Origin of the sequence: Saccharophagus degradans 2-40, from assembly GCF_000013665.1 — a bacterium.
GTDB lineage: Bacteria > Pseudomonadota > Gammaproteobacteria > Pseudomonadales > Cellvibrionaceae > Saccharophagus > Saccharophagus degradans.
The window spans coordinates 2,277,573-2,738,945 of the sequence record NC_007912.1; the positions used below are offsets into that span (position 1 = coordinate 2,277,573).

371 protein-coding genes, 7 tRNA genes and 1 pseudogene (2 of these 379 running past the window's edge) are annotated in these 461,373 nt (G+C 44.7%); 183 read left to right on the top strand and 196 right to left on the bottom strand.

Features of this window, described 5'->3' with window-relative positions:
* The 3 genes from topA to SDE_RS09335 form a co-directional block, all read left to right on the top strand.
* Nucleotides 1-8, top strand: partial view of a type I DNA topoisomerase gene (topA, locus tag SDE_RS09325; protein WP_011468263.1) — the 3' portion only. The gene continues 2,704 nt to the left of window position 1, outside the view; 8 of the gene's 2,712 nt are visible here — the last part of the coding sequence; its start codon lies beyond the left edge, outside the window; the stop codon is at nt 6-8.
* Nucleotides 9-102: 94 nt separating this feature from the next.
* The gene (locus tag SDE_RS09330) at nt 103-609 is read left to right on the top strand and encodes a DUF6586 family protein (RefSeq protein WP_011468264.1); all 507 of its coding nucleotides are present in this window, start codon (nt 103-105) and stop codon (nt 607-609) included.
* A gap of 136 nt (nt 610-745) precedes the next feature.
* Nucleotides 746-1,015: a hypothetical protein gene (locus SDE_RS09335; protein WP_011468265.1), complete on the top strand. Its 270-nt coding sequence runs from the start codon at nt 746-748 to the stop codon at nt 1,013-1,015.
* Nucleotides 1,016-1,272: 257 nt separating this feature from the next.
* Here SDE_RS09335 and SDE_RS09340 read toward each other — a convergent pair whose 3' ends face one another.
* The 3 genes from SDE_RS09340 to SDE_RS09350 all read right to left on the bottom strand — a co-directional run bounded on the left by SDE_RS09340 (nt 1,273) and on the right by SDE_RS09350 (nt 2,721).
* Nucleotides 1,273-1,692, bottom strand: coding sequence for a cell division inhibitor SulA (locus SDE_RS09340; RefSeq protein WP_011468266.1), 420 nt, complete (start codon nt 1,690-1,692; stop codon nt 1,273-1,275).
* A gap of 2 nt (nt 1,693-1,694) precedes the next feature.
* Nucleotides 1,695-2,300 (bottom strand): transcriptional repressor LexA, encoded by a 606-nt coding sequence (gene lexA, locus SDE_RS09345; RefSeq protein ID WP_011468267.1) that lies wholly within the window; start codon nt 2,298-2,300, stop codon nt 1,695-1,697.
* 103 nt (nt 2,301-2,403) lie between these two features.
* A complete protein-coding gene (locus tag SDE_RS09350) occupies nt 2,404-2,721 on the bottom strand; it encodes a DUF6763 family protein (protein ID WP_011468268.1) in 318 nt (105 codons plus the stop codon).
* Between the two features lie 464 nt (nt 2,722-3,185).
* Between SDE_RS09350 and SDE_RS09355 the strand changes: the two genes are divergently transcribed.
* The 6 genes from SDE_RS09355 (at nt 3,186) to SDE_RS09380 (ending at nt 7,697) form a co-directional block, all read left to right on the top strand.
* The gene (locus SDE_RS09355) at nt 3,186-3,818 is read left to right on the top strand and encodes a TetR/AcrR family transcriptional regulator (RefSeq protein WP_011468269.1); all 633 of its coding nucleotides are present in this window, start codon (nt 3,186-3,188) and stop codon (nt 3,816-3,818) included.
* Entirely contained in the window at nt 3,805-4,839 is a 1,035-nt protein-coding gene (nagZ, locus tag SDE_RS09360) for a beta-N-acetylhexosaminidase (RefSeq protein WP_011468270.1), read from the top strand. Before SDE_RS09355 ends, nagZ begins: the two co-directional genes overlap by 14 nt.
* Before the next feature lie 56 nt (nt 4,840-4,895).
* Nucleotides 4,896-6,005, top strand: coding sequence for a mechanosensitive ion channel family protein (locus tag SDE_RS09365; RefSeq protein ID WP_011468271.1), 1,110 nt, complete (start codon nt 4,896-4,898; stop codon nt 6,003-6,005).
* A gap of 6 nt (nt 6,006-6,011) precedes the next feature.
* A complete protein-coding gene (locus SDE_RS09370; RefSeq protein WP_011468272.1) occupies nt 6,012-6,587 on the top strand; it encodes a hypoxanthine-guanine phosphoribosyltransferase in 576 nt (191 codons plus the stop codon).
* Nucleotides 6,588-6,608: 21 nt separating this feature from the next.
* Entirely contained in the window at nt 6,609-7,367 is a 759-nt protein-coding gene (locus tag SDE_RS09375) for an S-methyl-5'-thioinosine phosphorylase (RefSeq protein ID WP_011468273.1), read from the top strand.
* A 102-nt stretch (nt 7,368-7,469) separates the two neighbouring features.
* Nucleotides 7,470-7,697 (top strand): cold-shock protein, encoded by a 228-nt coding sequence (locus tag SDE_RS09380; protein WP_011468274.1) that lies wholly within the window; start codon nt 7,470-7,472, stop codon nt 7,695-7,697.
* An 89-nt stretch (nt 7,698-7,786) separates the two neighbouring features.
* Here SDE_RS09380 and SDE_RS09385 read toward each other — a convergent pair whose 3' ends face one another.
* Together SDE_RS09385 and mfd are read right to left on the bottom strand one after the other, a co-directional pair.
* Nucleotides 7,787-8,821: a peptidoglycan binding protein CsiV gene (locus tag SDE_RS09385; RefSeq protein WP_011468275.1), complete on the bottom strand. Its 1,035-nt coding sequence runs from the start codon at nt 8,819-8,821 to the stop codon at nt 7,787-7,789.
* 6 nt (nt 8,822-8,827) lie between these two features.
* Complete coding sequence (gene mfd / locus SDE_RS09390; RefSeq protein WP_011468276.1) at nt 8,828-12,289, bottom strand: transcription-repair coupling factor; 3,462 nt, start codon at nt 12,287-12,289, stop codon at nt 8,828-8,830.
* A gap of 628 nt (nt 12,290-12,917) precedes the next feature.
* Here mfd and SDE_RS09395 point away from each other — a divergent pair.
* The 10 genes from SDE_RS09395 (at nt 12,918) to SDE_RS09440 (ending at nt 22,707) form a co-directional block, all read left to right on the top strand.
* The gene (locus SDE_RS09395; protein WP_011468277.1) at nt 12,918-14,261 is read left to right on the top strand and encodes a Na(+)-translocating NADH-quinone reductase subunit A; all 1,344 of its coding nucleotides are present in this window, start codon (nt 12,918-12,920) and stop codon (nt 14,259-14,261) included.
* A gap of 2 nt (nt 14,262-14,263) precedes the next feature.
* Nucleotides 14,264-15,469, top strand: coding sequence for an NADH:ubiquinone reductase (Na(+)-transporting) subunit B (locus SDE_RS09400; RefSeq protein ID WP_011468278.1), 1,206 nt, complete (start codon nt 14,264-14,266; stop codon nt 15,467-15,469).
* On the top strand, nt 15,462-16,238 hold the full coding sequence (locus SDE_RS09405) for a Na(+)-translocating NADH-quinone reductase subunit C (protein ID WP_011468279.1): 777 nt from the start codon (nt 15,462-15,464) through the stop codon (nt 16,236-16,238). The genes SDE_RS09400 and SDE_RS09405 overlap by 8 nt, the downstream gene beginning before the upstream one ends.
* Nucleotides 16,239-16,241: 3 nt before the next feature.
* Nucleotides 16,242-16,904: an NADH:ubiquinone reductase (Na(+)-transporting) subunit D gene (locus tag SDE_RS09410; protein WP_011468280.1), complete on the top strand. Its 663-nt coding sequence runs from the start codon at nt 16,242-16,244 to the stop codon at nt 16,902-16,904.
* Complete coding sequence (nqrE, locus tag SDE_RS09415) at nt 16,904-17,512, top strand: NADH:ubiquinone reductase (Na(+)-transporting) subunit E (protein ID WP_011468281.1); 609 nt, start codon at nt 16,904-16,906, stop codon at nt 17,510-17,512. The genes SDE_RS09410 and nqrE overlap by 1 nt, the downstream gene beginning before the upstream one ends.
* 20 nt (nt 17,513-17,532) lie before the next feature.
* On the top strand, nt 17,533-18,756 hold the full coding sequence (gene nqrF, locus SDE_RS09420) for an NADH:ubiquinone reductase (Na(+)-transporting) subunit F (RefSeq protein WP_011468282.1): 1,224 nt from the start codon (nt 17,533-17,535) through the stop codon (nt 18,754-18,756).
* Between the two features lie 134 nt (nt 18,757-18,890).
* Nucleotides 18,891-19,814, top strand: a complete 924-nt coding sequence (locus tag SDE_RS09425) for an FAD:protein FMN transferase (protein ID WP_226986484.1) — start codon at nt 18,891-18,893, stop codon at nt 19,812-19,814.
* A complete protein-coding gene (gene nqrM, locus SDE_RS09430) occupies nt 19,811-20,080 on the top strand; it encodes a (Na+)-NQR maturation NqrM (RefSeq protein WP_011468284.1) in 270 nt (89 codons plus the stop codon). The genes SDE_RS09425 and nqrM overlap by 4 nt, the downstream gene beginning before the upstream one ends.
* Nucleotides 20,081-20,096: 16 nt before the next feature.
* The gene (gene sthA, locus SDE_RS09435; RefSeq protein ID WP_011468285.1) at nt 20,097-21,497 is read left to right on the top strand and encodes a Si-specific NAD(P)(+) transhydrogenase; all 1,401 of its coding nucleotides are present in this window, start codon (nt 20,097-20,099) and stop codon (nt 21,495-21,497) included.
* A gap of 109 nt (nt 21,498-21,606) precedes the next feature.
* Nucleotides 21,607-22,707 (top strand): DUF4380 domain-containing protein, encoded by a 1,101-nt coding sequence (locus SDE_RS09440; RefSeq protein ID WP_011468286.1) that lies wholly within the window; start codon nt 21,607-21,609, stop codon nt 22,705-22,707.
* Between the two features lie 56 nt (nt 22,708-22,763).
* On the opposite strand, the gene SDE_RS09445 is transcribed toward SDE_RS09440, so the two are convergent.
* The gene (locus SDE_RS09445) at nt 22,764-23,060 is read right to left on the bottom strand and encodes a hypothetical protein (protein WP_011468287.1); all 297 of its coding nucleotides are present in this window, start codon (nt 23,058-23,060) and stop codon (nt 22,764-22,766) included.
* A gap of 38 nt (nt 23,061-23,098) precedes the next feature.
* Entirely contained in the window at nt 23,099-23,677 is a 579-nt protein-coding gene (locus SDE_RS09450) for a PilZ domain-containing protein (protein WP_011468288.1), read from the bottom strand.
* Between the two features lie 114 nt (nt 23,678-23,791).
* On the opposite strand from SDE_RS09450, the gene SDE_RS09455 reads away from it, so the two are divergent.
* The 30 genes from SDE_RS09455 (at nt 23,792) to SDE_RS09625 (ending at nt 49,235) form a co-directional block, all read left to right on the top strand.
* Entirely contained in the window at nt 23,792-25,036 is a 1,245-nt protein-coding gene (locus SDE_RS09455; protein WP_011468289.1) for a lipoprotein-releasing ABC transporter permease subunit, read from the top strand.
* A 54-nt stretch (nt 25,037-25,090) separates the two neighbouring features.
* Entirely contained in the window at nt 25,091-25,777 is a 687-nt protein-coding gene (lolD, locus tag SDE_RS09460; protein ID WP_011468290.1) for a lipoprotein-releasing ABC transporter ATP-binding protein LolD, read from the top strand.
* Nucleotides 25,778-25,784: 7 nt separating this feature from the next.
* Nucleotides 25,785-27,023: a lipoprotein-releasing ABC transporter permease subunit gene (locus tag SDE_RS09465; RefSeq protein ID WP_011468291.1), complete on the top strand. Its 1,239-nt coding sequence runs from the start codon at nt 25,785-25,787 to the stop codon at nt 27,021-27,023.
* 147 nt (nt 27,024-27,170) lie between these two features.
* Entirely contained in the window at nt 27,171-27,581 is a 411-nt protein-coding gene (locus SDE_RS09470; protein ID WP_041324516.1) for a hypothetical protein, read from the top strand.
* A 1,049-nt stretch (nt 27,582-28,630) separates the two neighbouring features.
* Nucleotides 28,631-28,954, top strand: a complete 324-nt coding sequence (locus tag SDE_RS09485; RefSeq protein ID WP_226986464.1) for a hypothetical protein — start codon at nt 28,631-28,633, stop codon at nt 28,952-28,954.
* Nucleotides 28,955-29,097: 143 nt separating this feature from the next.
* On the top strand, nt 29,098-29,436 hold the full coding sequence (locus SDE_RS09490) for a hypothetical protein (protein ID WP_011466943.1): 339 nt from the start codon (nt 29,098-29,100) through the stop codon (nt 29,434-29,436).
* Between the two features lie 166 nt (nt 29,437-29,602).
* Nucleotides 29,603-29,896, top strand: coding sequence for a hypothetical protein (locus SDE_RS09495; protein WP_041324090.1), 294 nt, complete (start codon nt 29,603-29,605; stop codon nt 29,894-29,896).
* A gap of 658 nt (nt 29,897-30,554) precedes the next feature.
* Nucleotides 30,555-30,995, top strand: a complete 441-nt coding sequence (locus SDE_RS09500; protein WP_011468294.1) for a hypothetical protein — start codon at nt 30,555-30,557, stop codon at nt 30,993-30,995.
* 120 nt (nt 30,996-31,115) lie between these two features.
* A complete protein-coding gene (locus SDE_RS09505) occupies nt 31,116-31,535 on the top strand; it encodes a hypothetical protein (RefSeq protein WP_143710871.1) in 420 nt (139 codons plus the stop codon).
* 153 nt (nt 31,536-31,688) lie between these two features.
* Nucleotides 31,689-31,931, top strand: coding sequence for a hypothetical protein (locus SDE_RS09510; protein WP_041324520.1), 243 nt, complete (start codon nt 31,689-31,691; stop codon nt 31,929-31,931).
* 160 nt (nt 31,932-32,091) lie between these two features.
* On the top strand, nt 32,092-32,382 hold the full coding sequence (locus tag SDE_RS09515; RefSeq protein WP_011468295.1) for a hypothetical protein: 291 nt from the start codon (nt 32,092-32,094) through the stop codon (nt 32,380-32,382).
* Nucleotides 32,383-32,540: 158 nt separating this feature from the next.
* The gene (locus SDE_RS09520; RefSeq protein WP_011468296.1) at nt 32,541-33,338 is read left to right on the top strand and encodes a DUF6602 domain-containing protein; all 798 of its coding nucleotides are present in this window, start codon (nt 32,541-32,543) and stop codon (nt 33,336-33,338) included.
* A gap of 143 nt (nt 33,339-33,481) precedes the next feature.
* Nucleotides 33,482-33,775 (top strand): hypothetical protein, encoded by a 294-nt coding sequence (locus tag SDE_RS09525; protein WP_041324522.1) that lies wholly within the window; start codon nt 33,482-33,484, stop codon nt 33,773-33,775.
* A gap of 259 nt (nt 33,776-34,034) precedes the next feature.
* A complete protein-coding gene (locus SDE_RS09530) occupies nt 34,035-34,355 on the top strand; it encodes a glutaredoxin (RefSeq protein ID WP_226986422.1) in 321 nt (106 codons plus the stop codon).
* A gap of 635 nt (nt 34,356-34,990) precedes the next feature.
* On the top strand, nt 34,991-36,025 hold the full coding sequence (locus tag SDE_RS21295; RefSeq protein WP_049762614.1) for a hypothetical protein: 1,035 nt from the start codon (nt 34,991-34,993) through the stop codon (nt 36,023-36,025).
* A gap of 81 nt (nt 36,026-36,106) precedes the next feature.
* Nucleotides 36,107-37,021, top strand: coding sequence for a hypothetical protein (locus SDE_RS09545; RefSeq protein WP_011468300.1), 915 nt, complete (start codon nt 36,107-36,109; stop codon nt 37,019-37,021).
* A gap of 136 nt (nt 37,022-37,157) precedes the next feature.
* A complete protein-coding gene (locus tag SDE_RS09550) occupies nt 37,158-37,805 on the top strand; it encodes a hypothetical protein (protein WP_143710872.1) in 648 nt (215 codons plus the stop codon).
* A gap of 654 nt (nt 37,806-38,459) precedes the next feature.
* Nucleotides 38,460-38,837, top strand: a complete 378-nt coding sequence (locus SDE_RS21905; RefSeq protein ID WP_011468302.1) for an FKBP-type peptidyl-prolyl cis-trans isomerase — start codon at nt 38,460-38,462, stop codon at nt 38,835-38,837.
* Nucleotides 38,838-39,490: 653 nt separating this feature from the next.
* Complete coding sequence (locus SDE_RS09565; RefSeq protein ID WP_041324527.1) at nt 39,491-39,856, top strand: hypothetical protein; 366 nt, start codon at nt 39,491-39,493, stop codon at nt 39,854-39,856.
* 126 nt (nt 39,857-39,982) lie between these two features.
* Nucleotides 39,983-40,468 (top strand): DUF2846 domain-containing protein, encoded by a 486-nt coding sequence (locus SDE_RS09570; protein ID WP_041324530.1) that lies wholly within the window; start codon nt 39,983-39,985, stop codon nt 40,466-40,468.
* 675 nt (nt 40,469-41,143) lie between these two features.
* The gene (locus tag SDE_RS09575; protein WP_011468304.1) at nt 41,144-41,410 is read left to right on the top strand and encodes a hypothetical protein; all 267 of its coding nucleotides are present in this window, start codon (nt 41,144-41,146) and stop codon (nt 41,408-41,410) included.
* A gap of 170 nt (nt 41,411-41,580) precedes the next feature.
* Nucleotides 41,581-42,051 (top strand): hypothetical protein, encoded by a 471-nt coding sequence (locus SDE_RS09580; RefSeq protein ID WP_011468305.1) that lies wholly within the window; start codon nt 41,581-41,583, stop codon nt 42,049-42,051.
* Between the two features lie 584 nt (nt 42,052-42,635).
* A complete protein-coding gene (locus SDE_RS09585) occupies nt 42,636-43,034 on the top strand; it encodes a hypothetical protein (protein ID WP_011468306.1) in 399 nt (132 codons plus the stop codon).
* Nucleotides 43,035-43,147: 113 nt separating this feature from the next.
* Nucleotides 43,148-43,438: a hypothetical protein gene (locus SDE_RS09590; RefSeq protein ID WP_143710873.1), complete on the top strand. Its 291-nt coding sequence runs from the start codon at nt 43,148-43,150 to the stop codon at nt 43,436-43,438.
* A 150-nt stretch (nt 43,439-43,588) separates the two neighbouring features.
* Entirely contained in the window at nt 43,589-43,966 is a 378-nt protein-coding gene (locus SDE_RS21910; RefSeq protein ID WP_011468302.1) for an FKBP-type peptidyl-prolyl cis-trans isomerase, read from the top strand.
* 673 nt (nt 43,967-44,639) lie between these two features.
* The gene (locus SDE_RS09600; RefSeq protein ID WP_041324536.1) at nt 44,640-44,972 is read left to right on the top strand and encodes a hypothetical protein; all 333 of its coding nucleotides are present in this window, start codon (nt 44,640-44,642) and stop codon (nt 44,970-44,972) included.
* A gap of 675 nt (nt 44,973-45,647) precedes the next feature.
* Nucleotides 45,648-46,568 carry a GIY-YIG nuclease family protein gene (locus SDE_RS09605; protein ID WP_011468307.1) on the top strand — a complete coding sequence of 307 codons (921 nt, stop codon included), beginning with the start codon at nt 45,648-45,650 and terminating at the stop codon, nt 46,566-46,568.
* Between the two features lie 558 nt (nt 46,569-47,126).
* Entirely contained in the window at nt 47,127-47,420 is a 294-nt protein-coding gene (locus tag SDE_RS09615) for a hypothetical protein (protein ID WP_041324541.1), read from the top strand.
* A gap of 646 nt (nt 47,421-48,066) precedes the next feature.
* Nucleotides 48,067-48,639, top strand: coding sequence for a hypothetical protein (locus tag SDE_RS09620; RefSeq protein WP_041325624.1), 573 nt, complete (start codon nt 48,067-48,069; stop codon nt 48,637-48,639).
* Nucleotides 48,640-48,755: 116 nt separating this feature from the next.
* Entirely contained in the window at nt 48,756-49,235 is a 480-nt protein-coding gene (locus SDE_RS09625; protein WP_011468310.1) for a hypothetical protein, read from the top strand.
* A gap of 502 nt (nt 49,236-49,737) precedes the next feature.
* Here the strand turns inward: SDE_RS09625 and SDE_RS09630 are convergent.
* Nucleotides 49,738-50,784, bottom strand: coding sequence for an IS110 family transposase (locus SDE_RS09630; protein WP_041325625.1), 1,047 nt, complete (start codon nt 50,782-50,784; stop codon nt 49,738-49,740).
* Nucleotides 50,785-51,427: 643 nt separating this feature from the next.
* Here SDE_RS09630 and SDE_RS09635 point away from each other — a divergent pair.
* A complete protein-coding gene (locus SDE_RS09635; RefSeq protein ID WP_011468312.1) occupies nt 51,428-51,940 on the top strand; it encodes a hypothetical protein in 513 nt (170 codons plus the stop codon).
* 504 nt (nt 51,941-52,444) lie between these two features.
* On the opposite strand, the gene SDE_RS09640 is transcribed toward SDE_RS09635, so the two are convergent.
* Complete coding sequence (locus SDE_RS09640; RefSeq protein WP_041325626.1) at nt 52,445-53,491, bottom strand: IS110 family transposase; 1,047 nt, start codon at nt 53,489-53,491, stop codon at nt 52,445-52,447.
* Between the two features lie 185 nt (nt 53,492-53,676).
* On the opposite strand from SDE_RS09640, the gene SDE_RS09645 reads away from it, so the two are divergent.
* Together SDE_RS09645 and SDE_RS09650 are read left to right on the top strand one after the other, a co-directional pair.
* Nucleotides 53,677-54,078 carry a DUF4259 domain-containing protein gene (locus SDE_RS09645; RefSeq protein WP_011468314.1) on the top strand — a complete coding sequence of 134 codons (402 nt, stop codon included), beginning with the start codon at nt 53,677-53,679 and terminating at the stop codon, nt 54,076-54,078.
* A 115-nt stretch (nt 54,079-54,193) separates the two neighbouring features.
* Complete coding sequence (locus SDE_RS09650) at nt 54,194-54,886, top strand: hypothetical protein (protein WP_011468315.1); 693 nt, start codon at nt 54,194-54,196, stop codon at nt 54,884-54,886.
* A 140-nt stretch (nt 54,887-55,026) separates the two neighbouring features.
* Here the strand turns inward: SDE_RS09650 and SDE_RS09655 are convergent, their stop codons facing one another.
* The gene (locus SDE_RS09655; protein WP_338056766.1) at nt 55,027-55,353 is read right to left on the bottom strand and encodes an ArsR/SmtB family transcription factor; all 327 of its coding nucleotides are present in this window, start codon (nt 55,351-55,353) and stop codon (nt 55,027-55,029) included.
* A complete protein-coding gene (locus tag SDE_RS09660; protein ID WP_011468317.1) occupies nt 55,346-55,783 on the bottom strand; it encodes an SRPBCC family protein in 438 nt (145 codons plus the stop codon). Before SDE_RS09660 ends, SDE_RS09655 begins: the two co-directional genes overlap by 8 nt.
* 264 nt (nt 55,784-56,047) lie before the next feature.
* On the opposite strand from SDE_RS09660, the gene aac(3)-Ig reads away from it, so the two are divergent.
* The 4 genes from aac(3)-Ig to SDE_RS09680 all read left to right on the top strand — a co-directional run bounded on the left by aac(3)-Ig (nt 56,048) and on the right by SDE_RS09680 (nt 58,020).
* Nucleotides 56,048-56,524, top strand: coding sequence for an aminoglycoside N-acetyltransferase AAC(3)-Ig (aac(3)-Ig, locus tag SDE_RS09665; RefSeq protein ID WP_011468318.1), 477 nt, complete (start codon nt 56,048-56,050; stop codon nt 56,522-56,524).
* A 146-nt stretch (nt 56,525-56,670) separates the two neighbouring features.
* Nucleotides 56,671-57,285, top strand: a complete 615-nt coding sequence (locus SDE_RS09670; RefSeq protein ID WP_011468319.1) for a pyridoxamine 5'-phosphate oxidase family protein — start codon at nt 56,671-56,673, stop codon at nt 57,283-57,285.
* Nucleotides 57,286-57,417: 132 nt separating this feature from the next.
* The gene (locus tag SDE_RS09675; protein WP_011468320.1) at nt 57,418-57,783 is read left to right on the top strand and encodes a DoxX family protein; all 366 of its coding nucleotides are present in this window, start codon (nt 57,418-57,420) and stop codon (nt 57,781-57,783) included.
* A gap of 21 nt (nt 57,784-57,804) precedes the next feature.
* Nucleotides 57,805-58,020, top strand: coding sequence for a DUF4287 domain-containing protein (locus SDE_RS09680; protein WP_011468321.1), 216 nt, complete (start codon nt 57,805-57,807; stop codon nt 58,018-58,020).
* Nucleotides 58,021-58,144: 124 nt separating this feature from the next.
* Here SDE_RS09680 and SDE_RS09685 read toward each other — a convergent pair whose 3' ends face one another.
* Both SDE_RS09685 and SDE_RS09690 read right to left on the bottom strand, forming a co-directional pair.
* The gene (locus SDE_RS09685) at nt 58,145-58,405 is read right to left on the bottom strand and encodes a Txe/YoeB family addiction module toxin (protein ID WP_011468322.1); all 261 of its coding nucleotides are present in this window, start codon (nt 58,403-58,405) and stop codon (nt 58,145-58,147) included.
* The gene (locus SDE_RS09690; RefSeq protein ID WP_011468323.1) at nt 58,402-58,653 is read right to left on the bottom strand and encodes a type II toxin-antitoxin system Phd/YefM family antitoxin; all 252 of its coding nucleotides are present in this window, start codon (nt 58,651-58,653) and stop codon (nt 58,402-58,404) included. Before SDE_RS09690 ends, SDE_RS09685 begins: the two co-directional genes overlap by 4 nt.
* 365 nt (nt 58,654-59,018) lie before the next feature.
* Between SDE_RS09690 and SDE_RS09695 the strand changes: the two genes are divergently transcribed.
* Nucleotides 59,019-59,807 (top strand): hypothetical protein, encoded by a 789-nt coding sequence (locus SDE_RS09695; RefSeq protein ID WP_011468324.1) that lies wholly within the window; start codon nt 59,019-59,021, stop codon nt 59,805-59,807.
* Between the two features lie 73 nt (nt 59,808-59,880).
* Nucleotides 59,881-60,378: an AAA family ATPase gene (locus tag SDE_RS09700; protein ID WP_011468325.1), complete on the top strand. Its 498-nt coding sequence runs from the start codon at nt 59,881-59,883 to the stop codon at nt 60,376-60,378.
* 217 nt (nt 60,379-60,595) lie between these two features.
* Here the strand turns inward: SDE_RS09700 and SDE_RS09705 are convergent, their stop codons facing one another.
* The gene (locus SDE_RS09705; protein ID WP_011468326.1) at nt 60,596-61,183 is read right to left on the bottom strand and encodes an OmpA family protein; all 588 of its coding nucleotides are present in this window, start codon (nt 61,181-61,183) and stop codon (nt 60,596-60,598) included.
* Between the two features lie 227 nt (nt 61,184-61,410).
* Nucleotides 61,411-62,673 carry an acyltransferase family protein gene (locus tag SDE_RS09710; RefSeq protein ID WP_158303871.1) on the bottom strand — a complete coding sequence of 421 codons (1,263 nt, stop codon included), beginning with the start codon at nt 62,671-62,673 and terminating at the stop codon, nt 61,411-61,413.
* Nucleotides 62,674-62,877: 204 nt separating this feature from the next.
* Here SDE_RS09710 and SDE_RS09715 point away from each other — a divergent pair, with 204 nt between their 5' ends.
* Both SDE_RS09715 and gorA read left to right on the top strand, forming a co-directional pair.
* Nucleotides 62,878-63,735, top strand: coding sequence for a DMT family transporter (locus SDE_RS09715; protein ID WP_041325628.1), 858 nt, complete (start codon nt 62,878-62,880; stop codon nt 63,733-63,735).
* A gap of 193 nt (nt 63,736-63,928) precedes the next feature.
* Entirely contained in the window at nt 63,929-65,278 is a 1,350-nt protein-coding gene (gene gorA, locus SDE_RS09720) for a glutathione-disulfide reductase (RefSeq protein ID WP_011468329.1), read from the top strand.
* 76 nt (nt 65,279-65,354) lie between these two features.
* Here the strand turns inward: gorA and cmoB are convergent, their stop codons facing one another.
* On the bottom strand, nt 65,355-66,332 hold the full coding sequence (cmoB, locus tag SDE_RS09725) for a tRNA 5-methoxyuridine(34)/uridine 5-oxyacetic acid(34) synthase CmoB (protein ID WP_011468330.1): 978 nt from the start codon (nt 66,330-66,332) through the stop codon (nt 65,355-65,357).
* Nucleotides 66,329-67,066, bottom strand: coding sequence for a carboxy-S-adenosyl-L-methionine synthase CmoA (gene cmoA / locus SDE_RS09730; RefSeq protein ID WP_011468331.1), 738 nt, complete (start codon nt 67,064-67,066; stop codon nt 66,329-66,331). The genes cmoB and cmoA overlap by 4 nt, the downstream gene beginning before the upstream one ends.
* 257 nt (nt 67,067-67,323) lie before the next feature.
* On the opposite strand from cmoA, the gene SDE_RS09735 reads away from it, so the two are divergent.
* Both SDE_RS09735 and SDE_RS09740 read left to right on the top strand, forming a co-directional pair.
* Nucleotides 67,324-68,913, top strand: coding sequence for a tetratricopeptide repeat-containing response regulator (locus SDE_RS09735; protein WP_264359968.1), 1,590 nt, complete (start codon nt 67,324-67,326; stop codon nt 68,911-68,913).
* Nucleotides 68,910-69,605, top strand: coding sequence for a sensor histidine kinase (locus tag SDE_RS09740; protein ID WP_011468333.1), 696 nt, complete (start codon nt 68,910-68,912; stop codon nt 69,603-69,605). Before SDE_RS09735 ends, SDE_RS09740 begins: the two co-directional genes overlap by 4 nt.
* Before the next feature lie 59 nt (nt 69,606-69,664).
* Here SDE_RS09740 and SDE_RS09745 read toward each other — a convergent pair whose 3' ends face one another.
* Together SDE_RS09745 and SDE_RS09750 are read right to left on the bottom strand one after the other, a co-directional pair.
* Nucleotides 69,665-70,054, bottom strand: coding sequence for an acyl-CoA thioesterase (locus SDE_RS09745; protein WP_011468334.1), 390 nt, complete (start codon nt 70,052-70,054; stop codon nt 69,665-69,667).
* A gap of 67 nt (nt 70,055-70,121) precedes the next feature.
* A complete protein-coding gene (locus SDE_RS09750) occupies nt 70,122-73,073 on the bottom strand; it encodes an insulinase family protein (protein WP_011468335.1) in 2,952 nt (983 codons plus the stop codon).
* Nucleotides 73,074-73,224: 151 nt separating this feature from the next.
* On the opposite strand from SDE_RS09750, the gene SDE_RS22630 reads away from it, so the two are divergent.
* On the top strand, nt 73,225-73,533 hold the full coding sequence (locus SDE_RS22630; protein WP_011468336.1) for a nucleotide pyrophosphohydrolase: 309 nt from the start codon (nt 73,225-73,227) through the stop codon (nt 73,531-73,533).
* Nucleotides 73,534-73,589: 56 nt separating this feature from the next.
* Nucleotides 73,590-74,378 carry a methyltransferase domain-containing protein gene (locus SDE_RS09760; protein WP_011468337.1) on the top strand — a complete coding sequence of 263 codons (789 nt, stop codon included), beginning with the start codon at nt 73,590-73,592 and terminating at the stop codon, nt 74,376-74,378.
* Between the two features lie 71 nt (nt 74,379-74,449).
* On the opposite strand, the gene SDE_RS09765 is transcribed toward SDE_RS09760, so the two are convergent.
* On the bottom strand, nt 74,450-75,157 hold the full coding sequence (locus SDE_RS09765; RefSeq protein WP_011468338.1) for an aconitate hydratase 2: 708 nt from the start codon (nt 75,155-75,157) through the stop codon (nt 74,450-74,452).
* A gap of 68 nt (nt 75,158-75,225) precedes the next feature.
* Entirely contained in the window at nt 75,226-76,728 is a 1,503-nt protein-coding gene (locus SDE_RS09770) for a Ppx/GppA phosphatase family protein (RefSeq protein WP_041324548.1), read from the bottom strand.
* 329 nt (nt 76,729-77,057) lie between these two features.
* Here SDE_RS09770 and msrA point away from each other — a divergent pair, with 329 nt between their 5' ends.
* Both msrA and SDE_RS09780 read left to right on the top strand, forming a co-directional pair.
* On the top strand, nt 77,058-77,705 hold the full coding sequence (msrA, locus tag SDE_RS09775) for a peptide-methionine (S)-S-oxide reductase MsrA (RefSeq protein WP_011468340.1): 648 nt from the start codon (nt 77,058-77,060) through the stop codon (nt 77,703-77,705).
* A gap of 32 nt (nt 77,706-77,737) precedes the next feature.
* The gene (locus SDE_RS09780; RefSeq protein WP_011468341.1) at nt 77,738-78,169 is read left to right on the top strand and encodes a hypothetical protein; all 432 of its coding nucleotides are present in this window, start codon (nt 77,738-77,740) and stop codon (nt 78,167-78,169) included.
* On the opposite strand, the gene SDE_RS09785 is transcribed toward SDE_RS09780, so the two are convergent.
* Together SDE_RS09785 and SDE_RS09790 are read right to left on the bottom strand one after the other, a co-directional pair.
* Nucleotides 78,156-78,452, bottom strand: a complete 297-nt coding sequence (locus SDE_RS09785; protein ID WP_011468342.1) for an EscU/YscU/HrcU family type III secretion system export apparatus switch protein — start codon at nt 78,450-78,452, stop codon at nt 78,156-78,158. The two genes, SDE_RS09780 and SDE_RS09785, sit on opposite strands and share 14 nt — an antisense overlap.
* Nucleotides 78,449-80,077: a flagellar hook-length control protein FliK gene (locus tag SDE_RS09790; protein WP_011468343.1), complete on the bottom strand. Its 1,629-nt coding sequence runs from the start codon at nt 80,075-80,077 to the stop codon at nt 78,449-78,451. The genes SDE_RS09785 and SDE_RS09790 overlap by 4 nt, the downstream gene beginning before the upstream one ends.
* 123 nt (nt 80,078-80,200) lie before the next feature.
* Here SDE_RS09790 and ccmA point away from each other — a divergent pair, with 123 nt between their 5' ends.
* From ccmA to SDE_RS09845, 11 genes are all read left to right on the top strand, one after another.
* A complete protein-coding gene (gene ccmA, locus SDE_RS09795) occupies nt 80,201-80,908 on the top strand; it encodes a cytochrome c biogenesis heme-transporting ATPase CcmA (RefSeq protein WP_193339780.1) in 708 nt (235 codons plus the stop codon).
* Nucleotides 80,898-81,617: a heme exporter protein CcmB gene (gene ccmB / locus SDE_RS09800; RefSeq protein ID WP_011468345.1), complete on the top strand. Its 720-nt coding sequence runs from the start codon at nt 80,898-80,900 to the stop codon at nt 81,615-81,617. Before ccmA ends, ccmB begins: the two co-directional genes overlap by 11 nt.
* Nucleotides 81,618-81,664: 47 nt before the next feature.
* Nucleotides 81,665-82,405, top strand: a complete 741-nt coding sequence (gene ccmC / locus SDE_RS09805; RefSeq protein ID WP_011468346.1) for a heme ABC transporter permease CcmC — start codon at nt 81,665-81,667, stop codon at nt 82,403-82,405.
* A 45-nt stretch (nt 82,406-82,450) separates the two neighbouring features.
* Complete coding sequence (gene ccmD / locus SDE_RS23235) at nt 82,451-82,612, top strand: heme exporter protein CcmD (RefSeq protein WP_226986501.1); 162 nt, start codon at nt 82,451-82,453, stop codon at nt 82,610-82,612.
* Nucleotides 82,613-82,733: 121 nt separating this feature from the next.
* Complete coding sequence (ccmE, locus tag SDE_RS09815; RefSeq protein WP_011468348.1) at nt 82,734-83,207, top strand: cytochrome c maturation protein CcmE; 474 nt, start codon at nt 82,734-82,736, stop codon at nt 83,205-83,207.
* Nucleotides 83,197-85,224, top strand: coding sequence for a heme lyase CcmF/NrfE family subunit (locus tag SDE_RS09820; RefSeq protein WP_011468349.1), 2,028 nt, complete (start codon nt 83,197-83,199; stop codon nt 85,222-85,224). Before ccmE ends, SDE_RS09820 begins: the two co-directional genes overlap by 11 nt.
* Nucleotides 85,225-85,238: 14 nt before the next feature.
* On the top strand, nt 85,239-85,781 hold the full coding sequence (locus tag SDE_RS09825) for a DsbE family thiol:disulfide interchange protein (protein ID WP_011468350.1): 543 nt from the start codon (nt 85,239-85,241) through the stop codon (nt 85,779-85,781).
* Nucleotides 85,782-85,970: 189 nt separating this feature from the next.
* Entirely contained in the window at nt 85,971-86,990 is a 1,020-nt protein-coding gene (locus tag SDE_RS09830; protein WP_011468351.1) for an agmatine deiminase family protein, read from the top strand.
* Nucleotides 86,991-87,025: 35 nt separating this feature from the next.
* Nucleotides 87,026-87,931 carry a carbon-nitrogen hydrolase gene (locus SDE_RS09835; RefSeq protein WP_011468352.1) on the top strand — a complete coding sequence of 302 codons (906 nt, stop codon included), beginning with the start codon at nt 87,026-87,028 and terminating at the stop codon, nt 87,929-87,931.
* Nucleotides 87,932-88,044: 113 nt separating this feature from the next.
* Nucleotides 88,045-89,337: a polyhydroxyalkanoate depolymerase gene (locus tag SDE_RS09840; RefSeq protein ID WP_011468353.1), complete on the top strand. Its 1,293-nt coding sequence runs from the start codon at nt 88,045-88,047 to the stop codon at nt 89,335-89,337.
* Nucleotides 89,338-89,411: 74 nt separating this feature from the next.
* Nucleotides 89,412-89,918 (top strand): hypothetical protein, encoded by a 507-nt coding sequence (locus SDE_RS09845; RefSeq protein ID WP_011468354.1) that lies wholly within the window; start codon nt 89,412-89,414, stop codon nt 89,916-89,918.
* Between the two features lie 129 nt (nt 89,919-90,047).
* Here SDE_RS09845 and SDE_RS09850 read toward each other — a convergent pair.
* Nucleotides 90,048-90,124: transfer RNA gene (locus tag SDE_RS09850), tRNA-Asp, on the bottom strand.
* A 47-nt stretch (nt 90,125-90,171) separates the two neighbouring features.
* Nucleotides 90,172-90,247, bottom strand: a tRNA-Val gene (locus SDE_RS09855).
* 242 nt (nt 90,248-90,489) lie between these two features.
* Here SDE_RS09855 and SDE_RS09860 point away from each other — a divergent pair.
* From SDE_RS09860 to SDE_RS09910, 10 genes are all read left to right on the top strand, one after another.
* Nucleotides 90,490-90,933, top strand: coding sequence for a cytochrome c-type biogenesis protein (locus SDE_RS09860; RefSeq protein ID WP_011468355.1), 444 nt, complete (start codon nt 90,490-90,492; stop codon nt 90,931-90,933).
* A 59-nt stretch (nt 90,934-90,992) separates the two neighbouring features.
* Nucleotides 90,993-92,249 carry a c-type cytochrome biogenesis protein CcmI gene (gene ccmI / locus SDE_RS09865; RefSeq protein WP_011468356.1) on the top strand — a complete coding sequence of 419 codons (1,257 nt, stop codon included), beginning with the start codon at nt 90,993-90,995 and terminating at the stop codon, nt 92,247-92,249.
* Between the two features lie 140 nt (nt 92,250-92,389).
* A complete protein-coding gene (gene smc / locus SDE_RS09870; protein WP_011468357.1) occupies nt 92,390-95,896 on the top strand; it encodes a chromosome segregation protein SMC in 3,507 nt (1,168 codons plus the stop codon).
* 24 nt (nt 95,897-95,920) lie between these two features.
* The gene (gene zipA / locus SDE_RS09875) at nt 95,921-97,057 is read left to right on the top strand and encodes a cell division protein ZipA (RefSeq protein WP_011468358.1); all 1,137 of its coding nucleotides are present in this window, start codon (nt 95,921-95,923) and stop codon (nt 97,055-97,057) included.
* A gap of 77 nt (nt 97,058-97,134) precedes the next feature.
* On the top strand, nt 97,135-99,159 hold the full coding sequence (gene ligA, locus SDE_RS09880; protein WP_011468359.1) for an NAD-dependent DNA ligase LigA: 2,025 nt from the start codon (nt 97,135-97,137) through the stop codon (nt 99,157-99,159).
* On the top strand, nt 99,159-99,773 hold the full coding sequence (locus SDE_RS09885) for a transglycosylase SLT domain-containing protein (protein ID WP_011468360.1): 615 nt from the start codon (nt 99,159-99,161) through the stop codon (nt 99,771-99,773). The genes ligA and SDE_RS09885 overlap by 1 nt, the downstream gene beginning before the upstream one ends.
* Nucleotides 99,774-99,786: 13 nt before the next feature.
* Nucleotides 99,787-100,209, top strand: a complete 423-nt coding sequence (locus tag SDE_RS09890) for a hypothetical protein (protein ID WP_011468361.1) — start codon at nt 99,787-99,789, stop codon at nt 100,207-100,209.
* 272 nt (nt 100,210-100,481) lie between these two features.
* Nucleotides 100,482-101,516, top strand: coding sequence for an AraC family transcriptional regulator (locus tag SDE_RS09900; RefSeq protein ID WP_011468362.1), 1,035 nt, complete (start codon nt 100,482-100,484; stop codon nt 101,514-101,516).
* Between the two features lie 135 nt (nt 101,517-101,651).
* Nucleotides 101,652-103,439: an acyl-CoA dehydrogenase C-terminal domain-containing protein gene (locus SDE_RS09905; protein ID WP_011468363.1), complete on the top strand. Its 1,788-nt coding sequence runs from the start codon at nt 101,652-101,654 to the stop codon at nt 103,437-103,439.
* Between the two features lie 150 nt (nt 103,440-103,589).
* Nucleotides 103,590-105,191 carry an AMP-binding protein gene (locus SDE_RS09910; RefSeq protein WP_011468364.1) on the top strand — a complete coding sequence of 534 codons (1,602 nt, stop codon included), beginning with the start codon at nt 103,590-103,592 and terminating at the stop codon, nt 105,189-105,191.
* 6 nt (nt 105,192-105,197) lie between these two features.
* Here SDE_RS09910 and SDE_RS22635 read toward each other — a convergent pair whose 3' ends face one another.
* Nucleotides 105,198-105,557 carry a DUF6471 domain-containing protein gene (locus SDE_RS22635; RefSeq protein WP_143710876.1) on the bottom strand — a complete coding sequence of 120 codons (360 nt, stop codon included), beginning with the start codon at nt 105,555-105,557 and terminating at the stop codon, nt 105,198-105,200.
* 489 nt (nt 105,558-106,046) lie between these two features.
* On the opposite strand from SDE_RS22635, the gene SDE_RS09920 reads away from it, so the two are divergent.
* The 3 genes from SDE_RS09920 (at nt 106,047) to SDE_RS09930 (ending at nt 108,536) form a co-directional block, all read left to right on the top strand.
* A complete protein-coding gene (locus SDE_RS09920) occupies nt 106,047-107,189 on the top strand; it encodes a patatin-like phospholipase family protein (protein ID WP_011468366.1) in 1,143 nt (380 codons plus the stop codon).
* Between the two features lie 32 nt (nt 107,190-107,221).
* Nucleotides 107,222-108,088 carry a DMT family transporter gene (locus SDE_RS09925; RefSeq protein WP_011468367.1) on the top strand — a complete coding sequence of 289 codons (867 nt, stop codon included), beginning with the start codon at nt 107,222-107,224 and terminating at the stop codon, nt 108,086-108,088.
* A gap of 172 nt (nt 108,089-108,260) precedes the next feature.
* Nucleotides 108,261-108,536: a hypothetical protein gene (locus tag SDE_RS09930; protein WP_011468368.1), complete on the top strand. Its 276-nt coding sequence runs from the start codon at nt 108,261-108,263 to the stop codon at nt 108,534-108,536.
* Nucleotides 108,537-108,764: 228 nt separating this feature from the next.
* Here the strand turns inward: SDE_RS09930 and uxuA are convergent, their stop codons facing one another.
* The 3 genes from uxuA to acnB all read right to left on the bottom strand — a co-directional run bounded on the left by uxuA (nt 108,765) and on the right by acnB (nt 114,132).
* Complete coding sequence (uxuA, locus tag SDE_RS09935) at nt 108,765-109,952, bottom strand: mannonate dehydratase (RefSeq protein ID WP_011468369.1); 1,188 nt, start codon at nt 109,950-109,952, stop codon at nt 108,765-108,767.
* A gap of 57 nt (nt 109,953-110,009) precedes the next feature.
* The gene (locus SDE_RS09940) at nt 110,010-111,323 is read right to left on the bottom strand and encodes a GntP family permease (RefSeq protein WP_011468370.1); all 1,314 of its coding nucleotides are present in this window, start codon (nt 111,321-111,323) and stop codon (nt 110,010-110,012) included.
* A 184-nt stretch (nt 111,324-111,507) separates the two neighbouring features.
* Nucleotides 111,508-114,132: a bifunctional aconitate hydratase 2/2-methylisocitrate dehydratase gene (acnB, locus tag SDE_RS09945; RefSeq protein ID WP_011468371.1), complete on the bottom strand. Its 2,625-nt coding sequence runs from the start codon at nt 114,130-114,132 to the stop codon at nt 111,508-111,510.
* Between the two features lie 508 nt (nt 114,133-114,640).
* On the opposite strand from acnB, the gene SDE_RS09950 reads away from it, so the two are divergent.
* Both SDE_RS09950 and SDE_RS09955 read left to right on the top strand, forming a co-directional pair.
* Nucleotides 114,641-115,117 carry a DUF1289 domain-containing protein gene (locus SDE_RS09950; protein ID WP_011468372.1) on the top strand — a complete coding sequence of 159 codons (477 nt, stop codon included), beginning with the start codon at nt 114,641-114,643 and terminating at the stop codon, nt 115,115-115,117.
* A gap of 3 nt (nt 115,118-115,120) precedes the next feature.
* Nucleotides 115,121-115,753: a tRNA-(ms[2]io[6]A)-hydroxylase gene (locus tag SDE_RS09955; RefSeq protein ID WP_011468373.1), complete on the top strand. Its 633-nt coding sequence runs from the start codon at nt 115,121-115,123 to the stop codon at nt 115,751-115,753.
* Between the two features lie 25 nt (nt 115,754-115,778).
* Here the strand turns inward: SDE_RS09955 and SDE_RS09960 are convergent, their stop codons facing one another.
* From SDE_RS09960 to SDE_RS09985, 6 genes are all read right to left on the bottom strand, one after another.
* Complete coding sequence (locus SDE_RS09960) at nt 115,779-117,842, bottom strand: TonB-dependent receptor (RefSeq protein WP_011468374.1); 2,064 nt, start codon at nt 117,840-117,842, stop codon at nt 115,779-115,781.
* Nucleotides 117,843-118,022: 180 nt separating this feature from the next.
* Nucleotides 118,023-119,480, bottom strand: coding sequence for a PQQ-dependent sugar dehydrogenase (locus SDE_RS09965; RefSeq protein WP_011468375.1), 1,458 nt, complete (start codon nt 119,478-119,480; stop codon nt 118,023-118,025).
* 63 nt (nt 119,481-119,543) lie between these two features.
* A complete protein-coding gene (locus tag SDE_RS09970) occupies nt 119,544-122,285 on the bottom strand; it encodes a sensor domain-containing protein (protein WP_011468376.1) in 2,742 nt (913 codons plus the stop codon).
* Between the two features lie 9 nt (nt 122,286-122,294).
* Nucleotides 122,295-123,422: an FIST signal transduction protein gene (locus tag SDE_RS09975; RefSeq protein WP_041324564.1), complete on the bottom strand. Its 1,128-nt coding sequence runs from the start codon at nt 123,420-123,422 to the stop codon at nt 122,295-122,297.
* Nucleotides 123,423-123,561: 139 nt separating this feature from the next.
* Nucleotides 123,562-124,287 carry a UDP-2,3-diacylglucosamine diphosphatase gene (locus SDE_RS09980; protein ID WP_011468378.1) on the bottom strand — a complete coding sequence of 242 codons (726 nt, stop codon included), beginning with the start codon at nt 124,285-124,287 and terminating at the stop codon, nt 123,562-123,564.
* A 2-nt stretch (nt 124,288-124,289) separates the two neighbouring features.
* The gene (locus SDE_RS09985; protein WP_011468379.1) at nt 124,290-124,781 is read right to left on the bottom strand and encodes a peptidylprolyl isomerase; all 492 of its coding nucleotides are present in this window, start codon (nt 124,779-124,781) and stop codon (nt 124,290-124,292) included.
* Between the two features lie 159 nt (nt 124,782-124,940).
* Here SDE_RS09985 and SDE_RS09990 point away from each other — a divergent pair, with 159 nt between their 5' ends.
* Genes SDE_RS09990 through SDE_RS10010 form a run of 5 tightly spaced genes read left to right on the top strand, consistent with a single transcriptional unit; the run spans nt 124,941 to nt 129,690 of the window.
* Nucleotides 124,941-126,635: a glutamine--tRNA ligase/YqeY domain fusion protein gene (locus tag SDE_RS09990; protein ID WP_049762618.1), complete on the top strand. Its 1,695-nt coding sequence runs from the start codon at nt 124,941-124,943 to the stop codon at nt 126,633-126,635.
* Between the two features lie 58 nt (nt 126,636-126,693).
* Nucleotides 126,694-128,073, top strand: coding sequence for a cysteine--tRNA ligase (gene cysS / locus SDE_RS09995; RefSeq protein WP_011468381.1), 1,380 nt, complete (start codon nt 126,694-126,696; stop codon nt 128,071-128,073).
* Nucleotides 128,073-128,261, top strand: a complete 189-nt coding sequence (locus SDE_RS10000) for a DUF3012 domain-containing protein (protein ID WP_041324566.1) — start codon at nt 128,073-128,075, stop codon at nt 128,259-128,261. The genes cysS and SDE_RS10000 overlap by 1 nt, the downstream gene beginning before the upstream one ends.
* A gap of 10 nt (nt 128,262-128,271) precedes the next feature.
* A complete protein-coding gene (locus SDE_RS10005) occupies nt 128,272-129,096 on the top strand; it encodes an ion transporter (protein ID WP_011468382.1) in 825 nt (274 codons plus the stop codon).
* A gap of 36 nt (nt 129,097-129,132) precedes the next feature.
* A complete protein-coding gene (locus SDE_RS10010) occupies nt 129,133-129,690 on the top strand; it encodes a DNA-J related domain-containing protein (protein WP_011468383.1) in 558 nt (185 codons plus the stop codon).
* On the opposite strand, the gene SDE_RS10015 is transcribed toward SDE_RS10010, so the two are convergent.
* Nucleotides 129,674-131,485 carry a sensor domain-containing diguanylate cyclase gene (locus tag SDE_RS10015; RefSeq protein WP_011468384.1) on the bottom strand — a complete coding sequence of 604 codons (1,812 nt, stop codon included), beginning with the start codon at nt 131,483-131,485 and terminating at the stop codon, nt 129,674-129,676. The genes SDE_RS10010 and SDE_RS10015 overlap by 17 nt on opposite strands.
* Before the next feature lie 308 nt (nt 131,486-131,793).
* Here SDE_RS10015 and djlA point away from each other — a divergent pair, with 308 nt between their 5' ends.
* Both djlA and SDE_RS10025 read left to right on the top strand, forming a co-directional pair.
* Complete coding sequence (gene djlA / locus SDE_RS10020) at nt 131,794-132,600, top strand: co-chaperone DjlA (RefSeq protein ID WP_041324567.1); 807 nt, start codon at nt 131,794-131,796, stop codon at nt 132,598-132,600.
* A 47-nt stretch (nt 132,601-132,647) separates the two neighbouring features.
* Complete coding sequence (locus SDE_RS10025) at nt 132,648-133,568, top strand: S1/P1 nuclease (RefSeq protein WP_158303872.1); 921 nt, start codon at nt 132,648-132,650, stop codon at nt 133,566-133,568.
* Between the two features lie 145 nt (nt 133,569-133,713).
* Here the strand turns inward: SDE_RS10025 and SDE_RS10030 are convergent, their stop codons facing one another.
* The 3 genes from SDE_RS10030 to SDE_RS10040 all read right to left on the bottom strand — a co-directional run bounded on the left by SDE_RS10030 (nt 133,714) and on the right by SDE_RS10040 (nt 136,345).
* Nucleotides 133,714-133,923, bottom strand: a complete 210-nt coding sequence (locus tag SDE_RS10030; RefSeq protein ID WP_011468387.1) for a cold-shock protein — start codon at nt 133,921-133,923, stop codon at nt 133,714-133,716.
* A gap of 335 nt (nt 133,924-134,258) precedes the next feature.
* Nucleotides 134,259-134,810, bottom strand: a complete 552-nt coding sequence (locus SDE_RS10035; RefSeq protein WP_011468388.1) for a DUF3806 domain-containing protein — start codon at nt 134,808-134,810, stop codon at nt 134,259-134,261.
* A complete protein-coding gene (locus SDE_RS10040; protein WP_011468389.1) occupies nt 134,810-136,345 on the bottom strand; it encodes an FMN-binding glutamate synthase family protein in 1,536 nt (511 codons plus the stop codon). Before SDE_RS10040 ends, SDE_RS10035 begins: the two co-directional genes overlap by 1 nt.
* A gap of 138 nt (nt 136,346-136,483) precedes the next feature.
* Between SDE_RS10040 and SDE_RS10045 the strand changes: the two genes are divergently transcribed.
* From SDE_RS10045 to SDE_RS10070, 6 genes are read left to right on the top strand one after another with little or no spacing between them, the layout of a single operon-like run.
* The gene (locus SDE_RS10045) at nt 136,484-136,807 is read left to right on the top strand and encodes a hypothetical protein (RefSeq protein ID WP_011468390.1); all 324 of its coding nucleotides are present in this window, start codon (nt 136,484-136,486) and stop codon (nt 136,805-136,807) included.
* A gap of 22 nt (nt 136,808-136,829) precedes the next feature.
* Nucleotides 136,830-137,621 carry a hypothetical protein gene (locus SDE_RS10050; protein WP_011468391.1) on the top strand — a complete coding sequence of 264 codons (792 nt, stop codon included), beginning with the start codon at nt 136,830-136,832 and terminating at the stop codon, nt 137,619-137,621.
* A 17-nt stretch (nt 137,622-137,638) separates the two neighbouring features.
* Nucleotides 137,639-138,361, top strand: coding sequence for a TIGR01621 family pseudouridine synthase (locus SDE_RS10055; RefSeq protein WP_226986485.1), 723 nt, complete (start codon nt 137,639-137,641; stop codon nt 138,359-138,361).
* Nucleotides 138,362-140,080, top strand: a complete 1,719-nt coding sequence (locus tag SDE_RS10060; protein ID WP_011468393.1) for an alpha/beta hydrolase — start codon at nt 138,362-138,364, stop codon at nt 140,078-140,080.
* 3 nt (nt 140,081-140,083) lie between these two features.
* Nucleotides 140,084-140,959 carry a spermidine synthase gene (locus SDE_RS21300; RefSeq protein WP_011468394.1) on the top strand — a complete coding sequence of 292 codons (876 nt, stop codon included), beginning with the start codon at nt 140,084-140,086 and terminating at the stop codon, nt 140,957-140,959.
* Between the two features lie 43 nt (nt 140,960-141,002).
* Nucleotides 141,003-141,251 carry a rhodanese-like domain-containing protein gene (locus tag SDE_RS10070; protein WP_011468395.1) on the top strand — a complete coding sequence of 83 codons (249 nt, stop codon included), beginning with the start codon at nt 141,003-141,005 and terminating at the stop codon, nt 141,249-141,251.
* Between the two features lie 43 nt (nt 141,252-141,294).
* Here the strand turns inward: SDE_RS10070 and SDE_RS10075 are convergent, their stop codons facing one another.
* The 3 genes from SDE_RS10075 to folD form a co-directional block, all read right to left on the bottom strand.
* Nucleotides 141,295-142,380: a class I SAM-dependent methyltransferase gene (locus SDE_RS10075; RefSeq protein ID WP_011468396.1), complete on the bottom strand. Its 1,086-nt coding sequence runs from the start codon at nt 142,378-142,380 to the stop codon at nt 141,295-141,297.
* Nucleotides 142,380-143,108 carry a pseudouridine synthase gene (locus SDE_RS10080; protein ID WP_011468397.1) on the bottom strand — a complete coding sequence of 243 codons (729 nt, stop codon included), beginning with the start codon at nt 143,106-143,108 and terminating at the stop codon, nt 142,380-142,382. The genes SDE_RS10075 and SDE_RS10080 overlap by 1 nt, the downstream gene beginning before the upstream one ends.
* A 117-nt stretch (nt 143,109-143,225) precedes the next feature.
* Entirely contained in the window at nt 143,226-144,068 is an 843-nt protein-coding gene (gene folD, locus SDE_RS10085; protein WP_011468398.1) for a bifunctional methylenetetrahydrofolate dehydrogenase/methenyltetrahydrofolate cyclohydrolase FolD, read from the bottom strand.
* A gap of 197 nt (nt 144,069-144,265) precedes the next feature.
* On the opposite strand from folD, the gene SDE_RS10090 reads away from it, so the two are divergent.
* From SDE_RS10090 to SDE_RS10115, 6 genes are all read left to right on the top strand, one after another.
* Nucleotides 144,266-144,342: transfer RNA gene (locus SDE_RS10090), tRNA-Pro, on the top strand.
* An 84-nt stretch (nt 144,343-144,426) separates the two neighbouring features.
* Nucleotides 144,427-144,503, top strand: a tRNA-Arg gene (locus tag SDE_RS10095).
* 26 nt (nt 144,504-144,529) lie between these two features.
* Nucleotides 144,530-144,605: transfer RNA gene (locus SDE_RS10100), tRNA-His, on the top strand.
* 103 nt (nt 144,606-144,708) lie between these two features.
* On the top strand, nt 144,709-145,536 hold the full coding sequence (locus SDE_RS10105) for a mechanosensitive ion channel family protein (protein WP_011468399.1): 828 nt from the start codon (nt 144,709-144,711) through the stop codon (nt 145,534-145,536).
* 103 nt (nt 145,537-145,639) lie between these two features.
* On the top strand, nt 145,640-146,491 hold the full coding sequence (locus tag SDE_RS10110; protein ID WP_041324575.1) for a sugar ABC transporter substrate-binding protein: 852 nt from the start codon (nt 145,640-145,642) through the stop codon (nt 146,489-146,491).
* Between the two features lie 19 nt (nt 146,492-146,510).
* Nucleotides 146,511-148,259, top strand: a complete 1,749-nt coding sequence (locus tag SDE_RS10115; RefSeq protein ID WP_226986502.1) for an ATP-binding protein — start codon at nt 146,511-146,513, stop codon at nt 148,257-148,259.
* A gap of 30 nt (nt 148,260-148,289) precedes the next feature.
* Here the strand turns inward: SDE_RS10115 and SDE_RS10120 are convergent, their stop codons facing one another.
* The 3 genes from SDE_RS10120 to SDE_RS10130 form a co-directional block, all read right to left on the bottom strand.
* A complete protein-coding gene (locus SDE_RS10120; RefSeq protein ID WP_011468402.1) occupies nt 148,290-148,922 on the bottom strand; it encodes a TetR/AcrR family transcriptional regulator in 633 nt (210 codons plus the stop codon).
* 445 nt (nt 148,923-149,367) lie between these two features.
* Complete coding sequence (locus tag SDE_RS10125) at nt 149,368-150,801, bottom strand: DEAD/DEAH box helicase (RefSeq protein WP_011468403.1); 1,434 nt, start codon at nt 150,799-150,801, stop codon at nt 149,368-149,370.
* 5 nt (nt 150,802-150,806) lie between these two features.
* Complete coding sequence (locus SDE_RS10130) at nt 150,807-151,346, bottom strand: hypothetical protein (RefSeq protein WP_226986486.1); 540 nt, start codon at nt 151,344-151,346, stop codon at nt 150,807-150,809.
* A 130-nt stretch (nt 151,347-151,476) separates the two neighbouring features.
* Between SDE_RS10130 and SDE_RS10135 the strand changes: the two genes are divergently transcribed.
* The 16 genes from SDE_RS10135 to SDE_RS10210 all read left to right on the top strand — a co-directional run bounded on the left by SDE_RS10135 (nt 151,477) and on the right by SDE_RS10210 (nt 167,087).
* Entirely contained in the window at nt 151,477-151,677 is a 201-nt protein-coding gene (locus SDE_RS10135; RefSeq protein WP_226986503.1) for a helix-turn-helix domain-containing protein, read from the top strand.
* A 146-nt stretch (nt 151,678-151,823) separates the two neighbouring features.
* Nucleotides 151,824-152,243 carry a hypothetical protein gene (locus SDE_RS10140; RefSeq protein WP_041324578.1) on the top strand — a complete coding sequence of 140 codons (420 nt, stop codon included), beginning with the start codon at nt 151,824-151,826 and terminating at the stop codon, nt 152,241-152,243.
* Nucleotides 152,244-152,355: 112 nt separating this feature from the next.
* Nucleotides 152,356-152,841 (top strand): DUF411 domain-containing protein, encoded by a 486-nt coding sequence (locus SDE_RS10145; RefSeq protein ID WP_011468406.1) that lies wholly within the window; start codon nt 152,356-152,358, stop codon nt 152,839-152,841.
* A complete protein-coding gene (locus SDE_RS10150) occupies nt 152,841-154,184 on the top strand; it encodes a TolC family protein (RefSeq protein WP_011468407.1) in 1,344 nt (447 codons plus the stop codon). The genes SDE_RS10145 and SDE_RS10150 overlap by 1 nt, the downstream gene beginning before the upstream one ends.
* A gap of 23 nt (nt 154,185-154,207) precedes the next feature.
* Entirely contained in the window at nt 154,208-156,097 is a 1,890-nt protein-coding gene (locus tag SDE_RS10155) for an efflux RND transporter periplasmic adaptor subunit (protein ID WP_011468408.1), read from the top strand.
* A gap of 3 nt (nt 156,098-156,100) precedes the next feature.
* Nucleotides 156,101-159,220, top strand: a complete 3,120-nt coding sequence (locus SDE_RS10160; protein WP_011468409.1) for an efflux RND transporter permease subunit — start codon at nt 156,101-156,103, stop codon at nt 159,218-159,220.
* A gap of 77 nt (nt 159,221-159,297) precedes the next feature.
* Complete coding sequence (locus SDE_RS10165; RefSeq protein ID WP_011468410.1) at nt 159,298-160,611, top strand: APC family permease; 1,314 nt, start codon at nt 159,298-159,300, stop codon at nt 160,609-160,611.
* Nucleotides 160,611-161,045: an ion channel gene (locus tag SDE_RS10170; protein ID WP_041324580.1), complete on the top strand. Its 435-nt coding sequence runs from the start codon at nt 160,611-160,613 to the stop codon at nt 161,043-161,045. Before SDE_RS10165 ends, SDE_RS10170 begins: the two co-directional genes overlap by 1 nt.
* A 308-nt stretch (nt 161,046-161,353) precedes the next feature.
* On the top strand, nt 161,354-161,782 hold the full coding sequence (locus SDE_RS10175; RefSeq protein ID WP_011468412.1) for a MerR family transcriptional regulator: 429 nt from the start codon (nt 161,354-161,356) through the stop codon (nt 161,780-161,782).
* Nucleotides 161,775-164,243, top strand: coding sequence for a copper-transporting P-type ATPase (locus tag SDE_RS10180; protein ID WP_011468413.1), 2,469 nt, complete (start codon nt 161,775-161,777; stop codon nt 164,241-164,243). The genes SDE_RS10175 and SDE_RS10180 overlap by 8 nt, the downstream gene beginning before the upstream one ends.
* A 47-nt stretch (nt 164,244-164,290) precedes the next feature.
* Entirely contained in the window at nt 164,291-164,578 is a 288-nt protein-coding gene (locus tag SDE_RS23170; protein WP_011468414.1) for a DUF2933 domain-containing protein, read from the top strand.
* A 12-nt stretch (nt 164,579-164,590) separates the two neighbouring features.
* Nucleotides 164,591-165,238 carry a methyltransferase family protein gene (locus tag SDE_RS10190; protein ID WP_011468415.1) on the top strand — a complete coding sequence of 216 codons (648 nt, stop codon included), beginning with the start codon at nt 164,591-164,593 and terminating at the stop codon, nt 165,236-165,238.
* Nucleotides 165,239-165,248: 10 nt separating this feature from the next.
* Nucleotides 165,249-165,689, top strand: coding sequence for a hypothetical protein (locus SDE_RS10195; protein ID WP_011468416.1), 441 nt, complete (start codon nt 165,249-165,251; stop codon nt 165,687-165,689).
* 51 nt (nt 165,690-165,740) lie between these two features.
* A complete protein-coding gene (locus tag SDE_RS10200; RefSeq protein ID WP_011468417.1) occupies nt 165,741-166,199 on the top strand; it encodes a hypothetical protein in 459 nt (152 codons plus the stop codon).
* Between the two features lie 7 nt (nt 166,200-166,206).
* Entirely contained in the window at nt 166,207-166,575 is a 369-nt protein-coding gene (locus tag SDE_RS10205) for a hypothetical protein (protein WP_011468418.1), read from the top strand.
* Nucleotides 166,576-166,631: 56 nt separating this feature from the next.
* Complete coding sequence (locus tag SDE_RS10210) at nt 166,632-167,087, top strand: hypothetical protein (protein ID WP_011468419.1); 456 nt, start codon at nt 166,632-166,634, stop codon at nt 167,085-167,087.
* A 31-nt stretch (nt 167,088-167,118) separates the two neighbouring features.
* Here the strand turns inward: SDE_RS10210 and SDE_RS10215 are convergent, their stop codons facing one another.
* The 6 genes from SDE_RS10215 to SDE_RS10240 form a co-directional block, all read right to left on the bottom strand.
* Nucleotides 167,119-167,631, bottom strand: a complete 513-nt coding sequence (locus SDE_RS10215) for a DUF305 domain-containing protein (protein WP_011468420.1) — start codon at nt 167,629-167,631, stop codon at nt 167,119-167,121.
* Nucleotides 167,632-167,678: 47 nt separating this feature from the next.
* The gene (locus SDE_RS22640; protein WP_011468421.1) at nt 167,679-168,383 is read right to left on the bottom strand and encodes a MauE/DoxX family redox-associated membrane protein; all 705 of its coding nucleotides are present in this window, start codon (nt 168,381-168,383) and stop codon (nt 167,679-167,681) included.
* A 223-nt stretch (nt 168,384-168,606) separates the two neighbouring features.
* The gene (locus SDE_RS10225) at nt 168,607-169,182 is read right to left on the bottom strand and encodes a c-type cytochrome (RefSeq protein WP_011468422.1); all 576 of its coding nucleotides are present in this window, start codon (nt 169,180-169,182) and stop codon (nt 168,607-168,609) included.
* 13 nt (nt 169,183-169,195) lie between these two features.
* Nucleotides 169,196-169,486, bottom strand: coding sequence for a hypothetical protein (locus SDE_RS10230; RefSeq protein ID WP_011468423.1), 291 nt, complete (start codon nt 169,484-169,486; stop codon nt 169,196-169,198).
* 51 nt (nt 169,487-169,537) lie between these two features.
* Complete coding sequence (locus tag SDE_RS10235) at nt 169,538-170,401, bottom strand: copper resistance protein B (protein WP_011468424.1); 864 nt, start codon at nt 170,399-170,401, stop codon at nt 169,538-169,540.
* Nucleotides 170,398-172,281, bottom strand: coding sequence for a copper resistance system multicopper oxidase (locus SDE_RS10240; protein WP_011468425.1), 1,884 nt, complete (start codon nt 172,279-172,281; stop codon nt 170,398-170,400). The genes SDE_RS10235 and SDE_RS10240 overlap by 4 nt, the downstream gene beginning before the upstream one ends.
* Nucleotides 172,282-172,471: 190 nt before the next feature.
* Here SDE_RS10240 and SDE_RS10245 point away from each other — a divergent pair, with 190 nt between their 5' ends.
* From SDE_RS10245 to cueR, 3 genes are all read left to right on the top strand, one after another.
* Nucleotides 172,472-173,152, top strand: a complete 681-nt coding sequence (locus SDE_RS10245) for a heavy metal response regulator transcription factor (protein WP_011468426.1) — start codon at nt 172,472-172,474, stop codon at nt 173,150-173,152.
* A 1-nt stretch (nt 173,153) separates the two neighbouring features.
* Entirely contained in the window at nt 173,154-174,566 is a 1,413-nt protein-coding gene (locus SDE_RS10250) for a Cu(+)/Ag(+) sensor histidine kinase (RefSeq protein WP_011468427.1), read from the top strand.
* 103 nt (nt 174,567-174,669) lie between these two features.
* Nucleotides 174,670-175,119 (top strand): Cu(I)-responsive transcriptional regulator, encoded by a 450-nt coding sequence (gene cueR / locus SDE_RS10255; RefSeq protein WP_011468428.1) that lies wholly within the window; start codon nt 174,670-174,672, stop codon nt 175,117-175,119.
* Between the two features lie 45 nt (nt 175,120-175,164).
* Here the strand turns inward: cueR and SDE_RS10260 are convergent, their stop codons facing one another.
* Nucleotides 175,165-175,410, bottom strand: a complete 246-nt coding sequence (locus tag SDE_RS10260) for a heavy-metal-associated domain-containing protein (protein ID WP_011468429.1) — start codon at nt 175,408-175,410, stop codon at nt 175,165-175,167.
* Between the two features lie 205 nt (nt 175,411-175,615).
* Between SDE_RS10260 and SDE_RS10265 the strand changes: the two genes are divergently transcribed.
* Complete coding sequence (locus tag SDE_RS10265; RefSeq protein WP_011468430.1) at nt 175,616-177,790, top strand: heavy metal translocating P-type ATPase; 2,175 nt, start codon at nt 175,616-175,618, stop codon at nt 177,788-177,790.
* A 237-nt stretch (nt 177,791-178,027) separates the two neighbouring features.
* Here the strand turns inward: SDE_RS10265 and SDE_RS10270 are convergent, their stop codons facing one another.
* The 8 genes from SDE_RS10270 to SDE_RS10305 form a co-directional block, all read right to left on the bottom strand.
* Nucleotides 178,028-179,941: an FTR1 family protein gene (locus SDE_RS10270; RefSeq protein WP_011468431.1), complete on the bottom strand. Its 1,914-nt coding sequence runs from the start codon at nt 179,939-179,941 to the stop codon at nt 178,028-178,030.
* A gap of 116 nt (nt 179,942-180,057) precedes the next feature.
* On the bottom strand, nt 180,058-180,939 hold the full coding sequence (locus SDE_RS10275; RefSeq protein WP_011468432.1) for a cation diffusion facilitator family transporter: 882 nt from the start codon (nt 180,937-180,939) through the stop codon (nt 180,058-180,060).
* Nucleotides 180,940-181,013: 74 nt separating this feature from the next.
* Nucleotides 181,014-184,145, bottom strand: coding sequence for an efflux RND transporter permease subunit (locus SDE_RS10280; protein ID WP_011468433.1), 3,132 nt, complete (start codon nt 184,143-184,145; stop codon nt 181,014-181,016).
* 12 nt (nt 184,146-184,157) lie between these two features.
* Nucleotides 184,158-185,234, bottom strand: a complete 1,077-nt coding sequence (locus tag SDE_RS10285; protein ID WP_011468434.1) for an efflux RND transporter periplasmic adaptor subunit — start codon at nt 185,232-185,234, stop codon at nt 184,158-184,160.
* On the bottom strand, nt 185,234-185,488 hold the full coding sequence (locus SDE_RS10290; protein ID WP_041324581.1) for a hypothetical protein: 255 nt from the start codon (nt 185,486-185,488) through the stop codon (nt 185,234-185,236). The genes SDE_RS10285 and SDE_RS10290 overlap by 1 nt, the downstream gene beginning before the upstream one ends.
* A gap of 56 nt (nt 185,489-185,544) precedes the next feature.
* Entirely contained in the window at nt 185,545-186,813 is a 1,269-nt protein-coding gene (locus SDE_RS10295; RefSeq protein WP_011468436.1) for a TolC family protein, read from the bottom strand.
* Nucleotides 186,814-186,886: 73 nt separating this feature from the next.
* Entirely contained in the window at nt 186,887-187,252 is a 366-nt protein-coding gene (locus SDE_RS21915; protein ID WP_011468437.1) for a hypothetical protein, read from the bottom strand.
* Nucleotides 187,253-187,295: 43 nt separating this feature from the next.
* Nucleotides 187,296-188,207: a cation transporter gene (locus SDE_RS10305; RefSeq protein WP_011468438.1), complete on the bottom strand. Its 912-nt coding sequence runs from the start codon at nt 188,205-188,207 to the stop codon at nt 187,296-187,298.
* A 72-nt stretch (nt 188,208-188,279) separates the two neighbouring features.
* Here SDE_RS10305 and cadR point away from each other — a divergent pair, with 72 nt between their 5' ends.
* The gene (gene cadR / locus SDE_RS10310; RefSeq protein WP_011468439.1) at nt 188,280-188,684 is read left to right on the top strand and encodes a Cd(II)/Pb(II)-responsive transcriptional regulator; all 405 of its coding nucleotides are present in this window, start codon (nt 188,280-188,282) and stop codon (nt 188,682-188,684) included.
* A gap of 8 nt (nt 188,685-188,692) precedes the next feature.
* Here cadR and SDE_RS10315 read toward each other — a convergent pair whose 3' ends face one another.
* Entirely contained in the window at nt 188,693-189,673 is a 981-nt protein-coding gene (locus tag SDE_RS10315; protein WP_011468440.1) for a site-specific integrase, read from the bottom strand.
* Between the two features lie 225 nt (nt 189,674-189,898).
* On the opposite strand from SDE_RS10315, the gene SDE_RS10320 reads away from it, so the two are divergent.
* From SDE_RS10320 to SDE_RS21305, 8 genes are all read left to right on the top strand, one after another.
* Nucleotides 189,899-190,945, top strand: coding sequence for a DNA-binding protein (locus tag SDE_RS10320; RefSeq protein ID WP_011468441.1), 1,047 nt, complete (start codon nt 189,899-189,901; stop codon nt 190,943-190,945).
* Nucleotides 190,946-191,024: 79 nt separating this feature from the next.
* Nucleotides 191,025-191,768 carry a phage Gp37/Gp68 family protein gene (locus tag SDE_RS10325; RefSeq protein WP_011468442.1) on the top strand — a complete coding sequence of 248 codons (744 nt, stop codon included), beginning with the start codon at nt 191,025-191,027 and terminating at the stop codon, nt 191,766-191,768.
* A gap of 27 nt (nt 191,769-191,795) precedes the next feature.
* Nucleotides 191,796-193,067: a three-Cys-motif partner protein TcmP gene (locus SDE_RS10330; RefSeq protein ID WP_011468443.1), complete on the top strand. Its 1,272-nt coding sequence runs from the start codon at nt 191,796-191,798 to the stop codon at nt 193,065-193,067.
* A 12-nt stretch (nt 193,068-193,079) separates the two neighbouring features.
* Nucleotides 193,080-194,186, top strand: coding sequence for a three-Cys-motif partner protein TcmP (locus tag SDE_RS10335; RefSeq protein WP_011468444.1), 1,107 nt, complete (start codon nt 193,080-193,082; stop codon nt 194,184-194,186).
* Nucleotides 194,187-194,240: 54 nt separating this feature from the next.
* Nucleotides 194,241-196,784 carry a DEAD/DEAH box helicase gene (locus SDE_RS10340; RefSeq protein ID WP_011468445.1) on the top strand — a complete coding sequence of 848 codons (2,544 nt, stop codon included), beginning with the start codon at nt 194,241-194,243 and terminating at the stop codon, nt 196,782-196,784.
* A 198-nt stretch (nt 196,785-196,982) separates the two neighbouring features.
* Nucleotides 196,983-198,230 carry a tyrosine-type recombinase/integrase gene (locus tag SDE_RS10345; RefSeq protein WP_011468446.1) on the top strand — a complete coding sequence of 416 codons (1,248 nt, stop codon included), beginning with the start codon at nt 196,983-196,985 and terminating at the stop codon, nt 198,228-198,230.
* 481 nt (nt 198,231-198,711) lie between these two features.
* Nucleotides 198,712-199,560, top strand: coding sequence for a SprT-like domain-containing protein (locus SDE_RS10350; protein WP_011468447.1), 849 nt, complete (start codon nt 198,712-198,714; stop codon nt 199,558-199,560).
* Nucleotides 199,561-199,629: 69 nt separating this feature from the next.
* Entirely contained in the window at nt 199,630-202,692 is a 3,063-nt protein-coding gene (locus SDE_RS21305) for a Tn3 family transposase (RefSeq protein ID WP_011468448.1), read from the top strand.
* Nucleotides 202,693-203,007: 315 nt separating this feature from the next.
* Here the strand turns inward: SDE_RS21305 and SDE_RS10360 are convergent, their stop codons facing one another.
* Together SDE_RS10360 and SDE_RS10365 are read right to left on the bottom strand one after the other, a co-directional pair.
* On the bottom strand, nt 203,008-204,252 hold the full coding sequence (locus SDE_RS10360) for an ABC transporter permease (protein ID WP_011468449.1): 1,245 nt from the start codon (nt 204,250-204,252) through the stop codon (nt 203,008-203,010).
* Nucleotides 204,242-204,985, bottom strand: a complete 744-nt coding sequence (locus SDE_RS10365; protein ID WP_011468450.1) for an ABC transporter ATP-binding protein — start codon at nt 204,983-204,985, stop codon at nt 204,242-204,244. The genes SDE_RS10360 and SDE_RS10365 overlap by 11 nt, the downstream gene beginning before the upstream one ends.
* A gap of 415 nt (nt 204,986-205,400) precedes the next feature.
* Here SDE_RS10365 and SDE_RS10370 point away from each other — a divergent pair, with 415 nt between their 5' ends.
* Entirely contained in the window at nt 205,401-206,099 is a 699-nt protein-coding gene (locus tag SDE_RS10370; RefSeq protein ID WP_011468451.1) for a DUF3299 domain-containing protein, read from the top strand.
* A 69-nt stretch (nt 206,100-206,168) separates the two neighbouring features.
* Here the strand turns inward: SDE_RS10370 and SDE_RS10375 are convergent, their stop codons facing one another.
* From SDE_RS10375 to SDE_RS10425, 11 genes are all read right to left on the bottom strand, one after another.
* On the bottom strand, nt 206,169-206,636 hold the full coding sequence (locus SDE_RS10375; RefSeq protein WP_011468452.1) for a Fur family transcriptional regulator: 468 nt from the start codon (nt 206,634-206,636) through the stop codon (nt 206,169-206,171).
* A 110-nt stretch (nt 206,637-206,746) separates the two neighbouring features.
* Nucleotides 206,747-207,757 carry a CobW family GTP-binding protein gene (locus SDE_RS10380; protein WP_011468453.1) on the bottom strand — a complete coding sequence of 337 codons (1,011 nt, stop codon included), beginning with the start codon at nt 207,755-207,757 and terminating at the stop codon, nt 206,747-206,749.
* Nucleotides 207,758-207,808: 51 nt separating this feature from the next.
* On the bottom strand, nt 207,809-208,381 hold the full coding sequence (locus tag SDE_RS10385) for a DUF2796 domain-containing protein (protein WP_011468454.1): 573 nt from the start codon (nt 208,379-208,381) through the stop codon (nt 207,809-207,811).
* 94 nt (nt 208,382-208,475) lie between these two features.
* On the bottom strand, nt 208,476-209,831 hold the full coding sequence (locus tag SDE_RS10390) for a hypothetical protein (protein WP_011468455.1): 1,356 nt from the start codon (nt 209,829-209,831) through the stop codon (nt 208,476-208,478).
* Nucleotides 209,832-209,869: 38 nt separating this feature from the next.
* On the bottom strand, nt 209,870-212,275 hold the full coding sequence (locus tag SDE_RS10395; protein ID WP_011468456.1) for a TonB-dependent receptor: 2,406 nt from the start codon (nt 212,273-212,275) through the stop codon (nt 209,870-209,872).
* Nucleotides 212,276-212,340: 65 nt separating this feature from the next.
* On the bottom strand, nt 212,341-212,961 hold the full coding sequence (locus SDE_RS10400) for a DUF1826 domain-containing protein (RefSeq protein WP_011468457.1): 621 nt from the start codon (nt 212,959-212,961) through the stop codon (nt 212,341-212,343).
* A 67-nt stretch (nt 212,962-213,028) separates the two neighbouring features.
* A complete protein-coding gene (gene zigA / locus SDE_RS10405; protein ID WP_011468458.1) occupies nt 213,029-214,237 on the bottom strand; it encodes a zinc metallochaperone GTPase ZigA in 1,209 nt (402 codons plus the stop codon).
* A 296-nt stretch (nt 214,238-214,533) separates the two neighbouring features.
* Nucleotides 214,534-215,109, bottom strand: coding sequence for an exopolysaccharide biosynthesis protein (locus tag SDE_RS10410; protein WP_011468459.1), 576 nt, complete (start codon nt 215,107-215,109; stop codon nt 214,534-214,536).
* 75 nt (nt 215,110-215,184) lie between these two features.
* On the bottom strand, nt 215,185-215,370 hold the full coding sequence (locus SDE_RS10415; RefSeq protein ID WP_011468460.1) for a PLD nuclease N-terminal domain-containing protein: 186 nt from the start codon (nt 215,368-215,370) through the stop codon (nt 215,185-215,187).
* Nucleotides 215,371-215,608: 238 nt separating this feature from the next.
* Nucleotides 215,609-216,403, bottom strand: coding sequence for a transglutaminase-like domain-containing protein (locus SDE_RS10420; protein ID WP_011468461.1), 795 nt, complete (start codon nt 216,401-216,403; stop codon nt 215,609-215,611).
* On the bottom strand, nt 216,403-217,278 hold the full coding sequence (locus SDE_RS10425) for a transglutaminase family protein (RefSeq protein ID WP_011468462.1): 876 nt from the start codon (nt 217,276-217,278) through the stop codon (nt 216,403-216,405). Before SDE_RS10425 ends, SDE_RS10420 begins: the two co-directional genes overlap by 1 nt.
* Nucleotides 217,279-217,809: 531 nt before the next feature.
* Here SDE_RS10425 and SDE_RS10430 point away from each other — a divergent pair.
* The 3 genes from SDE_RS10430 (at nt 217,810) to SDE_RS21920 (ending at nt 220,076) form a co-directional block, all read left to right on the top strand.
* Entirely contained in the window at nt 217,810-218,316 is a 507-nt protein-coding gene (locus SDE_RS10430; RefSeq protein WP_011468463.1) for a Dps family protein, read from the top strand.
* Nucleotides 218,317-218,536: 220 nt separating this feature from the next.
* Nucleotides 218,537-219,283: a PRC-barrel domain-containing protein gene (locus tag SDE_RS10435; RefSeq protein WP_011468464.1), complete on the top strand. Its 747-nt coding sequence runs from the start codon at nt 218,537-218,539 to the stop codon at nt 219,281-219,283.
* Between the two features lie 82 nt (nt 219,284-219,365).
* Complete coding sequence (locus SDE_RS21920; RefSeq protein ID WP_011468465.1) at nt 219,366-220,076, top strand: Crp/Fnr family transcriptional regulator; 711 nt, start codon at nt 219,366-219,368, stop codon at nt 220,074-220,076.
* Nucleotides 220,077-220,243: 167 nt separating this feature from the next.
* Here the strand turns inward: SDE_RS21920 and SDE_RS10445 are convergent, their stop codons facing one another.
* From SDE_RS10445 to SDE_RS10455, 3 genes are all read right to left on the bottom strand, one after another.
* Nucleotides 220,244-222,856 (bottom strand): vitamin K epoxide reductase family protein, encoded by a 2,613-nt coding sequence (locus SDE_RS10445; RefSeq protein WP_011468466.1) that lies wholly within the window; start codon nt 222,854-222,856, stop codon nt 220,244-220,246.
* 51 nt (nt 222,857-222,907) lie between these two features.
* Entirely contained in the window at nt 222,908-224,296 is a 1,389-nt protein-coding gene (locus SDE_RS10450) for an NAD-dependent succinate-semialdehyde dehydrogenase (protein WP_011468467.1), read from the bottom strand.
* 292 nt (nt 224,297-224,588) lie between these two features.
* Nucleotides 224,589-224,801 carry a hypothetical protein gene (locus tag SDE_RS10455; RefSeq protein WP_011468468.1) on the bottom strand — a complete coding sequence of 71 codons (213 nt, stop codon included), beginning with the start codon at nt 224,799-224,801 and terminating at the stop codon, nt 224,589-224,591.
* A 355-nt stretch (nt 224,802-225,156) separates the two neighbouring features.
* On the opposite strand from SDE_RS10455, the gene acnA reads away from it, so the two are divergent.
* From acnA to xthA, 5 genes are all read left to right on the top strand, one after another.
* The gene (gene acnA, locus SDE_RS10460; protein WP_011468469.1) at nt 225,157-227,970 is read left to right on the top strand and encodes an aconitate hydratase AcnA; all 2,814 of its coding nucleotides are present in this window, start codon (nt 225,157-225,159) and stop codon (nt 227,968-227,970) included.
* 166 nt (nt 227,971-228,136) lie between these two features.
* Nucleotides 228,137-229,519 (top strand): class II fumarate hydratase, encoded by a 1,383-nt coding sequence (locus SDE_RS10465; RefSeq protein ID WP_011468470.1) that lies wholly within the window; start codon nt 228,137-228,139, stop codon nt 229,517-229,519.
* 124 nt (nt 229,520-229,643) lie between these two features.
* Complete coding sequence (locus SDE_RS10470) at nt 229,644-230,747, top strand: sulfite exporter TauE/SafE family protein (protein WP_011468471.1); 1,104 nt, start codon at nt 229,644-229,646, stop codon at nt 230,745-230,747.
* A 183-nt stretch (nt 230,748-230,930) separates the two neighbouring features.
* On the top strand, nt 230,931-233,042 hold the full coding sequence (locus tag SDE_RS10475; protein WP_011468472.1) for a carboxy terminal-processing peptidase: 2,112 nt from the start codon (nt 230,931-230,933) through the stop codon (nt 233,040-233,042).
* The gene (gene xthA, locus SDE_RS10480; RefSeq protein WP_011468473.1) at nt 233,039-233,857 is read left to right on the top strand and encodes an exodeoxyribonuclease III; all 819 of its coding nucleotides are present in this window, start codon (nt 233,039-233,041) and stop codon (nt 233,855-233,857) included. Before SDE_RS10475 ends, xthA begins: the two co-directional genes overlap by 4 nt.
* A 69-nt stretch (nt 233,858-233,926) precedes the next feature.
* On the opposite strand, the gene SDE_RS10485 is transcribed toward xthA, so the two are convergent.
* The 3 genes from SDE_RS10485 to SDE_RS10495 all read right to left on the bottom strand — a co-directional run bounded on the left by SDE_RS10485 (nt 233,927) and on the right by SDE_RS10495 (nt 238,025).
* Complete coding sequence (locus SDE_RS10485; RefSeq protein ID WP_011468474.1) at nt 233,927-236,077, bottom strand: ATP-binding protein; 2,151 nt, start codon at nt 236,075-236,077, stop codon at nt 233,927-233,929.
* Nucleotides 236,078-236,335: 258 nt separating this feature from the next.
* Nucleotides 236,336-237,274, bottom strand: a complete 939-nt coding sequence (locus SDE_RS10490; protein ID WP_011468475.1) for an electron transfer flavoprotein subunit alpha/FixB family protein — start codon at nt 237,272-237,274, stop codon at nt 236,336-236,338.
* A 1-nt stretch (nt 237,275) separates the two neighbouring features.
* The gene (locus SDE_RS10495; RefSeq protein WP_011468476.1) at nt 237,276-238,025 is read right to left on the bottom strand and encodes an electron transfer flavoprotein subunit beta/FixA family protein; all 750 of its coding nucleotides are present in this window, start codon (nt 238,023-238,025) and stop codon (nt 237,276-237,278) included.
* A gap of 297 nt (nt 238,026-238,322) precedes the next feature.
* Between SDE_RS10495 and SDE_RS10505 the strand changes: the two genes are divergently transcribed.
* Entirely contained in the window at nt 238,323-239,960 is a 1,638-nt protein-coding gene (locus tag SDE_RS10505; RefSeq protein WP_011468477.1) for an electron transfer flavoprotein-ubiquinone oxidoreductase, read from the top strand.
* 7 nt (nt 239,961-239,967) lie between these two features.
* On the opposite strand, the gene SDE_RS10510 is transcribed toward SDE_RS10505, so the two are convergent.
* Entirely contained in the window at nt 239,968-240,660 is a 693-nt protein-coding gene (locus SDE_RS10510; RefSeq protein WP_011468478.1) for a DUF4823 domain-containing protein, read from the bottom strand.
* 171 nt (nt 240,661-240,831) lie between these two features.
* Between SDE_RS10510 and SDE_RS10515 the strand changes: the two genes are divergently transcribed.
* Both SDE_RS10515 and SDE_RS10520 read left to right on the top strand, forming a co-directional pair.
* Complete coding sequence (locus tag SDE_RS10515) at nt 240,832-241,683, top strand: acyl-CoA thioesterase (protein ID WP_011468479.1); 852 nt, start codon at nt 240,832-240,834, stop codon at nt 241,681-241,683.
* Nucleotides 241,684-241,755: 72 nt separating this feature from the next.
* Nucleotides 241,756-242,100, top strand: coding sequence for a hypothetical protein (locus tag SDE_RS10520; protein WP_011468480.1), 345 nt, complete (start codon nt 241,756-241,758; stop codon nt 242,098-242,100).
* Between the two features lie 333 nt (nt 242,101-242,433).
* Here the strand turns inward: SDE_RS10520 and trmH are convergent, their stop codons facing one another.
* On the bottom strand, nt 242,434-243,108 hold the full coding sequence (gene trmH / locus SDE_RS10525; RefSeq protein WP_011468481.1) for a tRNA (guanosine(18)-2'-O)-methyltransferase TrmH: 675 nt from the start codon (nt 243,106-243,108) through the stop codon (nt 242,434-242,436).
* 506 nt (nt 243,109-243,614) lie between these two features.
* Here trmH and SDE_RS10530 point away from each other — a divergent pair.
* The 4 genes from SDE_RS10530 to SDE_RS10545 all read left to right on the top strand — a co-directional run bounded on the left by SDE_RS10530 (nt 243,615) and on the right by SDE_RS10545 (nt 252,061).
* The gene (locus SDE_RS10530) at nt 243,615-246,422 is read left to right on the top strand and encodes a PD-(D/E)XK nuclease family protein (protein WP_011468482.1); all 2,808 of its coding nucleotides are present in this window, start codon (nt 243,615-243,617) and stop codon (nt 246,420-246,422) included.
* Entirely contained in the window at nt 246,419-249,886 is a 3,468-nt protein-coding gene (locus tag SDE_RS10535; protein ID WP_011468483.1) for a UvrD-helicase domain-containing protein, read from the top strand. Before SDE_RS10530 ends, SDE_RS10535 begins: the two co-directional genes overlap by 4 nt.
* 314 nt (nt 249,887-250,200) lie before the next feature.
* Nucleotides 250,201-251,262 carry a 3-deoxy-7-phosphoheptulonate synthase gene (locus SDE_RS10540; RefSeq protein WP_011468485.1) on the top strand — a complete coding sequence of 354 codons (1,062 nt, stop codon included), beginning with the start codon at nt 250,201-250,203 and terminating at the stop codon, nt 251,260-251,262.
* A 358-nt stretch (nt 251,263-251,620) separates the two neighbouring features.
* Nucleotides 251,621-252,061, top strand: coding sequence for a hypothetical protein (locus SDE_RS10545; RefSeq protein ID WP_011468486.1), 441 nt, complete (start codon nt 251,621-251,623; stop codon nt 252,059-252,061).
* A gap of 55 nt (nt 252,062-252,116) precedes the next feature.
* Here SDE_RS10545 and nfuA read toward each other — a convergent pair whose 3' ends face one another.
* Nucleotides 252,117-252,716 carry a Fe-S biogenesis protein NfuA gene (gene nfuA, locus SDE_RS10550; protein WP_041325654.1) on the bottom strand — a complete coding sequence of 200 codons (600 nt, stop codon included), beginning with the start codon at nt 252,714-252,716 and terminating at the stop codon, nt 252,117-252,119.
* 259 nt (nt 252,717-252,975) lie between these two features.
* On the opposite strand from nfuA, the gene metH reads away from it, so the two are divergent.
* The 6 genes from metH to SDE_RS10580 all read left to right on the top strand — a co-directional run bounded on the left by metH (nt 252,976) and on the right by SDE_RS10580 (nt 261,610).
* Nucleotides 252,976-256,677, top strand: a complete 3,702-nt coding sequence (gene metH, locus SDE_RS10555) for a methionine synthase (RefSeq protein WP_011468488.1) — start codon at nt 252,976-252,978, stop codon at nt 256,675-256,677.
* A gap of 222 nt (nt 256,678-256,899) precedes the next feature.
* Nucleotides 256,900-257,193, top strand: coding sequence for a hypothetical protein (locus tag SDE_RS10560; protein WP_011468489.1), 294 nt, complete (start codon nt 256,900-256,902; stop codon nt 257,191-257,193).
* A 66-nt stretch (nt 257,194-257,259) separates the two neighbouring features.
* The gene (locus tag SDE_RS10565; RefSeq protein ID WP_049762621.1) at nt 257,260-257,475 is read left to right on the top strand and encodes a DUF2970 domain-containing protein; all 216 of its coding nucleotides are present in this window, start codon (nt 257,260-257,262) and stop codon (nt 257,473-257,475) included.
* Between the two features lie 666 nt (nt 257,476-258,141).
* Nucleotides 258,142-259,806, top strand: coding sequence for a nitrite/sulfite reductase (locus SDE_RS10570; protein WP_011468491.1), 1,665 nt, complete (start codon nt 258,142-258,144; stop codon nt 259,804-259,806).
* Nucleotides 259,790-260,287 carry a DUF934 domain-containing protein gene (locus tag SDE_RS10575; RefSeq protein WP_011468492.1) on the top strand — a complete coding sequence of 166 codons (498 nt, stop codon included), beginning with the start codon at nt 259,790-259,792 and terminating at the stop codon, nt 260,285-260,287. The genes SDE_RS10570 and SDE_RS10575 overlap by 17 nt, the downstream gene beginning before the upstream one ends.
* A 156-nt stretch (nt 260,288-260,443) precedes the next feature.
* On the top strand, nt 260,444-261,610 hold the full coding sequence (locus SDE_RS10580; RefSeq protein ID WP_011468493.1) for a cation:proton antiporter: 1,167 nt from the start codon (nt 260,444-260,446) through the stop codon (nt 261,608-261,610).
* 109 nt (nt 261,611-261,719) lie between these two features.
* On the opposite strand, the gene sohB is transcribed toward SDE_RS10580, so the two are convergent.
* The 4 genes from sohB to SDE_RS10600 are packed head-to-tail and all read right to left on the bottom strand — an operon-like array spanning nt 261,720 to nt 266,024.
* A complete protein-coding gene (sohB, locus tag SDE_RS10585; protein WP_011468494.1) occupies nt 261,720-262,817 on the bottom strand; it encodes a protease SohB in 1,098 nt (365 codons plus the stop codon).
* A 15-nt stretch (nt 262,818-262,832) separates the two neighbouring features.
* Nucleotides 262,833-263,489, bottom strand: a complete 657-nt coding sequence (locus tag SDE_RS10590) for a hypothetical protein (RefSeq protein WP_011468495.1) — start codon at nt 263,487-263,489, stop codon at nt 262,833-262,835.
* Nucleotide 263,490: 1 nt separating this feature from the next.
* Nucleotides 263,491-264,306, bottom strand: a complete 816-nt coding sequence (nudC, locus tag SDE_RS10595; protein ID WP_011468496.1) for an NAD(+) diphosphatase — start codon at nt 264,304-264,306, stop codon at nt 263,491-263,493.
* On the bottom strand, nt 264,303-266,024 hold the full coding sequence (locus SDE_RS10600; RefSeq protein ID WP_011468497.1) for a hypothetical protein: 1,722 nt from the start codon (nt 266,022-266,024) through the stop codon (nt 264,303-264,305). The genes nudC and SDE_RS10600 overlap by 4 nt, the downstream gene beginning before the upstream one ends.
* 453 nt (nt 266,025-266,477) lie before the next feature.
* On the opposite strand from SDE_RS10600, the gene nhaB reads away from it, so the two are divergent.
* Nucleotides 266,478-267,977, top strand: a complete 1,500-nt coding sequence (gene nhaB / locus SDE_RS10605; RefSeq protein ID WP_011468498.1) for a sodium/proton antiporter NhaB — start codon at nt 266,478-266,480, stop codon at nt 267,975-267,977.
* Nucleotides 267,978-268,052: 75 nt separating this feature from the next.
* On the opposite strand, the gene dnaQ is transcribed toward nhaB, so the two are convergent.
* Both dnaQ and SDE_RS10615 read right to left on the bottom strand, forming a co-directional pair.
* Nucleotides 268,053-268,769: a DNA polymerase III subunit epsilon gene (gene dnaQ, locus SDE_RS10610; protein ID WP_011468499.1), complete on the bottom strand. Its 717-nt coding sequence runs from the start codon at nt 268,767-268,769 to the stop codon at nt 268,053-268,055.
* 90 nt (nt 268,770-268,859) lie between these two features.
* Nucleotides 268,860-269,744, bottom strand: a complete 885-nt coding sequence (locus SDE_RS10615) for a class I SAM-dependent methyltransferase (protein ID WP_011468500.1) — start codon at nt 269,742-269,744, stop codon at nt 268,860-268,862.
* 149 nt (nt 269,745-269,893) lie between these two features.
* Between SDE_RS10615 and gloB the strand changes: the two genes are divergently transcribed.
* Entirely contained in the window at nt 269,894-270,706 is an 813-nt protein-coding gene (gloB, locus tag SDE_RS10620; RefSeq protein ID WP_041324595.1) for a hydroxyacylglutathione hydrolase, read from the top strand.
* Between the two features lie 186 nt (nt 270,707-270,892).
* The gene (locus SDE_RS10625; protein ID WP_011468502.1) at nt 270,893-272,524 is read left to right on the top strand and encodes a lytic transglycosylase; all 1,632 of its coding nucleotides are present in this window, start codon (nt 270,893-270,895) and stop codon (nt 272,522-272,524) included.
* A gap of 9 nt (nt 272,525-272,533) precedes the next feature.
* On the opposite strand, the gene SDE_RS10630 is transcribed toward SDE_RS10625, so the two are convergent.
* On the bottom strand, nt 272,534-273,964 hold the full coding sequence (locus SDE_RS10630) for an HDOD domain-containing protein (protein WP_011468503.1): 1,431 nt from the start codon (nt 273,962-273,964) through the stop codon (nt 272,534-272,536).
* A 315-nt stretch (nt 273,965-274,279) separates the two neighbouring features.
* Here SDE_RS10630 and SDE_RS10635 point away from each other — a divergent pair, with 315 nt between their 5' ends.
* The 9 genes from SDE_RS10635 to SDE_RS10675 all read left to right on the top strand — a co-directional run bounded on the left by SDE_RS10635 (nt 274,280) and on the right by SDE_RS10675 (nt 285,667).
* On the top strand, nt 274,280-276,373 hold the full coding sequence (locus tag SDE_RS10635) for a M3 family metallopeptidase (RefSeq protein WP_011468504.1): 2,094 nt from the start codon (nt 274,280-274,282) through the stop codon (nt 276,371-276,373).
* 12 nt (nt 276,374-276,385) lie between these two features.
* Entirely contained in the window at nt 276,386-278,053 is a 1,668-nt protein-coding gene (locus SDE_RS10640; RefSeq protein ID WP_011468505.1) for a peptide ABC transporter substrate-binding protein, read from the top strand.
* A gap of 8 nt (nt 278,054-278,061) precedes the next feature.
* Nucleotides 278,062-279,696, top strand: a complete 1,635-nt coding sequence (locus SDE_RS10645) for a peptide ABC transporter substrate-binding protein (RefSeq protein ID WP_011468506.1) — start codon at nt 278,062-278,064, stop codon at nt 279,694-279,696.
* 5 nt (nt 279,697-279,701) lie between these two features.
* Complete coding sequence (locus SDE_RS10650; protein ID WP_011468507.1) at nt 279,702-280,637, top strand: ABC transporter permease; 936 nt, start codon at nt 279,702-279,704, stop codon at nt 280,635-280,637.
* The gene (locus SDE_RS10655) at nt 280,637-281,518 is read left to right on the top strand and encodes an ABC transporter permease (RefSeq protein ID WP_011468508.1); all 882 of its coding nucleotides are present in this window, start codon (nt 280,637-280,639) and stop codon (nt 281,516-281,518) included. The genes SDE_RS10650 and SDE_RS10655 overlap by 1 nt, the downstream gene beginning before the upstream one ends.
* Nucleotides 281,519-281,522: 4 nt before the next feature.
* On the top strand, nt 281,523-283,142 hold the full coding sequence (locus tag SDE_RS10660; protein WP_011468509.1) for an ABC transporter ATP-binding protein: 1,620 nt from the start codon (nt 281,523-281,525) through the stop codon (nt 283,140-283,142).
* A gap of 120 nt (nt 283,143-283,262) precedes the next feature.
* A complete protein-coding gene (gene rimK, locus SDE_RS10665; RefSeq protein WP_011468510.1) occupies nt 283,263-284,168 on the top strand; it encodes a 30S ribosomal protein S6--L-glutamate ligase in 906 nt (301 codons plus the stop codon).
* Nucleotides 284,169-284,170: 2 nt separating this feature from the next.
* On the top strand, nt 284,171-285,208 hold the full coding sequence (locus tag SDE_RS10670) for a succinylglutamate desuccinylase/aspartoacylase family protein (RefSeq protein WP_011468511.1): 1,038 nt from the start codon (nt 284,171-284,173) through the stop codon (nt 285,206-285,208).
* A 33-nt stretch (nt 285,209-285,241) separates the two neighbouring features.
* The gene (locus SDE_RS10675) at nt 285,242-285,667 is read left to right on the top strand and encodes an ATP-dependent zinc protease family protein (RefSeq protein ID WP_226986418.1); all 426 of its coding nucleotides are present in this window, start codon (nt 285,242-285,244) and stop codon (nt 285,665-285,667) included.
* Between the two features lie 69 nt (nt 285,668-285,736).
* Here SDE_RS10675 and SDE_RS10680 read toward each other — a convergent pair whose 3' ends face one another.
* The 3 genes from SDE_RS10680 to SDE_RS10690 form a co-directional block, all read right to left on the bottom strand.
* Nucleotides 285,737-286,162 (bottom strand): methyltransferase family protein, encoded by a 426-nt coding sequence (locus SDE_RS10680; RefSeq protein WP_011468513.1) that lies wholly within the window; start codon nt 286,160-286,162, stop codon nt 285,737-285,739.
* A 103-nt stretch (nt 286,163-286,265) separates the two neighbouring features.
* Nucleotides 286,266-286,841, bottom strand: coding sequence for a porin family protein (locus SDE_RS10685; protein WP_011468514.1), 576 nt, complete (start codon nt 286,839-286,841; stop codon nt 286,266-286,268).
* A 63-nt stretch (nt 286,842-286,904) separates the two neighbouring features.
* Nucleotides 286,905-287,504 (bottom strand): HAD family hydrolase, encoded by a 600-nt coding sequence (locus SDE_RS10690; protein WP_226986419.1) that lies wholly within the window; start codon nt 287,502-287,504, stop codon nt 286,905-286,907.
* A gap of 143 nt (nt 287,505-287,647) precedes the next feature.
* On the opposite strand from SDE_RS10690, the gene SDE_RS10695 reads away from it, so the two are divergent.
* A complete protein-coding gene (locus SDE_RS10695) occupies nt 287,648-288,841 on the top strand; it encodes a methyltransferase (RefSeq protein ID WP_011468516.1) in 1,194 nt (397 codons plus the stop codon).
* Between the two features lie 72 nt (nt 288,842-288,913).
* On the opposite strand, the gene SDE_RS10700 is transcribed toward SDE_RS10695, so the two are convergent.
* From SDE_RS10700 to SDE_RS10715, 4 genes are all read right to left on the bottom strand, one after another.
* The gene (locus tag SDE_RS10700; protein WP_011468517.1) at nt 288,914-290,128 is read right to left on the bottom strand and encodes a type II toxin-antitoxin system HipA family toxin; all 1,215 of its coding nucleotides are present in this window, start codon (nt 290,126-290,128) and stop codon (nt 288,914-288,916) included.
* A 5-nt stretch (nt 290,129-290,133) separates the two neighbouring features.
* Complete coding sequence (locus SDE_RS10705; protein ID WP_011468518.1) at nt 290,134-290,436, bottom strand: helix-turn-helix domain-containing protein; 303 nt, start codon at nt 290,434-290,436, stop codon at nt 290,134-290,136.
* A 387-nt stretch (nt 290,437-290,823) separates the two neighbouring features.
* Entirely contained in the window at nt 290,824-291,465 is a 642-nt protein-coding gene (locus SDE_RS10710) for a PEP-CTERM sorting domain-containing protein (protein WP_011468519.1), read from the bottom strand.
* 261 nt (nt 291,466-291,726) lie between these two features.
* Entirely contained in the window at nt 291,727-292,377 is a 651-nt protein-coding gene (locus SDE_RS10715; RefSeq protein WP_011468520.1) for a PEP-CTERM sorting domain-containing protein, read from the bottom strand.
* A 237-nt stretch (nt 292,378-292,614) separates the two neighbouring features.
* Here SDE_RS10715 and lepB point away from each other — a divergent pair, with 237 nt between their 5' ends.
* Nucleotides 292,615-293,340, top strand: coding sequence for a signal peptidase I (gene lepB, locus SDE_RS10720; RefSeq protein ID WP_011468521.1), 726 nt, complete (start codon nt 292,615-292,617; stop codon nt 293,338-293,340).
* 37 nt (nt 293,341-293,377) lie between these two features.
* Here lepB and SDE_RS10725 read toward each other — a convergent pair whose 3' ends face one another.
* The 7 genes from SDE_RS10725 to SDE_RS10755 all read right to left on the bottom strand — a co-directional run bounded on the left by SDE_RS10725 (nt 293,378) and on the right by SDE_RS10755 (nt 352,820).
* Nucleotides 293,378-294,271 carry a hypothetical protein gene (locus SDE_RS10725; RefSeq protein WP_041324597.1) on the bottom strand — a complete coding sequence of 298 codons (894 nt, stop codon included), beginning with the start codon at nt 294,269-294,271 and terminating at the stop codon, nt 293,378-293,380.
* Nucleotides 294,261-301,436 carry a tryptophan synthase alpha chain gene (locus SDE_RS10730; protein ID WP_011468523.1) on the bottom strand — a complete coding sequence of 2,392 codons (7,176 nt, stop codon included), beginning with the start codon at nt 301,434-301,436 and terminating at the stop codon, nt 294,261-294,263. The genes SDE_RS10725 and SDE_RS10730 overlap by 11 nt, the downstream gene beginning before the upstream one ends.
* A gap of 2 nt (nt 301,437-301,438) precedes the next feature.
* Complete coding sequence (locus SDE_RS10735; RefSeq protein ID WP_011468524.1) at nt 301,439-305,548, bottom strand: carboxypeptidase regulatory-like domain-containing protein; 4,110 nt, start codon at nt 305,546-305,548, stop codon at nt 301,439-301,441.
* A 102-nt stretch (nt 305,549-305,650) separates the two neighbouring features.
* A complete protein-coding gene (locus SDE_RS10740) occupies nt 305,651-306,520 on the bottom strand; it encodes a peptidylprolyl isomerase (RefSeq protein WP_011468525.1) in 870 nt (289 codons plus the stop codon).
* Nucleotides 306,521-306,527: 7 nt separating this feature from the next.
* A complete protein-coding gene (locus SDE_RS10745; protein WP_011468526.1) occupies nt 306,528-307,322 on the bottom strand; it encodes a peptidylprolyl isomerase in 795 nt (264 codons plus the stop codon).
* A gap of 50 nt (nt 307,323-307,372) precedes the next feature.
* Nucleotides 307,373-351,202 (bottom strand): Ig-like domain-containing protein, encoded by a 43,830-nt coding sequence (locus SDE_RS10750; protein ID WP_011468527.1) that lies wholly within the window; start codon nt 351,200-351,202, stop codon nt 307,373-307,375.
* 922 nt (nt 351,203-352,124) lie between these two features.
* On the bottom strand, nt 352,125-352,820 hold the full coding sequence (locus SDE_RS10755) for a class I SAM-dependent methyltransferase (protein WP_011468528.1): 696 nt from the start codon (nt 352,818-352,820) through the stop codon (nt 352,125-352,127).
* Between the two features lie 141 nt (nt 352,821-352,961).
* On the opposite strand from SDE_RS10755, the gene SDE_RS10760 reads away from it, so the two are divergent.
* Nucleotides 352,962-353,360 carry an RrF2 family transcriptional regulator gene (locus tag SDE_RS10760; protein ID WP_264358844.1) on the top strand — a complete coding sequence of 133 codons (399 nt, stop codon included), beginning with the start codon at nt 352,962-352,964 and terminating at the stop codon, nt 353,358-353,360.
* 459 nt (nt 353,361-353,819) lie between these two features.
* Here the strand turns inward: SDE_RS10760 and SDE_RS10765 are convergent.
* From SDE_RS10765 to SDE_RS10885, 24 genes and pseudogenes are all read right to left on the bottom strand, one after another.
* A tRNA-Leu gene (locus SDE_RS10765) sits at nt 353,820-353,906 on the bottom strand.
* Nucleotides 353,907-353,971: 65 nt separating this feature from the next.
* Nucleotides 353,972-354,045, bottom strand: a tRNA-Cys gene (locus SDE_RS10770).
* A gap of 214 nt (nt 354,046-354,259) precedes the next feature.
* Nucleotides 354,260-354,817, bottom strand: coding sequence for a CDP-diacylglycerol--glycerol-3-phosphate 3-phosphatidyltransferase (gene pgsA / locus SDE_RS10775; protein WP_011468530.1), 558 nt, complete (start codon nt 354,815-354,817; stop codon nt 354,260-354,262).
* A gap of 101 nt (nt 354,818-354,918) precedes the next feature.
* Complete coding sequence (uvrC, locus tag SDE_RS10780) at nt 354,919-356,757, bottom strand: excinuclease ABC subunit UvrC (RefSeq protein ID WP_011468531.1); 1,839 nt, start codon at nt 356,755-356,757, stop codon at nt 354,919-354,921.
* 3 nt (nt 356,758-356,760) lie between these two features.
* Nucleotides 356,761-357,413 (bottom strand): annotated as a pseudogene (uvrY, locus tag SDE_RS10785) (UvrY/SirA/GacA family response regulator transcription factor).
* Nucleotides 357,414-357,553: 140 nt separating this feature from the next.
* A complete protein-coding gene (locus SDE_RS10790; protein WP_158303873.1) occupies nt 357,554-358,096 on the bottom strand; it encodes an alpha-ketoglutarate-dependent dioxygenase AlkB family protein in 543 nt (180 codons plus the stop codon).
* A gap of 252 nt (nt 358,097-358,348) precedes the next feature.
* Complete coding sequence (gene murB / locus SDE_RS10795) at nt 358,349-359,392, bottom strand: UDP-N-acetylmuramate dehydrogenase (RefSeq protein ID WP_011468534.1); 1,044 nt, start codon at nt 359,390-359,392, stop codon at nt 358,349-358,351.
* Nucleotides 359,393-359,884 (bottom strand): low molecular weight protein-tyrosine-phosphatase, encoded by a 492-nt coding sequence (locus SDE_RS10800; RefSeq protein ID WP_011468535.1) that lies wholly within the window; start codon nt 359,882-359,884, stop codon nt 359,393-359,395.
* Between the two features lie 81 nt (nt 359,885-359,965).
* The gene (gene kdsB, locus SDE_RS10805) at nt 359,966-360,733 is read right to left on the bottom strand and encodes a 3-deoxy-manno-octulosonate cytidylyltransferase (protein WP_011468536.1); all 768 of its coding nucleotides are present in this window, start codon (nt 360,731-360,733) and stop codon (nt 359,966-359,968) included.
* Nucleotides 360,734-360,754: 21 nt separating this feature from the next.
* The gene (gene lpxK / locus SDE_RS10810; protein ID WP_011468537.1) at nt 360,755-361,840 is read right to left on the bottom strand and encodes a tetraacyldisaccharide 4'-kinase; all 1,086 of its coding nucleotides are present in this window, start codon (nt 361,838-361,840) and stop codon (nt 360,755-360,757) included.
* A 5-nt stretch (nt 361,841-361,845) separates the two neighbouring features.
* Nucleotides 361,846-362,271 (bottom strand): ExbD/TolR family protein, encoded by a 426-nt coding sequence (locus SDE_RS10815; protein WP_041325664.1) that lies wholly within the window; start codon nt 362,269-362,271, stop codon nt 361,846-361,848.
* 19 nt (nt 362,272-362,290) lie between these two features.
* Nucleotides 362,291-362,920, bottom strand: coding sequence for a MotA/TolQ/ExbB proton channel family protein (locus tag SDE_RS10820; protein WP_011468539.1), 630 nt, complete (start codon nt 362,918-362,920; stop codon nt 362,291-362,293).
* A 338-nt stretch (nt 362,921-363,258) separates the two neighbouring features.
* Nucleotides 363,259-363,948, bottom strand: a complete 690-nt coding sequence (locus tag SDE_RS10825; protein ID WP_011468540.1) for a 2,3-bisphosphoglycerate-dependent phosphoglycerate mutase — start codon at nt 363,946-363,948, stop codon at nt 363,259-363,261.
* 9 nt (nt 363,949-363,957) lie between these two features.
* The gene (locus SDE_RS10830; RefSeq protein WP_011468541.1) at nt 363,958-364,146 is read right to left on the bottom strand and encodes a DUF2061 domain-containing protein; all 189 of its coding nucleotides are present in this window, start codon (nt 364,144-364,146) and stop codon (nt 363,958-363,960) included.
* A 238-nt stretch (nt 364,147-364,384) separates the two neighbouring features.
* The gene (locus SDE_RS21310) at nt 364,385-365,479 is read right to left on the bottom strand and encodes an NINE protein (protein WP_011468542.1); all 1,095 of its coding nucleotides are present in this window, start codon (nt 365,477-365,479) and stop codon (nt 364,385-364,387) included.
* Nucleotides 365,480-365,663: 184 nt separating this feature from the next.
* Complete coding sequence (locus SDE_RS10840; protein WP_011468543.1) at nt 365,664-366,959, bottom strand: ammonium transporter; 1,296 nt, start codon at nt 366,957-366,959, stop codon at nt 365,664-365,666.
* A 222-nt stretch (nt 366,960-367,181) separates the two neighbouring features.
* Nucleotides 367,182-367,667, bottom strand: coding sequence for a DUF4124 domain-containing protein (locus SDE_RS10845; RefSeq protein WP_011468544.1), 486 nt, complete (start codon nt 367,665-367,667; stop codon nt 367,182-367,184).
* 29 nt (nt 367,668-367,696) lie between these two features.
* Nucleotides 367,697-369,748, bottom strand: coding sequence for a transglutaminase TgpA family protein (locus SDE_RS10850; protein WP_011468545.1), 2,052 nt, complete (start codon nt 369,746-369,748; stop codon nt 367,697-367,699).
* Between the two features lie 5 nt (nt 369,749-369,753).
* A complete protein-coding gene (locus tag SDE_RS10855) occupies nt 369,754-370,803 on the bottom strand; it encodes a DUF58 domain-containing protein (RefSeq protein WP_011468546.1) in 1,050 nt (349 codons plus the stop codon).
* Between the two features lie 17 nt (nt 370,804-370,820).
* On the bottom strand, nt 370,821-371,741 hold the full coding sequence (locus SDE_RS10860; protein ID WP_011468547.1) for an AAA family ATPase: 921 nt from the start codon (nt 371,739-371,741) through the stop codon (nt 370,821-370,823).
* Nucleotides 371,742-371,790: 49 nt separating this feature from the next.
* Complete coding sequence (locus SDE_RS21315) at nt 371,791-372,738, bottom strand: VanZ family protein (protein WP_011468548.1); 948 nt, start codon at nt 372,736-372,738, stop codon at nt 371,791-371,793.
* 39 nt (nt 372,739-372,777) lie between these two features.
* Complete coding sequence (locus tag SDE_RS10875) at nt 372,778-373,971, bottom strand: O-succinylhomoserine sulfhydrylase (RefSeq protein WP_011468549.1); 1,194 nt, start codon at nt 373,969-373,971, stop codon at nt 372,778-372,780.
* Between the two features lie 105 nt (nt 373,972-374,076).
* Nucleotides 374,077-375,591: an amidophosphoribosyltransferase gene (purF, locus tag SDE_RS10880; RefSeq protein ID WP_011468550.1), complete on the bottom strand. Its 1,515-nt coding sequence runs from the start codon at nt 375,589-375,591 to the stop codon at nt 374,077-374,079.
* Nucleotides 375,592-375,603: 12 nt separating this feature from the next.
* Nucleotides 375,604-376,110 (bottom strand): CvpA family protein, encoded by a 507-nt coding sequence (locus SDE_RS10885; protein ID WP_011468551.1) that lies wholly within the window; start codon nt 376,108-376,110, stop codon nt 375,604-375,606.
* A gap of 202 nt (nt 376,111-376,312) precedes the next feature.
* On the opposite strand from SDE_RS10885, the gene SDE_RS10890 reads away from it, so the two are divergent.
* Complete coding sequence (locus tag SDE_RS10890) at nt 376,313-377,968, top strand: response regulator (protein WP_011468552.1); 1,656 nt, start codon at nt 376,313-376,315, stop codon at nt 377,966-377,968.
* A gap of 14 nt (nt 377,969-377,982) precedes the next feature.
* On the opposite strand, the gene SDE_RS10895 is transcribed toward SDE_RS10890, so the two are convergent.
* From SDE_RS10895 to leuC, 12 genes are all read right to left on the bottom strand, one after another.
* A complete protein-coding gene (locus tag SDE_RS10895) occupies nt 377,983-378,507 on the bottom strand; it encodes an SPOR domain-containing protein (RefSeq protein WP_011468553.1) in 525 nt (174 codons plus the stop codon).
* A gap of 2 nt (nt 378,508-378,509) precedes the next feature.
* Nucleotides 378,510-379,841, bottom strand: coding sequence for a bifunctional tetrahydrofolate synthase/dihydrofolate synthase (gene folC, locus SDE_RS10900; RefSeq protein ID WP_041324600.1), 1,332 nt, complete (start codon nt 379,839-379,841; stop codon nt 378,510-378,512).
* A 2-nt stretch (nt 379,842-379,843) separates the two neighbouring features.
* Nucleotides 379,844-380,707 carry an acetyl-CoA carboxylase, carboxyltransferase subunit beta gene (gene accD, locus SDE_RS10905; protein ID WP_011468555.1) on the bottom strand — a complete coding sequence of 288 codons (864 nt, stop codon included), beginning with the start codon at nt 380,705-380,707 and terminating at the stop codon, nt 379,844-379,846.
* Nucleotides 380,708-380,741: 34 nt separating this feature from the next.
* On the bottom strand, nt 380,742-381,554 hold the full coding sequence (gene trpA / locus SDE_RS10910; RefSeq protein ID WP_011468556.1) for a tryptophan synthase subunit alpha: 813 nt from the start codon (nt 381,552-381,554) through the stop codon (nt 380,742-380,744).
* Nucleotides 381,555-381,640: 86 nt separating this feature from the next.
* Entirely contained in the window at nt 381,641-382,852 is a 1,212-nt protein-coding gene (gene trpB, locus SDE_RS10915) for a tryptophan synthase subunit beta (RefSeq protein WP_011468557.1), read from the bottom strand.
* 96 nt (nt 382,853-382,948) lie between these two features.
* Nucleotides 382,949-383,569, bottom strand: a complete 621-nt coding sequence (locus SDE_RS10920; protein WP_011468558.1) for a phosphoribosylanthranilate isomerase — start codon at nt 383,567-383,569, stop codon at nt 382,949-382,951.
* A gap of 179 nt (nt 383,570-383,748) precedes the next feature.
* A complete protein-coding gene (truA, locus tag SDE_RS10925) occupies nt 383,749-384,618 on the bottom strand; it encodes a tRNA pseudouridine(38-40) synthase TruA (protein ID WP_011468559.1) in 870 nt (289 codons plus the stop codon).
* 93 nt (nt 384,619-384,711) lie between these two features.
* A complete protein-coding gene (locus tag SDE_RS10930) occupies nt 384,712-388,449 on the bottom strand; it encodes a FimV/HubP family polar landmark protein (RefSeq protein WP_011468560.1) in 3,738 nt (1,245 codons plus the stop codon).
* Between the two features lie 545 nt (nt 388,450-388,994).
* Nucleotides 388,995-390,101 (bottom strand): aspartate-semialdehyde dehydrogenase, encoded by a 1,107-nt coding sequence (gene asd, locus SDE_RS10935; protein ID WP_011468561.1) that lies wholly within the window; start codon nt 390,099-390,101, stop codon nt 388,995-388,997.
* Nucleotides 390,102-390,176: 75 nt separating this feature from the next.
* A complete protein-coding gene (gene leuB / locus SDE_RS10940; RefSeq protein ID WP_011468562.1) occupies nt 390,177-391,250 on the bottom strand; it encodes a 3-isopropylmalate dehydrogenase in 1,074 nt (357 codons plus the stop codon).
* A 53-nt stretch (nt 391,251-391,303) separates the two neighbouring features.
* On the bottom strand, nt 391,304-391,951 hold the full coding sequence (leuD, locus tag SDE_RS10945) for a 3-isopropylmalate dehydratase small subunit (RefSeq protein ID WP_011468563.1): 648 nt from the start codon (nt 391,949-391,951) through the stop codon (nt 391,304-391,306).
* Between the two features lie 15 nt (nt 391,952-391,966).
* The gene (gene leuC, locus SDE_RS10950) at nt 391,967-393,385 is read right to left on the bottom strand and encodes a 3-isopropylmalate dehydratase large subunit (protein WP_011468564.1); all 1,419 of its coding nucleotides are present in this window, start codon (nt 393,383-393,385) and stop codon (nt 391,967-391,969) included.
* 158 nt (nt 393,386-393,543) lie between these two features.
* On the opposite strand from leuC, the gene SDE_RS10955 reads away from it, so the two are divergent.
* Both SDE_RS10955 and SDE_RS10960 read left to right on the top strand, forming a co-directional pair.
* Nucleotides 393,544-394,431, top strand: a complete 888-nt coding sequence (locus SDE_RS10955) for a LysR family transcriptional regulator (protein WP_041324603.1) — start codon at nt 393,544-393,546, stop codon at nt 394,429-394,431.
* A 69-nt stretch (nt 394,432-394,500) separates the two neighbouring features.
* Nucleotides 394,501-395,271, top strand: a complete 771-nt coding sequence (locus tag SDE_RS10960; RefSeq protein ID WP_011468566.1) for a TIGR04219 family outer membrane beta-barrel protein — start codon at nt 394,501-394,503, stop codon at nt 395,269-395,271.
* A 58-nt stretch (nt 395,272-395,329) separates the two neighbouring features.
* Here the strand turns inward: SDE_RS10960 and SDE_RS10965 are convergent, their stop codons facing one another.
* The 4 genes from SDE_RS10965 to prmB all read right to left on the bottom strand — a co-directional run bounded on the left by SDE_RS10965 (nt 395,330) and on the right by prmB (nt 399,812).
* Nucleotides 395,330-396,340 carry a hypothetical protein gene (locus SDE_RS10965; protein WP_011468567.1) on the bottom strand — a complete coding sequence of 337 codons (1,011 nt, stop codon included), beginning with the start codon at nt 396,338-396,340 and terminating at the stop codon, nt 395,330-395,332.
* A 203-nt stretch (nt 396,341-396,543) separates the two neighbouring features.
* Nucleotides 396,544-397,686, bottom strand: coding sequence for an MFS transporter (locus SDE_RS10970; protein ID WP_011468568.1), 1,143 nt, complete (start codon nt 397,684-397,686; stop codon nt 396,544-396,546).
* Between the two features lie 54 nt (nt 397,687-397,740).
* Nucleotides 397,741-398,856, bottom strand: coding sequence for a chorismate synthase (gene aroC / locus SDE_RS10975; protein WP_011468569.1), 1,116 nt, complete (start codon nt 398,854-398,856; stop codon nt 397,741-397,743).
* Nucleotides 398,857-398,909: 53 nt separating this feature from the next.
* The gene (gene prmB / locus SDE_RS10980; protein ID WP_011468570.1) at nt 398,910-399,812 is read right to left on the bottom strand and encodes a 50S ribosomal protein L3 N(5)-glutamine methyltransferase; all 903 of its coding nucleotides are present in this window, start codon (nt 399,810-399,812) and stop codon (nt 398,910-398,912) included.
* A gap of 188 nt (nt 399,813-400,000) precedes the next feature.
* On the opposite strand from prmB, the gene folE reads away from it, so the two are divergent.
* Nucleotides 400,001-400,540, top strand: coding sequence for a GTP cyclohydrolase I FolE (folE, locus tag SDE_RS10985; RefSeq protein WP_011468571.1), 540 nt, complete (start codon nt 400,001-400,003; stop codon nt 400,538-400,540).
* Nucleotides 400,541-400,674: 134 nt separating this feature from the next.
* On the opposite strand, the gene SDE_RS10990 is transcribed toward folE, so the two are convergent.
* The 17 genes from SDE_RS10990 to sdhC form a co-directional block, all read right to left on the bottom strand.
* Nucleotides 400,675-401,550, bottom strand: a complete 876-nt coding sequence (locus SDE_RS10990; RefSeq protein ID WP_011468572.1) for a DUF4892 domain-containing protein — start codon at nt 401,548-401,550, stop codon at nt 400,675-400,677.
* Complete coding sequence (locus tag SDE_RS10995) at nt 401,543-402,442, bottom strand: alpha/beta fold hydrolase (protein WP_011468573.1); 900 nt, start codon at nt 402,440-402,442, stop codon at nt 401,543-401,545. Before SDE_RS10995 ends, SDE_RS10990 begins: the two co-directional genes overlap by 8 nt.
* A 23-nt stretch (nt 402,443-402,465) precedes the next feature.
* Complete coding sequence (gene sixA, locus SDE_RS11000; protein ID WP_011468574.1) at nt 402,466-402,942, bottom strand: phosphohistidine phosphatase SixA; 477 nt, start codon at nt 402,940-402,942, stop codon at nt 402,466-402,468.
* Nucleotides 402,943-402,949: 7 nt separating this feature from the next.
* Nucleotides 402,950-403,312: a DUF4389 domain-containing protein gene (locus SDE_RS11005; protein ID WP_011468575.1), complete on the bottom strand. Its 363-nt coding sequence runs from the start codon at nt 403,310-403,312 to the stop codon at nt 402,950-402,952.
* Nucleotides 403,312-404,331 carry an NAD(P)H-dependent glycerol-3-phosphate dehydrogenase gene (locus SDE_RS11010; protein WP_041325672.1) on the bottom strand — a complete coding sequence of 340 codons (1,020 nt, stop codon included), beginning with the start codon at nt 404,329-404,331 and terminating at the stop codon, nt 403,312-403,314. The genes SDE_RS11005 and SDE_RS11010 overlap by 1 nt, the downstream gene beginning before the upstream one ends.
* Before the next feature lie 218 nt (nt 404,332-404,549).
* Nucleotides 404,550-406,457: a molecular chaperone HtpG gene (gene htpG, locus SDE_RS11015; protein ID WP_011468577.1), complete on the bottom strand. Its 1,908-nt coding sequence runs from the start codon at nt 406,455-406,457 to the stop codon at nt 404,550-404,552.
* 392 nt (nt 406,458-406,849) lie between these two features.
* Nucleotides 406,850-407,167, bottom strand: coding sequence for a DUF4156 domain-containing protein (locus tag SDE_RS11020; protein ID WP_011468578.1), 318 nt, complete (start codon nt 407,165-407,167; stop codon nt 406,850-406,852).
* Nucleotides 407,168-407,331: 164 nt separating this feature from the next.
* On the bottom strand, nt 407,332-407,886 hold the full coding sequence (locus SDE_RS11025; RefSeq protein WP_011468579.1) for a PEP-CTERM sorting domain-containing protein: 555 nt from the start codon (nt 407,884-407,886) through the stop codon (nt 407,332-407,334).
* Between the two features lie 208 nt (nt 407,887-408,094).
* Complete coding sequence (sucD, locus tag SDE_RS11030; RefSeq protein WP_011468580.1) at nt 408,095-408,967, bottom strand: succinate--CoA ligase subunit alpha; 873 nt, start codon at nt 408,965-408,967, stop codon at nt 408,095-408,097.
* On the bottom strand, nt 408,967-410,133 hold the full coding sequence (gene sucC / locus SDE_RS11035) for an ADP-forming succinate--CoA ligase subunit beta (protein ID WP_011468581.1): 1,167 nt from the start codon (nt 410,131-410,133) through the stop codon (nt 408,967-408,969). Before sucC ends, sucD begins: the two co-directional genes overlap by 1 nt.
* 193 nt (nt 410,134-410,326) lie before the next feature.
* Entirely contained in the window at nt 410,327-411,781 is a 1,455-nt protein-coding gene (gene lpdA, locus SDE_RS11040; protein ID WP_011468582.1) for a dihydrolipoyl dehydrogenase, read from the bottom strand.
* 103 nt (nt 411,782-411,884) lie between these two features.
* Nucleotides 411,885-413,096, bottom strand: a complete 1,212-nt coding sequence (gene odhB / locus SDE_RS11045) for a 2-oxoglutarate dehydrogenase complex dihydrolipoyllysine-residue succinyltransferase (RefSeq protein WP_011468583.1) — start codon at nt 413,094-413,096, stop codon at nt 411,885-411,887.
* Between the two features lie 56 nt (nt 413,097-413,152).
* A complete protein-coding gene (locus tag SDE_RS11050; protein ID WP_041324605.1) occupies nt 413,153-415,990 on the bottom strand; it encodes a 2-oxoglutarate dehydrogenase E1 component in 2,838 nt (945 codons plus the stop codon).
* A gap of 243 nt (nt 415,991-416,233) precedes the next feature.
* Complete coding sequence (locus SDE_RS11055) at nt 416,234-416,938, bottom strand: succinate dehydrogenase iron-sulfur subunit (RefSeq protein ID WP_011468585.1); 705 nt, start codon at nt 416,936-416,938, stop codon at nt 416,234-416,236.
* Nucleotides 416,939-416,976: 38 nt separating this feature from the next.
* A complete protein-coding gene (sdhA, locus tag SDE_RS11060) occupies nt 416,977-418,749 on the bottom strand; it encodes a succinate dehydrogenase flavoprotein subunit (RefSeq protein ID WP_011468586.1) in 1,773 nt (590 codons plus the stop codon).
* Nucleotides 418,750-418,752: 3 nt separating this feature from the next.
* Nucleotides 418,753-419,121: a succinate dehydrogenase, hydrophobic membrane anchor protein gene (sdhD, locus tag SDE_RS11065; protein WP_011468587.1), complete on the bottom strand. Its 369-nt coding sequence runs from the start codon at nt 419,119-419,121 to the stop codon at nt 418,753-418,755.
* On the bottom strand, nt 419,115-419,489 hold the full coding sequence (gene sdhC, locus SDE_RS11070) for a succinate dehydrogenase, cytochrome b556 subunit (protein ID WP_011468588.1): 375 nt from the start codon (nt 419,487-419,489) through the stop codon (nt 419,115-419,117). The genes sdhD and sdhC overlap by 7 nt, the downstream gene beginning before the upstream one ends.
* Before the next feature lie 570 nt (nt 419,490-420,059).
* Here sdhC and gltA point away from each other — a divergent pair.
* A complete protein-coding gene (gene gltA / locus SDE_RS11075; RefSeq protein ID WP_041325673.1) occupies nt 420,060-421,373 on the top strand; it encodes a citrate synthase in 1,314 nt (437 codons plus the stop codon).
* A gap of 93 nt (nt 421,374-421,466) precedes the next feature.
* Here gltA and SDE_RS11080 read toward each other — a convergent pair whose 3' ends face one another.
* The 24 genes from SDE_RS11080 to ihfB all read right to left on the bottom strand — a co-directional run bounded on the left by SDE_RS11080 (nt 421,467) and on the right by ihfB (nt 448,580).
* Nucleotides 421,467-422,192, bottom strand: a complete 726-nt coding sequence (locus SDE_RS11080; protein WP_011468590.1) for a transglutaminase-like cysteine peptidase — start codon at nt 422,190-422,192, stop codon at nt 421,467-421,469.
* Between the two features lie 424 nt (nt 422,193-422,616).
* The gene (gene rfbB / locus SDE_RS11085; RefSeq protein WP_011468591.1) at nt 422,617-423,702 is read right to left on the bottom strand and encodes a dTDP-glucose 4,6-dehydratase; all 1,086 of its coding nucleotides are present in this window, start codon (nt 423,700-423,702) and stop codon (nt 422,617-422,619) included.
* A 178-nt stretch (nt 423,703-423,880) separates the two neighbouring features.
* Nucleotides 423,881-425,341 carry an MBL fold metallo-hydrolase RNA specificity domain-containing protein gene (locus SDE_RS11090; protein ID WP_011468592.1) on the bottom strand — a complete coding sequence of 487 codons (1,461 nt, stop codon included), beginning with the start codon at nt 425,339-425,341 and terminating at the stop codon, nt 423,881-423,883.
* Nucleotides 425,342-425,437: 96 nt separating this feature from the next.
* On the bottom strand, nt 425,438-426,604 hold the full coding sequence (locus tag SDE_RS11095) for a nucleotide sugar dehydrogenase (RefSeq protein ID WP_011468593.1): 1,167 nt from the start codon (nt 426,602-426,604) through the stop codon (nt 425,438-425,440).
* Between the two features lie 934 nt (nt 426,605-427,538).
* On the bottom strand, nt 427,539-428,498 hold the full coding sequence (fcl, locus tag SDE_RS11100) for a GDP-L-fucose synthase (protein ID WP_011468594.1): 960 nt from the start codon (nt 428,496-428,498) through the stop codon (nt 427,539-427,541).
* A gap of 76 nt (nt 428,499-428,574) precedes the next feature.
* Nucleotides 428,575-429,699 carry a GDP-mannose 4,6-dehydratase gene (gmd, locus tag SDE_RS11105; protein WP_011468595.1) on the bottom strand — a complete coding sequence of 375 codons (1,125 nt, stop codon included), beginning with the start codon at nt 429,697-429,699 and terminating at the stop codon, nt 428,575-428,577.
* Nucleotides 429,699-430,466: a glycosyltransferase gene (locus tag SDE_RS11110; protein WP_011468596.1), complete on the bottom strand. Its 768-nt coding sequence runs from the start codon at nt 430,464-430,466 to the stop codon at nt 429,699-429,701. The genes gmd and SDE_RS11110 overlap by 1 nt, the downstream gene beginning before the upstream one ends.
* A complete protein-coding gene (locus SDE_RS11115) occupies nt 430,463-431,224 on the bottom strand; it encodes a glycosyltransferase family 2 protein (RefSeq protein ID WP_011468597.1) in 762 nt (253 codons plus the stop codon). The genes SDE_RS11110 and SDE_RS11115 overlap by 4 nt, the downstream gene beginning before the upstream one ends.
* Nucleotides 431,221-432,165 (bottom strand): hypothetical protein, encoded by a 945-nt coding sequence (locus tag SDE_RS11120; RefSeq protein WP_143710881.1) that lies wholly within the window; start codon nt 432,163-432,165, stop codon nt 431,221-431,223. Before SDE_RS11120 ends, SDE_RS11115 begins: the two co-directional genes overlap by 4 nt.
* A gap of 224 nt (nt 432,166-432,389) precedes the next feature.
* Complete coding sequence (locus SDE_RS11125; RefSeq protein ID WP_011468599.1) at nt 432,390-433,565, bottom strand: glycosyltransferase; 1,176 nt, start codon at nt 433,563-433,565, stop codon at nt 432,390-432,392.
* Between the two features lie 18 nt (nt 433,566-433,583).
* Nucleotides 433,584-434,156, bottom strand: a complete 573-nt coding sequence (locus SDE_RS11130) for an acyltransferase (protein ID WP_143710882.1) — start codon at nt 434,154-434,156, stop codon at nt 433,584-433,586.
* The gene (locus SDE_RS11135; protein ID WP_011468601.1) at nt 434,146-435,030 is read right to left on the bottom strand and encodes a glycosyltransferase family 2 protein; all 885 of its coding nucleotides are present in this window, start codon (nt 435,028-435,030) and stop codon (nt 434,146-434,148) included. Before SDE_RS11135 ends, SDE_RS11130 begins: the two co-directional genes overlap by 11 nt.
* Nucleotides 435,031-435,060: 30 nt before the next feature.
* Nucleotides 435,061-436,446: a lipopolysaccharide biosynthesis protein gene (locus SDE_RS11140; protein WP_011468602.1), complete on the bottom strand. Its 1,386-nt coding sequence runs from the start codon at nt 436,444-436,446 to the stop codon at nt 435,061-435,063.
* Between the two features lie 32 nt (nt 436,447-436,478).
* Complete coding sequence (locus tag SDE_RS21320) at nt 436,479-437,546, bottom strand: TDP-N-acetylfucosamine:lipid II N-acetylfucosaminyltransferase (protein ID WP_011468603.1); 1,068 nt, start codon at nt 437,544-437,546, stop codon at nt 436,479-436,481.
* A 441-nt stretch (nt 437,547-437,987) separates the two neighbouring features.
* Entirely contained in the window at nt 437,988-438,974 is a 987-nt protein-coding gene (locus SDE_RS11150; protein ID WP_143710883.1) for a Gfo/Idh/MocA family protein, read from the bottom strand.
* The gene (locus SDE_RS11155) at nt 438,971-439,738 is read right to left on the bottom strand and encodes an NDP-hexose 2,3-dehydratase family protein (protein ID WP_011468605.1); all 768 of its coding nucleotides are present in this window, start codon (nt 439,736-439,738) and stop codon (nt 438,971-438,973) included. Before SDE_RS11155 ends, SDE_RS11150 begins: the two co-directional genes overlap by 4 nt.
* Nucleotides 439,739-440,872 (bottom strand): dTDP-4-amino-4,6-dideoxygalactose transaminase, encoded by a 1,134-nt coding sequence (gene rffA / locus SDE_RS11160; RefSeq protein ID WP_143710982.1) that lies wholly within the window; start codon nt 440,870-440,872, stop codon nt 439,739-439,741.
* 2 nt (nt 440,873-440,874) lie between these two features.
* Nucleotides 440,875-441,798 carry a methionyl-tRNA formyltransferase gene (locus SDE_RS11165; protein WP_011468607.1) on the bottom strand — a complete coding sequence of 308 codons (924 nt, stop codon included), beginning with the start codon at nt 441,796-441,798 and terminating at the stop codon, nt 440,875-440,877.
* Nucleotides 441,795-442,661: a glucose-1-phosphate thymidylyltransferase RfbA gene (gene rfbA, locus SDE_RS11170; protein ID WP_011468608.1), complete on the bottom strand. Its 867-nt coding sequence runs from the start codon at nt 442,659-442,661 to the stop codon at nt 441,795-441,797. Before rfbA ends, SDE_RS11165 begins: the two co-directional genes overlap by 4 nt.
* 11 nt (nt 442,662-442,672) lie before the next feature.
* Entirely contained in the window at nt 442,673-443,749 is a 1,077-nt protein-coding gene (rfbB, locus tag SDE_RS11175; RefSeq protein WP_011468609.1) for a dTDP-glucose 4,6-dehydratase, read from the bottom strand.
* 2 nt (nt 443,750-443,751) lie between these two features.
* Nucleotides 443,752-444,774: a Wzz/FepE/Etk N-terminal domain-containing protein gene (locus SDE_RS11180; protein WP_011468610.1), complete on the bottom strand. Its 1,023-nt coding sequence runs from the start codon at nt 444,772-444,774 to the stop codon at nt 443,752-443,754.
* Between the two features lie 723 nt (nt 444,775-445,497).
* On the bottom strand, nt 445,498-446,553 hold the full coding sequence (locus tag SDE_RS11185) for an MraY family glycosyltransferase (protein ID WP_011468611.1): 1,056 nt from the start codon (nt 446,551-446,553) through the stop codon (nt 445,498-445,500).
* A 147-nt stretch (nt 446,554-446,700) separates the two neighbouring features.
* Complete coding sequence (locus SDE_RS11190; protein WP_011468612.1) at nt 446,701-448,095, bottom strand: mannose-1-phosphate guanylyltransferase/mannose-6-phosphate isomerase; 1,395 nt, start codon at nt 448,093-448,095, stop codon at nt 446,701-446,703.
* 188 nt (nt 448,096-448,283) lie between these two features.
* Complete coding sequence (ihfB, locus tag SDE_RS11195) at nt 448,284-448,580, bottom strand: integration host factor subunit beta (RefSeq protein WP_011468613.1); 297 nt, start codon at nt 448,578-448,580, stop codon at nt 448,284-448,286.
* A 464-nt stretch (nt 448,581-449,044) separates the two neighbouring features.
* Between ihfB and cysC the strand changes: the two genes are divergently transcribed.
* Nucleotides 449,045-449,644, top strand: coding sequence for an adenylyl-sulfate kinase (gene cysC / locus SDE_RS11200; protein WP_011468614.1), 600 nt, complete (start codon nt 449,045-449,047; stop codon nt 449,642-449,644).
* A gap of 106 nt (nt 449,645-449,750) precedes the next feature.
* Here the strand turns inward: cysC and rpsA are convergent, their stop codons facing one another.
* The 11 genes from rpsA to pheA all read right to left on the bottom strand — a co-directional run.
* Nucleotides 449,751-451,433 carry a 30S ribosomal protein S1 gene (rpsA, locus tag SDE_RS11205; RefSeq protein ID WP_011468615.1) on the bottom strand — a complete coding sequence of 561 codons (1,683 nt, stop codon included), beginning with the start codon at nt 451,431-451,433 and terminating at the stop codon, nt 449,751-449,753.
* Nucleotides 451,434-451,746: 313 nt separating this feature from the next.
* Complete coding sequence (gene lapB / locus SDE_RS11210; RefSeq protein ID WP_011468616.1) at nt 451,747-452,952, bottom strand: lipopolysaccharide assembly protein LapB; 1,206 nt, start codon at nt 452,950-452,952, stop codon at nt 451,747-451,749.
* An 11-nt stretch (nt 452,953-452,963) separates the two neighbouring features.
* On the bottom strand, nt 452,964-453,269 hold the full coding sequence (locus SDE_RS11215) for a LapA family protein (protein WP_011468617.1): 306 nt from the start codon (nt 453,267-453,269) through the stop codon (nt 452,964-452,966).
* A gap of 33 nt (nt 453,270-453,302) precedes the next feature.
* Nucleotides 453,303-453,977, bottom strand: a complete 675-nt coding sequence (gene cmk, locus SDE_RS11220; protein WP_011468618.1) for a (d)CMP kinase — start codon at nt 453,975-453,977, stop codon at nt 453,303-453,305.
* 101 nt (nt 453,978-454,078) lie between these two features.
* Nucleotides 454,079-454,795: an orotidine-5'-phosphate decarboxylase gene (gene pyrF, locus SDE_RS11225; protein ID WP_011468619.1), complete on the bottom strand. Its 717-nt coding sequence runs from the start codon at nt 454,793-454,795 to the stop codon at nt 454,079-454,081.
* Between the two features lie 249 nt (nt 454,796-455,044).
* Complete coding sequence (locus SDE_RS11230; RefSeq protein WP_011468620.1) at nt 455,045-455,404, bottom strand: ComEA family DNA-binding protein; 360 nt, start codon at nt 455,402-455,404, stop codon at nt 455,045-455,047.
* Nucleotides 455,405-455,804: 400 nt separating this feature from the next.
* Nucleotides 455,805-457,220 (bottom strand): sulfate adenylyltransferase subunit CysN, encoded by a 1,416-nt coding sequence (gene cysN / locus SDE_RS11235; RefSeq protein ID WP_011468621.1) that lies wholly within the window; start codon nt 457,218-457,220, stop codon nt 455,805-455,807.
* Between the two features lie 42 nt (nt 457,221-457,262).
* Nucleotides 457,263-457,628 (bottom strand): four helix bundle protein, encoded by a 366-nt coding sequence (locus SDE_RS11240; protein ID WP_011468622.1) that lies wholly within the window; start codon nt 457,626-457,628, stop codon nt 457,263-457,265.
* 45 nt (nt 457,629-457,673) lie between these two features.
* Complete coding sequence (cysD, locus tag SDE_RS11245) at nt 457,674-458,585, bottom strand: sulfate adenylyltransferase subunit CysD (protein WP_011468623.1); 912 nt, start codon at nt 458,583-458,585, stop codon at nt 457,674-457,676.
* A 70-nt stretch (nt 458,586-458,655) separates the two neighbouring features.
* The gene (locus SDE_RS11250) at nt 458,656-460,893 is read right to left on the bottom strand and encodes a bifunctional prephenate dehydrogenase/3-phosphoshikimate 1-carboxyvinyltransferase (RefSeq protein ID WP_011468624.1); all 2,238 of its coding nucleotides are present in this window, start codon (nt 460,891-460,893) and stop codon (nt 458,656-458,658) included.
* On the bottom strand, nt 460,890-461,373 hold the end of the coding sequence (gene pheA, locus SDE_RS11255; protein WP_011468625.1) for a prephenate dehydratase. Its footprint extends 638 nt past the window's final position; the window shows 484 of its 1,122 coding nt (coding positions 639-1,122); the start codon falls outside the window, past its right edge; it ends in the stop codon at nt 460,890-460,892. Before pheA ends, SDE_RS11250 begins: the two co-directional genes overlap by 4 nt.

A 461,373-nucleotide genomic window follows, 5' to 3' on the forward strand; every position in this document is an offset into this window, starting at 1 on the left:
ACGAATAGCCGGTAATATTGTAATTGTGTGTTAAAACTATCCCTCAAAGAGCAATCTTTGGGGGATAGTTGCATTGGGGCAAAACAAAGTTTGGAGCAGTGAATGAGTAAAGCATTAAAACTGGCGAGCATGGTAAATCAGCAGCTCGCATTTGCTAAATCTCTGTGGCAGCAAGCAGAGAGTTTGGGCGCGGGTTTTAACGCGCACGCGTGTAAGCAGGCCGGTATCATGCAGTTGTGTACAGGGCTGTGCTTGTATGCAAAAGAGATTGGTTTAGTTGAGGATGAAACGCTGCCTGTGAGTGTAAACGCTATATTGGCTAAGCTATTGGCAATGGGAGATGGCGTAGGGGCAGACTTTAGGTATGAGCAGTTGCGCGATTTGGCGCGCGATGATTCTTCTTGGTTAGCCCATATTGCTGCAATAGAGCCTAGCTTATTTGAACCCAAGCCTGTTCCGGCTCCTGCGGATGAAAATATCATTGCGGTATCTTTGGGCGCGCAGCGCGAAACGCATTGGTTGAATGTTGAATTAGCTATATTGCAGGGTATACGTGACCAATGTGCAGGGTTAATTCGTGATCAGCGTGAAGTTTCATCGGAATACTAGTATTTTGTTACTTGCTTTGCTTTGTTTAGGCGTTTGCGATGGTAATTTGAGATTTAGCCGTGAATGGGCAGATAAATAAAGCCTACTTTGGTAGAATAGCCATCCAAACACATGAATTGAGTTGTGCCGACATTCTATGTCTACGTTATATGAAATTGTTGAAATGCCAAACGGCGAAATTGCGTTAAAGCGAGCTGATGAGGTGGATGAAGAGTCTGGCTTAGAGCCGCTTGTGTCTATCCGGTTCTCGGAAGAGTCTCTTTATTTTTTAAACGAAGCAAAATTAGAAGTAGCAAAAGCCATGATTGAAGCTGGCTTGCAGGCGGCGGGTGATTTAACCGACCCTCAGCTCGTAGAGGAAGAAGCCGCTACTGCCATTCTGGAAGGTGAGCCTACTCTTCATTGATGTCATTAATATCATAGATATCATTAGCGTTATTGATGTCGTTAATGCCACCTAAGTTGTGGTGCCATAAATGACATGGTGTAATTAGCCGCTAATCACTAGTTTCTCTTCAAGGTTACGAGCTAAATTTTCAAATATATGCGCTGCTAGTTCTTATATGTTTTCTTTGGGCTTGCTCTTTTAAGGTAAAGTTTAAGCTAAGCCTTACGCCTTAAAAGTGTTGTGTGGCGCTGCAGTGTTTCATTAATTAGTGTGAATTACTGTGCTTGCCTGTTGCGTAATAAAAGCCCGCGAGTATTGCCTTGAATAGCTGCGCTTTCTAATTGCCTGCAGTCTTGATCTGTTAAATCGTGGGCGGTGCACACTACTGTATGGCTGCAACCATTAGCCAGGGCATCCCAAAGTAGGGCGCCAGTTTTACCTATTGTTTTGCTTGGGTGAATAAGGCGTAACCTAGAAAGATTAAAGCCGTATTCTTGCAAAAGCGTTTTACTAATACCGGTGGGCGCAATCCAAGTTAGCCAGCGGTCGTTACACTTGTTGGTTAAGTGCGCAAGCATTGGCAAAAGTATTGCCGATTGATCGTCGCCAAATTCAGACAAAATAATCTCGGTAATACCAGCGTTACTTGGTTTGGTTTCGGGTAGAGCTGCGAGTAAAGAAAGTTGTGCGGCCATAATTATAACTCTCGACGAATAATGCCTACGCTTAGGCCTTCAATAGAAAAGTTTGCATCCCGTAAATCCACTTCAATAATATTGAAGTCTGGGTTTTCAGGAAGTAATTGGATGGTTGCGTTGTTGCGTTCGCGCTTAAAGCGTTTAACCGTAACTTCATCTTCTATACGGGCTACCACAATATCGCCATTCTTTACTTGTGTTGTGCTGTGCACAGCAAGTAAGTCGCCATCTAAAATACCCGCATCGCGCATACTCATACCCTGTACTTTTAAAAGGTAGTTTGCTTGAGGGTAGAAAAAGTCGGGGGGGACGTCGCAGTAATCTTCAATATTCTGCTCTGCCAAAATTGGGTTACCTGCCGCCACTCGGCCAATTAATGGAATGCCTTGAATGGTTTCTGGTAAGCGAATACCGCGCGATGCACCTGGTACCATTTCAATAGCGCCTTTGCGGGCTAAGGCTTTAAGGTGTTCTTCGGCCGCATTAGCAGAGCGAAAGCCGAGTTGATTGGCTATTTCTGCCCGAGTAGGTGGGTAACCGGTGTCTTCTATGTGACTTTTTATTAGGTCTAGTACTTCCTGTTGACGCGTTGTCAATTTGTACATGGTTCCCCCTAGGGTAAATGCGATTGGATGAATATACAGTACTTGTGATTATATACAGTAAATTCGGTTTGGCAACCCTCAATCGCAATTCCTATTTTGGGGGCTACATATCGTCGAACCCCACAAAGCCATCCGGCTCTATTAGTTCAATGGGGTTCATGTAGTCGTTGTTTTCAAAATCGGAGGTGTCTGACCAGAAGTCTTCAGAGTCTAACCCGTAGGCGCCGGCTTCATCGGTGGGAGCTTGCGCTTGGATAATTCTCATTTGGCCCCACGACTCAATATCAAATTCATCAATATCGCCATCTTGGTATTGTACTTCTATGGTGCCGCTCTTTTCGTCTATAGCGACGACTTCGAACAATTGGGCGTTGGTGAGGTCTTCGTACCAGCTGTTTATAGGTGGGTAGTATGAGGCCATTGTCGATCTCCGACTTGATTGCGTTTAGTGTGCGTGCTCCTTGATAGAGTTACTTTGGTAAGATTGTGCTGTCATCCTGCTTTAAAGTTATCACCGGTCGGGCGACTTTGCGAACAGTGAATGGCGGTGTATAAAGCGCGCTAACAAAATAGGGTGGTGCCAAATCTCATATGGGTTATTAGCTTTTACTACTAAGCGATTGTTATGTTTAAAAAAGTACGGCTGCTGGTGTGCGGCAGGGGTAGCGGCCATGTAACGGTCTGGGAATATCACCGTAGGGGCTGATAAAAAAATGATCTAAAGCTAGAGGTTCTGGGAGGCATTTAGTTAAAAATACCGGTTTATGTTCGTTAGGCGCCTAAACGATTATAAACCCTGTAATTTGAAGGGCTTTTCTTGACATGATCCGAGGTTAAACCGTATGGTTTGCGCCGATTAAAACGATAACATTCAGGGCGGTTTTTATGGCGCAAAACGAGACGGTTGATCGTATTTTGAACGCCGCTACGATTTTATTTGCCGAACGAGGCTTCGCGGAGACTTCCCTGCGTACGATTACTGGCATGGCAGACGTAAATTTGGCGTCGGTAAATTACCATTTCGGGTCTAAAAAGGAGCTTATTCAAGCGGTTTTTACTCGGTTTATGACTCCGTTTTGTAAAGAACTAGACCGCAGGCTGGATGACTATGAGCATGCTGGGCAGCAGTCGCCCAACCCAGATGTGTTGCTACGGCATCTGTTTGCCGCCTTCAAGGCGGTAACCGAAGAGATTAACGAGCCACCGCAGCGCTTTATGAAACTGCTTGGTTTGGCTTATTCCCAATCGCAAGAGCATTTAAGGCTAAGTATTATTGAGCAATTTGGCGGTACCTATACGCGTTTTACCCACGCGTTAAAAGGCTCCTTGCCCGAAATGTCGAATGTTACTTTTTATTGGCGTTTGTATTTTATGCTTGGTGCTGCGGTTTTTACGCTTTCTAGTTACGATTCTATTCGCGGCATTTTAAATGCTGACTACCACGAAGATACCGCTCTCGATGCGGCCATAGAGCTAATGATTCCATCATTAGTGGGGATGCTAAATGTTGGAGACTAACAATCAATTGCTTGGTCCAGTTATTGCGGATATTGCCGGTCAAACTCTTTCCGATGAAGATATAGCGCTAATAAAGAACCCGCTAATTGGCGGGTTAATACTGTTTACCCGTAACTATTCAACCCCTTCACAGCTTGACGCGCTAGTTAAGCAAATTCGCAGTGTACGGGCAGATATAATTCTTGCTGTTGACCACGAGGGTGGCAGGGTGCAGCGCTTTCGGGAAGGCTTTACCCGCATTCCAGCTATGCAAGTATTTGCCAGCGCTTATAAAGCTCGTGCCGAGTTAACCCTTGCGCTTGCCTGTAATACCGGCTGGTTAATGGCTAGTGAACTTCGCGCTTACGACATAGATATTAGCTTTGCACCAGTATTGGATGTGGATGATAGTTTTAGCAGCATTATTGGCGATAGAGCTTTTTCTTCAGACCCCAAAGCTGTTACTGCGCTAGCGGGTGCATTTATAGACGGTATGCAACAAGCAGGTATGGCTTGTACCGGTAAGCATTTTCCTGGGCATGGCAGTGTGCGTGCCGATAGCCATTTAGAGCTGCCAGTGGATTATCGCTCGCTCGAAGCTATAGAGCAGCTCGATTTAATGCCTTTTGCTAAGTTGCAAAGTAAGCTTGATGCTGTAATGCCTGCCCATATATTGTTCCCAGAGGTTGACGATCAGCCCGTTGGCTTTTCTTCTGTTTGGCTGCAAAAAATATTGCGCGATAAAATGGCCTACGACGGTGTAATTTTTAGTGATGATTTGACGATGGAAGGTGCCGCCGTGGCGGGTAGCTTCGGGGAGCGAGCCATAAAAGCAATGAGCGCTGGCTGCGACACATTATTGGTTTGCAACAATCGCGAGGCCACCCTTGAGGTTATTCAGACATTGGCAGATAACGGCAACTATTCTACCTCTATTCGATTGACCAGAATGCGGGGGAAAGCAGGGGCGCAACCTATTTATGATTTACACAATAATAAACGCTGGCAAGAAACCAAAGAAGCATTACTAGCACTTGCTTAATCAGAGGTTCCTTAATTTAAAGTTGAGGCAAATGAATTTAATTGATGGAGTAAATAGTGGACGCTTTTAAATCTACGCTGCAAGAGTGGTTAGGGGAGCTAGCAGGCAAAGAAAACCTTTGGATTGCAGAGGTTTTTATTGTTGTGTTTTGCACCCTTATTGTTGCGCTAGTAGTAAGTACCTTTTTAAACAAGCTCAAGAAAAAGTCGCTGTTAACCAAAACCCTTTGGGATGATGCGTTTTTTCATTCTTTGGCAGCGCCAGCAAAATGGTTTGTATGGGTACTTGGCTTAACAACTGCAGCAACAATTGCCTCAAAGCACTCCGAGTCGGCCATTTTAGAGGCCATTGCCACGGTTCGCCACGTAGGCTATATCGTAATTGTTACTTGGTTTGTAACGGGGTTTATCTCCAAAGCAGAAAAAAACTTAATTGACCCTGAATACAGTCGTCAGCCTATGGATAGAACCACGGCTATGGCGCTGGGTAAATTATTGCGTATATCGGTAATTATTACCGCGATGTTGGTGGCGTTGCAGTCGCTGGGCTACAGTATTTCGGGCGTGTTAGCCTTTGGTGGCATTGGCGGTATAGCGGTAGGTTTTGCGGCGAAAGACCTACTTGCCAACTTTTTTGGCGGGTTAATGGTGTACTTAGATCGACCATTTGCTGTTGGCGATTGGATTCGTTCGCCAGATAAAAATATAGAAGGCGTAGTAGAAGATATAGGTTGGCGTCAAACGCGTATTCGTACTTTCGATAAGCGCCCACTGTACGTACCCAATGCAACCTTTACTCAAATTTCAGTAGAAAATCCATCGCGTATGCAGCACAGGCGCATCTACGAAACCGTGGGTATTCGCTACGACGACGCCACTAAAATGGCGGGTATTGTGGCTGATGTAAAAGCGATGCTGGTAGAGCATGAGGCGATTGATCACAATAATACGCTTATTGTTAATTTCAACGGTTTTGCTTCTTCATCGCTGGATTTTTTCATCTATTGTTTTACGCACACAACAGATTGGATTGAATTTCACGAAATTAAACAAGACGTGCTGTTGAAAGTGCTAAAAATTATTGAAAAGCATGAGGCTGAATGTGCATTCCCAACCTCAACGCTACATGTTCCCGATGGAATACAATTAATGCAGGCGGAAAACTAAACGCGAATGGATGTATCTAATTTCGAAAATGCCATTAAAACGGCAACATGTTTATACACACTAGAGCAAGTTGAAGCTTCCATAGCAAAAATAGGCGATTCTCTAAACAATGAATTTGCCGATTATATAAGTGAGAGTGGCGTACCAGCTAAAGATATGGCGCTACTTACTATTATGAATGGTGCTATGGTTTTTGCGGGCAAGTTGTTACCGAAACTTAAGTTCTCTATAGAAGTCGATTACATTCACGCTACACGCTACGGCAATGGTACCCAAGGCGGTGCCTTAGCTTTACTTGCTGAGCCTAAAATAGAGTTGCAAGGCAAAACAGTTTTGCTAGTAGATGATATTTTTGATGATGGCATTACCATCGATAGAGTAAAGCAGTATTGTTTAGACCGTGGCGCAGAATCTGTACGAACCGTGGTGCTCGCCTACAAAGATAAAACGCGAGAAGGTTTGGCTCAATTGGTATCACCCCCCGATTTTGTTGGTTTTAATGTGCCAGATAAATATGTATTTGGTATGGGGATGGATGCCGAAGGCCTGCTGCGTAATGCGCCCGGTATTTATTATTTTTAGTGGTTAAACACAGGGGGCTAAATGCCAAATAAAATAGCAGTTATTGGCGGGTCTGGGTTTTACACTATGGCGTCTGCCAACAACGCCAAAGCTTTAAACCCAGTTAATACCCCTTATGGGTCTGTGGGTGGCTTAATTGAATACTCAATGGGCGGGCATAATATTGTATTTTTAGCTCGTCACGGCGGTGAGCATAAATTACCGCCGCACAAAATAAATTATCGGGCCAATATTTACGCGCTTAAAGAGTTAGGTGTCTCTCATATTATTGCAGCTAATGCTGTAGGCGGCATTGGTGAAAGGTGTGGGCCGGGTGTACTTGTTATTCCCGATCAGCTAATTGATTACACCTTTGGGCGCGAAGGTACATTCTTTGATAGTTTCGAAGATGGTATGAGCCATATCGATTTTACTTACCCATTTGAAGGGCGTGTGCGCAACGCGTTAATTCAAGCGAGTGCCGCATTTGAAAAAGAATTTGGCAGCGATAAAGTTGTGCGCAACGGCGTTTATGCGTGTATGCAAGGGCCGCGTTTAGAGACGGCAGCTGAAATAAAAAAATTAAAAAACGATGGCGCCTCACTAGTTGGAATGACCGCAATGCCAGAGGCGGCGCTTGCTAGAGAGCTCGGCATCGATTACGCTTCGATCTGTTTGGTGGTTAATTGGGCGGCCGGTTTGTCGGCTGGTTTAATAACCCTAGAGGCAATAAATGCAGAGTTAGAAGGCTGTGTAGGAAAAGCCGAATACCTAATCGGTCAAAGTGTGAACTATTTCTAGCAACGTATTTCGGAATTATCATATTGTCCATAACACTTGGTAATAGTTTTATTACCTTAAAATAAAAATAATGCGTACAACGTCGTACAAAGAGGTATGTTAATGTCAGATAGAACGAAAGGAACAGTTAAGTGGTTTAATAATGCGCGCGGTTATGGGTTTATTACTGCTGGCGCCACGGAAGAAAAAGAAGGTGATGATATTTTTGTACATTACCGCAGTATTCGAGGTGAAGGATACAAATCACTCAATGAAGGTCAGGCTGTAGAGTTTTCGTTACAGCAGGGCGATAAAGGGTTTCACGCTGACGATGTTGCCCTTATAGGTTAATAACTTATACTCTTTAAGCATTTAGAAAACCCAGTGCAGTTTAGGTGTTTGCCTAATCTGCACTGGGTTTTTTATTGGCTGTGTCTAAATTATTGTGTTTCTTCTGCGCCACTCGATGCGCTGGGGTCGTATGGTGTTACTTTCACTAGTAGGCCTAATTTGGGGTGGTCTATATAGTGAAGTTCTCCACTTCGCATTCTTCGCTGCTGCTGCAAAGTTACGATTTGTGTAACCACGAAATTCTTAATTTTCTCGGGCTCAGGTGCTTCATTTACGGGTTTCATGCCTGTATTAAAATTAAAGCCTCCAAGATTATCGGTAGTAGGCTCAGCAAATAGTAGGCTATCTAGCTGTTGCGAGCTGATTTCCGAAGGTGCAGGTTCTGCAGATTGATTAACGTTTTCGCCAAGTAGGTTTTCGTTATCGTCACCGTATTCGTTGCTAATAGGCTGTTCGATAACAATATTTGCAACATTAAATGGCGCTTCAGGCAGTTCTGGCCATTGTCCTTGTGGTTGGCCGTAATTCGCTTCGAAGGCTGTTAGCCATAAATTTGAATCTATATGTAAGTAGCGGCTTACGCTAACTTTTAATGAGCCTTCTAGCTCGTAATGGTCGTCAAACTGTTTGCCAGCTTGCACCACTATAGCTGGTGCTTGGTCGGCGCCTGTAAGAGGTTGGCGCCAAGCTTGGTGGAATAAAAGGTGTAAGTGATTGGTGCGCGCTATCCTTTTAGCAATACTGTTTAGCTGTTGGTCTGCTGTGGCTAGCGGGATGAAAGGTTTCTCGGCTAGGTCTGCTTCTACTGTGCTGGGTGCTATTGTGCCTTCTTGTGCTGTAAGCTGATTTTGCATTTGCTCGTCAGTTGTTTCTTCTTCCGCAATAAATTCTAAATACCGACTTTTAGCAGGGTAGGCCAGTACTATATCTTTTGGCCAGACTTCGGTTTGTGCGGCGGCAGTTAATCGTTCGACAATAATGACTTCAATTTGGTACCAAGGGGCATCTGAATTTGTTTGAGCAAAAGTATTGGAGGTAAATGCGCAGGCAACAACCAGTGAGCCAGCAAAGAGTTTGGCGGCCTTGGGGAGTGCATGCTTATATAAATTGAACATTGGTTTCATGGCTTGTTAGCTCGACTTCATTAATGTTTCGAATATATTGTGAATGGTTAGTAGGCGTTCGTCCGCCGATTCCATATCAAAAAAGAATTTTAGATGGCTAGCACCTTCCATTCTGTAATGCTGTGGTGTTGTTTGAACCATTTTTACAATTGTAAGTGGGTCGATATTCGGCTTAGTGGTGAACTCTATTCTACCGCCTGTGTTGTTAGCTTCGACCTTGCAAACGCCCAGCTGTTCCGCAGTTAAGCGCAAGCGAGTTTGGCGTACGAGGTTTTTAATTGGGTCTGGTAGCAGCCCAAATCTATCTATCATCTCTACCTGTAGGTCATTTAGCTCATTCTCGTTTTTAACCGAAGCCATGCGTTTGTACAAAATTACACGGGTGTGTACGTCTGGCAGGTAATCATCGGGAATAAGTGCAGGTATGCGCAGATTAAATTCAACGTTGTTATTAAAGTTTGATTCAAAATCCAGTTCTTTACCGCTTTTCAGTGCTTCTACGGCTTTGTCTAGCATTTCCATGTAAAGCGAAAAGCCAATGGCTTGCATTTGACCGCTTTGTTCATCGCCCAATAATTCACCTGCGCCGCGAATTTCAAGGTCGTGAGAAGCAAGGGTAAAACCAGCGCCTAGGTCTTGTGCTTCGGCAATTGCTTCTAGGCGTTTTACCGCATCGGCGGTCATTGCTTTTTTGTGTGGAGTCAGTAAGTAGGCATATGCTTGGTGGTGTGATCGACCAACGCGCCCACGCAACTGATGCAGTTGAGCTAGGCCAAATTTATCGGCGCGGTCAATAATAATAGTGTTCGCACTGGGAATGTCGATGCCCGTTTCTATAATAGTGGTACATACTAAAATATTATGGCGCTTGTGGTAGAAGTCAGACATTGCTGCTTCTAGCTCGCGCTCACGCATTTGCCCATGTGCCACTCGGATGCGTGCCTCGGGGACAAGTTCTTGTAAGTCTGCTGCGGTTTTTTCTATGGTGCTTACTTCATTATGTAGGTAGTACAGCTGACCACCGCGCATAATCTCGCGCAAAATAGCTTCTTTTATAACGGCGTTATCGGATTGACGAACAAACGTTTTTACCGACAGGCGTTTGGCCGGTGGTGTGGCGATAATAGATAGATCACGGATGCCCGACATGGCCATGTTTAGCGTTCGTGGAATGGGCGTTGCTGTAAGCGTTAGTATATCTACTTCTGTGCGCAGTGCTTTTAATGCTTCTTTTTGTCTAACGCCAAAGCGGTGCTCTTCATCAATAATTAACAGACCAAGATTTGGGAAAATTAATTCGCCCTGGATTAGCTTATGTGTACCAATTAATATATCGACTTTGCCCGCTTCTAATTTTTTCTGTATTTCGCTTATGTCTTTGCTGCTTTTAAAGCGAGAAATAACCTCTACGTTGACCGGCCAATCCGCAAAGCGATCTTTAAAGTTTTCGTAATGCTGCTGGGCGAGCAGGGTGGTGGGTACCAACACGGCAACTTGCTTACTGTTTTGTACTGCAATAAATGCCGCGCGCATGGCCACTTCTGTTTTACCAAAGCCCACGTCGCCACACACAAGCCTATCCATAGGCTGGGCCGAAATCATATCTTGCCTTACGGCATCAATAGCTTGCTGCTGATCAACCGTCTCTTCAAAGGGGAAGCTTTCAGCAAATATTTCGTAAGCGTCTTTTGGGTAAGTGTATTGAAAGCCTTCTCTGGCTTGGCGCTTAGCGTAAATTTCTAAAAGTTCAGCGGCAACATCGCGCAGTTTTTCGGCGGCTTTACGTTTCGCTTTTTGCCATTGATCACTACCCAGTCGGTTGAGTGGTGCGCTGCTATCTTCAGCGCCGCTATAGCGGCTAATAAAATGCAGGTTGGCAACGGGTACATAGAGCTTGGCTTCGTTGGCGTACTCGAGTACTAAAAATTCATCTTTTTGACCGTCGAACTCTATGGTTTGTAGGCCTAAGTAGCGACCAACCCCGTGTTCAATATGTACGACTGGGGCACCGATTTTTAGCTCGGTAAGGTTTTTAACAATGTTTTCGTTGAAATCGGTATTCGATTCTTTGCGGCGTCGATACTGCTGTACGCGCTGACCAAAAAGTTGTGATTCAGCAATAATGCAAATATTGGGGGTTTTAAGATGCAAACCTTCTTGGAAGTCGGCAACGCAAATAGCTATAGACGATTTGCCTTGTAAAAATGCATCTGTCGAAGCCACATCTTCGGGTTGCAGGTCTATTTTTTTGAAGTGTTCTTTTAATGTTTCGCGTCGCCCGTTACTTTCGGCGCAAAATAAGATGCGGCCGTCGTAACTATAGATAAACTCTTCAAGCTTATATAACGGGTTTTGGGCTTTAGCATCAATATTTAAATTGGGCGTACTAAGGGTCTTTATGTTTGCGCTGCCGCTACGTTCTTCTACCTGTGTAGGTTCTAACACCACGCGTTGAAAGCGTTTAAGCTGGCTGTATATTTCACTAACTGAATGAAAAACTTTAGCGGGCGGCAGAAGAGGGCGACGCATGTCGATATTGTGGCTTTCAAAACGGCTAGAGGCATCGCGCCAAAAATCTTCTACGGCGGTTTCGAAGCCTTTGGTTACCATAACGAGTGTATTCTCGTGCAGGTAGTCGAACAGGCTTGCTGTTTGCTCAAAAAATAAAGGCAGGTAATACTCAATACCCGCTGGCGATATGCCAGAGCTTACATCTTGAAAAACTGGGCATTCGCGGTGATCTACATTAAAGTTTTCATACCAATTTAATTTAAAGCGGCTTATGCCTTCTGCATCGAGTTGGCACTCTTTGCCGGGTAGTAATTCAATTTTGCTTACTTGATCTACGGTGCGTTGCGTTTCTGGGTCGAATGTGCGTATTGAGTCGACCTCGTCATCAAATAGTTCTATTCTGTAAGCGGCCGAGCTGCCCATGGGGAATATATCGAGAAGCGCGCCGCGAATGGCAAATTCACCATGATTGAATACGGTGTCTACGCGCTGGTACCCAGCATTTATCAAACTGGTTAACAAATTGTCTCGGTTAATGGTTTCGTTTTTTTCAACCACTAAGCTGTTGGCAATTATGTAATTGGCCGGTGCCAGTCTTTGCATTAGTGTTGAGGCGGCCACAACTACAATGGCTTGCGCTTGGTTCGATAATTGATACAGGCAGCGCATCCTGTCGGAAATAATATCTTGGTGCGGTGAAAAATTATCGTAGGGCAGTGTTTCCCAGTCTGCGAATTGCAAAACTTCGGGGGTGTTTTTTTTGCCTTTGGTTAAAAGCATCAAGTCGCGTGCAAACCGGTCGGCCTCTGTCATGCTTTGCACAATAATGACAGTTGTTCCGTTGTGTTGTGCCGCAGCTTCTGCGCAAGCAAAAACACGTGCAAGACCGGAAACGCCTCCCCAAGTTTTTTTATCGCCAAGCTTGGAGGGTAGGGGTAAGGGCATATTACTTGTCATGTAGTGGTGGTTCGCTTCTAGTATGCAGTATGAATGTATAAAGGGCGGTCATTTTAGCGGGGATTCAATGCTAGCGACAGTAAACCCGCTTTTAGTTTAGTGATAGAGCGCAGCTTGTAGCTAAATTAGACTGCTAATGTTGCCAAATGGTTGTATCCAATGTTTAGGCTAATATTTATTTGTTCGCTATTTAAGCATCTAGATGAGAATGGTTTTCATGTGGGTGCGGTGATACGGCCTAGTTAATATGTTTAAAGGCTTTACTGGGTAAAACTTGCTGTTTTTTAAGGGAATTTTTGCTATCCCTCTGGCCATTCAGGCGGTGCATCCTTATAATTGGCGCGATTTTTTAGGCCGCTGTAAGGCGTAATCGCAAGTGGTCGACTAAAATATCGTCTGTTGACGAAAAATTTCGAAATTCTGTGGCGAATTTGCGCGATTAGTACCTGATTTGGTTTGGCTGTATCGGGCCAACCTTCAAGAAGAAAATACACGTTTCGTATAAATATTGGTGCTTTAGATAAGGTTGTAGCGGTATCGCTCCCTTATTCGGCTTTTTTGTGTCGTCACGGCAGTACAGCTTTCAAGTAAATAAACTCATCTAAACCTTAACTTTGGGCAAAGACGTATGATCAAGATCCGTCGCGGATTGGATTTACCTATTACCGGCTCACCCCGGCAATCCATAGAGGATGGTCCAGCAATACGCTCTGTCGCATTAATCGGCTTTGACTATCATGGTATGAAACCTACCATGAATGTCCAAGTTGGCGACAAAGTAAAGCTGGGTCAGGTTTTGTTCACCGATAAAAAAACAGTAGGGGTAAAATATACCTCTCCTGCGGCTGGTACCGTATCAGCCATCAACCGTGGCGAACGCCGCGTGTTGCAATCGGTGGTAATTGACATTGAAGGGGATGAAGCAGAAAGCTTTAAAACCTTTAGCGAAGCCGAAATCGCTTCTGCAGACCGTCAAGCGTTGGTCGACAATCTAGTCGATTCGGGGCTTTGGACTGCGTTGCGAACCCGTCCTTACAGTAAAGTACCCCAGTTAGACTCGGTACCTAATTCTATTTTTGTGACCGCAATGGATACCAATCCATTAGCTGCAGACCCGCAATTAGTGATTGGCGAAAAGTCAGCTGCTTTTGCATTGGGTTTGGCGGTATTGGCCAAGCTAACCGAAGGCAAGGTGTTTGTTTGTCATGCTGATGGTGCTTCTGTACCAACCTCAGCGGCTGCGAACGTTGAAGCGAAAGCTTTTTCTGGTGTGCACCCAGCCGGTAATGCTGGCACTCATATCCACTTCCTTGACCCTGTTAGTGCTAACAAAACCGTTTGGACTATTGGGTATCAAGATGTTATTGCCTACGGTGAACTTTTCACTAGCGGCAAGTTGCCAGTAGATCGTGTTGTATCTCTAGCTGGCCCACAAGTAACAGACCCGCGTGTTGTGCGCACTCGTTTAGGTGCAAGCTTGCAAGAGCTTACCGCTGGTCAATTAAAAGACGGTGAAAACCGTATTATTTCTGGCTCTGTATTTTCAGGCCGTAAAACCAGTTCTCCAACCGCTTACCTTGGCCGTTTCCACAACCAAGTAAGTGTATTGTTGGAAGGGCGCGATCGTCCGTTCCTGCATTACTTGGTTGCTGGCGCAAACCGTTTCTCGGTTATGCCTATTTACCTTTCTAAGCTTTTCGGCGGTAAAAAGTTCGATTTCACTACATCCACTCTGGGTAGTGAGCGCGCTATGGTGCCGGTAGGTGCTTACGAGAAAGTGATGCCTCTCGATATTTTGCCAACCCAGTTGTTGCGTTCAATTATTGTGGGCGATACCGAAGCTGCACAGCAGTTAGGTTGTTTAGAGTTAGATGAAGAAGATTTGGCGTTGTGCTCCTTTGTGTGTCCAGGTAAGTACGAATATGGGCCCATTCTTCGTGACAATTTGACACGTATTGAGAAGGAGGGCTAATTATGTTGCGCAAGTTTTTAGATAGTCTAGAGCCCCATTTCCATCCTGGTGGCAAATATGAAAAGTGGTATGCCCTTTACGAAGCGGCAGATACTATCTTTTATCAACCCAACTCAGTAACGCGCTCAACCGCGCATGTACGCGACGGCATCGACCTTAAGCGTATTATGATTACTGTTTGGTTATGTACTTTCCCCGTAATGTTTTACGGTATGTACAACGTTGGTTTTCAAGCTAACACTGCATTGCAGGCCGCTGGCGCAGACCTAAGTATGCTAACTGGCTGGCGCGAAGCGATAATCAGCTTGTTTGCTGGTCACGATCCTTCCAGTATTTGGGATAACCTTATATATGGTGCTGCTTACTTCGTACCCATTTATGTTGTGGTATTCGCAGTAGGTGGTTTCTGGGAAGTGTTGTTCGCAATGAAGCGCGGCCACGAAGTAAACGAAGGTTTCTTCGTTACGTCTGTCTTATTCGCACTTACTTGTCCGCCTAGCTTACCTTTATGGCAAGCGGCTATCGGTATTTCTTTCGGTGTTGTAATCGGTAAAGAAGTATTTGGTGGTACAGGTAAAAATTTCCTTAACCCAGCGCTTACTGGTCGTGCATTCCTATTCTTCGCATTCCCAGCTTACATGTCTGGTGACACAGTTTGGACTGCGGTTGACGGGTTTACCGGCGCTACGGCTCTTTCTGTTGCTGCAAACGAAGGCATGGTTGCTTTAACTCACCAGCTTACGTGGATGGACGCATTCTTCGGTAAGATGCAGGGTTCTATTGGTGAGACCTCAACATTAGCCATTGCTATGGGCGGTATTGTATTGCTGGCCATGGGTATTGCATCGTTCCGCATTGTTGCGGGCGTATTGTTGGGCACCATCGCAACTACCTTGGTATACAGCCACTTCGGCGATGCTAACTCTAACCCCATGTTCGGAATGCCATTCTGGTGGCACTTTGTTGTAGGTGGTTATGCATTTGGTTTGTTCTTTATGGCAACCGACCCAGTTTCTGCTTCTATGACGAACGCAGGTAAGTGGTGGTTTGGTGGTTTAATTGGGTTTATGGTGGTAACTATTCGCGTGGTTAACCCTGCATTCCCAGAGGGCATGATGCTGGCAATTCTATTTGCTAACTTGTTCGCGCCTCTCATTGACCACTTCGTAGTTAAATCAAATATCAAGCGGAGGTTGGCACGTGGCTAATAACGATTCTATTAAGAAAACGTTTATTGTGGCGACGGTACTTTGTATCGTATGTTCGGTAATCGTATCTTCAGCATCGGTTATGTTGAAGCCTATGCAGAGCGCCAACAAAGCGTTGGACTTTAAGCGTAATATTTTGATGGCGGCAAGCTTGTACGATGAAAGCAAATCCGTTGAAGAGCTATTTGAACAAATCTCAATTAAGGTTGTAGATTTAGAAACTGGTAAATTCACAGATGCCGTTGATGCTGCTAAGTACGATCAACGAAAAGCCGCTAAAGACCCAGCTTTATCTGAATCGCTAGATAAAACAGTCGATGTTGCTGGCTTAGGACGTTTAGAAAATTACTCTTACGTTTATATCGTAGAAAACGCTAATGGCGGTATTGAAAAGCTAATTTTGCCCATCCGTGGCTATGGGCTTTGGTCAACTTTACGTGGTTTTATCGCGTTGGAGTCTGACCTTAATACTGTGGTTGGCTTGGGCTACTACGAGCACGGTGAAACACCGGGCTTGGGCGGTGAAGTAGATAACCCAATGTGGAAGGCTAAGTGGCATGGTAAAAAAGTATACGGCTCTCGCGACGAAGTACTTTTATCCGTAATTAAAGGCAGTGTTTCATCTGATACTCCTGATGCTGAGCACAAGGTAGATGGCTTGTCCGGCGCTACTTTGACCAGTAACGGTGTAGATAACATGCTTAAATTCTGGTTGGGCGAGAATGGTTTTGCGCCTTTCTTAAACAACTTGAAGAAAGGGGAGGCTTAATCCATGAAGATTAAAGAGCTTTTATTTAAACCCCTGTTCGACAACAACCCGATTGCATTACAAATTTTGGGTATTTGTTCGGCATTGGCGGTAACAACAAGTTTGCGTGTAACTCTTGTTATGTGTTTGGCTTTAACTTTGGTTACAGCATTCTCTAACTTTTTCGTTGCGGTTATTCGTAACCATATACCAAACAGCATTCGTATCATTGTGCAAATGACGGTAATTGCATCTTTGGTAATTGTTGTAGATCAGGTGATTCAAGCGTTTGCTTACGATATATCTAAGCAGCTTTCTGTGTTTGTTGGTTTGATAATTACCAACTGTATCGTTATGGGACGCGCGGAAGCGTTTGCGATGAAAAACCCTCCAATCCCGAGCTTTTTTGATGGTGTTGGTAATGGTTTAGGCTACAGCGTTTTGTTAATTACCGTAGCCATTATTCGTGAACTTTTTGGTGCTGGTTCTATTTTGGGCATTCAGTTGCTTGAACTAACCACCAATGGTGGCTGGTATGTGGCTAACGGCTTAATGCTACTTTCGCCAAGCGCATTCTTTATTATCGGTTTGTTGATCTGGGCATTACGCGGCTGGAAGAAAGGCCAAGTGGAGCCTGCAGAATACAAAATCGCCCCTAACACTGTTGCAACGGCGGAGACTGCATAATGGAAGCGTTATTAAGCATTTTTGTAGAATCTGTATTCGTTAAAAACATGGCATTGGCCTATTTCTTGGGCATGTGTACGTTTCTTGCTATTTCCAAGAAAATCGATGCAGCTATAGGTTTGGGTATTGCCGTTGTTGTTGTACTCACTATTACCGTTCCTGTTAACAACTTGATGTTTAACTACCTGTTGGCCGATGGCGCATTAGCCTGGGCTGGCTTGGAAGGTGTTGACTTAAGTTTCTTAGGTTTGATTTGTTACATTGGTGTAATTGCTGCCATCGTACAAATTATGGAAATGGTTTTAGATAAATACTTCCCAGCACTTTACGGTGCATTGGGTGTGTTCTTACCATTAATTACCGTTAACTGCGCAATTCTTGGTGCTGCATTGTTAATGGTTCAGCGCGAATATACCTTTAGTGAAAGCGTAGTGTTTGGTGTTGGCTCCGGCGTTGGCTGGGCATTCGCCATTGTTGCGTTGGCAGGTATTCGTGAAAAACTTAAGTACAGTGATGTGCCAGAAGGTCTGCGTGGCTTAGGCATTACTTTTATCACTGTAGGTTTAATGTCGTTAGGCTTTATGTCATTCGGCGGCATTGCGCTGTAACCAACGGGGAATACTAGAACATGAACTTAGAGATTATATTAGGCGTTGGCATGTTCACCGTTATCGTTCTTGCACTGGTGGTTATTATCCTCAGTGCTCGCGCGAAGTTGGTGAGCACAGGCGACGTAAAAATTGAAGTTAATGGCGAAAAAACAATTGTTGTACCTGCCGGCGGTAAGCTCTTGCAAACTCTGGCTTCCAACAATTTGTTTCTTGCTTCTGCCTGTGGTGGTGGCGGTACTTGCGCTCAGTGTAAATGTGTTGTGGAAGAGGGCGGCGGTTCTATATTGCCGACCGAAGAATCCCACTTCACTAAGCGTGAAGCTGGCGAAGGCTGGCGTTTGAGCTGTCAGGTGCCTGTTAAGCAAGACATGAAAATTGAAGTGCCCGAAGAAGTGTTCGGTGTTAAACAGTGGGAATGCACTGTTGAATCCAACCCTAACGTGGCTACTTTCATTAAAGAGCTAACCTTAAAGCTGCCAGAAGGCGAAAACGTAGACTTCCGCGCAGGCGGTTACGTTCAGCTAGAAGCACCTGCTCATCACGTTAAGTTTAAAGACTTCGAAATTGAAGAAGAGTACCGCGGTGACTGGGAGCGTTTTGGGTTCTTTAACTTAGAGTCTAAAATTTCCGAGCCGTGTATTCGTGCATACTCTATGGCTAACTACCCAGAAGAGCGTGGTTTGGTGAAGTTTAATATTCGTATTGCAACTCCGCCTCCTGGTTCTAAAGGTATTCCGCCAGGGCAAATGTCTTCTTATGTGTTCAGCTTGAAGCCAGGCGACACAATTACTGTATACGGTCCATTTGGTGAGTTCTTCGCGAAAGAAACCGAAGCAGAGATGGTGTTTATTGGTGGTGGTGCTGGTATGGCGCCAATGCGTTCACACATTTTTGATCAGTTGAAGCGCTTAGATTCCACTCGTAAAATTTCTTTCTGGTATGGCGCGCGTTCTTTGCGTGAGCTGTTCTATCAAGAGGATTACGATGGCCTAGCCGCAGAGAAAGAGAACTTTGATTGGCATATCGCTCTTTCAGATCCGCAGCCAGAAGATAATTGGGAAGGCCTAACTGGCTTTATTCACAATGTGCTTTATGATCAATATTTGAAAGATCACCCAGCGCCAGAAGATTGTGAGTTCTACATGTGTGGTCCCCCCGTAATGAACGCGGCGGTAATCAAGATGCTTAAAGATCTTGGTGTAGAAGACGAAAACATCATGTTGGATGACTTTGGCGGTTAATAATTATTGTGATTAGTAATCCTATCCCAAAAGCGAGGCCGGTTTTCCGTGCCTCGCTTTTCTTTTTTCTGATTTTCCTATTTGTTGGTTGTGGCCAGTCTTCCTCGCCTGTGTATCGCTTGGAAGGTAAAACCATGGGTACTCAGTACCACATTAAAATGGTGGTGCCGGCAAAAACTCCACCTAGTCAAAGTGAATTGCAATACGCGGTAGATGAGGAGTTACGTCGTATTAACGATGTTTTATCTACTTATATTGCTAGTTCAGAGCTTTCGCGGCTAAACCAATCTCAATCGCTCGATTGGCAGCCAGTTTCAGAAAACTTGTATTTTATGCTTGAGCTAAGCAAAGAAATTAACGCTCAAAGCATGGGGGCATTTGATGTTACCGTGGGGCCGCTGGTCAATCTTTGGGGGTTTGGGCCAGACAAGCCTTTAGGGAGCAACCCAAGCGATGAAGCTATTGCCAATGCGTTAACGAAAATAGGTTCCGATAAGTATTCCCTAGATAGTACTAAGCGAGCTATAAAAAAAGCCAATGCGCTATATATTGATTTGTCTGCCATTGCTAAAGGCTATGGCTCGGACCTAATAGCCGATTTGTTGCGTAAAAAAGGCATCGAAAATTTCATGGTCGAGATAGGCGGTGAAATACGCGTAGCTGGTGTTAATGAGCACGGCGAGCATTGGAAAATAGGCGTTGAAAAGCCTAGCATGCTGCAATCTGGTGCCATTCAAGCTATTGCCATTACTGATGTAGGTTTGGCAACGTCTGGCGATTACCGAAATTATTACGAAGTAGATGGTAAGCGTTTTTCGCATACTATTAACCCATCAACGGGCAAGCCCATCACGCACACTTTGGCATCTGTTACGGTTGTGGCGGCGAGTTGTGCGCAGGCTGATGCCTTGGCTACGGCGTTAAACGTGCTCGGCCCAGTTGAAGGTTATGCCTTAGCAGAAAAGCTTAGCTTGGCTGCTTATTTTATTATTAGAGATGGTGAGCAATTTACCATAAAATACACCCCTCAATTTCAACCTTACTTGGTGGATCTATGACAGTCTTTCTCCTTACTTTAGTAGTTTTAGCAGTGGTTATTATTGCTATGTCTGTGGGCGTTTTACTGGCAGGTAAGCCAATAAAGGGGTCATGCGGTGGTATGAGTGCGATAGGCATTGATACTGCATGTGATATTTGCGGTGGTAACACGGCAAAATGCGAAGAAGAACAGAAAAAGAACCAAAAGAGTCAGAATACTGACCAAAAAACTTTACCCGGTGCAAGTAAAGATCTCGCCTACGACGCGAGTAAAAAAACCAACTAAGAGGATTAAGGCTCGAATGGCTGAATTTCAGTACGATTTTTTAGTAATAGGGGCTGGCCCCGCCGGTGAAGCTGCGGCTATGGCGGCCGCCAAAAGTGACTTGCGAGTAGGTGTAATTGAAAGCCAAGGGATGTTGGGCGGCAATTGTACACACCGAGGCACTATACCTTCTAAATCTTTACGGCACACGGTAAAGCAAGTTATTCAATTTGGTTCGCAGCCTATTTTTCGCAATATTGGTGGTGCTCGACCACTTACGTATCCAGCTGTTTTAGATGCCGCGTCTCAGGTTATCCCTAAGCAAGTTGAACTTCACACCGAGTTTTTTGCACGCAATCGGGTGCGCGTGCACTCTGGTAATGCACGCTTTTTATCTAACACTCAGGTAGAGGTTATGGATTCGCACGGTGTGCGCGACGTTATTAGTGCTGAGCGCGTACTAATTGCAACAGGCTCGCGTCCATATCGCCCAGATGATGTCGATTTTACTCATCCGCGCGTGTACGACAGCGATACTATTCTAGATATGCAGCACACGCCCCGCACAATTATTATTTTTGGTGCCGGTGTTATTGGTTGTGAGTATGCATCTATATTTGCGGGCTTAGGCTTAAAGGTAGACTTAATTAACACTCGCGAGCGCTTGTTAGAATTTTTGGATGATGAAATCTCGGATGCCCTAAGCTATCACTTGCGTGACAACGGTGTAATGGTTCGTCACAGCGAAGAGTGTGCATCGGTAGATGCAACGTCTAAAGGGGTTACCTTAAACCTTAAATCAGGCAAGCGCATTCGTGCAGATGCATTGTTATGGTGTAATGGTCGTACCGGTAACACCGATATGCTCGATTTAGAAAACGCCGGTTTGGAAGCGAATCACCGGGGGCAAGTCAAAGTAGATAATAACTACTGCACTGAAGTAGATAATATTTACGCAGCGGGCGACGTTATTGGCTGGCCAAGTTTGGCAAGCGCTTCTTACGATCAAGGCCGTGCGGTAGTGGCGGCCATGTTGCAAAAAGAAATGCGTTTTGTTGAAGATGCGCCAACCGGTATTTATACGTTGCCAGAAATTAGCTCTGTGGGTAAAACCGAAGCGGAACTTACCAGTGCGCGTATTCCATACGAAGTAGGGCGAGCATTCTTTAAAGATACCGCGCGCGGCCAAATAAGTGGCGAAGATGTGGGCATGCTTAAAATTTTATTCCACATCGATACCCTAGAAATTTTGGGTATTCACTGCTTTGGTGCTGAAGCGGCAGAAATTATTCATATTGGCCAAGCTATTATGAATCAGCCAAATGGGGCCAATACGGTTAAATATTTTGTAAACACCACGTTTAACTACCCGACTATGGCAGAGGCTTATCGCGTAGCTGCGTTGAATGGGTTGAATCGCGTAAACAGACATAGCTAATTTCAAAGCTATTTACTCTGTATAGACTCAAGCTGTTTTATACTCTCAACTGAATGCCGCCTAGCGGCATTTTTTATGCCCGTAGAAAATAAATATATGGTGCAGCATCATGGCAATGGTAAAAAACGCGCTTGCAAAGCCAGTTTGTATTCAGCGCTCGTGCGTCTTAAAACGGTTTATCCAATTTGTTAGTTGGTTGCTGTTAGGTATTGGCGTTATTGCGTGTGACAGTGACAAGCCTAGCGACAATAATGCCATGCTCGGTGCGCAAGCTCATATCCAGCAACTACAGTTAAGCAATCAGATATCAACGTTTACCATTACACCGCAAATAGGTGGGCGCGGCCTGCATTTTGGTTTGGTGGGAGCTGACAATGTACTTAAGGTAAACGAGCGGTTGCTGAGTTTACCTGCACCAAAAGTATCATCTAGCTCAGATAATATTGGCTATTTAGGGCACATAAATTGGATTGGGCCGCAGGCTGAGTGGTGGTTGCATCAAACAGAAAATCTAGAGCGCCGCCAACAAAAGGCAGTATGGCCGCCAGATGCCCATACTGTGCTGGCTAGCGCAACGCTAAATGCTATATCAGGCAACGCGGTGACTATGACTTTGCCCGCAAGCCCAGTTACGGGCTTGAGGTTGGATAAATCCTATGGGTTGCACGACGATGGCAGCCTGCAATTAGATGTAACAGCGACTAATACACGGCAAGCCAGTGTGGCGTGGGATATTTGGTTTAACACCCGTCTAAATGCTAATAGCGTGTTATACGTACCTGTTGCTGGGGCCCAAAATGTGCGTATTGATACGTTTGGGGAAACTCCATTTAAGCAATCGGTTGTTGTTGACGAGGGGATGTTAACCATCGATTTAACAGTTGCCGATAGGCTTAAAGGTAAAGCGTTTGTGCAGCCAAGTAAGGGTTGGATGGCCGCATTCACGGCTGATCAATTATTTGTTATTGAGTTTACGCTTCAGCCACAAGCGGTAATTCACCCAGCCCAAGGGCAGTTGGAATTTTACCTGGATTACAGTGCAAAGAGCGTGGATGCTGGCTTGCTAGAGATGGAGCTGCATAGCCCTTACACGCACCTTGAACCGGGGGAGTCGTTCTCAGCACAAGAAGTTTGGCGTGTTTATAGCTACGAAGGGCCAAACGCTGCGCTTTATCACCGCAAGCAGCTAGCGTTGCTGGGGTATAAGTAGCAAAGGCACACAGGCATGGCTGTTGAAGGTAGGGGTGGAGAGGTCTCTCCACCGTATTACTTGTGTTTAGAAACCGCGTGAATGACGAAATTTGCCTCAAAATAAACGGTAAAGTCGGCGTATTCCCAGTAATAGATAGCTGGTTTACCTGTTGGGCCATGACGGCTATCTGGCTCGCCAAACATGGCTTCTACTTGCTGCTTACTCATGCCGCGCTCGGGCATGCTCACTTTTCGTACGTCACTGTTGCTTGCAGATGGCATGGCGACGGTTTCTGCGGTTACTGTTGCTATAGGAGCGGCAACACCGGCGAGTAGTGAAAATAGTAATACAGGCTTGGTGATTGTTTTCATGACTGAGACCTAATCGTAAAACGATGCGAACATGGCATCTAATTTTTTCTTAACTGTACCTGCGCCTTTAAAATATGGCGAGCGATTTCTTGGCGATCTTTATCTTGTATACGGTGGAAGCGAGCCGCCACATGATGTTCGTTCTCTTTAGATGAGCAGCGCACAACTTTGGCAAAGGTTACCACGTGCACATAGCTGGGTAAAAAAATCAGTCGCAAAACTAAAAAATTGCCTTTGTACACAGCGCGATTACTGGTGTAGGCAATACCGCCTTCACTAAGGTTAATGCGCGTAGTGGCTTGATCTGCGCTATCTGCTTGTTGGCTAAACAAGCAAAACCGTGTCACTAGGTCAATTTTATTGTTTAGCGATTGCAGATAGTCCGTTAATAGGCGGTTCTTATCTTTAATTAAGCCAAGAATCTGTTGGTTGTCTTTATCTATTTTGCGCAACTGATTCAAAAGAGTGAGGGCGGGGCTATCGTCGAAATGCGACTCGGGCGCGCTGTTGTCTGCGGCGTATGAATCAACCAGGTGTACTTCAAACAATACATCCTGATTGATGCGAAAAAAGTCCCGTTTTTCAGGTGCTCGGCTTTTGAGTTCTGTTTCGCTCATGATTTAATCAATTTATAAGAAGCATGTACCTAAATAATAGATCATATCTTGGCTTGGGGGAATTTCTTGCCGGTCCTACTTGTCCATATAGGCTAACTCCTGTTTAATCTGCCCATGTCAAAAACTCTTCCTTTTCATATTGGTCTTCGCTACGTTCGTGCTAAACGCCGTAACGGGTTTATCGCATTTGTAAGCTGGTTTGCCCTTTTGGGGATGGCGCTTGGTGTATTCGCCATTATTGTCGTGCTTTCGGTAATGAATGGTTTCGATCGCGAGCTTAAAGAGCGTATTTTGCGCGTGGTGCCCCACGGTTTTTTAACAACCGAAAAACCCCTCACGCAGTGGCGGGCACTTTCTGAACAAATTCAACATCAACCCCATCTATTAGCCTCAGCCCCCTATATAGATGGCACTGGCTTAGTTAGCTATGGCGGCGGTGTGCGGCCGGTAGAAATACAAGGTATAGACCCAGATTACGAGCGCAACATCTCACTTGTGGATGATTTTATGCTTGTGGGCGCGCTGTCAGATCTACAGGCTGGCGAGTATCAAATCGTACTGGGTAACTTAATTGCCCGAAACCTGGGCTTAGCCATTGGCGATACAGTCGCGGTTACCTTGCCGCAGGTAAGTATAACCCCCGCAGGTGTGTTTCCACGCAGTAAGCGCTTTACGCTTATTGGGGTATTTGAAGTAGGTGCGCAGGTTGACCAAAGCCTAGCGCTTATTCATATAGACGATGCCAAAAAGCTTTTTCGCATGGGTGATAGCGTTGCTGGCTTACATTTGAAATACGACGATATCTATAGTGCTCCTGCAGAAATCTCTAAATTAAAAGCCTCTTTAGGCGAAGGTTACACCACCAAGGATTGGAGCCAAACGCAGGGCAGCCTTTTTCAAGCAGTAAAAATGGAAAAGACCGTAGTCGCAATTATGTTAAGCATAATTATCGCAGTAGCTGCTTTTAATATTGTGACCAGTCTAATAATGATGGTGGTAGAAAAACGCAGTGACATTGCAGTGCTACGCACCCTTGGTTTAACCCGTTTTGGCATTATTCAAATTTTTATGGTGCAAGGTATAACCATGGGCGTAGTGGGAATTGCCTTTGGTGCATTATTTGGTATGGGTGTGGCAATTTATTTACCGCAAATGATAGCCGGGTTAGAAGGCGCCACCGGTTGGCAATTGTTTGACCCTGCTGTTTATTTCGTGAGTTTTTTACCTTCGCAATGGCGTGCGGAAGACACCATATTTGTTTGCTCTATGGCGATATTGATGTCGATTGTGGCAACCATATACCCCGCGTGGCGTGCATCTAAAATAGAGCCTGCAGAGGCCCTTCGTTATGATGTGTAGCGTTTTCAGCTTGAATGCGATTGCGGCAAATCAGAATATAAAAGAGTTATTAAAATGAGCACCCCTGTAATTAAATGCCTTAATGTTGTTAAGGGTTATAGCGAAGGCCCGCAAAAAGTAGAAGTGCTTCGCGGTGTAAATTTGCAAATCGAGCAGGGGCAGCATATTGCCATTGTTGGCGCCTCGGGTAGCGGTAAAAGTACCTTACTAAACGTGCTGGGCGGTTTAGATAAGCCAGACGCTGGCGAAGTGTGGGTAAATGAAAAAGCCTTTTCTTCACTAAACGATAATAAGCGTGGCCTGGTGCGTAACCAAGAGCTGGGTTTTGTTTACCAATTTCATCACTTGCTACCAGAATTTACGGCGTTAGAAAACGTGATGATGCCTTGCCTTATTGCAGGGGTGAAAAAGGCACAGGCTAAACAAAAAGCAGAGGCCTTATTAGATAAAGTAGGCTTATCACATAGATTAGATCATAAGCCCGCTGAGTTATCGGGGGGGGAGCGACAACGGGTAGCTATCGCGCGAGCGTTGGTAAATGAACCCGCGTGTGTACTAATGGATGAACCAACCGGTAACTTAGATACAGAAAACGCCGAATCTATTCAAAGCTTAATGAAAGAGCTGAGTGCGCAACTGCAAACAAGCTTTATAGTGGTAACACACGATTTAGTGCTAGCCAATACTATGAACCAAGTATATCGGTTAGAAGCCGGTGTACTAAACAAGCAAGGCCAATAGCGCTGTTATGCTAAATCTGCTTCCTATTGTAATAGGCTTGCGCTACACAGGCGCGAAACGCAAAAAAAGCCAACTTATCTCTTTTTTATCGGGTATTTCTATTGCCGGCTTAGTGGTGGGGGTTGGTTTGCTTATTACCGTGCTATCGGTAATGAATGGGTTTGATCGAGAGCTGCGTGAAAATATTCTTGGTTTGGTGCCTCAAGCAGTAATAAATCATCAAGAGGGCATAGCCGAATGGCAACCATTAGTTGATGAGTTAACGGCAGACAAAGACATACTCGCCGCCGCCCCCTATGTGCAAACCTACGGTTTGGTCGCGCTGGGTAAACAAGCCGAGCCCGTTGTGCTTTACGGCGTAGAGCCAGAATACGAAGTACGTGTTTCGCGCATAACCGATTTTATTGCCGCCGATGTGCTAGCAAGCATAGAGCAGGGCGAGCCAAGTATTTTACTAGGCAAAGACCTCGCCGCTACATTAAATGTTAGCGTTGGCAATAAAGTTATGATGGTAGTGCCGGGTGCCGACGGCGGGCGCGCAGCCCCCAAAACCGGCTATTTTAAAGTGGTGGGCTTAGTAGATTCCAAAACGGAGTTGGATGCCACACTTGCAATTACCTCTCTAACTCACAGTCTTCCCTTAACTTCACACCCCAATGCCGTTACCGGTGTGCGCCTAAAGCTAAATAATTTGTTCGATGCACCTTATGTGGTTTATCGCCATCTACTTGAGCTTGGTCCAGGGTATTCCGGCAATAATTGGACGCGTACCCACGGTAATCTTTACCACGCTATTAAAATGTCGAAGAGTTTAGTTGGGCTGCTCATGTCGCTAGTTGTGGCAATTGCTGCATTTAATGTTGTATCTACATTGGTGTTAGTAGTAGTAGATAAACAAGGCGATATAGCTATATTGCGTACCCTAGGTATTTCTACCAAGCAAATAATGGCCATTTTTATTACACAGGGTACAGCCATTGGCCTAATTGGTACCTCGTTAGGCTTGGCGGTAGGGTGTGTGCTTTCGCTATTAGTACAAAACCTTGTACGCATAATTGAGGCTGTATTCGGCGTACAATTTTTAAAATCTGATGTTTACCCGCTCACTTATTTACCTAGCGAAATATTGCTACAAGATATTCTCGCTGTTGGCATTACCGCATTTGTAATGTGTTTTTTAGCAACCTTATACCCCGCATGGAAAGCCAGTCGCGTTCAGCCTGCAGATGCGCTTAGGTATGAGTAGGCGACTTTTTAATTGTTGGTAGGTGTATTTAGTAATCGGGGTAAATATACTGGTTAATTATTTGTTAACTTGTTGGTTGTTGGGTTAGTTTTTACTGATGGATTAGAACTGTTAGGCGATAATTTTCATTTTATAGGGAATCTTAGAATGCATAAGGATATGCGAGTAATTAAAACGTTCAAACCGAAAGATAATGGTGCAAAACGCTTTGCAAATGAGTGGGGCGATCAACTGGTTGCAGTGCGCTACCGCGAGCACAAAGGAAGAATTCTTACCACAATTGAGTTGGTGGTAGACGAGCGAAGAACTGAGGGTAGAGCAACCACCCAAGGAAGTTGGCTATCGCTAAGGAATCAAACCGTCGTGGCGCTAAAAGTTGCACCCACAGAGCGGGAGCTTCGCAAAAAAATAATCAAGCATAACGGAGCCTGGAGCAACCAGCTTAAATTGTGGCTCTGTCGATACGATCGCGTAACACTACTTGGTTTACGGAATAGGGTAGTTGAAGGCGCCGCCGAGAGATGCCGAGACGTAGATCTGAGTTTTGTGGCGCTTTAATCATCTTTGTTGGGGCGTCTCAATGGATTTACCAATTAATTTTACCCATAATGTCTGTATTTAGGCATATGGGTATATATGCCAATGACATATATTAAAATGTTATGTAAAGGATTGAAGTGAAGAGAAGCACAACGAAAAAGGAAGTTTTTGCAGGGATAATCCTCGCGTTAGTTTTTACCGGATTAGCCGTGGCGGGTATTTATGGTATGACTCTCCCGCACTTCTCGATTGAACTAAAGAGAGGGGTGTATTGCTTCAGTGGCCTTACTAAAAATATTTTTCTTACATCACTGATCTTGTGGGCCCCGACGATAAATACAGTTATCTATTTGGGGCTTAGAATTCGGGCAGGTCATTCGGGCAGCATTATTCAAAACAAGCTTATGTCTGCCTTGCTGTTGGTTCTTTTCTTCAGCTCGGCAACTGGTATATTTGCTAGTCTATTTGTCGCGGGTAGGCAGTGTGGCTAATTTACATAACAAAAAGTTCAACCTGACCTCCGCTGCGTCGTTTGTTTTTGTGGCTTTACGCTTACGCTACCACAAAACCAAACAACTCCGCTCCGGCAGGTTAACTTGGCGTTATGAGCTACCAGCTAGGTATCGCCAAGGTCAGTTTTAAGGTTTAAATTTAGGTTAATTTGTATGCGCTATGGAATGGCTTTTTCCTCTGTTTTTCACTTCCATTCTAATTGTAAAAGTACTAGGCTAAACGCAATTCTAGCGAGTATTTTCTAAGCTGTTTTGTGAACTCTACTTAAAGAAAAGAAGGTTGGCGCTACTGTTTTGGCGTTAAGGCAACGCGGCTATAAGTAATATTAAAAGCATGTATGGGTTACTAATCAATTTAGTTGGTAATAAAATATTTAAGGTGTTGCAGGTATGGTTCGTGGTCTTTCATAACAAAACGCTAAAACACCGTTCCGGCCTGTGGCCTCCACTGGACGCCCAAAGCTCCGCTTCTTTTGTGCATTTGCTTCGCAAATTTTCGCACAAAAGCAGCTCCACTTTGTGCGCCGTTTAGCTCTGCGTTAGGTGTACATGAAGATGAAAAAAATACGGATATTTCTAGTTGTCTGGGGCGTTGTTTGCCTTGTTACGCCTGTACTAAGTGCATTGGAATATCCGTTGATGAAACTTACTACTGAAGGTGCTATGCACTCAATTGAAAATAGATTTATCAATATTGATTTGATGGCCGCTGAAGATAAGAAAAGCTATGAATTTTCAAAATCATGGATTCTTGGTAACGACAAAATGTTAAAAAAGTCAGCCAAAGTACGTCAACAAGCTGTAATGTTTTTAGGTATATCAACATCCTTGTTGTGCTTTTTGGGTGCTATCTACCTTCCGCACCTAACAAAACGCTAAAACACCGTTCCGGCCTGTGGCCTCCACTGGACGCCCAAAGCTCCGCTTCTTTTGTGCATTTGCTTCGCAAATATTCGCACAAAAGCAGCTCCACTTTGTGCGCCGTTTAGCTTTGCGTTAAGCTCAATTAATTAGGATAGAGAATGAAGTACTTGTTTTTTTTATTAATGATAACAATCCCCAGTATAGCTAACGCAGAATGGATGGATTGTGGTCTTGTAACAGTAGATAAGGTTTACGTGCAGGCTTCGCGTGAAGATGGTGGCACGCATCAAAACTCGCTGTTAATTATACCGGGTAATGAAAAGAGTGCAGCTTGTGAAAATGTTACTTTTGCTCAGTTAAAAAATACGGAGCCAGCATACGATGGTGTTCTTTCAATGGCGCTCGTTGCATATACTTCTGGTACCAAGCTTAGACTAGTGGTTAACGCAACTGGTTCTGGTAACACTTATCAAATAGAGTGGGTAAATTTTAACTAGAAGCTTAACAATACGCTAAAACACCGTTCCGGCCTGTGGCCTCCACTGGACGCCCAAAGCTCCGCTTCTTTTGTGCATTTGCTTCGCAAATTTTCGCACAAAAGCAGCTCCACTTTGTGCGCCGTTTAGCTCTGCGTTATGCATATTTGGGGCAGGTTCAATACCCATGTTTTTCTTGTTACCGGTTTTAATTATTCTAGGTTTGTCACCAGCATTGCTTGTTTGGGTGCTGGCTGCTTATTTTTCTCCAGAAGCGTATGATATAAAGCCTTTAAAAATGTTGGTTGTTTCATTTGTATTGTCTGTAGTCATTGGAATGAGCGTTAATATAGAGTTGGAGGCGGGAATGTTGTCGGGTATAGTCTTTATTTCTGTGGCCAGTTTCGCTTTGTCCTGTGTTCTAATTCCTTTAACTATCATATATAAATATGTTCGGTTACGGCTGGCCAAAAATGCATAACAAAGTTATAAACCTGACATTTTGGGCTACGCTTCGTTCTGTGCATTCGCTGCGCTCATTGTTGCACAGCACTACACTCCACCCAAAATGCAGGTTATAACGGCGTTATGAGCTACCAGCTAGTTATCGCCAAGTTCAGTTTTAAGGCCTAAATTGGAATTGTTTTTTAAGTGCTATGGAATGGCTATCTCCCTTTGATTTCCACTTTCATTTCATTTAGAAAAGTAATAGGCTAAAGCCAATTACAACGTGCTTTCGTAGCCCTTAGTTGGCAGTTTTAATCCGGTTTAACTAAATTGTAAAAACACACAAATTAGTTAAACCTCGTTGGTGCTAGTCATCAGGTTTTTACCAGTTTGGTAAATAGTCTTCAGGTTCGAATTATTTTGTTGGCTTTTGGGCAACGCTGCTTTAAGTAAGGTCAAAAGCATCTATGGGTTACTAATCAATTTGGTTGGTATTAAAAAAATAAGGTGTTGCAGGTGCAGTTAGTGGTCTCTCATAACAAAACGCTAAAACACCGTTCCGGCCTTTGGCCTCCACTGGACGCCCAAAGCTCCGCTTCTTTTGTGCATTTGCTTCGCAAATTATTTCACAAAAGCAGCTCCACTTTGTGCGCCGTTTAGCTCTGCGTTATGCATCACAAAGAGAATTGTCTATGAGTTTAAGAATAATTGTATTGGCCCTTTTAGGTTTGTTTATTGGTGGTTGCGTTACGGGTAATACGAGATCGAATATATCCGAAAAAGGAGTAGGTGAAGTTTTTGTAGCTCCAGAAGTTAATGCCGCCGTAGAAGTCGTTATAGCATCAGATGGGATTGTTAGTGTGAGTCAAGCATCTACCGGAGAGAATGGAATAGAATTTTCATTATCTAAAATGGGGAGTGGAGGTATGATGTTATCCGCACAAAGCAGTTTAGATGTTGTGATTAAGTACGATATAGAAATGATAGATAACAACGGAAAACGCTATTATACGAGTAGTTGCCCATTAATGCCCAAGGCGGGAGCGTTTGAGAGTTGGGGGCACAATATTCCCAAGCTAAGAATATCAAACTTTCGTATCCTAAAAGAATCTGAGGCCCTTGTTTGTCAGTAATGCATAACAAAGTTATTAACCTGACATTTTGGTCTACGCTTCGTTCTGTGCATTCGCTACGCTCATTTTTGCACAGCACTACGCTCCACCCAAAATGCAGGTTATAACGGCGTTATGCCTATGAATAGAATCGTTCTAATTTTTACTTTAGCTTTATTTATTGGTTGCACTGATAATGAATCTGTAGCAAATAAAACAAGTGATGAGATCTACTCTAAACTCAAGGCTGAAAATTTCGCGAGTTTAGATCTATCCAATTTTGGCGGTAATGATTGGACGAAAGTTTGCTTTCTAGGTCCATATAATGAGATGTCAGAGAAGGCTCTTGGTTTTAATTGGCAAGTATCGGAATTTACAGATGTTCTTAAATCGGATGGCCATAATGTTATAGTCTTCGCTACAGAATCAGAAGTAATTGAATATGTAGTGCACTTTCGTGGCAGGGGTGATTTTTGGAAGCTATCTGGTAAGTGCTTTAATCGCAACAATTCAAAGTTCATAAAAGGCTCAGGTGGTGATTTCGTACCCCCAAAGGCATAACAATGCCCATCAGGCTCGCCCGCAAGCGGGCTGGACCTCCGTTCCGGCGCTTGTTTTGCAGTTGTCGCTAACGCTACTGCAAAACATTCGCCTCCACTGCGGCCCCTGTGGGCGGCGTTATGCGTCATCCGGACCTGCAAGAGCTATTTGACAATGAGTGCGAGTGAATTTGATGAAAACGACCCTTGGCATGCCAACGTTCATTTGGTTTTTGAATTCCAATGCTATGAATGTGACAAGCTTCTGGGTTATCAAGAGGTTCCGGTTGGCGACTTAGGTGAAAATTTTCTTGAGTATTGTGTAGCTGTATCAAATGAAGCTAAATCCCATGGTTGGGATTTCGTAGAAGACTTTAAATTTTCATGTCCTAGTTGCGCAAACAAGAGACTTGTATAGCGGAATATTTAGGGAGCCAAAATACTCCATATAAAAAGCGCATAACAAAGTTATAAACCTGACATTTTGGGCTACGCTTCGTTCTGTGCATTCGCTGTGCTCATTATTGCACAGTACTACACTCCACCCAAAATGCAGGTTATAACGGCGTTAAGTGTCAATGAAGACTGATATATACCAAAAAATTGAGCGAGACTTCGGTAACGATATTAAGCTGGCTCTTGAGCAAATCGAAATTCTTGATGCTCGTAGCAAGGGTTTAATCGGAGATCGTATGCTCAGAGCTATGATCTTTCTAGCCAAAGGAAATCTTGAGCGCTTTAAGCAGGTCATCGAACTGGGGCGCACTGATTATCGCAATATATTGTGGCAAGCCGAATATGATTGTGGTGAAGAGCAAATTTATGATTTTAACAAAACGTTCCATGAACTTAAGCTCATGGGCAAGTAAACACTTAACAATTCGCTCAAACACCGTTCCGGCCTGCGGCCTCCACTGGACGCCCAAAGCTCCGCTCGTTTGTGCATTTGCTTCGCAAATTTTCGCACAAACCAGCTCCACTTTGTGCGCCGTTTAGCTCTGCGTTATGCCTTTTATGAGAGAGTAGAATGTTAAAGTCACATATGGATGCAGTTGAAAAATACTTGGTTTATAAGTCGAAAGTTTTAGCAAATGCTGGCCATACGTTGCATAAGGGTACTCCGCGTGAAAGCTTTGTAAAAGAGTTCTTGGTAGATCATCTTGGCTCAGACGTTTCTGTTGGGACAGGCGAAATAATCGATTGTGATTCTCAACCAAGTTCGAGCCGCAATCAGTACGATATTGTAATTTACAGAAATGATTTTCCAAAACTTGAGTTTTATGGTGGAATAAATGGATTTTTAATTGAGTCTGTAGTCGCGACGGTCGAAGTTAAATCATTGCTAAATGAGGCAGGAATTCTTCAGTCGGTGAAAGCTGCAAAAAATGCAAAGGCGCTTTCTCCTAGCGTTAAGCAGGGAAGTCGTTTTGGTTGGGTTCCCCCTAAAGTAGCAAATTATGTTGTAGCTTACGATGGTCCTGCAAAAATGAGCACAGTTTATGACTGGATTGTAAAAGCGCACACAGAATTAGCAATTCCAATGCCAACATTTGCACATTTAAATAGAATCGGAGTTTCCGGCACTGCTTTGGACGGAGTTTTTTTATTAAATAAGGGGTTTGTTAAGCTGGATAATTCACCGCTCTCTTTAAATGATGACAATAATCCGAAGCCGGGAACACATGTGATATCTGATTCAGATAGTGGAAATCTACTTATGTTTTTCCTTGCGTTACATGAAATATGTAATAATTTACAAGCCAAGTTGTTAGATCCGGTTCCTTATGTGCAGTCCGCGGATTATAAAAATATAACAGTAGTATAGCTATTGCATAACAAAAATCTGCACCTGACATTTTTTACTACGCTCAATTGTGTATGTCGCTGCGCTCCATTTTACACAATTGCTCTCCGCAAAAACTGCAGGTGAGCTCTGCGTTATGCATATTTGGGGCAGGTTCAATACCCATGTTTTTCTTGTTGCCGGTTTTAATTATTCTAGGTCTGTCACCAGCATTGCTTGTTTGGGCGCTGGCTGCTTATTTTTCTCCAGAAGCGTATGATATAAAGCCTTTAAAAATGTTGGTTGTTTCATTTGTATTGTCTGTAGTCATTGGAATGAGCGTTAATATAGAGTTGGAGGCGGGAATGTTGTCGGGTATAGTCTTTATTTCTGTGGCCAGTTTCGCTTTGTCCTGTGTTCTAATTCCTTTAACTATCATATATAAATATGTTCGGTTACGGCTGGCCAAAAATGCATAACAATACGCTAAAACACCGTTTCGGCCTGCGGCCTCCACTGGACGCCCAAAGCTCCGCTTCTTTTGTGCATTTGCTTCGCAAATTTTCGCACAAAAGCAGCTCCACTTTGTGCGCCGTTTAGCTCTGCGTTAGAGTTGCGAGCATCATAGTCATGAGCGATTTCAATTTAAAGGTAAAGAGTTCAGTTTTAAACGCTTTACTAGCAGCTGTTGGTGTTCTATCTCTTTCTTTTACGATTCTTGAAAACTTAGAGAATGCAATGGTTGTTCTTACCGGTATCGCGTTTATAACGGCATCTATATTTGGCTGGTTTTTCTCGGGATGGTATAAGCTTATTCCTGGCGAGCGCTTTCAATACGAGCCCTATGTTGCAACGGTAATTATAAGTTTTCCGTCAGCGCTCACATCAGGGTTACTATATATGGGCGCAATGGCAATTAGTTCAGGCTCTATACCAATTTTAGAAGCGATTATGGCCGGTACAATCGGTGGTTTAATGGGTGCTGTATTTGTATTGCCTATATCACTAATTCTTGGTGCTGCTTTGGGGCGGTATTTAATTAATGGCCAAAAACTCTAACAAGGCCCACCAGGCTCAGCCGCATCGCGGCTTGGACCTTCGTTCCGGCGCTTGTTTTGTGCTTTTCGCTACGCTTGCACAAAACAATCACCTCCACTGCGGCCCCTGTGGGCGGCGTTATGCATTCGTATAAACCATTATCAGTGAAATAGAATGAAGCTAAAAATTATTAAGTTAATCTTTCTCTGTGTGTGTTGGCTTATATTTATCTTAATGGCTGGCAAATTAATGTATATTTTTTACATCCTAGCTGTTTTAGGCTTAGTTGCTGGCTTCGTTTCGGCGATTTGGATGGCGAATGGTAGTTTGAAGCAGGCTATGTTAGCACTGCTTGTACCGATACCTGCAATTGTATTAATTCCTATATTCTCAGTTACGGATAATACTGGATTGGAGGGTGTGTATGTATTCGGAACAATGTGTGCATTTAGTTTAGGTGTACTGTCTTATCCCTTTTATAGGATGGTGAGATCAACATTTAATAGTGCATAACAAAGTTATAAACCTGACATTTTGGGCTACGCTTCGTTCTGTGCATTCGCTGCGCTCATTGTTGCACAGCACTACGCTCCACCCAAAATGCAGGTTATAACGGCGTTACACCTACACCCATCATTTGATTGCGGAATTAAATTTTGTCGAAAAATGAATTAGTCGTAGATCCGGGATTCGTAAATCACCGAAAAGTTGAAGCAATACTACAAGATGCTGGAACTTCGCTCATAAACAAGAAGATTGCAGAAATTCCATCTGTTACTCCAGAGTGGCGAAAAAAAGTCGTAATAGACCACATTTACACAAGAGTGATGCTGGAATTTTGTAAAGGAATTGGAGTAAAGACATTAGATCAAGTTTTACTTGAGGAAGGCGGCCACTTATTTTGTTCTGTGATAAGAACTAAACCTTGCCCAGAGCTTTATGAGCAGCCTAGGGTTTCTCTAAGTTGTGAACCCTATGAGGGCAGTACCTTTCAGGTCAGACTTGAGTTGACCACGAGTAGAATATCGAGTGATACCTTACACGCAAAAATAGCTCAGGGAGGCGAATTCGCTGTAATAGCTCAATTTATAGAGCTTGACGGAGATTGTTTAATTTTTGCTCCTTTAATTATCGGGTTTCCCTACATGGGAGACACGGATACTGGTGAACTCGCGTGGATAAGATATAGCGACCACTACAATCTTCATGTAGAAGACTTTGATGAGTTCTCTAAAGTGAAAGATTTCGAATTGCCGCCATCCTTTGATGATATGAAGCAAATCAAGGAAAGTGTTTTTAAACAGGCTTTGGGTAAGATACTAAGCGAATCTACAACAAAAGATTGGGGTGGAGAAACTTCGGATTTTCTGACATCACATTTACATGTCAAAGGTGAGCGTGTTGCTGGCGCATTTTTACTCAAAGGGCCTGCAAAGTTTAGCCCGATGACAGTAAAACATCTTGGGAAAAATGGCGATCAAATAGTGAGGCTGTCTCAAGAGCCCGCCGATATTCTTATAGTGCAACACTGCCATGATATTACGTCGGCGGTTATACAAACACTTAAAGTATTTGCTACTCAGCCTTATAACCCAAGATATTATTGTCTCATAGACGGTAGAGAATCTTTGAGAATATTGGAAGCGTATAACTTAAAGGAATGGGCAATAAATGAATCAAAAAAGGTGTAACAAAGCAAGCAAGCGGGACAATTGTTACGCTGCGCTTCACAATTGCCCCTTCTTGCGGCGTTATGTTTTTCGGAGTAATAAATGAAGCTGATAAATGAGATTATTGACACTCTCAGCTCGGATACTGGGAAGTTAAGTGACGCTCTGATTAAGACGAAAGTTTTGCTTCATAAAATTGGCCATAAAGAGCTAGTACCATGGGTAAATAACGAGCTTAACGGATACCCTGATAGGGATTCTGTACCGGATTACAGAATATTGCCCGCACAAGTTTTGGTGAACGCTTCAAATGGAGCGTACAGAGCAACATCTCAACACATCCCTATGGGGCACCTTGAGGAAAAGCATAGAGAAGCAATAGAGACCGCGAGAATGGATCAATCGTTGGCGGTTCTGGAAAAATTTATAGAAAAAGATGCTGGGCATTTGCAAGCACATATACCGATGGAGTCATATGGTCTATTGGGCAAGGGTCTTGACAATGGCTATCAAATAGAAAGTGCGTGGTCGGAGATAAGTCTCACGAGCGTTTTGCAAATGCTAACTCAGGTTCGCTCGCGTCTGTTGGATTTTGTCTTAGAGTTGAACGATCAATTTCCGAGTGAGTTGAATGAAGATCAAGTGAAAGAGCGTATCAGTAGCGTAGATACAGAGAACCTTTTTAATAATGCAATCTTTGGCGATAACACAACGATACTTGTTGGTAGCAGAAATTCCCAGAATGTCTCGAATGTAAGTATAAAAGGTGATTTTAGTGCACTAGCTGAAACTCTAGAAAAGAATGGAATATCAGAATCGGATATTTCTTTGTTAAAGGATGCTATCGATGAGGATTCATCAATAGTAAATAACGAATCAAAGGAGTTTGGACCGGCAGTTAAATCTTGGTTGCAAATGATGCTGTCTAAAGCCGTTGAGGCATCTTGGAATATTGAGCTAGGAGTTGCAAGCAGTCTTTTGGCGACAGCGTTAAATAGTTTCTATGGCTGGTTCTAAAAAACATAACAAGTTTGTCAACAGGACATTTTTTGCTACGCTCCGTTTTGCGGTGGCTTCGCCACTTTACCGCAAAACTCCACTACACAAAAAATGCCTGTTACAAAGGCGTTATACCCAGTCAAGTATCGAGCATATGAAAGAAGAATTGATTAATAAGGCAGAAAATCATGATCTAAATGTTGAAGATATCATCAAGGTATCTAGTTCTAGAGATCCTGATATTTCAATTATTCTTCAAGAAATAAAAGAGAGGATGAGTTGGCCTACCAATCTCGTCGAGAATGTGGACGGTAGTATCATTCCACCGATGGGAATGTGGATAGATGTTGCTTCGGAATACATTGTTAATGGGTATGATGGATTATTTGAGCTAGCGAAAGACGAGAATAAAGTTCGTTTTGTCATTGGTTTCTTACAAGAGTTTAAAACGTCGGAGTCTGTAAATGTCTTGTTAAGAATTTCTGATATATATTCTGTTAGCTCTAATTGTCAAAAAAATACACTTATAAAAATCATTTCTGGTCTAAATCGTATTCTTTCATTTCCTGGGGCGCCGGTAATCGAAGATTCTACTCGATCAAAAGCAAGGGAGCTTATCCAAGAATCATTGAAATTGTGCAACAGTCAGAGCGAATACGGGAATTTACTATGCGCATTGCGTGGGGTTGGAGATGAAGAGAGTATTAAGTTGATTTCTATAGTCCCAAAGCTTGTTGGTGAATGGTCGGGAACTGAGAGTATTGTAAAAAAGGCTATAAAAAATAGATTGAAAAAGGTATAACAAGGCCCATCAGGCTCAGCCGCTTTGCGGCTTGGACCTCCGTTCCGGCGCTCGTTTTGTGCTTTTCGCTACGCTTGCACAAAACGTTCACCTCCACTGCGGCCCCTGTGGGCGGCGTTATGAGCTACCAGCTAGGTATAGCCAAGGTCGGTTTTAAAGTTTAAATATAGGTTAATTTGAATGTGCTATGGAATGGCTATCTCCCTTTGATTTCCACTTTCATTTCATTTAGAAAAGTAATAGGCTAAAGCCAATTGCAACGTGCTTTCGTAGCCTTTGGTTGGCAGTTTTAATCCGGTTTAACTAAATTGTAAAAACACACAAATTAGTTAAACCTCGTTGGTGCTAGTCATCAAGTGTGTTCCTGTTGGGTAAATAGTCTTCAGGCTCGTATTATTTTGTTGGCTTTTGAGTAACGCTGCCTTAAGTAAGGTCAAAAGCATCTATGGGTTACTAATCAATTTGGTTGGTATTAAAAAATAAGGTGTTGCAGGTGCGGTTAGTGGTCTCTCATAACAAAACGCTAAAACACCGTTCCGGCCTTCGGCCTCCACTGGACGCCCAAAGCTCCGCTTGTTTGTGCATTTGCTTCGCAAATTGTTGCACAAACCAGCTCCACTTTGTGCGCCGTTTAGCTATGCGTTATGCGAAAAGATGAAATCAGGAATTAAGCTAATTTCGGAAGAAGAAGGTTTTGGCGAAGAGGTTGAACGCCAAATTACTTATTTAATGAAATTACGGTTTTGGCTAAATAAAGGCGATCCTATTAAATGGAATGCACCTTGGGGGCTAATTGATAGAGCCTCGTTATCGGATGATGGCGAAACTCTAACGACGGATTTACGCGTAGATAGAGAGTCAATGTTCAATGGATTATTCTATGGGGTTGAAGGAATGAGAATAGGTGGCGTTAGAAAACTGATAATATCGCCACACTTAGCTTACGGAGAGGCTGGAATAGAAACCATAATTCCCCCAAATGCTCTAATCATCGTTGAGGTATCAGTTCTTGAAAAACGAATATTTGCATAACAAAACGCTAAAACACCGTTCCGGCCTTTGGCCTCCACTGGACGCCCAAAGCTCCGCTTCTTTTGTGCATTTGCTTCGCAAATTTTCGCACAAAAGCAGCTCCACTTTGTGCGCCGTTTAGCTCTGCGTTATGTTTAATCAGGTATATCAAGTATGTCATTAGCCCGGCATGGAAATCGTGTTATAAAGCTAAGCGGGGTAGTGTCACTCGTCACTTTATTGGGGTTTGTTTTATCTTGCTTGGTATCAATGCCGACAGCAAGCCTGTTAGTGGTTGGGGTAGTGTTGGCGGTATTTAATTTTTTATGTTTGGTTTTAAATTGGAGGTTTAACGGAGTATTTTACTTCATATATCTAATTCCGTTTATCGGACTAAGTATCTCGTTCCCCAACGGAATATTGGAAATATTGCAGTTATTTACTCTGGCTTATGGAGTTGCAATGGCGGCCGTATTTATATTAAAACCATTTATAGTAAAATATTTAGCGGCCAAAACATAACAAAACGCTAAAACACCGTTACGGCCTTTGGCCTCCACTGGACGCCCAAAGCTCCGCTTCTTTTGTGCATTTGCTTCGCAAATTCTTGCACAAAAGCAGCTCCACTTTGTGCGCCGTTTAGCTCTGCGTTATGTGTCACCCGGAATTTAAGCATGGATATTCAACCGGAACAAATTGAACGACATATTCATTTCTTATGTAAAAGGCCGGGAATGTATGTTGAAGAAATTTCGTTTAAGAGCGTGGCAACACACTTAGAAGGCTATTTTGTGGGGTTGATGTCTTTAACTGATACAAAAATGTTCAGTTCCTGGCGTTATTGGGTGGCAATGAAATATGGCATCTGGGATTGTGCTTGGAGTTGGTCGAGAACAATCCGAAGTTCTGTGGATACTGATGATGAAGCTATTGCAATGCTACCAATCCTGTTCAAAGAATTTATTGAAAAATACAGAACCTCAAGTGATCTAAAAATCGAAGAGGAACACATGAGTTTTAATTATAGAAAAAACACATAACCAGACGCTGCACGCGGACCCATTTTGCTACGCTCGTTTGTGTAGTCGCTGCGCTCCATTTTACACAAACGCTCTCCGCAAAATGGGCCGGTGAGCTCGGCGTTATGGCATTTATTTGGAGTAAGTATGTTTTATCGGTTTGTTATTGTTTTTATTGTTTTAATCTTGTTGGCTGGTTGTTCAGCTAGCGGACCAGTATATAAGCAGCATGAGTTACAAAACTCAAAAAATGCCACATTGTATATTTATCGTCCAAGTAAGGCTGTTAATTGTTGTGTGGCTCCTTTGATTTACGTTGACTCTGAGAAACTGGGGCCCTTAAAAAATGGGGGCTATACCGTTCAGGAGTTGGAACCGGGTGCTCACGTTATTACTGTTGGGGATGGAAGCCATGGATTTGACGCGTCAACTGTAGAATTAAACTTTGAGTCAGGGGAAGAGTATTACCTTAAATGGGTGATAGGATCTTTAGATAATCTAGGCGTAGTAATTTTAACTGGAATGGTTGGTGCTGGAGCCGCTGCGCCAGGAGAGCGAGACTATAATCTAGTTGTCATAAATTCAGAAGACGCAAAAGTAGAAATATCTAAATTAAAAATGTCGTTGCCATAACAAAAAGCTGCACCTGACAAATATTGCTACGCTCGTTTTTGTGTATGTCGCGTAGCTCCATTTTACACAAAAACGCTCTCCGCAATATTCGCAGGTGAGCTTGGCGTTATGAGCTACCAGCTAGGTATAGCCAAGGTCGGTTTTAAGGTTTAAATATAGGTTAATTTGAATGTGCTATGGAATGGCTATCTTCCTTTGATTTTCACTTCCATTCCATTTGTAAAAGTAATAGGCTAAAGCCAATTACAACGTGCTTTCGTAGCCCTTGGTTGGCGGTTTTAATCCGGTTTAACTAAATTGTAAAAACACACAAATTAGTTAAACCTCGTTGGTGCTAGTCATCAAGTGTGTTCCTGTTGGGTAAATAGTCTTCAGGTTTGTATTATTTTGTTGGCTTTTGGGCAACGCTGCTTTAAGTAAGGTCAAAAGCATCTATCGGTTACTAATCAATTTGGTTGGTATAAAAAAATAGGGTGTTGCAGGTGCAGTTAGTGGTCTCTCATAACAAAACGCTAAAACACCGTTCCGGCCTTCGGCCTCCACTGGACGCCCAAAGCTCCGCTTCTTTTGTGCATTTGCTTCGCAAATTGTTGCACAAAAGCAGCTCCACTTTGTGCGCCGTTTAGCTCTGCGTTATGTGGCCCCTTGGGTCATGAATATTACTTGAATGTATAAATGGCGAAAATGAAATTATTGGTATTAGTTTTAAAAATTATTGGGGTTATTTCAATTTTTATAGCCTTGATGGCTTTTGGTAGTGATTTTCTACCAGTAGGCGGAGTTCATTTTGGCGGTAACGAATCAATAGGTGGTAAGCACCAGTTTTATAAAATAGTACCAGCAGACGGTGTAAATCCTATTTATGTTGGTGTTACATTCTTAGTTGTTGGTGCCTGTTTAATTGGGGTATCAGCGCAAATTAAAAAATATTTGGTAAAGTAGCGTGGCACATAACAAAACGCTAAAACACCGCTCCGGCCTGTGGCCTCCACTGGACGCCCAAAGCTCCGCTTCTTTTGTGCATTTGCTTCGCAAATTTTCGCACAAAAGCAGCTCCACTTTGTGCGCCGTTTAGCTCTGCGTTAGCTTAAATACGGAAGTTTGATCCAAACATGAAGAAAAGCTTGTACGTCTTAATTGCTTTAACCTTGCTATTCGGCGCTTTTGCTGGGGGCATGAAGTATGGGTTTAATGTTGGCGTTGAAAATTACCATCATTTGGAAAATGTTCTTTCTTCGAATGTTGATGTGCTTCGCGCCATGGATTTGAAGGGAGGCAGTGAGAAAGAGTTAAAGCACATTTATTGGGAGTATGAAAACTCCATTAATAGAGCAATTGATTCATATAATTGGTACCAGAACTCTGGCAACCACGTTTTTTCTAAAGTGTTTTTATCCGGGCACCTAGAAAATCTCGACAAATCCATTATAAATCTCAGCCGCTATCGCAGAGAGCACCCGGTTGAAATGGAAACGGATGTAATGGTTTGCGAGTTGTCCGAGGCTGAAACCCAAAGGGCGTTGTGTCTGGAGAGGTTAGAAAAACGAAGGGATACAGTTAATAAGTACGGGGCAAAAAGCTAACAAGGCTAGCCAACATCGCCCTTGCGGGCTGGACCTCCGTTCCGGTGTTTGTTTATGTGCTTTAACGCTTACGCTAGCACAACACAAACACCTCCACTACGGCCGTTGCTAGCGGCGTTATGAGCTACCAGCTAGGTATCGCCAAGGTCGGTTTTAAGGTTTAAATTTAGGTTAATTTGTATGCGCTATGGAATGGCTTTTTCCTCTGTTTTTCACTTCCATTCTAATTGTAAAAGTACTAGGCTAGACGCAATTCTAGCGAGTATTTTCTAAGCTGTTTTGTGAGCTCTACTTAAAGCAACGAAGGTTGGCGCTACTGTTTTGGCGTTAAGGCAACGCGGCTATAAGTAAAATCAAAAGCATGTATGGGTTACTAATCAATTTGGTTAGTATTAAAAAATAAGGTGTTGCAGGTGCAGTTAGTGGTCTCTCATAACAAAACGCTAAAACACCGTTCCGGCCTTTGGCCTCCACTGGACGCCCAAAGCTCCGCTTCTTTTGTGCATTTGCTTCGCAAATTTTCGCACAAAAGCAGCTCCACTTTGTGCGCCGTTTAGCTATGCGTTATGCATAAGAAGGTATCGATGAAGAAAATAATTATTTTATTATTTACTACGGCACTGTTTGGCTGTGGGGCTAGTTCTCCAGTTAAAGAGGGTCTTGGGTATGAGGGTCAAAATTCGGAAGGCTTGGCAGTATCAGAGTTGTTGGTAAAATTGAAATCCGATCCAAATGTTCAAGTAAGAGTTGATCGCGGTTGGCAAATAGCAGAAGTTAAATCAGAAAGGGCGCTGTACTCCTTCACTCCAGAAACACATCCGGCACACCCTTCGTATGTAAAACGGGAAGTGATAGAAAAAGGTGGTTCTATTTTCATTGAAACTAGTGCCCGTTGTGGAGCCGAAAAAACTGTTTGCGATCAGCTTGTAAGAGACTTTATTGAACTAAACAATAAGGTCAAAGAAAGCATTGGTAGCAAGTAATGCATAACAAGGCCAGTCAATCTGACCTCCGTAAACTGTCTTCTTTTTTGCAAAAAAACGCAAAAAAGCAGCCAATTCACTCCGGCAGTTGCTGGCGGCGTTAGGTGGCAGAAATGGGTTCCAAGCAATTAGAGAAAGCTATCAAAGATATCGGTTGGAAAAGAACCGTTGATATTAATAGTGAAAAAATTAAATTAGCATGCTTGATTCGAGAGGAAGATAGAAGGCCATTCCAGGCAGATTGGTGGAAGGGGAAACAGTCATACATTGTTGCAGTGGACGATAATGGAAATTTTATATTGCGTCATTGCGGTGGTTATATTTTTCGAATTCATCCCAAATCTGAAAGTGAGGAAGTTCTGGCTAAGAGTGAAGGAGAATTTCTGAGTATGATCTATGAGTAGTAAATCACCTAACAATACGCTAAAACACCGTTTCGGCCTTCGGCCTACACTGGACGCCCAAAGCTCCGCTTGTTTGTGCATTTGCTTCGCAAATTGTCGCACAAACCAGCTCCACTTTGTGCGCCGTTTAGCTATGCGTTATGCGAAAAGATGAAATCAGGAATTAAGCTAATTTCGGAAGAAGAAGGTTTTGGCGAAGAGGTTGAACGCCAAATTACTTATTTAATGAAATTACGGTTTTGGCTAAATAAAGGCGATCCTATTAAATGGAATGCACCTTGGGGGCTAATTGATAGAGCCTCGTTATCGGATGATGGCGAAACTCTAACGACGGATTTACGCGTAGATAGAGAGTCAATGTTCAATGGATTATTCTATGGGGTTGAAGGAATGAGAATAGGTGGCGTTAGAAAACTGATAATATCGCCACACTTAGCTTACGGAGAGGCTGGAATAGAAACCATAATTCCCCCAAATGCTCTAATCATCGTTGAGGTATCAGTTCTTGAAAAACGAATATTTGCATAACAAAACGCTAAAACACCGTTCCGGCCTTTGGCCTCCACTGGACGCCCAAAGCTCCGCTTCTTTTGTGCATTTGCTTCGCAAATTTTCGCACAAAAGCAGCTCCACTTTGTGCGCCGTTTAGCTCTGCGTTATGAGCTACCAGCTAGGTATCGCCAAGGTTAGTTTCAAGGCCTAAATTGGAATATTTTTTTATGTGCTATGGAATGGCTATTTCCCTTTGATTTTTACTTTCATTCCATTTAGAAAAGTAATAGGCTAAAGCCAATTACAACGTGCTTTCGTAGCCCTTGTTTGGCAGTTTTAATCCGGTTTAACTAAATTGTAAAAACACACAAATTAGTTAAACCTCGTTGGTGCTAGTCATCAAGTGTGTTCCTGTTGGGTAAATAGTCTTCAGGCTCGTATTATTTTGTTGGCTTTTGAGCAACGCTGCTTTAAGTAAGGTCAAAAGCATCTATGGGTTACTAATCAATTTGGTTGGTATAAAAAAATAAGGTGTTGCAGGTGCAGTTAGTGGTCTCTCATAACAAAACGCTAAAACACCGTTTCGGCCTGCGGCCTCCACTGGACGCCCAAAGCTCCGCTTGTTTGTGCATTTGCTTCGCAAATTGTTGCACAAACCAGCTCCACTTTGTGCGCCGTTTAGCTATGCGTTATGCATCAGGAAGAGTGAATGGATAAAGTTGAATTAATGAAGGTGGAAGATACTTTTGCAATTGAAAGTATTGGGCTAGTACTCGCTCCTTCATTTGATCTTCCGCAGCAAGGAAAATGGGTGAATATCAACGAAACAGTTACCATCGAAACACCTGAAGGAAAAAGTTTATCTGCTGATGCATTGTTCAGCGTCGCTCACTTAAACATTAAGGATCCATCCGTTAGTGTAACCAAGCGTTGGCCTATTCTTGTATCTTTAAAGGGTGTTTCCAAGGAGAGTGTTCCGATAGGCAGTACTGTTTATGTTTCTCAATTAACAAAACAATCGATCATAGGGCAAAATGCATAACAAGGCGTTCAAACTCGTTCCGGGCCTTCGGCCCTACACTGGACAGCCAAAGCTGCGCTGCTTTTGTGCATTTGCTACGCAAATTATCGCACAAAAGCATCACAACTTTGTCTGCCGTTTAACGCGGCGTTATGAGCTACCAGCTAGTTATCGCCAAGTTCAGTTTTAAGGCCTAAATTGGATTTTTTTTAAGTGCTATGGAATGGCTATCTCCCTTTGATTTCTACTTTCATTTCATTTAGAAAAGTAATAGGCTAAAGCCAATTACAACGTGCTTTCGTAGCCCTTAGTTGGCAGTTTTAATCCGGTTTAACTAAATTGTAAAAATACACAAATTAGTTAAACCTCGTTGGTGTTAGTCATAAAGTGTGTGCCTGTTGGGTAAATAGTCTTCAGGTTCGTATTATTTTATTGGCTTTTTGGCAACGCTGTATCAGTAAGGTCAAAAGCATATTTGGGTTACTAATCTATTTGGTTGGTATTAAAAAATAAGGTGTTGCAGGTGGGGTTAGTGGTCTCTCATAACAAAACGCTAAAACACCGTTCCGGCCTATGGCCTCCACTGGACGCCCAAAGCTCCACTTCTTTTGTGCATTTGCTTCGCAAATTTTCGCACAAAAGCAGCTCCACTTTGTGCGCCGTTTAGCTCTGCGTTAGCTTTCTCGGAGAAAATGGATGTATTCCACGAAATATGGAAAAACAATTAAATTATTTCTGATGGATGCTGATCCTGATGGAAGAATGGTTTGCGAACTATCAAACTGGAATGGCAAGGCATATCGAATTCCGCGAGGAAAGGTTAAGGATTGTTCGGATAGACACGATTTAAAAGGAACATCTGTATACCTGTTATTTGGCCGAGCAGAATCTTCAACCTCAAAGCCCAAAGCATATATAGGTGAAGCTGAAAACGCTTACTCTCGTCTTGTCCAGCATGTGTCTGAAAAGGAATTTTGGAATGAGTCTGTAGTATTTATAAGCAAAGATGAAAACCTTAATAAAGCCCACATTAAATATCTTGAGTCCAGGTTATATGAAATCGCCTCAACAGCAGGGCGATACGATATTCAAAATGGGAATACTCCAACAAGAAGTTCCATTTCTGAATCAGATCAAGCAGAAATGGAAGAGTTTATTGAATATATAAAAATACTAATCAACACAATGGGCTTCAAAGTTTTTGAGCCTCTTATTAAAGTCGAGTCCAGCTCACAAGAGCCCGATGAGTGCTTTTATGTTAAAGGTGCTCGGGGCGCCGATGGGCGAGGAAAAAGAACATCGGATGGTTTCGTTGTGTTTGCGGGCTCTCAGGTGGCTGCGGATACAGTTCCATCATTCCCGAAAGGGTTCAATGCACTTAGAGACGAACTGATTGATAATGAGATTATTATCAAAAAAAACGAGACTTTGGTTCTCGCATCTGACTATCTATTTAGTAGTCCATCTGCGGCAGCTGCCGTAATTATGGGACGAAGCGCGAACGGTCTAATTGAATGGAAAAATATACAAGGCAAGGAATTGAAATCCGTCGAAGAATCAGAAATATCAAAAGCTAACAAGTCAATGCAGCCGACCGCTAACGCGTCGGCTGATTGAGGCGTTATGAGCTACCAGCTAGGTATCGTCAAGGTCGGTTTTAAAGTTTAAATATAGGTTAATTTGAATGTGCTATGGAATGGCTATCTTCCTTTGATTTTCACTTCCATTCCATTTGTAAAAGTAATAGGCTAAAGCCAATTACAACGTGCTTTCGTAGCCCTTGTTTGGCAGTTTTAATCCGGTTTAACTAAATTGTAAAAACACACAAATTAGTTAATCCTAGTTGGTGTTAGTCATCAAGAGTATGCCTGTCGGGTAAATAGTCTTCAGGTTCGTATTATTTTATTGGCTTTTGGGCAACGCTGTATAAGTAAGGTCAAAAGCATATTTGGGTTACTAATCTATTTGGTTGGTATTAAAAAATAAGGTGTTGCAGGTGCGGTTAGTGGTCTCTCATAACAAAACGCTAAAACACCGTTCCGGCCTTCGGCCTCCACTGGACGCCCAAAGCTCCGCTTGTTTGTGCATTTGCTTCGCAAATTGTTGCACAAACCAGCTCCACTTTGTGCGCCGTTTAGCTCTGCGTTATGCATATTTGGGGCAGGTTCAATACCCATGTTTTTCTTGTTACCGGTTTTAATTATTCTAGGTCTGTCACCAGCATTGCTTGCTTGGGCGCTGGCTGCTTATTTTTCTCCAGAAGCGTATGATATAAAGCCTTTAAAAATGTTGGTTGTTTCATTTGTATTGTCTTTAGTCATTGGAATGAGCGTTAATATAGAGTTGGAGTCGGGAATGTTGTCGGGTATAGTCTTTATTTCTGTGGCCAGTTTCGCTTTGTCCTGTGTTCTAATTCCTTTAACTATCATATATAAATATGTTCGGTTACGGCTGGCCAAAAATGCATAACAAAGTTATAAACCTGACATTTTGGGCTACGCTTCGTTCTGTGCATTCGCTGCGCTCATTGTTGCACAGCACTACACTCCACCCAAAATGCAGGTTATAACGGCGTTATGAGCTACCAGCTAGGTATAGCCAAGGTCGGTTTTAAAGTTTAAATATAGGTTAATTTGAATGTGCTATGGAATGGCTATCTCCCTTTGATTTCCACTTTCATTTCATTTAGAAAAGTAATAGGCTAAAGCCAATTGCAACGTGCTTTCGTAGCCTTTGGTTGGCAGTTTTAATCCGGTTTAACTAAATTGTAAAAACACACAAATTAGTTAAACCTCGTTGGTGCTAGTCATCAAGTGTGTTCCTGTTGGGTAAATAGTCTTCAGGCTCGTATTATTTTGTTGGCTTTTGAGTAACGCTGCCTTAAGTAAGGTCAAAAGCATCTATGGGTTACTAATCAATTTGGTTGGTATTAAAAAATAAGGTGTTGCAGGTGCGGTTAGTGGTCTCTCATAACAAAACGCTAAAACACCGTTCCGGCCTTCGGCCTCCACTGGACGCCCAAAGCTCCGCTTGTTTGTGCATTTGCTTCGCAAATTGTTGCACAAACCAGCTCCACTTTGTGCGCCGTTTAGCTATGCGTTAAATGGTACAAACGATGAGCTGGCTTCCTGTATATATATCAAAAGAAGACTTAAAAAATGTTTCAAGTTGGCTTTGCGATGAACCAAATATTGCCTTAATAAAATCTGTGGGGTCGGGGAAATGGCAAGCATTTAATGACTTTTCAATAGAGTCTTCCGGGAGGTATTGCTTGTACCACACAGAATGTGGGCCTCTTCCTCTTATAAGCGACTCAATGCTAGAAGAGGACGGTACGATAGAAGATCCTTTTTCAGGTTGGCAGGAGCTTAAATCAGGAGCTGAAAAAGATATACCCTGGTTTGGCCCAGGACATACCGCTATTTTTTGGTTCAATGTTCGCCAAATAGAAGGTGACATGATCGGTATGTCTTCTTTTGAATGGATCGGAAACCATTATTCATCGATAGATGGGCCTGCGCCGGATGCAGCAAAAAAATGGTGGGCACGCCTGGGTCGTTGGATAAAAAAACAATCTAAGAGAATTCAAAGAAGAGGCGAGGTGTTTGGTGATAATAACGAGATCTATGCTATGGAGTCTGCGCTTCAGTCTATCAATGGTGGTTGTAAACGTGCGTTTAATCCGTAACCCCCATTTAACAAAACAATCAACCGGACTCCGCTAAGCGTGGTTCGCTTTGCTCACAATACCACGCTTAGCTAAGCTCGGTTATTGTGGCGTTATACCTAAAGGGAGACTGAAGATTGCCTGAAAAATTACTATCCGCTTTGGTCGCAGGTATTGTCGCAATTGGAATATCACTTATTTCAGCTTACTTTCAGCGTCGAGCTTTCCGACAAGCGGTTGAATCAAAATACAGTGAAAAATTAATCGATTTACGCTTTGATAATTATCAATCAGCATTTGAAATTGTCGGCAAGATTAGTCTAACCAAGGGGCGTAGAAGTCAAAAAGACACGCTCAAATCTATAACTGAAGAGCTTCGTAGCTGGCACTGTGGTCCTGCATCAATGGTCATGTCCTCAAAATCGCAAAACGCCTATAACAGATTGAGACGGCGGCTAATATCAACCTATGAAAGTGGTTTAGAATTGAATGATGACCAATCAAATGCGGAGAAGCTTTTTTCTGCAATTAGTGACTTTAGGCACGCGCTTAAATTTGATCTTCGGCTTTTATTTAATGAGCTAGAAAGTGAAAAATTTGATGCCCATAGTGAGTAAAGGTATAACACCTATATGACCGGACCTGTCAAAGAACAATAACTCACCAAAACCCTTGGTTTAATGCCTAGAGTTAATAAAAAAGCAATTTTGAATGTTTCTACTGACGATAATTTCATGGAAGGCTTAGTGGTAACTGTACCAAACACCTATTGAGAGTCAGTCCAAATTAACGTTCGACGCTTTCATTCGCTGAAGTAATCTGGATGCCTTAGCTTTACTAAGGCGCTACTAGAAATTTATCGGTTACCCTTGGATCTGGCGCTTCAAAGAATCGGGCTTACGGTGTTTTGTATCCAGTTATAGATCACTCAGTCAAGGGGCAGTCACACGTCAAAAAAGCGTAGGGCGGGTAGCGTGTTCTGTCTAATCAAAGCGAGAGAGTTGGCATTTTTTCATCAGGCTAAGAGTAAGCTCGAGCTTAAACGGATAACTTAGCTTAGGATCTTTATGCTCGGCACCCTAGTTATACCTGCTAGCTCAAACACGCTACCCTAAACATTTAACTATTTCGAAAAAAGTAATTCATATCAAAGACATCGTTCCTTTTCATCATAAAATAAATAGCGCGTCCTAATTTGTGAGATAGTATGGACAGCGCTTTACCTTTGCCAAACTTCTTGCTTAATTTAGTAACATATTTCTGAGCTTTATCATTTCCACGTATGAATAAAATAGCCGCTTCAGAAAAGGCCCATTTTAGATGAGCGTTACCTATTTTTGAGCCTGATGTCCCCATTTTTTTGCCAGCCGACTCATTCGCACATTTAACTAAACGGGAGTATGAACAAAAATTTTGAACCGTTGGAAAGCGATCGATCGATAGAATTTCATACATGATTGTTAAATCCAAAATATCGCCAATCCCAGGAACTGTTTTTAATCGGTACAACATTCGGCCATCGTAGTCTTTCGCATGCCTGATAATGTAGTTTTCGAGGTTCCGTATCTGATCGTGAAGGCTGTCCATAACGGCAATATCGGTTTCAACATTAAGTCGTACAGAAGCGTTATCGAAGTGATCTGCTATACCTTCGCGATTACCTTTGTGAACGATGTTTTTGTCGAACGGCTCAAGATTATATTGGTAGTTGGTGATACTAATATGGCTTTGAATCTCACTCTTAATGCGAACCAAATGGCTTCGTCTACGCATGAGGTCGCGAACAGGCCGAAGCTCGGCAGGATAGGCATAGGCGAGAGGGAAATCGCCGCCTCTCATAATGCGTGCGATTTTTTCCGAGTCAACTTTATCGTTTTTGGCCTTTCCGCCGTGAATACACCTCATGTAAAGTGCATGGCCTAAGATAAATTCGATGCCTTCTTTGGCGCACAAATCAGCCAGCCAATACCAAGAAAACATGCACTCAACGCCTACGACAATGTCTTCACGATAGGGGGCTATGAGCTTTAAAAACGCCTTACCATTAGTAGGTATATTCTTATGAATCAGTATGTTAGCATCAGAATCAAGTATGCAGACGTACATCATTTTGGTATGCAAATCTATTCCGCAGTAATGTTTGTGGGAAATGGTATAAAATCTCATATGATGATCTCCTTCTTTAATTAACTTTTGTTGTGGTGATTTAAGTTTAGAAGGTTTCCATTGGTCTCCGGAGGAGGAGGTCATCATAAGTATCAAATTGCTCAAGCGGGACTCCAATTAGCGTGGTTCGCTTGCGCTCACATTACCACGCTAATTTCCGCCCCTTAGCAAGGCGTTATGAGCTACCAGCTAGGTATCGCCAAGGTCAACTTTAAGGCCTAAATTTTGTATGTTTGTATTTGCTATGGAATGGCTATTTTCCTCTTTTATTTGCTTCCATTCCATTTATAAAAGTAATAGGCTAAACGCAATTTTTGCGAGTATTGGCTTAGCTGTTTTGTAATTTATACTTAAAGCGAAGAAGGTTGGTGCTACAGCTTTGGCTTTAATGCAACGCGGCTATAAGTAAAATCAAAAGCATGTATGGGGTACTAATCAATTTAGTTGGTAATAAAATATTTAAGGTGTTTCAGGTATGGTTCGTGGTCTCTCATAACAAAACGCTAAAACACCGTTCCGGCCTGTGGCCTCCACTGGACGCCCAAAGCTCCGCTTCTTTTGTGCATTTGCTTCGCAAATTTTCGCACAAAAGCAGCTCCACTTTGTGCGCCGTTTAGCTCTGCGTTAGGATAAGGAAAATATAATGCACAGATTAATAGCAGTAGGATTGTTTCTGTTTGCTTCTCTTGGTAATGCTCAAGAGGTTATAACTGGCACTTATAGTTTAGATAGAATGCTGAGCACAAAAAACTTAACCTTTCCCAGAATTCTTGTGTACGATCAAAATAGAATTTTGATAGAAAAGGATGACTGGCCGAAAGAACTTTCGGCTCTAGCTGAAGTATCAGGGCAGTCATACTGTTGTGTAAGTGATTCACCATCTGATGGGGATGAGCCACCTGAAGACTGCAAAAAAATCGTATATGGATACGATGTGAAAGAACATTTTGTGGGTTTAATGCAACCTTCCTCGGGAAAACCACTCGAGTTGAATGACATTCCCGATTCGGAATATTTAATTGTGGAATACTTTGCTGAATGGTGTCCACCGTGTCATCCAGCAAGGAAGAAGCTAGAATCTTTCATAGAATCTATCGACTCTGCTGGCTATATTGCGCTCATCGTTGATTTTACCGCTATGCAAAATGAAATATAAATATCCTAACACCTATATGACCGGACCTGTCAAAGAACAATAACTCACCAAAACCCTTGGTTTAATGCCTAGAGTTAATAAAAAAGCAATTTTGAATGTTTCTACTGACGATAATTTCATGGAAGGCTTAGCGGTAACTGTACCAAACACCTATTGAGAGTCAGTCCAAATTAACGTTCGACGCTTTCATTCGCTGAAGTAATCTGGATGCCTTAGCTTTACTAAGGCGCTACTAGAAATTTATCGGTTACCCTTGGATCTGGCGCTTCAAAGAATCAGGCTTACGGTGTTTTGTATCCAGTTATAGATCACTCAGTCAAGGGGCAGTCACACATCAAAAAAGCGTAGGGCGGGTAGCGTGTTCTGTCTAATCAAAGCGAGAGAGTTGGCATTTTTTCATCAGGCTAAGAGTAAGCTCGAAGCTTAAATGGATAACTTAGCTTAGGATCTTTATGCTCGGCACCCTAGTTATACCTGCTAGCTCAAACACGCTACCCTAAACATTTAACTATTTCGAAAAAAGTAATTCATATCAAAGACATCGTTCCTTTTCATCATAAAATAAATAGCGCGTCCCAATTTGTGGGATAGTATGGACAGCGCTTTACCTTTGCCAAACTTCTTGCTTAATTTAGTAACATATTTCTGAGCTTTATCATTTCCACGTATGAATAAAATAGCCGCTTCAGAAAAGGCCCATTTTCGATGAGCGTTACCTATTTTTGAGCCTGATGTCCCCATTTTTTTGCCAGCCGACTCATTCGCACATTTAACTAAACGGGAGTATGAACAAAACTTTTGAACCGTTGGAAAACGATCGATCGATAGAATTTCATACATGATTGTTAAAGCCAAAATATCGCCAATCCCAGGAACTGTTTTTAATCGGTACAACATTCGGCCATCGTAGTCTTTCGCATGCCTGATAATGTAGTTTTCGAGGTTCCGTATCTGATCGTGAAGGCTGTCCATAACGGCAATATCGGTTTCAACATTAAGCCGTACAGAAGCGTTATCGAAGTGATCTGCTATACCTTCGCGATTACCTTTGTGAACGATGTTTTTGTCGAACGGCTCAAGATTATATTGGTAGTTGGTGATACTAATATGGCTTTGAATCTCACTCTTAATGCGAACCAAATGGCTTCGTCTACGCATGAGGTCGCGAACAGGCCGAAGCTCGGCAGGATAGGCATAGGCGAGAGGGAAATCGCCGCCTCTCATAATGCGTGCGATTTTTTCCGAGTCAACTTTATCGTTTTTGGCCTTTCCGCCGTGAATACACCTCATGTAAAGTGCATGGCCTAAGATAAATTCGATGCCTTCTTTGGCGCACAAATCAGCCAGCCAATACCAAGAAAACATGCACTCAACGCCTACGACAATGTCTTCACGATAGGGGGCTATGAGCTTTAAAAACGCCTTACCATTAGTAGGTATATTCTTATGAATCAGTATGTTAGCATCAGAATCAAGTATGCAGACGTACATCATTTTGGTATGCAAATCTATTCCGCAGTAATGTTTGTGGGAAATGGTATAAAATCTCATATGATGATCTCCTTCTTTAATTAACTTTTGTTGTGGTGATTTAAGTTTAGAAGGTTTCCATTGGTCTCCGGAGGAGGAGGTCATCATAAGTATCAAAGCGCTGCTACGGAAAAATTTTCCGCTGCGCTCCAAATTTTCCGCAGAGCGCGGCGTTAGCTGTAAATCGAAACACAGAGGAGAAAATTATGGGTGCATGGGGGATGGGTGTATTCGATGATGATACATCTTGTGATTTACTCTACGATGCAATGGATACTGATGCAGGTACATTCATAGCGAAAGCAGTTGGGCACAAAGATTCGGATTACCTTGAATATGATGATTGTCACGAGGTCATCGTTTCCGGGGCAATCTTGGATTCCCTTCTCGTCGGAACAAAGTACTCGCATGAAACGGAAGGGTACGATGATTGGCTTTCGAAGCAAGATAAATCGGCACTATCCAAGTACAAAGAAGATATTGTTTCTGGGTTAAATTTGGTGCTATCGGATAAATCCGAATTGAATGAACTGTGGCAAGAAAACGAAGAAGACTACCCCACTTGGAAGTCTAATATTGAAGGCATTATTGCCAATCTTCGCAGCTAACAAGTTTGTCAACAGGACATTTTTTGCTGCGCTCCGTTTTGCGGTGGCTTCGCCACTTTACCGCAAAACTCCACTACACAAAAAATGCCTGTTACAAAGGCGTTAGGCATCAATAATGAAATCCTGGATTGATAACACAAAGCCAATAAGTAAGATTGATGCAGAAATATGCTATCTGCTGAAAGATGACTTTTATTATGGTCCTGACTCCCACCCTCAGATTGTGGAGAGGAAGGAAGTAGACCCTCTTCCAATGCTCGACTTCCCTAGGGTGGTTGAGCAAATGGCAAGAACCTCAGAAGTGTCAGGTCATGAACATCAGCTAGCGAATTATTATTCTGGTGTTTTATCTGCAGCCAAAAGGCACGAGAAGTCTTTTAACGAAATACGTCAATATTTTTGGCTTCGATTTTGGCTATGGAATTCGGAAGAGGATATACATGTGGGGTTTCCTTGGTACGACACGCTGGGAGAAATAGAAAACTTTATTAAATCTGTCATTGAAACTGAGAGTGGTGAGGTTTTTTATGATGTCGACCAAGGGTGGGAGTTAGATGTCTATGCAAAAGATGGGTTCCTATATATCCAAGAACGGGATCCAGATTATGATGAGGTTTATTACTCAGTTAGCGTGCCTAGAGATCCTTTAATAAAAATCCTCATTGAGCTAATTGAGAGGGCTGACACTCAGATTGAGAGCTTGTCAAACTTAGTAGGACATAACTATTGGCGGTCACGTGAGCCCGTAGAGATGCCAGCTAAAGAAGCGTCAGGAGTTTCTAAAAAGCTTTGGTGGAAATTGTGGTAAAGCCTAACAAATTGCTGCACCTGACAAATATCGCTACGCTCGTTTTTGTGTATGTCGCGTGGCTCCATTTTACACAAAAACGCTCTCCGCAATATTTGCAGGTGAGCAAAGCGTTAGGCATCGGAAGGGAAGCGGTAAACTCACTTCGATCCTTCAACATAATGTTTCAACGTTTCTAAGCGATTGTCCCACTGGCGTTCGAGTTGAGCTATGAAGTCACGTGCAATTTTCAAGGAATGCTTGTTTAGGGACACGTCTGTTTGCCTTCCAATTTGCTCGAGAATCAGGACGTTGGCGCTAACCAAAACTTGGAGATGTTTCCGAGCCCCTTGTCTGGATACATCAAGGTTTGTCGAAAGTTCACCAATTGTGCAAGTTGATTCCGTGGAGAGCCTTTTAACTATTTCCAATCTGATGGGATCGCCTAACGCTTTGTATATGGCCGCTTCATTCATATGATTAGGCATCAAAGAGTGATTCCAACCGACTGAGCATGAAGTCCCAACCCCCGGAGTTTTGGTTGAATGCCGCTTCCATGAGTTCTGTCGGCAGGCTTGAAAAACCCGATTCAGTAAGAGTTACTTTGCATGTGTCGTCTGCCAGCTCGGTGATTTTGAATTCGACCAATGTATTTGGTACTGCAAGTACATCGCCAAGGTAGTGATTTGCACCTGGCACCCACCTATAGGCGAAGTACTCATGAGGGCGTGCAGCAACAACGTAAATTTGATTTTTGCCGTGTTCGCCAAAGCCAAAGATAGGTTGCGAGCCCACTGAGTAGTCTCCCTCGATCGTTGTCGGGAACCACTTGGTTACGTGTTCAGGATTTGAGATTGCGTCATAGATATGTTCTTTTGACGCATTAATGGTGATGTCTCTGTTGATGGTGTCTTGCATGGTGTGATCCTAGTGAGAGTATGTAGTTGGTTGAGGGGGTAGTAAAGCACAACACCTGTCAATATGCAACCGTATGGTTGCATTTAGCCATGCCAACGAGTCCAAAGTCTAGCGAATTTGAGATTCTGTGGGTAATCTAGTTATAGTCGGTCGATGGAAGAGAGTATGCCTAACAGGTGGTTCAAATACGTTCCGGCCTTCGGCCTCCACCGGACGCGCCTGACCGCGCGCCGCTTAACCAAGCGTTATGTGACTTAGATAGCTATGCCATTAGAGATTAAACAAATCACTGAGAACGAGTTGTCGCAAATGGAAGCGCTGTCAGCTGTTTTTGGTGAAGTATTTTCAGATAAAGAAACTTACACCGAGAACAAGCCAAGTGCCGACTACGTGCGGTCACTTCTCAGCAGTGATTATTTCATTGCACTTGCGGCATTGGATGAAAGCAAGGTCATAGGAGGATTAGCGGCATACGAACTCAAAAAATTCGAGCAAGAACGCAGTGAAATTTACATTTATGACCTCGCAGTTATTGCTGCACACCGTCGAAAAGGTGTTGCAATAGCGCTAATTGAAAGGCTGAAAATAATTGCCGCGGAGCGAGGTGCCTACGTGATATATGTCCAAGCTGACACCGGGCCAGAGGATAAGCCGGCTATCGAACTGTATTCAAAACTTGGAGTGCAGGAAGAGGTTCTGCATTTTGATATTGAGGTAAAAGGAAATCACGGCGTCACATAACAATCGCATGCAGTCGGACAAATTGCTGCGCTGCGCTTCGCAATTTGCCGCTGATGCGGGGCGTTATGCAGCAAACAATGGATTAAGAATCCTTTACTTGAGAAATACTATTAACAAGTAAGATAATTAAGTTACAGGAAAAGTACATGGAATATATTAAAACGCGCAATGAACTTAGAACCGCTTTCGAAGCAACACACGATGTTGCCGAAAGGAAAGTTCTTCGGTTTATAGATGGGCACTCCCGCCGCTTCATTGAGAAATCTCCTTTTCTATTAATTGGGTCTCAGGACGCATCCGGTAATGGTGACGTATCTCCAAAAGGTGATTTTCCCGGCTTTGTAAAAATCATAGACAAGAATACTCTTGCTATCCCTGATCGACCGGGAAATAACCGACTAGATACGTGGGAGAATATAATCGAAAACCCCGGCGTAGGCCTTATCTTTATGATTCCGGGTATGAATGAAACACTTAGAATTAATGGCCAGGCTCGTTTAACCCTTGACAAGGATCTTTGTTCGCAGATGCAGGTTAATAATCGTCCCGCAAAAGCCGTTCTAATCGTTAAAATTCTTGAAGTATACATGCATTGCGCTAAGGCTTTTATTAGATCTAAATTGTGGTCTCCAAATACCTGGTCTCCTCGGACTGATATGCCGACACTCGGGAAAATGCTGAAAGACCATGCGTCTCTATCTGAGACGGCCAGCGAGTTAGATGATATTCTTGATAAGGCCTATCGAAACTCGCTTTGGTAAATACAATGCATAACAAAGTGTTCCTGTTGAAACTTTTTCCGTTGCTTCTTTTTGTGTATAGTAACACAAAAACATCCACACCAAAGTTCAACAGAACACGGCGTTAGGCACCCACAATTTTTAGGAGATAAAATGAAGAAGTATGGGTGGGGAATTTCAATCTTTTTCTCGTTGTTTATTTTGGCTGGGTCAGTCGCCCCAAAGTTCTTGGGCGCTCAAGTAGCAATCGATCCTCTTATTGAAATTGGGTGGCCGCCTAAACATATCTACTTATTAGGATTTTTGGAGTTACTGTTTACAGTATTGTACTTGGTTCCGAGAACCTCGCTAATCGGAGCCGTATTAATGACTGGTTATCTCGGTGGTGCACTGGCAAGTAATTTGCGTGTAGAGAGCCCTTTGTTTTCTCACACTCTATTTAGTGTATATCTCGGTGTATTTATGTGGCTTTCTCTTTGGCTTAGAGATAATAATCTTAGAAAATATTTTCAATCTTAATGAATTCAAATAGGTGAACAAATGGCTAACCAAGAAAAAGTTAAAGGACCCGCGTCATACTTTCCCTCAATTGAAAAAAAATATGGGCACCCAATCGAGCATTGGTTAAATCTACTTACAAAGAACAAAAGCCTTAAACATATGGAGATGGTCTCCTGGTTAAAAGATGAGCACGGTCTTGGCCATGGGCATGCCAACGCGCTTGTTGCTTATTTTCGCAAAGAGAATGGTATATAGAATGCCTAACAAACCGCTGCACACCGACACATACTGCTACGCTCGTTTTTGTGTGTCGCTGCGCGCCACTTTACACAAAAACGCTCTCCGCAGTATGTGCGGGTGGCCGGGGCGTTATGAGCCGTCAGTACTCGTAGTGATATCGCAATTGCGCAATGAGAAGTTGATCGTCTGAGACTTTATAAACGAATCTATGTTCATCATTAATCCGTCGAGACCAGTAGCCAGAAAGGCTATGTTTGAGCGGTTCTAGCTTACCAATCCCATCAAAGGGATCTCGGGTTGTATTCTTAATTAGAGTGTTGATACGCTTCAGCATCGCCTTATCGGTCTTTTGCCAATTTAGATACTCTTCCCAAGCCCTAGAAGAGAAGGTCTGCTTCATTCACTCAAGCTCCTTTCAGTTCCTTTGCCTGCCTCTAGTTCGGCTATAGACTCAAGTAAGTGCCTGGCATTGGCGGGAGAGCGCATAAGGTACGCGGTTTCTTCCATCGCTTGGTAGTCCGCAAGTGAGACCATAACAACGGGAGCCTCGCTTTTACGGGTAATAATGACCGGAGCATGGTCATTGCAGACTTTCTCCATAGTTTTTGCTAGGTTAGCTCTAGCGGCTGTGTAGCTTAAAGCGTCCATATTGTCCCCACCTGTACGTAAAACTGTACAGAATTATAAGGGCCCATAACAAGGGTGTCAACCTGACGCCCAAAGGTACGCTGGTTTTGTCGTATGGCCTATGGCCATTTTTGCACAAATCCAGCTCCACTTCCGGTGCTGGTTACACCAGCGTTAGGACTCATTCTAATGAAATTAGAGCGTGTGATTTTAAGTGTCGAAGCGATTGTGATTCTACTGCCCGGTTGTATCGTAACGGTATTTTTGCCGTGGCTAATAACCCAGTAAAGACTCCCCCCGGCCGCTTTATTGGACTTAGGCTTGTATACACCTAAAAACCTTTTAGGCTACCATATGGTCGTAAATAATACGGCAGGAAAATACTTATGAATTACATCCTTAAAGCAGTATCACTTACTTTTGTGTGTGTGTTCCTGTTGGCTTGTGATAACAGCGAAGTGTCCGATGCGGATGATCTTCCTGAGGAAGATTTTATCGATGACCAAGCTGAAGTGGTATATCACGATCCGTATATGGAATTCTGTCTTCAGGGGACTAGGCTTGATGTAGATCCTAATACGCTCACAGATGATGACTGTATTTTTCGCACTGAAGGTCGCAATAGGGCGGACCTTACTGATCCAAAAGCTAATGCTTTTTTTGCAAATATTTCTGACTTTGATGCACTTGAGCAAGCGGGTATTGATAGTTTTGGGATTAATATAAAGCTTGGTCCGCAAGCGCCAAAGATAGAAACCGGCGTGTATTCAGTCGTTCCTTACTCGGTGTTGAGTACTGAAGAGAAACCACTTCCTAATGTTATGGCTCATTTGCATGTTGTAGATGGTGATTCCCTGTTTAATGCTGTTATGAAGCCTGACGTTGAAAAGTTAAAGCAGAGTGGTTTTGTAACGCCTGCTGATTACCCCGCCTACGAAATAGTCTCTGCAACGCTAACAGTAACCAATGTTGAAGATATTCCGTTAGATGAAGATGAGAAAGAAAGTCAGGAATTACAGGCTAAAATGGGTATGCTCACCGGGCAGCAATACGTGAAGGGAACGTTTACTTTTTCTATTAAAAAGTTTGGGCCTAATGGTTCGGACTTTGGCCCAGAAACATTTACCTTTGGTAGCCGTAATGATTGGGCTTATTTCCCTGAACTTCATAAATAAAAAAACCTAGTAGATTGGCCTCTGCGATTCTGCTGCGGCTCGCGTGGCTGGTATGTGTGCAAAAGGGATAAACATGAAAAATCAAGGAAAGCTGTATTTCTTTTGTGGCAAGATGGGGGCAGGGAAGTCTACTAGATCGCAGGTTGTGGCGGCTGAAAATGGTGCTGTCTTAATCTCTGAGGACGACTGGTTGTCGGCGCACTATCCAGCACAAATTCAAACATTTGACGATTACATTAAGCTTTCAAACCTTATTAAACCATTCGTTAAAAAACACGTTCAAAAGCTACTGAATTTAGGTGTGAATGTTGTAATGGATTTTCCTGCAAATACTGTAAAGCAAAGAGCTTGGTTTAAGGCGTTGTGCTCTGAAGTGGGCAGTGAACACGAGCTTTGGTATTTAGACTTGAGTGATGAACAGTGTTTATCACAAATCGCTCGGCGTCGTGTTATGCATCCGGAAAGGGCTCACTTCGATACTGAAGCGGTTTTTCGTTATGTGACTCAGTATTTTGAAGTGCCTGAGATTAATGAAGATCTAAATGTGATAGATGTGACAAGAAGCCCTTAATTGTAGTGGTTCAAGATTCGTTTATTTGTATTGTTTTCGACTGTTTTCCGCTAGAGTTTTATCTTTCGGCTTAAGTGTAGATGAAACTACTTTGCGGTATAGCCATAAATCAATCGGTTGGTTGACGCTAAAGCAGCTTTGTGTGTTTTAAGATAACGAGCCCTAAAGCTGCTTTAACGCGTTTTTAGTTTAAGTTGTAGTTCGTATCGTTGCTTAGTTAGAAGCTAGCAACAGATTCGGTAGGCTCTATTACAAGCACAACTCGACGGTTTTGGGCGCGGCCCTGTTTGGTGTCGTTGTCGGCTACGGGGTTGCTTTCGCCTAGTGCCACTACATTATATTCCCTTGCTTCTACACCGTTGCTTTCTAAAAAGGCTTTTACGTTTTGGGCGCGCTCTTTAGATAGCTCTTGGTTGTATTCTTCTGGTCCGGTTGCGTCGGCAAATCCTTTAAGCACCACAACAATATTTTCGTTTTCTGATTTTTTAGCTTCGTTCGCTAATTTTTCAAGTTTCTGTTCCGCTTCGGCAGTTAATTCCTTTGAGTCGAATTCAAAGTACACCACATCTTCTATGTGGGTTATTTCCTGCTTGGGTTGTTCTTGCTCTGCCGGCGTTTCAACGCTAACTACTGCTGATTTTCCGCCCGTGGCATTGTAAACGTCCTGATCTATTTTCATGGATACCAGTTCATAGTCGTTTTGGTTTTCGGTGCCGGCGGTATCTGTATTTGCTGTGCTGCAGCCAACTGTGAATGAAGTGGCTGATGCTATAACAATTAAACTCGCTAATGATTGAATACGCATGGTTTTATCCTCGGTGGTGATTAATTTAACTTCCACGTGAGGTATTGCGAGGAGTGTGCCAACTTATAAAAGGTGAGGTGGGTCACATAAAATGTGCAGGTTTGCCGAGTGCTGTATGGAAAAGCGTCGAGTTGCCTGTTTTTTAGCGTTGCTTTTGACAAAGCTTACAAGAAGTTTGTAAAAATTATAATTGTTAATATGGCTTAACGGTGGCAGGCCGTCGACATCTAGGCGTCGACGGTTGATTTTTTGGAATCTATAAAGTGTGCTATACGGCTAAATGTAAACCACTTTTCTATTAGGTAGTAGGTAAAAATACTGAAAACAAATGAAAACAATATGCCTAAGCCCGCTAATGCAAACAGTTGGGTTAAGCTAACTTGATTAATTTTTTGTTCGCCAAATAACAATGCAAATGCTGCGAATAAGAAAATAGGGTGGAATAGATACATGGAGTAACTACCCCTAGCGATAGGGAACAGCCATTTCGAGCTGAGTAGACGACTGGGAAACGATACTTGCTGTTTGGGTATAAGCACTACAAGTAATAAGCCCGCTGCCAATAAGGCGAATAACGTACGGCCAAACAGCATATTGAGTGTGTATAGGGTGTTTTGCACGGTGCTCATGGTTGTCTTGGGCTGGTAAATATTTACCGAGCTAATAACGGCCATTATGGCTATCGCTGCAATGCTGCCTATTAAAAACAATTTTTTGTGACGTTGGTAGTAAGAAGTACAAGCCTCTCGCTTGTTGTTCCAAAGCCAAGCCGCGGCGGCACCAAAAATAAATGCGGGTGCTCGAACGGCAGGTGATACATACAAGTATTGCATGTAGTAAATTTGGGTAGCCTTGTCTTTATTTGCAATTACATCTATTACAGATTGGGTTTGTAGTACTGGGTTTGTAAAGTAGAAGTAGCTTGTCCAAGTAAGCGAGAAGAGTATTACTATTGCGGCAAAAAATACGGCTTGTGATGTACGTGTTAAAGCCAAAATTAGTAGGGGGAACACTGCGTAAAATTGAATCTCTACAGAGAGCGACCAGCTCCAAGGGATAATTATATTCTCTAGGTTCACTAAATTATTAAATGCAAAAATATTGCCTAATAAGGCTGGGTCCCAACCTTTGGATGCGACATGTATGCCCAGCGCAAATAAGTAGATGGGATAAATACGTAGAAAACGTTTTAGGTAAAAACGCTTTAAGCATATGTGATCTGTTTGATAGTTTTCGCAAAACAATTGGCTGCCAATCAAAAAAGCGCTTAGCACAAAGAATAAATCCACACCTAAGTCGCCGCGTCGTACCCAGCTTAAAACGGCGGGTAGGCTATTGCTAAACTCAATAAAGTTGCTCATCTCAGCCATACCGTACTGTAAAAAAAAGTAGGCATGAAAGGTGATTACCAGCATGACTGCTATAGCTCTTACGCCGTCTAGTGGGGCAAGGTATTGGCAGCTAGCTTGAGGGCGGAGAAAGAAGCGCATGTTTATTGGTCTTATAGTGTTAAAAATCGTTGGGGTGGCGAGGTCGTTACTAGTGGCTACTAAAACTTTGGCCAAATTTTGAGCTGGCATAAAAAACTGCATTGTACCACCAAATTGGGGTTTGGCAGCTTTTTAAGGCCGGGAATGGGTACAATGCCCATCTTTATAATTAGCCTGCGGTTCATTGAAGAAGGTTTACCGTTTATGAGTAATTCTCTGTCTGTTTTTGCGCTTACCCTTTTTGCGCTTATAGCGTTTGCCGCAAATTCTATTTTGTGCCGGTTGGCCTTGGGTGCAGAGCAGGTTGACCCAGCATCGTTTACCGCACTGCGCTTATTGGCGGGGGCAATCGCACTTTATGCGTGTGTAACGTTACAGGCGCGACAAAGGCCCAAGCTCGTATTTAGGCCAGCAATGGCTGGGTTGCTATTTGGCTATGCGGCTTGCTTTTCGTTTGCTTATGTTTCTATGTCTACCGGTGCTGGGGCGTTGCTGCTATTTGGCGTAGTACAACTGACCATGCTGCTGGCATCTTGGTTAAAAGGTGAAGGCTTAACCGGTAGGGTGTTGATGGGGACGGGGTTCGCCTTTTGTGGGCTTGTGTATTTGCTTTTACCCAGTGCAGAGGCGCCTTCGCTTACTAGCAGCATATTGATGGTAGTGTCTGGCGTGGGTTGGGGGCTGTATTCGTTACTTGGTGTTGCTGCATCTCGGCCTTTGCTCATTACGTTAAGTAATTTTTGTTTTAGTTTGCCCTTGGCGGGGCTGTTGCTAATCGGTTTTTATGTTATTTCCGGCCATTGGCATTTAAGTGTATGGGGGGCGCTCTATGCGACTGCTTCTGGGGCGATTGCATCGGGTTTGGGCTATGCCGTTTGGTATAAGGCGTTACCCTATTTAAAGGGTAAGAAAGCGGCTTCGGTGCAGTTATCTGTGCCCATTATTGCCGGTGTAGGTGGCTGGTTATTTATGACAGAGCCCCTAAGTGCGCGATTTTTAATAGCCAGCGTTGCAGTGCTGGGGGGCGTTTATATTGCTATATCGGCCAAAAATGTGAATTAAATAAATCTAGCCTACTGGTATCCTTTTAGAGGTAATAAGTATGAATGGGGCTAGGAAGTGTGGGTTCTTACTCGGCTGAAGGGTAAATAAGTACGCAGGGCAATAGATTCATGGGTTTGCGCAGTGCCATTGTTTTTGGTGGCCCTTTACACTGTGAGTATTAATACATATTGAGCATTAGATCGGGATAACTATGACTTTTGACTATGATTTTTTTGTAATTGGTGCAGGCTCGGGTGGCGTGCGTGCCAGTCGTATTGCGGCAGGCCTTGGTGCGAAAGTGGCGGTTGCCGAGGACACGTTTATGGGGGGCACATGCGTTAATGTTGGCTGTGTTCCTAAAAAGTTGTTTGTATACGCCTCGGAGTTTGCCGAGCATTTTGAAGCTGCGAAAGGGTTTGGCTGGCAACAAGTGGATGGCAGTTTCGATTGGCCGACATTACGTGATAACAAAACCAAAGAAATTGAGCGGTTAAATGGTATATACGAGCGCATGCTGGGTGGGGCCAATGTAGAGGTTATTCATGGTCGCGCCACGCTGCTGGGCAATAATAAGGTTGGTATTGGCGATAAAGTTGTAACTGCAAAGCATATTCTTATTGCAACGGGTGGTACACCTAAGTGGCCAACGTTCGAAGGCGCAGAGCACTGCATTACTAGCGATCAAATTTTCTATTTAGAAACCTTGCCCAAGCGCGTATTGGTGCAGGGTGGTGGTTATATTGCTGTGGAGTTTGCCGGTATTTTAAATGGGCTGGGTTGTGCTACAGAGCTCGCCTATAGAGGCCCTTTATTTTTGCGTGGCTTCGATAGTGAAGTGCGGGAGTTTGTGGCTACCCAAATGGCCGAGAAGGGCGTGCAGCTTTCGTTTAATACCGATATAGAAAGTATTGCTAAGAATGACGATGGTTCGCTGACCGTTAGATTGAATAATGGCGAAGTGCGCGAAGTGGATGCGGTACTTAGCGCAATTGGTCGCGAGCCGCGTATTAATGGTTTGGGGCTTGAAAATACCCAAGTAAAAACTGCAAAAAATGGTTTTATAGAGGTCGATAACAACTTTTTAACCGCGGACCCAAGCATTTATGCCGTAGGTGATGTGGTTGGCCGCATGCCTCTTACCCCTGTCGCGTTGGCTGAAGGTATGGCGTTAGCGCGTTACTTGTTTGACAACAAACCCATTGAGCTTAACTATTCGAATATTCCCACGGCAGTATTTTGTCAGCCTAATATTGCGACTGTAGGGCTTACGCAGCAGCAAGCCGAAGAGCAATTTGGCGAAGTGTTGGTGTTTAAAAGCGATTTTAAAGCGCTTAAACACACGCTTTCTGGTTTAGCGGAGCGCACCTTAATGAAGCTAATAGTAGATAAAACTACCGATAAGGTTGTGGGGTGTCATATGGTGGGGCCAGATGCCGCTGAGATTATGCAGGGCATAGCTGTTGCTATTGTGGCCGGCGCAACCAAGCAGGATTTTGACAATACTATTGGTATCCACCCAAGCGCAGCTGAGGAATTTGTTACTATGCGCAGCCCAGTTTAGTTTGGGCTGGCAGAGTGTGTGGCTCAGCAAGCGTTTTAATAAGGTTTGAGTGTGAAATAACGAAGCGCCTATTCACCTATTCAGGCGCTTCTGCAAGTATCACTGCCCGCAATGGGGCGGGGTGGCCTTCTGCGGTTAAGGTTGGGTCGTTAGGGTCTAGGAAGTCGCTTAACGATTGAAAGGTCATCCATTCGGTCGAGCGTTGCTCGTCTGTGCTGGTTTGGTTTACATCTACGCAGCGGGCATTTTTAAAGCCACATTTGGTTAGCCAAGAAATAAGTGTTGGCACGCTAGGTAAAAACCATACGTTATTCATCATTGCGTAGCGGCCTTCTGGCACTAACACTTCGCCGAGCTTGCCTTCTATTACTAAGGTTTCTAAAACCAATTGACCGCCTGGGCGCAATGTGGCTTTTAGTTCGCGTAGGTGATCCATAGGGGAGCGGCGATGATACAAAACACCCATTGAAAAGGTGGTGTCAAAAGCTTGTAAATTGGCGGGTACGGCTTCCATGGGGACCGGTAATAGGTCCACAGGGGCGTTGCTGCCAATAAAGTGCTTTAGCATATAAAACTGCACAACAAAGCGCGGCGATGGGTCTATGCCTATTACTTGGCTCGCGCCTTCACCATACATGCGCCAGCAGTGGTATCCATTGCCGCAGCCTACATCTAGAATTTTACGGTGTTTGAGTGGTGCTAAATGGGGTAGGACTCGGTCCCACTTCCAGTCCGAATGCCATTCGGTGTCTATTTCAATATCAAATATATTGTAGGGGCCTTTGCGCCAAGGGATGAGTGCGCGAAACTGCTGCTCAATAAGTGTATGGGTTTCTTGGGCTAAGGGGGCTGTAGATTTTAACGTCACAGCGCTTTGGTAGCTAACCTGTACGTTGTCTACTTGGGGTAAATTCTGCATGGCAGTTAGCCATTGCTCTAGGTCGCCGTAGCGCTTGGTAGATAAGCCTTCGCTAATTTGGTCTGGCAGTATTTCTACCCAACGAGCTAGCGGGCCTTCTTTTTCTTGTTCTAAAAAGCTAGTGTAATCAATCATTTAAAAGCAACTATTGAAGCAAAGTTGAAGCATTGAAACCACAGGTCTACGCTGCGAAAACCCACTTCGGTAAGCCTGTTTTTATGGGTGGTGAGGGTTTCTGGTACCAATACGTTTTCTATCGCGGTGCGCTTTTGGGCAATTTCTAACTCGCTGTAACCATTGGTTTTTTTAAAGTAATGGTGCAAATCGGTTACTAGCTCGTCGTGGTGTGCATCTTCAAAGGTAAGCTTTTCAGACAGTATAAGAATGCCGCCTTGGTTCATGCCCGCATAAATATTGGCCAGCAGACTTTGGCGCTGCTGTTTAGGAATAAATTGCAAGGTGAAATTCAACACCACAACCGAGGCGTTGCTAATAGGGGTTTGGTTTATATCTTCGCAGCGAAGGGTTACGGGTACATCGTAGCTATCGGCGTCGATTACCTGTTTTGCACGCTCGATCATATCGCTAGAGTTATCTACCCCAACAATAGACACGCCCGCAGCGCTTATACGGTGGCGCATAGCCAGTGTGGCGGCGCCTAGCGAGCAGCCAAGGTCGTAACAAGTGGAATCTGCCTTGGCGTAGCGCTCTGCCATTTGGCCAATCATGTGGATGATGGTGCTGTAACCCGGTACCGAGCGCTTGATCATATCGGGAAATACATCTACCACCTTCTTATCGAAGATGAATTCACCCACGTTATCGTGTGGCGCGGCGTAGATGTTATCTCGTTGGGACGTGTCGTCCATAAATTGCACTCAATATAGCGTTAAGGGGCTACCACAACGGAATTCACCCGAAAGCCGGCTATTCTAGCGACTGAGCCTTTTACAAACAATCAACTACACTTATTGAAACAACCATTTTTGCTACCTAGATAGCCTGATGCAAATACTTAGGCGTAGGGGTAAAAAGCACTATTAATAGGCTAGATGACAGGTACTGCATGGCTGTATCCTCGAAAAAACCGAAGCACTATATTAACTACGGAGCCTTGAGCATCCTCGTGGCGGACGATTTTAGTAGTTTCCGCAATACGGTATTTGGCATGTTGCAACGGTTGGGCGTGCAAACGGTGGATACGGCGGGAAATGCGGAAAGCGTAATAGATATATGCAGTCGTAAAGCCTTCGACATTATTTTGTGCGATTACAACCTAGGCAACGGTAAAACCGGTCAGCACGTACTAGAAGAACTACGATTTAAAAACCTGCTACCAAAGCGCACCGTATTTATTATGGTTTCGGCTGAAGCGGCTCGTACTATTGTGATGTCTGCTTATGATTGTGAGCCCAACGATTACCTTATGAAGCCTATTACAGCGGGTATGCTGCAGCAGCGTATAGACCGTATTTTACTGCAACGGCTTGCTTTTTCGCCTGTGTATAAGGCATTAGATGCAGGGGATATGGCAACCGCTATTGATAAGCTAATTGATCTTTCGCTTGCCGAAGACCGGTATTCTACCGCCGCCCAAAAGTGGCTGGGGGAGCTGTTTATACACGACAATCAATTCGATAAAGCCGAGCGGCTATATAGAACTGCACTTGAATTTCGTCAGTTGGATTGGGCAAAACTCGGTTTGGCGCGTTGTAAACAGGCACGTGGCGAGTTTGAGCAAGCAGAGGAGTGGCTGCACCAAATAGTTAATGAAAACCCCTTATACCTACCCGCTTACGATGTATTAGCCGATACCTATGCGGGGAAAGGCGATGTTAACGCGGAGCAGACAGCCTTACAGCGAGCGGTAGAAATATCGCCAATGTCTATTCTTCGGCAAAAAAAGCTTGGGGAAGTGGCGCAAAAAAATCAGGATTTCAGTGTTGCCTTAGGTGCATTTAAAAAAGCCGTTAAGTTGGGCGATTTATCGTGCTATGGCGAAGCGAAAGATAATCTAAATTACGCTAGGGTTGCCGCTAAATGTATTGAGGCAGAGCTAGACGTGCCCCCAGATACCGCCAACGAGGCCATTGCCTTGCTGGAGCAGGCCAAAGAGCGCTATAGCTTAGATGACAATTTAGAAGCACAGGCCAAAATGCTTCGGGCTGCAATTCACTGTGCTAAAAACGAAAAAGACGTGGCTGAGCAGAACCTTACAGAAGTTGAGCGTGTTTTTGCGCCCGACTCGGCTGATATTGCCCTACATATGGATTACGTAAATTTACTTATTGCGATGGGGCAGCAAGATAAAGCCAACGCTTATTTGGCCAAGCTACAAGAGCAGTTTGCTTACGACCAAAAAGCGCTGGAGCAGCTTGACGTATTTCTGGATGAGCCAGCCAGTGACGCCAATAGGGCGATGGTGGCAGCTGTAAATAGGGAGGGCATAGATTTATATAATCAAGCCGAATACGACCAAGCCCTGGAGTGTTTTGAAAAAGCGAAGAAACTGTTCCCTAAGCATATAGGTTTACAGCTAAATATTATTCAAACCCTTGTGGGCAAAATGCGAGACTACCCTGATGACCCAGAATTGTCCGGGGCTTGCCACGCGTCGCTTAAATTAATTGCTTCGCTAATTGATGAGCAGCACCCGCAATTTAATCGCTACGAAAAGCTACGAAAAATGGCGTTTACAGAACAGGAGAGAGTATGAGTGATTCACCTAAAAAAGGTATAGATTTCGCCATGGTGTTGGCATCGAGCGTACACGATATGAAAAATTCGGTGGGTATGCTGTTGGCTTCGCTGGACCAATTAATGGAATCGGCCCCGCCTAAGGATGAATCGCAAAGCAGGCAGTACTCAACGCTAAGTTACGAGGCTTCGCGTATAAATAACGAGCTGGTGCAACTGCTAACTGTGTACCGTATGCAAAACGAATTTTTGCCGTTACGCATTGATGAGCACTACATTGTGGATATTTTTGAAGAGCAAATAGCTCGCAACCACACTTTAATAGAAACCCGCGATATTAGTTTAGATATGGATTGCGACCACGATTTAAATTGGTATTTCGATAGAGATTTAGTAAGCAGCGTTATACATAACGTGCTTATTAATGGCATACGCTATACCAGTAATAAAATCGTGTTATCTGCAAAAGTAGAAAACGATATGCTGGTGCTTTCGGTTGCGGATAACGGCTCTGGCTACCCACCAAGCATGTTAGATAGGCCTTCGTGCGGGGTTGAAGACGCCGAGGTAAGCAAAGATGGAACCCATTTAGGGTTATATTTTGCCGAGCGTATTGCCGAAATGCACAAAGAAAAAAACCGCCACGGGTTTATCAAATTATCGAATGATAGTGATATAGGCGGCGGTTTATTTAGTTTGTATATACCCTAATGCTTAGTTGCTAGTTGCTAGTTGCTAGTTGCTAGTTGCTAAAAGCGGTAGTGATTATGTTAGCCGAGGTTGGATTCTAAAATAGCTCTAATATCGTCTGGGATTGCGGTGGTTTTTTGTGTTTTAAAATCAAAAAATACTAACACTGCATTACCTGAGGCAACTTTTTTATCTGATTGAAACGCTTCGTGATACACCGTAAACGAGGCGTTACCTACCTTTTGTATTTGCGTTGTAATTGTTACATCTGCCCCCAAAAAAATCTGCTGCAGAAAATCGACTTCGAAGTGGGCCAAAATAATGGGCCAATTGGCGATAGTCCAAGATGGGATAATGTCTTCAAACAGCGGTGCCCGCGCAGATTCAAACCAGCTAGGTAACACGGTGTTGCTTATATGCCCTAGGGCATCGGTTTCGTTAAAGCGCGGACGAATGGTGCAGCTATACATCTAAAATACTCCTAGTATTGCAATCCTTTGTACGGCGCCCTTGGGTGGGCGCGCGTGAATAATATTTTTACAGCGTTTGGATTGTAAGGCCCGCTGCTTCCATTTTGTCTTTTTTACTGAAATCCGTCACAACTGCAATGTGTGCATTGTCGGGTTTTAGATACAGTTCCGCTACGCGGCGCAAATCACTGGCTTCAACGGCTAAAATTCGCTCGCGGAAGCGTTGACGTACTTCGGGTGGGCGCCCGTGTAATTCTTGATAAAAACAGCGTTTTGCTTTACCCGCAGGGGACTCGGAGCGATCTAATGAGCCAATAGTACCTAAAATGGCTTCCTCTACTTTTTGTCTATCGTGATTCTCGGTTATTGCCCACTCTACACTGCGGTCAAAGTCTGCAAGGGTTTCTTCTAAGCGCGGGTCGCGATAGGAGTAAAAGCGGAAAGCGCCAATAGTGCTATCTTGGCTTGCACCACCACCGTATGCGCCGCCTTGCTCGCGAATGGCTTTGTGTAAAAAACTATTGCGCATTACGCCGGCGAGCACAACAAGTGCGGCCGCGTCTGGGTGGTCCATAGGAACTGTGGCGTAGGCTTTAGAACAAAAGTTTACTTGTGAATCGGTTAACCACGCATCGTTAACTTGGCGAACTTGTTTGCCAAGGTCAAAGCCTGTAGCTGGGGTTTGGGTATTGCTTGTAAAACGGGCTGCTAATTGGGCTTGCATCTCGTCTAAATGGGCATGCTCACCAATAAGCAAAGCTTGAAATTGCGACGCAGTAATTAATTCGTGAATACTGGTAAATAAATTTGATAACGCTTCTAGGCCGCCTTCGGACCGCAAACCGTCGTCCAGCTGTTTAAGCGCTTTAATGCCGGCTAAGCCAGACCAGTTATGTTGCAAGTTAGCCGCAGCGCAAATGCCAGAAGATGCTGCAGCCATGGCTAAGCTGTGGCCACTGCCGGTAACGCTTTGCTCGCGGTGGGCGCGTATTTGCGATACCAATTCGGCAATGCGGCCAGTTTCGTCAAAGCGTGGCGTTTCTATTAATGCTTTTAATACATCACTAAGCGCTGCTTGGTTGCGATTAAGTGCTTTACCTGAGTACGCGTAATAACTGGTTAATTTATGAGGGTCGTTAACATCGCCGCGAATTGAGCTAAAAGCAGAAAGGCCGCCTGTAACACTAGCTTGCCAGCGCTGGCTGTTTAAGTAATCTTTTTCACCGAGCCCAAGCTCAGTAATGCAGGTGTTGTACAGCGGCAATACGTTAAGCTGTTCGGGCGAAAACTGCGGCAACGGGTATATCAATTGTTGGTACACAAGGCCATTGGTACCTGCGCTATAGCGCGTAACGGGTGTGGGGTTGTTGGGCGCAAGTGTGGTCGTTTCACCTGTGGTTGCATCTTCTGCTGCGGGTACATCGCTAAGAGTCACTTTGGGCAGAATGCTTTCGTCATCAATTTGGTCTTGGCGTTTCTTAAGCGCTTGGGCCAACTCAACAATGTTTTGTTTATCTTCTTCGGTTAGGTTCGCTTGTATTTGCGCAAGTTTCTCTAGCTCTGCTTGCTCTTTACGCGCCTGCAGCTCGGCATTGGGGCTAAGCGTTAACCGTACTTTATGCGGGTTGTTTAGCAGCCACTTTTCGATAAGTGTTTTAATAAAGTTTGGCTGTTTTATATCTTCACGCAGCTGATCCAGTGCTGCATCAACATCTAATAATTTTACTGGGTCGCCACGGTGTGTAGCCGCGGTAAGGGCGGTCATTATTAGCTGAAGGCCAAATGGATAGCTGTCGCCGCCCACTTCGCGCTGGTGTAATTCTAATTGATGCAGTGCAGATTCAACGTCTTCTTGTGGAATGCCTTCTTCGGCTACTTTGCGCAAGGTGCTTTCAATTAATTGCTCTACATCATCTGCGCTGCCTTCTTGGCAGCCCTCTAAGCCACAAATAAATGTAAGTTCTTTTTGCGAATCATCTAGGCCGCAAATGGGCGAGGGGGAAGAGCCAAGCTCGGTAGATTCGAGTGCGTGCATAAGTGGAGTTGCACTGTTATCCATTAACACGCTTGATAGCAACTGTGCTTGCAGCGCTTCTTGCAAATTGGTGGATTTACCTAATAACCAACCCAGTACAACGTGATGTTTGTCGGCAGCGTCTGCTTGGGTGTAGGGGTAGCTTTCTTGCACTTTTACCGGCGCGTAGTAGCGTTTTTCGTCGGGCACCGAAATTTCTTTATCTAACCGTTCAAACTTACATAGCGCTTGGGTTTCAAATTTTTCTTGTAGTTCAGCCGCTGGTTTGTCGCCATAGGTCATGAAAATAGCGTTGCTTGGGTGGTAGTGGGTTTTGTAGAACGTAATCAGCTGCTCGTAGGTTAAATCGGGAATGGCTTCTGGGTCACCACCGCTGTTGTGGTGATAGGTGTTATTTGGAAACAAGTACTTAGTGAGAGTTTGCCAAAGCTGCGACGGGACCGAGCTCATAGCGCCTTTCATTTCGTTAAACACAACGCCTTTGTACACCAGCTTAGAGCTTGGGTCGTCTGCGGTTTCGAATTCGAGGCGGTGGCCTTCTTGGGCAAAGTCGAGAGGGTCTAGGCGCGAGAAAAACACCGCATCTAAATACACATCTAATAGGTTGTTGTAATCTTTGCTGTTCATGCTCGCAAACGGGTAAGCAGTCCAGTCAGAGCTGGTGAAGGCATTCATAAACGTGTTTAACGAGCGGCGCGTCATCATAAAAAATGGGTCGCGCACAGGGTATTTATCGCTGCCGCAAAGTGCGGTGTGCTCTAGAATATGGGCTACGCCACGGCTATCTTGTGGCACGGTGCGCAACGCCACTAAAAATACGTTTTCTTGGTTGTCTGCGGCCAAGTGGTAGTGTTTGGCTCCCGTTACTTTGTGCTCAAATTCCTGCACGGTTAAGTTAAGCGATGCAACATACTGTGAGCGGATGTAGTTAAAGCTTTTGTGGTGAGCGGGAGTGTTTGTTACCGAGTCTGCGCTGGCAGTCATATAGGCCTCTAGGTGTACTTGCGATTATAAGTGCAACGGTGTCGCGTTATGCGCGAAATAAGAATCAATGATTGGAATGTAAACCTGTGTCAGTGATAATTCAACCGCCGCAGCGGCTATAGGCCTAACCAATACGGGAGTAGCACAAAAGGTGAACATATCGCACATTCTAGAAGCGTTTTATGCTATTGCCGATAAAGAGGGCTGGCATGGTCATCACACCCCCAAAAACCTTGCTGCAGCAATTTCTGTAGAGTCTGCAGAGCTGCTTGAGCAGTTTATGTGGCTGGAAGATGGCAATGAATTAACCGAAACGCAAAAACAGGCTGTTGGCCAAGAAATTGCCGATGTTGCCATGTACCTTGTGGTGCTGTGTGACAAGCTAGGTTTAAGCATAGATGAAGTAATAGCGAACAAGCTTGCCTTAAACGCGCAAAGACATACTAAAACCACTAAATAAGTGTAATTAAAGTTGTTGTTAACCTACTAAGGTTAAGGCAATAAATAGGGTAGTAAATGGCAGATAGAAATTTCGACGACCTAGCGCCGCGCTTTGCTCGCAACATTTACGGCAGCCACAAAGGGCGGGTGCGGCTAGAGGTACTAAAGCGAGATTTGTGCGATTACGTTCCATTATTCCAAAACTTAGCCGGTGTTGAAGTGTTGGATATGGGAGCAGGACAAGGGCATTTTTCGTTGGGTTTGGCTGAGCAGGGCGCGCATGTGCACTTGTGCGACGTGTCTGAAAAGATGTTAGCCATGGCCAAAGTGCGCTGGCAGGAGATATGCGAGGCGCAAGCCCAAGCTGGTATGCCAATCGTTGGCAGTGCAACCTTTACCCAGTGCGCGTTACAGCAACTGCCTGTGAAGGAGTATCCACTGGTTCTTGGGCATGCGGTATTGGAATGGTTAGAAGATCCTCGTCAAGGCTTTGGTTATTTAGTTGATTCTGTCGCTACTGGTGGCTATTTGTCGGTAATTGTTTATAACGCCCACGGGTTAGCGTTTAAAAACCTTTTGCGAGGTAATTTCAAAAAGTTCGATCGCAATAACTTTAAAGCGTTTAAAGGTAGCCTTACCCCCATATCACCGCTTACTCCCGAGCAACTTATGCAATGGGGTAAGAAGCTGAAATTGGAGTTAGTTGGTTTTAGCGGGATTCGCGTTTTTCAGGATTACATTTTAGACAAAAGCATTCGCGAAGCCGACCCAGATGGCTTGCTAGTAAAAGAATTGGAGTACTCGCGCTTAGAGCCGTTTAGAAATATGGCGCGCTACCTACATTTTGTGTTTAAGCGGCCTTAGGTATGAATGCCCGCTGCTTATTGAGCGGGCAATAGGGTGATGCGTTTATTAGATGTAGGGCTTAGCTTGGTTTAGTCCAAGTGTTTTAAGAGGGTATCTTTGGCTAAGTTAACCTGCGATGCGAGGTAATCGTTACCACCACGGTCTGGGTGCAGTTTTTGAATAAGTCTTCTGTGTGCGGCAATTACATCGTCCTTCGAGTAGTTATCTTCCAGCCCTAGAATTTGCTCCGCTTCTGTGATCGCTAGGTTGCCTGCATCGACAAACGTTTTTTGCCCAGCTTGCCCACTCGATTGGCTGTGTGCTTGGGTGTTTCTGCGCTGCATTACAACGTATACAAGGTAGTAGGCGCGCTTGTCTTTATCTTTGTAGTAGCTGTGTAGTTCTGCTAGCTCTTCATTGGTTAAATCGGCGATGTTTTTACCTTTCAGCGGCCCATCAAGCACTTCGCCCGTAACATCGCCGGTTTGTAGGTCTACCTGAGCTTTTAGGTGCGGAGTATTGAAGGTTGGGTTGCCAAACACATTGTTTTTGCCCAAAAATTTAATAAGCGGCAAGTATCTAATGCCCATTTTACCTAGCGCAAATACCCCCGCTATTACACCGCCAAGCCAGTGCATGCGACCGGTAAATACTGCAAAAAGCGTAATGGCGATAAGTGCGGCTACCGCTACATTCCAATAGGCCTTCTTTTGTTCTTTTGCGGGTAGCTTGCGTAATTTGCGTAAATACCACCAAATTACACCTATTAATACTGCTGCAAATATAAGCCGAATCATTGCTTGTTCACTAATTTCATTATGTTTTAGTAGCCGTGGGTTTTGTGTGTATGTTTAATGCAGCGCACTTAATTTGCAACTGCAACAAACTCGAATTGTATGTCTACTGCACCAAAATAGGCGCGCTCGTGCTCTAAGCTTGAAACTGTGAGCGGGTGCTCGGCGGCCCATTCCTGTGGCAAGCTAAGTGTATAGCGGCCGTTATTTTCACGTAATCTTGGGGTTACCGTTAAATCTTCTCTGCGGCGGTGTAGCAAGGTGGCGAGCCTTAAGCACAATAATACGGGCAAAAAGGCAGCTAGGGTGGCGTCGTCCATGCCGTCGAACCTATTGGTAGATAGCTTTCTTCTGTGGCCACGCACCAAGTTTGCCAATATGTATTGCTCGTATCGGCCAAAACCGGCCAAATCGCTATGGCGCAGTATATAGTAGCCATGGTGATGAAAACTGGTGTGGGAGATACTTAGCCCCACTTCATGCAGCATGGCCGCCCAGCGCAAAATTTTAGTGCGCGATACGCCACGCATTGGCAAGCCTTCTATTTGCAACCATAAGCCAATAGCCGTATTGGCTACGCGGTCTGCTTGGGCTTCGTCTATTTGGTATTGCGCTTGTAATTTTTTAACGGTGTAACTGCGCGAGTCGTGGTTGCTAAAGCGGCCAATGGTGTCGTAAATAAGGCCTTCTTTAAGGGTGGCATTGGCTACTCTTAGCTGCTCAAGCTGTAACTGATGGAACACGGCTAACAATATGGCCGTGCCAGCGGGTAATACATCTTGTCTTAGCTTGGGGATATCGTTGTGTGGCAGCTCGCCGGTTTGGGCAATACTTTCGTATAGTTTTTCTAGTGAATCGCGAGTAATAATAGCGCCGCCGTCTGCCCCGGCAACTAAGTCGGCAATAGCTTTAATGGTACCGGATGTACCGTGTGCTGTGTCCCAGCCGCTTTTTAAATATATTTTGCGAATGCTTTCTAGGCGGCTGCATGCTGCTAAGTATGCCTTGCGCATTGTTTTTGGGTTTACGCCGCCATCAAAAAAGAAGTTTTCGGAAAAGGTTACACAGCCCATGCCCAGGCTTTCCATTAGGGCTGGTTCGTAATCTACCCCTACAATAAATTCGGTGCTGCCGCCGCCTATATCTATTACAAGCCTGCGCGAGTGGTCGTTAGATACCGAATGGGAAAAGCCCGAGTAAACCAAACGCGCTTCTTCGTAGCCGGAAATAATTTGAATTGGCACCCCAAGTGCGGCTTCGGCTTGCTTTAAGAATTCTTTTGTATCGCGTGCTGCCCTTAACGCTTTGGTGCCCACTGCGCGAATTTGCGCAGAAGGTATATCCCTTAGGCGCTCGGCAAAGCGTGTTAAGCTTGCTATGGCGCGCTCTTTAGCCTCTGCGCTAAGTGAGCCGTCTTTTTGTAAACCCCGAGCAATTTGAACCATGTCTTTTTCGCGATCAATTATGTCTATTTGATCTTCGTTTAAGCGCACAATAAGCATGTGAAAGCTGTTGGAGCCTAAATCGATGGCGGCAAAGTAGGGGGATTCAAACTGGGTTTTCAATTCGGTCATAGGTTCGGTCGGCATCGCTCAATGAGGTAAATTTAGCGTAATAATAGTGGGTAAATAAATTGGGGCTATATTGCAGTGATAGCATTATGCAGTGGTATAGTTGCTTGCAATAAGTACATCCCAGTGATAGCTAATATTTGTCTATCAAACTCTGTTAGTTTAGCGCTATATAACGCAGAATAGTTACACGAATTGCACGCTATTCAAAGTACAAAAAGTATGAATTTGTCTGCTATTCAGCGTTTGGCGCAAGTATTGTGATATTTTGATTAAATGATGTGCAGTGTGAAGTTAACTGCGAACCAATAGCGTTTAAAAAGGTGCACGGTATGAGCTTGTTTTATGCAAAGCCCGAAAAGGCCAAAATGCCCACAGAAAAAACTGCCCTTAAAGGTCGCAATGTACCTATTGAAACCGCAGCAGAGCATTTTGTAAGCGGCATGCCGCTAGCGCCACCTTACCCTAGCAACATGCAGCAATGTGTGTTTGGACTTGGTTGCTTTTGGGGAGCAGAGCGTAAATTTTGGCAATTGCCTGGCGTATATGTAACCGCAGTTGGCTATAGCGCTGGGTTTACACCTAACCCAACGTATGAAGAAGTGTGCTCTGGCAGTACCGGTCACAATGAGGTTGTGTTGGTTGTTTACAACCCATCACAAGTTAGCTTTAAAAAGTTGCTGGCGGTTTTTTGGGAGTCTCACAACCCTACTCAAGGTATGCGGCAGGGCAATGATTTAGGTACCCAGTATCGGTCGGGCGTGTATGTATATTCCGATGAGCAGGCAGAGCAAGCTGAGCATAGTAAGCAAGTTGTTCAAGCAATGCTCACCGAGAAGGGCTACGGTGAAATAACAACTGAAATAATTAAAGCCAAAGAGTTTTACTTCGCAGAGGCTTATCATCAGCAGTATTTAGCGAAAAATCCTAACGGTTATTGCGGGTTAGGTGGCACCGGTATAGTTGTGCCGTGTGATTAATCTTTAAAAATAATTAATACAAGACTCGAATTATGACGGATTTTTCTAACAATAAGGCACCAACTCGTTCGAAGTGGTGGTTAGCTTACGCGGTTTTTATTGTATTTATCGAACTGTTAGGTTATTCGGTTTTGCTTCGTCACCCAGATGCTGGGGTGTTAGAGTTTTTAAGTGTGTGTTTTTCGGTAGGCTTGTACGCAGGGTTGTTTGGTTTCGCTCTAAGCAAGTCAATTATGACCCCCGTTTTTTGGCATGCGTTTTTATTGGTAAATATTGTTTATGCACACATTTACGCCTATTTTGGTGCAATCGATTTGTACCCAGGTGTGCCAGAAGCCCAAAAAATGGTTGGCTCTATTTTCTCCGCTGTATGTTATTTGCCCGCAATTGTTGCTTTATGTTTATACGGTAGAAAGTCCGACCAAGCTTGGCTGCCAAACAATAGCAACGTTAGCGATCAATAGGTAAGGGGTGGTAATCAAGTTCTAGCTGGTAAGCAAATGAAAGAATATGAGCAATAGCTGTATAGAGCGAGCCAGGAATACTGTCGCCTAATTCTAGTTGTGCTAATAACTCTACCAGTAAAGCGTTATCGCATAATGGCACGCCACTTTCTTCCGCAATACGAATTATTTCTTGCGCTTCTTCGCCCAAGCCTTTGGCAGTCACAATAGGTGTGTTTTCGCCATCGTAATAAAGTGCTACGGCTTTGGTCATTTTCTGGTGTGTTTCTGTTAGCTCTGTCATGTCGTTATATCTATTAAAGATTGTGTGATGGTGGTGCGCTTGTTGATAGGCGGCGCATTTTCACTGCATTCCATGCTATTTACAGTAATGCCGGTGTTTTCTAAGTCTGCTTTAAGGGTGTGTATTTTTTTGCGAATTTTTTGTCTGGTGGGTTCGCTTTCCGCCCATAAAAGTGTGCTCATTACTTGATCGCCAGAGGCATCTTTTTGCACTTTTACTTCTGCAGCCATTTTGCCTAGGTTGTCTAATTCAAACTCCATAAACATGGTCCAATAGCTTTTGCGCTTTTGTTTTTTGTCTTTATTTTTTTCTTTCTCCTCTTCATCTTCTGTGCGCCATTTTTCTTGAAAGCTAAGGTGTAACGGGAAAATATAATCCCAGAGTTTAATGGGCAGCTCTAACGCAAGCGGTGGGGTGCGTACTGCATCTATAGCGGCGCTATCCATTTGCAGTAATTGTTGTAACTGATTTGATCGAATACGCGCTAAACCCGATTGCGCGGCAGCGGCTATGGCGGTAAGTAGGCGCTGGGTGTTTTCGGCTTTTGTTTTGTTAGCCTCTGGCATGTGGCCTTTTGCCGTCATAAATTGCTTTAGTAAAGCGTCAAGTGCGGTTTGGGGTTTCTCTGTAATAGGGGGGGCTGTATTTAACTGTGAACTACTAGCTTGGGTGGTTTGAAATAAAAGGCTTTTGGTGTCGCTATTCGCTATGTTTTCTGCTGTAGCTTGTTTAGCTGTTGGGCTGGCATCTTTATTGGTAAGTAAGCTGTTGGCTAGTTTGGATTCTAAAAATTGGCCGCTATTTTGAATGGCTTTCAATACCTGTTGGCCTGTTATGGGGTTGCTGGAATCTAGGGCTTTATTTATTACATTGTTAACCAGTTTTATAAGCTGGTTTTTATCTGCAGTACTTAGGGCTAATTGCTGTGAGTGCTCGCGCAGTATGTTAAGCGAGCTGTTAAGTGTTTGCAGGCTTTGGTTAAGCGGTTGCTGCTGGGGTAGTGCTCGATTCAATTCGGCGGTTACAGCCTGCATTTGTGCTGGCTGCAATTTAAGCATGTTTGTTGGTGTATTGGACAGCGAGCGAGAGGTTGCCGCATTCAAATCGCTGGGGTGTTGCTGTGCCGACGTTACCGAGCTGGGGTTTGTTTGCGTTAGTCTGGCGGCAATTAGGTTGTTGAGTTTGGGGTCTAAATTTAGCGTGCCATCTGCACGGCTGGTAAGTAAAACTGCGTCGCCGCTTTTAAGTGGGATGTTGGTAACAATAGGGAGTGTTTGTCGCCCAATTTTTATATCTGCTAGTACTGCAGTATTTTGGCTAGCGGTATTCAGATTGGATTGCACTGAGCGTAACAATGCTTCTATTTTAGGTGGCAGGCTTGCTGTAGTTTTCTGCGCATTGGTGTAGGGGCTGTTGGCTGGCTTGGCTTGCGCTTCGCTTGCGGTGCCTGCAAGCAGTTGATTTGCCGTTTGCGCAGTGATGGGTTTAATTTGCTCAACTACGCCCTTTAATACCGTGCCTGGCTTTAAATCTGTGGTTGGGTTTATTTCTGCGCTGGTAGCCCCTTTGGATAATGAGCTAAGTATCTTTGCGCCTATGTCGGTTTTGTTTGTGGGCGCATCCATTGTTGTCTCTCTTGTCTTAAATCAAGGCTTTGTATCCTTATACTTTAGTCGAGCTTTACATAACCGGCAAAATGCTGGCGTTATCTGGTATTATTCGGGAGCTTTTTCATCGGGGGATGCCAGTTGTCACAATCTAGCGTTAATCAAAGGGTTTTATCGTTGCGGTCTTTAGCCTGCGAACGCGATGAGCGCCTGCTATTTTCAGATTTATCTGCAAATTTCGAGGCAGGAGATATCGTTCAGATTTTGGGCAGTAATGGCGCAGGTAAAACCACGTTAATGCGAATTGTTGCGGGTTTATCCGATAGTTATACCGGTGAGGTGCTATGGAATAATGCGCCTCATAGAGGTTACGATTTTTTTGCCTCAGTGCTGTATTTTGGTCACGCCACAGGTGTTAAGCAAACCTTAACAGCGCTTGAGAATTTGCGCTGGTATTTTGGCTTAAACGGCAATAAAAACACCTCTGCGCAAGCGATTGATGTTTCCGAAGCACAATTAGAGGCTGCACTTCACAAAGTGGGGCTAGCGGGGTACGAAGATGTGCCTTGTCATCAAATGTCCGCGGGTCAAAAGCGGCGGGTGGCTTTAGCAAGGCTTTACTGCTCCAAGGCACCCATTTGGCTGTTAGATGAACCGTTTACTGCAATAGATGTAGGCGGGGTACAGCAGTTAGAAAGTTTAATCCGCGCGCACGCAGAATCCGGCGGTATTGTGTTGCTTACCAGCCATCAACCCGTGAGTGTACCCAATTTAAAAACGGTAGATATAAACCAGTATCGGCCATTGCGTGGGCAAAAATCAGATATGGCGGTTGGCAATGACTACTAAACAGCATTCCGCGGTGTTGACTGCGCCATTACCTTCACTGGGTACACTGTTTGCCAGCGCTTTTGCTCGAGAATGGGTAATCGCTTTTCGCAATAGGGCGGATCTCGCCAACCCGTTGTTGTTCTTTTTTAGCATTCTTATGTTTATACCACTGGGGGTAAGCCCAGACCCAAAGGTGTTAGGGGCTATTGCGCCGGGCATTATTTGGACTGTGGCGTTGCTAGCTACGCTGTTGTCCCTTGACCGTTTATTTGTGGGTGACTACGAAGATGGTGGTTTAGAGCAAATGCTAGCTTCTGGGCAGCCCATGTTTTGGTTGGTGCTGGCTAAGATAATTGTGCATTGGTTAGTAACTGGCCTACCGCTTACACTGCTATCGCCATTGCTAGGCGTGATGATGTCTTTGCCGGGTGAAGGCTATATGGCGCTTGTAGTATCACTTGCTATAGGCACTTTTGTATTGAGTTTGATTGGAGCAATAGGCGCAGCCCTTACTGTAACGCTAAGAAAGGGTGGTTTGTTGCTTTCTTTGATTATTATGCCGCTTTATGTACCTGTTTTGGTGTTTGGAGCGACAGCTGTGACCGCTTCGATTGACGGTGTGCCCATTGCAGGGCATATTGCGGTGATAGGCGCCATGTTGGCTATATCTCTTGTGCTAGCTCCAGCAGCTACCGCAGGAGCACTAAAAATAAATTTACGTCACTAACTCTTTGATAGGCAGCTCTTATAGTTGCCCCGTTATAGGATAAGCCTGTGTCTTGGGAATGGTTTCATCGCTTGGGTTCACCCCGCTGGTTTTACGAAAAAACAACTGCTTGGCTGCCTTGGCTGGGTGCCACCTGTGTGATTATGTTGGTAGGTGGTGCTATTTGGGGGCTGGGGTTTACGCCAGAAGATGCAAAGCAGGGCAATAGCTTTCGCATAATATACGTGCACGTGCCTAGCAGTATTTTGGCAATGGCTGGCTACTACGTTATGGCCATAGCCGGTGCCATTGGTCTTATCTGGAAGATGAAGCTCTCCTTCGTAGTAATGCGATCGGCTGCCACGATTGGCGCCGGGCTTACCTTTCTGTCTTTGTTTACCGGTGCCGTTTGGGGTATGCCTACATGGGGAACATGGTGGGAGTGGGACGCGCGCATTATGTTTACCTTCATTCTGCTGTTACTGTACTTGGGTATTATCGTTTTACATGAGGCCAACCCCAGCAAAGATGCCGCCGATAAGGTGTGTGCAATATTGGCCTTAGTGGGCACGGTAAACGTACCTATCATCTACAAGTCTGTTGATTGGTGGTATTCGCTCCATCAGCCAGCCACAATAAAAGTGACTGACGAGTCGACCATTGCAGCCTCTATGGCTTACCCCTTAATTGTTATGATTGTGGCGTATTATTTAACATATTCATGGGCTTTGATCCTGCATGTGCGAGCAGAAATCTTGCTTCGCGAGCGCAAAACACGCTGGGTACAAGATTTGGTCGCGGAGAAATAGACGTTTATGGATTTTTACTTCGATAGTTTTAGTGAATTTGTCACAATGAATGGCCACGGGCCTTACGTGTGGATTTGTTACTTTGTAACGTTTGTTGTTTTGGCGTCTCTTTTATTAATGCCGATTCTGAAAAGTAGAAAATTTATTCAGCAGCAGCGCCGATTAGCACGTCGAGAAGCCGCCATAGAAAATAGCGCGGGTGGTTAAAGTTTTTTGGCTTAGCAGCATATTTTGTTGCACTTTTTACTGCACTTTTTACTGCACTTAGTTGTATTTAAAGGGCTAGGCCAATTTAAAGGTTTTAAATTTTAGTAATTGGAAGAATGTGATGCACCCAGTTAGAAAACAACGTCTTATGACGGTTCTTTTTATTGTTATCGCAAGCTCTGTTGCCGTGGGGCTAATGGTTTTTGCGTTGAGTAAAAACCTAAACCTGTTTTACCCGCCTTCTCAAATAGTTTCGGGAGAGGCGCCAAGAGGCCCAACTATTCGCGGCGGTGGCTGTGTTGTGCCTGGCAGTGTAGAGCGCGCTTCCGACAGCCTAAAAGTAGCCTTTAGCATTACCGACGGCAAAGAGTCAGTATTGGTGCGCTACGAGGGTTTATTGCCAGATTTATTCGATGAGGGCGAGGCGGCCGTAGTAACCGGTAAGGTTACGCAAGAGGGCGTGTTTGAAGCGGTAGAGGTGCTTGCCAAGCATGATGAAACTTACACTCCACCAGAAGTTGAAAACGCGATGAAAGAGTCAGTTGACGGTGTAGAGCACCAAAAGACCTGTGAAGGACTAGATTATGCTTCCTGAGTACGGTCATCTTGCGCTAATTATGGCGCTATTACTTAGTTTATGTTTATCCATAATCCCCATGGCGGGTAGCTACAACGGTAAGCTGGTGTGGATGGCCTCTGCGCGATCTTTATCCACCGGCATGTTTGTGTTTGTTGCAATCTCAATAGTGTTGCTTGGCGTTTCGTTCTATCAGGACGATTTCACTGTAGCCTATGTCGCCAATCACTCGAATTCATTGCTGCCTGTGGTGTACAAAATATGTGCCGTTTGGGGCGGGCACGAGGGTTCAATGCTGCTGTGGGTGTTAATGCTTGCAGGTTGGACTTTAGCGGTAACTATTTTTAGCCGCGAATTACCGCTAGATTTTCAAGCTAGGGTGCTTTCAGTACTCGGCATGGTGTCGTTTGGCTTTATTTTGTTTATTTTGCTCACCTCAAACCCATTTGACCGAATATTGCCCTTACCGCCTGTGGATGGCGCTGACTTAAACCCATTCTTACAAGACCCCGGCTTTATCTTCCATCCGCCAATGCTGTATATGGGCTATGTTGGCTTTGCTGTTATTTTTGCATTCAGTATTGCGGCATTGCTAAGTGGCCGGTTAGATAGCGCCTGGGCAAGATGGTGTAGGCCTTGGGGTAATTTGGCGTGGTGCTTTTTAACGCTGGGTTTAACACTTGGAAGTTGGTGGGCGTACTACGAGCTAGGTTGGGGTGGCTGGTGGTTCTGGGACCCAGTTGAAAACGCAGCCTTTATGCCTTGGTTGGTGGGTACCGCATTTATCCATAATTTGGCGGTGTCGGAAAAGCGTGGGTTATTTAAAAACTGGACCCTATTTTTAGCTATTTTTGGCTTCTCGCTGAGCTTGTTGGGCACGTTACTAGTGCGCTCGGGCTTGCTTACATCCGTTCATGCTTTTGCCAGTGATCCGTCGCGCGGGGTATTTATTGGGGCATTCTTATTTATTGTGATTCTTGCCTCGCTCATACTATTTGCTATGCGGGCGCCTCTGGTTAAATCAAAAACAGGTTTTGCGCTGCTATCGCGCGATGCGTTTTTATTGCTAAACAGTGTGGTGTTTATTGTTTCTGCTTCCATTGTATTGCTAGGCACACTTTACCCTGTAGTGTTGTTGCTACTTGGGTTGGGCGCTGTGTCGGTGGGCGAGCCATACTTTAATATCTTTTTCTCTATATTAATGAGCATTGCCGCCATAGCTACCGGTATTGGCATGGTGCTTAATTGGAAAAAGACCGAAGCTAAAAGAATGCGTGACTGGGTTAAGTCGCCCGCGTTGTATGCGCTTTGGTTGGGTACCGCATTGCCGGGCATGATAGCCGATGAATATTCTTGGGCTGCGGCGGTTTCTATTGCGCTTGGCAGCTGGGTTATTTTGTCTTGTTTGTTCGATCTAGTACGTAAAACCCGCAATGCTGCGAGTGTGTGGATTGGAATGGGCAAGCTAACGGCTACGTACTACGGCATGATTGTGGCGCATATTGGCTTTGGTATATGCCTATTGGGTGTGTGTTTAGATACCATTTACGATGATCAGCGTGATCTACGGTTAGAGCTAGGTAAGCCCGCGTTTGCTGGCCACTTAGAGTATGAGCTTGTTGATGTAAGCCGCGTAAGAGGGCCAAACTATAATGGCGAGCGAGCCGAAGTTATAGTGCGCAAAGACGGCGAGACAATAAGCATTCTGCACCCAGAAAAGCGCGCTTATTTTTCTGGTGGCAATATAATGAGTGAAGTGGCTATCGACCCTGGCTTTTTTTACGATATTTATATTGCGCTGGGGGAAAAGCTAGACAATACCTCGTGGAGTATGCGTATTCACTACAAACCGGTAGTGCGTTGGATATGGTTTGGCGCAGTGTTTATGGCGCTGGGTGGCCTTATAGCTATTACAGATAAACGCTACAAGCGCAAAAAAACTGTTGCTGTAAAAAATGCAGTGGGTGAAGACGCAAAAGCTGGCGATGCCGATGCGAAGCCCATACTTGCCACTGCCAAACAACAACCCGAGTAAGGTGCCAAATTAGAATGGAGCGTTTAAAGCTTTTTATCCCTGTTTTTGTGTTTGCTTTTTTGGCCGTGGTGCTTATGTATGCGCTTATTCGTGGCGATACCGGTCATGTGGAGTCGGCGCTGCTGGATAAACCTGTACCTGAATTTACTATGCCCTCACTGTTTGACGAAAAGCCAGCTGTGTCGGGCGAGGAAATTAAAGGTAAGCCCTACTTGCTAAACCTTTGGGGAACATGGTGTGCGCCGTGTAAGAAAGAGCATCCAGAGTTGGTGGCACTATCTAAAAAAGGCGTTCGTATTATTGGTGTTAACCATAAGGACGATAAAGAGCTCGCGTTAAAGTGGCTTGAAGAGCACCAAGACCCGTACGAAGCAGTTATCTTCGATGATACCGGTCGTTTTGGCTTAGATTTAGGTATTACGGGGCTACCAGAAACATTTTTTGTGGATGCTGACGGCGTTATTCGCTATAAGCATACCGGACCAATATCTGAATACATTTGGAACACTAAACTTGCCAGTCAATGGCAGGCGCTACAGGCGCCGGCGGCTAACTAGTTTTAGCCGCCCACAAACTTTAGGAAACTCTGAATAACCTCAATTACTTTTTGCGAGGGCAAAAACGTTCAGCCGCAAGGCGTTCTTCGCTGCTAATGGGCTTAGCTCTTAGCAAGAACGGTAACGAAGCGGTTGGGGTTACTCATAGGTTCCTTTATATCAGCATAATTTCATTTTAAGAGAGTAACTGTGAATTCAGCGCTAAAACCTGAATGGTCTGCTGTGCGTGCAATTGTCATTGCGTGGCCCTATGAAGATAGTGATTGGCAAGATAATTATGCGCAGGCAGAGCAATGTTATTGGGCCATGTTGATTGCATTTTCTACCTATAGTGACGTATGGGTGTTGCTGCATTCATCAATAAGCAAGGCGCAGTGGCTGGAAGATTTAGACAAAGAGTTCGGGCGTTCTGCAGCTAACGCGCGTCGCTGTGCGGTATCTGTTATTGATAGCATAGATTACGACGATACGTGGATTAGAGATTACGGCCCGTTAACAACCCATTCCGATTATGTTTCTTTTTGCTTTAACGGCTGGGGGGGAAAGTACCCCGCGGCGCTAGATACCTTGGTGGGTAAAAAGTTACAGCCTTGGCTTGGTGACGTAGTGCGCGAAAGCGAATACTTTTTTGAGGGCGGCGCCTTAGAAATTAACGATAGCGGTGTATTACTCGCCAATAAAGACTGCGTAATAGACACCCATAGAAACCCGGGCCTTAATCAGGCGGCGGTTGAAGCGATACTCGCAAAAGAGTTGGGCGTAAAGGCTTTCGCTTGGCTTGAGGGTATTCAGCTGACGGGTGACGATACCGATGGCCATATCGACACCATTGCTAGATACGTTGCAAACGACTCTGTGGTGTATTCTGGTCCTAATCCAAGCCACCCAGATGCGGCTGCTTTACTGGCGTTAAAGTCGCAAATTAGTGCGTTGGCTGCAGTGCACAACTGGCAATTGGCAGAGCTACCTACGCCAATTGTGTATAGTCAGGTGGAGGAAGGGCAGCTGTTGCCGGCCACTTACGCCAACTTTTTAATATGTAACGATGTGGCTTTTGTGCCCGTTTACGGGGTGAGCGAAGATCAAATTGCGGTCGACGTGCTAACGACAGCAATGCCAAACAAAACAATTGTAACGGTGCGCTGTGAAGCATTGTTAGAGCAGCATGGCAGCTTACATTGCGCCACTATGCAAATAGGTGCAATTTAATGTTATTTCAGGTAAAAAAGGCGGGTTTTTAGGTTATGTCGCGATCTTTTCTAGCTGCAGTGGTGCAGCAAGCCATAGGTGGTAATGACAAAGCAGAAAATATGGCGGCCACAGCCGAGCATGTGCGCGAAGCTGCCAATTCTGGTGCTCAGTTAGTGGTGCTGCAAGAACTGCATGCCACGCAATATTTTTGTCAGGTAGAAGACACTGAGTGTTTTGATCTGGCCGAAGACTTAGATGGTGAAACCTATGAATATTTCGCCGAATTGGCCGCCGAGTTAGATATTGTGCTTGTTATCTCGGGGTTTGAGTGCAGGGCGCCAGGCCTTTACCACAATACAGCGCAGGTTATAGATGGGGATCTAGGTCGTGTGGGGTTCTTCCGCAAGATGCATATCCCAGATGATCCCGGCTTTTATGAGAAATTCTATTTTACTCCCGGTGATGCCGATGCGCCCGGTTGTGGTTTTGAGCCTGTAGAAACGCGCTTGGGTAAGCTCGGGGTAATGGTGTGTTGGGATCAATGGTACCCAGAGGGTGCACGCTTAATGGCAATGGCCGGCGCCGACGTACTTATTTACCCCACTGCCATAGGGTGGGACCCAGACGACGATGAAGACGAGCAAGAAAGGCAGCGCGATGCGTGGGTGACCATTCAGCGTTCGCACGCCATTGCCAACGGTTTACCTGTATTAGTGGCGAATAGAACCGGCTTTGAAGCCTCGCCGGTAGATGACGGCACAGGGATCGAATTTTGGGGTACCAGTTTTATCGCTGGCCCGCAGGGAGAGTTTTTAGCCTTGGCCAATTGTGAAGAGCAGGGGCCGTTGTGCGCGCAAATTGATCTAAAGCGCAGTGAAGATGTTCGTCGAATTTGGCCGTATTTCCGCGATAGGCGCATAGATGCATACAAAGGCTTAACGAAGCGCTGGCTAGATTAGGTCTAGATTTGGCGCGCTCAGTGCAACGCTTTGCGCGCCATATAATTATGATGCATTGCAGCAAAATTGTGTTATGATCAATAGGTAGTCACACATTTCTGCGGGGTTACATCATGTTATATCACGCGTACGAGCTAAATCATGCAGCCTTAGCGCCTTGGCGTGAACTTGCTGGCTTTCAAAAGCGTTTGTTCCAATCCAGTTACAATCCTCTTGCTGATACTTTTTACGGGCGCAACATGGTTGCCTCCTGTGAGTTGTTCGAATCCCTTACTCGCCGATACGGTAAACCCGAATGGGGCATTACAGAGACTGTCGTAAATGGCGCGCCGGTGACGGTTTCTGAATCTATCGTGTGGAAAAAACCATTTTGTAGGTTAGTGCACTTTAAGCGAGATGCAGAAGATTTAAAAAATGCGCGCTCAGAGACGCGTGTAGACCCTAGGGTATTACTTGTTGCGCCGCTTTCTGGCCACTATGCAACATTGTTACGCAGCACCGTTGAAGCGTTTTTACCCGATCACGAAGTGTATGTGACCGACTGGGAAGATGCTCGCAATGTGCCTATCGCTCGTGGCGAATTTAACCTTCACACTTATATCGATTATGTGGCAGAAATTCTCGAGCAAATTGGCGAGGGTATTCATGTAGTTGCTATTTGTCAGCCCGGGCCACCTGTTTTAGCTGCTATTTCGATGATGGCTAAGGCCAAAAGCAAAAAAATGCCTGCAACTATGACCTTTATGGGTTCGCCAATTGACCCAAGAGAGTCGCCAACGCTGCCCAATAACTTGGCCCTAGAGCGACCATTTGAGTGGTTCCGAGATAACATGATTTACACCGTGCCTTGGCCTCACAAAGGGGTAATGCGCAAAGTGTACCCTGGCTTTTTACAGCTAAGTGGGTTTATCTCCATGAACCAAGATAAACACATATCTGCGCACAAAGAGTATTTTGATCACCTTGTAGAAGGTGATTGCGATAGCGCACAAAAGCATCGCGAATTCTACGACGAATATTTATCGGTGCTTGATCTCTCGGCCGAGTTTTATCTGGATACTATTCGAGAAGTATTCCAAAACCATAGCTTGCCCAAAGGGGAGTTTATTCATAACGGAGAGCTCGTCGACCCAGGCTGCATCACAGGCGTAGCACTTATGACGGTCGAGGGGGAAAACGATGATATCTCTGGCATCGGGCAAACTCAGGCGGCACATACCCTTTGTAAAAACATCCCCGAAGAAATGCGTATAGATTATATTCAGCCGGGAGTGGGGCACTACGGGGTGTTTAGTGGTCGTCGCTTTAGGACAGAAATTCAGCCTCGTATTCGTGAGTTTATGCGATCCTATTTCGATGTTAAGAAGGAAAAGCAATGGCAAAAAGCGCACTCAGACTGGGTTTAACCTTGGCAAAGCTGCGAGGGCATGGCATCTTAGCGCTCTTTGTTAAATTTTTATTCAGCTAGGAATACGACTACGTGCAAGCTCCTTTACGATTGATCGCGCTTTTTTATGTGAATTTTGTTGGTTTTGTTGGTTTTGTTATCTTAATGAGCGCGGCGGCAAATGCTGCTACCGAGCGATGGGAAAGGCATCACGTGATGGCTAGCCCAGAAAAAACCTCTGAGGTGGTTGCTTCAAGTTGGGAGGGGGGTGCTTGGTCCTACTCTGACATGTCTGGTCATTTCAAACTCCTGTATACGCAAAACGAAGCCTCTGCATCTGGTGAGTTGCTTGCTCAGCGGGTTTATTTGCAATGGGTACGTACCGATCAGGCTGGAAGTGAGCTTGTTTATTCAATAGCGCTAAAAGAGGTGAGTTCTGTACCCACCTTTACTTTTGAGCTGCCGCAATGTGTAGAGTTTGACGGTAAAGCCTGCGGGGCATTCGAGCTGGGTGCGACTCATGTGTTCGAGGAGTCTTCGGCTATCTTTCAGGTAGAGCCTGGTGGGTTGGGGCAATACGGTTTGCGCTCTGTTCGATAGCGCTATTTAGGTTTGAGCGTTGGCCCCAGCGGTTTTGGTTGCTGGGGCTGCACAGGCTACCGTTGTAGTTTCTGCAAGACGAAAAAAAAGCCCATACCAACGGTATGGGCTTTTTTGTTTTCTAAATAGTGGCGACCCGGAAGGGACTTGAACCCTCGACCTCCGGCGTGACAGGCCGGCATTCTAACCAACTGAACTACCGGGCCGCGATTTTTCCTTTATCTCAACACACCTTGTCACGCAAAGGATTGAGTGGTGGGTGGTACAGGGGTCGAACCTGTGACCTACGCCTTGTAAGGGCGCCGCTCTACCAACTGAGCTAACCACCCCCCGAAAGGAGCGGCCATTGTAATGATATTGAGTTTTCGGTCAACAGTTTTTTTGCGAAATTATTTCAACTTTTCAAAGTGGTTTAAAAGGTGATCGCATTGGGTGTTTGTTGAACCTTTGGCGAGCTAAAGGTCTCAGTTTTGTCTACTGCTAATCTATTATCTTTCTCAGGCTGCTGCGCTTATAGAGCTGTGAGGTGCTGGCTGATATAATCTCGCGGCGAAATTCCGAGGAGAAACGCGTGAAAGGAACAATTAAAGCTCTGTTTGTGTCTATAACCTTGTTAATCTGTACTGCCAGCTGGGCTGCTGTTGATGTAATCGAGTTCGATAACGACGCAGATCGTAAGCGTTATCAAGAACTTGCTGCCGAGTTGCGCTGCCCTAAGTGCCCAAATCAAAACTTAGTGGGTACCGATTCGGGTATCGCCTACGATTTACGTCGCGAAGTGGCTCGCCTTATCAAAGAGGGCCAAACAAACAAGCAAATTAAAGCCTATATGGTGAATCGCTATGGCGATTTTGTGCTTTATAAACCCCCAGTGAATAACAAAACCCTTATTTTGTGGTGGGGGCCGGGTTTGATGTTGTTAATGGGCGTTATTGTGTTTGGCGTAATCGTGCTACAGCGCCGCCGCAACATAGCTACCGATAAAGAGCAACCAGAAGACCACGATCAAGACTAAGCGGATTACAAAAATAATTATTACATTCAAATAGATAGCTTTAACTGGACTATAACCTAATGGCATTTTGGCAAGTTTTCCTCCTTTTTAGTGCATTGGCTGCTGTGTTTATCCTGTGGCCGGCAATACGTAATCAAGTATCTCGCAAGTCACAACTGGCCACCGGTCAACAAGACGCAATTAACGAGTCTGTATTTGAAGATCACCTTGCCGATGTGGATGCAAGCGAGCAGCGCGGCGAGCTAGAGGCCAAAGAGGCGGAGAGTCTTAAAAGGGATTTAGAAAACACGCTAATAATGGAAAACAAGGTGGACCCCTTGCAGGAGCAGCCTTTGGTGACCAATTGGCGCAGTAGATTGCCAGTTATCTCGTTGGTGGTGGCGGTACCCGTGCTTGCCATTGCTATTTATGCCAAGCAAGGGGCTATGGCAGATTGGGAAATCTACGAGCAAATGGGGGCGGCGCAAAATCAGTCCTCCAAAGAAGAAGCAGACAAGCTTTACCAATCTTTATTACAGCGCACAGCTGAAGCACCGGAAAATACTCAATCTTGGTACTTATTGGCTACTTTGGCGGTAAGAAAGGGCGAATATGAAGAGGCCGTTAGAGCGTTTAAGAAAGTTTTACAGCAGCAGCCAGAGGCGGCGCATGTTATGGCCGAGTTGGCCAATGCTCTATTTTTGCAAGCGGGCAACTCCATTACGCCGGCGGTGCGCGATTACACCGAGCAGGCGTTAGCGCTAGAGCCGCGCAACTCGGATGCACTTGGTTTAGCGGGTATCGCAGCTTATCAAGAGGGGGAGTTCCAAAAGGCGATAGATTATTGGCAATTGGCGCTTGGCACCTTTCACCCAGATTCACCCAGCACCGAAGCAATAAGCCAAGCTATAGCTCAGGCGCAGCTGGCATTGGAGCTCTCGCCAAAGGCAGAGAAATCAAGCAAAGCTAGCGATGCCAAGCCCGCTAAAAGCTTAACTAAAGTGGCCATGCAAGTAAGCTTGGGTAAAAGCGTTGAGGTCGACCCAAGTTGGACAGTGTTTATCTATGCGCGTGCATGGCAGGGGCCGAGAATGCCACTCGCTATCCAAAAGGTGACTGTAGATCAGTTGCCTATCAAGGTTGAGCTTACCGAAGAGATGTCTATGGCTCAGGGCATGACCTTATCGAGTTTTTCGCAGGTCGAGCTGGTCGCACGCGTATCGCAAGCGGGCAGTGCTGTTCCCCAGTCTGGTGATTGGGAAGCCACCTTTGGCCCCATTACCCCAGCCGAGCAGAAGGAGCCTGCTGTACTCGTCATATCCGAGCAAATCCCCTAGTCATTAGAAGTGCCTAAATCGGGTGCTTCATCAAAATGAAATGTGTAGAATCGTCGGTTTTAGCGAAAACGGGCGGTTTGCCTAGCGGGTGTGCTCAAAAATACTGCGACAGCCTGTATCGACAACAATAGTGATCAAATATGCGCCTTAAAAGTATCAAATTAGCGGGTTTTAAATCTTTCGTAGACCCTACAACCGTTAATTTTCCTAGCAACCTTTGCTCTGTAGTTGGGCCGAATGGTTGTGGTAAATCGAATATTATCGACGCTGTGCGATGGGTTATGGGCGAGTCTTCCGCTAAAAACCTGCGTGGCGAATCCATGACGGACGTTATTTTTAACGGTTCCGGTGGCCGCAAGCCTGTTGGTCAAGCATCTATCGAGCTTATTTTCGATAACAGTGATGCAACAATTACCGGTGAATACGCTGGTTTCAACGAAATATCTATTAAGCGTAAAGTAACGCGCGAAGCGCAAAACTTTTATTACCTAAACGGCAGTAAATGCCGTCGTCGTGACATTACCGACATTTTCCTTGGTACCGGTTTGGGCCCCAGAAGTTATGCCATTATTGAGCAGGGCATGATTTCTAAATTGATTGAGGCTAAACCAGAAGAGCTGCGCGTATTTATTGAAGAGGCCGCCGGCATCTCTAAATATAAAGAGCGCCGTCGCGATACCGAAAACCGTATGCGCCGTACGCACGAAAACCTTGAGCGCTTAACAGATATCCGCGAAGAGCTAGAGCGTCAATTACTGCGTTTAGAGCGCCAAGCGCAGGCTGCTGAAAAATACACCGAATTTAAAAAAGAAGAGCGCCAGCTGAAGGCCGATTTGCAAGCGCTGCGCTATCAAAAACTGAAGGTACAAGCAGATCAAAAACAAAACACTATACGCGACTTAGAGCTAAGCGTAGAAGCGGGTGTGACCGAGCAAGTTAAATTTGATGCTCAAATAGAAAAATTCCGTTCAGAGCACACAGATTTCGGCGACGCATTTAACGAAGTGCAGGGCCGCTTTTACTCAATTGGTGCCGATATAGCACGTATTGAGCAAACCATTCAGCATGCGCAAGAGCGCGAGCGTCAATTAAAAGTCGATCTCGAGCAAACAGAGCGCGATTGTCGCGAAGCTGAAGAGCATTTAGCGAATGACACCCACAAGGCAGAGGGCTGGGAAGCAGAGCTGTTAGAAATTGAGCCAGACTTGGGCACAATTAAAGAAACAGAAGAGCTTTCTGCCGCTATGTTGCTTGAATCTGAAGAAGCCATGCAGCATTGGCAACAAGAATGGGATCAGTTTAACCAAACTGCTGCAGAGCCGCGCCAGCAGGCCGAAGTACAGCAGTCACGTATTAAATATTTAGATCAAGTGCAACAGCGCTTACTCGACCGTATTCGCAAGCTAGAGAGTGAGCGAGAAAACTTGGTTGTAGGCGATGTAGAAGAAGATATCGAAATCCTCGAAGAAGAGCTTGGTACTCTCGACCTGCAAATTGAAGAAAAGGCGGAAGCTGCCCAACAGGTAGCCGAGGAAATAACTGAGCTTCGCGAGCGCCAGCAAAAGCTTACCGACGAGCGAGATCAATACCGTTCTGAGTTACAAACCAGCAAGGGGCGGTTTGCTAGTTTAGAAGCGTTGCATCAGGCTGCCATGGGTGAAAGTGGCGGTGCGGTAAGCGAGTGGCTAGAAACCCAAGGTTTGGCGGGTAATAAGCGCTTAGCCGAAAACTTAGATGTGGAAACCGGTTGGGAAAAGGCGGCAGAAGTCGTTTTGGGCTCGTCTCTGCAGGCTGTATGTGTTGATTCAAGCCTAGATACTTTTAGTGACCTGTTAAACGATTTAACCGGTGGCGAGTTACTTTTAATTGAGCCGAACGCAGGGGCAGCTTATGCCAGCGGTGCAGAAACGCTGGCAAGCAAAATTAAATCAAGCCATTTACCTGCGGGTATTTTGGCGGGCGTATTGGTCGCCGAAGATTTAACAGCGGCAATGGCTATGCGCAGCAGCCTTACTGCAGAGCAATCTATCGTTACTAAAGATGGCTTGTGGTTAAGCAAAAACTGGTTGCGAGTAATTAAAGCTTCCGATGCTAACGATGGCATTATTGCGCGTAAGCAAGAGATGGAAACATTGCGCGAGTCGCTCGATGTACTGGAAGAAAAAATTGAAACCATTACAGAAGAGCTAGAGAGCGTTAAGTTACAGCTGTCAGATAAAGAAACTCAGCGCGATAGTTTGCGCAGCGAGTCGGAACAAATTCAGCGCAGCCACGGTGAGACTCGAGCGCAATTAAGTGCTAAGCGAGCCAAGGTAGAGCAGGTGCTCGAAGGGCGTGAGCGCACAGATAGGGATATAAAAGAAGCAAAAGAGCAGCTGAGTGCAGAATCTGAAAACCTAGTTGAAGCGCGTGCAATTTTAGAAGAAGCCATTCTCGCAATGGAGACCGACACGGAAAAACGCGAAAGCTTGCTTAGCCAGCGTGACGACATTCGTTCTAAGCTCGATAACGCAAGGCAACAAGCGCGACATGACCGCGATCGTGCTCATGAGCTGGCTATGCGTGCTCAGTCGGTAAAAACACAGCTAGAATCCATTAAGCAGGGAATTCAGCGTTTGCAGGATCAAATGCAGCGCATGCAAGAGCGCCGTGAAACGCTGCGCATGGCTCTAGAAGAAAACCGCGACCCTGTAGAAGAAAATAAATTAGAGCTGGAAGCGCTACTCGAAAAACGTGTTGCAGTCGAAGAGGAACTCAATCGAGCTAGGCAAGCATTGGAGACGGTTGAAACCTCATTGCGTGATGTGGAGAAGCAGCGTCATCAGGTTGAGCAGCAAATTGCCGAATTGCGTATGCGTTTGGAATCATCTCGTTTAGAAGCGCAAACTTTTGCAGTTAAAAGCGAAAACCTTCGTCAGCAATTACTTGATGATGACTTTGACCTAGAAAATGTTTTAGCTAACTTAGATGAAAGCTTAACTGAAGAGAATTTAGAGCAAGAGCTAGAGCGTATTGCAAATCGTATTTCTCGCTTAGGTGCTATTAACCTTGCCGCTATCGAAGAATATAAAATTGAGAGTGAGCGAAAGTTATATTTAGATAGCCAAAACGAAGATTTAAGAGAGGCACTTGAAACCCTAGAAAACGCCATTAAAAAGATCGATCGGGAAACGCGGACACGCTTCAAAGAAACGTTTGATCAGGTTAACTCTGGTCTACAAGAGTTGTTCCCCAAAGTGTTTGGTGGCGGTCATGCATATTTAGAGCTTACCGGTGAGGATATGCTTGATACCGGTATTGCGATTATGGCTAGGCCCCCAGGCAAGAAAAACAGCACAATTCACCTGTTGTCTGGTGGTGAAAAGGCGCTAACAGCTATTGCTTTGGTATTTTCTATCTTCCGCCTAAACCCAGCGCCATTCTGTATGCTGGATGAGGTTGATGCGCCGCTAGATGACGCGAACGTGGGGCGTTACGCGCGCATGGTTGAAGAAATGTCGAAGCAGGTACAATTTATTTATATTACGCATAACAAAATAGCCATGGAAATGGCGCACCAGCTATTGGGGGTTACCATGCATGAACCGGGTGTATCCCGAATGGTAACAGTAGATGTCGACGAAGCAGCCGAGCTTGCTGCGAGTTAATCGTTATAAAGGTTTTGTTAAATTATGCCTGATTGGATAACAGTCATTATTGTTCTACTTATTGTAGGCATTGTGTTAGATGGAATTCGGCGCGTGCGCATCCATCGCAGGGAAAATATTCGATTAACTCGTCGCGCTAAATTGGCCGATGCGGAAGTAGATGCTGTTGCTACTACCAGTAACAGCGAGTTTCCTTCTGGCGGCGCGCGCGTTGCTGTCTATCGCAAGCCTGACGAGGCTGAAAACATTAACAAGAACGTGCGCCAATCTTTTACCTCTAAGCGCACTACAGTTGGTGCGCCTTCGCGTATTCCCGAACAAGTGAAGCTTAACTTGGATGAAACTGTACCCATGCTAATGGATTCGGTTGAAGTGGAAGGTAAGGACGAAGCAGACGTTGATATTGATAACGACTTTGCGTTTGAGCAGGCGAGCGCAGACGACTTAGGTGTGTTGGCCTATGCGCCTGGTGAAGAGCAGCATGATGATCATGATGATGTTGCGGTTACCGAAGAATACAGTCACCAAGAAACCGAACCTTCGCTTGGCTCATTAGACGATATTGATGATGCATTAGATGAGCCGCCAGCTCAGCACGCTGCGCCTAGCTATGCCGAGCCGGTTGAGCAAGTGAGCGCTGCACCGAAAAAAGCAGAACCAGAAAAAGCGCCAGTGGAAAAGCGTGAGAAAAACAGTCAGCCGGTAGCGAAAGAAGAAAAAGTTATCGAGCCAGAAGAAGTGCTCATTATTAACGTAATGGCTAAAAAAGGTGAGCGCTTTTTGGGTGAAGCTCTGTTGCAGGCGCTCATGGATCAGCATATAAAGTTTGGTGATATGGATATTTTCCATCGTCATGCAGACGAAAATGGCGATGGTCCAATTTTGTTTAGCGTGGCCAACATGGTGGTGCCGGGCACGTTTAACTTGGCATCTATGAGCGAGTTTACTACCCCTGGCGTAAGCCTATTTTTAAGCCTGCCAGTAGAGGCCGAAAGCTTAGTTGCATTTAATACCATGGCAGATGCCGCACGCGGGTTAGCCGATGCGCTGGGTGGCGAGCTAAAGGATGAAAACCGCAGTGTAATGACTAAGCAAACCATAGAGCATGCTCGCCAAAAGGTGATGGAATTTGAGCGCAAGCGCAAATTGCGTGCGCGTTAGGTTTTGTTAAGAATATCGCTAGGTTCACCAGTTAAACGGCCTGGTTATATTAAAGATCGATAAATTTGAGAGATGTAATGGCGGCGTCAGACGCAGTTTTAGACAAGCTAGAAAGCCTTAAAAACCAAATAAATTATCATAATAAATTGTATTATGTGTTGGATGCCCCTGAGCTGCCAGACGCCGAATACGATAAGTTGTTTCAAGAGCTTCAAGCCATTGAGCAACAATTTCCTGAATTAGTTACCGAAGACTCCCCAACCCAGCGTGTTGGGGCCGCACCGCTAGACTCTTTTGCTAGTATCGAGCATAAGCGCCCAATGTTATCACTCGACAACGTATTTAACGTTGAAGAGCTGTTTGCATTCGACAAGCGTATAAGAGACAGAATAAATGCCGATGCATCCCTAGAATATTCCTGTGAACCGAAATTCGACGGTATTGCTGCGAGCTTGCTTTACGAAAACGGCCGCTTAAAAACTGCCGCAACCCGAGGCGATGGAACGGTTGGTGAAGATATTACCCAAAACATGAGAACAATCGGTTCCGTGCCGCTTAAGCTTGAAGGTAATAATATTCCAGCAGTGCTAGAGGTGCGCGGTGAAGTTTATATGCCCAAGGCCGGTTTTCTGCGAATAAACGAAGAGGCTTTAGCGAAAAACGAAAAGACATTTGTTAACCCACGCAATGCGGCAGCAGGTAGCTTGCGGCAATTGAACCCACAAATAACCGCTAAGCGCCCTTTGGTATTTTGCGCTTATAACGTCGGGGTTGTTGAAGGCGGGGAGTTGCCAGCCACTCATTACGAAACCTTAACACAGCTTTTTGAGTGGGGCTTTCTAGTAAGCGAAGAGCGTCGTATCGCCAAAGGTATAGAAGAGTGCGAAGCTTACTATCATTACTTAGAGGCTAAGCGCGAAAGCTTGGCTTACGATATCGACGGCATAGTATTTAAAGTAAACGCATTCGATCTGCAGGAGCGGTTGGGCTTTGTTTCACGTGCTCCTCGTTGGGCTATAGCGCATAAATTTCCTGCGCAAGAAGCGCTAACTGTATTGCACGATGTAGAGTTCCAAGTGGGCAGAACCGGCGCTATTACGCCTGTTGCAAAACTACAGCCTATTTTTGTTGGCGGCGTTACGGTGTCCAACGCGACTTTGCATAACAAAGATGAAATAGAACGGTTGGGAATACGCGTTGGCGATACAGTTATTGTGCGTCGAGCGGGTGATGTGATTCCACAAATTGTGTCGATTGTAGAGTCCAAACGACCGCAGGATGCTCGAGAAATTAAATTTCCAACGGCATGCCCAGTATGTGGTTCAGATGTCGAGTCTGTAGAGGGCGAGGCCGCAATTAGGTGTACCGGTGGCTTGGTGTGTGAAGCGCAGCGCAAAGAATCCATAAAGCATTTTGCTAGCCGCCAAGCGATGGATATAGATGGCTTGGGCGATAAAATCGTCGACCAGCTTGTCGACAATAAATTAGTTAATGATGTGGCTGATTTATACACACTCGATATACCAACACTTGCCGGTCTAGAGCGTTTGGGCGCAAAATCTGCGGCTAATTTAGTGGCCGCTATAGAAGCAAGCAAACAAACATCGCTAGATAAAATATTGTATGCCTTAGGTATTAGAGAGGTTGGTAGGGCCACTGCGCGCAACCTTGCTAACCATTTTTGCACACTCAATAAGGTAATGGATGCTACGCAAGAGCAGCTTATAGAAGTGACCGATGTAGGCCCGGTAGTTGCGCACTATGTGGTCGATTTCTTTGCGCAGGCTAACAACCGAGAAGTGATTGAAAAGTTGATTGCCGCTGGCGTAAATTGGCCGGATATAGAAAAGGTTGATGGTGTAAAACCGCTGGAAGGCACCACTTATGTATTGACTGGTTCGCTGGAGAGCTTGTCGCGAGACGAAGCTAAAGACAAGCTTCAGGCCTTGGGTGCAAAGGTGTCTGGCAGTGTATCGGCAAAAACCACTTGTGTGGTGGCAGGCCCTGGGGCAGGGTCAAAATTGGCTAAAGCCGAAAAGCTAGGCTTGGCTATATTGGATGAAGTAGGTTTACTCGCTCTACTCGAAGAGCACGGAGTCTAATGTTTAATTTAAGAATTATTGTGCTATGTGTGTTGATTGCTTCGTTTTTTTTAGGGGGCTGTACATCTACGCCGCCTAAGCATCTGAGTAACGCGTGCAGTATTTTCGACGAGAAAGACGATTGGTATAAAGATGCCAAAAAAGCGAGTAAGCGGTGGGGTATTCCTATAGCTACTAACTTGGCCATCATGCATCAAGAATCTAAGTTTGTATCCAAGGCTAAGCCGCCGCGTACCAAGTTCTTATGGATATTCCCTGGGCCAAGAAAAAGCAGCGCCTATGGTTATTCGCAGGCAAAAGATGAAACGTGGGATTGGTATAAGCGTGAATCGGGTCACGGTGGCGCCGATAGAGATGACTTTGATGATGCGATAGATTTTATTGCTTGGTATAACCACATTACGGTAAAGCGCAACAAAGTTAAGCCGACAGACACCTACAATTTGTACTTGGCCTATCACGAAGGTCACGGTGGCTTTTCACGCGGCACCTATAAGAAAAAGGCGTGGCTAATGGGTGTGGCTAAAAAAGTTGATCGGTTGGCGAGGTCCTATTCTGCGCAATTAAACAAATGTGAAGACAGGCTGGATTCATCCTGGTGGTGGCCATTTTAAATAAGGGTAGATAATGGATCAGGAATCAATCGTTTATGGGTGCATAAAAGATGTGACCTCGTTGTATTCTGAGGCGGAGCGTCGCCATGCTAATCGCAAAGCATTGCTTATGCTGCCAACATCTGACGAGTGGCCTTATTTAAGCCAAGAGATGTTTTCCATCCCTCAGTTAGAGCCGGGCCCAGATAACTACCAAACCGAAGTTGTTCACTTCGGCGCATCGTACAAAGCGATTGAGTACGAATGGAAAAATTGGGTAGAAAAATTTGAATTGTTACTTAGCAATATGTATTGGGTTTCGGCCGTTGTGCACTTAGAAACAGAGCTTTCTGGGGTGCATACGTTTACATGGTTATGTGAGGACGATTGCCATATTCCGGGTATGGATGCCTCTAAAGTACATTGCGAATGGTCGCGTGAGCACGCGCTAATTTAGTTATCACACATTGTGGCTTATGTTTTAAAGAGTCACCTAAATTTGTTACCCAAAGAGTGTAATTTTGAAATTTAAAGTTAAATTAAAAAAACGTTCGCGCATGTATGTAACGTTTTTTGCGTGCATAGCGGGGCTTTGGTTGTTAGTCACGCGCTTTGGGTTATCCGTCGACGACTTAATCCACTACGGTTTAATGTGTGGGCTGTTGGTACTCATTTTAGTTGTGGCAGCCGCATTTGTTGGTGGTCTACTCAGATTAATAAAGCACTTAAATGAGCGTTGAAGCGAATACAGTTCCTAGCCGTTACGCCGCGAGGCTGTTAGAGCAGGCCTCTGCCGCTGGTTGTGATGCAGAAGCCCTGCTTGCAGAGGTGGGCCTTAGTTCATCTGACTTGCAATCTAAAGATGTTATTCCCTCGTTAAAATACGGTGAGTTGTACCAGCTTGTTATGCGCAAAACGCACGATGAGTGGTTTGGCATGTTCAGCGCAGGCAAGGTGCCGCTGGGTGCATTTAGAATAATGTGCTTAACTTTGCTGCAATGTAGCACTCTGCGCCAAGTGATCATTCGCGCGGGGGAATTTGCTGAAATATGTCGAGGCATGAACACGCGGTATTACTTAGAAGAGAATGCATTAGAGGCTGCCATTACCCTTCGTCCTGTTAATCATATTTCTGAGGCAGAGTTTCAGCAGAAGCTTGACGAGGCAAAACCTGTTCACCTGTTAACTGCAGTACTAACTTGGCACCGTTTTGCCGAGTGGCTTGTTGCTAGTGATTTGCCTATTAAGCATGTGCTGGTTACTTACGATAATACACATACCGAAGAATCACTTGTTTATACAGAAGTGAAATCCATTCTATTTGAGCAACCCTATAACGGCATTGTTTATGACACGGCCTGTCTTGATTTGCCGGTTGTTCAAAACGAAGAAAATCTGCTTAATTTTTTACGTACCGCCCCCTACCATTTAGTGACGGAAGACCCTGCTCATATCCGTTTTGCCGATAAAGTACGCAATATTCTAAAGAAAGACGTAAGTGCTTCTATGCCATCTTCAGATGAAGTAGCTAGCCAGTTGCACATGTCTACAACCACTTTGCGTAGAAAACTACAAAACGACAATACCTCCTACCAACGCTTAAAAGATGAATGCCGAATGGAAGCCGCATTTCATTTGCTTAACTGCGCGGACCTGAGTAATAACGAGATAGCGCAGAAGCTGGGGTTTGATGAGCCCAGCGCATTTTTCCGCTCGTTTAAAAAGTGGACCGGGCAAACACCGGGCGAATATCGCGCAAGATAAAAAGCAATAAATTGCGCCAATCTGTTAGGGCTGAGACGTGCGTGGCGTATTTGTCACCTAAATTGGCCAAATAGGATATTGCATCTAAACTTGAAGTATTAGGTAATAACGGGACTATCAACAGAGGAATAAAGGATGTCAGATTACAAAGCGCCTATTAGAGATATTAAATTCGTTATGTATGAGCTGATGGGCTTTGAAGAGCACTATCAAACCATGCCCAATGGCGAAGATGCCTCTCAAGATGTTGTAGAAGCCATACTTGAAGAAAGTGCAAAGTTTTGCGAAAACGTATTGGCCCCACTTAACTCTGTGGGCGACGAGCAAGGCTGCACATGGAATGATGGTGTAGTAACCACTCCGGATGGCTTTAAAGCTGCCTACGAACAGTTCGTAGAGGCCGGCTGGCCATCGATGACCCATCACACCGAATACGGCGGGCAGGGGCTACCTGAATCGTTGGGTACAGTATTAAGTGAAATGACAGGCACCTCAAACTGGGCTTGGTGTATGTACCCAGGTCTTTCTCACGGTGCGATGAAAACCCTAGAGCTGCACGGTACCGAAGAGCAAAAGTCTACCTACCTCACCAAACTCGTTGAGGGCGCATGGACAGGAACAATGTGCTTAACCGAAGCCCATTGCGGTACTGATTTGGGCATGTTGCGTACCAAAGCCGAGCAGAACGAAGATGGCAGCTATTCTATTTCCGGCACCAAAATATTTATATCTGCGGGTGAGCACGATTTAGCCGAAAACATTGTCCACATTGTGCTCGCACGCTTACCTGGTGCTCCTGAAGGCACCAAAGGTATTTCACTATTCATTGTGCCCAAATTTTTACCCTCAGATGACGGTAGTGTAGGGGAGCGCAACCAGGTGGCCTGTGGCTCGCTTGAAGAAAAAATGGGTATTCACGGCAACGCTACCTGTGTAATGAATTTTGATGGTGCTAAGGGCTATTTAATAGGGCCACCCAATAAAGGCTTAAACTGTATGTTTACCTTTATGAATACGGCCCGTTTGGGAACCGCTTTGCAGGGTTTGGCACACGCTGAGTTGGGCTACCAAAAGTCCTTAGCCTACGCGAAAGATCGTATTCAAATGCGCGCGCTTTCTGGTGTTAAAAACCCAGATGGCCCTGCAGACCCAATTATTTGTCACCCCGATGTACGCAGAATGTTGCTAACGCAAAAAGCGTTTGCCGAAGGCGGCAGAATGCTTATCTATTTCTTGGCTAAACAAGTCGATATAGAAAGCCATGCTCAAAATGAAGCAGATAAAGCCGCAGCTTCCGATATGTTGGCATTACTTACGCCTATAGCGAAGGCGTTTTTAACAGAAACGGGCTTTGAGTCGGCTAACTTGGCAGTACAGTGCTTTGGCGGTCATGGTTATATTCGTGAATGGGGTGCTGAGCAAAACGTACGTGACGCGCGTATCTCCATGCTGTACGAAGGTACGACGGGAATTCAAGCGCTCGATTTATTAGGCCGTAAGGTGCTTATGAGTCAGGGTGAGGTATTGCGCAAGTTCACCAAAGTTATTCATAAGTTTTGTGAAGCCAATAAAGATAACGCCGCCATCAGTGAGTTTGTTGAGCCTCTAGCCCAACTAAATAAAGAGTGGGGCGATGTGACAATGCATATCGGTTTGGCAGCCATGGAAAACCCCGAAGAAGTGGGCGCCGCCTCTGTCGATTACTTAATGTATTCGGGCTATATCACTCTCGCTTATTTTTGGGCTCAGGCGGCGCTTGTTGCGTCTGCCAACCTTGAATCTAGCGAGAAAGATTACTACGCGAGTAAAATAAAAACTGCTCGTTTTTACTATCAAAGATTGTTGCCACGCACCCAGTCGCTGGTTACCACTATGAAGTCTGGTGCCGCGAATTTACTCGACTTGACGCTAGAAGAGTTCTAAAAAGCAACCCCCAGTAAAGCTGGGGGTTTTTGTTCTAGTATTTCAAAGATTTATTTGCTAATTTTGTTGCAAGACAAATGTTTGCTACTTATCCAACACATACAATAATCATAAAGGGTCGTCGCCCTATACTGATTCAGGGAGAGCGGTGTGGTACCTCGGTTTAATACAGCAGTAGAGCTGCTGGAATTCGCATTTAAAAACTACCCCCAAAACAGAGCATATACCTGTGCTGGTCACACGTTAACTTTTGACGAAATAGAAAAGTTAAGTGCCGAGTTTGCTTATTATTTGCAAAACGTACTTAAGCTAGAGCCTGGCGATCGCATAGCCATGCAACTGCCTAACGTATTGCAGTACCCCGTAGCATTGTACGGTGCTATTCGTGCGGGTTTGGTTGTGGTTAATACCAACCCTTTATATACCGCGCCAGAAATTGAACACCAGCTAAATGATAGCGGTGCGAAGGCATTGGTTGTGCTTTCTAATATTGCTGCCAATGCAGCAAGTATTATTAAAAACACCAAAGTCGAGCACGTAATTGTTACCAATTTCGCTGATTTACACCCAGCCCCCAAGCGCTGGATTATTAACGCTGTTGTTAAACATGTTAAAAAAATGGTGCCAAAATTCCATTTTGAATCACAACATGCGTTTAGAGCGGCTGTTGGTCACGGTAAAACCAGCTTTACTAAACACGCTAAAACGTCAGATGATTTGCTTGTACTGCAATATACAGGCGGTACTACAGGTGTGGCCAAGGGGGCTATGCTCACGCACGGCAATTTAACCAGCAATGTTTGGCAAATGATTGAGCATATGCCAAATGCCTATGTGCCGGGTAAAGAGACCTTTTTAGCTTGCTTGCCGCTTTATCACATCTATGCATTTAACCTACACGCGCTGTCGGCTTTTTGTTACGGTGAACACAATATTCTTATACCAAACCCGCGCGATTTACAGAGTTTGGTCGATGCTATTAAAAATGAAGACCTCACGGTGATGATCGGCATTAATACTTTGTTTAATGCGCTGTGCCGGTTTGAACCCTTTTTAGCCTTAAATTTTGATCGCTTAAAAATAACTTCTTCTGGCGGAATGGCATTGACTATGGATGCTGCTCACACTTGGGAGAAAATTACCGGCTGTAAAGTAGTCGAAGGTTACGGTTTAACGGAGGCTTCCCCTGTTGTGAGTGGTAATCCGTCTGATGCTATTCAGTTGGGTACAATTGGTGTGCCGTTACCAGAAACGCAGGTTAAAATTGTAGATGATATGGGTAACGAGTTACCTCAAGGTGAAACCGGCGAGCTTTGTGTGAAAGGCCCACAGGTAATGCCCGGTTACTGGAATAAACCTGAAGAAACTAAAAAAGTGCTGTCGGATGGCTGGTTGCGCACAGGCGATATGGCGCTTATTCAGGCAGACGGTTACTTAAAAATAGTAGACCGTAAAAAAGACCTTATTATTGTGTCTGGCTTTAATGTTTACCCTAATGAAGTTGAAGACGTTATTACTCAGCACCCAGCAGTAATAGAAGCTGCAGCTGTAGGCATGGCTGATGCTGAATCGGGAGAGCGGGTTAAAGTATTTGCAGTTGTAAGCGATACTAATGTGACCGAGCGGGAACTAGTCGATTTTTGTAAAAAAAGCTTAACTGGCTATAAAGTGCCCAAGAAAATAGTATTCCGCGAAGCATTACCTAAAACCAATGTGGGTAAAATTCTACGCCGAGAATTGCGCGACGAGTAAGCGTATTTAATCTATAGGAGGCAGTTTTTCTGCCTCTTTCATTTCTGCCCCATTATTTTCAGCTTCTTTAATTTTAAGGTAAATCTTTTCTAGCTCCCGCATTTGCAGAGTATCTACCTCTAGGCATAACACCATAAATAAAAACATTTGTGCCCCTAGTGCGCCAGAGTTCACTTTGTTGCGCAGTGTAGCGGGGTTGTGAACAATGCCGAATTTCTCTTCTAGCTTTACGCTTAACCCGTTATAGGTAACACCAGCTAGCTCCATTTGCGCGCGTATATATCTAGCGAGTGTTTTGCGCATGCTTTCATTTTGGTAAATATTGGCCATGTAATACTCAAGTATGAAGTGTTCTTGGGGGGCCATAGTAAAACCATAGCGCTGAAATTTAAACTTTGGGAGCCTTGAATAAGCGCTTTTTGGTTGTCTGTCGATATAAAATACCGAAGAGGACCAAAATGCTTGAAAGCCCCGTAGGGCGTAGCCAAAACGGCTACCCGGTTCGTTGTTGCAATTGCTAAAGGCTGAGGCCATTACCTGCAAAGAACGCCTAGCGGCTGAACGATTTGGCTCTGGCAAAAAGCAGTTGGGGTTATTCAGAGATTCCTTTATTACTAAGCGCGCGTTTAACGCTTGTTTGGTTAGAGCCATTCAATGTTACACTTTATGGTACATCCTACGCGGGTTAGCTGTATTGTAAGCTACGCAGATGCATATTAAGTGAGTATCCCATGTATTTGATTGTTCACTTAACTGCTAAACTTTTATTAAATACTGTTAATCTAGCCATCAACGAAAGCTAACCAGTAATCGGGTGCGATCGGAAGAGCTTAATTTAGGCGTGTCGACTAACCTATGGGTACAAATGCATTAATATTATCGGGTGGTGGTGCACGTGCAGCCTATCAAGCTGGTGTGCTGCAGGCCGTTGCCGATATATTGCCAGATCTTCACAATCCGTTTCCCATTATTTGTGGCACATCTGCCGGTGCCATTAATGCCACGGCAATGGCTGCGCACCCTGGCGAGTTTAGAGCTGCAGCCCTCGATTTAGCCAAAACCTGGCGCTCGTTGGAGATGGATCAGGTATTCCATAGCGATTGGTGGTCGTTAATTAGCGGTGCATTCCGAGCAGGTGCTTCACTGTTTAACGATGGGGTAGGTAAGGACCGCCCTGTGTCACTGCTAGATAACACTCCCTTGCGAGAATTCCTTAAAACCGTAATCCCTTTCGAAAATATCCAAAAACGCGTCGAATCCGGCGATTTAGAAGCACTCTGTATTACTGCGCTAGGGTACAATTCTGGCGATTCCGTAAGCTTTTTTCAGGGTAATGAAACATTACGTGGTTGGCGACGCTACCGCCGCGTGGGCACGCCGTCAGAAATTACCGTAGAGCATTTAATGGCCTCTTCAGCTATCCCAGCCGTTTTCCCCGCTGTGCCATTAAAGCGAGAGTATTTTGGCGATGGTGCTATGCGACAAATGGCGCCCATTAGCCCCGCATTGCACTTGGGGGCAGATAGGGTGTTTGTAATTGGTGTGAGTGGTAACCGTAACCCGGTGCATTGGGGCCGACGCGGCAAAATTCCGCCAAAACACTCGCCCTCGCTAGCGCAAATTATTGGTCAAATGTTTAACAGCGCATTTATTGATGCCCTCGAGGGTGATATAGAGCATTTAGAGCGAGTAAACGCCTTGCTCGAACTGGCCGCTCAAGATAGATGCGAAAAAACGCTACATCTTAGACCGGTCGATACGCTTATAATTTCACCAACAAAAGAACTGGATAAAATTGCTGGGCGTAAGATCAAGCATATGCCCAAAAGCCTAAGATTCTTTATGCGTAAAACAGGTGCTACTGCAAAAGGTGGTGGTTCTGCTGCGGCAAGCTATTTATTGTTTACCCACGAATACTGTAACGAGCTAATGGAGCTTGGTTATCAGGATGCAATGTGGTCTAGAGAAAAAATAGAAGCTTTTTTTGCTGACGAATAGTCAGCCCCTTTCACAATAATAGTAGTCATTTAATGTTCCCCTTATCAAAAACAAACTTAGCTGTAGTCATTCTTTTTGCCGCGTCAATTCTATGGGGCTTAACTTGGATACCCCTTAAATTTTTCCAATCTGTTGGTATTGAAGGTGTGTGGTTGTTATTAGTCACGCAGGGTTTGCTTGCGTCGGCATTCCTGCGGGTTTCCTTCAAGCCACAGTATTTTGTTAGCCATTGGAAGCCGTTGTTGGCTATTACGTTCTTTGGTGGTGGGGCCATCTTGTTTTTTACTCTTGCGCTCATGTACGGCGAAATTATTCGGGTAATGGTGTTGTTCTATCTGTTGCCAGTGTGGGGAGTGCTAGGTGGGCGTCTGTTTCTGGGGGAGCGCATCGATTTAATTCGTGGTGTGTGTGTTGCTGCCGCAGTGTCTGGTGCTTTGCTTATTCTTGGTGGATTTGAAATTTTTAATACTCCGCCTACATGGCTAGATGTGATTGCATTGTTATCTGGGTTATTTTTTGCAGCAAATAACATCATGTTCCGCGCTGTCGAGACTGTACCTGTGAACACTAAGCTGTGGTTAATGTTTATCGGCTGTACCAGTATGGCAGCCATGCTTATAGCATTTGGTGTTCAACACGAGCCACCTCAAGCTAGTCAGTTTCACTGGCTTATGCTGGCAGGGTATGCGTTAACTTGGCTGCTTCTGGCTAATCTTGGCTCCCAATGGGCGGTAACCCAATTAGAAGCAGGGCGTTCGTCCATTATCATTATTATGGAGCTAGTCGCTGCAGTTATCTCCGCGCTACTTATAGCCGGTGAGAGCTTGTCACCTATGGAGTGGGTAGGCTGCGCACTGGTTGTGGTGGCGGCACTGCTTGAGGCTACTCGCGCTTCCTAAACTTGCAGGTTTATGTCGGCAGGGGTGCAGAAATAAGCCGCGGTTTATCTCCTTATATCCCACGAAAAGTGTAGGAGATTTCCTACATTACCTTCCGTTGTGGCCTACATCTTATTATTGGTTGCATCCCTAAAATACCCTCAACAAAACAAAATAATCTATCGGGGGTTTTATGGCTATTAAGGGCGTTATTATTTGTAAAAATGAAGATTCTCACTTGGCGGCTGCGGATATTGGCTGGGGTGAGGGCATTGTTGTTGAGTTAAGCGATAGCAGCGATGTGAAAATTGGCGATACGTTATCTGGCTTGAGCCGTGGCTACATGGTTACACCTTGCTACAACGAAACGAGCCAAAGTGTATTGACGGTAACTGTTTTATCTGGTGGCTTACCTATGGATGCGGCTTGCGAAATTGTATCCAATGAATTCGAGCGTATTGCTAGTTAAAAAACGTTTATTGAATTTGTGGTCGGGATGCTTAGTTAGCAAAAAGAAAGTTTATTAGGATTACCCAAGTGCATTGGATGCACAACTTTCTTGCTGATGCGCACACCAAGTTAATCACAGTTATGTAGTACTTTCCTTTTCTTTGCTTATATTTCTTATTTGTATCCACCTTTCAACTCTCTGTCGTCTTCAATTACATCCCTGTAATTCTAGCTCACAAAGCCAATTTTAGCCGTTGCTCATAGCGCGAGCGATTCCTATTTCTAAGCCGCGTATTTCGGCTAAACCTTTTATTCGGCCTATGCCTGAATAGCCCGGGTTGGTTTTTTTATCGAGATCGTCCATCATTTGGTGGCCGTGATCTGGGCGCATTGGGATAGAAACTTGACGTTTAATTGATACTCTGCGAATAGCTGATACCAGCTCGTACATATCCGTATCACCGTCTAAGTGGGCGGCTTCCATAAAGTTTCCCGCTGCATCGCGAATAACGTTTCTAAGGTGTAGAAAGTTAACTCTTTCGCCAAACTCTTCAACCATTGCAGGCAGGTCGTTGTCTACGCTCGCACCATAGGAGCCGGCGCAAAAGCACAAGCCATTGGAGGGGTTAGGCACAGCTTTAGTTAAGCTAATTATGTCTTGTCGATTTTTAATAATACGCGGCAACCCCAAGATAGAGCAGGGTGGGTCGTCGGGGTGGATGGCCATCTTCACTCCGGCTGAATCTGCTACGGGGCAAACTTCAGACAAGAAGTAAATTAGATGCTCACGAAGTTTGGCTTCATCTATTCCTTCGTAGGTGTCTAAGGCTTGTTGAAATTCTGCGAGGGTGAAGCTTTCTTCGCTACCGGGTAAGCCAGCAATAATATTGCGCTCTAAGGTGGCTTTGTCGGTGTCGGTAAGCGAATTTAACCAATCTAGCGCCTGTTCCTTTTCCTCTGTGGTGTAGTCTTTTTCTGCATTTGGGCGTTGTAGCATGTATACGTCGAAAGCTACGAGTGCTAAGCGTTCGAACTTAAGCGCTTTGGCGCCATCTGCAAGCTCGAAATCTAAGTTAGTTCTTGTCCAATCGAGCACTGGCATAAAGTTGTAGGTTATAACCTCTATGCCTGCTTGCCCTAAATTAAGGATGGTTTGTTTGTAGTTTTCTATTAGCTCTTCAAACCCTGCCTGTTGGGTTTTTATATGCTCATGCACAGGCACACTCTCTACAACCTTCCATTCTAAACCAGCTTTCTCTATAAGCTGTTTGCGCTCAAGAATTTCAGCAAGCGGCCAAATTGCACCGTTGGGTAGATGGTGCAATGCGCTTACAACGCCGGTGCAGCCTGCTTGGCGTATATCGCGTAAAGATACTGGGTCGGAAGGGCCAAACCAGCGCATGGTTTGAGCCATCAAATAGGGAAGAGACGCCATAATTATGCCTTTTTAAGCTTGAAATAATAGTTAGCTAGTGATTCTACAGCAAAAGTTTTACACAAAAACGTCAAGAATGAGTACCGCTGTAATTCCACCAATACCTACGATGGTTTCCATTAATGTCCAGGATTTAAGGGTGTCTTTTACGCTTAAATTGAAGTACTCCTTAAACATCCAAAAGCCTGAGTCGTTAACGTGACTGCACATCAAGCTCCCCGCGCCAATAGCAAGAATCATTAAGTTCGGGTCGGCGCCGGTCAAGGGCAGAACTGGCGCCATTATGCCGGCAGCGGTTAGGCCTGCCACCGTTGCAGACCCCAGGCAAATTCGTATCACTGTGGCAATAAACCAACCCAGTAACAGAGGGTTAATGGCTAAGTTCTGCATCAGTGCGCCAATATCTGAACTTACGCCACTCAAAACAAAAACCTGCTTTAGCGCACCCGCTCCAGCCACAATTAACATAATTATGGAGATGTCTTTTATCGCATCGGCATACCTTTCCATAAGTGTTTGTATTTTCACGTTTTGGCGAATGCCCAGCGTGTAAGTAGCAACCGCAAGTGCTGCAAGCATTATGAGTGAAGGATTGGCTAAGAATGTGAATAGGTTGTGTAGCTGCGAGCCAGTTGCTGCCTGCGACGGCAAAAACGATAGTCCAGCAATAAGAACAACGGGTAGCAGGGCTGTAGCGAATGCATTGGTGGCGCTAGGTAGCTGGTTATCAGGTAGGTCTTTGGGAGTAAATGTGGCTAGCGGTGTCGATTTAATATTTTTTAAAGCATTGGCAAACACCGGTCCCGCAAGAATCATGGTGGGTATTGCCACAATTAAACCGTAAATAAGCGTTGTGCTTAATTCAGCGTTGAACATGGGCACCATGGCTGTAGGCGATGGATGCGGCGGTAGAAAGCCATGCGTAACAGACAAGGCAGCAAGTAATGGGATACCCAAATAAACGGCTGGCAGCTTAGATTGGTAAACAACAGAAAATACGAGTGGCACTAACAGTACAAAACCCACGTTGTAAAACAGTGGGATACCGACAATAAAGCCTGTGAGCATAAGCGCCCAAGTGATGCGCTTGGGGCCGAATGCGCCTATCAATACCTGTGCTATTTTTTGTGCTGCACCACTTTCTGATACCAGCTTGCCAAACATGGCGCCTACGCAAATAACTATTACTAAACCGCTAAGCGTTGAACCTATGCCTGTTTCAATCGCCTGCGGAATATCTTGCAGTGGAATATTAAGAATAATACCTGCGAATATAGAGGTGGCCAAAAATGCTAAAAAGGGGTGAATTTTTAGCCAAACAATTAGGCCCACAAGCAGTACGATTGACGCTAAAACACCGAAAATTTCCATAGCTGTTTCACTTATTGTTTTAATTTGGTTAGTTACTAGAAATAACTTATTGAAATGGTTGCGCTACCAAAGGATTGTACAGTGGCTAGGGTAAAGTTAGGTGAGAATAGGTGACAGGGTTTAGTGGCGTGCATAAAAAACCCCGCGAGAAGCGGGGTTTAGGGGGTAAGCTATTTAGATGTTGTTACATTGCAACGTCTTGAATTTCTACCGCTGCGATACGCTTGCCTTCTTCAGCACCTTTGGTGAAAGAGGCAATTTGATCGAAGTTCATGTAGCGGAAAATCTCATCGGACATGGAGTCGATTTTCGCAGCGTATTCCATATACTCAGCCGGGGTGGGTAAGCGACCCAAAATACCGCCAACTGCGGCCAACTCTGCCGAAGTTAAGTAAACATTGGCGCCATTACCTAAACGGTTAGGGAAGTTACGGGTAGAAGTAGAAAGTACGGTAACGCCATCGGCTACACGTGCTTGGTTACCCATACACAAAGAGCAACCAGGCATTTCCATACGTACGCCATTGCGGCCGTAAATATTGTAGTAGCCTTCTTCCATTAAGGTGTGCTCATCCATTTTAGTTGGAGGAGACATCCAGAAGCGGGTTTTTAAGCCGTCTTTGTTGGCGTCTAACAACTTACCGGCAGCGCGGAAGTGGCCGATGTTGGTCATACAAGAACCAATGAACACTTCGTCTACTTTGTCGCCGGCAACTTCAGATAGCAAGCGTGCATCGTCTGGGTCGTTCGGGCAGCAAACTACTGGCTCGGTAATGGTATCTAGGTCGATCTCGATAACCGCTGCGTATTCTGCGTCTGCGTCAGCTTTAAGCTGTGATGGGTTGGCAAGCCACTCTTCCATCTTTTGTGCGCGGCGCTCAAGGGTACGTACATCTTGGTAGCCTTCAGAAATCATCCAGCGCAACAAGGTGATGTTAGAGCGCAGGTATTCTGCAAGCTTGTCTTCTGGTAGCTGAATGGTACAGCCAGCAGCAGAGCGCTCGGCAGAGGCATCTGAAAGCTCGAAAGCTTGTTCTACGGTTAGGTCGTCTAAGCCTTCAATTTCAAGAATGCGGCCAGAGAAAATATTCTTCTTGCCTTTTTTCTCTACGGTTAACAAACCATCTTTGATTGCCTGATAAGGAATTGCGTGTACTAGGTCACGTAGAGTGATGCCTGGCTTACGGGTACCTTTAAAACGAACCAATACAGACTCGGGCATATCCAACGGCATTACGCCGGTGGCTGCTGCGAAAGCTACAAGGCCAGAACCCGCAGGGAATGAAATACCCATAGGGAAGCGAGTGTGTGAATCGCCACCCGTACCTACGGTATCTGGCAACAACATGCGGTTTAACCATGAGTGGATAATACCGTCGCCAGGGCGCAAAGAAACACCGCCGCGGTTTTGGATAAAGTCTGGCAGGGTGTGCTGAGTGTCAATGTCTACAGGCTTAGGGTAAGCCGCAGTGTGACAGAAAGACTGCATAACTAAATCGGCAGAGAAGCCCAAACATGCAAGGTCTTTAAGCTCATCGCGCGTCATTGGGCCAGTGGTGTCCTGCGAGCCTACTGTGGTCATACGTGGCTCACAGTATGTGCCTGGGCGAACGCCTTTGCCTTCGGCTAGGCCACATGCGCGACCAACCATTTTTTGCGCTAGAGAGAAGCCTTTACCTGAATCTGCTGGAGATTGCGGTACGCGGAACAACTCAGACACAGGCAAACCTAAAGATTCGCGTGCGCGAGTGGTTAAACCACGGCCAATAATTAAGTTAATACGGCCACCAGCGCGAACTTCGTCTAACAATACGTCAGATTTCAATTCAAACTCAGAGATGGTTTCGCCAGCTTCGTTAAGAATTTTGCCTTCGTATGGGCGGATTTCAATGACATCGCCCATGCCCAAATTATCAACTGGAGCTTCGAACACAAGTGCGCCAGCATCTTCCATGGTGTTGTAGAAAATTGGGGCTACTTTGCCACCTATACAAATACCGCCGCCGCGCTTGTTTGGTACGCCAGGCATATCGTCGCCAAAGAACCACAATACCGAGTTGGTAGCTGATTTACGTGAAGAACCAGTACCAACAACGTCGCCAACAAAAGCAACTGGAATGCCGCTGTCTTGTAAGCTCTTGATTTGTGTCATTGGGCCTGTAACACCGTGCTCTTCTGGTGTTAAACCGTCACGGGTCATTTTGTACATGGCTAATGCATGTAGCGGGATATCAGGGCGAGACCAGGCATCTTGTGCTGGTGAAAGGTCATCGGTGTTGGTTTCGCCAGTTACTTTAAATACAGCAACTTTGATAGATTCTGCAACGGCATCACGCGAGGTAAACCACTCGCCATCTGCCCACGATTGCATAACTTCTTGTGCGTTTGCGTTGCCAGCTTTGGCTTTTTCTTCCACATCGTGGAAGGCGTCGAACATCAATAGGGTGTGTTTTAATTCTTTGGCAGCTAGGCTTGCTAATTCTGCGTCGTCTAACAAAGCAACCAAGGTTTCAATGTTGTAGCCGCCGTGCATATTGCCAAGCAGTACAACAGCATCTTGTTTGCTGATAAGAGAACAAGTGGTTTCGCCTTTAGCAATAGCAGATAGGAAACCAGCTTTTACGTATGCAGCTTCATCTACGCCAGGTGGTACGCGATTGCTGATAAGGTCTACCAAAGTTTCTTCTTCGCCAGCGGGCGGATTTTTAAGAAGCTCTACCAAATCGGCAACTTGCTCTGGAGAAAGTGGTTTGGGTGGAATGCCCAGTGCTGCGCGTTCGGCAACGTGTTCGCGGTATGCTTCTAGCACGATAATTGTCCTCTAATGTGTGGATTTACTCTAGCTAACAGGATCTCTGCTGGCCGAGGCTATCGATTGTCGTAATCGATGGGTGAGCGTTCTGCTCTTATTTCGGGGCGCAGATTTTACCTTAAAGCCAAGGTGGTGTTAAGGAACTTCATAAATAAGAGCTAAGTTTATGAAAACAAAGGTTGTTTTGCCCAAAAAAGGTGCAAGTTGCGGTTAAGCTTAGTACAAATTTGGTTTGACGCTGGCGAAATTTAAATCTGCAATTTCAAGCCGTCAGTTAAAGTGAATCCTCCAGCTACTTTAGGTTTGAGTTGTAACTCACTGTATTTAAATGTGTTTTTTCTAGGCTTTGCTTTGGTTTAACCAAGTTTGGCTGGCAGTTTTTAGCCTTGGGACAAATAGCGCCTAGATCGCCTATAGCTTAGTGCATAAACGCACAGCACAAATCACGCCACAACCGCTGGGCATTAAAATCGAGCGGTTGCCCATCCAAGGGGGGCGCGGCATAATGCACCGCCAGACCCGAGTGAGTTGTATAAAGAGCATGGTTAGGCGAGTTAAAACCCCTTGTATTGGCGTGTGTTCCACCGGCATTGGCGATAGCGTATGCCGAGGGTGCAAGCGTTTTACGCACGAGGTAATCCATTGGAATGGTTACACAGAAGAAGAAAAGGCCCATATTATTCGACGGTTGGATGTGCTCTTGTCGCAAGTGATTTATGGGAAGTTCGCTATAGATAACCCCGCACTACTAGAGCAGGGGCTAAAGCACCAACATATTCGCTACGACCCAATAGCTTCGCCTTCCACTTGGCTTTTTACATTGCTAAAAGCAGGTGCGACTCAAATTAAAGATCTAACTGTATTTGGGTGCAGGGTATTACCCGATTGGCGAGGCGTTAGCTTACCCGAGCTGCGCGATACAATAGACGCCGACTTTTTTACTCTCTCTCAAGTTCATTATGAACGTTATTTCCGCGTATAAATTATGACTAAATCTGTTCACGAATTTCTGTTATGTGAAACCTCCGAAAGCTGGATTGAATCGGCTTTAGCGCACCAAGATTTACTGTTGCTTGATCACGCCAATTGCGAAAAAAAGGCAGCGGGCACGGCAATGAACTTGATGTATCGCTATGTGGATGATTTTGAGCTGCTGAACAAAATGTCGCGTCTTGCTCGCGAAGAGTTGCGACACTTTGAGCAGGTAATTGCCATTATGGAAAAGCGCGGTATACCTTACGAGCAAATTACCGCTTCGCGCTATGCCGCCGATTTGCGAAAGCCCGTGCGCACCCACGAGCCAGCTCGTCAGATAGATACCTTAATTGTGGGGGCCATTATCGAGGCGCGAAGCTGCGAGCGCTTTGAGAAATTGGCACCGCACTTAGATGAGGAGCTGCAAAAGTTTTACTTGTCGCTACTCAAGTCTGAATCGCGCCATTATCGCGATTACCTCGGCTTAGCTAAGAAAGCGGCTGGCGATATGGATATAAGTGAACGCGTGCAGTTTTTCCTCGAGCGCGAAAAAGCCTTAGTAGAAAGCGATGATATTGAATTTCGCTTTCACTCAGGTGCCACGTTTACCGCCCCCGAACCGACTGAAAATGTTACCCCATAGGCGCCTAGCAACGGCGCCTTTCCTCCTACCAATACACACTTAATTCCAGCGTCAATCTGCGATCTAAGCCGGGGAAGTATCTCGCTTCACCAAACGCATAGTCAGCTCGCTCGGCATAGCGGGTATTGAGCAAGTTCGAAATTTTAGTTCGCAGCACATAGCTGTTACTCGGCTGCCAGCTATGGCTTAAGTGGAATAATTGATGACCTTCATATTCTTGGCTGGCAGCACTATCTGTGTAGTATTTGCCCATTTTTTCCCAGCGTAGCTGCCACATAGTGGCGGTAGAAGCCTGCCAGCGCACATTAGCTTGATGCATGTTTTTAGGGGCGGTATCTAGCAGGGCTCCATCTAAGTTTGAATCTGTATTGTTAGTTGTTGGCGATTTCGCGTAAGTATGTAATGCGTGGGTGCCGCTGGTATTAAAGCTTAACGACTGGCTTGCCTGCCAAGTAATAGTGTATTCCAGCCCTTTGTGTTGGGTGTTTATGTTGTTAATAAAGCGTCTTTCGCTGTCGAGTAAAATATCGTCATTCACGAGCATGGTGTAGGCGCTTAGCGCATAGTTAAGGCTGTGCAAGGCACCGCTAAGCCCAAGCTCGTAGCTTGTACCAGTTATATGGGATAGCGGGGTTTGATTGCTAGATTGCAACCGGTATAGCTCGGTGGCTTGCGGCGTACGATACCCTTGTGCAGCGCGTGCATAGAGGGTGTTGTTGCTATTCAGTTTGTAGCTGGCGGTAAGCGTTGGGCTAACAACCTTAAAGGTATCCGTTTTGCTCGCAGGGCGATAAAACCGGCAATTGTTTGGGTTTTCGCAGGCGTAGCCGGCCTCCACATTGTTGCGGTATTTTAACGTGTCTATATTTGCGCTTAAGGTGGGCGTTAGCGTTAATTTTTCGTTGGCTTGCCACTCGGCGCGTATATACCAGCCAGCATTAATGGCGGTTACGTTGTAATTGTAATGGGTGCCTTCTGGGAATGCTGCTTGGTTAAACGGTGCAGGTTTATATTGAATCTCGGTTAGCTCGGCGCTAGTGAATTCTATATCTTGGCCTACAGTAAAGGCGGTGTTGGCAATATGCCGTGTGTGTTGAAGTTGTAATCCAGCGGAGCTATGTTGATTTTTTTCAACCGGCTGCCAAGGTACGAAATGCATAAGTAGTTGCATTTCATTGTGCCTAAAGTAGGGCGTGGCAGACGTTGAGTGTGCGCTATTTTGCCACTCAAATTTTGAGTAACCGCGTATATTACGAGCATCTCGGTAGGCTTCTGGGTTGCTGTTGCCATTCGCTAAGTCACTGTTTTTATATGCTTCATCGCCGTAAATATAGCCTGCAGTTTCTTGTTCTAAATTCATTAGGCTAAGCGAATCTGTACGCTGGTAGTTAGTTTTTTTAACTTGTTGGTATGCGTGTAAAAACTGCTGATTGTAGTACGCGGATTCGCGCGGGCTATTATTATGAGTCAATCTGCCGCTTAGGCCTTGAGTATTGCCATTAGAGTTATTGGTTAAGTCGATAGCGGCTGAGCTGTAACCTAATGTGGATTGGCCAATTGCGAAATTTTGTTTGTTGGCTTCGGTATGTGATGCCGCGTTGGTGTTTATATCCAGTACACCAAACAGAGCGTTGCCGCCGAATAAGCCCGATTGAGGCCCGCGCAATACAGTAACGTTATTTGCAGATTTGAAATCTGTAACCATTAGTTGGTTCACGTTACACAGGTTTTTGGCGAATAGGGGAATGCCATCTTCTGTGGCTAAATATGCCCCGCAAGCGCCGGCGCCAGTCAGTACGGGGGATCTTAGTGCGGTTAAGTGCTCAACGCCACTGCCGCGGCTAACCCATGTGCCGGGTGCATTAACAGCAACTTGCTGAAAATGCTCCGCCAAAGAAGATTCCAGCTGCTGTTTAGTAACTTCTGTTGCGCTCGTTGTATTTTCGTTAAGTGCTGCGTTTGTTTTTGTGCCTTCTACCACTACGGTTTCTATATTTTTACTGGTTGCGGCTTGCGCAGCCAGAAACAGAAAAGCGCTTGTTGAAAACAATGTTTTGGCACTATTAAGTTTTATGAGGGGAAAACGCATTGAGGTCTCGTGTGTTGGGTTGTGAAAGCGCGACAGCAGTTTGCGAAGCAAAGCTATGAGCCTAGATTGCTTAGTCTTAAGCCGGTCGCGCTTGTTGTTTACTAGGGAATACAAATATGTGGCTTGCGAACTTAAGATGTTAACGGGGCAGCGCAGGCAGCCCCGTAAGTAGCTTTAAAACTACTTGGCAGGCTTTAGCACATAGATAGCACCGGGAGCACCACCGTTGGGGTTTAGCGCAACATAAATTAACCCATCGGGTGCAGAAAGCACGTCGCGTACGCGGCCTAAACCTTTAAACAAAATTTCATCGCCAGTCACTGCATCGTGTTTATCATTAATGCTCACTCTATGTAGTTCTTGTGAGCCCATGCCAGACGCCAGCAAGCTATTTTGCCATTTAGGGAAGGCATCACCTTGATAAAAATCGATGCCGCCGGTGGCGATTGAAGGCACCCAGTAGTGTAGCGGCTGTTCCATACCCTCTTTGTGGGTTGTTGCATCCATTGGAGTACCGTTGTAGTTCATTCCATAGGTAATAACTGGCCAGCCGTAGTTGAGGGCTGGGTTAATAATATTAACTTCGTCGCCGCCGCGTGGGCCGTGTTCTGTTTCCCATAGGTCGCCGGTAACGGGGTGAATGGCCAGCCCTTGAGTGTTTCTGTGGCCATAACTCCAAATAGTGGGATAGGCGTTTTTGTTATTAACAAATGGATTGTCTTTGGGGATGGAGCCATCGCTATGGATGCGGTGAATTTTACCGTTAGGTAGGCCTAGGTCTTGCGCGTCATCCTGACGGCCGCGCTCACCAATACTAAAGAAGAGATAATCATCTTTAAATGCAAATCGGCTACCAAAATGTACGCCACCGCTTAAATAAAACGATTCATCGGTCTTAAAGATTTGTTGCTCTTCAACCCATTTATTGTCTTTTATTTTGCCCCTTACAATGGCGGTCATTCCTTTGCTGCTTAGCATGGATGAAATTTCATCAACATAAGAAAGGTAGATCCACCCATTTTTTGCGTATTGCGGGTGCGGCATAACTTCTAGCATACCTGCTTGGCTATGGTTCCATACTTTGGGTACGCCGGTTATTTCTTGCGCTTTGCCATTGGTAATGGTGAACAAGCGGCCGTCTTTAATAGTGGCAATAAAAGTATTGTTGTTGAGTGTGCTAATTGACCAGATTATTCCAGGCAGGTCGACAAACTTCTCTACGGTGAAATTATGAAGTTCGCTTTTGTAAACGCCGCCAGTATTAGAGGCTTTGCTCTTTTTACTTAGTTTTGCGCGTTTTTGTTCTTCTTGTATATAAATAATCAAGGCTCTAACTTGATTGGCATCGAGTACGCGCTCCCATGCGGGCATGCCAGCAGTGGGGATACCTTTGTTTATAGATTTAGCTATGCTGGCGTCATCTGCGCCATGTTTCCATTCATCGTCTATTAGTGATGGACCTAAACCGCCGTCCAAATTTTTGCCGTGGCAACTGGCGCAAAATTGTTGGTAAGTGCCTGAGGCGGTGTTGGCGCTTGCGATGTGCGATAAAGTGGCACTTAGACAGGTTAAGGTGGACGCAAAAATAAAACGGCGTACAGGGTGAGTATCGCGTTTAGGGGCGGGGCGCGCTTTCATGTTGCTATCCTCTATAATTTATTTGACGCAGGATTCTAACATCAAAAAGGTGAGAATAGGGCGCTAAAGCAATACCTCGTCCCAGGTGTGTGCCATTTGTGTAAACGCCACTTCTTGGCCTATAGGTTCAGAAAAATATTCCCCTTGACCGAAGTCGCAACCCAGTGCAATTAGGGTTTTAAGCTGGCGCCTGGTTTGAATGCCCTGAGCAACAACTTTAAAACCAAAGCTGTGTAGTAAATCGATAGATGCCTTAGCGAATGCCTGATAAGCATCGCCTTGGTCTATGGTGTTTGTAATATTGGGGTGAAGTTTTATTATTTTTATAGGTAATGCGTTAAGGCTTGCGCAGTCTGCGAGCCCATTAGCAAAACCCTCTACGAGTACGTCGCAACCAATACTTTTTAGCCTGTCCATGCTTGCATGTAAGGTGTTGGAATCTAAAAAGCTCTCTTTTACCTCTATGCATATTTTATTTTTAGCTGCAGGGCTAGATTGCAGTATATTAATAACGCGTTCGAGCAAACTTGCAGTTTCGAATTGTCTTGCAGAAAGGTTAACGCTGATAGGCGTGGGTTCGTGCATCAGGGACCAATCTGTAAGCTGTTGCACTATAGTTCTTAGCATCCACTCGCCGGCGGGAATCAGCGCGCCCGTATCTTCTGGACGTTGGGTAAATCCTTCAACAGTAGGGGCGATGAGCTTTTTGCGGCGCCATTTTACATAGGCTTCGAAGAAAACGGTTTTACCTGTTTTGAAATCTACAATGGGCTGATAGGCAAGTCGCAATTCGTTGTTGTGAATGGCATTGCGTAGATCGTTTTCAGTTTCAATTTGTTGTTGTAGCAGGTTGCGCATATCGGTATCGAATATGCACAAGCGAGATGACTCTTGGGTTTTGGCTTGATACATGGCGAGATCGGCGTCGCGCAGTATAGATTCAGCATGCTCATAGTTGTGATCCACAATAGCCACACCAAAGGTCGCGCTAGTAACAAGTTCGTGTGGTGAAATTGCAATGGGCTTGGAAATAGCGGTTTGAAGCGATTTTACTAGAGCGTGTATGTCATCTTCATTGGTAATATTGTCGATAAGCAAGATAAATTCATCTCCGCCTATTCTTGCAACAAGGTCGAGCGGTGATATGTTGGACGTTAAGCGCCTAGCAACCTCAAGTAGCAATTGGTCGCCAACCAAATGCCCCAGGCTATCATTAATACTTTTAAATCGGTCTATATCTGCAAAGCATATTGCGAAGCGATAATACTTATCTCTGCTGGCTTTTTCTAAGCAACGACTAATCGATTCCATTAGTTTGGCTCTATTAGGCAAGCCAGTTAATCGATCGTGATATGCTTGGTAGCGCAAGCGTGCTTCTGTGCTTTTCTGCTCGGTAATGTCGAATGCGCTGGCAAGCCAGGTTAGCTGACCATCGAACATGGCAGGCGCAACATTGGTGTGCAGCCAAACGGATTCACCTTTACCTGTTGCGACTTCAACTTCTAACTTTTGGATTTTGCTCTTTGCAGAGTTTTTTACACTAGACAGTCTTGGAAAGTTGGACGCGAATACTTCGCCAAATAAAATTTTTACAGAAAGGGCGCGCAGCTCTTCTTCTGTGTACCCAATAAGTCTTTCCATGGCGGGGTTGGCATATACAAACTTTTCACGCATGGCAAATATGGCAACCTCGGTTGTTTCTGCCAGTACTTTAAAGCGCTCTTCGCTTTCTTGCAGCGCGAGCTGGGTAGCTTCGCGCTGCCAGCGTTCATATACAAGTGAGGTTAAGTCGGCAGCCGAAGCAGCGAATTGCTGCTCATCAGGTCGCCATTTACGTTTTACTTCTGATTGCTCTATTCGCAATACGCCCAATAACTTACTCGAGGCTCGGATGGGAGCATGAATAAAGGCGCCAACCGTGCCGTCTTTTTCTATTTCTATCGCCCGAGGGTCGTCGTATATGTTTTCAACAACCATGGCTCGACCACTGTGTAATGCAGCCGTATAGTTTTGTATGTTTTTAAGCTCTAAGGTGCTGCCTTTTTTGATTATTTTGGTTCGTGCGTTGTAGTGTAAAGCGCATTGGAAGCATTTTTCTTTTTCATCAACAAACCATAGGCTTACTTCTTGAACGTTAAGTGCTTTTGCCACCGATGCGGCGAGTGTTTTATAGAACGCTTCCAGGTCGTTGTGCGACTCTGTGCGGGTGTTTAGCTCAAGTAGTACTTCGTTCTGAAGCTCTAAGCGCCTTACGCTGGTGAGAATATCTAAATCTTTTTGTTTGCGGTCAGTTATATCCCTAATTAAAAGCATAGTAACGCTTTGGGTTATAGGGATTATTCTGCTTTCGTAGTGACGTTGGTCGTTTTGGCTGGTATTTTGGCTAAATTCAAACGTGGTTTTCGCGTTTTTTGTGCGTGACGTTTTTACGGTTGCAAGTAAATCTTTATATATTTCTGATTGCATTACATCGCGCAAATATTTGCCCACTTTTTCAACTGCAAAGATAAAATGCGCTGCTTGATGTTCATTATCTTGGAACGAAATAATTTTGTCGTTTTCGTCGAGCAGGATAAGTACTTCGGGTATAGCGGCAAACATCGCACGCAGCTCGGTGTTCTTTTCCAGTAGCTCTGCAGAGTTTATTTCTAACGACCGTTCTAGTAGGTTGCGATCTTCGTCGAACTCATGGTATGCCTTGCTTACGGCGGAAAAAAACGGTTCGAGGTCACCAGAGGTTTGAGCCGTAGTGTCGGTTAGGTGTTTTCCTATTTGGCGCTTCAGTAACTGGTGATATTCACTCATTGTGTTCGGTTATTCTTCCCAAAACGTTGTAATAGTCATTGTTTGATTGTGCAGCTCGCATTTTGCCGTAGGTGTATGGGGAGATATTTCACCGTATGAATAGAAACCTGTTACAGCAACCTGCGGGCCTAAAACGCTTCTTACAGCTTCTACTTCTTCTTCTGTCCGTTGCTTAAGAATCATTTTTCTACCCACACAGCTTACTAAAACGGCTAGCTCTGCTTCATCCGAATTAAAGTGTTTAACACTTTCGTTAGCGGCATTCTCGGCGCCAGAAACTAAGCGAGAGAAGTTGGCTTTCATAAAACGGGCATACTGCCCAGTGGGGACATTGCCGGCAAACGTCACACTTTGGTCTTTTTCATCTACGCCTAAAATTGTTCTAACAAGTGTTGTATTCGATCCTTCTTCACGAATGGTTAGTGGAAACAGGAGGCCAGCGCTAGGCAGGCTTTGGGCGTGTTCGCCAAGGTGTTGCTTGTATAATTGTAGTGCAGGTTTGCCGTCTAGTTCGTACAGTACGTTAGCTTGTGAACGTGTTATTAGCCGCTCGGTGCCAAAGGGGTCCCAGCCGCCCATACAACCGTGACCAACATGAATGCCGTCGCCATAAAACCCTACGGCAACCACTTGGCCGGTTTTGGGGGCGCCGTTTGCGATGGTTTGGGTAAAAGTGAAGTCACCATTGTCGCCTGCAAGGCCACCGGTAACGGATATGTAGCTGGGTACAGATTCAACTAGGCCGGTAACCAGTTCGCTGCCATTGACATTCAAGCCGTCTGAGAGCACAAAAATATGTTTTAGCGGTGTGTTTCTGTGGGCGAGAAGCTTTTGAGCTAATTGTGCTCCTGCACGTTTGGAGTGGGCTATATCTGTGACTTCGGCGCACACGCTGAATGTTGACGTATTCTTGAAGGTAACCGCAGTTATTACGCAATGATTGCTTGTTACCCTGGTGTCTTCTATTTCGCCTGCTGTCGAACAGCCTACAATCGTGGCGCAAGGGAAGGCTGTGCGTGCACGCTCATAGTTTGCAGCAAACTCATCGCGGTGCTCACCTGAAAAAATGAACACTAAATCGGTTTCTTGGGTCGGTTCTAGTGGTAGCGTGTTTATGCTGTACTGTTGAACGTTCATGTTTCGCCTATCTTTAAAAACTGCCTTTAAATGATAGGTGTAAAACAGGTGAATCGCCATTTAGGTGGGCGGTATAGCAGGGGGGAGGGGAAATATGGCGCGCAGTTTAACTGGCGCCATAGGAACACAATGTTGACAGCTAAAGTGGGAATTCGACTAGTTCTACAGCGCTGTTGTCGTCTTTTAAGTACCAGCCGGTTTGCTCCCAGTCGCCTAACACTATGCGTTCGCACACCCCTAAGCTGTTTGTGTGCTTGTGGCGGTTGGGGCGATGAGTGTGGCCGTGAATCATGAGTGAAGTGTTAGCCTGCTCGAAAGCTGCATTTACGCTAGTTTCGGCAACATCCATGATATCTTCAGCTTTATTGCTGTTCATGCTCTTACTTTTGGCGCGTAAATCTGCTGCCATAGCACGTCGGTGCTCGAGCGGAAGAGCTAAAATTTGAGCTTGCCACGCTGGGTTGCGCACCTGCTGGCGGAACGCCATATACTCAATATCGCCGGTGCACAGGCTATCGCCGTGTAACAAAAGCGCTGTGCGTCCGTCAGTTAAGGTAATGGTGCAGTTTTCTTCAAGCAGTGTAGCGCCAGTAAGTTCGGCGAATTTACCGCCCACCAAAAAGTCGCGGTTGCCGTGCATAAAATATGTACTAACTCCACGCCCTTTTAGGGCTGCAAGCTGTTGGATAACGTCTTTGTAGAAGGCTCCGTCTTCGTCGTCACCAATCCAGGCGTCGAAAAAATCCCCTAGAATGTATAGCTCATCGCCTTGGCTAAGGTGTTGCTCGCAGAAATCATAGTAGCCCTTAGCCAAGTCCATTCGACTCGGCTGAAGGTGTAAATCCGAAATGAAATAGCGCGCCATAATTAGGCTACGGTTACTTTTTCAATGATAACTGCATCGTTAGGCACATCAGCGTGGCCGCCATGCTTGCCAGTAGAAACCGCTTCAATTTTCTTAATTACTTCTAAACCGTCGGTTACCTTACCGAATACGCAGTAGCCCCAGCCTTGCATATCTTTACTTTTGAAGTTTAAGAAATCGTTGTTTTTGGTGTTGATAAAAAACTGAGATGAAGCACTGTGTGGGTCCATGGTGCGGGCCATAGCGATAGTGCCAAGCTCATTTTTTAAACCGTTGTCTGCTTCGTTTTGTATAGGCGCTTTACCTGATTTTTGACTCATATCTTCGGTGAAACCACCACCTTGAATCATAAAATCTTTAATAACACGGTGAAATATTGTGCCTTCGTAAAAGCCTTCTTCAGCATAGGCTTTAAAGTTAGCTGCGGTCTTTGGCGCCTTGTCGAAATCAAGCTCTAGGGTGATGTCACCGAAATTTGTATGTAAAGTAATCATTTACAGCTCCAGATTGGTTTAAATAGCACGTTATACCTGTGCAGGAAATTTCTGGCGGCTATAATACGCCCTTTAAATTAGATGGCAAATGGGCTCACGTTCTTCGCTTCCGCCCTGTACACTGCCAACACTTTCGCACTAGATAGAGCATGTATTTTTATGACTGACACCCCACTGGGTTCCGCAGAGACCGAAGCAGGTAACGACAAGCCGCTTAACTTCCTAGAGCAAATCATCAAAAAAGATATAGATGAAGGTCGGTGTAATGGCCTTGTTACGCGTTTTCCACCCGAACCAAACGGCTATTTACACATTGGCCACGCCAAATCTATCTGCTTAAATTTTGGCCTTGCTGAGCGCTTTGGCGGTGTGTGTAACTTGCGTTTTGATGATACGAACCCAGCCAAAGAAGAAATGGAGTATGTAGAAGCAATTAAAGCCGACGTTGAATGGCTAGGCTTCACTTGGGGCGGCGACATCAAGTACGCATCGAACTATTTCGACCAATTTTATGGTTGGGCACAGCATCTAATTAAAAACGGCAAAGCTTATGTGTGTGACTTAAATGCCGAGCAAGCTAGGGAATACCGCGGTACCTTAAAAGAGGGCGGTAAGCCATCGCCATATCGCGAGCGCAGTGTTGAGGAAAACCTCGACCTACTAGAGCGCATGAAAAACGGTGAATTCGACGAAGGCGCTAAAACCCTACGTGCAAAAATTGATATGTCGCACGGCAATATCAATATGCGCGACCCTATCCTCTACCGCATTCGTAAGCAAAGTCATCACCAAACGGGCGATAAATGGTGTATTTATCCATCTTACGATTTCGCCCACGGGCAAGAAGATGCCATCGAGGGTGTAACGCACTCTATCTGCACATTGGAATTTGCTGATCACCGCCCTTTGTACGAGTGGTTCATTGAGAACCTTCCTGTGCCGAGTAAGCCCAAGCAATATGAGTTTGGCCGTTTAAACCTAAACTACACGGTTACCTCCAAGCGCAAACTTAAACAGCTTGTTGATGAAGGTGTAGTTACTGGTTGGGATGATCCGCGCATGCCTACCATAGCCGGTTATCGTCGTCGCGGTTACACGCCAGCGGCTATTCGCAAGTTTTGCGAAATGATTGGTGTTACTAAATCTGATGGTGTAGTTGATGTGGCGATGCTTGAGCATGCAATACGCGACGATTTAGATAAAAATGCACCCCGTGCAATGTGCGTGCTTAACCCTCTAAAAGTTACTTTAACTAACTACCCAAGCGATAAAACCGAAGTGTTTACCGCTGCCGGCCACCCCAACCGCGACGACCTACAAAGTAGGGAGCTGCCGTTTGGCCAAGTGGTGTATATCGATAAAGAAGACTTTAGAGAAGAAGCCAATAAAAAATACAAGCGTTTGGTTATTGGCAAGCGTGTTCGCTTGCGCAACGCTTATGTTATTGAAGCTGATGAAGCTATTAAAAATGATGCGGGAGAAATAATTGAAGTAAAAGCGCGCATTATTGAAAACACGGTAGGTAACGACCCAGAAGACGGCGTCAAGCCCAAAGGCGTAATTCACTGGGTTGCAGCACATGATTGTGTGGATGCCGAAGTGCGTCTTTACGATCGCCTGTTTGTAGATGAGGCGCCCGACGCAGGTAATAAAGACTTTATGGAAACCATCAACCCAGAGAGCTTAACTGTACTTACTAATTGTAAGTTAGAAAAAAGCCTTGCTATGGCAACCGCAGGTCAAGGCTTTCAGTTTGAGCGCGAAGGGTATTTTTGTCGTGACGCTAAAGAGCCTGGCTTAGTGTTTAATCGCACTATTGGCCTGCGCGATAGCTGGGGCAAAAAAGACGCATAAAATAAATTAGAACACTGCAGCTGCTTTAATAAAGCGGTTGCAAACAATTAGGCTAGCTATGTCATTAACTGTATACAACACGCGCACACGCAAAAAAGAACCGTTCGTACCTGTTAACCCACAAAGTATAAAAATGTATGTGTGTGGGCCAACGGTTTATAACCTTGTGCATATTGGTAATGCGCGACCCGTCGTGGTTTTCGATGTTTTATTCCGCGTATTAAAAACGCTATACCCCGAGGTAGTTTACGCGCGCAATATCACCGACATTGACGACAAAATTATGAAAGCCGCCAAAGAAAATGGCGAGTCTATAAGTGCGCTCACGGCGCGTTTTACTGAAGCCTACATCGAAGATATGGCAGCATTGCATAATTTACCGCCCAGTATTGCGCCGAAAGCAACTGCTCATATAGAGCCGATGATTGCAATGGTTGCTGCATTAGTCGAAAAAGGCCATGCCTATGAAGCAGACGGGCATGTGTTGTTCGATGTGCAATCTATGAAAAACTACGGCAAGCTTTCTAATCGCGCGCTAGAAGATATGCTAGACGGCGCACGTGTAGAGGTGGCAGATTACAAACGCTACGCTGGCGACTTTGTATTATGGAAGCCATCCGCAGATGACGAACCCGGTTGGGCTAGCCCTTGGGGCCGCGGACGCCCCGGTTGGCACCTAGAGTGCTCGGCAATGATCGAAACCCATTTGGGAAACACCATTGATATTCATGGTGGTGGTCGCGATTTGATTTTTCCGCACCACGAAAACGAATTAGCGCAAAGTGAATGTGCACACGGTGGCGAAGAATACGTGCGCTATTGGATGCATAACGGTTACGTGAATATCGATGGCGAGAAAATGTCTAAATCGCTAGGCAATTTCCGCACTGTGCGCGATCTATTACAGCAGTATCACGGTGAAACTATTCGTTTTGCTTTGCTAAGTGCTCAATATCGTTCAGAGCTAGATTTCTCTGTAAGTCTACTGGATCAATCCAAAGCTGGCCTCGATACACTTTATGGCGCACTAAAAAATGCACCTGCCACCAGTACCGACGCTGTCGATTTAAGTGATAACGCCGGTTACCTTGCCTTATTAGACGACTTAAACACACCACAGGTTATTGCCGAGCTGCATCGATTGGCCAAAATCGTTAATAAAAACGAAGGCCAAGAAGCTGCAATAGCTGCTGCACAACTACAGGCACTGGGTGGTTTGCTAGGTTTATTACAGCAAGAACCTGAAGCGTGGTTTAAAGCCACTACTAGTGGCAGCAGTGAGCTTTCGGCGGAAGACATAGAGCAGCTTATTGTGGAGCGCAAAGATGCAAAGCTCGCTAAAAACTATGCGCGTGCCGATGAAATTCGAAAAGAGCTTACCGAAAAAGGCATAGCGCTTGAAGATTCAGCTTCTGGTACAAGTTGGAAGCGAATCTAGTGAAAGCACATAAAGTACTTAATGTTTTAACAGGGGCGATTATTACAATCGCCTTTTTAATGTTGTGGGGCTGTTCAAACAAGGAAGACTACGAGCAATGGTGTGCTGTGATGATGGAAAAACCCAATGGTGATTGGGTAGACCCAGAGTTCGAGCAGTTTGCACAGCGATGCTTAGGTGAAGAGTAATAAACCTTATATGAGTAGCCCAACTAAGTTTAGTGTTATTGAAGCGCGCTTCGCAAATTTGCGCAGCAACAAGCTTTTCGAGTCTTTCGTTATTTTTGTTATTGTCTTCTCGGCGCTGGTTATAGGCGCTAAGACTTACGACATTCCAGATTCTGTTTCTAATGCCGTAGCTGTGCTCGACTGGTTTATTACTGGTTTCTTTTTGGTTGAAATATGTATTCGCTTTCTTGGCGAAGAACAGAAGACGCGATTTTTTCGCAGTGGTTGGAATATTTTTGACACCATTATTGTAATGGTTAGCGTAATCCCTATTGATGATAGCGAATTAGCTATAGTGGGGCGGTTAATTCGCATATTCCGTGTTCTGCGCATGGTGTCTATTATCCCCGAGCTGCGCATGCTGCTAAACAGCTTGTTAAAAGCTATGCCGCAGCTTGGTTATGTTGTGCTGCTCATGTTTATTATTTTTTACATCTATGCAGCAGTAGGCAGTACTTTCTTTGCTACTATTAATGAAGACCTTTGGGGCGATATTACTTTAAGCTTGCTTACCCTGTTTAGGGTGATGACTTTTGAAGATTGGACCGATGTAATGTACGAAACCATGAAGGTCTATCCCTTCAGTTGGGCGTACTATATTACGTTTATATTCTTCACCGCTTTTGCATTTCTTAATATGATTATCGGTATTGTAGTGAATGTAATGGAGCAGGAGCATAGAAGTATGGTAGAGGAGGGGCTTGAAAATGAAGGCCAAGAACTCGCTGCCATCAAAGCTGAGCTTGCCGAAATAAAAGGTATGTTAAATACGCTGGTAAACCAGCCCTCTAAGTAAAATTGTAGGAGTAAAAATATCGATTTCTTAAGTTTGGTGCCTACCGCTATCGAATTAATCGACACTCACCTTAAGCGAAACGGTGTGGCAAAGGAATACGATCTAATTACTTTGGTAAACAGCCAGTGTGATATTCGGTGGAATGCAAACGCGAATATCGCACTGTTTCAGAAGCACTTTCTCATTCAGCACTGCTTATACCGTATTCAGCAATCCTTGCCCTACGGCTGTGCTCTTACTATTTCACCGCTTTTAATTCAGTATTACCACTCAGATAGCAATGTAACTTCGCAGCTAAGTAATAGTGTGCAGTCGCAAGAGCTGGCAAATTATTATTTAGATTGGGCGAACTTTTGCGCGGCCACAGAGGACTCTGTGGTGGAGTTGCTCACCGGCTTCTGGAAAAAATACGCTGCTCATCAGGCGGGGGATGACGACTTCCAAACCTTGGGCTTAGATAGCAATAGCGAATGGCAAGATGTGCAAAGCGCCTATCGGCGTTTAGCTAGCTCACTGCACCCAGATAAGGGCGGCAGCGCAATAGAATTTAACAAGGTGCATGCCGCCTACCAGCGCCTTAAACAGCGGCGTTAGGCTCGTTGCCCTCCGTAGTGTTTTCCAGCAGCGGTGTTTTAGATGCAGCGATTGGCGCCTGCTTTTGTGGTGCCTCGCTAAACAAACACACTCTATTTCTACCCATTTCTTTCGCAAGGTAAAGGCATTCATCGGCGGCGTTCATAATGGCTCGTGATGATGTGAAATACCCCATGTCCGTTGATGCCACACCCACACTCACAGTAACTTCTCGTTTAGCCATAGGTTTTTCGGCGATGGTTTGCCTTATGCGTTCTGCGACTATTTTTGCAGCCGCGCTATCGGTGCGCGGCAAAATTACAGCAAATTCTTCACCGCCAAAACGGCAGGGTAACATTGGTTTGCGAGTAAGGGTTTTAATGGTTGTAGCTACTGCACGCAATGCTTGGTCACCAGCATCGTGGCCAAATGTGTCATTAAGCTTTTTGAAGTAATCTATATCTATCATAAGCAGTGCCAGCGGTTGTTTGTTGCGCTGCGCTCGCTCAAATTCAACTGGGAATACATCGTCGAATCGGCGTCGATTACCTATTTCTGTTAGGGCGTCGGTGTGGCTTTGTTGTTTAAGTTCTGTCATACGGCTACCCAATGCGAGTGATAGCAACACCATTTCAATAATTGAGCCTATTTGGAAACCGTTTTCGGTAAAGAATGTTCTTGGTAATACGCCAAACACTTTAAGTACATAAACAATTACGCTAAAGATGAGTGCGGTCCATGCGAGCATAAAATAGCGAGCAGGGCGGTAGCCCGATGCTAATCGTAATACGCCCATAACAAAAAATAGCGGCATTATGGTTAGGGTTAGCACTGTCATAACAGGTGCCATAAAAGCATAGGGCATTGTAAGTACGGCGGGTATTGCTACAACGCAAGCTATCATTAGGCATTTGGCTATTCGGTTAAGCAGCTTAGAAAATTCTTTAATATTTAAAATATCTGTTGAGAATTGCAGCGCAAACACCAGCGACAGCGAGAGGGTAACAAGCAGGCCCTCGTTACCTATTTGTGGGTGATTAGGCCAGAAATATTGAAACGTTAGGCCATTATGTGCGCCCATATAGAGCCCGTAAAAGAATATATATAGAAGGTAGTACAAAAAGGCTTTATCTCGCACTGCTATAAAAATAAACAGGTTATAGAGCACAAGCACCATAAAGCCACCGTAATACAACCCGTAAATAAGTTGCTGAGTGCCCACAAAACTAAGTAAGTGTTGCGGCTCGTGTATGCTTAACGCTATGTCGAGTGAGCCTTCTGATTCGTAGCGTAAAAAGTATTCTTTTGTGGACCTTGCGGGGATGATTAGTGGAAACAGGAATTCGCGGTGGTAAATTTCTCTGTGGCTAAAAGGAAATTTATCGCCATATTGCTTTACGCTCCAATGGCTCTCGTAGCTTCTTGTCCAGAGTTGAAGGTTATCAATAAGGGGGTAAGCTTGTCGTAGAATAATTTCTTTAGGTGCCGACTGCGGGTTGTGAAAGCTTAGTTTTACCCACCAAGCAGAGCTCGAATACCCTATGTTGGTGTCGCCAACCGAAAACTGAGTGGTGGCTTCATCTTCAAACACTTGCGCTACATCGTCTATCGTGGCGCTGGCAGAAACATCTTCGTACAGCTTGAAATTGTTATCTAGCTCGAGGAACTCAAATTCTTGGTTTAGGTCAACTTTAATAGATTCTGTGCGAAGGCTGCTTGCTGTTGCTGTCGGCTGAGCGTGTACTTCAAATGAGATTATAATCGCGAGCACCACTAGCAATAGAGTAGACGCGGTACGAGTGGGTATTTTAGCCATATTCGAATCTTAACTAACTCTATTAACGTGGAAAGTGTAAATCGGTTTACCTTGTTGCGCGTTTATTCAACCGTAAAAGTGTAACACCGTATTCAGATATATTGTGGTTTTTTGCTGAACCTATATCTGATCCAATCGCGTCATATAAGGCTTATATATTGAGCTTAGGCCAACGAAGGCGGTTGAATAGGATCTAGGTCGATACATGAGTTGGCTCGCAGGATATAATGCGGGTAACTGTTTGCAAACTATTTAGAAGTAATTGCTGGGGCCCCAGTAAAACCGTAAAAGTGGAGTATGTGAGTTACATGTATATAGGTACCGTAATCGGCGCGTTAATTGGTTTTTTTACTCTGGGGCCTCCGGGAGCCCTATTTGGTGGGGTTGCTGGCCATTTCTTCGATAAAGGTAGGATGAAAGTTGCTGCAAGCTTTACTCCCGAAGCACGTAAAGCGGTAGAGCAGGCATTCTTTAACACGGTATTTCCTTTAATGGGGGTAATTGCCAAGGCCGATGGCCGAGTTTGCGAGGATGAGATTGGCAATACTGAACAGCTAATCGCCGCTATGCGCCTAGATAGCGACGCGCGTAGCCAAGCTATTAGACTGTTTCAGAGTGGAAGCAAAGGGGAGCAGTCGGTAGATGCTATTTTAGATGCATTTTTAGTCGATTGCGGCCAATATCGCGACCTAAAACAGCTATTGCTTGTGTATTTGATCACTCTTGCCTATGCGGATGGCACTTTGGACCAGGCAGAGGAAAATATACTCGCAAGTATTGCCACACGCTTAGGGTATTCCAGCTTTGCTTTTAATCATTTACTTGGCATGGTTAAAGCACAGTTTCACTTTGATAATCGTCAGCGTTCGGGCAGTGGTGGCCGTGCCTCTAGTCAATCGGATTTATCGACTGCTTATACCGCTTTGGGGGTTGAGCCATCGGTATCGGATTCTGAGTTAAAGCGGGCGTACCGCAAGCTAATGAGTGAGTATCATCCAGATAAGCTCGCTGGGCAGGGCGTACCTGAGCATGTAATTAAAGTGGCGACCGAAAAATCTCAAGAAATACAAAGTGCTTATGAGATGATAAAGAAACAAAGAAAATCGCAAAGTTAACAATGATAACCTTTAAGAGGGCCTCGTATTTATTGGTTTGTTGCTATTTGTTGTTTAGCAGCTTTCACGCAGGGGCTTGGTCGCTCGCGTGGCACGGTACCATTGCCAGCAGCGCGTTAGACGGCGGAGCCAGCGAAGGTCAACAAAAAACACTTATCGCATATGCTAACGTGTTATCTAGTGAGTTTTCTGCCGAGCGAAAGGATTGGCAGCGACGCACAAGATATGAAATTAAAAAGCCTAGTTCAAGCGCTGCACTTGCAGAGAAAGCAGCTTACGAAGCCGCTTGGCTTGCTGCGTGGCCAGATTTAGTACGTAGCCAAAAACTGAGTGTGCTTTTTAAAGCCGTAGGTGCCACCACACCAGCCGATTTAGCGGCATATAAAAATTACACAACCTCTACATGGCACTATCACAATGTTTTTTACGATTCTAATAACAAGCTTTTATTGAGTTGCAATAAAAAGAATCGTGGCAAGTTATACTCGGCGCTATCTGCGCTAGAATCTTCGTTGCAGTCAGATCTTTCTATTAGTCAGCAGGCTATTGCATTTGCTTTTTATGTTCACCTCGTAGGCGACGCTCACCAACCCTTGCATAATGTTAGCCGAGCAAATAAACACTGTGAACACGATCGCGGTGGTAATACCTATTGCTTAAAAAAGAAGGGCGCAAAATGCAGTTTAAATGCTCATCAGTTTTGGGATTTGGCAGCATTTAACCCAGTGGAATCCATTGATATTCAGCCCGTCAAGCATAAGGCTGCTTGCGGTACTTCACCTGCTTGGGGAAGCTATTTACTGGCAGAGGCAAAAGAGCTAGTAGTGAATTTGTACCCGAAGAACGATGATTTCAATAATGCAAAATATCGAAGTAACGCAAAAAGTATTGCTAAAAGTAGAATAGAGATGGCTGCGAGCAGGACTGCTCAAATAATGAAATGCTATTTGAGGGATGCCAATAAATAATTAATTGGAATAAATGAGGCGCTGGGCGGTAAGCGCTAAAAAGCTTACGAATAAAGTGCCCGGCTCTAACGTAAACGTAAGAGCTATTAAAGAAACGAGCTAGCGAGCTAGCTCGTTTTGTTGAATGCTTTGGCTTATAGCCTAATTACAGAGGTTCTACATTCTCTGCTTGAGGACCTTTTTGGCCCATGCCTTCGGTAAAAGATACCGATTGACCTTCTTTCAATGTTTTAAAGCCGCTACCAGTAATATTGCTGAAGTGAACGAAAAGATCGTTGCCGCCTTCACGACTAATAAAACCGTAACCCTTGCTCTCGTTGAACCACTTAACAGTTCCGTTTAACTTATCTGACATGGTATAGCATTTAACCTTTCTTGATTGTTGCGTCGGTAATGTTACTTTTAAATTGTTACACCTTTAGGAAGTGTAAAGGTAGAAATGGGTAACAGGTTTAAAGCAAAATTTGCATTGATGCATTCAAAAAAGGATGCCCCACAACTGCAAGTAATTGGCTAGAAAACACAGTTTGTCAAATCAACCTACGACCGATTCTAGGCCGGTTCGATTAAGAAAACAATATGCTTTCGGCCGCTAATTAACCGAATTACTGGGGAAATATTAAAAAAGGGGAGTCGGGCGCTCGTTTTTTTGTTTGAGCGCCATGTTTTTGCAAAAAAGCGAAGGGTGAGTTAATCGGAAAAGGGGCGTTTGGGCAAAAACGGTTTTATTTGCATTAGCCCTTTATCGTAAACCCTTTTTACATTGGGTTTAACGCCAACCTCTATTCTGCGAGAGAGCATTGTTGTAACAAATAGGCATTCTTTTGTGTTTACTGCGCATACCGCATGACTTCTGCCTAGCTCGTCTTCGTACACGCCCCACTCTAGGCCTTCCACTTGGCTTACATATATGTCGCCTAAGATAACGCCCATAGCTTGTAAACTTTGTGTATCGGTTTTAGGGATAACCTGCTCGTCAATTAAGCGTTGTAGTAGGCGGAAGTCCGCTACTCCACCGCGAAAGGACCGTGCATAATTGTCGCGCAATATTTCATTAATGCGAGTGCGCTGCTGGCTTAAATAGTTTTCATTTATCCATGCCATGGGGTCTACTCTGGGTAGAGTGTCTTCGTCATTGGCATAGATAGTCTCAGCTGTCACAGGGGTTGCAAGTATCAGTACGGCAAACAAGCCTGTGAGGCAAAGTGACAGCTTTTTGCAGTAGGTAAAACAGTTAACCATTACAGTGTTTCCTTGCTTTTATTTGTGTGTTTTTTAGGAGTCTCAACAAAAACCACCTTTTCTGGGTGAATAAGGCTGAGGGGCCGACTAAAGCCATTTTCTGTTACCAGCCTAACATGCTCGCGCTCTAGCATTCGAGCCGAACGCACTCCACAGGAGTGGGCGATGGTCTCTACAGATTTAACCAAATGATAATGATAATTTGCCACCCGTTCGCTTTTAACGGTAGGGTCTAGCCCCTTTTGTAGTTTCTTGTCGTGGGTAGTAATGCCTGTTGGGCACGTGTTTTTATTACATTGTAAGGCTTGAATGCACCCTAATGCGAACATAAAGCCACGTGCAGAAACAGCAAAATCTGCGCCTGTCGCCATGGCAACGGCCACGGCTCCGGGGTTGACCAGCTTGCCTGATGCAATCACTTTGATGCGGTCGCGCAAGCCAAACTCTTTGAGTGTATCCACTAACAAGGGCAAACTTTCTCTTATAGGCAGGCCAACATAATCCATTAGAGGCTGCGGAGCCGCACCGGTTCCACCTTCTGCGCAATCTACGCTAATAAAGTCTGGTGCATAAGCGTTGCCTTTCACTGTTATTAGTCTACAAACTTCTTCTAGCCAAGCTGGGTCGCCCATTACTGCTTTAAAGCCAACCGGTTTACCGGTGGTTTCGCGGATGGCGACAATAAGCTCTAATAGCTGTTCGTTGTTCGCGACATCTTTGTGGCGATTAGGGCTAATTGATGCCTCGCCTACAGGAATACCACGTATGCTGGCAATTTCAGTGTTTACTTTTTCTGCTGGCAAAATACCGCCTTTGCCAGGTTTTGCGCCTTGGCTCAGCTTTAGCTCGAACATTTTTACCTGCTCTATGGCTGCTAGCTCCTTAAGCTTGGTGTGGCTTAGGTTGCCTTTACTATCCCTAACACCATATTTAGCAGTACCAATTTGGAATACAATGTCGCAACCGCCCTCTAAATGGTAGGGCGATAGGCCGCCTTCCCCCGTGTTTACCCAGCAGCCCGCTTTCTTTGCCCCATGAGATAGAGCTTGGATGGCGACACGGGAGAGCGCGCCGTAACTCATACCCGAAATATTAAAAAAGCTGGGGGCGTGATATGGGGTTTTGCAATCTGGGCCAATGGTTAACGACCCAGATTCGGTGGCATCTTCGTCAAGGGTTGGGAATGCAGAGTTAAGAAACAAGGGTTCACCCGTTACTCGCAGGTTGCGAGTAGAGCCAAAAGCAATGGTGAGGTCTATGTTTTTAGCAGCCTTGTACACCCAAGTGCGCATGGCGCGGTTAAACGGCATTTCTTCTCTATCCATAGCGAAAAAATACTGCCGGAAAAACTCACCTAAATGTTCAAAAAAGTATCGAAAACGGCCTATAACGGGGTAATTTCGTCGTATAGCCTGAGTGTTTTGAGTAGAATCAATAACATATAGCACAGCAATGGTGATCAAGGCGATTACAACTATCACCATAATAAGCAGAGCAATATAATTCATTGCCTGTTGAGCGAATGTGTCGAGCATTTAGATGGTGTTCCCTAACTAGTAACGATTTAGCACAAAGTGACGTGAACGTATAAACACGGGTACGGTGTTGAATTGATTGCTTTTTAGACTCTATAACTTGGTAAGTTAAACCTGTTACATATAAAGGCAGAATCTATGCGTACCTCAATGGTGGTTAGTGTACTATTGCTAGTCATTGCAGCGCTAGCTTGGCGCTTGTATTGCCAAACAATTGAATCGCAGGAGTTAGCTGTTAAAGTCGACGCTGCCAATGCTTATTCAAGGCAGCTAGAGTTAGATATTTTGCGTTTAGAAGAGGCGCTGCAAAATGCACAAGCGAATACGCTTGAAAATAAGTTAAAGCGCACAAATGAACAATTATTAAACGGTTTTGATAGCTTGGTGGATGAGCTCAAAGAAAAACTTTCTGATGAGTTAAACGATAAAACCACTGAACCAAACCCAAATGATCCGTTTTAATTTCACAGAGTAAGGATAAAAAATGAAAGCATTTAAGGTTATTGGAATACTACTACTTATAATTGTTGGTCTGTTAGCGGCTGGCGGTTATTACTTGTATAGCAATCTTAACAGCTTGGTAAAAGAAGGCGTTGAAACCGTTGGGCCACAAGTTACCGGTACCAATGTAAATTTAAATAGCGTAGATATCGCCCTAAAAGATGCGCGTGCTCAGTTTAAGGGGTTCTCGGTGGCTAACCCAGCGGGTTTCACCACTGACAATGCATTTAGTTTTGAGGATATCGTATTCGATATTGATCCCAGTTCGCTGCAAACCGATGTAATTGTTATTGATGAAATGCGCATTTCAGGTGTAAGCATTACCGCAGAACAAAAAGGCTTGGATTCAAACCTGCAAGCACTACTTCGACAAATAAATGAAAACGTGGGTGGGGGCTCTACGCAACAAGAGCAGGCCGCTGAAGAAAGCGCAGGCAAAGAAATTAAACTAGCTATTAAAAAACTTGTCTTTAGCGATAACAAAGTAAATTTAGTTACCGAAAAGTACGGTGATTATGTGCTAGAAATGCCAATAATAGAGTCTGTAAATTTAGGTAGTGCTTCAAATGGTTTAACCCCTGCGCAAATGGGTAAAGCCATTGTGGACCCATTAATAAAACAAGCTAAAAAGACGGCGGAAAAACGCCTGAAAAAATTAGCAGAAGAAAATATTAAAGATAAAGCTGAAGCTAAAATGCAAGAAAAGCTAGACTCAGCCTTGGATGATGATGCCAAAGAAAAGTTAGACAAAGTTAAAGGCTTGTTTGGCAAATAATTGAAGCGGTAATACTTTTGATTAACACCTATATGAGCCTCCCTCGAGAGGCTCTTGTTGTATTTGAAAACAGTGATTTTACGGTGTGTGCCAAACCTTCGGGTATTGGCATGCATGACGAACCCGGTGAGAAAGGTTTTGTTACTCTGGTGCGTACTGTACTGGGTGATTCGGCGTTATTGCCTGCCCATCGTTTAGATAAACCCACATCTGGCCTATGTATATTCGCCAAGTCTTCTGGCGCTGCAGCCCAATTTGGACAATTGTTCGAGCGCAAACTCGTTACAAAATACTACCTTGCCATTACGTCTAAAAAGCCAGCAAAAAAACAAGGGGCAATTATCGGCGATATGGTTAAAACGCGTAATGGTAGCTGGAAGTTAACAGCGGCTAAAACTAACCCAGCAATAACACATTTTTTTAGTTTCGCGCTGGCAAGTGGTATGCGGTTAATCCTGTTAAAGCCTTCAACGGGTAAAACCCATCAGTTACGAGTAGCTCTTAAAGCGCTAGGCGCCGCCATTATTGGCGATGAGCGTTATGGCGGTGAGCCTAGCGATCGCTTGTACTTACATGCCTATCAGTTAGAGTTTGAGTTTAACGGCGAGCGCCATTCATTTAAATGCAAGCCAACCAGTGGCGAGTTATTTTTAAGCGAAGCGTTTAGCTCTGCGTTAATTGATATTGGCGATGCGCCTTCTCATGCATGGCCCACTGTAAAAAATAAAAAGCCTCTATAAATGCAGAATATTCTTTGGTTGAAGCGAATTAGCTTTTTGTTGCTTGCTTGTTGTGTACTAGCGACTTGTACGTATTTAATTATTCAGCACAACGATGTGGCAGGGCGCTTAAGCCTAACGCCTAATAAAAGCACTGCAATAGGTGAAGGTGGGCATTGGGATAACCCAGCGATAAAAAAAGTGCCTTGTACAAGTACAGTAGAGAAGGATTTTAGCTTGGACTGTGGTGTGCTAACTACAAATATCAGCCGTGGGCAGTTCGAACTTGGTTTTGCCGTACTTAAGATTAAAGCACCCATATCACGCAAAAGGCATGTTGAAGCTGGTAGCGCCCAAAAAGCGCCTGTTATATACCTAGAGGGCGGGCCGGGAGTAGGTGGCGCTACCGAGCAAGCGAATATCGATTTTTGGCAGGTGTTTTTAAAGGATGCCGCTTTGCCGCGAGAAATTGTTCTAATAAATACGCGCGGCACTAAAGGCGCCTTGCCTTACTTTGATTGCGCTGAATTAGCTACAGAGCAGCTGCGCTTGTTAACAACAAGTACATCGATAAGTGATGAAATTGCGTTAATGGCTAGCTTGCAGAAAAAGTGTGTGGCCCAATACCATGCATTTTTACAGGCACAGGTGCCTTTTACAAAAAATGAACAACATCCTGGCATAGGGCTACTTAGTTCTCACTACTCTAAAGGTGATGTTACTCAGCTAATGCGGGCATTGGGCTATGAAAAGTGGCACCTTTGGGGCGGGTCTTACGGTGGCAGGCTGGCGTTGCTTGCAGGGCAGAGTAAAGAGGTAGTCTCTATTGTTTTAGATTCACCCTATTTGTTTCAGTCCGGGAATCTATTAAGTTTTCCTCAGCTAGAATTAAAAGCTAGAAAGCATCATATGCAATTGTATGAGGAGTTCTTAGTTGCTTTAGAGCCGAAAGATGCTGAAGTATTTCCCGCTAGTTACCAACAGCTAGTACAGGCCGTATTGAATAAACTTGAGTCTTCAGCGCAGCCAGTAGAGATTACTTTGTTTGAGCAGCCGATTAAAAAACTTGTATTTACTGAGATGGACTTAATAAGTATTGAGTTTACTGTGCTTTACGATAGTGCACTGTGGCCAAGCTATTACTGGTTTCTGCTTAATTTTATTGAGGAGCCGACGCCTTTTAATGAGCAGTTTGCAACCCAGTTTGATACAAAGCTCGTGTTAGATGCGTATCTATTCAATTTTGACACAGAATTTTTTAACTTGGCCACCTATACCGCGGTGGAATGTTTGGATAACGACTTGCCTGATTCGTCACTATTTAAAAAAGAAGTTGATCTAGTGGCAGAAGAGTATTTTCCAAAGAGTAGCTACCGCAGTAGCGAAGCTCGAAACGCCGACATCACTAACTGGAAGCAGTTTTGGTTGGAGTTTGAAGATAGTTACGTCTGTAGCGACAGTATCTTTAACGCTCGTGACTCGGTACATACTGCCGCTTATCCTACTGTACCTTTATTAGTATTAGCAGGGGACAAGGACCCGGTAACCCCCGCGGCTACACTTAGAGAGTTACCTATGCGTGATAATGTTTATACAAAGGTATTGCGCAATTGGGGGCACGGTGTATTGCTAAGTTATGGGTGTGAACCCACATTACTTACTAAAACCTTAGAAGCATTTGAGGCTGGCGAGCCGATAGCACCAGAGGCAATGTGTGAGTTGGATTATTTTGAAGGGTAACCCATGGCATTAATTTGGGAGAAAAAGATAAAAGGTGTTACCTATCAAGTTATAACGGCGGGTAGCAGTGTGCGCCTATACACCAACAAAGTATTTCATAGCCAGTGGAACCCAAATGCTGTGTTGTGTGGTGGGGTGTGGGATTTGCTGCTATTACCCGCTTTTATGCTCGCTAAGCCCACCCAAATAAAAAACGTTTTAGTGCTTGGTGTGGGCGGCGGCGCCGTAATTAGGGCTTTATCACACTGTTTAGGGCCGAATAATATTACCGGAGTGGATTTGGATGCTACCCACTTATCTATTGCTAAACGCTTTTTTGGTGTTAAAACTATTGCTATAGATCAGTCTAGAATTAAGCAGGCCCATAACAAAGCGCCTAAAGTTAAAAGTCTTCACGCAAGTACAGTTAGTGCTCAGCATAATAATGCTGGCCCCATTGAATGTAGGTTAGTGCATGCGGAAGCGAAAGCATGGCTTGAAAATAATCAAACCAAATACGACCTTATTATCGAAGATATCTTTAAAGAGGATGACAAAGGCCAACCCATTAGAGCCGTTGAGGCAAGTGTAGAGTGGTTGGCATTGCTGCGAAAATCGCTTACTAAAAAAGGCCTGTTAGTAATGAATTTTGAAGGCCAAGCTAGCTGGCAAAAAGCGAAGCAAACTGCAAAAAAGCAGGGGTTTTTTAATAGTGATGACTCGGCTAAGTATATAAACTGTGCAAAGCTTGCCTTGCCCCAATACGAAAATAGAATGGGCGTATTTAGCCTTTGCCCGTTAGATAAGCGCTTATTGCCTACACATGCCAAAATGTATGCAAACGTTACTCAGGCTAAATGGGATAAAATGGGCTACAGCATTACCCCGTATAAAATTTGACGTTATACTCAGCCACATGTTTTTACATTAAATAGGAGTTTTTATGAGCACAGTTTACTGGATAGATGTACGCGAAGCTGATGAGTACGCATCAGGCCATCACCCTCAAGCGGTAAATATACCGTATGAGTCTATTGGTGCGCGTATAGGTGAGGTAACAGAAGATAAAGATGCCGATATACGTGTGTATTGCCGTACTGGACGGCGCTCTGGTATCGCAAAAGATACGCTTAATGCGCTAGGGTTTACGAAGGTTACCAATGAAGGTGGCATAGAAGACGTATTGAAGTAGTGACTAGCCAACTAAGCGGTACCCGTTAGGATACCGCAATACTTCAATGGGCTAATCGAACAATTTTGAAGATTTTGTCGTCTTGTAGTTTTTCTACTTGTTTAAAATAGGGCATTGCAAGTTTTTCTAAGGGAATAAAGCTGTTTACCACAAATAATGCCTCACCACTTTTGCTTAGCTTGCGCGCAGTGCTTTTTAAAAACAAATCTGATAACTCTCTACTCGTTTCAAAACCCTTGTGAAAAGGGGGGTTGCAAACTACCAAATCAAACATCCCTTGGATTGATTGAGCGCAATCGTCTGCTACTACTTGAGCGGCTTCAGCCAAATTATTTGTAATTAAATTTTGTTGCGTTGCTAATACCGCAGCGGCGTTGTTATCTGTTGCTGTTAGCGAGCGGCAATGCAAGGTTTTAACGGCTATTGAGAGGTAGCCAGAGCCACAGCCTAAGTCTAATACTGTATGCTCTTTTAAGTTGTTGTACCGCTGTTTAATAAACGCAATAAGCTGCTGAGTTGCCAGATCAAACTTTTTCCAGCCATACACCCCGGGTTTGCTCTGCATGGGTAAGTCGCAGCATATTGCAACCTCGCGCAATGCATTGTAATTGCTAGAATCTAGTGGTGTAGAGGTGTTTTCTGTTGTGTGTGCATTCGCTATACCAAAATATAGCTCGCCTTCTTTTTTTGTTTTTACATTTAGCCCCAGTTGTTTGCTTAGTTTATCTAAGTAAGTTTTAGTACCTTCGTTTTTTCTTCCGGCAATTACTAGAGCAGCAGTTGGCTGTAAAATAGCAGCAGCGTTATTTAAAACGTGGTGTACAACGGGCTTCTCTTTCGAAACGCGGTAGAAAATAGCATCAACGCCTTGAATGTTTAGTTGGCTAAAGTCGAAATCAGAAAAGTGTAAATGTAACTGTTCATTCTGGCTTGCGTAGTGGGTGAGTGTTAAATCATAACGGTTTGTTATTATCGTTACACATATGGATGGCGCTATACCTAATAATGAATCGAAATCCTTTGGCTCAAAATGGAAGCCGTCATCTATAATCCATAGAAAGTGCGCGTTTACATTGTGGCGGGCCAGCTGTTTGGCATAGTTTATAAAGTAGCGTGATATGGCAGGCATTAATTTATAGCCTCAATTTCTTCGTTCGTAAGGTGGCGCCATTGGCCAGGCTTAAGGTTTGTGTCTAGCTCTATCGCCCCAATAGCTTCGCGGTGTAATTTAACAACGCAAGTGCCAACCTTCACAAACATACGTTTCACCTGGTGAAAGCGACCTTCTTGAATAGAGAGCAATACTTCGGTGTTACTTATAAGCTCCACAGTAGCGGGCAGGGTGGCCGCTTTTTCGCCATGAAGCATTACTCCCTCGCTGAGTAATTTAATGGCTGCATCATCCAGTGGCTTTTCAAGTTTAACGCGATACCGCTTAAAACAGGCTTTATTGGGGGAGGTCACACGGTGATTCCACTCGCCATTATCGGTTAACAAAACTAACCCTGTTGTGTCTACATCTAGTCGCCCAGCTATTTGCAAACTTTGCGCGCGGTATTTAGGTGGGGTTTGATCACTTTGTCGTGCATGCTGCTCGGTTATTAAATCAACAACGGGTGAGTGAATGTTATCCTTATTGGCGCAAACATAACCTGTTGGTTTGTTGAGCATAATATAAAGCGGTTTAATCGCTTCGATTATTTCGCCATCTATGCGAACGGTATTTAGATTTGTTACTGTAAAACTAGGGTCGGTTGTGATTTTTTTGTCGACGCACACAGTTTTATTTTTAATTAGCCGTTTAACTTCTGTGCGGGAATATGAGCTGTTATTGGCGATAAATTTATCTAAGCGCATATTTTTTATACCGCAAGCATGGTTTGTAGGTTTTGTATTGGGAAGCTTTTAAACATGAAGCCAAAAGACTTGCTGACCGCCGTAAATGGCAAGTCAGCAATAGATTGCAGCTAGCTTTTAGCCTAATTTCTTTTGCGCAGAATCAACTGTTTGATAAATAAGCGTATTGATTGTCATTGGGCCAACACCGCCAGGCACTGGTGTAATAGCCGCAGCGCGATCGGCTAAAGGCGCAAGTTCTATGTCGCCTACACCACCGGGGTGATAACCCGCATCCACAACAACTGCGCCGTCTTTTATCCATTCCGCTTTAATAAATTCTGGTTTACCTACAGCGCCCACAACGATATCTGCCTGTTTAATGTGCGCTTCTAAATTTTGTGTGCGCGAGTGGCAAATAGTTACGGTCGCATTAGCGTTTAACAGCATCGCTGCCATCGGTTTGCCAAGAATAGGGCTTCTACCTACTACAACCGCGTGTTTGCCGTTCAGTTCGATGTTATAGGCTTCTAGAAGGCGCATAATACCTTTAGGGGTAGCACAGCCATATGCCTCTTCGCCCATCGCCATACGCCCAAAGCCTAAGCAGGTAACGCCGTCTACGTCTTTTTCCAAAGCAATTGCATCAAAGCATGCGCGCTCGTCAATTTGCTCTGGTACTGGGTGCTGCAACAATATCCCATGAACCGCTGGGTTCGCATTGAGTTCGTTAATTTTTGCAAGCAGCTGCTCAGTGGTGGTACTGGTAGGCATTTCAACTTTTAAGGATTCCATACCAATACGGCTACACGCATTGCCTTTCATTTTTACATAAGTGGCAGAGGCTGGGTCATCGCCAACCAATATGGTTGCGAGGATAGGCGTGTGGCCCGAACTTGCTTTTAATTTGTCCACACATTGCGTGAGTTCATCTTCAGTTTTTTTAGCAAGTGCTTTGCCGTCCAAAATAAGTGCTGACATAGTTGGTTGATTCCTCGATAACGTAGGGCTTGCAAAGTAAAGTAGGCTAGCGCAAAGGCTATAAGTTTTAGTTTTAACTGGGGCGCATTTTCACATAGCTTGCACAAGAAACAAAATATTTTAAAAAGAGCGTTGACGAGATCGAAGCCCCTATGTATTATGCACGCCTCTTGAGATTGGCAGCTAGCCAAACCGATCGGAGTGTAGCGCAGCCTGGTAGCGCGTCTGCTTTGGGAGCAGAATGTCGGGGGTTCGAATCCCTCCACTCCGACCACTCAAGAAATTCCTTATTACGCTAAAGCAAACAAGAGTTAAACTTCTTGTGGTAGGCTTCTGAGGTTTGCGCAAGATTGCTAATGCGCCCGTAGCTCAGCTGGATAGAGCAACGGCCTTCTAAGCCGTGGGTCGCAGGTTCGAATCCTGCCGGGCGCGCCATTAAGTTTTGCGTAGGTTTTACAGTGGTGATTGTAGCTCAGTTGGTAGAGCCCTGGATTGTGATTCCAGTCGTCGGGGGTTCGAGTCCCCTCAGTCACCCCATTCCCTTTCTCTTCCTTTATACAGTTCTCACTGCATTGCCTAGATTTGTTATATCTATTCATTCTTTTATAATCGCGTCTGTATCGTCAGTCGGTAGGTAAAAATGGAACATTTAGATAGGCTCATCGAAATTGCCACCTCGCGCGGCCTGGTTACAACCTTTCTTATATTGGCAGCAGCTGTAATCGGTCGCTGGACGATTCGACGTTTTATTGTTAAAAATGATGCACTTTCGCCGACATTAAAGGCAAAATGGGGCAAACTTGCCCAAAATCTAATTGTTTTTCTCACGCTTTTTGCTCTTGTTCTAGAGTGGGCGCCTCAGCTTCGAACCTTCGCCTTATCGCTAACTGCTGTTGCTGTAGCCATTGTCATTGCTCTTAAAGAGATAATTCTCTGCTTAACTGGTGCCGTTATGCGTACCAGCTCCTCAGTGAAGGTAGGGGATGTGATAGATATTCAAGGCTGTAAAGGGCGGGCGGTTGAGTTGACGCTGCTTAGTACTATTATTGCGCAGCTGAATGATGATGACTTGCCTACTGGGCGTCGCATTACATTGCCTAACAGTGTATTTCTGAGCAATCACTTCGCTACTAGTAAGGCGAATACAAAACTTATCCCGCTAAATATAAGCTTTGTTATGGAGCCCAACTATAAGGTGGCTAACAAAGTAAAAGAAGAGCTTGGGTTAGCGCTCAATCGTGTATGGGAGAGCGTGCAGGCATCACCAGCATTTTTGCAAGCTGTGAGTGCGGAATTTAGCGATAATGCCGACTTTGAACCGACTATCCGTTTAACAACCGCAAATGACGCCAAGCTGGCGTTCAAAATCCATATTTTATGTGCGCCAGAAGACCGCAATAATGTGGAAAGCAACTTAAGCGAGTCCTTTTTTACAATCGTCTCACAACTCTCCAGAAAGCCAGATTAGTAATATTGCTGTCATTACAGCTACTTAGCTGGCATGTAGGCGCGATCTAGCCCCTGCAAAGCGTTATTTCTAATCTATACTTTAGGCATATTTCAGGTGAATTATGCCTATGCCCCGTGCACCTATTTTTCGGTTACCTCTACTCCCAGCCGCTATGTTATTGCTGGTGGTGGCTAGTTTCTGTGTGGCTAAAACGGAAGTGGCAGAGCTAAGGATTAGCTACACCAACTCAGACCCGGCATTTACCAAGGTATTAAAGCGTTATAGCGAGCAATACGACCAGAATGTGAACTTTGAGTGGTTGGATCAAACCGATCTTCGTTCAAGGTTGCTAAGGGCAAGCCATGCAGGGGAGCTTCCCCATGCGCTAATTGCGGCTGAAGATGTGCTAGGCGTGCAACAATCGATTAAATTCGATGAGGTGCCAGCTGGCTTTGCGCTAACTGAGAGCAGTGATGCGCAAGTATTTAGCCTTACAAAAAAAGCAATCCGACTCACTCGTGGCAATCAACTTGTGCTGTATTTCAATAAATCTCTCACGCCCAAGGCGCCAGAAAATTGGGAGGCTTTGCTTAACGAGAGGCCGGCTGATCAACAAGACATAGAGCTTATAGGTTGGTCTCTGTTGGATATGTACTGGCTAATCCCATTCATCACGAGCTTTAATTCACAAGCCGAGCTAACCCCAAAAGAAATAATTGTTTCTCCGCACACCTTTTCTGCAATGAGCTACGTATGGAGCATGATAAAACAAGGCGTAGTAAAAATTGACTGCGGTTATACCTGCTACAGCGACAAATTTAAAAGCGGGAAACTGGTTTACACTATCAACGGTACTTGGTTGTATCAGGAATATAAACGGGCACTAGGTGAAAACCTGGGAGTAGCTTTACTGCCCAGCCTTAAAAACAAGCCAATGCGTAGTTATTATTCTTATATGGTCACAGCTAGATGAAATACAGCATAAGCACGTAATTGGAGACCCGCATCGCTTAAAGCAGGTATTAATTAACTTGGTAGGCAATGCGATTAAATTTACTGAAAGTGGGTATGTGAAGGTAAGTGCACGTAATAATGAACACGGCGATTTTGTCTGTACTATAGAAGATACTGGTATTGGGATATCAAACAAACAAATGGAACGCCTATTCAAAAGCTTTACTCAGGCTGATGCTTCAACGACCAGAAAATATGGCGGTACCGGTTTAGGGCTAGTGATTTCGCAGCGGCTTTGCAAACTGATGAATGGGGATATATCGGTTCGCAGCCAATTGCATAAAGGAACATGCTTTACCGTCTCGTTATCGCTGCCAGCTACTCAAGAAGTGCAAGATAAACTAAAAGAGAAGCATATACTTCAAGAAGATGCAAAAGAATATGATTACATCGTGTTCGATGCCTCTACACAGCGCGCGAGCGCAATAGTAAAGCAAATGCAGAAGTTTCAGTGTAATGCTGTTTTTGCAGAAGAAGATAAGTACGAGGATTTGAATGCAGCGCTTGCGCAGTTAGTAGATATAGAGACCAATAAACCGAAGCTATTTATCATCGATTCGGACAAGCTAGATACTAATTTTGCTAGTGCGTTAATTGATGTTTTAGAAAAAAGAAAACGCCATGGGGCTAGTGATGGCTTGCTGCTGTTAGCTAATGTTGAGGTAGATATTGACAGCTGGCGAAATGAAAATCAGCAGGGTTTAATGCCTATTATTGCATATCCCCACCACATACTAACGAAGCCTGTTACGCCTAGGCTACTTATTCGAGCAATAAACCACGCTGTAGTTAATGCCGCGCAGGGGATAATTCATTCGCCTACACTAGAAGAAAAAGCACTATTACTGGAAAATCGAGAAGAGCAAGAGCGAGCGATAGTTAGAGTGCCAAGTGAAAATAGCCCTAAAATATTACTGGTAGATGATAACGCGGTTAACCGTGAAGTTATTTTAGGTATACTGGAAGACGAAGATTTTCAAATAGAGACCGCTGTAAATGGGCAGGATGCGCTAGCTGCGTTGACAAGATCGAGTCTTAATTTCGATCTTATTTTAATGGACTGTCAAATGCCGGTAATGGATGGCTACAAAGCTACACGAGAAATAAGAAGTAGTGAAATTTTAAAACACTATAAACATATTCCTATTATTGCATTAACTGCAAATGCAATGGCAGGGGACAAAGAAACCTGCTTGGCTTCAGGTATGTCCGATTATTTATCCAAACCTATTGATGGAGAGCAGTTGCTATTAATTATAAGTAAATGGATAAAACCGAAATTAGAGGCGGGTAATACTGAACCATTGAGTTGCGAATTGAACACAACCGCGCAAAGTGAAGGCTCTACAAATACTAAGCCTGTAATATGGGATTTTGAGACAGTCTTGAAGCGTATAAATAATAAAACAGAGCGCTTACAAAAGCTGATTCAACTTTTTGTAAGCAACATGCCAGCTAATATTGATAAGCTTAAAACAATAAATATAACGGAGGATTGGACTGATGCGCAATATATCGCGCATAGCATTAAAGGCTCTGCAGCTAATTTGAGCGCGTTACTTGTCACAGATGCGGCTGAAGACTTAGAGTTATTGTGTAAGCAAGCAGACGCTTATATTGATATGGAAGCTTTTAAAGAGTCTTATTTAATTAAAGTATCAGCATTAAGCGCTAGCTACAATGAAACGCTAGTTGAATTTGACTCGTTTTCAACCAGTAAAAGTTAGCTCTCTGAGGGTGCTCATACAGCGCAACAGCTATTTTATAGCGTAGGTATCAATAAATATATCAACTGCAGATTCAACAACACGCTTTTGTTCCTCTTGGTTTAGAGGAGGGCTGTTCAGCGTAATTTGTGGCCAAAAGGCAAAGCCTTTTATAAGGGCATGAAGCTGATTGGCCGCAAACGATACGTCTGCCACGTTGAGTTTTTTATCATTGCTTGCAGCGCGGACCCACGCGCTAATGCTTTCTTCTCGCACCGCTAAGCGGTCTAGCATACATTGAGCTCTTTCTGGGGAGTGTATTGTTTCTGCAATGGCTACTCTAGCGAGCTTTAGAAACATTGGCTCAGAAAGCATCTCGATTGTTTGCCAAAGTAGGTCGGTCAACTGGTCCTTTAATGGCTTAGAGGGTTGATACTCGATGTCTAGTTTGAAAGGGCTTCTTTCCCATAGCTGGTTCAAAATTTCCGCAAATAACGCTTCTTTGTTTTCAAAGTGGTTGTAAACAGTGCGTTTAGATACATCTGCAACTTTTGCTATTTGATCCATGCTAGATGGCTCAAAGCCTTGTGCCCCAAACACCTTAATAGCTGCGTCTAAGATTGCCGCACGTTTTTGGTCGGTTACTTTCATATGTGGGGGCTGCGAGCTTGTTTTTGTGGCCATAACTCTTTGTGCTCAAAAGTCGACTTTTACGATTTGTTAGAAGTTTACACTATATGGTTTACTTTTGCTTGATAAACTACACCGTGTAGTTTACATTTGTGCCTGCTTTAACGGTTTCCAATTAATTAAGCCTATTTCGGGAAATCCTAAACAAAACTTTAAAATCCACCATAGCAAATGATAATCATTCTCGCCGCAGGTGGCGTGAGATTACGCAAGCAGTCGATGCGGCTCAGGGTGCTTTATTTGGCGGTGTGACGAGGGATAATTTGAGTCAGTCGGACCGTTCCATCCGGCAAGCGCTGAAGCACGGCTACTGAAAGGTCATGCCCAAATTCCTCTTTAGTCCAGCATCTATTTCGGATAGCAGCAAATTTCAAACTGGCGATCTTTCGTTACTTTTCATACGCTAATCGAGCAATTGGTTCACGACATTCGTTGATACTCATCCAATCACCGGCGAAAAGTTAATCATGCGTTTTCGAAAACGACCGAATAGGCCCAGAGTCGTCTCGTAGGCTTCCGCTAAAGTGGTAAAGGGCAGAGCGGTACTGTCTTCTTCAAGTTCCCCCAGCGATAACAGGCCAGGCTGATACTCTTGATCTTCACCAGTATCGTTCGATTTAATTGTATCTATCTTATTGGTACCGGATTCGGTCTCTGCTTCTACTTGGTCGGTCAACAGCGGTTGCAGACTCCCCTCCATTGTCTTGAGTGATACGGTATTGGCAGCAGGAATATCTTCAGCGACCCGATGTGCAAATTCGATTAATTTAGGCTCGGCTGGCATGATGAGTAGCGCTTCTTCGTTGCCACTATTTTGTACCCTCAAAATCCTGCCTAGTACTTGTCGAAAATACAATTCCGTTTTAACGCGGGTCAGGTGACAACAGACCTGTAAACGAGGAATATCGGTGCCTTCGCTGATCATGCCGACTGAGACGATCCACCGGGTCTGTCCATCGCGAAAACGTTGAATCGCCTGTTGAGACTCGTCATGCAAATACGTCACCACCGTGGGAGATTCTCCGCAAATGCTTTCTAATATTGTGGCGATAAGAACCGCATGTTCCACTGAAGCTGCAACGATGAGCCCGCCTGCGTTTGGTTGAACTCGTCTTAACGTGTTGAGGGCTTTGTGGCTTTGCTCAACCAAATATCGAATGAGTGTGAGGTTTTCAAGAAGTTGCTGGTATGTGCACCGAGAGGACTTCAATAGATCACCAATGGATCCATAAACATCTTCTTTCCCATTGTTTTGTACAGTGATTTTTTCATTGTCTATTACGGTGATTTTGGGCGTACGGCAAACGCCATCTTTGATAGCTTGTGCCAAACCATAGCTGTAGTCACAATGGACTTTTCCTTCCCGGCAATACGACGTCAAAGCGATGGGAATCCGATCCGAACGCCAGGGCGTGCCGGTTAACGCGAGGCTATAGGTTGCCTTACCTTGAATGTGTTGAATGATCTTTTGACCCCAGGCGTTGGCATTGCCGAGATGATCGCCGGAGCAATGATGGATTTCATCAAAGATTATCAAGGTGCGGTGTGTCTTCATCAATGACCAGAACGATTGGCCAAGATTGAGCATGGATTGGTACGTTAATACATTGCCTTTCGCGCCGAGCAGTCCGTTTAAACGAACCCCAAGTACAGACTCCAAAGTGGACTGAAAGGAAAGGGAGACATTGAGCGATGGGGAAAAGCAGAAAACAAAATCAACCTCTCCGTTTTCAAGCAACGTTTTGGCAACTGTAGACGCCATATACGTTTTGCCGGCACCCGGAGTCGCCAAGCATAGAAAATGGTTTTGACCATTGCGAAAACGGGATATGCAGCGTGACACAGCTTCGCGCTGCCAGCGTCGTAATTTCATGCCTATTACCGGGGACTGTTCGATGACAGAAGGCTTTCCAGCGCTTTGATTTTTCCCAACAGTAGGGCGCTTCGTTCTCTGGCTTCCGAATAGAGAGATTGTGCTTCCTCGCTGAGTTCAGGCAACTCCTTACATAGAGACTCGTATTCCTCCGCCTCACCCAACGCACATAACATGTCGGATCGGTGTTTACTGAGCCTTTCTCTTAACGCTGCGACGGGCTTGCCGGGTCGAGCCGATTGAGTTTTGACGACCGAAACTGTTTGGGAGGGAGTTGTCGAGGATGACTCTTTGCTTCGTGTTCCAGGTTGAGGTGATCTGAACTTCTGTGTAAGCCGGTACTTTGGCCACCCACCATCGTCAGGCAGTTTTTCCATCAAACCTGATTTCATCATTCGTACCATATTCCTGTAGATGAATTGCCTCGCTGGTTTTTTACCTTTGTGCAGGCTTTCCGGATGTTCTAAATAGTGTGTCGTCAGTTCTGCAACGGTGAAGGACTCTCCCTGGATTTCGTTAAGTGCGTGAAGGAGTTCAGGTTTCATCTGGATCATGCTCATGACGTAAATTGACGTGTATTTTGTCTCGAATTTCGCGACATTCTACCTTGTCTCTATCATCGAGACAATGAAACCGTCCTCATACTCACCTCATTACGACAAATTGCGCGCCTGGATGAAGCAAAAACGGGAGGAGAGTGGTTTGTCTTTGAGGGCTGTAGGAGAGCTGGTGGGTCGGCATCACTCGGTCGTTGGGAAGTTGGAGCAGGATCGACGTAAAATCGAGATGTTGGAGTTCATTGCTTATTGCCAAGCGGTGGGAGCAGATCCACACGAGGGTTTGGATCTGTTATTGCAACAAAGTCATCGCCAGTAAAGTACCCTAAAACAGTAAGGCTTTCTGCACATCCAGGTTTGCTTTAAGTCAATCGCCCCATAAATAGGAACTATCAGGCTTTGTACTGGTCCACTTCGAGTGTTATCGTTTACTCAGTTCATCCGGTTAACACTTGGCATCAATTAATGACCTTTTTACGCTCTGTTAAACAAGTCCGCTTTTGGATGTTTTTTGTACTGATTGCGTATGTGGCGCAAGCGGTGGGCGTGTCTGCGCACGGTAAGGTAACAATGATGGTCTCCTCGGTAATCAACGAGGCTCAAGTCTCCAAGGCAGGAAGCGAACCTCGGCACATGGCTCATTGCCATAATGAAAAAGTTGAATCAGTTTCTGTAGTCACATTTGACCAACGGCGTGCTGCTCAAGAGTCGGAATCGTGTTGCGGCGATGATTGCTCTATGTCCGTATGCCATCCCACCAGCGTCACGCTGGGCTACTTTGTGCTTTTTCCCTATATTTTTGACAATTCAGTTATTTATTTCAGTCACCAAAGTGACGCCCGTCAACTCGCCTCCACCCTCTATCGTCCCCCCATTCTCGGCTAAACACAGTCAAGTTGCGCCTGAAAAACGGCGTCTGTAAGCCGAGGACTATCAATCCTCACTCTTATTTTCCAGTTACTCGTCTGCAAGTTGCGCTCGAGTTGAGGATTATTCTATGAAAAACGTATCTGTATTTTTACTGTCAATTTTTTTAGTTTCGTTGTTTGCATGTTCAAGCGATTCAGAATCTGGTCGACCAGAAGCGATCGTACTGGACGTTTATAAAAGCCCTACTTGTGGTTGTTGTGGTAAATGGGTTTCGCATATTGAAGAAAAAGGCTTCGAGGTAGAAGTTCACAATCACAACACACTAGATCCCGTCAAAAAGAAACTGGGTGTACCGTCACATCTGCAATCGTGTCATACCGGCGTGAGCGAGAGCGGCTACTTTTTTGAAGGTCATATTCCGGCCAAATACATCACCCAATTTTTATCGAAGCCGACCGAAGGCGCAGTAGGTCTGGCAGTGCCCGGGATGCCTGCGGGGAGTCCGGGTATGGAAATGGGCGATCAATTTTCGCCGTATGACATTTTGTTGGTCAATTCAGACGGTTCAACCGAAGTGTTTGCCAAGGTTTCCCTGTACGAGGAGCAGTTCTAATGTTGCCCTCTATAAAACCTGTCTCATTCGTGGTAACGCTTTTCCTTCCCCTGATGGGATTATTTTCGGTGCCGATATTGGCTGAGACTTACACGCTTCAAGAAGCCATTTCAAAGGCTCAATCGCTAGACCCTTGGATAACCGGGAGCTTAAAACGACAGGAAAGTATTGACGCCAGAAGCGTCGAGGCAGGGGCCTTACCCGACCCACAAATCAATATGGGTATTGCAAACCTTCCTATTGATAGCCTGGACTTTTCTCAAGAGGCGATGACTCAGTTCAAGGTAGGCGTCAGCCAAATGTTTCCCCGTGGAAAAACGTTATCTCTTCAACAGGAAAAACTACAACGACTTAGCGAAATGCAGCCTCACGCTCGCGCAGATCGCGAAGCGAAGGTCGCTGTTGTGGTGGCCGAACTTTGGTTGGAAGCATTTCGCAACCACCTAAGCATTCAATTGATTGAACAGGATCGAAGTTTATTTCAACACCTTGTAGACGTTGCTCAATCCAATTATACCTCCGCATCCGGGCGGACCCGACAACAGGATGTTGTACGCGCGCAGCTGGAGCTGACAAGGCTGGATGATCGACTCACTCAGCTTTACTTGCAGAGCGATGTCCATCTCGCAAAACTGGCAGAATGGTTAAGTGATCCCGCCATATCTTTGTCCGACACGGCATGGCAATCCGAACCGTCGGCCGTATTGCGTCACCAGGCGAACCAATCAAGCGGAAACGCCGCCTACCTCAAAACCGTTTCCGAGATATTAATTCAACACCCTAGTGTTCTCAGCCTTAATCAAAAATTAAGTGCATTTGATTCCGGCGTAGAAATTGCCAAGCAGTCCTACAAACCTCAATGGGGTGTGAATGCCAGTTATGCTTATCGTGACGATTCTCCCATGGGCGATGAGCGTTCTGATTTTTTCTCCGTTGGCGTCACTTTTGATCTGCCCATTTTTACCGGTAACCGTCAAGACAAACGAGTCCAGTCGGCCAAAGCTGACCTTGAAGAAGTAAAAACCGAAAAAGTTCTGCTACTAAGACAGTTAAAAGCGCAACTGGAGTCCACAGAAGCAAAGTACCTGAGACTGGTTGAACGTAAAACGCTATTCGAGCAAAGGCTGCTTAAAGAAATGACCGACCAAGCCGAAGCATCGCTATCAGCTTATACACATGATGATGGCGACTTTGCGGAGGTTGTTCGCGCCCGTATCGCTGAACTTAACGCACGGATTGATGCGCTGAATATTTCCATAGATATTCAAAATGTCGTTGCACAGCTTAACTATTTTTATGCAGGCATAACATCCTCAACCGATTTAATTGAGCAATCGCATTAGGCGTACGCATTTTGGAGATAAACATGACCAGTAAGAAATTTCTTAATTCTGCGACGTTGATTGCGGCAGGTATTGGGCTCGCTTTGGGTATTGCAGCGACGCTGATTTTGGGTGGCGGAAATTCAACCGTGCAATCTGAAGAAAGCAAAAGTGAGGAACCGCTTTATTGGGTTGCGCCAATGGACCCCAATTATCGACGCGATAAACCTGGAAAATCCCCGATGGGGATGGATTTGATTCCTGTTTATGAAGAGGGCGAAAAAGCCAACGATGAGGGGCCGGGTACCATCAATATTTCACCTGACGTGATTAACAATCTCGGTGTGCGTACAGGGTTGGTAGAACGTAAACGTCTGCATAGTGAAATAGTGACAGTCGGCTATGTCCGCTACGACGAAAATAAACTTATTCATATTCATCCCAGATTATCGGGCTGGGTCGAAAAGTTATATGTCAAATCTGCGGGTGATCCAGTTAAAAAAGGGGAACCCTTGTACGCACTGTATTCTCCCGAGCTTGTTAATGCACAAGAGGAATTGTTATTAGCGATTAGCCGCAACAACACTCGACTCATTCAAGCCGCAGAAGACCGACTTCGAGCTTTGCAAATACCGCGAGAATTTATTAATCAACTTAAAAAGACGAAGACTGTTCAGCAAACCGTAACTTTTTTTGCTCCGCAAGGCGGTGTTGTCGATAACCTGAATATAAGAGAAGGGTTTTATGTTCAGCCTGGCACGACGATGTTGAGTATCGGCGCGCTTGACCCGATTTGGGTAGAAGCTGAAATTTTTGAGCGTCAAGCCGCACTGGTTGAAATTAACGACCCGGTGACTATGACATTGGATTACCTCCCCGGAAGAACCTGGACTGGACGGGTGGATTATGTTTACCCAACTTTGGACAGCAAAACACGAACGGTTCGATTGAGACTGCGCTTTGATAATCCAAAGGAGCTACTAAAACCGAATATGTTTGCACAAATAACCGTGCATACCGGTTCTGATGAAGAAATGTTGGTCGTGCCTCGGGAAGCATTAATCCGAACTGGAACCCAGGACCGTCTCGTGCTTGCCCTCGGTGAGGGTAGTTTCAAATCTATAAGCGTGAAAATAGGGCGTCAAGATCAGAATTGGGTCGAGATTTTAGAAGGGGTTGACGAAGGCGAGAAGGTTGTCACCTCCGCTCAGTTTTTGCTGGACTCAGAATCCAGCAAAGCCTCTGATTTCAAACGCTTGCACCACGGCGGTGATAAACCAAAATCTGTGTGGGTAGCCGCAGAAATTCAAAGTGTGATGAATGATCACAGAATGGTGACAGCGAGTCATGATCCCATTGCAGAGTGGGACTGGCCATCCATGACCATGGATTTTCGGATTAGTCCAAATGTTGATATGAGTGCTCTTAACCCTGGTACACAGCTTCACATGGAAATCAGCAAGCTGAAAGATGGCGGGTATGAAATAACGGGCACTCATATCATGGGCACCAAAAGCCAAACAGCGGAAGTTCAATCCGCACAAGTTAATGGCGTCGTGAATACTGTTGACACAATAAATCGAACAGCCAATATCCACCGGGGCCCAATACCAAAGTGGAATCGACCCTCGGCAACAATGGATTTTTATGTCAGTGATGACGTAGACATCAAGCAACTTTCACCAAAGGCCTCAATATATTTTGAATTCGAAATCCAGGATGGTGAATTTGTTATTACCCGATTACTAGAGGATGAAGTGATGCCGGACCGAGGGACTGATCACTCTTTAGATTCATCGTCAGCAGATCACAGCGGCATGGATCACAGCCAGATGGACCATTCCAAAATGAATCACGCTGTAGAAAGCATCGACGAAGTGGATCACACACAAATGGATCACTCTAGTCACATCCGCTCTAGTGACAAGGAGTAGACCATGATTGAATCTATTATTCGCTGGTCGATTGGTAATCGGTTTTTAGTGCTGTTGGCAACAATGATTCTGATTGGGGTAGGCCTCTATTCACTAAAGCAAACACCCGTCGATGCTATCCCAGATTTAAGTGATGTGCAGGTCATTATTAAAACCTCTTACCCAGGCCAAGCACCTCAAGTGGTGGAAGACCAAGTCACCTATCCACTGACTACGGCGATGTTATCGGTACCGGGCGCCGTCACTGTGCGTGGCTACTCCTTTTTTGGGGACAGTTATGTCTATGTCATTTTTGATGAAGATACCGATTTGTACTGGGCCCGAAGTCGAGTTCTCGAATATCTAAGTCAAGTCGCTCCCACTTTGCCGGCAGCGGCGAAGCCCCAGCTCGGGCCAGATGCCACGGGTGTCGGTTGGGTTTATATTTATTCGCTCATTGATCGCTCCGGTCAACACGATATTAGCCAACTTCGCAGCCTCCAGGATTGGTTTTTAAAATACGAATTGCAAACCGTACCGGGTGTTTCTGAAGTGGCTGCGGTAGGGGGCATGGTGAAGCAATATCAAGTCACGGTAAGTCCTGAGAAGCTGCGCGCATTTAATATACCCCTGGCGCACATACAAATGGCGATCAAGCAAGCGAATCAAGAAGTAGGGGCCTCCGTAGTGGAGATGGCGGAAGCTGAATATATGGTGCGCGCTTCTGGATATATTCAAAACGAGGCGGATCTCGCAAACATTCCCCTTGGTGTAAATTCAAACGGCACGCCATTGCTGCTAAAAGATGTGGCCGATATCGGTATCGGTCCACAAATGCGACGTGGTATTGCAGAATTAAATGGAGAAGGGGAAACCGTTGGAGGTGTTGTTGTGATGCGATTTGGTGAAAATGCGCAAACAACAATCAATGGCGTAAAAGCAAAATTAGAACAGTTACAGGCAGGTCTGCCAGAGGGCGTAGAGGTTGTCACCGTTTATGATCGCTCAGGATTGATTGAGCGAGCGGTCGAAAACCTTTGGCACAAACTCTTGGAGGAGTTTGTCGTCGTAGCGTTGGTTTGCATGATTTTCCTTTTTCATGTTCGCTCATCCTTGGTGGCAATTGTCAGTTTGCCGGTGGGAATATTAACGGCATTTATCATCATGCACGTGCAGGGTATTAATGCCAACATTATGTCATTGGGTGGTATTGCAATCGCTATTGGGGCCATGATTGATGGTGCGATTGTGATGATTGAGAATATGCATAAACATATGGAGCATACCCCAATCACCAAAGAAAATCGCTGGCAAATTGTCACCGAATCCGCTGTTGAAGTGGGTCCTGCTTTATTTTTCAGTTTGTTGATTATCACGGTGAGTTTTGTACCCGTATTCACACTGGAAGCACAAGAGGGTCGTATGTTTAGCCCGCTTGCCTTTACTAAAACCTATGCGATGGCCGCTTCGGCAGCACTGGCTATTACTTTGGTGCCGGTATTAATGGGTTATTTTATTCGAGGCAAAGTATTGCCCGAGCACAAGAATCCAGTAAACCAATTTTTGATTGCCAGCTATATGCCAGCGTTAAAAGGCGTCCTTAAATTTCCCAAAATCACCATTCTATGTGCCGTGATTGTATTGGCTTCCGTTTATTGGCCGTTGCAAAAAATCGGTAGTGAATTTATTCCACCGTTGGATGAAGGCGATTTGATGTACATGCCTACAACATACCCAGGGATTTCGATAGGCAAGGCGAGAGAATTATTACAGCAAACCGATAAATTGATTGCCTCGGTTCCAGAAGTGGAAAACGTATTTGGCAAAATTGGACGTGCCGATACGGCAACGGACCCTGCGCCATTGACGATGATAGAAACCTTTATTCAACTCAAACCTCGTGACCAATGGCGAGAGGGTGTGACAACTGAAAGCCTTAAGAAGGAGCTTGACGCCTTGGTTAAACTTCCTGGCGTCACTAATGCCTGGGTTATGCCCATTAAAACACGCATTGATATGTTGGCGACCGGCATCAAAACACCCGTGGGCATAAAAGTCGCCGGGCCCGATTTGTCAGTAATTCAGGATTTAGGCAAGCAGCTTGAAAACCTTCTTAAAGATGTTGAAGGCACTGCATCCGTGTATTCGGAACGCGTCGCTGGCGGTCGGTATTTGAATATTGATATTGATCGAGCAAAAGCTGCGCGTTACGGTTTGAATATCGCGGATGTGCAACAAGTGATTGCGTCTGCAGTGGGAGGAATGAATGTCACCCAAACCGTGGAAGGACTGGAGCGCTACCCGGTAAATATTCGTTATCCGCAAGCCTATCGCGATTCGCCAGCGCAATTAGCGCTACTGCCAATCGTGACTCCCAAAGGCGAACGCATCGCTCTGGGCGATGTTGCCAAAGTCAGTATTGCTGATGGACCGCCTGGCATCAAAAGTGAAAACGCGAGAATTAACGGTTGGACTTTTGTCGATATCGATGGCGTGGATGTGGGTACCTATGTGGAGAACGCAAAAGAAATCGTAGCGAAACAATTGGAGCTTCCTGCCGGGTACTCGATTGGCTGGTCCGGTCAATATGAGTACATGGTTCGCGCAAAAGAAAAATTGCAGTATGTGGTGCCATTAACCTTAGCCATCATTGCCATTTTACTTTTTTTGAACTTCAGAAATTTTGCACACGTGGCCATTATTCTAGGCTCTCTGCCCTTGGCCTTGGTCGGGTCAATCTGGCTGATATACCTACTCGGCTTTAATTTCTCGGTCGCCGTTGGTGTGGGCTTTATTGCTCTGGCGGGTGTCGCGACCGAGCTCTCCGTGATCATGCTGGTGTTTCTAGAAATATGTTGGCGTCAACATATTAAACGTGCACAAGAGGAGGGTCGCAAGACCAACAGTGATGACCTGCACCAAGCGATTATCGAAGGCGGAGCGCTTCGAGTTCGACCTAAAGTCATGACCGCCTCAGCCATTATCATCGGTTTACTGCCGATCATGTATGGCAGTGGCACCGGATCAGAGGTGATGAGTCGCATTGCAGCCCCAATGGTTGGCGGTATGCTCAGCGCATTGGTATTGACCCTGTTGGTGCTGCCCGCCGTGTATTTGCTCTGGAAGCGAGCAACGATCGATTAGTCTCCGTTAATCTGAATGGCTCATGGACTAGAGCCTTTTCTATCTTTCCACAATAAAACCCTTATTTTGGAGGACGCATGCAGCATTCACATTCACCACATTATCAAAAAAATAGTTTAACCCTGGCTGGTGCCGTTGCCATGGGTACCGGCGTAATGATCGGCGCGGGTATATTTGCTTTAACAGGTCAAGTTGCGGAGATGGCTAGAGAGTGGTTTCCACTGGCATTCTTACTTGCCGCTGTTATTTCGGGTTTCAGCGCCTATTCCTATGTGAAAATGTCGAGCGCGTACCCGAGTGCGGGCGGGATTGCCATGTTTTTGGAAAAGGCTTATGGAAAAGGCACAACGACGGCTGTGTGCGCCTTGCTCATGTACTTTTCAATGGTAATTAATGAAAGTTTGGTCGCAAGAACCTTCGCCACTTATACCTTGCAAATATTCGATGCAACTGCTGTTGATTGGCTTGTGCCTGCGTTGGGTTCTGCATTGCTGCTCTTCGCATTTATCGTCAATATTCTAGGCAATCGGTTTATTCAAACATTCTCGTTTGTGATGGGCTTTATCAAAATTGGTGGTCTGGCGTTGCTCGCTATTGGTGGGCTTTGGGTATCGGGCTTTAATTTCGAAAGCATTTCGGTTAAGCCAGAGGATACGACCATCAGCGGGTTTTTAGGGGCAATTGCCTTGGGTATCCTGGCATATAAGGGGTTTACCACCATTACCAACAGCGGTGGTGAAATTAAAGACCCGCACAAAAATATTGGGCGAGCCATAATTCTGTCGATCTCAATTTGTTTGGTTGTGTATATGCTGGTCGCCTTCGCGGTGGGCGGAAACCTGAGCATCAATGAAATTGTACAGGCGAAGGATTATGTATTAGCCGAAGCGGCACGCCCGGCCTTTGGCCAGTACGGCGTGTGGATTACTGTGGGATTCGCCATAGTCGCAACGGTTTCCGGTGTGATTGCCAGTGTGTTCGCAGTCTCGCGAATGCTTGCCATGCTGACCGACATGAAACTTGTTCCGCACTCGCATTTCGGTATGCCTGGCAGCATCCAGCAACACACTCTGGTGTATACCATCGTAGTGGCGATGTTTTTAACAATATTTTTTGACTTAAGTCGAATCGCGTCTCTGGGAGCTATTTTTTATATCGTTATGGATATCGCCATACATTGGGGCGTTTTGAAAAATTTGAGAAAGGACGTTAAGGCAAGCCCCACGATACTTACCTTGGCAATTGGATTGGATGTGTTGGTGCTAATTGCATTTATTTGGGTAAAAATTCAGACCGACATGCTGGTGATTTGGGCATCACTCATTGGATTTATAGGTATTTTCCTAGGAGAGTATTTTTTCCTCAAGCACTATCGAACACAGGATAAATAATGATACTTGCAAGCTTTTTGAGTTTAGCGCTGATTTTAATAACGGTCGTCATCCACTATCAAGGTTTGTGCTGGTTATCCTGCTTTTATCGGTCTCGGAAAAGCCATGCCAACATCCGCTTACCAATGATTATGTTTGGTATGACTTGCCTTCATTTGATTGAGATTTTGCTATACGCAGGCGTGTTCTTTCTTCTGCATCATTACTCAACAAACGGTGGCTTTACCGAAGCCTTTGAAGCAACCGTGTGGAACTATGTGTATTTTTCAGGCGTTAATTACACGACACTCGGGATGAGCGAATTTTATCCGACGGGCCACTTTAAAGTGTTGGCTTTTACGGAGGCGCTTAACGGGTTCATGATGCTCACGTGGTCCGCTACTTTTTTTTACTCCCTTGCTGGACAGTTCTTTCAGAATCCAGATTCTCAATAAATTACTCGCCACTTCGCCGTTAAAGCGCAATGCATCGAATGATGAGTGAGGTGCCAACATTACAAGCTTGTAATGTTGGCGTCATCTCTATGACAGTTACCATTCTTTAAGCTTGTGGAGTGAATCTCTGAATCTCTAGTTACCCGACAAGTTGCTAGACCATGGAATTGATCCAAGTCAAAGCCGAATGCAAAAGAACGCATAACTGAGGTGGTACGGTTGACCTGTGTCAAGGACACACCTTTAGACTGTTTTACAGTTGATCCTGAGTTTAAAACTTGGGATTACATTGGTCATACGGGTGTTTTATGCGGGTTAAAGAGTTAGCAAACCATCTTTCTGTCAGCGCTGAGACTGTAAGGTTCTATACACGCCAAGGGTTTCTTTCGCCAACCAAAAATCCGGTCAATGGGTACAAAGAATATGGGCTAAAAGACCAAAGCCGGTTGCGATTTATTTTAAGCGCCAGGGCCTTGGGGTTTACCGTGAAAGACATCGCCGAGATTCTCTCTGTCGCGGAGCAAAAACGCACACCTTGCCCAATGGTACGAATGATGATTGAAAAGCGTTTGCTCGAAACAGAAGCTCAATATCAGGAGACCGTTAAGCTCCGACAGCGCATGCGAGAAGCCGTTAAGACCTGGAGCGGCTTGCCCGATGCCGAACCCACCGGGGACATGATCTGTCACCTAATCGAAAGCTTTAGCCATTCCCAAGAAGGAGTCCACCATGAGTAATCACTCAAACAACCATGCCTGTTGCGGTGGCCACACCCCATCGAATACCGAACACCACAATCACGAAGTTGATACCAAGCAGACGCAAAAGTTTTATGTCTGCCCAATGCACCCTGAGGTTCGCTCTCCAGAGCCAGGCGATTGCCCAAAGTGCGGCATGCACCTGGTTATTGAAGAGCAAAGCCCCGAAGGAGCTCTGCCAGTAAAAACAACGGGAGAGCATGGCCAGCATGATTGCTGCTCAAGCAAAAGCGGAGGGCACCACACTGGCCATCACTCTCAAAATACAAATCAGTCATTGAGTCAATACAACGACGTGCCATCCGGCCATAAGGGCGCGGTTTACACCTGTCCGATGCACCCTGAGGTAAGGCAGACAAAACCGGGGGTATGCCCACTTTGTGGTATGGGGCTTGAACTGGAATCCGCAGCAATGGCGGCGGATGAACCCAATCCAGAACTCGTGGATTTTACACGGCGCTTTTGGGTGGGTGCGGTGCTCACACTCCCGGTGCTGATACTCACCATGTCGCCCTTGGTTGGCCTACCTCAATTACGCGAGATGCTCGGTGAACACACGGCCATGTGGGCGGAGTTCATTTTAAGCACGCCCGTTATTCTGTGGTCTGGATGGCCGTTCTATGTGCGCGCGGTTAATTCTTTCCGCACACTCAATCTCAATATGTTTTCGTTGATAGGGATGGGGGTTGCGGCGGCCTATATATTTTCCATTTTCGCGGTGCTTTTACCCGGGATTTTCCCTGAAGGTTTCAGGAACCCCGAAACCGGTGTGGTAGGCGTGTATTTTGAAGCAGCGGCCGTCATCGTCACCCTTGTACTTCTGGGTCAAGTGATGGAACTGCGAGCGCGAGAAGGTACTGGCAAGGCTATTCGCGCGTTATTGGATCTCGCAGCGAAAACCGCAAGAGTTATTCGCACGGATGGCTCGGAAGAAGAGATTCCGCTGGAAGATGTGCAGGTCGGTGATCGCATTCGGGTACGGCCTGGAGACAAGGTGCCCGTGGATGGTGTTGTGGTGGAAGGACGGTCTTCTATCGATGAGAGCATGATTTCTGGCGAGCCAGTGCCCGTTGAGAAAACCGAAGGCGATAATTTGACTGGCGCAACCATCAACGGTACGGGCAGCTTGATTATGGAAGCTACTCGAGTCGGCTCCGACACCATGTTGGCGCAAATCGTCGAGATGGTAGCTGCCGCCCAACGCTCTCGAGCACCCATTCAAAAATGGGCCGATATGGTCGCGGGGAAATTCGTTCCTGCTGTCATCGGCGTTGCCATTCTTTCATTTATAGCTTGGGCCATTTGGGGTCCAGCTCCAGCCTATGCCTATGCCCTGGTTTCAGCGGTTGCGGTATTGATTATTGCCTGTCCCTGTGCCTTAGGTCTAGCCACGCCCATGTCGATAATGACTGCCACCGGGCGGGGCGCTCAGGTCGGTGTGTTGATTAAAAACGCCGAAGCCCTGGAGCGCTTTGAAAAGGTCGATACCTTAATTGTCGATAAAACCGGCACTTTGACTGAGGGTAAACCCAAGTTGGTGGCTGTGTTGCCAGAAGCAGGGCACGAAGAAAACGAAGTGCTCAGCTTAGCGGCTTCGCTTGAGCGTGGCTCAGAACATCCTTTGGCTGAGGCAATCGTACGAGGCGCAGAAGAACGCGGTATTACTTTGCAAGAAGCCGAAGATTTCGAGGCGGTTACTGGTAAAGGTGTGAAGGGCACCGTAAAGGGGCAGTCGGTTGCCTTGGGTAACCTCGCGCTGATCCGCGACTTGGGTCTCGAAGCTGAAGCCTTGACGCAAAAAGCCAATACACGGCGAGATCAAGGTGAAACGGTGATGTTTATTGTGCTGGATGGCGAAGTTGCGGGCCTGGTCAGCGTTGCTGACCCGGTTAAAGAAACGACGCCTGCAGCACTCAAAGCACTCCATAAATTGGGCTTTAGAATCATCATGGCCACTGGCGACAATCAACGCACCGCGCAGGCTGTCGCGGCAAAACTGGGAATCGATGAAATTAGAGCGGATGTGTTGCCGGAAGACAAAGCGCGCATTATTAAAGAATTACAGCAACAGGGCCGCAAAGTGGCCATGGCCGGTGATGGGGTGAACGATGCCCCGGCCCTTGCGCAAGCGGACGTGGGCATTGCCATGGGTACAGGTGCGGATGTCGCCATCGAAAGCGCCGGTTTTACGCTCGTCAAAGGCAACCTAGATGGCATTGTCCGCGCGCGTCGCTTATCTCATGCCACCATGAAAAACATTCGTCAAAACCTATTTTTTGCCTTGATCTACAACAGCGCGGGCGTACCGGTTGCCGCAGGTTTGCTGTTTCCATTTTTCGGCATTTTGATTAACCCCATGTTCGCTGCTTTTGCGATGAGCGCATCATCCATTTCCGTTGTTGTGAACGCACTGCGGTTACGAAAAGCGCGAATTGAATAGCGAAATCTTTAAATAATGCAATACCTTGTTCCACCTGGAGGAACACTATGAGTAATCAAAATCAATCGTTTTGGCTAACTCCCAAGGGCTTTACTGCAATGGGTTTAATCGCGTCCGTGACTTATTTTTTGCTGATGGAGCATCGTCAACATGTTGTTGAGTTTTTGCCTTACCTGATTTTACTGCTCTGCCCATTGATGCATGTATTTATGCATGGTGGTCACGGACACGGCGGTGATCATCACAACCACGATGATAAACCGGAAAGCGAATCTGAGGCTTACAAGCGTGGACTTGAAGAAGGCCGCAAACAATCCAATCATCACTCGCATTAAGGAGTTACCAACATGCACGGCGAATCCGCATACGGGTTATGGACACTGGTCATCCTTAACTCTGTGATTTTTATTTTCTTTGCTTTCAGCTTTGTTAAGCCTAAAACAAAAACCGACTGGCGAAGCCTTACCGCCTTTTCGGCCTTTATAGTTGCGTTGTTCACGGAGATGTACGGTTTCCCTTTGACGATATATTTCCTCTCGGGTTGGCTGGCTGAAAAATACCCTGGCGTCGATTTTCTTGCTCACGAGAACGGTCATTTACTCCATACGTTATTCGGATTTGAAGGAAATGCTCATTTTGACCCTCTGCATATTTTGAGTAATGTCCTAATCGTATTAGGTTTTATATTGCTGTCCTCGGCTTGGTCTGTTCTTCACAAAGCACAACAAACACGATCACTGGCCACTGAGGGTTGGTACGCTCGATGCCGGCACCCACAGTACGTCGCCTTTATCATGATTATGTTCGGTTTTCTATTGCAGTGGCCGACCATTCCTACCGTTGTTATGTTCCCGATTCTCGTATGGGTGTACGTCCGTTTAGCAAAGCGAGAAGAGCAAATAGCTTTAAATGAATTTGGCGAGGAATATCGTCGATATATGCACAATACGCCAGCGTGGATTCCCAATTTTTCAAAAACCACAACAGCCCACTGAGGAAATCAAAATGAAAAGATATTTAGCACTTCCACTGATCGCTGTATTCATGTCAACCGCTGCTTTCGCTGCTGATACCCATGATCATAAAAATTCAGACATGTCAAAAGGCGGAATGATGATGGGGATGATGAGTCATGAGCAAATGATGGCGATGCACGACCATATGGAAAAAATGCAGTCGTTAATGAAAAACATAAAGTCAGAAAAAGACCCGAAAAAGCGTCATGCATTATTGGAAGAGCATATGCAAGCAATGCAGGATGGTATGCATATGATGAATGGAAACATGGGCATGAGTGATGCCAAAGAAAAAATGAAAAATATGGATACCATGCAACGCATGGACATGATGGAAGAACGTATGGGGATGATGCAGATGATGATGGGTCAGATGATGGAGCACAACATGGCAGAGAAAAAAGGCACCGACCACAAACATAAAAAATAATCGGCTTATTAATACTCCTACCATCACGAATACCATAGGCGAACTACTGCAATGAAAATAGAAACCTTAAGAGACTTACTGCACTGGTCCCAAGATCTACATCGTTATCTTGGTCAGTGCTTGGACCACTGCGCAGATAAAAATACCAGTGAAAGAGCAAGGCTGGTGCTCGCATATCTGGCTGACCACGAAAAACTTCTTTTACAGGTCATCGAAGGCTTTGAGGGGCTAAGTGCAAGTCAAGCGCTGAATACCTGGTGTATAGAATATCTAGACAAGAGACCCATCGATCCTCATCGACATTGCAGTGCGCCTTTTGCGGAGTTGGACTCAGAACAAATAGTCCAACAGGTAGTTGGCATGCACGGAGAAATCATTGATTTATATCGACATCTAGCCGCACGTGTCGATACGACTGCCGCGCAAAACTTAGTCGGCACGCTTCTTTCCATTGAAGAGCACGAATTGAAGAGGCTCGTCCAAACAACCAATCGATTTAATGATATGTGAGGTCGCTATGAGTGAAAAAGAACATCGCCTGGGTGTTTCCGAGGCAACATTGGTGGTTAGACATTTAAAACTCGTCGACATGTCAGAAGAGGTCATGACCAAAGTCGTGAAAGAAATCGATGAAATTTACGGCCTGGATTCAGTGAGTTATGACAAGGCCTCTCACACGCTGCATATCGCTTATGACGCATCCAGAATCTGTATAGACTGTATTGAAAAAGTGTTGCAGGAAAATGCAGTAGAAGTGAGCCATGATTGGTGGACCTATTTTAAAGAGGGCTATTATCGTTTTGTCGACCAAAATGTTAAGGACAATGCGAGCACCGAACCGTGGAGTTGTCACGGAAGTTTTACCGGATCCAATAAAAAGAAATAATTATGCAGAATATATTCTCAGACAACCAGGAATCTAATCCATGCCCAGTGTGTCAGATGACTGAAGTAAAACAGAATTTATGGCGATCTTATCGCGGATTACAATTTTGGTTTTGTTCACAGCAATGCCTGGACCGATTCATTTCACATCCAGGTTTGTATGTTGGTAGCCCCAAAACGGGTTTGCCTGAAAAGAAAAGGGGCAGGGTCGAGCATAAATCCCATCGTATTGTGTTTTCAAAATCACTGTCCGACGACGAAGCGGAAAAATTGATGGCTGATCTTCCGAAAATGATGGGCATTAAATCCCTAAACGTCTCGGCCACGGAATTGTTGGTGATGTATGACCTTATGGAGGTGTCACTCGAAGATATTGAAAGCCAGATTTCTTTGAGTTTAGGTGGCTTTGATAGCTCTCTGATTGACCGCGTGAAACGAAGCTGGATTCATTACACCGAAGAGTGTGAGCTGGATAATCTAGCGCACCCATCAACGACACGTGGGTGCCATTGATAGGATACGATAAGGGGGCGAAGACCAAAACCTAAAGTTTGCCTTCAAAATTAGGAACCGGTCGCTTAAGTGCTTCTGATTCCGTTGTTGCCTTACCATTTTTGGCAATATCTTTAAGAAGCCAGTCCATCTCCTTAATTTCTTTGCGTTGCGCCTGAATGATGCCATCAGCCAATTCTCGCACACGAAGGTCGGTAATCTCCGATCGTTCACTTGTGAGGATAGCAACGGAGTGGTGTGGGATCATCGATCTCATATAAGACGAATCTTGTACCGTTGTTTGCGATCTCACTAGAAAAAGAGCAGCAATAAATACCACTGCGCTGCCCACGTAAATCCCAACATTAAGACTTTTCTTTTTGTGCATGGGCAACATAAAGCTCAGCATAATCACAGCCATCGCGGCACCCATCATCAATGCCATATATGTGCGAGTCTCGCTGTAAAATACGTGACTTACCTCGTAGGTGCTGAGGTATTTTAAACAAAACATAACGACGACCGAAGTGGTAATCATTAGTCCAAATCTAACGTAATGTGACATAGTAGTCTCCTAAATCGAAAAACGGATTTTTGAAGAAATTATTTCGGTTACTTAATCAACATCCAGGTACCCATCGCAATCATCATTAGATTTTCAGTTAATGATATGAACCCCAGGGGAACGTTACTGTTTCCGCCCACACAAGCACATTTCAGCTCTCTCTTGTCGATGTAAACAGCTTTAAAGACAGAAATAGCGCCAATCGTCCCGATAAATAATGCGGGTGGAGCAAATAGCCATGACGCCATTCCGGTCAACATTCCAATACCTGCGAAAGCTTCTAATAGCGCATAAAGATAGGCATAGGGCACATACTGCATCGCTAATAAATCGTAAGTAATAAACTGCAGAGAGAAGGCATTTAAATCACGAAGTTTTTGAATGGCCAATGCACACATGCTGAGTGCAATGAATGTCTCTAACAGGTATAGTACGTTAACGCCTTGAAATCGGCTCCAAGTTAACGCAGCTGCCATTAAAAATGTAATGCTGAAAATGGCAATCACTGGTGTATAAGTTGTCTCCTTGCTTTCGTCTTTCGACTTGCCAAAGAATTTTTTAAGGTCGTCATATCCGCCAATTCGTTTGCCGTCAATAAAAGTTTGCGGTGTTGTATTCACATCGTGCTCTTGTTTGAAATTATCGGTTTCTTTGCGCGACGTGAGGAGGTTATCATCGACTTCGTAACCTTCACGCTTGAGCAAGTCTCGCGATTTAAGGCCGTAAGGACAAATGTGTTTATCAGTATGCATTCTGTAGAGCGTGGCGGCTTTGCTCAAAATTGCCTCCTGTATGTTTTTGAATAATTCTAACGCTTTTAAAAAATCAAGCGCAAAACATATGCCAATTACAAATCGGAAAAAATGATAGTGAATTAAAGGGATTTTCGGCAATGTAAGCGATTATTTTGAAATAATTACAACTGCAAATGTTAAATTGACTTCATTCGCCAATTATTTTTATGATGATTTACATTCAATGTTTGTGCGTATCGTCAGCGTCGTCTCTCGCGGTCAATATTTGATATTGCGCTTTTGATAAGCTTGGAAGCTTCTGTAAAAAGGCCACCATATTCCAGATTCGTTCATCGCTGTGCGTAGGTCCCCACGCTGGCATGCCAGACGCTTTTATGCCGTGTTTAATGATCCAGAATTGTCTCTTGATGGCATCGTCTCCTGAAGAATCGTCATGACTGTGCTTATGCCCGTCGGCAGAGATGCTCAAATTTGGAGGAGAGGGGTACAAGCCGATGGTAAAATCACTTTCTATTTTACCCGGCTTCAAGTGACATCCTGTGCACATGTCATTGTAATCGGCTCCACCAGCTAATAGTCGGTCAGAGAATTCCAGGTCTGTTGGGATTTCAACATCCTTTGCATCACGAGCGATGGATTTTTCACGCAGTGTTTCTAACAACCAATAAGTAATGGGAGAATGTTGTGTATCTGCGCCAATTGGATAAAGCCCCGAATAAATAAACAGCCCTCCTGCAAGGAGGGCTGTAATCACAATGAGCAGGAAACTCTTAAAAAATGCTGAAATTGATAACATGGCACCCTCTTAATTAATGTTGATGTTCGGCATGTTCGTCCTCGCTTTCATTGTCGTCGTGTGAATGCTCTAAATCGGATTCGTTTTTGTCTTTGCCATGATGCATATCTTTCATACATTTCTTCATCATGGCTTGCATGACCGGGTCGTTCATATCCATTTTGCTGTGGTCCATATCTTTCATCGCGGAACAATCCGGTTTTTCGGCGTCCTTCATATGTTCTTTCGGGTCATGCGCTTGAGCATTCATAGCAGTCGCAACAATAGTTAAAGCCAGTAGTGGTGCGAAGGGTTTCATTTTCATAAAAGTTTCCTCTAAATCATGTTGTTTAATTTGTTAAGACTTCAACAGTAACTAAAACCAAAACTTCAAACCCGCCAGTACTTGGGAACTGGATTTATCTTTTCCAGCGGCTTGCAGGTAATCGGCGGTATCGCCAAAAGATCTTGACCATTCCAAACCGATATAGGGTGCAAATTGACGGCTGAATTCGTAACGAAGGCGCAAGCCTGCTGACATGTTCGTTAAGCCCGAGCCAAGCCCATTTTCAGGGTCGTCTTTACCAAACAGGTTTATTTCCATTCTGGGCTGCAGTATCAGTCGTTGAGTGAACAAGAGTTCGTATTCCGCTTCCGCAGACAAGGCTGTTCGCCCGTCATCACCGAGATAAGCCGTGACATCAAGTTCAAACCAATAGGGAGACAGCCCTTGAAAGCCTAGCGCGAGCCACTGGCGGTCTTCACCTTCGTCATAGGTATCAATCCGCGCGCCCAGTTGAGTATCAAAATACGCATTAAAGGCTCGGCTCCACAGTACATCAGTAGAACTCTCCTCAAGGGTGCCTTCCACAATGTCCCCCTCGGTTTTTACAACCAAGCGGTTATAGGTGGTCCCATACCATGCCTGCAAATCAAATACAGTACTTTCGTATTTTTCCTGGTACTCCAGGCGATCACTGATGATTGCCCAAAAGCGATGCTCATCGGCCAGTTTCAATTGTCTGGGCCCGGGCAGTGCATAGGGCCCTTCGGTTAAGGTAAAGCCATCCGAATAAGCGTGGGGATCGCGGGCATTATCAGGTGCTTTACCACCTTGAGCTTGCCCCATCTCGTGGGCTCCTGGATCGTGATTGCTGTGATCCATCTCTGCGTAAGCCCCACTTGCTAATACGCAAGCCAGAGAGATTTGGCATAGTTTGGTTACGGGATTTATGTTCATGACACCACTACCTCGCGGAACATGCCCGCATCCATATGGAACAAGAGGTGACAGTGCCAGGCCCAACGCCCTAAATCATGTGGCGTTGTGAGAAAACTGATGCGCTGTGCGGGCTGCACCGGGATGGTGTGGCGCCGGACACGTAGCTCACCTTGATCGGTTTCCAGTTCACTCCACATGCCGTGCAAATGCATGGGGTGGGTCATCATGGTGTCGTTTTGCAAGATAATGCGAACACGCTGGCCATGCTTGAGCGAAACGGGCGTACTTCGGCCGAATTCCAGCCCATCAAAAGACCAGCTGTAGCGCTCCATATTGCCGGTGAGGTGCAGCTCCAATTCTTTTTCGGGTACTCGGTGATCATCAAGCACACCATCGAGAGATTGTAGATCGGCAAGCGTGAGTACCTTGTGACTCACAGGGCGCAAACCTTTTTCTGCCAAGTCGCGAAGCCCGATACCCGGGTCGTCGAGGTTAGTGCGTGGCGTATCCACCCGTGCATCGACAGAAGGGCCATATTCTGTTCGAGCATGATTGACGCTGGTAGACGGCTTTGCCAGCGGATTTTGGGAACCCTGTTGCATACCGTGCATGCTGTGATCCATGGCCATACCGCCGTGCATCTGTGAGTGGTCCATTTGCGAATGATCCATCTTCGAGTGATCCATTTTTTCCATATTCATATTGCTATGGTCCATTCCCTCCATAGAGGCATCGTCGCCCATCCCTTCATGGTTCATCGCCCCCATCATGTCTTGCATGGTCAGCCACTCCACTGGGTCCAGGGTCGGCACGGGTGCGGACAGACCTTGCCGTGTAGCCAGGGTCCCTCGGGCATAACCGGTGCGATCCATGCTCTGTGCAAAAATTGTGTAGGCTTCATCATCAGGTCTTACCAGAACATCGTAGGTTTCACCGGGACCGAAGCGAAACTCATCCACGGAAACGGGCTCCACGTCCTGACCGTCTGCCTGCACAACGGTCAGTTTCAAACCGGGGATACGAACATCGTAAAAGGAATTGCTGGCGGCATTGATGAATCGAAGGCGCAGGCGCTCTCCCTTCTTAAATACGCCTGTCCAGTTCCCCGCAGGAGCCGTACCATTCATGAGGTAGGTGAGGGTAGCGGTAGATAAATCCGCCAGATCGGTGGGGTTCATGCGCATCTGGTTCCACATCTGGCGCTTGCTCAACGCCGCTTTTAATCCCTTGTCAGACACGTCGCGAGTGAAGTCAAAAAAGGTCGGCTGGTTGAAGTTGTAAGTATCCCCTTGAACTTTCAGTTTACTGAATACCTGCATCGGATCTTCATCGGTCCAATCAGAGAGTTGTACGACAAAGTCCTGATCGGCCTCGTGTCTTTCGCCTGAACGAGGCTCGATGATGAGCGCACCGTACATCCCAGTCATTTCCTGAAAGCCTGAATGACTGTGATACCAGTAGGTGCCACTTTGACGGAGTTTAAATCGGTAAACAAAGGTTTCCCCCGGCGCAATCCCCTTAAAGCTGATACCCGGAACACCGTCCATTTCGAAGGGTAATAAAATGCCGTGCCAGTGAATGGACGTCGGGACACTTAGCCGGTTTGTGACGCGTATCGTCACGTCATCGCCTTCGCGCAAACGCAGTGTGGGTGCGGGAATGGAGCCGTTAATGGTCGTCGCCATACGGGTTACACCGGTAAAATTCACCAGCGATTGGCCTATTTCCAGATTGATATCGGTGCCGCTGAGCACAGGGGCTGAACCCAGAGCAGTTTGAACTGATTCGCGTGCCAGCAACGCAGCAGGGGTGGTTGCCAGAACTCCGCCAACCGCGAGGCCTTGAACAAAACGCCGACGACTCAAGGAGCCGACGAGGGGGCTAAATGGGCGATTCATAGTGTCGTTTTCCAAAAAATGTCATTGTTCCAAAAGCACGTTTTTAAGGTCTGGAGCGGAGATTACAGTCAGGAGTCTGTCATGGGCATGACCTGAAAATGACAAAGTTGTAATCTTTAGGTCATCTTTCTGTGGGGAAAGACAGGCTATTGTTTCAATAAGATGAATGTGTAGAGACGAGGACGGTGCCATGCGGTTACTAGTAGTCGAAGACGAAGTCAAAACCGGGGATTATTTGCAGCAAGGCCTGAGCGAAGCCGGCTTTATGGTGACGCTCGCTCGGAACGGTCTCGATGGCCATCACCTGGCGATGACGGAGACCTTTGATTTGTTGATTCTCGATGTGATGCTGCCCGATGTGGGCGGCTGGCGCATTGTTCAGTCCATAAGAGAATCGGGATGCCAGGCGCCCGTATTATTTCTCACCGCGCGCGACAGTGTTGATGATCGTGTTAAAGGATTAGAACTTGGCGCTGATGACTACCTGGTTAAGCCCTTCGCGTTTGCCGAATTGCTGGCTCGGGTACGCACCTTGTTGCGTAGAAGTACGGCGCCGGTACTCGCCGATCAGATCACAGTAGCGGATTTGATCCTCGATCTGCCAAAGCATCGTGCCCTTCGTGGTGGGCGCAAAATCAATCTCAGTCATAAGGAATTTTGTTTGCTGGAACTGCTTGCTCGGCGCCAGGGTGAAGTGCTGCCACGCTCGTTGATTGCTTCCCAGGTGTGGGATATGAATTTTGACTCCGATACCAATGTGATTGATGTCGCCATCCGTCGTTTAAGAAGCAAAATTGATGAAGGCTTTGAGCCCAAGCTGATCCATACCGTTCGTGGCATGGGCTACAAACTCGATGTTGAGGACGAATAGGATGGCGTTTGGATTTCGCCTGGCGCGACCTTTATCACTCAACAATCGTGTGATGCTGTTTGTCGCACTTGCCATTAGTCTCAGCCTTGTTGTAATCGGCCATCTCGTTCAGAAGTCAGTCGAACAGCATTTTGCAGAACAAGACGCTGACGAATTGGTTGTCATCAGCCGTGCCGTGGCAGAAGCACTAAAAAAGACAACACGTTCAGGTCGTTCGGCCGACGAAACACTTCCTCATGCTGTTTCCGGTCATCACGGTGTGTATTATCAGGTTTGGGACGAATCTGGTGCGCTGGTTTACGGCCCACATGAAGTAGTTTTTCCTCCCCGAGCTAGATTCAATGCCCCGGTGTACACTATCCGCGCCGACAATCTTGTGAGTTGGCATATTGATGATAAATCCTATCGAGGCGCGATGACACAAGTGCAAATTGACGGCCGAAACTATCTCGTCACTGCGGCCATCAATATGGACTTCCATATGCGCTTTCTCGAACATTTCAGCCGCAATTTATGGTTGATCATGGCGCTGGCTGGTGGGCTTACTTTACTCGCAGCCTGGTACGGTGTGCATCAAGGGCATGCGCCACTACGGGCACTCAGTGAATCCATACGATCTGTTCAAGCCGACCAATTGGATATGCGACTGAATGAAAAAGCTGTTCCCATGGAATTGCAACCTCTGGTGGAGTCCTTTAACCAGATGATCAGTCGCCTTGACGACAGCTTCACGCGCCTGTCCCACTTTTCTGCGGACATCGCCCATGAGTTGCGAACACCTCTTACGAACCTCGCAACGCAAACCCAGGTCGGTTTGGGGCAAGCGAGAACACTTGAAGAGTATCGGGAATTGCTCTACTCCAATTTGGAAGAGCAAGAAAGATTGACCAAAATGGTAAATGACATGCTGTGGCTCGCGCAGAGTGAGAACGGCCTACTTAAACCCAATTGGGAATTACTGGATTTGAGGCAAGAAGTTGAAGCCACCTTCGAATTTTTCGAAGCCTTGGCGGAGGATAAAAAAATTACATTGGCTGTAGGGGGAGATCGCGTCAACGCGATGGCCGATCGTTCGATGCTGCGCCGAGTGATTTCTAACCTTTTGTCTAATGCGCTTCGTTATACACCAGAGAACGAAACAATCAATGTCACTGTTGAGGGGGTTGGCAATCAGGCCCAAATAACAATTGAAAACCCGGGGCAGGGGATTTCTGCAGTGCATCTACCGAAACTCTTTGATCGCTTCTATCGGGTTGATCCATCGAGGCAGCGTCAGAGCGAGGGGGCAGGCTTGGGTTTGGCGATCGTGAAGTCAATCATTGAGGCACATGACGGAAATGTGGAGGTGTCCTCCGAAATGGGTACTACCCGGTTCGTTATCTCGCTGCCAGCTCATGATAAAAAAGCAGGTTAGCGATAACGACAATCTTTACCGGGTTACTCTCGGTTTTCTGGTTGACCTTCCTATAATGGGAGGGTTTAGACTTGTCAACGCTTAACCGCCGAAGGTAATCAAAATGCGAAGAGTCCAGAAGCCCCGCCCCGAAATGTCCCAGGCACGCCAGTCCGGTTACTACAACATCAGTGAAGCTTCTGAACTATCAGGTGTCAGCGCGAAAATGATCCGCCATTATGAACAGATTGGATTGATGCCCGAAGCCGATCGTACTGACGCTAATTATCGAATCTTCAGCCAATCTGATATCCATACGCTTCAATTCATTAAGCGCGCGCGGTCACTGGGCTTTTCCATGAAGAAGATCGCCACACTCCTGAATTTGTATCAAGATAAAGGCCGCCCCAGCTCGGAGGTCAAACGCTTAGCCGAAGAGCATATTCAATCGCTTAATGAAGCCATAAAAGAAATGCAGGAAATGCGCGATACTTTATCGAACTTAGCCAAACACTGTCGCGGTGATGAGCGGCCAGACTGTCCAATTTTGGAAGGAATTTCTTGCTCGCATTGAAAAGCGTGTAAAGTCAGGGTTGCCCAGGCAACCCTGTATGACGTATCAAATACTGCAATGTCCACAGCAGCTGCTGCTGTTTTTATCGTTACTTCCTTCAACGGTGACTTCATAGCCCGTTGCTTCAATTGCTTGCTGTAAAAGTCGTGAAGGAAAAGACGAATCAATCGCCACCGTTTTCGCTTTCATATCAAAATGGATTTTTGCATTGCCATCTGTTTCTTTAACCGCTTTGGTTATCACTTTTTCACAATGACCACAGGTCATATCGGGAACATTAAAGGTAATCATAAGGTAAACCTCGTTAAATTCTTTGCAATCCCGGATGGGATGCTTTCAGTTTGATGTCTCCCATTGTGGTAAGGTCAAGACTAATTCATCAAAAAATTTCCGTATCTCATGCGATGTTAGTTTGCGGGTTTTTAGCCATACTCACTTGTTGACTTTCCCACGATGGCAAGGATTAAGCTGCAATAAATCCTAAGGAGAACTTGCGATGAAACCTTTAACCGACCATCAATCTTTTGAATTTAAAATCGAGGGGATGTCCTGTGCGTCCTGTGTAAGACGTATTGAGAAGGCGCTGCTGGCAACCGATGGGGTGAGCAGTGCCAGTGTGAATTTTGCGACGGAAACTGGAAAAGTTGAAGTCGGTGCTGACACCTCTCAAGACACTATTTATGCAGCGGTCAAAAATGCTGGATATCAAGCAATCGCTATGGAGGACGCGTCGTCAGTCAACGCTACAAACCAAGGTGGTCGTTTATTTATTTTGTCAGGGATGTTGACCATCCCTTTGATGCTGCCAATGGTAGGGGAATGGTTCGGCTTTAACTGGTTACTGCCAATTGGGTTGCAATTAATGTTGGCTTCTATTGTGCAGTTTTACTTCGGTTTCCGCTTTTATCGTGGTGCCTACGCTGCGTTAAAGGCGCGCAGTGGCAATATGGATAGCCTGGTCGCACTTGGTACATCCGCGGCCTATGGCTTGTCCATTTATAACATTCTTATCGGTCATGCAGGACATTTGTATTTTGAATCATCCGCAGTGATCATCACGCTAGTTATTCTAGGCAAATGGATGGAAGCCAGAGCCAAAAATCAAACCACCAATGCCATTCGCGCTCTTCAAGATCTTCGGCCTGAAAACGCTAATTTAATTGAAAACGGTATTGAGAAAATTGTTCCCGCAAACACATTGCAAATTGAAAATATTATTTTAATTAAAGCTGGGGAGAGGGTGGCTGCCGATGGTGTTATCCTTTCTGGTAACGGTTATCTCAATGAAGCTTTGATTACCGGTGAAAGTCTACCGGTTGAAAAGCAGGAAGGCGATAAAGTGATCGGCGGCTCAATTAACATCGATGGTTTGCTTACTGTAAAAGTCACATCCAGCAATGCGGAAAGTACACTCGCAAAAATCATTCATTTAGTGGAGTCCGCACAGGCAAAAAAATCCCCTTTGCAAAAATTAGTCGACCGTATCAGCGCTGTTTTTGTGCCTGTTGTTTTAGTGATTGCACTGGTGACTTTGTTGACTTGGGGTTTTGTTACCGGCGATTGGACGCAAGCGATTATCAGTGCTGTAGCCGTGCTGGTTATTGCTTGTCCCTGTGCACTGGGTCTGGCGACGCCAACCGCCATTATGGTAGGGACGGGATTGGCTGCCAAAAGAGGTATTCTTATTAAAGATGCTGAAATTTTGGAGTCCACAGAACATGTTGATGTGGTCGCTTTTGATAAAACCGGCACCTTGACGGAGGGTAAACCCAGAGTCGAACAGATCGATGCATTTGTTGGAGAAGGAAAACAGTTGCTGGGTTATTTAAAGGGTCTGCAGCAGGGCAGCGAACATCCACTTGCAAAGGCACTGCTCGATCATGCAACAAAAGAATCCATTATCGCCGAGCGCTTCGAGTTGATTCATACCCTGCCAGGCCTTGGAATGCGCGGTCAGTTAGAAGAGGGTAATTACTGGTTTGGCAATAAACGTTTGATGTTAAACGTCGGTATTGAAGCGTCTTTACTCGAAGACTATAGCGAAGAATTTGCGATAAAAGGCAATACGCTCTCGTGGGTCGCGAGACAAATAAAACCCAATACGATTGAGCTTTGTGGTCTTGTGCAATTCCAGGATACGCTTAAATCCAGTGCAATTGAAGCCGTCAGTCGATTGCACGAATTGGGGATACAAACCTGTCTGCTCACTGGCGACACACAAGACAGTGCGGACGTTATCGCCGCTAAATTGGGTATTGATTTTGTTAGAGCGGAAGTGATGCCAGAACACAAGGCCGACGTGGTGAGTCAATTTCAGTTGGAGGGTAAAAAAGTGGCCATGGTCGGAGACGGCATTAATGACACTCCCGCATTAGCAACGGCCCATGTAGGCATAGCGATGGGGGCGGGTACCGATGTTGCGATGCAAACTGCGGGTATTACTCTAATGCAAAGTGATCCATTGAGGGTTGTTGAAGCTATTACCATTGCTAAAAAAACTCAACAGAAAATTCGTCAGAATCTGTTTTGGGCGTTTATCTACAACCTGGTTGGAATTCCGCTTGCTGCTTTTGGATTGCTTAACCCGATGGTGGCGGGAGCTATTATGGCTGTTAGTAGTGTGAGTGTTGTGCTCAATGCATTGCTTCTCAGACTTGTCAAAATCACATGAACAAATTGACTTACAGTAGAAATCAAAATGGTTTGACGTTTGAAAGCGACAAAACTATTTCGGGTGCTGAAGTTTGAAATGTTCGATAACTTTAATTTAGGAGTGATTATCAATTTCAAAATAATCACTCTAATCTAAAATGTTTTGCACGTAGAGATACAGATATTTAATAAGTGTACCTCTGCATACGCTAGACGGGATTGCTCTCTAAATTAAACAGTAGGCATTATTAGTGATTTAAAAATCTGAACTGGTTTCTGGTTTTCGTCGTTGATTAGAAACCAGCATGAACACCAAAAATAACACCAGTATAGTGATTTGGGCCATTAAGCTTTGCCATGTGGATTTTAAGCCAATCCAGTCAACCTCAAATGATATCGGAAGTGGGGACGCGTCAATGAAAGCCGCTTCCTGCAGAGCTATTACCCCTTTTCCTATCAATACGAAGGACAAGCCAACAAGAAGGTACGTGGTTACGGAAAAGAACCGTCCAATAGGAAGCTTTATTGAGTAACGAACCATTATCCATCCGATGATACTTAAACAGAGTAAGCCAACAAGGAAACCCCCGATAATCGTTGGGTTTTGAGCTGGTAAAGATTGGGTCAGTAGCGCTTCGTAGAACAACACGGTTTCAAAAACTTCTCGATACACGGCGACAAATGCGAGTGTAGCTATTCCCCACAATGTTCCGGTTTTTAACCGTTGAGTAACGTGTTTTTGAATGTACGCCTTCCACTGTATGGTATTGGATTTGCTGTGCATCCAAACGCCGACATAAAATAGCACCAACGCCGCAGCTAAAGCGGCAACACCTTCCATTACCTCTCTACTGGCACCGCTAATATTGACGAGCGATCGTGCCGCCCACCAGGTTACCCCACCGGCAATGAGCGCCGTAATCCAGCCAGCGTGGACAAATTTAAGCGCGTCGCGTCGTTCAGAGCGGATTAATACCAAGACAAGGGCCAGAGTGACAAGCAAGGCTTCCAACCCTTCGCGTAATAAAATAATTAAACTTGCGCTGAACAGCGTAGCGTTAGAAAGACTGTCTGCAGATAGTTGTCGTTTTGCCGTTTCCAGCTGGGCCAAAGTAATATCGAGGAGTGTATTGAGTTGTTCCTGGTTTGAACTTTCCCGAAATTGTTTTCTCAGCGCCATCATATTGGCTTCGATGTCTTTCCTGAGATCGGGGTTTCGTGTATCCAGGCTGTTTTCTACCAGCTCAAACCCGTCGAGATAGGCACTCACGGCCAGTCGATTGGATTCTTCATAGTTTCCCTTGTTGTATGAAGCGCGTGCGGCCAACAGTTGATCGCGAGCAATTTGCAAGGGCGATGGCTTCTCCGTAAAAAGAGCACTCGGTTGTGCGCGCAGGTAAATGACACTCTTTAGCGTATTAGAATCTCCGTTCGCTAACTGTATCGGGTTGTGATTAATCAGCTCTTTAATGGAGAGGTCGGTAGCGTTCACTCCTTCTTCTGCGTTTGCTTCAAATGCGAGACCACCTACATAAAATGCGAGGGACCAACGCTGCTCTTCGCTGAGCTGATCGTAAGAGACCATGGCCGTTTCCTTGATTCCGTCGGTAATCGCATCGTAAAGGCCAAGTACTGAGCGATTCATTGCACGTTCTCGATCAGTAAAATCTGTTGGCGGCGGTTCGAGTCCTGCGCTTGCAACACCATCGCCTTTGCCCATCGCTCCGTGGCAGGCAGCACAATGTGTTTGAAACAGGGAATGAGTCTCACTGATTGGAAGGAGCTGTGAGGGCTGAGATGATACAGGCATGAGCATCAATAATTCACTGCGCAACTCTCTGCCCAATTGTCGAATGACTTCCGGCGTCTGCTTTTCATGAATGGCCGCTTCCAATTTTTGGGCTCTGGAAATTATCGTGGTAGCTTTGGCTTGTTGCGCCTCTGTTACCAGAATGCGGGAAAACTCCAGCATTTCCTGATATTCCCCCTCATTAATAATTTCACCATTGGCCACCGCTTCCGGATAATCAACGCCCACGTACTCTGCAAGTTGCGCCATCTGGCGGAAATCCGGGGTTGACGTGTCGGCCAAGCAGCGCAGTCCTGACAAAATAAGAATCAGAGCGGATACCAGACGAATGTTGTAACGCTTGAACGAAAGAAAGAACACGATAAAACCTCGAGTGCAGCAACTTTGATGAGAATAGCTCTCAATTGTAAAGTCTATAGTTGGTATAGAGTCAAGCTGTCGAACCGGCCGTATTTCACCCCTAACTTCAGTTGAGCTCAAATCGAATGATCCCTGCAAGGCTCGTTATACAGTTCAAACTCCACGGTAGTATGGCTTAAATCAAACTCAGCAAGTTCTTGCGATAAGCGCCTTTTTAAGTTTCGTTGGTCTTCCAGTGAAACATCGGCTTCCAGTTCAATATGGACAGTGAGCACGTGGTGTTCTCCGTCCAGCGACCATAAATGCAAATGGTGGAAACGCTGAAATTCCTGAACATCTTTGAGTTTTCGCTCAATTTTTCTCGCAAGATTTTTGTCCGGCACGCCTTGTAAAAAGAGTTTTAAGGTGGTGCCCACATTGCGTATGACGTTGAACAAAATAAACAGAGTAAACCCGATTGCTAATATAGGATCCAAAATTGGCCATTTCACAAACATAAGTACGACCGATACTATAAAAACGGCGACCCATCCCAACACATCCTCTAGCAGATGCCAATTGAGCACTTTCTCGTTCAGGGTTTTTCCTTTGCTAAGCTTAAATGCGGCAAAACCATTTACCGCGATACCGAAAATGGACAGTGCCAGCATGCCCTCTGTCACTGGCATTTCAGGATCGAATAAACGAGGAATGGATTGGTGCAGTACCCAGGCTGAACCAGCAATCAGAACGATGCCGTTAATCAATGAGCCTAATAACGAAAGACGCTTGTACCCGTAGGAAAAATTTTGCGAGGCGGGCCTGTTTCCAAGTTTTGCCAATACCCAGGCCAGTCCAATTGATAAACTATCTCCTAGATCGTGGACGGCATCGGCCATAATTGCGGTGCTGTTGGTCAGTATGCCGCCGATAAATTCTATGATCGTGAAACCAACGTTGAGGAAAAACGCCCAGCCGATTCTTGCACTGCTGTTGTCGTCATGTGAGTGAGAATGCATGGTTTCTCCTGTGCAATGATTATAAGTTGTTTGATAGATGGCCCCAGCAAACACCGGGGCCAATCGTCACGGCATTACTCCCGATGATGAAGAGTATGTTGTATTGCCTCTCGGCGATGAACCCATTGATACAAAACCGGCAGCACCAATAAAGTCAGAATCGTCGAGGAAATAATGCCTCCAATGACAACCGTGGCGAGCGGTCGCTGTACTTCAGCTCCGGTGCCGGTGTTTAATGCCATTGGCACAAAGCCAAGGCTCGCGACCAGTGCCGTCATCAACACCGGACGTAAACGAATCATTGCGCCTTCAATAATCGACTCGTTAAATTGGCCGGTTTCATGCCAGAGCTGACGAATAAAAGCGAGCATGACCAAGCCGTTGAGTACGGCCACCCCGGAAAGCGCAATAAAACCGATGCCGGCTGATATGGACATCGGCATATCACGTAAATACAAGGACAACACACCGCCAGTGAGTGCGAGCGGTACACCGCTGAAAATGATTAAGGCATCTTTGACGGAAGAGAACGCCATCACCAGAATACCCAAAATCACCAACAGCGTTAGCGGTACAACGATGGACAGCCGCTGACTAGCCGATTCCAGCTGTTCAAAAGTGCCGCCGTAATCCAGCCAATAACCGGGTGGAATATCCGCTTTTTCACGAATACTTTCCTGTACTTCTTTTACAAAGCTGCCCAAGTCCCGACCGCGCACATTCGCGGTAACAACGATACGGCGCTTTCCGTTTTCACGACTGATTTGCGCGGGGGCAGGGGAGATATCAAGCGTTGCCACCTCTTCAAGCGGCACGTACTCGCCGTTCTTAAGCGGGACCGGTAGAAACTTCAATCGGTCGATGTCACGTCGCGTGGTCTCCGGCAAGCGTACAATCAGTTCGAAGCGTCGGTCACCCTCATAAAGAATTCCTGCGGACTCTCCACCAATTGCTGCCGACACCCAGTCCTGTAATTCAGCCACATTTAATCCGTAGCGACCTAAGGCAGTGCGATTGGGTATCACAGAGAGTGTCGGCAAGCCGGTGACTTGCTCAACGCGCGCATCCGCAGCGCCGTCAATCCCATTAACAACCTTAAGCACATCGTTTGCCGTCAATACCAGTTGATCCAGATCATCTCCAAATATCTTGATGCCCAGATCCGCGCGCACACCCGAAATTAATTCGTTAAAGCGCATCTGAATCGGTTGGGTAAACTCGTAGTTGTTACCTGGCAACTCCTCCAGAGCGCGTTCCATTTCTTCCACAAGCTCATCCTTGGTTTTGGAGGTGTCTGGCCAATCGCTTCGTGGTTTGAGTATCACAAAGTTATCTGCGACATTGGGTGGCATTGGGTCGGTCGCCACTTCCGCAGTACCGATGCGGGCAAAGACTTTTTCCACCTCAGGAAAGGCTTTAATTCTTTTCTCAAGAATTTCCTGCATTTCCACCGCTTGCTCAAGCCCCGTGCCCGGAATACGCATCGCGTGCAAAGCAATGTCGCCTTCGTTCAGTTGCGGAATAAATTCAGACCCCAATGTTGACGCCAACCACAAACAAAACACCACTAAGAAGGTAGCAAAACTCACCACAGCCCAGCGGAATTTAAGCGCAAGTTTAAGTAACGGGCGGTAAGCCGATTTGGCCTTGGTGATGACAATACTTTCCTTTTCACTGATCTTGCCGTTCATAAACACGGCAACGGCAGCTGGAACAATTGTGAGCGAAAGTACCATGGCCGAAAGCAATGCCATGACCACCGTTGCAGCCATCGGGTGAAACATTTTTCCTTCAACCCCGGTGAGGCTGAATATTGGAATGTAAACGATGGTAATAATGGCTACACCAAACAAGCTGGGGCGAATGACTTCTGACGTTGCATCAAAAACGGTGCTTAATCGTTCACGTAAATCTTGTTGACCGTTTTTATGTTGATTCTCGGCCAAGCGGCGAACACAGTTTTCAACAATAATGACAGCACCGTCGACGATCAAACCAAAATCCAATGCGCCGAGGCTCATTAAATTCGCCGATACCCCCGTTTTCACCATGCCAGTAATGGTCATCAACATGGCTAACGGAATGACCGCTGCCGTAATTAAAGCCGCGCGAAAGTTTCCTAATAGCAGAAACAGCACAACGATGACCAGAAGTGCCCCTTCCATCAGGTTTTTGGAAACGGTGGCAATCGCTTTATCAACCAATGCGGTGCGGTCGTATACCGCTTCGGCGACTACGCCCTCGGGTAAGGAGGCTTGAATATCATCGAGCTTGCTCGCCACGTCTTGAGCCACCGTACGCGAATTAGCGCCGATCAACATCATCGCGGTACCCAAAACGGTTTCCACACCATCGCGTGTCGCCGCACCGGTACGCAGTTCTTTGCCAATACCGATGTCCGCAACATCCTTCACCGTGATTGGAACAGAATCGCGTTCAGTGATGATCACATTGCCAATGTCCTCAACAGTGCCAAGCTGCCCGGGTGATCGCACCAGCAGTTGTTGGCCGTTGCGTTCAATGTAACCCGCACCGCGGTTGTCATTATTGGCTTGTAGTGCGTGTACGACATCTTCGACACTGACCTTATAAACCAGTAACTTTGCGGGATCCGGCATGACGTGGTATTGCTTGTTATATCCACCAATACTGTTGACCTCAATAACACCTTTCACCTGCGCAAGCTGCGGTTTGATAATCCAGTCCTGGATTTCTCGTAACGCGGTCGCGGTATAGGGTTCACCAGTGGCCATTTTGGCGTTGGGTTCGGCCTGCACTGTGTACATAAAGATCTCACCCAAGCCCGTGGAGATAGGCCCCATCTCAGGCTCAAGCCCTGGCGGGAGGACACTTTTTATTGCGCCGAGCCTGGCGTTTATCAGGTTGCGTGCAAAATAAATGTCTGTACCTTCCTCGAACACCACCGTCACTTGCGACAAACCGTAGCGTGAAAGAGAGCGTGTGTATGAAAGGTTGGGTAAGCCGGCTAATGCGGTTTCCACGGGATAGGTAATGCGTTGCTCCGATTCCAGTGGTGAGTAACCCGGTGCTGCTGTATTAATTTGTACCTGAACGTTGGTGATATCTGGAACGGCATCAATGGGGAGTTTTTGATAACTCCACACACCGACACCGACGATGAGAAAAATAAAACATAAAATCAGTAAGCGCCGCTCGATCGCGAGGCGCAAAATAGAATCAATCATAGCGCGCCTCGATTAGTGATCGTGTTCTGCTTCGGATTTTTCGATATCAGCTTTAATTAAATAGCTATTTTCACTGACATATTGGCTGTTCGCTTCAAGCCCATCGATAACTTCATAGAAATGATCATCACTTTTACCTAATACAAGTGGCGTAAAGCGATATTCATCACCGGCCTTAACAAATACACCCTGGCGTCCCCCCAGCGTTTGCACCGCATCTTTTACTACCGCCAAAGGAACCGAAAAGCGACCGGTTTCCACGCGCGCTTCGATCATTAAGCCCGGTGATAAAGCGTGTTTGCTATTGGCCAACTTGACGCGCGCCACCAGATAAGGGGATTCCATTGACGGCACAATATGGTCCACCGTGGATTCCACGCTGTGATTACTTGCTAAAACGTGAACCGCTTGCCCTTCTGTGACGGAAGACTGCTGCGCGGGATAAACACGCAGTTCCGCCCAAACAGTGTCAAAATTCGCGACGGAAAATAGAACCTGATCTTTTGTCACTTCGCCGGTATTGGCATGACGCTGAACGATTCTCCCGGCAATGGGCGAGCGGATGGCATAGGTTTTCAGGCTTTCGTTGGATTCAATTTCAGCCAATACATCACCCGTTTTTACACGATCGCCAAGCGTGACCTTGACTGACTTAACCATACCCTCAAAACGCGCACGCACATGGCTCAGTTGTTCAGGTGCTGAAACAATCGCGCCGTATACCGTGATGGTCTGATGAAGCTCCTGCGAACTCGCCATAGAAGTAACGATACCCACTTGTTTGGCCATTGAATCTTCTATTCGGCTAGTATTTTCCTCACCGTGCCCGTGCTCGTCTTCTTCTCCATGAGCACCGTGATCATGTCCATCATCATCGTGATCAACATGGTCCTCGTGCTCGTCATGATCACCATCTTCATGGTGCGGTGCATGTTGTTCTGATGCTTCATGCTCGTGATCGTGATCTTCTTTCGACCAGGCATTTAATGGCGAAATACTGAATAGCAGCATCTGGGCAAAGAGCACACTTAAAACCAACGTTTTCTTTTTAATTTTTTTGTTAGGGAACAATGTTGTTAAGGCATTCATTATTTGTCTCCCTTTGTTTCTTCTTCTGCATTGTCATGTGCGTGATCATGATCGTCAGGGTGTTCTGAGTCCTGGTCTTCGTGATCTACATGATCGTCGTGTTGCGCGTGATCGCCTTCAGTATGATGTTCTTTATGCTTTTCGGATTTCTCATGTTTATGGTCATGGTCATGATCATGGTCGTCTGCTGCGAAAGCTGCAGTAGTGAGGGTAAAAATAAGTACAGTCAGTAATGTGATGAATAAGGTTTTCATAGTCATAGATTCCTAAGGCCTGATACGAATCAAACCTGAATAAAAGGGTTTAAACATTAAGGGTTGAGGGCTTCACTGGTTAGCTTTTCAATAACAGCCTGACTCACAAGGGCTGTTGTAGCGGCATCGATGAGTGCCTGCTTACTGGCGAGCAATTCTTCCTGGGCGGCGATTAAATCGAGGTAGCGATAACGCCCGCTCTCAAAACCTTCAGTCGTCAGTCTGAGTGCTTTTTCCAATGCGGGAATGGCAACCTTTCGAGTAAGATTTGCCGCAGAAATACTTTGTTTTCTGAGAGACCACGCTTCAAAAAGCCGCGCATGCAGTTGCAATAGTCGATCTTTTTGGGCGTAATCCACAGCGTTACGGTTAGCAAGTGCAGCTTTTACTTCGCCGTTGCTGCGTTTACCGGAAAACAATGGAATGGAAAGCCCGGCGGTAAATGCCGAATCCCCCGTTTCTTCAAAACGTTTTACGCCAACTCGCCAGCTTAAATCACTACGGCCATTTGCGCGGGCCAGTGAGACTTGCGCATCCCGGATGCGCGCTTCACTGGCCAGTACCTGAATGGCGGGCGATGTTTGGACGCGTGCGTACAGCTGATTAAAACTGTTAGTAGCCGCAAAGTTATAAAGACTGCCTTCCAGCGTGGCAAAATTTGCGGTGGTTTCTCCCCAGAATCTTACGAGCTGCACTTTGTGACGTTCAAACTGCTCTTGTAGTGCAGCGAGTCGGATCTCTGCACGAGTGAGCGCTGCTTGGGCTCGCATCACTTCCGCTTCCGGTGTGGCGCCTCGTGCAGACCGTGTTTTCACTGTCTTCAGCAGTGATTGGGATAAGGTCAAAGATTCTTCGGCCAATTGAATGTTGGCCTGCGTCGCCAGCCCTTCGATGTATACCTCGGTTAATGCTCCGAGCACGTCGAGGGTCGCGGCTTGCTGCTCCCACTCCACCTGGTTTATGCGGGCATCCGCATAAGAAAGGCGTGCCTGGCGTTTTCCGCCCAGCTCGATCGCTGAAGACAACGCCAGCGTGGTTTCCGCCGCATCAAGGCCTTGGTTACTGCCCGAACCGGCAAAGTTTTCGACCTCCAGCTCTAGTGCTAACGCTGGGCGCAAGGCGTTGGTCTGCCGCTGGGCGTTCAGCGCCTCGTTGGAAAAACGGTATTGGTAAAGTTGAGGGTTGTGCGTCAGCGTTAGTGCCAACGCTTTTTTTAACGTCAGTGTGTCGGCGTTTTCTGCACCTAGAGCCGGTGTCGAACTGCAGAGTAAAAACGCAAGCCACAGCCAGGTGCGTCTACACCTGTAGAGAATGGAATCTCGCATGGATAAGTCCTGAATTAAGTCGTGTTTTCCGCTAATGCGGGTGAATACGTTGAGTTTTACTGCTTGAAAGGACTTAGGCTTTGGGAGGGCGCAGGAAGGCTTCGTAGGTTTCTGGAAACGTACTTTCCGCGTAATCGGGCACTGGGGATGAGTTCTTGGCTAGTTGAATACGTTCGGTCGCAAACAGAATGGCCGGGCAAAAATGGCCATGACAATGACAACAGTGGTGACAATCCCATTTGTCCGAAACGGGCGCTTCTGATTGAACATCCCGATCGTGTTGCTTTTCGAGGATATTCCCTTCGGTATGCTGATGGGATTCGTCAAAAACCAGGTGCTCAGCGCCTGACTGGTGCAACTGATGTGCATCGCCCATGGCCACCGCGGATTGCAGAACAACCAGTGTGAGCACAACGTATGTCAGGACACGTTTCAGCATTAAATTCAATTTATCTGATTTTCAGGTTAATGGTAAATGCGCGTTATCTTAACAAAAGAATACGTCGAGCACCGTTCAACACCACAAGTCCAATTATAACACCAATGACCAGATCCGGAATTTGCGACCCCGTCAGCGCGACCAAGCCACCCGCAACGATAACCCCTACGTTGGCAAGCACGTCATTGGCTGAAAAAATCATGCTGGCCTTCATGTGTGTGCCATTATTTCGTACTTGGTAAATTAACAGGAGACACGCCACATTTGCGACTAATGCCAGGCTGCCAATCCCTATCATCAGCATCGAGACCGGTTCACTTCCCATAAAGGTACGCCTGGCGACTTCTATCAAAAGACCCACAGCAAGAGCCGCTTCGAGCCAGCCGGATAAATGCGCAGCTTTAAGCTTGGCGTGAGCGGCTTTTCCCACAGCATAGAGTGCCACCGTGTAGACCGCAGCATCCGCAAACATATCCAGAGAATCCGCGATCAGCCCCGCAGATTGCGCCACGATGCCCACGGCAAGCTCAAAGAAAAACATCACGGCGTTAATCCCGAGTAGCCACTTCAATACCCAGGCTTCGCGCGCATCCTTAATTCTGGCGTCTTCTTGTATCTCCTTCGCACTTTCAGTATCGACCTGTTCATGCGATATGCGACGGGCGCCGAGCCCGACGGATTCCATGGCCATTTCGACCTTTTCAGGTGAGCCAGCGTAATAGACATGCACTTTCCGATTAGGGATATCGAATTCGAAGGCGACCGATTCCCCAAAGCTCGCAAATGCTGTCCGTATGAGGTTCTCCTCAGAAGGACAGTCCATCTTAGGTACGTCAAACACACTCACATTATTTAGCGCAGCCAAAGGGCTATCCGATTGCAGGTTTGATCCTGAAGACGGTGAGCCCGCTTCGTCACTTTGGCAACCGCAGCATTGTGAGGCGTCAGATGTCATAAATAGACCTTGAAATAACAATGAAGCCAAGCTTACACTCTATAGTAACTATAGAGTCAAGGGGTGACGTTATTGAAAATTGGTGAGCTTGCGAAACGCAGTGGATGTTCCATTCAAACCATCCGGTATTATGAAAGGGAAGGGTTATTAAGTTCCTCTGCCCGAAGTGATGGCAACTTTCGCCTGTACGACCATCAAGCAGAAGAGCGCTTAATGTTCATCAAGCGTTGTCGTAGTCTTGATCTCTCTCTGCCCGAAGTGAGACATTTGCTCACGCTCAGCCAAGCACCTGGCTCCACGTGTGGCGAGGTCAATGAGATGGTTGATCAGCATATTCAACAGGTCGAAGAAAGGATAGACGAGCTTCAAAGCCTTCATCGGCAACTACACGACCTCCGGAACAACTGCTCGGAAAACCGAACAGTGGAGGATTGCGGCATCATCAGGAGTCTGGTGCAGCAAAAAGGTTCGAAGTAATCAAACATTCATGCATTGCGCATGTGTAACGCCAGTTTCTCCATTAACACCAGCGTGGCGTTATTGGTCAGCAACTGTCCCTCTTCAATATATTCCCAAACGGTGGCGTCACTTTTCCACCCTCCCTGTTTTTTAATAAGTTCAAAATCCACACGCTCTCTTGCTGCGGACGTTGAAAGCCCTCTACGCAAGCTGTGGCTGCTTAAGTCCGGAACGAAATCAAAACCACAGTTAGCCCCAAGCGCTTTAAGAAGATCGTTGATCGCTCCTGCACCCAGACGTCTCTGCTTTATTTGATCCCAGCGGTTGATCGGGCGGAACAGTGGACCTGATTCGATGTTTGCTATATTTATCCAGCTCTTGATTGCCGCGGCCGGACAAACCCCTTTGTTGCCGTAGGGGAGGGCGCGCATCTGACCGGCGGATTCCTGATCGGTTTTGGAATGCGGCATTCTGACAATTAAACCCTCGGGCTCCCACAATAGATCATCTATATCAATAGCTACTAACTCGCTACGGCGGAAAGCGCCAAAAAATCCACTCAAAACCAGCGCCAGATCCCTTGCTCGTTTGTTGGAGTTTGGCTGCTGCTGCAAGTGACCTACCATTTGCCCGATATGCTCCAGACGTAAGGCCTTGGCTTTACGCTTCGGTTGCCCATGAGTACGGCGTATCCCTTCCATTGCTTTACGCACGAGGGGCGCATCCACCGGATTTTCCATCCCCTGATAGCGATGCCATTGCCCGATTGCTGTGAGGTGTAAATCCAGGGTTCGAATACTGGATGCTTGCGCCCTGGCGAGTAAATATTGGATCAGTGTTTGTGGATCACTCGGTAATCGACCGCCCCATTTTTCAAATTGTTTGATGGCAGAACGATAGGTTTTACGTGTGTTGTCAGAGGTTGCAGCAGTGATGTATTTCCGAATGGTATCTGACTCATTCGGAACGGGCAGCCCAGTGGTGCTTTGTAGTGTTGTTTCTTTCATTGGATCTCAACCACCATATTTATTCACGCCAGGGCATGAATAGCCGGGTTTTGGGGTGTGTACTGAAGTGCCGAATCTTAAAAACAGCCGGATTCATCCTAACCTACGATAAGGGTGATTATCGGTGGTTAGAAAATTAATCTCAAGCATACTTTCATAATCGTTATATTATGTTATATTACGGAATACGTAATATGGTACCAAATTCTCTCACAGGTAAAACTAATGGCCCGACCCGGTGTGACTTACTATGACATCAGTCGAGCTGCTGAAGCGGTTAAAGCGCGAGGCAGCGAACCCACTATTGATCGCGTTCGGGAGCAGCTCGGAACGGGTAGTAAAAGCACCATCGCGCCTTTATTAAAACAGTGGCGAAACAATGCTGAGTTGAACATCGAGGAGTCTGATAGTGGCTTGCCTTCGGATCTTATCAGTGCCGTAAAATCCTTGCGCGACCGCGTCCAGCAAGCATCAGAAGAAGCGGTTGAGCAGGCGAAGCAGGACTATCAGTCCCGAGTCCAGGCGCTTGAACGCACACTTGCTGACACCCAAAAAGAACTGTCTGAAGCCTTGGGTCGAGAACGAACCTTAAAGCAGCAAATCACTGATCTTGAAACTAATTCTCGTAAATTAAACGGTGAGCTTAACGGCTTGGAATCCCGCTTCGCGGTGACCGAGTCCGAACGTGATGCTTTACAAGCCCGTGTGCAGGAGCTTAAAGAAACGTTTTCTGAGTTAAAGGATGAAAACAGAGCGGTGCGCGATCATTTTGAGCATTATCAGCAGAGAACGGCGGAGGACCGCCAGCTTGAAAGAGACCAATTTCAATCTCAACTAAGGCAGTTACAGTCTCAAGTAGAAAGCCTGACTATGCAATTGACACGTTCTCAGACAGAAAAGGAAGATTATCGATCGCGGTATGATAACGCTCAAGGTCAGGCCGAGAAAGTTGTTTATGAAAACCAGGAGCTGCGACTCAAGTTGGAGTCCTGCGGAACGCGGATCAAAGAACTCGAAGCAGAATGCGGTAACAAGAACAAAGAGATTATCGAATTTGACCAAAATATCAGCCAATTTAGGACTGAAGTTCAGAGCCTGAAAGAGCGGCTCGCGAGCAAAAGCGCCACGTTACAGGGTGTCGAGACGGATCTTCAAGAGATTCGTGAATATGCAGATCGTCTTGAAGCTGAGAATAAAGAAATTTCTGAAGAAAAAGCTGTACTTCAGGGGCGCCTGGTACAGTTGCAGGCATCCCTCGGAGGCGGAAAATGACTTTATGGCTCAAACATATAAACCAAATAACTGCAGCGCTATACTGTTCATACATACAGTATATCGTAGGGGGTTAGATATGGCTACCAACAGTAAAATTGAATGGACAGAACAAACCTGGAACCCAGTCACAGGCTGCACCAAGGTGTCTCCGGGTTGCAAGTATTGTTACGCTGAAGTGATGAGTAAGCGTCTGCAAGCTATGGGCGTTAGCGGCTATGAACGTGGATTCTCGACTATATCACTGATGAGAGAGCGACTTGATCAACCACTGCAGAGGAAAAAGCCCACTGTCTATTTTGTCAATTCAATGAGTGACTTATTCCATGAAAAAGTGCCCTTCAACTATATTGATGAAGTGATGGCGGTTATTGATCAGGCTCCTCAACATGCGTTTCAAATCTTGACCAAAAGAGCTGAACGCATGAGGGAGTATTTTGAAACGAGGCGAGCACCTGATAATGCCTGGCTAGGTGTGTCTGTAGAGGACAAACAATACGGAAAACCGAGGATCGCTCAGCTACAGCGGATTCGAGCGAAAACCCGATTCCTGTCAATTGAACCACTTTTAGAAGACGTAGGACGAATTAGTCTGCGAGGAATTCATTGGGTTATAGTTGGTGGTGAATCAGGTGTTAAAGCCCGACCGATGGAAGAATCCTGGGTTCTCAAAATTAAATCGCAATGTGAGCGTGCCGGCACCGACTTTTTCTTCAAGCAGTGGGGCGCCTGGGGTGAGGACGGGATCAAAAGGTCAAAACAAGCAAACGGAAGAACTCTGCAAGGCCAAACCTGGAATCAAATACCTGCGATAGCTGTATAAGTTTAATAATAACGAAAGGAAAACAGCGTGCCCAAAAAGAAAAAGGAAAAATATACATGGGCTGTTGGCAAACCACTGCCTGAATTAGATGAGCATAGCCAAGCAAAGCATCGCATCATTTCGGACTACATTCAACGCTACGTTGAAGTGTATATGAGCAACACTTCGATTGAAGGGTTGAGATTATCAATTGTTGATGGCTTTTCCGGTGGTGGAAAGTATAGGGATATTTTGACAAACGATACCGTTGATGGCTCTCCTTTTGTCATTTTGAATGCGATTAAAGAAGTTGAGGAGCGTATTAATCAGGGTCGAATTAAGCGGCGTTCCATAGATGCACATTACTTTTTTATTGACTGTATAAAGCAACATACTGAATTTCTTAAAAATGAAATTCAGCAGTCCCACTTTAAAGGAGGACTCGGCGAGACCATATTCCTGCACACCGATATCTTTGCCCGCGCCGCGCCTGCCGTAATTGATGCAATCCATAAAAGAAATAAAGCCCAGAGATGCCTCTTCATACTAGACCAGTATGCATATAAAGATGTTCCTTTTAACACAGTAAATTACATCCTGGAAAAATTAAAAGGCAGTGAAGTAATTCTGACGTTTAATGTAAATGCTTTGATGAATTACTTTTCAGAATGCGATTCAAATCGAAAAGCTTTAGAAAACATTCACCTCGATCAATACATTGACTGGAGGCGCGTCGCTGCGCTGAAGGAGGCGGGAAAAGGGAAGGCAGCAGTTCAAGAGCAGCTTGCAAATGCAATCTACAAGGCGTCTGGGGCAAGGCACATCACGCTTTTCTTTGTGACGCCTAAAAACGGTCTCACGTACTGGCTTGTCCACCTCTCCAAAGTTTATAGAGCCCGTGACGTTATGATGTCGCTCCATTGGAAGCATTCAAACTCGTCTTTTTCACACCACATGGCAGAGGGAATATTTTCACTTGGGTATACGGCGACGGAAACACCTGGACAGAGTAGTTTTGACTTGATGACTGAATTTGATTTCAGCAGCGACGCAGAAACAAGGTGTATTAGACGCTTATCCGAAGATATACCACGGCACATATTCAATTTAAATGAACCAATTCCTTTTTCTTGTCTGGTTGACCAGATAGGCAGCTATACTCCCGCCGCCGAACATCAGATTCGACGGGCGCTCACTAGCAGCCTAAAAAATAAAGAAATAAAAATATTAAACTCGACAGGCAAATACCTGAACTCTGCTAATCAAGCAAGAGCAGAGGACCTGATCTCGTACAATCAAAAATCAATCTTTATTCTTTAGACGGATAGGAAAATGAAAGGCGATAAATTCTTTGATGAAACCCGAGAACAGTCTTTGGTCAAAGCAACCATCGTAGAAAAGTACTTTGGTGCCTGGTCGCAGATTATTACTGGTGCGCAAAAGCGCTACCATCAACATGCTCAGAAAATCGGGTATGTTGACTTGTTTGCTGGCCCCGGCCGATACAAAGATGGCGCTATATCAACTCCTCTACGGGTTTTAAATACAGCATTACAAAATGAGCAACTACATGATCGCCTTATCACAATCTTTAATGACAAAGACGAAAATCATGTAAGAACACTATCAGAAGCAATTAGTGATTTGGAACAAATCAAGTTATTAAAGCATGCTCCTCAGATTTGGAATGAGGAAGTAGGGGACAATATTGCGCTCCAGTTCGAGAAGATGAGTGTCATACCGGTACTCGCTTTTATTGACCCCTGGGGATACAAAGGTTTATCCCTTAGACTCGTAAACGCTTTTTTAAAAGATTGGGGCTGTGACTGCCTTTTCTTTTTTAACTATGCTCGTATCAACGCGGGTCTTTCAAATTCAAAGGTACGAAGACACATGGAAGCGTTGTTCGAATCACATACACAAGCTTTAATTGACCGTGTTACAGGTTTGCCCCCCGAAGAGAGAGAGGCATTGATCGTCGAAGGCATTGCAAATGCGCTCAAAACCTATGGTCACCGTTATGTGTTACCGTTTTGTTTCAAAAATGAGAGTGGCAAAAGGACAACTCATCACCTCATATTTGTAACAAAGCACTTTAAAGGATATGAAGTGATGAAGGAAATCATGGCAAAAGAAAGTTCCACCGATCACCAAGGAGTGGCGTCGTTTCAGTACATGCCTGCTGCGGCTCTCTCACAGGGATTACTTTTTGAGCTGAATAGACCTTTGAACTCACTAAAAGATTTGCTGTTGTTGGATTTTTCCGGCCAGTCTCTAACGATGATAGATATTTACCGTCAACACAGTATCGATAAGCCATTTTTAAATAAACATTATAAAACTGTGTTAAAGGAGATGGAGGAAGAGGGTTTGATAAAAACAAGTGGTAGGAAATCGAAAAGAGGCTTTGCGGACAATATTTTATGCGTGTTCCCATGAACGTAACTTACTTATTAGATGCTCATTGCTACGAACCAAGCTTGAGGACAGATTATGCCAATTAACTTTGAAAAACGATCACCTAACAAGGGAACGGAAAAAAAGGTACATCCATGCGAAATTTACGACACCCTGGATAGGAATGCCAACAAAGGTCCTCTTCGCGTACCTGTCCAAAATGCCGTTTTGGATAATTGGTTTGTAAATTACCGAAATCAACGCGACGTAATATTGAAATTACCAACCGGAGAAGGTAAAACTCTCATTGGGCTATTGATACTGCAATCGAAGATAAACCAGAAAAAGGGATCGTGCTTGTATATTTGTCCAAACAAGTATCTAGCCGACCAGGTTCGCATACAGGCGGATGAATTCGGTATCCACCACTGTGCAATAAATGAGAATGGACTCCCGGAAGATTTTATCAACGGGGAAAAAATATTGATCACGCACGCCCAAATAGTTTTTAACGGGCGCAGCACAAACTTCGGCATAGGACAGGATTCGATAGAGGTTGAAAACATCCTTTTGGATGACGCACACAGCTGTATTGAAATCATAAAAACAGCTAGTAAATTCCGAATACCGCGATCGTCAGATTGCTACCACGAGTTGTTACAGATTTTCGGTGACGCTCTAAAAAGCCAAGGGGCTGGAACCTATGCAGATATCTGCAATGAATCTAAAAGCGCAATACTTGCCGTGCCTTACTGGGAATGGGAGAGCAAACAAGATGAAGTTATTCAGATCCTTTCAAAGTACAATAAAAGTATGGATAAATCAGTATGGTTTGTCTGGGATTTATTAAAGGATAATCTTGATAATTGCACGGCTGTATTTTCTGGCGCGGGTATTGAAATATCACCAAGATTATTACCGATGGAGATGTTCGGCGCATTTTACAACGCTTCTCATCGTGTATTTATGTCAGCAACCATTTCAAACGATTCATTTTTTATTCGCGACCTTGGATTGACCAAGGAGGTTATAGAGATGCCATTAACTTTTGATAAAAAATGGTCTGGCGAAAAGATGGTGCTGATTCCCTCACTAATCGATGGCAGCTTAACAAGAGAATCTCTTGTAAATTGGATAGGTAAATGGCGGAACACAAATTATGGTGTAGTCGCCATTACTCCCAGCAACTGGCATAAGAAAATATGGGAAAGCCTTGGATCGACTGCCGTTGACGCAAGCAATCTTTTAGAGGAAGTGGAAAAACTAAAACTAGGGCACTTTCCAAGCCCTGTTGTTATGGCAGCCAAGTATGACGGTGTAGACCTTCCTGACAATATGTGCCGTATCTTGGTAATCGATTCGCTACCTATCACAGAAACTATCACCGAAAAATATATTGAATGCTGTATCCCTAATAGCACCTTTACACAAATCAAAACCGCACAAACAATTGAGCAAGGCTTAGGGCGCGCAGTAAGGGGCGAAAAAGACTATTGTGTCGTCTTGCTTCTTGGCAACGATCTCGTCAAACAGATACGCTTCAAAGGGTCTCGGCCATACCTCTCGCCACAAACACGCAAACAAATCGACATAGGGTTAGACTTAGCAAAGTACGCAAGAGAAGACATGGATGAGTCGCAAAACTATATTCAAATGCTCATCTCTGTCATTAATCAAGGGTTGGGGCGAGATGAATCTTGGAAACAGTTTTATATTAGTAATATGGATTCAATTGACCTCGATGATAGTCGATCTACCGAAATCAGCGATGAGATGCTCATCCAGGAGCGCAAGGCAGAATGTTATCACTCAGAAGGAAAACACACTGACGCAGCCAACGCGATCCAAGTTTTGCTTGACAAACACTCTGCCACGCTTTCTAAAGAAGAACGCGGATGGTATCTACAAGAAATGTCTCGGTATTTATACGCTCAAAATCGCGTCGAAGGAATGGCGATGCAAGTGAACGCACACAGGACCAATAAACGATTATTCCTTCCCCCGGAAGGATACCAGTTCACAAAGATTGATCTGAAAGCGCATGAGCGGATAGAAAATATTAAAAGCCTAATTGGTCAGTACGACGAATTCGAGGATTTTCTTGTTTATATGGACGATGTGTTTTCGCGTTTAGTTTTTGGTGTTAAATCAGAGCGATTCGAAAGTGCTGTTGACGAATTGGGCAAGCTTCTCGGTTTTAATACTGAGCGACCAGACTCAAATTGGAAGTCTGGACCTGACAATTTATGGGCTATCAAAAACGGTGAATATCTATTTATCGAATGTAAAAGTGAAGTGCTGCTAACGCGTGCTGAGATTTTAAAAGATGAAACGGGTCAATTTAATAATAACATCGCTTGGTTTAAACGATTTTATCCAGGCGCAAAGGTAGTTTATTCCATCATTATTCCAACAAAAAAAGTGAAATCAAATACAGGTTTCAATGAATCGGTGGTAGTGCTTAGAGAGCGCGGTTTGAAGAACCTTGTATCTAATGCCCGAGCGTTTGTTTTGGGATTCAAAAACAGTGACCTAAAGAGTTTGTCAGATAATTTTATTCATCAGTCTATACACCAGCACAATTTAGACGCTGACGGTCTGATTGAATACTATTTTGAATCAACTCTGTTAGTTAACTAAGTGCTCGACGAGCAAATCATCAATAATGGTCAAATTGAATCGTTCAGGTGGAAACTTCGGAGCTTGGCGGCCACTAATCGACAGGGGGGTAGTCATACCTTAGATAATGCGCTTATTAATTTCACATACCTGTCAGTATTCGACATAGCATATCAAAGCCGCTAAACTATAGGTATCCAAATATCACAGGTATTTCGCATGCCCACCAACATTCCCAAGCCAGTCGCCTTATTTCCAGCGCATCCAGAACTCAAGTCGCTGGACTTTGGTGAATACAAGGACCTCAAGCAGTTTCTTGACTCTGGTGAAACCTGGTGGCAAACCCACTGGAGCTGGGGCCGAGAGTTCCTCAGTTATATCGGCCGAAACAAATCCGAACACACATTCACGCGATTCAGGAGCGAAACCGAACGGTTCCTGTTATGGGTTTTTCTTTTTAAATTCAAGCCTATGGAGCAACTGCGCAAGGCCGATATTCTGGAATACGCGGACTTTTGTTGGCAGCCGCCAGTTTCCTGGATCTGCACCGCGAACCATGAAAAGTTTGTTTTCCATAGCGGGCATTACACACAGAATCCCTTGTGGGCACCATTCAAACTTCAGCTACCCAAGAAAGCCTCGGACGACCAGATTTTAGACAAAAAAAAATATAAGCCATCTCAACAGACGCTCGCAGCCATGTTTACCGCCGTGATTGCGTTTTACAAGTTTTTGATGAATGAAGAGTATCTATACGGTAATCCGGCACAAATCGCCAAGTCTGATTGTCGTCATTTCATCAAGGATGCTCAGGTCAAAGAAATTAGGCGCTTGTCAGAATCTCAGTGGCAGTATGTCTTTAATGTTGCGTTGGAGCTGGCAAATCAAGACAGAATTTACGAACGCAGCTTGTTTGTGATTACCGCGCTAAAAACGCTGTTTTTACGTATTTCTGAGCTGTCCGAACGCCCAAATTGGACACCGGTGATGAGTCATTTTTGGCAGGACTCTGACGGTAACTGGTGGCTGAAAATATTTGGCAAAGGTAGAAAACTACGAGACATTACGGTCCCAAACAGCTTTATCGATTATCTCAAACGATACCGGCAATTTCGTGGCCTGAGCCCCCTACCATCCTCAGGCGAAAATCATCCTATTGTCGAAAAAATCCGTGGTCAGGGCGGGATGACATCCAGACAGCTCATTCGAATCGTCCAGCAGGTTTTTGATATGGCCTACGAGAAAATGAAGAACGCTGAGGGTGAAGACAATGCGCGCAAGCTGCGAGAAGCTTCCTCGCATTGGTTGAGGCACACCGGCGCAAGTATGGAAGTTGAGCGCGGCCGCGCTCTGAAAGATTTATCTGAAGATCTGGGACACTCAAGTATGGCGACCACCGACACCATCTATGTACAGACAGAAAATCGCGTTCGTGCTGAAAGCGGAAAAAACAGGAAAGTAAATTAGTGACTTGCTGCTCTCAAGCTCTGTAGGCTATTTGCTCTTATCGCTGGCCACCTAGGGCGCTTCGCAGATTCCATTACATGTTTTTCGACAGGAGGAACTCATATCCGGTCGACACGCATATTAGCCAATCCTCCCAGGCAATTCAAAGCCCACCGCAACTGATCCCACCTCATTCCTACCTACCGCGCTTAGGTCATATACATTTCAACTCTCAAAAACCAGCCATATCAATCAGCTACCGCCTAAACGATTGTCGATGTCTCCTTATGAACAGACTTAAAGACGAGAACATCCAAATGAATACAGACTACTTTTTTCCCAGCATCATTCGTTCTAAAATTGTATGAAATATTTTTGAAGAGAATGGCTGAGCCCAGCTTGCCAGACTAAAAAACAAGCAGACACACAGATATTGCACAGAAATGGTGCATTTTTTGGATCATACAATCCAAAATTTGCACGAAATTGGAGCGAAAAGCAGGTGCTAGAAGAAAAACCGACAACAGAATGTTACCAGACGCTTTCGAGCGCGTATGACTATTTTAACAGCGCGTTGTTTGCCGGGCAATTGCCTGATGTCATCATCACATTTCACCGACAGCGCAAAGTGATGGGTTATGCCTCCATCGGCCGATGGGTCAATGAAAAACGTCAATATGTAGATGAACTAGCCGTCAACCCTGAATACTTCGCAAAATACCCTCTGATCGAGATCTGCCAAACCCTGTGTCATGAGATGGCGCACATCTGGCAGGCTCACTATGGATCACCCGGACGACGGGGTTACCATAACGCCCAATGGGCCAAAAAGATGCTGCAAATAGGGTTGATCCCCTCATCCACTGGGAAGCCCGGTGGACAGAATACGGGGGAATGGATGATGGACTATGTCCTGCTAGAAGGCCCATTTCACAACGCCTGTAAAGAGCTTCTCAAAAAGGGTTATCGTCTGCCCTGGGTTGACCGCTATCCTGTCTATCGCCTGGAGCTACCTATTACCGCCTACGATGACAAAGGCTCCGAATACGAACTGACCGAGAATTTAAATCCCAGACCCGCTGCGGCAGTCGCAGCCATGCGAGCAGAGCAAGACACTTCGGTAGTTATGACTGAGCAGTCACTAAGCGAACGAGCATTTAGCAGTGAGCATGAAGAGGTTAGCCGGTTTTATGATGACGACAATCTCGGCGAGCTGATCACTTCAAAGCCAAAACCGCGATCGGGACGCATTAAATATGCGTGCAAAACATGCCATATCCAGCTTTGGGGCAAGCCTGGATTGAACGTAGTTTGTGGAGACTGTAACAAAAAACTAAGTGAGGTAATTTAGAACTTGGGATAGAAGTTTTCAGAAAGGATAATAACACTCCCTTCCATAGATTAACATTAGGAGTGTTCAATGTACACCAAAAAGATCAGTTCCACGGATAAAGAATTCCACGATACACCGCCGCAATTCAAAGCTTTAGACCGCAAGCGTTTTTTCTACGTCGAATCTCATTTCAAACAGCTCATCACACAAAACGTTCGCGGCCATGCCAATATCGTTTACATCATCGTCGCCTACGGGTACTTCAAAGCCACGGGTCAATTTTTTAATTCTGCGATCCAGGAAGATGTTGACTATGTAGCAGGCCGACTGAAGCTCAGGCAAAGTTTTCGCTGGGAAAGCTACAATACAAGCACCAGAAATCGCCATAGAGAAATGATTCTTGATGCGCTGGGTTTTAAGCCATTTAATCAAACCACCATTCAACCACTGTTGCCACTGATAAGAACGGACGCACGCTCTCAGAAAAACCCCGATAAATGCTTTATTTCCGTTTGCGAATGGCTCTTTGAACACAAAGTCGAGACACCCGATTATAAAACAATTTGTGACACGATCGAGTCGGTCTATAAAACGCACATCGACCAACAGATTGCCATTGTTAAAAATAAGCTCTCGAACGATGGAGCTCAAAAACTCGATGCGTTATTTTCAAAAGGAAAAAATACTTATGATGAAATGGAAACGTACAGACTTACGCTGCTGAAGAAACTTAACCAGTCAACCAAGACGTCTAAAATACGCGAGAATGTCGCAATATACGATACGCTCAAGCCACTCTACGATATTGCACTTCCAATCTTAAGCGAGCTGGATTTTACAAAAGATGGACTTAAACGCTACGCACTATCCGTTCATCGGCGGCAGGTTTTTCAGGTTAATCGTTTGAAAGATCATGATCGGCATCTTCACCTTGCCATTTTTATCACTCACCAATTTCAACAGCTGGTCGATATTCTGGTCGAAACGTTTCTGGCCTCGGTGAAAACAGCAGTGAACAAGGCCGAGAATCTTGCCAAAGAAGAATACTACAAACAACGCCAGGAGCAATCTGGCCATACGCAAGCGTTAGTAAAGGATACGGTTGATTTAGTGTCGTTGGTGGAAAAACTTAAAGAGACGCTGAACAACCCTATTCTGAGTGATTCAGAGAAAGTCGAAAAAGCGATTCGCTTGATAAGCCCGTCAAAGATATCCACGGAAAACGTAAACGCTCATGTAAAAGATGTCCAGGAGGACTTAGATAAAATCAGCGGACAGGCTCTTGAAATGCTCTTTTTGGAAGAAGGCGCCACGTCGCTTCAGCTCAAGTGTAGCGATATTCTTCGGCGGCTCAATTTCGATTGCGACGTGAAAAGCAACAAGCTGCTAAAAGCAATATCGCAGTACCAAGCGAAAAACGGAAAGGTTGATGATACATTCCCAGTCGGGTTTCTTACGAATTCAGAAACCGGCTACGTTGACACGAAAGACTCCTTCCGCGCGAAACTGTATCGCATTCTGCTTTATAAGCACACCGCCGCCGCCATTAAAGATGGCACACTGAGCATTGTTAACTCAAATCGTTACCGACAGCTAGAGCAGTATTTGATTTCGCGGGAATACTTTCAAAAAAACCGAGATCACATACTAAATTTAGCGGACATGGCTGATTTTAAAGATGTTAAAAAATTGGTTGAGCACTGGGAACTTGAATTGGATGCGCAATACAAGGAGACGAACGAGCACATACTGGAAAATTTAAACGAATATATTGAGACAGACGGTCTTGGCGGATTTAAGCTAACGTACGAACGAAATACTCGGGCAGAAGTCCTGCTAGAAATGGAAAGTGACGTCGCTCTGTTTCCGGATGATCAATACATTCGAATAGCAGAAGCGCTAAGCACAGTGAATTCCGCTTCAGGGTTTCTTGACGAGTTTGAACACAACAGTATCCGATACCGTAAGCCCAGACCTGAAGATAAAAATTTCCTGGCGGGAATAATTGCGCTAGGCGAACACTTGAGCGTGCCAAAATTATCTAAATTGGCGAGAGAGATTGAACTGGCAACTTTGGAATCCACGACCAATGGTTTTTTTACGCTTGAGAATTTGAGACGAGCAAATGATGCCGTTATTCGTTTCGTCAATCAACTTCCACTGGCCAAAGTATTCATTGGAGACTACGGCTTGCAGACGTCGAGCGATGGTCAGAAATGGACGATCGCATATGAATCACTCAATGCAAATAAATCTTTTAAATACGGCGGACGTGACCCCGTTGTATCGGCCTATACGTTCATAGATATACGAGGGATGTTCCCTTACTCAATGGTGATCAGTGGTGCCGAATTTGAAGCGCACTATATGGTGGATGGGTTATTAAAAAATGATGTAGTGAAATCAGACCTTCACTCCACTGATTCTCACGGATACACGGAAGCCATATTTGGGCTTACACATTTATTGAAATTTTCTTTTGGGCCACGCATAAAAAACCCCGGCAAACGAGTTTTATACTCCTTCAAAACTCCCACTTTCTATAAGAAAAAAAGCTATCCGATCTTTCCAAAAGAGCGGATTAATAAAGATAAAATTATTGATAATTGGGAAGACGTTCTTCGTTTGTGTGCATCAATAAAGCTAGGCGAAGTTACGGCGTCTCAAATCTTCAAGCGATTGAACTCATACTCAAAAAACAATCCACTTTACGAAGCACTAAAAGCATTTGGAGGTATTCCGAAAACTTTGTTCTTACTCCGGTATGCCGACGATGTGGGTATGCGAAAAGCCATCCACCGCCAGTTAAATAAAGGCGAGGCAGGGAATAAGCTGGATCGAGCTCTGGCCATTGGACGGGCAGATTATGTGCAGACAATTAAGGAAGACCAGGAGATCGCAGAGACCTGCAAACGACTACTTAAAAATGTCATCGTTTGCTGGAATTTTATGTATCTCTCCAAACGTCTGTCAGAAGCCAAAACAGATGTTGAGTATTCCCTGCTACTAAAAAAGATTAAGGCGTCGTCTATGCTGGCTTGGGAACATTTTGTCTTTCATGGCGAATTTGATTTTTCACAGAACTCCCTAAAAGACTCTCAACAGATAGATTTACAAAAAATCCTTGATCCAGACCTGATCAAAGAGTGATCGATCATCGCCGTTTTACAGGAGAGTGGCGACACTCTCCTCGTTTTCCCAAATATAACACCGCTTTTGAGCATCGTTCCGGGAAAAGAAATATCGTTTAACCTATTGTATTTAAACGTTATTTACGAAAACCTATAGTTGTTTCTCGAGTTTTGTTTAGGATTTCCCTATATGACGCAATGGATGTGGTTGCAGGTGTTCTTTCATAACCCTCTTATAGCCCGCACTAGGTTGTGGTGGCAGCTAATGCGTAGAACTACATTTATAGTCGGCACCTGAGCTGCCTGAATTATTTTTCGAGTTTTGCAACCCAAATTACGGCTCAATTGCCCTGTAAGTCGCAATACAAGGAATTGTGCTAATAAGCATAGTGGCCAGCAGCAGCAACCCTACAGGTAGCATTTTTTCGTTGCTGAATATCCAGCTAGATATATTTAGCCCGTATTTGCTTATTAGCATGTCTTGGGTTAACTCTAGCCCTAACCACAGGCTAAGTACTGCAACGCCAATACTTATTAGCACAATGAGTAAAGACTCAAGCTGAATTAAGCTAAATATAAACCAAGGGCTAGCCCCAATACCTCTAAGTACCGAGAATTCATGGCGCCGTTCTCGTATGGCGGCAAGCATAATTGTGCATAGGCCAATTAACGCGGCGAACAATACCAGCCAAGAAATTATCGCTAGAATGTTTTCTACCGTGCCCATCATGCGCCAAAGCTCACTTAATGCAATGCCGGGTAATATTGCTAGCATGGGTTCGTTTTTATAGGTGTTTACCTTTCGTTGAAATGTAAATGTAGATAGCTTCGAGTTAAGGCCCACCATAAATGCCGTAATGCTTGTAGGTGTTAGATCTTGGGTTTTGGTGTGGTTGCTGTGGTTTACATAGTTGCCATACTGAGATAAATCGACACCACTTTGCCACCCCTTATGAATGGCTTCTATGCCATCTAGGCGCACATGTACGGTTTGGTCTATGGGTGTACCTGTTGGGGCTAAAATGCCTACAACAGTAAAAGGGTTGTGCTTGTGTTCACTAAAACTTTTTGCACTTATACCGTGGCTAAGTGTAATGGCATCCCCTACTTTGTAATTAAGTTTTTGGGCTATGTGGTTACCTATTACTGCTTCAAATGTGCCCAAAAACGAACGGCCTTGGTTGAAGCTTATGGTGCGCTTGTTAGCATACTTAAAGTGCTCGAAGTAAGCTTCTGTTGTGCCTAGCACGCGAAAACCTTTATGAGAATCACCTAGTGAAATAGGTATTGCCCAGGCGACTTCTTTTTGTTGTGAAAGCTCCTCATAACTTTTCCAGCTAATATTGTTGGTTGCATTGCCAACATTAAAAATGGAATACATAAGCAGATTAAGCTGCCCTGTGCGAGCACCAATAATTAAATCAACACCTGAAATTGTTTTGGTGAAACTTGTTTTTGCCTCTTGTTTTATATGCTGTATCGCAAGCATAACTAGCAAGCTTATGGTTACGGATAACACGGTTAGTCCCACTGTAACCTTTCTTGCTAGAAGACTTTGCCAAGCAAAATTAATTAGCATGGCTGGCCCCCTTTTGAATTTCATTAAGGTTTTGCAGGTCGACTATTTCGTCGAAGCCACGCGCTAGTGTTTTGTCGTGGCTTACAAAAATAAGTGTGGATTCATTTTCTGCAACACATTCTAGTAGTAGCGTCATAAAACTATCACGAGCTGCTGCATCTAATGCTGAAGTGGGTTCGTCGGCAATTATTAGTTCGGGGTTATTAATTAAAGCACGTGCTATTGCTACGCGTTGCTGTTGGCCAATACTTAAAGCGCTTGTTTTGCGTTCTGCAATATCTAATGGCAACCTCAGCGTGTTTAGTAGCTCATTAATACGGTTAGCAAAATCTTTTTTAGATGAGCTTTTATTGTTAGAAAAATAATACGCTGCGGCTATGTTATCTCTAACTGAAAGGTAGGGGATTAAATTAAACTGTTGGAATATAAAGCCAATATGCTTTGCACGAAACCTATCGCGCTTCGCCCCTTTTAGCTGGCTTATAGGCTGCCCCAATACATTTATGGCGCCCTGTGTTGGCACTAAAAGCCCTGATAGCAACTTCAAAAAGGTAGATTTACCCGCGCCAGATGCGCCTTGAATAAACGCCTTTTCACCTGCATGTAAGTACCAGTTTGGGATGCTCAACACAGGATTGGCAGTTTTATGGTACTTAAACTGCACAGTGTGCATTTCTACAGCTAGGCTGCTATTACAATTGATAGTAGGATTGGGCGAAGTTGTTTTAGGCATAAGTTATAGGCTTAGTTGTTGGCTCAGCTGTTGGTAGCGTCACATAACTGTTAATTGCTTGTTTCTAGTAGAGTGAGATTAAAGGAGACTCTGATTAACCCCAATTGCTTTTTGCGAGAGCCAAAATGTTTAACCGCAAGGCATTCTTCACAGCTAATGGCCTTAGTCCCTAGCAACAAGAGCAACAAGAGCAACGAAGAAGATGGGCGTTTTGGCCACGCCCTACGGGTCTTTCAGGCATTCTCGTCCTCGTCGTTATTTTATCTCGACAGCCAACCAGTATGCCTCTATAAAATGCCTAGAGGACAAAAATGCCTGAAAGACAAAAAGTGATTGGGCTTAATCAGATGTTCCTAAAGGTTTATTGGGACCCTACTAGTTTATATAATGATATATCCTAACATCCGATAGCTAGATGAGGTACTCACAATTGCGTTTTCTAAACCCTAAGGCATTGCAATACATTGCCCTGCTTTTGCTTTACTTGGTATTCCACCCGCTGGCAGCCAATGCAACCAAGCAAGCGCAAAACAAAGCCGGGCATAGCTATCAATCTATTGAGTGGACAGACCTAATGCCGGAGGACGACCTGCAGGCATTGCTTGATCCACCTGCCTATTTAGATGAAATAGAAGATGGCTCGCCTGAAGATCAATTGCTGTCCCAGTTATCAGCGCCGGAATCGGCCGAGCCTGAGTTAGGTGCATCTTCTGTATCGAAAGGTCAAATGCCATTAGCCGCAGAAATAGCCAAAGCAAGTGCCAATGCAAAAGACATCCGCTACCAGCAGGCGCTGGTTTCTAAGCGGGTGCGCCCAGAGTTTGACGGGGCCAAAATAAAGCTACCCGGTTATATTGTGCCTTTGTCGTTTGATGACAATATGGTGATAACTGAATTCTTTCTTGTTCCTTTTTTCGGCGCTTGCATCCATGTGCCGCCCCCTCCCCCAAACCAAATGATTTATATAAGCTACACGAAGGGGCTGAAACTTGAGAGTCTTTACGACCCGTTTTGGGTTGAGGGTACGCTTGTTATAAAAGAACACAGCAATGAGGAGATGGGTACGGCGTCGTACAGCTTACTAATCGATAGTATTTACCCCTATACAGATTAATACGGTTTTGCATGCTTAAGGTGTTGGTTGGGTAGCTTTTTGTTTGCGCAAGCAGCTTGCTCGGGCAGCTTACTCAGCTAATTTCGAGCAAGCTTTACATAGGCACTGTAGCTCTAACTGTGGGTTAATTAGCTTGTAATCGGCATTGGTTATTACCGCATCCAGTTCTTGTACTATGTGCTTAGCTATACCTATTTCTTTTACGGCCTGACAGCGGCCACAAATTAAAAACTGGGGTATTTGGTGGGCGTGATCACAGGCAATATGGGAGCATGCAACGTACTTATTGGTTGAGCTGAGCTTGTGCACTAGCTCTTCAGACTCTAAAAAATCTAACATGCGGTAAGCAGACATTGCCGGCATGGCATTTTCAGAGCTTTTATTATAGGTGTCGGCCACTTCATAGGCCGAAAGCGGTGTTTTGGAAAGCAGTAGTATTTCTAGGATTCGTTTACGCTTATCGGTTAACCGGCCCCCAGAATGAGCACATATATCTTGTGCTTTAGTCATAATTTTTTTGAGTTGTTGCTTATTCATACTAAGGGCTGCTCACCATTGATATATCATATCGGTTAACTAGCATACAAATACTGCTCTACGAATACAACTGCCAAATCAACCTAGTATGGGGGCTGGCGACAAAAACCTTATTCCATTAACAAACCGAACGGAAAATCCTCAGCCGCACCCGAATCTTCGCCCTCTTTCCATATAATTTCTATTCGGCTTTCTAAGCAATCATCAAGCACCACTTCTTTTAGCGAATCGTCCACTAAATTGTAGCCAAATACGCCTTCATCTGTAATGAGTACAGCTTTCAGTCGCTCTACGTTCAACCCTGCAAAGCAATTAAATATGGCTTGCCTGTGGAATATTTTCTCTGCGGAAATACGCCAGCCAGAACTACGGTAGCCTTCGCCTGTGTTGTCACTTTTTAAATACCCGCACTCTGGAATAGTTAATTCTTCGGGGCTTGTGAGGGTTTGATGGTGATTGCTGCTCGATTGTATTAGCCTTTTGGCCGCCTTGGAGGCCCCCTTTAGTAACGATGGATTAAGTTGGCCCTGCTCGGCGTAAACAACCTTTATCTCTGGCCCAGCTTGCAGCTTTACGTAGTTTTCTAGCTGCTCTTTCTCGTTACTTTGATATAAGTCGCTTTTATTGCCAACAATAATATCGGCTATTTGTATTTGCTGATTAAACGTATCGTGATTGGTATAGCGTTTATCGCTTACTTTGCGGGCATCTACTAGTGTAACTGTGGTTTGGACATCTAGAATGGTTCTGTAATGCTCTGCACTAAGCACTTGTAATATTTCTTTTGGGTGCCCCAAGCCTGTCGGTTCTATAAGTAACCTCTGAGGTTTTGCTTTAGTAAGTAATTGATTCAGGGCAATTTGCATTGGCAACCCTGCTGCGCAGCACATACAGCCACCTGGTACCTCTCGAATAAATAAACCGCTGTTTTCTGAATGCTGGCCTTGTAGCAGACTGCCATCTATGCCTATTTCTCCAAACTCATTAACTAATACTGCCCATCGCTCGTCTTCAGGCTTGTTAGCTAATAAAGATAAAATAGCGGTTGTTTTACCTACGCCCAAAAAACCGGTGATAATATTGGTGGGTATTGCCTGTATTTTTTCTAGCTTTGTATTCATTTGTTTGGTTCTTAAAAGCCGTATCAGTTAAAAAGAAAAATATAGTTTTAGTTATTGTGCAGGCTCGAGTATGACTACGGAATTATGTTTATTAAGCTTAGCTGCGTTTTGGCGGTCAAAGGCAATCCATTGGGCTGTAATTGAATTAAACCCTTTAAATTCTTCGAATATTTTAATATCTATTTCTAATTTTTTAGTTCGTTTACATTGCCATTCCACGTTTAGGCTAACATCGTGGTGGTGCTCTTTACTTGTGTGATTGCCGTTAGTACTTACGTGATGTGTACTGGTGTTTTCTAGTTCGAATGGGAAATCTACGCTGTTATTTTTTAATACACATGCAGGCGTAATCGCGAAAAAGTGTTCTGCTTTTTGTAATTTGGCGACAACTTCTTTGGCTAATTGCTTTTGCTTGTTTGTGTGAGGGGCGTGTTCAAACCCAAGCAAATTAACCGCGGGGGACTCTAACGTAATAAATAAGCTTGTGCTCTCAAGAATAATTAACACATCTGCTTCGCCATGGGTATGTGCGCCATGTTCTTGAGCGTTTGCGGCGGTGCTAAAAGGGGTACACAATAGGCCAGATAACAACAGGGCTGCTTGCAGCAGGTACTTGCGTTTCAATGTTTGCTCCTTCCGAATACAAAAAGCGGAGACGAGGCCTCCGCGCGAAAATATTGGATTGTTATTTAGCTAGTCGTTATAGCTGTTTTAGCCGCTAGTGCTCGTGAGCGCCGGCTATACCCAACCACGTTATGGATTTTGGTACATAGTCTAGCTCGATTGCGGTGTTTATATCTAATAGATTTAAATCGATACTGACTACTTGTTGTGCTATTGGGTCTGCGACATAGGCGAAATGATCATTTTGTGAGAAAGTTAACGAAAAGTTAGTTCCCTCAGGCATGCTGGCGATATCTTGCTCTGTTATGTCTAGCCTTTCTGCAAATACCCACTGTGTTACCCCGTCAGTTTGGCTGGGCTCTAGTACAGTTACATACCCTTGATTATCCAATATTAAAAACTGCTCAGCTTCGAATGAAAAGCCCCTGCTAACTACTTTTGCGCTTTCAACTGGTTGCCAGTCGATTAGGTCCATCTGTGCCAAGGCCGGGTTGATGCTAAACCATTGCATGCTAGCACCGCTATGAGCACTAGCAAGCGCTATAAATTGATCACTGTTTTCATGGCCATATATAGAGCCTATGCGCAGGCCATCCAATACGGCATCGGTGTTCAATATTTTTTGTGCAGTAAACGCCCCCTCTTGTTCGCTCACCAACAGCACGCCATCCGAGCAGCCAAAGACTATGTAGCTTTCGTTTTGCGCAGCGCCGTGCAAGTCTGGACAAGCTATGTCTAAGATTGTTTCCTGCTCGTACTGCCCGTCGTGCAAATGATATACCGCTACCTGATCGGGTAATATTGGGTTTGCAGATGTTGTTTCGGCATCTGATCTTCGCCAAGAGGCAAGCAAATAGTCTGCGCGCGGCTCTGCTACACCGTGCATATTAACGCCAAAATCAATAGAACGCGGTGCAGATACGCTAGCAGCTATATCTGCATCAGTTACAATGGTAACGCTGGCAGGCGTAGAGCTAGTTGCATCGCCATCGTAAAATACCGCAAGTTGGTTTTCATGGGTTACAAAGTGTGTTGGTCTGCTTCCTGTTAATGTGTAATTTAATAGTGCTGGTGCCTCGTTGTAATCGTGTAGGTGGTCTACGTGATCTTCTTGCCATAGCCCGCCATCTAGAAAGTTAACAGTATTGCCAACTCGATCCACTAAAATACCGTAACGGTACCCAGCCGATGCATAAAGCGCACTAGGCACACTGGCTAGTTCGAATGCATTAATCAAGCTGTTATCTTCCAGGTTATAAATTAAGGCCTCTGTGCCTGTAGCGTTGGTGATTACAAGGCGGCCGCCATCTTGGTGCTCATGATCGTGCTCATCTTCTTCACTTATAATGGGTGTTTTTTCATTAATTGTTGTACTCGCACCACCGCAACCGGTAAATGCAAAGCCGCAAATAGCGAGCAATAACCAATTACATTTTTTGGAAATAAACATAGTAAACCTCGTAGTGAATGTGTTGTTTAAATTAAGAGCTAAAAGTTGCCGCGCAAACCAATGCTAAAATTTTTGCTTGGTTTGGGAGCAATGTTTTTTAAGTAAGAGGTATGCACGCGCGCTTCGGTATCGGTAATATTTTCTGCCTTTATAAAAAGTGCCACTTCGGCAGTTTTAATCGGTAAGCTCCAGCTTGCACTCGCATCTAGCCAGTCATAGCCAAGGGTTTTAGTTTCTAGGGGCGCTACGTGGGTTTGATCATTAAGGTGAGACCAGCTTATATTGGCTGTAATACGGCCGTATTGGTAATCTAGCTTAGCGCCGTAACGCAGCGGTGGCGTACGCGGTAGGTAAGTTGAATCTTCTCGTAGTTTTGCTTGAACATAATCAGAGAACAATGTGGTTTTTAATCGAGGTGTTACTTGCCACATACTCTGCGCTTCAAAACCGTACAGCTGTGCATCTGCACTTTTAAATAAATAAACCGGTAATTCATCGTCGTGAACATCATGCGCTTCATCGTCACCGTGTGCATGATTATGGCCGCTTTGCGCGTATAACCCCGTAGTTGTTTGGTAGTAGTAATTATCTACTTGATTATAAAAAGCATTGAGTATTACACCTACCTCGCCCTCATACTTGCGAAAAGTTAAATCGATATTGTTCGACGTTTCTAGTTGAATTGTGCTTCTATTTATATCGAATTGCGGTTCACTGCTAGTATTATTTAGCTCAAACAAAGCCCCTATTTCATAACTACCTGTGCCAATATGCGGGCCAAAAGAGAATAATTCTGATGCGTGAGGTGCGCGTTCTGCATGAGCCAATGAAATGGCAAGGTTATAGCCAGGGGTAAAATCCCACACCGCACCAGCAGAAATACTCACAGGGGAAAAGCTTTGATCTGTTTCAAATACCTGAATAACAGTTAACGTGTCTTCGTGCTCTTCACTGTGCGTATTATTTTGTTCGCTGTGACTGTGCAGGTTTAATTCTGGTAGCAGCACGTTATCTGCTATTAAGGAAACATATTCAACACGCATACCTAGCTGTAACAGTACATTGCCAATATGCTTTTCTTCCACTGCGGCTAGCGCGTAAGAAGCAGTATTAGATGGCGGGGTAAATGCTTCTTGGCCGATTGCAGAAACATCGCTGTGCTTATAATGAAATACCCAGCCGCCCTTCCATTCTTGAATGGGCTGGTGCATTAGGTCTACTTTTGCTTCTACGGTTTTATTGGTAAAAATAGTACCGGTAAACCCAGCCTCTATTTCTGCGTGACTATAGTTTGTATACCCCAAACGGCTATTTACGCCGGTTAGCCACTTGCTGTTTAAATCTATTTCGCTTATTAGTTGAAAGCGATCTTGATCTAATTCCGCAAATACACTTACTTCATTGGCGTTATGTTGCTCGCCACCATGGCTATGCCCCGGTATGCCATACTGACGATACAATTTGCCATAGGAAGCTCCTACATAGCCGTTATCAAGTAGGTAACTGCCGCCCAGAGTGAAACCATGTGATTCTTCACTACTATTGTTCACAAAATAATTATTCGAGTGAGTAGTTTGCTGGCTATCCGCTGATTGATCGTCCGTATTTGTTTCTGGGTTTACCGGTACTTGGTAGTCACTCGATTCGCGCCAAAAGCCGTCAAAATGTAGGGCAATAGCATCAAGCCCAGTATTAATGTTTACGGCCCCTAGCTTTTGTTTGTTTACCGTTTCATGCGAAATAAACCACTCGCCGTATGTAGTGGAATCTTTGGGTACGCGAGTATCTACAACGTTAACAACACCTCCAATAGCACCGCTGCCAAAAAATAACGTGGCTGGCCCTCGCAATATTTCTACTTGTTTAGCGGTAGATACTTCAGAAGTCACGGCGTGATCTGGCCCAACGCGCGACACATCACTCACATCCATGCTGTTTTGGGTTATTTGTACGCGCGGCCCGCTTAGTCCTCTAATAATTGGGGTGCTGGCAACATTACCGTGAAAATTAGTATGCACGCCCACCTCCCCCTCGAGTGAATCACCTAAGGTTGCAGCTTGGCGGTTACGTAGTTCGTTGCCACTCAACACCGATATAGGCTGGGCAGATTCAATGACAGAAGCGTGAATAGGTAGCCCAATTACATCCACTTGTTCGATAACAGATCGGGTTAATGGTATTTGCATAGGTTCAGTGTTTAAGGTGTCTCCAATACGGATAACCTTATGGCTAAACCCTGGCGCTACAATATGAATCTCGTACGCATGTGTTTCCTCTATCGAAAATTCACCAAGCTTGTTTACCGCAAAAGTTTCACTTGAACCCACCACTTGAATGGTGGCGTTAGTAACGGGGTTGCCTTTGCTATCAACAACTTTGCCCTGTAACGCGTGGGCGTTTATCGACGCAACCATTGCAGCTACTGTCAGGTATAGGTACTTCATTAATGACTCCAAATCACAGCAGAATTAGTGATATATCATATCTATATATGACTACATAAAAGGCTTTATACGCAGTCTAAAGTAAGCACACAACGCGGATTGTTGGTATCCGCTACTGGAGACCGGTGGACTACGCCCTTGCCTTTATTGCCAATCCAGGTTTCGCCTTTAAATAAGCTTACTTGACCCGCTTGTAAATTTTGTATTCGCGCCAAGTCAGATACCTCTACACGGCCCCTTTCATCTCGCCATGTGTGTTGGTTGTCGACCCATTCGGTTGCTGCGCCATAATAAGTAGTTATTAGGCGAACTGGCACATTATCTACATGAAACCTTGGGCACATTGCCTTTGTTAATACGGCTAGCCGCAGTCCCACATTACCCATTTCAAATAGCTCACTAAACATATCAACCAGCAGAACTACATCGTCAATAAAGTCTTGTTTTCCAGCGTTAGCGGGTAATTCAAATTGCAGGTGTTTTTCTATAGCTGTTAGATTGCCACAGAATTTTATTTGTAATTGTTGATGGCTAGTGCAAAGGCTGCGAGTGTAACCCTGTAGGTGATTATTTAAGGGTCTATCCCATATGGTGAGATTGACCTTGGTGTTATATATGCGTGTTAATGCAATGGGGTCACTTGTTTCTGCGTGTAATAATGTCGTATTGGCGGCGACATGCTTCATGTTACTGATCCTTTTTTGCCATGTTCTGGCTTAAATTAAACTAACTATTGGCTTTTATAATGTTAAGCTAAGCGGCTTCTTTGTCGTTCCAAGCTGGAAACGGATCATCTAAACCTAACCAATAGTCCTTGCCTGCAAGCAATTCTTTTTCCGTTAATAAACATTTATCTAGCGCCTCAATTACAGCCTGTTTGTCTAGGCCTTGACCAATAAACACAAGCTCTTGGCGCATATCTCCAAATGGCTCTTCCCAACTCTTTTTTATAGATGCAAGGTAGTCTTCGTCATCGGGCCAATTTTCTTTGGGTACTGCTTTCCAAAACATGCCAGCAAAACCATACCGTGCAATACCACCGGCTTGATTCCACTGCCCAGCGGCTTCTGGCCGAGTCGCCAGCCAAAAATAACCTTTTGAACGCAGGAGTTTCCCTGCAAGTTGTTCGCTGTGCAAAAAATTATAAAATTTTTGCGGGTGAAATGGCTTACGGGCTTGATAAACAAAGCTGCTAATACCGTACTCTTGGGTTTCTGGAATATGCTCTCCGCGCATTTCTTTTAGCCAGCCCGCTGATTGCTGCGCTTTGTCAAAGCTGAATTTTCCTGTAGCTAATACAGTCTTTACGTTTACTTTACCGTTTGCAATTGTATGGATACTTGCTTCGGGGTTAAGTGTTTGTAGTACAGCTTGCGTGCGGGCTAAGTGTTTATTGCTTACTACGTCGCTTTTAGAAATGAGTATTACGTCGGCAAATTCAATTTGATCTACTAGCAAGTCTGCAACCGTGCGCTCATCGTCATCGCCTAGGCTTTCACTGGTTTCCTGTAGGTACTTAGCTTCGTCATAATCATTAAGAAAGTTAGCGGCATCCACAACAGTTACCATGGTGTCTAGCCTTGCTACGTCGGAAAGGCTTACACCTGTTTCATCGGCGAATGTGAACGTTTCAGCGATAGGCAACGGCTCAGAAATACCGGTGGATTCAATTACTAGGTAATCAAATCGCCCTTCTTTCGCAAGTTTGTTTACCTCAATTAGCAAGTCTTCTCGCAATGTGCAGCAAATACAGCCATTACTCATTTCGACCAATTTCTCTTGGCTGCGGTTGAGTGTTACTTCATTTTTAACTGTTGCTGCATCTATGTTTACTTCACTCATATCATTAACAATTACGGCAACACGTAAATGGTCGCGATTATTTAAAATATGGTTTAGCACGGTAGTTTTACCTGCGCCAAGAAAGCCAGATAAAACGGTAACAGGTAGTTTTTGATTCATAAAAAACCTCTAATGGAATGGTCTATCCAGCTTTACGATATTTCGACACACAAGAAATCAAAGCAGCCAAGTTCCAGCAGCCTTAACGCCTGGGTGATTGATTTATAGCCCTGACACTAGCTCCGCCTGTAGGTGGCTGGCTATCTATCTAGGGTATGCAGGATATGATATATGATATCATTATCTGGCTGTAATGGGACGACTGTCAAGCCTTAGGTTTAATGCGTTTTAGTGATGAGCCGTATACCGTAGGCTAAGATATCGCCCAATCAGGTAAAACAGGGTAATGGTACCGCCTAAATATTGGTGTATAGCGTTATGGCTACTGCGGTTGCAGCCAACACATAGGCAGCTACGAAAATAATGCCATCCCTTGCTATTAGCGCTAGTGCAAACAACGCAATTGCGGTTGCTGGCAATGCCGCTAGAAATGGCATTATCTCCATGGGGGGGATTACAAAAGAAAGAAACAGCATGCAAACGGCTGTTAACTTTATCGAAAATTGCGTAAATAGGTGTTCGTGGCGCTTGCTAATAAGCTTATCGAGTTTTTTCGCAAACCCCTGTGCTTTTTGCTTGGCTTTAGTGAAAGTGCTGCGTTTAATGCTTCTATCACGTAAAAATTTTGGTAGCCAAGGCCCAGAGGCACCAAAAAGCAGTTGAATAGAAAATATAGAAATTACTACTGCGCATAAGGTTGGCACCATGGGAATGGCACCGGTAGGCAGTATTGCTGCAACGGCCACTATAAATATTAATGGGCCAAAGCCCTGAGATTTTAGCGAGTCTGTAACGTCTCCTAGGGTTAAATCGCCTTCGGTTGCGTTATCTATTTCTTCAAGAAGGTCGTAGATACTTGCAGACTCACTCATTTACTCACTCCTATCAATTCCTGCTAATTCAATTTGCGCCGTGTTCCCTTTCAAGTCGGTTATTTCAACGAACCATTACAGTCGTGCTCTGCTTCCTTTCGGGCCGAATATAACCCAACAAATTAAACCTATAACCGGTACAACCAAAATAAAGAGTATCCACAATACCTTTTTTTCTGTGGACTCGTTGCTAGCAGTAATTTTAAGTACCGCCCAAATAATCAATGCAAGTATAAGAATGCCAATGCCTGTTTCTAACATAATATTTTCCCCCTATTACAAATTAATAAAACTTAAAACTGAACGACCATTTTACTTTTGCTCTCTACATAAAGCAGAACTCATACCAACATTTAAAATGTCGAGTATATTACGGTTGTACACTTGCAGGATGGGGGTTTAGGCGGGATAGGCAGGTTTACGACGCCAATTTTTCTGGCGTGAGTATTCCTGCTTTGAAAATTGTATAGTGCCAGATGTAAAAGTAACAAAGATACATCTACTGGGTTACATTAATCTCCTCTACCCGAACATTTTGTTCGATGGGAATAACGGCCGGGCCAAACTGATTGTATATAGCAACATCTGCGGCATCTCTACCGTAGCCTATGGCTATATAGCCACCTTTCTTGGTGTGTTGCGTTGCGTCGAATGTATACCACCTATCTGCAACAAATGCTTCGAACCAAGCGTGTAATTCCATTGGTTGCAATTCGTGCAAATACCCCACTACTAACCGAGCTGGAATGCTTAAGCTTCGGCACAGCGCGATGCCAAGGTGGGCCATATCTCTGCACACACCAATTTGTTTTTGATTAACTTCGGTGGCAGATAAAGGTAGCGTGCTACCGCCGGGCACAAACTGAATATGGGTTTGCAGCCAGCTCTCTATTGTTGCAACTTGGTCGTAACCTAATAGCTGGTTGGCTGTTATCTCGGTAGCCATATCGCCAAAACGGTCAGATTCACAATAACGGCTAGGTAATAAATATTTCAAAACGCTATCGGGTAGGTGTTCTATTTCTACAAAGGCACCGCCTGGATGAGTGTCCACACCGCTGCTGGTTCTTATAGTTGCAGACGTATAAACAGTAAAGTCGCCTACCGGTGCAATTAAGCGCTGACATAAGTTGCCGTAATCGTCGGTAAACTCTATTGCAGGTACACTTGGAAAGAGTAAATATTCCTCCGCGGCAACCCACTGCTGCGCCCCGCTTCTAGGCCTAAGCATAAATACAAAAGGGGTTGGTGAAGTAATACTAAACTTTAGTTCACAGCTTGCCTTTAACCACATTACATTGGCGCTCCGGTAGGTGTTATTGCATCAGTTACCCAAACATTTACAGTCATATTGGTACCCGGCGGGCCAAAAAAGGTACCAGATATAGGCGGTACCGCTTCTGGTCGCCTCGATACAGCTACAGCAATATGCTCTGGCCCGGCTATGCTCCCCATCGTAGGGTCAAAGCCTTTCCAGCCCGCGCCAGGTAAAAACACTTCGGCCCAAGCGTGAGTAGAGCCAGCTTGGGCAATGTCGGTATTTGAGTATATGTAGCCACTAACAAAACGCGTAGCAAAGCCGAGTTTTCGCGCTGCACTCATAAATAAATTTGCGGAATCTCGGCAAGACCCAGATTTATTTTGCAATGTGGTGTCTGCCGATTGCACACCCTCTTCCTCGCGCTTACAGTAAACTATAGATTGGTAAATGTTTTGGTTTAGCTTTAGTAGTAAGTCGAATGTTTGAATGGTGTTGCCTTGCGGCCAGAACAGTCTCACCCAGTTATTCACCATGGGCTGATCAATATACTGAATTTGTTCCATATAGGGCGCGAGAAGAATTTTATCCTCGACGCTATAATTAAATGGGTATTCCACAGCATAGCTTTCTAACAAAAAATCGTGTGGCGATAAGTCATATTTTTGAATAATTATATCGCTCTGTATATTTAACTGCTTTACCTTGCTGTTAAAGCTGGCTATACAAACAGAATTGCTTTCGACATCTCTATGCCAGCGAAGCGATGCGTTAGGGCTAATGTCTAAACTAGATGACTCAATACGCTGGTCGTGGCCTTCTCTCGGCCTAAGCCTAAGGGTGTGGGGCAACAGTTGTACCGATGCAGAAAAGTCATACTGTGTTTGGTGGATAATTTTGTATCGTTTCATATTCCTCCTGAATACCTTCGTACAATTTAGCGACTCATTAAGCCACTCCTTGTTCAGCCACTACTTACTCAGTCGATCCCTGTTTAGGCACTCCCTTTAGTCTTTTTCTTCTTGGTTGAATCCTTTCAAGCTATTCGTAGCTAATTGCTTGGGATATTTGCCATTTAAGTGAGGCGCTGCAGAAAAATTTAATAGGTAGGCTTAGTCATCATAACAGCAATTTTAAAGTTAGCTCTGTTTTATTACATCGTCTTTCAGTTATAGCGCTCAGCTATTAGCTACGGATTTATCCAATATTCAAATTGAGCTTTTCTGTTCTTACAAACAGCTTGTAAAAATTGCAATTTATAACGTTATTGGCGTTCGTTACATTACTTACGTGTTTGCACCCTCTTTAGTAAGTGAATAAGTAAAAGCCAGGTGTGACGGGTGCTGCAGCAGCATAGGATATTTATTGTATGGTAATTTCAGTGAGTTGGCACAAAGGATGCTACTACTAAAGTGAACAAGTCTAAAACCAGGAGGAATATCATGACTACTAGTTCAGTACTTAAATCCAGCGCTACAGAAATTAAAACCAAAGGTGGTTTGCAGCATAAGGATCGCTCTGAACTTGCCAGCCAGCTTTCATCGGCATTAGCAAATAGCTATGTGCTGTATTTAAAAACGCAAAGCTTTCACTGGAATGTAGTAGGCCCATTATTCTACAGCTTACACAAACTTACCGAAGAGCAGTACGAAGATATGGCATTAGCAGTAGATACCATTGCTGAACGTATTCGAGCGATTGGTTTTATTGCGCCAGGCAGCTTTGAGCAATTTAAAGAGCTTGCTGAAATTAAAGAAGAAGCTGGGGCGCCTAGCGCCGAGGAAATGATTCAACAACTTGTAGACGACAATACAACTTGTGCCCGCTTACTTCGCGATACTGTAATCGAAGCGGAAAAAGTAAATGATGTTACCACCGCCGGTATTCTTACCGATAGAATCGGCCAACACGAAGAGAATGCTTGGATGCTCCAAGCCATTCTTTCATAACACTTTTTTGCCTCACCTCTTTGTGAGCGCATATAAGTGACGAAAAGCCTCACTACGAGGCTTTTCTAACACACTACTTACGTATCCGAAGCGATTTTAAGCACTAAGGCTTACATTTTATAGAGTGCGACCAAGGTGCGTGTTTTGCTAATACATTCTCTATTTTAGCGAACGGTAAAGCATCGCGCATGCAGGAATCGTTTAACGGGAGGATTAGAAAATGTTAAGAAGCTTAAATGAAATATCTGGTTACAACTTAGAAGCGACCGATGGTGATATAGGCGAATGCAGGGACTTCCTATTCGACGACACCCAATGGACCATTCGGTATATGGTCGCAGACACTCACAAGTGGTTACCCGGTGGCAGAAAAGTATTAATTAGCCCTATTTCTCTTGGTGAGCCACAGTGGGCCAACAGCGCATTGCCGGTAAATCTTACCCGTGAAGAAATAAAAAACAGCCCTTCTATTGATGAGCACAAACCTGTTTCTCGCCAATATGAGGCTCAGTTTTTTAGATATTACGGCTATGGTTTTTATTGGATGGGCGGTGGATTATGGGGAACAGGCCCTCACCCCGCTGCATTGGTAGAAACCGCAGCACCGGCTTTAGCCGACATACAAGAGAATGAAGATGAGCACTTGCGTTCTGCCTCTGAGATTGAAGGTTACACGGTGAATGCCAAGGACGATTCAATCGGTCATGTCGAAAACTTTATTCTACAGGACGAAACGTGGGAAATTGCGTACTTAGTGATAGCTACGCGCAATTGGCTACCTGGCGGTAGAAAGGTTTTAATTTCCCCGCATTGGCTAACAGATATTGACTGGAAAGGACGTTCTGTTTCAGTAAACCTAACCACAGAACAAATTAAAAATAGCCCAGAATATCATTCAGTTGAATTTGCTGACCCTGTATATGAAGACACCTTACACAGTCACTATGGATTAAGTAAACGCAAATAGCTTTTATGTGTGTGGGTGCATAAATCCTGTATTAACAATAGCCCTGCGAAAGATGCCGTGCAGGGCTAAAGGAGCTACGGCTATGAATAGTGCAAACTCGTTAAGTAGATCAACCCACTTAAAGTTAGTCTCATCCAGTGAAGAACATTCCCGCTCCCCCTGCTCTCAAGATCTTATTTCTGATTTACCACACACTCGTTTACGAGAATGCCCTGAGGGCGCTGTATTGTTCCAACAGGGAGATGCCGCAACCACCTTATATCGGTTAAGTAGCGGTTTGGTAAAACTTGTAACATATAAGCCTGATGGAAGTACCAGAATCGTCCGTGTTTGTTCTGCAGGTAATTTGATAGGCATGGAGGGCTTGTTTAACGCGAAGTATCATTACACTGCAATTGCGTTAAGCTCCGTAAGCGCTGTTGAGTGCCCTATTTCTGATATTCAGCAACGAGAAAAACACGATATTCAATTGTATCTTCAGTTAACGGAAGAGCTTTACGACCAATTGACGCTCGCCGATAAGTGGATATCGGATTTTTCTTCAGGCAGTCTTAAACAAAGAATTGTAAAATTGTTAGAGTACTTAACCAGTATTAAACAGAGTCAATCTAGCCGTTTAATTGAGCTGTTAAAAGTGCAGGATATTGCCGACATAGTAGCTGCCACCCCCGAGAGCGTTAGCCGAATATTGGCTGATTTTAAACGTAAAGAAATACTTGTAAAAAGCAGTGGTGCTTTAATGGATGTATATACAATTGATTTGCAGAAACTGAACACGCCAATGGTTATGTAGCTGTAACCAAGCTTACATTTTATTAAATCTTAAACCTTAAACCTTAAACCTTAAGCCTTAAACCTTAAACCTTAAACCTCAAAACTTAATCCCTAAAGATTAATCATTAACGCTACTAAGAGGTAAATTCGTTTAATAGTAGCAGGCCTTGTACAAACGGTGGCCTGCTAAACTATATAGCTGCTCCAACTACCATACTTATTGCCAATACTCCCTTTAGGTAGGCTACACGCTATTATTGCTAAGCCCGCTACCCCACTTGCCAATATAGAAATAATACCCGCGGATAATACAAAAGGCGTAATCAATAGCGCCATGCCGAGAAAAATATTAACGAATCGTATTGGCCGCATTACTTCTGCGCACGCGGTTATGGTTATTGTGAGTATTAATGCACCTATTAGATGATCCGCATTCGCCATTGCGCCTGTTGTATTTAATGTAATGCGTGTAAACATTAGCCAAACACCCAATATTGCGCAGACCGCAAGGTTCCATGGCAAGGTAACACCGCCTAACGCACACTCTTTGAATATTTTTACAGGTGACTGAGCAAAGTTATCGGCTTGATTACCATTGCTCTCGGGTAGCAAACCGTGCTTAGCGTTGCTACTCTGTTTCTCGCGCGAGGCATTTGCCATTTCTTCTTCTATTTTATTGGGTTCATCGGTATCGCCAGTAAATAGGATTAGCATCCAAGGTTGACCAGCTTGCGCTCGCCTTTTTAGAAACTGAATTGTTGCAACTATTTCGTCAAAACTATAGGGGATTTGAATAAGCATTGCGACGGCGGCAATTAGACAGAGGGTGCACCAAGTATCTAGCACAATAGGCTGAATGATAATAAAGGTGATTGAAATTGCACCTAGTGGAATAATCATAAAACCAAAAAATAATACTAGCCACGGCATAGTTCGCCAGCGGTTGCGAGACCCAATTACACCGGTAAGTATTTCTAACAAATAGGTTAGTGCTCCTAAGCCGGCATCTGGTACCGGCCAAGCTTTGGACACGCTAGATGTAATTATCTCTTCTGTACCGTTTTTGGCATTATCTATAGCACCACCAAAAAATGGCTCCCACACGCTATCTATATGCTCTAACTGATACGCAGTCAAATATCTAGATATAAAAAAGCCTACAAATGCCAATAAAATTATTGGCAGCCGCTGAAACCAATCTGATGGCGAAAACTCCCAGCCAGGTGGGATTGAAGGCCCTGTTTCACTCGCTACCGGCGATACCAAACGCGGGAATGGTCTAACTAAAAGTGCAAAGCCGAATACTAACCCGCCTATAATGGTGTTGTTTAAATAAGCAGCTGCGCTTGGAGTCCAAAATATTAAAGGGGCAAACATAAGCCACATAGCTACCACGCCTAACCCCCAGCGAGATAATTGGTATAAGGGCTTAGCAGAGAGGGACATGCACGCAAAAATACAAACCAACACACCTGAAACAATATCGCTTATGCACATTGCTGAAGCGTTATAGCCTAGTGTAAATGGTGAGCTTAATAGCCAGGCTCCCAACCCCATGTTTACGAAGGGGGCCCAAATACTATTTTTATGCGCTTCTAAATACTTTACTTCATACTGCTCTCTTAACTCTTCAGGATTCATATTTTTTTCTTTAGCCGCGCGAAACCATGCCGGAACTTTAATGCCGTTGTTCTCGTACCATTGAATAGGGTTGGCTTTAAGATTATGAATTAGTTTTGGCAAACTAGTTTGTATACGATGCTTGGGGGTCCACCCCAGTGTGTGCTCTATTTTTTCTATATTTAGCTCATAGTGATCAGACGCCATATCAATCATAAATGGCTTAATAAAGGGCCGTTCACCCTCATCTAGATCATCTGGTATTACCGGCTCAGACCTGTCCTCTACCCACGCCCCTACTTTTGCTAAAGGTTCTGGCACAGAAAAGGTCGCCCAATCGCTTTCGCCGTGAATCTGCTTACCTATTTGATGTTGTAGTTCACAATAACTAATAACAGAGGCTTCGCCAGCTAAAAATATATTCTGGCTATCAAGTTCTTTACGCTTTGTTATTACTGCTTTAAAGAGGTCGAGCAAATCTTCTCTGTGAATAAATGCTTGGCCGGCTTGGCTATCACCTGAATGCAATACGCTTTTGGGGTTGCGCTCATATATACGCGATATTTGGTGTGCTAACGTGGGCACAGCCACTTCGTCGTCGTATAAGCCCGCTAGCCTAAGTATGGTAAAAGGGGTTTTGCTGGTGTGGTCTATAATTACATTTTCTGCATTCGCTTTCGATTCTGGGTAAGCCCACTTTGGCCCCAAGGGCGATTGCTCTGCTATAAGCTCTCCGGGTTTACCCGGTTTATGAACGAGCATGGTACTGGCGTAAATAAAATGCTCTACATTTATTTGAGTTAATGCATCAAGTAGGTTTTTTGTGCCCTTTACATTTACTTCATCGTAAAGCGGCGACTTTTCGCCGGTAAAATCAAAATACGCGGCCAGATGAATTACTGCTGCTACGCGTTCGCCAAACCTTTCCTTAACCGTAAGGATTGCATTATCCATAGATTTAGGGGATGTAATGTCACAGGTTATGTCTGCGTATTCAGAACGATCTAAACCAACCACCCTAAAATCTGCCGCTAAGAATTCGCTTAGTGCGCGGCCAATATTACCTGTAGCCCCCGTTATCAATACGATATTTTTGGCTGCGGTGCTTTGTGGTCTCGTATTGTTATGTGCTTGTTCAGTTAATTTACTGTTAATGGTACGCCTCCATATTCCATTCAATACATAGCTCTACGCGATCAACAAATCGTTTATTACCGTTTAAATACGGTACTAACCTGCTATTGTTTTAATATTTACAAATTCGTGTATACCAAATTCGCTTAACTCTCTTCCAAAACCACTATTTTTAATGCCACCAAAAGGTAGCTCTGGCGTTGACCGAACAAAATCGTTAATAACGCATGCGCCGGCTTCAACGTTTGCTGCAAATTGCTCTGCTTTGTTGCTATCGGCTGTGAAAATAGCAGAACCTAGGCCAAAGCTCGTTTCATTTGCTACTTGCATGGCTTCATCCTCATCTAAAACAGGAATAACAGCGGCTACAGGCCCGAAAAGCTCTTCATTGTAGGCGGGGGAATCTTTAGCAACATTGGTTAATACCGTAGCTTCGTAGAAAAAACCTTTACCAACGGGTATTTCACCACCGCAAACAATTTCGGCGCCTCTACTTGTACTTTCTAATACTTGGCAGTGTAGGTTTTCTAATAAATCCTGACGCGCCAGTGGCCCTAGCTCCGTGCTTTTGTTTAAAGGGTCGCCCATTTTGGCCTTGCAAATATGTTCCGCTAGCAACTCTTCGAATTGTCTGGCCACAGCAGATTCCACAATAAAACGTTTTGCACCTATACAGCTCTGACCATTATTAATAAGTCGGCTGGTAGCGCAGCGCTCGGCGGCTTTAGAAATGTCGGCATCTTTAAGCACGACGTAGGGGTCACTTCCACCGAGCTCTAGCACTACTTTTTTTAGGTGATGACCTGCTTGTTGTGCTACCTCCCTACCCGCTTTTTCACTGCCAGTAAGTGAAACTGCACGCACAGCATTATGTGCAATTACCTCTGGGATAAGATCTGAGGAAACGGGTAAATGTATATAAGTATTTTCTGGGCAGGCTTGATTAAAGGTTTTGGCAATAGCTTCTGCGCAACCAAATACGTTGCTCGCGTGTTTTACCACAACAGTATTGCCCGCCAATAATGTGGGAATAGCAAACCGGAAAACCTGCCAAAATGGAAAATTCCACGGCATTACACCAAGTATTACACCGAGCGGTTGAAACTCAACCCGGCTATTTTTCAGGTTGGATGAAATAGGTTTAGCCCTCAAAAATTGATGGGCGTTTTTGCAGTAATAATCACACAACGCAATGCACTTATCTATTTCAGCCTTTGCTTGATTGATTGGCTTACCCATTTCTATTGTTATAAAAGTGGCTAGGCCTTGCTTGTTTTCAGCAAGCTGCGTTGCTACTCGCTTAATTAAGGCGATTCTTTCATCTAAAGCCGTTTTTCGCCATTGTTTAAAAGCAACATCTGCTTGATCTAGCTTTCGATCGATTGAATTTTTAGCCAGTAGTGCATAGCTACCAACCTCTTGCTCTGTAAAGGGGTTAACACTTACAACTTGGCCGTGAAGAGCGTGGTGCGTATTAGCTTGCATACTGTATTCTCCTTATAAACAACTTTATGCGTTAAGAGTTTAATCCCGCTATAAGAATACGTTATAAGATTGTTGCAAAAGGTACTTAACAAGAACACTACAGCATGCATCATTACAAGCCATTGACAATTATCAATCGCGACAAGTGATTTAAAGCTCACCGTGTTGCATGTTTGAAAAGTGTGAAGTGAGTTTAGTTTTTTTTTACAGGTTAGTATTTGACCCAATTACTCCCTCTTAGACCTATTGATACTGCATTAATTATTTATGGCATATTCAATGTAGTAACCCGTTAATCGTGCTCGCGTTTAACAGGCGCTTCTTCTGGTGAGCGCTCTGGTATCTCTTCAATATCATATGGCTTACTTTCTGTCGGGGTTGGCATATCTATTTCATCTGGGGTGTTGGCAGGTATGTCATCTTCTTTGCCTGAAAAATAACAAGAGTTTATCTGTAACAGGGCAGAATGTTTTCCAATGGGCTTTGTTTTTAAGTCGTAATTCATAATTTTACCTCTGGCAGCGAATTGCAGGTTTTACCCTGTTTTTCTATTTTTAATACAGGGTTGATTAATAGTGACTAGTTGCTGGCGGCACATTATTTGGCGACCGCCAATGAGATTAATTCCGATGCGCTTAATTTATTCATCTAATTTACTTGCCCGATTGATGTACCTAATAAAATAGTTACGTAGGTTATACCCGCGCATCTAGCCGTACATTGATAATTATCAATGCGTTGAGATTGATATCTCATTAAGCTTCATATTAAGTTAAAAGTGTTGTCGCTGTTGCTTTTGTAGCTACTCTTGTACCAATCAAAATGTAATCACTTAAAAACAACCCAACCAAGGAGATAAAATGGACTCTAGCATTAAATGTTCAGTAAAAAATCAATTAAGCGTTGGGGCTAAAAGTTATGATTACTTTGATCTTTCCAAGGTACTTGAACGCCTGAAACGCGATAATCAAAGTTCCAAGAATAACGGTAGTGAAAGTAACCAATCTACGACCACTTTTGGTTCCATATCGCTCGCTGATTTGCCTTTTTGTTTGAAGATAATGCTAGAAAATGCAGTAAGGAATTTGGATACCAAGAATATAACAGAGCATCAAGTGCAGGCACTCCTTGAGTGGCCGCTTGAACAGCAGAAAAAAGGTGCAAAAAACGATTGTAAAGTAGCCTTTTCACCCTCTCGCGTACTATTACAAGATTTCACCGGCGTGCCGGCAATTGTTGATTTAGCCGCAATGCGCGAGGCGATAGTTAAATTGGGGGGTAAACCGCAAGATATTAACCCTTTAACACCCGTGGACTTGGTTATAGATCATTCGGTAATGGTGGATTATTTTGGTACTGATAGTGCTTTTAAAAAAAATACGGACATTGAATTTAAAAGGAACAAAGAAAGGTACCAGTTCTTAAAATGGGGGCAAAAAGCGTTTGCCAATTTTCGTGTCGTACCGCCGGGAACCGGTATTGTGCACCAAGTGAATTTAGAATTTCTCGCCTCTGTGGTTACTACCACCGAAAAAAACGGCAGGTGTTTAGCCTACCCCGATACTTTAGTGGGAACAGATTCACATACAACAATGATAAACGGTTTGGGTGTGCTCGGCTGGGGTGTGGGTGGGATTGAAGCCGAAGCCGCAATGCTGGGGCAACCAATAAGTATGTCTATTCCAGACGTAATCGGCTTTGAATTAAGCGGCCAGTTAAAAGAAGGCGCCACGGCAACGGACTTAGTATTAACTATAACGCAACAACTGCGGGCCAAAGGTGTTGTCGGAAAGTTTGTTGAATTCTACGGCGATGGATTAACCAACCTACCACTGGCAGATAGAGCAACAATCGCCAATATGGCTCCGGAATATGGTGCCACGTGCGGTATATTCCCCATCGACGAACACACTCTGCGCTACTTGGAACTTACAGGTAGGCCAACCGAACACATAGCACTTGTTAAAGAGTATGCCAAAGCGCAGGGACTATGGCGTGAAGATGGTTGTAAGCCCGCTGTTTACACTGAAACCCTGAAATTAGATTTAGCTCTTGTAGCGCCTTGTATAGCAGGGCCTAAAAGACCGCAAGATAGAATAGCCATAAGGGACGCAAAATCGTCTTTTTTTAACGAACCAGACTTTAATAACAAAAATTTAGCAGACACAAGCCTAGAACACTTTGCCAGTGAGGGTGGCAGCCCTGAAACTAACAATCCAAAAAGAAAAGTTAAACCTGATTACAGTACGCGCGAGCTGCAAAACGGCGACATCGTAATTGCCGCTATTACCTCTTGCACCAATACATCTAACCCCGCTGTAATGGTTGCAGCAGGGTTAATAGCGCAAAAGGCTATTCAGCTAGGTTTAACGACAAAACCTTGGGTAAAAACTTCTTTTGCCCCAGGTTCACAGGTGGTACCTGCATATTTAAAAAAGGCAGGGTTAGACGTTGCTCTCGATGCTCTAGGCTTTAATCTTGTTGGGTTTGGTTGCACAACGTGTATAGGCAACTCCGGCCCACTCCCCAACGAAATAGTTACAGCTATTGAGCGCCAATCTCTAACCGTATGCTCGGTGTTATCTGGCAATAGAAATTTTGAAGGGCGCATTCATCAGCAAGTTAAAGCTAACTACCTTGCTTCGCCACCGCTCGTTGTTGCATACGCGCTTGCTGGCAGCATAACTGTAAATTTAGCAACCGAGCCATTAGGTTATAGCACTGCTGATGAACCCATTTACCTAAATCATATTTGGCCGTCGCAAAACGAGGTGGCAGAGGTTATGGCTAAGACTATTACAGCTCAGCAGTACCGCCATTATTATGCCGATGTATTTAGCGGTACGGAGCAATGGCAAGCACTTGCAGCGCCAGATGACGCTACGTATAACTGGCCAAGCTCTAACTATATTGCTAACCCGCCTTATTTTAAAGAAATGGAAAAACGTAAATCAGAGATTAAGCCAATTGAAAATGCACGATGTTTAGCATTACTAGGTGATTCAATCACAACTGATCATATCTCCCCTGCTGGTGCCATATCAGCACAAAGCCCGGCTGGCAAATATTTGCAAGAATTAGGTGTTAAAGAGGAAGATTTTAATAGCCTAGGTTCACGGCGCGGCAATCACGAAGTAATGATTCGAGGAACCTTCGCCAACCCAAGGTTACGCAACTTACTTTGCCCCGAAAAGGAAGGCGGTTATACCCTGAAACTACCCAGTGAAGAAATTAAAACCATTTACGACGCGGCCCAGCGCTATAAAAAACATGATACCCCTTTGGTTGTAATTGCAGGTAAAGAGTACGGGTCTGGGTCTAGCAGAGATTGGGCAGCAAAAGGTGTTAAATTACTTGGTGTTCGCGCCGTTATTGCTGAAAGTTATGAACGAATTCATCGCGCTAACTTGGTAGGGTTTGGTGTTTTGCCACTTCAGTTTCTGGAAGGTCAATCTGCGGAAAAATTAGAGATTACAGGTAAAGAGCAATTCACAATTGAAAACTTTGCAGTGGGCGATACCCATGCAAACATGAAAATTATTAGCCCAGTAGGTGATACTAGAAACGTTAAACTAGCTATTCGCATAGATACGCCCGTCGAGTGGGAGTATTATCAACATGGTGGAATCTTACATTACGTGTTGCGACAAATGACCGGTGATACACAAGCATAACCAGCAATAAATAACTGCTAAGGGAATTTTACTACCCACAGATATATTGCTGATTACCACGCTTGCCGTAGTTGCCATGCATATGGTTGCAATGCACATTTTTTCCATCCACATGTTTGCCAAGCACATATTTGCCATTCAAAAGCTTCGACCAATAGGTTTAAAAATGACGACATTAAACGAAGGCATTAAAACACGCACAGAAAAGGACAGTCTTGGTGAGGTTCAGGTGCCGGAATACGCGTTGTACGGCGCCCAAACCCAAAGAGCATTAAATAACTTTAAGATAAGCGGCCTTGTATTTCCGCGAAGTTTTATTAAAGCGCTTGGGTTAATAAAGGCCAGCTGTGCACAGGCAAATAAAAAGTTAGGCTCTTTAGAGCCCGCAATGGCAAACGCGATTTGCGATGCGGCAATCGACGTTGCAAACGGTACCTTTGACGACCAATTCCCTCTTGACATATTTCAAACAGGCTCTGGTACTAGTACCAATATGAATGCAAATGAGGTGATCGCCAAGCTTGCTAGTGATAAGTTGGGCAACTCCGTGCACCCCAACGATCACGTGAATATGAGCCAGAGCTCAAATGATGTTATCCCTTCGTGCATACACTTAAGTGCAGCACTGCAAATTGAAACAACGTTATTGCCAGCGCTGAATAATTTAGTTGATGTAATCAGTATTAAAACTCAAGCCCTGTCTAGCGTGGTTAAAACGGGTAGAACCCATTTAATGGATGCTATGCCTTTAACCTTTGGGCAAGAATTAAGTGGTTGGGCACACCAAATTAGAAACAATGTTCAGCGGCTTGAAAGCGCTTTGCCGCGCCTTAAAATGTTGTGCTTAGGCGGTACCGCGGTTGGCACCGGTGTTAATGCTGCTCCACTATTCGGCCAAAGTTGCGTAACTGCGCTCTCTGAATTAAGCGGTATGGAGCTTACAATTACCCCCAATAAATTTGAGGGCATTAGCTCGCAAGATACAGCGTTAGAAATTAGCAGCCACTTAAAGACGCTGGCAGCAAGCTTAATGAAAATTAGCAACGATTTACGGTGGATGAATAGTGGCCCACTCGCAGGACTTGCTGAAATACACCTACCCCAGCTACAACCGGGCAGCAGTATTATGCCGGGCAAAGTTAACCCAGTTATCCCCGAAGCGGTTTGTATGGCGGCTGCTCAAGTTATAGGGAACGATGCAACCATCACTGTGGCCGCTCAAAGCGGTAATTTCCAGTTGAATACCATGTTGCCGGTTATTGCATTTAATTTACTGCAAAGCATCCAGCTGCTCGCCAATAGCTGTAACGCACTAGCAACCAAGGCAATAGCTGGGCTTGAGGTAAATATGGACAATATAAATCAGGTATTGGCTAAAAACCCCATTTTGGCTACTTCGCTTAATAATGAGATTGGTTACGAAAAAAGCGCAGAAATTGCAAAGCAGGCATATAGTCAGAAGCGCCCTATATTGGATGTAGCTCTAGAGATGTCTGGTGTTGATAAGAAAACACTTCGCCGCTTGCTCGACCCTAAAAACCTTGTATAGGTAACGTTATTCCCACCTCCAATGGATATAATGCATAAGCGATTGAACTTGAAAGCATCGCAACGCTAAAATGCCTAACGCCATCGCTGTTGTTGGCCATAGAACAATAAGAAGTTACTGAATTATGTCCATTCTGCAACCACCCAAAACATACCTGTGGGTTTGGTTTACTTGGTTAGTTATTTTCTACGTCACCTGGGCCTGCTTAGTGCTTTTGGGCGACCGCGTATCGGATGTAATTACCCATTGGCCTATGGCGTTGGCTATGGCGTTGGGGTCCTACGCAGCAGGCTCTACCCCCATGGGCGGGGGTACGGTCGGCTTTCCTGTGCTTGTTCTGCTATTTGATATGCCGGCCAGCCTTGGGCGAGACTTCAGTTTTGCCGTGCAATCTATAGGCATGACAAGCGCCAGCATCTTTATTTTGGCCAGACGCCAGCCATTGGCGGTATCGGTATTGCAGGGGGCCATATGCGGCGCCATTGTGGGCACGCCCCTTGGCATATTCTTTATCGCACCGCTTATACCGGAATTGTGGATTAAAGTATGCTTCTCAATCATTTGGGCAGGCTTCGGGTTGCTCCACCTCTATCGTATAAATGAAATAGCAAGTAATACTGGCATTATCGATTTCAGCGAAAAATGGGATTTCCGCCTTGGTCTATTGCTTGGCTTTTTAGCTAGTCTTACGGTTGTTTCTGTTACTGGGGTTGGTATAGATATGATTATCTACGCTGCCCTTGTGCTTCTGTGTCGTGCAGACTTAAAAATAGCCATTCCTACGTCTGTCGTGATCATGGCATTCAATTCTGTGTATGGCGTGCTTATTAAATCAGCAACAACTGGTTTTCAGGCTGGCACCTACGAAAACTGGTTGTCTGCCGCGCCAGTGGTGGCACTAGGTGCACCCCTTGGTGTACTGATAGTTGGGCTAGTAGGCAGAAAGCCTACGTTGCTTTTTGTTGCGGTACTTTGCGTAGGCCAGTACATATGGACATGCGTTAACGAACGGCATTTATTGGGGGTTAGCGGTATCCTTATAACTCTTTTGTTTGTTGGTGGGTTGCTTTATGTTTTTGAGCGATTAAGAGTGCTGGGTAACATATTATCTATCAATAAAGCGGCCGATATCGAAGCCAATGCACACCATATAACAAGTTTAGGTATCCCAGATGTAGAGCCTCACTTGCACAGCGGCGAAGAAACGCACAAAAGCCTTAAAAACTAGACGAAAACACCAGAAACATTGCTAGGCGCACAACGTTTTGTATTAGCTGTGTTATAGTTAAAAGCATCTATTTCTAGTTATTATTGTGGTGCACACCAACATTTCGTTATGAAAATTCGTTATTCAGGGATCTAACCATTCTAAAAATGGTCGATAGAACATATCCAAACAAAAGTTAAGTTTATGATAAAGAATATTGCCGTAAGCCTCGTTTTTATTTTCTCTGTCACCTGCGCTGTAGCTAAACCACCAGAAGCGCCTAAGCTGATTCCTACAAAAGTACAATCGCAAACCATTGTTGACGTAATAGCTCAGTTAAATGCGAGACATTATCGCAACCAAGCAATTGACGATTCCTTGTCTACGCGATTCCTAGAAAGCTATATCGACAGCCTCGACCCTGCCCATATGTTTTTCTACACAAAAGATGTAGAAAACTTCAAAAAGCACAACCTTAAATACGATGATTATTTCCGTAAGGGCAAGCTAGAAGAAGGTTTTGAGGTGTATAGAACCTACCGCGCCCGTGTTGTTTCGCGCTTAGAGTCTGCTATAGAGATGCTGGCCGACGAAAATGTTAAGTTTGACTTTAACGCTAAAGACGAAATTATATTAGATCGCTCTGAATTGCCTTGGCCAACCACCCAAGCCGAAGCCGACGAGCTTTGGTACAAGCGCACAAAATTAAGCCTGCTTAACTTAAAACTAGCAGGTAAAACCTTAGAAGAAGCCAAAGAAACGGTTACAAAGCGCTATAAAAACCAGCTCAATCGCATATTGCAGCAAGATAGCGCCGATGTATTTGAAATAATGGTGAATTCATTAACGCTGCTATTTGACCCGCATACAAATTATTGGTCGCCGCGCACTTCCGAGAACTTCAACATTAATATGTCGCTTTCTTTAGAGGGCATCGGTGCGGTATTACAATCTGAAGATGAATTCACCAAGGTAGTAAGCCTAGTGCCTGGCGGCCCTGCTTCGAAGCAAGGCCAATTAAAGCCAGCCGATAGAATTGTTGGTGTTGGCCAAGGCGACGAAGGTGAAGTTGTCGATGTTACAGGTTGGCGATTAGATGAAGTTGTAGACCGTATTCGCGGCCCTAAGAACACAGTTGTGCGCCTAGAAGTGTTGCCCGCTAAAGAAAGCAATGGCGAAACTGCGGTAATTCGTATTAAACGCGATGAGGTTAAACTAGAAGACCAAGCCGCTAAAAAAGGCGTATTGGAGCTAAGTGATGAAGAGCGCCTATACAAAATTGGTGTCATTAACCTGCCTGCTTTTTATATTAACTTCGATAAAGCAAATAGTCGCGACCCAGACTATCGCAGTAGTACCCGCGATGTATCTCGCCTACTAGACGAGCTACAAGCAGAAGGCGTAGACGGTATTATTTTAGATTTACGCAACAATGGCGGCGGTTCACTGCGCGAAGCAACCATGCTTACCGATTTGTTTATCGACCACGGTACCGTTGTGCAGATTCGTACTCCAGATGGCTACATAGCTCGCCATAACCACGCCCGTTTACGTGCTAAATATCGCGGCCCGCTAATCGTGCTTGTAAATCGATTAAGTGCATCGGCTTCAGAAATTTTTGCCGGCGCAATTCAGGATTACGACAGAGGGCTAATTGTAGGCACTCAAACTTTTGGTAAGGGTACGGTGCAATCTGTGGCCCCTACTGTTGAAGGCAAAATTAAATTAACTGAATCAAAATTCTACCGCGTTTCTGGCGATAGCACCCAGCATCGAGGCATCATTCCAGATATCGAGCTACCTATGCTAGTGGATATGAAGGAAGTGGGCGAATCCGCTTACGACAATGCCCTGCCGTGGGACACTATCCACCCAGTACCACATGCAAAATACTTTGATCTTGATGCGAGCATTCCCTACCTAACCGAAGCCCATAAAAAGCGTATTGCTCATGACCCAGACTTTAACTACCTGCTCGATCAAATAGCTGTAATGGAAGAGAACAAGCGTAAAAAAGCAGTATCTCTTAACGAAAAACAGCGAATTGCAGAGAAAGAAAACCTAGAAAAACAAGCGATGGTTATCGAGAACAAGCGTCGCACCGGCAAAGGTCAAGACCCGTACAAAACGTTAGCTGAGTACCGAGCCGCGCAAGAAGAAGAAAACCCGGAGGACGCTCCTGTAGTATCCTCTCGTGAAACAGTCATCGATTTAGATGGCGATACCCTATTGAACGAATCTGGCAACATATTAATTGACTACATTCGTTTTCAAACTACAAACGCTCAAAAACAGGCTTCAAACTTTAGCAAATGAAATGTATTTCGTTTAACACCAACAGCATAAGAATACGCCTCCACCAGTTGGAGGCGGTTATCGCCAAACACCAGCCAGACTTTATAGGCATTCAAGAAACCAAAGTAAGCGACCCTGACTTTCCCGTTGAAGCCATTCAAGCTATGGGCTATCACGTAGAGTTTCACGGCCAAAAAACCCATTACGGCGTTGCGCTTATGTCGAAACACCCTTTTAATAAAGTACAAAAGGGCTATGTAACAGACACAGAAGAATCTCAAAAACGGTTTATTCTTGGGGAATTCACCTTGCCTAGCGGCAAGCAAATAACGGTTATTAATGGTTATTTCCCACAGGGCGAAAACAGAGACCACCCTATTAAGTTTCCCAACAAGCTTAAATACTATGCAGACCTACAGGCGCATATAGAAGCTAGCTACAAACCAAGTGATCTACTGGTTGTTATGGGCGATATGAATATTTCGCATACCGATTTAGATATTGGTATAGGCGAAAGCAATAGAAAGCGCTGGCTTAAAGACGGTAAATGTAGCTTTTTACCCGAAGAGCGAGAGTGGCTAGATAAACTGCTAGGCTGGGGCTTGGTGGATACCTATCGCCAAACCAACCCTAACCTCGAAGAAGAGCAATACAGCTGGTTTGATTACCGCAGTAAAGGCTTTGAAAGAGAACCCAAGCGTGGCCTGCGAATAGATTTAATTCTGGCCTCTACAGCGCTAGCGCAACACAGTGTTGCCTCAGGGATTGATTACGACATACGGGGCATGGAAAAAGCTTCTGATCACTGCCCTATTTGGACTGAATTCTCTATTTAATCTAAGCTAGCATACCCACATACACCGCAAACCGTGCCGTTTAGATGGCACGTTTGCGATGTATTGCTATTAGTGCAGCGCAGCCCAATAACGAATTAACTGCTCAGCGTTTTTGTGGGTTTGGCCAATTTGAATAAAATCGTCAATACCCAGTTCGTAGGCTACAGCGTTAATATCCTCTTGCGAATAAGCGATGCCAACAATTGGCACAAAAACTTCGTATTTTTCTTTTGTTTCATGCTCTCTAATTTCATCAATTACTCGAATGTAATTAGGTACATGTTTAGTATCAATTAAAATTAAACTCACATCTGTTGCGTTTTTTCTAAAATAATCCAGCAACGCCTGCTCGTTATTGGCTTGCACAACTGCGTCATCAAAAACCTCTAATATTGTTTGTAGGCCGGCATCCACGGTTTCTGAATTAGAATAATTTAGTATTCTTAGCTCACCTTCTTTTTGCTGCAGTTTATCTTCTAGCCCGTAAGCCATGTGATAAGCGCACTCCAGCTCAAACAAGCCTGCTGGCCTATCCACAAAGTGGACCTGATCTGACGCAATGTAACCTTCTTTAATTAGCTTGTTTTGCTTTGCAGGTGACGCAACTATTAATTGGTGGGTATGACGCAACTGCTCGTGCTCTACAAGCTTATTGTTGAACGCCATCGCGTCTTCATCGTCTGCATAGAACAACACACTGCCAGTAGCAGCATCGGTTTTATAACTGTTTAAAAGTATTTGTTCTGCACGCTTATACTGGGTTTCTGTTGTAACAACAAACCCCAAAGATTCAAGCTCTCTTCGTTTTATATCAACAATTCTGGCGTTGCTATGAATAAGCAACACTTTGTGGCCCGCGAATGAGTTTCTATGAAAATCAAGCTGGCCAGAAGCCTCGGCTAAATCCATTTTGGCATTAAAACGATACTGCACACCCTCGCGTGGAATTTCAGTAATTTCGATATTGCCTTCCATTATTTCTGCAATGCCCTTACACACTGCGAAATCTAGTCCCGCCTTGGGTACTAGGGTTTGTTCTTTATCGCTAAAAAATAAACGTTTTTGGGTATCGCACACACGGGAAATAGTAATGTACAGCTCCCCTGCGTTTTCATACTCTCTTAAAAATTCAGCCTCGATAATTACCGCGCCGGCATTTAAATCGCGAATAGCCATGTGAAGAATAGTTTTGACTACCTGAGCCAAACGGGAAGCATCGCCCCGTAAGCGCATTGGCAGGTTAGGAGAAAGCGCAGATTCAATATCTATGCCTTTTAGTTCCCCTTGGGCAACAACATCCGCAATGGTGTGCTGCAGTTCGTGGCGAATATTAAACACCCTGTTAGATAAGGTGAGCTCTTTACTCAGCACGCTATTGAAGTCACTAATATTGTTGAACAAACGCCGGAGAGCTAAATACGGGGTATCCGTGGAAGTGCTATCGGTGTCGGCATTTTGTGGGGCCTCGCTGAGGCTCTTAAGCTGGTCTTTATTTTGGCTTATTAGCTCCCATAAATCAGAGCGTAAATAGCCAAGAAATTCCCTGTTCAACTTTGCGCTTGCACGGGTATCTCTTTTTTCTTCTTCAATCGATAAGGTTTTTCGCGAAAGAGCGTAAGAAGCTTCTAGCTTTTCCCAATAGTTCTCAGACATTAATCTGCACTGATGTATGAGCACCAAAAAGAACACCAACAATAATGTTCCGTACAAATAGCCATCGGAAATGCCTAGCGTAAAAGCGGCAACGGCTGCAGGCATTAAGCCGAAAAATTGATAGTAAGCGAGGAACTTTTGATATGGGGCGAAAGCGTGGGCAGTGGTTGAAAAGAATACGACCGTGTAAAGCCAAAATAGAGGCGCTTCATACTCCATTTTTAAGGTGATGGTTACGCTACACATAATAACCCCCCACCAAATTGCACCAATTAAAGTGGCCACAAAATAGCTATTACGCCATCTCGCCGGGGCGCGGGGGTAAAGGTGCTCGAAGCGAAACAGGAAAAACCCACGCACGAAGGTAATAAGCAGCAAACCTGTAGTGAGTACTACAGTTAAATCTCTATTTTGCTCTATGAAATGGCCACCAATTAGGCAAACTAGAAATGCTAGAAAGTTAAATACTAACCCTCTGCGGCTATACTTCGCCATGCGTGCATCAGTTTCGCGCATAATTCGGCGATCTTTTTGCACTTTGCTTACGGGTTCAAAAAAACTGAACATGGGGTATTCCCTATTGATAGCCTTACCGTTGTATACAGTTTGGCCATCTTGATCTTGCTATGCAAATAAAGCAGCCTTTAAATCTTCTCTATTAGGCGTGCTCCCTAGGCGTGGCATTCTACATCTGCACTCTACTTTACGAAAGAGCGGGGTTTGGCGAAAAAGGTAATGTATAAGCACCGTGTTCTAAAAGCAAAAAAAAGCGCCGCATTAGCCTTTAATGCGGCGCTTTTTGCCAATCATGTTAAACGCTGGCCTTTAAGCTAGCTTTTCGTTCAACTCGGGAATCACATCAAAAAGATCGGCTACCAAGCCGTAATCGGCCACCTGGAAAATAGGCGCGTCTTCGTCTTTGTTAATAGCTACAATCACTTTAGAGTCTTTCATTCCTGCTAAATGTTGAATAGCACCGGATATACCCACTGCTATATACAAATCTGGGGCCACAATTTTACCTGTTTGGCCAACTTGCATATCGTTGGGTACAAAGCCTGCGTCTACTGCTGCCCGTGAAGCACCTACGGCTGCATCTAGCTTATCGGCTAGGGTATACAGCATTTCGAAGTTTTCCCCGTTTTGCATACCTCTACCACCGGATATAACAACGCGCGCTGCGGTGAGTTCTGGTCGGTCAGATTTGGCGAGCTCTTCTTTTTCAAAGCTCGAAAGGCCGGCTTCACTAACTTCAGCAATGGCTTCTATTGATGCGCTTCCGCCTTCACTTGCTACAGGATCGAATGCTGTTGCCCTTACGGTTAATACTTTTGTTGCATCGATACTTTTAACGGTGGCAATAACATTACCTGCATAGATTGGACGCTTGAAAGTATCTTCACTTTCTACGGCAATCACGTCTGATAGCTGTTGAACATCTAGTAAAGCGGCAACGCGTGGCAACAAGTTTTTGCCTGTTGTGGTTGCGGGCGCAAGTATATGACTATAACCATTGGCTTTAGCAAGGCTTACTACAACCTGCGCGACGTTTTCTGCTAATTGGTATTGATAAGCAGCGTTATCTGCATGCAGTACTTTACTTACACCGTCAACTTTAGCGGCAGCATCGGCTACTTCCGCAGCGCTAGCGCCTGCAACCAAAACGCTTATATCGTCACCAACTTTACTGGCTGCAGCAATTACATTCAAAGTAGAAGGATGCAGTGTTTTATTATCGTGTTCTGCTATTACTAATACAGCCATGTTATATCACCTTCGCTTCGTTCTTTAGTTTATCGATTAACGCATCTACATCGGCGACTTTAACGCCACCACTGCGCTCTGGCGGTGGTGTTACACCTAATAATTGTGTGCGAGGCTTGGTATCTACGCCCAAGTCGGCCAGAGCTATGGTTTCTAGCGGCTTTTTCTTTGCTTTCATAATGTCTGGTAGCTTGGCGTAACGAGGTTCGTTTAAGCGTAGGTCGGTTGTAACAACTGCTGGCAAAGCAAGCTGTACTGTTTGCAAGCCGCCATCTATTTCGCGTGTCACGCTCAGTTTTCCATCTGCAAGCACCACCTCTGAAGCAAAGGTGCCCTGCCCCCAGTTACATAACGCGGCTAGCATTTGTCCTGTTTGGTTGTTATCGCCATCGATAGATTGTTTGCCGAGGATTACCATCTCGGGTGATTCTTTTTCGACCACATTCTTTAAACATTTCGCAATAGCTAGCGGCTCAAGCGACTCGTCTGTTTCGATGAGAATACCTCGGTCGGCGCCAATGGCCATTGCAGCGCGTATTTGCTCTTGCGCTTTAGCTGGGCCAATACTTACCACAATTACTTCCGTTGCCTTGCCGGCTTCTTTGAGTCTTACGGCTTCTTCTACAGCAATTTCGCAAAATGGATTCATGGACATTTTTACATTTGCGAGGTCTACGTTAGAACCATCACCATTGGGTCTCACCTTTACGTTGTAATCCACAACACGTTTTATTGGCACGAGAATCTTCATGTTTGGGGTGTGCTCCTTTAATTGATTTTTTATTGCTGTTTTAACGCCTTTACGCTAACGAAGTATAGCCTTTATCTAGCAAATACTGGTGACGATAACGCCAAGTTGCAACCTTTTAAGTGTAAATTATTTGCAGTACTGCATATGTTAAACAAAACCCAGCTTATGTGTTGCACGTATTTGTTAATTTTGGCGTGTCGATTTGCCATTGGTATTCGCTGGGATACACACATATACTTTGGGTACATAGTAGTTTGTGTATGACTAGCCGTAGCTTATTGTCTTTAGGAGGCACAGGTGGAAAGAGAATTTATGGAGTACGACGTTGTAGTTGTTGGTGCCGGCCCCGCAGGCCTAAGCGCAGCGTGCCGTTTAAAACAACTCCAGCCAGACGTTTCTGTGTGTGTCGTCGAAAAAGGGTCTGAGGTTGGTGCACACATTCTCTCTGGTGCTGTACTTGAACCCACTGCCCTTACCGAACTCTTCCCCGATTGGAAAGAGCGCCAAGCGCCGTTACACACCGCTGTAAGCGAAGACAATATTTACCTCATGCAATCCGGCGAGTCGGCCATGAGTATTCCCAATCTCTTCGCGCCCTATACCATGCACAATGAAGGCAACTATATAATTAGCCTTGGTAATCTTTGCCGCTGGTTAGCCGAGCAGGCAGAAGCACTAGAGGTAGAGGTTTTCCCTGGCTTTACCGCTGCCGAAGTATTGTTCGACGATAATAACTGTGTTGCTGGCATTATTACTGGCGACATGGGAGTGGGTGTAAACGGCGAAGAAAAAGACAGCTACACACCCGGTATGGAGTTACGTGCAAAATACACCTTGTTTGCTGAAGGCTGCCGAGGGCACTTGGGCAAGCAACTAATCGAACACTACAAACTAGACGAAGGTAAAGACCCGCAGCACTACGGTATTGGTATTAAAGAGCTGTGGAAAATTCCGGCGGATAAACACAAGCAAGGGCTTGTAGTACATAGCGCGGGCTGGCCACTTTCTGAGAGCGGCTCGGCAGGCGGTGGTTTTTTATACCATTTCGAAGATAACCAAGTAGCTGTTGGCTTAATTACCGACCTCTCCTACTCTAACCCATATGTTAGCCCATTTGATGAATTTCAACGCTACAAACACCACCCTAAAATTGCTCAATACTTAGAAGGCGGCGAACGCATTGCCTATGGCGCTAGAGCAATTACTAAGGGTGGTTTGCAGTCTCAGCCTAAAATGCATTTTGCTGGTGGCCTACTCATTGGTGATGACGCCGGCACTTTAAACTTTGCCAAAATTAAAGGTTCGCACACAGCAATGAAGAGCGGCATGGTAGCGGCTGAGGTTGTAAATAAGGCATTGCAAGCGGGTAGCTCGCAAACAGATTTGGTTGAGTTTGAACAGGCCTACAAAGAAAGTTGGGCATATAAAGAATTGCACGCACAACGCAATTTTGGCCCTGCGCAACACAAGTGGGGCAATTTGTTAGGCTCGGCCTATGCCTTTATTGATATGAATATATTTCGCGGCGCCCTACCATGGACCCTGCGTGACCCCAAGCCCGATTACGCGCAAATGGTGCCGGCGAAAGATGCTAAACCCATCAACTACCCTAAACCAGATAACAAATTGAGCTTTGATAAGCTTTCGTCAGTCTTCTTATCGAATACCAACCATGAGGAAGATCAACCAGTACATTTAAAGCTGATTGACCCAAGCTTGCCAATCGATAAAAACCTACCACTTTATAACGAGCCAGCTCAGCGCTATTGCCCTGCAGGTGTTTACGAGGTTGTGGAAGATGCCGCTGGTAAACGCTTCCAAATAAATGCCCAGAATTGCGTACATTGTAAAACTTGCGACATTAAAGACCCGCTGCAAAATATTACCTGGGTAACCCCTGAAGGCGGTGGCGGGCCGAATTACCCTAATATGTAAGCTGTATTTAGAGGCTTCCACCTGCAATTGCTGCTACATACACGCGAGCAGCTTTTGCAGCTAACTCTTGAGTATTTTCATCGCTTGCAGCGAAATAACGCCCACGCGCTTGCACTTGCGCTAAATCCACCAATTTACCTGAATTAACATCGTAAGCCGCAATACGAATGGATGATGCATCCACGCCTAGCGTGCGCGAAGTGGCAACCGAACCTTGATTAATTTCTATTTGGGTATTGAGGTTGTCTTCGGAGGAGATTGCGGCGGGCACCAATAAAAGCTGCGCGCCCAAGCCTCTCCCTACGGCTAAAGCATCGTTCACAGAGTTGGATTGGGTAACAGATACCGAGCCAAATTGGCCAATAAGGCTTTGCTGTAAGGCCGCAAACATCGCAGTGTTAAGCCTTGGGGCTAGGGTTTGATTAGCGACTAACCATTGGGTTTCGGTTGCCGCCATGGCTTTGGCGTTCATCGCTTCTAATTGGCTTTGCTCAGGTGCGGTTTTCATTAACAGTAGATGGGTGTCGGCAGTTATCACCCAAGGCTCTTTGCGTGTGAGTTGATAGCTTTGATTCAATTTAAGCGTTTGCATCGCACCGCGATATACGTTGCTAGCATAGTGCGAGGTACAGCCACTAACAAATAACACAATGAACGCAGCACATAACAAGTAGTTCGAAGTTAATTTATTTTTTTGCATTTACATAGCGCTCGGTAAGGATGTAAAGCAGTAAACGCCATAAGTTTCCAGCGGCACTGCTACACTTTTAACTAAAGCAAAATTTAGTGTGGTTGGATAATTTATCGGCAGCCTAAACAAAATCTTAAGGTGCCCTCTAAGCTTAGGACGTAATAAGTAGTAGGATCAAATATGACAGCATCAATTTCTCAATTGTTAGACTTAGAGCTTTTAGATAACAACCTATTTAGAAGTCGCCACCACAGGGAAAATTTCAGAAAAACGCTGTTTGGTGGTCAGGTGCTTAGCCAAGCATTAATAGCCGCATACAATACGGTTGAAAACCGTTTGCCGCACTCTTTGCACGCATATTTTTTGCGGCCTGGCACCAGCGAGTCGCCGGTTATTTACGATGTGGAAACCGTGCGAGACGGCCGAAGCTTAACCAGCCGCAGAGTGGTAGCAAGGCAAAATGGCCGCCCTATTTTTAATATGTCTACTTCGTTTCACAGCGAAGAGCCCGGTTTTTTTCATCAACCTGCTATGCCCTCCTCTATACCTATGCCCGAGGAGCTACTTAAAACCTGCTCACCAAGCTCTGCAGAGGATCACCTACCGCCACATGATTGCGTACCCAACCAAGCTGCTAGCCCCTTCGAGCTGCTGCCAATAGACGGTAATCCATTTACCTCGCAAGAGTCTCTTGCCCCTACCACTTACTTTTGGATGCGCTCAACAGAACCTCTGCCAGAAGCGCCTATTTATCACTATTGTGCACTAGCGTTCGCATCAGATCTCGGCTTGCTGGCGACTGCTCTCTTGCCCCATAAAGCAACCATTTTCGATAAGGGCCTATTTGCCGCTAGCGTTGACCATGCAGTTTGGTTTCATTCAGTAAACTTTAAAGCCGACGATTGGCTTTTGTGTGAATCACACAGCCCTTGGGCTGGTTCTTCTAGAGGCTTTGCTAGAGCGAGTGTATTTACAAGAAACGGCACTCTTGTAGCGTCTACGGCACAGGAAGGCATTATTCGAAAAGTGTAAGCTAACGACCAAAAGCGGATTAAATGAGCGCTGCTATACTTTAAGTTACCCATCAACTTAAAAGGTAAGACTATGCAGCAAACATCTATAGCGGAAGCGATATTAGCGCTAGATGAACTATTACAAGCGCTCAACGATGCTTACTGGGAGGTTAACAACATTAACCAAAAAGATGCGTTATTCGACATTGTAACAACGCTTCATGAAGAAACGAATGAGTTAGCGAAGCTCAGCATAGAAGACCACAGTATGCCCTACGAGCCTATTACCGCTAAATTCAGGTCATCATGCAAAAAACTGAGTGTTGTACAAAAAAATATAGAAAGCTGGTTTATACGCACTACTACGTCCGAACGAGTAAGCGTTGCCCTACCAAAGGCCGCCGCACTTATTTCTGACGAGTGTTTAATTGTATAAAAGGCCCGCTGGCCAACCTTATTCGAAATTGCTAATTAAACCATGCTTACTATTATGAAAAGGTTTAAAAAATTAAGGGGGTTAACTGGAAGTTCGAGGGATATGAGTAATACTTAAATTACCGGCAGCAATGAATTCCCCCATTTAGTGTTGCTGGTAGAGCTTTAAGCTCTATGAGGATTTACTCCTTTAATGTTTCACTCCTAATGGTCCTGGCCCGACGCTCTCCCCCCCGAAACGTCGGGCTTTTTTTCGTCCAATGCTTTTACACTACCGCCAATTCTCTTTGTTATCTGATTGTTATCTAACTGTTATCTAACTGTTATCTAACTGTTATCTAACTGAATGGTACCAAGCCGCAGGGTTAATGATTTCTCCCTCTTCATCTAATGGTGGATAGGGAATATTTTTTTCGTGGCAAAATTTAGCGACTTTGGGGTGAGCCCAGCGGAAAAACAGCGCATCGTACCGGTCTTTATTAAGCCTCGGACCGCTGTATAGGCCCTTTTCTTGGCGCTGCCTTTGTGCTTCGAGCAGAATGCCTGCACAGGCAACAGAAACGTTGTAAGACTCAATCATGCCAACCATGGGCAAATGGATAGTATGCGTAACCAATTCGCGTGCAGGTTCGCTTACCCCCCAAATTTCCGCACCCATTAACAATGCAGTGGGTTTTGTATAGTCGATTTCTCTAAAATCTTTTGCATTTCTATCTACATGCGCAGCTACAATTTGATACCCCTGCTGAGTAAGGGCTGTAATGGGCTCGAGCGCAGTTGAGTAATGATGAATGTCCACCCACTTATGCGCGCTTGCGGCCGTGCCATTATAGGAAGTGAAGCCTTCGCGAGGTACAACACTGTGCACCTCTGGGATGCCTACAGCATCGCAGGTGCGGATTATTGCTGATAAATTTCGCCCTTTTTGTACTTCTTCGGTAATTACAGTGAGATCGGGCTGTCTTTGGTCTAACACGCTTCGGATGCGAGAGAGTCTTTCGGGTGTCATAATCTGATTAATTCTTTTGCTTAATAAGAATTTAAAACTATACAAATAATTAATCTAATAGTTAAGCTTCATTAGATTGCTTTTTTGTTTCAAAGGTGGGTGAAGAGCAAATTAATTCTTTCCACATTTCCTGTGGATAACTTAGTGGATAGCCGCTGGGGAAGTCTCTATAGGGCCTATTTACGCTGGCACTGTGTTAGATTGCTCGTTTTTTAACCATATATATTATTTCTTTTAATATCAATAACTTAGGTGATAATGGTCGCGTAAACACTCACCTAAGTTTAACTTTTGTGCAAAACTCTCAAAAAAAAAGCACTTTTATTGGCATTGTGCATAACAGGTTAGCCGCTCCTAACCTCATAGGCCTCACAGTAACAATTTCGTCAAAAAGCAAGCGCTTAAAACTATCGCCACCAATAAAAAGACGGAACCGTCGAGAAATGTGTTTAGTGCCATAATGCAAACATAAACCCCAGCCTTGGGCCGCAAGTAAAGAGGGAAAAATGATACAGACGCTTCAGGATTGGTTGACCAATTTAGCCAACAAACAAGATGTACATGCAGACGAGCTACTGGTAACTGCAAACCAACGCCTATCTCGTCATATTTTACGGTTGCGCCAACTGCAGCTAGGTGTACCTGTACTTCCCAATCAAAATATTGCTTCTTATGAACAGTGGCGCTCAAATCTTTGGTCGCACTGTGAAGACAGAGGCTGGGTAGAAAGTACAGTAATTAACAAGCAGCAGGAGCAGTTTATATGGCAGCAGCTGCTTTCACAGAGCAATCAGACTGAAACATTACTAGCAGATAACAAGTCACTCGCAAAAGCGCTTACCGATGCACGTATTATTGTCGATACTTGGGGCATTCCACACGACCAAATAGAGAATGCCAATCACCGAGAGTCGAGCTTCTTTCTAGAAGTTCGTACCAGCTTAAGTAGTTTGTACCAAGATAAAGGCTGGATAACGCCCGAGCAGCAATCGAATAAACTTATCGATCTATTCAATACCGGTACACTAAAAAAATACAGCGATATAGGATTATATGGGTTCACAGAACTAAACCCTCTACAGCAAGCACTAGTAACAAGTGCTACTAATAATGTACAACAACTACCTATTGAAAAGTGTGATCAAGCTTCGGCAGGGCTAATAGAATGTGTTGATTGGGAAACAGAAATAGAAACTATCGCCCGCTGGGCGCACCAAACCCTTAGGCAAAACCCTTCTACACAAATAGGTATTGTGATTCCCAATCTTCAAAAGCACCGCTCGCAAATAGAGTGCGCATTTATTCGCCAGTTTGATAACGATTATCTACTCAACCCTACCTCATCTGGCGCAGATAAGCCTTACGAGCTATCTATTGGTAGCCCTCTAGCCGAAGAGCCTTGTATAGCCGATGCACTTCTGCTTACCCAGCTACTTCATAAAAAACTAACTAAAGAAGAAGCGTTAGATCTCATCCGCTCTGAGTTTTGGGGGCAAAACACTGAGGCACGGCTACTTGCCCTGCAAGGCTTAAATGATTGGCCGATGACAAGCGTCGACACTATTCGCCTTACAGAGTTACTTAGTAAAGCTGAAAAAAGAATTGAAACAGCCAATGACTTAAATAAAGAGCAATTTAAAGATGGCTTTATAGAAGCCACTGATGAGATGACCACCTCAAACAGAATCCTTGAGGCAATACAGCTGTACAGGCTGGCGGCACATAAATTAGATTTTCAACATTGGAACGGCTTTTTAAAACGTTTTTTAAAAACTCTAAACTGGCCTGGCAACAGAACCCTGAACAGCAGAGAGTATCAGGCTGTAGAGCAATTTAAACTTATACTCGATGAGTTGCTGGTAGATCAGCGATGCTTCATTGGGTCCAATTTGGTTACCTTTCCCGCGTATGTCGCGCACTTGCGGCAACGCCTAAGTGAAAAAGTATTCCAACAGCAAACACCGCGTAAACCCATTCAAATATCGGGTACGCTAGAAGCCATTGGTTTAAGCTTCGACAAGTGCTGGGTTGCAAACACAACAAGAAGTCAGTTTCCTGAGTCGCCACAGCCTAATGCCTTTTTACCCCTTGCATTGCAAAAGGCTTTTGCAACACCGCGCAGTTCGCCGCAAAAAGAATTGGATTACGCGGAACAGTTACTGACAATATTCAGCGAATGTGCCAATGAGGTAACGTTTAGCTACAGCAAGACAGCCGAAGACGAACACCAGCAGGTGTCGCCCCTGTTGCCACCAATGGCAAGTAAAAAATTAGATGAAGAGCAGCTAGCCAAAAACCTTTATTTCGATAAGTACAATACAGCGAGTGCATACCGAAACTTCTCTGTTTTTAGTGACTTATGCGGCTTACCATTAAAGCATTCAGAAGCCTCAATAAAAATACGGCGAGGCGTTAACGCCTTAAGTACCTACGCAGTAAACCCTTTATATGCCTATTTAGTACATCGTTTAGGGGCCAAACAGCCCAACCCTGTTTATGTGGGAATCTCTCCTCCGCAGCGGGGTAATATTTTGCACAACGTACTAGAAACTTTTTGGGAGGCCACCAAAAATAGTGCCGCACTAAAAACGAAACTAGAAAATCAAGCGGCGTTCTTAGCTGAACTCGAAGCACTGATAAGCGACAATGTAAATGCAGAGCTACACAAACACCTGCAATATTTACCGCCTCAATTGTTAGAGCTTGAAAAGGAACGCTGTCTATCTGTGCTTGTACAATGGTTGACGCTTGAAAGTTATCGCGCTCCTTTTATTGTTGCCGCCACCGAAAATGCTTACGCCATTGAACTAAAGCCAATTAGCTTTAATGTGCGGGTAGACCGAGTCGATAGCCCTACTTCTGCTTCTGGCGAGCCCACCGGCAACAGCATTCTCATTGATTACAAAACAGGCTCTACCCCCTTAAGCCTTTTACAGCGCGCGCCGCTAGTAGAGCCTCAGTTGCCCGTATATACACAACTTAAAGAGCTTAGCGCTAGCGCTGTTGCACTGGGGCAGTTACAACCCAACAACTGCACATTTGTGGGTATTGGTGAAGACGCTATTCAAATAGACGGCGTGGATGCACCAAGTAAATTAAATAAATATGACCTGCCAGATACCTGGGAGAAAGTGCTAGATTGGTGGCAACAAGAATTAATGAAAAGCGTAAAAGGTTTTAGCGAAGGCAATGCATTGAACATTACTACGGTAAAAACCTATGAAAGTAGATTCGAGCATTTACAGCCAATTGTGCGTAAAACAGAACAGGAAAAAATGGCAGATATAAGCAAAAAAGCGGAGGTTTCACTATGAAGCCGGTCGATCAATCCGCACGAGATTCCGCCCTAGACATTTCCCAATCTTGGGTAGTCACCGCTCCAGCAGGTTCCGGTAAAACTGGGCTGCTTACTCTTCGAGTACTTAAACTGCTTGCAGTTGTGGAGTCTCCCGAAGAAATTCTAGCCATTACCTTTACGCGCAAAGCTGCGGCAGAAATGCTAGAGCGTATTGTAGGCGCACTCATAGAGGCCGACGAACTAACGCGCAACTGTAGCCCAGCGCAAGCGCTAGAAAAAATAAATCAAATAGACGATGAGCACACCTTGCGCTTTATGCAGAGCGCCTACGCGGCATTAGCGCGCGATAAAACCCAAGGGTGGAACTTGCTGCAAAACACCCATCGTCTAAAAATAACAACTATCGACGGCTTCTGTAGAGAGCTTTCAAATCAGTTACCCATGCTAAGCGGTGCGGGGGTGAACCCTCAAATATGTGACGAGCCTAGACTGCTATACGAACAAGCGGTTATGAATCTCATAGAATCTTACAAAACGGGTGCATGTGAGCAAGCAATAAACCAAGTATTAACACATTTAGATAACGATCTAGATCGCGTTAAACGGTTGCTTGTAGATTTACTAGGTTCGCGCGAACAGTGGCTACCATTGGTTTTAGAAATAGCAAGTAGCGAGGAAGCGGCTTTCGATATTCTTAACGCGCACATAGAAGATTGGGCTACAGAGTTAACCGACCAAGTACAAGAAAGCCTGCAAATATTTGAAGGCCCTTTGCTAGAGCTAGCCCATTTTGCTGCAGGCAAATTAAAAGAGGATGGCTCGACACACCCTATTACACTGCTTGAGGATCAATTCACCTTCACTGACACCAGTTTTGAAACACTAGAGTCGTTTTGGGTACCGCTAACCAAGCTGCTGCTTACAGAGAGTGGCACTTTCCGTAAAACCGTTAATAAAAATACGGGCTTTCCAACGTCAAAAGACAAAAACGAAAAAGCAATATTACAAGAAAGGAAAACCGCTTTTTTGAACTTGCTAGGCGAAATAAAAAGCATCCCAGGGCTTGAAGCTGCCCTAGCCCAATTAAGCAGCTTTCCAGTAAAAGGCTACACCGAACAGCAATGGCAAACCTTGGATGCCCTCATTCAGCTACTGCCATTGTGCACAGCCCACTTAAAACTGGTGTTTAAAGAAAGCAGTCAAACTGACTTTACCGAAATTACACTGTCGGCATTGCGAGCATTGGGTAGTGAGAGCGACACCCCTACTGATCTATCACTAATATTGGATTACCGCTTAAACCACGTACTTATTGATGAATTTCAAGATACCTCGTCAATTCAATTAAATTTGCTTAAATTGCTCACGCAAGAGTGGCAACCCGATGAAGGACGAACACTTTTTATAGTGGGCGACGGCATGCAGTCGTGTTACGGTTTCCGCAATGCTAACGTAGGTATTTTCTTAAATATCCGCGATAACGGGCTAGAAAATGTACCCATGAGCGCCGTAAATTTGTGCGTTAACTTCCGCAGCAACCAAGCAGTGGTTAACTGGGTAAATGATGTTTTTAAGGTGGCTTTTCCGGCGCAAAACGATATCAACCGCGGGGCAGTAAGCTACCAACCATCGGTGCCTTTTGACACCAAAGAGTTGTTAAGTAGCCATGTAGAATGCCACGGGTTTGTCGGTGACAACGGCAATGAAGCCGAAGCTCAATTTGTAACGAGTATCATCGCGCAACAACTAGAAGTAAATCCAAATCAGTCCATTGCAATACTGGTGCGCAACAGGCCTCACCTCACCAAAATAATTACCGCGTTACGCAGCCAAAACATAGCTTATCAAGCGGTAGATATTGATCCGCTTTTGGCTCGCCCCTGCGTACAAGACTTACTAACGATTACACGCGTAATGCAAGATCAATCCGACTACCTTGCTTGGCTTGCCTTTTTGCGAGCGCCTTGGTGCGGTTTATCGCTTTCTGAGTTAACCGTTTTACTGGGGGATCATATCTACGCAGACACACAGCCCGCCACTCATAATGTATTCGCCACCCTACACAACGAAGACTTACTGAGCCTATTGAATACAGACACCAAAAACCGAGTACAACGGGCTCGCATGTTGTTAGCACAAAGTTTTCACCAAACACAGCGCAAACCATTAGCTGCTTTAGTGGAATCGTTATGGTTTGCATTAGGTGGAGCATTAATTGCGGATAACAGCAACGAGCTAGATGACGCTCGAACCTATTTGCAGCTACTCACCAAGCACGAAAAAGGCGGTCGTATTCGCCAGTGGGATGCGTTTTATGCGGGTTTACAGAAATTGTACGCTCGCCCTACCCCCGTAGATGCAAATGTACAGCCAGTGCAGTTAATGACTATGCACAAATCTAAAGGCTTAGAATTCGATACCGTATTTGTTTGCGGTTTAAGTAGGCCTAGTAAAGCGGATGATTCGCCGCTACTGTTTTGGCACGAGAGGCTAAATAGCTACAGCGAGCCGCAAACATTACTCAGCCCACTTTCGCCAAAAATTGAAAGCGAGGCCGACCCCGTTTATGCCTTTCTAAAAGAAGAAGGTAAGCAAAGCCGATTACTTGAAGATACCCGTTTGCTGTACGTTGCCTGCACGCGGGCAAAGGCAAGGCTGTATATAACCGCCGCCTTAACTGAAACACCCGCAGCAGAAATTAAGCCGCCAGCAAACAATACAATGCTCGCGCGTATTTGGGATGCCATTCAAGAACAAATAATTACGCATGTAGACCCGAATGTAGACATGCCAAGCAATGATAGCGTCGAAACCGGATCAAATTATGTACGTTTTTTAACGCCAGAAGCGATTTCTGGTTTGCATGGTTTGGTCGACTCTGCGCTAGTTACTGAAACAGAAAAGCAAAAAACGGTTTTCGACAACAGTGACATTAATATTTTTGAAGATAGAGAAGTAGATAATACTGCTGCGGCGATAGGCACACTCATGCACAGAATTCTTGCAGTAATTTGTGACGACGGGCTGGATGCCTGGCCGCTTGAAAAATTGGCTGGCATGCACAAACCATGGCGGGCGCAGCTTACCGCTAACGGGGTACCCGCTGCTACTGCAGAGCAAGCTCTACAGACCATTACCCAGAGTGTACTAAAAATGCTCGACGACGAAACCGCGCGCTGGCTTCTATCCAACAGCCATCCTGTATCACATTGCGAGTGGGTGGTTCACTATGGCAGTCAGCCTCGCGATGCAGTAATTGACCGCTTTTTCATAGAGGGCAACACAGCGTGGATAGTCGATTACAAAACCAGCACACCCAACAAAGGGGAAACCTTAGAGCAGTTTGTGTCGGCACAGCAGGCAGAGTATCAGCCTCAAGTGGACTTCTATCAAAAGCTTGTTAAAGAAATAGTGCCACCAGAGATAACTATAAAAAAAGCGCTGTATTTTCCATTTATACAACACTTTGCGCCATATTGAGGCTTTAGTCGTTGTGCGATTAGAGCAAACCTGCCCACGCAGCTTAGCCGCTGCTGTTAATAGCGCCTAGCTTGCGGGGCAGATACCAAGTGAAAACATCAAACAAAGTCACTAACGGCGAAAGATTTAAATAAGCTATCAAATCAATATCTATTTTTTGACCACATTGGTCTATATTCCAGTACAATGGCTTTAACGCTATGCAGCAAATGACCGGCGCACATATGGTTACAAATACTCTAACCCTGTGCGGCCCCCATTTGTTAAAATCTCTTAGCCTTCTCAATTAATAAAAAAATTTGGTATTAAAGACTATGTCACACGTAGAAGACCTGAACGTAGTGTCTCAGGAAGTGTTAATTACCCCCGCTGAGCTTAAGCAAGAATTACCTATTTCTGCTGCTGCAGCGAAAATGGTCACTGAAGGGCGCGAAACTGTGCGCAATATTCTTGACCGTAAAGATCACCGCTTAATGGTTGTTATTGGCCCATGCTCAATACACGATCCAAAAGCTGCTATCGACTATGCCAACCGCTTGAAAGCGTTGTCCGATAAGGTGCAAGACACTCTCTACATTGTTATGCGTGTGTATTTTGAGAAGCCAAGAACAACTGTAGGCTGGAAAGGCCTTATCAACGACCCTTACATGAACGACTCCTTCAAAATTCAAGATGGGTTGCATGTGGGCCGCAAGTTGTTATTAGACATAGCCGAGCTGGGCCTACCCACGGCCACCGAAGCGCTAGACCCTATTTCGCCTCAATACCTGCAAGATTTAATTTCTTGGAGCGCTATTGGCGCACGTACTACCGAGTCGCAAACACACAGAGAAATGGCGAGCGGCCTCTCCTCTGCCGTAGGCTTTAAAAACGGTACTGACGGCGGTTTAACGGTTGCTATTAACGCATTGCAGTCAGTTTCTAGCCCGCACCGTTTTTTAGGTATTAGCAAAGACGGCTCTGTTGCGGTTATGCATACCCGTGGCAACGAGTACGGCCATGTTGTATTGCGCGGTGGTAACGGCAAGCCCAACTACGATTCAGTTAGCGTAGCTATTTGCGAAAAAGAGTTAGAGAAAGCCAAGGTTCCGGTAAACATCATGATCGACTGCAGCCACGCTAACTCTAATAAAAACCACGAGCTACAGCCGCTGGTAATGGAAAATGTGAGCAATCAAATTATTGAAGGCAACAAATCGATTATAGGCGTGATGATTGAAAGTAATATTGGTGCTGGCAACCAGAGCATCCCTGATAATCTCGATGATTTGGCCTACGGTGTGTCTGTTACCGATGCCTGTATTGATTGGCAATCGACGGAAGATTTACTGCTTAGCACTGCAAGTAAATTACGAGAAGTTTTACCCAAGCGCTAATTAGCTGCATGAAACACAAGTAAGCACATTAAATAAAGCCCGTAGCCCTTTGAAATTTAAAGTGATACGGGCTTTTTTTTGTTGGGCTACCGAATATTTTTGGCACTAAATTCTTCATACTAACGCCTTATTCAATGTATTCATAAGCAGGTACTTTTCTAATAAATAAATTATGAAAAAGTGTGGCTTTTTCGAGCGCATACTGGTAATTTCTTATACAGCTTACGAGATAAGCCTATTTGCTATTAGATACCTTGCACTACCACTGAGTGGCACCTATCAGGCAAGAGGTAGTAAATATAAACGTAATCTACTGCATGGATCGCACTTCATTTAAAAAAAAGAGAAGGCAGTAGGAATGAACAATACAAACAACTTATACGCAGAGCCCGCAAACACGAGCTTTAACGTACAAGAAGTGGCATCAGGCATTGATACTTTCGATGTTTTTGGTGATATTTCTGACCCACTTTCCGCTTGGTACGATATGAGAGTCGCTGAAATGGCCGGGTTCGATTATCTCTTTGTACCTGAAGAGCTTGGAGATCAGCTACAATCTCGCGAAACAGTAGAAGACTTTCTACTACAATCGCAAACTCTACTTGGCGCAGAGCCAGAAAGAACTACCATTCTCACCTATACCGCAGGCAAAAAGCCCTCGTTTAAGCGCTATAACGCAGAATGGGCCGGTAGCTATATTGTTGATTTAAGCGTTGCAAGCCTAGAAAACTCGGCTCAGCTTGAATTCATACAAATGCTATTTGAGCACAGCGAAAAACTCGTATTGAGTATTGAATAAAAAAGGGCCTTTAAGGCCCTTTTTACTTTTTGTAATCCAGCAGCCTGCACCAGAATTAATAATAAGCGTGTGATTTATCCGTATGGTCTGTCGCATCGCGCACGCCTTTTATCTCTGGCACCCGCTCCATCAGTGTTTTTTCTACGCCTTGCTTCAAGGTCATATCAACAGCACTACAACCTTGGCAACCGCCACCGAATTTCAACACAATATGCATATCATCGGTAATAGCTTCTAGGCTTACATTGCCACCATGAGCTGCAAGGCCTGGGTTTACCTCGTTGTACAGCACATAGTTAATACGATCTTCGATCGTGCTGTCCTCGGTAATTTTAGGCATTTTAGAGTTGGGGGCACGAATAGTAAGCTGCCCGCCCATCTTATCGGCTGCATAATCGACTTTTGCTTCATCTAAAAACGGTACGCTGCGGCCTTCAAAGTAGGCTTTAAAGCCATTTAGCTCAACAATAATATCGCCCTCTTTTTCTTCACCCGGTCGACAATACGCAATGCAGGTTTCAGCTTGCGGCGTGCCAGGCTTGGAAACAAACATTCTAATACCGGTACCTTCTTCGTTTTGACTTTCTAACAGCCCCTTAAGGTAAGTTTGCGCGGATTCAGTAATATTAACGTTCAGTTGTGCTTGATCGGACATTGTTTGGCTCATACTGCTTTCAATAAAGACCTAGTAAATTTGTCGGTTATTTTAGCTAAATAGTGAAGGCAAAGAAACCAGTACTTCATTTAAGCCCGTTAAATACCATTAATAGCGGTGTAAGTACCAAGTTTGCAAGGTTTTACAGCCTCGAACTGCGCCTCACAATGGCCAAACACCGCGCCAAAAGCGTCACATTCTGGTAAACTCCCGCGCTAAATCGAAATATTTTGATATAGATATCCAAGGTAACTGCAGTATGAATCCCCAGCTAAAGCAACGTATCGACTCCCTTTATGCCGCCCTCGAAGAGCGCATCCTAATTTTAGATGGCGCAATGGGCACCATGATACAGAGCTACAAACTGCAAGAAGCGGATTATCGCGGCGAGCGATTTGCAAACCATCACCAGGATTTAGGCGGTAATAACGACCTGCTCGCCCTCACCCAGCCGGTTATTCTTAGAGATATTCACCGCGCTTACTTAGATGCGGGTGCAGATATACTCGAAACCAATACCTTTAACTCCACACAAATATCGCAGGCCGATTACGATACTCAAGAAATAGCCTACGAGTTAAACAAAGAATCTGCAGCTATCGCTCGCGCCGTAGCCGATGAAGTAACCCTAGAAACCCCCAATAAGCCACGCTTTGTTGCAGGCGTTTTAGGGCCAACCAGCCGCACTTGTTCCATATCGCCAGATGTTAACGACCCCGGCGCTCGCAATGTGACCTACGATGAGCTGGTAACCAACTATAAAGAAGCCACCCTAGGACTTATTGAGGGCGGCGCCGACATTATTTTAATCGAAACTATTTTCGATACGCTCAATGCGAAAGCCGCGGTTTTTGCCGTGAAAACTGTATTTGAAGACATTGGCTATGAACTGCCAATAATGATCTCAGGCACGATTACTGATGCATCGGGCCGCACCTTATCTGGCCAAACAACAGAGGCGTTTTACAACTCCCTTGCTCACGCTAAACCTTTATCTATAGGCTTAAACTGTGCATTAGGTGCAGCAGAATTAGAGCCTTACGTGCGAGAGCTTTCGCGTGTTTCGAACTGTTATGTTTCAGCTCACCCCAACGCGGGCCTACCTAACGAGTTTGGCGAATACGATCAAAGCGCCAAAGAAATGGCCGATGTAGTAGAAAAATTTGCAGTTAAAAACTACGTCAATATTATCGGTGGCTGCTGCGGTACCACGCCGCAACATATTAAAGCTATCGCCGAGACTGTAAGCAAATACCCTGCTCGCAAAATTCCAGATATCGAGCCCCAATGCAGGCTCGCAGGCCTCGAGCCTTTTAATATCTCTAAAGACTCCCTTTTTGTAAACGTGGGCGAGCGCTGTAACATTACCGGCTCGGCCCGCTTTAAACGCCTTATATTAGAAGGCGATTACACCACTGCCATTGAGGTCGCTCTACAGCAAGTTACCGACGGTGCCCAGATAATTGATATCAACATGGACGAAGGCATGCTAGATGCCGAAGCGGCCATGATTAAGTTCTTAAACCTGCTTGCAGGTGAACCCGATATTGCACGTGTTCCAATTATGGTGGATTCCTCCAAGTGGGATGTAATTGTTGCCGGTTTAAAATGCATTCAAGGTAAACCCATTGTTAACTCCATTAGCCTTAAAGAAGGTGAAGCGGAGTTTATTGAGCGCGCCCGTCTCTGCAAACTCTACGGTGCAGCGGTTATCGTTATGGCGTTTGACGAAGATGGTCAAGCAGACACAGCGCAACGCAAAATCGAAATTTGTGAACGCTCGTATAAAGTACTTACCGAACAAGCTGGCTTTCCGCCCGAAGACATTATTTTCGACCCCAATATTTTTGCTGTAGCAACAGGTATTGAAGAGCATAACAATTACGCCGTAGACTTTATTGAAGCCACTCGCTGGATTCGACAAAACCTACCTTATGCCGGCGTATCGGGTGGTGTAAGTAACGTGTCTTTCTCATTCCGTGGCAACGACCCCGTACGAGAAGCCATTCACTCTGTATTCCTTTACTACGCAATTCAAGCGGGTATGAATATGGGCATCGTAAACGCCGGGCAGCTAGCTATTTACGACGACCTACCCAAAGAACTAAAAGACTGTGTTGAAGACGTTATTCTTAACAAGAACGATAACGGTACCGAAGCACTCTTAGAAATTGCAGAGCAATACCGTGGCGATGGAAAAGCGCAGGCCAGCAAAGAAGATTTGGCCTGGCGCGAATTACCCGTAGAAAAACGCTTAGAGCACTCGCTAGTAAAAGGGATTTCTGCCTATATTGAAGCCGACACCGAAGAAGCGAGACAAAACGCGAGCAAGCCTATCGATGTAATCGAAGGGCCATTAATGGCTGGCATGAACGTTGTTGGCGACCTGTTTGGCTCCGGTAAAATGTTTTTACCGCAGGTTGTTAAGTCTGCACGTGTAATGAAGCAGTCCGTTGCCTACTTACAGCCGTTTATCGAAGCCGAAAAAACCGAAGGCGCTCGCAGCAACGGTAAAATACTAATGGCCACCGTTAAAGGCGACGTACACGATATTGGTAAAAATATTGTTGGCGTAGTATTGCAGTGTAACAATTTTGATGTTGTTGATTTGGGCGTTATGGTGCCGTGCGAGAAAATTATCGACACAGCAATAGCAGAAAACTGCGACATGATTGGCCTATCAGGCCTTATTACACCATCGCTAGATGAGATGGTGAATGTCGCGCGCGAAATGCAATCTCGCCAAGTAAACTTACCTCTGCTTATAGGTGGAGCCACTACGTCTAAAGCACACACCGCAGTTAAAATTGACCCTCAATTTTCGCTAAACCAAGCCGTGTATGTTGCGGATGCTTCGCGTGCAGTTGGTGTCGCCTCCAAGCTTCTATCCTTAGATCAACGCGGGCCTTTTATTGCGTCCATAAAAGAAGAGTACGAAGCCGTTCGCGAGCGCCGAGCAAATAGAACAAGCAACAAGCAGCTTGCTACTTACGCCGACGCAGTCAACAAAAAGCTACAGCTAGATTGGAATAAATTTACCCCGGCGGTACCCGCTTTTACCGGAACTAAGGTTTTCGAAAATTATCCGCTCGAAAAACTGGTTGAATATATAGATTGGACACCATTCTTTATTAGCTGGGACCTTGTAGGTAAATACCCGAAGATTTTTAAAGATGAAGTTATCGGCGAAGCAGCAACTCAGCTATTTAAAGACGCACAAGAAATACTTAAAAAGCTCATAGATGAAAAGCTTATTCAAGCTAGCGCAACTATAGGTTTTTGGCGTGCAAATACTATTGGTGACGACGATATTAACGTTATGGACGACAACGGCAAAACACTAGCCGAGTTACATCATATTCGTCAGCAACAAATTAAAAATGGAGCCGACGATGTGCTCATGTCTCTTGCGGACTTTGTAGCACCTCAAGATACCGGCCTTAATGACTACATTGGCGGCTTTGTTGTAACCGCTGGCCACGGGGTAGATGAGCTAGCTAAAGAGTACGAAGCAAAAGGTGATGACTACAATGCAATCATGGTAAAAGCGCTTGCAGATAGACTTGCAGAAGCTTTTGCAGAGCATTTGCATCAGCGCGTTCGCAAAGAGTTTTGGGGTTACGACCAGGACGAGAACCTCGCAAACGAAGATCTTATACGAGAAAAATATCAAGGCATTCGCCCCGCACCAGGCTACCCCGCATGCCCAGATCACACAGAAAAGCGCGCTTTGTTTGACTTACTGGATGCGGAAGCAACTACAGGCGTTCAACTTACCGAGCACTACGCCATGTACCCTACCGCAGCAGTTTCTGGCTGGTACTTTGCTCACCCGAAGGCAAAGTATTTCAATACGGGCAAAATAGCGAAGGACCAAGTTGAATCTCTAGCGTCGCGCAAAGGGTTAAGCACCGCAGAAATGGAAAAGTGGCTGCAGTCGGTACTTGATTACGATATTTAAACCTTGTGGGGCTCCCCGGCTTTAGGCGAGCCCCTTTCTATATAAGCAATTCAGCTCACTTCTTAAAATGCTATAACCTGTTGTTTTTAGTAGAAAATTACTAGATGCCGCAGCCGCCAAAAAAGGAGATGCAGTTCTCATTTGGTGGCGATGCATACTTTGCCCCCTCCAGCCGTTCCTATACTCATGACTAAGTTTTAGCCAAGTTGTAAAGGGAACCCTATGAAAATCAGTACCATTATCACAACCTCAATTACTGCAGGTGCCATTATTTTTTCGAGTAGCACATTCGCGAAAGACACTAAATCGGTGGTAGAAGCAAAAAAGATTATTCAAAGCTACAAAGATTTGCGGGCAACCTGCTCTAAAACTGAAGGGGACGACCGCATAACTTGCTTTTCAAAGCTTAATGATGCAAATGAAGAGTATGTAGCGGCTAAGCAATACATTCGTCAAACAACTCAAGAGGCAACAGGTGAGAACGATACCGCAGCCCACAGAGTGACGTTTCTTTAGCAAGCTTTAAAGGTGGGGAACAAAAAGTGTAGGATACCCGTCTACCTAAATTAAATGGGCCTACATATGCAAAACGAAACGGCAGGTAAACCACCAAAGAAACCAAGCCTATGGCAGCTTGTAAAAACCACACTATGCGCGGCTGTAGGCGTACAAACTGATGCGAACCGAGAGGTGGATTTCTCGCAATCCAGCCCCCTACCCTATATCGTAATGGGCGTACTGTTCACAATTATATTTCTCGGTACGCTCATCACAATTGCAAATTTAGCAATTGGTTAGAGTGGAATGTCATTTCTACAGGCATAAAAAAACCGACCCAGATCGTGGTGTCGGTTTTTTGTGCTGCTTAGCCCGGATATTGTGGGTGGTTAGTATTGTTAATTATCTAGCCTAGGTCTATTGCTCGGGTAGAGCTAGCAACATGGAGTTAGGTTTTAGAAAGTGCGGGGGTTATTGGCCGCTCAACCAAAACACACAGGTGGTAACAAATATTAGAATTAATGCTACCGCCGCTACTGCATCAGCAATGCTATCGCCTTGCTCCATCATCTGAATTTCATCTTCCATCATTTTCTCCCATTTATTTTTGTGTTTTTAGAGTAAAAAGACAGTTACAAAGGTTTTAATAACCGTCTATGGATATAGATTCAACCGTACTTTGGCTCAGGAATCAACCCTTTTGCACAATATATATGCGGCGCCGTTAACACTTAACGGTAAAAACGTCTTTTATATAGTGAATTGTTCTTAGATACTTACATTAATATGCTTCCTAGCCCCTATATATGGGCCAGAAGCGTGTTAGAAACCGCCAAAGGTTTCTAAAAAGCGGCCATTCCTGTATCCTTCCGCTTCTTTTCCCCACGCAAAGTAGCCGTGCACTTTGCCGCGTTTTGCAGCCAATCGGCAGTGGGTACGATTAACTTACATAGGTATATTCTCTACATGTACGTTTACGACGAACATGATCATAAAATCATACAAGAGCGTGTTGCGCAATTTCGCGACCAAACCAATCGGTACCTAGCTGGCGAACTGAAAGACGAAGAGTTTCTACCTCTACGCCTTCAAAACGGGCTGTACATACAGCGCCTTGCCCCAATGCTCCGTATCGCTGTTCCTTACGGTTTACTAAGTGCTACGCAAGTTAGAAAGCTAGCGCACATATCTAGAGTGTATGACAAAGGTTACTGTCACATGACCACTCGCCAAAATGTGCAGTTTAACTGGCCAAATCTTGAAGACGTACCAGACATTCTAGCCGAGCTGGCCGAAGTAGAAATGCACGCAGTGCAAACTAGCGGCAACTGTATTCGTAACGTCACATCAGACCAGTTTGCCGGTGTAGCTACGGATGAAATAGTAGACCCTCGCCCCTACTGCGAAATTATTCGCCAATGGTCTACGTTCCATCCTGAATTCGCTTTCTTGCCACGCAAATTCAAAATTGCGGTTTCTGGCAGCGTAGACGACCGCGCAGCTATCCATTTTCACGATATAGGCTTACAAATAGTTAAGTCAGAAAACGGCAGCGTAGGCTTCAAAGTACTTGTAGGTGGAGGCCTAGGCCGCACCCCAGTTATTGGCAGCGTAATACGCGAATTCTTAGCGGAAAACGACCTGCTTACATACTTAGAAGCTATTTTGCGTGTTTACAACCTACACGGTAGACGCGACAACAAATATAAAGCACGTATCAAGATACTCGTAAAAGCGATGGGTCCAGAAGAGTTCGCCAAACGCGTTGAGGCTGAGTGGGAGCACATTCGCGATTCCCAAACCCTGCTTACAGACAAAGAAATCAAACGTGCAAAAAGCTTCTTTACCGCACCAGATTACGAAGCCATTGATGTGCAAGCCGCAGAAGCGGAACTTGCCAATGCTGCAAGCGAAAACAAAGCGTTTTCAAACTGGTTAGCTCGAAACGTTACCGCCCATAAAGTGGATGGCTATAAAGCAGTTACCCTTTCGCTGAAGCCAACAGGCATTGCGCCAGGCGACGTAACTGACAAACAATTAGAAATAATTGCAGACCTTGCCGATAAGTACTCTTTTGGTGAGCTTCGAGCTACTCATGAGCAAAATATAGTATTAGCAGATGTTAAAGTTAGCGAGCTATTTAATTTGTGGCAAGAAGCCAAAGCTGCTGGCTTTGCAACGGCTAACATAGGCACGCTTACCGACATTATTTGCTGTCCAGGGGGTGACTTCTGTTCATTAGCTAACGCTAAATCTATACCTATTGCAGAAGCTATTCAGCGCGAATTTGACGACCTAGATTATCTATACGATTTAGGCGATTTAGACCTAAATATTTCTGGCTGTATGAACGCCTGTGGCCATCACCACATTGGCCATATAGGTATTTTAGGTGTAGATAAAAAAGGCGCTGAATTTTATCAAGTGCAATTAGGCGGTAACGCTGGTAACAACGCTGCACTTGCCAAAGTATTAGGCCCCGCCTTCTCTGCTGAAGATATGCCAACCGTTGTTCGCAAGCTCGTAGATGTTTTTGTTGAAAAACGTGTAGAGGGTGAGCAATTTTTTGAAACTTATAACCGCGTAGGTATTGAACCGTTTAAGGAGAGAATCTATGCCAAAGCTAGTTAAGAATGCTCAAGTTGTAGAACACAGCTGGGTACTAATTAGAACAGAAGAAGAATTAGCTGCTGCAGATCTCACAAGCGGTCAATGGCTTGTGCCTTACAGCGCTTATATCGCAAACACAGAAGGCTACAAAGATGCAGATCGATTCGGCTTTTGGATAGCAAGTGATGTAGACATAGAGCAAGTAAAAGCAGTGGTTAAAGATCGCAATATTATTGCTATCGACTTTCCTGTATTTGCTGATGGTCGCGGCTTTTCACTTGCGCGTACTCTGCGAGAGCACACTGATTTTAGCGGTGAAATTCGCGCAGTTGGCAACTTCATTTTCGATCAGATTTTCTACATGTCTCGTTGCGGCTTTGACGCATTTGAGTTTGCAGAAGAAACAGACGTTAACAAAGCTTTACCGTTTTTTAGCACGTTTAGCGAAAGCTACCAAGCGGGTACCGACGAGCCACAACCACTGTTTCGTCGCAGAGCTTAGGATTTCTATTTAGTTTTACCCGTAAAGGAGGCTATGCCTCCTTTTTTTTGCCTTTATTATCTTATTTAGTATCTAAATTTATCCTACCGCTCCCCGCTTAGTCACGTAAACTATACTTACATTAGCGTTAACCCTAATTAAGGAGTAAATATAACAATGGAAGGAGGCGTATTTGAAAGTTTCTTCCTTATTTTTTGCGGCGCGGCGGTTGTAGCGTCGGTCGCACTGTACACGCGACAACCATTATTGGTGGCCTATATTGCAGTGGGCGCTATTCTGGGCCCTTTCGGGTTAGAAATAATAAAAGATGTGCACTACGTAGCCGAGATGTCTCATATCGGCATCATATTTTTATTGTTTTTGCTTGGGCTAGATATGCAGCCAAGCGCCCTGCTCAACGTACTTAAAAAAGCCACCAGTATTGCCCTCATTAGCTCCGCTATTTTTGGAGCATTAGGCTATGGCTTTGGGGTAATTATCGGTTTTAGCCATATGGAAAGCCTAGTGCTCGCCATGGCCTCTATGTTTTCAAGTACGATTATAGGTATTAAATTACTCCCCACTACAGTCCTTCACCATAAACACTCCGGCGACCTCATGGTCGGGTTGCTTCTATTTCAGGATTTTATCGCCATTTTGTGTTTGCTCGTGTTGCTAAGTGGTGGTGGCGATACCGTAGAGCCAATGAAACTTATAAAAGCAATTGCGGCACTGCCTTTACTGGCTGCGGGTGCATTTTTATTTGTGCGCTTTGTACTGCTAAAGCTGATACAAAAGTTCGACCGCTTTCATGAGTACATCTTTTTATTGGCTATAGGTTGGTGCTTAGGATTAGCGCACTTATCAGAGTCTGTTAACTTATCTGCAGAAATAGGCGCATTTATCGCCGGCATTTCTCTGGCTACCAGCCCAATTTCGCAATATATTGCGTTAAATTTACGACCACTACGCGATTTTTTCTTAGTATTGTTCTTTTTTGCGTTAGGTGCACAACTTAATATCCCGCTATTACCGAGCGTTTTATTGCCTGCGTTAATATTCGCCGCGGTCGTTCTAGCAGCAAAGCCAACTGTGTTTTTCTTGCTATTAAAGCAGCAAAGTGAAAAAACGTCTCTCGCGTGGGATTTAGGTTTTAGGCTTGGGCAAATCAGCGAGTTTTCAATCCTCATTGTGTTTGTTGCGGCTACAAATAATTTGATAGGCGAGCAAGCTTCGCTGCTTATCCAAACCACAGCCATTCTCACCTTTATTGTTTCAAGTTATATTGTGATTTTTAACTTTCCAAACCCTATTGCAGTGTCGGATAAGTTAAGAAGAGATTAGCTTTCTAGAAAGGGATTTAGCAAGGAAGGGTTAGTGAAAAGCCATCAGCCTAAAAATAATTATGACTGATGGCTTTTAATTTTGCGGCTATTAGCCAATTGATTTAGAGTTATGCGGTATACCTAGTGGTAGCCTTTTGCCACAGCTTGCCTATCACACGCTCCAGACTCGCCTCAGCATTAATACCTAATTTCTCCATCACTGTACGCTTATGCACGTAGTTAATCTCGAAAAGGTCTGCACTATCTTTCCTATCAAACAAATATGCATCAGAAGTTTGCACAGCATCAATTAGCTTTTCTTCTAGGGCTTTAGTGCCAAACCAAATTTCACCCGTTGCAACCTTATCTACATCAACCACACTACGATGCTGTCGAATAAAGTCTTTAAACAAATCGTGTGTTTCTTCTAGGTCTTCTACAAATTTTTGGCGCCCTTTTTCAGTATTCTCACCAAACATAGTCAAAGTGCGCTTGTATTCACCGGCGGTGAGCATTTCGTAATCCACATCATGCTTTTTAAGCAATCTGTGAAAATTAGGTATTTGAGCAACAACACCTATAGAACCAATTACCGCAAATGGTGCAGCCACTATTTTATTCGCTACGCATGCCATCATGTAGCCGCCGCTCGCGGCCACCTTATCTACGCATACTGTTAATGGGATGTTTTTCTCGGTGATGCGCGCAAGCTGGCTGGCTGCCAAACCGTAGCCATGCACCATTCCCCCAGGGCTCTCAAGGCAAACTACCACTTCATCGCTCGGCTTGGCGATAGACAAAATAGCGGTAATTACTTCACGCAACTCTTGCGTTTCTGATGCTTTAATATCGCCGTCAAAATGGGTTACAAACACCCGAGGCTTTGCTTCTGTATTAGAATCTGCTTCAGCGACATCTGTATTTTCGGAGCTAACAGATTGCTTTTTTTGTTTAGCCTGTGCTTTTAACGCTTTCTTTTTTTCTTTCTCTGCTTTCTTTTCTTGCTTGCGCTCTACCTTAAGCGACTCTTCATCTATAACGGCAGATTTAACAAGATGTAGAATATCGTCGTATTTTTCGTTTAGTTTAGTTATTTCAATAAGGCCTTTGCCGGCCCCTTGCCCTTTGCTGCCAGCGGATACTATAACCACCACTATTGCGGCAAAAGCTATTACAAAAGTTACTGTCTTGGCTAAAAAAAGCCCATACTCACTCAAAAATTCCAAAATTCACTCCAAGGTTTACTGCCAGCGATTTATCGCTTGTTCTGCTAGTTTATTTAATGGTTTTGCTGCTAACCCGCTGCTAGTTAGCACCACTTCATATAGCGCGCCATCTGCCATTGGCAAAAAGGTAGCACTACCGTAAGTTGCGTCAACCCCGGGTACGAGTTCGTTATTTTTATATATCCAAGCCCAAGTATCGAGCCAATATTCACTGTGGTTTAATTCGTAAACGGTTCTATCGCTTCGTCGTTCATCTTCTAGCGAAAAATACCGGCCAGAAATTCGGTCTAACCTGTAGCTTGGCTTGGTGCCTACGCTTTTTAGCAGGCCTCCCCAGCGCAAAACTCGTGCATCCATTTGCCATTGGTCGCCACGCAACTCAAAGCTTTCGTCAACCCCTTCTAATACATGAGTTAGATTAACTTTATAGTGCTGCTCACCAACCTTCTCCATATGGAGAGTTACGATTGTTTTATCTGCCATTAGCTGCTTGTAGCTAAGCAGGTCTAGCGCAACAAAGATCACCACCACACTTGCGCCAATAAAACACAAGCCAAACGAGCCGCGTATCCAACCCATTACCCAAGATTTATTGCCTAAAAACTTAAGCCCAAAATATATGAATATTAGGGCTATAACCCCCAAAATACCTATTAACGCACCGGAAAACATTCTATTTCTGCTCCCTAACCTTTTGCACGTACTCTCTTATTAAAAGCCCCGAAATCGTACTCTCTGGCGGCGTTTGTGGCAAATTATCTATATCGAACCAATCTGCCTCAATAATCTCAATGTTGTCTACTTGGATTTCCCCACCTGCGTATTCTGCGTAAAAACCGAGCATAAGCTGCCCCGGGAATGGCCAAGGTTGAGAAAATGCGTAGCGTATATTTTTAACTTGAACCCCCACCTCCTCTCGCACTTCTCTTGCAAAGGCTTGTTCCGCAGTTTCGCCAGGCTCTATAAAACCGGCGATGGTGCTAAACCGACCTGCTGGGTGGCGCACATTACGGGCGAGCAAACAACGTTTGCCGTCGTGAATAAGCCCTATAACACAGGGGGAAAGTCTTGGGTAAAAGTGCAATTCGCATCGCGTGCACATTCGCGAGCGATATTCATCTGCAGGAATGGTTGCCCCGCCGCACTGACCGCAGTATTGATGAGTTTTATCCCAGTAAGAAAATTGCAGTGCGCGACCAGCCAAGTGAAATAAAGGTTCGTGCAGTACACCCAGTAAATCGCGAAGATTGGCCCACTCCCAACCTTCTATAGAAAGCTCTTCTGTATTATCTATAACGACTGCATCAAGATGCTGTTGGTTAACAGCCCCCAGACGGTGCTGAAATACGATATTAAGGCTTTCAATAGAGTCAGCGGGAAACAGAACCTCAGTAGAACACTGCGAGACTAGAATCTGTTTGCCGCATATTAATATTAGCCAACTCGGAGGGGATTCGACCTTGGGGCTTAGGGCTGGCTCAAAATTCATTCACCGTCGCCATGGATACTAAAACCGAGGGCTTCAAGGCTTTCTTCTGCTATTTGCAATACTGTTTCGTCCATTTGCCCAGAACCCGATGAGGAATCTAAATAATACTCTACGGATATTATCGCGTCGGCAAAGGTTTCGAGAAGTTCTTTAAGCGCTGCTGGATGCTCTTCATCCAATAACACTTCCTCTACAAACTGAACACATAAACCAAGTATGGCTGCCACACGCTCTTTACCTAGCATGAGTAAACCGCCTTTAACCGTGGTTAGGGTTTTAGCTATGTTGCGAATATGGCCGGTGTCGTAATCGGAATCAGAAAACGAACTTAATGCTCGCTTGGTAAGTAATATCCCTGCTTCGCATTCTTCAATTACAATTTTTCTAGCAATCGAAAGCTCGCCAGAGGCGATAATTTCGCGTTGAGCAATTTTACTCGCTTCGTTCAATTTTTCAGTAGACAACTTAGAGTGCTCAAGTGCAGCTACTGTGCTTTCCAAATACAATAGCGTGTTTGCCACTTCAGAGAGCTCTTCAATATCAGGCCCGTCTTCCAAACCGTGCCAGCCATTTAGGCGCTCTATCTCTTCTTTTAGTGTGGAACTAGCAGTAACAAGGCCTACTACAGATAGAATCTCAGCTACTTTTTTGAGGGTGCCAATAAACTCGTCTAAATCATCAATTTTTTGTGTACTGCTTTGAGCCGCGTTTTCTAACACTTTTTTGGTGTTTGAAAGCTCTGCCTGCAGGACTTTTGCAAGGGAAGTAACAGTGTGAGCACTTGGGCCACTTAGCGCGTCGCGCTCTTGCGATAGGTCTTTATCTGAATACGGGAATGCATTAATACCAAAAGCTTTGCGAATTAAGGTTATTTCTTCGCTCTGCTTACCCGACAGCACCAACAAGTACACTAATTCTTTGATTAAGCCTTTCGGAGGCTGAGCAGCAAACGAAGCCGAACCAGATTTCTCCACTTGGCGTATAACCCGGTCTATACGGCTAAACAGTAACTTTCTTGCCTCAAGTATTGCCATGTTCTCTGTGGCCAATACATCTAGCGTTAGGTTGCTTAACCACCAGAGCTGCGAAAGCGGTTTTAGGGAGCCGCCAAGCTTGTGTAGGCGAATACATGCTCTGCGCATCATCGCCAATGAATTTTTAGCCTGCTTCCCTCGAATCAAAGCCAGCAACCCTACTTGGTACATATGGCGTAGGCGCCGGACGTGCTGCCTGAAATCAGCTTCTGCAATTTGCAGCTGCTCCACAGGGGGAACGTGTAACGAACTACTGAGGTTTATATGGAAGAAATGGCTCTCAGAAAAAGCGGGCTCGCCGCGCATTTTGCGCAATGCGTTAATATGAGGGATAAGCAATACAGGTACGCGGCGCTCTACTTGCTGAACGTACTCGAGATAACGGGTAAGCACGAAAAACGTGTTACTTACTACCTCTAAACGCTGATCAGATTTGGGGCCCGCATCACCAGGGGTGATATCTGTCGCGGTTGCAAGTAACTCTTCGGCTAATATGCATGCACCACGGAACTGGATAAGACGCAAAATGCCCACTATTTGTCGAATACCGTCCATACAAGCTTGTAGCGATTCGCCATCTTGCTGGGCGGTAACAAACATCTCAAGGTTGCGTGCAGCCTCCTCGATGGTGGCTACCAGTTCATCGCGCACCATATTGAGCGATTGAAAATTTACAGCGTCCATTGAGCTCACAATATAACCTTATCCCGTTTCAGAGCTTTGGTAACAAGCATTTGCCCGTATTCCCAAAGCGTGATTATTGTTCGGTGTATGTAAGTGTAGATTTAAACACGTCAACATAAAGTCTTAGGTAAGTATAATGCGCCTTTTATAAAAGTCTTTATTTTTCTGAGCCTTACCTGCGTTGTTTAACACAATCTCTCGATTAAGTCACACCATTGCGTACAATAAATAGCCACAGCGGTTAGAAACGCATCACCCTCCTACCTTCAACGTCTGCAGACCAATATTTAGTCAATTCTTGCTTGATTTTTTATTCCATGTGGTTCATTTTAGCGCGCGCTTTTAGCTTCCCCCCTATTTGTATTAAAATAGGCTATTTTTTGCGTGAATTAGGCTATGTATTTCTCACATAGTGAAGTATTAAACCCCTTGTGAATATAAAGGACCCAAGTTATGCCGCAGTCCATGACTAACGCGTTTTGGCACAATTTTCTGGGCCACACCCCAAATTGGTATAAGAAAACAATTTTAGGTTTCTTGGTTATCAATATTGTTCTCTCCCAAGTTAGTCCTTTTTTGGCTGGTTGGGCGCTAATTATTGAGTTCATTTTTACTCTTGCTATGGCTCTCAAGTGCTACCCTTTGCAGCCGGGCGGCTTATTGGCCATTCAAGCTGTGCTACTTGGGCTAACCAGCGCAGACTCGGTATACCATGAAGTACTCGCCAACTTTAAAGTAATTCTGCTACTTATGTTTATGGTGGCAGGCATCTACTTTATGAAGGACATGCTTCTTTTCGTGTTTACCAAGATCTTGCTTGGTATTCGCTCGAAACTGCTTCTCTCTTTATTGTTCTCATTTGTTGCAGCAGTGCTTTCTGCCTTTTTAGATGCGCTAACAGTAACTGCCGTACTCATCGCTGTGGCTGTAGGTTTTTACGCGGTTTACCATCGCTTTGCCTCAGGTAGTGGGCACGGTAACGACCACGACCACTCCGCAGATGATAATGTGCACGATTTGCACCGCGAAGATTTAGATACTTTCCGCAGCTTTTTGCGCAGCCTTATTATGCACGGTGCAGTAGGTACCGCCCTAGGTGGCGTTGCTACCTTAGTTGGCGAGCCTCAAAACTTGCTTATTGCAGAAATTGCTGGCTGGAACTTCATTGAGTTCTACTTGGTTATGGCACCTATTTCTGTGCCTGCTTTAATTGGTGGTTTGCTCACCTGCGCAATACTAGAAAAGACAGGTATCTGCGGCTACGGAGCCAAATTACCCGATAGCGTGCGCCAAATATTGGTCGATTTTGATAAAAAGGAAACGGCAAAGCGCGGGTTTGGCGATAAGGCGCAATTACTTGTACAAGCGGTTGTCGCAGTAGTGCTTGTATTTGCATTAGCCTTGCACCTAGCGGAAGTTGGCCTTATTGGTTTGCTTATTATTGTTCTGCTAACCGCCTTTAACGGCATTACCGATGAACACCGCATTGGTCACGCTTTTGAAGAAGCGCTGCCCTTTACCGCGCTGCTAGTGGTGTTTTTCGCAGTTGTGGCTGTTATCCACGACCAGCATTTGTTTACACCGGTTATTGATTACGTTTTAGCCATGGAACAAGGTGCCCAGGCTCCTATGTTCTTTGTGGCTAACGGCGTGTTATCTATGATTAGTGATAATGTGTTTGTTGCTACCGTGTACATTAACGAAGTAAAAGCGGCATTCGATGCGGGTACTATTTCTCGTGAGCATTTTGATGTACTTGCTGTAGCAATTAATGCCGGCACCAACCTACCTAGCGTGGCGACACCAAACGGCCAAGCAGCATTTTTATTCCTGCTCACTTCTGCTCTTGCCCCGCTTATTCGCCTTTCGTACGGCAAAATGGTAATAATGGCGCTGCCCTACACAATCGTTCTTGGTGCGGTTGGCCTTGGGTCTGTAATACTCTTCTACTAAGAGTCTTACTTGTACGCTCATAGTAAAACGCCGAGGAATGCTCGGCGTTTTACGTTACAGGCTAAACTCTAATTCTTATGACTGCTTGAGCCAGAGGCATTCGCCGCCTGAAGCCTTGTCTATTTCAGCCAACTTTTTCTCGTGTAAAGCCAGCTCTTCTGCAGACGCTCTTATAATGGGGAGCGGTTTGCGATCGGCACTTACACGTACAAGCTCTTCACCACCGTCGTCCATGCCACTAGACGAACCCGCACCACCTAGGGCAAGGTTGGTTTGCCCACCGGTCATTAACAGGTAAACATCGGCTAGAATTTCAGCATCGAGCAAAGCGCCGTGAAGGTCTCGTGCGGAGTTATCTGCGCCGTAACGCTTACACAGGGCATCCAGGTTGTTCTTTTGCCCAGGGTGCTTGTTTCTTGCTAGTGCGAGCGTATCGAGAATAGAACAGCGGTCGTTTATAACTGTGCTGCCACGCCCTAGAAGGTTAAATTCGTGATTTAGAAAGCCCACATCGAACGGTGCGTTGTGAATGACTAGTTCTGCACCATCAACAAACGCCATAAACTCATCGGCTATATCTTTAAAAACCGGTTTGTCTGCTAGAAATTCGTTGGTAATGCCGTGAACTTCAATTGCGCCTTCATCAATTTCCCGTTCAGGTTTAATGTACTGGTGATAATGACGGCCCGTAAGCTTTCGATTTATTAGCTCAACACACCCTATCTCAATAATTCGGTGGCCTTGGCTTGGCTCTAGGCCCGTTGTCTCGGTATCGAGAACTATCTGTCTCATTCACAATGCCTTTCAAAGAAAATATAAAAATGTTTTTAAATATCAATAACATAAAGCTTGCTCGTAAAGCACTATGTTAACTGCAAAACCTTAAGGAAAGTATTTTGGTGCGATGGTACGGCGCCGCATAGGGAGCACATCTGCGCTGTGCCGACGCATGCCAGGATTAATAGCTCGTTTAGGCAAGGGCACCACATCCATTAATCCCTTAGTTGTTTTATCCCACGCTGGTTTTATGGGTGTGAGTCCAACCTTATCTTTGCGTGCAAAGATACAATATGTGCCCCCTAGTGGCAGATTCGTTTTAGCAAAACTGCGCTCTATTAGCCGTGTATTACGTAAGTATTTTTCGTTGTTTATGGGTACGCTGTATGCACCGTATTTAACATCTAGCGTTGAAAAGTCTAAAAACGCCAACCAATCTTTTAACCTTCTAACCCTTAAGCTTTGGCGCTTCCAAATAGGCGTTTTACCCGCAAAATGCGCAAATGGCTTAATACAGCCAGACACGCTAGTAGGGTTAAACCCCATTAAAATGATGTAACCCCTAGGCACGGTTACACGTGCGGCCTCTTTTAGCACCTGCTGGGGGTTAGCTGCAAAATCTAGGGTGTGGTGCAATATACACACATCAATACACTCATCGGGCAGTGGCAGGCTTTCCATATCTGCGCAGGCTTGTGCATTCTCGGCATGTTCATTGGCTAAAGGGCTTAATGAAAAACGGTGGTTTATTCTGCTGGAATCGTAAAACTTGTGCTCGGGTAGCACGCTAAGCTGCATTAAGTGGTACCCAAAATAGCCGCCCAACTCGTGCTCAATGGTCTGTTTTTGCGCATCGAGCAAGGCCACACCATAAGGCCCCTTGAACCACTCATGCAAATCGAGCATGGTATTTTGCAGAGGTTGAATTTGCCAGCGGTTGCGCAAAGTGTCCGCAAAACTGCCTATGCAGTTTTTTATCGAAAAGCTCATATTGGCCTCCCACGCGCCATATAGATTTCTGCCCCGCTCTAGTTTGAGACGCACCGCTGCACCTACATATACAGCTAGCGCGAGTTGGTGGCAGAGCAATTTTAGGTCATCATACCATTATTCAATCAATTTCTTACCTGCGGATGAACATGCAATTAGGTAGCCCTGTAAGCGTACACCCTATTCCCATATACCAAGGTAACTATGTGTGGGTAATGCGCCACACCTCGCAAAACAGTGTAGTTGTGGTGGACCCAGGCAGTGCAAGTGAAGTTATCGAGTACATTACGCAGCACGAGCTGACTATTGCGTCGATAATTATCACCCATAGCCACTGGGATCACGTAACGGGTATTGCAGAGCTTTGTGCCAATCTTCAACTTTGGCGTGACGAAGAACCAGTAGTTTATGGCCCAAGCGTTATACAGGATGTTACCCATCCAGTTGAAGATGGCGACCGGATTGAGCTATGTAAGGGCGTCGATGTGCCCTCCCTGCAAGTTATTGCTACACCAGGCCATATGCCTGAGCACCTATCCTACTTACTACCCCTTACCACACCTAAACTCTTTTGTGGTGACACTCTCTTTTCATGCGGTTGTGGGCGTATTCTTCAAGGCACCCATGAGCAGTTGCGTACCAGCCTAGATGCCATCAGCGCGCTACCTAGCCAAACAGAGGTTTATTGCACGCACGAATATACCCTCACAAACATTAAATTCGCACGTACTGTTGAGCCACAATCACAGGCGCTAATCGACTATGAGCAACGCGTACGCAGCTTGCGTAAAAACGATCTACCGAGCATTCCAACCACCATTGAGCGAGAAAAAGCCTTAAACCCTTTTTTGCGTTACAAGGAATTATCTATACAGCAGGCTGTCGAAAACCACTTGCGGCTCAAGGGCTTAACGGCCGCAGATGTTTTTAAGCATTTGAGACTTTGGAAAGATTCATTTTAAAGCGAGTTTCCCCACCGGAAAGCCACAAACCTCTCGGTTGCTTTTTTAGCCTTTCCCTTTAAACTGACGCCACTTTCCACCTAAGAGAAAGGTCGATTAAGCCGTAAAAGGCCAAGACTAGTAGCCAACCCGATGGCATACGTAACAGCGTGTGGCACGTAAGTTCTAAGAGTAAACAATAAAATTATGCAAATTACGTTATTTTCTCGCACTTTTGCGCGAACCACTCCGCTAGTCGCACTATTAGGTGTATTAATTGGCTTTCAAGGATGCGCTTATACTAAAAACGAAGCCGAATCTGAGCTTGTTATCGTATCAACTCCAGAAGAGCAGCTAGAAGCTGATATTGCTGAGCACTCGCTCGATGCTGAACCATTAGACGTCCCCGAAGCCGACGAGCCAATTGTAGAGTCAGAATTTACCCTTTGGGATCGAATCCGAGCTGGCTACCAACTAGAAATCCCCCAAGACAAAAGAATCGACCAAGAACGTAATTGGTATGGCAAACACCAAAGCTACCTAGATAGAGTCACCGATCGCGGTGAGCGTTACCTCTACTATATTGTTGGCGAATTAGAACGCCGCAACATGCCTACGGAATTTGCTTTGCTTCCTATAGTAGAAAGCGCATTTGACCCCTTTGCCTATTCCCATGTAACGGCTTCTGGCATGTGGCAGTTTATGCCCCGCACAGGGCGAAGCTTGGGCTTAAAGCAAAACTGGTGGTATGACGGTCGCAGAGACGTGGTTTTATCTACCAATGCAGCGCTCACCTACCTAGAAAAACTACATAAGCATTTTGATGGCGACTGGCTGCTGGCAATGGCAGCGTATAATAGCGGTATTGGTAATGTTTCTCGGGCAATTAAACGCAATGAAAAAGCCGGTAAACCCACCGATTTTTGGAACCTAAAACTCCCCAGAGAAACTCAAGCATACGTACCTCGGCTACTGGCTATTAGCCAGCTAATTGGCGCACCAGAAGATTACGGCTTAACACTGCGCCCAATTCCCAACCAACCGTATTTCGAAGCCGTTGAAGTGGGGTCGCAAATAGATTTGGCTCAAGCGGCAGAGCTTGCCGAAATAGATATGGATGAGCTATATCAACTTAATCCTGCCTTTAATCGCTGGGCGACAGACCCTACCGGCCCGCACACTTTATTGGTGCCTTACGCCTCAGCGAACTCATTCAAAGAAAAGCTAGCCGGCATTCCGCCTGGCAAACGAATCACATGGGATAGATACACTATCGCGTCCGGTGATTCCCTCTCTACTATCGCTGCAAAATACAAAGTAAGCGTAGATTCACTAAAAAGCATAAATGGTTTGCGAAATAACAACATTCGCGCGGGAAAGACTCTATTGGTGCCTATTGCTGCTAAAAAAGACGAGCACTACACACAAAGCATTGTGCAACGCATCCAAAACAGACAATCCTCAGGCGGTAAAAGCGGCAACTCAACCAAAGTTGAGCATATAGTACAAAGCGGCGACAGCTTCTGGTCTATTGGTAAAAAATACGGTGTTACCCCAAGCAAAGTTGCACATTGGAACAACCTTGCCCCAGCGGACCTTATCAAACCGGGCCAAACTCTCGTTATTTGGACCAAGGCCGAAGCTAGCACTGCGTCCAACAACGCTGTTGTTAGAAAGCTCTCGTACAAGGTAAGGCGCGGAGATTCCCTGCATCGTATAGCTGACAAATTCAAAATAAACGTGAGCGACATATTGCAGTGGAATCAAGTCGACACCAAGAGCTATTTACAGCCAGGTGATACGCTAACACTTTTTGTGGATGTGACTAAAACTAACTAGCGGTTAGCGTTACTGCTTCCGCCCCTTCGACGATAACAGGTTCAAGCTCGCTTGAGCCTGATTTGAAAAGTGCTTAAAACTTTCAAACTGATCTTCACTTAGCCTGCCACCAAAATTCCATCTATCGGCATAGAATAACGCCACTTTTCTATCATCTATTTGCAAAGTAGATACAAAAGAAGGAAAACGCCCCACAATGGTAATCAAATCGTTGGGGTAAAGGTTCGATTGGCTTGCAATGGCATCTTGCGTAAACCAATGGTTGCCGCCTTTTTCCATAGCGTGGGTAAATATGCTTTCGCTATACGGCCCTACATCAAACATAAAGCTTGAACGCCAGTGCTCTGTGCCCTCGCCCAGCATGTATTTGGCCTGTAATTTGCGCTTTTTAATAAAGGCTATAACAACTCGTTCTAACCCAATGCCCCGGTGCATACCCTCCACAACCATCTGAAAGATAGTGTTTACATCCATGCGCTCATAGGTTGCGTTAGATAAATCCCGCAAAATGTTAAGCTGCAGCATGGCATCGCCCTTAAGAATCTTGCTAGCGGGTTTGGATTTTTTGGGAACCTTCGAGCGACTGCTAGGAATAAGTGGGCATGCTTCGTTAACACCAAAGTCCAATGCTACTTCCGCCGCTTGATCTGCACTATTTTTGATCATTGTTTCAGATTGATCATCAGAAATACCAAGCAGCTCCGACACTTCCGCAACCACCTTTTTAACCTGCGGGCTATCCCAGCCAAACAGCGCTGCACGACTAATGCGCTCACCGGTTACCACAGCTTTTACAACATCAGATGACTGCTCTGAAGGTGATAACACCTGCTCGAGCGTCTCGCCGAGCTTCCAGTGACGAGCCAATTCTTTGGTTACTGCTTTAAAGGAGGTGCCAAGCTGTGTCTCCATCGCCTGACGGCGCACGCGCATATCATCATTTATGAGGGCTTCGTTTTCGGGGTTCATCTCCTGCGCGGCCCAAAACGCCATCTCACCAAGGTTATAAAGTAAGCCAGCAATAAAAGCCTCTTCAGCTGCGTCGCTGTCTAATTTTAAAACAATGTTGCGCGCTTGGGTCGCAGCATGAAAGCCTTGTGCCATTAAATCCAGCACGCGTTGCTTAGACTTGCCCGTAAGCAACGAATCTATTAACAATAAGGAGATACAAATGGCCCGCATTCCTTTTAAACCAATTAAAACCACTGCTCGGCTTACTGTATTTATACGCGCCTTGCCATAGTTGTACTGCACACTGTTAGCTACCCGCAACACATGCGAGGTTAGGTTTGCGTCGCGTAAAATCACTTCGGCCATTTGGTTAACATCGGCTTCTTCGTCACCTGTTATTGCGTTTAATTCAACAATAACATTGTTCAAAACTGGGGTGTTTTGCGTGCGTAACTTTGTAACCCAATGGGACAAACCTTTATTTGCCATGTATGCCAACCCGCTAAATCGCGTCAATCCAATTGTTCAAAATGCGCTCACTTAATGTGCGGTTCGCCGCTTTGAACTAAAAATGTAAATGCCTTTCAAATAGTGTAGTCTACGATGCCAAATGTGTCGGAAAATCACACACTTAGCACAAACAGCCTTTGCCTTATTGCGTACACAACTCGCACCGCCAAAGCGCTTATTTACGTGACCTAGACACGAATTTAACTACGTACAACAAAAGATAATTGGTTAAACTAAACCTTCGCATGCAAGCGACGACTACATTCAATAATGATATTTTCGGGGGCTAACACCATGGCTGGGCACTGTAAAAATTTATCACCTAAATTTAATGCGCTATCAAAACTCAACACTGCCATGCTTAGTGCAGCGTTATTAGTTGGATTAAGCGCATGCAATCAAACCAAACAGCCTATTGACGAAAACTTAACCAGCCAAGCAGCTGCAGCAGAAAATGCTTGGTTTAGCCCAACCGATGCAGCCGCCGTAAGCTACTTAAATGAATGTAAGGCCGAATACACAACCGCTAGCGAGCTTTTTGAAACCCTCCAAAATGCTACACCTGCAGCTAGCGACATGGCATTACTCGCAGAAATAGACAAACTAGACATAGTTATAGATCGAGTAATAAGCAAAGCCAGCCTATTTAGAAATGTTCACCCAAACGCCGCCCTGCGCGAGGCCGCCGATAACTGCCAACAAAAAGTTATCGAATTAATTACCGAAATAAACCTCTCCAAACCGCTGTACGCCAAAATAGCCAAAATCGACACAAGTCAATTAAGCGCGCTAGATAAACGATACGTAGAAGAACTTATTCAAGATTACAAGCGCTCTGGCGTAGACCTAGACGAAAAATCGCGCAACCGGATTCGCGCACTACAAGATGAAATTGTGGCACTAGGTCAAAGCTTTAACAAAAATATCCGCGAAGATGTACGCAGCATTAGCGTTAGCTCAACCAGTGAGCTTGAAGGCTTACCGCAAGATTACATAGACGCACACCCCGCCGGTGAAGACGGCAAAATAACCCTAACCACAAGTTACCCCGATTACATTCCCGTAATGCAATACGCTAAAAACGATGCATTGCGACTCGCGTTTTACAAAGAGTTTCGCAAACGCGGCTACCCTGCCAACGAAAAAGTGTTAAAAGACCTGTTAATAAAACGCGCAGAACTAGCGAAAATTTTGGGTTATAGCGATTACGCCAGTTACGTAACCGAAGATTTAATGATTAAAACCCCAGAAAACGCCCGCAATTTTATAAACAAAATAAATGTATTAGCCAAAAAGCAAGCAAACGAAGAGTATCAACTGCTACTAAACCGCTTAAAGCAAATAGCCCCCAATGCAACCCGCGTTGGCGACTGGCAAAAAACCTACCTTGAAGAACTAGTAAAAACAGAACAGTTCGATGTCGATTCACAAAAAATTCGAGAATACTTTAACTACAATGCGGTAAGGGATGGCATCTTCGACCTTACCGAATCCATGTTTGGTGTAACCATAAAACCGTGGCAAACAGAGGTTTGGCACGAGTCTGTAGAAAGTTACGAAATGTGGGAGGGCGATCACCTTGTGGGTAAATTCTTCTTAGATATGCACCCCCGTGAAGGCAAATATAATCACGCGGCCGCTTTCGGTTACCAAGACGGCGTGAAAGGCGTTCAACCACCTATCCTCGCGCTAGTATGCAACTTTCCTAGCGGCACCGACTTAATGGAACACAGCCAGGTTGAAACTTTTTTGCATGAGTTTGGCCACTTATTACACGGCTTGTTTGGTGGACATCAACCACGTATGTATTTCTCTGGCATTAAACCAGAACACGATTTTGTAGAGGCGCCCTCGCAAATGCTTGAAGAGTGGGTTTGGGATGCCGATACGCTTAAAACATTCGCCAAAAACGCCGCCGGCGAAACCATTCCAGACGACTTAATTGCCAAAATGAATGCAGGCCGCAACTTCGGCCGCGCGCTGTTTACACGCCATCAAATGTTTTACGCCGCTGTTTCGCTTAACTATTACACCGGCGACCCTACAGACATAGATCTAACCGAAACAATGAAAGCATTACAGAAAGAGTATTCGCCATATGCCTATGTTGAAGACACCTACTTTCACGCTAGCTTCGGGCACCTTTACGGTTACTCTGCCACCTATTACACCTATATGTGGTCTCTCGTTATCGCATCAGACATGTTTAGTGAGTTCGAAAAGGCAGGGCTGCGCAATCAGGAAGTAGCAACTCGTTACCGCGACACTGTGCTTGCTCCAGGCGGTAGTAAAGATGCAGCAGAAATGGTTGAAGATTTCCTTGGGCGCCCATATAGCTTTGAAACCTTTGCTAAAGGCCTAAGCTCTGATAACGCTAAAGCGCACTAAGGGGACAAAATAATGTTAAACCGTAAAAGCTTTGCTCGTAAAATTAATACACTAGCATTTTCTCTTACTGTTGCTTTCGCAGCGCTTTTAGTTGGTTGCAGCTCCGATAAAAGCACCAGCCAAGACCCAGAGCAAACTCTGCATATGGCCTTCGGCGCCGAGCCGCAAACGCTCGACCCTCATATGGCCGCAGGCGTACCAGATCTAAGACTGCTAGCAGCTATAATAGAACCCCTAGCAGAGCTAGACCCACACACCTTCGAAGCGGTGCCAGCACTTGCTAAAAGCTGGGATATATCTGAAGACGGTTTGGTTTATACGTTTCACCTGCGCGAAAATGCAAAATGGTCCGACGGTACACCTTTAACAGCGCAAGATTTTGTATTTAGCTGGCAGCGCATACTTTCACCGGCTATTGGTGGTTATTACGTACAAGACTATTACAACATAGTCGGCGCCGAAGATTTTAATACAGGTAAAAGCGAAGATTTCACCAGTGTGGGCGTAAAAGCCATAAGCAACCACGCCCTGCAATTTACTTTGCTAAAACCAGACCCTCTGTTTGTCAAACGCATGGCACATGAAACAGTAGGCCCGGTGCAACCGGCAACTATTTTAAAGTTTGGTAACATAGACGACGCCACCTCAAAGTGGACCCAGCCCCCTAACTATGTTTCTAACGGCCCATTTGTTATGACCCGCTGGGAAATTAACAAAGTGATAGTGCTAGAGAAAAACCCCCACTACTGGGATGCCGAAAACGTAAAACTAGAAAAAATTTACGCCTATCCCATTGAAGATATAGCCACAGAAGAGCGCATGTTTCGTTCCGGTCAAATTCATGTAGCGTGGGGCGGCCACATACCTACCGAAAAAATTGAAACTTATCAAAAAGAATCGCCAGAAAAAATCATCATTACTCCAATGTACGGCACTTATTTTTATATTTTTAATAATCAAGTCGCCCCATTTGATAATGCCGATGTTCGCAGAGCTTTCACCTATGCGCTAGACCGTGAAATGCTAACCTCTAAAATTGCAAAAGGCGGTAAGCAACCTGCTACCACGCTCAGTTTGCCTGTACCGCACTTCAACCCCGACTCGCCCATTGAGTATAACCCACAAAAAGCAGCGGAATATCTTGCTAAAGCGGGTTACCCCAATGGTGAAGGCTTTCCGCAAATTGCGCTGCTGTATAACACCGACGAATTACATAAAAAAATAGCCGTTGCCGCGCAGCAAATGTGGAAAAAACACTTAAACGTAAACATAACGCTTGAAAACCAAGAGTGGAAATTCTTTTTAGAAAACAGAAAGAATAAAACATTCACATTGGCGCGCGGTGGTTCTATTAGCACCTTTGCGGACCCAATTGATTTTCTGCAATCCTACATGACCGGTCACGGCATGAATGATTCAGACTATAGAAATTCAGATTTTGACGCGCTGGTTAAAAAAGCACTTTACGAACTAGACCCGGTAAAACGCGGGGCTTATTTGGAAGAAGCAGAAGAGCTTTTGCTCAATGAGGCTGCGATAGCGCCGGTATTAACCTATACGGAAGTTTTCTTGAAAGCGCCCGAGGTTAAAAACGCCATTTTCAGCGCAACTGCAAGACCAAACTATAAGGATATTTATCTCGACTTTTCGACAGCAGCGCAACAACCACAAAGCGAGTAAGTAGCCTAATGATTAAAAACATCTGTTTTGTATTGCTTGCAACTACACTAATGTTTGTTAGCGCATGCAGCAAAAATACATTAACCAATGTGGAAAAGGGCAACCGCGACAGCGAGCTTTATATAGCAAATGCCGACGAGCCCGAATCGCTAGACCCCCACGTTGCCAGTGGTAGCCCCGACGCCAATATTATTCTAGGCCTGTTTGAAGGCCTAGCTTCATTAGACCCGAAAACACTAGAACCCTCTGCCGGTGTGGCTACACACTGGGACATTTCTGAAGATGGAAAGGTGTATACCTTTTACCTAAGGGAAAACGCAAAGTGGTCTAATGGCGATAATGTAACCGCCCACGATTTTATCTATTCTTGGCGACGTGCATTACAGCCAGCCTTAGCTGCAAAATTCGCCTACATGATGTACCCCATTAAAAACGCAGAGGCCTTCAACACTGGTAAACTCACCGATTTTAACGAAGTAGGTGTAAAGGCGTTAACAGACTACACACTCGAAATTACCCTTGCTCACCCCACCCCCTATTTTATTTTGCTGCTTGACCATCATTCTTTTTACCCTGTACATAAAGCAACTATTGAAAAGCATGGCGAAATAGACAACCCCAACACACTGTGGACACGCGCAGAAAACTTTGTGGGTAACGGCCCTTTTACTCTTGCCGAGTGGAAAATCAACCAACACATTAAACTAGCTAAAAACCCACACTACTGGGATGCCAATACAGTTAAGTTAAACGCCCTTCACTTTTTACCCATAACCGATCAACAAGCGGAAGAGCGCGCATTTCGTACAGGCCAGGTGCACCTTACATATTCACCACAAATGGCTAACGAAAAAATAGCGACCTATAGAGATAATCACCCTGATGTTTTTCAGGCCTACTATACCTACAGTAGTTATTACTACGTGTTTAATACCAAGCGAGCGCCCTTCGACAACATTAAAGTTAGGCAGGCGTTCTCTATGGCTATAGATAGGGAATCCATCACTAAAAACGTAACCAAAGGCGGCGAGATCCCGACTTTCTCGGTTATTCCACCAGACCCGCAAGGCTACAAACCCAAAGCCTATTACGGTTACAACCCAGAAAAAGCCAAGCAGCTACTCGCACAGGCGGGCTACCCCAATGGCAAAGGGTTTCCTACCTTTTATATCCACTACAATACGCTAGAAACCCACAAGAAAGTTGCGGTTGCGGTACAGCAAATGCTTAAAAATGTATTGAATATTGATGTGCAACTTCACAACGAAGAATGGAAGGTATACCTAAGTACGCAAAAAAATCACAACTTCGATGTAACCCGCCAAGCTTGGATTGCAGACTACGCTGACCCAAGTAACTTTTTTGAGATATTTTTATCCTACGGCGGGAATAACCATTCGCAATGGGACAACAAACAATACGATGCGTTGGTAGAAGAAGCTGCGCGCACAATGGATTCCGCAAAGCGCTTTGAGTTGTTTGAGCAAGCCAACAAAATTTTGGCCGACGAAATGCCAATAATGCCTATTTATTTGTATTCAGACATCAACCTAGTGCAGCCCTATGTAAAGAATTGGCACCCCAACATTCTGCATAGGCACCACTACAAAACAGTTTATCTAGATCCACCAGAGGCACCTTAATAACAATGCTACGCTTTATTGTTTTTCGCTTGTTAGCCGCCATACCGGTTTTATTTTTTGTTATTTTAATTACATTCACCCTTGTGCGTATGGCACCCGGTGGGCCTTTTGATATAGATCGAGCGGTGCCACAACAGGTATTAGATAACCTAAACAAACGCTACCACTTGGACGACCCTATTCATGTGCAGTTTGGCGATTATGTTTTTAACCTGCTTAAAGGTGATTTTGGCCCATCCTTTAAATACCCTAGCCGCACCGTAACCGAACTTATTGGCATTGGCTTGCCAGCTACCATTGAGCTTGGTTTTTACGCGCTACTGGTGGCCATGGTAATAGGTATTCTCGCAGGCATTTTAGCCGGCATTCGCCCCAACACATGGCAAGACTACGTGCCAATGAGCTTTGCGATGATAGGTATATGCCTGCCCTCGTTTGTGCTCGGCCCACTGTTAATATTAAGTTTCGGTATTGGTTTAGATTGGTTCCCTGTATCGGGTTGGGGCGTAAGCCCTGGCGATAAGGTTTTGCCTTCGCTTACCTTGGGTGCCGCCTACGCCGCTTACGTAGCGCGCTTAACCCGCGGCGGTATGCTCGATGTAATGAGCCAAGATTATATTCGCACGGCACGAGCAAAAGGCCTACCTGAGTGGCGAATAGTCACTAAGCACGCCCTGCGCGGGGCATTAAACCCTGTTATCGCTTTCGCAGGCCCCGCAGCGGCAGGCTTGCTTAGCGGCTCGTTTGTAGTTGAAACTATTTATCAAATACCCGGGCTAGGTCGCTTTTATTTACAAGCCGCATTTAACCGCGATTACACCATGATATTAGGTACCACTATTTTTCTATCTGTTCTTATTATTGTATTCAACCTACTCGCAGATGTAATTCAAGCAGCGCTTAACCCTAAGCTTAAACACGGTTTAGGAGGTGCACGCTAATGACCACCTTAGATGCACTTAATCAGTACGAAGCAGGCCGTTCACTATGGCAAGATGCCTTCGCTCGATTAAAGAAAAATAAGCTAGCTATGGCAGGCTTGATCATACTCGTTAGCATGATAATACTGGCCATTTTTACGCCCCTCATCGTGCCCTATTCCTACGAAGCTCAGAACCTTGAGCTTGGCGCCACGCCACCTTCCGCCGCCCACTGGTTGGGTACAGATACATTTGGTAGAGACCAACTTACCCGCATTTTATACGGCAGTCGCATTTCGCTTATGGTTGGCTTAATAGCTACAGCGGTAGCCTTATGCATTGGCGTTTTGTGGGGCACTATTGCTGGGTTTATTGGCGGTAAAGTAGATGCATGGATGATGCGCTTTGTGGATGTGCTTTACGCCTTACCTTTCGCTATTTTTATTATTTTACTTACCGTTGTATTTGGCCGCAGCTTACTACTTCTATTTTTAGCTATAGGCGCAGTTGAATGGTTAACCATGGCGCGCATTGTACGTGGTCAGGTAATGGCATTAAGCAAGCAAGAGTTTATTGAAGCTAGCATCGCTATGGGCCTAAACCGTTGGCAAATTATAACGCGCCACTTAATTCCCAACACGCTTGGCCCAGTTATTGTTTACACCACACTTACCATCCCAAATGTTATTTTATTGGAATCATTTTTAAGCTTTTTAGGTTTAGGGATACAACCTCCGCAAAGTTCATGGGGGTCGTTAATCTCTTCGGGCGTAGAAACCATGGAGGAATATCCGTGGTTATTGATCTACCCTGCCCTTACTCTTTCTCTCACGCTGTTTGCATTGAACTTTCTAGGCGATGGCCTACGCGATGCTTTCGACCCAAGAGCCTCTAAAGATTAATACTATGAGCCACCTAATAGTTAAAAATTTAACCACCCACTTTTATACACGCGAAGGTTTAACCACCGCTGTAGATAACGTTAGCTTTACCCTAGAAGCGGGCCAAATACTTGGCATAGTTGGCGAATCCGGCTCGGGTAAATCTGTTGCTTGCTACAGTTTGCTAGGTTTAATTCCTAGCCCACCGGGCAAAGTGGTTAATGGCAGCGCTCTGTTTAACGGCGAAGACCTTCTTACTAAAACAGAAGCGGAATTACGCAGTGTGCGCGGCAGAAAAATTAGCATGATTTTTCAAGACCCTATGACCTCCCTCAACCCGCACATGCGTATAGGTGATCAACTAATAGAAGCCTATCGCTTGCACCACAAAAGCACTAAAAAACAGGCAACCGAAAAGGCGATACAGCTTCTACAAGAAGTGGGTATTAAAGACGCCGACACACGCATACGTGCCTACCCTCATGAATTTTCTGGCGGTATGCGACAGCGCGCCATGATCGCCATGGCTTTGATTACCGAGCCAGAATTATTAATAGCCGACGAACCAACAACTGCACTGGACGTAACCGTACAAGCGCAAATTCTACAGTTGATTAAATCGATCCAGCAGAAGCGACACCTAAGTGTCATTTTTATTTCGCACGACTTAGCTGTAGTTTCACAAATTGCCGACCAGCTTATCGTTATGAAAGAAGGTAAGGTGGTAGAAAGCGGTGCAACTGCGAGCGTTTTTAGCGAGCAAAAGCACCCTTATACAAAAAAATTAATTGCTGCTATTCCCAATAAAGCCAAGCAGGTTAAATATACCGCTACCGAAACCAACCCTTTGTTAACGGTTAATAATCTTTCCACCAGCTTCGCGCAAGAAACCACCAGTTGGTTTGGCAAAAAGGCCGCCCGTAAGGTAGTGGTAAAAGATATTAGCTTTTCAATTCAGCAAGGCGAAATACTCGGGTTAGTTGGTGAGTCTGGCTCGGGTAAATCTACCCTTGGTCGCAGTGTTATTAAATTAATTAACGCCGATAACGGCGAAATAAACATAGACCAACATTGCATTCACACCTTGCAAGGTGACAAGCTAAAACAAGCCCGCAAAGATTTTCAAATGATCTTTCAAGACCCGTACGCGTCGCTTAACCCAAGGTTAACGGTATTTGACGCGCTGGCAGAACCGCTGCTTTTGCACGGCATTGCCAACAAAACCAATGTGGTGGAGAAAGTTAACACCTTAATGGATGACGTAGGCCTTGCCCGTAAGTTTGTGCGCAAATACCCCCATGAGTTTTCTGGTGGCCAGCGCCAGCGTATAGCCATAGCTCGCGCCTTAGCCCCACAACCAAAGCTCATAATTGCCGATGAGCCCGTATCGGCGTTGGATGTAACCATCCAAGCACAAATATTAGAGCTACTGCTTAACCTTACTCAAAAGCACTGCCTCGCTATGTTATTTATTTCGCACGATTTAGCCGTTGTGCGCTACCTGTGCGACCGAGTAATGGTTATGCACAACGGCAACCTTGTAGAGCAAGGGCCTACCGAAGACATTTATAACCAGCCCACTCACCCTTATACCCAAACGTTAATTAGCGCGATTCCAACTTTTATGACACAAAATATGCACTAAACTGTAGTTAAGTAAAACATATTGCGATCACCGATTGCATAAATAGGCCCATCGCTACTACACTTCGCGCATTGCGCCCCCAGACCAATTTGGGGCGCCACCTCGCATACAGGAATCCCTATGAGAATCGCCGTCCTATCACGCAACCCTAACCTCTATTCTACTCGCCGCTTAAAAGAAGCCGGCGAGGCCCGTGGCCACACAGTAGATATAATCGACACACTGCATTGCTACATGGATATCACCATGAGCCGACCCGCGGTGCGCTACCACGGCGAAGAACTACCCTACTATGACGCCGTCATACCTCGCATTGGCGCGTCCATTACCTTTTACGGTACGGCGGTAGTGCGTCAATTCGAAATGATGGGCACATTCTGTGTAAACGAATCTGTAGCTATTAGCCGTTCGCGCGACAAATTGCGCTCGCTACAACTGCTATCGCGCAAAGGTGTGGGCCTACCCCGTACAGGTTTTGCCAACCGTCCAGACAAAATCAAAGACTTAATTAAGAATGTGGGCGGCGCCCCTTTAGTAATTAAGTTACTAGAAGGTACACAAGGCATTGGCGTTGTATTAGCCGACACCAACAAAACTGCAGAGAGCATTCTAGAAGCCTTTATGGGGCTAAACGCCAACATTTTGGTGCAGGAATACATTAAAGAAGCTGGCGGTGCAGATATACGCTGCTTTGTGGTGGGTAATAAAGTGGTTGCCGCTATGAAGCGTCAAGGCGCCGAAGGCGAGTTCCGCTCCAACCTTCATCGCGGCGGGTCCGCCACTTTAGTAAGATTGAGCAAAGAAGAACGAGCCACCGCCGTGAATGCAGCCAAAGTAATGGGCTTGAATGTATGCGGCGTAGATATCTTACAATCCAACAACGGCCCCGTTGTTATGGAAGTAAACTCCTCCCCGGGTTTAGAAGGCATAGAAAATGCTACCAATAAAGACGTAGCGGCATTGGTAATGGAATTTATAGAAGCCAACGCTAAACCCAACAATACTAAAACACGCGGTAAAGGCTAACAATGGACCCACTGGTAATTGGCGGTGTAGAAATTAAACCCGGCTCGGTACAACGTATCGAGCTACCAGTAGTAAAGCTGTATACAGACACAGATATGTGTATGCCGATTCACGTTGTTCGCTCGCGTAAACCCGGCCCCACAGTTTTCGTATCTGCCGCTGTGCACGGCGATGAATTGAATGGCATAGAAATTATTCGCCGCTTAATTCAGCTTAAATCACCTAAATTAAAATGCGGTACGCTTATTTTAGTTCCTATGGTGAATGTGTACGGCGTACTTAACCAAAGCCGCTATATGCCAGACCGCCGCGATCTGAACCGCTGCTTTCCAGGCTCGCCAAAAGGCTCGCTTGCGGGGCGTGTGGCCGATACTTTCCTAACCGAAATAGTGAAGCACTGCGATTACGGTATAGATTTACATACCGGTGCTATCCACCGTTCTAACCTGCCACAAATACGTGCAGACTTAGACGACCCAGAAACATTGGAACTTGCAGAAGTTTTTGGCGTACCCGTGTTACTTAATTCAAACCTACGCGATGGCTCGTTGCGCCAAGCTGCGGTCGAGTCTGGCACTAAAATATTATTGTACGAAGCGGGCCAAGCATTGCGTTACGACGAGCTTTCTATTCGCGCGGGCTTGCGTGGTATTTTAAATGTGCTTAGCCATTTAGATATGACTAAAAAGCGCATTCGTAAAAAACCAGTAAAACCCTTTGTTGCCAACACCAGTGCTTGGCAACGCGCAAATGAAAGCGGCATAGTAAATAACCTAAAAAACCTAGGTGACCAGGTACAAAAAGGTGATGCCCTCGCCTACATTGGCAGCCCCTACGGCGAACGACTAGACACCGTAAAAGCCAGTCGCTCTGGCATTATTATTGGCAAACAAAACATTCCGCTGGTGCAAGAAGGCGATGCAATGTTCCATATTGCATATTTTTCTGAAGCAGACGAAGAAATTGTAGAGAATATTGAGAAAATGCAAGATATTCTACTTCCAACAGATCAGGACCCTTCAACCTACACGGGCATGTAGTACAAAAAGACGAGAGATTTTATGGAAAAAAAAATGATAATCGGAAGTATCGAAACCTGTGATTTACCAGATTTGGGTATTTTCGATTTACAAATTCGCGTAGACACTGGCGCAAAAACATCCTCGCTGCACGTGGATAACATTCGCCGCTTTAAAGAAAACGGCCGCCCCCACGTGCGCTTCGACATTCACCCAGATATATACAATGTAGAAAGCGTAATAGAAGCTACCGCACCGTTAAAAGATATACGCCAAATAAAATCATCCAACGGTGAATCGCAAGAACGCTACGTAATTAAAACCACGCTGGTACTAGGCGACCAAAGCTGGCCAATAGAGCTTACATTAACCAATCGCTCGGATATGACCTACCTAATGCTTTTTGGCAGACAAGGCATGGGCGATAAAGTGTTGGTAGACCCATCAGAAACGTTTTTAGTTACTTCATCACCAAAATAACTAATTGATCGACTTCTTAAACTACCCGTTAATACTAGCGGGTAGTTTATGCTTCTGCGATTACTGCTATTACAGCCAAGGCCTAACACGCTGCAAATACTGCAAGTACGCATCACCAAACAATTTGGTCAGCATTTCTTCTTCTGGTTTTATTTGCATATGTGTCATTAAAAACACAAACACAATTGGCAATACCAACCCTACAAAACTAAACCTTAGCAGCAAGTAAGAAAGAATTATAAGCAGCATGCCTAAGTACATAGGGTTGCGCGTAAACCTATAAACACCAGTTTGCACCAAAGTACTGCTACGCTCTGGGTGCATAGGGTTTACGGTAGTTTGGTGTTTTTTAAACAGATATGCGCCGGCAAGAATTACACCAGCACCAACAAGCGCAATGCTTAAGCTTGCTATATAAAGCGCAACACTGGGGATAAATAAAATTAGGTTTACAGGGCAAAAAAGGGATATATGAAAGCAAAGCTCAACTAACACGCAAAATGCCAGCACCCAAAACAATGGTGGTACGGCATTTCTTTTTAAAATACTGCTTTTGAACACGCTAATTTTTAGGACTCTCTTTGCACACTAATAGCCACTAAAAACGGTAATCCACATTAAAACCGATAATACTAAACGTATCTATTTCGGTTTCTATAAGGATACGATATTCCAAATTAAAATAGGTTTTTTCGTTTAGTATTAAACCCGCCCCAATACCGTACGAGTTACCCTCTGCGCTTGCATGGTAATCTACATCTTTAATAGTGGATGTAGTTTGCGCTAGCGTCATACCTATTAAGCCATATATTTTTGCAATATCATTGGTAATCTCTGGGCGGTAATAAATAGAACGGTATTGGTTAATCCATAGCGATGCCAACTCGATGCGTCCTGTTGGGCTAGTTGAATCGAGCGCGTAGGTTTCATCGCGCAAGCTTGCCCCCATCCTAACTTCTAGACCAAGCCAGTTATTATATTTATAACCGGCAAATAACTCGGCTGTTTTTACGGGAATCTTACCCCCAAGGAAGTTATCAACGCCTATATCTGCCTGCCCTAACCCCCCACCTATATACACACCGCGTTCGCGATCGGCCATGGCGCCTTGCGATAGGGCTAATACACTACCAATAAGTATAAGTATTTGAGCTTTAGCTAGTAGCTTGGTCATAGGGGTATCTCTTTTTATAGAAGCTTGCTGGCCCTGCGGCCTAATCCTTAATTGCGGCGTATATTAACCCGTACAGCCGTATTTATGCAGTACCGCTTTCACTTCTTCGAGCTCAAATGCTTTTTCTGCATGCAAACCCGCTTTGCGCGCGCCTTCCACGTTGATCATATTATCGTCTATAAACAAAATACTGCGCGGGTCTGCCCCCATCTTATCGGACGCGTAGGCAAAGCCATGTGTATCTGGTTTGAAGTAACCAATCTCATACGACGCAAAGCAATAGTCAAATAAGCTTTCTAGACCTAAATCTTTTGTTAACCAGGGTAAATGCAGCTCGTTGGTATTGGAGTAAAAGCCTAATGTGTAGTCTTTTCGCAAGTTCAACAATAATTCCCTCGCGCCAGTAAACAAGCCCTTTGGCCAACGAGTAAATTCCTGCTTAAATTGCTCGGCAGAAATCAACAGCCCTTGCTCGGCGATAATACGCTCTACAAATTCATCGGCGGTCATAATGCCTGTTTCAAAGGCTTTGACTACCGGCGACTGCCCCCAACGCAGCCAAGCATCGGCATAGCTAACAGGCGTTTCTAGCCAATGATCCTTAAGGGGGCTGCCATCTAATTCAATTAGCACACCACCTAAGTCAAACAACAAAGTCGTCACTCGTGCATCCATAAAAGTTGCTCACACTGTAAAAAGTAAATTTTAAAGTTAAAACACACCAACGCCCATGCCATAAAGCAGTAAAATGTGCGCTAATACTGCACACTTGCTCACAGCCAACTAAGTAGAAAAGTACACCTTTTATGCCTTCGCCCCTGCAAACCTTATTTTTACAGCTACACCAAGAGCTTGTTAGCAGTAAATTGCTGTGGCAGCCGTCGCTTTTTGTAAACCCATCCCCTTCTTGGCTAAAGCTCTACCCGGCTTTAACAGAGCAATGCCTAAGCTTAAGCGAAAACCAGCTCACCGAGCTAGAGCAACAACCAGAGCTAATCCCCCTGTGGCTTAGCGCACACTTGCCACACATTACACAGCTTACTGCTCTAACCGAACTAGAGATGAACGCAAATTCAGCCACAGCGCTGCCCAAGCAGTGGGATGCTGGCATACCCGGCAGAAAAGCCAAGCAAATAAAAGCGTTTGCCGAAGCGTTCAAACCAGAGGGCGACATACTTGTAGATTGGTGCAGTGGCAAAGCGCACCTAGGCCGAACCCTTTCTGCGCTATATGCAGCCCCCTGCCTAGCCTTGGAATATAACCCAACCCTGTGCCAGCAAGGCAATGTGTTAGCGCGTAAACGCAACCTTAACACGCACTTTGTGGCAACCGATGTACTTAAGCTAGGTGTAGCCTTACCTGCAAGCTCACATATTTGCGCCTTACACGCCTGCGGCGACCTGCATAGAAGCTTGGTAGCCCAAGCTACAAGCCACCCTGTTGCCGCCCTAACGTTTGCACCGTGCTGCTACCCATTATGGCTAGACGATACTTACACACCGCTTTCGAAAACTGCACTTAAACACAATTTGCAGCTAGACCGCACAGATTTGCATTTGGCTGTACAAGAGTGCGTTACAGCTACACCAAGAGAGCAAAGCCTTAGCCATAAACAAGCAACGTGGCGGTTAGGGTTTGATTGTTTACAGCGAGACATAAGACAAAGTGATAGCTATTTAAACACTCCATCTTTGCCCCTTTCCGCCCTTAATAATGGCTTCGAGCATTATTGCCGTACATTAGCTGCATTAAAAAATTTAACGCTACCGCAAAATATTCAATGGCAGCATTATGAAAAAGCAGGCGAAGTGCGCTGGGCAAAATTACGCAGACTACAACTAGTTCGCCATGCATATAGGCGAGCGTTAGAGTTATGGCTGGTGTTAGATTTAGCACTGCGCCTCGAAGAAGCGAATTACACTGTAGTCATTAATCAGTTTTGCGACCGGGCTTTAACACCCAGAAATATTATTATAAATGCTAAATTAAACACGCATTAAATTAACACCAAGATAAAATGTATTTACATTCGCGACCAAGGCGCCTTTATTTTTACTACTTAGCAGTTCATTTCAATTCAACTCATTAAGCATAGCGCCTTGCACGAGTTGCACATCCGCTGCTTGCATACCGTTTTGCAAACAATAGTCTGGCCAGCCAGTGTAGGCGTTACTAACTTTTTGACACAGAGCTTGTGCTTCTGCAGTTTTTAAACCAAATAAATTTGCGTAACTTAAAGCGTTTTCTAACGTAGCTTTCGCTCCATGCTCACCAACTCCCATAGCTTGTAAACCGCTGCGTGTAGCCACTATGGGCAGCATGTCGTAAGCCGGTGAAAGCTGCCACTTAGCGGTAGTAATATCAAATAACAAAGCATGATTACGCGCATGGTCATCGGTATTCCCCATTACAATGTTGGCAACCATACGCATAAACAGCTCTTTATTATCCTCTTTAAAATTCGAGCAGTGCTTGCGAATAATGCTGGCCAAGTTGCAATAGGAATATGGGTTACGCTTTGAATCTTCGATGGGGCGAATACGATCTTGGTTAAACAAACTGTTGGCAGAAATAAAATGCTTTGGTGAATTAGCCACACCATCAAATCGAACAATCGCAAACGCGTTTTTACCCCCCACATTAATCAATCGAGTTTCTGGTACGTTCAAGCCAAGTACATCTTTTAAAAACTGCATACTGCAGTATTCCAGCAAGGGAACATCCACTAGGTCCCATGCTTTTGCGAACTTAACTAACCAACGAGTTTCATCATCGGCGACGGTAACCTTTGGCCGTGCGCCGCCCATAGATGACCCAGGCTCGAGCAAGGCTAATTCTTCGGGGGCAAGTTTGTGTTTTAGTTCTAGCTTCTCTGCAGCTTTAGCTAAATCGTGTAAGTGCTGCATTGTGGGCAATGGCGCCGGCACTTTAGCTTGCCCGCGCGACAAGCTATAACGCAGGCAGCCAACCCCACCTCCGCTTGTGCGAATTAACCGCTCGAGTTCGTTTGCAGGCGCGTGCTCGTGGCGCAGCAGCATAATACGCGTTCCCCAATCATCTGGCGCAGCATCACAAAACACACCAAATAAGCCGTGCTTGTTAAGTGCTCGGTAACGTTTAGTTGAAAGGGGTAGATTTAATGGGTCTAGTGGGTAGGCCCAATCGTTTGCCAACCAGCTAGCGGCATAAGTGAACGTGCCTGTGCCAGTCTTGGATTCGAGCGTGCCCGCAAAGTGCTGCTCGCCAGTGGGGCTAGCGGCAAAAACATACGCTAATTCGTAAGCCATTGTTGTTACCTCTTAGCCCGCACTTCGCGGTTGCGGCGCCCTATTTCGTCCTTATGCGGTGCCGCCAGCTCGGCTACGCCGTCTATCAGGCCGAAGGTATCTAACACCAACCAATACACTCCTATAGCTGTACCAAGCTCGCCATTTTCAACTGCGCGGTATGCGCCACGCGACAGTAAACACCGCTCTGCAGCTTCTATTTGGCTCCAACCGCGGGCTTTGCGCGCTTCTTTGATGTTTTGTGCAAATATAGCGTGTAAATTAAGCGCTTCTGCGCTAATTCCACTTAGGTAATCGTCTCTAGGCATGCCTTCCCTCTACCCTAAAATGTACACTTATATATACATTTTAGCAGTATTTGAGTATTTATATGTACACAATACTGGCAACACTATTGAATTAAAGCAAGGGATTTATACAAATGGGTAAGAACTAGCAGGCAGTAAGCATTTGACACCGCTGTATTTAGGGCTTCCACCCCAGCGCTATTTAAGTTTTATACGGGCTAACCACGCTAAATTCAGAAAGAAAGTGCTTTTATAGAAAGGTGCAGCATGTGTGGTGTGGGTAAGAAAAGAAAAGGAATGGAAAGTAAGAGAAGTAATGTTGTAACGACGTAAACTAAACTGCGCATCAATTGGGCATAAAAAAGCCGGCATAAAAGCCGGCTTCTGTATTACATGCACCTAGAACAATTAGCTCTGTAAGCGGCGACGACCAACTAAGAGGCCTGCAGCGCCAATAGCAAACAACGCTAAAGTGCCCGGCTCTGGTACAGCAGTAAGACTTACGTTATCGATAAAGCCGCCTAGAGTATTATCTAAACCCGTTGCGCCAAAAGACAAAAACATAGTTTCTGCTGTTGCAACTAAATCTAGGCTAAAGTTCATCCAGCCAAGATTGCTGTTACGTGAATAACCTTCCAAATCTAAAACAGTCGCGCCAGGCAAGCTATCGCCCCACAGCACTTCTATACCGTTATCGTTTGCGGCACCGTTGTTAGTGCGAGCATGGTACCAAAAGCTAAGCTCGTAGCTAGCACCAACAGATAAGCTATCAATCGCTTGGTACATTACCGAGTTAGTATCTGTACCTGTATGCGAATCCAACTCTACGTATTGATTGCCACTTTGTGCAGCCACAATAGTATTACGCTGAATTTCAATACCAGGGCCAGAATAGGTCTGCCAGCCATTGATGCTGCTATAAACACCCCAGCGAGAGCCAGTAAGGCCCACATCATCCTCAAAATCACCATTTACTAGCAGATTTGCATTAGAAACCGCTGAAAAAGTAAGCGCCATTACTGTTAAAGCAACGCTCTTTAAATAGCTCATTTACACATTCCTTAGAAAATAAAAAAGTTAATACTAGTGCCGCTAAAGCAATTTGCATGCCAATAAAAATTAGCTTTATATAACAACAACTTACGTATACATAAGGTTTTACGGGCTGTTGATGTGTAAATAAACCCGACAGGCACAGGGCTTGAGGTTAAACGGAAACGTTTTAATATCGCAAAAACACGAATATGCAGCTACAAAAAAAGCCCTGCTTTAAAAGCAGAGCTTTTTAATATTTTTTTACGGCTATGGGCTTTATTTGGTGTTTAAAGCACGCACTCTAACTAGACCGGCAAACCCTAAAAGCGAAAGGAATAGTACCAAGCTAGAGGGTTCTGGCACGCTAGCTATTACTGCGGATAACGAAACGTTATCTATTTGGAATGTAGAATCAACATTACCATTAATATCAAAGATATCGAACACCGTTACGACATAGTCATAGCTACTCACAAATTCAAAACTAAAGTGTCTCCAGCCTGTCCCAACAGCACTGTCTGTAACTGAACCTTCATAAACGATTTCACCATAGGCATCTACATCAAACATCCATTGAACGTCATCATAGCCACCGAATAGATCAAAAGTTGATATATCGTCAGTAAAATACAAGGAGCTTGCGAAAAAATCTGAGAAATGACTTGATGAGATATCATCAGAAATATCAGCCAAAAAATCGAATTCGAAGTTTACAACGCCTGCACCTGTATTGCTGGCCTGAAACAGCGTGCTTGCACCATATGCTGCGTTGTCCCCTATGATTGCTACCCCACCATTTTCGGCAACATCATCGTAGGCCTCCCAACCGTTAAGTCCGTCTTCGAAGTCGCCATTAATTAAGCCTGCATGTGCACCGCTAGCCAAGCCAAACGCAAGCACAGAACTAACTAAAAATTTAAATCGCATAAATATGGTCCAAAATGGGTTACTTGTACTGGTCTGTGCCAGTTTTCGGTTACAATTAGTACAACCTTGCTGCCAATAGTTTGGCACTTCGTTTAGATTCTATAAAGTGCGCATAATATAACCGATTGTTGAATTTAAAGCCATTTAGAATTTATCCAGCTGACCCAAATCTACCAATTTTCGGCAAAGCTTTTTCTTTTTCACAGAGAAAATACCTAAGCAAATATAAACAACAAAATGTTAACTACAATAAAAATATTTCTAAGCTTAATCGTTCCCGGCGCAGGCCCAATGTTTGCCAACAGGTACTGGGCAGGCAGTTTAGTGCCTTTACTTGGCTTGGCTTGGGTTATATTGCTGTGTATTACACGTTTAATTACCTTCAGATACGGGCTATGCCTACTACTTATAGGTTTAGCCTTAATTCATCTATTTACTTTTTTAAACGCACTAAAACATATAAATACAGTCGCAAACGTAAAAGCACTTACGCATTTTTTTGTACTTACAGCTGTAAACCTAGTGATTATTGTTGGTAGCCACACTTATAAAGCGCATATCTTTGGGTTTGCTTTTTACCATATACCCTCTGTCTCTATGCAGCCCACGCTTATGCCGGGCGATATTGTATTAGTTGATACATGGCACTATAAAACCAATCCACCTCATGTTGGCGATGTAATAGTTTTTAAAGGTGGAAATAACAAGCCAATATTAGTTAAACGTATAACTCGAACCCAGCAATCAAGTGCTAATGCCGAGTTCGAGCTATTTGTCGAGGGTGACAACGCTTTACGCAGTATAGACAGCAGAAGCTTTGGGTGGGTTAGCTCTAATAATCTAATAGGTAAAGTGGATTTCGTTTGGTTCAACTTTTACACATCAGACAGAATTTTAAAAAACAGACTAACCAAACAATTCAAAAAAGCAACACCTACGCCAAGGGAATCAATAGTGCAATAAGCCACATGCGAGATAAAATCAACAGCAAAGAGCCAAGTTAAACACAATCTTCTTTGTGTTCGTGAATAAAATCAAGCAATTGGTAATACGCAGGAGGCATGCTTGCATTTTCGAACACTTTTTTCAGCTCAGCCTCAAACTCAAGATCGTAACACTTACACTCATCTCCGTCGCTCGGCCAAATATTATAACCATTTAATCTTGCAAGAATTTCCCGCATGCATTCCTGCCCAACACAATTTACATACTCACCAGATTCAGAATAGTAATCTTCATCCAAGTAATCCACATCGAAAACCTTTGCATCAATGGAGGCAACATTTTGTCTTACAAAGGATAACGCTAACCTTACATGTGAAAAAGCCTTATGTGAATTCCGACCGTATAGATAACGCCACATAGAATAAAGCATTTTTCGTACATAGGACGGGACATTAACCCTGAACGAAGGTACCCAATTGTCGTCACCAAGTGAAAATGGAAAAGTTACCTCTCCATCAACGGGAATTAATTTTTCAAAATAATACTCATATATATTGGCCTGATCTGAATTCTGAGCTCCGGAGAATATATTACTAAAGGTTTGTATTGCTTCTCTATTTTTATCCTCAACGCCATCAGCCCACCAACCTATTTTTTTTCTAGACAAAAATAAGCAGAACCTCTTAAGGAACTCACTATGCTGCTCCACGCTCTGAGCAGGGCAAAGATTTAGTACTAAAGACATACTTAATTCGCCATTTTCATCCCCTCTCTCTACAGCAAGTTGAACAAGTGGATTTAAATCGCCCTCCAAAAACCATTTTTTACGAGCATCAATAAGATCAATATCACCACTTTCAGGCCCGTTCGAATACGTTTTTTCGTATACAACCCAAAGAGCTTCTCTGCTTTTTAACCAAGTAATATCTGCTTCCAATTTAATTTTCAACGACGGCTCCAATGACTTCCTCCTCAATATTATCAATTTTATCTTTGATCTCTGCCTTTATCGCCTCTTCAAGCTCTGTCTTTGATGAAGTGATAAATAAGTCTAAGTTACCTAAAATAAACGTATCACTATCAATTTTTGCCAAATATGGATTTTGACGTTTCGTATAAAATGTACTTACCCCCACCGGAGGCTTTGTAAACTGGTCTATTATCTCACTCAAAGCAGGGTTTTCTGTTGTTTTGGTTTTAAAGTCATGGAAATGCCAGAAAACTTCTTGTACATTTATAGTTACACCGTAAAGATTGAGGTTTTTAGACGTAAGTTCTTTTTTCCCCATAGCAGCAAAAGTACCTTTTGCCACCCGATCAAGAGTAAGCTGCCTGTGAACAGTTCCGTTCTTCTTCTTGCCATCGCCTGTCTCACTGTCCACATCACCCTTACCCTGATTCCATTTCCAAGGAGTAACAGAGCCATTATACTTAACAGGTGAATTACCTGTTTTACTAGTACCAATCCCTTTATAAGACTTCATTTCCCGCCAAATCTCATTAGAATCTCGAGTTCCAGTCAGAATATCTATTTCTCGAGTAAAGATCCTAAAAGCATTAAGATTAGAATACACTCGGTCAGCTCGAGCCATAGACTTTATTTCTCTTAGATCTTCTTCAAGCTCGAAAATTAGTACTTTTCTATCCACCTCGATGCCTACAATTCGATTGGGATTTAAATCCGTTATAGACACAGACTCAGCCATACCGTGCAAAATACCCAGCTGTAAAAGCTGAAACTGAGCACCAAAAGCCTTAGCCACAAAATTCCCATAAGCTTTCTCCCCCGCTGCAACACCTGGTAAAGCAGTAACATAAAGCTTTCTTAATTCTTCAATAGAGCGCTGCCTATCCTCATCGTTGGGAATGGCCTCCGCATTTAAGAATCTCCCCGCCTCCAGCTCTGTTTCCAAATAGGCGATAATAGCTGTTAATGTGATCGGGCCAACACGCTGCCGGTTATTAAGAAGAAAACCTCTAATCTTTGAAACACCTACAGCCTTAAAGTTGCTAAGTATTCCAGTTAAGAAATTTTTATCAAAGCTAATATTCTTTAAAAAAGCTTTATCAGTTTCCTTTAAAACCCTACCCAATTCCCCCAGAGTTTTGGGCGCCTCTTTTCCTGACTTAGCCAGTACTGGAGCGATTTCCTTAAGGGTTTTACCTATAGCCACCCCAGCCCCGCTAGCAACAGAAGCATAGGCGCTGGGGAATAAAGAATAATACTCACCCTGGTTATGGATTGCTGCCGCTTCAAGTGAAATTTCATCATCGGCCAGCGAAAAGAAGTCAAGGATATCTAAAAAATCGTCCGTTGAATTTATCATTTTGGCAACTTCAGTTATCCCTGCCCTAGCTTCTTCATCTAAAGCCATATCTGCCACAATAATAAAGAAGGCGATTCCTTGGTAAACCAAAGTGAAATCTCTCCCTTTGGCCTTTTGGAACATCTTTTTCATTACTCCGCCTAGGTATTTAACGGCCTTGTTGTTACCCAGTTTAAGGAGTTTAATCGCCAATTTTGCAGGTACAGTTACAGCCTTAAGTGGTGCAGCTGGAGGGAATAGTGACAGTACATCTAGAATTGCTACAGAGAAGGACACGACATCTACATCTCTTCCTGCAAGCATATTACCAACCTGGGTCCAAATAACCTGCAGACTATCTAGACCTATTAACGCTGAAGCAATATCGATAATGGTCCAAAAACTAATGTCATAAGCATAGGCTCTGGGGAATATGGCATCAGACTGCAGGACCGCGTATCTAAACGTACCGTCTTCGTAGTCATCCTCCATAAATGACAGGTCAAATTCAGGAGCACCAGATACAATACCTGCAGCTAAAGTGGATGCAGCTATCGCTTCAAAAGTAGGTGTTGAGAGCAATTCGACCGTACTAGAGGTTTCAGCAGATGTAATAGCAACGCTCTGTGCAGGTAACCTACCAGAGAAACTTTGCATTTTACCCGTGCTAGTTACACCCACAGTGGTTGTGCCTGTTGGGCCGATTACAACACTTATTACTTCTTGGTTGTTTTCAAAAAGTACCAATGGCTCACTAGCTAAGTTATACCATTTTAAGCTGTTCATTAAGCCGGTATAGCCTGCACCCACTACCAAGTCGTCAACTTCTTCGGCTTCGTCGAATGCTAAAATTCCATTTACATCAGTTTCATATCGTTCGCTATTAACCGCCAATGTAAGCTTGCCGTTTGTATATGAACCTGCAATGGTATGCCAGTATTCAAGAGGCAATACTTCGGTTTGCTCTACGGTAAATACCTCTGAATTTTCATTCACTGCTGTCAATTGCAGCTGGCCTGTTTCTAGTAGAACAAGCTTAAGAGCATTACCTAAATTAATTATTTCACCAGCATGCTGCCCTGGCTTTAAATCGAGCTTAAATGAAATATCATTGGTTAATTTAATGCGAGGAGCACTAGGAACAACCATGCGACTATTTACAGCTATTTGACTAAAGCTATAGCTGCCACCAGCATATTGTTTGGTATCTGACGACAAACCAACATACTCTAGCTCACCATTTGAAAAACCAACCTCATCTTTGGCGAAGCTCGCATCGTTCATCCAATAAGACGCTTGAGTCAATCGGTTGGGCTGGAAGATATCCCCCAATGTAGCTACAACTTCATCATCCGGTGTGCCACTGATATTAACCGACCCAGTTATAGCTTTATTCACAGAAAAAGCATTATCGTCCCATCGGGTGTATTCGAATAACGTTTCTGTATTAGCGTCACCAACAAGTTTTGCGCGCTGAGTATTTAATCGATTGGCATTATGGTTTGGCGTAACGGTAACAGTTGCTTCTGTAGGCGGCTGCATTGCAACCATTGCTTTTACAGTTAAAGTTGTGCCGATAGGTGGGGACAGCAATGAAATAGGAGCACGTCCAGAAGAGTCTGTTATAACCGTGGATTTAGTTAAACGCCCCCCATTTTCTACCCATACATCTACTTCATAATTGGCTACATCGTTACCACCCGCACTTGCGGTTACAAAAAAGTCTATTTTGGCTCCGCCCTGAACCTCCTCAGCTAAACCTTCGAAACTAATATCAACGGGGTCAACCTGAATATCTACTTCATCTTCTTTTTCGCCAACACGCAGCGTAAGTGAGGATAGCTCAGCATAATCCGCCCCCTCAACTTTAAACGAAAACTCACCGTCTACGGTATTACCGGGAGCTTCGACAACTTTGATAGCACCGCCAGTGAATATAGATACACCTGTACCATTTGCTACGGGGTTGGAATGTTGGTCAATCGCCACCCCCTTAACCTCAACTACTCCCGCACCACCTACGTATAATTTAGAACCTGGGTCCACCGATGCTGTTACAGTTTCTACCTTACCTGGAACAATCCTAAATAGCAGTGGCGCTTCAATAGTTTGATTATTAGTATCATTTGTTAACTTAGCGGTTATTTTACAGGTATCTCCTGTTTTAGTAGGCATAGTCAAATGATTTTTGAAAATGGCATACTCATCATCGCTATCATAGGTTTTTTCTAACTTACAGCCTTCGCCCTCTCTCAACCAAATAACGTTTATTTCATATTTTTTATCTTCTGGACGATTCGCGAAACCTATTAAGTGCGCGACTAAATCGAACTCATTTTCGTCCGCTGATATTTCGATTGCACCGTCTACATCCGAAGGCAAGTTGTCATCATCGATAACCGCGTAGTAATCCAAGTACTCGAATGCATATTCCCAAATTAAATTATGGGCATCATTATTGGTATACAGTCTTAACGTTAGAAAATCTTCAATATCTAACGACCCCATTTGATCCAAATTTTCTATATTTATCGTTTGATCATTACCAAAGTTAACCGCAAACTCTTCTTCACCTAGAGCTAAAACAAGTTCTTTTGATTCGCCACTAAACAAACTAATCGGATTAGCCACCTGATCAGTTAAGTTATAAATAAAGCTAACCAATTCATCTGTGGAAGCAATTATTGGGTTGCTTAAACCTAGAATATCATCTTCGGTTTGATTGCCGTTTGGCTCAATATTAACTCGACTAACCTTTTTAACTTCTAGGTCATAAACCGTAAACTGATACTCAGGACGATAACGCCACTTATATGCAGCACCTGGTTTAAAGGGGTTAAGCTCGTCAGTGGCTGTACCGTTATTTGCTGCTGCAGCGGCTTCTTGAGCGATTTCCCATTGTTTGAAGTAAAGTTTATTTTCTAGCGTGGAATTTTCATCCCAGATGGGCGTTAAAATAGGTACATAGTGTTTGGGGCGGTATTGAAGTTGATCGGTACCTGCGCCCAAAGAATCAAAATCTACAGGGTTGTTTGCGCGGTTATCGTTATTGTTTATCTCGATATTTATAGCCGGGTCGCCAGAGAAATCTGGGTTGCGTAGGTAAGATTCACCATTCACCTGCACGTATAAATGTTGTGTTCCGGCATTGGCCTCGCTAACACGTATTAACTGAAGGTTTTTACCGGGGTTTATAGGAAAGTAACGTACGCTCTGGCCTGCTGTTGTGGCGGAGCCATCTTCAAGCAAGCTTACGTTATAATTTTCTATTGTATTTTCGCCGGTTAACTTACCTAGGCGTGCAGTATAGCCAAAATCTTTTAACTGCTCAGGCAAAGCGCTACCATCTTGATCTAACCATTCGGTGTAAACCTTAATAACAACATCGTCTGTTTCTGCGCCGCCCTCACTACCTATTAGATAATTGCGATCTTCGTCTTTGGTTAAGCCGTACTCAACCTTTAGCTCGCGTTCAGCCCATATTTTAAGGTTAGGCGGGCCCATTTTTATTTTGGGCACACGAATACTGGGCACGGTATAAATGCTGTCTTTTATATCCAGTACTGTTTTGGCGGTACCGATATAACCAGTTGCTCTGTTTATGGCTACTATTTTTACGGGTTCGCCCGGTCTTATATGGTCGGCTTCACGCTCGTAAAATTTGGGGTTCATACCCGAAAGGTTTTGCCAGCGTTCAAAAGCAGCCGAATTACTTAGTTGGTTACCGTTTGCATCTCTACGCCCATAACGGCCACTTATGCGGCTTGCGCCTTCAACCCCGCCACGCATTTGTAGGCGGTAATGAAAATTGGTTTCATCAACGTCAAAGTTTGTGGTGTCGGTTGTTTCTTCGGCGGCACTTAAATCTCGGTACGCCAAACCACTGCGCTCTGCAAGTAAGTCTCCTGAAGACTCGCGAAACACATAAATGTCTGTATTGCGTAAATCGTCTTCAGCAATAACTTTTAATAGGCCTTGATGGTAGTCGTTAATAGCGTCATCTAATAAACGAACAATATCTGGTAGCGCTTGTTGTTGGTCGTCCCCTTCTTCTGCCGCACTAGCTGAATAATAAATAGCCTGATAATACGGCGCTGGTGGCGTTGAATTTTTAGCGTCTTTAACCGTTTGAATTGCTATTTTACTTTCATTGGTAGCAGCTTCGTTTACCTTAAACTCGAGCACTTCTGCTTCAGTACATTTTTCCGTTCTATCTACTAGCCGGTCTTGATCTTGCCCGCCATCTTCTGCTGGTGTTTTACAATTAAATTGCCCAATTTTTACAGTATCTTTTTCGCCGTCACCATCAAGATCGAAGTTTTGTTGCACAATTTTATATTCTGCATCGTCTACAGCATCTACACGGTATTCTGTGGGTGTAGAGTCACTTACAGAAATAGACTTATCCCACCCACTGGCGGCCCATTGCGCTTGTGTTGCTGGGTCCAAAACCTCTGAGCGACGGTCGATGGGGCTGTATATATCTTGCGTTGCATCTCTGCTTAAATGCTCGTTACTCAATTCCGCTTGGCCCGCTAGGATCTTCATATCCATTATGTAATCCATACGGATTATAGGCGTAGTACTTGTTGCAGCTAATGCTATTAAGTTAACCCCGGCCATAGCGCCGCTTAACCCGCCACTAGTAGCGATGGACATTGCACGCAAATGGGTTAAAGGATGATTGCCGTTACAGGGCAAGTAATGCGGCATTTGCACGTAATAAGGGTAGCCTCGGCGCAAGCGCGGGTTGAAGCTTTTGGAGTACATTTCTATTTGTATAGGCGAATACATGTCGGTCATAATCCAACAGGGTGGCCCACCTATCCAGCCAGCAAACACTATCCCCCACTTTCCGTCTTCATCTGTTAGGTCGTGAAACTCAAACCCCATGCCACCATAAGTGCTTATATGGGCATCTTGTATAGGGTTAGTAAATTCGGTCTCGTCATTACTTTGAATACCATATTTAATGCCGAGATAATCCTCACCATCGTATTCTTCTGCACCTTCAACACCATTAACAAAGCTTGTAAGTAAACCTATATTATGTGGCGACTCTTTAACCACACGCTTGTTCATTTCTTCTGTATTGCTACTTACTAACAAAGACAGTGTGTTTTCTGCAATAACTTCATCTGGGTTGATTGGCATTTGCGCCAAAATAATATGGCGCTTAACAGCAGCCACATCAATTTCGCCGCTGTTATTGAGAATGGGAAAATATTGGTACCCTTGCTGTTCTGTATCTTTAAATACGGGTGGACGCAAAATTACGTGACGAACGTCATCGTTAATATCGTATGCATCTACTGCAGTTTCTATATCGTTTACCGTAAAGGTGAACGTTATAGGCTCTGGTGTAGGTACATTAGGGTCGGCGGACTCTGGTTGCAAAATTTTGAATTGCTCCGTTAAGAGCTTGGCACTCGCCATGTTAATGGGCGGATGTTCTTCACCGGTGCCGCCACTAAGTATTTCTGCATCTTTGTAGGTTTTTTTGATATCTTCCCAGCGATTCACATAGGCGCGATATTGCAGCCCACTAATTAACAGGGTTTTATCTAGCGCATAAGTATCGGTTGCGGGAAAGTGATTTTCTAACCGTCCGGTTTCGGGGTTGTATTCAGCCCAATATTTTGTGCCATCGTCTTCTTCAACCACGCCACGCGAATAAACATAGCCCTTAGTTACCGAATCTGCATGGGTATAAACCGTTACGCAGGTTATTAATAAAAGCAAGAATTTAGTGAGTGTTAGCCCAACTCTGCGAAACTTCATAGTATTTTCACTAATACGATTATTCATTGTTATTGATTCCCTTCGCCAGAAGGAACACTGGTAAGAAGACTTCTAATTTTTGTAACCATCATACTTAAACTCATACCTTGCTCGGCATAACTTTGCATATGCTCAAACACTTGTTCGGGCATAGGTGCGTAGCCTATGTAATCTAGGCGGCTGTATTCAGCACGCAACGATTTAACTCTGTGGTTTTCAACTATGCCTACACCAACGGGTACAATGATGTCTTTTTCTGGGTCTAAGCCCACCAATAAAACATATGCGCCATCATCCCAAACATAATCTTGTATAAGCTCTAGTTTTGGTAAGGCGAAATCGATACCTATTTCACCATCAATTTCTATACCCATAGGATGAATACCATACAACCAATATGGCATAAACATTGGGTCGTAACTGTGTGGGAACGAACCAGCAGGCATAAATAACGCCATAGCAAACCCAGAGGTTTTGCCGTCTGCAAAAAACACGTTTGCGTTAGTTGTATCTAGCTTGAGATCGCCCTTCGCCAAGTGCACTTGAGCATTTTTTTGTAGTGAACTAAAGGCATCATCTTTATTTAACGCGGCCAATACCTGGCCGCCCACGCGCGTTTTTTCACCTTTGTTTATGAATACTTTTTTCTGCAAGGTACCAAAGTCGGGTAATTTAAAGCCGCTGTTAATACGTAATGTAAAGCGACCATCGGGTAAGGATTCCGTTGGTTTATCCCCATAACCAAAACCGAATACACCAGAGGCATCAGATACTGTTTGACGATTCAGCTCAACCAGCTCAACAACGGCCCCGGGCACAGGCTGACCAAATTGGTCGAGTACCGCACCGTCAACAAATGTCGGTAATTCACGTGTATTAAACCGACTGCGAGAATATTCTTCACCGTCGTAAGTTACCGTCACCTGTACCGTAGATTTATATGCGAATTCGCGAGAAGGATAAAACCCAATCACCCTAGCACCAGGCAATACGGAAATCCCTCCGGTTACTGGCTCATCGTCTATATCCACTTTAACAAGCTGATAGCCCTTAGCTTGAAAACCTTCTGTGCCGTGCGGGTCACTGTTTATATAGCTAAAGCCGTGAGCTGTCTCGCGTACTTCTACATTAAGCTTTGCTGGATCTATAGCTTTATTAAAATACAGCGTAATAGGAACGTTGGTCTCAATATGCTGCTCGCCATTGTTTGGCTCTATATTAACTAGCTGTAACGGCACATCCTGATTGTTTTCTACAGAAATAGTGCGAGTTGTTTTAGTTAACTCCACCCCTTGATCTAACAAAGATATTTCTATTGTGTAACTACCAGCCTGTAGAGGAGTTTCTATATAGCCTGAAGCTAAACCGTCACCTATATTTAATAGCGACTCGGCAATAATATTATTACCTTGTTTTATAACGCCTTTTGCACTGTAGTTATCTACTACGCCTACTAATCTTGCCGCTACCTGCAAATTAATGGGTTGGCCTAGATTGATGAGTTTTGTATTTGCTGGAGGCAATAACATGCTCATAGACACATTACTATCCAATTCAAAACTATATTCAGTTGCTGTGGTGTTACCGCTGTAGTCTTTGGCCTCTATATTCACGCTTAAAATACTATCTAAGCTTAAGCCCAGCTGAGCAGAAAATGTGTAAACACCGGCATTAGACGTTGGCTGCAAAGCTATTGAGCTACCGTTGATAGTTAAGCTCGCTATTTGCGAATCGGCGACTGTTCCGCTTAGTGTATAAGGCTGCTCCGTTACCGTATTAATAACGGGCGAAGGCTGGATAGCGTTATCTAATTGAAGAACTGGCGCTGTTGTATCCAAATAGTAGGTAACTTGCAGTGAGGTAACCTTAGAAGAGCTATCAGTAATTTCCACATTAACATCCCAGCTCTCTTGGCCAGCAGGAAAGTTAAGTAGCTCGCTGATTGTGCCGTATTGCTTATTACCAAGCACCACAGGCGTGCCATTAATAGTAATGTGTGCCCCACCGCTATAGCTTGTGTAATTGAGTGTTATGTAAAAATCGCTTGTTGCGAGGTAGCTATTAGATGAGGGTTTAACAATAGTAATTTCGGGCGCTCGCGACTCTTCTTGTTCTGGCTGATAATTTACTACAACCGACGCATTCAAAATTTCGTCGGTGTATAGCTCGTAATCAACTATTGCTTGAACCTCAAGAATATTTGCCCCTTCTTGCAGCTCAATATTCTGTAGGGAAAATTGCGTAATAGTTACATCCGACGTTGGTGAAAGTGCGGCAGGCACACCATTGATGGTTACGCTAATTTGATTTGCCGCTTTTTCACTAATGACATTACCCGTAACGGTAATACTCGCGTGATTCACCGTGGAGCTAGCTGAAGGCGAAAGAATAACCAGATCTGCATTCACCCTACTTTCTTCACGAACTACGGTAAATGTATCGACCGTTTCATTACCGTCGCCATCAATAGCATGAATAGAAATTTGGTTGTCACCCACTTCTAGAGGCATCCACAACGACCAATTATCGCCAACCACCTCTAACTCAAAAGTTAAGTTAGGGTAACGACCGCTAACGGCGAAAAGTGATTCTATTGATTTATTATCTGTAGCCGTACCGGTAAATGTTTCCCCAGAATTACTTGTAGTAGCAAGCGGATTATTAACCACAACTGAAGGTGCAATTGAATCTGACTGATCATCCTCGCAACCGTTGGCATTCACGCTTACGTTAGGTGCTGTGCCTGCGCATTGATCTAATTCGTCTTCTACGCCGTCGTTATCGTCATCCTTGTCTTCATTGGCATCATCACAACCATCTGAATCTGCATCGGCGGATAAATGGTAATCGGCTGTTAAACAAGCGTCGCCAGTATCTTCAACACCGTCGTTATCATCGTCTTTATCTTCGTCAGCATCGTCACAACCGTCCATATCGAAGTCTTGACTTAAATTGCCATCGACCGTATTACAACTATCTACGTCGTTTGGCACACCATCCAAGTCAGTATCGTTTGGGTTATTGAAATCTGGATCTTCATCGGTATCGTCGCAGCCATCATTATCTACATCTGCAGCCAAATGAAAATCTGCTGTTACACAGCTATCTACAGTATCTTCAACACCATCGTTGTCATCATCTTTATCTTCATCGGTGTCGTCGCAACCATCGCTATCAAAGTCAGATGCGAGATTAAAATCTGCGGTAAAGCAACTATCAACAGCGTTTAGCACACCATCATTGTCGATGTCGTTATCTTCGTTGGTATCGTCACAGCCATCGCCGTCTGCATCTTCATTAAGATGAAAATCAGCCGTGTAACATGCATCTACAGAATCTTGTACGCCGTCGTTATCATCGTCTGTATCTTCGTTCGCATCATCGCAGCCGTCGTTATCTAAATCGGCTTCTAGATGAAAGTCTTCCGTACGGCATGCATCAAACTCGTCGCTTACGCCATCATTATCATCATCGGCGTCTTCATCTGCATCATCGCAGCCGTCATTATCAAAATCTGATGACAAATGAAAATCTATCGTAAAACAACTATCTGCGGTATCGAGTCTACCGTCATTATCATCATCTAGATCTTCATCGGTATCGTCACAGCCGTCATTGTCTAGATCTTTAGCTAGAACTCCATCTTGGGTATCACAAGCGTCATTACTGTCTTCTACGCCATCTCCGTCGCTATCAGTCACACCGCTAACTGATAGTTCACCATAGAATTCGATAGTAAAAGAATACCCCCTACTAGATATAGATCGCATCGTAAAACTAACGGATTCTTGTGGTGCCAGCCCAGCTGGAACGGACTCAGATAGGTCATAATAATATTTGTCGTAAGGCGCCACCCCCTCTCCGCCAAAGGCTTCTTGAAACTCTACCCCAGTTATTGACGTGGAAATAACTGCATGCAGGGGGGTATTTATTTGCTCCTGCGATGTATTAGTAACAGTAATTAATGCGCTGTTGACTATTTTTCTCGTACGACGATCAAGCGTACTGGTTTTATTGGACTCAGTGTAAGTAACCTTCCCCTCTAGCAATGTCATTTCTGCGGATGCTATGTGCGGAATTAGCAGCATTATTAGTGCTACTACCGGATAAGAGCATTGCTTTAATCGTTTTAAAAACATTGAGGGATAATCCTTGAACAGAACCAATACTATTATGTGTACTTGGTTTGTAAGTTTATTTACTGGTTAATTTTATGCTTACCATCACCACAGCATTTCTCGCTATTGGTAAACCACTACTGCTTCTTTTAGTGCTGAATCAGATATCTCTCTAACAGCTTGTTTTAGCTGTAAGGGGGCAAGTGATTTTCTAATCTCTCCGCTCACTTCAGCCAAAGGTTTTAGTGCAAGTGGCTTTTCGTCTAATACTTTTACTAGGGTGTACACCAAGCCGTTAACATCAACTGGGGCTACAGCACCCGCCCCTGTTTTAGCAACGATTGATTTTAATGGTTCTTGCAAATCTTTAGGGTTTAACGATGCAGACTTATGAGCAACCACCCACGCGCCATTAGTCGATTTAATTGTGTTAACTGCTTGCGCCCAATTTTTATTTGCAGTTATTTCATTAAACACCTTCAGCAGGCTCGCAGCATCTTCTTTGGCCTGTATTTGGACTTGAATATATTCAAATTGCTTGATAGAGCCGCCGCCGAATTTATTTGGGTTATCCAAATAATATTTTTTAACCATCTCGGCAGTTACAGGCTGAGGCGTAACCTTCTGCTCTAAATACGCTTTAACCAATAACTCTTCTCTATAAGCTTTTGTTTTTAAATCAAGCAACACTAAATCGTCTGCCGAGAGTAACGCTTCCGACTTTTGCGCAATCGCCTTACTTGCCACTAAGCTATCCAATAGCTTTTTTGCCAACTCATCAGTCATAAAAAGCTCTGCGTTAGCACCTAAAGTGCGCTCAATAGCAAGCTCTAGTTCATGACTAGTAATTGGGGCGCCGTTTACAGTTGCTACAACTTCACTTGAGTCTGCAGAGGAAGATGTTACTACTTCCTCTGGCTCTTTATCGCTGCACCCACTTGCAACTAGTAATACTGCTAACGCTATACTGGATATACTCTTACCTAGTTTCATGTAATGCCTACTTTTTAGCTTGCTCTTTTAAACGATTCATTTCTGCTTGTTTAGCTTGCTCTTTTAATTTGTAAGCAATATCACCTTTTACAGCATCAAATGGTTTAGTCGTTGTTTTAGCCGCTTCAATTACCTTAACTATATGGTAACCGTAGCTAGTAACGAATGGCTCAGAAACTGCACCGGCATCCATTGCAAAAACGGTGCGCGAGAAAACAGGGTCGATACTGCCTTCATCTAACCAACCTAAGTCGCCGCCCTTTTGAGCCGAAAGTTTGTCATCTGAGTATTCTTTGGCCAAATCTTCAAATTTTTCGTTTTGTTGCAAACGAGCATGGGCCTCTTTGGCTTTTAACAAACGAGCATTCTTTTCTTCATCACTCATACGCCCGTTTGTACGAAATAAAATATGTGCCACGTGGATTTTTTTATTTTGATACTCATCCTGATTGTTGTTGTAGTAATTTTTTATAGCTTCAGGTGTTACGTTCTTTTTAATATATGCTTCAAAGTAACGGCTAATAAGCATTTGCTTTTTGAACTCGGCCACTTCTACATCAATTAAAGATTTATCTAGCAAGTCGGATTTCTCAATTGCTTTGCTTATAGCTTCGCGTTCGTTGTACACCACAAGAGCGCTAGCAACTCTTTTTTCATCTGTGAGAGGAATGCGCTTAAAGTTTAGGTAAGCTTCAAATTTTTCATCTTTCACTAAGCTAGATTTATTCTCAGACTCGCCGCACCCAGTCAACGCAAGCGCTATTACTAAGCTGCTAACTGTTAATTTCAATTTCAATTTCATTACTAATCCTTAACCTGTATCTAATTCGAATGTTTTAATAGCCTTGATCTTTACTGACAAGGCCCTTCTGTGTCATTTATGGCACAAACAGAAAAGTTGATAAGCTCTGACTTCTCTTCGCTGCTTATGCCTTGCAATATATTGCTGCCATGGTTGTTTGCTGCATCATTTGCAGCTTGCAACAACTCCTCGTATGAGTTGTGCACATAGTAAGCGTGTACAAGCCGTTTAGTTTGACCGGGCTGTAGTGTTACAGCGCTATAACCTAACTGCCAGTCGCCTCGCCCAGAATGCCCTATTCCCGTAGGCGCTACTGTAGAGCCGTCGGAATACACATGAGCTATTGCGCTATAGGTATTGGAGTAATCGGAGAATACGGAATATTGGTCTGAAGCAGTTAAGTAATCTTGGCCGTTAGACGTGTGTATTCTAACGTTATTATTATCTGCAGCGTATGTATTCGTGATATCCACACTGATAGTTTTTTCTTCTGTACCTATATTTTGGAACGAGTCGACATATCTGACTAAGCCATAATCAAGGTTAGGGATTGTTATCTCACGACTGACCAGAATTTGATCAATCACATGAGGAACAAGACTCCAGGTTTCTTCGCTTTCCACATGAGAGAAGGCATCATTGTACGAACAACTCAAGTAATTAGCCTGGTAGAACGCACAACGTTGGATGGCGTTGTTACTAGATAACGAAACACCATTTACACTCAATTTTGAAGACGTTGAAGAAAGTAGATAACTCCCCTGCCAGCCCAAGTTTAACGAGCCATCTTGACTGTAAATTTCTGCAGATAAATCGTTTACATAAACGGCAATTGTAGAAATATTATTTTGCAATGCTATTGCGCTATCTGCATCTAAAGGATTGGTATCTGTTATAAATAGCTCGCGAATATCAGATACACCGTCGCCATCACTATCTGAAGCGTAGGATAAGGTAAACGACATTTTCGCCTCATAGTAATCTGACAAGCCATCTCTATCTGTGTCAGATTCAAAGGGACTGCTACCCGCAATATTTTCTTCACTATTAGTAAGGCCATCACCATCTTCATCCCCTGTCGGGTCAAAATCTATACCGTACCTAATAGCGAAACTATCGCTCCACCCGTCACCATCGCTATCGAATTTACCTGGGAGTAGACCACGTTGAATCTCATACACATCAGAAAGTTGGTCCCCGTCTACATCCGTAGAGAACGGGCTGCTGCCGGCGTTTGATTCTTCAAGGTTAGTTAAACCATCGTTATCTTCGTCGCCATCTAGCAGTAGATCTGAGCCATAGCTATGTTCAAAACCGTCGCTAAACTGATTGCCGTTGGTATCGGGGTTTAGCGGGTCGTATATGCCGCTGTTATATTCGACCAAGTCGGTTAATCCATCGCCATCGGAGTCTGAATTAAATGGGTCTAACCCTAAATTCAATTCATCGTAGGTTGATAAACCATCACCATCGGAGTCACCTAGCGCTTCAATATCATCGGCAACTAACGGGTTAAGCCTGTTAGCTAACTCTTGATAATCGCTTAGGCCATCACCGTCGGTATCGGCAAGATTGATATCTGTACCATAGGCTTGTTCAAACACATCGGGCAGACTGTCAGAGTCAGAGTCTAGTTTGTTTAGCGCTTCTTCCTCGGAGGTACATTGGTTGAATATTGCGCCTGCTACTTTTTTGAAGTTGGTTTCGCCTAGAATCGCTAAGCCCACTCCCAGTATGTATGCGTGATAGCCAACTTCGCTCGAATAATTATGTAACGCCAAAGGATAAATTGTTTCTGAAGCTACGCCATTAAGGATAGCTTCGGCGTTTTCGTTAGGCTGCCATGCAAAATTGGAGTAATATTGACTCGAACTAGGTACAGGCGAAATACTATCTTCTGAGTTTTCGGGTTCTAACTCACCAATTTCGTCTTCGAGACTGCCCGCAGTATTTATGGTACCGAAAGAACCTGCATAGAGCATCTCTTCCAATCCAAAATATTCATTTGGTAATGCTCCTCCCCAGTAATATCCAAAGTCTTCTGAGTCAACTACGATGCAGCGACCAGAATCGAGATAATTACGCATGACGGACTCACCGCCTGATATTATTCCGTCGTCTCTCCAATAAACCTTATTGAATCCATCCAATTGTTCGAATGATATACCGCCCTCGCCATCCGCGATTAAAGTTGAAACATCGTAACCAATGGATTTTAAAGCGCCTTCATAGCCCTCTAAATTACCACTATGACTACTTACAAGGAGTACGCTACCCGTTCCAATTTGCACAAAGCGAGAAGCGTTTAGTGGATACTGATCAATAGCATCCTCTATTAAATCGCCATCCGTATCCGCCAAATTATTATCTGTACCAAGCAAGTACTCCTCGTACGCAGTTAACCCGTCGCCATCAACGTCAAGGCCAACATCATTTGGGTTGTTTATATCAAAACCTGCAGCAATTTCATCTTCATCGATAACGCCATCGCCATCAGTATCTGGCGGTACGTAATAATCGAAGTTTGAGTTGTATCGTGCCCCCCAACATACCAAGCCAGTGTCATCCAGCGCGCAACTATAATTGCCTGCCGCAAATACGTTGTAAGGGTTCGACAAAGAGGGAACATCTAATTGCGCGCTTTCATTACTGCCCCAACAAACAACACCATTGCTATCTAACGCGCAGTTATGCTCAAAGCCACTCGCTACTCGAGTTGGGTTTATTAAATCTGGAACATCTAACTGGTTATAAGAATTGTTCCCCCAGCAAGTCACACCACCAGCATCAATAGCACATGCATGGTTTCGTCCGGCAGATAGATCTACAGGATTAATTAGATTTTGAGATTCGGCTTCTTCCGAACCACCACCCCAGCATGTAACGCCAGATTCAGTAAGTGCGCAAGATTGGTAGTAGCCAAGAGCTAACTTTTTAACACCAGAAATATCTGGCGCGTAGGTTCCGCCATAAACATCGTAACCCCAACAGCTCACCTCTTCTGCGTTAGCGGCACAAGTGTGGTAGTAACCAGACGCCAACGCCGTAACATTTTGCATGTTTGGCGGGTTGAGCGAATTAGAGTAACTGCGACCCCAACATTCAATACCAGTGTCGTTCGCAGCGCATGAATATGAGTAATCTGCAGCTGCAATTGAAGTGGCATTTGCTATTGAAGGCACTACTGTTTGCCCGTTTTCTTCGTTACCCCAACAGGTAATCTCCCCGCCGTCTTCGAGCATACAGGCGTGATTTTCCGCTAGCGCAACCTGGTAACGAGGAATAAGCGGGGAGTAGCCGTTAGCTAACTCCCAACCATCCAAATAGGTATCGCCATCTGTGTCAGCTAATTGCGGTGACGTGCCAGCTTCGTACTCGGCCACGTTCGATAGGCCATCTGCATCAGGATCATTGGCTGCATCGTCGACGAGTAAATCTAAGCCGTTTTCAAACTCATATAAATCCGACAACCCATCTTGGTCGGTATCAGCTAATAAGGCATTGGAACCCAATTGAGTTTCGATAGTATCTATCAAGCCGTCATTATCGTCGTCTTCATCAGCGTTATTCCCTATGCCGTCTAGGTCTGTATCTAATGATTCACTAGGGTCGAATGGAAAAGCATCGTTAGTATCATCTACTCCATCGTTATCGTTGTCTGAATCGTACCCATCTGGGTATTCATCACCATCGACATTGGTATTGGCAACTAGTGGATCTGAGCCAAAAACATTTATTTCGTCGTCATCGGAGAAGCCATCGTTATCATCATCAGTATCTGCATTATCGCCGATGCCATCCGCGTCATTATCTGACTGCTCATTCGTATCGAGAGGGTGCGAGTCGATATCATCGTTAACGTTGTCACCATCAGTGTCCGCTAGCGACGGGTTAGTGCCTAACTGAAATTCCTGTAGGTTGGCTAAGTTATCGAAATCACCATCAAGCACTTCTTCACCGCTAGCAAGAGGATCAAAACCGTTATCTAATTCCCATCCATCAGCCAGGCCGTCACCATCGGTATCCACTCTTATTGGGCTTGTACTGTAGGCATTAATTTCCTCATAGTCCTCTAAACCGTCGCCATCAGTATCGCTATGCGTAGGATCGGTATAAAGAGCCCACTCTTCAGCATCGGTTAAGCCATCTTGATCGCTATCCCCACTACCATCGGTTAGTAGATTGGCGAAGAAAAACATTTCCCAGTCATCGCCAAAGCCGTCGTTATCAGAATCTACAAAAGAGTGTGGACCAAACCCACCGAACACTTCGCGCCCATCGGTTAAACCGTCGCCATCAGTATCGATATTTGTTGGGTTGGTGCTATTCAAAAATTCTTCGTAGTTGGATAAGCCATCTGCATCACCATCTGACAATGCATCGGCAGGGTTCGAATCGCTAAAGCCAAAGAATTCTTCATAAGTTACAGCAACGCCATCGTTATCTGCATCGGCTACCGTTACAGATGCGCCATCAATCGATACTTGTAGCTGATAGCTACCATTGACCACCCCTGTACAGCAACGACCTACACGGATTACATAAACCCCAGCATCTGTGAAAGTATGTTTAAGGAAGGAATCGTGACTATGTACACTACCGCCAGCGCCAGCCGAAGTAGAGTAATCATCACTCGTAGCTATCTGCAGGCCACTAGAATCAAACAAAGTTAAATAAGGATCAAAGGCCACTCCTGAGCTTTGACCATAATCCACATCGAAATAGCCAACTTGATTACTCTCTACAATAGTGAAGGAATAATAGTCGTAACTATTCGTATGGTCTGGTGCATCAATAGTGACATGCGGAATTGTTTCGGACGTGTTGTTTCCATTTTCATCGCCTATATCGGCAGAATAATTTAATGAAAATAATCCATCTACACTTTGCGCTTGCTCAATAGAATCATTCGGTTCTAATTTATCTATTAACCCACCTGTTGTATTAGATCCGTTAGATTCGAGTGGATCTGTACCTAAGAGGCGAAGCTCCATTACGTTACTCAAGCCATCAAAATCCAAATCACCAAGTGCATCCGAACTATCGGAAGCACTTAAACCAAGCGTGTATTCTTCAAGGTCGGTTATGCCATCCCTATCTGCATCACCAATTATTCCGTTGAAAGCGTTTAAGCCATGCGCAAACTCATATTCGTTTGGAATACCGTCATTGTCTTGATCGCCATCGCTCATGGAAGCTTGGTAGATCATAAGGTTTGTTACGCCATCTTGATTAGGCTCAGCAGTAGCATCTGAACTATCATCAGGATTTAACCCATGTTTAGTTTCCCAAAGATTAGGAATTCCATCTAAATCGCGGTCCAAATCAAACACAAACACAGCAATAGGCGAAGTTTGGGTGTAATCGTTTCTACCCCAGCAATGCAAGCCATTGTCGTCTAACGCGCAATTATGCTCGTATCCGGTTCCCACATAATAGGCGTTCGCAAAATCTGGGATAGTTAATTGACCATAGCCATTACTTCCACCCCAACACTCGATATTGTCCTCATACAAAGAACAATAGCTAGTACCGTCTGCATCTATTTGCGTAGCTGCTGTAAACGACATTGGCTGAGCAACACTTTGGTCCGCACCCCAGCAAACCACACCATCCGCTGTGTTTGCACAGGCACTGTTAGCTCCAGCAGAAAGCGTTTGAACATTGCTAAGTTTTGGTGGAGTTAAATTACCGTTGCTGCTCAAGCCCCAACAAACAACACCAGAGTCATCGAGCGCACAGGTGAAGTTTTCACCGGCAGCAATATCTCGTGGGTTAGATAATGTGGGGACGTCTAATAAGCCATAGTTACTATTACCCCAGCAAGTTACACCGTCATCATCTAATGCACATGCATGGTATGAGCCAGTAATAATTTTCTTGGGGTTAACCAGTGAAGGTACAGTAGTAACTGCGTAGTTATTTTGGCCCCAACAAGTTACCCCATTGTCGTCCAAAGCACAGGAGAAGTAATAACCACTGGCAACCTGTTTAGGATTAAACAATGCCGGTACATTTGTAATGTTCGAAGAACTATAGCCCCAGCACTGCACGCCCTGCTCATCGAGTGCGCATGTGTGTAATCGACCTGGATCAACTTGATAACGAGGCAAAATTGGTGAACCACCGTTTGCAACTTCAACACCATCGTAACTGCCATCAGAATCTGTGTCAGCTAACAACGGGTTGGAGTGATGTACAAACTCCTCTAGGTTTGTTAAGCCATCGCCATCCGTATCATTGTCACCATCGGCAACGAGAGGGTTCAAGCCAAAGTTTGTTTCCCAACCATTTGACATGCCATCGTTATCAACATCTTCGCCATGCAATGAAAGTTGATACTCAACAATATTTGTAATGCCATCTGCATTTATATCTTCGTTGCTGTCATCTACTAGTGGGTTTGAACCGATAGCACGCTCCCAAAGATCAGGCATTCCGTCATCGTCGGTATCTGCCGCGAAGTTAAATGCTGGGTTCATGCCATAACGATCGGATGTATTACCCCAACATTTCACCCCTTCAGCACCAATTGCACACGCATAATGACTCCCAACGCTTACATCAACAACACCCGATATGGCAGGTGGCTGCTGTACACCGTAGTTCGTGTAGCCTAAGCAACTTAGCTCGTTATCAACCAGCTCACAGCGGTTAGAAGGACCAGCAGATATTAGAGATACACGCCCATCGGTTACAGTAGCTTGGTTTAAGCTGTAACTACTACTACCCCAGCAAACCACACCAGAATCATTAACAGCACAACTGTAGTTATCTCCAACTTCAACATCCGTAGGGTTAGATAACGGAGGCACGTTTGTTTGCCCGTAATTATTATTCCCCCAACACACTACGCCCACGGCGTCTAAGGCACACGCATGGCTACTAGAAACGCTTATATCCTCTGGGCGCAATAATTCAGGCGCATCTGCAATGCCGTAGCCATCTCGTTCGCCCCAGCAATACACGCCTTCATCGTCTAGAACACATGTATTGGCGTCTGCAAAACTCGTAGCAAGCTTGCGAGGGTTAATAAAGTTTTTAGGCACTGCAGGGTAATAGGTTGAACTACCCCAACAGGACACACCTAAGTCGTCAATCGCACATGCACCATAACTACCCACCGCGATTTCTACTGGGTTGATTAATGTGGGCACATTATTTATGCCATAACTTGTATTACCCCAACAGGCTACGCCGTTATCATCCAATACACAGGATGATTCAGAGTAGGAACCTGCTTCAACTTGGTAGCGAGCATTAACAGGGGAAGTACCTATATCCACCTCGTAACCATCTGGCAGGCCATCCTGGTCAGTATCCGCAATAGTAGGATTTGTGAATCGAATAAATTCTTCGATATTGATCAACCCGTCACTATCAAAGTCCAATCCCGAATCATCTACAGTTGGGTCGAGTCCATAACGCACTTCCCAGCCATCAGCTATTCCATCACTGTCTAAATCTGACTCATAGACTTCGTTAAATACTGGGTTAGTGCCCTCCATATATTCTTGTAAGTTATTGATACTATCTCGATCGTTATCAAGTGACGCATCATCCTTAACTGGGTTTAGATTATTCTTAACCTCCCAACCATCCGGCATCTGGTCGCCATCAGTATCGCTTTCTAATGGATTTGTGCCATTAGTTTGTTCTTCGAGATTCGTTAAGCCATCACTATCAGAATCTAACCCAGACTCGTCTACGTTAGCGTCGAAGCTTGGACTGAAGCCATATTTGCGTTCGAAACCGTCGTGTAAACCATCGAAGTCAGAGTCACTGTTAAATGGATCTGTGCCCTCGTTAACCTCATCAACATCAGAAATACCATCAAGATCCGAATCTTTACGGAAGTTAAAGTTAATAATATCGCGCTGCTGTTCTCGCGTTAGACCAACGAGTATTGCTGGGTCACCCTCTTCAATTTTTTGTATTTCCTCAAGCAGCGGCTCTAACTCAGAATGCTGCACCCCAAACTGCATCAAAATACGACGACCGCCAGCAGGCACTGTGACTTGATAGTAACGTGTCAAATCATCTGAATTATTGTAAGAAACCGACGAAGGTCTAACAGCATTTAACGCTGAACCATAAACATGACCAGCCAAATCATCATTGAGTGTGGTTTCACCAATTGCAATGGCGTAGTCGTCTACCGTGAATAAACCATCATCGTTACTGCTATAAGCTAAATAACGATTTGAACTTATACCATAATTCGAATCCCACCCTAAGGTCACAGTAATATCATTTGCTGTTGGATTTTCTAACACATCTAACCAACGAGCAAAGTACCCATTGCTTGGCACATAGATTTCTCTATGAACATCTAGACCACTCATTGCTTTACTAGTTAAAACAATTTGGCGTCCGTCATTAACAATTTCGGCATAAGAGACACCAGGAAATGATGACCCGTTAATTAATAAAATTTCAGAACTATCAAAGGTATTATCTGCTCCATCGCCAACATAACCGGAGCTATATATATCCCATTGATAACCATTCCCGTAAAGATTGAAAGTACTGGACACATTAAAGTTATGCATCTCTGTAACAATCCGGTTTGATTCGTTCTCAGCAAACGGTAAAAACAGCTGAGCCACACTGTCCACAACTATGTCAGGGATGGAATGTTCGCCATTGGTATTTGGATCGAACATTACGGATGAGCCAATTAACTGCTCATTACCGTAATACACTTCTGCCGCAACAGTTGCATGTAAAGCAAGTGAACTTACATTGGTAAATTCGTAGTTACCGTTTGCATCGGTATAAACCAACTCGTCTTCAAAAGTAACCGTTGCCCCACTTACTGTATTGCCAAACATATCAATTACACGACCGTAAAGGCGCGCACCGGCGTCGTCTTGCAAACTAAACTGGACAGATTCGCTTTGACCTTGCAAGTCCACGGTATCGGTTGCAACCATATACACGCTAACGCTATCGCCATAACCTAAGGTGTACTCAAGGTCGAAGTTAGCGTTGGTTGAAGTTTGGTAATACGTGTTATCTATGTAGTAATCCACACTTACAATACGGCCCTCTTCTATAAACGAAGGGACAAACCTTACTGTTTCCCCACGCGTTAACGTGGCAGTAGTCGGCTCAGCTAACATAACCTGTGGCGCAGTAGAATCTGCCAACAGTGGGTTATAGTCTTCACCGTCTAGCAAGCCATCACCGTCGTAGTCTGGATTTAGCGGTGGTAAACCTGCTAACAGCTCTTCGCCATCAGATAAGCCATCTTGGTCGGAATCCGCGAGCAAGAAGTCGGTACCGTGGGTAAGAATTTCTTCGCGGTTGATTATGCCATCGCCATCTTCGTCGGCGAACGCATCTGTTGCATTGTTTGGATCGAAATAATCGTGTCCAACTTCAAAGCTATCGATTAAACCATCACCATCAGAGTCCATTCTTGTTGGATCTGTGTAATAGGTGTTTATTTCATCGTAATCTAATACACCATCGCTATCAGTATCTTGAACGTTGGGGTTAGTTCCACTATTAAATTCTTCATAGTCGGTTAAGCCATCCCAATCAGTATCCGAACTACGTGGGTTACTTATGTAGGATGACATCGCTTCTAAATAATCATTCAACGAATCGTCGTCTGTATCTCCATCATTTGGATGTGAATTAAATTCTTGCTCCTGCAAGGTAGATAAACCGTCGCCATCTGAATCTAGCGAGGCATCGTCTGCCACCAAGGGATCAAACCCGAATTGCACTTCAAAACCATCTAACAACAGATCGCCATCTGTATCTGCATTTAAGTAGTTGGTTCCGTTGTACAACTCTTCGATATCGGGCAAGCCATCTTCATCAGAATCTGGCAGAGCTTGACGATAGGCCCAAGTGAGTAAGTTTGGCCAATAAACCGTTTCGTGCTCGTCAGTAGCTTCTGTGGTGCCGAAATGAATAGCACCGAAATAAACGACACCTTCACCCCAAGGGTAATAGAAGCTAACGGCGTTATTAGAGCGGTAGTTCGTTTCGAGCGATAGTACCGGTACTACGCCATCAGCGAACGTCCTAACATCAACAGTGCCTCGCACGGAACTACTCTCGGTTAAAGAGCTATAGTTACCATACTTACCGTTCATAATCGGCGAATAAGCGTCAACGCGGTATGCATAGTAATTAGAAAGTCCACCACTACCTCTCGCGGGGTCACCGGGCAAATTAGGAATTTCAGCTTCCAAATTAATTGGGTCTCTGTGCACAACAAGCGCACCACCGTTCGCCACATACTCATCCACAATTGCTTGTTGCGGTTCTGAAAGTGTTACAAAATCCATTGCTAACACATCAATGCCCAGCAGCGTTTCTGGCGTAAGCTCGCTCAAAGTAACTACGCTAAAGTCGCTACTCAAAGTAGCTCTTGTCTGAACGCTGTAATAACCAACACGAATTACTGGCGACTCCAAAATAATTGTTCCGGCTTCGGTAATACTGCCCGCATCACAACAATTAGGCGCAACAGGAATAGATAGTGCACTCACGCTTTCGCCAGCGATATTGCCTACAGCAAGCACCTGAATGTCTCCGAGCGCCATTGGTACATTAACCAAGTTAAAGCTACCATCGGCAACAGTAACCGAGCTTACACCAGCAGCACTTACATCTACGCCCTCTAACGGATTACCAGATGCATCTGTAACGAAACCAGTAACAGTTGTAAGCGGGTCATCAATAACATCGTAAATTATGATGTCACTAGTCCCTTGGTTTAACGCGGTATCGTGCGCTATAACTTCAAGTAACAGTTGATTTGCGAATGTCTCCGGCACCGTCCACGTTGTTTGGTATGGCGCAGTTGAGTCTGTAGCAATTTGTTGATCGTTAACTCTAAACGAGGTGGACTGCACAATACCTGCATCGGTAACTTGAGCGGTAAAGTTTACAGTTTGCCCACGCAATAGCGGCAGCTCACGCACAGGAGAAACAACATTTACAACCGGCGCTGTTTCATCGGCAATTAAAATATCATCGCCCTGCTCTTGGCCGTCAGGTATACCGTCGCCGTCGGTATCTGCACTCAATGGGTTTGAAAGTCGATCATTTACTTCTACACCATCGCTCAAACCATCGTCGTCTGAGTCTGGGTCGTTAACACCGGTACCCAAATCGATTTCGGTAATATTATCTAGCCCATCTCCATCACGGTCTTGGGTTGCATCATCGCCATTATTGGGGTTCATACCCAAGCTAATTTCAACACCATCCAAAATTCCATCACCATCACTATCTGGCGAATTAGGGTTGGTAAACGGCTGACTGCCAACTTCTACACCGTCGGTTATACCGTCACCGTCAGAGTCTGGGTTTAGAGGTTGAGTACCGTATTGCAGCTCTAGATTATCCCAGAGTAAATCGCCATCAGTATCACGTAAATTAATACTGGTGCCCTGCGCAATCTCGAACCCATTAGTTAAACCATCTCCGTCCGAATCTTCATTTATATCTAGCACGCCATCGTTGTTCGAATCTGTACTGTATGGCAATAACGTACCGCTCTCAATTTCTGCAAGGTTGGATATACCGTCACCGTCAAAGTCTCCCTCTTCACTGAATACACGGTATTGCTGATCATTTACCGCAAAGCCTGCATAGGAATTATTGGTTACTTCTAACGCTAAACTTACAGTAGAGCCCTCAACAAACAATTCGTTGGAGAAGAAATTGGGCACAGTTACTAATTTGTTGGTGAAATAGGTACCCGTTGCACTGTTAAACACGCCAGTATTTGGAAGACTGTAGTAACCAGATGTGAGTACCGTACCGCCCATAGCGATGCTGAGGTAGCGAGGACGAGATGTACCGTCGTAGGTTTCAAACTCAACATCTAATTCTTGGCCCACATAAACGGCATCGTATGGCTGACCAGCCAAGCGGTAGCGTGGCGAACAAAGCTCGCGCTGCTCGATAACAATCGCATCATTTCGAGCAGCACCTTCTAAATCACTCGCCGATGTGTCGTATTCATAGCAAGTGTTCAAACGTATTAGCTGAGTTGGAGTAAAGATTAGTTCACTCTCTACTAAACTCCACACGCCGTCTACAGCTACGCCATTTTGACGCAAGCTTGGGTAGCTACTTCCACCAGCAGACATAGCTAACGCTTCATCGTAGGAGAATTTAGCAACCAGCACATTCGAATTAGCCTCAGCGGTAAAGGCAGCTGAAATCAATTCAGGCGGCTGTTGATTGAAAGTAAGCCTAAAGGTAGACGTTGAGTTGATGGTTTCTAAACCTTCTGGAACACCAACAATAGAAACGGTAACCGTTTCAAACTCAGTATTCTGAACGCTAAAGCCACCATAACCGTTAACTACGTTTGCAACGCCAGAGCTATTACTTGCGTTAATGGTAGCGGAACCTGTTGCGCTTACAGTGAATGCATATTCACCGGTGTCGATTAAGTTAGCAAACTCATCCACCAGCATTACGCTTAGTTGCGCTGTATGCTTAGTGCCATATACGGCAACATCGCCATCGGGTTGAACGTTACCGTTATCGTCCACTAGCAGCGCCTGTGCTGGAACATTATGAACAACAGTAACGGGCAACTCAGATACCGTCTGCGCGGAAGTATTCGCTTTATTATCGTGATCAAACCCAATTACAGCACCTGAAGAAACAACTGGTATAGCGTAACTACCAGCTTGTGTCGCGCTGTTAACCACAACCGAAGCAACACCATCGTTAAGCGTAATGCTATTGCTTTGTACGGAGTTTTGCGGTGGTAATGTGAAACCCGTAGGCATGGTTAGCTGAACGGTACGTGTACTTTCTGTAGCCACAAAGTTACCCGCAGCATCGTGTGCAGAAAGATTAAGCACGAAGCTCTCACTCGCCATTACAGCATCGATATAAGCAAACCGCACTTCGGCTGTAGGCCCTGTGGTAATAGACATTACGTGGCGTGTATCTGCAATTGCTGGGTACGTAGGTATTTCTGCAATAACTTCATACTGGCCCTGCTGCAATACAGTGCTTATGGCAACTTCGGCCAAGCCGTTACTGTTTGTAGCCACAATACCTTTAGAGCTAATTTGAGACGTTTGTAAATTCTTAAGGCTCCACTTAACGCCAATACCCTGAACAGGCGTTGCGAAAGCGTCTAATACCTCTACACGGAAATTCGCGCTGCTACCTACTGCAAACGTATTTTCATTCAAGCCAGTCAAGGTTGGAGTGAATCGAATCAAGTTTGGTTTTTGATGAACAACCACAGGCACAATACTGCTAAACGCTTCTTGGCCGAGCTCGTCTCGCAACTTCACCTGCAACAACAATTCGTTATTTGGTAAAGAGGTAGTAGGAATAGCAATTTCTTTACTACGCGAAGAAGTATTGCTTGCGTTAATAGTAGCCGTGTACAAAGGTTGAGCCGCATCACCGGTAGCATCTAACAATTGCACGTTAAGGGCTGTACCGTCATCGGTATTTTGCAAGCCATTAATGGTAACGGTAACTTTACTACCATAGAACGCTAATTGATTGGTGCTTAAAGACACACCTGTAGCCACAGGAGCTGCATCTTGCACTACGGTAACAAAGTTAGTGCTGTTTTGAGTTAGCTGCTCTTTAGTATCGAATACTCTAACTAATACAGGCACATCTACACTGCTAGTGAGCCTAGAAGCGCGCATATCGGTTATAGCGAATGTTTTGCTACCCGCTTTAGCGCCATTAAAGTTATGACTGTAAGTTGTAGACCCAAAGTCTACTTCCAACCGCCCTAATCCAGCATCATCAGCGGCAGACACAGTAACGTTAAATGCACTGGCCTCACGAATTTGCGCAGGTGTAGAAACACCGGTAATTTCTGGGTATTGATCCGCTACCAGCGATAAATCTTTATTAGAATTGAAGACATTACCAGCATTATCAGTTACTTCCGCACGATAACGTACGGTACCAATAGTTTGAGGGTTCGCTGAATAAGTTAGCTGAGCACTATTAAAGTTGGCTGCTACCAAGGTTTCGTTTTCGAATATTTTTATAGATGCGATGCCGCTCGCATCATCTTGTGCTTCAACCGAAATATTGTAAGGCACACCAATTACGGCATATACACCGGTTAGCGCATTACCAGCTGCCGTTACAGAAGCTGTTGGTTGAACCTGATCTTGGAAGCGAGAGAATTGTACAGGCACAGATTCTGTGGAGTTACCAAACTCATCTATCGCTACAGCTTTAATGTAGTAACCATCGTAGCTTGTATCGAAGTCACGCACTATTTGGTAATTAGGGCCGTATTGTTTCGCAATTAATTGATAAGGACCGACTTCGTTACTAGATAGATAGTATTCAACCAAAGCTATGCCGTAGTCACTATCGGATATTACAGCTTTAATTGCCAAAGGCTCTGGCCACCAGCTGTCTTGTGGTACGTCAACCGATACACTAAAGCCATTGTAAATCTCATTTTGTGATTGAACACGTAACGTTAATGCATCGGCACTTACTTGTTCGCCCGCTAATGACTCAACAGCAACCAATGTAGAAAAGTTTTGCCCATTAGCAATGGATTTAGGTATAGGTGTTTTAATTGTTTCAGCTACGGCATTAACATCCACAATAGTAGCGTCATTAACACTAACGCTGGTACGTACCGCACCGCTATTACTATTAATCGTTAATTCTAGGGATTGATTGAGGTCGTACTCTGTTTTGCTTAATGGTGAATTAACCACTGGGTAAGGGTAATATTTTAAAGCACCAAGTTGTTCAACTTGCACCCCGTTAACACCCAAGCCAAATGCAACCATATCGCCATCAATATCAATTGACGATACTTTGCTCGCGCTATTAAACGTTACAAGATCGGTATTAATATCGAACACTGAAACAACATGTACGCGATTATTTGCAGTTGCTACCACTGCAACACCTTCAGAAAGTTGCACTGCGGTAATAGCACTTTCGAATTCACGTTGGGTGACAGCCATTGCATTTGCGCTAACAGGGAAGCTAAGCGTTGCATCCGTTGTTACGGCAATAAGCTTGCCGTTGGTGGCAATATTCTTAACAGCATACAAACCTTGCGAAAGTGTTTTAAGCGAGGTGTTGGCAGATAGCAATAAGCCTGTATCAGTCACAATGACTGCACCCAACTCGAGCGGTGCGATACCAATTGCGCTCGTGCCCGCTGGTAGTGTGAAGGAGCGTATAACGTCCCCATTTGCCAAGTTCAGCAAGTGAACAGTTTCTTCTTCAATTACAAATAAACCAGAAGGCGTCACCGCCATTAAACTTAAATTGGCATTGTTAATTAAAGTTTTAACGGCACTCGTTTTACGATCAATACGAACAACTCTGCCTAGGTTTTTTTGCAACACATAATAAGCATTAGCCGTTATTTCTACTTGATCAGCTGCCTGTGTAAATTCGGTTGCAGGATAAGTAGATTGCGTCCATTTCTCGTCGTCAGACTTACGAACTATATAGGCACCAACGTTATTAGCCGCAGCTATTACCGCCCCCTGATTTATTGCTACGTCTGTAACGCTACCTTTTTGCTGATGACCATAGCGAGAAGCTCGGTACAAAGGAGCAACGTAATCAAGCGATTCGGTAATTTCTACTACAGTATTACGCGAATCGCCAAGCAGCAGCTTACCGCCGGTCCAGACTGCATTATTAACGCCTACACCCATAGCAACTGCATGTTGCGCTAGTTTCGACAACACATCTTTGTGACGTGCGTCTATTACTGTAAGCGACTCTTCATTTTCGCTTATGGCTAAAATATCCCCGCCGTGGGCAACCAATTTATCGGCATGTATATCGGCTATTGTTGCTTGAATATTTAAGGAAGTGTCGAAACGAACAATGCTGTTATCTATTGCTGCAAAAATGGCATTAGCCTGAACAAGCACATCGTAAATGGGAGCAATTGCGGTGTAAGAATATAGCTCATTGCCATTTATACCGAACACACGCAATGTGTTTGCAGCAGACACCGCAAAACCTTGATTTGAAACTGCAATGGTATGTGGCTGTAAATTATTGTGCTTAACAATTAGCTCTAATGCATTCGCTCGAATTGCATAGAATGCAAGTTGCCCTGCCTCATTCACAGCAAGCACACCATTATTATGCGCTAACGCAGTTATTGAATTAGTAAATTGCTGCAAGCTTATTATTTCTAGTGTGGCTACATCTACAAAGGCCACACCAAAACCTTTTAGCGCTACTAGCAAGCGCGCACCTACGCGCTCTATTGCAGTAACCTCTGCTTCAAATACTTTAGTTGCTCCACCACTGTGTGTTAATTGATTGCCATTAGCATACCAATAGCCGCCCACTTCTGGGCGAATCACATTAAAGGCGTGCGTTAAGGTTGATAATGAAACGTCAAAGCCTACGTCTACCTGGGCATTAAAGCGGCTTGATGACACATTACCCAAGCCGTTCTCTAGCCTTACATCTACATTTAATTCTGTAACTTGCTCAGGCACGGTGAATACTAGTTGCTCACCGCCGGTAAGCAAAATAGCGCCGCTGCCATCACGCACCGTTATAAATGCTGATACTCCATCTAAATTATTCGCTACTTGTAGCGATAACGTACCACCAGAGAACACTCGTGCAGGAAGGCCGTCTAAACGGGGCTCAGGTAATGCATAGCTAGGTGATAAACGCAGCAATCTATTACCAGATGCCTTGGTATAAGAGTCGTTGTAGTAGGCATTTACCACTAAACGATAATTCTCTTGCACATTCACGTTTGGTAATACTAGCGCCACAGAGCCTTCAGCACTAGTGAGTGTTGCGTTCCATAAAATATTGTTATTAAAGTCTCTTAATTGTGCATCTACATACTGCAGAGTGTCTCCGTTGTTACTTTGTGCAGTGTAGTTAAAGTTCAGAACGTCGCCTTCTGTAAAGATCGCGTTATTTTCAAAGCCCCCAATATTGATAGTTGTTTGCACAGGGGTAGTTTCCACCACACTGTAATTAACACTATCGTAGCTTTGCGCTGTTGTTGCGCTAACGCTTACATCTGAAGCTTGGTCGCCATTTTGCAACCAAACCATCGAACCGTTTAAATAGCTCGCAGGCGCAGCTTCACCATTTAGCTGAATCGTTACAACATCGTCACCAGAAGACACATAAACAGGTAACTTAGAGCCTTGAGCCAATACTGCGTTATTAGTAGGCACGAACAACAATACCGTGCCGTTAGCATCAGGTAATGTCGCGTATTGAAGGGTGCCGCTATAGGTGGTGGTAAATGAAACTGTTTCACCACTATTAACATTTCGCTTACTTAATTTAATACGCAGTGAAGAATCATCGTTAATTGCGATGGTGTAGTTAACTGGTTCACCGTTCGCATCCCAAACTTGATATTGCGCCCTTGGAATGACGGGCGAAATGATCAGATCAAAGCCCGTAGCGGTGGCTTCCGTCAATACAGTTACAGATGCTACAGACGGATTTGTCCTAGGACGGGCAAAAACATCGTTATTTTCGATATAAAGTACATCGGAAGCGCCAAAGAACAGCTTGGTAGCGGCGTTCATCCACTGCCCCACATACTCGCCGCTTTCGAGTGCTTGCCAATAATTTCCCGTTAAACTGTTTTCGATTAGCAGCCAAGTTATATTCGCATCCCACTTAGCATTAACAACTTTACCGGTGTACGACAGTGTATTTAATACAGTTATCTCATTGCCAGCTTGCTGATAATGAGCAATTTGGTCGTCATTCCAAATATATAACGCGTGGTTTTGTATGGTGAAACCTACGGGTGAAGTAACCCCATGCTCGTATTCATTGGCTAGAGTAAGCGTATTTAGATTTGTTAGTTCATAAACAAATAGCTTCTCATTACCTAGAACATAAATAGCAGAGTTATCTATTTGAACTTTAACAGCCGAAACATCAATGGCTGTACCGAGTAAATCCACCCACTCTTGGCTATTTGAGTCAAATTCGGTAACCCCTATTACTGCACCGTAACGAATGAAGTGCTGATTACCAATTGCACCGATGTATTCGCCCTGGATTGGTTTAGCGCCAGCTTCCGAGATAACCACACCATTAATTGTGTTGGCAACCGCAAATACCTGTACTAATTTGCCCTGCACCGAATCTACTAGCGCATGCAGGTAACCACCTTGGTAACTAAGCTGTTTTAAATGACCATACTGCGCACTAAACAATACCTCACCTGCTGCATTTACCAGTCTATAACCCTGTTCATAGTGGTTTTGCGCTATTAGGGTACCGCCATTCACACTTGGGAATACTACGGCATCTGCAGTTACCCATAATGGGTCGCCTTCGAGCAACAGTGTCGCATCGTCAACAAAGTACTCAGTCATAGTGAGTGAAGACTGTAACGATTTGCTGTGGCCACTACGATCTTGTAAATGGGCCGTCGCGGTTAAAGCAGACACTGCGTTCGCTGTTGTATAAACGATATTTTCTTCGTAGGCGAAATTTTCTGCTACTGCATTCTCTTCAATGGTCAAACGCGACTGTGACGCCATGTCATCCATTGCTTGATCTACAGTTGCTTTCGCAAACAGACTTGCCCCACTTAAAATACGATCACTTGGAGTTAGCTCAAGTACAGGCTCTGCTTCTATACCATCGTCTTTAATTAAGTTAACTATTGTCTGCGCTTTAAGTGCACGGCCTTCGCTATCCGCTTCTGCCCTTAATAACAGAACGCCACTGCGGGTTATATCTGCTGGCAAAGTAACCGTTGTATTAACCGTATAAGGGCTAGCTGTAGTACGCGCCACAGAAATAGGCCCTAAACTGCCGTTAGCAGATGGGTCTCCATTTATATCTAGATAAAGCTCTGCTTCTACAAGCTTGTGCAAGTACAACTGCACGTTAATAGTTTCACCTGCATGAAATGTATCGCCAGCCAATGGCGAAATCACACGTAGCTCAGGCGCACCTTCCCTGCCGTCGTATGGGTTTAAGGTAAGCGTTGCTACCGCGCTTTCTAGCCCATTGGTGTCTATTGCTTTTGCATGCAGCACTATCGCGTTTACAGCATTTGGATCAACAGTAAACTTAAAGCTATTCGGGTTAGAAAGTATCGAACAAGCTTGAGCATCATCAAATGGGTTTGCAGAAGCACTATCTTTACACAGCTCAACGCGATCAATACCGTATTGATCAAAGCTACGTAAAATCACATCTACCTGCTCGCCGCGTGGAACGAACCCACCATTACCAGGCGCAACAAATGCTAACGTAGGCGCTGTTGAATCTGGGTTTAATTCATAGCTTTCAGCAAAGTTGGCAATAGTTGTTTCACTTTGTAAGCCATAGGCCACTCGCAATCTAACTGGAATAGTTGTTTGGCCGTTCAGATCAGACAAGCGTGGCTGATTAAATTGGATTGACGTTTTACCCGTACTGCTATCTACGAGCGCAGGCTGCCATACGCCGTCGTCAAACACTTTTATTTCTGCAGTTTTAATTAACTCTAAGTCCCCTACCAAGTGGAAACCAATTTCCGATGGATTAAGCTCTTCAACCCACTCAGGGTTAGTAAAGAACGCAGGGAATTGAGGGTTGCTAGAAAGCTGTACGCTCGCAGGCACAGTTACAACATTGAAGTTTTTCTCAATGGCGTTTGCACTTGCATCAGTTACTCGTACTTTAAGTACAAGGTTCGATGCATAAGACGGTACCTGTAAAGTGAACTCTTCAGACTGGGTCCAGTTATTTACAAAGTTCAAACCACCATCGAAAGAAACGCGGTATTGATAGCGCAATTGAGCGCTAGTTTGATAGTTATCTTCTGCTTGCGGAATAAATGTGTACGCAGCCCCACGTTTTAACGACGTAGTACTTTCCACGTAGCTACCGTTTAGCGCTAGCCGAATGGAATCTAACTTAGCCGGCAGAGTATCGTTAGCTACAAAGCTGGTGGTGTATACACCAGCAATCATGCCCTCGCCGTCAAACGGCAAGTTTTGTGCGGTGTCAGTTATACCACTTATTACAAATGTATAAAGAGCATTGTGCTCAAGCGCAAAACCTTCCCTTAAACCTAACTTAATACGGGTATCACTTAACTGCGAAAGTACAAAGCGATTAGAAACATCTATGGAGGTTGTCGCTAGGTCGCTATAGTCCTTAAAGGTTTTAGTTACGCTAAAGCCATTTAAACTTGCCAATACTAGCGCTTCGTCACCTTCCAAAATAAGAGCATTCTGGTACGAAGGTGCAGACACCACCGTTACTTTAGGCTTGCTATTATCCACTGCAAGCAATTGGTTTTGTTCGCCCGAGAACACCAACTCGCCAGTAGATACGCGCTTAATGGCCACTTCATACGCCTGACCGGGTTGAGCTGCAGGCGCATTTAATGTGATCTCACCGCCCGAAAGATGGAACGCTACTTTATTGCTGGCATCTGGCACCATTTGCACACCAGCTCTTAACCAGTGCACAGTTAAATCGTGAGTAAACCCTTGACCGTTAACGGTTATCTGGTCGCCACCAAGGTTACTAACCGAGGTAGTGCCCAAATTACTTGAGGATTCAACAGAGTCGATAGACAGAGCAGGCACTACGTTCAATGCTGCTAGAATTCCGTCGGTAGTGGTACCTTGCGATACGGCTACGCTTACTAAGCCTACGCTATTCACTGCTGCATTAAAGGTAATGCGGCTGCCATCCGCGCTGGCATTAAATTGGGAGCTATTAAGTTCCAAGCTACCTAACACCAAGCGCTCTACAGTGTTTAACCCCTGCCCATAAACAGTAAACTCTACCGTTTGCCCTGCAACGGCTGTAGCTGGTGCAAATCGTTTGATTGCTATTTCAGCTTGATCGAAAGCGTTAGACGCAACGATGCGGCGAGGCATATCTAAATTGATGTGTCCGCCATCCAGTGACTGATTCGGCAGCGTTGTTAACTGTAGATCGTAGGCTTCACCCGGTTCGTAGCTACCAGTAATTGCACTAAAGCTTAGGGCGTTGCCTTGTAGTACCGTACCGCCAACTACTGCAACACCGTCGCTAGAGCGTTTAACAGATAACTCACTCACAGACCAATCTAAAGGCTGACGCTGCACAGTTAAACTAATTACATCGCTTTCAGACCCTATTAAATATGGGTCTACCAATTCTAGGTTAGCGAACGGTAATTCAACGCTGTAATAGGATGTGCTATCCAGCCAATGCAGAACGCCGCTGTTAATCCAAGAGTGTTTAGTGGCCGTTAATCGACTTCCTTCGTTATCTACATCTGCTTTCCAACTAATTTGCAAACCGTAAGTTTGATCGTAATCCACATCGTATACGGCAACATTAGAAGCAGTATGCAATGTGAGTAGATCACCCACTAAGCTTGCCGAGTAAATTCTTGAATTGAAAGATAATGAATCAAGTAACGCGTTCTCATCAAATTGATAAGTATCGAATAACTGAACACCATACGGTTGTACTATTGTTAGATATTGGTTATTTACGCTAGCTTGTAACAAGCCAGAGAAATCGCCATATACGGTACCAACCGCTTGAGAAAGGTCTGAAAGTAAACGCTTTTCTATTTGGGTAGCACCAATTAGGTAAAGCGCATCTTCAGCAATTGTTAACTCAACAATAGAGAAAGATACATCTAGCGCAAGTAACTCATAGCCATTATACGAACCCACCAGTACTGACGAATCGGCCAGCAAGTAGGTTTCGCCATTGCGAATTATAATTTCGCTGGCATTTAAACCACTTTGATTCGTAAATGCATTTACAAACTGAGCGGAATAAATATTCGCCAACGAGTAATAATGCACCGTGGCTCCATCGGCAAGTAGTACAGCTATATCATAGCCATCAACCGCAATATCACGAATTACACCGCCAGCATCAAACTTAGAAATGAACGCAGGTACAGTGCTATCTTGAATGCTATAAATACGCACTTCTGAGTTAGAGAATGTAAACAGGTTATTACCAACTTGCTTAACCTTAGACACGTCAGACAGCTGTTTATTGCCATCTAGCACAACAGATAGCGTTGTGTCTGCAATGGTATCTTCTGCAAATCCGTCGTTGCTAATCTCAACATTAAGTACACCAACCGTATTATTAGGAACAACAAAGCTTAGCTCCTGATACCGCTCCTCTACTACGTTTGGTACATCTTTTCCGTTTACACGGATATGGGTATCAGCACTTAAGCCTTTGCCCTGCATGCCAATTACTTCACCGGCATTGAAGTAGAACTTTTTATCGTTTTTATCAAGTGTTTGACTAGTGCGGTTGTAGCTACCTATTGCCGATAGCGTTGGATCTGTCACGTAGGTAAATGCAGATAAATCGGTAGCCTGTAGCGGACCGTTCAAGACACTTATTGCCACCAATCTGTTGTCTTGTGGTGCGCTATTCAAACCGGGCAATATAAATTCTAATGTGTTCTCAGAAACAGAAAGCACATCAACCGAAGGCACTTCAAAGCCCCCTACTTCAATTACCGAATTAGAGTCAAAACCATTACCTGTAATGGTAATAATCTCACCGCCACGCCAACTGCCTTTAATGGGGAATACATCGGCAATAACTGGCTGAGCACCCTCAACAGCTGTAAAGCGGAACGTGTAATCATTAGGTAACGTTTGACCGTGAAGAGTTTGAATAGATTGATCAATATTGAACTCATACAAATTGCCAGCTACCAAAGGCTGCGAAGGTACGAATATTAAATTCGCGCCGTCGTTATCTATTTGCTGAGAAACAAAGCCTGTAATCACTCCACCACCCACTTCAGTAAGAGTAATTAAACCTTGGGCGTTGTTTTGTAATTGCTGGTTATTCAACACCCTATTAAACGAAACTCGAATGGCATCTTGATAAGGCAAATAGCCACTAACTGCGGGCCACTGAGCGTGAATAAGTAGATCTGTATTTACAACAGTCGTTAAACCACCGCCCATGCGAGTTACATCTTCGTCAATGGGGTTCTCCGCTGGCTCGTCGCCTATATAAGCAAAACTTGAACCCACATAGATCGCACTGGGGCTAAACGCCATTGAAGACGCATTACCCACCACAGAGAAGTAGTTCTGTAATTCAACAGCAGCAGTAAATTCGCCTAGCAGCCAATTAGATATATCAAATATCTGAACATCACCCTGCTCGGCAACGACGTATAAGGTTTGCCCCCACACTGCAAGATTATTTGCAGACAACGTACCCTGGCTTACAAGGTAAGCAAGGTTGATACTTGCTACTGGTGTTGCAGAAGTTTCGCTGTTCAGAACATAAGCCTGAACCGATGCAGACGAGCCTGTAGCAACCAATAGAAGATTATTAACTACTACAAGATCACTGGCAGCTAATTTATTAGCTATGCCGGCATCCACGTTGTCGACTGTATCTACTCGACGTTTTATGCCGTATGTTCCGGAAGCAAGCTCTACTTCAATAACTTGTTTAGCCGTTGGTAATGCTACCCACAAACTATCGCTATAGATTTTGACTTTACCTGGCACTGAGCCAAGTTGCTGTAACGATAAGCTACCTGCTGAGCGCAGCGCTTCATCTACTAGCTGGTACATACTAATGCCATTAGCATGCGAAACCACAACAGTAGAACCTTCAACCGCAATCGAGTTAGCCTCGTGGGTCAAGTTAACCGTTTGCAGTCGTAGCGGGTCCGTTGGCAAAGTAATGTCGAACAGGAATAACTGCTTGCCGCCGAGAACAATTAAAAGGCTGTCGTTAACATATAGGTCTATAAAGCCCTTAGGCGATACGCCGCCTTGTACATCAAAGTGGTATGGGAAGCTCGAACCTGCAAATTCTTTTTCTAAAATTATGGGGTGAACAGGATCAGATATATCTGCCAACACCAAACGAGCGGTTGTGCTCGACAAGTTGGCAGTAATATCACCACTGGTATTAACAACTTCAAATGCTCCGCCGGTTACTGCATAAAGCACCTGGTTTTGCATTGCAATTGCGGCCACGGGGCTAGATTGGTCATTAGCCAAATTAACCGAACCGGTACCCTGACCAGTGTAGAAGTATGCCGTTGGAGAAACAGCCACTTCCGAAGTAAATAAATCAGATGTAGTTGTAACCTCTACTTCACCAAAGCTGCCTGCTGGCGCCCTAACGCGAATGTGATTACTACTATAAACTTTTAAATCGCCAGCTAAAGTGCCGCCGAATAGCACATTACTGTAGTGGCTAAAACCACGACCATAAATATCTACATAATTACCGCCCTGTGGAGGACCAGTTTGCGGATTTATATCGTCGATTTCTATTTGCGGAAGAATACTTAACGCACCGTATAACACGTAAGCCAAACCACTATCTTTGCGCACTATACGCAAAGGCATACTTGCACTTACGCCATCTACGTTCAGGTCAGGCACATTTAGTTTTAGCGTTTCACCATCGACTAATGTCACATCACTCGCATTAATGAGTTCTGTCCCTATGTAGACCTCAAGCTGATCACTTTCTGTACCAAAACGAGCACCGCGTACGATCGCCACTTCAGTACCATTGGCATGGAAGTAATGATTTAACAGCTCGCCGTTTTCTTCTCTTACCACAGAATCTATAAATGGTCTTTCACCAGCTAACATAGTGTAACTAGCAGTAAACGCTTCGTTTAATTGACGTCCATCTAGATTCGTTAAGCTTTCTAATACAGAAAGCGTTATCACACCGTTGTATGTTAATTGATTACTAAACTTAACAAGTAAGCGGCCGCCTTGCAGCGTGTTTTCCGCAACCAATTCATATTGATCGGCAGGTATAGGTTGCCCATCGGCGCCCAGTATTTCGATGTTTTCTGTAACGTGTACAGAATCTGTATTAAATAAGTCATTGAAACCTATAGTTACCGTTTCGCCTTGACCCAAATCGGCATTGGCGAAAGGCTCAACGCTGGAAACAGCAAAGGCACCGCCATTTACAACTTGCATACCGTCTGCAACCGATGTAAATACTTCGCCACTATTTTCTATAATTTCGCTGTGACCGTTTTGCAGCAACTGCCAATAAGATAGTTCGTAGCCACTAGCAGTGCGAGTGTATACAACAACGTCTTGCGCACTGCCGTCTAGATCTTCTGGTGCATTAGCTGCAGATTCAGACTTAAGAATAATTTGGCCATTCTGTACGTGCATAGATACATCTGAAGGCTTACTTACTTTTAAGCGATCAATGGCTATTACTTCGTATTGGGCTGCATTTGGCAAGTCATTAAATATAGCAACAAATACTTGCTGATCGCGTACAAATGCAACATACAGGCTGCCATCGGATAACCACTGCACATCTGCAGGTGTACCAAACAGGCGAAGTGGATCATCGCCCTCTTCGCTGAATTCAATCGAGCCAAACCCTTGTGCTGGAACCAGTTCACCTTGCTCAAGTTCGAAGAAGCGGAGTATTCCTGTATCGAACGGATGCGCGGCAGCAGCCACACCTAACCCGCGAACAAAATCGAAATCCACATCCATTGCTCTGTAACCGGGAATACTCATTCCAGTTAGCAGCAACGGTTGATTTAAATTAGTAACGTCAACCAACTGAACGCCAGCGCTGTCATTTGCTAACAGCAGGCTGTTGCCCACCACCGCAATACCATGGACTGGCGCATCAAGGGCAAGCTGACTTAATCGAACAGGACGCTCCCAAATATTAATATCGAAAATCTCTAAACCGTATTCCAATAGGAAACGATTATAAGCATTGCGAGTAGTCGCACCCTCTTTTAAGCCAATAAACAAAATATCATCGACTAATTGACCCGCACCTATCACATGCGGCGGATAGTTGGGTAAATCTATTTCTATACCTGTCGCTTGAGTGTAAGAAATACTACCCACAAATATTTTATGGTAAGTATCACTGTCGGCACTGCTATGGGCGCTACCATTAGGTATGCGCAAATACAAGTCGTACAGCTCTGGATCGATTACTGCAGGCAAGTTGAATGAAAACTTCTGCAATGTTTTCACATCGTCGCGCAGGTCAATGGTGTACTCGCCAAACACCTCATCAAACTCGCTACGACCTGTATGAATTAAATAATCTGGGTCGCGATGCTTTTTCAACACGGCAATAGTGCCTGGCAAAATCACTTGCCGGGTTGAGTCAATCTCGATGGTTTCACCACCGGTTGTTAGTGCTGAATCTGCGCTAAGTTTAAAATCAGCTTCACTTAGCCCGTCTAGAGAATCGCCAACCAACAGCGCACCGTGCCATGTGGCTCGGAAGCTTCCAGAAACAACAGCAATATTGTGCTGACCAGGCTCAAGCACAATACCCGCCATTTCAAAGGCTTTAGCTGGTATTTCGATTAGTGAATCGCTAATAATTTGCGCAGAATCTACTGGGTAATTATTTACATATACTTCAGTAACGCCATCAAAGCCTGCGCCAGTAATAGCAATTAACGGTTGGTTATTAACCGCAAATAAACCACCATCTACACGATGAATTTGAACATCAATATCGCCTTCTTGTGCAACATTGAATGTTCGTACAGATTTAGCCCATATAGAGCCGCCCCTGCCATTGCGCGCGTCATTAACAGCTAAACGCATTTGCGCGTTAGGCACTCTATCGAACGTTACCGTGTACTCTGTTGCTAAACCTTCTGCTTCATCTACAGGTGCAACAGCTACAGAAACGCTGCTTGCTTCACCAGTAACAGTGTCAACAACTTCTACAAGTACATTACCATCAGCAATAACGGAATCTATTGTTGTAAGTTCGTTGAAGGCAATAGTTAACGAAAGGTTATCGCCAGCCTCTACTAAGCCACCTTCACGTACACCAAAATCTGATACAAATGAGTGGGTAAACTCAAAAGTTTTAAGGCCATCAGACGCACCGGCCACTAATGTACCTTTCTTAACTAAAATACTTTCTACTTTCTCGCTATTACCCGCCGACAATATGCGCGGTGCATCGATATCTGCAATATCAATTACAACAACGCCACGACCAGAGCTTACGAATAAAGTAGAGCCGAAAACATCTAACTTAGTCGCAGTTGCCGCAACAGCTTGCAACCCATCAAAGTTGATTTTTAAGTGCTGTTCTAGATTATGTAGAGGCACTATCTCGATGCCCTCGGCACCAAGTGCAGCAATTAAATGATTACCGTATACAGCAACATCCATTACTCCAGCACTAAACACGACGTCGTACGTAACGTTCTTATCAACAAGGTTAATTACATTTACAGTATTGTTACTAACTGCCAATGGCCCAGCAGTAAATGGCGGTGTAGTACCACATGCACCAGGTACCCAACCAACAGATTTACGCGCACCGCCAGAAAACACCCAATCATCGTACTTATGAATAAATATAGGTGACTGGCCACTAGGCAGTTCGCCAACATAGATAGGGTCGAATGGAGCAATATAGTTATGCAGTTCTATATTACCGCTGTACTCGCCTCCAATTGCATGTACACAAATAGGGTCAGGTTGACTTGGAGTTTTACCGTTAGGCGACACGCTACCAGCAAGTACCGAGTAACCAGCTTTTTCGATGGCCACAATATGTTTACTTGGCGCGTCGTAGCTTTCCTCACCGTTGCCAGCAGGCTGCTCGCTAATAAACTGCATACCCGCTTCTTCGTCGAGATTTAAGCGAGCAATACCGCCATTACCAGACGCAACATATAAACGATTTCGCCACACATTTTCTTCTAGCTCACGCGATTGATATATATCGAGTGAATCTAAACCAAATGCATAATCGCCAATTGTGTTAGAACCCGTTACAGAATATGAATCTAGCGCGTAAGCACCACCTACCATTAACGGCTGCAGTGGGTTCTCAACGTCAAAACTCGCTACGCGATAGTTATCGGGTACCGCTGCTACGCCGTTAAATACAACTAAGTCCTTACCTGTTGGGTCTAGCGTCGTTTGTAAACGACCCGTAGTAGCAATAACAGCGCCGCTATCGGCTTCAAGCAACTCATTGATATTTACGCGTGAAGGGCTAATAGCCGCAAGCTGCTTTAAGCCGTAACCGAAGGTTTCTTCGTTATCTACAACACTTGTGCGACCGTGACGGTCTGTAGCTACCAGCGTGTGCTTACCTGGTGAACCAGGAGGCGTTAACGCGGTCATCTCAGTAGTTGAGTACACATCCAAACCAACTAGCGGCAGCGAGCCCAAACGTAGTTTGATGGTTTCAGAAATAGAGGTACCAGGCTCAAAACCGTTACCTGTAATTGTGATGCGACTACCACCGCTAATTGGGCCCCACAGAGGTGAAATACTCTGTATTTCTATTGGTGCATCTACCGCCACTGCGCCTCTTAACGTATCGCTAACCCAAAGCGAGTTGTGTTTAACCTCTACGCGTAGGTCATACAAACCGGCGTTAGCGATAGCAGGAACAACCACTTCTGCAATAGTTACTTCGCCATCATCACCGCTAACTTGTATACCAGTTAAATTTAGCTCGAGTGCCCCTAGGAAGAATCGAATATCAGTTAGATTTTCTGAAGCATTACGCACAGAAACCGTTACAGTTTTAGCTGTATTCACAGGTACGCGACGCGGAACAACGCTATCGATTTCTGGCATTTCTGCGCGTTCACCGCGGTAGGTAAACTGTTTGGTTACTGGCTTTTTCAGTTCGTAAAGCACCAAATAATCGTTGCCGTTACCCGGTTTAACTGCGGCTACACCTGCTTGAATATTTACGTCAAGTAGGTCACCAACTGTTAGTTGGTCAACTTCACTTTGAGCAAGTTTTATAATTGCATCGTTATTAATTATCTGTGTTGATATCGACAGGTCGCGACCTGCGCTATCCGACACACTAAATAAACCTAGGTTTGCGCTATGCAAATCAATAGCTTTATTGAACCTAACAATAAATTTAGCAAAACCGTCTAAACCTATATCAAGCAGGCCGTTTACTGGGTCGATGTGATGAATTTTTAATACTGCGTCAGGCAACACAGTAATTATGCTGCTAAATTCATCGTAACCTAAGCCATAAGCGGCGTAAGCACCGGCTACAACAGTAGAAATAAACCCAGTTTCTAGATTATCAAAGCCTTCGCGTACTGCAGGCGCATAAGGGTTGGTTACATCAATTGCTTTAACGCCATTTTCGCCAAGTGCGGCATAAATGAAGCCACCACTCAAACCTATGTCGTATACAAAACCAATATTGGCCACTCGGCTTAATATTGCAGGCTTTGCTGGGTTGCTAATATCAACCACTACTAGACCACTGCTGCCCGCTGCGAGGTAGGCAACATTTCCATCCACAACAACTTTAGAGGCAGGTACATCTAAACTAGCTAAAACTTGGAAGCCATTTTCTGGGCCGTTTGTAGCGATATAAAATCCACCTGCACCAACAGTTTCTTCAGATATTAACTTGTTATCACCGTAGTGGAATGCGCCCCCAACAAGCGCATACAAAGAATCTTTTATAGACTCGTTATTAAACGCTGCAACATCTAACACTGCACCCTGCTGTGGCATTGGGTACGCATCGAAAGTATATTGCTTATCTTGCAAATAGGAGTCGACGATTACCAAACCGCCTTTATCGCCGCCAACAAGTACGCGATTATTCTCTATTTCAATGTGGCGAGCAGCGTTCACTGGCAACACAAGCTCTTCGATAATAGTAGATTGGCTAATATCTATAGCATCAAACGATAAAGTAAATAGCTTAGGATCAGCCGCCTGCTCTCCCATTACTCTTGCGCCGAGCACAAACACTCGATCGAAACCGCGCTCAAAATAAGTAGCAACAGACAGCGCAGAATACCCACCAGGTAGGCGAATATTGGCAACAAGCCGATCGTCTTGCTCATCCCCATCCTGATCGATTAACTCTAATAAATCTTCAGGGTTAAGTGGGTTTTCCTCGTTCGCGGTATAAGTGGATGCATCGGTATTTACAATCACCACACCATCTGTACCCGCAGCCACCACTAAGAAAGTGCCGCTAGGGTCGCGAACCGCGTCGTAGTATGTGGATTTAGATTTTTCGCCAGCGCGGATAAGCGATTGCATTGGCTGCAAATATTCGAACGCATTGCTAAGCACGCCCTGTTGCTTACCAATAACCTCTACCGTCACGTCTACAGAACCAATACGCCCGCCAGGCACAGTGACCTGTAACGTTTCAGAATCGATTACTTTAATGCTATCGGTTGCGGCGAAATAAGGGCCGAAGCGCACAGACATTTCATTGCTGCCACTGCGGAACCCCTGCCCTTTTATAGTTACTATTGTTCCACCTTCTAAACTACCGGCGCTTGGTGAAATACTGTTCAGCAGCAGCGGTTCTACGTAATATAGCGCCCCCACAACTTCTACGGTATCGCCATCATTACGCACAACCCTTAAGCTGGCAGGCCCTGGTGAATTACCCGGCACTTGAACTGAGTAGGTTTCAGAGCCATCGTCATTTGGTGTGCTACTTATTACGCTAGCTGCTTGGCCAGACACCATAAAGCTAGGCGCATTACCACCGTTGTTTAACACTACATTAACTAGGCCACCATCAACGTCTGAAACACTTGGCTCTAACGATATAAATTCAAGCTCGGGGCCTGTAGCAGAACCGGTAACAAAATCTAAAGCGTAATCAAACAAACCTTGTGTGCGACGACTAGAAGCTACGCCGGTTAAATTCACGATGTAACGTTGATTTGATTCGAGCGAATCTTCTGGAGTAACAACAACTGTACGTCGATCATCACCTTCAAAAGAAAGTGTGAACGCAACACTTTCTAAATCTGCAGTGCCGTTATCCTTATGCAAGTTAATATACGACAACAGTTCATCTTCGGAATAGCCGATGGGTTGAGTAAAGTTCAACACAATAGGTTTATCTAGATGTACGCCGCTGGCACCTTTTGCAGGTGAGGTCGAAGCTAGATCTAACACCAACAGGTCAACAAAGTTTAACGAGCTTCTAAAACTTTGTGCACTGCCATCCATCCAACGGTTAACCGCAAATAATGCCAAACCATCGTCGGTCATTACTACAGTTTCGCGACCATCTTCAACAACACCAGCATCTGCTGCAGATCGCGTAATATCAACGACAAGCGCATCGAGCAAATTAATGTTTTTGCGATCACTTACGTCATAAGCACCCAAGTAAAAACGACTAAGTGCACCACTTCCAGAATTAAAGAACGATACTTTTTCGCCACCTAATGAGTAGCCAATATTCGGGCTCTTATTGTTATCGCCTTTCAGCGGCTCGCGACTTAAAAATACGCTTGAGCTTACCAAACTATTTGCGGATGTAACGGTGCCAGGTATAGAAAAACCAAAGCCGTTATAGCTGCCGTCTGCACGTAAATATTGCGGATAAGTACTGTCTACCAGCTGTAAATTTCCACCTGTAGTAAAGGCTTTTTCATTTACTAAGGGCGCACTTATATTAACAAAGTTACTCGCACCCAGTTGCGGTAGTGAGGGTTTGGTAATATCAAATACAAAGCGGTATTTAGTGCTAGGGCTTGCTGTAAGCCCAGCAACCACATGCAATTGTTTACCAACAAGTTCGATATCCCACACAAATAACGCTTTTGCTTTACCAGCTACTGTACCTTGCGTTAAGCGCGTTACAACCGATGGTTTAACTGGGTCCGCTATATTTACAACAACAACCCCATCGCTACCGGCAGCAATAAAGACCAGTTTATCTTTAATTATCGCTTTAGTTGGTGTGTGCTCTATAGGTAGAGGTAACGAGTATAAAATATCCCGTGTTTTACCTTCTTCAGGTATATCTACCTCGTCGCGCAATTCACGATCGTATACAAGTAGTACGTTTGTATCTTCGTATGGCGTATTGATACGATCTAGCTGGTACCCAGTTGCCGTAACGTAGAGATACTCTTTATCTAAAGCGATATCCGTAGCTACAAGGTCTTGTGGTAAATCGTAGTAACCAAAACCGTGACGCGGAGCCGCTTCAGTTAAGTCGGTACGATCGTATTTAACTAAGCTTATCCAACTAGGTGCGTAGTAGGTGTAAAACGCATCTTTGCTAGACACTTTATCTAGCCACATACCTTTGTCTGTTAAGCCCTTCTTATATTGAACACCGCGACCAAGCACATACACCCAGTTCAAATCGGTATCTACCGCTAAATCTACAATTTCACCTGGCGGCAAGCGATCTAGGCTCTTCACGTTCGAGCTAGGTGGCTCTAGGTACTCGTCTACTTTCTTGGGTGTAATTAAATCCGCAGTTTCAATACTACGATTTATTACCAATCGGCCATAGAACAAAGCATTTTGTAGTAAGAAGCTGCGCCCTAAATCATCGCTAATTTGTACATCTACAAACCCGCGATAGGGTTGACCGGCACCATCACTAAAGTCTGGCACTACCCACGTCATTTTTTCTGCACTGTAAAGCGACAAGCTATCGCCATTTACTTTAGAAACAATTGCAGAACTAGGCACACCGCTTTTATAAGCGGTAAGTTTAACCCCGGGGTGGAAGCCAAAACCGACCACAGAAACTTCGTCGCCCTCACCTGCCTGTACTACGCGAACAACAGCGGGGTCGATAAAACTAATTTCGAGAATATCCACATAGGTATAACCACCTATTACGGTATCGCTCAGATTCTGCTTATTGGTAACTTTTACAGCGGCTGGGCCTGCATAATTAGGCGCGGTTTTAGCAAAGATAGTACCGTACGGGTCATCAATTGTTGCAGGGGTGTACGATTGCACAACTAGCGCTTGCCCACCGATTTCCAAAGTTGGCTTATCAGAGAAATTCAAGCCTCGTACGGCAATCTCGGTGCCGCCATTAATGGAGCCGGCCGCTCTACAACCACTTTCGCCATTCTGAATAGACACCAAAGTACAAATAGATGTTATTTGTGGTGCAGCGCCATCGTTGGCCGCAGTAACGAAACTAAATTCGTAATCTGTGCCTAACGGATAACCAGTGAGTGCAGGTAAACCCGCTTTTACACGTACATAGTAACGTTGGTTAGCGTAAAACTGATTATTATCGAAGTGCTCTAACTTAATAATGCGACGATGATCTTCGTATGCATTTGCGGTTGAATTGAAGCGCTGCTCAAAGCCAAGAGAGAATTGATCTGTAATATCAACACCGCCAAGTGCTGGGTTACCTTCAAACACCTGAATATATTGAGCGAGATCAATGCTCTGACCAAGTACTGCCGAAAGCTCGATAATAATATTATGCGTTGCTGTACTTACATCAAACTGCTCATAGTAAGGCGAGTGCTCAAGTACAGTAAGTTCTGGCAATTCTAGGCGGTTAACACCCTGCTTACCCGAAGCAATTTGAATAGCACCACGCGCCAAGGCAATATCCATTGGTGCAATGTCGTTACCAACAACTGCCCTGTTCACCATAACGGGGACACTAGGATCGACCGCGCGCTGGGATAGTTTATTTAAATCAACAATTTCAACAACAGACTGCGCAGGTATGTCTTCTTGATCGGAATACAAAACGCTGGAATAAATAAGATTACCCAGTACTTTTACGTCGTAAACACCGTCAGACACTAGATCTTTACGTGCGGGTTGTAGTTCAACAACACTTTGCATTTTAGGTTGGAAAGGATCACTAATATCAACTACGTTAACCGCAGAAGTAAAACCCTCGCCTGCCATATCTGTTACGAATAAACGGTTACCAACTATTTCAATGCGGTTGGCTATACCCAAAGTGTCTATTTTGGCAATAATAGGCATTGACGGGTCGGCAACATCTGCAACTACAACACCTTCGTGAGACGCTGCGATATATGCGTAACGGCCTGCTATTTTAACGTCGCGAGTAAATCCGTTGGGCTTGATATAACCCACATGGTAAGGCGCACCCAAATCACTTATATCTATTACCTGTACACCACCGTTACCGTTGGCTACAAACGCAATATTATCTTTGGTATCTATACCATAAACATCGCTGTACGGCAGATCGATACGACCCGCTAAAATATAAGGCAAGCCAAAGTTATTATCGGCATTGACAGTATTAAACACTAGCAACTCACCACCCAAGTTAGAGTAGTAAAGCTCTCCGCTACCTTCTGCGCCAGTATCTCCGCCCAGCCAATCTGCTTTTACTTCGGTTTCAAGTTTAGAAACAAAAGCGCCGCCATTTGCTGCTTCACCAAACACTTGTTCGAGTACAGCTTCTATTTCATCGTCGGTTAAACCATTACTTTCTAGTAGTGATTTAGCTAACTCATCGTCGGGTATAAACTCGGCAGGCTCAAAGCCCATTTTGCCTGCAACAATGATATTTTGCTCCGCTTTAACAGAGGAGATGGTACCGGCAAATACTTCAGCAGCTGGGTTTAATAGGGATGAGTAAACATGAACATTACCGTTGCCCTCGCTAAACGCTTCATCGGCCGCATCCATTAGGTACAAGCCGGTGCGCGGTATATTCGCGCCTTGTTTATCAAACTCTTTAAGGTTTAACCCTTGCTCAAACATCAACGGAGTTTGAGAAGCCCAAGCCACAACCATGCCGCCGGTACGCTCTAACGAGTGATACTGATCGACAGCCGTATAGTAAATATCTTTACCAGCATTTATGTCTGAGCTGTTTGGTTGAATGTAACGGCGCTCGGCAATTGGCAAACCAACTTCGTATACCGTTTCCTCTGTAACAACATGGTCAGGCGTTTTTACTTCGGTAACAACTTTAACCCTTTCATTGCGCGCATCAGTGCGCTTAAGAATATTGCCGTTAGTAAAATCTGCCCAATAAACGTAGTAATAGTTTTCGGGGTCGCTCGAAGGCAAACCCGCACCTGCCGATTGGGTATCGTCACGGAACAATTCTATTTCGCTTTCCTCAAGCGCGACCCAAGCACCACTCTCTACTTGGTATTGGCGAACCCAATACTGTTTGACATGCTCAATGGATAAGCCTAAGTCACGAACAGACACAGCCGTACGCAAAGTTTCGGCTGTTGTAATAATTTCGTTATCAAATGGGTACAGAACATTCAATTCAGGCTCAACAGTATCTTTAATAGAGCCAACCATAATTGTTTGCGACTGCCCAACTTGCCCTAACTTATCGTAGGCAATTGCATAAATGTAGTAACCATCTACGCCTGGGGGAGTTTCTAATGAAGTTGTATAAATATGATTCTGAGCAACAGACCCGTTGCGCTCGCCCATGCTGTCGTAAACAGTAGCCACAGGCTTATCGTTTACATAAAAGACGACACGATCGATACCATCTGCACCGAGATCATCGAAGGCCTCTACCCACACTTCAATATTTTCACCGTTAATAACAACCGTATTTTTGTTATCTGGTTTAACTATTTTTGCTGTTGGCGGTTTATCGGCAGTTAAAGTAAGCGATTTTAGCACCGGCGAAATACCCGATGCATAGCCATCAACATCGACGGCTTCGGCTTTAAAGCGCAACACTTCACCAACTCGTCCGGTTGGAGTGGTTAAATGGAACTGGAACGGCAGAGCAACGTCTTCGCCAACCACATGGTAAGCACCTTCTACCCCGCCTACGCTTAGAGACTGGTATAACGTAACGCTATCTACACCAGCCTCTGGGTCTGAAGCGAGCACCGAAATGACAATACCGCGACCTTCCGTTACTTCAGTAATGTCACCTAGGTTGTAGCCTCTAGCGTCGAGGGTCTTCATCGAGTTCACGCTAGGTTTTTGGTTGCGCTTAAGCACCATTGCGCGCTCTACAACGCTGTTGTTGCCGGCACCATCAAGAGCAGTAATTTTGAAAGTCATTAATAACTGGTCGGGTACGGGCAACCCAGCTGGCACGTAGTCTTCAATTTTACCTACAGACATTACACCGTAATAAGGCGCGCCTAGTAATAGCTGACTACCCACCGACTTTTTAGAAACGTCATTGTTTTCATCGGTAATATGCGCAAGCAGCTCCAAGCGAACAGAACGCACTTCAACATTATCGGTAACATCTAAGTTGTAAGTGAAAGGACGCCCTTCCGTTATTGCGCTATCCGCAACTGGGTTAAATACTTTAATTACAGGCGCGGTCGCATCTTTCATAACTTTAACGTTAATTGGCGTTGGGGTTTCTGCTGTACGCGCAACACCATTTTTTCTTATCTCGGTTGCGTAAGCGGTGAACTTAAGGTTGCTACCCGCTTCACCATATGGAATATGTACAACAAAATCATAGGGGTAAACCAAATCTGTTACTGTTTTAGTCCCTGCTTTTAAACCATCAATATTAAGTACAACTTGCTGAATACCAACATCATCAGTTGCGTTCACCTGCACCAACAAATACCGGCCTTCGGTAACCTCAGAGTTATTCTCGGGCACACCTATGGCAACCAATGGCCCTTGGTCTGGCTTAATCTGTACTTGTACGGTTTCTTCTGCTCTGTGGGCATCTACATCTTGGTAATTAACGCCATAGCTATCAACGGCTTCTACAGAAATTGTGATTAAATTATTCGCCGCATTATTGGCATCATAAGCAGGCACTGGCACGCTGTAATTATAAGGAGGTGCCTTTAAGCGCATTTGATATGCAGGTTGGCCGTTACCATAAGTAGCCACCAAATTTACGTAAGCTATAGCCACGTCATCAAATGCATTAACATTTACATACAATGGCGTATTTTCTACAACAGTAGCGTTATTTAATGGCTCTACTATATCTAAAACGGGTCGTTCGTCTGGCCGCGTAGTGACGCTGTTTGTCAAAGAAACTTCATTATTGGTATCGCGTACCACTACAGTAATAAGCGTATCAAAACGAGCAACATCGGCATAATTTACCGACAAGGTAGCCGCAATATCGCGCAACTTGGGTGTATTAACCAGCTGCGAGTATTGTGGCGTATCAATATTATTTGTAGTGATCGGTCGATCATCTATACGAGGAATATCATCGATAGTTCGCAGTAAATCTGGGGTAGATTTTATGTACTCACCAGAATTTAACAGCACACCATAACCACGATACAGCTCTAGCTGATTAACCAGCACGTTATCTGCACCGCGATAGGTGAAAGTAAAATCTGTGCCTTCTATAGCGCCATCAGGCAAAGCCAGTTCGCTAACAATTGGGGCTATATCATCGGGCAAAACGTTTAGCGTTACACGGCTAAATGCAACCGCACCGTCAGAGTCGGTAACGTAAGCTTCTAGCTCTATTTCTGTTACATTAGAAGATAACCCTGCCGGTAAATCCACGGCATAGTTACGGCTTAACGCATAGGGGCTTGATGGACGACCGTACTCTTTAGCAATTTCAACACCGTAATTGCGTTCGAATTCGTCGTATATTTCTGCAAATTTCTGCTCTACAGATAAATCATAATCGTCTACATCTAAATCTGTAGCCTCAATGGGGCGTGGAGCATTTAGCAGTAGACCATTCGCGTACATCTGAATATTACTTCCAGATAAGAAACGATCATCGGCTAAAACAATACCAACCTGTAAATTGAAACTGCCAGACGCTACTTCTTGGTTCTGCGCTGGGCTTACAAACCGAAGTGCTGGTGCAACGTTGGCTATTGGATGCACAAGGAATGTGCGAGTTGTAATTTGGCCAAGAGAGTCAATAAGTTTAAATTGATACTCCGTCGGCTCCGCTCTATCAAACTCTACTGCTATTTTTCGCTGAACAGATTTAACAGGATACTCAGGGCAGCTATTGCCCATAGACTCTTCAAAAATAGTTTCTGCTACAGATCCGTCATAATTTAAACGCGATAACTCAATATGGCTAAGGCTAGCATCATCAGAGAACAGCCCCTCTACATCGAAAGTTTCACCTTGACGTACCCAAAACTCGCCGTAATTTAGCCGTGCAGCTTCACGAATAGATTTTAGTGGCTTGCCGTTAACTTTATAGCTTTCAAACGCTACAAACTTAAACTCAGGCTTTTCGTTTATGCCTACAGGGTAAGTAACATTAAATTCTGTTTCATTGCCACTTTTGTCTACCCCCAATACCGTAAGAGTATATTCATCAAACGTGTAGTTATTGGGTATACGAATTGGGAACTCAAACTGAGAGCTCTTCCAACCAGGGAAATATTCCACCAACGGTAGGTTGTAGTTCTGCTTAATTTTGATTGCATCTAAGTATTCAGAACCGCTCAAATACAATTTGAAAGGAATGGCTTCACCTGCAACAAACTCGCTACCCTGCTCTGGGCTACGCAGTGATAAATCAGGCACTAACTCATCTTGTTTTAACACCCAACTTTTTACCGGTGCTAAATTTTGGTCTTGAGCTCTGAATAGCTCATAACGATCTGTACCCAATGAATATAACGCAACACTTTCTAGCCATTCATTACGAGGTACCCATAGGCCCTGAGTCTTAGATGTAGAAACGGAAGAAACAACGGAAGGTTGCAATGGCTGCACCACTGCCAAGCCCGATGCAGAGTTGCGATCTAGAATATGAAGCGTATAAATAAACTCGGTAGATATACCTTTCAAGCGCGCCAATTTAACATCTAACTGCTTAACCGGCAGCGCTACACCATTTAGCGCAAAAACCTTAATTGAAATTTCAGAAATGGTTTTATCGCTAGCATAGTTTGTTAAATCTAGCTCACCCGCCGATTGCACTTGCTGAGTAGTTACACCTAGCCCACACTCATCTTGACTGTAAACAGTAATTTCAAATAAGAATTCCGCTACATCTTCGTGCTTGAAGTTAACAATGTAATCAAGAGGCCCAGCTTTTGATAAAAGGTTTAGTTTAGATTCAGCTGCCTTGAGCGCAAAGCTACCTGCAGTAAGTTGAAAGCTACTGCCTGAATAGTCTGGGTAGGCGGCACTTACCACCTGCAGAGTATGAGTATTATTTTGAAGAATGGTGGGTTCTATAGCGTTAGCGTATAAATCTGCTAAAGAGGTACTCAGGGGGTAATCAATTAAGTTGTCATCTGCAAACGCATAAACCGCAGATGTGAAAGCTCTTGGCGAGGTTCCATCTTCTCCTTTTAAGCTAGATAACATACCAACCCATCGTACTGGGTTATTCGGCGTTACATAGTCATCTGCTATATCCAGCGTTATCTTGGTATAAGCGCCGCTGTACAAATCTGTAAGTGCTTGTACAGATACGCTAGGCCGCGAATCGGGCAAAATAGAAGAGAGCTGGCTCTTGGTAGAGACATTACCAGCGGTATCAGTGGCTTCAACGATAAACGATAACGGCACATTACCGTTGGCGAATGACGTGTACTCAGAAATATCGATCGAAATTTCTGTATCACCACTCTTAGGAACAGCGATATTATTGTTACCTTGTAAACCTTCATAAGAGCGCAATAATTCACGCTCCTTCCCGCTTGCTTCCACATATACCTTAACCGATGCAAGGCTAACATTGTCTTTAACGTTAGCTTTAAAAATTACATCTTGAAGCACATAAAGGTTTTTTGCAGGTGACGAAATATCAATAACTGGCGGCTCTTCGTCTAGGGCTACAGTAAAATCGACACTTAAAGAGTTTCCTACATTAATTCCTCTATCGAGTGCACGAACGCTTAATTTAAACGTCTCGCCCGCTCTAGCAGTAAAGCTGTCTGGTAAGGTTATGCGCCCTTGAAAATCTGTTTTCATGCGAGTGGACGCAACTATCCCACCGAACGTACCCGGGTTTGGAATAGTTATATTCTCTACTTGATCTTTTCTACCAAAGGCTAACCACTCGAGTGGAGTCTCTACGCCATTTGCATCCGTCAATACAGCCTGAATAGAGTCGATATAAATATTGTCGTTGGCAGCACCTGCAACTTTAAATGATTCACCAGGCAACACCGTTATTGCCGTTGAAGGCTCAACCATACTGACATAAGGCGCTTCATCATCATCAATAATATCAATTTGGAAAAGCGCTTCTGTTATTTGCGACGCTGAATCTGTAGCGCGCACACCAAGCTCCATCACCTCACCATCGTTGCGATGCGGAACACGAAGACTCTTGGAGTAGTACTCTGAAGCACCCTTTGCAGAATTAACGTTAACCGAGAATTCCTCTAACGATTCACCCGTAGTTGCATTGCGCACAAAAAATACGATAGACCGAACTTCGCGATCATCATCAACCAATACATTCGCAGTAAATTGTTCGCCTTCATACAACCTAGCGCCAGCAGCAGGCGTTCGTATAGATATTGATGGAGGGGCATCGTTACGTACTTTAAATGTCCAAGTGTCTTGCGTTGTATTTTGGTGAATATCTGTAACTTCTACACTTAAATCTAAGCTATCGCCAGAGCCTATCGCCGTGCTGAAAGAACCGGAATATACCTTTTCGTTGGCACTAAACGTTTTAGAATGCACAACAGTCGCACCATTGCGAACAACAATAGATTGCAAACCGGCATTATCTGAAAGGCCATATTCAAAGGACTGACTTAACCCAGTATACAAAGGTGAGCCTTCAACAGGGCTTGCCAATGCTAGAGCAGGTTTTTGAGCATCCTTTAAAATTCTTAGGTGTGGCCTTAGGTCTGTACCATCAGATAAAAGTACATCGGACAAAGTCCCATTACCGTCCTCTACCTGCAGTTCAATTCGAACAACTTGATTTTCATTAGCAAGCCCAAACTCGCTTAATGGAACAGTAAAAGCATGCACTAAAATATCCGCCGGAGTTATACCATCGGCAGCGCGCACGGTTTTTTCATAGAATGGCGTAGCATCCGCGCCCAAGTAAAGCGCCAACCTAACTGCATGCACCGAAAGGTCATCTGTAGCTAGCGTTTCTATAACGGCAACGTCATTTACGTAATACCCTGCTTTATCTGCCTTCGCCCTTACAGCAACTGGCTTATCATCGGCGAAAACGCCAACAACAACTTCAACAGTAGACACATTACCGGCTAAATCTCGCGCCTCTACCTTGATAGGGTAACTATCGAACGGAACACCGACATCATTTTTAAATTGCGGTGCCTCTAACAATTTAAGCGCAGAAAAAGCATTTACATTGCCAGGTACAGGCTGTGGAGCAAACTGCTCGCCAGTCAAAACATCGTCAAAATTGCCAGTCAGCTCATAAGGCATACCAGCTTCTTTTCTAACTCCGTAAAGCGTTAAGCTTTGAACTTCTACGTTGTCGTAACCTGTTACCTTTAGTACAAACTTGCTGCCTTCAACCACTTCAGAAACATCTACACCTGCATGTTTGGCAGTAACAGCTGGTGACGAAATATTAACAACAGGCGGCGTTTCATCCTTACCTAGTGTTGCATTAACGGTGTTACTCGTAGCTACCTTACCGGCGGAGTCTGTAACAACAGCATAAATGGCAAGTGGCTGCTCAGTTTGGATGTTTTCTGGCGTAGTAAACACAAAACTAAAAGGTGCGGCAGCATCAGAGCCAACGAGCTTACTGTTTACAAAAAAGTCGACTCGTTTAATACCCAAATCATCGCTAGCGTTTGCTCGAAGCTCTACTGGCAAACCAGAAACAATATGCTGCCCTTCGATAGGGTGTGAAAGCGCAATAGTAGGTGCCTGATCGCCTTTAATCGGCAGTAATAGTGGTTCGGATTCGCTTATCTCTTGATGAAAATCTTCTATGCGCCCTACTATTTTCAAAGTTTGGCCAATCATTGCTTCGGTTATAGCAAACTCGAAAACTTCTACATGACTGTCGTAACCGTACTCTTGAACCGTGAACGCAGAAAAATCGGCGCTGGGCTTAATATATTTTTTAGTATCTACAACTTCATCGTTAACCAATAACTGGTAACGGGTACCCAAGCCTAATGTATCATCAGCACCCTGCAGCGACACGCGTACTTTTTGGCCAGCGGTTGCAATTGCTCCTGTTAAAGGCTGAATAATTTTGGCCTTTGGTGAATCGTTATTTTTAATACGAATTATTTTGCCACCAGCGTCTTTGTGCTGATTACCTACAAAAACCCTTGCCTCCAATGCTAGGCTTGTTTCGTTGGTGCTGATTTCAGGTGCAGTAATTTGATACTGCCAAAGCTCGTAAAACTCTTCACTTGTTTTATCTTGCTCTATCGCAGCGTAATAAGTTTGGCCAAGCTTACGGCCGTCGGCAAAAAACTCCACATAAGTAATGGCAGATTTTTCTGGTGGCACAGCCTTACCCAAATTAATTGCAACACGCGCATTAAACGGCGTGCCCTCAATAATACGCTGGCCGTCATAGGGTAAAGAAAACTCGAAATCGGGGAAGGTAACTTTTTGCTCGGCAGTTACTTCGACAACCTTTATAGGTGTAGTTGTTTTTTTGCCAGCGGTATCTATTGCTACTGCATACACAGAAAGCTTTTTACCTACCATTGTTTCTGCAATGGGTAGGCTAATGGAATATGGCCTTGTTTCTTTACGCGCAACTAAGCCGTCGTCAACCCAAAACTCTACAGACGAAATACCCACGTCATCGCGAGCGTTGGCAACCATTTCAAACACACTGTTAACAGCTACTGCTCTAGGCAAGCTGCCGTTAGACGAGACAAGTTCGATCTCTGGTAGCCCGTCCTCTGCTGCCACCATGAAATTTACACTAATATCAGAAAACAGATCCAACCCTAGTGACACACTTACAGGGGAAGTACTATCAATAGCGGATTTAGCACGTATTTGTGGAACAGAGCTATCCAAATCCAATAATGCTGAAGCACTTTCCGCCATTGACAGCACAGGCTTTACGGACCGGTTTAAAGCAGATTTAGAACCATCATCAAAAACAGCACTTATTGCCGGCAAGGGGTGAAAGGAGTTTAAAGAAGGCAAAACAAGTGGCTGATTGCCGCTAAGCCCTTCAAGCTCTAAGCCAATCAATTGTTTCGAAAAATCTAGCGATACGGGGATAGATATATCCGGTAAATCCGCATAGCTTAACGTAATAAAAAGCTCTTCTGAGCTTTCTGCTAAAGGATAAACAACCCCAGATGGAGTGACATGCAATAAGGAATCGTCGGAAGAGGAGTAACTCACCCCTGCGCCAGCCCCCACAAGAGGCACCTCGCCTCTAAATTCATAATTTACCAAGGGTATAAGCTGGGCAGAATCTAGAACGTTAGTAAACTGAAGCCGCTGCTGAGATAACCTCCAACTTAAAATCCCTTCATTTAAGTTATCGCCAAGGGTGGTAAGTTCAGAGAAGTTAGCTTGTCTACCCCGAGAATCCGCGACTGCAGCCTCAACAAGAACGAGCACATCGCGGGTAATTTCTTCATAAGACAAACTGTTTGGTAGCGCCTGTACAAAATGCAACAACTGTTGGTCATAGGTTGCAGGAAATACTCGACGCCCTTCAACTTGTAAAAACGCGTCTTCCTTTGCCTTATGGACCAAACCACCATTAGCTCGAAGATTAGACGCACGCAACCCCGTTACAGAAAATACAACATGTGAAACATCAACATCATCTGCAACGCGCGCAGTGGCAACTAAATATTGTGTATTCTGGCTGCCATTAACGCCAATAATAGTAGAAATATCGCTAGTAATTTGTACAGATTCAAACTGAATAGTGGGTACGGCGCTATCGCCGGAAAAGTCTTCGCTATAAAACTGGGTGGGTTCATTTAACAGGTTAACTTCAGCAGCTGGGTTATACGCATTCCCTTCTGCTAAAGCGAGCGATACATTTATGCTACAACCGCCAGAACCATCTGCCTTTGGCGTGGCATCGCTTAAATCGTAGGCCTCTAGGGCGCCAGCAGCACCAATCTTTATGCTGGTTACAGCGCGGCAATCGGATATTGCCAGAGTGTAGTGAAACTCTTCCTCCGTTTCGTACAAAGAAGTCGTTGCCCTAAAATCTAAATTAACCGCGGCACTAACAGTAGCCGAGAATAAAAAAGCAACTAACGAAGCCGACAAACCAAAAAAGCGTTTCATAACACCCCTAATATCGACCAAGTAATCACTATTGGCGTATCCAATAGGTACTTAGTCGAGTCCTTCCCCAAAACGAGGGCCTTTACCAAAAATAAAGGCAAGAAATTTTTAAATTTTTGTAAGCCGAGAGGAACTCTCAAGCAAAAGCCTACTCTTAGCACTGCCTACCAAAGACAATCACCAGAAAGTAAAGCGAAGAAATATGACAACAGTAGCTACATTTGAGCGATTGCTGAACATTCAGCAAAAAAACAAATACTGCGCACCAAAATATTGCTACTAAAGTATGGATAATTCACTAAGAAGCAAGGGCAAATAAAACGCCAAAAATTTTGGAATTAGAAGGCTACAGAAAGACAATTTTCAAGTCAATCTGAGTGATTAGCGGCCATTATTTTCACCTGTAAAAAAATATAACGCTCTTAGCACCCAGCAGAGTGCAGCCTACAAATCCGACAAAAGTTCAAACGTTATTTTTCTATCAATCCGTTAAAGATGTCACATAAATACATCTTATAACGCCCAAGTAAGCAATATCCCACAATTGGCGAATAAAAAACCAACTACAGATGTAAATTATTCCGACATCAACTTTTTTAAGTTTTTAACAGCTTTTCACCGAATGGCAATGTGGCTATTTCCACTGCGATCGACATAAACAGCGAACTCTCCCCAGCTAAACCACAGTTACGCCTAACCAGCCCCCCCCCAACCAAACCCAACTACCACCTTCATAAAATGAGCAACAGCAGAAAGTGGACTCAAGCTGCGAGCAAAGGGTTAAAAGAGGCCGAAATATAGGATTGATATGATAATCGCCAAATAATGCGCCAAAGCTTATACCATTGTCCAAATTAGTAGACACCAAAAATGCTTACCTTCACCCTATCGAAGCAGGTGAAAAAGAAATTCCCCCTACTTTTTACTTACGCTTAGCAAAATAAGCCTGAATTAGACCCGCTTGATAAAAAGGTGTTGCAGAATCAAACCCTGCCCTTTCGATAAGAGATAGGATCTCGTGTTGCGGAAGTATGGCAACATCATTCGCATAAGCGTTTTTCATCTTTTCAATATTCTCCGCAGATATATCTGCATCCGACATTACGCTAAACCATAACGCTAACGCACTCTGATAATTTTGAGCATGAATATCAAAGCTTAAATCTGAGCCTATTAGCAGCCCAGAAGGCTTGAGTGTATCTGCAATTTCAGCAAAAAAAGCCGTGCGCTTGGCTATATCGACAATAAAATGCGATACATTAAAACAAGTTGCTACGTCATGCCTGTCGGTGCTATGTAGCGTATTCAGATACCCCTCATGAAAGTAGCAGCGGGAATCCATCCCCTGCTTTGCCAATGCATCACGGCAAATATTTAACATTGCCCCAGAAGGCTCCACAACGGTAAATGTCCAACCTGGGAAGCGCTTAGCTAAAAATTGTATTTCTTTACCTGTTCCCGCTCCTACACAGATAATTTTTGCATTAGCGGGGAGCTTTGCAACCAATGACTCGATAAAAAAATACATTCCATTGTGGATGGCAGACATTTTCTGCCATTGCTTATCGTAGTTTGCGGCTTGCTGATCAAAGAGCGCGGTGATTTCTTCTTGATTCATAGCGGAATCCCTAACTTTGAAATAATATGTAACAATAAATATTACATATTATTTCAAAGTAAACAATAGACGTAACATCAATTGTTACATTAATATACAAACTACCAGAAATTGAGGAGCACCATGAGAAAAGACAGCCGCTTGTCCCGCGTACTACATATATTGGCGCACCTTGCCACTAGCGATGAACCGGTAACATCAACCCAAATCGCCAAGTTCCAATCTACAAATCCAGTGGTGGTGCGTCGCACAATGGGGTTGCTTAGAGAACACGGCTATGTAGAGTCAACGAAAGGCCGTAATGGCGGATGGGCTATCAGTAGACCCTTAAGCGATATTACCTTACTAGATATTCACAGAGCTTTTGGGGAGTCTTCTCTATTCACTATTGGACTTACGGATGAACATGCACACTGCCCCATCGAGAAATCCATCAATGAATCATTGGCGGCTGTGATGAACGAAACTGAGGCACTTTTGCTTAAACGTTTTGGAGAAATCACATTGGACGCACTATACAAGCAATTCCCTAAGCATTAATTCCACGTGATTGCTTTTGGGTAAGCTCGGGCTTATACGCGTATTGCTCTAGCTTAGACGATTTTGGCGCAGAGATAAGGCTTGATTAAATACTTTACTTGTTACACATTCACCTAAATACCCCAGCTAAAACTTTACTTTAATCCCTAAAGACATCAATAAGTAAGCCCCTAGTTACAAAAGGGGGCCCAACTCTTAAAGATACAATATAAAAAAAACAGCGAAATACGAGCTATAACCCTGCAGACCAGAGCATCTCTGCCATCGTAATTGCTTTTGCCCTATCCTCTAAACTTCGACGTAAGTAAACCTGTAAAAAACCCTGCTGTACATCACAAACAGTATTGCCATCACAAGCTAACGAGAATCCACTTGAGAAATTTCCGCCCACTATAATCTACTAAGAGGATATTTAAGATTGGTTATTTTATATAACAAGGCTAGAGGCCTTGTAAATAATGGTGCCCGGGGCCGGACTTGAACCGGCACGACCGTGAAGTCGGGAGATTTTAAGTCTCCTGTGTCTACCAATTCCACCACCCGGGCAGGGAGGGGTGAAGCGCTTGGCTTCGAATAGCTCGATTGAGCTACTTGGTAATAGTACTGCTATTTGGAGGCGCGACCCGGAATCGAACCGGGCTAAACGGATTTGCAATCCGGAGCATAACCACTTTGCTATCGCGCCTTAAATCTTTCTGCTTAGATCGACTTAGGTTGGCGAATTGTTAAATTGCTTGGCAATTTATAGCGCTGTGGCCTAGATCAATCTAATGCCTCTGACGAGCAAAACTTTGTTTGCCTACGTCGTTAAGAGGGTGCGCATTGTATAGCAAAGTTATTTTAAATCCTAGCCTGCACCACACTTTTTTGTAACTTTTTATTGCGATGTTATTAATCGCTTATTTTGCACCCTTTAGGCTCGGCCATGCCGCCCGCAGGTACACTATCATTGACCAAAGAGTAAGTATTGCCGCCACATAGAGCGTTATATAACCAACTTTATTGAACAACGGATAGGAGGCGGGATTAAACGCTAAAAGCAGCACAATAGCAATAATTTGTAGCGTTGTTTTTACCTTTCCTATCATAGACACACCAACTTTAGCTCTAGCGCCCAATTCGGCCATCCACTCTCTTAGTGCAGATATAACTATCTCACGACCAATAATAACTGTGGCAGGCAATGTAAACCAAACATCGGCGTGCGCCTCTATTAGCACGGCCAGCGCAACGGCAACCATTAGCTTGTCGGCTACTGGGTCTAAGAAGGCGCCAAAGGGGGTATCCATACCGTATTTACGTGCTATGTAGCCATCTAGCCAGTCTGTTATGCCGGCAAGCCCAAATAAGGCTGCGCTATACCAGTATTTCCATTCTAGCGGTGAGTAATACACAACCACTAAGAGAGGGATAAACAGTATTCGGCCTAGGGTAAGTTGGTTAGCTATGTTGAACATGTATTTCGGTGGAACTCCAAATAGATAAACCCAATATTAAAGCTAATAAGTAGGCGTAAGTTACACCAGTGCGCTTCACTACTCTTGGGAAAGCGAGCACGTTACTCACTATGCAGTACATTGTAAATCTCTTGTGCCATTTTTTTGCTAATTGAAGGCGCTTTGGCCAAATCATCGACATTAGCACGCAATACTTCTTGTAAACCGCCAAAATGCACCAACAACTCTTTTCTGCGCTTCGGCCCCACGCCCGGTATTCCTTCTAACACAGAAGTACGACGCTTTTTGTCTCGACGCTGCTTGTGACCCGTAATTGCAAAACGGTGGGCCTCATCGCGTATTTGCTGAATAAGATGCAGGGCTGCGCTATCGGCCTTTAGTACACGCTCTGCCCCGCTGGTTAGCACCAAGGTTTCGAAACCCGGTTTACGCGTGGTGCCCTTGGCCACACCTATGAGCATCATATCGTGGATACCCAGCTCCTCCACAACGGCTTTTGCCTTAGACAACTGGCCTTTGCCGCCATCAATTAACACCAAATCAGGCATGCTGCTGGATTCTTTCTGCAGGCGCGTGTACCGGCGGGTTAATACCTGCTCCATCGCCGCATAGTCGTCCCCTGCTTTTATACCTTCTATGTTAAACCGGCGATAATCTGACTTTTTAGCGCCATTTTGGTCAAACACCACACAGCTACCCACAGTTAACTCGCCGCTGCTATGGCTTATATCGAAGCATTCAATACGATTAGGCGTTTCATCCAAACCAAGTATGTCTTGCAGGGATTCAAACCTAGCCACCAAGGTTTGCTTGTTATTTAGATGGTTCTTGAGGTTTTGACGCGCAGCTTCTAAGGCCATTGCTAGCCACTTAGCGCGGTAGGTACGCACGTTATGCGTTAGCTTAAGCTGCTTGCCAGTGGCCTTTTCTACTGCCTCACCAATAATTAATTGGTCGGCCAGCTTATGGCTAATAATAATGTGTGGCGGTACATCCATAGCGGCCCCACCAAGGTAGTGGTGAGCGAGAAATGCGCTTAGCACGTCTTCCTCGGTGCTATCGAGCTTGGTTTTTGGCAAATAGCTTTTGCTACCCACAATGCGTCCCTGGCGCACATAGAGTATATGAATGCAATGCACCCCAGATTCAGAAGCACATGCAACAACATCTTGGTTGCTATAGCCCGCCTCCATCACCTGCTGCGCTTGTACTTGCCGCAAATCGGTAATTTGGTCGCGCACAACCACCGCGCGCTCAAAATCCAGCGCCTGCGAGGCTTGTTCCATCTCAACTTGCAGCTCTTGCTGCAAAACCTCGCTTTTACCGTCTAAAAACATGGCGGTGTGAGCAAGATCTACCGCGTAATCTTCTACGCTTATGGCCTCTACACACGGGCCTGTGCAGCGCCCTATTTGGTACTGCAAGCAGGGCCGCGTTCGGCTTCTAAATACAGAGTCTTCACACTGCCTTACGCGGAACGTGCGCTGCAAGAAGTTAAGCGTTTCTTTTACAGCAGATGCATTCGGGAATGGGCCAAAATACTGGCCTTTTTTCTTTTTGGGACCACGGTGAAAAGCCAACTTTGGGTATGGCTCCCCTTCTGAGATAAAGATATAGGGGAAGGACTTGTCATCGCGCAGCAGAATATTAAACGGCGGCTTCTGCGATTTGATTAGGTTGTGCTCAAGTACCAGCGCCTCTGCCTCACTAGGCGTAACCGTTACCTCTATGGCCTGAATACGCTTTACTAAAGCGTGCGTTTTGGGGGTAAGGCCTGTTGCCCTAAAATAGCTACTAAGCCTGTTTTTGAGGTTTTTGGCCTTACCAACGTACAAAATCGCCCCATCCGCGTCGTACATTTGGTAGACGCCGGGCAATTTTGTTACGTTTTTTAGAAAACTTGTAGAATCAAATACTGGAGGGGGTTGGTGCTGGGACATTAATCACGACATGCTTTCAACATCTAGAATCTTGTGTTTCACAGCCAACAGAGCCAGCTCTACATCACTGTTGATTTTGAGCTTATCGAATATGCGGTAGCGGTAACTATTGACCGTTTAGGACTTACACAAAATGCCTCTGCTATTTCGTGCACCTTTTTACTGTTCGCAATCATTATAGCCGTTTGCAGCTCGCGCTCGGATAACTGCTCAAATGGTGATGCAGAGCCTTTAGAAGAACCAAAATTACGCAAGGCTAACTGCTGCGCAATGCTAGAGCTCATATAGAGGTCCCCGTTCAACACTGTGCGAATGGCGTTTACTATCTCTTCGAAACCGGCACCCTTGGTAACATAACCTGCGGCGCCCGCCTTCATAAGGCGCTCTGGAAACAGGTCGTCTGACAAAGCGGTAACAGCAATAATTTTACAGCCACTACACGCCTGATGAATTTTTCGCGTTGCTTCTAAGCCGCCCATACCAGGCATTTTTACGTCCATTAGAATAACGTCTGGCGCCAATTCTCTGGCGAGGCGTACGGCATCTTCGCCATTACAGGCTTCACCTACCACCTCTATGCCTTCGACGTCACTCAACATGCGCACTATACCCATGCGCACTAAGTCGTGATCGTCAGCTACTAGTATTTTGGTCACTCAAGCACCCCGTTTATAATCAGTACTTCATCTTAGCGGTTAGACGCTCTGATTGTACGGTTGTTATCGTTCGAATTAGTTGTTACGTATGCACCGCGCAATTTAACATTGAAACGGTAATTTTAACAGAGGCGATTAACTTAACTGAAAATATATCTGAAGGTTAGATTAATTCTGGGTCCGATTTTTTTAGAAGTTTTTGCAACAGCATGTAACCAGTTACGCTGCGTATCGCCTTTCATCACAATTAAATCACCATTATTTAACTCCAATTTAATAGACTTGCCGCCACGCTTAGGCTTAAGAGAAAAACTTCTGCTTGCCCCTAAACTTAAAGAAGCTATAACGGGACACCCGCCTAATTCTTTTTCGTCATCAGCATGCCAGCCTACACCATCTGCACCATTACGGTACAAATTCACCAGCACGCTGTTGTAGCTAGATTCTGTTTTATTTTCGATTAAGTCTTTTAAAGAGATTAATTCTTTTGACCATGGCGTAGGATAAAACCGCGTTGCAGAGTATTCCATTACACTATTTTCGTCGCCATACCACGCTTGTAATCGTGGAATTTTATGCCGCTGCCCCGCCACCCAAATTTCTGGTTGCTGCCAATCAACCTCTGCAGCAAGCTTATTAAAATACTCAGTAGCTAAATCACTTTCCAACCAACCGCGATGCAACTCTAACTCGCCACCTTTTAGGTCAATGCTTTGTGGCTTATCAGCGTCTTGCTCGAACAGATTACATTGCATAATTTAGCTCGTTTAGTTTCATCAACCTTCATTCAACTAGTGCGAATAGGAAGAAAAAATTACAACCAATTGTTTTTTTACCTGTGAACCAACCCTTATAGTCAATCGATCTAATCTATCCAATCAACCTACCTAAATACCCCGTCTATTAGCCAACATATCACTCAGGGAAATCAACGGCTAAGCAATACACTGTGGCTCAATCTCTAAGGCTATTCCACTGTGCTGTAAAACGCTTGCTTGGATTGCACTCGCGGTGGCCAACACACAAGCAGTTGAAAGTTTGTTTGGATTGGTGAGCACTAGTGCCTGCTGCTTATGCACTGTAACGCCATTCACCTCTTTCCCTTTCCAGCCCAGCTTATCAATTAGCCAGCCTGCTGGTATTTTTTTTGTGTTTTCGTCAACATTAAAGACAACGATGTCAGGCCACCGCTGTTTAAGCTCTTCTACTTTTGCATTTGCAACAACTGGGTTTTTAAAAAAGCTGCCTACATTTGGAAGTTGCTGAGGGTCTGGCAGCTTCGACTGGCGCAAGTGAATAACAGCATTGGCAACATCTATAGGCGATATTAGCTCGGGCTTAAATGGGCCCCTACTGTGTTGCCACAGTAGTTCAACCGTGCTTAGCAACGCAGGATAATCAAGCGCTGCACTTATAGTTTTGTTAAACACCAAAGTAACTTGCGTAATAATATATTTATCTTTTGCGATTTTCTTAAACACACTATCGCGATAGCCAAAATCACACTCGGCTTTTGTGAATATTTTTTCATGCAGGGTATCGCGATTTACTGCGGTTAAACTTTTAAAGCAATGCTCTAGCTCTACCCCGTATGCACCAATGTTTTGGATGGGTGCCGCACCAACCGTGCCAGGAATTAGCGCTAAATTTTCCACACCGTAGAAGCCATTGCTAAGCGCCCACATGACTAGTTCGTGCCAAACTTCGCCAGCACCAAACTGAACTTCAGCTTGAGTATCTGTATTCTGTAATACTTCTTTGCCAAGCAGTTTAATATGCAGCACTAGCGCATTAATAAATTCGTCTGGCAGAACATTGCTACCACCGCCAAGCACTACCACTCGCTCGCCTTTTGCTTGTGCCCAACGCAACGCTTCGAGTAAATCCTGCTGTGAGTGAATTTCGCAATAAAACTTTGCAACAGCTGGCACTGCCAAGGTTACAAACGGCTGAATATTTACTTTCTCTTGAATATGCATTTAACTATTTTTTTCCAAAATAGTTTTTAGCAAGCCGTTAGAAGCGTCTTCGATTAGGTCCAACACCAAGGTAAAACCCTGCTTGCCCCCATGGTACGGGTCAGGCACTTCGCTGTAATCCTGTTGCTGAGAAAAATCTAAAAACAAACCAAGGTGACCACTATAGTTTGAAGGTGCAAGTGCTATTAGGTCGAGCAAGTTTTGCTCATCCATTGCCAATACATAATCAAACTGCTCGAAATCTTGTTTACTAACCTGACGGCCGCGTAGGTAAGATAAATCGTAACCTCTATTTGCCGCTTCGCGTACACTACGGCTATCTGGCGGCTCACCAATATGCCAACCAGAAGTACCGGCTGAATCTACATTTATTAGATGAGTGAGCTTTGCATCTTCTACATACTTCTGAAATACGCCATCGGCCGTTGGTGAGCGACAAATATTGCCCAAGCATACAAACAATACGTTTACTTTTTTCTCTTTAATATTCACAACTCACCTTTTTACTTATTTGCTTATGCGTATTGGACGCTAACCGCCGACCTTTAAACTCTAACTTCTAAACGTTGAACGTTACGAGCTTTTTAGCTTTGCACGTACACGATCTAAATCAGCTTGCGTATCCACCCCACCGGGTACTAGTTCGCACGATGGAGCTATATGTATTTTTTTGCCGTTAGAAAGTATACGCAACTGCTCCAACTTCTCTACAGCTTCCAAAGCAGACATTGGCCACTGCACGAATTGGTTTAGCAAGTTTACTTTATAGGCATAGATGCCAATATGACGCTGAACCAAACCATCTGTACGTGGTGCCACTTGCGAAACTGGTTGCTGATATTCGTCGCGATACCAAGGAATTGGCGCACGGGAAAAATAAAGCGCAGCACCATTGACATCCGACACCACCTTAACGGCATTGGGGTCAAACACCATTTCACTCTCTACCAAAGGCTCAGATAGGGTTGCCGCACTTGCCCAACTATTACCTTGAATATTAGCTGCTACCTGATTAATAACCGCGGGCGGAATAAGTGGCTCATCGCCCTGCACATTTACAATTATTTCGTCTTTAGCCAAGCCTAATTGTTGCGCAACTTCTTGCAGTCGATCTGTACCAGATTCGTGCTTTGGCGATGTCATTAGCACTTCGCCACCAAATTCTTTTACGGTATCAAAAACTTGTTGGTTATCGGTGGCTACGATAACTTTGCTGGCATCACTTAGCTTGGCGCGCTCGTACACCCATTGAATCATTGGTTTGCCTGCAATATCTGCAAGCGGTTTACCCGGCAAGCGTGAAGAAGCAAAACGAGCGGGAATAACAACTATAAAATTCATAAGAAACCTAAGAAATATTCTTTAATTATAGAGGGCAATAACTTTGCGTATTTGTGCGCAAAAATCGGCAATAAACGTTTGTGGCAATTTAAGGTCTACAGGCACATACCACATTGCATCTGTTGCAAAAGGTGTGCATTTTACGGCGTCTTTTTCGGTCATTACGATTGCTTTGTTATCAAACTGGCGGAAGTCGGCACTTGTAAATTTATGATGATCTGGGTAAGAAAACGTATCGAAACCTGTAATACCGGTAGATTGTAACGTTTTAAAAAAACGAGCTGGGTTGCCAATACCCGCCACCGCAACAAAAGCCCCTAACTCTGTAATATTCTGCAATAGCAAAGTTTTACCAGTAGCTAGGTTAACAAGCTTTACCGCTTCTAATTGGGCAAATACAGGTGCTGGAGTTTTATTTAATTTGTTTGGTTTGCTAGATAACTCAGCGGCATTGATCGCCTCCAAGGCTTGCAATCTAGCATTAACATGTTCGGCGCTACCGCCATTTACAAGTAGCCAGTTAACGCTTTGCAAGCGCTTAGGGTGCTCACGTAAAGGCCCAACGGGCAATAGCTGACCATTACCAAATACACGCTCACCATCCACCAGTGCCAGCTCTAAATCTCGCCCTAATTTATAGTGCTGCATACCATCGTCGCTAAGAATTACATCTACTGCGTGGCTCTTTAGTAGCGTCTCACAAGCAGCGACACGATTCGACCCAACAGCCACAACACAGCCGGTACGCTTGTAAATTAATAACGGCTCATCCCCTACCATCGCAGCGGTGGCGTTTGCATCTAGCACTCTCACCTCATCTTTAGCTAAGCTCGCACCATAACCTCGTGCTACTACACCTGCAGTAATACCCTGCTCTGCAAGCGCATGAACAAGTGCAATAATGGTTGGAGTTTTACCTGTACCGCCTATCGCTATATTACCCACAATACATACCGGCACAGCAAATTTGACACTTGATTGCGTTTGCGAGCGACGCCGAAAATAGGAGAGTAAACGAAAGAGTAAAGCTAGAGGGTAAAGCAACCAAAGAATACCGGGTCTAGAATACCAGCGTCGTTCAATTGCTTTAGCAAGGGCGGCGGACAAGTAACCTACTCCTCTGCCCCTTGTGGGTGTCGCGTGGTTAAGCTTAGGTTTACAAAACCAAGCTGGCCGGCTAAATCCATAACAGATACTACCGCTTGGTACGCTGCATCGGCATCGGCGGTAATAATAAACGGTGTGTTAGTTTCGTCACCAGCCACATCCAAAATAGCGTCGCGCAATGTGCCTACTTGTTTGTTCACAAGCTGTTGGCCATTAACTGAATAATTGCCTTGCGCATCCACGCTTACTTCAATGTTATCTGCAGCAACCGCTGCACCCTCGCCAACGGCTTCGGGTAAGTCGATGTTTAAATGCGTTTCTTTAGTAAAGGTAGTAGACACCATAAAGAAAATGAGCAGCAAAAACACCACATCAATAAGAGGTGTAAGGTTGACCGATTCTTCGGCCTTAACCTGTCGCTTAAATTGCATAGCCATAGGTTTAAGTCCGTTATGCTGCTTTCATATCTACGCGGCGATCATTATGGAGGGCATCCACTAACTTAATCGCTTCTTGCTCAAGGGTAACCACTAATGCTTCTACGCGACGCACGAAGAACCTATGAGCCATCATCGCAGGTATCGCAACAAACAAACCAACAGCGGTGGTTACTAATGCTTCAGAAATACCACCAGCTAATGGCGCGGCATTAGTTGCCCCTTCTAAATTGAGCGCGGTAAACACTTTAATCATACCAATTACCGTACCCAACAAACCCAACAACGGAGCGATAGCTGCGATAGTGCCCAAGGCACCCAAAAACTTTTCTAGCTCGTGCACAACTTGATTGGCAGCTTCTTGGATACTGTCTTTCATTACTTCGCGGCCGTGGCGTGAGTTACTTAACCCTGCGGCTAATATACGACCAAGTTGAGAGGAATGACGCAACTCTTTAAGTTTTTCACTATCCAACTGATTGTTTTGCAACCAATTCCACACCTGCCCCAACTGATGCTTCGGTGCAATTTTAGAGGGGTCTAGAGTCCAAAAGCGCTCGATACTAATAGCTATAACCGCTACGGAGCACAGTAGAAGCGGCACCATTATTAACCAACCGCCAGAAGCAAGGATTGCAAACACGTTAGAAACTCCTAATTAAGAGAGATACGGTAATAAATTGGCGCCTATGGTAACCGAAAAACCGCTATAAATCTTCGGAACTGTTGAACAAAACAATCAAACTATTAAGCGCTACCCGAATACTTGTAGCAACCCTGTCGGGCCATTAAAGTGCTTTAAAAACCGCTACAGTGTGCAGACAGTCATGCGCGCTTTAAGTTTCTCGCATGCTTTAAACTCATAACCTCAACAACACTGTAGCAGCGAAGCTTATCCTTTAACGGCAGCATCGCAATTAGGGCTAAGAAGGGCCTGTTTGTTACCCCCACTTAGTTAGCCCTAAATTTCAATCGACTGAGCTAAATATAACGCCAACTAGAACACCGGCCATGCTTGTTTATATTTAGCTCAATAGGTATACCCGTTGGAATTTCAAACCCTTCCACCTCTTGTACACTCATATTAGCTAAGTACATGATTAAAGCCCTTAAGGTATTGCCATGTGCCGCCACCAACACAGAACTATTATTACGTATGCTTGGCAATACCTCTTTCTGCCAGTAATTTACTGCGCGTATTTGGGTATGCTTTAGCGACTCTACACTGGGTAAGCTGGTCGGCTCTACCCCGTCATACTTGGTATCAAAGCGCGCGTGCATTGGGCTAGCTAGCGGCATAGGTGGCGGCATATCTTCAAACCCTCTGCGCCAGCGCCATACCTGCTCTGCACCTACTTGCTTAGCCAATGCCTCTTTACTTTTGCCTTGCAGCACACCGTAGTGGCGCTCGTTAAGCTGCCAACTTTTTGTTAGCGGTACTTGGCAATTAAGGCTTTTAGCGATAATGGACGCGGTTTCTGTGGCCCGCTGCAATACCGAGGTATAAATACGGTCAAACTTTAGGCCTAGCTTTGCCAAATTACTTGCCGCTTCTGCTGCTTCCTTGCGCCCCAGCGGGGTAAGCACAGGGTCTGCCCAGCCAGTAAAGAGGCCTTTCGCATTCCATTCGCTTTGTGCATGGCGAATCATTATTACCTTTTGGTCAGTCATAATAATCACCTACGCAACTACGCTTGGACGAGCTGCAATTCGCGCCCAAGCGCGCTCGTGAAAGAAGTAGGCAACACTGTTTACCGCTGGCTCTACAATTGCTACTAAGCCCCCTACTACAAAGTCACCAGTAAGCATCCAAGCAACGCCAAACGCGATAGTGAAGTGCATTGCGGTGTAGGAACATGTTTTCTTCATGGCGAAACCCTCTTTTCTGTTTGATTTCCTACAGAATAATGAGAATCACTTTCAAATAAAATTTAATTAAAGAAATACTCATAATAGGTAAAACCTATTAAAAAGGTAACCGGCTATAACTAAGCTAATCTAAGCGGTAAGCAGAGAATTTGGGAGGGTGAGTATTAGCTGGCGCACTAACAACGGTCGCCAGCTAAATCAAGAGAGGTTGTTTTGCCTTAGTTTGCCTTAGCTTCGACTAATTCTTACGGCATGCCACAGGACGATACATATTAGGCAGCGATCCTCCCCTACAATCCCAGCTAGCGGAAAAGATTTTACCGTTTCGCGTATTAAACTGGGGCGTTAGCGTAATTGAATGAGACTCTTGGTTTGCTGTAAACGGGTTAAATAAAAGCTCAATTTCACCGCCCTCAACTACTTTAATGCTATTTAAGTGCGGACTAGTCGCCTTTAGGTTTATTCCTGCATCTAAGTTGCTATTTGGAACAAAATTAGATGAAACGGCAGTCTCTTCGACAGCCACTTGCCACGCGCGAGCTTCCGCCAAACTACCAGCTACTTTTGCTCGAATTGTGTAATCTTGATAAGCAGGTAAAGCAATCGCAGCTAAAATACCTACAACCGCAATAATGGGGATTATGGCAATAAGCGCAATAACCAAACCGGAACTCGCTGGTTTATCACCATACTTTTCATCCCAGCGCTCCTTCGAGCAGGCCCAGAAATAAATCGCTTCCACCAGCGAAATAAAGCTCGATAAGAAGAAAATAAAATAGAATGGTATATAAAAAATACCCCACCACTGCCCCAGATAAAAACGGTGCACACCAAATCCACCGAGGAAAAACGCCAGAAAGCCTGCAACAACTTTGCTCCGCCCAGTACCAGTTGCCATTGTCGCCCCACAATTTATGCAGACTCGCTGCTCAACCGGCATTTGGCTACCGCATTGGCGACAGAAAACTTGTTTACCTACTGGGGCAGCCGGTGCTTGATAGATATTATCGGCGGTGTCGTGCTTACCTGCTGAATCGCTACTCGCGTGTTTTGATTCACCATTCGCTTGGGGTAGATTGTCCGCTAGCTCTAATTCCACCACAATAGAATCGTCTACAAGTTCTGCTTGTAAGCCACAATCAACAATAGCCGCTTCTAGTTTTTTTGCCGTAGCTTCGTCTACCGCCCTTTTAATTATTGCTCGTTTCTTATTTTGCAGGTTTTGAGCCTGCTCCGGTGTAAGCCTAAATTTCGCTGCTAATAGCGCGGCCGCCTTTGCTACCTGCTCCTCTGAGTCCAATACGTTAATGATATATACGTCGTATAAGGCCATATGTTCGTTCCCTTTGTATCCCTTGCGTTATTATTAGATTCGTAAGCATCTAAATACACTATGCAAACTTTCGCGTCAAAAAAAACTTTGGGTTACCTTTATTTGTCAGGCAGAAAAAAGCCCTCGCGTGGAGGGCTTTTTGATAGCTAGTTACTTGTAGCGACTAAAGCGAGAACAAAGTAGATTAAAGTTTATAACCTGCTTCGTCGTGTAATACTAAGTCTAACCCTTGGGTCTCTTCATCTTTGTCGACACGTATACCGCCTGTAATCCAACCGGTAACTTTAATGATGATGTAGGTCATAACCGCTGTGAACACAATAGTAGTAATGACACCCACAAACTGAGACCAAACCTGCGCACCCATTGTTTCTATTCCATCTGCGAAACCGTGGCCAGAGAAAGCACCAATACTTGTAGAGGCAAATACACCGGCAAGCATAGTACCCAAAATACCGCCAACGCCGTGCACTGGGAAAACGTCAAGAGAGTCATCAATAACTAGTTTGCGTTTGATTAACTGGGTGGCATAAAAACACACTACACCAGCGGTTATACCAATGACTAACGCACCACCAGGGCCAACAAACCCAGACGCAGGTGTAATAGTACCTAAACCTGCAACCATACCGGTAACAATACCCAACACGCTTGGCTTACCAAACTTGAGCCATTCGATGGTCATCCATGCTAACGAACCGGCAGCAGCAGATATGTGCGTAACCAGCATTGCCATGGCGGCATCGCCACCCGCGCTTAGCGCACTACCAGCGTTAAAACCGAACCAGCCTACCCACAACATACCCGCGCCTGTTACGGTCATTGTCATGTTATGCGGGGGCATCGGCGTATGTGGAAAACCATTACGATTGCCAATCATAAGTGCAGTTACCAGTGCAGCTACACCCGCAGTAATATGCACAACAGTACCGCCGGCAAAGTCGAGTACACCAAACTGGCTAGCTAACCAACCGCCGCCCCACACCCAATGACAAACAGGTGCGTAAACAAGAGGTATCCATAAAACGGTAGAAATGAGCACCGAAGAGAACTTCATACGCTCTGCAAATGCACCCACAATTAACGCAGGGGTGATAATCACAAAGGTCATTTGAAACATAGCAAAGAGTGGCTCGGGTATATCGCCAGACATTGAATTTTTACCCATGCCATTAAAAAAGGCTTTGCTTAGGTCTCCAATAATCATATTGCCTTCAGAGAAAGCGAGGCTATAGCCGAATGCAAACCAAATTAACGATGCGATACACGCAATGGCGAAGCATTGCATAAGCACACTTAGTACATTTTTTGTGCGCACCAAACCGCCGTAAAAAAGCGACAGGCCGGGCAACGTCATAAAGAGTACTAAAGCAGTAGCGGTAAGTATCCATGCGGTGTTTGCACCATTTAAGTCATCTGCTAAGGCAATACTTGGCAATAGCAGTGCTGCCAATGGCAACGTGCGAAGAAGGGGTTTCATCAATGGGACCTCTTTTGACGAGATATTATTGTATTTTTTAAATATATTGCGTCCATCTGCTCTGTTGGCGATTGAACGAATATTTGCACCAGTTTGGACTATTTGCTTGCACCATATGCAGTAATGCGCACAGCTACAGAGCATTGCAACCAATCAAAGAAAGATACCATAGGATGCCAAACATGCACACCCCATATTGGGCCACGCTAATTTAGAAAGACTTTAACCACAATCATCGTAATAGTTGCATACATTATTTAAGCATTCATCTAACTCACTACCGCTAGCAGCCGAGTCTGCTTGCCTCAACCCTCGCGCGGTGCGCTTCAAAGGCGGGGCAGGATAAGCGGCAAAACACTGATCTCGAGTTTCGATTGAGTCACCACTCCCGCCTTGTGATATCCCTGCTTCACGCTTAATACGCGCTATTTCTGCTTCAGAATCCCACTCGGGTTCTTCAACTTGCTCTGCCTCGACTTCTGCGGCTGCCGCGGCTTCGGCTTCTTCTTGTAATTCCAAAGCATCACGCTGAATCGTTTCAACCTGAATATTCTTATCTTTAGGTGGTCTATCCCCGTAGTGAACCTTACCGTTTTCATCCACCCACTTTACTATCGCGCCTTGCGAGTGAACGGCACCGCTCACACCGGTAATAATAAGCAGGGCCGAAACATACAGAACAAACTTTTTTCTGTTTCGTAATACCACAAACGCCTCCTAATGCATTCACCTAATAATTATGGCGGGCTCACCTTACTGTAGGGAAATACCTTCAGCACTGCTGCAAGCCGCTTCACTCCAACAGCGATATTTTCTGCCGAGCTTTGATAGGCCGCAGCATAAAATGAATCCCGCACTTTGAGCAATGGATCGGCCAACTCGGGGTTAGCCTTTGCAATGCGCTCAACAAATTGCGCCGCAGTCTCACCTTTTAAACGTGTATACCCCAATTTACAAAGCTTTTTTTCAAAGATATTGAACAGCTTCACTTCCGCAGGCTGACTAGCCCCCTTTTGCAGCATGGGAGCAATAAAATACATACATAACAACACTGCCACACTGCCAAATAGTGCTAGGGCTATACGCCAATATTCCGTGCCACCCAATAAGCGCTTAAACAAACTTTTTTGAGCATTGCTGTCGTAGGCCAAAACCTGAGAATGCCATAAGTAATTTATAGAATCCCATCGCATTTGCAGTCTATTCAATAGCGCAAACTGCTTAACAAAGCGGCCCTCAAGTTGCGCGGCCTCACTTTCTTCTACAGAATTAAAAAGGCCTTGCTCTATACGATTTGGAGCGACCACATGGGTGGGGTCAATTCGCTGCCAGCCTTTCCCTTCTAACCAAACCTCAGCCCACGCGTGCGCATCTGATTGCCGCACAAGTAAATAGTTTTCTATGCTATTTTGCTCGCCCCCCTGATAACCAACCACTACGCGCGCGGGAATATTGGCCAAGCGCATCATATAGGTAAAGCTACTACTAAAATGCTCACAAAAACCACGGCGCGTTATAAACAAAAACTCATCAATCGCATCACTGCCTAATGGCGGTGGGTTTAACGTGTAGTAAAAACTTTCTCTATATAAATCCAGGGCTTTTTCTATAATTTGTTGCTGAGTTAACCCACTTGCCAACCAACTTTCAACCAATTCTTTAGTTCGAGGGTTTAGCTCATCCGGCACCTGAAGAGATCGTTTAAGCTCATCCCGCCTTAAGCCTTCTGTTTGAAAACTATATTTTTGAGCGGATCGGATTTGGTATTGAATACGCTGAGTTACTGGTAGATTAGCGGAAAGCAATGCCTGAGGTTTAAAACCTATACTTACCGTGCTATTTAATAGCACCTCTGGAGCCATAAGGGTAAACAACCAACGCTGCTGGTGGGGTTCCATTAAAATAGAATATTCTACATATTCGCCTGCGGTTACAACCTCACTCGTTACCTCTTTGTTTGAGGATCTTGCGAAATCTGCAGCCTGCTGATACCGGTTTCGCTTCCAACGGCGACCGTCGTAATCTTCCAGCACTAAACCGCGCCAATATAAATCTTGCTGTTTGGGTATAACAGGTTCGGCAACATCTTCGTTACTACTAGTAAACGAAGCACGAAAAGCGACCGCGCTTGAGCGAATCAAATTGCTAATATCACCAGGGGCCATCGAGTCACTGAACCCAGTTGTGCCACTAGCATTATTTAATGGCACCGCCCATAACTGCCCCAACCTTGGCAACACAAGAAATAACACAACGGCTAAAGGTAGCGCCTGCAAGGTTAATTTGCTGGCATAAAAAAGCCTGTGTTTAATACGGTTTGCCACAAGGCTAAACACTGCAGTAAATGCTGCAATTATTACAACTAACGAAATAATGGCATAGAAAGCGGCAATAATAGTTTGATTAAAAAGTAACTGGGCAGCTACAGCCACAAAACAAACGTATAAAACGATAACCACATCTTTTTTAGTGCGCGCTTCTAATAGTTTTAAAACAAATGCGCACACTAAAAATGCAACAACCGGCTCTACCCCAAACCCACCTCGATAAGTAACCCAAAGCCCAGCAATACAACTAAGCCCTAAAAGAAGTTTCACAAAAGAAGGTGGGTAACCCCAGTGGCCGCGGTAAATTTGCACTCGCCACGCTGCGGCAACCAACCACAAAATCGGCACCCAAAATGGAAAATAGAAAAACAAAGGTAGAATACAAATACTTTGTGCTGCCAAGCACCACGCTAATGCGTCGCGAGATATTTGGTTTTTAACAATGGCTATTTGGCTAGTCACAATATTTAGCCCCTAGCCGCGGTATTGTAATGCGCATCAAATTCTGCCAATGCAGTTAATACTCTTTGCGTATGCGCGTCGCCCGATGCTGGCTCTATTTTAACGCTGGGTAAGTGCAGGCCGTAGTTTTCATTTAATTTATCGTATTCTATTGCCCAATAGCACAAGCCAGATAACTTAGCCTCCATATCCATGGCTAATGCCGAGAAGTAGTCCAGCCAAATTTCACATGATTCGTTTTGACTGTACTCTTTTACGAATAGGCCTTTGCCGCGTGCAGAGGCCTTCCATGCGATATTGCGCAGCGCATCACCAGGGCGGTAGCGGTCTAAACCGCTAAAATCTTCGCCGCCTCTTATTGGGTGCTCAGCTTCTTTGTCGCCTTCTATCTCGCTGGAGTTTGGCGGGGGTATTTCAATAGGTTGGGGATACACAAGCGCTTTACAATCGAAATTAAGCCATGTCCAGCAACGTAACATTCCTAGAGGGTAAGTTGTTTGAATGCACAGCCGCCCCGGCGTTAACCAACCTCGCTTAGGTGCTGGGAACGCAACTTCAGCAACCGCGCTCTCTTGCGCTGGAATATTAATAGCTGCCTCGCCTTGCGGATTATATTGCCAATACAATTCTATATTTTCGAATTGTCGAGTTGTTGTATTTTTCAGCTTAACTAAAAAATGAGCGCTATCCCCTGCGAACACAGGGGCAGCCCCCTTAACTGTTACCTCTAAGTCTTTAAGGTTTAGATAGGTGTGCAAAATAGCCACTACGAATAACGCTGCCATGAAAAACGAAGCCGCCAACACCAAGTTATTTTGGTAGTTGGTACCAATAAGCCACAACACCATGGTTACTATTAAATAGCCAAAGCCGCGCAAGCTAGGAAAGATATAAACATTTTTACGAGTTAATTTATGCGTGGTGGCGGACGGAGCCATGGAATCTAACCAGCTATTTATTCTACTTCGAAAAGCATCACGTAAAGCTTGAGGAATAAATACATAAGCATTTGTTTTGCTCGCGTCTTCCTGCTGGGCTGCTCGCATTCTGCTCATATTTTTTACCAAGTAGTTTATGAATTAACAACATCCACATTTTTAACAAGGTAATCACTTAGCGACCCCGCCCCACTAGCGCCCGCTCCCGTGCCTCTTATGCGATGCCCAACAACAGGCTCTAATACGGCTTGTATATCTTCAGGCACAACATGGTCACGATTGTGTATAAAAGCCCAAGCTTTTGCCGACTTCAGCATTGCCAAAGCACCACGCGGGGAGATGCCGTAACTAAAACTGCTATCGTAGCGGGTAAAATCCACCAACCGTTGTAGGTAATCCAGCACGCTATCTGTTGCTTGAATAGTATCTATGTGTGTTTGAATGGCATCTAATTGTGGAAGGGTAATAATAGGCTGCATGTCAGCGAGCCGTTGGCGTGGGTCTACCCCTTTAAATAGCATTTTTTCAGCTGCACGGGATGGATACCCTAAGCTAATGCGCAACAAAAACCGATCTAACTGGGATTCAGGCAAGGGATAGGTACCCGCTTGCGACAAAGGGTTTTGAGTAGCAATAACAAAGAACGGCTTGGGTAACTGTCTAGTACTACCTTCGATAGTAACCTGCTTTTCTTCCATGGCTTCTAGCAAGGCACTTTGCGACTTGGGTGTGGACCTGTTTATTTCATCCGCAAGCAGTACCTGCGAAAAAATCGGCCCCTTATGAAAACGAAACTCACTGGTATTTTGGTCGAATATGGATACGCCTAGAATATCTGCTGGCAGTAAGTCGCTGGTAAATTGAATGCGCTCATAATGTAGGCCAAGTACCTTGGCTAAGCACTGGGCCAAGGTTGTTTTACCCATACCGGGTAAATCTTCAATTAATAGGTGCCCTCTCGCAAACAAGCATGCCAATGCAAGCTTCACTTGATGATTTTTACCTAACAACACCTGCCCTATGGCATCTATTAAATCTTCAATTTGTTTATTCATAGCAAAATATCAAGGTTTTCCAGAAAAGAGTAATAAACTAGCTAAACCTTTATTCTAGCCTAAAGTGGTCTAAATACAGGGTTACAGGTGGAGTTTGCTTACCAGTAAACACTATTAACTCGTCTACTTGGCTTAGGTCCATCACACGGCCCGACTTCAGCTGAGATATGCGCGCTAGTGGAATTTTAATTTCGTTATAGCCGGGCACCAATTCTAATTGTGCATTAAAGCGGTCGGAGTATTTACGGCTGTATGATTTATCGGTAATGCGTAGCGATAAAGTTACAGGTGTTGCCTGAGGGTTGTAGGCCTCGAAAACAAAATTATTGTATGCAGTCCAGTCTGGTTCTAGCTCGTAAAATACCACACTAGGCCAGCGACCACGGCCAAATTCAACGCTTAGCACCCTACCCGATTTATTATTCGCCCAAATGGTTGGCGTTGGGATAATCTTGGCTTTTGCCTTGGATCGCCCATCCACAAACATGCTGAGCCATCTATTTTCAAAGTCGGCAATTACCGGGAAACACTGCCCCCGCTGATGCTCTGCAATTAGCCATCGAATAGGTAACGATAAACTGTTAAACAATAACGCTGCAGCCAGCACTGTAGCCACAACGCGCGAAACCCTGCGAGTAAACAACGCGAGATAAACGCAGATGCCGGCAATTGCACCCTGTGCATCGAGCCCCATATCACTCCAGCTGGGCTCCCTGCCAATAAACCCCTGTATTAGCTCTACAACCCCGCCAAACACGAGGCTTACCACCAATACAACAAAAGCTATGTGAAAGGGTTTATTTTTGTAACGCGTCGCAGCCAGCAGTGCGCTAAATACAAAAGCAATGGCAAAAAATAGTATTGCGTGACCCGCATTTTGGAGGGACTGCCAGAAATGAGTATTACCTGGCAGACGATAGCTTAGTAACAACCAACAGCTAACTAGGACAGTTGCTAGCGCTATTGCAACAATAGCAAAGCGTTTATAAGCAAACATAAGATGATCGAATATCGTTATTATAGCGGTTTGGGCCTACTAGGCGCCCAAACCTCTCGCTAGATCGGCTTTGATATCGTCGATATCCTCTAAGCCTACAGCCACACGAATTAAGTTTTGCGTGATTCCCGCTTCTACTTTTTCTTGATCCGATAAACGGCCATGAGTCGTGGTGGCAGGATGGCAAATAGTGGTTTTTGCATCGCCTAAATTGGCAGTAATAGATAAGAATTTTGTGCTATCTATAACCTTCCACGCCTCAGCTTGCCCACCTTTTACTCTAAACGACAACACGCCACCAAATGCGCTTTGCTGCTTGGCGGCAAGTGCATGCCCTGGGTGCTCTGGCAAACCCGCGTAAAACACTTTCTCTACGGCAGGATTAGCCTGCAACCATAGCGCTAGTTCCAAAGCGCTTTTAGAATGAGCCTCCATACGCAAGCGCAATGTTTCTAAACCCTTCGCGAAAACCCACGCGTTAAATGGGCTCATAGAGGGGCCACAACTGCGAATAAAGCCGCGAATTAAATCTATGGGCTCTGCAGGGCCAACTACCGCTCCCCCCAAGCATCTACCCTGCCCGTCTAGGTACTTAGTTGCCGAATGCACAACCAAATCGGCGCCTAATGCCAAAGGCTTTTGTAGCGCGGGCGAACAAAAACAGTTATCGACTACCAGCAAAGCGTCTTTACTGTGGGCTATTTCGGCCAACGCAGCTATATCTGCCACATCACACAAAGGGTTTGAAGGCGTTTCCACGAATAGCAATTTGGTTTTTTCGCAAACGGCATCGCGCCAAGCATCTAGATTTGTGAGTGGCACCATTACAACCTCTATACCAAATTTCTGCATATATTTGGTAAACAGCACCGTTGTGGTACCAAAAACACTGCGAGAACACACAACTTTATCGCCGGCTTCAAGCAGGGCCATGCAAGTACTTAAAATTGCGGCCATCCCCGACGCGGTTGCTATACCGTCTTCTGCACCTTCTAGCGCGGCAATGCGCTCTTCGAATAAGCGTACGGTTGGGTTGGTGTAGCGCGAATACACATTGCCAGGCTCTGAACCACCAAAGCGCGCAGCAGCTTGTGCTGCAGATTCGAATACATAGCTAGAAGTAGTGAAAATAGGTTCGCTGTGCTCACCCTCGTGGGTACGATGGTGACCCGCACGAATAGCTAGAGTATCGAGCGCCAAGCCTGCTAAATTGTCGTCCTGATTATCTGTCATTTATATTCTCTGAACATGTAAACCACAGTTAGGCACCACAGGGATTAGCGCCTAGAAGTTGTTAGCGCTACCGCCATATTGCTAAGCGGCGGTAGCTTTACGGGATTAACCGTCGTTGTGAATACCCACCATGGCATTGTTAGACTGGCTTTGATCCCGCATTTTTGATGAGTCGTTGCGGCGATCTTCCAACTTTTTAAGATACTCGGGGGTTACATCCCCAGTTACGTAGTTGCCATTAAATACAGCACATTCAAACTGGGTAACGTCTGGGCTACCCTCGCTAGAAGCGGCGATTAAGTCTTCTAAATCTTGGTAAATTAGCCAGTCGGCGCCAATCTCCTTGCACACTTCTTCTTCTGTACGACCGTGAGCAATAAGCTCTGCGGCGGTTGGCATATCAATACCATAAACATTAGGGTACTTCACAGCTGGTGCCGCAGAAGCAAAATACACTTTGGCCGCACCTGCATCACGCGCCATTTGGATTATTTGCTGGCAAGTGGTGCCACGTACTATGGAGTCATCTACTAACAGTACATTTTTACCGCGGAACTCCAAATCAATTACGTTCAACTTTTGACGCACTGATTTCTTACGCTGCTGCTGGCCCGGCATAATAAAAGTACGACCAATATAGCGGTTTTTAACCAAGCCTTCACGGAACTTAACGCCTAAATTTTGAGCTAATGCTTGCCCAGCAACACGGCTGCTATCTGGGATAGGAATAACCACATCTATGTCGTGATTAGGCGTTTCACGCAAAATTTTCTCTGCTAGTTTCTCACCCTGACGCAAGCGAGACTTATATACAGATACGCCATCCATAATGGAATCTGGACGAGCAAAGTACACGTGTTCGAATATACACGGGCGCAAACTGGGGTTTTCGGCGCATTGACGTGTATGCAGTTCGCCATCAACCGTTACAAAAATGGCCTCGCCCGGTGCAACATCGCGGATTAAGCGAAAGCCCAGCACATCCAGCGAAACACTCTCTGAGGCGATCATATACTCGGTGCCTTTATCGGTAATACGCTCACCGAATACCAGCGGACGAATACCGTGGGGGTCGCGGAAAGCTACGACGCCGTAGCTTGCAATCATAGATACAACCGCATAGCCACCGCGAATGCGCTTATGCACTCTGGCAACGGCATTAAAGATATCTTCTGGTGCAGGTCGCAATTTACCTTGAAGCTGCAATTCGTGAGCAAAAACGTTAAGTAAAACTTCAGAATCGGACTCTGTGTTTACATGACGTAGATCTTCTTTAAACAAGTCTTCGCTAACTTTCTCGGTATTAGTAAGGTTACCGTTATGCGCCAAGGCAATTCCGTATGGTGAGTTAACGTAAAACGGCTGCGCCAAAGCTGGGCCAGAGCTGCCTGCCGTTGGATAGCGCACATGCCCAATACCCATGTTGCCCACTAGGCGCTGCATATGACGCGTACGAAACACGTCTTTTACTAAGCCAACAGCCTTTTGTTGAGCCAATTTGCCGTTATGGCAAGTCATAATTCCTGCGGCATCCTGGCCACGATGTTGTAGCATCGTTAACGCGTCGTACAGCGCTACGTTCACATCGCTCTTACCAACTATACCCACTATTCCGCACATACTTGCACAACCTCAAACTTCACTGGAAAACACGCCAGAAACCAGCTTAGACAGCTCAGATACAATCTGCCTACACCAACCTTCTAGCTCTAAAAATTTAGGGATAAGAGCGGACTCTCTCCACCAAGGATCTTGATCTATTGGCAACAGGCCGGGCACAAATATAAGCACCGCCATCACAATAACAAAACCGCGAATAACGCCAAATATCATACCAAACAAACGGTCTGTGCCAGACAACCCAGTAAGCCTTACAAGCTCACCGATTAAGTAATTAACCATTGCCCCAACTATAAGCGTAGCGGCAAACAGTATGGCAAACGCGGCCATATCCCGTACTGAGGGGGTAGCTATTTGCGCTTGCAACATATTAGATAAAGGGTCTTTAAAGGACATAGCAATAAAGAAGGCAATTACCCAGTTCAACATGGATAGTGCTTCTTTAACGAAACCACGCTTAAGACTGATAAGGCTAGATACTAACAGGATTGCCAGAATGGCCCAGTCTGCCCAATTCATGCGCGTAATTTGCCTAGAAGAGAAATGAGCCGCAATTCTAACAGACGCGCCTCTAATTTCGAAACACCCTATCGCTCTTAGTGGCGTTTTTTTCGTAATACGTACAACTAAACTTAAAATGTGGCAATAATTCGCTCGGGATTCTATATAACCAATGGGTATAGGCTACACTTAAAGTTACCTTAAACTTGAACCGTGCAACATGAAGCAAATAGACATAATTCGCACCTACGCCCAGAAGCGCTGCCTAATTGTGGACGATGTACCAGACATTCGCGCCTCCCTTAAACGCATGCTAACTGACTTTGGCTGCAGCGATGTAGACACAGCGGGTAATGCAGAAGAAGCTATTGACCTGTGCGAGCGCAACCACTACCAAATTCTCATCGCCGACTACAACTTGGGTTCCGGCAAAAATGGCCAACAACTGCTCGAAGAGCTTCGTTTTCACCGTCTACTAAGAAACACCTCGCTATTTATAATGATAACGGCCGAAAACGCCAGCCACTATGTTCTGCACGCGCTCGAATACCAGCCCGACGACTATCTAAGCAAACCCATCACACGGCAAGGCCTTAGAGCTCGACTCGATCAAGACCTACTAAGAAAAGAAACATTAACCCCAGTAAACGAATGCCTAGACCAAAACAAACCGCGCAAAGCCATTGAAGCCTGCATGCAATTAATGCAGGAAGAAACACGCTATAAAACCGATATTTGCAAAGTGTTGGGCGAACTATTGTGCGAAGTTGAAGAGTACCCGCAGGCACTACAGCTTTATAGCGGGCTATATAACGAGAAGTCGCCTATTTGGGTGCAATTGGGCTACGCCAAAGCACTATTCGGCACCAAAGAAATAGCGAAAGCTAAGGCAGCCCTAACCAAGCTAATTGCCGAGTCACCTTTATGTGTAGACGCGCACGAATTACTAGCAGAATTGTTGGAAAGCCAAAATCAAATAGAGCAAGCCCAACATACAATGGCGCAAGCTGTATCTCTTTCACCTCAATCAGTAAACCGGCAACGAGAACTCGGCAGAATTTGCAAAGCTGCTGGCGATAACATAGCTGCGCTACACGCATTTAGAGCCGCCTTGCGCCATGGCAAAAACTCCTGCCATGAAGCCCCCGCAGACTACATTAGCCTTGCAGATACACTCATACATGTGGGCAAAAACGAAACTGGGCAAACTGCAAAGAAATATGCCGATGAAGCACTAGAAGCGGTAAAACAAGTTGAGAAAAAATTTAGCCGACACCCTATTGCCAAGATTCACAGCAAGCTCGTGGAGGCAGAGGTGTTCGACATGCTTGAAAACGCCACAGCAGCAGACCAGGCAACCGAAGCAGCTATAGCCATGCTTGCCGCGGTAACGCCTAGCATATTAAACAATTCACCAATCGACTTTTCCATAAGCTGCGCTCAGGCGCTTATTGAGCGAGGCAAATACGACGAAGGCGAGAAATTATTACAAGCAGTGGCAGCAATTAACTCTAACCACGACAAAGCAATAAAAATAGATAAGTTGTTGCGTGAACCACTTACTAGCGAAGGGATAGAGTATGCCACCAAGCTAAACAAGCTAGGCATTACCCACTACCAAAAAAAACAATATCACGAAGCGGTAAACGCATTTACGTCAGTATTAAGAGAACTACCCAATCACATTGGGTTAAACCTAAACTTGATTCAAGCATTAGTGAGCAAAGCAAAATCGCAACCCCTTAACCAAACAGAGCTATCTTTGCTAGATAGTAGCTTGTTACGCATTGGCGAACCCGAGGCTGATTCGCAACACGCAAGCAGAGTAAACTACCTTAAAAAGCAGATAGAAAAAATTAAAGCAGATACAATATAACAACCCTAAACACACTAAGGCTCATATCTAAGTAAAATTGTGTCTACGCCGTATTTTTTATCTATACTTTTCTTGTCATCCAGCAAGCTAGTCTTATCGAGTTTGGGCCCTACGTAAAGTCGCGTCATAACACCCTTACTTGTTTCAACATTTTTGGTGTACGCAGAAAACCCCTCTGCGATTAATTTATCGCGTGTTTCCTTTGCATGGGTTTCATGCCTATAACTCGCCACTTGCAACACCCAGCCTTCTGGCACCCCAACTTCAGACACCTTTGGCTCTTCCTTGTGATCGGGCTGCTCGCGCTCTTCATCTGGAATATACATGGTTTCTGGCGGTACAGCGGGTTCAAACTTTTCTACATTTTGTGCGACGGGCTTTTCAATCTCGATAGGCTCAATTTCTGGCGCGAGAGGTACTTGAGTTGTACGATCAAGCGGCACTATACGCTCTTGATCAAAAAACACAGGCACAAAAATTATTGCAATTGCCAGTAAAACAAGCGCACCAATTATTCTTTGCTTTAAACCGTCATCCACTGCTATTCACCTAATACTTTATTTAAATATTGCTTAGCGTTACAAACAGTAAAAAAAGAGCCGCACACCACCACAAGGTTTGGTTTATCACCCACCTTACTTAAAACCAAGCATTCATTCAACGCTGCAGCCACTGTTTGGTGCTGCGCAACTTGCGTCAAGTTTGGCTGCAACCCAATTAACACCTCGCGCAAATATTCGGCTGTGGCCGCTCGCTTATTATCGGGTATGTCACATACACACCAACTTGAAACAATAGGAAGCAAAGACGCCAAGCTTGCTGCTATATTTTTATCGGCCATCATGCCCAACACGCACGTTACGCTGCTAACTTCATTCTCGCCTACATACTTGGCGATATTTTTAGCAAGTAACTCCATGGCCATAGCATTGTGTGCCACGTCCAACACTAGCACATTACCTTGGGCAGCAATCACTTCAAAGCGGCCGGCAAGTTTTACAGCAGCAACAGCAGCACGCACCTTTGAAGCCTGCACTGAAATATCCAGAAGGCTCATAACTTGAACGGCGGCTGCAACGCTTGGGATGGGCAAGTTAACGCCAGCAAGCTCGACTAATTTGTTATTATTTAGTTTTACCTTTAAGCCGCCGTCAGTTTTATCGTAAGTATAATCTTTACCACCCACCAAGCACTTGGTACCGAGTGTTTGCGCAACGTCGAAAACAGAATCAGGCAAATCTTTACTTGCTAACACCGCCGTTTGATTTGCACGCAATATGCCTGCTTTTTCACGACCGATCACCTCTACTGTATTCCCAAGCCAAGCTTCGTGATCGAGACCAACCGAGGTTATCACCGCAAAATCCGCATCCACAATATTAACGGCGTCTAAGCGGCCACCTAAGCCGACTTCTAAAACCCAATAGTCACAATTAGATTTGTGAAAAGCCAAAAGCGCTGCTAATGCACCAAACTCAAAATAGGTAAGAGAAGTATTGCCGCGCGCTTCGTCTATTTGGGCAAACACGTCGCAAATCAACCCATCAGAGAGATCTACACCATCCACCCTAATACGCTCGTTATACTCAAGAATATGTGGCGAGGTAAAACTGCCGAAGTGCATACCGCTGGCGCCCAGCATAGCCTCACAAGATCGAACAAACGACCCTTTACCATTTGTGCCCGCTACGGTGATAACCGTAGGACTAGAACCATTTGCGTTTTTTACTTTTGCGCTGGAGGCGTGAAAGATATCCAGAGACTTAGCAACGGATAATATACGAGACAACCCCAAATCAATTTCACTTGAATGGAGTGTTTCCATCCAAGTGAGCCATTGATTTAGGGTAGAAAAGCGTGGAGAGACTGGCAAGGTTAGAGAGGCGCCTGATTAGTAAATTTAGCAAGTAAGGAGCCAACACGATCGCGCATTTCTGCACGATGAATAATCATATCGATAGCGCCATGCTCCAACAGGAATTCACTGCGTTGAAAACCCTTTGGCAATTTCTGACGAATAGTTTGCTCAATAATATTAGGGCCAGCAAAACCAGCTCGCGCACCTGGCTCAGCTGCGTTTATATCGCCTAACAAAGCCAAGCTGGCTGATACGCCACCATATACTGGGTCTGTCATTACAGATATAAACGGTATACCTTCTTGCTTAAGACGCTCAATTACTGCGCTGGTTTTTGCCATCTGCATTAGCGATATAAGCGCTTCTTGCATGCGCGCGCCACCAGTAGCAGAAAAACAAACATAAGGTATACGGTTTTCTAGCGCCACTTGAGCCGCACGCGTGAAACGCTCACCTACGGCATAGCCCATAGAGCCACCGTGAAACGCAAATTCAAATGCACTGGCAACAATAGGCATGCCTTTAAGCTGCCCTTTCATTGCCACTAGCGCATCGGTTTCACCGGTAGTTTTTTGCGCGGTGGTTAAACGCTCTTTATATTTTTTTACATCTTTAAATTTAAGACGGTCAACCGGCAACACATCGGTTGCAAGCTCTTCGCGATCGTCTTTATCTAAAAAGATATCCAAACGACGACGCGCGCCAATACGCATATGGTGATCGCACTTTGGACACACATCTAAATTGCTTTCTAGCTCTGGGCGATACAATACTGCTGCACATTTAGGGCACTTTTTCCACAACCCTTCGGGTACTTTACTCGCACTACGCGGTCCGTCAGAGCGCACAACACTTGGTACAATTTTATCCAACCAACTCATGATATTTCTCGTCTAAAAATCAATTCGTTTGCAATTAAGCCAATGAGTCTAAGCCGGCTCTAATTGGCGCCACAATATTAATAATTTTTTCGCAAATAACCTCGTCGCTTTCACTAGCAGCATTGCCCATAGCGTCTACGAGCACGCTACCAACTACAACGCCATCAGCATTCGCTCCAATGCTTTTTGCAGATTCAGGGTCTTTAATACCAAACCCAACAAGAACAGGCAGGTCAGTTAAAGATGAAATTTTTTCAACACGCTCTTTTACTGCATTTACGTCTAGGTGCCCTGCTCCGGTTACACCTTTTAATGAAACGTAGTACAAGAAGCCGCTGGCCAAACCAACGACTTTTTTCATTCTTTCTTCGGTAGTTGTTGGCGCCAACAGGAAAATACTTTCTAGGCCGTTTGCAACCAACTCTTTATTTAACTCAACGGCTTCTTCTGGCGGCAAATCAACTGTTAGCAAGCCGTCTACACCCGCGGCCTTAGCTTGCGCAGCAAACAATTCATAGCCCATACGCTCTACAGGGTTTGCGTAGCCCATTAGCACCACGGGCGTATCGCTGTTGGCTTTGCGAAATTCTTTAACAAGCGCCAAGGTGCCTTTTAAGCTTACATTGTGCTCTAGCGCACGTTCGTGTCCGCGCTGAATCACTGGTCCTTCGGCCATAGGGTCGGAAAAAGGTACACCGACCTCAATAATATCCGCACCACCTTCAACAAGTGCGTGCATAGCCTTTAAACTAACGCTCGGCCGTGGGTCACCATTTACAAAATATGTTACCAACGCCTTCTTTTGCGCAGCTTTCAAATCTGACAAAGTTTTCTTTAAACGATTCACGATCTATTCCACTTAAAATCTGTAATGGGGTAATGCGCATATATAAAGCTAAGCATCACCCCTAAAAGGTTTTCACCGCGACTTACTTAAACGCTAATGCCATCCATTTTTGCGACAGTAAGAATGTCTTTATCTCCACGACCAGACAGATTAACAATTATCACTTTGTCTTCGCTCATGGTTTTGGCTAGTTTTTCTGCGTAGGCAATAGCATGACTAGACTCTAGCGCAGGCATAATACCCTCAACGAGAGTTAAGTTTCTAAAAGCCGCCATGGCTTCATCGTCATTAATAGGCACATAATCTACGCGGCCTATGTCTTTTAACCATGAATGCTCTGGGCCAACACCAGGGTAATCTAAACCAGCAGAAATTGAATGGGTTTCAATTATTTGCCCGTTCTCATCTTCCATTAGGTAGGTGCGATTACCGTGTAAGATACCCGGAATACCGTCATTTAATGGTGCAGCGTGGCGACCAGTTTCTACGCCATCACCACCAGCTTCTACGCCGTACATTTTTACAGTTTCATCTTCTAAGAATGGGTGGAATAAACCAATCGCATTCGAGCCACCGCCAACACAAGCTACCAAGGCATCTGGCAAATTACCTGTTTGCTCTAAGCATTGCTTTCTAGCCTCGCGGCCAATTACACACTGAAAATCACGCACTAACTGCGGGTAAGGATGAGGGCCAGCAACAGTACCGATAATATAAAAAGTATTATCGACGTTAGTTACCCAATCACGCATGGCTTCGTTCATGGCATCTTTTAAGGTCCGCGAACCAGAGGTTACCGGCACAACCTTAGCGCCGAGTAATTTCATGCGGTATACATTCAACGCTTGCCGCTGAACATCTTCGGCACCCATATAAACCACACACTCTAAACCTAAGCGCGCAGCAACAGTGGCGGTCGCAACGCCGTGTTGGCCAGCGCCGGTTTCAGCAATAACACGGGTTTTACCCGTATACTTGGCTAATAGTGCTTGGCCAATAGTATTGTTTACTTTGTGAGCGCCGGTGTGGTTCAAATCTTCGCGCTTTAAATAAAGCTTTGCACCGCCCACTTTGTCTGTCCAGCGCTTGGCGAAGTATAAAGGCGATGGTCGACCAACATAATGAGCTAAATCTTGATCAAACTCGTCTTGGAAGCTGGGGTCGTTTTTAACACGCGTGTATATTTCTTCAAGCTCATCCAACGCATGCATCAAGGTTTCGGAAACAAATCGACCACCGTAGGGGCCAAAGTGCCCGTTTACATCAGGTACAGCACTATAATCGACCTTACTGCTCACTAAATTACTCCTCGGATCTTTTTAAGCGACATTATGATCGCAAAAAAATATAAAATTTTAAGCGGACTGCTCTTTACCGCCCTTAAATAACCAATATTAACTGCAGCACGTTTTTGCTGCGGTTATAAATCGCTCGACTTCAACAACGCTTTTTTTACCTGGGCCGGCCTCAACACCGCCACTAACGTCTACAGCATCAGGCTTTGCTACAGCTATGGCCTGAGCCACATTGGTAGCATCTAACCCACCGGCTAATATTATTGGCCTAGTGCGCTGCTTTGGGACTAGATCCCAGTTAAATGATTCACCTGTCCCTCCTGGCACCCCTTTTTTGTAGGTATCCAGCAAAATACCGGCAGATGATGCGTAACGCTGAGACTCGCTGTTTATATCCAAGCCTTCTTTCATACGTAAAGCTTTTACATATGGACGATAAAAACTCTCACAAAACTCTGGCGACTCATCACCGTGAAACTGTATAAGGTTAACAGGCACGCTGGAAAGTAACTCTTCAAGCCATGCTTTATCCGGGTTAACCACCAAAGCAACAATAGATATAAAAGGGTTTACCGCCTGCACAATAGCTCGAGCCAGCCCAAAATCCGCAACATGACGCGGACTTGGCGGGTAAAAGACCATCCCTAGCGCATCGGCACCTGCACGCGAAACCATTGCCGCATCGGCTTCGTTGGTAATCCCACAAATTTTCACGCGCATATTTATTGCTTATACACCTAATTTAAGAAAGCAACGGGTGGCTTCTTGACCTACTTTTTGTAGAAACTCAGAGCAGTTATCGCTTTTTCTAAGCCAAATTAAGGATATTTCAAGGGACGGAATACTATCAGATTAGGGGGGGCTGCAGCAAAGCCAAAGCCACTTTTTGTGCCGCCCCACTATAAAGGCAGAAAAATAGGGCCTTGACAGTGCATAGGCATAGCAAACCTTTCTGGATATTGAACATTCACGAAGTATAGCCCCGCTGCCGGCGCAGTCTCTGCAGCTTGTGACCGGTCCCGCAGCTCAATCAACTCAGTTACCCGCGAAGGCTTCAGCTCCCCTCGCCCAACACGCAGCAACACTCCTACAATATTCCTAACCATATGATGTAAAAAGGCATTTGCCGTTACCTGAACAACAATAAACTCACCCATTTGCACAACATCGGCCACCTCCATAGTGCGTACAGGGCTAGCCGCCTGACAGTGCACCGTTCGAAATGAGGTAAAATCGTGCTCACCCAACAATAAGCTAGCCGCCTCCTGCATTGCAGGTACATCCAGACCGCTTAGCTTCTGCGGTAACTTCACCCAAGTTACGCCATTCACCAAATGGGCAGAGCGCACCTGTGAAACATGAATCACATAACGGTAAGTACGCGATAAAGCACTAAAACGCGCATGAAAATCAAACCCAACTTCTTTAGCAGATATAACGCGTATACTAAATGGTAAATGCGTGTTTACCCCCTGCAACCAGGCCTTGCTAGGCCTGCCTGCCAAGGTATCGAAGTGAACTATCTGCGATGTAGCATGCACCCCTGCATCCGTTCGCCCAGCGCACACTATCGTAACAGGCTCATTTGCGACACTAGACAGCGCCTTCTCCAACTCTGCCTGAACCGTATTTGGCGCGGTTAGCTGACGCTGAAAACCACAATAGGGAGAGCCATCGTATTCCACTTGCAGCACCACGCGACGCATCCCTTCTGGCACTGGCGTACCGTCAAACACCTCACAGTTTCTTGAGTATACAAATTCAGTCATTCGCCAATATCACAGTCTGTTTAGACACAAATTTTAGTCAAAAAAAAACCTTGCCCACCAAAGTAAGCAAGGTTTTTACGGTTTGTTTAAACCCTATATACGGGATAGAAGCTTATCAGCCTCTTCCTTCTGCTGATCGTTCCCCTCTTTCTTGATCTCTTCGATAATATCGCGAGCACCTTCAGCGTCACCCATATCGATGTATGCGCGCGCCAAGTCAAGCTTGGTAGCCGTCTCGTCACTATCACTTAAGAAGCCAAGATCAGAGTCATCATCCATAGAATCTGGGTCGATTTCAGGAATTTCAAAATCTAGATCTTCATCTGGAATATCGGAAATAGCCTTTGTAAAAAGGGTGTCATCACCCATTTCTTCTGTGGCTTGCTCTGGCTCCAACCCAGAACCTAACTCAGGTACGTCAAGCTCTGGCACATCCAATTCAGACTCCAGTTCTAAATCATCCCCTAAGGTATCAAGCCCATCCAAGTCACCAAAGTCAGTAACTGGCTCTTCCATCTCTAGCGTTGAAGGCTGCGCTTCTGCAGCATCTTCGCTTGCCACCTCTGCAGCCAATGCTTCTTCCGAAAAGTCTGCCTCTAGGTCATCTAAGTCTAAATCACCGGTTAAAGCATCAAGCTCGTCGTCGAGCGCAGAAAGATCAAGATCCCCCTCTAGCTCATCCACCTCTCCGAGGTCATCGCTGTCTGCTACATCCAGCTCAGTGTCAACTGACGCCTGCTCTACTGCAGGTTCATCTACATCTAAGTTTTCTAAATCTAAGCCATCTGCACCTAAATCAAATTCGATATCCGCTTCAGCACTTTCTTCACTAGCCGGCTGCAAACCGTCTTCTAACGAAAGATCAAATTCACCGTCATCACCCTCTAACGACAACGAGTCATCAATATCTTCGAGTGTAGTGTCTGCAGCATCATCTAATGACAAATCCAAATCGTCTAACTCATCCAGCCCCTCAAGGCTCAAATCATCAACGTTAAGATCGTCTGCTTCACTGGAGACTTCAGAGTCAGCGCCTAATGAAGCGTCATCATCCAAAGTACCTAGATCAAAATCGTCCGCTTCAATAGACAGCTCGGTTTGCTCTTCGCCAGAATCTAACTCCAAAGACTCCAAATCCAAATCTAAAGCAGCCAAATCATCTTCGAGCGAACCAGCTTCAACACCACCGGCCTCTTCTGCAGGCTTATCAACGCTTTCAACATTAAAGTCTTCGATACCAAGATCGAAATCGATGGAATCTAAGTCTTCCTCTAAATTGTCAGCAATTAGCTCATCTTCGCTAGAAGCTTCCGTATCGTCGCCCCCTTGATCCAAGCTTAAAAACTCTTCACTCAAATCAAATTCGCCGTCATCCACCTCGCCCTTGGCGTCAGCATCGGAAACTGCAGGCGTGATTTGTGTTTCACTTTCGCTAACATCATCTAAATCGAAATCTAACGAGAAATCATCTTCGCTTGGTTTATCGGCAGCACCTTCAACATCATCCAAGCTTAGATCGAAATCCAAATCATCTAAATCAGCAAGCTCATCACCACTAGATTCATTTATATCGTCTATATCCAAATCAAGACTCAGAGAATCATCTACGTCAGAAACGTCTAGCTCGAACTCTGTAGCGCCATCTTCAGAATCAGTTGATTCCAAGCCACCAAGATCCAAATCGAAGTCTAACGATTCTTCTTGCTGCGCTTCAGTAGGCTCTTCCATCGAGCCCAGATCAAAATCAAGATCAGCCTCAGAAGTTGTCGCTTCTTCTACCTCTGTACTGGTCTCTTCACCATCTAGGCTTAACTCAAAATCTAAATCGTCATTCGAAGGCTCAGACTCTTCCGAACCAGAGAATGTTTCACCCAACACATCAGTTACATACAAATCTGCATCGAATTCACCAGCATCTGCAATACCAGCGCGCAATTGCTGGCCGCGCTCAACGTAGCTAGCATCACCTTCGGCATATATAACAGCGAAATGGGGGTCAAACTTATGCACATCATTCTGAGAGGCATATACCTCAAGCAGCTTTAATCTAGCTTCAATGTTGCGCGGCTCTTTTTCTAATGCCGTTACCAACATTTCTTCTGCTTGATCGTACTTGCCATAAGCAATATAAATATCTGCTTCGGCAGCTGCATCACCAGTCTCAGCTTCTGCGCTTACTTCTTCTTCCGGCGCTTCCTCTTCTAGCTGCTCAAACTCACTTTCCGTCTCGCCAGTATCTATATCACCCAAAGAAAGCAAATCTTCTTCGTTGGCCTCTGGCGCCTCAAATGTGGTCTGCTCTAGGAAGTCATCCTCTTCAAATTCGTCTTTCTTGCCACGTGACCGCACAAAAAGAACAATTGCGCCGAGTATTGCAACTACACCAAGAGCAACAAAAAGAATGTTGTCCATTAGCATATCAACAATAGATGGCTCTGGTTTGCGCTGGGTTCGTACAACTTTGGATGGGTCTGGCTTGTTAGCGGCCTCAACCACTTCGGGCTTTGGAACTTCTTTTACAGGAGGTGGCGCTACTACATCTGCAGGCTTTTCAGCCATGTCGGTTGTTTCGGTAGCAGACTCGGCAACTTCAGTTTCTGCCGGCGTAACAGACTCGTTAACTTCGCCACTTTCTTTTTTGTCTTGTAGATTTTTCTCTGCAGCCAACTCAAGAGCACGTAAATCAGCATTACTTACCTCAACCAAGCGCTCCATTGTTTGGATCTGCTCTTCTAGCGACTCGATTTTTGAGCGCATTTCTTGGTTGTCGCGCTCAGTTTTTTCAAGTTGCTCTAAGGTTATAGCTAACTCGCTCTCAAGTGCCTCGGTGCTGCTGGAGCCAGAACCACTGGTACGGCCAGATGCCGCATCACTCGAGTCTTCTGGTGAATAAAGCTTAAGCCTACCCTCAGCCTTGTCGCTATTACTGCTGCTAGAGGTGTAGCTTTTGCTACCAGACAACTGCACATCGCCAGCAGATGACTTGCCAGACCATGCGGCATTTTGCTGTGCCACGCTTCGCACCGCCTCTTGGCGTGTGAATTCTTTAATTTGTGAGGCATCAGGTACGCGTAGAATTTGACCGCGCTTTAACAAGTTAATATTGTTATTTATAAACGCATCGGGATTTAATCGCTGAATAGCCAACATAGTTTGCTGAACAGACACACTGCTGTCTGGACGCACCTGAGCTGCAATTTCCCATAAGGTTTGGTTGGCCTTAACTGGCCCAATTACATCTACACCAGCGTATGCTGATGATTGAGCCTGTGATGGCGCGGAGGCATTAGTAGAGGCACGACCCTCATCAAAAGAAGAACGTGGGTTGTAGCGCGTATCACTCTTAGGCGCTTGCGCTACAGGCTTCTTTTCGGCGGACCTCTGTGCACCCTGCGTTTGCGTGGCGGCAACAGGCTGCGCTGGCGCATCTGCAAAAACAGGTAAATCTAATAGCACAGTGTATTCTCGCAGCACTTTACCGCTTGGCCACTGAGCCTGAATAATGAAGTTTAGAAAGGGTTCACGCACTGGTTTGGTAGACTTAACGCGAACGATTGGGCCGCTGGCGTTATTGATATCTACCTCGAAGGATAAATCAGATAGGAAGTATGGCCGATCTACACCTATGCGTTCAAAATCATCGCGAGACGCTAACCCAATAAGGATCTCTTGCTTAGTAAGATCGCGTATCTGAAGTAGTTTGATTTCAGCATCTAACGGCTGATTAAGGGAGGATTTGAGATTTACCTCGCCCAAGCCTAGAGCACTTGCCATTTGCGATGCTAACAATGACGCAGCGCCGAAGAGCATAGCCAGTGAACGATGACCCATAGGATGATCCTTTTTTATCTTGTGTCTCTTTGACAGCTGAACCAGAGGTTCTTACACATTCAACAACTGCTGCCCTAACGGTGAATACACCAAATAGAAGCCGGCAAGTTTACTCTCTAACCGAGCAATTCTCAGTTATAAAATAGTCGTTAAATACTTACCTAAACGTACTCACTTCACACATTGCTCGCTGAATAAAAATGGAAGCGCATTTAGGCTACAAATAATATTCGATGAACCATACCACAAAGATACAGCTGAAACCTCGAATAATCTTTCAGTATTGGTCGTAAGTATTCATTATAAATAGCTTTTTTTCAACTTATTGGCTTTAAATTCACTGCTCTGTTGGGTCTTTCACGGTGAATTTAATTGCTTTGGCAACGGCACCCTGTTGTTTTTTTGGGCTAATGAGACCAATCTCACACTTATGTCACCCCAATCCTTAGTAAAACCCAGCTTGTGCATACACCAAAATCACACGGGCACAAAAAAGCCGGGCTTAACCCGGCTTCATTTGAATTGCGCTTAAATTGCTCTAGAACTTACGCTTCGCGCAAGATTCTCAACATTCTGCGCAATGGCTCTGCAGCGCCCCACAGCAACTGGTCACCCACTGTAAATGCCGTAAGGTATTGAGGTCCCATAGACATTTTACGCAAACGACCTACTGGCACAGAAAGCGTACCAGTTACTTTGGTTGGCGTTAAATCGCTAAGTGTTTCTGCGCGATTGTTCGGTACAACCTTCACCCAATCGTTAGCATTGGCAATAATTGATTCGATGTCCGCCATTGGCACATCTTTGTTCAACTTGATAGTCAACGCCTGACTGTGACAGCGCATTGCACCAATACGCACACAAATGCCATCTATCGCAATGGGGTTAGCAGAGCGCCCTAATATTTTATTGGTCTCCGCCTCGGCCTTCCACTCTTCACGACTTTGGAAGTTTTCAAGTTGAGTATCGATATACGGCAACAAGCTACCCGCCAATGGCGCACCAAAGTTATCGGTAGTTAGACCTGTTCGCATTGTTTCTGCAACTTTGCGATCGATATCTAAAATAGCAGACGCTGGGTTAGCCAAGTCGTCGGCCACTGCAGCCTTAATTTCACCCATTTGCGTGATTAGTTCGCGCATATTTTGCGCACCGGCACCACTGGCCGCTTGGTATGTCATTGCACTTACCCAATCAACCAAGCCTTCTTTAAACAAGCCACCTAAGCCCATAAGCATCAAGCTTACTGTGCAGTTACCGCCAATAAAGTTTTTAACGCCACGCGCCAATCCATCGCGAATCACACCGTCGTTTACTGGGTCTAAAATGATTAAAGCGTCATCTTTCATGCGCAATGAAGAAGCCGCATCTATCCAGTAGCCATCCCAGCCCGCACCGCGCAAATCACCAAACACTTTCTTGGTGTAGTCGCCGCCCTGACAAGAGATAATCGCGTCCAGCGCTTTTAACTCGTTGATATCATGCGCATCTTTTAGTGGTGGCACATCTACACCCACGTCTGGCGCAGCACCACCAACATTAGAGGTGGTAAAAAATATTGGCTCAATACCAGCAAAATCATTCTCTTCTAGCATACGCCCCATTAACACGGAGCCAACCATTCCACGCCATCCAACAAAACCAACTTTCATAACCTAGCCCTTCTATTCACAAATGAATAAATAAAATGAATTAACAAGCTGTGCCGCCGTTACGCGCGACAAGCTTTATATTTTCGCGGCAACCGCATCACCCATTTCTTGAGTGGAAACCTTTTTCATACCCTCGGAGAAGATATCAGCCGAACGCAAACCATCATCCAGCACCGCACCAACAGCCGCTTCTATCGCATCGGCTGCTGCCGCTTCGTTTAGCGAGTAGCGAAGCATCATGGCGGCTGACAAAATTGTCGCAAGCGGGTTAGCAACACCCTGCCCAGCTATATCAGGTGCCGAGCCGTGCACAGGCTCATATAAACCTTTACTATCTTGATTTAGGGACGCAGACGGCAGCATACCAATCGACCCAGTCAACATGGCGGCAGTATCAGACAAAATATCGCCGAACATATTGCCAGTTACCACCACATCAAACTGCTTAGGTGCGCGCACCAATTGCATTGCAGCATTATCTACGTACATGTGGCTCAATTCGACTTCCGGGTAGTCTTTGGATATAGACTGTATAACTTCGCGCCAAAGCACAGTTGCCTCTAGCACGTTCGCCTTATCGACAGAACACACTTTCTTATCGCGCTTCATCGCCATTTCGAAGGCAGTACGACCTATACGCTCAATTTCATGCTCGGCGTATACGTAAGTGTTGTAACCTTGGCGCTCACCGTTATCCAACAAGCGAATACCGCGCGGCTCACCAAAATAAATACCGCCAGTTAACTCACGCACAATGAGAATATCCAAACCTGATACGATCTCTGGCTTAAGTGATGAAGCATCGGCCAATTGCGGATACAAAATGGCAGGACGCAAGTTAGCGTACAAACCCATTTCATAGCGAATTTTTAGCAAGCCTTTTTCTGGACGAATATTAGAATCTAGCGCGTCCCACTTAGGCCCGCCTACAGACCCCATAAGTACCGCGTCAGCCGCTTTACAGCGATCCAACGTGGATTGAGCCAGGGGCACACCGTGTACATCTATTGCACATCCACCAATCAAATCTTCTTCAAACTTCAAACCAAGCTTGAATTTAGCATCAACCGCTTCAAGCACTTTTTTAGCTTCGGCAACAATTTCTGGCCCAATGCCATCACCCGGCAACAATACAATTTTTTTAGACAATGCCCTGTCTCCAATTCTGTTTAAACGTTGTAAAGGTTGGATACCAACCGTAATTATTCAGATGCAGCAAACAACCAAGGCGCACGCTTTGCGCGCTCTGCTTCATAAGCGGTAATGCTATCGGCGTGCTGCAGCGTAAGGCCAATATCATCTAAACCTTTCAGCAAACAGTGCTTGCGGAACTCGTCCACCTCGAATGAGTAGCTATTACCCGAAGGCGTTGTCACCGTTTGAGCTGGCAAATCGATAACAAGACGATAGCCTTCTGTTTGATACATTTCCACAAACAAAGATTCCACAATTTCTTCATCTAAAACAATGGGTAAGATGCCATTCTTAAAGCAGTTATTGAAAAAAATATCGGCGAAGCTAGGTGCAATAATGCAGTGAAAACCATACTCGTCTAGCGCCCAAGGCGCGTGCTCACGGCTTGAACCGCAGCCAAAGTTCTCACGTGCAAGCAATACAGAAGCCCCTTCGTACCTTTTAAAGTTAAGAGGGAAATCTGGGTTAATGGGGCGATTGCTATTGTCTCGCCCAGGTTCGCCTTTATCTAAATAGCGCAGCTCGTCGAACAAGTTGGCTCCAAAGCCCGTACGCTGAATAGATTTAAGAAACTGCTTAGGGATAATTAAATCGGTATCCACATTGGGCCTATCCATAGGTGCCGCAAGCCCGTTTAGTGTAGTAAAACTTCTCATAATTTTCTCTCCGGACTAAAACTCGCGAACATCAACAAAATGGCCAGCTATGGCAGCTGCTGCCGCCATCGCAGGGCTAACCAAATGCGTTCGACCACCGTAACCTTGGCGCCCCTCAAAGTTGCGATTTGAGGTGGAAGCGCAATGCTCTCCGTCACCCAACTTATCTGCGTTCATTGCTAAGCACATAGAGCAACCTGGCTCGCGCCACTCTAAACCAGCCTCAACAAAGATTTTATCTAAGCCTTCTGCTTCGGCTTGCGCCTTAACTGCTCCAGAGCCGGGCACCACAATAGCTTCTTTTACGCTGGCAGCTTTAGTACGCCCTTTCACCACTTCAGCAGCGGCACGTATATCTTCTATGCGTGAGTTAGTACACGAACCAATAAAAACACGATCGACATATATATCTTTTATCGCCTGCCCTGCTTTAAGCCCCATGTATTGCAACGCGCGACGCATGCCGTTTTGCTTAACTGCATCGGTTTCTAGCTCAGGGTCTGGAATAGACGCATCAACGGGCAACACCATCTCTGGTGATGTACCCCAACTAACTTGCGGCAGAATCTCTTCCCCACGAAGCTCAACAACCGCATCAAACACCGCGTCGTCATCGCTTTTTAGATCGCGCCATGCTGCAACAGCTTGCTCCCAATGTTCACCCTTGGGTGCAAATGAGCGGCCTTTTACATAATCGATAGTGATATCGTCTACAGCGACCATACCGGCGCGAGCACCAGCCTCAATAGCCATGTTACACACAGTTAAACGACCTTCCATCGACATAGATCGCATAACTTCACCGCCAAACTCGATGGCATAACCTGTACCACCAGCAGTGCCTATTTTGCCAATAATGGCCAACACAACGTCTTTCGGTGTAACACCTGCACCAAGCTTGCCATCCACCTTAACCAGCATGCTTTTCATTTTTTTAGCAACTAAACACTGGGTAGCAAGTACGTGCTCCACTTCACTGGTACCAATACCCATTGCTAACGCACCTAGGGCGCCGTTGGTAGAGGTATGGGAGTCACCACATACAATGGTCATTCCAGGCAGGCATGCGCCGGTTTCAGGGCCAACCACGTGCACAATACCTTGGCGTGCATCATTAATTTTAAACTCTAGAATGCCAAGCTCATCGCAGTTGGAATCTAACGTTTGCACCTGAATACGGGAGGTAGGGTCTTCGATACCCTCTACCCCAGAAGCGCGCTCTTTTTGCGTTGTAGGTACGTTATGATCTGGCGTGGCAACCACAGAATCTACACGCCACGGCTTGCGCTTTGCTAACCGCAACCCTTCAAAAGCCTGCGGAGAAGTTACTTCGTGAACAATGTGCCTATCTATGTACAGTAACGCGGAGCCGTCATCGCGCTGCTGAACTAGATGGTCATCCCAAAGCTTGTCGTATAGGGTTTTACCGCCCATTGCCTTTCCTCAAATTGCTTAACTATTGGTTAATCTATAAATCGAACCTTTAGTCGATCTATTGATAATTGCAGCTATTTTAAGCAGCCAACAACAATAACTCAAATTCATTATTTTCATTAGTTGCATTCCCAAAATGAATAGCTATGATTACCAGCATGGATACAGACGGATTAAAAGCTTTTTTAGCAGTCGCGGAACACCACTCGTTTTCGGTGGCAGCCCAACACCTGTTTATTACTCAGCCAGCCGTTAGCAAGCGTATAGCCGCACTTGAGCAAGAGCTAAACCATATATTGTTCGACAGGCTTGGGCGAGATGTAGCCCTAACAGAGGCCGGCCAGGCACTGTTACCGCGAGCGCAGGCGATTTTGAATAGCATGCACGAAGCCCAGCGCACTATTCGTGAGTTTTCTGGCGAAATTGTGGGCACCCTGCGAGTAGCTACCAGTCATCATATTGGCTTGCACCACCTTCCCCCCATTTTGCGCGAGTTTGCGGCTAACCATAAACAAGTTAACTTACAATTTGACTTCCTAGACTCTGAGCAGGCACACGAAAAGGTTCTGCGCGGCGATTGCGACTTGGCTGTAGTTACACTAGCCCCCACACTAGAAGAAAACCTAGAAGCATCAGTGTTGTGGCCCGACCCATTGTGCTTTATTGTTGGCGCCAATCACCCACTGGCCACCTCTAAAAACATTTCGCTAGAAGAGCTAAGCCGAACACCAGCCATTCTGCCAGATTTAAATACTTACACCGGCCGCCTAGTAAAACACTTTTTCGACACCCAAGGCTTAGCGTTAAATTTAAACATGGCAACCAATTACCTAGAAACTATTAAAATGATGGTCACAGTAGGTTTAGGCTGGAGCGTATTACCTAAAACGATGGTGGACAGTAGTTTAAAAATTTTACCGATTAAAAACATCCAGCTAGAAAGACAGCTAGGCGTGGTCATTCATAAAAAGCGCACTCTCGGCAATGCCGCGCGCGCCTTTTTTGAAGTTTTAAGCGCCAACTCTCAAATAAAGCAGATCAACTAAACGTTTTTGTATTAATAATTTGCTATACACATTAGCAGTAATTAAAAACTACCAAAGAAAGGTGTAATCATGAAAAAAATCGCACTAGCAGCAGCTTTAATTGCGGTCCCCCACTTAGCCTCTGCAGATACAATACTCGGGCTATACGCTGGCGCAGGGATTTGGAACACAAGCATGGAAGGCACCGTGGGGTCCGATGAAGACCCAATCACATCAAAGGAACTGGGTATTGATAGCAACCAAAATACATTCTTCTACGCTGCCCTCGAGCACCCTATTCCACTCGTACCCAACATTAGAATTGCACATACTGGGCTGCAAGTAGACGGCCAAGCAATAGTCTCACGCGAATTCACCCTAGATGAATACACCTTCCAAGCCGATGCTGATACCGCAACCGAAATCGATCTAACCCATACCGATTTCACACTGTATTACGAACTGCTTGATAATTGGGTGACCATGGATTTAGGTATAACCGCACGCCAACTAGACGGCTATGCCAAAGTAGAAGGCACGGTAATACAAGATGATGTAGAAGAGCAGCGCACAGAGACAGTAGATTTAGACGTAATAGTACCGATGCTTTACGCCCGCGCTCAATTTGACCTCCCACTTACGGGCTTTCATGCTGGTGGTGCTATTAACTACATTGGCTACGAAGAAAACACCTTTTCGGATATCGATGTATACGTAGGTTACTCTGCCGGCACGCTAGGCTTAGATATGGGGATAGATGTAGGTTACAGAAAGTTGAATGTGACGGTAGATGATGATGAAGAACTAACTGCTGATGTTTCTGTGGATGGCATTTACGCAGCACTCACCCTGCACTTTTAAACAAACCTTGCTCACAAACAAAAACGCCGCATAGATGTGCGGCGTTTTTGTTTTTAGGTTATTTAAACAACTTAAAACCGCGGGACTTTTCTTCTGGCTCTTCCGGCTCGGGCTCTTCTACCAGCATATCATCCACTAAAGTTGGGTCATCCATAAACGCTTTAGATTCCTCCAACTCTTTTTTTGCGTCCTTTTCTTCACCATCTAACCACTGATGCAAACTTGCACGATGCAAGCGAGTTGCGGTTTGGTAACGGTAATAATCTATGTGCGCTTGCTCGGCGTTAGTTGCTATTTTGTGATCTAGAATAATTTTAGAGATTTCTGAAGCTCGCTTCCAAATCTTAGCTGCGTCATCGTGCTGGCGATCTTGAACGTACGCATAGGCTGCGTGCTCATAGGCCTTACCGGCCATTCTTAACGCTTTTACTGCGAGAATACCGTAGGCACGTTTTGGCTTATCTTCTTGCGCCTCATCGTACTGCTTTAATAACTTGGTACCAAACTTATCAATATCCCTCGCCATTTTTAGGGAATCTTCGGAGTAGTCTTCCCAGGCATTCTCGGCATCGCCCTCTTCCTCATAAGCAATAAAGGACGTTGTTACCTGACGCTGCACCCTAAAAAGGTTTTCTATATTGTCGTCCATCAACTTTAATACTTCTTGGCCACGACCGTATTTTTTCGCCTTAATTGCTTCACCCGCCAAATCCAAGTCTGCATGCAAAGACCAGTACATAGCCGCAACTTTGTTATTAAGCGACGATATTTCAGCTTCAGACACAACTTCTACACCGGTTAAATCTGTAAGCAATGGCAACGGCGTAGCGTTTAGACCGTGAATCGCGCAGAAATCTGTAGCCACACCTTTATTGTCGGCACATGCTTTTTTTATGGCGGTTTCGTGTCGCGCACAACTTTGTTGCCAAACTTCGCCAGGCAAACTCGCACAATCACAGTTAACTGCTGGGCAGTCATCTTGGGCGAAGACGTTAATCGTAATAAAACCAAGAGACAACCCTAGAGCATTCAACTTTAGTAAGCTTTTTATTTTTCGCAGCAATGACATTAATGACACCTCACAATAGCGTCTTATAGTTTTAAAGGGTACACAGCCTTTTTAACCATATGTATGCTCTGTATGTTTCGAGCAAGCATACCTGCAGCGCATACATTCAGTATAGTAAAGACTGGGAACAACGGTAGAGGTTACCTATAAGGCCTGAATTTGGCAAGGAAGGCCCGTTAATGCAAGAGGTAGAAGCCACTTAATTAGCTTGCAGAGCTACGCATTTGATAAACATGTACCGCGCCGGCAAACATAACAATGAGCAACGCAGCATTAAACAGCAAGCCTACACTCACATCCCAAATTACACCGCCAGCCAAACTGCCTAACGCGTTAGATGCGCCAAACCCAATTGCACTGTAAAAAGACTGGCCCTGTGACTGCGCAGAACCTGGGAAGTGCCTGCGTACAAATTCGATTGCCACCGCATGGGTTAAACCAAATGTAAAAGCGTGAAATAGCTGAGCGATGATAACCACCCATAGCAACTGAGGATAAGCACCCAACAAAAACCAGCGCAACGCTGTGGTGACAATGGCCAAACCAAGTAGCCAATTAATACTAAACCGACGTAACAATGCAGGCATAGACATAAACAACACTATTTCTGCTATTGCGCCCAATGCCCACAACGAGCCAATGGCTGTTTTGCTATAGCCGTAATAATCCAAATACAAGCTATAGAACGCATGAAAAATACCAAGACTAAATTGAATAAGAAAAACTGTAATTAAAAAGTACACCACCTTGCGCTGTTTTAAAGCCGCCACAAATGATGTTTTGGTTTGCGAGCCCCTTGCGGCCGAGTCATTTGGCAATGAAAAAGCAGCTATCAAAATAGCGATTAGGAAAAAGAAAATACACCAAGGCAGTAAATAGATAGGCAGGTAATCAAAAACCACACCAAGGCCAGCTACAACCAATACAAACCCAATAGAGCCCCACGAGCGTATTTGGCCGTATTTTTCCGGTGTATCTTTCAAATACCCAAGTGTAAGCACTTCAAACTGAGCGAGAATAGCATTCCAAAAAAAGCTAAATGCCAGCGTAAAAGCGATTAGCCCCGCGACATCTTTTCGCCAAATTACCCCTATAAAGCAGAGCGCAGCCCCCACGCAGCCAAATAACATTACCTGCAAGGGCCTACCGGTTCGACTGGCAACCCAACCCCATATATTTGGGGCCACAATGCGCGTTAGCATGGGAATGGCCATAACCACGCCAATTAACTTAGGTGTTAAACCAATGTGCTCTAAATACAGCCCCCAATAGGGAGACAAACCGCCAATAACTGCGAAGTAAACGAAGTAGAAAAAAGCTAAGCGCCAATACGGCAGCGAATGCATAGGGGAACCCAAAAGAGAAAACGGTGCCTGTTGGCACCGCAAGGAAAGGTTTGACTAGCTACCTATTTGGCCGGGAATGCTCCCAGGAATAATAGGCACACCCGATTGAACGTGACCGTTTTGACCTCGGTTGCGAAGGGCGTGATCGAGAATGACTAACGCCATCATTGCTTCAGCTATTGGCGTTGCTCGAATACCCACACACGGGTCGTGGCGGCCAGTAGTAATTACCTCAACAGGGTTACCTTCTATATCGACACTTTGGCCAGGAATCCGTAAGCTAGAGGTAGGCTTAAGCGCTAAAGACGCAATTAAATCCTGCCCGGTAGAAATACCGCCAAGCACCCCACCGGCTTGATTCGACTTAAACCCTTCTGGGGTTATTTCGTCGCGATGCTCTGTGCCTTTTTGAGCAACACAAGCAAAGCCTGCACCTATTTCAACACCTTTAACCGCGTTAATACCCATTAGCGCGTGGGCCAAATCTGCATCAATACGATCGAAAACAGGCTCTCCCAAACCAGGAATCATGTTTTCGGCAACGACGGTAATTTTGGCACCAACCGAGTTACCCTCTTTATTTAGCGCCTGCATATAAGCCTCCATTTCGGGAACTTTCGACTTATCGGGGCAGAAAAACGGGTTTTGCTCAACTTCGTTCCAATCTAACAACTCAGCTTTAATTGGCCCCAGTTGCGACAAATACCCGCGAATTTTTATACCCCACAGGTTGGCAAGTACCTTTTTGGCAACGGCACCCGCTGCAACCCGCATTGCGGTTTCGCGAGCTGATGATCGACCGCCGCCTCTGTAATCCCTAATGCCGTACTTTTGCATATAAGTGTAATCGGCATGAGCTGGGCGAAATTGGTCTTTAATTTTGCCGTAGTCTTTCGAGCGCTGATCCGTGTTTTCGATTAGCAAGCCTATTGGCGTACCCGTTGTTTTGCCCTCGAATACACCAGATAAAATCTTTACCTGATCGGCCTCTTTACGCTGTGTTGTATAGCGCGAGGTACCCGGTTTGCGTCGATCCAAATCTAACTGTAAATCTTCTTCAGACAATTCAATTCCCGGTGGGCAACCATCAATTATGGCGCCTAGCGCCAAACCGTGGCTTTCGCCAAATGTGGTTACGGTGAATAATTTACCAAAGGTGTTTCCAGACATAACTTTTAATTCTCCCGGCGTACCGCCGTGGGTTTAAAACTTGTATAAATAACTTAGGCAGCTTTATTTATTTCGAGCAGCTGCTGCTTGGTAAGCATAAATATGCCATGCCCACCGTTTTCAAATTCTGGCCAATAGAATGGCACATGTGGCATGCTCACCTCTAATGCCTCCCAGCTGTTACCAACTTCCACTACAAGCAAGCCATCTTCAGTTAAGTGCTGGGCGGCCTTTGCCAAGATACGGCGAGTAATATCCAAGCCATCATCCCCCGACTCCAAGGCCATACGCGGTTCTACTTGATACTCAGCAGGAATAGAAGCCATATCCTGTGCATCTACATACGGTGGGTTAGACACAATCAGATCGTACTGGCCCGTAATACCGTCAAACACATCGGACTCAACCGTACTTACCCTATCCTGCAGGGTGTGATTGGCGATGTTAAGCTGTGCTACATCCAATGCTGCTGTGGATATATCAGATATATCTACCATAGCCTCTTCAAAGGCATAGGCACAGGCAATACCAATGCAGCCGCTACCAGTGCATAGATCCAATATTTTAGCTGGGTACTGCTGCAGCATTGGCTGGAATTCGCGTTCTATTAACTCTGCAATGGGCGAACGCGGGATAAGTACATCTGGTGTTACATGAAACTTTAAACCAGCGAACCACGCCTCTCCAGTGAGGTAAGGCAATGGAATATGCTGCTGCACGCGCTTGTCGATTAGCTGGGCAAGCTGTTGCTTTTCAGCCTCAACCAGCTTGGCATCTAGTACCCACTCTAAACGGTCGAAAGGTTGTTGCACTACCCACATCACTAATGCGACAGCTTCATCCCAAGCATTATTGGTTCCGTGGCCAAAAAAGAGATCCCCACGAGCAAAACACGTGGCGGACCAGCGTATCCAATCTCTTACTGTTTTTAGTTCTTTCTGTGGCTTTCGCTTCATATTTTGGCTTCTAGATTTTGCAAATGGTCAAAAGGCGGCTATTCTAGCGCCTTTTTGCCCAAGCGCCCACTTGAAGCAAACCAATATTTGCGCGCTAGCGTATAATAAACATACGAATGTGCACTAAAGTATGCATTTTCGACGAATTTGAAGGCTCGAACAGCCTTGTTACAAGCTGGTAGATCATTATGAAAGAATATTTTGCAAAAATTATCGAATCCGTTGGCGAAGATTTAACTCGCCCCGGCTTACTCGACACCCCTCAACGCGCAGCAACCGCAATGGAGTTTCTTACCAGCGGCTACAAACAAACTTTAGACGAAGTTGTTAACGACGCTCTTTTCCCTTCCGACTCTAACGACATGGTGATTGTGAAGGATATTGAATTGTTTTCTATGTGTGAGCACCACATGCTGCCCTTTATTGGCAAAGCCCATGTAGGCTACATTCCAACGGGTAAAGTACTTGGTTTATCGAAAATTGCGCGCATTGTAGATATGTACTCGCGCCGCCTACAAATACAAGAACAGCTTACTAAGCAAATTGCCGAAACCATTCAAAGTGTGACCGGAGCCGCGGGCGTGGGGGTGATTATTGAAGCGAAACACCTATGCATGATGATGCGCGGTGTAGAAAAACAGAATTCATCGATGCGTACATCCTCCATGATGGGCTGCTTCCGCAGTAACTTAAGTACTCGCAGCGAATTTTTATCGTTACTAAAATAGTGAAATAAAAGCGCCGGAATAAATCGCTTACGCTTAAACACTCAGGCAGATGATACAACTGCCAAGGAAGGCGGGAACATTTCTAACTTGAAGCCCGCCTATCCATTTAACCTAAAAGTCCCCTATTCACCAGTTTACTGGGCAATCAAAACAATACGCACCTTGCCTTCCATACCCTGCGGTGCCAAGCCACCAACACCGTGTGCTGTAAGCCGATCACTTTTAGCCCCTGCGGCGATTAAAGCATCTATTAATTGTTGCGCATAGTTTATGGATCTCGCCTCGCGCTCAGCCTCTTCACCAGCAAGATAATCGTGCCCCACCACCTTCAATTTAAGTAAAGGTTTAGAGCGCATGGCTTTCACTATCGGCTCTATGTGCTGAGCATCCAGTGTAAGCGCACCCCCTTCCAAGCGATAGCCGCGAAAAACAAAATAGCCTTGTTGATCCAAGCTAGTAAGAATGGCTTTGGCTGATGACACCATGGGCACATAATCGACATTATTACTTACAGCAATTACATCCACCTGAGCGTAGACGCGCTTATTTCCGCGTCTAACGGTATACCCAACACCAATATAATGGCCCTCATCAGAGGCGAACTCCCACACCCGATAAGACTGGCTTTGATCCATACCGTAAAGCTGTTTTATTTCAAAGCGCGTGTTTGCCCAAGCGTTACTGCTGCCGCAATCCAAACCATCGCAGGCAAAGATTAAATGCCCGTTTTGCAGCTTAGCATTTTCCTCCAAACGTTTAAGCGCCACGGCTTCACTCGAGTGCGGCTCTAATTCGGTAGTAGTGCGAAAAACCGTACCAAATACCGTGCGCTCTTTTTCGGTTATCCATTCGGCATTTACTTTTTTTAGCACGCCCAAAGCAAGCTGGTAATTCGAATCTTTTTCGACAGATTCGAACACAACTTTGCCATCGGCATACACATCCGACAATGGGCGAGCTAATACGATTGATGGAACGAGTAAAACAATTAAAACGATAATTTTATTCATCAAAATACTTTTGTATCACTTCAGCGACCGCTTCGGCCTGTTCGGACATATGCATATGGTGCCCACCCGGAATAATATCGCAACAGATATTATTTCGCGTTCTTAACCAATGCTGCAAACCTGCATGAGTTAACACCAACCCTTCTTCGCCCGCCACTAATTTTACGGTGTAGGGCACTTCATCAAAAAACGCATTTATTTGCGCCATTGTAAGCTTTAATTCAGAGGCTGCTAATAGCTTTGGGTCTAAACACCAATAATACCCCTTTTCATTCTTAGCAACACCACGCTCAGCTAGCGCTTCGGCATCTGCCCTGCTCAACTTATAGCGACCTTTTTCACGCGCTTTTATAGCACGATCTAAATTTGCATAATAGTTAATGGGCTTAGCCATAAGCTTTACTTGATCGCGAATAGATTTAGCCATTTGCTTTGGCGCTTCGCTATCTAAAAAAGGCTCAGGGATAATACTCTCTAGCGCAACCAATCGAGTAACGCGGGTTGGATTTGTTGCCGTAAAAAGTGTAGAAATCATCGCGCCACGTGAATGGCCTATTATGTAGAACTCCTTCCAGCCTAGCTCATTCACCACCGCTAACAGGTCGCTTAGATCTTGCCAGATGTTATATGCACCCAACCCTATTTTGTGATCGCTCTGGCCATGCCCCGCCATATCTAAAGCCACAAAATTTAAATCCATTCCCAACTGCTCTATTAGAGCAGGCGCAAGGTAATTAAAACTCCCGGCATTATCCATCCAACCGTGCAGCGCTAATACCGGCCGCCCCGCTTCAGAACCCCAGCGTTTGCCGCGAATTACTCTACCTGCAATATTAAATTGGCATTCACTTCTATCAAAATTCAAACGTGTATCCACTGCTGTATTACTCATAACGCATTCCTTGGGCAACTATTTTACGGGTGGCGCAACCACCTTAACTCAGCACAACCGGCAGCCACTACATCTGCGTCAATAGACGCCATTGCAGCAGTTCCCATGCGATAACAGCCTGGATCTAAATTACACAAGCTGTCTACTAATGTGCCGACTAAAGGTTGGTGGCTTACTAACAAAATAGACCCTACAGAGCATTCCGTCGCCTGAGTATATAAATAATCGATAACCGCCATAGAACTTGCCCCAGGTACAAGCAGCGTAGTTGTTTGCTGGGGAACATTTTGAAGGTGGGGAGAAAGAGCGGTAAGCGTACTCAACGTTTGCTGAGCACGCACATAGGGGCTTACTAAAATTAACTCTACACTAGCGAGACTGTCACTACACTTGCTGTAAATTTCTGCTACTTCTTTTGCCCCAGTAGCAGACAAAGGACGTAAACTATCGCTCGAAGCTTCGGCTTCTGCATGACCATGCCGCAGCACAAACAGTTCCATAGGCACCCTATTCGTTAGGTTTTAGCTTAGTAGATACATCTTCTTTAGAAACTTCTTCTGTAGCACTGTATACGTGTACGGCAGCGTCCATTTTCTTTGGCTCGGGCCAATCTGCAAATGGGTAGGGTTTATCTTCGCTGTTATAAGTTAAAAATTGCAACGCATGATAAATAAACGCCGATAAGCTAGAGCCAAATGAACGTAAGCTCACGTTATCGCTACCCGTTATGAGCGCAAACAAAAACTGGATGACCACTAGCGCCCACATAACTAGAGACGCAACCTGCAACGCGAACGCAAATAACACCATGTACACCAATCTTAACCAATGGCGTGAAGACGTTAGGTTTGATTTAAGCTGTTGATCCACTACAAGCCTCCTTGTAAATCCACATCACTACTCATTTCACCGGTCATAAGGCCCTGAATAACCTGCTGCAAGTCTTGCTTATCAAACAACACCGCATGTAAGCCGTCGACTAACGGCATATACACATTCAATTCTTCTGCTTTTTTCTTAACTATGCGCAAGGTATTCACACCTTCGGCTACTTGACCAATTTCTTGAACGGCTTGCTCAAGCGATTTACCTCGGCCAACTGCAAAGCCAACGCGGTAGTTACGGCTGAGATCTGACGTACAGGTTAAAACTAAATCCCCCATACCAGCCAAACCTAAAAACGTCATGGAATCTGCACCTAACTCACGTGCAAATCGCCCCATTTCCGCCAAACTGCGGGTAAGCAGCATTGCCATCGTATTGTGACCACAGCCCAATGCTGCAGCCATACCAGTCACCATGGCGTAAATATTCTTAAGTGCGCCGCCTAATTCCACCCCGTATCTATCTGGGTTGCTGTAAATACGAAAGGTATTAGACGAGAAAACTTGCTGAACGCACTTTAATACCTCGTCATGCTCACTGGCCACAACACTACCAGTGTATTGATTCTGCACAATTTCTTTCGCAAAGTTCGGCCCACTAAGTACACCTATGCGTACATCGGTCAACTCTTGCTCGAGTATCTGGCTCATTAAAAAGAAACCGTCGGCGTCGATACCCTTGGTGGTACTAATAACAATAGTATCTTTACGTAAATGCGGCGCAGCGAGTTTGGCTACTTCGCGAAAAGACTGACTAGGCACAGAGATAACAACAATATCGCTCGTACTTACGGAGCCTATCAAATCGGTAGTTGCCACAAGGTTATCGTGCAGGGGATAACCAGGCAGGTATTCAGTGTTTTCTCTAGACGCCTGGCATCGCTCTGCCCGCGCAGCATCGCGCATCCATAGGCGTGAAACATGCCCGTTAGTAGCAATTATGTTGGCTACTGCTGTACCAAAACTGCCGCCACCCAATACTGTTACTGTGTATTTACTACTCATATTATTGTATGCCTGATTTTCTGTGAGTGAGAAAAACTCTACAAGTAGCTGCAACACAAAGCAACCACCAAAAATTAATTAACAACATCATTACCAACTTCTGCAATATGCTTGGCTCAAAGTACAGAAAACCCCTGAATAGATAGCTAGTCAGGGGTTCTTGCGCTTTAAGACTATAGTCTAACGAATAGGTTACAAGTTAATGATGAGCTAAATTATTAGTTACTTAGCTCTAACAACAACTTATTTAACCGCGACACATAAGCTGCAGGGTCTTTAAGTGAACCTCCTTCCGCTAAGCTCGCCTGATCGAACAAGATGTGTGACAAGTCTTTAAAGCGATCCTCATCTTGCTCTTGATCCAACTTTTGCACCAATGGATGCGTAGGGTTAATTTCAATAATAGGCTTACTTTCTGGCACTGCTTGACCAGCCGCTTCCAATAATCGACGCATTTGCGCGCCCATATCGTGCTCACCTACCACCAAGCAAGCGGGAGATTCTGTTAAACGGTGAGTAATGCGCACCTCTTCAACCTGCTCTGCCAAAGCGGCCTTCATGCGCTCAACAAAGGGCGCCATGGCCTCTTCTACTTTTTCTTGCTCTTTTTTATCTTCTTCTGAATCTAGTTTACCTAGATCCAAAGAGCCTTTACCTACGTCTTGGAATTGCTTGCCATCATATTCCATTAGGTGGCCCATCAACCAATCGTCGATACGATTAGAAAGAAGCAATACCTCGATACCTTTTTTACGGAACACTTCTAAATGCGGACTATTTTTTGCCGTATTGAAGTTTTCAGCAACCACGTAATAAATCTTATCTTGGCCTTCTTTCATGCGCTCAATATATGCATCAAGCGACTGATCTTGCTCGTTGGTATTTTTATGCGTGGTAGCAAAGCGCAGCAATTTAGCGATTTTTTCTTTGTTGGCAAAATCTTCGGCTGGGCCTTCTTTTAATACCTCACCAAATTCTTTCCAGAAGGTTGCGTATTTTTCTGGCTCTTTTTTGGCCATTTTTTCTAGCATATCCAATACGCGCTTGGTTAACGCTGAACGCATACTGTCGATGTTTGGATCTTGCTGCAAAATTTCGCGAGATACGTTTAACGACAAGTCATTCGAGTCAACCACACCTTTAATAAAGCGCAAGTAAAGCGGTAAAAACTGCTCGGCATCATCCATAATAAAAGTGCGTTGTACGTACAATTTAACACCACGCGGCTTCTCACGGTTGTACATATCAAACGGCGCTTTGGAAGGAATATAGATAAGACTGGTGTAATCCAACTTACCTTCTACACGGTTGTGAGACCAGCTTAGGGGGTCGGTATAATCGTGACTTACGTGCTTGTAGAACTCTTTGTACTCTTCGTCAGTAACATCGCTGCGGCTGCGCGCCCACAACGCCTTAGCGGTGTTTATAACTTCGTATTCAACCTCCGCTTTTTCTTCTTTATCTTCGCCAGGAGCAGCCTCTTTTGGCATTTCAACAGGTAGCGAAATATGATCAGAATACTTCTTAATAATTGAACGCAAGCGCCAACCATCAGCAAATTCTTCTTGGTCTTTCTTAAGGTGAAGAATAATCGTTGTGCCGCGTGCAGCCTTCTCAATATTTTCAATAGAGTATTCTGCTTCGCCCTCACTTACCCAACGTACGCCCTCACTCGGCTCGCTGCCGGCTCTGCGGGTGAGCACCTCTACTTTGTCTGCCACGATAAAGGCAGAATAAAAACCTACCCCAAACTGACCAATAAGCTGCGAATCTTTCTTTTGATCGCCAGATAAGTTGGCCATAAACTGAGCCGTACCCGAACGCGCAATGGTACCCAAATTGGCAATTACCTCATCGCGATTCATGCCTATGCCATTGTCAGTAATTGACAAGGTTTTGGCTTCTTTATCAAAGTCGATAGTAATCTTTAGCTCAGAATCTTGCTCAAGTAGTTCTGGCTGCTTAAGCGCCTCAAAACGGAGCTTATCGGCGGCATCGGACGCGTTAGATACAAGCTCACGGAGGAATATCTCTTTGTTGGAGTACAAAGAGTGGATCATCAAATGCAGAAGCTGCTTAGCCTCTGTCTCGAATCCACGCGTTTCTACAGTCGCTTCAGCGGTCATATATTAATCTCCTATCATTACTACGACAGTTATATGCGGTTTAGGGGTTTACCCCGTTTTAAACTATTGAACACAAAGTTTGGGGCGGGCTAAGAGATTTCAAGCCCAGAAAAGAAACGAAGAAAAGTAAGGGCGGCTTATTTCACTTACCCTAACTGAGGCACACCATACGAATATGGTCAGTAGACGGCTTTTTACGAAGAAAGAGCTGGTTTTTTGCAAGAGTGAACACAAAACTGAATGCTGAACTTTCTTGGAGGAAAGGGAAGGATTTGGGTCACCTGACGGGATAGCACGCAGATACAGCGCAATAAAAGCCCCCTAAAGCGCCTTTTAAATATGGAACACTTTACGGGGCCAAGAGCCTTGCTCAGCCCTAAAACGGCTATAAATTACTTCTCGCAGAGGTAAACACTAAACTTCTGAAAGCCATCTTTCGGCGTGCCTTGGGCAACCACTGCATCGCCCCCCATACGAACGGCTTCGTTTTTAGCCAACGCCACTAGCTCATCGGCGATTTTTTTCTCATTGCGGCCAAAAATACCCACACGGTCTTTGACCTGCGCAGATGCACTACCCAGCTCTTTACAGGCCTGCGCTATTCCTGGCTTAATTAAAGAAACCTGCTCCGCCCCACTTATAGGCTTTACCCAGGAGCAAGCGCATAACGCCACAACTGACCCAACAACAATGATTTTTGCGCCTTTCATAATACCCCCTATTGAATGTTAAAAACGACCAGTAGCGTAGCAAACAATTTATTACGCCACTATGGTCAGCCACACAGATTTAATCTTTCCTCTCCCCCCCCAAAACCGCAAACACAAAAAAAGCCTCTAGAAGAGGCTTTTTGAGGATTAAGTAGGGCTTGGGTCTATTTAAGACGTAACACACGACTTGCTACCAAGCCAGCAACACCTACCATTAACAAAAACAACGTTCCCGGCTCTGGCACATTCGCTGACTCAAAACCTGTAACATGGCTAATGCGACCAAAATTAAATCGCAAATTTTGCCCGACAAGCATGTCGGTAAAATTTACTGCAGCCCAATCCAAGCTACCTAAATTTTCGAACAAATAAGTATCATCAGCATCACTGCGCCCGACACCAAGCTTAATTATAAAAAAGTCAGATGCCTCATAGCCGGCAATAGTCGCCAAATCATAAGCATGTAACTCAGATGCATCATCGATTTGCAACCAACCGCTTTCACTAGGCGAATCGTCTTTAAACGTTAAATCGACTGAATCAACCCCTAGCTGCGAAGCAACCCAAGCACTAATTGTCGCGTCACCGCTGTTAGGGCTATCGAAACTCGCTATCAGCCTATCCTCTACGCCAACATCGTCCATTAAAACTGCATTGGCGGAAGCAGAAACAATCAGTAAACAAAACGCCACGCAAAGAGAATCAAACAACTTAACCACGATTTTACCCTTAAAAAATCAAAATAATTCAGAGACGGTATTCAAGCAATTTCTAAGCCATTAAAATATAGCCTTAATATTCAATAACTTAGCAAGCACCGCTCAATCTCCACTGGGAACCATGTAAATATTATCGGCACCCCAATATGCATACTAGGTACAAAAAAGGGCTCCGAAGAGCCCTTTTTACGCTTTATTGAAACTTGGCTTACCAGCCAGTAATTTCTTTAAGCGCATTACCGATTTCAGCCAAGCTGCGAACGGTTTTAACACCTGCGTCTTCTAATGCAGCGAATTTCTCGTCGGCAGTACCTTTACCACCAGAAATAATCGCACCAGCGTGACCCATACGCTTACCAGCAGGAGCAGTTACACCAGCAATGTAAGATACAACAGGCTTAGTTACGTTAGCTTTGATGTATGCAGCAGCTTCTTCTTCTGCAGTACCACCAATTTCACCAATCATAACAATCGCTTCGGTTTTCTCGTCTTTTTCGAACATTTCTAAAATGTCGATAAAGTTAGAACCAGGAATTGGGTCACCACCAATACCAACACAGGTAGACTGACCAAAACCGAAATCGGTAGTTTGTTTAACAGCTTCGTAAGTCAAAGTACCAGAACGCGATACGATACCTACTTTACCTGGCAAGTGAATGTGACCAGGCATGATGCCTATTTTACATTCACCAGGAGTGATCACACCTGGACAGTTAGGACCAATTAAACGTACGCCTAACTCGTCACATTTAACTTTAGCTTCAAGCATATCTAAAGTAGGAATGCCTTCAGTAATACAAACTACCAACTTAACGCCACTGTGAGCAGCTTCTAAGATAGAGTCTTTACAGAAAGGAGCTGGTACATAGATTACAGATGCATCAGCACCGGTAGCTTCTACAGCTTCAGCCATAGTGTTGAACACTGGCAAACCTAGGTGAGTTTGACCACCTTTACCAGGAGTCACACCACCAACCATTTGCGTGCCGTATTCAATAGCTTGCTGAGAGTGGAAAGTACCTTGTGAACCGGTAAAACCCTGACAGAGGACTTTAGTATCTTTGTTAATTAAAACGCTCATTATTTGCCCTCCGCAGCTTTAACAACTTGTACTGCAGCATCAGTTAAGCTTTCTGCAGCAATAATGTTTAGGCCACTATCTGCCAACACTTTTGCACCCAATTCTGCGTTGTTACCTTCTAAACGAACAACAACAGGAACCTTAACACCAACCTCTTCCACTGCGCCGATTACACCTTCTGCAATCAGGTCACAACGAACAATACCGCCAAAGATGTTAATTAAAACAGCTTTTACGTTGTCGTCAGAAAGAATAATTTTGAATGCTTCAACAACGCGCTCTTTAGTTGCGCCGCCGCCTACGTCTAGGAAGTTTGCAGGTTGGCCACCGTGTAATTTCACGATATCCATAGTACCCATTGCCAAACCAGCACCGTTAACCATACAGCCGATGTTGCCATCTAGTGCTACGTAGTTAAGTTCCCATTTAGCTGCATGCGCTTCACGCTCGTCTTCTTGTGAAGGATCGTGCATTTCTTTAAGCGCAGGCTGACGGTACATTGCGTTGCCGTCGATAGCTACTTTAGCGTCTAGGCAGTGCAAGTTACCTTCATCAGTAATAACCAATGGGTTGATTTCTAAAAGAGCCAAGTCTTTATCAACAAACATTTTCGCCAAACCTAAAAAGATTTGGGTGAATTGCTTGATTTGAACTGGGTTTAAGCCCAATTTAAAACCTAATTCGCGAGCTTGATATGGCTGTGCGCCAGTCAAAGGATCGATAATCGCTTTTAAGATTTTTTCTGGAGTTTCTTCAGCAACTTTTTCAATCTCTACGCCGCCTTCAGTAGACGCCATAAAAATTACGCGACGAGTAGAACGGTCTACAACTGCACCCAAGTACAATTCGTCAGCGATATCGGTGCAGCTTTCAACCAAAATACGGCTAACTGGCTGACCATTTTCATCTGTTTGATAAGTAATTAAGTTATTACCTAACCACTTTTTAGCGAACTCTTCGATTTCTGCTTTGCTAGAAACCAATTTAACGCCGCCCGCTTTACCGCGACCACCAGCGTGAACCTGAGCTTTAACAACCCACTTATCACCACCAATAATGTCTGCAGCTGCTGCCGCTTCTGCAGGAGTTTCTGCAGCTATGCCTTTAGATACTGGCAAACCATATTCAGCAAAAAGCTGTTTGCCTTGATATTCATGTAAATTCATTGTGATCGTCCGTATGTTGGTTCGACTGACAATTTAAGGATCACGCAATTAAAACCTTGCGCTCGGTTTTTGCACACTTAAGTAAGTTGCAGAGTTAAATCGCCTAGTAATTATTGTCGCGCTCTGCCAAGTCCATCTGTATACCAATTCGCCCAGCAATGCTGGGCGAATAGAAGTATTCCCTTGCTATTTTCTACTTGCGTTTTTTACGGTTAGGCATGTGGATAGCATGACCATGTACCGCTAACGCAGCTTCTTTAACAGCTTCAGAGAAAGTTGGGTGACCGAATACAGTCATACCAATATCTTCTGATGTAGCGCCAAACTCCATAGCAATTGCTACTTGCTGTACAAGGTCTGCCGCGTTCGGGCCAACAATGTGACAACCCAATACGCGATCGGTATCAGCGTGAGCAATCATTTTAACCATACCTTCTGCGCAATCGGCTGCAACAGCGCGACCAATTGCCAAGAATGGGAAAGTACCTACTTCGTAAGCTTCGCCATCTGCTTTTAATTGCTCTTCAGTTTTACCAACTGAAGCAATTTCTGGGTGGGTATAAATTACGTTAGGAATAATGTCGTAGTTCATTACGGTTTTTTGGCCAGCAATGCGCTCTGCAACCATCACACCTTCTTCAGAACCTTTGTGAGCCAACATTGGGCCACGTACAACGTCACCAACAGCCCAAACGCCTGGCGCGCTAGTAGAGCACAAATCGTTAACGTAAATAGAACCGCGCTCATCCAACTTAACGCCGCTGTCTTCAGACAACAAGCCGTCAGTGAACGGACGACGACCAACACAAACAATCAACTTATCGAAAGTTTCTTTCGCTTCGTTGCCGTCTTTATCGGTGTAAGTAACGATAACTTCTTTTTTGCCCTTAGCTTCTACAACTTCGGTGCCAGTTACACGACAGCTTAGACGGATATCTAAACCTTGTTTAACCAAAATTTTCTTCGCTTCGGTAGCAATCTGCTGATCCATCATAGCCAAGAAACTATCCATGGCTTCTAAACAAACCACTTTAGAGCCCAAACGACCCCAAACACTACCTAGCTCAAGACCAATTACACCAGCACCAATTACACCTAAACGCTCAGGTACAGCTTGGAATTCCAATGCGCCAGTTGAATCAACAATTACATCGCCATCTGCTGGTGCAACAGGAATGTTTACAGGGATAGAACCAGAAGCAAGAATTACGTTCTCTGCTTCTAACACTTCTTCTTTACCGTCTAATGCAACGTATTGCACTTTGCGGCCAGCAAGTAATTTACCTGTTCCGTACAAAGAAGTAACTTTGTTAGCTTGGAACAAACCAGTAATACCGCCAGACATCTGCTTAACAATTTTATCTTTACGTGCAATCATTGAAGGCACGTCAATTTCAACGTTAGGCGCTTTAATACCGTGAGATGCAAAACCTTTGTGCGCATCTTCGTAGCGATGAGAGCTATCCAACAACGCTTTTGAAGGTATACAACCTACGTTTAGACAAGTACCGCCGTTCACACCCTTGCCGTCTTTATCTTTCCATTTTTCAATACAGGCTGTTTTCAAACCCAATTGCGCACAGCGAATAGCTGCCACGTAGCCCGCAGGACCAGAACCAATAACGATAACGTCATATTTGTTGGACATAGGATAAACCCCGAAAATACAAAACTTTTGATTTGAGTGTTATTAACACTAATGGTCGAATGTTAACGCTATGCGACACGCCCTAAAGCGTGTCGCATTTTGCTTAAACCTCTAACAACATACGTGCAGGGTCTTCTAGCAGGTCCTTAATGGTAACCAAGAACTGAACCGCTTCTTTACCGTCAATGATCCGGTGATCGTAAGAAAGCGCCAAGTACATCATTGGCAACACTTTCACTTCACCGTTAACAGCCATTGGGCGCTCTTGGATTTTGTGCATACCCAAAATTGCCGCTTGTGGTGGGTTCAAGATAGGCGTTGAAAGTAAAGAACCGAAAACACCACCGTTAGTAATAGTGAAAGTACCACCGGTCATTTCTTCAATACCCAACTTACCATCGCGAGCACGCAAACCGAAATCGCGAATACCGTTTTCGATTTCAGCAATGCTCAAGTTTTCTGCGTTGCGCAAAACAGGTACAACCAAACCTTTATCGGTAGACACTGCACAACCCACATCTTGATAACCGTGGTAAACCATGTCGTTACCGTCGATTGATGCGTTAACAGCAGGGAAACGACGCAATGCTTCAACAGCAGCTTTTACGAAAAAGCCCATGAAGCCTAAACGTGAACCGTTGTGGGTTTTCTCAAACAAATCTTTGTATTGTTTACGCAGATTCATAACAGGCGCCATATTCACTTCGTTAAACGTAGTCAACATTGCGGTATTGTTATTGGCATCCAACAAACGCTCTGCAATACGTGCACGCAAACGAGTCATTGGTACACGCTTTTCTTCACGCAAACCAGTTGGCGCTACAGCGCCGGTAGATGCAGGAGCAGCAGCTTTTGGCGCGGCAGCTGGTGCAGGTGCTGCAGCAGCGGCAGGCTTGTAACCAGCTACGTCTTCTTTAGTGATACGGCCATCTTTACCAGTGCCCTTCACTAACGCTAAATCGATGCCCTTTTCTGCAGCGAGTTTACGCGCAGCAGGTGCAGCAATAACGTCTTCAGATGCTTCGCTAGCAGCTGGAGCGGCTTCGGCAGCAGCTGGAGCAGGCGCAGAACCTGCAGCGCCAGCTACGAATTTAGCGATAACTTCACCGCTTAAAATAATTTCGCCTTCACCTTTAATGATTTCAGCGATAGAACCGTCAGCCGGTGCAACTACTTCGAGCACCACCTTATCAGTTTCAATATCAACAATAAGCTCATCACGTGAACAGGCTTCACCTGGCTGCTTGTGCCAAGTTGCCACAGTACCGTCTTGAACAGACTCCGGAAAAGTGGGTGCTTTAATTTCTATGGTCATTCCAACTGTGTCCTTTGGTTAAGGCTCGTTTAACAAGTAGTGCTATTAAGTGCGACTTAAACGGAAGTGTCCAATGCCGCGTTGATGAACTTATTCTGTTCTTCCAAGTGGGTGCTCATGTAACCCGCTGCAGGTGCAGAAGAAGATGCCCGACCAACGTAACGCAACTCTGCGTCTTCGTTAACTCGTTCTACAACTCTGCGCATGCGGTGCTGGCTAGAGTACCAAGCGCCTTGGTTTTGCGGCTCTTCCTGACACCACACTACATCCACCAAACCAGGGTATTTTGCTAGCTCAACGCGCAGCGCCTCTTCGGGGAATGGGTAAAGTTGCTCAATGCGAATTAATGCAACGTCTTTCTCTTCACGCTCTTCGCGAGCCTCGAAAAGATGGTAATAAACCTTACCGCTACACAAAATTACACGTTTGGCTTCTTCTGGCTTAACAACGTCATCGCCAATTACTGTTTTAAAGCTACCTTCAGCTAGCTCTTCTAACGTAGACGTTGCCAACTTGTGACGAAGAATCCATTTCGGGCTCATCACAACAAGTGGTCTGCGCATTGGGCGAATAGCCTGACGGCGGATCATGTGATAAACCTGCGCAGGCGTGGTAGGGATACACACTTGAATGTTGTGCTCTGCACACAATTGCATAAAGCGCTCTAAACGTGCTGAAGAGTGCTCTGGCCCCTGCCCTTCGTAACCATGTGGCAATAGCATAGTTAAGCCACACAAACGCTGCCACTTGTGCTCGCCACTTGTAATAAATTGGTCAATAACAACTTGAGCGCCGTTGGCGAAATCACCGAACTGAGCCTCCCAAATAACCAAACCTTTTGGCGAAGTAGTCGCGTAACCGTATTCGAACGCCAGCACCGCTTCTTCAGATAATAACGAATCGTAAATATCTAACGGCGCTTGATCTTCTGAAATATTCGCTAACGGAATGTAAGCTTCACCAGTTTTTTGGTTATGCACAACAGCATGGCGATGCGAGAAAGTACCACGACCAACATCTTGCCCCGTTAAACGAATTTTATGGCCTTCTTTCAACAAGGTAGCGTAAGCCAGAGTTTCGGCCATGCCCCAGTTAATTGGCAAGGCACCGCCCGCCATTTTGCGACGGTCGTCGTAGATTTTCGCTACCTGACGCTGTACCTGAACACCATCTGGCACATGGCTAGTTTGCTCTGCCAACGACTGCAATTCTTTGATTGGATACGTAGTATCTGCAGGTGTATTCCAGTCGTGACCAATATAAGGCGACCAGTTTACAAACAGCGAAGAATCCGGCTCGCTTACCAAACCACGCGCTACGTGCTCGCCTCTATCCAAAGCAGCACGATAATCGTTAGTCATCTGGTCCGCTTCGTCTTGAGTAACCACACCAGCGTTAACAAGCTGCTCTGCATACACAGTGCGAGTAGTTTTGTGCGAACGAATAGCCTTGTACATTAACGGCTGAGTAGATGAAGGCTCATCGGTTTCGTTGTGGCCACGACGGCGATAACAAACCAAATCAATAACCACATCTTTCTTAAATTCGTTGCGGTAATCTGCTGCCAATTGAGTAACGTAAACAACCGCTTCTGGGTCGTCACCGTTAACGTGGAAGATCGGTGTTTCGATCATTTTTGCCACGTCGGTACAGTAAGCTGTAGAGCGTGCGTCGTCTGCACGGCTAGTAGTGAAACCTACTTGGTTGTTAATTACCAAGTGCACAGTACCGCCAGTTTTGTATGCGCGGGTTTGTGACATTTGGAATGTTTCCATCACAACGCCCTGACCAGCAAACGCAGCATCACCATGTACTACAACAGGCACTACGGTGTGGCCGTCTTTGTCGCCGCGGCGATCTTGACGTGCACGTACAGACCCCTCAACCACTGGAGATACAATTTCCAAGTGAGATGGGTTAAACGCCAACGCAAGGTGCATTTCGCCACCAGGAGTCATTACGTTTGACGAGAAACCTTGGTGATACTTAACGTCACCAGAGGTATCTACTAGCTTCTTACCTTCAAACTCATCAAACAAATCAGATGGGTTTTTACCAAGAATGTTCACCAGCGCATTTAAGCGGCCACGGTGAGCCATACCCAATACCATTTCTTTGGCACCGTATTCGCCAACACGACGAATTAACGCATCAAGCAATGGAATGAAGCTTTCGCCCCCTTCCAAACCAAAGCGCTTTGTACCTGGGTATTTGCTATCTAAATGACGCTCTAAGCCTTCGGCTGCAGTCAAACGACGCAAGATATTGCGCTTAGCTTTAGGGCCGAAATCTGGCTGAGAACGCGAACGCTCTAAGCGGTTTAACAACCAGCGACGCTCTTCGTAGTTAGTAATGTGCATAACTTCTGCGCCAATGTTGCCGCAGTAAGTTTTTTCTAGGTCTGCAATGATGTCTTTCAGCTTGGCTTCTTTGTAGCCAAATGCGAGGTCACCGGTTTGGAATACAGAATCTAAATCGGCTGTATTCAAGCGGTGAAAGCCCAAGTCTAAATCAACAGGGTTTTTAACTGCGCGTAGATTTAGCGGATCGATATTGGCTTTTTGATGACCGCTTAAGCGGTAGGCATTTACCAACTGAACAACTTCTACCTGCTTGCGCTCGTGGGCAATATCGCCACTACCAGCACCGGGCACAATTATTGGACGCGCGCGGTTTTTACCGAGCAGCTCGAAATACTTAATGATTTCGGAATGGTTTACATCTTCGCTAGCGCTGCCGTTAACACGGGGTAACTTATCGAAGTAGTCGCGCCACTCTTCCGAAACGGAATGAGGGTCTGACAGATAGGATTCGTACTGATCTTCTACATATGCGGCGTTACCTCCAGATAGATGCGAGGTTTTCCACAATAACTCCATGATACTTTCTTGCATTTCGCCCACCGTATGACAGGGCATGTTTCGGAACAGCACAAAATACCAACAAGTATTTTATTGCCGCTCTTTAACCCTGCTATTCGCAATGACGCCCCTGTACAAAATAGTTTGACAGAGGCTTAATTTAACTTTGGCCACCCTTGTGAGGCGGCCACACCACATAATTTACTAAGCTAGTAGCTTATTGCCTGTTTTTCAGGTCTTACTTGCTTTTGCGGGTAACTGGCGCATTGTCCAGACTTAGGTACCTCGCTGCAAGAGCATATTGCGAATATGTCCAATTGCACGCGTTGGATTTAAGCCTTTTGGACATACGTCCACACAATTTTGAATGCCATGACAACGGAATACGCTGAAAGGGTCATCCAAATTAGACAAGCGGTCGTCGGTAGCCGTATCGCGGCTATCTGCCAAAAAGCGATAAGCCTGCAACAAGCCAGCTGGGCCAATAAATTTATCTGGGTTCCACCAGAAAGATGGGCAGCTAGTAGAGCAACAAGCGCACAAGATGCACTCATATAAACCATCTAACTTTTCACGATCTTCTGGCGACTGCAAACGCTCAATAGCGGGTGCAGGCGTGTTGTTTTGCAAATAAGGCTCAATTTTGCGGTATTGCTCATAAAACTGAGCCATGTCTACCACCAAATCGCGCACTACTGGCAAGCCTGGCAATGGGCGCAATACTAACTTGCCCTTTTTTACACACTCAGACAGAGGTGTAATGCACGCCAAGCCGTTTTTACCAGCAATGTTCATACCGTCAGACCCACACACACCTTCACGGCACGAGCGACGGTAAGCTAGGCTAGGATCTTGAGATTTCAATAACTCAAGCACATCCAGAACCATCAAGTCTTTGCCTTGCGTGTCCACATCGTAGGACTTCATGTAAGGCTCTTTGTCTGTTTCTGGGTTGTAGCGATAAACTTCTACTTTCAGCATTTTCTCTGCTCTCTATACAATTCGATGCCGGCGAAAACCTAGTAAGTACGAGCTTTTGGCTCGAAGGCTTCCATCGTTTTGGGCGAAAAGTTAACTGCGCGCTTGCCTACACGTTTTTCCCCTGGGAAATACATGGAGTGACACAACCATTCTTTATCATCACGCTCTTGGAAATCATCACGAGCGTGCGCACCGCGAGATTCTTTACGAACTTCTGCGGCAATTGCAGTGGCTTCAGCAACTTCAAACAGGTTTTGCAGCTCAAGCGCTTCAATACGAGCAGTGTTAAACGCGTTGCTCTTATCTTCTAGCGCTACGTTAGCAATGCGCTCACGCATTTCTGCCAACTTAGCAATACCTACTTCCATCATGTCGCCGCGACGGAATACACCGAAGTGGTTCTGCATAATACCCTGCATTTCTGTGCGAAGCGCAGGCGCAGACTCACCGCCAGTAGAGTTATTTACTTTGTTCAAACGAGACATCGCTGCATCCATATCGGTTGCACTTGGGTCGCGCAACTCAATACCTTCACGTAGAGATTTCTCGATAAACAACCCAGATGCACGACCAAATACAACAAGATCTAGCAACGAGTTACCGCCCAAACGGTTAGCGCCGTGTACAGATACACAAGCCACTTCACCACAAGCGTACAAACCTTCAACCACTTGATCATTGCCGTTAGCATCTTGAGTAAGCGCTTGGCCGTGAACGTTAGTTGGAATACCACCCATCATATAGTGACAAGTAGGCACTACAGGGATTGGGTCTTTAATTGGGTCAACATGCGCAAATGTACGCGAAAGCTCCAAAATACCAGGCAACTTAGCGTTTAGCGTGTCTGCGCCCAAATGGTCTAGCTTCAAGAACACGTGATCGGCATTTTCGCCGCAACCACGCCCTTCTAGAATTTCAAGAACCATAGAGCGAGCTACAACGTCACGACCAGCAAGGTCTTTTGCGTTAGGAGCATAACGCTCCATAAAGCGCTCGCCGTCTTTGTTTACTAAGTAGCCACCTTCACCGCGACACCCCTCTGTAACAAGCACACCTGCACCGTGAATACCGGTTGGGTGGAACTGCCACATTTCGATATCTTGCACCGGTACGCCAGCGCGCAACGCCATACCAACACCGTCACCAGTATTGATGTGAGCGTTAGTGGTAGATGCGAAAATACGCCCTGCACCACCAGTAGCCAACACAGTCGCTTTAGACTTAATAAATACGGTTTCACCGTCTTCCATATTGATTGCGATAACGCCGCATACAGCGCCATCTTGGTTTTTAACCAAATCAACCGCAAACCACTCGTTTAGGAAAACAGTGTTATTTTTAACATTACCTTGATACAAGGTGTGCAACAAAGCGTGACCAGTACGGTCTGCTGCTGCACAAGTACGCGCTGCCTGACCGCCGCGACCAAAGTCTTTAGATTGGCCACCAAATGGGCGCTGATAAATACGGCCATTCTCAGTACGAGAGAAAGGCAAACCCATGTGCTCGAGTTCAAACACAGCTTCTGGGCCCACAGAGCACATATACTCAATTGCGTCCTGGTCACCAATGTAGTCCGACCCTTTTACGGTGTCGTACATGTGCCAGCGCCAATCATCTTGCGGGTCGGCACTTGCAATAGCGCAAGTAATACCGCCCTGAGCGGATACAGTATGCGAGCGAGTTGGAAATACTTTAGTTACAACCGCAGTTTTAAAACCGGATTGCGCCATTTGCAACGCAGCGCGCATACCCGCACCGCCGCCGCCAATAACAATACCGTCGAATGTAATGGTTCTCATATTAGCCATTAATTAAAATCCCCACAGAATTTGAACGCCCCAAACCAAATAGGCGAACGTAATAATTGCGTAAACAGACAACGCCACAGTGCGAAGAAATAACGCAGACGAGCCAATCATTCGAGTAGTAATATAATCAGTTAATACGCCCCACAGGCCAATCCAGCCGTGTGCAGCAATTGAAATAAGCACCAATAAAGTAAAGATGCGCACCCATAACTGCTGAAACAACCCAGACCATTCTTCATAGGTCAAACCAGGGTGCATCACCAAATAGGCAACAATAAAAATAGTGTAAGCAGCTAAAACTACTGCTGAAAAGCGCTGTGCAACCCAATCGGATAAACCACTGCGACCAAAACTTGTTACGGCAGTTACCATACCCATATCCCCATTAACACGATAAGTACAACGGACAACGCGACTGCAATCTTTGCACCCAACTTGCCACCTTCTTTTGATTCACCGATACCTAGATCCATGATCAAATGACGCACACCAGCTACCAAGTGATAAGCCAATGCGGCCAACACAGCGATTAGAGCAATTTTTACAAATGGTTGCGCTAAACAATCTTTAAGCTGATTGAAACTTTCTTCAGAAGCGAGGCTCAAATCTAACATCCAAATTAAACCAAGGATGCCAGCAAGTAACACCACACCTGTTACACGGTGGGTAATGGATACCAAAGCAGTTATAGGTAACCGCATGGTAGAAATATCAAGATTGACTGGACGGTTTTTATTCACGGTTTTTTACACCTTGCATTCCGGGGTTGGCAGGTAAGTTTTGCCGCAACGTCACCCTCTAGTTAAATAAAAAAGAAACATAACGCGTTTACTTTCTATTAATTAAGCGAGCGAAGAAACAACAATTTAGACGCCTCGAGGACAAAGTTGCACTTTTGGTGCTAATTGACTCGAACGCCTCTAAAAACGCGGCGAATTATAGAGACGGCTGGCGCAAATTACAAACACTCTTAGGCTCCTGCACACAAATTGGCCTACCCAATTGATATAATGCGCACCAAACTGGTTAACCAAAATAATATCGCCCAGTTTGGGTGCATAAGTGTGCACTTCTTATACAGTAAAGCAGAAATATTTTACTTTGCTTAGGTTTAAGCTACACCCTGAAGGCAAAATGTCTCTATAATTAGCGCGCCGATTCTTTTGGGGTTGGCCTACCATATTGATTTTACGTCCTTGGGGCCCAATTATAGTGTCACCCCTTTTGCCAATGCTGTAGCCCCAAAAGCGCTACACTCAATGGCAGATGTAATTTCTTACAATTTATTCATTTTGTTACAGGAGTCCGTAATGACTGATAAGAAAGCAACCCTTACGGTCGACGGTTTGGACGATTCCATTGAGCTGCCCGTATACTCCGGCAGCGTCGGGCCAGACGTAATTGACGTTCGAGCCCTTACCGGCAAAGGTTATTTCACCTACGACCCCGGTTTCGTATCTACCGCTTCTTGTGAATCGAAGATCACATATATTGATGGCGACAAAGGTGTATTAATGCACCGTGGTTACCCCATCGAAACTCTCGCGGAAAAATCAGACTACTTAGAGACGTGCTATTTACTTTTGCACGGAGAACTTCCTTCCGCAGCAGAATACGAAGAATTTAAAGGCATAATCACACACCACACTATGGTGCATGAGTCTATCGCCCGCTTCTTCCGTGGTTTCCACTACGATTCACACCCAATGGCGATGATGTGCGGAATAGTGGGTGCTTTATCCGCTTTCTATCACGATTCATTAGACATCTCTAACCCAGAGCACCGCTTAATCTCGGCGCACCGTCTAATAGCCAAAATGCCTACCTTAGCGGCCATGTGCTACAAGCACTCGCAAGGCCAACCTTTCATGTACCCAGACAACAACTTGGGCTACGCAGAAAACTTCCTGCACATGATGTTTGGCACTCCTTGTGACGACCCTAAAGTAAACCCTGTTATTGCTCGCGCAATGGATCGCATCTTCTTATTGCATGCCGATCACGAGCAAAACGCGTCTACTTCTACCGTTCGCTTGGCAGGCTCTTCTGGTGCTAACCCGTTTGCTTGTATCGCTGCTGGTATCGCAACCCTTTGGGGCCCTGCGCACGGTGGTGCTAACGAAGCCGTACTTAGCATGCTAGAAGAAATTGGCGACGAGAAAAACATCGACGCTTACGTAGCAAAAGCGAAAGACAAAAACGATCCATTCCGCCTAATGGGCTTTGGTCACCGCGTTTACAAAAACTTTGACCCACGCGCCAAAGTTATGAAAGAAACCTGTGACGAAGTATTAACCGAATTAGGTTTAGAAAACGATCCGTTGCTTAAAATTGCTAAGCGCCTAGAGCAAATTGCATTAGAAGACGAGTACTTCATCCAGAAGAAACTCTACCCTAACGTAGACTTCTACTCAGGCATCATCATGAAGGCTATTGGTATTCCAACAGATATGTTCACTGTTATTTTCGCAACAGGTCGTACTGTAGGCTGGATTGCTCACTGGCACGAAATGATCTCGGAAGGCTTTAAAATTGGTCGTCCGCGTCAGCTTTATACTGGCTCTGTATTACGCGAATTTGAAGAGCGTGATTCGCGCCCAAAGGCTAATCCGGCCAAATTCTAAGCCGGTGGACGTCTTTACTATAAAAGCCGCTAATTAGCGGCTTTTTTTATGTTTCAAATAATTTGTACCGCAAACACGCTTCACTTACCGCCCTCACCGCTCAGCCTCACCATTCAACTCTTGCAGTAAACGCTCATTTACCCCCTTCCATTGCGGTAAGCTTTTTTGGCTATCTGCATTCAATTTTTTACCTCTGGCCTTAGCTAGCCAAATACTTTCGCCATTAAAGCTATAAATTGGCAACAAATCGTCGCGCTGCGAAGCAGGCAAAATGGTTTTATTTATATTATCCAATATTAATGGCTCTGCATCTGGCTGCGGGTAGTATGCAAGTACCATATGCGCCTGATTATACGTTAGGGATTTTACATACGTGATACGCAGCTTTTCATTGTCTACCTTGGTTTGCAGCAAGGTAAAATATTTACCAATAGAAAAGTCTTCGCAGTCGCCACCATTGCTCGCTAGCGTTTCCACCGGTGTGGCCCAGTAATCTTCTTGCCCCCAGTGCACTAAATCCGACAACCACTGCACCCTGTTAAAAAACTCGTTCGCCTGTGCAAGCTTTGCGGCTTCCTCAATACTGGGCAAACCACCGCTTTCCATTAGAGCAGTCCAGTCATTCAACCTTGCAACAGCGCTATCGCCATACTTTTTAGCAATACTATCTAACAGCTTTGGGGAAAGCTGTATGGGCCTATCCTGTTCTGCTTGCGCCTGCGTCACTGCAGCACAACCCAACAAACACCACGCAGCAGCAAAACGCATAAGGCACGTAAACAGGCAGCGTAAACTAAACTGATAACTAACTGGCCCCATTTAACAACTTGCCCCTGCCTAGCGAATTAGATAGCACATTTGATGGAATGTAAGAATAAACATTAGTTTAAGTATAGACGCCAACAGCACATATCGCGGGCACAAAAAAAGCGGCCCAGGCCGCTCAGACTGATGACAAACCTGACTTAGGTAACACAGCGAGTAAATTCTTAGGGTGAAAGATCAAAAATGCTCAATTCATGCTTCGCCATGGATGGCGATGTTAGAGCAACGCAGGAGCAGTTGCCGAGACGAATTGAGCAAGTTATAGGGACATTTTCATACGTTTTTTGAGCTTTCACCCTAAGAATTTGCGGATTTAGAATGATCAAGCTCTTCGCAGAAATAATAGAGGGGTTTATCAATAAACTGAGCGGCCTAGGCCGCTTTTTCACACTTGCCCAATCAGACTCTTCCGGCACAGCTAAAAACTGCGATAAGAGCCATCCAACACACTGCGCCACCACGAGTCGTTATCCAAATACCAGCGCAAAGTACGCTCAATACCCGATTCAAACGTCTCTTGAGGGGCATAGCCCAGCTCGCGCATGGCTTTAGATGCATCCACAGCGTAGCGACGATCATGCCCTGGCCTATCTTCTACATACTGAATAAGCGAATGCGCTTTACCGGCAATCACACTCTTTGCGGTTGGGTATTTAGCAGCCAAGCTAGCATCCGCGTTAAACATTTGCTCAAGCTTGCTGCCAATTAGCTTAACAATATTGATGTTGGCCCATTCGTTATTCGCACCTAAATTATAGCTTTGGCCACTTGCACCCTTATTTAAAACCAAATCTATACCTAGGCAATGATCATTAACACTAAGCCAATCGCGAATTTGTAAACCATCCCCATACACTGGCAAGGGTTTATCTAGCAATAAGTTTAGAATTAACAGCGGAATAAGTTTTTCTGGGAATTGAAAAGGCCCATAGTTATTCGAGCAATGGCTAGTTGTAACATTCAAACCATAAGTGTGATGATATACGCGAACTAAATGATCTGAAGCAGCCTTGCTGGCAGAATATGGTGAGCTTGGTGCATACACACTACTCTCTTTAAATGCAGGCTGCGACGCGCCTAAAGAACCGTACACCTCATCTGTAGATACGTGGTGAAAGCGGTGCTCACATTGATTATTACCATCTGTAAGCCACACATTTTTTGCAGCTTTTAATAAACTATGCGTACCCACTACGTTAGTTTCTATAAATAGATCTGGGCCAGTAATAGATCTATCCACGTGAGACTCTGCAGCGAAATTAACAATAGCGTTTATTTCATACTTTTTTAGCAACACTTCAATAGCCGCAGTATTACAAATATTTTCGCGCACAAACACAAAATTTGAATTTGCTTGCGCCGCAAATAAATTAGCTTTATTACCTGCGTAAGTAAGGGCATCCACCACTACAATTTTAGCTTGCGGGTATTTAGCTAACCAATAATGTACAAAATTGGCCCCAATAAAACCTGCACCACCAGTTACTAAAATATTATTGAGCACTTTTTATTTACCCTGCTTAACACCCAAACTGAATACATAGTTGCAACATGGATCTACACCGTTACTATATATCTACTACACAGTTACTACACAGCAACTACATAAGCGCTACAACCTGCAATTAGTTTAGCACGCCAACCAACCTACCGATTATATGCCCACAATATAAAAATGCTCACTAGGGAATAACAACCTTTAACGGCTTAGCCGCATTTTTTGCCAGCTCTAATAACTTTGTTTTTAATACGCGTTTCGCTTTAGCATCGCCATGCACAATACGAATTTGGCTTGGCCAGTGGCGCATTCGTTTAACAAAATTGATCAGGTCTTTTTGATCTGCATGGGCACTGTAGCCGCTTATGGTGAATACCTGCGCGTTAATATCTATGCGTTTGCTGTCTATATCTACCCAGCCACTCTTGCCACCTTGCTCGTCTTGTCGGCTATTTAAATTATTAGAGCCATAGCGTTGGATGGAGTGACCATAGGTGCCGCGGGCTTGATAGCCCACAAACAACACCGCGTGGCGAGGGTTGGCGAGCATGGCCTTTAGGTAATTGAGTATACGGCCGCCATTGGCCATTCCACTGGCAGCCAATACCACCGCTGGGCGGCTAGATTTGGCAAGGTAACTTACGGTACTTAGGTGCTCCTTGTGGGAATCTACCGTATACAAGTTATCAAAACTTAGTGGATGCCGCCCCGCCGCCAGTCTTTTATGAGCCTCAGCATCCCAATAGGGCTTTAGCTGCTTATATACCTCGGTGAACTTGGCCGCGAGGGGTGAATCTACTATTACTTCAAGGCCTTGCCAGCGCTCGTCCCCCTTGGTTATAAGCTCTTCTAGCTCGTAGAGCAGCTCTTGGGTTCTGCCAATACTAAACGCAGGTACCATCACTGTACCGCCATTTGCAATAGCATGCTCTATAGCGGCTTTTAAACGTTTTTTACGGCCTTTTCTATCGTCGTGCAACTTATCGCCGTAGGTGCTCTCTATTACCAGAGTATCTGCTTTGTAGGGCGAGCGTGGTGCTGGTAATAATGGCGCATAGGGCGCACCTAAATCGCCAGAGAACACCGCCCTGTGGGCGTAATCATCCCCTTTTACATCTAACTCCACATAAGCAGAACCCAATATATGCCCCGCACGCTGCAGCTTTAACTTAACCTGTAAACCGTCTTCTGCATCCAGTGCTTGCCATGTACCGTAAGGTAGCGGTTTTAGCTGTTTATCCACTTGTTTTAAGAAGTTTTTTATTAAGGTTTTATCCCGAGTAAACCCTATTTTTAGCGCATCTTCTATTACGAGTGGCAGCAATTTAGCCGATGGGTAACTACAATAAATTGGCCCCTTAAAACCAGCCGCCATTAAGTAAGGCAACCGACCAATATGATCGATATGAACATGCGTAACAATTAACGCTTTAACGTGAGTCAAATCAAACTCTATTTGATGCTTTTGCAATACAGAATCACCACCAGAGCCACCCTCACCGCCCAGCTCATCCCCTTGGAACAAACCGCAGTCAATTAAGTAATGGCAATTTTCAGAAGCAATCAAGCGGTGGCAGCTGCCGGTAACACCGTCAACAGCACCATGGTGAATAAATTGGGGAAACTTAGATTTTGAAGAAGACATATACATTCCTTGTTAATTTGAATCAGCTAGACCAGCTGCCCGCCCTATCCTTAGGGCTAAAAAAATAAGATTCGGTGGGCAATGCCCACCGTACCGCTAATCGTTGTTAAATAGGTCGCGCGTGTACACTTTATCGCGCACGTCGGCTAGCTCTTCCACCATGCGGTTGGCAAGAATAACGCTACTTAAAGCTTTAAACTCATCAAAATCGGCTATTACATCCGAGCCGAAGAATGTTTCTTCTTCTAGCACCGGCTCGAATACCACAACACGAATACCCTTAGCTTTAATACGCTTCATAATGCCCTGAATAGCAGAGGCACGGAAGTTATCGGACCCGGTTTTCATAATCAAACGATACACCCCTACTACCTCTGGGTTTTTCTTGATTATAGAATCGGCGATAAAGTCTTTGCGGGTGGTGTTGGCATCCACAATAGCGCGAATTAGGTTATTTGGTACGTCGGCGTAGTTAGCCAGTAGTTGCTTGGTATCTTTAGGTAAACAGTAACCACCATAACCAAAGGAAGGGTTGTTATAGTGCTTACCTATACGTGGGTCTAACGCTACCCCTTCAATAATTTGCTTAGAGTCTAACCCATGGGTTTCTGCATAGGTATCTAGCTCGTTAAAGTACGCTACGCGCATAGCCAAATAAGTGTTAGAGAACAATTTAATGGCCTCTGCCTCTGTGCTATCGGTAAACAGAACTTCTACATCTTGTTTAATAGCACAGCTTTGCAACAATTCGGCAAACTTGGCAGCACGCTCAGACCGCTCACCAACAATAATACGCGATGGGTGAAGGTTATCGTATAACGCACGGCCCTCACGCAAGAACTCGGGCGAGAATATAACGTTAGGCGTACCAAAACGCGCACGCACATCCACGGTGTAACCCACTGGCACAGTAGATTTAATAACCATAACCGCACTAGGGTTATGGGTCATTACATCTTTAATTACCGACTCTACAGTATTGGTATTAAAGTAGTTTGTTTCTGGGTCGTAATCTGTTGGCGTAGCAATAACTACAAAATCTGCGCCTTCATAGGCAGCGGCTTTATCTAAAGTAGCTACCAGGTTGAGTGGCTTATGTGCTAAAAAGTCCTCGATTTCCACATCCTGAATAGGCGAAAGCTTGGAATTAACCATTTCCACACGCTCTGGCACCACATCCAAGGCCACAACGGGGTATTTTTGGGCTAACAAAACGGCATTAGACATACCTACATAGCCTGTGCCTACAACAACGATTTTCATTTATTTATCCATTATAGAAAGATTTAAATATGGGAATAAGTGAGATTATACTTTCGAGATAAAAACAGCCTTGGTAGCCGTGATTAACTACCACAAAAAAAGGTGGCATGTGTAGACCAATAGTCACCAAACCTTCCCCCCTTTAAATTTGTAATGTTTTGCATTGCACATATACTCAATATCCAACAAAACATTCGGCTAGAATCCAAACCAGTCTTATTAGCCTAAATTAATTTGTAGAGCTCATTTAATTCTTCCCTATAGATTTGAATTCGCGCTACGCACAATATCACTGTAAGGAGTTCAATATATCCCTCTTTGCCACTGCCCAAGATCGATCGAACCCCTAACTCACCAAATTTAGCACGCACAAATAAACTACAACAGCAAATTCTCCACTTAAGGTAATAACAAATATACCTTACTACTAACTATTTGCCTGAACTAAACCTAGAATTGGATATAAGCAGCGCGCCCTGTTGCAAATAGACAGAGTCAATAAGATGCCTCAGCAAGGGGCGCGCAGTTACGGCTGTGATAATCGAATTACACACCACTAGCCCCAGCTTCACCGCTGATAAAAATATATCTAAATAATAGCCGCGAGCCCAACTGCCGGCAAGCCTACGCTACACTTTAAAGGCTCACCGCTAGGTGATATGTATTGAAAGGAAAAATCTAACACAAAGCACAATAAACTGTAGCACTAAGAAATTCAAATAATAGGCTGCTTACTCCAGTAAATATAAGCTGTTTCATTCGAGTTTCTATACACCAATAGAAAGCAAGGCGTAGACTGAGGGTAAAGCAAACTGACCATGACAGGGAAACACAATTCAATCCCTTAGAGTCAAGAAGTGATAAGTTTCAACTGCCAGCCCAATCAGGGAAATTCAAACCCAGCTCAGGTTTAACAGAATATATACCAGAATTATCAGCACCTAAATTTATCATGATTCTCTAAAAACCACTCATAGGTTCGAGCCAACCCAGAATGCAAACTTATAGAATGCCTCCAACCTAGAGCATTTACACAAGAAGTGTCCATTAACTTTCGAGGAGCACCATCCGGCTTGGACGAGTCAAATGTGATTTTACCCAAATACCCTACCACTCCAGCTACGGCCTCGACCAATTCACGAATAGTGCAATCAACCCCCGTACCGACATTAATATGACTTAACATTGGTTGCGTATTCGACTCATAAACTGCAGCATCTAAATTCATAATATGAATACAGGCAGCCGCCATGTCGTCCACATGCAAAAACTCTCGCCTAGGCGCACCGGAACCCCATGCAACCACTTCTGGCACGCCACTCACCTTAGCCTCATGAAATCGTCGAAGCAGGGCCGGGATAACATGAGAGTTTTCAGGGTGGAAATTGTCATTTTCCCCATATAAATTAGTTGGCATTACGCTGCGGTAATTACGTGCGTACTGTCTATTGTACGATTCGCACAATTTAATACCGGCTATTTTTGCGATCGCATAAGGTTCATTTGTCGGCTCCAAAATACCTGTTAACAAGGCTTGCTCTTTCATCGGTTGTTCTGCAAATTTGGGGTATATGCAAGAAGACCCCAAAAATAAAAGATCATTAATACCAGCCAAATGCGCCGAGTGCACGATATTGCACTCGATCATTAAGTTTTCGTAAATAAACTCAGCAGGATACGCATTATTCGCGACTATTCCTCCTACTTTTGCCGCTGCAAGGTAAATTTGATCAATTTCTTCATTTTCAAAAAAAACTGTAACACTATCCTGATTCAACAAATCAAGCTGAGTCTTATCGCGCAATATCAATTCAACATCTGGCTGTTTTTTCAATTGGCGCACAATAGCCGACCCAACCATTCCTTTGTGTCCCGCAACAAATATTTTTTTCATGTTTAATCGCTTTTATTGTAAATACGCACATCGGCAATCAGAATGCAAACTCTATTACAGAATAGAAAAAACAACTTCACTCTACAGAAACATTCACATCATGGCCATGAGCTAAAAGCAAAGCATGTTGCTTTGCCAGACCTAGGTCACTAGCGACCATTTCCGCACACATTTCTTCCACTGATATTTCGGGCACCCAACCTAATTTCGCTTTGGCTTTTGCTGGGTCTCCCAATAAAGTTTCAACCTCTGCTGGCCGAAAATATTTAGGGTCAACTTTGACAATTTGATCCCCGACTTTCAAAGCAGGAGCCTTATTAGGGTCTACAATAGAAACTACAGTGGCCACTTCATTAATGTGCTCTCCACTAAACTCGAGTTCGAAACCCGCATTTATTGCAGACAACTTAACAAACTCGCGAACCGAAATTTGCTTACCTGTAGCAATAACAAAATCTTCTGGCTCTGCTTGCTGCAACATCATCCACTGCATTCGAACATAATCTTTCGCATGCCCCCAATCACGAAGAGCATCCATATTGCCCAAGTATAAACATTTCTCTACTCCCTGAGCCACATTAGCAATACCACGGGTGATTTTACGAGTAACAAAAGTTTCACCACGACGCGGCGACTCATGATTAAATAAAATACCATTGCAGGCAAACATACCATATGACTCACGATAGTTAACAGTAATCCAATAAGCATACATTTTAGCCACTGCATAAGGAGAGCGCGGATGAAAAGGCGTGGACTCATTCTGCGGGATTTCCTTAACCTCACCAAAAAGTTCGGACGTTGAAGCTTGATAAAACCGCGTCTTCTTCTCCAAACCTAAAAACCGAATAGCCTCTAGAATACGTAAAGCACCTATTGCATCAACATCCGCTGTGTACTCTGGACACTCAAACGAAACAGCAACATGTGACTGCGCCCCCAAGTTGTACACCTCATCTGGTTGCACTTCTTTTAAAATGCGAGTTAAATTTGACGAATCAGTTAAATCTCCATAATGCAAAAAAAAGTTGGCATTTTCTTCATGCTTATCTTGATATATATGATCTACACGCGCAGTATTAAACAAGGATGCCCGACGCTTGATACCATGCACCTCATAGCCTTTTTCTAATAGCAGCTCAGACAAATAAGATCCGTCCTGACCTGTTACCCCGGTAATCAGTGCTATTTTCCTAGCCATCATACTCCCCTATCTTTTAATTTTTTTGCAGTTAAGGAACCTAATTCCGGCGCTATACATTTGATCAAATAAACAATCAAACTAAAACTGACCATCACGTATTTCACCATATAATTTTTCGGTAAAGTCATTTGAGCCTCACACCTTTCTCGCCACACTTGCACTCTTCGAGCTTTAGAGACCTCACTGGATACTCCATCCAAGCTATAAGTACACAAACACTCTCGATACTTGAGTGGTACAATTTCGTTGTAGTGGCTAAGAGTATGCTGGTAGTCCGAGCAAATCCTGTACTTTAAATTAAAGCCATCAGCAAGCAACTCCCTCCTATAAATCATGTTTTGGTGATTCAATGCGCTCCGCATAAAAAAACCAAGACTAAATTTCATTTTAATTTCGCCACCGGCTGTACATACATCAGAATAAATCAGATTACCCTCAACCTCCAAGCTCAAAAACTGGAGTAATTGCTCTGAATTACAGCTTACAATGTCCCCACAATTCACAAACCACAACCACCTACCCGTGGAAATTTTAATACCTTTATTCATAGCATCGTAAATTCCACCATCTCTTTCCACCACCAAGTGATCGATTTTTTTAGAAGTATCTTTAATATCCCCAAAACTAGCATCATGTGAACCACCATCAATCACAATAAATTCCACTTCTTCAAACGCTAGAAATGGCAACAACGACTCAACAGTTTTTTTATAATTTCTCCCTGAATTATAGTTAACCGTCACTATTGAAAGAATTTTATTCATAAATAGGTTTTCTTAATGCCATTCACTATATAACAAAGAATATATTTAAGGGAGCGCGCAAAACGCAAACCCAAGAATCCCCTGTAAACATTCCACTGCCTTGCAATCTCAATATACTTTTTACTAGAAACTCCATTCTTATGGACTCTATAACTTGCTAAAACATGAGGGATGACGCTAAACCTCTCACCAAAGTAATCTAGAAGTACAAACCAGTATGCATAGTCTTCCTTTGCTATAATAGGCATCAGCGGTCGCATAAAGCTATCCACACCGCCAAAATCAACAACTACCGTTAAACAGCCCACACTGCATGTTCGCAATAAATCTTCCCTAGACAATTTGGATTCAGGTACATTAAATTCATCCAAACAAACCCCATCTTCGGATATTAGACGGTAAGAGGAGCAGGTAAGCCTAGACCCACTCCCCATCATGTAGGAGACGTGCTTACTAAGCTTGTCTTTATCCCACAAGTCATCTGAATCTAAAAATGCCAAAAATCGCCCTCGGCTATTTTTAATCCCATAATTCCTGGCCTCAGCAGCTCCCTTTTTTTTGCATTTCAGCAGTTTAATTCGAAAGTCTATCTTCGCTAAAGTTTCAATAATTGATACACTACTATCAGACGACATATTATCTATGATAATCAACTCAAAACACTCATAGGTCTGCGCCAATACGCTCATTATACTTTCAGCAATAAATTTTTCCGAGTTATAGCAAGGCATTACAATTGAAACCAGCATTCCACTCATATCAAACTTTTCGCTTTAAACGATGATGGGAAAACCATTAAAACTAAAAAACTAAAAAAGCCGTAAGGCAGTAAATAATCAGGCCTCTGAAAAAAAAGAAGTAATATTGGAGCCAAATAAAATACACACTTGGCACGCAAGTATCGAACAGACAAATAAAATAAGGGGATGTATAATGGAATAAAAAACACACCACCAATTGCTAAAAAATAAAAAATATTAGCTCCAAAAAATTCATATTTTCCAGCCGAATTAAAACCCACCCCAAGCAGAGGACTTCCAAAAAAGTATTCTATCGCATTCTTAGTAACTGCTGCCCTAGTGTTACCTGCACCTCCGTTAAATATTGACTCCAGCCGCCCAAAAACCAAACTATCAACCACCTGACCAACAGGCGAATAAACGATTGCGATTGCCAGAAATAAGAACAACCCCCAAAAAACTAACGTAGACTTTAAATTTTTAACGTTGACTTTCGATAGCTGCAGCACCCCAAAAATCAAAAAAAAAGCCATTGACATAGTAAGAAACCCCGACACTATAAGAGTAAGCTTTTGGTATACTCCCCCCCTATTCATTTCCAGAAGTATATAGGCTGTACAAACGATTAACGCAAAAGTCCCTGGCTCGTCAAAATAAAATGCCATACGGGGGAAGCTTATTCCACCAAATTGATATAAAGCATTTGAAGTTGAAAAAATGTAGTTGTACGCTAGTCGCTCATCAGGGTTGAGATATTGTGATATGCCATCATAATCAAATTGAGAAAATACGAAGCCAATCATTACAAACACAGAAGCGATCAAAGCAAAGCGAATATAGAAATCAACTAACTCACACCTACCAATACATGTAAAACAAAAAACTGCAAAAAGCATCAATACTAAAATTCGAAACCCGCCAATCAAACCACTAGAATATTCACCGTGAATAATGGCCATAAAAAAATAGCACACAGCTATCACCGCTATAACACTATAAAACCGTAGTTCCTTTACATCAATTCTGCGACAGCCGATTCTGAACAACCAGTACAAACACAAAATTGCCGCAAGAATCTTGCTAACCACAAATGCTCTAGAATGACTGAAAAACATAAAAAGCAATGTACCCGGAGGCGAACACAGACAAAAAACCACCAGACTTAACCTGTCAAAAAAACGAATCATGACAACAATTCAATTTGTTGCAAAACAGCTTCTGGCGAATATGTTTTTCTAACATGCTGTCGACGATACGCACGCGATTGCAGCACCCCCGCCCCAACCCTATCTATTAGCCAAACTAAATTTCCGACATCAATAGTATTGGAAAGCAAGCCAAGCTTATTATTAGTAATAATATTGGGCATACCGCCAACCTTAAATCCGACAATATAACAACCAACTGCAAGAGCCTCCAAAACCACATTTGGCAAATTATCAACCCTCGAAAGAGAGACATAAATATCCGCTTCACTTAAGCAGGATATGAGACTCTTATTGCTTAGCTCACCCAATACCTCCACATTCTCAAACAACAGCGCTTTGTCATTTATAAATTTATCAAGCGCACCAAATATTTTAACATAGCAGTCAACTCTATTCATCATTGTTAAAAATGCTAAAATAAGATCCCCCCCCTTGTGCCATGAGTTAACATCAGCTGCACCTAAAATTATCACAGTCCTTCCACAACTTACTCTTCCAAGAGTAGATGGGCAATCCAAAATTGAATATGGAATTATATTTGGTATTGTAGGAAATAATCTGCACGCTTCGGGAGATTCAAATTGAGCAGAATCCGAATAGTAGCAATCTAACAATTTTTGCCTCATCCAATCACTAGGCGCAATCACAGTTACATTTTTCGACATCAATAACTCTCTTTTTATTTTCGCCGAATAGCGCTCAAAGCAATACATCACTCCTCTATTCTTTGCTTGAAACTTTTCAGAAATATGTGAACACCCTCCAACCCACCATAAATCATGAGCAACAACGTACACTCGCTTTTTCAACGAGCTTAACTCACCCAACGAAACGAGTTCAGCCCCGACCCAGTGTACTACCAACACATCATAATTATATTTATTCAAAACACGAGAGACGCCGGTAGGGAGGACATTAAACGATCGAATGCTATCCTTTTTATCCGCGCACTGAAACAACCTAAAAAACAAGAAATATAGCTTTTGAATACAAAAAATAATCCTCGGCAAAACCTTATCCGAATCTGGACCAGCCTTCAAACTTAAAAACACAGAATCCATTCGATTATCTAGCATGCTTTCATGAAGTCGCATAGCAGATATTGCCGCTCCTCCCTTGTCAGCAGATAAGGATAAATGTAAATATTTCACTTTATAAGTTCGCCCAAGCTATGCCTTACGACTGCCTATTACTTTCGCAGGCACACCAGCCACTATGTCAAACTCATTCACGGGACGAGTTACAACAGCACCAGCACCAACGATAGAGTTTGCAGCTATATCATTCATTATTACAGATTTTGTACCAATCCATGTATTATCTCCAATTCGGACGGTCTTCAACAAGCCCTGAGACTTTCTGAATAGCGTATCCAAATCCCGAATATTATGATGATGCGCCCCACTCATCACAGATACTCCGGCCGCAATCACCACATCATTACCAAGCTCACATCTTGATAAGAGACTATACTCTTCAATAGTACAATCGTTTCCTATTGCCACATCCTCATAACAAATATAAGCCCCAAAGAAAACAGTCAAACCATCGCCACATTTTTTTAAAGTAGAACTGTAAAAATACCTACGCACATAAACCCCTAAAAGGCCATTAAATGTGGAAACGGAAATAGCAATATCCTTATAGTGAAACAAAGACGTTTTAAACTTCGCCACATAGTAAGACGATATAATATAACCAAAAAGCTTTAGTATTGCTTTTGCTATATTCTTAATTGGCATAATACCCCCATAACAATCGAATCAATTTGATCGCTTTAGCCAAACCTAACTGCTGCACACAAAACACCCAAAAACCTGCAACTCGACGCTCTTTGTATGCAACGTAAAAAAAATCTTTAGCAAAATACCCGATCAAAGCTTCCTCTGTAATTAACTCTTGGTATTCAATCACCCATTTCTTACAAAACTCAAATTTCGCACCCTTTGATATAAAGTTTTTACTTTCGTTTTCCACCCAATAGGATTTTGCGACCGGAAACATACAAAATGAGACGCCTAATTTTTGAGCTCGCAAGCAAAAATCGTAATCCTGATGCCTCACCAACCTGGGGTTGAACATTACGTTTCTAGCGACCACTATTGGCATTAACCACGAGCTTGTTTGTACAACGCCTTTATCTAAAAACAGATAATTAGATATATCTTGCCCCCTATAGTTTGAGCCTATCACACCCCCCTTCTCACCACGTCTACATTTTATGACTGGTGAAAAGAGTAAATACTCTTCATACTGAACGTTAGACAAGAAGTCAAAATAACACTTCAACTTATCCGCCATCCAATAATCATCATCATCTAAGAAAGCAACATAGTCACCTAGAGCCTTTAAAATACCTGCATTTCTGGCTGTTGCCCCATTACTTTCCAGAGCATCATCGTATATATATTTTATATCCAAAGAGCTTTGAAAAACGGACAACGAATCGCAAGCAATTATTGCTTCACTTTCTGGAAAATTACTAAATACAATTAAAACCTCTAGAATAAACTCTGCATTACCTACCAGCGAGCCTACTGATTCTGTCAAATATTCAACACTTGTACTGGCCGGGATTATGACACTAGTAGAATTGTAATGCTTTGTATTTACCATAAGCGCTCCAAACTAAACCCAATCCGAGAATCAACGAAATAATAACGAAGACAAACGCTTCACATACAGTATTAGTAACATTACCAGAACCCCGCCCCAACTGGCTGTTTGAAACCATAAATCCTTCATTACAAGATTTGTAAGCAACAAAGCCAAGATTAAAATCGTGATCCAATAAAGTTTAGAGCCTAGTACGTCCATCCACACCAGATTAGAAAGTACAGACTTCAGCATTACAAAGCATCCAAAAGACAAACATGTTGACGCCGCAGCACCAACTGCTCCATACGAAGGAATGAGACAATAGCCTACTATCAGATTAATAGCCAAAGCAACCATGGTAGCAATCAATGAAAAATGTGATTTTTTAGTAATCCCAATGCCAATCGATGTAATTTCAGATAAAGTATAAAATAACGGGAAAGCCATACAAGCAACTAACAGGAATTTAACCTCTGTATATTCAACAGGTAATATATAATCAACAAGTGGCGCGCATATTCCAACCAGACAAAATAATACAACGATAACAAACAACATGATATCTGCAACCGGCTTAACTTTATTCATGTTTTCCCCACTTTCTACCCATTTATATATAGTTGGCGCCCAGAGCGTTGAAAATACAGATTGCACAACCATTGCAGCCCCAGCGAAACTAACAGATACCGAGTAAATACCGAGCTCATTATAAGTTGACAAGCTTCTTAATAGCACTTTATCCATTGCAGTCAACCCCCAAAATGCAACCCCACCAAACAACAAAGGAAAACCAAACCTAACAACACTGACCCACTCTGTTTGATCTACGCGACATGTAAGGCCTACAAACCAAACACGGCGCGTTTGAAAAATGAAGTATAGCGCAACCAAAAATGCTGAAATGAAATGCGCTTGAACTAAAAACTCATAACCTGCGTTTAATTTAAGCCCCGCACACACACCTATCGCCAAAATAAAAATGAGCTTCGGCAGGATTAAACTAAAAGAAAACTCAAAGCCTTTCTCTTGCATTCGTAAAATAAGGGACAAAAATCGATTTACCAACATAAAAAAACAAAACAAAGCCACAAAACGACCAGCAGTTTTAGAATTTGTATCGAACAAAAAATCACTATATAACCGCGGAAAGAGCAGACCTAGCACTAAAAAAACGACAGCCACTATAATTGGCAAAAAAAACACCGTTTTAAAAAGTCTTGCTTCGCTGTCAGCTGCATGATACTCACGAACAAAAGCTTGATCCAACCCTAAACAGCTAACCATTACAAACAAACCAGCGCAAGTTTGTAACATAGCCATACGACCTATATCATCTGGTGAAAAATACCAAGCACTAAGCGGCAAAGTTATAAACCCTAACGCAGCACTACCTAAAGGCCCAAGAGAGAAACCGAGAATCTTTCTAATATTCACAATTCGATTTAACCTTATTTTCTTTAGCAGAACTATGTAGCATATAGTTTATTTAGCTGATTCTTATAGTTTTCTACTGAAAAGTATTTTTTAATTATCTGATTATTTTTCCGCCGCTGCTCTTGCGTCAACAATTGCCCCTCAAAACGCTCAAGATCCAAAACAGCAACACCCAACTCATTAAATAACTGCCACTGCGTTACATTTGTTCGCATATACACAGTTTTGCCCAAGCCAATCAAGTTAATAGTATTCCCCATAGCCTGCTGTCGCTTATGATCAAAAATTGCTATATCGATATCAGCAAGTAATGCTAAGTAATCTTTTAAGGGAAGAAATTTCGTCAATGGTCGGAAATCATCTCCAAACAATTCTTTCCCATATTGAACAACGTCATCGCGGTACATTTCGTTTCCGTATGACAAGGGCGCATAGATACGCATATTATCAACGCCACTATCCGCGAGCATATCAAATATACATTTATGATTATTTGACGGATCTGCCGAATGCCCTACTAAAATATTTATACTTGAGCCATTTTCATCTGAATTAGATTGTACTCGTTCCTCTTCCGGCTCTACATATATGTTGCTTGGATACATAATACAATCACAGTACCTGCCGACAACGCCCCATCTTTGCTGCGCATATTGATAATCACCCCTAATGTAAGTAACCACACCACCCAATCTTGAACATATTACCCGCCGCAACTTTGATACTATTTTTTCTTTAAAGCATTTTTCTTCTTTAACGTATAGGTCTGCCCCCCACATTACCCAGTAGACCTTAGAAAGACACGTATAGTTAGCAACTAAAAATAATATCAACTTATTATCAAAGAGCCCGTGCACGATTACCTTATCAGCAAACATCATTCTTCGAAATAGACGACAAAGATAGCCTATTTTCTCAGTGTAGGCTCTCGGCATAACTTTAAAGTCACCAAACTCTGGCAGCAAGTACTTCTCATGATAACCAATAATAAAATATTCATGGTCGAAAGAATTACAATTTAACTCATTGAACTCAACAAACCCTTTTATAAACTTATCGAAGGAGCAAATATGCACTACGTTTTTTTTGTCTTTAGCCATAATTCATAAAACCCTGAGCCAATCCCCTACCAGATAAATCGCTTACAATAACCACACCCTAAAAACCGACAATTTCAATCCCAGCTGCTAATTCTACCTACCATATTAGTGACTAAACGATCAACCACAGCAAAGCTGGATCACGACGACAAGCACTGTAAAATTGCGAGCCATACCGAACGCACGCATTACTATTTAGCTTAAAATAGAGCTTGCGCGCAATATGTTTTGATAAACAAAGCGATTTATTAGATTGTTATATCAGCTAACTATGAGTAAGTAGGACAACACCGAGCCAACCTATGCATAGCGCTCACAACAGGACACGAAAAGCCTAACCTCTACCTTCGAAAAATATTAAGGTATGCAACAACCAAACATCCCTACTGCCAAGCACAAATATTGACTTATCCCTCACCACCAACATAAATAAGTGCCGAGCTATCTTCCCTCTTTAAAATTTAGCACTGAGCCTAACAAATCTACTTGATCAGCCATGTGCCGGTACTCAATTTCAAATTCACTTAAAGAAATCAATTCAGATGCATAATTAAACATCTCTACAAAATGATTATCAGGCCCACAGTTTATTTTCTCTATTAAGGCACCATTATTCTTAATCGTTATTTGAGAATCAAAGGAATCCGGTTTTGAAAAGGCGCGCTCCACTAGTAGATGCCCTCGCTCCAACCAAATTCTAATTTGATTTATATAGCTAGCTCCAAACCTCCAGTTACATATAGCAATTTGATTTATATCATTCGAAAGAATCGCATGCCCACCAACATCAACCTCAAATTCTTTCGAAAATAAAACGTGAGCCCATTCCACCTTAGGATTACACCCCAATAAAATTCGCGCGGCAGATAATGTGTAAGCACCCGCATCATAAAGCGCCCCCCCCTCCAACACTTTTGAGTATCTTATATCGTTTTTGGGTAAATGAGGAAATCCAAACTCACACTCTATGCGCACAATCTCGCCATACCGATTAAAATCTAACAGCTCCTGTAATGCCTTGAATTGGCTATGAAAGCGGTACATGAATGCCTCCATGACCAGGACCTCATTGGCACGAGCCATTTCAAGGAGCTCATCAACTTGATCAGCCGAAGTTAGAGCTGTTTTTTCAACCAAAACAGATTTTTTAGCAGTGATACATTTTTTTATTTGTTCGTAGTGGACTCCTGTTGGACTACTCAAATACACCAATCCCACCGCAGAATCTGATAACAACTCCTGCTCGTCAGCATATCTTTTACACCCTGTTTGGGAGCATACGGCTCCAAGTATTGCTTCATTTCGCGTATAAGCCCCAATTAGCTCAACGCTGTCGCAACGCTTAATTGCTGGTATTATATTTTTCTGAGCATGCTGACCTATTGTCCAACACGCAATGCCTAACTTCTTCATAATTACGCTATTCACAAATGTGAAACAATCCCTCGCACATGAGGATTGACCCAAGAGTTCTGCTTTATCAACTCTTTTAGTTGAAAAAGACTTGCCCAATAAAAATTACTAGTAAACTCAATATTCGTTTCTTCAGGCACCTCCACTAACATTCCCCAATTTCTTTTTAAATGCAGTCGACCACCATCTTCTGACATCCATTGAGAAAATAAAACAGCACCACCGTTGAGCTCTGGAGATTCAAAGTATTCTGAGTACATAGGTTTTCTTCCGCCATGAGCCTGCTTTAAATTACTGAAGGTAGCCTGTAGAGTTGGACTTATTTGCACTTTATCAGGATTGCCGGGCTCGGCCTTAGCCTCAACCAAATAGTGAGGTACGCCCTTAATTCTTTTTCTTAGCAAACCCAGTATTCCACCATTGTAACCAACCTGAGTTACGATTGGCTGATCCCAGCCTTCAGAGACCTCCCTACCAGCACTAAACGCAACTCTGACTCCTTGAACAACAAAGAATTCACCTGACTTATGACGAATCCAGCCAGTATCGACATCTATAGACCAATTTGAACATTCGCTAAGCGGAATGTCTTCGACCTCCATTCGACAATTTTTTTGTTGCTCTGAAAACCATTTAATAACCTCACCCAAATCACCGATAACAGACCAGTCACGAAGAGACTCGAACTGGGTCTCGACCCTCAAGTGCGCCACGTCAAACCCATGCTGTCTCAAGTAATTCTTATAGTCGTTAAGTTTAGATAAATATTCAGCCGCCATCTAAATACATCCTTTTATTAAGTCAACTATTCCTGCAACTTGAGTAAGCGTCAACTTATTATGCAATGGTAAGCGGAGCACTCGCTTTGAATATTTCTCTGTTATTGGCAAGGAGTTAATTTCATACCCCATTTTCAACCCCACTGGTGAAGAATGCAGTGGAATATACCCAATATAGGCATGAACATTTCTTGCCCTTAAGAACTCTCGAACCTGATCTGCTTTACTTTCACTATTAAAAACCACAAAAAATGCATGATAATTAGATTTATAATCAACATGAAATTCTGGGTAATACACCACACCGGCTAACTTTAAAGGAGCCAAACCTATTTTATATTCATCATAAATCACTTTCCTTTCTTCTATATTTCTTTCGAGCGCTTCCAGTTGAGCGTACAAAAAAGCAGTTTGTAATTCCGTAGGATAAAAGCTACCACCTATTTCAACCCAAGAATATTTGTTTGCAAGCCCCTTCAAAACATCCTGCCTATTTGTTCCACGCTCCCATATATATGTAGCTCTATTAACAAAACTATTGTCTTTTATAATTAATGCACCAGATAAGCCTGCGTGAACATTTTTTGTCTCATGGAACGAAAAGCAACCAAAATCACCTATTGTGCCGAGCGCCTTATTGTTTAAAAAGCAATTAAATGCCTGCGCAGCATCTTCGACGAGGTAGACTTCATTTGCATCACAAAGCGCTCTAAACTCATTAACTTCTGCACAATAACCACCATAATGCACTACAACTACTGCTGCTGTATTTTGAGTAAACTTTTCTCTTACATCTCGAACATCCATCATCATTGTTTTCGGATCTATTTCTGCAAAAACCAACTTAAACCCAGCCCTCGCAAATGCAGAAGCAGTGGAAGAAAAAGTATAAGATGGTAAAATAATTTCTTGCTCCTGACCTGTTTCTCTCATTAACAGCGCCGCAATCTCAAGTGCAGATGTACAACTATCGGTAATCAAAACATTTTCTACACTTAGCTTTTTTCGAATAAATTCGGCGCACAATCTTGTATACTTACCATTCCCATAAAAATGATCTTGTCGAAAAACATCTTTTAAGTATTTCAACTCGTTGCCCGCTAAAAAAGGCTCATTAAATTTTATCGTTTTCATCATCACCTCAAAGTCATACTTATTCGGCTAAATATACTTGACGCATTTACAACATCTCCATGACCCAACTTTACATCCCTAACCAAAAGTAACGTATCAGCTGCCGCAACATAACTACCGAGCCCAGGTTCAACTTTGACCACCCGACCAGGCTGCAATCCCACATACTTTTTTGAATCATCTACATCAGCCCTAAGAATTACAACTTTTTCGCCATCCAAGTAACAAAAAGCACCCGGATATGGAAATGCATAGGATCGAATCAAGTCTCTAATATGAACCGCTGGCTGATTCCAGTCTATTTTGAAATCACAAGGAACTGATTTACATGTATACGTTGCACTTGAGTGATCCTGCTCCAACAAGGTATAATTTTCATCACGAAACCTAGGAATATACTCATCTAAGATACCCAAATAAGCATTCGTAACCTTATCGACCACATCGCCAATATAATCATCATTACTAATCCAAACTTTCTTTTTAGTAACTATTGGTCCCTCGTCCATCTTATCACTAATCTTGAATAAACTAGCTCCAGTGTACTTTTCTCCATTTCTTAAAGCCCAAACACTTGGTCCAAACCCTCTGTACTCTGGTAAATAGGAATCATGAAATACAAAACAACCAATTCGGGCGGACTCATAGACTACTTTCGGAATAAGGTAACGCCAACCAACAACCAATATAAGATCGACAGTACGTTGCCACAAAAACTCAAACTCACTATCATGAACTTTTTTAGTTAAGTAGAAATCCCCACCCAACTTTAAAGTAGTCATTTCAATTTCAGAGCTAAATGCGGGCTCCCAGGGCTCCTCTTTAAAAGTAAAAACTGTAAGCTTGTCTCCATTAGTTAGGTGCTCCCCTACCTTATCCAAACAAAGCTTCCCTCTCGTAGCTGCTACCAATAAAACGATATTCATTTTTTCAACAGATCCCTCAAATATCTTCTATATGAAGTTTTTGACATACCATTAGAAATAACAGCAAGCTCCTGAGCAGATAGCCAACCGTTATTTAAAGCGACCTCTTCCAAACAAGCAATTTTATAACCTTGCCTTTTTTCTATTGTATCGACAAATAATGCCGCTTCTAACAAACTATCATGAGTACCCGTATCCAACCAAGCGAATCCACGCCCTAACAATTCAACATTTAAATCACCTTGCTTAAGATAAGCCTGATTTACTGCTGTTATCTCCAATTCACCACGCTCAGAAGGCTCAACATTTTTCGCTATGTCGACAACAGTGTTGTCGTAAAAGTACAAACCAGTAACCGCAAAATTTGACTTAGGCGACGATGGTTTTTCTTCTATTGATACAACTTTTCTATTACAATCAAACTCAACCACCCCAAATCTCTCGGGATCTTTCACCTGATATCCAAATATCGTCGCACCTTTAGGCCTTGTGGCAGCACGCTTTAAAATTGGCGTAAAGCCATGCCCCCAAAAAATATTATCACCTAGCGCCAAGCACACAGCCTCGCCACCAATAAAGTCTTCACCTATAATAAATGCTTGCGCTAAACCATCTGGTGTAGGTTGAACTGCATACTTAAGGCTTATACCAAAACCAGAACCATCTCCCAATACACGCTTAAACGAAGATTGATCTTCCGGGGTGGTAATCACTAATATGTCACGAATTCCAGCAAGCATTAACACTGAAATTGGATAATAGATCATAGGCTTGTCGTAAACAGGTAACAGCTGCTTGGATACACCCTTGGTTATCGGATAAAGCCGAGTTCCAGAGCCGCCTGCTAAAATAATTCCTCTCATTCCACCCCCTGTTAACAGTTAAAACCTAGTCGCTCTAACCTATATTCACCTGATAAAATATTTCCCCACCAAGCTTCGTTTTGCAGGTACCAAAGTACTGTTTTTCGTAGGCCGGTCTCAAAAGTTTCTTTGGGTTGCCAACCTAATTCTTTTTGTATCTTAGTGGCATCAATTGCGTAACGCATGTCATGACCAGGCCTGTCAGCAACAAATGTAATTTGATCTGCATACTTAGTTGCTTGTGGTTTTACTTCATCCAATATTTTACAAATAGCATGTACTACTTCTATATTTTTCTTTTCGTTATGACCACCGATATTGTAAGTTTCACTTACTTTACCTTCTGTCGCCACTAAAATTAAGGCCTCCGCATGATCTTCTACGTATAACCAGTCTCGTATTTGGTTACCTTCTCCATAAACAGGTAACGGTTTACCCGCTACAGCATTTAATATCACTAAAGGTATTAGCTTTTCAGGAAAGTGATAAGGACCATAATTATTGGAACAGTTAGTGATAACGGTCGGTAACCCATAGGTTTTGGCCCAAGCTTTAACTAGATGATCTGAACTTGCTTTACTGGCAGAGTACGGCGAACTGGGGTTGTACCCTGTTTCTTCAGTGAACAACGGCAACTCCCCGCTTTGTCTAACGAAATCTGGGTGAGGTAGGTCACCAAACACTTCATCAGTAGATATATGGTGAAATCTAAATTGTGTTTTATTTTCACCTCTAAGTGTTAACCAATATGCTCTAGCCTGCTCAAGTAATGTATATGTACCAATAATGTTGGTTTGCATGAATACACTTGGGCCATCAATAGAACGGTCCACATGGCTTTCAGCAGCCAAATGCATAACGATGTTTGGCTCGTGTAATTTAAAAATTCGCTTTAATGCTACAGCATCACAAATATCAACTTGCTCAAACGTGTATCTAGAGCTTGACGAAACACCAACCAATGACTGTAAATTGCCCGCATAGGTTAACTTATCTACATTCACAACAGAGTGTTTGGTTTGGTTAATGATATACCTAATAACAGCCGAACCAATAAACCCAGCACCGCCAGTAACCATAATTTTCATATTCAACCCAGCCTTTGTCGTTTATTTTCTACTCTTATATGATTTTTCGAAAAATAAAGAAGCAGCACTAATATAAAACCAACCAAACCACCAAACATAACACCAAGCACACAGATCAATACCCTATTTGGCTTAGACCTTTGTTCTGCCACTTTGGCAGGCACAACTGATTTCACTAAATATTGATCGCTCACCTCTGCCAGCATCAACGTTTTAGTCTGACTTTCAATCATGCTATAAAAAACAGACTTCATTTCACTTATATTCGTTTCGGCGATCTTAGCATTTAGATAATCAATATTTTTTTGCGCGTCCCTAATGTCTTGTTGCTGATAAAAGCTATTGATTTCTAGCAATAACAAATTAACCCATTTATATGCAACCTCAGGCGAGTAGTGCTCAACTGATAGGTTTAGCATCCCCGTAGTAGCATCGTTTGACACAGATAACATGCTACTTAATACTCTGTAGGTGCTCCAGCTAGACGGCTCACCCGCCCCCTCCCCAAGCATCCACGCATTTGTTACTGGGTTATAAGTATCATAATCGTAAATTAGTTTCGCTGTTTTTCTATCCCAACCCTGGACCGCCATAATTTGCGACTTCAGGTTATATTTACTTATAAAGCTCTCTAAAAACGGCCAGCTTTTTATCAACTCGATCGCCTGCTTGATACGGGCGCTGTCGCCGCCCCCCAAATTAATACCAGCCATTGCCGCCAACCCTCCATATTGCGCTGCAAGCGCACCCATCCCCCCCTTACCCTCTGCTTGCGCCGGCGCTAATACCAAGGTTGACTTATACATATTCGGTAACGATAAAGCATAAAATAATGCAGATATCGAAAAAAAAGCTGTAATGGCAATAATTAGGAATTTCCCCCCCCAGATCGCGCCCCAGAGCTCGCCTAGAGTTACCCCATCGTATTGAGATAACAGCGAATCATCGAATACCGTTACCTGTTTTCTAGATATCAATTGTAATTGCTTCTCGATATTCTCGAGGCGGTTATCTAAATCAGTCATACATTTAACCTAAATATATTTATAGACTTGCCAGACTGCGGTTTCACTACTTAAGGCCAATACTCACACACTGAGCGAACATATCGTGACTCGATTATACAATCCCAAGCGGTATAAGATCGTAGAATGTAACATAAAGTCTGGTGCTGTTTGAGTTACACTAAATAACTCCACACTCCCCCAGATAATTAACGATAACCCCCTTCCCAAGCCGTTATTATCGTTACATATACAAAGAATGAACCGCGTGTTTTTAGTCAAGAGCTTTAGCGCTAACAAAATCGGTTATCCTACATTGCTGTTCGACCAGAGATTACTCATTCACTTCCATCAATTACTTTAAACAACAACCTAATTTCATCAAATTCGCTATAACCAACTCTAGTAAACTAACATTTACCCCCTAAACAACTCACAACCCTAGGTGTGACTCACAGCAAAAAAGTTAGTTCAAGCAACTTACCAACCCTAATAACAGGAAGAACACCCATCCAGAGCGGTCTCCTCTGGGCACTTTCCAACCAAAGACCTTATCAAAGCCATATACAGATTGGCCCTGGCCCTTTATTAGAAATATTTCACCTACAAGGGAATAGAACGATAAGACATACTGGGGGTTATATTCAGTTTTCCCGATAAATTTAAGCCTTTCTCTAAACTAAATATATTTCGGATTAGGGCTTAATTTTTTAAATTGCCATATAACCGGTAATCCATATGCGACTATGCAAAGCGTTTTTTGCTCCACCTAACAAACAGCCAAGCTCGGCGCATAAATAGCTGGTATCCAATCACGAAAGTTACAACCAAAGTGAAAGATCGCCACTCATATGTTGAATTGTGCAAAAGCACACCTGTTACAACGAATATTGATTGAAGCACCAGCACAATATAAAGCGCCTGCTTACGACTAAACCCAGCCCGAATAATAATATGATGTATATGCGTCCTATCCGGTGCCATTGGCGACCGCCCTCTTTTTATTCGGCGGTACATAATGGTGAACATATCTGTCATAGGTAGCAGTACAAACCATAGAGCGGTTACAGGGCTAAACGCGGCTGTAGGTTGCTGGCTACCCTCTATAAGTAAAACACCTAAACTTAAACCCAAAAACATGCTGCCAGCATCACCCATAAATACTTTACGGAAGTTTTTGGTTGGGCTGCCCCATAAGTTAAAAATTAGGAACGCGGCTATAGCGCCGGTAAATGCCAAGCAGAGGTATTGGAAGGTTGTGTGGCCTGCGGCACCAAAAAGGCCGATTAAACCAATAAAGCTTACCATTGCAATGGAGCCTACTAGGCCATCCATACCATCTAGCATGTTCATTGCGTTTACTACGCCCATTAAACTAAGTACAGCTAATGGGTAGCCAAGCCAACCAGGATTAAGCTCGCCTATACCAAGTAAATCGCCGAAGCTTTCTATGTGTACATCTAGGCCGTATACAAAAATACAGGCAATTAAAAATTGACCAGCCAAACGAAACCGCGCAGAAAGTTGATAGCGGTCGTCTACCATGCCCATAAACACTATTAAGCCACCAGCCAATAGGAATAAGCGGATAAAAATTGGCTGCTCTATAAACAGGAAGGTGGTAATGCAAACACTGGTGTAAATTGCTAAACCACCAATTAAGGGGATTACGCCGTCGTGGTCTTTGCGGCCGCCGGGCTTGTCTACTAAATTTACCAGGTAGGCAATTGGCTTTAACATTTTAACTACAACAAAGGCAGTAACAAACGCTACTGCGAGGATTCCGAATCCTAGCTCCATTTAGGGCTCCACTTACTTAGAGTTGGTTACGCGTGCATTTTGCGCGCAGTATTATACTTCAAACTATGACAACTGCGTCACAATTTACCTCCTAAAATATCGCTACTGACTTTAACCTAAGCTTAACGGTGTAAATGCTAAGCATGCTTAAAGCCGAACGATATCGTCCTCCCCCAAATATTCCCCGCTACGCACCTCTACCAAATACAAGGGTACTTTGCCAGGGTTGGTAAGCCTATGCGGCTCGCCTAACGGTATATAAACCGATTCGTTTTCTGTTACTAAGAATTTTTCGTCGCCGCGCTCTACCTGTGCTGTGCCACGCACAACCACCCAATGCTCTGCGCGGTGGTGATGCATTTGCAGCGACAAACTTGCGCCCGGTTTTACTTTTAGGCTTTTTACATCGTACCTTTCGCCACTATCTATAGAGTCGTAGCTGCCCCATGGTCGATGCACTTCGCGGTGGTGTTGGCTTTCGCTTCTATTATTCGCTTTTAGCCAATCCACTACGTGCTTTACATCTTGCGTTTTATTTTTGTTTACTACTAATAACGCGTCGTCACTATCTATGATAACTACGTCATCTAAACCGATTGCGGCTACCAACCTACCATCGGAATGGATAAGTGAGTTCGTGCAATTTCGCATGTAGGCATCACCTACCACTACGTTACCGTACTCGTCTTTGTCGCTGCTTTCCCAAAGAGATTGCCAGCTACCCAAATCACTCCAGCCTGCGTTTAACGGCACCACCCAAGCTTTATTGGTGTGCTCCATTAAAGCGTTATCTATTGATATATCTTGGCACTGGGCAAAAGCTTGTTCGTTTAGTCGTATAAAATCTAAATCTTGTTCAGATTTATCTAAAGAAATTTGGCTTTGCTTCACTAATTCGGCATTTAGGCGCGTTAATTCTTCTAATAGCGTTTTGGCTGGGAAAACAAACATGCCACTGTTCCATGTATAGGAACCTTCGGCTAAATATTTTTGTGCGGTTTCTAGGTTTGGTTTTTCTACAAATTCGGCAACTGTTGCGCCTTGCGTATTACCCGCCAATGGCTCTGCGGCTTTTATGTAGCCGTAACCTGTTTCTGGGTGGGTGGGCACTACGCCAAAGGTTACTAGCTTACCCTCTGTTGCTTTTTTAATGGCTATGTCTAAGGTAGCCCTAAAGCCTGGCATATCTTTAATTAGGTGGTCCGCCGCCAGTATTACAATTATGGCGTTGTCGCCCACTTGCTGTACGGCACGCATAGCCGCCACAGCAATGGCTGGCGCGGTATTTCTGCCTATTGGCTCGAGGATTATTTGAGAGGCATCGCCGCAGGTTTCTTGTAGCTGATCTGCCACCATAAAACGCTGGTCGTTATTGCACACAACGATTGGCGCGCCAAGATGATCTACGCGTTTTACTGTGTGCTGCAACATGGTTGCGTCGCCATACAGGCGGTGTAATTGCTTGGGGTAAGCCTTACGGGATTTAGGCCAAAGGCGCGAGCCACTGCCACCAGAAAGTATTACTGGAACCACGTTTTCCATAGGGGTAAGAATCCATCAAACGGTATATTTTGGGTTGGCGCGATTATACGGGTTTTGTGAGCAATTTCATGTAAAGCTATGTAAATTATTGGTTTTGAATACGTATTTATTGGCGAATGGCATCGCAGCACGAATAAGTGGTTATTGTTTGTGCTGCTAGCTTACAGTTTACAGAGGGCAGCCCACAGTTAGCCTTCTGATTGGATTGACTCATTTACTCTGTCGCGCATTTCTTTGCCGGGTTTAAAGTGGGGTACGTATTTACCGGGTAGCGTTACAGATTCGCCCGTTTTGGGGTTTCTGCCCGTGCGCGGGGCGCGAAAATGAAGGGAAAAACTACCAAAGCCGCGTATTTCTATGCGCTCACCTGTCGACAATGCTTGCGACATGTATTCCAGCACTAGTTTTACTGCTAGCTCTATATCCTTGGCAGACAATTGATCTTGGCGCTCTGCTATACGCTCAATAAGCTCGGACTTAGTCATATATTGTCACTATATTGAGGGTGGCGTTTGAATCCTTATTTAGACCTTAGACCAAAAAGTTACACTTATCAGGGTTTTGCAATAACTTTAAAGAATGTAAGCTAGTTTTTGGTTGCAAGTCGTTGTTATACAACAATTTTTAGCAAACTAAAAGAAAACAGTGTGCTTTTACACACAAGTATTTGAATTTACTAGTAAAAAGGCGCTATGTATGCGTAAAGGACAGCGGACAGCGGACAGCGGACAGCGGACAGCGGACAGCGGACAGCGGACAGCGGACAGCGGACAGCGGACAGCGGACAGCGGACAGCGGACAGCGGACAGCGGACAGCGGACAGCCTTAGGGTAATGCCCTGCCGCATCGACGCAAGATATATTTTATGTGAGCTTTAGGCTTGCGCCTTGATGGGTTTGGCTTTACCTTTGCTTGCATCTTTTACCCCTAAACGGAAGTTACCCCCATTATGGATATAGTTTGGCACGACCATAAAATTACAAAAGAAGTTCGACAAGAACAGCATGGGCATAAATCTTGTGTTATTTGGTTTACCGGGCTGAGTGGCTCGGGCAAGTCTAGCGTGGCCAGCGAGCTTGAGCGCGCTCTTGTGCAGCAGTTTAATGCAAAAACCTACCTACTAGACGGAGACAACGTGCGCCACGGCCTTTGTAAAGATTTAGGCTTTACCGCAGACGACAGAGTAGAAAATATTCGGCGTGTTGGCGAGATAAGTAAACTGTTTGTAGATGCGGGGCTTATCACCCTCTCTGCTTTTATCTCACCCTTTCGCACAGAGCGTAGATTGGCGCGAGAGCTACTAGAAGACGGTGAATTTATTGAGGTATTTGTAGATACGCCACTTAGCGAGTGCGAAAAGCGTGACCCCAAAGGGCTATACCAAAAAGCGCGTGAAGGTAAAATAAAAAACTTTACCGGCATAGACTCTAAATACGAAACACCAGAAAACCCTGAAATACATTTAGAAAACGGTAAGCAAACCATTCAGGAATCTGTAGAGCAAATTATTACTTACCTTAAAAAGCACAACTACTTAGCTAGCTTGTAAAGAAAAGCAAAAAACAGAAAAAACTAAACCCCAAAAAATAAAATATACAAATAAAAAAGGCGACCAATTGGTCGCCTTTTTAGCTTTGAAACTAAACAACTAAAAACTAGCTGTTTTTGTTTTCCATTTCGGCCTTGATTAGGTCGCCAATGGTAGCTGGCTGTGCAGCTTCTGCCGCTTTGGTGCTGTGCTCTTTGATAGCCGCTTTTTCGTCTGCAACATCTTTAGCTTTAACACTTAAGATAATTGCACGGTTTTTGCGGTCTACATTGGTGATTTTAGCTTCTACTTCGTCACCTTCTTTAAGCACGTTACGGGCATCTTCTACTTTATCGCGGCTAATTTCAGACGCTTTCAAAGTACCAGTAATGTCGTCTGCCAACAAAATAACCGCTTCTTTAGCGTCTACTTCTTTAACAGTACCCGTTACGATGGTGCCTTTGTCGTTTTCTGCAACATAAGCAGAGAACGGATCTTCGTCTAATTGCTTAACGCCTAAAGAAATGCGCTCGCGCTCTGGGTCGATTGCCAATACAACGGTTTCAATCTCGTCGCCTTTCTTGAACTTACGCACAGCTTCTTCGCCAGCTTCGTTCCAAGAAATATCAGACAAGTGAACTAGACCGTCGATGCCGCCGTCCAAGCCGATAAAGATACCGAAATCAGTGATAGATTTGATCTTACCGCTGATTTTGTCGCCTTTAGCGAATTGGTTAGAGAATGCATCCCATGGGTTTTCTTGACACTGCTTGATACCCAAAGAAATACGACGACGCTCTTCGTCGATATCCAGAATCATTACTTCTACTTCATCGCCCAAGCTAACAACTTTAGATGGGTGGATGTTTTTGTTGGTCCAATCCATTTCGGATACGTGAACCAAACCTTCAACGCCTTCTTCGATTTCTGCGAAGCAGCCGTAGTCGGTAAGATTAGTAATGCGCGCCTTAACTTTGGCACCTTCTGGGTAACGCTGAGTGATTGCACTCCATGGATCTTCACCCAATTGCTTAAGGCCAAGAGATACACGGTTACGCTCGCGATCGAACTTCAATACTTTAACGTCGATTTCATCCCCAACAGCAACAATTTCGCTTGGGTGCTTAATGCGCTTCCAAGCCATATCGGTGATGTGCAACAAGCCGTCTACGCCGCCCAAGTCAACGAAAGCACCGTAATCGGTAAGGTTTTTAACGATACCTTTAACAGCCATACCTTCTTGTAGGTTAGCCAACAACTCTTCACGCTCTTCGGAGTTTGCTTGCTCCATAACAGCACGACGAGAAACAACTACGTTGTTACGACGTTGATCTAATTTGATAACTTTAAATTCTAGCTCTTTGCCTTCTAGGTGCGTGGTTTCGCGTACTGGACGTACGTCTACCAATGAACCTGGCAAGAATGCGCGAATACCAGCAACGTCAACGGTGAAACCACCTTTAACCTTACCGTTAATAACACCTGTGATAACTTCTTCTGCGTCGTGTGCTGCTTCCAATACTTTCCAAGATTCAGCGCGCTTAGCTTTCTCGCGAGATAGACGAGTTTCACCGAAACCATCTTCTACAGACTCTAGAGCTACTTGAACTTCGTCACCGATGCTTAGCTCTAATTCGCCTTTATCGTTGTAGAATTGCTCGGCTGGGATAACGCCTTCAGACTTAAGACCTGCGTGTACTGTTACCCAGTCTTGGTCGATGTCAATTACTACGCCTGTTACGATGCTACCTGGCACCATATCTACGGTTTTTAAACTCTCTTCAAAGAGTTCTGCAAAGCTTTCTATCATTGCGATACCTATAATGTTCAGCACACAACCCAATCGGCGACTACGCGCGTGATTCAGTTATGTTCTACCGTGCTGCCAGTTCACGGGCCTATTAAGTTTTACCGTTGCACGCCTCACTTCTGGCTAAAAAGCATGCAAAAGCACCCAAAAACTGGCCGTTTGCGTGGATTACCGCGTCAAATCAGTACAGTTCTAAGAGGGTGGCGAGGCTATCAGGTAACCAGCGGGAATGCAACTGTTTTATACAGCTAAGAAGGCGTTAAAAAGCTGATAAAAATCAACGCCTTGGAGTAGGACCTAAGGGTAAGCCAAATTAGATATGCGGTACGGATGTGTATTGCTGAGAAGCCCAGCTTTTACAGCTAGGGCACAACCAGTGAAGCTGCTCACCGGTAAAGCCACAGCTGGTGCATTGGTAGTGGTATTTAGAGTCGGTTAGCTTTTTAAGCAGGCCTTTTACTTGTACATAATTCCGCAAGCTGGCTGGCCCGCGCTCGTCCAACACTATTTTTAACAGGGCACCGGCCACTTCCATTTGCGGGTACTGCGGTAGCTCTTGCATTAACAGGGAGATAACGGCATCCCCGCCCTCACACATCTCTACAGCTTTGGCCAAATACCGTAAAACCAGCAGTTCGCCCTTGTGCTCGTACAACGCTCTAAGCTCGTTTAAAAACACAGGCATAGATTCGAGCTTTTTGTGGCAGCTATAAGCCAAGGGCAACATTTCGGAGAGATAGCGCTCATCCTGCTGCACTATTTGCCGCAGAGATATAAGCGCTTTAGCATATTCTTTTTGCGCTATATCTAGTTGGGCGCTTAGCAAGCTTGCGCGGGCGCAGTCTTTATCGTGCCGCATGGCTGTTCGTACCCAGCGGCGGGCAGTTAGCCAATCTTTTTGCGTAATGGCTGTTTGCGCTATTTCGCACGCGTAGTGGGCTTGCTGCTGGCGCCACTTATCTGCAGGCCCCGAGAACTTTCTGGCAGTTAGCCTATCTGCTACATCTATGGCAGAAAGCCACTCGCGCATATCTTGGTATAGCTCTATTAGGCATTCAAGTGCGCGCTTGCGCATGGGGTTGCTTATTTTAGGGGCGTCGGCTAGCTCTTTAAGTAGCATTTCGGCTCTATCTAGCAGGCCGCTGCGCAAGTAGTCTAACGCTAATTCCATTTGGGCTGTGTATTGCTGATCGGTAGTAAGGTTACTGCGGGATAAGAGGTTTTGGTGCACACGAATTGCTCGCTCCACCTCGCCTTTGCGGCGCAACAAACTGCCAAGGGCTAAATGCGTTTCGAGCGTATCGGAATTAACATCTATAGAGGATATAAAAGTATCTATGGCTGCATCTGGCTCTTCGTTAAGTAGCTGAGTTAAGCCTTTAAAGTAATGTTGCTGGGGCCAAAACGCGTCGGGGTCGAATACGCGCTTCGCCCTGCGTTTTCGGCTGAAGGCGATACCCGCACCAAAACCAATAAGTAGCGCTGCAAGAATGACTGCAAAAACCAACAAATCTTGCATGATGGGTAAACCTACTCCTTAACCGCTACCTGTTTTAGTGAGGACACTTCTTTCTTTGCTTTTTTAAGGGCGCGATTGCGCGCAATTAACCTGCCCTGCGTGCTTATATAACTGGTTAGAAACCCCAGCAATACACCTGCTGTAAAAATAAAGCACATATACAAACCAGCGGTAAGCTCTGGTAGTTGCACTATAAACAGCGATATAGATAACGGCTGTTCGTTTTGGGTGGCCAACCATGCGCCTAAAATACAAATAAACAGCAGCCAACAAAATATCAACAACCGTTTAATCCACTTTGCTATGCCCGCTAGCATGTTGTGCCATCCATTTTAAGAAATTAGTGATATTTAAAACAATTGCCTAGCTTTTGCTAAACCCAATATTTGTTGTTTTACTTCGTCTATAGATAGCGCTGTGCTATCTAGCATAACAGCGTCGTCGGCAGGCAATAAAGGTGCCGTAGCCCTGTTTCTGTCTTGCTCGTCGCGCTTTTCTATATCGCTAAGAATTTGCTCGTAATTAATACTTGCCACGCCCGCCTGCTCTAGCTGTTTTACGCGGCGGTTGGCTCGCTCTTGCGCGCTGGCGGTTAGAAATATTTTTAGCGGCGCCGCAGGAAATACCACTGTGCCCATATCTCGGCCGTCTGCCACCAAGCCTTTAGCGGTTAAAAAAGCACGCTGACGGTCGAGTAAAGCTTGGCGAACAGCTGGGTAGGCAGCCACGGTAGACGCCAGCATACCTATTTCCTCTGCACGAATTGCTTTGGTTACATCTTTACCAGCAAGCATTACCTGGGTGCTACCTTCTTGCGGTATAAACTTTATATCTAAGCTTGCAGCAATACCCGCAACCTGCTGCTCATCCGCGCTATTGGCGCCCTGCTCTACTGTTGCCAATGCTGTAAGCCTGTAGAGCGCGCCACTATCTAATAGTTCAAACCCGCTCGCCTCGGCAATTAACCTGCATATGGTGCCTTTACCAGAGCCGCTGGGGCCATCGATAGTTATTACAACTGACATGCTTACTACTCTTAATTTTTTAACGCGGTGTAAATTAAATACACTAAGTGGCTTTATTTACAGTTAGAACTAACTGCATAGGTAAAGCTAAGGGGTTGCCCCTAGCTACCTAGTGATGCACGAGCCATTTCTGCGGCAATTTGCTCTAGCGCACGCAAAGGGTCGTCCGCTTGGGTTACTGGGCGACCAACAACTAGGTAATCGCTACCCGCTTTAAGTGCTTGCTCTGGGGTCATAATACGCGTTTGGTCGTCATTACCCGCAAAAGATGGGCGAATACCGGGGGTTATCATTTTAAACTCTTCGCCGAGGGATGCTTTAAGCTGAACAACCTCTTGCGCCGAGCATACAACGCCATCCATTTGCGCCTGCTTAGCTAACGCAGCTAAACGCTGAACTTGCTCGGCAGCGGTTACAGTAATGCCAAGCGCTTTTAAGTCTTCGTCGCTCATACTGGTTAGTACGGTAACTGCAATTAACAAAGGCTTAACTTGATAACCTTCTAACGCTTCTCTTGCGGCTAGCATCATTTTTTCGCCGCCACTCGCGTGTACGTTCACCATCCATACGCCCAACTCGGCTGCAGCCTTAACCGCTTTTGCTACGGTATTGGGTATATCGTGAAATTTCAAATCGAGGAATACGTCAAACCCTTTCCACTGTATCTTTTCGACAATTTTAGGCCCACAGGAAGTAAACAGCTCTTTACCAATTTTTAAACGGCAAAGCGTTGGGTCTAGTTGGTCTACAAGCTCCAAGCAGGACTCTTGGGTGTCAAAATCGAGTGCAATAACGAGTTGAGGATCTGGAATGTTCATAGGGCCCGAGATACGTTAAAAATGTGTTAATTGAGCGGATATTGTAGCACCCAGCTTACGGCGTCGCCCAGCATTAGTAGTTAGATTTGACGGAAGCAGCAACTATTTAGCTTTGCTGTTATTTTAAGGAAAGTTTTTGGGTTGATAAGGAGCCAACAAGAGGCATGAGAGGTGTTATTAACGAAAACACGGCGAGCAACACCCGCCGCGTAACTGCTTTTATGGCAGCAACCATAAAGGTTTAGACATCTACAAGGTTAAGCGCGACTTATTCTTAGCGACGGTTGCCTCGCCAATGCCTTTTACTTCGGCCAACTGCTCTATGCTTGTAAATTCGCCATGTTGCGTACGGTAAGCAACAATCGCCTCGGCTTTGGCCTTACCTACACCCACCAAAGCAGTTGCAATTGCTTCTGCATCGGCCTTGTTAATGTTTACGGTATTCACAACCTGCTGGGTTTCGGCTGCAGGTTGCTCTGTTTCGGCTTTGGGTGCGGCAACGGCTTGGCCCGCAGCCAAAAAGGCACATACAGCCAACATTGCAGAGCCCGCCTTTAAAAAGCGGCCGATAAGTGAAACGTTTGTTACTAATGATTTTTTATTGCTCATTGTGTTCATCCTTTTAAGTCCATATTTAAAGCCGGCAGATTAAGCTTTTCCATAAGCTTGCTACCCCTTGCCAGCTGCAACCGCAATCCTTGCGGCCAGGTCATTCATAACCTGTTAGTTAATTTACAAACTTATAAACAACAGCTCAATGCGATATTTCTGCGCGCAAAGTAAGACATTAATTACACCGCGTGTAGGAGATTACCCATACCCATTTAAGTTTTGAACTAGCGCACAATTAGAGAAATTTAACGCTTTGGTAGAGACAATCAAGAAGCAACAATAAAAGACAGCAAGGTGAAAAAGAAAAGAAAATTCAGCAGGAAAAATAAAAAGCCTGCAAGCTATTAACTTACAGGCTTTAAAATAGTTCTAAAAACTTAGATTACAGTAGCTTAGATTACAGTAACTTAGATATATCTTTAGCATCCCAGTGCGGGAAGTGCTTGCGAACAAGCGCGTTTAGCTCAACTTCAAAGGCAGAGAAATCTGATTTAGCTTCACTGCTTTCTTCAAGCACATCGATAACCATACCCGCAGCAACAGTAATGTTGGTTAGGCGATCTATAACAATAAACGCCCCAGTGCCGCGATTAACCTGGTAAGACTCGGCTACTACCTGCTGATCCAATGCTAACTCTACAACAGCGATGTCGTTTAGCTCCATTTTTTCGATGCTGGAGTGCTCGAACGTGTTTACATCTACGCGGTAATCTATAGCAGCAACACTACCTGGGGTTACCTTGGTGGCAAATTTAAATAAATACTCTTTGCCTGGCGCCATGTTTGTTTCAGACATCCACACCAAATGTGCTTTGAAGCGATTAGACATTTGCACATCGCTGGCTGCATGCACAAGCATATCACCGCGGCTAATATCTATTTCGTCTTCTAAGGTAATGGTTACCGCTTGGTCGATAAAGGCTTTGTCTAAGTTGCCATCGTAGGTAACAATTTCTTTAACTTTACTTGTTTTACCGGAAGGTAATACGCGTATTTCGTCACCCACTTTAACTTCGCCAGATGCAACTGTGCCACAAAAGCCACGGAAGTTAAGGTGTGGACGGTTTACATATTGAACGGGGTAGCGGAAATCTTTTAGGTTTTTAGCACCGGTAATTTGTACCGATTCTAAAATTTCCATCAAACTTTCGCCCGTGTACCAAGGCATGTTTTCGCTTTTGTTTACTACGTTATCGCCATCAAGCGCAGACATAGGCACAAAATAGAGGTTTTCTTGACCCAGTGTTTTGGCCACTTCGCCGTAGGCTTGCTTAATAGATTCGAACGTTTCTTGGCTGTAATCCACCAAGTCCATTTTGTTAATAGCAATAACTAGGTGCTTAATACCCAATAGCGATGCAATAAAAGAGTGACGACGCGTTTGTGTCATTACACCATGACGAGCATCTATCAAAATAATAGCCATGTCACAGGTGGATGCACCGGTGGCCATGTTGCGCGTGTACTGCTCGTGCCCTGGGGTATCGGCAATAATAAATTTGCGTTTAGCCGTAGAGAAATAACGATAAGCCACATCGATAGTAATGCCCTGCTCGCGCTCTGCTTGCAAACCATCTACCAACAAAGCCAAGTCGACTTTATCACCGGTGGTACCGTGTTTAGAGTTATCGTTACGCACCGCTTCTAGTTGATCTTCATAGATCATTTTAGAATCGTGCAACAAGCGACCAATAAGCGTAGATTTACCGTCATCCACACTGCCGCACGTTAAAAACCGCAACAACTCTTTCTGTTCATGCTGCGCCAAATAGGCGTCGATATCTGTTTCGATTAAATCTGATTGGTGGGACATATTTGAATCTCTAATATCTAGTTTTTAATCTCTAGTGAGAGACTATTTACCAATTTTTCGGCCTTGCTGCGTATTGAGCCATTTAATAAACCCACCTAGCATCGCCGCAATTTCTTTTACTTCTAATCGCCACTGCTCGCCCACTTCCGGAGTGATTCTGCTTATGGCAATACCAATATAAATTTGGGTGGCCAACTCACTAGCAGAAGCTTTAGCTATTTCTAAGAAACGTGCTTTTTCCTTATCGGAAATTCGCTCTAAGCCTTCCGCAATATTGCTCGGTACGGACAGTGCCGATCTTGTGATTTGATCTTTAAAACTATAGTCAGCGCATGCATCAAAATACCGATAAATTTCAATGCATAGCGCTGTACTACGCTGCCAGACCTCCAAACTTTCACATTTCACTAGCACCTCCCTGTTAACTAGTGATTAATAATTAGCGCTTAACGATTAAAAGTATCCTTCCTGCTTTTTCTTTTCCATCGACCCAGAGCTGTCGTGGTCGATTACTCGGCCTTGGCGTTCTGAAGTTGTGGTTAGTAGCATTTCTTGGATAATTTCTGGCAGTGTTGTTGCCTCGGACTCTACTGCGCCGGTTAGTGGGTAGCAGCCTAGGGTACGGAAGCGCACCATTTTTTCTTCTACTTTTTCGCCGGGTTCGATGGGCATGCGGTCGTCATCTACCATGATGAGCGTGCCGTCGCGCTCAACTACTGGGCGCTTGGCGGCGAAGTACAATGGCACCAATGGAATACTCTCTAGGTGGATGTACTGCCAAATATCAAGTTCGGTCCAGTTAGACAATGGGAAAACGCGGATGCTCTCACCTTTGTCTACACGGCTGTTGTAGATGTTCCACAACTCTGGGCGCTGGTTTTTAGGGTCCCAGCGGTGTTTTTTATCGCGGAATGAATACACACGCTCTTTTGCACGTGATTTTTCTTCATCGCGGCGAGCGCCACCGAAAGCAGCATCGAAGCCATGCTTATCTAGCGCTTGCTTTAGGGCTTGGGTTTTCATGATATCGGTGTGCTTGGCGCTGCCGTGCACAAATGGGCTTATCCCCATATCGATACCTTCTTGGTTGGAGTGAACAATCAACTCCAAACCCAATTCTTTTACGTATTTATCGCGAAACTCAATCATTTCTTTGAATTTCCACGTTGTATCTACGTGCATAAGCGGGAAAGGCGGCTTGCCAGGGGCAAAGGCTTTCATTGCCAAGTGCAGCATAACGGCCGAATCTTTACCGATTGAATACAGCATTACCGGGTTATCGAATTCTGCCGCTACTTCGCGAATGATATGAATACTTTCCGCTTCTAGCTGTTTTAAGTGAGTTAACTTGTACTCATCAAGCATTTATCTATTACCTTGAAATCTATTAGCGCGACTTTAACGCCGCGCAGTATAAAGGATGCAGAGTGAATAGCTAAGAACGAATGACTTCTAAGCTTATTCCTACTTGTTTTGCTAACTGGGTGAAGTTAGGGAACGAAGTGGACACGTTTGCACAATTATTTACTGTAATTTCGCCCGAAGCACGCAGAGCAGCAATGGTAAATGACATGGCAATACGGTGATCATGGAAGCTTTCTACCTCACCACCACCCAACTGCCCACCTTCAATAATGGCGCCATCTTCGGTTGCATGACACTTAATACCGAGAGTGGTTAAGCCATCGATCATAGCCTGAATACGATCTGTTTCTTTTACACGTAACTCTTCGGCGCCAGTAATTACGGTAGTGCCTTCGGCGCAGGCCGCGGCCACCATTAGTGCTGGGAATTCATCAATTGCAAGCGGCACTTGAGATTCAGGCACTTCGATACCTTTGAGCGGTGCGTAGCGCAAGCGGATGTCCGCTACTGGCTCGCCGCCCACTTCGCGCTCATTACTTAGCTCAATATTCGCGCCCATAAGGTTTAGAATATTAATTACACCAATGCGCGTTGGGTTTATACCTACGTGGGTAAGCGTAATATCCGACCCAGGTGTAATTGCAGCGGCAACCAAAAAGAAGGTGGCAGAAGAAATGTCTGCAGGAATATCAATATCAGTAGCGGTAAGCTTGCCACCAGACTCAACCGTAATGGTGTCGCCAGTGCGCTGCACATCGTAACCAAAACCACGCAACATACGCTCTGTGTGATCACGTGTTGGCGCAGGCTCGGTTACGCTGGTTTTGCCTTCAGCGTACAAACCGGCTAACAACAAGCAAGATTTAACCTGTGCGCTCGCCATTGGCATATCGTAATTAATACCTTTAAGCGCTGCGCCGCCGTGAATTTTTAGCGGTGGACGGCCTTCGTTAGCTGTGGCAATTGAAGCGCCCATTTCAGCCAATGGCAAAGCAACGCGATTCATTGGTCGCTTTGTTAAAGATTCATCACCGGTAAGTTCAGATTCAAACTTTTGACCAGCCAAAATACCTGCCAGCAAACGCATTGAGGTACCAGAGTTACCAACATACAGCGGGCCACTTGGTGCCTGCAGACCGTGCAAACCAACACCGTGAACAGTCACACGACCATCTTCTGGCCCTTCTATTACTACGCCCATATCGCGGAAGGCTTGTAGAGTTGCAAGTGCGTCTTCGCCCTCTAAAAAGCCTTCTACATGTGTTACACCCTCGGCGAGCGAACCCAACATAATTGAGCGGTGAGAAATAGATTTATCACCAGGAACACGAATTGTGCCTTGTACGGTTCCGCCTGGGGCAACTTTATATACGATGTGGGAGTGAGCATTTTCTTGCATAGTTTTACTGTACGCCTGATGAGATAGCATGTTAGTAAACCGGTCGCGCGCTGCTTTTGCGCGTGTAAACACGCCGGTAATGTTAGTGGCGTCTTCCGCTTCGATCATGCCGCGCAACCGTGTTAGGTTCGCTACAAACATGTCGATGGCTGAAAGTACGGCCGGTTTGTTTGACAGCATAATATCGCGCCACATGGTTGCGTCGCTGGATGCTATCCGAGTGAAATCTCTAAAACCTCCCGCTGCATAGCGGAAGATATTTTCGTTTTGGTGGTCGTGCGCAAGTGTGTCGACGAGCGAAAAAGCAATCGCGTGTGGCAAATGACTAGTAGATGCAAGTACGGCATCGTGCTCGTCTACATCCATTTCAAGCACTTCGGCCTGAACGGCTTGCCACATTTTCGTTACGCGCTCTATGTGGTTGACACCATTACCTTTTAAGGGGGTAAGAATTATTCGGTGATCAACATAAAGCTCTGGGTCTGCCGCATCTACACCGCTTTTTTCGGACCCAGCAATTGGGTGGCCCAATACAACTTGGCTAGGTTCGCCGCCGTAAATAGCAACAACATCGTCGCGTACGCTGCCTTTCACACTGGCACCATCGGTAATGGTTACGGCTGGCGATAAACAGCTTTTTATTTCTGCTAAAACTTTTTTTACAGTAAGCGTGGGCACGGCAATAAAAACCACATCCCCTTCGCCGAGCTCGCCAGCTAGCTCACTTATTTGAGTTGTGGCTCTATCTACCACTCCATTTGCAACAGCACGCTCGCAAACTTCTGCTCTGCGCGCTACGCCAATTACTTCGCTACACACGCCGCGCTTTTTACAGGCAGCCGCTAAACTGCCACCAATAAGGCCTATACCAACTACAACTAATTTATTAATTACCAGTGCAGTGTTCAAAGTACGCCTTTAGGGTATGAGCCTAATATTTTCAGATCTGAGGCTCTGCGCCCCACTTCCTCTAGCACTTTTTTAGCAACTGGCTCGCTGGCATGGCCGGCAAAATCTATAAAAAACACGTAGTTCCACGCACCGGTTGGCGATGGACGAGTTTCTACGCGGGTTAAATCTATGCCGTGCTGATGGAATGGCTCTAGCAAATTGTGCAACGCACCCGGCTCGTTTTTCATAGACACAACAATAGAAGTTTTATCTTCGCCGCTTGCACCTACGCTTTCTGCACCAATAATTAAAAAGCGCGTGGAGTTATCTGGCTGGTCTTCAATATTTTGTGCGTGGCTAGTAAGGCCGTATAAATCTGCCGCCATAGCGCCTGCAATGGCAGCTGAATTCCACTCGCCTTTTATTCGGCGTGCTGCTTCTGCATTACTGCTTACCGCTATACGCTCTGCACGAGGGTAATGTGCATCTAACCATTTT

Coding starts and splice junctions, on each gene's coding strand:
- SDE_RS10290 (WP_041324581.1), bottom strand. CDS start 185,488: ATGAAAACCTTATTCATCACATTACTGACTGTACTTATTTTTACCCTC.
- SDE_RS10570 (WP_011468491.1), top strand. CDS start 258,142: ATGTACGTTTACGACGAACATGATCATAAAATCATACAAGAGCGTGTT.
- SDE_RS10625 (WP_011468502.1), top strand. CDS start 270,893: ATGCAAATTACGTTATTTTCTCGCACTTTTGCGCGAACCACTCCGCTA.
- SDE_RS09785 (WP_011468342.1), bottom strand. CDS start 78,452: ATGACAGAGCTAACAGAAACACACCAGAAAATGACCAAAGCCGTAGCA.
- SDE_RS09505 (WP_143710871.1), top strand. CDS start 31,116: ATGAATAGAATCGTTCTAATTTTTACTTTAGCTTTATTTATTGGTTGC.
- sixA (WP_011468574.1), bottom strand. CDS start 402,942: ATGGAACTGTTTGTGCTGCGGCATGGTCATGCAGAAGCCGAAGCTTCG.
- SDE_RS10745 (WP_011468526.1), bottom strand. CDS start 307,322: ATGAAATTGAAATTGAAATTAACAGTTAGCAGCTTAGTAATAGCGCTT.
- SDE_RS10455 (WP_011468468.1), bottom strand. CDS start 224,801: ATGAATTACGACTTAAAAACAAAGCCCATTGGAAAACATTCTGCCCTG.
- cmoB (WP_011468330.1), bottom strand. CDS start 66,332: ATGATTGATTACACTAGCTTTTTAGAACAAGAAAAAGAAGGCCCGCTA.
- SDE_RS09770 (WP_041324548.1), bottom strand. CDS start 76,728: ATGACCGAATTGAAAACCCAGTTTGAATCCCCCTACTTTGCCGCCATC.
- SDE_RS10535 (WP_011468483.1), top strand. CDS start 246,419: ATGAAGCCGGTCGATCAATCCGCACGAGATTCCGCCCTAGACATTTCC.
- SDE_RS10125 (WP_011468403.1), bottom strand. CDS start 150,801: ATGAAATTACGACGCTGGCAGCGCGAAGCTGTGTCACGCTGCATATCC.
- rffA (WP_143710982.1), bottom strand. CDS start 440,872: ATGAAAACGATAAAATTTAATGAGCCTTTTTTAGCGGGCAACGAGTTG.
- SDE_RS10565 (WP_049762621.1), top strand. CDS start 257,260: ATGCAAAACGAAACGGCAGGTAAACCACCAAAGAAACCAAGCCTATGG.
- SDE_RS10640 (WP_011468505.1), top strand. CDS start 276,386: ATGTTAAACCGTAAAAGCTTTGCTCGTAAAATTAATACACTAGCATTT.
- SDE_RS11080 (WP_011468590.1), bottom strand. CDS start 422,192: ATGGGGCCAGTTAGTTATCAGTTTAGTTTACGCTGCCTGTTTACGTGC.
- SDE_RS10710 (WP_011468519.1), bottom strand. CDS start 291,465: ATGAGCTATTTAAAGAGCGTTGCTTTAACAGTAATGGCGCTTACTTTT.
- sucD (WP_011468580.1), bottom strand. CDS start 408,967: ATGAGCGTTTTAATTAACAAAGATACTAAAGTCCTCTGTCAGGGTTTT.
- SDE_RS09780 (WP_011468341.1), top strand. CDS start 77,738: ATGACGGATTTTTCTAACAATAAGGCACCAACTCGTTCGAAGTGGTGG.
- SDE_RS10495 (WP_011468476.1), bottom strand. CDS start 238,025: ATGAAGATTCTCGTGCCAATAAAACGTGTTGTGGATTACAACGTAAAG.
- SDE_RS10075 (WP_011468396.1), bottom strand. CDS start 142,380: ATGCCTGCCATATCACGCTACTTTATAAACTATGCCAAACAGCTGGCC.
- SDE_RS11165 (WP_011468607.1), bottom strand. CDS start 441,798: ATGAATATCGTTTTATTGGTAGCAGCTACGAGAGGGAAGCTTTGTTTG.
- SDE_RS09380 (WP_011468274.1), top strand. CDS start 7,470: ATGTCAGATAGAACGAAAGGAACAGTTAAGTGGTTTAATAATGCGCGC.
- SDE_RS09600 (WP_041324536.1), top strand. CDS start 44,640: ATGGATAAAGTTGAATTAATGAAGGTGGAAGATACTTTTGCAATTGAA.
- ccmE (WP_011468348.1), top strand. CDS start 82,734: ATGCACCCAGTTAGAAAACAACGTCTTATGACGGTTCTTTTTATTGTT.
- SDE_RS10160 (WP_011468409.1), top strand. CDS start 156,101: ATGATTGAATCTATTATTCGCTGGTCGATTGGTAATCGGTTTTTAGTG.
- SDE_RS09670 (WP_011468319.1), top strand. CDS start 56,671: ATGGAATATATTAAAACGCGCAATGAACTTAGAACCGCTTTCGAAGCA.
- SDE_RS09970 (WP_011468376.1), bottom strand. CDS start 122,285: ATGAGTGAATATCACCAGTTACTGAAGCGCCAAATAGGAAAACACCTA.
- SDE_RS10930 (WP_011468560.1), bottom strand. CDS start 388,449: ATGGGTCATCGTTCACTGGCTATGCTCTTCGGCGCTGCGTCATTGTTA.
- SDE_RS09330 (WP_011468264.1), top strand. CDS start 103: ATGAGTAAAGCATTAAAACTGGCGAGCATGGTAAATCAGCAGCTCGCA.
- SDE_RS10715 (WP_011468520.1), bottom strand. CDS start 292,377: ATGCGATTTAAATTTTTAGTTAGTTCTGTGCTTGCGTTTGGCTTGGCT.
- SDE_RS10740 (WP_011468525.1), bottom strand. CDS start 306,520: ATGAAACTAGGTAAGAGTATATCCAGTATAGCGTTAGCAGTATTACTA.
- SDE_RS10360 (WP_011468449.1), bottom strand. CDS start 204,252: ATGCTAATTAATTTTGCTTGGCAAAGTCTTCTAGCAAGAAAGGTTACA.
- SDE_RS09680 (WP_011468321.1), top strand. CDS start 57,805: ATGGCTAACCAAGAAAAAGTTAAAGGACCCGCGTCATACTTTCCCTCA.
- SDE_RS10475 (WP_011468472.1), top strand. CDS start 230,931: ATGATAAAGAATATTGCCGTAAGCCTCGTTTTTATTTTCTCTGTCACC.
- SDE_RS10045 (WP_011468390.1), top strand. CDS start 136,484: ATGCGTACCTCAATGGTGGTTAGTGTACTATTGCTAGTCATTGCAGCG.
- SDE_RS09510 (WP_041324520.1), top strand. CDS start 31,689: ATGAGTGCGAGTGAATTTGATGAAAACGACCCTTGGCATGCCAACGTT.
- rfbA (WP_011468608.1), bottom strand. CDS start 442,661: ATGAGAGGAATTATTTTAGCAGGCGGCTCTGGAACTCGGCTTTATCCG.
- gloB (WP_041324595.1), top strand. CDS start 269,894: ATGCAATTAGGTAGCCCTGTAAGCGTACACCCTATTCCCATATACCAA.
- SDE_RS10135 (WP_226986503.1), top strand. CDS start 151,477: ATGAAGCAAAAACGGGAGGAGAGTGGTTTGTCTTTGAGGGCTGTAGGA.
- SDE_RS10435 (WP_011468464.1), top strand. CDS start 218,537: ATGTTAAGAAGCTTAAATGAAATATCTGGTTACAACTTAGAAGCGACC.
- SDE_RS10920 (WP_011468558.1), bottom strand. CDS start 383,569: ATGCGCGTGAAAATTTGTGGGATTACCAACGAAGCCGATGCGGCAATG.
- SDE_RS10390 (WP_011468455.1), bottom strand. CDS start 209,831: ATGTTTATTTCCAAAAAATGTAATTGGTTATTGCTCGCTATTTGCGGC.
- SDE_RS10370 (WP_011468451.1), top strand. CDS start 205,401: ATGAGGTACTCACAATTGCGTTTTCTAAACCCTAAGGCATTGCAATAC.
- ihfB (WP_011468613.1), bottom strand. CDS start 448,580: ATGACTAAGTCCGAGCTTATTGAGCGTATAGCAGAGCGCCAAGATCAA.
- SDE_RS09675 (WP_011468320.1), top strand. CDS start 57,418: ATGAAGAAGTATGGGTGGGGAATTTCAATCTTTTTCTCGTTGTTTATT.
- ccmD (WP_226986501.1), top strand. CDS start 82,451: ATGAATGGCCACGGGCCTTACGTGTGGATTTGTTACTTTGTAACGTTT.
- SDE_RS10120 (WP_011468402.1), bottom strand. CDS start 148,922: ATGGCCACAAAAACAAGCTCGCAGCCCCCACATATGAAAGTAACCGAC.
- SDE_RS09790 (WP_011468343.1), bottom strand. CDS start 80,077: ATGGATGCGCCCACAAACAAAACCGACATAGGCGCAAAGATACTTAGC.
- SDE_RS10030 (WP_011468387.1), bottom strand. CDS start 133,923: ATGTCAGATAAGTTAAACGGAACTGTTAAGTGGTTCAACGAGAGCAAG.
- SDE_RS10960 (WP_011468566.1), top strand. CDS start 394,501: ATGAAAAAAATCGCACTAGCAGCAGCTTTAATTGCGGTCCCCCACTTA.
- SDE_RS10825 (WP_011468540.1), bottom strand. CDS start 363,948: ATGACTGACCAAAAGGTAATAATGATTCGCCATGCACAAAGCGAATGG.
- SDE_RS10335 (WP_011468444.1), top strand. CDS start 193,080: ATGAAAGGCGATAAATTCTTTGATGAAACCCGAGAACAGTCTTTGGTC.
- SDE_RS10855 (WP_011468546.1), bottom strand. CDS start 370,803: ATGAGCAGAATGCGAGCAGCCCAGCAGGAAGACGCGAGCAAAACAAAT.
- SDE_RS10395 (WP_011468456.1), bottom strand. CDS start 212,275: ATGAAGTACCTATACCTGACAGTAGCTGCAATGGTTGCGTCGATAAAC.
- lepB (WP_011468521.1), top strand. CDS start 292,615: ATGTTAACTACAATAAAAATATTTCTAAGCTTAATCGTTCCCGGCGCA.
- sucC (WP_011468581.1), bottom strand. CDS start 410,133: ATGAATTTACATGAATATCAAGGCAAACAGCTTTTTGCTGAATATGGT.
- SDE_RS09495 (WP_041324090.1), top strand. CDS start 29,603: ATGTTTTTCTTGTTACCGGTTTTAATTATTCTAGGTTTGTCACCAGCA.
- SDE_RS09705 (WP_011468326.1), bottom strand. CDS start 61,183: ATGCGTATTCAATCATTAGCGAGTTTAATTGTTATAGCATCAGCCACT.
- sdhD (WP_011468587.1), bottom strand. CDS start 419,121: ATGGTAACTGCCGTAACAAGTTTTGGTCGCAGTGGTTTATCCGATTGG.
- SDE_RS21315 (WP_011468548.1), bottom strand. CDS start 372,738: ATGTTTGCTTATAAACGCTTTGCTATTGTTGCAATAGCGCTAGCAACT.
- SDE_RS10180 (WP_011468413.1), top strand. CDS start 161,775: ATGAGTAATCACTCAAACAACCATGCCTGTTGCGGTGGCCACACCCCA.
- purF (WP_011468550.1), bottom strand. CDS start 375,591: ATGTGCGGAATAGTGGGTATAGTTGGTAAGAGCGATGTGAACGTAGCG.
- asd (WP_011468561.1), bottom strand. CDS start 390,101: ATGAAAGTTGGTTTTGTTGGATGGCGTGGAATGGTTGGCTCCGTGTTA.
- nqrE (WP_011468281.1), top strand. CDS start 16,904: ATGGAAGCGTTATTAAGCATTTTTGTAGAATCTGTATTCGTTAAAAAC.
- cmk (WP_011468618.1), bottom strand. CDS start 453,977: ATGTCAGTTGTAATAACTATCGATGGCCCCAGCGGCTCTGGTAAAGGC.
- SDE_RS09715 (WP_041325628.1), top strand. CDS start 62,878: ATGAGTAATTCTCTGTCTGTTTTTGCGCTTACCCTTTTTGCGCTTATA.
- sthA (WP_011468285.1), top strand. CDS start 20,097: ATGGCTGAATTTCAGTACGATTTTTTAGTAATAGGGGCTGGCCCCGCC.
- SDE_RS09490 (WP_011466943.1), top strand. CDS start 29,098: ATGAAGTACTTGTTTTTTTTATTAATGATAACAATCCCCAGTATAGCT.
- SDE_RS10070 (WP_011468395.1), top strand. CDS start 141,003: ATGAGCACAGTTTACTGGATAGATGTACGCGAAGCTGATGAGTACGCA.
- SDE_RS10515 (WP_011468479.1), top strand. CDS start 240,832: ATGACAGCATCAATTTCTCAATTGTTAGACTTAGAGCTTTTAGATAAC.
- SDE_RS09655 (WP_338056766.1), bottom strand. CDS start 55,353: ATGCCTAATCATATGAATGAAGCGGCCATATACAAAGCGTTAGGCGAT.
- SDE_RS10155 (WP_011468408.1), top strand. CDS start 154,208: ATGACCAGTAAGAAATTTCTTAATTCTGCGACGTTGATTGCGGCAGGT.
- SDE_RS10580 (WP_011468493.1), top strand. CDS start 260,444: ATGGAAGGAGGCGTATTTGAAAGTTTCTTCCTTATTTTTTGCGGCGCG.
- SDE_RS11215 (WP_011468617.1), bottom strand. CDS start 453,269: ATGCTAGCGGGCATAGCAAAGTGGATTAAACGGTTGTTGATATTTTGT.
- SDE_RS21905 (WP_011468302.1), top strand. CDS start 38,460: ATGAAATCAGGAATTAAGCTAATTTCGGAAGAAGAAGGTTTTGGCGAA.
- SDE_RS09630 (WP_041325625.1), bottom strand. CDS start 50,784: ATGAGATTTTATACCATTTCCCACAAACATTACTGCGGAATAGATTTG.
- SDE_RS10815 (WP_041325664.1), bottom strand. CDS start 362,271: ATGCAATTTAAGCGACAGGTTAAGGCCGAAGAATCGGTCAACCTTACA.
- SDE_RS10965 (WP_011468567.1), bottom strand. CDS start 396,340: ATGTCATTGCTGCGAAAAATAAAAAGCTTACTAAAGTTGAATGCTCTA.
- SDE_RS09700 (WP_011468325.1), top strand. CDS start 59,881: ATGAAAAATCAAGGAAAGCTGTATTTCTTTTGTGGCAAGATGGGGGCA.
- SDE_RS09650 (WP_011468315.1), top strand. CDS start 54,194: ATGAAATCCTGGATTGATAACACAAAGCCAATAAGTAAGATTGATGCA.
- nagZ (WP_011468270.1), top strand. CDS start 3,805: ATGTTGGAGACTAACAATCAATTGCTTGGTCCAGTTATTGCGGATATT.
- gltA (WP_041325673.1), top strand. CDS start 420,060: ATGACTGATAAGAAAGCAACCCTTACGGTCGACGGTTTGGACGATTCC.
- SDE_RS10530 (WP_011468482.1), top strand. CDS start 243,615: ATGATACAGACGCTTCAGGATTGGTTGACCAATTTAGCCAACAAACAA.
- SDE_RS10705 (WP_011468518.1), bottom strand. CDS start 290,436: ATGCCTAGAGACGATTACCTAAGTGGAATTAGCGCAGAAGCGCTTAAT.
- SDE_RS09410 (WP_011468280.1), top strand. CDS start 16,242: ATGAAGATTAAAGAGCTTTTATTTAAACCCCTGTTCGACAACAACCCG.
- trmH (WP_011468481.1), bottom strand. CDS start 243,108: ATGACACCCGAAAGACTCTCTCGCATCCGAAGCGTGTTAGACCAAAGA.
- SDE_RS09640 (WP_041325626.1), bottom strand. CDS start 53,491: ATGAGATTTTATACCATTTCCCACAAACATTACTGCGGAATAGATTTG.
- SDE_RS11090 (WP_011468592.1), bottom strand. CDS start 425,341: ATGTCTTCTTCAAAATCTAAGTTTCCCCAATTTATTCACCATGGTGCT.
- SDE_RS10190 (WP_011468415.1), top strand. CDS start 164,591: ATGCACGGCGAATCCGCATACGGGTTATGGACACTGGTCATCCTTAAC.
- folD (WP_011468398.1), bottom strand. CDS start 144,068: ATGTCAGCACTTATTTTGGACGGCAAAGCACTTGCTAAAAAAACTGAA.
- SDE_RS10645 (WP_011468506.1), top strand. CDS start 278,062: ATGATTAAAAACATCTGTTTTGTATTGCTTGCAACTACACTAATGTTT.
- SDE_RS21320 (WP_011468603.1), bottom strand. CDS start 437,546: ATGGCTAAAGACAAAAAAAACGTAGTGCATATTTGCTCCTTCGATAAG.
- SDE_RS09750 (WP_011468335.1), bottom strand. CDS start 73,073: ATGACTGCCAGCGCAGACTCGGTAACAAACACTCCCGCTCACCACAAA.
- SDE_RS10375 (WP_011468452.1), bottom strand. CDS start 206,636: ATGAATAAGCAACAACTCAAAAAAATTATGACTAAAGCACAAGATATA.
- rpsA (WP_011468615.1), bottom strand. CDS start 451,433: ATGATAGAAAGCTTTGCAGAACTCTTTGAAGAGAGTTTAAAAACCGTA.
- zipA (WP_011468358.1), top strand. CDS start 95,921: ATGCCTGATTGGATAACAGTCATTATTGTTCTACTTATTGTAGGCATT.
- SDE_RS21310 (WP_011468542.1), bottom strand. CDS start 365,479: ATGGCCTTATACGACGTATATATCATTAACGTATTGGACTCAGAGGAG.
- SDE_RS10875 (WP_011468549.1), bottom strand. CDS start 373,971: ATGACAGATAATCAGGACGACAATTTAGCAGGCTTGGCGCTCGATACT.
- prmB (WP_011468570.1), bottom strand. CDS start 399,812: ATGAAGCGAAAGCCACAGAAAGAACTAAAAACAGTAAGAGATTGGATA.
- SDE_RS11190 (WP_011468612.1), bottom strand. CDS start 448,095: ATGGAAAACGTGGTTCCAGTAATACTTTCTGGTGGCAGTGGCTCGCGC.
- SDE_RS10275 (WP_011468432.1), bottom strand. CDS start 180,939: ATGCATTCTCACTCACATGACGACAACAGCAGTGCAAGAATCGGCTGG.
- SDE_RS09980 (WP_011468378.1), bottom strand. CDS start 124,287: ATGGCGCGCTATTTCATTTCGGATTTACACCTTCAGCCGAGTCGAATG.
- aroC (WP_011468569.1), bottom strand. CDS start 398,856: ATGTCTGGAAACACCTTTGGTAAATTATTCACCGTAACCACATTTGGC.
- ligA (WP_011468359.1), top strand. CDS start 97,135: ATGGCGGCGTCAGACGCAGTTTTAGACAAGCTAGAAAGCCTTAAAAAC.
- SDE_RS11010 (WP_041325672.1), bottom strand. CDS start 404,331: ATGAGTAGTAAATACACAGTAACAGTATTGGGTGGCGGCAGTTTTGGT.
- SDE_RS09465 (WP_011468291.1), top strand. CDS start 25,785: ATGCTAAATCTGCTTCCTATTGTAATAGGCTTGCGCTACACAGGCGCG.
- SDE_RS09470 (WP_041324516.1), top strand. CDS start 27,171: ATGCATAAGGATATGCGAGTAATTAAAACGTTCAAACCGAAAGATAAT.
- SDE_RS09975 (WP_041324564.1), bottom strand. CDS start 123,422: ATGAACGTTCAACAGTACAGCATAAACACGCTACCACTAGAACCGACC.
- SDE_RS10215 (WP_011468420.1), bottom strand. CDS start 167,631: ATGTCACATTACGTTAGATTTGGACTAATGATTACCACTTCGGTCGTC.
- SDE_RS10380 (WP_011468453.1), bottom strand. CDS start 207,757: ATGAATACAAAGCTAGAAAAAATACAGGCAATACCCACCAATATTATC.
- SDE_RS10735 (WP_011468524.1), bottom strand. CDS start 305,548: ATGTTTTTAAAACGATTAAAGCAATGCTCTTATCCGGTAGTAGCACTA.
- SDE_RS09660 (WP_011468317.1), bottom strand. CDS start 55,783: ATGCAAGACACCATCAACAGAGACATCACCATTAATGCGTCAAAAGAA.
- SDE_RS09520 (WP_011468296.1), top strand. CDS start 32,541: ATGTTAAAGTCACATATGGATGCAGTTGAAAAATACTTGGTTTATAAG.
- cysD (WP_011468623.1), bottom strand. CDS start 458,585: ATGCTTGATGAGTACAAGTTAACTCACTTAAAACAGCTAGAAGCGGAA.
- nudC (WP_011468496.1), bottom strand. CDS start 264,306: ATGAATTTTGAGCCAGCCCTAAGCCCCAAGGTCGAATCCCCTCCGAGT.
- SDE_RS10250 (WP_011468427.1), top strand. CDS start 173,154: ATGGCGTTTGGATTTCGCCTGGCGCGACCTTTATCACTCAACAATCGT.
- SDE_RS09645 (WP_011468314.1), top strand. CDS start 53,677: ATGGGTGCATGGGGGATGGGTGTATTCGATGATGATACATCTTGTGAT.
- nqrM (WP_011468284.1), top strand. CDS start 19,811: ATGACAGTCTTTCTCCTTACTTTAGTAGTTTTAGCAGTGGTTATTATT.
- SDE_RS21300 (WP_011468394.1), top strand. CDS start 140,084: ATGGCATTAATTTGGGAGAAAAAGATAAAAGGTGTTACCTATCAAGTT.
- SDE_RS10590 (WP_011468495.1), bottom strand. CDS start 263,489: ATGTTTTCCGGTGCGTTAATAGGTATTTTGGGGGTTATAGCCCTAATA.
- odhB (WP_011468583.1), bottom strand. CDS start 413,096: ATGACCATAGAAATTAAAGCACCCACTTTTCCGGAGTCTGTTCAAGAC.
- SDE_RS09355 (WP_011468269.1), top strand. CDS start 3,186: ATGGCGCAAAACGAGACGGTTGATCGTATTTTGAACGCCGCTACGATT.
- SDE_RS10675 (WP_226986418.1), top strand. CDS start 285,242: ATGATAATCGGAAGTATCGAAACCTGTGATTTACCAGATTTGGGTATT.
- cysN (WP_011468621.1), bottom strand. CDS start 457,220: ATGTCCCACCAATCAGATTTAATCGAAACAGATATCGACGCCTATTTG.
- SDE_RS10175 (WP_011468412.1), top strand. CDS start 161,354: ATGCGGGTTAAAGAGTTAGCAAACCATCTTTCTGTCAGCGCTGAGACT.
- SDE_RS10060 (WP_011468393.1), top strand. CDS start 138,362: ATGCAGAATATTCTTTGGTTGAAGCGAATTAGCTTTTTGTTGCTTGCT.
- SDE_RS09500 (WP_011468294.1), top strand. CDS start 30,555: ATGAGTTTAAGAATAATTGTATTGGCCCTTTTAGGTTTGTTTATTGGT.
- SDE_RS10755 (WP_011468528.1), bottom strand. CDS start 352,820: ATGAATCAAGAAGAAATCACCGCGCTCTTTGATCAGCAAGCCGCAAAC.
- SDE_RS10080 (WP_011468397.1), bottom strand. CDS start 143,108: ATGCGCTTAGATAAATTTATCGCCAATAACAGCTCATATTCCCGCACA.
- SDE_RS10655 (WP_011468508.1), top strand. CDS start 280,637: ATGACCACCTTAGATGCACTTAATCAGTACGAAGCAGGCCGTTCACTA.
- SDE_RS10345 (WP_011468446.1), top strand. CDS start 196,983: ATGCCCACCAACATTCCCAAGCCAGTCGCCTTATTTCCAGCGCATCCA.
- SDE_RS09965 (WP_011468375.1), bottom strand. CDS start 119,480: ATGAAAGCGCGCCCCGCCCCTAAACGCGATACTCACCCTGTACGCCGT.
- SDE_RS11120 (WP_143710881.1), bottom strand. CDS start 432,165: ATGGCCATTATTCACGGTGAATATTCTAGTGGTTTGATTGGCGGGTTT.
- SDE_RS09590 (WP_143710873.1), top strand. CDS start 43,148: ATGGGTTCCAAGCAATTAGAGAAAGCTATCAAAGATATCGGTTGGAAA.
- SDE_RS11055 (WP_011468585.1), bottom strand. CDS start 416,938: ATGCTGAAAGTAGAAGTTTATCGCTACAACCCAGAAACAGACAAAGAG.
- SDE_RS10410 (WP_011468459.1), bottom strand. CDS start 215,109: ATGAGTGAGTCTGCAAGTATCTACGACCTTCTTGAAGAAATAGATAAC.
- SDE_RS10235 (WP_011468424.1), bottom strand. CDS start 170,401: ATGAACATAAATCCCGTAACCAAACTATGCCAAATCTCTCTGGCTTGC.
- acnA (WP_011468469.1), top strand. CDS start 225,157: ATGGACTCTAGCATTAAATGTTCAGTAAAAAATCAATTAAGCGTTGGG.
- SDE_RS11115 (WP_011468597.1), bottom strand. CDS start 431,224: ATGAGTGGAATGCTGGTTTCAATTGTAATGCCTTGCTATAACTCGGAA.
- SDE_RS09930 (WP_011468368.1), top strand. CDS start 108,261: ATGGCTATTAAGGGCGTTATTATTTGTAAAAATGAAGATTCTCACTTG.
- leuD (WP_011468563.1), bottom strand. CDS start 391,951: ATGAGAAGTTTTACTACACTAAACGGGCTTGCGGCACCTATGGATAGG.
- SDE_RS09685 (WP_011468322.1), bottom strand. CDS start 58,405: ATGAAGCAGACCTTCTCTTCTAGGGCTTGGGAAGAGTATCTAAATTGG.
- SDE_RS09575 (WP_011468304.1), top strand. CDS start 41,144: ATGGCGAAAATGAAATTATTGGTATTAGTTTTAAAAATTATTGGGGTT.
- SDE_RS10425 (WP_011468462.1), bottom strand. CDS start 217,278: ATGAAACGATACAAAATTATCCACCAAACACAGTATGACTTTTCTGCA.
- SDE_RS10630 (WP_011468503.1), bottom strand. CDS start 273,964: ATGGCAAATAAAGGTTTGTCCCATTGGGTTACAAAGTTACGCACGCAA.
- cueR (WP_011468428.1), top strand. CDS start 174,670: ATGCGAAGAGTCCAGAAGCCCCGCCCCGAAATGTCCCAGGCACGCCAG.
- djlA (WP_041324567.1), top strand. CDS start 131,794: ATGTATATAGGTACCGTAATCGGCGCGTTAATTGGTTTTTTTACTCTG.
- SDE_RS09515 (WP_011468295.1), top strand. CDS start 32,092: ATGAAGACTGATATATACCAAAAAATTGAGCGAGACTTCGGTAACGAT.
- SDE_RS09900 (WP_011468362.1), top strand. CDS start 100,482: ATGAGCGTTGAAGCGAATACAGTTCCTAGCCGTTACGCCGCGAGGCTG.
- SDE_RS09890 (WP_011468361.1), top strand. CDS start 99,787: ATGGATCAGGAATCAATCGTTTATGGGTGCATAAAAGATGTGACCTCG.
- SDE_RS11110 (WP_011468596.1), bottom strand. CDS start 430,466: ATGAATAAAATTCTTTCAATAGTGACGGTTAACTATAATTCAGGGAGA.
- SDE_RS10545 (WP_011468486.1), top strand. CDS start 251,621: ATGAACAATACAAACAACTTATACGCAGAGCCCGCAAACACGAGCTTT.
- SDE_RS09825 (WP_011468350.1), top strand. CDS start 85,239: ATGGAGCGTTTAAAGCTTTTTATCCCTGTTTTTGTGTTTGCTTTTTTG.
- ccmB (WP_011468345.1), top strand. CDS start 80,898: ATGACTACTAAACAGCATTCCGCGGTGTTGACTGCGCCATTACCTTCA.
- SDE_RS10615 (WP_011468500.1), bottom strand. CDS start 269,744: ATGAGCTTTTCGATAAAAAACTGCATAGGCAGTTTTGCGGACACTTTG.
- SDE_RS10195 (WP_011468416.1), top strand. CDS start 165,249: ATGAAAAGATATTTAGCACTTCCACTGATCGCTGTATTCATGTCAACC.
- SDE_RS10750 (WP_011468527.1), bottom strand. CDS start 351,202: ATGAAACGCTTTTTTGGTTTGTCGGCTTCGTTAGTTGCTTTTTTATTC.
- SDE_RS09835 (WP_011468352.1), top strand. CDS start 87,026: ATGTCGCGATCTTTTCTAGCTGCAGTGGTGCAGCAAGCCATAGGTGGT.
- SDE_RS21915 (WP_011468437.1), bottom strand. CDS start 187,252: ATGCTGAAACGTGTCCTGACATACGTTGTGCTCACACTGGTTGTTCTG.
- nfuA (WP_041325654.1), bottom strand. CDS start 252,716: ATGTCCGATCAAGCACAACTGAACGTTAATATTACTGAATCCGCGCAA.
- SDE_RS10205 (WP_011468418.1), top strand. CDS start 166,207: ATGAGTGAAAAAGAACATCGCCTGGGTGTTTCCGAGGCAACATTGGTG.
- gorA (WP_011468329.1), top strand. CDS start 63,929: ATGACTTTTGACTATGATTTTTTTGTAATTGGTGCAGGCTCGGGTGGC.
- SDE_RS10600 (WP_011468497.1), bottom strand. CDS start 266,024: ATGGACGCTGTAAATTTTCAATCGCTCAATATGGTGCGCGATGAACTG.
- mfd (WP_011468276.1), bottom strand. CDS start 12,289: ATGACAAGTAATATGCCCTTACCCCTACCCTCCAAGCTTGGCGATAAA.
- SDE_RS10510 (WP_011468478.1), bottom strand. CDS start 240,660: ATGCAAAAAAATAAATTAACTTCGAACTACTTGTTATGTGCTGCGTTC.
- SDE_RS21305 (WP_011468448.1), top strand. CDS start 199,630: ATGTACACCAAAAAGATCAGTTCCACGGATAAAGAATTCCACGATACA.
- lolD (WP_011468290.1), top strand. CDS start 25,091: ATGAGCACCCCTGTAATTAAATGCCTTAATGTTGTTAAGGGTTATAGC.
- SDE_RS09455 (WP_011468289.1), top strand. CDS start 23,792: ATGTCAAAAACTCTTCCTTTTCATATTGGTCTTCGCTACGTTCGTGCT.
- SDE_RS10660 (WP_011468509.1), top strand. CDS start 281,523: ATGAGCCACCTAATAGTTAAAAATTTAACCACCCACTTTTATACACGC.
- SDE_RS10265 (WP_011468430.1), top strand. CDS start 175,616: ATGAAACCTTTAACCGACCATCAATCTTTTGAATTTAAAATCGAGGGG.
- SDE_RS09765 (WP_011468338.1), bottom strand. CDS start 75,157: ATGATTCGGCTTATATTTGCAGCAGTATTAATAGGTGTAATTTGGTGG.
- nqrF (WP_011468282.1), top strand. CDS start 17,533: ATGAACTTAGAGATTATATTAGGCGTTGGCATGTTCACCGTTATCGTT.
- uvrC (WP_011468531.1), bottom strand. CDS start 356,757: ATGTCCCAGCACCAACCCCCTCCAGTATTTGATTCTACAAGTTTTCTA.
- SDE_RS10110 (WP_041324575.1), top strand. CDS start 145,640: ATGCCTATGCCCCGTGCACCTATTTTTCGGTTACCTCTACTCCCAGCC.
- SDE_RS10695 (WP_011468516.1), top strand. CDS start 287,648: ATGCCTTCGCCCCTGCAAACCTTATTTTTACAGCTACACCAAGAGCTT.
- cysS (WP_011468381.1), top strand. CDS start 126,694: ATGTCATTAACTGTATACAACACGCGCACACGCAAAAAAGAACCGTTC.
- SDE_RS10015 (WP_011468384.1), bottom strand. CDS start 131,485: ATGGCTAAAATACCCACTCGTACCGCGTCTACTCTATTGCTAGTGGTG.
- SDE_RS10730 (WP_011468523.1), bottom strand. CDS start 301,436: ATGAATAATCGTATTAGTGAAAATACTATGAAGTTTCGCAGAGTTGGG.
- SDE_RS10450 (WP_011468467.1), bottom strand. CDS start 224,296: ATGCAAGCTAATACGCACCACGCTCTTCACGGCCAAGTTGTAAGTGTT.
- SDE_RS09695 (WP_011468324.1), top strand. CDS start 59,019: ATGAATTACATCCTTAAAGCAGTATCACTTACTTTTGTGTGTGTGTTC.
- SDE_RS10320 (WP_011468441.1), top strand. CDS start 189,899: ATGGCCCGACCCGGTGTGACTTACTATGACATCAGTCGAGCTGCTGAA.
- SDE_RS22640 (WP_011468421.1), bottom strand. CDS start 168,383: ATGCATACTGATAAACACATTTGTCCTTACGGCCTTAAATCGCGAGAC.
- SDE_RS09940 (WP_011468370.1), bottom strand. CDS start 111,323: ATGGAAATTTTCGGTGTTTTAGCGTCAATCGTACTGCTTGTGGGCCTA.
- SDE_RS09635 (WP_011468312.1), top strand. CDS start 51,428: ATGCACAGATTAATAGCAGTAGGATTGTTTCTGTTTGCTTCTCTTGGT.
- SDE_RS09605 (WP_011468307.1), top strand. CDS start 45,648: ATGTATTCCACGAAATATGGAAAAACAATTAAATTATTTCTGATGGAT.
- SDE_RS10830 (WP_011468541.1), bottom strand. CDS start 364,146: ATGAAGAAAACATGTTCCTACACCGCAATGCACTTCACTATCGCGTTT.
- SDE_RS10325 (WP_011468442.1), top strand. CDS start 191,025: ATGGCTACCAACAGTAAAATTGAATGGACAGAACAAACCTGGAACCCA.
- SDE_RS09760 (WP_011468337.1), top strand. CDS start 73,590: ATGGCAGATAGAAATTTCGACGACCTAGCGCCGCGCTTTGCTCGCAAC.
- SDE_RS10560 (WP_011468489.1), top strand. CDS start 256,900: ATGAAAATCAGTACCATTATCACAACCTCAATTACTGCAGGTGCCATT.
- SDE_RS10465 (WP_011468470.1), top strand. CDS start 228,137: ATGACGACATTAAACGAAGGCATTAAAACACGCACAGAAAAGGACAGT.
- SDE_RS10970 (WP_011468568.1), bottom strand. CDS start 397,686: ATGCATTCGCTGCCGTATTGGCGCTTAGCTTTTTTCTACTTCGTTTAC.
- dnaQ (WP_011468499.1), bottom strand. CDS start 268,769: ATGAGACAGATAGTTCTCGATACCGAGACAACGGGCCTAGAGCCAAGC.
- SDE_RS09425 (WP_226986484.1), top strand. CDS start 18,891: ATGGGTACTCAGTACCACATTAAAATGGTGGTGCCGGCAAAAACTCCA.
- folE (WP_011468571.1), top strand. CDS start 400,001: ATGAAAGAATATTTTGCAAAAATTATCGAATCCGTTGGCGAAGATTTA.
- htpG (WP_011468577.1), bottom strand. CDS start 406,457: ATGACCGCTGAAGCGACTGTAGAAACGCGTGGATTCGAGACAGAGGCT.
- SDE_RS10575 (WP_011468492.1), top strand. CDS start 259,790: ATGCCAAAGCTAGTTAAGAATGCTCAAGTTGTAGAACACAGCTGGGTA.
- metH (WP_011468488.1), top strand. CDS start 252,976: ATGAATCCCCAGCTAAAGCAACGTATCGACTCCCTTTATGCCGCCCTC.
- SDE_RS09545 (WP_011468300.1), top strand. CDS start 36,107: ATGAAGCTGATAAATGAGATTATTGACACTCTCAGCTCGGATACTGGG.
- SDE_RS09905 (WP_011468363.1), top strand. CDS start 101,652: ATGTCAGATTACAAAGCGCCTATTAGAGATATTAAATTCGTTATGTAT.
- SDE_RS11230 (WP_011468620.1), bottom strand. CDS start 455,404: ATGAGCAATAAAAAATCATTAGTAACAAACGTTTCACTTATCGGCCGC.
- SDE_RS09990 (WP_049762618.1), top strand. CDS start 124,941: ATGACTGACACCCCACTGGGTTCCGCAGAGACCGAAGCAGGTAACGAC.
- SDE_RS10860 (WP_011468547.1), bottom strand. CDS start 371,741: ATGAATAAACAAATTGAAGATTTAATAGATGCCATAGGGCAGGTGTTG.
- SDE_RS10470 (WP_011468471.1), top strand. CDS start 229,644: ATGTCCATTCTGCAACCACCCAAAACATACCTGTGGGTTTGGTTTACT.
- SDE_RS10995 (WP_011468573.1), bottom strand. CDS start 402,442: ATGAGTAATACAGCAGTGGATACACGTTTGAATTTTGATAGAAGTGAA.
- SDE_RS10420 (WP_011468461.1), bottom strand. CDS start 216,403: ATGTGGTTAAAGGCAAGCTGTGAACTAAAGTTTAGTATTACTTCACCA.
- SDE_RS09395 (WP_011468277.1), top strand. CDS start 12,918: ATGATCAAGATCCGTCGCGGATTGGATTTACCTATTACCGGCTCACCC.
- SDE_RS11135 (WP_011468601.1), bottom strand. CDS start 435,030: ATGGTAAATACAAAGCATTACAATTCTACTAGTGTCATAATCCCGGCC.
- SDE_RS11155 (WP_011468605.1), bottom strand. CDS start 439,738: ATGGCGGCTGAATATTTATCTAAACTTAACGACTATAAGAATTACTTG.
- SDE_RS10150 (WP_011468407.1), top strand. CDS start 152,841: ATGTTGCCCTCTATAAAACCTGTCTCATTCGTGGTAACGCTTTTCCTT.
- SDE_RS09550 (WP_143710872.1), top strand. CDS start 37,158: ATGAAAGAAGAATTGATTAATAAGGCAGAAAATCATGATCTAAATGTT.
- SDE_RS10635 (WP_011468504.1), top strand. CDS start 274,280: ATGGCTGGGCACTGTAAAAATTTATCACCTAAATTTAATGCGCTATCA.
- SDE_RS10700 (WP_011468517.1), bottom strand. CDS start 290,128: ATGGCTTACGAATTAGCGTATGTTTTTGCCGCTAGCCCCACTGGCGAG.
- rimK (WP_011468510.1), top strand. CDS start 283,263: ATGAGAATCGCCGTCCTATCACGCAACCCTAACCTCTATTCTACTCGC.
- SDE_RS09530 (WP_226986422.1), top strand. CDS start 34,035: ATGGTTGTTCTTACCGGTATCGCGTTTATAACGGCATCTATATTTGGC.
- SDE_RS10955 (WP_041324603.1), top strand. CDS start 393,544: ATGGATACAGACGGATTAAAAGCTTTTTTAGCAGTCGCGGAACACCAC.
- SDE_RS10260 (WP_011468429.1), bottom strand. CDS start 175,410: ATGATTACCTTTAATGTTCCCGATATGACCTGTGGTCATTGTGAAAAA.
- SDE_RS10415 (WP_011468460.1), bottom strand. CDS start 215,370: ATGTTAGAAACAGGCATTGGCATTCTTATACTTGCATTGATTATTTGG.
- kdsB (WP_011468536.1), bottom strand. CDS start 360,733: ATGAATTTTATAGTTGTTATTCCCGCTCGTTTTGCTTCTTCACGCTTG.
- SDE_RS09925 (WP_011468367.1), top strand. CDS start 107,222: ATGTTCCCCTTATCAAAAACAAACTTAGCTGTAGTCATTCTTTTTGCC.
- SDE_RS10105 (WP_011468399.1), top strand. CDS start 144,709: ATGGAACATTTAGATAGGCTCATCGAAATTGCCACCTCGCGCGGCCTG.
- cmoA (WP_011468331.1), bottom strand. CDS start 67,066: ATGGACGACACGTCCCAACGAGATAACATCTACGCCGCGCCACACGAT.
- SDE_RS09385 (WP_011468275.1), bottom strand. CDS start 8,821: ATGAAACCAATGTTCAATTTATATAAGCATGCACTCCCCAAGGCCGCC.
- SDE_RS09445 (WP_011468287.1), bottom strand. CDS start 23,060: ATGAAAACAATCACCAAGCCTGTATTACTATTTTCACTACTCGCCGGT.
- pyrF (WP_011468619.1), bottom strand. CDS start 454,795: ATGAACATTCCAGATCCTCAACTCGTTATTGCACTCGATTTTGACACC.
- SDE_RS23170 (WP_011468414.1), top strand. CDS start 164,291: ATGAGTAATCAAAATCAATCGTTTTGGCTAACTCCCAAGGGCTTTACT.
- fcl (WP_011468594.1), bottom strand. CDS start 428,498: ATGAAAAAAATATTTGTTGCGGGACACAAAGGAATGGTTGGGTCGGCT.
- SDE_RS10840 (WP_011468543.1), bottom strand. CDS start 366,959: ATGAAACCCCTTCTTCGCACGTTGCCATTGGCAGCACTGCTATTGCCA.
- SDE_RS10295 (WP_011468436.1), bottom strand. CDS start 186,813: ATGCGAGATTCCATTCTCTACAGGTGTAGACGCACCTGGCTGTGGCTT.
- SDE_RS09885 (WP_011468360.1), top strand. CDS start 99,159: ATGTTTAATTTAAGAATTATTGTGCTATGTGTGTTGATTGCTTCGTTT.
- SDE_RS09820 (WP_011468349.1), top strand. CDS start 83,197: ATGCTTCCTGAGTACGGTCATCTTGCGCTAATTATGGCGCTATTACTT.
- SDE_RS10280 (WP_011468433.1), bottom strand. CDS start 184,145: ATGATTGATTCTATTTTGCGCCTCGCGATCGAGCGGCGCTTACTGATT.
- sdhA (WP_011468586.1), bottom strand. CDS start 418,749: ATGGCTAATATGAGAACCATTACATTCGACGGTATTGTTATTGGCGGC.
- SDE_RS10130 (WP_226986486.1), bottom strand. CDS start 151,346: ATGAAACCTGAACTCCTTCACGCACTTAACGAAATCCAGGGAGAGTCC.
- SDE_RS10885 (WP_011468551.1), bottom strand. CDS start 376,110: ATGAATTGGGCAGACTGGGCCATTCTGGCAATCCTGTTAGTATCTAGC.
- xthA (WP_011468473.1), top strand. CDS start 233,039: ATGAAATGTATTTCGTTTAACACCAACAGCATAAGAATACGCCTCCAC.
- SDE_RS11180 (WP_011468610.1), bottom strand. CDS start 444,774: ATGACTGATTTAGATAACCGCCTCGAGAATATCGAGAAGCAATTACAA.
- SDE_RS09485 (WP_226986464.1), top strand. CDS start 28,631: ATGAAAAAAATACGGATATTTCTAGTTGTCTGGGGCGTTGTTTGCCTT.
- SDE_RS09950 (WP_011468372.1), top strand. CDS start 114,641: ATGCACCGCCAGACCCGAGTGAGTTGTATAAAGAGCATGGTTAGGCGA.
- gmd (WP_011468595.1), bottom strand. CDS start 429,699: ATGGCTAGGAAAATAGCACTGATTACCGGGGTAACAGGTCAGGACGGA.
- SDE_RS10200 (WP_011468417.1), top strand. CDS start 165,741: ATGAAAATAGAAACCTTAAGAGACTTACTGCACTGGTCCCAAGATCTA.
- SDE_RS09340 (WP_011468266.1), bottom strand. CDS start 1,692: ATGGCCGCACAACTTTCTTTACTCGCAGCTCTACCCGAAACCAAACCA.
- leuC (WP_011468564.1), bottom strand. CDS start 393,385: ATGGGCGGTAAAACCCTATACGACAAGCTTTGGGATGACCATCTAGTT.
- SDE_RS10315 (WP_011468440.1), bottom strand. CDS start 189,673: ATGAAAGAAACAACACTACAAAGCACCACTGGGCTGCCCGTTCCGAAT.
- SDE_RS10485 (WP_011468474.1), bottom strand. CDS start 236,077: ATGTTCAGTTTTTTTGAACCCGTAAGCAAAGTGCAAAAAGATCGCCGA.
- zigA (WP_011468458.1), bottom strand. CDS start 214,237: ATGAATCAAAAACTACCTGTTACCGTTTTATCTGGCTTTCTTGGCGCA.
- cysC (WP_011468614.1), top strand. CDS start 449,045: ATGGATATAGTTTGGCACGACCATAAAATTACAAAAGAAGTTCGACAA.
- msrA (WP_011468340.1), top strand. CDS start 77,058: ATGAGCTTGTTTTATGCAAAGCCCGAAAAGGCCAAAATGCCCACAGAA.
- SDE_RS22635 (WP_143710876.1), bottom strand. CDS start 105,557: ATGGCCCCCCAAGAACACTTCATACTTGAGTATTACATGGCCAATATT.
- SDE_RS10430 (WP_011468463.1), top strand. CDS start 217,810: ATGACTACTAGTTCAGTACTTAAATCCAGCGCTACAGAAATTAAAACC.
- SDE_RS09570 (WP_041324530.1), top strand. CDS start 39,983: ATGTTTTATCGGTTTGTTATTGTTTTTATTGTTTTAATCTTGTTGGCT.
- SDE_RS10035 (WP_011468388.1), bottom strand. CDS start 134,810: ATGGTTAACTGTTTTACCTACTGCAAAAAGCTGTCACTTTGCCTCACA.
- SDE_RS10165 (WP_011468410.1), top strand. CDS start 159,298: ATGCAGCATTCACATTCACCACATTATCAAAAAAATAGTTTAACCCTG.
- SDE_RS10365 (WP_011468450.1), bottom strand. CDS start 204,985: ATGCCTAAAACAACTTCGCCCAATCCTACTATCAATTGTAATAGCAGC.
- rfbB (WP_011468609.1), bottom strand. CDS start 443,749: ATGAAAATTATGGTTACTGGCGGTGCTGGGTTTATTGGTTCGGCTGTT.
- SDE_RS10245 (WP_011468426.1), top strand. CDS start 172,472: ATGCGGTTACTAGTAGTCGAAGACGAAGTCAAAACCGGGGATTATTTG.
- SDE_RS21920 (WP_011468465.1), top strand. CDS start 219,366: ATGAATAGTGCAAACTCGTTAAGTAGATCAACCCACTTAAAGTTAGTC.
- uxuA (WP_011468369.1), bottom strand. CDS start 109,952: ATGGCGTCTCTTCCCTATTTGATGGCTCAAACCATGCGCTGGTTTGGC.
- SDE_RS11050 (WP_041324605.1), bottom strand. CDS start 415,990: ATGCAAGAAAGTATCATGGAGTTATTGTGGAAAACCTCGCATCTATCT.
- SDE_RS10050 (WP_011468391.1), top strand. CDS start 136,830: ATGAAAGCATTTAAGGTTATTGGAATACTACTACTTATAATTGTTGGT.
- nhaB (WP_011468498.1), top strand. CDS start 266,478: ATGCCGCAGTCCATGACTAACGCGTTTTGGCACAATTTTCTGGGCCAC.
- SDE_RS09370 (WP_011468272.1), top strand. CDS start 6,012: ATGGATGTATCTAATTTCGAAAATGCCATTAAAACGGCAACATGTTTA.
- SDE_RS10145 (WP_011468406.1), top strand. CDS start 152,356: ATGAAAAACGTATCTGTATTTTTACTGTCAATTTTTTTAGTTTCGTTG.
- SDE_RS09985 (WP_011468379.1), bottom strand. CDS start 124,781: ATGATTACTTTACATACAAATTTCGGTGACATCACCCTAGAGCTTGAT.
- SDE_RS11095 (WP_011468593.1), bottom strand. CDS start 426,604: ATGAAAATCGTTGTTGTAGGCACAGGCTATGTAGGTATGTCTAATGCC.
- pgsA (WP_011468530.1), bottom strand. CDS start 354,817: ATGTTCAACATAGCTAACCAACTTACCCTAGGCCGAATACTGTTTATC.
- lapB (WP_011468616.1), bottom strand. CDS start 452,952: ATGCAAGATTTGTTGGTTTTTGCAGTCATTCTTGCAGCGCTACTTATT.
- SDE_RS09450 (WP_011468288.1), bottom strand. CDS start 23,677: ATGAGCGAAACAGAACTCAAAAGCCGAGCACCTGAAAAACGGGACTTT.
- SDE_RS09745 (WP_011468334.1), bottom strand. CDS start 70,054: ATGTATAGCTGCACCATTCGTCCGCGCTTTAACGAAACCGATGCCCTA.
- SDE_RS09955 (WP_011468373.1), top strand. CDS start 115,121: ATGACTAAATCTGTTCACGAATTTCTGTTATGTGAAACCTCCGAAAGC.
- SDE_RS10285 (WP_011468434.1), bottom strand. CDS start 185,234: ATGAATGCCTTAACAACATTGTTCCCTAACAAAAAAATTAAAAAGAAA.
- SDE_RS09565 (WP_041324527.1), top strand. CDS start 39,491: ATGGATATTCAACCGGAACAAATTGAACGACATATTCATTTCTTATGT.
- SDE_RS11185 (WP_011468611.1), bottom strand. CDS start 446,553: ATGGAGCTAGGATTCGGAATCCTCGCAGTAGCGTTTGTTACTGCCTTT.
- SDE_RS21910 (WP_011468302.1), top strand. CDS start 43,589: ATGAAATCAGGAATTAAGCTAATTTCGGAAGAAGAAGGTTTTGGCGAA.
- SDE_RS09350 (WP_011468268.1), bottom strand. CDS start 2,721: ATGGCCTCATACTACCCACCTATAAACAGCTGGTACGAAGACCTCACC.
- SDE_RS09585 (WP_011468306.1), top strand. CDS start 42,636: ATGAAGAAAATAATTATTTTATTATTTACTACGGCACTGTTTGGCTGT.
- SDE_RS10230 (WP_011468423.1), bottom strand. CDS start 169,486: ATGAAAATGAAACCCTTCGCACCACTACTGGCTTTAACTATTGTTGCG.
- SDE_RS09690 (WP_011468323.1), bottom strand. CDS start 58,653: ATGGACGCTTTAAGCTACACAGCCGCTAGAGCTAACCTAGCAAAAACT.
- SDE_RS09615 (WP_041324541.1), top strand. CDS start 47,127: ATGTTTTTCTTGTTACCGGTTTTAATTATTCTAGGTCTGTCACCAGCA.
- SDE_RS10400 (WP_011468457.1), bottom strand. CDS start 212,961: ATGAAGCATGTCGCCGCCAATACGACATTATTACACGCAGAAACAAGT.
- ccmI (WP_011468356.1), top strand. CDS start 90,993: ATGGCATTTTGGCAAGTTTTCCTCCTTTTTAGTGCATTGGCTGCTGTG.
- SDE_RS09525 (WP_041324522.1), top strand. CDS start 33,482: ATGTTTTTCTTGTTGCCGGTTTTAATTATTCTAGGTCTGTCACCAGCA.
- SDE_RS10140 (WP_041324578.1), top strand. CDS start 151,824: ATGACCTTTTTACGCTCTGTTAAACAAGTCCGCTTTTGGATGTTTTTT.
- SDE_RS10225 (WP_011468422.1), bottom strand. CDS start 169,182: ATGTTATCAATTTCAGCATTTTTTAAGAGTTTCCTGCTCATTGTGATT.
- SDE_RS10040 (WP_011468389.1), bottom strand. CDS start 136,345: ATGCTCGACACATTCGCTCAACAGGCAATGAATTATATTGCTCTGCTT.
- SDE_RS09920 (WP_011468366.1), top strand. CDS start 106,047: ATGGGTACAAATGCATTAATATTATCGGGTGGTGGTGCACGTGCAGCC.
- SDE_RS11020 (WP_011468578.1), bottom strand. CDS start 407,167: ATGAAAGGCGCAAAAATCATTGTTGTTGGGTCAGTTGTGGCGTTATGC.
- accD (WP_011468555.1), bottom strand. CDS start 380,707: ATGAGTTGGTTGGATAAAATTGTACCAAGTGTTGTGCGCTCTGACGGA.
- SDE_RS11130 (WP_143710882.1), bottom strand. CDS start 434,156: ATGCCAATTAAGAATATAGCAAAAGCAATACTAAAGCTTTTTGGTTAT.
- SDE_RS10520 (WP_011468480.1), top strand. CDS start 241,756: ATGCAGCAAACATCTATAGCGGAAGCGATATTAGCGCTAGATGAACTA.
- SDE_RS10490 (WP_011468475.1), bottom strand. CDS start 237,274: ATGGCTGTATTAGTAATAGCAGAACACGATAATAAAACACTGCATCCT.
- SDE_RS10670 (WP_011468511.1), top strand. CDS start 284,171: ATGGACCCACTGGTAATTGGCGGTGTAGAAATTAAACCCGGCTCGGTA.
- lpdA (WP_011468582.1), bottom strand. CDS start 411,781: ATGTCCAACAAATATGACGTTATCGTTATTGGTTCTGGTCCTGCGGGC.
- SDE_RS09400 (WP_011468278.1), top strand. CDS start 14,264: ATGTTGCGCAAGTTTTTAGATAGTCTAGAGCCCCATTTCCATCCTGGT.
- murB (WP_011468534.1), bottom strand. CDS start 359,392: ATGCATATTCAAGAGAAAGTAAATATTCAGCCGTTTGTAACCTTGGCA.
- SDE_RS09440 (WP_011468286.1), top strand. CDS start 21,607: ATGGCAATGGTAAAAAACGCGCTTGCAAAGCCAGTTTGTATTCAGCGC.
- lexA (WP_011468267.1), bottom strand. CDS start 2,300: ATGTACAAATTGACAACGCGTCAACAGGAAGTACTAGACCTAATAAAA.
- SDE_RS09840 (WP_011468353.1), top strand. CDS start 88,045: ATGTTATATCACGCGTACGAGCTAAATCATGCAGCCTTAGCGCCTTGG.
- SDE_RS10005 (WP_011468382.1), top strand. CDS start 128,272: ATGAGTAGCCCAACTAAGTTTAGTGTTATTGAAGCGCGCTTCGCAAAT.
- SDE_RS10305 (WP_011468438.1), bottom strand. CDS start 188,207: ATGACATCTGACGCCTCACAATGCTGCGGTTGCCAAAGTGACGAAGCG.
- SDE_RS09375 (WP_011468273.1), top strand. CDS start 6,609: ATGCCAAATAAAATAGCAGTTATTGGCGGGTCTGGGTTTTACACTATG.
- SDE_RS10685 (WP_011468514.1), bottom strand. CDS start 286,841: ATGACCAAGCTACTAGCTAAAGCTCAAATACTTATACTTATTGGTAGT.
- SDE_RS10240 (WP_011468425.1), bottom strand. CDS start 172,281: ATGAATCGCCCATTTAGCCCCCTCGTCGGCTCCTTGAGTCGTCGGCGT.
- SDE_RS10210 (WP_011468419.1), top strand. CDS start 166,632: ATGACTGAAGTAAAACAGAATTTATGGCGATCTTATCGCGGATTACAA.
- smc (WP_011468357.1), top strand. CDS start 92,390: ATGCGCCTTAAAAGTATCAAATTAGCGGGTTTTAAATCTTTCGTAGAC.
- SDE_RS09620 (WP_041325624.1), top strand. CDS start 48,067: ATGAGCTGGCTTCCTGTATATATATCAAAAGAAGACTTAAAAAATGTT.
- SDE_RS10990 (WP_011468572.1), bottom strand. CDS start 401,550: ATGAATAAAATTATCGTTTTAATTGTTTTACTCGTTCCATCAATCGTA.
- SDE_RS09740 (WP_011468333.1), top strand. CDS start 68,910: ATGAGTGATTCACCTAAAAAAGGTATAGATTTCGCCATGGTGTTGGCA.
- SDE_RS10170 (WP_041324580.1), top strand. CDS start 160,611: ATGATACTTGCAAGCTTTTTGAGTTTAGCGCTGATTTTAATAACGGTC.
- SDE_RS10340 (WP_011468445.1), top strand. CDS start 194,241: ATGCCAATTAACTTTGAAAAACGATCACCTAACAAGGGAACGGAAAAA.
- SDE_RS10650 (WP_011468507.1), top strand. CDS start 279,702: ATGCTACGCTTTATTGTTTTTCGCTTGTTAGCCGCCATACCGGTTTTA.
- SDE_RS09580 (WP_011468305.1), top strand. CDS start 41,581: ATGAAGAAAAGCTTGTACGTCTTAATTGCTTTAACCTTGCTATTCGGC.
- SDE_RS09960 (WP_011468374.1), bottom strand. CDS start 117,842: ATGCGTTTTCCCCTCATAAAACTTAATAGTGCCAAAACATTGTTTTCA.
- truA (WP_011468559.1), bottom strand. CDS start 384,618: ATGACTGAATTTGTATACTCAAGAAACTGTGAGGTGTTTGACGGTACG.
- SDE_RS10890 (WP_011468552.1), top strand. CDS start 376,313: ATGAAGCAAATAGACATAATTCGCACCTACGCCCAGAAGCGCTGCCTA.
- SDE_RS09710 (WP_158303871.1), bottom strand. CDS start 62,673: ATGCGCTTCTTTCTCCGCCCTCAAGCTAGCTGCCAATACCTTGCCCCA.
- SDE_RS09335 (WP_011468265.1), top strand. CDS start 746: ATGTCTACGTTATATGAAATTGTTGAAATGCCAAACGGCGAAATTGCG.
- SDE_RS10540 (WP_011468485.1), top strand. CDS start 250,201: ATGTCACACGTAGAAGACCTGAACGTAGTGTCTCAGGAAGTGTTAATT.